Source organism: Flavobacterium panici (assembly GCF_024499525.1).
Classification (GTDB): Bacteria; Bacteroidota; Bacteroidia; order Flavobacteriales; family Flavobacteriaceae; genus Flavobacterium; species Flavobacterium panici.
Genome location: NZ_CP100437.1, coordinates 230,686 through 692,058, shown reverse-complemented (window position 1 = coordinate 692,058; position 461,373 = coordinate 230,686). Strand labels below are relative to the sequence as shown.

At 32.7% G+C, this 461,373-nt stretch carries 436 protein-coding genes, 7 tRNA genes, 3 rRNA genes and 1 pseudogene (1 of these 447 only partly in view); 272 read left to right on the top strand and 175 right to left on the bottom strand.

The window, feature by feature from the left end; genetic code table 11:
- Positions 1-93: 93 nt before the first annotated feature.
- Both NLJ00_RS03245 and NLJ00_RS03240 read right to left on the bottom strand, forming a co-directional pair.
- Positions 94-252, bottom strand: a complete 159-nt coding sequence (locus NLJ00_RS03245) for a hypothetical protein (RefSeq protein WP_180856882.1) — start codon at positions 250-252, stop codon at positions 94-96.
- 321 nt (positions 253-573) lie between these two features.
- Complete coding sequence (locus tag NLJ00_RS03240) at positions 574-921, bottom strand: winged helix-turn-helix domain-containing protein (protein ID WP_256636213.1); 348 nt, start codon at positions 919-921, stop codon at positions 574-576.
- A 277-nt stretch (positions 922-1,198) separates the two neighbouring features.
- On the opposite strand from NLJ00_RS03240, the gene leuS reads away from it, so the two are divergent.
- Positions 1,199-4,063, top strand: coding sequence for a leucine--tRNA ligase (leuS, locus tag NLJ00_RS03235; RefSeq protein ID WP_256636212.1), 2,865 nt, complete (start codon positions 1,199-1,201; stop codon positions 4,061-4,063).
- 235 nt (positions 4,064-4,298) lie between these two features.
- Here leuS and NLJ00_RS03230 read toward each other — a convergent pair whose 3' ends face one another.
- Entirely contained in the window at positions 4,299-5,273 is a 975-nt protein-coding gene (locus NLJ00_RS03230; RefSeq protein WP_256636211.1) for an IS110 family RNA-guided transposase, read from the bottom strand.
- A gap of 537 nt (positions 5,274-5,810) precedes the next feature.
- On the opposite strand from NLJ00_RS03230, the gene NLJ00_RS03225 reads away from it, so the two are divergent.
- From NLJ00_RS03225 to NLJ00_RS03210, 4 genes are all read left to right on the top strand, one after another.
- Complete coding sequence (locus NLJ00_RS03225; RefSeq protein WP_256636210.1) at positions 5,811-6,659, top strand: alpha/beta fold hydrolase; 849 nt, start codon at positions 5,811-5,813, stop codon at positions 6,657-6,659.
- Between the two features lies 1 nt (position 6,660).
- Positions 6,661-7,134, top strand: coding sequence for an RNA polymerase sigma factor (locus NLJ00_RS03220; protein ID WP_256636209.1), 474 nt, complete (start codon positions 6,661-6,663; stop codon positions 7,132-7,134).
- Complete coding sequence (locus NLJ00_RS03215) at positions 7,121-7,714, top strand: hypothetical protein (protein WP_256636208.1); 594 nt, start codon at positions 7,121-7,123, stop codon at positions 7,712-7,714. The genes NLJ00_RS03220 and NLJ00_RS03215 overlap by 14 nt, the downstream gene beginning before the upstream one ends.
- A gap of 150 nt (positions 7,715-7,864) precedes the next feature.
- Positions 7,865-8,551 (top strand): zinc metallopeptidase, encoded by a 687-nt coding sequence (locus tag NLJ00_RS03210; RefSeq protein ID WP_256636207.1) that lies wholly within the window; start codon positions 7,865-7,867, stop codon positions 8,549-8,551.
- Positions 8,552-9,098: 547 nt separating this feature from the next.
- Here the strand turns inward: NLJ00_RS03210 and NLJ00_RS03205 are convergent.
- From NLJ00_RS03205 to NLJ00_RS03195, 3 genes are all read right to left on the bottom strand, one after another.
- Positions 9,099-9,569, bottom strand: coding sequence for an Lrp/AsnC family transcriptional regulator (locus NLJ00_RS03205; RefSeq protein WP_035681816.1), 471 nt, complete (start codon positions 9,567-9,569; stop codon positions 9,099-9,101).
- 266 nt (positions 9,570-9,835) lie between these two features.
- Positions 9,836-10,585: a uroporphyrinogen-III synthase gene (locus NLJ00_RS03200; RefSeq protein WP_053472472.1), complete on the bottom strand. Its 750-nt coding sequence runs from the start codon at positions 10,583-10,585 to the stop codon at positions 9,836-9,838.
- A 14-nt stretch (positions 10,586-10,599) separates the two neighbouring features.
- The gene (locus NLJ00_RS03195; RefSeq protein ID WP_256636206.1) at positions 10,600-11,268 is read right to left on the bottom strand and encodes a DUF4271 domain-containing protein; all 669 of its coding nucleotides are present in this window, start codon (positions 11,266-11,268) and stop codon (positions 10,600-10,602) included.
- A 107-nt stretch (positions 11,269-11,375) separates the two neighbouring features.
- Here NLJ00_RS03195 and NLJ00_RS03190 point away from each other — a divergent pair, with 107 nt between their 5' ends.
- The 3 genes from NLJ00_RS03190 to NLJ00_RS03180 are packed head-to-tail and all read left to right on the top strand — an operon-like array spanning position 11,376 to position 13,949.
- Positions 11,376-12,101 (top strand): polyprenol monophosphomannose synthase, encoded by a 726-nt coding sequence (locus NLJ00_RS03190; RefSeq protein WP_053472474.1) that lies wholly within the window; start codon positions 11,376-11,378, stop codon positions 12,099-12,101.
- A gap of 9 nt (positions 12,102-12,110) precedes the next feature.
- Positions 12,111-13,451, top strand: coding sequence for a dihydroorotase (locus tag NLJ00_RS03185; protein WP_256636205.1), 1,341 nt, complete (start codon positions 12,111-12,113; stop codon positions 13,449-13,451).
- A gap of 9 nt (positions 13,452-13,460) precedes the next feature.
- Positions 13,461-13,949, top strand: coding sequence for a DUF4296 domain-containing protein (locus tag NLJ00_RS03180; RefSeq protein WP_256636204.1), 489 nt, complete (start codon positions 13,461-13,463; stop codon positions 13,947-13,949).
- Between the two features lie 3 nt (positions 13,950-13,952).
- On the opposite strand, the gene NLJ00_RS03175 is transcribed toward NLJ00_RS03180, so the two are convergent.
- Positions 13,953-14,954, bottom strand: a complete 1,002-nt coding sequence (locus NLJ00_RS03175) for an NAD-dependent epimerase/dehydratase family protein (protein ID WP_256636203.1) — start codon at positions 14,952-14,954, stop codon at positions 13,953-13,955.
- A 174-nt stretch (positions 14,955-15,128) separates the two neighbouring features.
- Between NLJ00_RS03175 and tyrS the strand changes: the two genes are divergently transcribed.
- Together tyrS and NLJ00_RS03165 are read left to right on the top strand one after the other, a co-directional pair.
- Positions 15,129-16,424 carry a tyrosine--tRNA ligase gene (gene tyrS / locus NLJ00_RS03170; protein ID WP_180856872.1) on the top strand — a complete coding sequence of 432 codons (1,296 nt, stop codon included), beginning with the start codon at positions 15,129-15,131 and terminating at the stop codon, positions 16,422-16,424.
- A 188-nt stretch (positions 16,425-16,612) separates the two neighbouring features.
- Positions 16,613-16,957 carry a hypothetical protein gene (locus NLJ00_RS03165; RefSeq protein ID WP_256636202.1) on the top strand — a complete coding sequence of 115 codons (345 nt, stop codon included), beginning with the start codon at positions 16,613-16,615 and terminating at the stop codon, positions 16,955-16,957.
- Between the two features lie 62 nt (positions 16,958-17,019).
- Here the strand turns inward: NLJ00_RS03165 and NLJ00_RS03160 are convergent, their stop codons facing one another.
- The 4 genes from NLJ00_RS03160 to NLJ00_RS03145 all read right to left on the bottom strand — a co-directional run bounded on the left by NLJ00_RS03160 (position 17,020) and on the right by NLJ00_RS03145 (position 22,778).
- A complete protein-coding gene (locus NLJ00_RS03160; RefSeq protein WP_256636201.1) occupies positions 17,020-18,000 on the bottom strand; it encodes a LuxE/PaaK family acyltransferase in 981 nt (326 codons plus the stop codon).
- A gap of 137 nt (positions 18,001-18,137) precedes the next feature.
- A complete protein-coding gene (locus NLJ00_RS03155) occupies positions 18,138-18,476 on the bottom strand; it encodes a T9SS type A sorting domain-containing protein (protein ID WP_053472555.1) in 339 nt (112 codons plus the stop codon).
- A gap of 106 nt (positions 18,477-18,582) precedes the next feature.
- The gene (locus NLJ00_RS03150) at positions 18,583-19,770 is read right to left on the bottom strand and encodes a hypothetical protein (protein ID WP_053472486.1); all 1,188 of its coding nucleotides are present in this window, start codon (positions 19,768-19,770) and stop codon (positions 18,583-18,585) included.
- 200 nt (positions 19,771-19,970) lie between these two features.
- Positions 19,971-22,778 (bottom strand): TonB-dependent receptor, encoded by a 2,808-nt coding sequence (locus NLJ00_RS03145; protein ID WP_256636200.1) that lies wholly within the window; start codon positions 22,776-22,778, stop codon positions 19,971-19,973.
- A gap of 233 nt (positions 22,779-23,011) precedes the next feature.
- Here NLJ00_RS03145 and NLJ00_RS03140 point away from each other — a divergent pair, with 233 nt between their 5' ends.
- From NLJ00_RS03140 to NLJ00_RS03130, 3 genes are all read left to right on the top strand, one after another.
- Positions 23,012-23,695, top strand: a complete 684-nt coding sequence (locus NLJ00_RS03140; RefSeq protein ID WP_012022635.1) for a response regulator transcription factor — start codon at positions 23,012-23,014, stop codon at positions 23,693-23,695.
- A 225-nt stretch (positions 23,696-23,920) separates the two neighbouring features.
- Positions 23,921-25,006, top strand: coding sequence for a sensor histidine kinase (locus NLJ00_RS03135; protein ID WP_180856869.1), 1,086 nt, complete (start codon positions 23,921-23,923; stop codon positions 25,004-25,006).
- A 162-nt stretch (positions 25,007-25,168) separates the two neighbouring features.
- The gene (locus NLJ00_RS03130; RefSeq protein ID WP_256636199.1) at positions 25,169-26,479 is read left to right on the top strand and encodes a porin; all 1,311 of its coding nucleotides are present in this window, start codon (positions 25,169-25,171) and stop codon (positions 26,477-26,479) included.
- 125 nt (positions 26,480-26,604) lie between these two features.
- On the opposite strand, the gene NLJ00_RS03125 is transcribed toward NLJ00_RS03130, so the two are convergent.
- The 3 genes from NLJ00_RS03125 to NLJ00_RS03115 all read right to left on the bottom strand — a co-directional run bounded on the left by NLJ00_RS03125 (position 26,605) and on the right by NLJ00_RS03115 (position 32,044).
- Positions 26,605-27,681: a glycosyltransferase gene (locus NLJ00_RS03125; RefSeq protein ID WP_256636198.1), complete on the bottom strand. Its 1,077-nt coding sequence runs from the start codon at positions 27,679-27,681 to the stop codon at positions 26,605-26,607.
- Positions 27,682-27,979: 298 nt separating this feature from the next.
- Positions 27,980-28,549 carry a hypothetical protein gene (locus NLJ00_RS03120; protein WP_256636197.1) on the bottom strand — a complete coding sequence of 190 codons (570 nt, stop codon included), beginning with the start codon at positions 28,547-28,549 and terminating at the stop codon, positions 27,980-27,982.
- 63 nt (positions 28,550-28,612) lie between these two features.
- On the bottom strand, positions 28,613-32,044 hold the full coding sequence (locus NLJ00_RS03115; protein ID WP_256636196.1) for a hypothetical protein: 3,432 nt from the start codon (positions 32,042-32,044) through the stop codon (positions 28,613-28,615).
- 196 nt (positions 32,045-32,240) lie between these two features.
- Between NLJ00_RS03115 and NLJ00_RS03110 the strand changes: the two genes are divergently transcribed.
- The 3 genes from NLJ00_RS03110 to NLJ00_RS03100 all read left to right on the top strand — a co-directional run bounded on the left by NLJ00_RS03110 (position 32,241) and on the right by NLJ00_RS03100 (position 36,716).
- On the top strand, positions 32,241-33,302 hold the full coding sequence (locus NLJ00_RS03110; RefSeq protein ID WP_256636195.1) for a helix-turn-helix domain-containing protein: 1,062 nt from the start codon (positions 32,241-32,243) through the stop codon (positions 33,300-33,302).
- 2 nt (positions 33,303-33,304) lie between these two features.
- Positions 33,305-34,354, top strand: a complete 1,050-nt coding sequence (locus tag NLJ00_RS03105; protein WP_256636194.1) for a helix-turn-helix domain-containing protein — start codon at positions 33,305-33,307, stop codon at positions 34,352-34,354.
- 115 nt (positions 34,355-34,469) lie between these two features.
- On the top strand, positions 34,470-36,716 hold the full coding sequence (locus NLJ00_RS03100; protein ID WP_256636193.1) for a TonB-dependent receptor domain-containing protein: 2,247 nt from the start codon (positions 34,470-34,472) through the stop codon (positions 36,714-36,716).
- A 161-nt stretch (positions 36,717-36,877) separates the two neighbouring features.
- On the opposite strand, the gene NLJ00_RS03095 is transcribed toward NLJ00_RS03100, so the two are convergent.
- The 4 genes from NLJ00_RS03095 to NLJ00_RS03080 all read right to left on the bottom strand — a co-directional run bounded on the left by NLJ00_RS03095 (position 36,878) and on the right by NLJ00_RS03080 (position 40,904).
- Entirely contained in the window at positions 36,878-39,034 is a 2,157-nt protein-coding gene (locus NLJ00_RS03095) for a peptidase domain-containing ABC transporter (RefSeq protein ID WP_256636192.1), read from the bottom strand.
- Entirely contained in the window at positions 39,034-39,555 is a 522-nt protein-coding gene (locus NLJ00_RS03090; protein ID WP_256636191.1) for a peroxiredoxin family protein, read from the bottom strand. The genes NLJ00_RS03095 and NLJ00_RS03090 overlap by 1 nt, the downstream gene beginning before the upstream one ends.
- 80 nt (positions 39,556-39,635) lie before the next feature.
- The gene (locus NLJ00_RS03085) at positions 39,636-40,265 is read right to left on the bottom strand and encodes a hypothetical protein (protein ID WP_256636190.1); all 630 of its coding nucleotides are present in this window, start codon (positions 40,263-40,265) and stop codon (positions 39,636-39,638) included.
- A gap of 372 nt (positions 40,266-40,637) precedes the next feature.
- Positions 40,638-40,904, bottom strand: coding sequence for a hypothetical protein (locus NLJ00_RS03080; protein WP_256636189.1), 267 nt, complete (start codon positions 40,902-40,904; stop codon positions 40,638-40,640).
- A 151-nt stretch (positions 40,905-41,055) separates the two neighbouring features.
- On the opposite strand from NLJ00_RS03080, the gene NLJ00_RS03075 reads away from it, so the two are divergent.
- Positions 41,056-41,409 (top strand): helix-turn-helix transcriptional regulator, encoded by a 354-nt coding sequence (locus NLJ00_RS03075; protein WP_256636188.1) that lies wholly within the window; start codon positions 41,056-41,058, stop codon positions 41,407-41,409.
- A 72-nt stretch (positions 41,410-41,481) separates the two neighbouring features.
- Here NLJ00_RS03075 and NLJ00_RS03070 read toward each other — a convergent pair whose 3' ends face one another.
- The gene (locus NLJ00_RS03070) at positions 41,482-42,741 is read right to left on the bottom strand and encodes an aspartate kinase (protein ID WP_256636187.1); all 1,260 of its coding nucleotides are present in this window, start codon (positions 42,739-42,741) and stop codon (positions 41,482-41,484) included.
- 184 nt (positions 42,742-42,925) lie between these two features.
- Positions 42,926-43,420, bottom strand: a complete 495-nt coding sequence (locus NLJ00_RS03065; RefSeq protein WP_053472499.1) for a GNAT family N-acetyltransferase — start codon at positions 43,418-43,420, stop codon at positions 42,926-42,928.
- 250 nt (positions 43,421-43,670) lie between these two features.
- On the opposite strand from NLJ00_RS03065, the gene fbp reads away from it, so the two are divergent.
- Complete coding sequence (gene fbp, locus NLJ00_RS03060; protein WP_256636186.1) at positions 43,671-44,678, top strand: class 1 fructose-bisphosphatase; 1,008 nt, start codon at positions 43,671-43,673, stop codon at positions 44,676-44,678.
- Positions 44,679-45,055: 377 nt separating this feature from the next.
- Here the strand turns inward: fbp and NLJ00_RS03055 are convergent, their stop codons facing one another.
- Positions 45,056-45,487 carry a tellurite resistance TerB family protein gene (locus tag NLJ00_RS03055; RefSeq protein ID WP_053472501.1) on the bottom strand — a complete coding sequence of 144 codons (432 nt, stop codon included), beginning with the start codon at positions 45,485-45,487 and terminating at the stop codon, positions 45,056-45,058.
- A gap of 170 nt (positions 45,488-45,657) precedes the next feature.
- Here NLJ00_RS03055 and NLJ00_RS03050 point away from each other — a divergent pair, with 170 nt between their 5' ends.
- From NLJ00_RS03050 to NLJ00_RS03030, 5 genes are all read left to right on the top strand, one after another.
- Complete coding sequence (locus NLJ00_RS03050) at positions 45,658-46,251, top strand: HupE/UreJ family protein (protein WP_053472502.1); 594 nt, start codon at positions 45,658-45,660, stop codon at positions 46,249-46,251.
- 5 nt (positions 46,252-46,256) lie between these two features.
- Complete coding sequence (locus NLJ00_RS03045; protein WP_053472503.1) at positions 46,257-46,688, top strand: deoxycytidylate deaminase; 432 nt, start codon at positions 46,257-46,259, stop codon at positions 46,686-46,688.
- Positions 46,688-48,265 carry a S41 family peptidase gene (locus NLJ00_RS03040; protein WP_256636185.1) on the top strand — a complete coding sequence of 526 codons (1,578 nt, stop codon included), beginning with the start codon at positions 46,688-46,690 and terminating at the stop codon, positions 48,263-48,265. Before NLJ00_RS03045 ends, NLJ00_RS03040 begins: the two co-directional genes overlap by 1 nt.
- A 19-nt stretch (positions 48,266-48,284) precedes the next feature.
- Positions 48,285-48,650, top strand: a complete 366-nt coding sequence (locus NLJ00_RS03035; protein WP_256636184.1) for a nuclear transport factor 2 family protein — start codon at positions 48,285-48,287, stop codon at positions 48,648-48,650.
- 91 nt (positions 48,651-48,741) lie between these two features.
- Complete coding sequence (locus NLJ00_RS03030; RefSeq protein ID WP_053472506.1) at positions 48,742-49,059, top strand: hypothetical protein; 318 nt, start codon at positions 48,742-48,744, stop codon at positions 49,057-49,059.
- Between the two features lie 105 nt (positions 49,060-49,164).
- Here NLJ00_RS03030 and NLJ00_RS03025 read toward each other — a convergent pair whose 3' ends face one another.
- From NLJ00_RS03025 to NLJ00_RS03015, 3 genes are all read right to left on the bottom strand, one after another.
- Entirely contained in the window at positions 49,165-49,770 is a 606-nt protein-coding gene (locus NLJ00_RS03025; protein WP_256636183.1) for an FAD-dependent oxidoreductase, read from the bottom strand.
- 3 nt (positions 49,771-49,773) lie between these two features.
- Positions 49,774-49,974, bottom strand: coding sequence for a hypothetical protein (locus tag NLJ00_RS03020; protein ID WP_053472508.1), 201 nt, complete (start codon positions 49,972-49,974; stop codon positions 49,774-49,776).
- Positions 49,975-50,080: 106 nt separating this feature from the next.
- On the bottom strand, positions 50,081-50,659 hold the full coding sequence (locus NLJ00_RS03015; protein ID WP_053472509.1) for a MarC family protein: 579 nt from the start codon (positions 50,657-50,659) through the stop codon (positions 50,081-50,083).
- Between the two features lie 320 nt (positions 50,660-50,979).
- On the opposite strand from NLJ00_RS03015, the gene NLJ00_RS03010 reads away from it, so the two are divergent.
- From NLJ00_RS03010 to NLJ00_RS02910, 21 genes are all read left to right on the top strand, one after another.
- A complete protein-coding gene (locus NLJ00_RS03010) occupies positions 50,980-51,549 on the top strand; it encodes a DUF3109 family protein (protein ID WP_256636182.1) in 570 nt (189 codons plus the stop codon).
- Between the two features lie 337 nt (positions 51,550-51,886).
- Positions 51,887-52,864 (top strand): ribonucleotide-diphosphate reductase subunit beta, encoded by a 978-nt coding sequence (locus NLJ00_RS03005; protein ID WP_053472511.1) that lies wholly within the window; start codon positions 51,887-51,889, stop codon positions 52,862-52,864.
- A 265-nt stretch (positions 52,865-53,129) separates the two neighbouring features.
- Positions 53,130-55,523 carry a ribonucleoside-diphosphate reductase subunit alpha gene (locus NLJ00_RS03000; RefSeq protein WP_256636181.1) on the top strand — a complete coding sequence of 798 codons (2,394 nt, stop codon included), beginning with the start codon at positions 53,130-53,132 and terminating at the stop codon, positions 55,521-55,523.
- A gap of 94 nt (positions 55,524-55,617) precedes the next feature.
- Positions 55,618-56,541 (top strand): AbiTii domain-containing protein, encoded by a 924-nt coding sequence (locus NLJ00_RS02995; protein ID WP_256636180.1) that lies wholly within the window; start codon positions 55,618-55,620, stop codon positions 56,539-56,541.
- A complete protein-coding gene (locus NLJ00_RS02990; protein ID WP_256636179.1) occupies positions 56,531-56,695 on the top strand; it encodes a hypothetical protein in 165 nt (54 codons plus the stop codon). Before NLJ00_RS02995 ends, NLJ00_RS02990 begins: the two co-directional genes overlap by 11 nt.
- A 328-nt stretch (positions 56,696-57,023) precedes the next feature.
- Positions 57,024-57,851 (top strand): prephenate dehydratase, encoded by an 828-nt coding sequence (locus NLJ00_RS02985; protein WP_256636178.1) that lies wholly within the window; start codon positions 57,024-57,026, stop codon positions 57,849-57,851.
- Between the two features lie 145 nt (positions 57,852-57,996).
- Positions 57,997-59,142 (top strand): pyridoxal phosphate-dependent aminotransferase, encoded by a 1,146-nt coding sequence (locus tag NLJ00_RS02980; RefSeq protein WP_256636177.1) that lies wholly within the window; start codon positions 57,997-57,999, stop codon positions 59,140-59,142.
- A gap of 227 nt (positions 59,143-59,369) precedes the next feature.
- Positions 59,370-60,227 (top strand): prephenate dehydrogenase, encoded by an 858-nt coding sequence (locus NLJ00_RS02975; RefSeq protein ID WP_256636176.1) that lies wholly within the window; start codon positions 59,370-59,372, stop codon positions 60,225-60,227.
- A gap of 13 nt (positions 60,228-60,240) precedes the next feature.
- On the top strand, positions 60,241-61,323 hold the full coding sequence (locus NLJ00_RS02970; protein ID WP_053472520.1) for a bifunctional 3-deoxy-7-phosphoheptulonate synthase/chorismate mutase type II: 1,083 nt from the start codon (positions 60,241-60,243) through the stop codon (positions 61,321-61,323).
- A gap of 217 nt (positions 61,324-61,540) precedes the next feature.
- Positions 61,541-64,903: a VIT domain-containing protein gene (locus NLJ00_RS02965; RefSeq protein ID WP_256636175.1), complete on the top strand. Its 3,363-nt coding sequence runs from the start codon at positions 61,541-61,543 to the stop codon at positions 64,901-64,903.
- 138 nt (positions 64,904-65,041) lie between these two features.
- On the top strand, positions 65,042-66,019 hold the full coding sequence (gene rsgA / locus NLJ00_RS02960; protein ID WP_053472522.1) for a ribosome small subunit-dependent GTPase A: 978 nt from the start codon (positions 65,042-65,044) through the stop codon (positions 66,017-66,019).
- A 145-nt stretch (positions 66,020-66,164) separates the two neighbouring features.
- The gene (gene dtd / locus NLJ00_RS02955) at positions 66,165-66,617 is read left to right on the top strand and encodes a D-aminoacyl-tRNA deacylase (RefSeq protein ID WP_256636174.1); all 453 of its coding nucleotides are present in this window, start codon (positions 66,165-66,167) and stop codon (positions 66,615-66,617) included.
- Positions 66,618-66,681: 64 nt separating this feature from the next.
- The gene (locus NLJ00_RS02950) at positions 66,682-68,589 is read left to right on the top strand and encodes a DUF3857 domain-containing protein (protein ID WP_256636173.1); all 1,908 of its coding nucleotides are present in this window, start codon (positions 66,682-66,684) and stop codon (positions 68,587-68,589) included.
- 20 nt (positions 68,590-68,609) lie between these two features.
- Complete coding sequence (locus NLJ00_RS02945) at positions 68,610-70,637, top strand: DUF3857 domain-containing protein (protein WP_256636172.1); 2,028 nt, start codon at positions 68,610-68,612, stop codon at positions 70,635-70,637.
- 2 nt (positions 70,638-70,639) lie between these two features.
- Positions 70,640-72,553 (top strand): DUF3857 domain-containing protein, encoded by a 1,914-nt coding sequence (locus tag NLJ00_RS02940; protein ID WP_256636171.1) that lies wholly within the window; start codon positions 70,640-70,642, stop codon positions 72,551-72,553.
- 1 nt (position 72,554) lies between these two features.
- Entirely contained in the window at positions 72,555-74,546 is a 1,992-nt protein-coding gene (locus NLJ00_RS02935) for a DUF3857 domain-containing protein (protein WP_256636170.1), read from the top strand.
- A 2-nt stretch (positions 74,547-74,548) separates the two neighbouring features.
- On the top strand, positions 74,549-74,875 hold the full coding sequence (locus NLJ00_RS02930) for a nucleotide pyrophosphohydrolase (RefSeq protein ID WP_012022600.1): 327 nt from the start codon (positions 74,549-74,551) through the stop codon (positions 74,873-74,875).
- Between the two features lie 134 nt (positions 74,876-75,009).
- On the top strand, positions 75,010-76,239 hold the full coding sequence (aroA, locus tag NLJ00_RS02925) for a 3-phosphoshikimate 1-carboxyvinyltransferase (RefSeq protein ID WP_256636169.1): 1,230 nt from the start codon (positions 75,010-75,012) through the stop codon (positions 76,237-76,239).
- A gap of 305 nt (positions 76,240-76,544) precedes the next feature.
- Positions 76,545-77,594: a tRNA preQ1(34) S-adenosylmethionine ribosyltransferase-isomerase QueA gene (gene queA, locus NLJ00_RS02920; protein WP_053472529.1), complete on the top strand. Its 1,050-nt coding sequence runs from the start codon at positions 76,545-76,547 to the stop codon at positions 77,592-77,594.
- A gap of 279 nt (positions 77,595-77,873) precedes the next feature.
- A complete protein-coding gene (gene kynU / locus NLJ00_RS02915) occupies positions 77,874-79,151 on the top strand; it encodes a kynureninase (RefSeq protein WP_256636168.1) in 1,278 nt (425 codons plus the stop codon).
- A 473-nt stretch (positions 79,152-79,624) separates the two neighbouring features.
- Positions 79,625-80,059 carry a YMGG-like glycine zipper-containing protein gene (locus NLJ00_RS02910; RefSeq protein ID WP_053472532.1) on the top strand — a complete coding sequence of 145 codons (435 nt, stop codon included), beginning with the start codon at positions 79,625-79,627 and terminating at the stop codon, positions 80,057-80,059.
- Between the two features lie 58 nt (positions 80,060-80,117).
- Here NLJ00_RS02910 and NLJ00_RS02905 read toward each other — a convergent pair whose 3' ends face one another.
- Positions 80,118-81,926: a hypothetical protein gene (locus NLJ00_RS02905; protein ID WP_256636167.1), complete on the bottom strand. Its 1,809-nt coding sequence runs from the start codon at positions 81,924-81,926 to the stop codon at positions 80,118-80,120.
- Between the two features lie 395 nt (positions 81,927-82,321).
- Positions 82,322-83,878 carry a hypothetical protein gene (locus tag NLJ00_RS02900; protein WP_256636166.1) on the bottom strand — a complete coding sequence of 519 codons (1,557 nt, stop codon included), beginning with the start codon at positions 83,876-83,878 and terminating at the stop codon, positions 82,322-82,324.
- Between the two features lie 116 nt (positions 83,879-83,994).
- On the opposite strand from NLJ00_RS02900, the gene NLJ00_RS02895 reads away from it, so the two are divergent.
- Positions 83,995-86,382 carry a penicillin acylase family protein gene (locus NLJ00_RS02895; RefSeq protein WP_256636165.1) on the top strand — a complete coding sequence of 796 codons (2,388 nt, stop codon included), beginning with the start codon at positions 83,995-83,997 and terminating at the stop codon, positions 86,380-86,382.
- 140 nt (positions 86,383-86,522) lie between these two features.
- On the opposite strand, the gene NLJ00_RS02890 is transcribed toward NLJ00_RS02895, so the two are convergent.
- The 7 genes from NLJ00_RS02890 to NLJ00_RS02860 all read right to left on the bottom strand — a co-directional run bounded on the left by NLJ00_RS02890 (position 86,523) and on the right by NLJ00_RS02860 (position 92,930).
- A complete protein-coding gene (locus NLJ00_RS02890; RefSeq protein WP_053472536.1) occupies positions 86,523-86,972 on the bottom strand; it encodes a hypothetical protein in 450 nt (149 codons plus the stop codon).
- A 151-nt stretch (positions 86,973-87,123) separates the two neighbouring features.
- A complete protein-coding gene (locus tag NLJ00_RS02885; protein WP_256636164.1) occupies positions 87,124-88,581 on the bottom strand; it encodes a serine hydrolase in 1,458 nt (485 codons plus the stop codon).
- Between the two features lie 222 nt (positions 88,582-88,803).
- Entirely contained in the window at positions 88,804-89,328 is a 525-nt protein-coding gene (locus NLJ00_RS02880) for a nuclear transport factor 2 family protein (RefSeq protein ID WP_256636163.1), read from the bottom strand.
- Positions 89,315-90,823, bottom strand: coding sequence for a class A beta-lactamase-related serine hydrolase (locus NLJ00_RS02875; RefSeq protein WP_256636162.1), 1,509 nt, complete (start codon positions 90,821-90,823; stop codon positions 89,315-89,317). The genes NLJ00_RS02880 and NLJ00_RS02875 overlap by 14 nt, the downstream gene beginning before the upstream one ends.
- A gap of 74 nt (positions 90,824-90,897) precedes the next feature.
- Positions 90,898-91,689 (bottom strand): helix-turn-helix domain-containing protein, encoded by a 792-nt coding sequence (locus NLJ00_RS02870; protein ID WP_256636161.1) that lies wholly within the window; start codon positions 91,687-91,689, stop codon positions 90,898-90,900.
- Positions 91,690-91,724: 35 nt separating this feature from the next.
- On the bottom strand, positions 91,725-92,264 hold the full coding sequence (locus tag NLJ00_RS02865) for a hypothetical protein (RefSeq protein WP_256636160.1): 540 nt from the start codon (positions 92,262-92,264) through the stop codon (positions 91,725-91,727).
- Between the two features lie 72 nt (positions 92,265-92,336).
- Positions 92,337-92,930 carry a GNAT family N-acetyltransferase gene (locus NLJ00_RS02860; RefSeq protein WP_256636159.1) on the bottom strand — a complete coding sequence of 198 codons (594 nt, stop codon included), beginning with the start codon at positions 92,928-92,930 and terminating at the stop codon, positions 92,337-92,339.
- Positions 92,931-93,386: 456 nt separating this feature from the next.
- Between NLJ00_RS02860 and NLJ00_RS02855 the strand changes: the two genes are divergently transcribed.
- Positions 93,387-94,730 (top strand): FAD-dependent oxidoreductase, encoded by a 1,344-nt coding sequence (locus tag NLJ00_RS02855; RefSeq protein ID WP_256636158.1) that lies wholly within the window; start codon positions 93,387-93,389, stop codon positions 94,728-94,730.
- Positions 94,731-94,895: 165 nt separating this feature from the next.
- On the opposite strand, the gene NLJ00_RS02850 is transcribed toward NLJ00_RS02855, so the two are convergent.
- Positions 94,896-96,413, bottom strand: coding sequence for a helicase HerA-like domain-containing protein (locus NLJ00_RS02850; RefSeq protein WP_256636157.1), 1,518 nt, complete (start codon positions 96,411-96,413; stop codon positions 94,896-94,898).
- A 380-nt stretch (positions 96,414-96,793) separates the two neighbouring features.
- Here NLJ00_RS02850 and NLJ00_RS02845 point away from each other — a divergent pair, with 380 nt between their 5' ends.
- The 8 genes from NLJ00_RS02845 to NLJ00_RS02810 all read left to right on the top strand — a co-directional run bounded on the left by NLJ00_RS02845 (position 96,794) and on the right by NLJ00_RS02810 (position 103,291).
- Positions 96,794-97,618, top strand: coding sequence for a MotA/TolQ/ExbB proton channel family protein (locus tag NLJ00_RS02845; RefSeq protein WP_256636156.1), 825 nt, complete (start codon positions 96,794-96,796; stop codon positions 97,616-97,618).
- A gap of 55 nt (positions 97,619-97,673) precedes the next feature.
- Positions 97,674-98,300, top strand: coding sequence for an ExbD/TolR family protein (locus NLJ00_RS02840; protein WP_053472544.1), 627 nt, complete (start codon positions 97,674-97,676; stop codon positions 98,298-98,300).
- Positions 98,301-98,319: 19 nt separating this feature from the next.
- The gene (locus NLJ00_RS02835) at positions 98,320-98,877 is read left to right on the top strand and encodes an ExbD/TolR family protein (protein WP_053472545.1); all 558 of its coding nucleotides are present in this window, start codon (positions 98,320-98,322) and stop codon (positions 98,875-98,877) included.
- Positions 98,878-98,913: 36 nt separating this feature from the next.
- Positions 98,914-99,714 carry an energy transducer TonB gene (locus tag NLJ00_RS02830; RefSeq protein ID WP_180856832.1) on the top strand — a complete coding sequence of 267 codons (801 nt, stop codon included), beginning with the start codon at positions 98,914-98,916 and terminating at the stop codon, positions 99,712-99,714.
- On the top strand, positions 99,714-99,944 hold the full coding sequence (locus NLJ00_RS02825; protein WP_053472547.1) for a hypothetical protein: 231 nt from the start codon (positions 99,714-99,716) through the stop codon (positions 99,942-99,944). The genes NLJ00_RS02830 and NLJ00_RS02825 overlap by 1 nt, the downstream gene beginning before the upstream one ends.
- Before the next feature lie 2 nt (positions 99,945-99,946).
- Positions 99,947-100,870, top strand: a complete 924-nt coding sequence (locus NLJ00_RS02820) for a PstS family phosphate ABC transporter substrate-binding protein (protein ID WP_256636155.1) — start codon at positions 99,947-99,949, stop codon at positions 100,868-100,870.
- A gap of 16 nt (positions 100,871-100,886) precedes the next feature.
- A complete protein-coding gene (locus NLJ00_RS02815; protein WP_053472549.1) occupies positions 100,887-102,557 on the top strand; it encodes a tetratricopeptide repeat protein in 1,671 nt (556 codons plus the stop codon).
- A gap of 101 nt (positions 102,558-102,658) precedes the next feature.
- The gene (locus NLJ00_RS02810; RefSeq protein ID WP_256636154.1) at positions 102,659-103,291 is read left to right on the top strand and encodes a 7-carboxy-7-deazaguanine synthase QueE; all 633 of its coding nucleotides are present in this window, start codon (positions 102,659-102,661) and stop codon (positions 103,289-103,291) included.
- A 79-nt stretch (positions 103,292-103,370) separates the two neighbouring features.
- On the opposite strand, the pseudogene NLJ00_RS02805 reads toward NLJ00_RS02810, so the two are convergent.
- From NLJ00_RS02805 to NLJ00_RS02795, 3 genes and pseudogenes are all read right to left on the bottom strand, one after another.
- A pseudogene (locus NLJ00_RS02805) lies at positions 103,371-103,742 on the bottom strand (YfiT family bacillithiol transferase); the annotation flags it as partial.
- Positions 103,743-103,756: 14 nt separating this feature from the next.
- Positions 103,757-103,915: a DinB family protein gene (locus tag NLJ00_RS02800; protein ID WP_256636153.1), complete on the bottom strand. Its 159-nt coding sequence runs from the start codon at positions 103,913-103,915 to the stop codon at positions 103,757-103,759.
- 13 nt (positions 103,916-103,928) lie between these two features.
- Positions 103,929-104,636 (bottom strand): class I SAM-dependent methyltransferase, encoded by a 708-nt coding sequence (locus NLJ00_RS02795; protein ID WP_256636152.1) that lies wholly within the window; start codon positions 104,634-104,636, stop codon positions 103,929-103,931.
- A 74-nt stretch (positions 104,637-104,710) separates the two neighbouring features.
- Between NLJ00_RS02795 and NLJ00_RS02790 the strand changes: the two genes are divergently transcribed.
- The 19 genes from NLJ00_RS02790 to NLJ00_RS02700 all read left to right on the top strand — a co-directional run bounded on the left by NLJ00_RS02790 (position 104,711) and on the right by NLJ00_RS02700 (position 120,622).
- Entirely contained in the window at positions 104,711-105,205 is a 495-nt protein-coding gene (locus NLJ00_RS02790; protein ID WP_053472553.1) for a YkgJ family cysteine cluster protein, read from the top strand.
- A 108-nt stretch (positions 105,206-105,313) separates the two neighbouring features.
- On the top strand, positions 105,314-106,549 hold the full coding sequence (locus tag NLJ00_RS02785) for an ABC transporter permease (RefSeq protein ID WP_256636151.1): 1,236 nt from the start codon (positions 105,314-105,316) through the stop codon (positions 106,547-106,549).
- A gap of 357 nt (positions 106,550-106,906) precedes the next feature.
- On the top strand, positions 106,907-107,140 hold the full coding sequence (locus NLJ00_RS02780; RefSeq protein WP_256636150.1) for a hypothetical protein: 234 nt from the start codon (positions 106,907-106,909) through the stop codon (positions 107,138-107,140).
- A gap of 381 nt (positions 107,141-107,521) precedes the next feature.
- Positions 107,522-109,035: ribosomal RNA gene (locus NLJ00_RS02775) — 16S ribosomal RNA — on the top strand.
- Positions 109,036-109,157: 122 nt separating this feature from the next.
- Positions 109,158-109,231: transfer RNA gene (locus tag NLJ00_RS02770), tRNA-Ile, on the top strand.
- Between the two features lie 156 nt (positions 109,232-109,387).
- A tRNA-Ala gene (locus NLJ00_RS02765) sits at positions 109,388-109,461 on the top strand.
- A gap of 137 nt (positions 109,462-109,598) precedes the next feature.
- Positions 109,599-112,480: ribosomal RNA gene (locus NLJ00_RS02760) — 23S ribosomal RNA — on the top strand.
- Positions 112,481-112,660: 180 nt separating this feature from the next.
- Positions 112,661-112,770, top strand: a 5S ribosomal RNA gene (rrf, locus tag NLJ00_RS02755).
- The 16S, 23S and 5S rRNA genes sit together here with 2 tRNA genes alongside, the layout of an rRNA operon.
- 387 nt (positions 112,771-113,157) lie before the next feature.
- The gene (locus NLJ00_RS02750) at positions 113,158-113,751 is read left to right on the top strand and encodes a YdeI/OmpD-associated family protein (RefSeq protein WP_256636149.1); all 594 of its coding nucleotides are present in this window, start codon (positions 113,158-113,160) and stop codon (positions 113,749-113,751) included.
- A gap of 15 nt (positions 113,752-113,766) precedes the next feature.
- Positions 113,767-114,225: an SRPBCC domain-containing protein gene (locus NLJ00_RS02745; RefSeq protein WP_180861203.1), complete on the top strand. Its 459-nt coding sequence runs from the start codon at positions 113,767-113,769 to the stop codon at positions 114,223-114,225.
- A 14-nt stretch (positions 114,226-114,239) separates the two neighbouring features.
- Complete coding sequence (locus NLJ00_RS02740) at positions 114,240-114,806, top strand: DUF4256 domain-containing protein (RefSeq protein WP_180861201.1); 567 nt, start codon at positions 114,240-114,242, stop codon at positions 114,804-114,806.
- 17 nt (positions 114,807-114,823) lie between these two features.
- The gene (locus NLJ00_RS02735; RefSeq protein WP_256636148.1) at positions 114,824-115,327 is read left to right on the top strand and encodes an endonuclease V; all 504 of its coding nucleotides are present in this window, start codon (positions 114,824-114,826) and stop codon (positions 115,325-115,327) included.
- Positions 115,328-115,334: 7 nt separating this feature from the next.
- Positions 115,335-116,693, top strand: coding sequence for a hypothetical protein (locus NLJ00_RS02730; RefSeq protein WP_256636147.1), 1,359 nt, complete (start codon positions 115,335-115,337; stop codon positions 116,691-116,693).
- 103 nt (positions 116,694-116,796) lie between these two features.
- Positions 116,797-117,603, top strand: coding sequence for an SDR family oxidoreductase (locus tag NLJ00_RS02725; protein WP_256636146.1), 807 nt, complete (start codon positions 116,797-116,799; stop codon positions 117,601-117,603).
- An 11-nt stretch (positions 117,604-117,614) separates the two neighbouring features.
- The gene (locus tag NLJ00_RS02720; protein WP_256636145.1) at positions 117,615-117,920 is read left to right on the top strand and encodes a hypothetical protein; all 306 of its coding nucleotides are present in this window, start codon (positions 117,615-117,617) and stop codon (positions 117,918-117,920) included.
- A gap of 1 nt (position 117,921) precedes the next feature.
- Positions 117,922-118,836 carry a helix-turn-helix domain-containing protein gene (locus tag NLJ00_RS02715; RefSeq protein ID WP_256636144.1) on the top strand — a complete coding sequence of 305 codons (915 nt, stop codon included), beginning with the start codon at positions 117,922-117,924 and terminating at the stop codon, positions 118,834-118,836.
- A gap of 3 nt (positions 118,837-118,839) precedes the next feature.
- The gene (locus tag NLJ00_RS02710) at positions 118,840-119,163 is read left to right on the top strand and encodes a nucleoside triphosphate pyrophosphohydrolase family protein (protein ID WP_256636143.1); all 324 of its coding nucleotides are present in this window, start codon (positions 118,840-118,842) and stop codon (positions 119,161-119,163) included.
- Positions 119,164-119,232: 69 nt separating this feature from the next.
- Positions 119,233-119,802, top strand: a complete 570-nt coding sequence (locus tag NLJ00_RS02705) for a Crp/Fnr family transcriptional regulator (protein WP_053470745.1) — start codon at positions 119,233-119,235, stop codon at positions 119,800-119,802.
- Positions 119,803-119,881: 79 nt separating this feature from the next.
- The gene (locus NLJ00_RS02700; protein WP_256636142.1) at positions 119,882-120,622 is read left to right on the top strand and encodes an SDR family oxidoreductase; all 741 of its coding nucleotides are present in this window, start codon (positions 119,882-119,884) and stop codon (positions 120,620-120,622) included.
- Between the two features lie 75 nt (positions 120,623-120,697).
- Here the strand turns inward: NLJ00_RS02700 and NLJ00_RS02695 are convergent, their stop codons facing one another.
- Together NLJ00_RS02695 and NLJ00_RS02690 are read right to left on the bottom strand one after the other, a co-directional pair.
- On the bottom strand, positions 120,698-123,121 hold the full coding sequence (locus NLJ00_RS02695; protein WP_256636141.1) for an ABC transporter permease: 2,424 nt from the start codon (positions 123,119-123,121) through the stop codon (positions 120,698-120,700).
- A gap of 4 nt (positions 123,122-123,125) precedes the next feature.
- Positions 123,126-123,836 (bottom strand): ABC transporter ATP-binding protein, encoded by a 711-nt coding sequence (locus NLJ00_RS02690; protein ID WP_256636140.1) that lies wholly within the window; start codon positions 123,834-123,836, stop codon positions 123,126-123,128.
- 284 nt (positions 123,837-124,120) lie between these two features.
- Between NLJ00_RS02690 and NLJ00_RS02685 the strand changes: the two genes are divergently transcribed.
- The 4 genes from NLJ00_RS02685 to NLJ00_RS02670 all read left to right on the top strand — a co-directional run bounded on the left by NLJ00_RS02685 (position 124,121) and on the right by NLJ00_RS02670 (position 128,070).
- Positions 124,121-125,470: a sigma-54-dependent transcriptional regulator gene (locus NLJ00_RS02685; protein ID WP_256636139.1), complete on the top strand. Its 1,350-nt coding sequence runs from the start codon at positions 124,121-124,123 to the stop codon at positions 125,468-125,470.
- Position 125,471: 1 nt separating this feature from the next.
- On the top strand, positions 125,472-126,806 hold the full coding sequence (locus tag NLJ00_RS02680) for a sensor histidine kinase (RefSeq protein WP_256636138.1): 1,335 nt from the start codon (positions 125,472-125,474) through the stop codon (positions 126,804-126,806).
- 70 nt (positions 126,807-126,876) lie between these two features.
- On the top strand, positions 126,877-127,299 hold the full coding sequence (locus NLJ00_RS02675) for a hypothetical protein (RefSeq protein WP_256636137.1): 423 nt from the start codon (positions 126,877-126,879) through the stop codon (positions 127,297-127,299).
- A 228-nt stretch (positions 127,300-127,527) separates the two neighbouring features.
- Positions 127,528-128,070, top strand: a complete 543-nt coding sequence (locus NLJ00_RS02670; RefSeq protein WP_256636136.1) for a lysozyme inhibitor LprI family protein — start codon at positions 127,528-127,530, stop codon at positions 128,068-128,070.
- Positions 128,071-128,315: 245 nt separating this feature from the next.
- On the opposite strand, the gene NLJ00_RS02665 is transcribed toward NLJ00_RS02670, so the two are convergent.
- Positions 128,316-128,669 (bottom strand): winged helix-turn-helix transcriptional regulator, encoded by a 354-nt coding sequence (locus NLJ00_RS02665; protein ID WP_053470752.1) that lies wholly within the window; start codon positions 128,667-128,669, stop codon positions 128,316-128,318.
- A gap of 108 nt (positions 128,670-128,777) precedes the next feature.
- On the opposite strand from NLJ00_RS02665, the gene NLJ00_RS02660 reads away from it, so the two are divergent.
- Both NLJ00_RS02660 and NLJ00_RS02655 read left to right on the top strand, forming a co-directional pair.
- On the top strand, positions 128,778-129,533 hold the full coding sequence (locus NLJ00_RS02660) for an SDR family NAD(P)-dependent oxidoreductase (protein ID WP_053470753.1): 756 nt from the start codon (positions 128,778-128,780) through the stop codon (positions 129,531-129,533).
- Between the two features lie 27 nt (positions 129,534-129,560).
- Complete coding sequence (locus NLJ00_RS02655) at positions 129,561-130,331, top strand: SDR family NAD(P)-dependent oxidoreductase (protein WP_256636135.1); 771 nt, start codon at positions 129,561-129,563, stop codon at positions 130,329-130,331.
- A 60-nt stretch (positions 130,332-130,391) separates the two neighbouring features.
- Here NLJ00_RS02655 and NLJ00_RS02650 read toward each other — a convergent pair whose 3' ends face one another.
- Positions 130,392-131,594, bottom strand: coding sequence for a PQQ-binding-like beta-propeller repeat protein (locus NLJ00_RS02650; protein ID WP_256636134.1), 1,203 nt, complete (start codon positions 131,592-131,594; stop codon positions 130,392-130,394).
- Positions 131,595-131,874: 280 nt separating this feature from the next.
- Between NLJ00_RS02650 and NLJ00_RS02645 the strand changes: the two genes are divergently transcribed.
- Positions 131,875-132,870, top strand: coding sequence for a DUF6438 domain-containing protein (locus NLJ00_RS02645; RefSeq protein ID WP_256636133.1), 996 nt, complete (start codon positions 131,875-131,877; stop codon positions 132,868-132,870).
- Positions 132,871-132,960: 90 nt separating this feature from the next.
- Here NLJ00_RS02645 and NLJ00_RS02640 read toward each other — a convergent pair whose 3' ends face one another.
- Positions 132,961-133,566, bottom strand: coding sequence for a hypothetical protein (locus NLJ00_RS02640; RefSeq protein ID WP_256636132.1), 606 nt, complete (start codon positions 133,564-133,566; stop codon positions 132,961-132,963).
- Between the two features lie 102 nt (positions 133,567-133,668).
- On the opposite strand from NLJ00_RS02640, the gene NLJ00_RS02635 reads away from it, so the two are divergent.
- Entirely contained in the window at positions 133,669-134,559 is an 891-nt protein-coding gene (locus tag NLJ00_RS02635) for a winged helix-turn-helix domain-containing protein (RefSeq protein ID WP_256636131.1), read from the top strand.
- A gap of 136 nt (positions 134,560-134,695) precedes the next feature.
- Here NLJ00_RS02635 and NLJ00_RS02630 read toward each other — a convergent pair whose 3' ends face one another.
- The 5 genes from NLJ00_RS02630 to NLJ00_RS02610 all read right to left on the bottom strand — a co-directional run bounded on the left by NLJ00_RS02630 (position 134,696) and on the right by NLJ00_RS02610 (position 137,671).
- Positions 134,696-135,121, bottom strand: a complete 426-nt coding sequence (locus tag NLJ00_RS02630) for a DUF5713 family protein (protein WP_256636130.1) — start codon at positions 135,119-135,121, stop codon at positions 134,696-134,698.
- A gap of 149 nt (positions 135,122-135,270) precedes the next feature.
- Positions 135,271-135,693: a helix-turn-helix domain-containing protein gene (locus NLJ00_RS02625; RefSeq protein WP_256636129.1), complete on the bottom strand. Its 423-nt coding sequence runs from the start codon at positions 135,691-135,693 to the stop codon at positions 135,271-135,273.
- A gap of 141 nt (positions 135,694-135,834) precedes the next feature.
- Positions 135,835-136,296 carry a MarR family winged helix-turn-helix transcriptional regulator gene (locus NLJ00_RS02620; protein WP_256636128.1) on the bottom strand — a complete coding sequence of 154 codons (462 nt, stop codon included), beginning with the start codon at positions 136,294-136,296 and terminating at the stop codon, positions 135,835-135,837.
- Positions 136,297-136,433: 137 nt separating this feature from the next.
- A complete protein-coding gene (locus NLJ00_RS02615) occupies positions 136,434-136,793 on the bottom strand; it encodes a VOC family protein (RefSeq protein ID WP_256636127.1) in 360 nt (119 codons plus the stop codon).
- Positions 136,794-137,128: 335 nt separating this feature from the next.
- A complete protein-coding gene (locus NLJ00_RS02610; RefSeq protein ID WP_256636126.1) occupies positions 137,129-137,671 on the bottom strand; it encodes a DUF3575 domain-containing protein in 543 nt (180 codons plus the stop codon).
- Positions 137,672-138,039: 368 nt separating this feature from the next.
- Here NLJ00_RS02610 and NLJ00_RS02605 point away from each other — a divergent pair, with 368 nt between their 5' ends.
- Positions 138,040-138,654 carry a hypothetical protein gene (locus NLJ00_RS02605; protein ID WP_256636125.1) on the top strand — a complete coding sequence of 205 codons (615 nt, stop codon included), beginning with the start codon at positions 138,040-138,042 and terminating at the stop codon, positions 138,652-138,654.
- Between the two features lie 196 nt (positions 138,655-138,850).
- Here NLJ00_RS02605 and NLJ00_RS02600 read toward each other — a convergent pair whose 3' ends face one another.
- The 4 genes from NLJ00_RS02600 to NLJ00_RS02585 form a co-directional block, all read right to left on the bottom strand.
- Positions 138,851-139,426, bottom strand: coding sequence for a hypothetical protein (locus tag NLJ00_RS02600; RefSeq protein ID WP_256636124.1), 576 nt, complete (start codon positions 139,424-139,426; stop codon positions 138,851-138,853).
- A gap of 258 nt (positions 139,427-139,684) precedes the next feature.
- A tRNA-Tyr gene (locus NLJ00_RS02595) sits at positions 139,685-139,765 on the bottom strand.
- A gap of 78 nt (positions 139,766-139,843) precedes the next feature.
- Positions 139,844-139,921: transfer RNA gene (locus NLJ00_RS02590), tRNA-Val, on the bottom strand.
- A 181-nt stretch (positions 139,922-140,102) separates the two neighbouring features.
- Positions 140,103-141,326, bottom strand: coding sequence for a bifunctional folylpolyglutamate synthase/dihydrofolate synthase (locus tag NLJ00_RS02585; RefSeq protein WP_256636123.1), 1,224 nt, complete (start codon positions 141,324-141,326; stop codon positions 140,103-140,105).
- A 131-nt stretch (positions 141,327-141,457) separates the two neighbouring features.
- Here NLJ00_RS02585 and NLJ00_RS02580 point away from each other — a divergent pair, with 131 nt between their 5' ends.
- Positions 141,458-142,153, top strand: a complete 696-nt coding sequence (locus NLJ00_RS02580) for a MotA/TolQ/ExbB proton channel family protein (protein WP_057124348.1) — start codon at positions 141,458-141,460, stop codon at positions 142,151-142,153.
- 3 nt (positions 142,154-142,156) lie between these two features.
- On the top strand, positions 142,157-142,552 hold the full coding sequence (locus NLJ00_RS02575; protein WP_053470764.1) for an ExbD/TolR family protein: 396 nt from the start codon (positions 142,157-142,159) through the stop codon (positions 142,550-142,552).
- Positions 142,553-142,938: 386 nt separating this feature from the next.
- On the opposite strand, the gene NLJ00_RS02570 is transcribed toward NLJ00_RS02575, so the two are convergent.
- The 3 genes from NLJ00_RS02570 to NLJ00_RS02560 form a co-directional block, all read right to left on the bottom strand.
- Positions 142,939-143,844 (bottom strand): energy transducer TonB, encoded by a 906-nt coding sequence (locus NLJ00_RS02570; protein WP_256636122.1) that lies wholly within the window; start codon positions 143,842-143,844, stop codon positions 142,939-142,941.
- A gap of 455 nt (positions 143,845-144,299) precedes the next feature.
- Positions 144,300-145,526, bottom strand: a complete 1,227-nt coding sequence (locus tag NLJ00_RS02565) for a Glu/Leu/Phe/Val dehydrogenase dimerization domain-containing protein (RefSeq protein ID WP_256636121.1) — start codon at positions 145,524-145,526, stop codon at positions 144,300-144,302.
- Positions 145,527-145,668: 142 nt separating this feature from the next.
- Positions 145,669-146,244: a chalcone isomerase family protein gene (locus NLJ00_RS02560; protein ID WP_053470767.1), complete on the bottom strand. Its 576-nt coding sequence runs from the start codon at positions 146,242-146,244 to the stop codon at positions 145,669-145,671.
- 480 nt (positions 146,245-146,724) lie between these two features.
- Here NLJ00_RS02560 and NLJ00_RS02555 point away from each other — a divergent pair, with 480 nt between their 5' ends.
- From NLJ00_RS02555 to NLJ00_RS02495, 13 genes are all read left to right on the top strand, one after another.
- Positions 146,725-147,867, top strand: a complete 1,143-nt coding sequence (locus tag NLJ00_RS02555) for an acyl-CoA dehydrogenase (RefSeq protein WP_053470769.1) — start codon at positions 146,725-146,727, stop codon at positions 147,865-147,867.
- 267 nt (positions 147,868-148,134) lie between these two features.
- Positions 148,135-148,812 (top strand): Crp/Fnr family transcriptional regulator, encoded by a 678-nt coding sequence (locus NLJ00_RS02550; RefSeq protein ID WP_256636120.1) that lies wholly within the window; start codon positions 148,135-148,137, stop codon positions 148,810-148,812.
- Between the two features lie 91 nt (positions 148,813-148,903).
- A complete protein-coding gene (locus tag NLJ00_RS02545; protein WP_256636119.1) occupies positions 148,904-149,500 on the top strand; it encodes a peroxiredoxin-like family protein in 597 nt (198 codons plus the stop codon).
- Positions 149,501-149,507: 7 nt separating this feature from the next.
- Positions 149,508-149,966, top strand: coding sequence for a YHS domain-containing (seleno)protein (locus tag NLJ00_RS02540; protein ID WP_256636118.1), 459 nt, complete (start codon positions 149,508-149,510; stop codon positions 149,964-149,966).
- 9 nt (positions 149,967-149,975) lie between these two features.
- A complete protein-coding gene (locus tag NLJ00_RS02535; protein ID WP_256636117.1) occupies positions 149,976-150,356 on the top strand; it encodes a DoxX family membrane protein in 381 nt (126 codons plus the stop codon).
- Between the two features lie 5 nt (positions 150,357-150,361).
- The gene (locus NLJ00_RS02530; protein ID WP_256636116.1) at positions 150,362-150,850 is read left to right on the top strand and encodes a DinB family protein; all 489 of its coding nucleotides are present in this window, start codon (positions 150,362-150,364) and stop codon (positions 150,848-150,850) included.
- The gene (locus tag NLJ00_RS02525) at positions 150,838-151,548 is read left to right on the top strand and encodes an NRDE family protein (protein WP_256636115.1); all 711 of its coding nucleotides are present in this window, start codon (positions 150,838-150,840) and stop codon (positions 151,546-151,548) included. Before NLJ00_RS02530 ends, NLJ00_RS02525 begins: the two co-directional genes overlap by 13 nt.
- Positions 151,549-151,559: 11 nt before the next feature.
- Positions 151,560-152,594: an ATP-grasp domain-containing protein gene (locus NLJ00_RS02520; protein WP_256636114.1), complete on the top strand. Its 1,035-nt coding sequence runs from the start codon at positions 151,560-151,562 to the stop codon at positions 152,592-152,594.
- Positions 152,595-152,596: 2 nt separating this feature from the next.
- The gene (locus NLJ00_RS02515; RefSeq protein ID WP_256636113.1) at positions 152,597-153,253 is read left to right on the top strand and encodes a hypothetical protein; all 657 of its coding nucleotides are present in this window, start codon (positions 152,597-152,599) and stop codon (positions 153,251-153,253) included.
- Positions 153,254-153,280: 27 nt separating this feature from the next.
- Positions 153,281-154,252, top strand: coding sequence for a M28 family peptidase (locus NLJ00_RS02510; protein ID WP_256636112.1), 972 nt, complete (start codon positions 153,281-153,283; stop codon positions 154,250-154,252).
- Between the two features lie 34 nt (positions 154,253-154,286).
- Positions 154,287-154,964: an SDR family NAD(P)-dependent oxidoreductase gene (locus NLJ00_RS02505; protein ID WP_256636111.1), complete on the top strand. Its 678-nt coding sequence runs from the start codon at positions 154,287-154,289 to the stop codon at positions 154,962-154,964.
- Positions 154,965-155,040: 76 nt separating this feature from the next.
- Positions 155,041-155,646 carry a SprT-like domain-containing protein gene (locus tag NLJ00_RS02500; protein WP_256636110.1) on the top strand — a complete coding sequence of 202 codons (606 nt, stop codon included), beginning with the start codon at positions 155,041-155,043 and terminating at the stop codon, positions 155,644-155,646.
- A 178-nt stretch (positions 155,647-155,824) separates the two neighbouring features.
- A complete protein-coding gene (locus NLJ00_RS02495) occupies positions 155,825-156,430 on the top strand; it encodes a hypothetical protein (protein WP_256636109.1) in 606 nt (201 codons plus the stop codon).
- Between the two features lie 90 nt (positions 156,431-156,520).
- On the opposite strand, the gene NLJ00_RS02490 is transcribed toward NLJ00_RS02495, so the two are convergent.
- The 6 genes from NLJ00_RS02490 to gcvP form a co-directional block, all read right to left on the bottom strand.
- Positions 156,521-157,282, bottom strand: a complete 762-nt coding sequence (locus NLJ00_RS02490; RefSeq protein WP_053470781.1) for an ABC transporter ATP-binding protein — start codon at positions 157,280-157,282, stop codon at positions 156,521-156,523.
- Positions 157,282-158,028, bottom strand: coding sequence for an MlaE family ABC transporter permease (locus NLJ00_RS02485; RefSeq protein ID WP_053470782.1), 747 nt, complete (start codon positions 158,026-158,028; stop codon positions 157,282-157,284). Before NLJ00_RS02485 ends, NLJ00_RS02490 begins: the two co-directional genes overlap by 1 nt.
- An 80-nt stretch (positions 158,029-158,108) precedes the next feature.
- A complete protein-coding gene (locus NLJ00_RS02480; protein WP_256636108.1) occupies positions 158,109-158,957 on the bottom strand; it encodes a glycosyltransferase in 849 nt (282 codons plus the stop codon).
- An 88-nt stretch (positions 158,958-159,045) separates the two neighbouring features.
- Positions 159,046-159,573, bottom strand: a complete 528-nt coding sequence (locus tag NLJ00_RS02475; protein ID WP_053470784.1) for a methyltransferase — start codon at positions 159,571-159,573, stop codon at positions 159,046-159,048.
- 133 nt (positions 159,574-159,706) lie between these two features.
- Complete coding sequence (locus tag NLJ00_RS02470) at positions 159,707-160,765, bottom strand: 3-oxoacyl-ACP synthase III family protein (protein WP_053470785.1); 1,059 nt, start codon at positions 160,763-160,765, stop codon at positions 159,707-159,709.
- Positions 160,766-161,103: 338 nt separating this feature from the next.
- Complete coding sequence (gcvP, locus tag NLJ00_RS02465; protein ID WP_256636107.1) at positions 161,104-163,953, bottom strand: aminomethyl-transferring glycine dehydrogenase; 2,850 nt, start codon at positions 163,951-163,953, stop codon at positions 161,104-161,106.
- A gap of 212 nt (positions 163,954-164,165) precedes the next feature.
- On the opposite strand from gcvP, the gene NLJ00_RS02460 reads away from it, so the two are divergent.
- The gene (locus NLJ00_RS02460) at positions 164,166-164,972 is read left to right on the top strand and encodes a UbiA prenyltransferase family protein (protein ID WP_256636106.1); all 807 of its coding nucleotides are present in this window, start codon (positions 164,166-164,168) and stop codon (positions 164,970-164,972) included.
- Between the two features lie 353 nt (positions 164,973-165,325).
- On the opposite strand, the gene NLJ00_RS02455 is transcribed toward NLJ00_RS02460, so the two are convergent.
- The 9 genes from NLJ00_RS02455 to NLJ00_RS02415 form a co-directional block, all read right to left on the bottom strand.
- Positions 165,326-165,721 (bottom strand): DUF1090 family protein, encoded by a 396-nt coding sequence (locus NLJ00_RS02455; RefSeq protein WP_256636105.1) that lies wholly within the window; start codon positions 165,719-165,721, stop codon positions 165,326-165,328.
- 69 nt (positions 165,722-165,790) lie between these two features.
- Positions 165,791-166,246, bottom strand: a complete 456-nt coding sequence (locus tag NLJ00_RS02450) for an SRPBCC family protein (RefSeq protein WP_256636104.1) — start codon at positions 166,244-166,246, stop codon at positions 165,791-165,793.
- A 182-nt stretch (positions 166,247-166,428) separates the two neighbouring features.
- Positions 166,429-167,334 carry a TIGR01777 family oxidoreductase gene (locus NLJ00_RS02445; protein ID WP_256636103.1) on the bottom strand — a complete coding sequence of 302 codons (906 nt, stop codon included), beginning with the start codon at positions 167,332-167,334 and terminating at the stop codon, positions 166,429-166,431.
- Positions 167,335-167,440: 106 nt separating this feature from the next.
- Complete coding sequence (locus NLJ00_RS02440) at positions 167,441-168,223, bottom strand: fatty acid desaturase family protein (protein ID WP_256636102.1); 783 nt, start codon at positions 168,221-168,223, stop codon at positions 167,441-167,443.
- Between the two features lie 68 nt (positions 168,224-168,291).
- Positions 168,292-168,678, bottom strand: coding sequence for a hypothetical protein (locus NLJ00_RS02435; protein ID WP_053470792.1), 387 nt, complete (start codon positions 168,676-168,678; stop codon positions 168,292-168,294).
- An 18-nt stretch (positions 168,679-168,696) separates the two neighbouring features.
- The gene (locus tag NLJ00_RS02430) at positions 168,697-169,044 is read right to left on the bottom strand and encodes a hypothetical protein (RefSeq protein ID WP_256636101.1); all 348 of its coding nucleotides are present in this window, start codon (positions 169,042-169,044) and stop codon (positions 168,697-168,699) included.
- On the bottom strand, positions 169,041-169,322 hold the full coding sequence (locus NLJ00_RS02425) for a hypothetical protein (protein ID WP_256636100.1): 282 nt from the start codon (positions 169,320-169,322) through the stop codon (positions 169,041-169,043). Before NLJ00_RS02425 ends, NLJ00_RS02430 begins: the two co-directional genes overlap by 4 nt.
- 43 nt (positions 169,323-169,365) lie before the next feature.
- Positions 169,366-169,740 carry a hypothetical protein gene (locus NLJ00_RS02420; protein ID WP_256636099.1) on the bottom strand — a complete coding sequence of 125 codons (375 nt, stop codon included), beginning with the start codon at positions 169,738-169,740 and terminating at the stop codon, positions 169,366-169,368.
- A 56-nt stretch (positions 169,741-169,796) separates the two neighbouring features.
- Entirely contained in the window at positions 169,797-170,300 is a 504-nt protein-coding gene (locus tag NLJ00_RS02415; protein WP_053470795.1) for a GbsR/MarR family transcriptional regulator, read from the bottom strand.
- 381 nt (positions 170,301-170,681) lie between these two features.
- Between NLJ00_RS02415 and NLJ00_RS02410 the strand changes: the two genes are divergently transcribed.
- The 3 genes from NLJ00_RS02410 to NLJ00_RS02400 all read left to right on the top strand — a co-directional run bounded on the left by NLJ00_RS02410 (position 170,682) and on the right by NLJ00_RS02400 (position 173,385).
- Entirely contained in the window at positions 170,682-171,014 is a 333-nt protein-coding gene (locus tag NLJ00_RS02410; RefSeq protein WP_053470797.1) for a hypothetical protein, read from the top strand.
- Positions 171,015-171,347: 333 nt separating this feature from the next.
- Entirely contained in the window at positions 171,348-171,761 is a 414-nt protein-coding gene (locus NLJ00_RS02405; protein ID WP_053470798.1) for a DUF1842 domain-containing protein, read from the top strand.
- A gap of 139 nt (positions 171,762-171,900) precedes the next feature.
- Positions 171,901-173,385, top strand: a complete 1,485-nt coding sequence (locus tag NLJ00_RS02400; RefSeq protein WP_256636098.1) for a hypothetical protein — start codon at positions 171,901-171,903, stop codon at positions 173,383-173,385.
- Between the two features lie 83 nt (positions 173,386-173,468).
- Here NLJ00_RS02400 and NLJ00_RS02395 read toward each other — a convergent pair whose 3' ends face one another.
- Together NLJ00_RS02395 and NLJ00_RS02390 are read right to left on the bottom strand one after the other, a co-directional pair.
- Positions 173,469-174,128 (bottom strand): SanA/YdcF family protein, encoded by a 660-nt coding sequence (locus NLJ00_RS02395; RefSeq protein WP_180861098.1) that lies wholly within the window; start codon positions 174,126-174,128, stop codon positions 173,469-173,471.
- A gap of 161 nt (positions 174,129-174,289) precedes the next feature.
- A complete protein-coding gene (locus NLJ00_RS02390; RefSeq protein ID WP_256636097.1) occupies positions 174,290-176,317 on the bottom strand; it encodes a M3 family metallopeptidase in 2,028 nt (675 codons plus the stop codon).
- Positions 176,318-176,536: 219 nt separating this feature from the next.
- On the opposite strand from NLJ00_RS02390, the gene NLJ00_RS02385 reads away from it, so the two are divergent.
- Positions 176,537-177,208 carry a hypothetical protein gene (locus NLJ00_RS02385; RefSeq protein ID WP_256636096.1) on the top strand — a complete coding sequence of 224 codons (672 nt, stop codon included), beginning with the start codon at positions 176,537-176,539 and terminating at the stop codon, positions 177,206-177,208.
- A gap of 159 nt (positions 177,209-177,367) precedes the next feature.
- On the opposite strand, the gene purE is transcribed toward NLJ00_RS02385, so the two are convergent.
- The 5 genes from purE to NLJ00_RS02360 all read right to left on the bottom strand — a co-directional run bounded on the left by purE (position 177,368) and on the right by NLJ00_RS02360 (position 183,744).
- The gene (gene purE, locus NLJ00_RS02380; protein ID WP_194140836.1) at positions 177,368-177,853 is read right to left on the bottom strand and encodes a 5-(carboxyamino)imidazole ribonucleotide mutase; all 486 of its coding nucleotides are present in this window, start codon (positions 177,851-177,853) and stop codon (positions 177,368-177,370) included.
- 362 nt (positions 177,854-178,215) lie between these two features.
- Positions 178,216-179,370, bottom strand: coding sequence for a 5-(carboxyamino)imidazole ribonucleotide synthase (locus NLJ00_RS02375; RefSeq protein ID WP_256636095.1), 1,155 nt, complete (start codon positions 179,368-179,370; stop codon positions 178,216-178,218).
- A 291-nt stretch (positions 179,371-179,661) separates the two neighbouring features.
- Complete coding sequence (locus tag NLJ00_RS02370) at positions 179,662-180,243, bottom strand: hypothetical protein (protein ID WP_235992122.1); 582 nt, start codon at positions 180,241-180,243, stop codon at positions 179,662-179,664.
- Positions 180,244-182,334: a TonB-dependent receptor family protein gene (locus NLJ00_RS02365; protein ID WP_256636094.1), complete on the bottom strand. Its 2,091-nt coding sequence runs from the start codon at positions 182,332-182,334 to the stop codon at positions 180,244-180,246.
- 138 nt (positions 182,335-182,472) lie between these two features.
- Complete coding sequence (locus tag NLJ00_RS02360) at positions 182,473-183,744, bottom strand: PQQ-dependent sugar dehydrogenase (RefSeq protein ID WP_256636093.1); 1,272 nt, start codon at positions 183,742-183,744, stop codon at positions 182,473-182,475.
- 185 nt (positions 183,745-183,929) lie between these two features.
- On the opposite strand from NLJ00_RS02360, the gene hpt reads away from it, so the two are divergent.
- From hpt to obgE, 4 genes are all read left to right on the top strand, one after another.
- Positions 183,930-184,460 carry a hypoxanthine phosphoribosyltransferase gene (gene hpt, locus NLJ00_RS02355; RefSeq protein WP_180861085.1) on the top strand — a complete coding sequence of 177 codons (531 nt, stop codon included), beginning with the start codon at positions 183,930-183,932 and terminating at the stop codon, positions 184,458-184,460.
- 75 nt (positions 184,461-184,535) lie between these two features.
- Complete coding sequence (locus NLJ00_RS02350) at positions 184,536-185,108, top strand: adenylate kinase (RefSeq protein ID WP_053470808.1); 573 nt, start codon at positions 184,536-184,538, stop codon at positions 185,106-185,108.
- Positions 185,109-185,311: 203 nt separating this feature from the next.
- Positions 185,312-186,586, top strand: coding sequence for a hemolysin family protein (locus NLJ00_RS02345; RefSeq protein ID WP_408611614.1), 1,275 nt, complete (start codon positions 185,312-185,314; stop codon positions 186,584-186,586).
- A 146-nt stretch (positions 186,587-186,732) separates the two neighbouring features.
- Positions 186,733-187,734, top strand: a complete 1,002-nt coding sequence (gene obgE, locus NLJ00_RS02340; RefSeq protein WP_073486737.1) for a GTPase ObgE — start codon at positions 186,733-186,735, stop codon at positions 187,732-187,734.
- A 117-nt stretch (positions 187,735-187,851) separates the two neighbouring features.
- Here obgE and NLJ00_RS02335 read toward each other — a convergent pair whose 3' ends face one another.
- Positions 187,852-188,382, bottom strand: coding sequence for an outer membrane beta-barrel protein (locus tag NLJ00_RS02335; protein WP_053470811.1), 531 nt, complete (start codon positions 188,380-188,382; stop codon positions 187,852-187,854).
- 312 nt (positions 188,383-188,694) lie between these two features.
- On the opposite strand from NLJ00_RS02335, the gene NLJ00_RS02330 reads away from it, so the two are divergent.
- Positions 188,695-190,839 (top strand): S46 family peptidase, encoded by a 2,145-nt coding sequence (locus NLJ00_RS02330; RefSeq protein ID WP_256636091.1) that lies wholly within the window; start codon positions 188,695-188,697, stop codon positions 190,837-190,839.
- 249 nt (positions 190,840-191,088) lie between these two features.
- Here NLJ00_RS02330 and NLJ00_RS02325 read toward each other — a convergent pair whose 3' ends face one another.
- A complete protein-coding gene (locus tag NLJ00_RS02325) occupies positions 191,089-197,562 on the bottom strand; it encodes an alpha-2-macroglobulin family protein (RefSeq protein WP_256636090.1) in 6,474 nt (2,157 codons plus the stop codon).
- A 206-nt stretch (positions 197,563-197,768) separates the two neighbouring features.
- Here NLJ00_RS02325 and NLJ00_RS02320 point away from each other — a divergent pair, with 206 nt between their 5' ends.
- From NLJ00_RS02320 to NLJ00_RS02305, 4 genes are all read left to right on the top strand, one after another.
- Positions 197,769-199,124: a UDP-N-acetylmuramate--L-alanine ligase gene (locus NLJ00_RS02320; RefSeq protein ID WP_053470814.1), complete on the top strand. Its 1,356-nt coding sequence runs from the start codon at positions 197,769-197,771 to the stop codon at positions 199,122-199,124.
- A gap of 175 nt (positions 199,125-199,299) precedes the next feature.
- Positions 199,300-199,989, top strand: a complete 690-nt coding sequence (gene radC, locus NLJ00_RS02315; protein WP_053470815.1) for a RadC family protein — start codon at positions 199,300-199,302, stop codon at positions 199,987-199,989.
- Between the two features lie 3 nt (positions 199,990-199,992).
- Complete coding sequence (locus tag NLJ00_RS02310; protein WP_053470816.1) at positions 199,993-200,679, top strand: YjjG family noncanonical pyrimidine nucleotidase; 687 nt, start codon at positions 199,993-199,995, stop codon at positions 200,677-200,679.
- A 2-nt stretch (positions 200,680-200,681) separates the two neighbouring features.
- A complete protein-coding gene (locus tag NLJ00_RS02305; protein ID WP_053470817.1) occupies positions 200,682-201,428 on the top strand; it encodes a hypothetical protein in 747 nt (248 codons plus the stop codon).
- A 13-nt stretch (positions 201,429-201,441) separates the two neighbouring features.
- On the opposite strand, the gene NLJ00_RS02300 is transcribed toward NLJ00_RS02305, so the two are convergent.
- Positions 201,442-202,719 (bottom strand): replication-associated recombination protein A, encoded by a 1,278-nt coding sequence (locus tag NLJ00_RS02300; protein WP_053470818.1) that lies wholly within the window; start codon positions 202,717-202,719, stop codon positions 201,442-201,444.
- Between the two features lie 162 nt (positions 202,720-202,881).
- Between NLJ00_RS02300 and NLJ00_RS02295 the strand changes: the two genes are divergently transcribed.
- Together NLJ00_RS02295 and NLJ00_RS02290 are read left to right on the top strand one after the other, a co-directional pair.
- Positions 202,882-203,655: a rhomboid family intramembrane serine protease gene (locus tag NLJ00_RS02295; protein ID WP_256636089.1), complete on the top strand. Its 774-nt coding sequence runs from the start codon at positions 202,882-202,884 to the stop codon at positions 203,653-203,655.
- Between the two features lie 61 nt (positions 203,656-203,716).
- Positions 203,717-204,223: a hypothetical protein gene (locus NLJ00_RS02290; RefSeq protein WP_256636088.1), complete on the top strand. Its 507-nt coding sequence runs from the start codon at positions 203,717-203,719 to the stop codon at positions 204,221-204,223.
- Positions 204,224-204,225: 2 nt separating this feature from the next.
- Here the strand turns inward: NLJ00_RS02290 and NLJ00_RS02285 are convergent, their stop codons facing one another.
- The 6 genes from NLJ00_RS02285 to NLJ00_RS02260 all read right to left on the bottom strand — a co-directional run bounded on the left by NLJ00_RS02285 (position 204,226) and on the right by NLJ00_RS02260 (position 213,233).
- Positions 204,226-205,026: a DUF2490 domain-containing protein gene (locus NLJ00_RS02285; protein ID WP_256636087.1), complete on the bottom strand. Its 801-nt coding sequence runs from the start codon at positions 205,024-205,026 to the stop codon at positions 204,226-204,228.
- A gap of 41 nt (positions 205,027-205,067) precedes the next feature.
- Positions 205,068-205,802, bottom strand: coding sequence for a 23S rRNA (guanosine(2251)-2'-O)-methyltransferase RlmB (gene rlmB / locus NLJ00_RS02280; protein ID WP_073486710.1), 735 nt, complete (start codon positions 205,800-205,802; stop codon positions 205,068-205,070).
- 103 nt (positions 205,803-205,905) lie between these two features.
- On the bottom strand, positions 205,906-206,706 hold the full coding sequence (locus NLJ00_RS02275) for a hypothetical protein (protein ID WP_180861065.1): 801 nt from the start codon (positions 206,704-206,706) through the stop codon (positions 205,906-205,908).
- Between the two features lie 17 nt (positions 206,707-206,723).
- Positions 206,724-208,190 carry a SusD/RagB family nutrient-binding outer membrane lipoprotein gene (locus tag NLJ00_RS02270; RefSeq protein WP_180861062.1) on the bottom strand — a complete coding sequence of 489 codons (1,467 nt, stop codon included), beginning with the start codon at positions 208,188-208,190 and terminating at the stop codon, positions 206,724-206,726.
- Between the two features lie 3 nt (positions 208,191-208,193).
- The gene (locus NLJ00_RS02265; RefSeq protein WP_180861059.1) at positions 208,194-211,445 is read right to left on the bottom strand and encodes a SusC/RagA family TonB-linked outer membrane protein; all 3,252 of its coding nucleotides are present in this window, start codon (positions 211,443-211,445) and stop codon (positions 208,194-208,196) included.
- A gap of 84 nt (positions 211,446-211,529) precedes the next feature.
- Complete coding sequence (locus NLJ00_RS02260) at positions 211,530-213,233, bottom strand: BamA/TamA family outer membrane protein (RefSeq protein ID WP_256636086.1); 1,704 nt, start codon at positions 213,231-213,233, stop codon at positions 211,530-211,532.
- 183 nt (positions 213,234-213,416) lie between these two features.
- Between NLJ00_RS02260 and rpsL the strand changes: the two genes are divergently transcribed.
- From rpsL to ctlX, 37 genes are all read left to right on the top strand, one after another.
- Positions 213,417-213,800 carry a 30S ribosomal protein S12 gene (rpsL, locus tag NLJ00_RS02255; RefSeq protein ID WP_007136570.1) on the top strand — a complete coding sequence of 128 codons (384 nt, stop codon included), beginning with the start codon at positions 213,417-213,419 and terminating at the stop codon, positions 213,798-213,800.
- A gap of 23 nt (positions 213,801-213,823) precedes the next feature.
- Entirely contained in the window at positions 213,824-214,300 is a 477-nt protein-coding gene (gene rpsG, locus NLJ00_RS02250; protein WP_026727879.1) for a 30S ribosomal protein S7, read from the top strand.
- Positions 214,301-214,310: 10 nt separating this feature from the next.
- On the top strand, positions 214,311-216,467 hold the full coding sequence (gene fusA / locus NLJ00_RS02245; RefSeq protein WP_053470826.1) for an elongation factor G: 2,157 nt from the start codon (positions 214,311-214,313) through the stop codon (positions 216,465-216,467).
- Positions 216,468-216,477: 10 nt separating this feature from the next.
- Positions 216,478-216,783, top strand: coding sequence for a 30S ribosomal protein S10 (rpsJ, locus tag NLJ00_RS02240; protein ID WP_007803605.1), 306 nt, complete (start codon positions 216,478-216,480; stop codon positions 216,781-216,783).
- 402 nt (positions 216,784-217,185) lie between these two features.
- Positions 217,186-217,803, top strand: coding sequence for a 50S ribosomal protein L3 (gene rplC / locus NLJ00_RS02235; protein ID WP_007803612.1), 618 nt, complete (start codon positions 217,186-217,188; stop codon positions 217,801-217,803).
- Positions 217,803-218,432 carry a 50S ribosomal protein L4 gene (gene rplD / locus NLJ00_RS02230; RefSeq protein WP_053470827.1) on the top strand — a complete coding sequence of 210 codons (630 nt, stop codon included), beginning with the start codon at positions 217,803-217,805 and terminating at the stop codon, positions 218,430-218,432. Before rplC ends, rplD begins: the two co-directional genes overlap by 1 nt.
- 7 nt (positions 218,433-218,439) lie before the next feature.
- Positions 218,440-218,730, top strand: coding sequence for a 50S ribosomal protein L23 (gene rplW, locus NLJ00_RS02225; protein ID WP_012022489.1), 291 nt, complete (start codon positions 218,440-218,442; stop codon positions 218,728-218,730).
- A 9-nt stretch (positions 218,731-218,739) separates the two neighbouring features.
- A complete protein-coding gene (rplB, locus tag NLJ00_RS02220; RefSeq protein WP_035650459.1) occupies positions 218,740-219,564 on the top strand; it encodes a 50S ribosomal protein L2 in 825 nt (274 codons plus the stop codon).
- 6 nt (positions 219,565-219,570) lie between these two features.
- The gene (rpsS, locus tag NLJ00_RS02215) at positions 219,571-219,849 is read left to right on the top strand and encodes a 30S ribosomal protein S19 (RefSeq protein ID WP_012022488.1); all 279 of its coding nucleotides are present in this window, start codon (positions 219,571-219,573) and stop codon (positions 219,847-219,849) included.
- A gap of 6 nt (positions 219,850-219,855) precedes the next feature.
- On the top strand, positions 219,856-220,269 hold the full coding sequence (gene rplV, locus NLJ00_RS02210; RefSeq protein ID WP_007803631.1) for a 50S ribosomal protein L22: 414 nt from the start codon (positions 219,856-219,858) through the stop codon (positions 220,267-220,269).
- 5 nt (positions 220,270-220,274) lie between these two features.
- Positions 220,275-221,033: a 30S ribosomal protein S3 gene (gene rpsC / locus NLJ00_RS02205; protein ID WP_012022487.1), complete on the top strand. Its 759-nt coding sequence runs from the start codon at positions 220,275-220,277 to the stop codon at positions 221,031-221,033.
- Positions 221,034-221,052: 19 nt separating this feature from the next.
- Positions 221,053-221,478, top strand: coding sequence for a 50S ribosomal protein L16 (gene rplP / locus NLJ00_RS02200; RefSeq protein ID WP_017495016.1), 426 nt, complete (start codon positions 221,053-221,055; stop codon positions 221,476-221,478).
- Positions 221,479-221,490: 12 nt separating this feature from the next.
- Positions 221,491-221,682, top strand: coding sequence for a 50S ribosomal protein L29 (rpmC, locus tag NLJ00_RS02195; protein ID WP_008464297.1), 192 nt, complete (start codon positions 221,491-221,493; stop codon positions 221,680-221,682).
- Positions 221,683-221,699: 17 nt separating this feature from the next.
- The gene (gene rpsQ, locus NLJ00_RS02190; RefSeq protein WP_007803646.1) at positions 221,700-221,960 is read left to right on the top strand and encodes a 30S ribosomal protein S17; all 261 of its coding nucleotides are present in this window, start codon (positions 221,700-221,702) and stop codon (positions 221,958-221,960) included.
- A gap of 2 nt (positions 221,961-221,962) precedes the next feature.
- Complete coding sequence (gene rplN / locus NLJ00_RS02185; RefSeq protein ID WP_007803649.1) at positions 221,963-222,331, top strand: 50S ribosomal protein L14; 369 nt, start codon at positions 221,963-221,965, stop codon at positions 222,329-222,331.
- Between the two features lie 11 nt (positions 222,332-222,342).
- Complete coding sequence (gene rplX / locus NLJ00_RS02180; RefSeq protein ID WP_053470828.1) at positions 222,343-222,657, top strand: 50S ribosomal protein L24; 315 nt, start codon at positions 222,343-222,345, stop codon at positions 222,655-222,657.
- 2 nt (positions 222,658-222,659) lie between these two features.
- Entirely contained in the window at positions 222,660-223,211 is a 552-nt protein-coding gene (rplE, locus tag NLJ00_RS02175) for a 50S ribosomal protein L5 (protein WP_017495015.1), read from the top strand.
- A 3-nt stretch (positions 223,212-223,214) separates the two neighbouring features.
- Positions 223,215-223,484, top strand: coding sequence for a 30S ribosomal protein S14 (gene rpsN / locus NLJ00_RS02170; RefSeq protein WP_008464305.1), 270 nt, complete (start codon positions 223,215-223,217; stop codon positions 223,482-223,484).
- Positions 223,485-223,562: 78 nt separating this feature from the next.
- Complete coding sequence (rpsH, locus tag NLJ00_RS02165) at positions 223,563-223,961, top strand: 30S ribosomal protein S8 (RefSeq protein ID WP_029272051.1); 399 nt, start codon at positions 223,563-223,565, stop codon at positions 223,959-223,961.
- Between the two features lie 18 nt (positions 223,962-223,979).
- Entirely contained in the window at positions 223,980-224,522 is a 543-nt protein-coding gene (gene rplF / locus NLJ00_RS02160) for a 50S ribosomal protein L6 (RefSeq protein ID WP_053470829.1), read from the top strand.
- Positions 224,523-224,533: 11 nt separating this feature from the next.
- Complete coding sequence (gene rplR / locus NLJ00_RS02155) at positions 224,534-224,884, top strand: 50S ribosomal protein L18 (protein WP_053470830.1); 351 nt, start codon at positions 224,534-224,536, stop codon at positions 224,882-224,884.
- A gap of 3 nt (positions 224,885-224,887) precedes the next feature.
- Entirely contained in the window at positions 224,888-225,412 is a 525-nt protein-coding gene (gene rpsE / locus NLJ00_RS02150; protein ID WP_085950926.1) for a 30S ribosomal protein S5, read from the top strand.
- 12 nt (positions 225,413-225,424) lie between these two features.
- Positions 225,425-225,607, top strand: coding sequence for a 50S ribosomal protein L30 (gene rpmD / locus NLJ00_RS02145; RefSeq protein WP_017495010.1), 183 nt, complete (start codon positions 225,425-225,427; stop codon positions 225,605-225,607).
- A gap of 11 nt (positions 225,608-225,618) precedes the next feature.
- Positions 225,619-226,071 carry a 50S ribosomal protein L15 gene (gene rplO / locus NLJ00_RS02140; RefSeq protein ID WP_017495009.1) on the top strand — a complete coding sequence of 151 codons (453 nt, stop codon included), beginning with the start codon at positions 225,619-225,621 and terminating at the stop codon, positions 226,069-226,071.
- 13 nt (positions 226,072-226,084) lie between these two features.
- Positions 226,085-227,431 carry a preprotein translocase subunit SecY gene (secY, locus tag NLJ00_RS02135; RefSeq protein ID WP_053470831.1) on the top strand — a complete coding sequence of 449 codons (1,347 nt, stop codon included), beginning with the start codon at positions 226,085-226,087 and terminating at the stop codon, positions 227,429-227,431.
- 7 nt (positions 227,432-227,438) lie between these two features.
- Positions 227,439-227,654, top strand: a complete 216-nt coding sequence (infA, locus tag NLJ00_RS02130; protein WP_007136545.1) for a translation initiation factor IF-1 — start codon at positions 227,439-227,441, stop codon at positions 227,652-227,654.
- Positions 227,655-227,666: 12 nt separating this feature from the next.
- Positions 227,667-227,783, top strand: coding sequence for a type B 50S ribosomal protein L36 (gene ykgO / locus NLJ00_RS02125; protein ID WP_002987490.1), 117 nt, complete (start codon positions 227,667-227,669; stop codon positions 227,781-227,783).
- A 2-nt stretch (positions 227,784-227,785) separates the two neighbouring features.
- A complete protein-coding gene (rpsM, locus tag NLJ00_RS02120; protein ID WP_012022478.1) occupies positions 227,786-228,160 on the top strand; it encodes a 30S ribosomal protein S13 in 375 nt (124 codons plus the stop codon).
- 8 nt (positions 228,161-228,168) lie between these two features.
- A complete protein-coding gene (rpsK, locus tag NLJ00_RS02115; protein ID WP_053470832.1) occupies positions 228,169-228,552 on the top strand; it encodes a 30S ribosomal protein S11 in 384 nt (127 codons plus the stop codon).
- An 89-nt stretch (positions 228,553-228,641) separates the two neighbouring features.
- A complete protein-coding gene (gene rpsD, locus NLJ00_RS02110; RefSeq protein WP_029272055.1) occupies positions 228,642-229,247 on the top strand; it encodes a 30S ribosomal protein S4 in 606 nt (201 codons plus the stop codon).
- A 21-nt stretch (positions 229,248-229,268) separates the two neighbouring features.
- The gene (locus NLJ00_RS02105) at positions 229,269-230,261 is read left to right on the top strand and encodes a DNA-directed RNA polymerase subunit alpha (RefSeq protein WP_008464329.1); all 993 of its coding nucleotides are present in this window, start codon (positions 229,269-229,271) and stop codon (positions 230,259-230,261) included.
- Between the two features lie 62 nt (positions 230,262-230,323).
- The gene (rplQ, locus tag NLJ00_RS02100; protein ID WP_053470833.1) at positions 230,324-230,815 is read left to right on the top strand and encodes a 50S ribosomal protein L17; all 492 of its coding nucleotides are present in this window, start codon (positions 230,324-230,326) and stop codon (positions 230,813-230,815) included.
- Positions 230,816-231,057: 242 nt separating this feature from the next.
- Positions 231,058-232,176 (top strand): glutamine-hydrolyzing carbamoyl-phosphate synthase small subunit, encoded by a 1,119-nt coding sequence (gene carA, locus NLJ00_RS02095; RefSeq protein ID WP_256636085.1) that lies wholly within the window; start codon positions 231,058-231,060, stop codon positions 232,174-232,176.
- Between the two features lie 102 nt (positions 232,177-232,278).
- Positions 232,279-233,571 (top strand): phosphopyruvate hydratase, encoded by a 1,293-nt coding sequence (gene eno, locus NLJ00_RS02090; protein WP_053470835.1) that lies wholly within the window; start codon positions 232,279-232,281, stop codon positions 233,569-233,571.
- Positions 233,572-233,727: 156 nt separating this feature from the next.
- Positions 233,728-235,005, top strand: a complete 1,278-nt coding sequence (locus NLJ00_RS02085) for a citrate synthase (RefSeq protein WP_256636084.1) — start codon at positions 233,728-233,730, stop codon at positions 235,003-235,005.
- A 63-nt stretch (positions 235,006-235,068) separates the two neighbouring features.
- A complete protein-coding gene (locus tag NLJ00_RS02080) occupies positions 235,069-235,983 on the top strand; it encodes a dimethylarginine dimethylaminohydrolase family protein (protein ID WP_256636083.1) in 915 nt (304 codons plus the stop codon).
- Positions 235,984-236,068: 85 nt separating this feature from the next.
- Entirely contained in the window at positions 236,069-237,004 is a 936-nt protein-coding gene (gene ctlX / locus NLJ00_RS02075; RefSeq protein ID WP_256636082.1) for a citrulline utilization hydrolase CtlX, read from the top strand.
- A gap of 81 nt (positions 237,005-237,085) precedes the next feature.
- Here the strand turns inward: ctlX and NLJ00_RS02070 are convergent, their stop codons facing one another.
- Positions 237,086-237,712 (bottom strand): MarC family NAAT transporter, encoded by a 627-nt coding sequence (locus NLJ00_RS02070; protein ID WP_256636081.1) that lies wholly within the window; start codon positions 237,710-237,712, stop codon positions 237,086-237,088.
- 151 nt (positions 237,713-237,863) lie between these two features.
- Here NLJ00_RS02070 and NLJ00_RS02065 point away from each other — a divergent pair, with 151 nt between their 5' ends.
- The 60 genes from NLJ00_RS02065 to NLJ00_RS01770 all read left to right on the top strand — a co-directional run bounded on the left by NLJ00_RS02065 (position 237,864) and on the right by NLJ00_RS01770 (position 302,619).
- Positions 237,864-238,229: a CoA-binding protein gene (locus NLJ00_RS02065; protein WP_053470840.1), complete on the top strand. Its 366-nt coding sequence runs from the start codon at positions 237,864-237,866 to the stop codon at positions 238,227-238,229.
- A 187-nt stretch (positions 238,230-238,416) separates the two neighbouring features.
- Entirely contained in the window at positions 238,417-239,037 is a 621-nt protein-coding gene (gene recR / locus NLJ00_RS02060) for a recombination mediator RecR (protein WP_256636080.1), read from the top strand.
- 70 nt (positions 239,038-239,107) lie between these two features.
- Positions 239,108-239,896 carry a polysaccharide biosynthesis/export family protein gene (locus NLJ00_RS02055; protein ID WP_256636079.1) on the top strand — a complete coding sequence of 263 codons (789 nt, stop codon included), beginning with the start codon at positions 239,108-239,110 and terminating at the stop codon, positions 239,894-239,896.
- Positions 239,897-239,912: 16 nt separating this feature from the next.
- Entirely contained in the window at positions 239,913-242,363 is a 2,451-nt protein-coding gene (locus NLJ00_RS02050; RefSeq protein WP_256636078.1) for a polysaccharide biosynthesis tyrosine autokinase, read from the top strand.
- 10 nt (positions 242,364-242,373) lie between these two features.
- Positions 242,374-243,357, top strand: a complete 984-nt coding sequence (locus NLJ00_RS02045; protein WP_256636077.1) for an SDR family oxidoreductase — start codon at positions 242,374-242,376, stop codon at positions 243,355-243,357.
- Positions 243,358-243,379: 22 nt separating this feature from the next.
- Positions 243,380-244,771: a UDP-glucose 6-dehydrogenase gene (locus NLJ00_RS02040; protein ID WP_256636076.1), complete on the top strand. Its 1,392-nt coding sequence runs from the start codon at positions 243,380-243,382 to the stop codon at positions 244,769-244,771.
- An 85-nt stretch (positions 244,772-244,856) separates the two neighbouring features.
- Positions 244,857-245,321, top strand: coding sequence for a UpxY family transcription antiterminator (locus tag NLJ00_RS02035; protein WP_256636075.1), 465 nt, complete (start codon positions 244,857-244,859; stop codon positions 245,319-245,321).
- Positions 245,322-246,244: 923 nt separating this feature from the next.
- Complete coding sequence (locus tag NLJ00_RS02030) at positions 246,245-247,252, top strand: mannose-1-phosphate guanylyltransferase (RefSeq protein ID WP_256636074.1); 1,008 nt, start codon at positions 246,245-246,247, stop codon at positions 247,250-247,252.
- 11 nt (positions 247,253-247,263) lie between these two features.
- Entirely contained in the window at positions 247,264-248,310 is a 1,047-nt protein-coding gene (rfbB, locus tag NLJ00_RS02025) for a dTDP-glucose 4,6-dehydratase (RefSeq protein ID WP_180861008.1), read from the top strand.
- Positions 248,311-248,353: 43 nt separating this feature from the next.
- Positions 248,354-250,777 (top strand): SLBB domain-containing protein, encoded by a 2,424-nt coding sequence (locus NLJ00_RS02020; RefSeq protein ID WP_180861005.1) that lies wholly within the window; start codon positions 248,354-248,356, stop codon positions 250,775-250,777.
- A 6-nt stretch (positions 250,778-250,783) separates the two neighbouring features.
- Positions 250,784-251,848, top strand: coding sequence for a lipopolysaccharide biosynthesis protein (locus NLJ00_RS02015; RefSeq protein ID WP_180861002.1), 1,065 nt, complete (start codon positions 250,784-250,786; stop codon positions 251,846-251,848).
- Positions 251,848-252,816, top strand: a complete 969-nt coding sequence (locus NLJ00_RS02010; protein ID WP_180860999.1) for an SDR family oxidoreductase — start codon at positions 251,848-251,850, stop codon at positions 252,814-252,816. The genes NLJ00_RS02015 and NLJ00_RS02010 overlap by 1 nt, the downstream gene beginning before the upstream one ends.
- A 50-nt stretch (positions 252,817-252,866) precedes the next feature.
- On the top strand, positions 252,867-254,141 hold the full coding sequence (locus tag NLJ00_RS02005; protein ID WP_256636073.1) for a nucleotide sugar dehydrogenase: 1,275 nt from the start codon (positions 252,867-252,869) through the stop codon (positions 254,139-254,141).
- 18 nt (positions 254,142-254,159) lie between these two features.
- Complete coding sequence (locus NLJ00_RS02000) at positions 254,160-254,558, top strand: sugar 3,4-ketoisomerase (protein ID WP_180860983.1); 399 nt, start codon at positions 254,160-254,162, stop codon at positions 254,556-254,558.
- Positions 254,555-254,977 (top strand): sugar 3,4-ketoisomerase, encoded by a 423-nt coding sequence (locus NLJ00_RS01995; protein WP_319800415.1) that lies wholly within the window; start codon positions 254,555-254,557, stop codon positions 254,975-254,977. The genes NLJ00_RS02000 and NLJ00_RS01995 overlap by 4 nt, the downstream gene beginning before the upstream one ends.
- Positions 254,970-255,527, top strand: a complete 558-nt coding sequence (locus NLJ00_RS01990; RefSeq protein ID WP_180860981.1) for an acyltransferase — start codon at positions 254,970-254,972, stop codon at positions 255,525-255,527. The genes NLJ00_RS01995 and NLJ00_RS01990 overlap by 8 nt, the downstream gene beginning before the upstream one ends.
- 20 nt (positions 255,528-255,547) lie before the next feature.
- Complete coding sequence (locus NLJ00_RS01985) at positions 255,548-256,651, top strand: DegT/DnrJ/EryC1/StrS family aminotransferase (RefSeq protein ID WP_180860979.1); 1,104 nt, start codon at positions 255,548-255,550, stop codon at positions 256,649-256,651.
- Positions 256,652-256,653: 2 nt separating this feature from the next.
- Positions 256,654-258,138, top strand: coding sequence for an O-antigen translocase (locus tag NLJ00_RS01980; protein ID WP_180860976.1), 1,485 nt, complete (start codon positions 256,654-256,656; stop codon positions 258,136-258,138).
- Between the two features lie 43 nt (positions 258,139-258,181).
- Entirely contained in the window at positions 258,182-259,402 is a 1,221-nt protein-coding gene (locus tag NLJ00_RS01975; RefSeq protein ID WP_180860973.1) for a glycosyltransferase family 4 protein, read from the top strand.
- A gap of 67 nt (positions 259,403-259,469) precedes the next feature.
- Complete coding sequence (wecB, locus tag NLJ00_RS01970) at positions 259,470-260,591, top strand: non-hydrolyzing UDP-N-acetylglucosamine 2-epimerase (RefSeq protein WP_256636072.1); 1,122 nt, start codon at positions 259,470-259,472, stop codon at positions 260,589-260,591.
- On the top strand, positions 260,592-261,716 hold the full coding sequence (locus NLJ00_RS01965; RefSeq protein ID WP_180860967.1) for a glycosyltransferase family protein: 1,125 nt from the start codon (positions 260,592-260,594) through the stop codon (positions 261,714-261,716).
- A gap of 7 nt (positions 261,717-261,723) precedes the next feature.
- A complete protein-coding gene (locus NLJ00_RS01960) occupies positions 261,724-262,854 on the top strand; it encodes an EpsG family protein (RefSeq protein WP_180860964.1) in 1,131 nt (376 codons plus the stop codon).
- A gap of 52 nt (positions 262,855-262,906) precedes the next feature.
- Complete coding sequence (locus NLJ00_RS01955) at positions 262,907-263,983, top strand: glycosyltransferase (protein WP_180860961.1); 1,077 nt, start codon at positions 262,907-262,909, stop codon at positions 263,981-263,983.
- On the top strand, positions 263,980-265,107 hold the full coding sequence (locus NLJ00_RS01950) for a right-handed parallel beta-helix repeat-containing protein (protein ID WP_180860958.1): 1,128 nt from the start codon (positions 263,980-263,982) through the stop codon (positions 265,105-265,107). Before NLJ00_RS01955 ends, NLJ00_RS01950 begins: the two co-directional genes overlap by 4 nt.
- 96 nt (positions 265,108-265,203) lie before the next feature.
- Positions 265,204-266,391 (top strand): glycosyltransferase family 4 protein, encoded by a 1,188-nt coding sequence (locus NLJ00_RS01945; protein ID WP_256636071.1) that lies wholly within the window; start codon positions 265,204-265,206, stop codon positions 266,389-266,391.
- On the top strand, positions 266,379-266,984 hold the full coding sequence (locus NLJ00_RS01940) for a sugar transferase (protein WP_180860955.1): 606 nt from the start codon (positions 266,379-266,381) through the stop codon (positions 266,982-266,984). Before NLJ00_RS01945 ends, NLJ00_RS01940 begins: the two co-directional genes overlap by 13 nt.
- Positions 266,971-267,591 carry an acetyltransferase gene (locus NLJ00_RS01935; RefSeq protein ID WP_180860952.1) on the top strand — a complete coding sequence of 207 codons (621 nt, stop codon included), beginning with the start codon at positions 266,971-266,973 and terminating at the stop codon, positions 267,589-267,591. The genes NLJ00_RS01940 and NLJ00_RS01935 overlap by 14 nt, the downstream gene beginning before the upstream one ends.
- Positions 267,584-268,732 (top strand): DegT/DnrJ/EryC1/StrS family aminotransferase, encoded by a 1,149-nt coding sequence (locus tag NLJ00_RS01930; RefSeq protein WP_256636070.1) that lies wholly within the window; start codon positions 267,584-267,586, stop codon positions 268,730-268,732. Before NLJ00_RS01935 ends, NLJ00_RS01930 begins: the two co-directional genes overlap by 8 nt.
- Positions 268,733-268,736: 4 nt before the next feature.
- Positions 268,737-269,285, top strand: coding sequence for a dTDP-4-dehydrorhamnose 3,5-epimerase (gene rfbC / locus NLJ00_RS01925; protein WP_256636069.1), 549 nt, complete (start codon positions 268,737-268,739; stop codon positions 269,283-269,285).
- The gene (rfbD, locus tag NLJ00_RS01920; protein ID WP_256636068.1) at positions 269,285-270,130 is read left to right on the top strand and encodes a dTDP-4-dehydrorhamnose reductase; all 846 of its coding nucleotides are present in this window, start codon (positions 269,285-269,287) and stop codon (positions 270,128-270,130) included. The genes rfbC and rfbD overlap by 1 nt, the downstream gene beginning before the upstream one ends.
- Before the next feature lie 66 nt (positions 270,131-270,196).
- Positions 270,197-271,081: a glucose-1-phosphate thymidylyltransferase RfbA gene (gene rfbA, locus NLJ00_RS01915; protein WP_256636067.1), complete on the top strand. Its 885-nt coding sequence runs from the start codon at positions 270,197-270,199 to the stop codon at positions 271,079-271,081.
- An 89-nt stretch (positions 271,082-271,170) separates the two neighbouring features.
- Positions 271,171-273,138: a polysaccharide biosynthesis protein gene (locus NLJ00_RS01910; RefSeq protein ID WP_180860942.1), complete on the top strand. Its 1,968-nt coding sequence runs from the start codon at positions 271,171-271,173 to the stop codon at positions 273,136-273,138.
- A gap of 151 nt (positions 273,139-273,289) precedes the next feature.
- Positions 273,290-274,150, top strand: coding sequence for an ABC transporter permease (locus tag NLJ00_RS01905; RefSeq protein ID WP_256636066.1), 861 nt, complete (start codon positions 273,290-273,292; stop codon positions 274,148-274,150).
- A 39-nt stretch (positions 274,151-274,189) separates the two neighbouring features.
- Positions 274,190-275,455 (top strand): ABC transporter ATP-binding protein, encoded by a 1,266-nt coding sequence (locus NLJ00_RS01900; protein WP_180860938.1) that lies wholly within the window; start codon positions 274,190-274,192, stop codon positions 275,453-275,455.
- 21 nt (positions 275,456-275,476) lie between these two features.
- A complete protein-coding gene (locus NLJ00_RS01895; protein WP_180860922.1) occupies positions 275,477-276,376 on the top strand; it encodes a glycosyltransferase family 2 protein in 900 nt (299 codons plus the stop codon).
- Entirely contained in the window at positions 276,373-277,347 is a 975-nt protein-coding gene (locus tag NLJ00_RS01890; protein WP_180860919.1) for a glycosyltransferase family 2 protein, read from the top strand. The genes NLJ00_RS01895 and NLJ00_RS01890 overlap by 4 nt, the downstream gene beginning before the upstream one ends.
- 1 nt (position 277,348) lies before the next feature.
- Positions 277,349-278,182: a glycosyltransferase gene (locus NLJ00_RS01885; RefSeq protein ID WP_180860916.1), complete on the top strand. Its 834-nt coding sequence runs from the start codon at positions 277,349-277,351 to the stop codon at positions 278,180-278,182.
- Positions 278,183-278,190: 8 nt separating this feature from the next.
- Entirely contained in the window at positions 278,191-279,114 is a 924-nt protein-coding gene (locus NLJ00_RS01880; protein ID WP_180860913.1) for a glycosyltransferase family 2 protein, read from the top strand.
- 4 nt (positions 279,115-279,118) lie between these two features.
- Positions 279,119-279,967, top strand: coding sequence for a glycosyltransferase family 2 protein (locus NLJ00_RS01875; RefSeq protein WP_256636065.1), 849 nt, complete (start codon positions 279,119-279,121; stop codon positions 279,965-279,967).
- A gap of 21 nt (positions 279,968-279,988) precedes the next feature.
- Positions 279,989-280,837 (top strand): glycosyltransferase family 2 protein, encoded by an 849-nt coding sequence (locus tag NLJ00_RS01870; protein ID WP_180860907.1) that lies wholly within the window; start codon positions 279,989-279,991, stop codon positions 280,835-280,837.
- Positions 280,834-281,721 carry an FkbM family methyltransferase gene (locus NLJ00_RS01865; RefSeq protein WP_180860904.1) on the top strand — a complete coding sequence of 296 codons (888 nt, stop codon included), beginning with the start codon at positions 280,834-280,836 and terminating at the stop codon, positions 281,719-281,721. Before NLJ00_RS01870 ends, NLJ00_RS01865 begins: the two co-directional genes overlap by 4 nt.
- A complete protein-coding gene (locus tag NLJ00_RS01860) occupies positions 281,718-282,665 on the top strand; it encodes a glycosyltransferase family 2 protein (RefSeq protein ID WP_180860901.1) in 948 nt (315 codons plus the stop codon). The genes NLJ00_RS01865 and NLJ00_RS01860 overlap by 4 nt, the downstream gene beginning before the upstream one ends.
- A gap of 8 nt (positions 282,666-282,673) precedes the next feature.
- Positions 282,674-283,573 carry an alpha-1,2-fucosyltransferase gene (locus NLJ00_RS01855; RefSeq protein WP_256636064.1) on the top strand — a complete coding sequence of 300 codons (900 nt, stop codon included), beginning with the start codon at positions 282,674-282,676 and terminating at the stop codon, positions 283,571-283,573.
- On the top strand, positions 283,570-284,712 hold the full coding sequence (locus tag NLJ00_RS01850) for a glycosyltransferase (RefSeq protein ID WP_256636063.1): 1,143 nt from the start codon (positions 283,570-283,572) through the stop codon (positions 284,710-284,712). The genes NLJ00_RS01855 and NLJ00_RS01850 overlap by 4 nt, the downstream gene beginning before the upstream one ends.
- A complete protein-coding gene (locus NLJ00_RS01845) occupies positions 284,713-285,729 on the top strand; it encodes a glycosyltransferase family A protein (protein WP_256636062.1) in 1,017 nt (338 codons plus the stop codon). It begins immediately after the preceding gene.
- A gap of 23 nt (positions 285,730-285,752) precedes the next feature.
- Positions 285,753-286,853 (top strand): glycosyltransferase family 4 protein, encoded by a 1,101-nt coding sequence (locus NLJ00_RS01840; RefSeq protein ID WP_256636061.1) that lies wholly within the window; start codon positions 285,753-285,755, stop codon positions 286,851-286,853.
- Between the two features lie 4 nt (positions 286,854-286,857).
- Entirely contained in the window at positions 286,858-287,928 is a 1,071-nt protein-coding gene (locus NLJ00_RS01835; RefSeq protein WP_256636060.1) for an acyltransferase family protein, read from the top strand.
- A gap of 13 nt (positions 287,929-287,941) precedes the next feature.
- Entirely contained in the window at positions 287,942-288,601 is a 660-nt protein-coding gene (locus tag NLJ00_RS01830) for an acylneuraminate cytidylyltransferase family protein (protein WP_256636059.1), read from the top strand.
- Positions 288,602-288,620: 19 nt separating this feature from the next.
- Positions 288,621-289,661: an N-acetylneuraminate synthase gene (neuB, locus tag NLJ00_RS01825; RefSeq protein WP_256636058.1), complete on the top strand. Its 1,041-nt coding sequence runs from the start codon at positions 288,621-288,623 to the stop codon at positions 289,659-289,661.
- On the top strand, positions 289,654-290,787 hold the full coding sequence (gene neuC, locus NLJ00_RS01820; RefSeq protein ID WP_256636057.1) for a UDP-N-acetylglucosamine 2-epimerase: 1,134 nt from the start codon (positions 289,654-289,656) through the stop codon (positions 290,785-290,787). Before neuB ends, neuC begins: the two co-directional genes overlap by 8 nt.
- A gap of 31 nt (positions 290,788-290,818) precedes the next feature.
- Positions 290,819-292,252 (top strand): MBOAT family O-acyltransferase, encoded by a 1,434-nt coding sequence (locus NLJ00_RS01815; RefSeq protein ID WP_180860873.1) that lies wholly within the window; start codon positions 290,819-290,821, stop codon positions 292,250-292,252.
- Complete coding sequence (locus NLJ00_RS01810; RefSeq protein ID WP_256636056.1) at positions 292,252-293,133, top strand: hypothetical protein; 882 nt, start codon at positions 292,252-292,254, stop codon at positions 293,131-293,133. The genes NLJ00_RS01815 and NLJ00_RS01810 overlap by 1 nt, the downstream gene beginning before the upstream one ends.
- Positions 293,134-293,141: 8 nt before the next feature.
- Positions 293,142-294,533: a hypothetical protein gene (locus NLJ00_RS01805; protein ID WP_180860867.1), complete on the top strand. Its 1,392-nt coding sequence runs from the start codon at positions 293,142-293,144 to the stop codon at positions 294,531-294,533.
- On the top strand, positions 294,530-295,180 hold the full coding sequence (locus NLJ00_RS01800; protein ID WP_256636055.1) for a CatB-related O-acetyltransferase: 651 nt from the start codon (positions 294,530-294,532) through the stop codon (positions 295,178-295,180). Before NLJ00_RS01805 ends, NLJ00_RS01800 begins: the two co-directional genes overlap by 4 nt.
- Positions 295,181-296,317, top strand: a complete 1,137-nt coding sequence (locus tag NLJ00_RS01795; protein ID WP_180860861.1) for a glycosyltransferase family 4 protein — start codon at positions 295,181-295,183, stop codon at positions 296,315-296,317.
- Positions 296,318-296,392: 75 nt separating this feature from the next.
- Positions 296,393-297,493: a glycosyltransferase family 4 protein gene (locus NLJ00_RS01790; protein WP_180860857.1), complete on the top strand. Its 1,101-nt coding sequence runs from the start codon at positions 296,393-296,395 to the stop codon at positions 297,491-297,493.
- A gap of 106 nt (positions 297,494-297,599) precedes the next feature.
- Complete coding sequence (locus NLJ00_RS01785; protein ID WP_256636054.1) at positions 297,600-298,718, top strand: glycosyltransferase; 1,119 nt, start codon at positions 297,600-297,602, stop codon at positions 298,716-298,718.
- Entirely contained in the window at positions 298,715-299,785 is a 1,071-nt protein-coding gene (locus NLJ00_RS01780; protein ID WP_256636053.1) for a glycosyltransferase, read from the top strand. The genes NLJ00_RS01785 and NLJ00_RS01780 overlap by 4 nt, the downstream gene beginning before the upstream one ends.
- Before the next feature lie 33 nt (positions 299,786-299,818).
- Complete coding sequence (locus NLJ00_RS01775) at positions 299,819-301,168, top strand: O-antigen ligase family protein (RefSeq protein ID WP_256636052.1); 1,350 nt, start codon at positions 299,819-299,821, stop codon at positions 301,166-301,168.
- Between the two features lie 56 nt (positions 301,169-301,224).
- Positions 301,225-302,619, top strand: coding sequence for an exopolysaccharide biosynthesis polyprenyl glycosylphosphotransferase (locus NLJ00_RS01770; protein ID WP_180860845.1), 1,395 nt, complete (start codon positions 301,225-301,227; stop codon positions 302,617-302,619).
- Positions 302,620-302,623: 4 nt separating this feature from the next.
- Here the strand turns inward: NLJ00_RS01770 and NLJ00_RS01765 are convergent, their stop codons facing one another.
- Together NLJ00_RS01765 and NLJ00_RS01760 are read right to left on the bottom strand one after the other, a co-directional pair.
- A complete protein-coding gene (locus NLJ00_RS01765; protein ID WP_180860833.1) occupies positions 302,624-303,763 on the bottom strand; it encodes a lipoprotein N-acyltransferase Lnb domain-containing protein in 1,140 nt (379 codons plus the stop codon).
- A gap of 23 nt (positions 303,764-303,786) precedes the next feature.
- Complete coding sequence (locus NLJ00_RS01760; RefSeq protein WP_452124547.1) at positions 303,787-304,854, bottom strand: putative type IX sorting system protein PorV2; 1,068 nt, start codon at positions 304,852-304,854, stop codon at positions 303,787-303,789.
- A gap of 192 nt (positions 304,855-305,046) precedes the next feature.
- Here NLJ00_RS01760 and NLJ00_RS01755 point away from each other — a divergent pair, with 192 nt between their 5' ends.
- Together NLJ00_RS01755 and NLJ00_RS01750 are read left to right on the top strand one after the other, a co-directional pair.
- Complete coding sequence (locus NLJ00_RS01755; RefSeq protein ID WP_053470910.1) at positions 305,047-305,760, top strand: CDP-alcohol phosphatidyltransferase family protein; 714 nt, start codon at positions 305,047-305,049, stop codon at positions 305,758-305,760.
- A 10-nt stretch (positions 305,761-305,770) separates the two neighbouring features.
- Complete coding sequence (locus NLJ00_RS01750; protein WP_256636051.1) at positions 305,771-306,625, top strand: glycoside hydrolase family 25 protein; 855 nt, start codon at positions 305,771-305,773, stop codon at positions 306,623-306,625.
- 40 nt (positions 306,626-306,665) lie between these two features.
- On the opposite strand, the gene NLJ00_RS01745 is transcribed toward NLJ00_RS01750, so the two are convergent.
- From NLJ00_RS01745 to NLJ00_RS01725, 5 genes are all read right to left on the bottom strand, one after another.
- On the bottom strand, positions 306,666-306,887 hold the full coding sequence (locus NLJ00_RS01745; protein WP_256636050.1) for a DUF5808 domain-containing protein: 222 nt from the start codon (positions 306,885-306,887) through the stop codon (positions 306,666-306,668).
- A 75-nt stretch (positions 306,888-306,962) separates the two neighbouring features.
- The gene (gene lptB, locus NLJ00_RS01740; RefSeq protein ID WP_053470913.1) at positions 306,963-307,703 is read right to left on the bottom strand and encodes an LPS export ABC transporter ATP-binding protein; all 741 of its coding nucleotides are present in this window, start codon (positions 307,701-307,703) and stop codon (positions 306,963-306,965) included.
- Positions 307,704-307,863: 160 nt separating this feature from the next.
- On the bottom strand, positions 307,864-308,214 hold the full coding sequence (locus tag NLJ00_RS01735) for a carboxymuconolactone decarboxylase family protein (RefSeq protein WP_053470914.1): 351 nt from the start codon (positions 308,212-308,214) through the stop codon (positions 307,864-307,866).
- Positions 308,207-309,022, bottom strand: a complete 816-nt coding sequence (gene tatC, locus NLJ00_RS01730) for a twin-arginine translocase subunit TatC (protein WP_180860825.1) — start codon at positions 309,020-309,022, stop codon at positions 308,207-308,209. The genes NLJ00_RS01735 and tatC overlap by 8 nt, the downstream gene beginning before the upstream one ends.
- Positions 309,022-309,987 (bottom strand): KpsF/GutQ family sugar-phosphate isomerase, encoded by a 966-nt coding sequence (locus NLJ00_RS01725; protein ID WP_053470941.1) that lies wholly within the window; start codon positions 309,985-309,987, stop codon positions 309,022-309,024. The genes tatC and NLJ00_RS01725 overlap by 1 nt, the downstream gene beginning before the upstream one ends.
- An 88-nt stretch (positions 309,988-310,075) precedes the next feature.
- Between NLJ00_RS01725 and recQ the strand changes: the two genes are divergently transcribed.
- Positions 310,076-312,271 carry a DNA helicase RecQ gene (gene recQ, locus NLJ00_RS01720; RefSeq protein WP_256636049.1) on the top strand — a complete coding sequence of 732 codons (2,196 nt, stop codon included), beginning with the start codon at positions 310,076-310,078 and terminating at the stop codon, positions 312,269-312,271.
- 113 nt (positions 312,272-312,384) lie between these two features.
- On the opposite strand, the gene NLJ00_RS01715 is transcribed toward recQ, so the two are convergent.
- On the bottom strand, positions 312,385-312,624 hold the full coding sequence (locus NLJ00_RS01715; protein WP_256636048.1) for a hypothetical protein: 240 nt from the start codon (positions 312,622-312,624) through the stop codon (positions 312,385-312,387).
- A 311-nt stretch (positions 312,625-312,935) separates the two neighbouring features.
- Between NLJ00_RS01715 and NLJ00_RS01710 the strand changes: the two genes are divergently transcribed.
- Together NLJ00_RS01710 and NLJ00_RS01705 are read left to right on the top strand one after the other, a co-directional pair.
- A complete protein-coding gene (locus NLJ00_RS01710) occupies positions 312,936-314,495 on the top strand; it encodes an NAD(P)/FAD-dependent oxidoreductase (protein WP_256636047.1) in 1,560 nt (519 codons plus the stop codon).
- A 65-nt stretch (positions 314,496-314,560) separates the two neighbouring features.
- Complete coding sequence (locus NLJ00_RS01705; protein ID WP_256636046.1) at positions 314,561-315,649, top strand: DUF6630 family protein; 1,089 nt, start codon at positions 314,561-314,563, stop codon at positions 315,647-315,649.
- A gap of 354 nt (positions 315,650-316,003) precedes the next feature.
- Here NLJ00_RS01705 and NLJ00_RS01700 read toward each other — a convergent pair whose 3' ends face one another.
- Together NLJ00_RS01700 and NLJ00_RS01695 are read right to left on the bottom strand one after the other, a co-directional pair.
- The gene (locus NLJ00_RS01700) at positions 316,004-316,963 is read right to left on the bottom strand and encodes a quinone oxidoreductase family protein (protein ID WP_053470920.1); all 960 of its coding nucleotides are present in this window, start codon (positions 316,961-316,963) and stop codon (positions 316,004-316,006) included.
- 187 nt (positions 316,964-317,150) lie between these two features.
- Positions 317,151-318,554 carry an aminopeptidase P N-terminal domain-containing protein gene (locus NLJ00_RS01695; protein WP_053470921.1) on the bottom strand — a complete coding sequence of 468 codons (1,404 nt, stop codon included), beginning with the start codon at positions 318,552-318,554 and terminating at the stop codon, positions 317,151-317,153.
- A 272-nt stretch (positions 318,555-318,826) separates the two neighbouring features.
- Between NLJ00_RS01695 and NLJ00_RS01690 the strand changes: the two genes are divergently transcribed.
- A complete protein-coding gene (locus NLJ00_RS01690) occupies positions 318,827-319,264 on the top strand; it encodes an META domain-containing protein (protein ID WP_053470922.1) in 438 nt (145 codons plus the stop codon).
- 53 nt (positions 319,265-319,317) lie between these two features.
- Here NLJ00_RS01690 and msrA read toward each other — a convergent pair whose 3' ends face one another.
- Together msrA and msrB are read right to left on the bottom strand one after the other, a co-directional pair.
- Positions 319,318-319,935 carry a peptide-methionine (S)-S-oxide reductase MsrA gene (msrA, locus tag NLJ00_RS01685; protein ID WP_053470923.1) on the bottom strand — a complete coding sequence of 206 codons (618 nt, stop codon included), beginning with the start codon at positions 319,933-319,935 and terminating at the stop codon, positions 319,318-319,320.
- A gap of 7 nt (positions 319,936-319,942) precedes the next feature.
- Positions 319,943-320,497, bottom strand: a complete 555-nt coding sequence (gene msrB / locus NLJ00_RS01680; RefSeq protein WP_053470924.1) for a peptide-methionine (R)-S-oxide reductase MsrB — start codon at positions 320,495-320,497, stop codon at positions 319,943-319,945.
- 295 nt (positions 320,498-320,792) lie between these two features.
- Here msrB and idi point away from each other — a divergent pair, with 295 nt between their 5' ends.
- The 7 genes from idi (at position 320,793) to NLJ00_RS01645 (ending at position 323,915) form a co-directional block, all read left to right on the top strand.
- Positions 320,793-321,320, top strand: coding sequence for an isopentenyl-diphosphate Delta-isomerase (gene idi / locus NLJ00_RS01675; RefSeq protein WP_053470925.1), 528 nt, complete (start codon positions 320,793-320,795; stop codon positions 321,318-321,320).
- A gap of 21 nt (positions 321,321-321,341) precedes the next feature.
- Complete coding sequence (locus tag NLJ00_RS01670) at positions 321,342-321,752, top strand: 6-carboxytetrahydropterin synthase (RefSeq protein ID WP_053470926.1); 411 nt, start codon at positions 321,342-321,344, stop codon at positions 321,750-321,752.
- 3 nt (positions 321,753-321,755) lie between these two features.
- Positions 321,756-322,214 (top strand): peroxiredoxin, encoded by a 459-nt coding sequence (locus NLJ00_RS01665; protein ID WP_053470927.1) that lies wholly within the window; start codon positions 321,756-321,758, stop codon positions 322,212-322,214.
- A gap of 66 nt (positions 322,215-322,280) precedes the next feature.
- The gene (locus NLJ00_RS01660) at positions 322,281-323,252 is read left to right on the top strand and encodes a type I phosphomannose isomerase catalytic subunit (protein ID WP_053470928.1); all 972 of its coding nucleotides are present in this window, start codon (positions 322,281-322,283) and stop codon (positions 323,250-323,252) included.
- A 57-nt stretch (positions 323,253-323,309) separates the two neighbouring features.
- Positions 323,310-323,576: a hypothetical protein gene (locus NLJ00_RS01655; protein WP_012022371.1), complete on the top strand. Its 267-nt coding sequence runs from the start codon at positions 323,310-323,312 to the stop codon at positions 323,574-323,576.
- A gap of 76 nt (positions 323,577-323,652) precedes the next feature.
- Positions 323,653-323,726 (top strand) — tRNA-Thr (locus NLJ00_RS01650).
- Positions 323,727-323,841: 115 nt separating this feature from the next.
- A tRNA-Thr gene (locus tag NLJ00_RS01645) sits at positions 323,842-323,915 on the top strand.
- 244 nt (positions 323,916-324,159) lie between these two features.
- Here the strand turns inward: NLJ00_RS01645 and NLJ00_RS01640 are convergent.
- From NLJ00_RS01640 to htpG, 7 genes are all read right to left on the bottom strand, one after another.
- Complete coding sequence (locus NLJ00_RS01640) at positions 324,160-325,416, bottom strand: hydroxymethylglutaryl-CoA reductase (protein WP_256636045.1); 1,257 nt, start codon at positions 325,414-325,416, stop codon at positions 324,160-324,162.
- Positions 325,417-325,631: 215 nt separating this feature from the next.
- Positions 325,632-326,366 (bottom strand): DUF4369 domain-containing protein, encoded by a 735-nt coding sequence (locus tag NLJ00_RS01635; protein ID WP_256636044.1) that lies wholly within the window; start codon positions 326,364-326,366, stop codon positions 325,632-325,634.
- A gap of 134 nt (positions 326,367-326,500) precedes the next feature.
- Positions 326,501-327,322 (bottom strand): hypothetical protein, encoded by an 822-nt coding sequence (locus tag NLJ00_RS01630; protein WP_256636043.1) that lies wholly within the window; start codon positions 327,320-327,322, stop codon positions 326,501-326,503.
- 125 nt (positions 327,323-327,447) lie between these two features.
- Positions 327,448-328,719: a patatin-like phospholipase family protein gene (locus NLJ00_RS01625; protein WP_256636042.1), complete on the bottom strand. Its 1,272-nt coding sequence runs from the start codon at positions 328,717-328,719 to the stop codon at positions 327,448-327,450.
- Between the two features lie 229 nt (positions 328,720-328,948).
- Positions 328,949-330,250 carry a hypothetical protein gene (locus NLJ00_RS01620; protein WP_256636041.1) on the bottom strand — a complete coding sequence of 434 codons (1,302 nt, stop codon included), beginning with the start codon at positions 330,248-330,250 and terminating at the stop codon, positions 328,949-328,951.
- Positions 330,247-330,600, bottom strand: a complete 354-nt coding sequence (locus tag NLJ00_RS01615) for a hypothetical protein (protein WP_256636040.1) — start codon at positions 330,598-330,600, stop codon at positions 330,247-330,249. Before NLJ00_RS01615 ends, NLJ00_RS01620 begins: the two co-directional genes overlap by 4 nt.
- A 197-nt stretch (positions 330,601-330,797) precedes the next feature.
- Positions 330,798-332,681 (bottom strand): molecular chaperone HtpG, encoded by a 1,884-nt coding sequence (gene htpG / locus NLJ00_RS01610; RefSeq protein ID WP_053472442.1) that lies wholly within the window; start codon positions 332,679-332,681, stop codon positions 330,798-330,800.
- 202 nt (positions 332,682-332,883) lie between these two features.
- Here htpG and NLJ00_RS01605 point away from each other — a divergent pair, with 202 nt between their 5' ends.
- The 3 genes from NLJ00_RS01605 to NLJ00_RS01595 all read left to right on the top strand — a co-directional run bounded on the left by NLJ00_RS01605 (position 332,884) and on the right by NLJ00_RS01595 (position 335,153).
- Complete coding sequence (locus tag NLJ00_RS01605; RefSeq protein WP_053472453.1) at positions 332,884-333,384, top strand: lipocalin family protein; 501 nt, start codon at positions 332,884-332,886, stop codon at positions 333,382-333,384.
- A 17-nt stretch (positions 333,385-333,401) separates the two neighbouring features.
- Positions 333,402-334,097, top strand: a complete 696-nt coding sequence (locus NLJ00_RS01600) for an OmpA family protein (RefSeq protein WP_053472441.1) — start codon at positions 333,402-333,404, stop codon at positions 334,095-334,097.
- Positions 334,098-334,202: 105 nt separating this feature from the next.
- Entirely contained in the window at positions 334,203-335,153 is a 951-nt protein-coding gene (locus tag NLJ00_RS01595; RefSeq protein WP_256636039.1) for an ABC transporter ATP-binding protein, read from the top strand.
- A 111-nt stretch (positions 335,154-335,264) separates the two neighbouring features.
- On the opposite strand, the gene NLJ00_RS01590 is transcribed toward NLJ00_RS01595, so the two are convergent.
- A complete protein-coding gene (locus NLJ00_RS01590) occupies positions 335,265-337,676 on the bottom strand; it encodes an alpha/beta hydrolase family protein (protein WP_256636038.1) in 2,412 nt (803 codons plus the stop codon).
- A 265-nt stretch (positions 337,677-337,941) separates the two neighbouring features.
- Here NLJ00_RS01590 and NLJ00_RS01585 point away from each other — a divergent pair, with 265 nt between their 5' ends.
- Together NLJ00_RS01585 and NLJ00_RS01580 are read left to right on the top strand one after the other, a co-directional pair.
- Positions 337,942-338,949, top strand: coding sequence for a 3-oxoacyl-ACP synthase III family protein (locus NLJ00_RS01585; RefSeq protein ID WP_232680849.1), 1,008 nt, complete (start codon positions 337,942-337,944; stop codon positions 338,947-338,949).
- A gap of 180 nt (positions 338,950-339,129) precedes the next feature.
- A complete protein-coding gene (locus NLJ00_RS01580; RefSeq protein ID WP_180860784.1) occupies positions 339,130-339,801 on the top strand; it encodes a copper homeostasis protein CutC in 672 nt (223 codons plus the stop codon).
- A gap of 101 nt (positions 339,802-339,902) precedes the next feature.
- On the opposite strand, the gene NLJ00_RS01575 is transcribed toward NLJ00_RS01580, so the two are convergent.
- Positions 339,903-342,308 carry a TonB-dependent receptor domain-containing protein gene (locus tag NLJ00_RS01575; protein WP_053472437.1) on the bottom strand — a complete coding sequence of 802 codons (2,406 nt, stop codon included), beginning with the start codon at positions 342,306-342,308 and terminating at the stop codon, positions 339,903-339,905.
- 325 nt (positions 342,309-342,633) lie between these two features.
- Here NLJ00_RS01575 and argS point away from each other — a divergent pair, with 325 nt between their 5' ends.
- The 3 genes from argS (at position 342,634) to NLJ00_RS01560 (ending at position 349,533) form a co-directional block, all read left to right on the top strand.
- Positions 342,634-344,412, top strand: a complete 1,779-nt coding sequence (gene argS / locus NLJ00_RS01570; protein WP_180860781.1) for an arginine--tRNA ligase — start codon at positions 342,634-342,636, stop codon at positions 344,410-344,412.
- A gap of 476 nt (positions 344,413-344,888) precedes the next feature.
- Positions 344,889-348,056: a SusC/RagA family TonB-linked outer membrane protein gene (locus NLJ00_RS01565; RefSeq protein ID WP_256636037.1), complete on the top strand. Its 3,168-nt coding sequence runs from the start codon at positions 344,889-344,891 to the stop codon at positions 348,054-348,056.
- Between the two features lie 4 nt (positions 348,057-348,060).
- Positions 348,061-349,533, top strand: coding sequence for a RagB/SusD family nutrient uptake outer membrane protein (locus NLJ00_RS01560; protein WP_256636036.1), 1,473 nt, complete (start codon positions 348,061-348,063; stop codon positions 349,531-349,533).
- Between the two features lie 97 nt (positions 349,534-349,630).
- Here the strand turns inward: NLJ00_RS01560 and NLJ00_RS01555 are convergent, their stop codons facing one another.
- Positions 349,631-350,533 (bottom strand): DUF6607 family protein, encoded by a 903-nt coding sequence (locus NLJ00_RS01555; RefSeq protein ID WP_256636035.1) that lies wholly within the window; start codon positions 350,531-350,533, stop codon positions 349,631-349,633.
- Positions 350,534-350,635: 102 nt separating this feature from the next.
- Between NLJ00_RS01555 and NLJ00_RS01550 the strand changes: the two genes are divergently transcribed.
- The 11 genes from NLJ00_RS01550 (at position 350,636) to NLJ00_RS01500 (ending at position 365,414) form a co-directional block, all read left to right on the top strand.
- Positions 350,636-352,750, top strand: a complete 2,115-nt coding sequence (locus NLJ00_RS01550; protein WP_256636034.1) for a TonB-dependent receptor plug domain-containing protein — start codon at positions 350,636-350,638, stop codon at positions 352,748-352,750.
- Between the two features lie 17 nt (positions 352,751-352,767).
- Positions 352,768-353,853 (top strand): HmuY family protein, encoded by a 1,086-nt coding sequence (locus NLJ00_RS01545; RefSeq protein WP_256636033.1) that lies wholly within the window; start codon positions 352,768-352,770, stop codon positions 353,851-353,853.
- A gap of 267 nt (positions 353,854-354,120) precedes the next feature.
- Positions 354,121-355,602 (top strand): SGNH/GDSL hydrolase family protein, encoded by a 1,482-nt coding sequence (locus NLJ00_RS01540; RefSeq protein WP_180860767.1) that lies wholly within the window; start codon positions 354,121-354,123, stop codon positions 355,600-355,602.
- Positions 355,595-357,013 carry a GDSL-type esterase/lipase family protein gene (locus NLJ00_RS01535; RefSeq protein ID WP_256636032.1) on the top strand — a complete coding sequence of 473 codons (1,419 nt, stop codon included), beginning with the start codon at positions 355,595-355,597 and terminating at the stop codon, positions 357,011-357,013. Before NLJ00_RS01540 ends, NLJ00_RS01535 begins: the two co-directional genes overlap by 8 nt.
- Position 357,014: 1 nt before the next feature.
- A complete protein-coding gene (locus NLJ00_RS01530) occupies positions 357,015-358,697 on the top strand; it encodes an MBOAT family O-acyltransferase (protein ID WP_256636031.1) in 1,683 nt (560 codons plus the stop codon).
- Positions 358,698-358,930: 233 nt separating this feature from the next.
- The gene (ffh, locus tag NLJ00_RS01525; RefSeq protein WP_180860761.1) at positions 358,931-360,283 is read left to right on the top strand and encodes a signal recognition particle protein; all 1,353 of its coding nucleotides are present in this window, start codon (positions 358,931-358,933) and stop codon (positions 360,281-360,283) included.
- 129 nt (positions 360,284-360,412) lie between these two features.
- Complete coding sequence (locus NLJ00_RS01520) at positions 360,413-361,297, top strand: bifunctional 5,10-methylenetetrahydrofolate dehydrogenase/5,10-methenyltetrahydrofolate cyclohydrolase (RefSeq protein ID WP_256636030.1); 885 nt, start codon at positions 360,413-360,415, stop codon at positions 361,295-361,297.
- Positions 361,298-361,388: 91 nt separating this feature from the next.
- Positions 361,389-362,315: a magnesium transporter CorA family protein gene (locus tag NLJ00_RS01515; protein WP_256636029.1), complete on the top strand. Its 927-nt coding sequence runs from the start codon at positions 361,389-361,391 to the stop codon at positions 362,313-362,315.
- A gap of 660 nt (positions 362,316-362,975) precedes the next feature.
- A complete protein-coding gene (locus NLJ00_RS01510; protein ID WP_180860757.1) occupies positions 362,976-363,590 on the top strand; it encodes a hypothetical protein in 615 nt (204 codons plus the stop codon).
- A 4-nt stretch (positions 363,591-363,594) separates the two neighbouring features.
- Positions 363,595-363,885, top strand: a complete 291-nt coding sequence (locus tag NLJ00_RS01505; protein WP_053472423.1) for a winged helix-turn-helix domain-containing protein — start codon at positions 363,595-363,597, stop codon at positions 363,883-363,885.
- A gap of 140 nt (positions 363,886-364,025) precedes the next feature.
- On the top strand, positions 364,026-365,414 hold the full coding sequence (locus NLJ00_RS01500) for a DUF4153 domain-containing protein (protein WP_256636028.1): 1,389 nt from the start codon (positions 364,026-364,028) through the stop codon (positions 365,412-365,414).
- Positions 365,415-365,454: 40 nt separating this feature from the next.
- Here the strand turns inward: NLJ00_RS01500 and rluF are convergent, their stop codons facing one another.
- The 5 genes from rluF to NLJ00_RS01475 form a co-directional block, all read right to left on the bottom strand.
- A complete protein-coding gene (gene rluF, locus NLJ00_RS01495; RefSeq protein ID WP_256636027.1) occupies positions 365,455-366,282 on the bottom strand; it encodes a 23S rRNA pseudouridine(2604) synthase RluF in 828 nt (275 codons plus the stop codon).
- A gap of 105 nt (positions 366,283-366,387) precedes the next feature.
- Complete coding sequence (locus tag NLJ00_RS01490) at positions 366,388-366,735, bottom strand: antibiotic biosynthesis monooxygenase family protein (RefSeq protein ID WP_180860750.1); 348 nt, start codon at positions 366,733-366,735, stop codon at positions 366,388-366,390.
- A gap of 44 nt (positions 366,736-366,779) precedes the next feature.
- A complete protein-coding gene (locus NLJ00_RS01485; RefSeq protein WP_256636026.1) occupies positions 366,780-367,649 on the bottom strand; it encodes an alpha/beta fold hydrolase in 870 nt (289 codons plus the stop codon).
- 185 nt (positions 367,650-367,834) lie between these two features.
- Entirely contained in the window at positions 367,835-368,614 is a 780-nt protein-coding gene (locus NLJ00_RS01480; RefSeq protein WP_053472418.1) for a zinc ribbon domain-containing protein, read from the bottom strand.
- Positions 368,615-368,617: 3 nt separating this feature from the next.
- The gene (locus tag NLJ00_RS01475; protein ID WP_256636025.1) at positions 368,618-369,712 is read right to left on the bottom strand and encodes a Nif3-like dinuclear metal center hexameric protein; all 1,095 of its coding nucleotides are present in this window, start codon (positions 369,710-369,712) and stop codon (positions 368,618-368,620) included.
- A 193-nt stretch (positions 369,713-369,905) separates the two neighbouring features.
- Here NLJ00_RS01475 and NLJ00_RS01470 point away from each other — a divergent pair, with 193 nt between their 5' ends.
- Genes NLJ00_RS01470 through lpxK form a run of 3 tightly spaced genes read left to right on the top strand, consistent with a single transcriptional unit; the run spans position 369,906 to position 371,441 of the window.
- Positions 369,906-370,157 carry a DUF2683 family protein gene (locus tag NLJ00_RS01470; RefSeq protein ID WP_180860728.1) on the top strand — a complete coding sequence of 84 codons (252 nt, stop codon included), beginning with the start codon at positions 369,906-369,908 and terminating at the stop codon, positions 370,155-370,157.
- On the top strand, positions 370,133-370,414 hold the full coding sequence (locus NLJ00_RS01465; protein ID WP_180860725.1) for a Txe/YoeB family addiction module toxin: 282 nt from the start codon (positions 370,133-370,135) through the stop codon (positions 370,412-370,414). Before NLJ00_RS01470 ends, NLJ00_RS01465 begins: the two co-directional genes overlap by 25 nt.
- A gap of 4 nt (positions 370,415-370,418) precedes the next feature.
- Positions 370,419-371,441: a tetraacyldisaccharide 4'-kinase gene (lpxK, locus tag NLJ00_RS01460; RefSeq protein ID WP_180860722.1), complete on the top strand. Its 1,023-nt coding sequence runs from the start codon at positions 370,419-370,421 to the stop codon at positions 371,439-371,441.
- Positions 371,442-371,468: 27 nt separating this feature from the next.
- On the opposite strand, the gene NLJ00_RS01455 is transcribed toward lpxK, so the two are convergent.
- The 3 genes from NLJ00_RS01455 to lipA all read right to left on the bottom strand — a co-directional run bounded on the left by NLJ00_RS01455 (position 371,469) and on the right by lipA (position 375,606).
- Positions 371,469-373,640, bottom strand: a complete 2,172-nt coding sequence (locus NLJ00_RS01455) for a tetratricopeptide repeat-containing hybrid sensor histidine kinase/response regulator (protein WP_256636024.1) — start codon at positions 373,638-373,640, stop codon at positions 371,469-371,471.
- A 27-nt stretch (positions 373,641-373,667) separates the two neighbouring features.
- On the bottom strand, positions 373,668-374,666 hold the full coding sequence (gene gap / locus NLJ00_RS01450; protein WP_256636023.1) for a type I glyceraldehyde-3-phosphate dehydrogenase: 999 nt from the start codon (positions 374,664-374,666) through the stop codon (positions 373,668-373,670).
- A gap of 73 nt (positions 374,667-374,739) precedes the next feature.
- Positions 374,740-375,606 carry a lipoyl synthase gene (lipA, locus tag NLJ00_RS01445; RefSeq protein WP_053472411.1) on the bottom strand — a complete coding sequence of 289 codons (867 nt, stop codon included), beginning with the start codon at positions 375,604-375,606 and terminating at the stop codon, positions 374,740-374,742.
- Between the two features lie 303 nt (positions 375,607-375,909).
- On the opposite strand from lipA, the gene NLJ00_RS01440 reads away from it, so the two are divergent.
- Positions 375,910-376,785: a M48 family metalloprotease gene (locus tag NLJ00_RS01440; RefSeq protein WP_256636022.1), complete on the top strand. Its 876-nt coding sequence runs from the start codon at positions 375,910-375,912 to the stop codon at positions 376,783-376,785.
- A 198-nt stretch (positions 376,786-376,983) separates the two neighbouring features.
- Positions 376,984-377,841 (top strand): M48 family metalloprotease, encoded by an 858-nt coding sequence (locus NLJ00_RS01435; RefSeq protein WP_053472409.1) that lies wholly within the window; start codon positions 376,984-376,986, stop codon positions 377,839-377,841.
- A 57-nt stretch (positions 377,842-377,898) separates the two neighbouring features.
- Here the strand turns inward: NLJ00_RS01435 and NLJ00_RS01430 are convergent, their stop codons facing one another.
- The 13 genes from NLJ00_RS01430 to recF all read right to left on the bottom strand — a co-directional run bounded on the left by NLJ00_RS01430 (position 377,899) and on the right by recF (position 389,439).
- Positions 377,899-378,279, bottom strand: coding sequence for a PH domain-containing protein (locus NLJ00_RS01430; RefSeq protein WP_012022332.1), 381 nt, complete (start codon positions 378,277-378,279; stop codon positions 377,899-377,901).
- Positions 378,280-378,345: 66 nt separating this feature from the next.
- The gene (locus tag NLJ00_RS01425; protein WP_256636021.1) at positions 378,346-379,083 is read right to left on the bottom strand and encodes a DUF4184 family protein; all 738 of its coding nucleotides are present in this window, start codon (positions 379,081-379,083) and stop codon (positions 378,346-378,348) included.
- Between the two features lie 97 nt (positions 379,084-379,180).
- The gene (locus tag NLJ00_RS01420) at positions 379,181-380,017 is read right to left on the bottom strand and encodes an energy transducer TonB (RefSeq protein WP_256636020.1); all 837 of its coding nucleotides are present in this window, start codon (positions 380,015-380,017) and stop codon (positions 379,181-379,183) included.
- Positions 380,018-380,173: 156 nt separating this feature from the next.
- On the bottom strand, positions 380,174-380,725 hold the full coding sequence (locus tag NLJ00_RS01415) for an RNA polymerase sigma factor (protein ID WP_053472407.1): 552 nt from the start codon (positions 380,723-380,725) through the stop codon (positions 380,174-380,176).
- Entirely contained in the window at positions 380,716-381,822 is a 1,107-nt protein-coding gene (locus tag NLJ00_RS01410) for a glycosyltransferase (RefSeq protein ID WP_256636019.1), read from the bottom strand. The genes NLJ00_RS01415 and NLJ00_RS01410 overlap by 10 nt, the downstream gene beginning before the upstream one ends.
- A gap of 84 nt (positions 381,823-381,906) precedes the next feature.
- Positions 381,907-382,521, bottom strand: coding sequence for an FMN-binding negative transcriptional regulator (locus NLJ00_RS01405; protein WP_256636018.1), 615 nt, complete (start codon positions 382,519-382,521; stop codon positions 381,907-381,909).
- Between the two features lie 179 nt (positions 382,522-382,700).
- Positions 382,701-383,201, bottom strand: a complete 501-nt coding sequence (locus NLJ00_RS01400) for a hypothetical protein (RefSeq protein ID WP_256636017.1) — start codon at positions 383,199-383,201, stop codon at positions 382,701-382,703.
- A gap of 38 nt (positions 383,202-383,239) precedes the next feature.
- Positions 383,240-384,253: a UDP-N-acetylmuramate dehydrogenase gene (gene murB, locus NLJ00_RS01395; protein WP_256636016.1), complete on the bottom strand. Its 1,014-nt coding sequence runs from the start codon at positions 384,251-384,253 to the stop codon at positions 383,240-383,242.
- A gap of 90 nt (positions 384,254-384,343) precedes the next feature.
- Positions 384,344-385,447 (bottom strand): pyridoxal phosphate-dependent aminotransferase, encoded by a 1,104-nt coding sequence (locus NLJ00_RS01390; RefSeq protein WP_256636015.1) that lies wholly within the window; start codon positions 385,445-385,447, stop codon positions 384,344-384,346.
- A 155-nt stretch (positions 385,448-385,602) separates the two neighbouring features.
- Complete coding sequence (locus NLJ00_RS01385; RefSeq protein WP_256636014.1) at positions 385,603-386,373, bottom strand: hypothetical protein; 771 nt, start codon at positions 386,371-386,373, stop codon at positions 385,603-385,605.
- Between the two features lie 32 nt (positions 386,374-386,405).
- Positions 386,406-387,455, bottom strand: a complete 1,050-nt coding sequence (locus NLJ00_RS01380; RefSeq protein ID WP_256636013.1) for a glycosyltransferase family 4 protein — start codon at positions 387,453-387,455, stop codon at positions 386,406-386,408.
- Positions 387,456-387,542: 87 nt separating this feature from the next.
- A complete protein-coding gene (locus NLJ00_RS01375) occupies positions 387,543-388,223 on the bottom strand; it encodes a DUF2461 domain-containing protein (protein WP_256636012.1) in 681 nt (226 codons plus the stop codon).
- 136 nt (positions 388,224-388,359) lie between these two features.
- On the bottom strand, positions 388,360-389,439 hold the full coding sequence (gene recF / locus NLJ00_RS01370) for a DNA replication/repair protein RecF (RefSeq protein WP_256636011.1): 1,080 nt from the start codon (positions 389,437-389,439) through the stop codon (positions 388,360-388,362).
- 380 nt (positions 389,440-389,819) lie between these two features.
- Between recF and NLJ00_RS01365 the strand changes: the two genes are divergently transcribed.
- The 7 genes from NLJ00_RS01365 to NLJ00_RS01335 all read left to right on the top strand — a co-directional run bounded on the left by NLJ00_RS01365 (position 389,820) and on the right by NLJ00_RS01335 (position 396,469).
- Positions 389,820-390,599, top strand: a complete 780-nt coding sequence (locus NLJ00_RS01365; protein ID WP_053472397.1) for a tetratricopeptide repeat protein — start codon at positions 389,820-389,822, stop codon at positions 390,597-390,599.
- Positions 390,600-390,684: 85 nt separating this feature from the next.
- Complete coding sequence (gene ribH, locus NLJ00_RS01360) at positions 390,685-391,257, top strand: 6,7-dimethyl-8-ribityllumazine synthase (protein WP_053472396.1); 573 nt, start codon at positions 390,685-390,687, stop codon at positions 391,255-391,257.
- Between the two features lie 6 nt (positions 391,258-391,263).
- Positions 391,264-391,641 carry a hypothetical protein gene (locus NLJ00_RS01355; RefSeq protein WP_053472395.1) on the top strand — a complete coding sequence of 126 codons (378 nt, stop codon included), beginning with the start codon at positions 391,264-391,266 and terminating at the stop codon, positions 391,639-391,641.
- A gap of 175 nt (positions 391,642-391,816) precedes the next feature.
- Positions 391,817-393,745, top strand: coding sequence for a DNA mismatch repair endonuclease MutL (gene mutL / locus NLJ00_RS01350; protein ID WP_256636010.1), 1,929 nt, complete (start codon positions 391,817-391,819; stop codon positions 393,743-393,745).
- Positions 393,742-394,491: a rhomboid family intramembrane serine protease gene (locus tag NLJ00_RS01345; RefSeq protein ID WP_053472393.1), complete on the top strand. Its 750-nt coding sequence runs from the start codon at positions 393,742-393,744 to the stop codon at positions 394,489-394,491. The genes mutL and NLJ00_RS01345 overlap by 4 nt, the downstream gene beginning before the upstream one ends.
- Positions 394,492-394,536: 45 nt before the next feature.
- Positions 394,537-395,400: a rhomboid family intramembrane serine protease gene (locus NLJ00_RS01340; RefSeq protein ID WP_256636009.1), complete on the top strand. Its 864-nt coding sequence runs from the start codon at positions 394,537-394,539 to the stop codon at positions 395,398-395,400.
- Positions 395,401-395,446: 46 nt separating this feature from the next.
- Positions 395,447-396,469: an endonuclease/exonuclease/phosphatase family protein gene (locus NLJ00_RS01335; RefSeq protein WP_256637455.1), complete on the top strand. Its 1,023-nt coding sequence runs from the start codon at positions 395,447-395,449 to the stop codon at positions 396,467-396,469.
- Here NLJ00_RS01335 and NLJ00_RS01330 read toward each other — a convergent pair.
- From NLJ00_RS01330 to NLJ00_RS01300, 7 genes are all read right to left on the bottom strand, one after another.
- Positions 396,466-397,080 carry a WbqC family protein gene (locus NLJ00_RS01330; RefSeq protein WP_256636008.1) on the bottom strand — a complete coding sequence of 205 codons (615 nt, stop codon included), beginning with the start codon at positions 397,078-397,080 and terminating at the stop codon, positions 396,466-396,468. The genes NLJ00_RS01335 and NLJ00_RS01330 overlap by 4 nt on opposite strands.
- A gap of 94 nt (positions 397,081-397,174) precedes the next feature.
- Positions 397,175-398,728 carry a signal peptidase I gene (gene lepB, locus NLJ00_RS01325; protein WP_256636007.1) on the bottom strand — a complete coding sequence of 518 codons (1,554 nt, stop codon included), beginning with the start codon at positions 398,726-398,728 and terminating at the stop codon, positions 397,175-397,177.
- 63 nt (positions 398,729-398,791) lie between these two features.
- Complete coding sequence (gene dapB / locus NLJ00_RS01320) at positions 398,792-399,493, bottom strand: 4-hydroxy-tetrahydrodipicolinate reductase (RefSeq protein ID WP_053472388.1); 702 nt, start codon at positions 399,491-399,493, stop codon at positions 398,792-398,794.
- A gap of 37 nt (positions 399,494-399,530) precedes the next feature.
- Positions 399,531-400,091: a DUF5683 domain-containing protein gene (locus tag NLJ00_RS01315; RefSeq protein ID WP_053472387.1), complete on the bottom strand. Its 561-nt coding sequence runs from the start codon at positions 400,089-400,091 to the stop codon at positions 399,531-399,533.
- Entirely contained in the window at positions 400,091-400,993 is a 903-nt protein-coding gene (locus tag NLJ00_RS01310; protein ID WP_053472386.1) for a ParB/RepB/Spo0J family partition protein, read from the bottom strand. Before NLJ00_RS01310 ends, NLJ00_RS01315 begins: the two co-directional genes overlap by 1 nt.
- Before the next feature lie 5 nt (positions 400,994-400,998).
- Positions 400,999-401,766 (bottom strand): ParA family protein, encoded by a 768-nt coding sequence (locus NLJ00_RS01305; protein ID WP_053472385.1) that lies wholly within the window; start codon positions 401,764-401,766, stop codon positions 400,999-401,001.
- 275 nt (positions 401,767-402,041) lie between these two features.
- The gene (locus NLJ00_RS01300; RefSeq protein ID WP_256636006.1) at positions 402,042-402,443 is read right to left on the bottom strand and encodes a septal ring lytic transglycosylase RlpA family protein; all 402 of its coding nucleotides are present in this window, start codon (positions 402,441-402,443) and stop codon (positions 402,042-402,044) included.
- A 192-nt stretch (positions 402,444-402,635) separates the two neighbouring features.
- On the opposite strand from NLJ00_RS01300, the gene NLJ00_RS01295 reads away from it, so the two are divergent.
- On the top strand, positions 402,636-404,804 hold the full coding sequence (locus NLJ00_RS01295; RefSeq protein ID WP_256636005.1) for a hypothetical protein: 2,169 nt from the start codon (positions 402,636-402,638) through the stop codon (positions 404,802-404,804).
- Between the two features lie 655 nt (positions 404,805-405,459).
- Here NLJ00_RS01295 and NLJ00_RS01290 read toward each other — a convergent pair.
- Positions 405,460-405,537: transfer RNA gene (locus NLJ00_RS01290), tRNA-Pro, on the bottom strand.
- A 177-nt stretch (positions 405,538-405,714) separates the two neighbouring features.
- Here NLJ00_RS01290 and trxB point away from each other — a divergent pair.
- Positions 405,715-406,662: a thioredoxin-disulfide reductase gene (trxB, locus tag NLJ00_RS01285; RefSeq protein WP_053472378.1), complete on the top strand. Its 948-nt coding sequence runs from the start codon at positions 405,715-405,717 to the stop codon at positions 406,660-406,662.
- Positions 406,663-406,814: 152 nt separating this feature from the next.
- Here the strand turns inward: trxB and NLJ00_RS01280 are convergent, their stop codons facing one another.
- The 5 genes from NLJ00_RS01280 to NLJ00_RS01260 all read right to left on the bottom strand — a co-directional run bounded on the left by NLJ00_RS01280 (position 406,815) and on the right by NLJ00_RS01260 (position 411,137).
- Entirely contained in the window at positions 406,815-407,648 is an 834-nt protein-coding gene (locus NLJ00_RS01280) for a GIN domain-containing protein (RefSeq protein WP_256636004.1), read from the bottom strand.
- A gap of 85 nt (positions 407,649-407,733) precedes the next feature.
- Entirely contained in the window at positions 407,734-408,471 is a 738-nt protein-coding gene (locus NLJ00_RS01275) for a head GIN domain-containing protein (protein ID WP_256636003.1), read from the bottom strand.
- Positions 408,472-408,474: 3 nt separating this feature from the next.
- Positions 408,475-410,220 (bottom strand): PspC domain-containing protein, encoded by a 1,746-nt coding sequence (locus tag NLJ00_RS01270; protein ID WP_256636002.1) that lies wholly within the window; start codon positions 410,218-410,220, stop codon positions 408,475-408,477.
- Between the two features lie 3 nt (positions 410,221-410,223).
- Positions 410,224-410,556 (bottom strand): PadR family transcriptional regulator, encoded by a 333-nt coding sequence (locus tag NLJ00_RS01265; protein WP_017498072.1) that lies wholly within the window; start codon positions 410,554-410,556, stop codon positions 410,224-410,226.
- 122 nt (positions 410,557-410,678) lie between these two features.
- Positions 410,679-411,137 (bottom strand): DUF4870 domain-containing protein, encoded by a 459-nt coding sequence (locus NLJ00_RS01260; RefSeq protein WP_256636001.1) that lies wholly within the window; start codon positions 411,135-411,137, stop codon positions 410,679-410,681.
- Between the two features lie 251 nt (positions 411,138-411,388).
- On the opposite strand from NLJ00_RS01260, the gene NLJ00_RS01255 reads away from it, so the two are divergent.
- Complete coding sequence (locus tag NLJ00_RS01255; protein WP_180860058.1) at positions 411,389-411,841, top strand: DUF4442 domain-containing protein; 453 nt, start codon at positions 411,389-411,391, stop codon at positions 411,839-411,841.
- Positions 411,842-412,288: 447 nt separating this feature from the next.
- Positions 412,289-415,684 (top strand): polysaccharide deacetylase family protein, encoded by a 3,396-nt coding sequence (locus NLJ00_RS01250; protein ID WP_256636000.1) that lies wholly within the window; start codon positions 412,289-412,291, stop codon positions 415,682-415,684.
- A gap of 239 nt (positions 415,685-415,923) precedes the next feature.
- On the opposite strand, the gene NLJ00_RS01245 is transcribed toward NLJ00_RS01250, so the two are convergent.
- Both NLJ00_RS01245 and NLJ00_RS01240 read right to left on the bottom strand, forming a co-directional pair.
- Positions 415,924-416,079, bottom strand: coding sequence for a hypothetical protein (locus tag NLJ00_RS01245; protein WP_165590691.1), 156 nt, complete (start codon positions 416,077-416,079; stop codon positions 415,924-415,926).
- A 119-nt stretch (positions 416,080-416,198) separates the two neighbouring features.
- Positions 416,199-416,912: a heavy-metal-associated domain-containing protein gene (locus NLJ00_RS01240; RefSeq protein WP_256635999.1), complete on the bottom strand. Its 714-nt coding sequence runs from the start codon at positions 416,910-416,912 to the stop codon at positions 416,199-416,201.
- 251 nt (positions 416,913-417,163) lie between these two features.
- Here NLJ00_RS01240 and NLJ00_RS01235 point away from each other — a divergent pair, with 251 nt between their 5' ends.
- Positions 417,164-417,373 (top strand): DUF2683 family protein, encoded by a 210-nt coding sequence (locus tag NLJ00_RS01235; RefSeq protein WP_256635998.1) that lies wholly within the window; start codon positions 417,164-417,166, stop codon positions 417,371-417,373.
- Complete coding sequence (locus NLJ00_RS01230) at positions 417,370-417,651, top strand: Txe/YoeB family addiction module toxin (RefSeq protein WP_332022863.1); 282 nt, start codon at positions 417,370-417,372, stop codon at positions 417,649-417,651. The genes NLJ00_RS01235 and NLJ00_RS01230 overlap by 4 nt, the downstream gene beginning before the upstream one ends.
- A 74-nt stretch (positions 417,652-417,725) precedes the next feature.
- Here NLJ00_RS01230 and NLJ00_RS01225 read toward each other — a convergent pair whose 3' ends face one another.
- From NLJ00_RS01225 to NLJ00_RS01200, 6 genes are all read right to left on the bottom strand, one after another.
- Positions 417,726-418,235, bottom strand: a complete 510-nt coding sequence (locus NLJ00_RS01225) for an IS110 family transposase (RefSeq protein WP_256635282.1) — start codon at positions 418,233-418,235, stop codon at positions 417,726-417,728.
- Positions 418,195-418,695, bottom strand: coding sequence for an IS110 family transposase (locus tag NLJ00_RS01220; RefSeq protein ID WP_256635283.1), 501 nt, complete (start codon positions 418,693-418,695; stop codon positions 418,195-418,197). The genes NLJ00_RS01225 and NLJ00_RS01220 overlap by 41 nt, the downstream gene beginning before the upstream one ends.
- Positions 418,696-419,076: 381 nt before the next feature.
- Complete coding sequence (locus NLJ00_RS01215; protein WP_256635997.1) at positions 419,077-419,637, bottom strand: helix-turn-helix domain-containing protein; 561 nt, start codon at positions 419,635-419,637, stop codon at positions 419,077-419,079.
- 2 nt (positions 419,638-419,639) lie between these two features.
- Positions 419,640-420,170 (bottom strand): DUF3347 domain-containing protein, encoded by a 531-nt coding sequence (locus tag NLJ00_RS01210; RefSeq protein WP_256635996.1) that lies wholly within the window; start codon positions 420,168-420,170, stop codon positions 419,640-419,642.
- Between the two features lie 163 nt (positions 420,171-420,333).
- Positions 420,334-420,717, bottom strand: coding sequence for a hypothetical protein (locus NLJ00_RS01205; protein WP_256635995.1), 384 nt, complete (start codon positions 420,715-420,717; stop codon positions 420,334-420,336).
- 70 nt (positions 420,718-420,787) lie between these two features.
- Positions 420,788-421,621, bottom strand: a complete 834-nt coding sequence (locus tag NLJ00_RS01200; protein WP_256635994.1) for an AraC family transcriptional regulator — start codon at positions 421,619-421,621, stop codon at positions 420,788-420,790.
- 103 nt (positions 421,622-421,724) lie between these two features.
- Between NLJ00_RS01200 and NLJ00_RS01195 the strand changes: the two genes are divergently transcribed.
- The 4 genes from NLJ00_RS01195 to NLJ00_RS01180 all read left to right on the top strand — a co-directional run bounded on the left by NLJ00_RS01195 (position 421,725) and on the right by NLJ00_RS01180 (position 430,142).
- Positions 421,725-422,891 (top strand): MFS transporter, encoded by a 1,167-nt coding sequence (locus NLJ00_RS01195; RefSeq protein WP_256635993.1) that lies wholly within the window; start codon positions 421,725-421,727, stop codon positions 422,889-422,891.
- Positions 422,892-423,516: 625 nt separating this feature from the next.
- On the top strand, positions 423,517-426,729 hold the full coding sequence (locus NLJ00_RS01190; RefSeq protein ID WP_256635992.1) for a SusC/RagA family TonB-linked outer membrane protein: 3,213 nt from the start codon (positions 423,517-423,519) through the stop codon (positions 426,727-426,729).
- 20 nt (positions 426,730-426,749) lie between these two features.
- The gene (locus NLJ00_RS01185; protein ID WP_256635991.1) at positions 426,750-428,531 is read left to right on the top strand and encodes a RagB/SusD family nutrient uptake outer membrane protein; all 1,782 of its coding nucleotides are present in this window, start codon (positions 426,750-426,752) and stop codon (positions 428,529-428,531) included.
- Between the two features lie 48 nt (positions 428,532-428,579).
- Complete coding sequence (locus tag NLJ00_RS01180; RefSeq protein WP_256635990.1) at positions 428,580-430,142, top strand: DUF5123 domain-containing protein; 1,563 nt, start codon at positions 428,580-428,582, stop codon at positions 430,140-430,142.
- Between the two features lie 172 nt (positions 430,143-430,314).
- Here NLJ00_RS01180 and NLJ00_RS01175 read toward each other — a convergent pair whose 3' ends face one another.
- The 3 genes from NLJ00_RS01175 to NLJ00_RS01165 form a co-directional block, all read right to left on the bottom strand.
- Complete coding sequence (locus tag NLJ00_RS01175; RefSeq protein ID WP_053472362.1) at positions 430,315-430,515, bottom strand: hypothetical protein; 201 nt, start codon at positions 430,513-430,515, stop codon at positions 430,315-430,317.
- A gap of 71 nt (positions 430,516-430,586) precedes the next feature.
- Complete coding sequence (locus NLJ00_RS01170) at positions 430,587-431,507, bottom strand: AraC family transcriptional regulator (RefSeq protein ID WP_256635989.1); 921 nt, start codon at positions 431,505-431,507, stop codon at positions 430,587-430,589.
- 2 nt (positions 431,508-431,509) lie between these two features.
- A complete protein-coding gene (locus tag NLJ00_RS01165) occupies positions 431,510-432,073 on the bottom strand; it encodes a DUF6642 family protein (RefSeq protein ID WP_053472360.1) in 564 nt (187 codons plus the stop codon).
- A gap of 170 nt (positions 432,074-432,243) precedes the next feature.
- Here NLJ00_RS01165 and NLJ00_RS01160 point away from each other — a divergent pair, with 170 nt between their 5' ends.
- The gene (locus tag NLJ00_RS01160) at positions 432,244-432,846 is read left to right on the top strand and encodes a 5'-methylthioadenosine/S-adenosylhomocysteine nucleosidase family protein (RefSeq protein WP_256635988.1); all 603 of its coding nucleotides are present in this window, start codon (positions 432,244-432,246) and stop codon (positions 432,844-432,846) included.
- A gap of 150 nt (positions 432,847-432,996) precedes the next feature.
- On the opposite strand, the gene NLJ00_RS01155 is transcribed toward NLJ00_RS01160, so the two are convergent.
- Both NLJ00_RS01155 and NLJ00_RS01150 read right to left on the bottom strand, forming a co-directional pair.
- Entirely contained in the window at positions 432,997-434,769 is a 1,773-nt protein-coding gene (locus NLJ00_RS01155) for an RNA-directed DNA polymerase (protein WP_256635987.1), read from the bottom strand.
- A 201-nt stretch (positions 434,770-434,970) separates the two neighbouring features.
- On the bottom strand, positions 434,971-435,213 hold the full coding sequence (locus NLJ00_RS01150) for a hypothetical protein (protein ID WP_256635986.1): 243 nt from the start codon (positions 435,211-435,213) through the stop codon (positions 434,971-434,973).
- Positions 435,214-435,559: 346 nt separating this feature from the next.
- Here NLJ00_RS01150 and NLJ00_RS01145 point away from each other — a divergent pair, with 346 nt between their 5' ends.
- Both NLJ00_RS01145 and NLJ00_RS01140 read left to right on the top strand, forming a co-directional pair.
- Positions 435,560-436,819, top strand: a complete 1,260-nt coding sequence (locus NLJ00_RS01145; RefSeq protein ID WP_256635985.1) for a putative DNA modification/repair radical SAM protein — start codon at positions 435,560-435,562, stop codon at positions 436,817-436,819.
- Positions 436,820-436,824: 5 nt separating this feature from the next.
- Positions 436,825-437,601: a TIGR03915 family putative DNA repair protein gene (locus NLJ00_RS01140; RefSeq protein ID WP_256635984.1), complete on the top strand. Its 777-nt coding sequence runs from the start codon at positions 436,825-436,827 to the stop codon at positions 437,599-437,601.
- A gap of 14 nt (positions 437,602-437,615) precedes the next feature.
- Here NLJ00_RS01140 and NLJ00_RS01135 read toward each other — a convergent pair whose 3' ends face one another.
- Complete coding sequence (locus tag NLJ00_RS01135; protein ID WP_256635983.1) at positions 437,616-437,984, bottom strand: winged helix-turn-helix transcriptional regulator; 369 nt, start codon at positions 437,982-437,984, stop codon at positions 437,616-437,618.
- A gap of 163 nt (positions 437,985-438,147) precedes the next feature.
- Here NLJ00_RS01135 and NLJ00_RS01130 point away from each other — a divergent pair, with 163 nt between their 5' ends.
- Positions 438,148-438,597 carry an ester cyclase gene (locus NLJ00_RS01130; protein ID WP_256635982.1) on the top strand — a complete coding sequence of 150 codons (450 nt, stop codon included), beginning with the start codon at positions 438,148-438,150 and terminating at the stop codon, positions 438,595-438,597.
- 17 nt (positions 438,598-438,614) lie between these two features.
- Complete coding sequence (locus tag NLJ00_RS01125; protein WP_256635981.1) at positions 438,615-439,283, top strand: SDR family NAD(P)-dependent oxidoreductase; 669 nt, start codon at positions 438,615-438,617, stop codon at positions 439,281-439,283.
- Positions 439,284-439,358: 75 nt separating this feature from the next.
- Here the strand turns inward: NLJ00_RS01125 and NLJ00_RS01120 are convergent, their stop codons facing one another.
- The 5 genes from NLJ00_RS01120 to NLJ00_RS01100 form a co-directional block, all read right to left on the bottom strand.
- Positions 439,359-439,907, bottom strand: coding sequence for a Cif family virulence factor (locus tag NLJ00_RS01120; protein ID WP_256635980.1), 549 nt, complete (start codon positions 439,905-439,907; stop codon positions 439,359-439,361).
- On the bottom strand, positions 439,904-440,314 hold the full coding sequence (locus NLJ00_RS01115) for a tautomerase family protein (RefSeq protein ID WP_256635979.1): 411 nt from the start codon (positions 440,312-440,314) through the stop codon (positions 439,904-439,906). The genes NLJ00_RS01120 and NLJ00_RS01115 overlap by 4 nt, the downstream gene beginning before the upstream one ends.
- Before the next feature lie 52 nt (positions 440,315-440,366).
- Entirely contained in the window at positions 440,367-440,942 is a 576-nt protein-coding gene (locus tag NLJ00_RS01110; RefSeq protein WP_256635978.1) for a Crp/Fnr family transcriptional regulator, read from the bottom strand.
- Between the two features lie 77 nt (positions 440,943-441,019).
- Complete coding sequence (locus NLJ00_RS01105; protein ID WP_256635977.1) at positions 441,020-442,486, bottom strand: glycoside hydrolase family 130 protein; 1,467 nt, start codon at positions 442,484-442,486, stop codon at positions 441,020-441,022.
- 230 nt (positions 442,487-442,716) lie between these two features.
- Complete coding sequence (locus tag NLJ00_RS01100) at positions 442,717-443,619, bottom strand: LysR family transcriptional regulator (protein ID WP_256635976.1); 903 nt, start codon at positions 443,617-443,619, stop codon at positions 442,717-442,719.
- A gap of 59 nt (positions 443,620-443,678) precedes the next feature.
- On the opposite strand from NLJ00_RS01100, the gene NLJ00_RS01095 reads away from it, so the two are divergent.
- A complete protein-coding gene (locus tag NLJ00_RS01095; protein WP_256635975.1) occupies positions 443,679-444,650 on the top strand; it encodes an alpha/beta fold hydrolase in 972 nt (323 codons plus the stop codon).
- Between the two features lie 69 nt (positions 444,651-444,719).
- Here NLJ00_RS01095 and NLJ00_RS01090 read toward each other — a convergent pair whose 3' ends face one another.
- Together NLJ00_RS01090 and NLJ00_RS01085 are read right to left on the bottom strand one after the other, a co-directional pair.
- Positions 444,720-446,291 carry a Na+/H+ antiporter gene (locus tag NLJ00_RS01090; RefSeq protein WP_256635974.1) on the bottom strand — a complete coding sequence of 524 codons (1,572 nt, stop codon included), beginning with the start codon at positions 446,289-446,291 and terminating at the stop codon, positions 444,720-444,722.
- A 4-nt stretch (positions 446,292-446,295) separates the two neighbouring features.
- Positions 446,296-447,189, bottom strand: a complete 894-nt coding sequence (locus tag NLJ00_RS01085; protein ID WP_256635973.1) for a helix-turn-helix domain-containing protein — start codon at positions 447,187-447,189, stop codon at positions 446,296-446,298.
- 179 nt (positions 447,190-447,368) lie between these two features.
- Here NLJ00_RS01085 and NLJ00_RS01080 point away from each other — a divergent pair, with 179 nt between their 5' ends.
- Positions 447,369-448,349, top strand: coding sequence for an aldo/keto reductase (locus NLJ00_RS01080; RefSeq protein WP_256635972.1), 981 nt, complete (start codon positions 447,369-447,371; stop codon positions 448,347-448,349).
- 475 nt (positions 448,350-448,824) lie between these two features.
- Here NLJ00_RS01080 and NLJ00_RS01075 read toward each other — a convergent pair whose 3' ends face one another.
- From NLJ00_RS01075 to NLJ00_RS01040, 8 genes are all read right to left on the bottom strand, one after another.
- Complete coding sequence (locus NLJ00_RS01075; protein ID WP_256635971.1) at positions 448,825-449,370, bottom strand: YceI family protein; 546 nt, start codon at positions 449,368-449,370, stop codon at positions 448,825-448,827.
- A gap of 11 nt (positions 449,371-449,381) precedes the next feature.
- Positions 449,382-449,732 carry a cytochrome c gene (locus tag NLJ00_RS01070; RefSeq protein ID WP_256635970.1) on the bottom strand — a complete coding sequence of 117 codons (351 nt, stop codon included), beginning with the start codon at positions 449,730-449,732 and terminating at the stop codon, positions 449,382-449,384.
- An 11-nt stretch (positions 449,733-449,743) separates the two neighbouring features.
- Complete coding sequence (locus tag NLJ00_RS01065; RefSeq protein ID WP_053472447.1) at positions 449,744-450,586, bottom strand: DUF5777 family beta-barrel protein; 843 nt, start codon at positions 450,584-450,586, stop codon at positions 449,744-449,746.
- A 2-nt stretch (positions 450,587-450,588) separates the two neighbouring features.
- Positions 450,589-450,984, bottom strand: coding sequence for an OB-fold putative lipoprotein (locus NLJ00_RS01060; protein ID WP_256635969.1), 396 nt, complete (start codon positions 450,982-450,984; stop codon positions 450,589-450,591).
- Between the two features lie 229 nt (positions 450,985-451,213).
- Positions 451,214-452,131, bottom strand: a complete 918-nt coding sequence (locus NLJ00_RS01055; RefSeq protein ID WP_256635968.1) for a COG4315 family predicted lipoprotein — start codon at positions 452,129-452,131, stop codon at positions 451,214-451,216.
- Between the two features lie 328 nt (positions 452,132-452,459).
- Positions 452,460-454,964 (bottom strand): TonB-dependent receptor, encoded by a 2,505-nt coding sequence (locus NLJ00_RS01050; protein ID WP_256635967.1) that lies wholly within the window; start codon positions 454,962-454,964, stop codon positions 452,460-452,462.
- A 27-nt stretch (positions 454,965-454,991) separates the two neighbouring features.
- On the bottom strand, positions 454,992-455,891 hold the full coding sequence (locus NLJ00_RS01045; protein WP_256635966.1) for a FecR family protein: 900 nt from the start codon (positions 455,889-455,891) through the stop codon (positions 454,992-454,994).
- Positions 455,892-455,940: 49 nt separating this feature from the next.
- Positions 455,941-456,456, bottom strand: a complete 516-nt coding sequence (locus NLJ00_RS01040) for an RNA polymerase sigma factor (protein ID WP_256635965.1) — start codon at positions 456,454-456,456, stop codon at positions 455,941-455,943.
- A 197-nt stretch (positions 456,457-456,653) separates the two neighbouring features.
- Between NLJ00_RS01040 and NLJ00_RS01035 the strand changes: the two genes are divergently transcribed.
- Positions 456,654-457,679 (top strand): hypothetical protein, encoded by a 1,026-nt coding sequence (locus NLJ00_RS01035; protein WP_256635964.1) that lies wholly within the window; start codon positions 456,654-456,656, stop codon positions 457,677-457,679.
- A gap of 68 nt (positions 457,680-457,747) precedes the next feature.
- Here NLJ00_RS01035 and NLJ00_RS01030 read toward each other — a convergent pair whose 3' ends face one another.
- From NLJ00_RS01030 to NLJ00_RS01015, 4 genes are all read right to left on the bottom strand, one after another.
- A complete protein-coding gene (locus NLJ00_RS01030; RefSeq protein WP_256635963.1) occupies positions 457,748-458,401 on the bottom strand; it encodes a delta endotoxin C-terminal domain-containing protein in 654 nt (217 codons plus the stop codon).
- A gap of 10 nt (positions 458,402-458,411) precedes the next feature.
- A complete protein-coding gene (locus NLJ00_RS01025) occupies positions 458,412-459,875 on the bottom strand; it encodes a glycoside hydrolase family 30 protein (RefSeq protein ID WP_256635962.1) in 1,464 nt (487 codons plus the stop codon).
- Positions 459,876-459,902: 27 nt separating this feature from the next.
- Positions 459,903-460,898: an L-glyceraldehyde 3-phosphate reductase gene (mgrA, locus tag NLJ00_RS01020; RefSeq protein WP_256635961.1), complete on the bottom strand. Its 996-nt coding sequence runs from the start codon at positions 460,896-460,898 to the stop codon at positions 459,903-459,905.
- A 203-nt stretch (positions 460,899-461,101) separates the two neighbouring features.
- On the bottom strand, positions 461,102-461,373 hold the 3' portion of the coding sequence (locus tag NLJ00_RS01015) for a GlcG/HbpS family heme-binding protein (protein ID WP_256635960.1). It continues 169 nt past the right edge of the window; the window shows 272 of its 441 coding nt (coding positions 170-441); its start codon lies beyond the right edge, outside the window; its stop codon occupies positions 461,102-461,104.

The following is a 461,373-nucleotide window of genomic DNA, read 5'->3' as shown; positions in this document are numbered from 1 at the left end:
AGATTAAAAAAAATCCTTTTAATCTGTGGCAAAAAAAAGCAAAGTTCGCTAAGCTTTATGAACACAAAGCTTAGCGAACTTTGCGGTTAAATATTAAATTTTGCTGGTTTCCCAAACTAAAGATAAATAATACAATCCGCCAATTGACGGCCCGCCAAGAATGGAAGTATAAGGTTTATTTAAAATATTTGTTCCTCCTAATTTTGTAGTAAGGCCAGTTTTTTTGAAATTATAATTGATTTGTGCATCCATTGACCAATAAGCAGGAACAGTCCCGCTGACTAAAAAAGAAACATAATCAAAATTGTTTTGATAACGCGCTGTAGCACTTGTACTAAGATTTTTCCAGATCTTTTGGGCTAGTAAAGTTCCGTTTACATTAAATTCCGGCGTGTTGACACCATCTTCTAAACTATCTTTATCGTCAGTTCGGTCGAGTTTTGGGTTTTATTAATCTCGCAAAGACGCAAAGGCGCAAAGTTTTTTTTCTTTTTTAAGATTAAAAATTATTCTCTTTGCGACTTAGCGTCTTTGCGAGATTAAAAATAAACTCTGCGAATTGATTTCTTTAAATTAAAATTTCAGATTTTGAGTTTCCTTTTCAGCAAAATCTTTGATGCGTTTTTCGAGTTCGTAAAAAATGGTTATCGCTCTTTCTCCGGCTTCTGTCAATCGTGCGCCGCCACCGCCTTTTCCGCCCAATAGTTTTTCAACAAGCGGACTTTCGGCACGCTGATTCATTTCTTCAACTAATTGCCAGGCTTGTCGATACGCCATTTTCATTTCTTTCGCAGCATTTGTAATCGAACCGGTTTTTCGGATATTTTCTAAAAGCCAGACTTTGCCAATACCAAGAAAGGCGCCTTCAGTTTCTTCAATCCAAACCCGAACTTCAATAGAATATTTTTTGCCGTTACTCATTCTGAACTTTAATTATTGACTTTGTAAAAATAATTGTTTTCATGTAAAAATATTCTTCTAAAATACTAATTTTTGAATGAGTAAAATATTTTGTCTACGTAATTTAAATACAAACATAAGTATTTTTACTTAATTTAAAATAAGTATTTTGTTATTTTATTTGTTTGTCAATGAAATAGCTTTGGTACAATGCGCAATAAATGTAAATTTGCGCCTAATAATTAATTTAGTGAAAAGCCTTAGAACCTTAGTAACTTAGAATCTTAGTCACTTAGAAATGAAGTACAATCCAAACGAAATTGACGCCAAATGGCAAAAATATTGGGCAGAAAATCAAACTTTTGCAGCAAAAAATAACTCTGAAAAACCTAAACATTATGTTCTCGATATGTTTCCTTATCCATCTGGAGCAGGATTACACGTTGGGCACCCACTGGGTTACATAGCTTCAGATGTGTATTCTCGTTTCAAAAGACACCAGGGCTTCAATGTTTTGCACCCAATGGGTTACGACAGTTTCGGATTGCCGGCAGAACAATATGCAATCCAGACAGGACAGCGTCCTGAAGATACAACACGCGTAAATATTGACGGTGGTGTAGATAAAGAAGGAAAGCAGATTGCCGGATACAGAAAACAATTAGATAAAATAGGATTCTCTTTTGACTGGAGCCGTGAAGTACGAACTTCAAATCCTGATTATTACAAACATACACAATGGATTTTTATCCAATTGTTCAATTCTTGGTACTGCAGAAAACAAGGACAGGCGTTTGAAATTTCAGAGCTTGTAAAAGTTTTTGAAGAAAGCGGAAATGCATTGGTTGAAGCAGTTTGCGACGATAATGTTGCGATTTTTACTTCAGAAGAATGGAATTCTTATTCTGACGATCAAAAAGAAAAAATTTTGTTGCAATACAGAATGACGTATTTGGCAGAAACAGAAGTAAACTGGTGTCCTGGTTTAGGAACTGTTTTGGCAAATGATGAAATTGTAAACGGAGTTTCGGAACGTGGAGGATTTCCTGTTATAAGAAAAAAAATGACACAATGGAGTATGAGAATTTCTGCTTATGCCGAACGTTTACTTCAAGGTTTAAATGATATTGACTGGAGTGAATCTATAAAAGAATCTCAAAGAAACTGGATCGGAAAATCGGTTGGAGCTTTGGTGACTTTTAATTTGAAAAATCACGATGAGGTAATCGAAGTTTTCACGACTCGTCCTGATACTATTTTTGGGGTAACTTTTATGACTTTGGCACCAGAACATGATTTGGTTGCTAAAATTACAACTCTGGAACAAAAAGCTGCAGTTGAAGCGTATATAGAAAAAACAGCAAAACGTTCTGAGCGTGAGCGTATGGCCGATGTAAAAACTATTTCAGGAGTATTTACAGGAGCTTATGCAGAACATCCATTTACAAAAGAAGCAATTCCGGTTTGGATTGGTGATTATGTTTTGGCAGGTTACGGAACTGGTGCTGTAATGGCGGTTCCTTGCGGAGACGAAAGAGATTATGCTTTTGCTAATTTCTTTAAAGGTCAAAACGGAATGCAGGAAATAAAAAATATCTTCGCTAATGTTGATATTTCTGAAGCGGCTTACGGGTCAAAAGACAATGTTGAAATCGCAGCTTCGGATTTCTTAAACGGATTAAATTATAAAGACGCAACAGCAAAAGCGATTTATAAACTTGAAGAAATTGGGCAGGGAACAGGAAAAACAAATTACCGTTTGCGTGATGCAGTTTTCTCTCGTCAACGTTATTGGGGTGAACCGTTCCCAGTTTATTATGTAAACGGATTGCCTAAAATGATTGATGCACAGCATTTGCCAATTATTTTACCGGAAGTTGAGAAATATTTACCAACAGAAGACGGTTTGCCTCCATTAGGAAATGCAGCAGTTTGGGCTTGGGATACAAAACAAAATAAAGTTGTCGATACTGATTTAGTTGACAATGTTTCAGTTTTTCCTCTTGAATTAAACACTATGCCGGGTTGGGCGGGAAGTTCATGGTACTGGATGCGTTATATGGATGCACACAACGAAAATGAATTTGCAAGTAAAGAAGCTCTAGCTTACTGGGAAAGTGTTGATTTATACATTGGAGGAAGTGAACACGCAACTGGACATTTATTGTATTCTCGTTTCTGGAATAAATTCTTAAAAGACAAAGGTTTCGCTCCAACCGAAGAACCATTCAAAAAACTGATTAATCAGGGAATGATTTTGGGGACTAGTGCTTTTGTTTACAGATTAGAAGGAACAAATACTTTTGTTTCTAAAAATAAAATCGGAGATCAAAAAGTACAGCCAATTCATGCTGATGTTTCAATGGTAAATTCTTCTGATGAATTAGATGTTGAAAAATTTAAAGCTTGGAGAGAAGATTATGCTGATGCAGAATTTATTTTAGACGAAAACGGAAAATACATTGTTGGTCGTGAAGTCGAAAAAATGTCGAAATCAAAATACAATGTGGTAACGCCAGATGATATTTGTGCGGAATATGGTGCTGATACATTACGTTTATACGAAATGTTCTTAGGTCCGTTAGAGCAGGCAAAACCTTGGAATACTGCTGGAATTTCGGGAGTTTTTGGTTTCTTGAAAAAATTATGGAGATTGTATTTTGATGATAACGGTTTAATTGTAAACAACGACGAACCAACAAAAGACAACTTAAAATCATTACATAAAACAATCAAAAAAGTAGCAGAAGATATCGAGAATTTCTCTTTCAATACTTCGGTTTCTCAGTTTATGATTTGTGTAAACGAATTGTCTTCTCAAAATTGTCATTCAAGAGCAATTTTAGAACCGTTAGCCATTTTGGTTTCACCTTATGCGCCGCATATCGCTGAAGAATTGTGGTCACAGTTAGGACATACAACTTCAATTTCAGAAGTTGCTTTCCCTGCTTTAGATGCAAAACATTTAATTGAAACCAATAAAGAATATCCGGTTTCTTTCAATGGAAAAATGCGTTTCACAATCGAATTACCTTTGGATTTAACTCCACAGCAAATCGAAGAAATTGTAATGAAAGACGAAAGAACGTTAAAACAATTAGACGGAAAAACTCCAAATAAAGTGATTATCGTTCCTGGAAGAGTTATTAATCTTGTAGGTTAATTTTAAAATTGCTTCGCCTATTCGCTATCGCTCGAGTCCAATATAGAAAATTCCAAATTCCAATTTTACGATTGGAGTTTGGGATTTTTTTTGTTGAGTCTTTTTTGTCAGTCTGAGCGAAGTCGAAGACCACGCACGTAACTCTATAAAGATTGGCGATTTTCTTTGCGGAGCTTCTTGCGTGGTCTTCGACTTCGCTCAGACTGACAATTCGTAAAGTTTGTCATCCTGATTTCTATGATAAAACCAAATCTTTTTGATAATGGATTTGGTTTTTTATTACCGCAAAAACCCGATGTATTATTTTGTTTCTCACAGCGTTTAAAACGCTCATTTTATTCTTTCCTTCATCAACTTTTCTGATGTAGTATTTTCTTAAATCATTGTCTAATCGAACAGCGCTCATTGCGGCCAGATGCAGAATAGTTTTTAAATTTTTATCAGCAAGCATTGATACTCCAGGCCTTCTTTTTAATGATGTTCCGGATTGAAAATCAAAAGGTACAACTCCACTATAGCATGCCATTTTTCTTGGATCGGTTATAATTGTAAATCCTTCTGTTTTTGATAATAATGTCCAGGATAAAACCTGACCCACTCCAGGAACAGATTTTATCAATTTCTGCTGGTGATTAAGAGTTTCATCGCTTCGGATAATATTTTCAATATCATTTTCTATAATCTTAATTTGTCCTTCAATGTTCTTAATAAGTTTGATATTTAGGCTTTTTAGTTCTTTATCCAACCCAATATCCTTCATTAATTTGTAATCATGCTGTTGAACCACTAGCTGTTTTTTGATTTTTATTCTTAAAGCTCTTTCTGTCAATAGTATTTTAATCTTTTTAATAGAACAGGAACTTGGCTTCCATTCTCTGCTTTCCTTATAATTTTTTTCAATGAAATTACAAATACGAAGCGCATCAATTTTATCATTTTTACCTCTGACAAGACCTATACTTTTTTTTATATGCAGAGCCGATATCACATAAACTTTAAAGTTGAATTTTTCCAATGCTTCAAACAAATTCCAATTATATCTGCCCGTATTTTCCATGGCTACAATTACATTTTCATTTGAATATCTTTTAAAAAAACGCTTTATAGCCTGAACGTTATTCTCAATAGAATAGTAATTTAATGATTGTTCTTTAATACAGATATCTAAAGTCTTACTGCTGATATCAATGCCAATAATAATGTTTTTCATAACTTTGCTTTTACGATTCAACAAATGATTTGAGAAATTCATCATAAGCTCAACTCCTTGATAACGGGTCTCTAGCCCAAATTTCTATCTGAGTCTTTGATGAAAAGGAAGCTAAAGTCTTAATCAAGATATGAGCCACAAACTCGGAGGAACGAATAGTTCACTTTTGCTTCCTTTCTCAATCATAAATTTACTTAAAAATTCAAAAAACAAATCTAAAGGAGGAACGAAGGATTACACACGAAACTCGACAAAGATTGGCGATTCAGTTTGCGGAATATCTTGTGTGATCCTTCGTCCCTCAGGATGACAAGATTGTGGAAAAGCTTTGTGACCTTCTCCGATAACTATCGGAATTACAAACAAAAAAACTTCCAAACTTTGCGAAAAACCTTAGCGCACTTTGCGTTAAAAATACACACCAACATTGGAATTTGAAATTTTTTTATTGAAAATTTAATTTGAGTTGTAACATTTTAATAGTTCACGTATCCAAACGACGGATCCGATTAAATTAACAACTTAAAACTATTAAAAATGAAAAAGTATATCATCTTAATTATCGCATTCTTATTCTCTGCATTATGTCTAAATGTTTTTGCACAAACAAAATCATATCCTTTTGAAGTTCTTAAAACCGGAAAAGGAAAACAATCGATTATATTCATTCCCGGATTTGCTTCTTCTGGCGAAGTATGGAACGAAACCAAAGCCGCATTCGAAAAAAAATTCACATGTTATACACTAACAATGGCCGGATTTGCCGGAGCAAAACCACAGCCAAATCCTTCATTCGAAAACTGGAAAACAGGAATTGCTAATTACATCAAAGACAATAAAATCGAAAAACCAATTATAATCGGTCACAGTATGGGCGGCGGACTAGCGCTTGCCATCGCTGCAGATTATCCGGAATTAATTGGTAAGATTGTCGTTGTTGATGCCTTGCCTTGTTTGGCCGCTTTAACAGATCCTTCTTTTAAATCAAAAGAAAACAACGATTGTTCAGCAACAGTAAATCAAATGACGGCAATGACCGAAATGCAGTTTTATGACATGCAGAAACAAGCGATGCCGAGACTTTTGCTGGATACTTCAAAACTTGAAATGGTTATCGGTTGGAGTGTAAAATCAGATAGAAAAACCTTTGCTCAAATGTATTGCGATTTCTTTAATACCGATTTGAGAGATAGAATCTCAGCGATAAAATGTCCAGCGCTAATTTTATTAGAATCTTATTTTATAAATTTAAAACCGGCAATCGAAGGGCAGTATAAAAACTTGAAAACGGCCAATTTTCAATATGCTGATAAAGGTTTGCATTTCATAATGTATGATGATGCAGAATGGTATTTGGCACAATTAAACACTTTTTTAAAATCTTAAAATGGAATTCGAAGAAATCTATAAAACATATTGGGACAGGATTTTCAGGCTTTGCATGGGATTTGTGAATGATTATGACGCCGCAGAGGATTTAGCTCAGGAAACGTTTATAATTGTCTGGCAAAAGCTGGAAACCTTTAGAAACGAATCTTCTATTGGAACCTGGATTTTTAGAATTGCGTCTAATAATTGTCTTCGGCAGATAGAAAAGCAAAAACGTTTTCCAAAATCAGAACTTCCAGCTCATCTTTCAGAAGAAAAACAAACTTCATTAGAACCTCAAATTCAGTTTTTATACAAATGCATTGCTGAACTGCCCGAGACGGAACGTATCATTATCTCATTAGAATTAGAAGATGTAAGGCAGGCGGAAATCGCTAAAATTATTGGGCTTTCTGAAGCCAATGTGCGAGTGAAAATTCACAGAATAAAAGAGAAACTGACTCAAAAATTTAAAGAAAATGGACAACGATAACAATATAGATTTTAAAGATTTATGGAAAAAACAATCCGTAAGTCAGCCCGATATGCAGGATTTGCTAGTAAGAGTAAATAAATTTAAAAGGGCAGGTTTAAGAAGTTTGTGGATTACCAATATCCTGCTTTTTGCAACAACTGCGTTTATTGTTTTTGTCTGGATCTATTATCAGCCGCAATTTATTTTGACTAAAATAGGAATCATTGTGACGATTTTGGCGATGATGATTTATTTATTTGTTTACAATAAGTTATTAAGCACTTATAAAAATATTGAGACAACACAAACCAATCAGGAATACCTGCAGAATTTAATTTTGATTAAAAAGAAACAACAGTTTTTACAAACCACAATGATGCGTTTTTATTTTGCGACGCTTACGTTTGGAATCTGTTTATATATGTATGAATACGCCAGCAGAATGAGTTTTTTAGGAGCAAGTCTGGCTTATGGACTAACATTATTATGGATGGCGGTTAATTGGTTTTTTATTCTTCCAAAACAAATCAAAAAACAGCAGTTCAAAATAAATAGCCTGATTGATAAATTTGAAGAAATAAATAAGCAATTGCTATAAAGATCGATTGTAGAGACGCACTGTAGTGCGTCTTTTTTTATTTAGATATGGTTTTTTGTCTGAAAAAATGCCAAAATGACATTTTGTTAAAATGGTTCATAATTTGCAGTTTGTTTTGTAAATTTAAATTCAATCAAAAAAGATAAAGATATGGGAGGTGGATATTTAATACTTGCCGGAGCGATAATGTTGTTTAGCTGGATGGTAAGTTCAAAACTTAAAAGTAAATTCGAATTGTATTCTAAACTGCAATTACGAAACGGAATGAGCGGCGCAGAAATAGCTGAAAAAATGCTTGCTGATAACGGAATTACTGATGTTCGTGTTATTTCGACTCCGGGTCAGCTAACAGATCATTATAATCCGTCAGATAAAACAGTAAACTTAAGTGAAGCTGTTTATAATCATAGAAATGCAGCGGCAGCGGCAGTTGCAGCTCACGAATGTGGACATGCTGTTCAGCATGCTATTGGTTACGAATGGTTAACAATGCGTTCTAAATTAGTGCCAATTGTAAACGTAGCCTCAAGCTATATGCAGTGGGTTTTATTAGCCGGAATTTTAATGATCAGGACTTTTCCGCAGTTGTTATTAGTTGGAATTGTAATTTTTGCAGTAACAACATTATTTTCTATCATTACATTACCGGTAGAATATGATGCGAGCAACAGGGCTTTAGCATGGCTTGAAAACAAACACATGCTGACACAAGAAGAACAGGCTGGTGCAAAAGACGCCTTAAAATGGGCTGCAAGAACATATGTGGTTGCCGCTCTTGGATCGATTGCAACGTTGTTGTACTATATTTCAATTTATTCTGGAAGCAGAAGGAATTAAATTGATAATAAGAAAATTATTCAATTAGATAATTTATAGCAAACCCGACAGGTTTTAAAAAACTTCTCGGGTTTTGTTTTTTTATCTATTTATTTTTTTTTTTAAATGATCTAGTCCATTCCGTGTAAGAGTATAAAAAATAAGGCCCACATAATTGTTAATACATAAATACAGTTTAGATATTTGGTTTCTTTAGATTCGTATAGTTTGAAGAATAAAACTATAACGCAAATTATACTTATTGGGACCGAGAGAAAAAATAAAATAGTACCAGAGCTAAGTCTTGAACGATTTCCAGAATCTAATAAAGTAAAAATGAAAGCCACTATGAAATAAACAACAAAATATAAAGCAGTTTTAATTTCAAGTCTAATTTTTGGTATCATTTTTTTGATATGAGTATGTTGGATTTTATTTTTTGGGCTAATCGTCTGTCAGGCTGAGCGAAGTCGAAGCCCTCACATGCAATTAAGCCTTCGACTTCGCTCAGGGTGACAATTGTTCTTTAAGAAACTATCTAATTATCAAATTGACACATTCTCTAATTTTACAATTGAATCTGCCTGTCTATCTGTTGATCCAGTGAAATAAAAGTTTCCGTTCTTGAAACACCTTCAATAGCCTGAATTTTAGTGTTTAAAAGCTGCATTAAATGTTCGTTGTCACGACAGATAATTTTAATTAAAACCGACCAGTTTCCAGTTGTATAATGACATTCCAAAACTTCAGGAATTTTTTTTAAATCTTTTACGGCTTCAGAATTTCGGGAAGCTTTATCAAGATAAACTCCCACAAACGCCATAGTGTTATATCCCAAAACTTTTGGGTTTACAGTAAACTTCGATCCTGAAATAACACCGGACTGTTCCAGCTTTTTTAACCGCTGATGAATTGCGGCTCCCGAAATGCCAATTTTATTGGCGATTTGTAAAATAGGTTTTCGGGCATCGTCCATAAGATATCGAAGGATTTCTTTATCAATACCATCAATTTCGATTAAAAGGGAGTTGATTTTCATAACTTATAATTTGAAACTATTTATTGTGATTTGGGTTTAGAATAGAAATCAAATGTAGTTAAAAGGCTTTAAATAATGAAATTTCAATTTTTAAATTCCAAATTCCAAACTTGAAACCTCAAGTTTCAAATATAGCCCGTGGTTTCAACCACGGGAAACGCATGAAAATCGAAGGAGATAAAGAATTGATTAAAAACAAAAATTCCAAATCCCAATATAAAAATTGGAATTTGGAATTTTAAAAATTTGAATATTTTAAAAAAGGATTATTTTCCTTTGTTTGCTTCTGCAATATATTTCTCTAAAGCCATTGTCATAGAAGGTGTTTCAGGAGTTGGAGCAAGAATATCAATTCTTAAACCATGATCTAAAGCTTCTTTTTGAGTTGTGCTTCCAAATACAGCGATTCTGGTGTTGTTTTGTTGAAAATCCGGGAAGTTTTTAAATAAAGATTTAATTCCTGTTGGACTAAAAAACGCTAAAACATCATAATAAACATCAGCAAGATCAGACAAGTCGCTCATTACAGTTCTGTAAAAAATAGCTTGAGCCCAGTCTACTTTCAGGCCGTTTAATGTTATAGGAGCATCAGCATTTAACTGGTCAGATGCAGGAAGCAAAAACTTCTCGTCTTTGTACTTTTTGATAAGAGGAGATAAATCTGCAAAATCTTTTGCTCCAACGTAAATTTTACGTTTTCTGTAAACAACATACTTTTGAAGATAAAACGCTACTGCTTCAGATTGACAAAAATATTTCAATCCTTCAGGAACTTTGTAACGCATTTCATCAGCCACTCTAAAAAAATGATCTACAGCATTTCGACTTGTTAAAATGATCGCAGTGTAATGATTAAGATCGATTTTTTGTAATCGGATCTCTTTTGCGCTAACCCCTTCCACATGAATAAATGGTCTGAAATCAATTTTTATTTTGTGTTTTTGTTGGAGCTCAAAGTAAGGAGAATTCTCCACTTTAGGTTCAGGCTGTGACACCAAAATTGTTTTCACTTTCATATTATAAACATTTTCTAAGCACTCCCTTTTGTTATCCAATAATAAAGAAAATAATAAGGCGCTATTTCAAGAGCGCAAAGATATAAAATAAAATAAAATAACTTACCGATTATTACGTTTTGATATGTTTTAATTGAAATAAAATAAGAGTATAGACTGATACACAGTGAAATGCCTATCGTTACTAGCGGTACAATCGTTGAAATATTATCATAATAAAACAAAATTGCATTGATTGGAAGGATTAAAACGCCAATATAAGTTCTGTAAGTAACTTTTTGCAAATTAAAAAGCTCCACAAAGTCGTCAATGTTGAATGCTGCAGCTACAATTTTTTCAATTAAATATTTAGCCAGAATAAAATAAAGCAGGAAAGTTGCAATCTGAATAAACAAAATATAATCCGTTTTTGAGGCTTTATTATAAATGTTCATCGTTAGCAAAATAAAAAATGCAAACGAAATAACCTGCACAAAAAATAAACCAACCGTAAAGCTGCTTTTCATGTGGCTGTTATCCCGATAAATTTTTGCATACTTATCTGAAAAAATAAGCTTACTAAATTCTGAAAAACGAGTTTCATAAGCAGATTTTGTCATGGCGACAACAGCAAACGTCAGGACAAACAAAGCTGTTGCCCAGTCTTTGTTTTCAATAATTCGTGGATGAAGGTGTTCAATCATAGCGTGACAAAATTAGTAATTTTTTGTATCAATAGTTTTATTATGTATTTATTATGAACCAAATGCTATAAAAAGTTTACTTTTGCGGTGAAATTACCGAGAAAAAAATGAGTGATAGTATTGTCATAATCCCTACTTATAACGAAATTGAAAACATAGAAAGTATAGTGAGAGCTGTACTTTCGCAGCATAAATCTTTTCACCTGCTAATAATCGACGATAATTCGCCGGACCATACCGCCGATAAAGTTATTGCATTGCAGGAAGAATATCCGGGAAGATTATTTCTTGAAAAAAGAGCTAAAAAAGCCGGTTTAGGAACCGCTTATGTTCATGGTTTTAAATGGTCATTAGAACATAAATATGATTTTATTTTTGAAATGGATGCCGATTTTTCGCATAACCCAAATGATCTTGAAAAATTATACGATGCCTGCCACTTCGGAGGTGCAGATTTAGCTATTGGATCCCGTTATGTTACAGGTGTAAATGTGGTAAACTGGCCTTTAAGCCGAGTTTTAATGTCTTATTTTGCATCAGTTTATGTGAAATTTATTACCGGAATGAAAATTCACGATGCAACTGCCGGTTTTGTTTGTTATAAAAGAGAAGTTTTAGAGAAAATTAATCTAAACAAAATAAAGTTTGTTGGATATGCGTTTCAAATCGAAATGAAGTACAGAACTTATTGTGCTAAATTTGAAATAAAAGAAGTACCTATTATTTTTACAGACAGAACAAAAGGAGTTTCAAAAATGAGTAACGCTATTATTAAGGAAGCAATTCTGGGTGTGATTTCTCTTCGCTTAAAAAAATTAGTCAATACATTATAAGATAGAAACATGAATAGGATTTTAATAAAAAATGCCAAAATTGTAAACGAAGGATCTATTTTTGACGGAGATGTTTTGATCGAAAATGATTTAATTGTTGAGGTTGCAGACAGCATCAGTTTAAAAACATCAGACTGTATTGTAATTGATGCCGAAGGAAGTTATTTAATGCCGGGTGCAATTGATGATCAGGTGCATTTTAGAGAGCCGGGATTAACGCATAAAGGTGATATCGAATCAGAATCGAGAGCTGCGATTGCGGGAGGAATTACTTCTTTCATCGAACAGCCAAATACGGTTCCAAATGCCGTTACTCAGGAAATTTTAGAAGATAAATACCAAATTGCTGCCGAGAAATCATTTGCGAATTATTCGTTTATGATGGGAGCAACGAATGATAATCTGGAAGAAGTTTTAAAAACAAATCCAAAAAATGTTGCCGGAATCAAGATTTTCTTAGGTTCTTCAACAGGAAATATGCTGGTTGACAAGGAAGAAACTTTAGAAAAAATCTTTTCAAGCACACCAATGTTAATTGCTGTGCATTGCGAAGATGAAACTACTATCCAGAACAATTTAGCAGAATTCAAAGAAAAATATGGTGAAGATATTCCGGTAACGGCGCACAATTTAATCAGAAGTGCCGAGGCTTGTTATCTTTCGTCTTCAAAAGCGGTGGCTTTGGCGAAAAAAACGGGAGCAAGGCTTCATATTTTTCACCTTTCTACAGCAAAAGAAATGGAATTGTTTACCAATAAAATTCCATTAGAAGATAAAAAAATTACGGCTGAGGTTTGTGTACATCATCTTTGGTTTACTGATGAAGATTACAAAACAAAAGGAAATTTCATCAAATGGAATCCTGCTGTAAAAACAGAACATGACAGAGCTGAACTTTGGAAAGCTTTAAATGACGGCCGAATTGATGTTATTGCAACAGATCACGCGCCGCATACTAAAGAAGAAAAATTACAATCATATTTAAAAGCACCTTCCGGAGGTCCACTTGTGCAGCATGCAGTTGTGGCAATGTTCGAAGCACATCATCAGGGAAAAATCACCGTGGAGAAAATCGTGGAGAAAATGTGCCACAATCCGGCTAAGATTTTCAAAATCGAAAAAAGAGGTTTTGTTAAAGAAGGTTATTTTGCCGATTTAGTAATTGTAAACCCAAGTTTACCGTGGAGTGTAAAGCCAGAAAATATCCTTGCAAAATGCGGATGGTCGCCTTTTGAAAATTATACTTTTAAATCTAGAATTACACATACTTTTGTAAACGGGGAATTAGTTTACAATAACTTTAAAGTAAAAGATATCCGTGCCGGAAAACGATTATTGTTTGATAGATAAAAAGCTGAAATGAAGAATTGTTTAGTAATGCTATTGGTTTTGTTTCTTTCTGTAAGTTGTAAAAAGGACGTTGTAAAACAGCCTGCAAAACTTATTGAGAAAGATAAAATGATTGATATTATGTATGATTTGTCTCTTCTGGAAGCAATGAAATACCAGCATCAGGAATTGTTAGATTCTACAGAAACCAGCCCAACGAAATTCATTTTAAAAAAATACAAAGTGGACAGTCTTCAGTTTGCTCAAAATAATATGTATTATGCCGCAGATTATGAGAACTACAAAGATATGTTTGATGAAGTGGGCAAACGATTAAAAGTAGCCGAGAGAGCTGCAGATTCTCTTGTTACTATTGAAAATAAAAAAGCAGCGAAAGAAGCTAAAAAGAAACTTAAGGAAACTTCAAAAACTCCAAAGGATTCAATCAAAAAAAGTTCAAAACAACAAATAAACCTCGATTCGATAAGACGACAAATGAAAAAACCACCTAGAAGATAAGGTTTATAGTTTTGAAATGTCTTTTATGTATTGATGTACATCTAAAAAAACCGTTCCAAGAGCGGTTTTTATTTTTTCATTAGAATACAGATTTTTAGAATAAGATGCTTTTGCAGTCGCTTTTGTAATAGTTCTTTTTTGAAAAAATAAAGTCGAAAATATTCCATCGGCAATCCAAAGCAAATTCATTAAAAAAGGTTTTGCATGAAGATGCGGTTTTTTGACTTTTAAAACATCGGCAATGGTCTCTAGGATATCTTTAAAAACAACATTATCTGTAATTAAAGTAAAGCGCTCATTTTTGATATCGCTTTTCATTAACTGATACATTGTTTTTACAACATCATCAATCGAAATAAAACCAGTGCTTCCGAGGGTATAAAAAGGAAGTCCGTTTGCGACTTTTACATACAATTCTGCACTTCCCTGCTGTTTGCTTTTTGTTTTAGGAATTGGACCTAAAATAACGCCCGGATTTACTATAATTACATCTAAACCTTCCTGATGCGCACGCCAGACTTCCATTTCGGCGCCATATTTAGAAATAGCGTAATCGCTGTGCGGTTTTTCCGGATTCCAGTCGGTTTCTTCGGTAATATAAGTTTCATGCGGGGCTAAATCGCCAAGAGCGGCAATAGAACTCACAAAACAGAATTTTTTTATTCCTCTGGCAAGAGAAAAATTAACCATATTGGCTGTTCCTTCAATATTGGTTTTTCGGAGTATTTCTTCATCTGTGGGATCAAAAGAAATAAAGGCAGCGCAATGGTAAACGTAATTAATATCATTAAAAGCAATTTCCAGAGAAGGAACGTCTAAAATATCGGCTTCAAGCCATTCTATTTTTTCAAATAAATCAGCTTTTTTATAGAATTCAAAAACCGATTTTGTTTTTTGAATATTGCTTTCGGTTCGGTAAATAGCCCGAACATTTTCTCCATTTTCAATTAAATGAAGCAATAAATGTGAACCCACTAAACCTGTTCCGCCAGTTACTAATACCATTTTGTAAATATACCGATTTTGCCACAAAGGCACAAAGACGCTAAGTTTTTTTAATGGTTACTTTTTGATTTATTGAGAAAAATAGTGTTCTCTTTGTGTCTTAGTGTCTTTGCGGCAGAAGGTTTTTTGATATTGCAGATGACAATCCTTATATTTGCGCAAAATATTTTAAAAATGAAGAATCTAGTTGAAGAATTAAAGTGGCGCGGTTTATACCATGATAGCATGCCAGGAACGGAAGAACAATTGCTAAAAGAGGTAACGGCGGCATATATTGGTTTTGATCCAACGGCAGATTCGCTGCATATTGGCAGTATGGTTCAGATTATTTTATTGGTTCATTTAAAGAATTTTGGTCATCAGCCAATCGCTCTTGTGGGTGGCGCGACAGGAATGATTGGTGATCCTTCTGGAAAATCTGACGAAAGAAATTTGTTGAACGAAGAAACTTTGGCTAAAAACGTTGCCGGAATCAAAAGTGTTCTGTCTCGTTTCTTAGACTTTAATTCAAAAGAAGCAAACGCTCCAATTATGGTTAATAACTATGACTGGATGAAAGAATTCTCGTTTATTGATTTTGCCCGTGAAGTTGGAAAACGTATTACGGTAAATTATATGATGGCGAAGGATTCTGTTAAAAAGAGAATTAACGGAGAAGGTGAAGGAATGTCTTTCACAGAGTTTACTTATCAATTAATTCAGGGATACGATTTTTATCATTTATATAAAAACAATAACTGCCTTTTGCAAATGGGAGGTTCTGACCAATGGGGAAATATTACCACGGGTACAGAATTAGTACGCAGAATGGGCGGAGAAAGTGCAAAAGCTTTTGCATTGACAACGCCATTAATCACAAAAGCAGACGGATCTAAATTTGGTAAATCTGAAGGTGGAAATGTTTGGTTAGATGCTGATAAAACTTCTGTTTACAAATTTTACCAATTTTGGGTAAATGCAACAGATGTTGATGCAGAGAAATACATTAAAATCTTTACTTTCTTAGATAAAGAAACTATTGATGGTTTAATTGCAGAACATCAGGCTGCACCGCATTTAAGAATTTTACAAAAGAAATTGGCGGAAGAAATCACGATTTTTGTTCACAGTAAAGAAGAATTAGAAAAAGCAATTCAGGCTTCGAATATTTTATTTGGAAATTCGACTGCCGAAGATTTAAAACAATTAGATGAAGCAACTTTTTTAGAAGTTTTTGACGGAGTTCCTCAAGCTGAAATTGCAAAAGCAGATTTAGAAAACGGATTAGATATTATTTCAGTTTTAAACGAAAAAACAGGTTTCTTTAAATCAAACGGAGAAGCAAGAAGAGCTTTAACAGCGAATTCTATTTCTGTAAACAGAGAAAAAATTAAAGAAGATTTTGTTTTAAGTACAAATGATTTGATTAACAATCAGTTTGTGTTATTACAAAGTGGAAAGAAAAATTATTTCGTAATTAGAGTGATTTAAGTGTTTAATCGGTTAATTGTTTAATCGATTTCTGAAAGTTAGAACATATTATATAAATCCCAATAGTTTGAAAGAGCTGTTGGGATTTTTTTATTTTAAAAATCATTCCTTAATGTTTCGTTGGTAGATAGTATTTTTTTTAAATCGAATAATATTTTTAGTATGTTTATCCTCTAAAAACAAAATTTATGATCGGTTTTATATTTATTTATTGGATTTGGAAAGCGTTTAGCAATTTGGCAATTGAATATGATAAGAACAAATGGAAGTATTTCTTTATCGGATTAGGATCATATTACGGAATTACTTTTTTGTCTGCTATTGTGTATGTAATTGCGATTGGAGTTCTAAATGGACTTGATGCGATGGATGATGAAAGTAGCTATAATTCTGGTTTAGATTTCTTTTTTGCGCTTTTAGGAGGTTTAGGCTGTTATGGTGTTTATAAATATTTAGAAAGTAAAGGCGAAAAAGAAAGAGAATTATCTAAAAAAGAAGGAATAGAAAGTATAGGTTTAATAGAAGAAAATTAATTTATTGTTAATTGATTAATCGTTGATTGGTTAACCGTTTAAACAAATCAACAATTAAACTTTTACAAAACCATTAAGTTACAACCGCGAATATCAGAATTATCAAAACGTCCCAATACTTCAAAAGAGTTGTTGGGATTTTTTTTGCCTAAATCCTGCGTTGCAATAAAAGAACAGGAATTGATATTAGCTAAGTCAATTACGTTTATTCCTCCGGTTTTTCCGTCGTTTACGTAAGTGAGAGCATCTTCGGGATCACGAACTAAAATGTGCATCCATGACGGACATTCAAAAACACCTTCGCCAAGAGAATAAGCCTGTGCTAAAAGTTCTGTCATTCCATATTCTGAATGAATAGAAGAAACACCAAAACCTTTACAAAGTATTTCGTGAAGTTCTTCACGAATCATTTCCTTGCGTTTTCCTTTCATTCCTCCGGTTTCCATAATAATGGTATTTTGAAGGTTGAATTGATGTTTTTCGATTAAATCTAATAAGGCGTATGTAACGCCAATTAAAATTACATTTTGACCTGCTTGGTCTAATTCAGTCAGCTTTTTAATTAAGTCGTCGTGATTGTGTAAATAAAAGCCGCTTTCGGGCTGATTGGATAAGTTTATCAAGTCGTCGACCATATAAATAAGCGAAGATCCCTCACGCTCTAAATAAGACGGCAAAAGGGCTAAAACAACATAATCTTCAATATTGCCGTAAAATTGTGAAAATCCCTTGCGGTAACTTTCCTCATATAGGGAAACATCGGTCACTAAATGTCGGCTGGTAATCATTCCGGTTGTACCGCTGCTGGTAAAAGTTACCTGAGCAGGATTTTCGTTAGAAACCACATCGTGGCTTTTGAAAAATTGAATGGGTAAAAAAGGAATTTGCTGTAATGATTTTACCTGCTGAGCATCTGTCTTTAAAAAATCACAAAAATCACGATATACGGCGTTATTAGCGTATTGAAAGCGAAACACTTTTAATGCTGTTTTTTCAAATTGTTTATGGCTTGAAATCGTAAATATATCGCTGGCTGTAATCAAAACTTTTTTTGTGCAAAGATATTGTTTTTCGGTTTTCAGTCGCAGTTTTCAGTCGCAGTTTTCAGCGTTTCGTAAAACTGAAAACTGCGACTGGGACTGAAAACGAAAAAAGCTCCCAAAAAGGAGCTTTTTTTATTTTATCGGATAATTAATTTTCGGGTTGAGGAGGAATTTTGCTCGCTTATTTTTATGATATAAACGCCTGGAACTAAATCTGCAACACTAAGTTCTCTGGAAGCTAAATGCGTCTGCAGTACTTTTTTTCCTAATATATCAAAAACGATTATTTCTTTCTCCAGATCATTTTTAGAAGAAATATATACTCTTCCGCTGGTAACTGGGTTAGGGTACAAGCTTAGTCCCTCAATACCCGTAGCGTCTTGAGTTTTTGGTAATTGCTTACTGTCTTGTGCCGAGACACTTACAGTAAAGAAAAAAGCCAATAAGAATGTAATATAAAAGTAGTTTTTTGCCATCGCATTTGTTTGTGTAAGTAAATATACAAAAAAAATTACAAAAACTACGCCAAAAAAAAACATCCTAATAATTTAGGATGTTTTTAACAATTTTATGCGGTATGTCTTATTTGATCAAGTTTGTTCCGTCAACTGTAGCCCAGTTTCCTGTAGTCAATGAAGCTCCAGTAGCTGTAGTACTTGTTGTAAAAGTTCCAGCTGGGAAAGAAACTGTAAATGTATCAACACCAGCAACAGGGATTACGTTTGTAGTATTGCTAATTTTAACATTTAAAACTTTGATTTTTCCAGTGTTTACCTGGTGTGTATTTGTTGCAGCATCTAAGATACTTACTACGCTACCTTTGTAAGTTGTAGTTCCAGTTGTAAAGTTTCCGTAACCATCAACAATAATGTTGCTGTATTCTCCGTTACCTTCTCTTTTGAATTGGAAAGCATCAACTTGGTTATCTCCAACTTCAGGAACGTTTCCAGCTTCTCTTTTTAAAGTAATGTTAGTAACTTTTGGTCCGAAAGCATTGTCATTTGCAGAAGCTTCGATTTCCATTCCGTAGTTTCCTTTTCCTGTTTGGTAAGCATACCAGTTTGTATTAGCAGTACCTTGCCATCCATCTTGCCAGTCGAATGCATCATCATAGTTTCCGAAAGAGATAGCGTTTGTCATACTTACAGTTCCTCCGAAGAATTCGAATCCGTCATCAGCACCTTTGTAAGCTACTAAGTGATCTAAAGTTGTTCCTGATCCTACTGAGTAAAAAGTAAAAGCATTGTTTTCTTTTTGACCATCAGCTAATTTAGATCCAGCATATTCAACTCTTACATAGTTTAATGAACCACCATTGTGAGTTGCATTAGTTCCTCCGTAAGAAATATTGTTTCCATCTTCTGAAGTTGAAGAAGTTCCTCCACCAGCAACTTTTGCAGGAGCATCACCGTACATGATGATTCCTCCCCAAGAACCTGGAAGTTTAGATTTTTCTGTAAATACAACTGGTTTGTCAGCAGTTCCGTTGATGATTAATTTTCCACCGTTTAAAACAACTAAAGCATTATCTCCAGTAGCTTTGTCTATAGTGATTGTAGATCCTGCATCAAAAGTTACAGTTACACCAGAATTAATTTTTACAATTCCTTTTAAAGTGTAGTTACCGTAAGCAAAAGTTTTGTTAGCAGATATTGGACCTGTAATTTCTCCAGTTGCAGGCGGAGTAACAGGAGTAGGATCGTCACTACTAGAGCAAGAATTTAAAAATAAACTTGTAGCAAGGGCTAAAGCAAAAAATTTAGTTTTCATAATTTGTGTGTTGTATTATTTCGTTTTTATAATGCCAAAATTAATTGGTTAATCTCTTTAAGGCGTTACCTGAACATTACATTACGGTTACCAAAAATTAATTAAAATGTGAAGGGAATGTTAAGCAGGGTTTTTGATTTGTCTTTTAAAATAAAAAGGCTCCAGATATCTGAAGCCTTTTATTTGCGATATGTTGCGTATTAAAACGTGTATCCTAATTTTACAGAAAAACCAACACCTCTTTTATAACTGTTAGCTAATAAAGATGGTTCGTCAACTTTTACAGTTCCGTTGTTTCCAAACTCTAATTTTCTTACTGGGTTTAATAAGTTATCAGCTGTGAATTTTACATCAAAGTGTTCTGAAATTTTACTTCCCCAAACAAAGTCCAATTGCGACACAGGTAATTCATAAGTATTGTCCTGACCGTTTGTACCTACTGCGTAAATTCTTTTTCCGAATACACCATAAACAAGTGACATTGTGTTTGTCCAGTCTTTAGCTAAATTGAATTCATACTTCAAATCAGAATTAATTAACCAGTCTGATGCACCTTGTAAAGATCTTGTCTGGTGTGTTTCGATTGAATTTTTAACCGTAACCAAACCGTCTTCGTCCTGAGATTCGTAAGTTTTTGCAACATTTACTTTTGTAGACATAACAGAAGCATTTAATCCAAAAGAGAAATGCTGTAAGCTTTCACTTATTCTGTTTAACCCTAATAAAAATTCAACTTCAGCTCCAAATAATGTTGCGTTATCTGAATTTAAAAATGTAGTTACAGTTCCAGATGTTGCATTAGCAATAAAAGTTCTTTCGATAGGATTGTCAATATATTTTCCGAATACTCCAAAAGTCAACATTTCTTTAGCAGTTGGGAAAACTTCGTACTTTAAATCAACATTATAGTTATCACTATTTTTCAATAAAGAGTTTCCTTGAGTCGAAGTATTATCTGCATTGATGTATGATATTGGGAAAGATTCCATTACAACCGGTTTTGTATAAGTTTTACTTGCTGCAAAACGAATGTTTGATGTATCGTTTAAAAGATACTTCAGGTTTAACGATGGTAAAACATAAAGGTTGTTGTATTTTTTTAATTTGAAAGGATCATCAAAAGAACCTAAAGTTCTGTAGTATGTTTCTTTAATAGTACTTTCAACTCTTACACCTCCATTAAGTTCAAATTTCTCTGCAAATTTCAAGAATAAGTTTGCGTATCCGGCATTTGCACTTTCATTCAATTTTACTTTGTAAGTAGTGTTCGAACTTTCGTTAAAGAAAACGGCATTGCTGTTAATGTCATTTGTAATTTTGGTATCAATATTGTTTATATCTGTTGATGTAAAAGTTCCGCCATTACTAGCAACAAATCGATAAGAAGATTCCATTTTAGAAACATTTCCGTTATAACCAACTGTCAATTTGTTTTGTTTTCCATCTTTTCCAAATTTCAAGTTGTATTCTAATAATCCAGAAACAAATACATTTCCATCTACATCTAAATACTGACGTAAGAAGTTGTTACCACCGTAAGAAGTGTTAATTTGATTTTCACTTTCCTGAGTTCCTGAGAAAAATTTTCTATCAGGTTGTCCGTATTTTGTATTTGCATAAGATACACCACCTTTTAAAGTTTGGTTTTTATCTTCTGTCAAACTATATTCTCCTAATAATTGAGCATTTAAATAATCTGTTTTATCCAATTGGTTAGTACGGATAAAGTTGTTTTTAACTCCATTGTTGCTTAAAACACCGTATTGGTCTAAAATTGAGTTTAATGTTGTTTTTAAATACAAAGTATTAAAAGCTAACTTAAATCTTTCAGTAGTATAATTTACTCCAACTAATGCAGATGTACTAGTTTTTAAACGGTATTCAGTATTAACAAAATCATTATTGTATTTATCACCAAGAGTTTGAAGCGTTCTGCTTACACCTTCTCTAACAGCATAACTATTGTCGAAATTAAGAGACAATAAGTATGAAATGTTACGATCATTGTTTAAGTCAAATTTTTCTGCATGAAGAAAATTGAAACTAGAGTTTAATGGACTTTTTGTTTTACTTACATTAAAACCTTTATCATTGCTTACAGAGTTTAATGCCTGATCTTGTGTAAAAGTTGTTCTGCCGGCAGTTTCACCTAAAAAGCTTGGCAGCTCTCTGTCTTTTCCGTTAAACCCAAAAAATCCTGCAGCAGAATCTGCATCAGCAGAAAGCAAGAAATCTTTAAAACTGTTTCCAGTAGTATATCCTGCACCAATATTTATTTTGGTAATGTTTTTAGAAACCTTTGAAGTTTGAATGTTAAAAGTTCCACCAGCAAAATCTCCATAAATATTTGGGTTAAATGTTTTGTATACATCAATAACACCTACAATGTTTGTTGGAAACAAATCAAGAGGAACAATTTTTGAAAAAGGGCTGTTTGACGGAACAGCAAGATCATTGATCAATAAGTTGTTGTAACGATCTTCCAGACCACGAACAAATATACCTCTTGATCCTACTTTTGTAATTCCTGTTACTTTTGTTAAACCTTCTTCAACGTCGCTTACACCTTTTCTGGACATTTCCTGTGCACCAATACTTTGTTTGATAACAACAGCATTTTTTTGGTCTAATAAAAGAGCAGTTTCTTTTTCTTTGTTTGCTGTAGATTTTACAACAACATCTTTAAGAGTAAAACTTCCAGAAGAAAGTATTTGATTTATAACTACAGTTTCACCTGCTTTTACAGTAACCGGAGCTTCTTTAGTTTCATATCCTACAAAACTAAAAATAATAGTGTAGTTTCCAGGATTTACATTCAACGAATATTTTCCGTCAATGTCAGTATTAACGCTAATATTTGTACCTTTAATTAAAACATTAGCAAAAGGTAACGCTGCATTGTTCGATTCTTTGTCAGTCAGAACTCCAGAAATCGTACCTTTGTTTTGCGCGATCGAAATCGTACAGATAAATAATGCAATAAATAGAAATCTTAAATTGAATTTCATTTGTGTGTTGTGTTTAATTTATTTTTGTGCAAAGAAAGAACCGCCCTGTAAAGTTCATGTTACGGACTTGTTATGTTTTTGTGTTGTTAAGATTATGAAATTGTTATGAGATTAAATTACGGTTAACACCAATTTTTAACCGTTCATTTGTTAGTATATTTACGCTGTGAAATAAAAAACATCGAATAAATAATTAAGAATATTTGATGTAAAAATCTCAATTTTTGCTATTTATGAAAAAAACACAAACTAAGATTTTATTAGTTGACGACGAACCGGACATTTTAGAAATCGTTGGCTATAACCTCGCTCAGGAAGGCTACCAGATTGTTACAGCTTCTAATGGAAAAGACGCTATAGCAAAGGCTCAGAAAGAATTGCCGGAATTAATTATCATGGACGTGATGATGGCAGAAATGGACGGGATGGAAGCTTGTGAGCACATCAGAAAAATTCCTGAGTTAAATAATGTTATCATAACATTCCTTACGGCAAGAAGCGAAGATTATTCGCAAGTAGCTGGTTTTGACGCAGGTGCTGACGACTATATTACAAAGCCAATCAAGCCAAAATTATTAGTATCTAAAGTAAAGGCTTTGTTAAGAAGGTTAAAAGAACAAGAAGTCGTTACAGATACTATAAATGTTGGCGGAATCGAGATTAACCGCGAAGAATATAAAATCATAAAAGGCAATGTCGAAATTGCTTTACCAAGAAAAGAATTCGAATTATTTTATTTATTAGCTTCAAAACCAGGAAAAGTTTTTAAAAGAGATGAAATCCTTGATAAAGTTTGGGGAAATGAAGTTGTAGTAGGAGGAAGAACAATCGATGTTCACATCAGAAAACTGCGTGAAAAAATAGGAGAAGACCTTTTTAAAACCATAAAAGGTGTTGGGTATAAATTTGAAGTTTAAAAATTCTATATAAATTTGAACCATATAAGTTATATAAGTTCATTTAAATTATAGTGTACATACTTTTGTATTAAAATTATCTTTGTCAAAGTTCTGAACTTTGGCAAAGATTTACTTTTTTACATTGTTTTGTAATCCAAACAAATAAGCTTATTTTTAAATGAACTTATATAACTTATGGTGAAAAGAATAAGCTCCTAATGGTTTTATATTTTAAATATATCAATGAAAATCAATTTTAAAAAAACATACAAATTTGCTATAAAATCGGCATTGTATATCAGTCTTTTCTCGACAGGATTTGTACTGATTTTGATGTCGTTATTGTATAAAAATCAATTAAAACACCAAATTGCATTTGGAATTATTTTCATAATATCCATTTATATATTCTCCTTTTTGGTTTTACAATATCGTGTAGAACGTTTTATTTATCGAAGAGTAAAGAAAATATACGATGAGGTTTCATTATTAGAATCCACAACTCTAATTAACCAGCCCATAACAACCGATATGGAAACGCTTTCGCGCGAAGTGAAAAAGTTTGCAACCGATAAAAAACTCGAAATCGAAATGCTCGAAATTCGTGAACAATACCGCAGGGAATTTCTGGGTAATGTTTCGCATGAATTAAAAACACCATTATTTACCGTTCAGGGATATGTTTCAACTTTGCTCGATGGTGCAATGGACGATAAACACATCAGAAAAAAATATTTAAAACGTGCTGAAAAAGGAGTAGAACGTCTTATATATATAGTTGAAGATTTAGATATGATTACCAAACTAGAGTCTGGTGATTTAGATTTGAATATGACTGATTTTGATATCGTTGAACTGATTCAGAATGTTTTTGATTTATTGGAAATGAAAGCCGATAAAAAGAAAATCAAACTGGCTTTTGAAAGTAAAAATGTACAGTCGGTAATTATTCGCGGAGATCAGGACAGAATTCAGCAGGTTTTAGAAAACCTGATTGTCAACTCCATTAAATATGGAAAAGAAGGCGGTTTGACCGAAGTGGGAGTTGTAAACCTAACCAAGAAAAAAGTCTTAATTCGTATAAGTGATAATGGAGAAGGAGTTGAAAAACAAAACATTCCAAGACTTTTTGAACGTTTTTACCGGGTTGACAAAAGCGGAACACGTTCTGAAGGGGGTTCTGGTTTAGGTTTAGCCATTGTAAAGCACATTATTGAAGCACATAAAGAGAAAGTTTATGTAGAAAGTGAGTTCGGAATTGGTTCAGAATTCTCTTTTACGCTTGAAAAAGCATTTAAAATACAAAAAGCCGACGTTAAAAAATTGTAAGTTCATTTTTGCTGAAAGCCCTAAAACAAGGGTTTTAACAATAAATAAACATACGATTTTAGTCGATAACATTAAATTTTTATTATAGTAACATCTGGTTAATGATTTCTTAACATAGGTGATCCATCTTTGCATCCTGAAATTAAGGGAATTAAAGAACTAATGATAAAAAGAAAAATATTAGCCGTTTTAATGCTGATTACTTGTGCTGCAAATGCGCAGGAAATAAACAAACAGGAAATAAACAAACAAGAAGTAAAAAATGAAGTACTTCGTATTTTAGATTCCATCAACAAAGCAAAGCTTCCGGAAACTAAATCCGGAGGAGGAGTTGAAGAACACTGGTACGACAGAATTTCTTTAAGAGGTTATGCCCAAATTAGATACAACGGACTTTTTTCTACAAATGATAAAGTTTCCTGCGAGCAATGTGATAAATCCTGGGGAACAACTTCAACCGCTCCAGACGCAAAAGCAAACAACGGACTTTTTATTCGCCGTGCCCGTTTAGTGTTTTCAGGACAAGTTCATCCAAATGTATTTTTCTATTTTCAACCCGATTTTGCCAGTTCGCCTGTAACTGGAATTCAGAATTTCGTTCAAATTAGAGATTTATATTTTGACCTTTCTTTTGATAAGAAAAAAGAATACCGCGTTCGTGTTGGACAGAGTAAAATTCCATACGGATTTGAAAACATGCAGTCAAGTTCGCAGCGTTTAACACTGGATCGTGCTGATGCTATCAACAGTTCAATAGCAAATGAGCGTGATTTAGGAATCTTCTTTTACTGGGCACCGGCCGAAATTAGAGAGCGTTTTGCCATGCTGGTTAAAGACGGATATAAAGGTTCTGGTGATTTTGGTGTATTTGCTTTAGGAGTTTATAATGGACAAATTGCTAATAAAATAGACGGAAACAGAGATTTAAATGTGGTGGCCAGAGTAACCTATCCATTCGTAATTGGAAATCAGATTATCGAAGCTGGAATTCAGGCTTACACAGGAAAATGGGCTTTTACCGGAGAAATTTCTAATGGAGTAAGTGTTGATGATCCGCAATATGTGAAAGACCAAAGACTTGGGGCAACTTTTGTTTTATATCCAAAACCATTCGGAATCCAGACAGAATATAATATAGGAAGAGGCCCGCGTTATAATACGTTAACCAATCACGTTGATGAAACCGATTTAAACGGAGGTTATGTTTTATTAAACTATAAATGGGACATCAAAAAACAGCATATTTATCCTTTTGCCAAATTTCAATATTATGACGGAGGAAAAAAATACGAAAAAGATGCCAGAAGTTATGTCGTAAGAGATTACGAATTTGGTGTCGAATGGCAGCCAATTAAAGCTTTTGAACTAACGGCAGAATACGTAATCGCCGACAGAACTTTTGAAGACAGTGCGCTTCCAATAAACAGACAACAAGGGAATGTATTGCGATTACAAGCGCAGTTCAACTTCTAAAAAATAAAATCCGTGTCAATCCGCGTTTTCACGATAGTGAATCCGTTTAATCTGCGTCGAAAATTAGACACAGATTAAACGGATTTGCTTTTGCAAAATCGCAGATTGACACAGATTTTTATTTTTTATAAATGATCTTCAAAAACACTAAATAATAAGTCCCAGTCTATTTCATTTTTAAATTGAGACAAACCTTTAAACGACTTTACCTTTGATAAATCTTCAATCGTAAAGTCGTCTTGCATTGCATACGGTACAAGATTTTCTTCCTGAAGTTTTACCGCCAGATATTCCTGTTCATACTGTCCCGGCGTAGGAATAAAAAAAGCTTTCATACCTAATTTAGCCAAATCCATAACTGTGGTATAACCAGAACGGCAAAGCACAAATTCACTTTCGTTAAAAGTCTGCTCTAACTGTTTTGAGTTCATAAAATTATAATAAGTAACATTTCCTGCTTCCCATTTTTCCTGGGTTTTCTCCACAATTCCCTGTACAAAAACAACTTTGCCATTAAATTTTGCAGCTTCTTTTTGCAGTTTTTCATCCAGAAAAGTACGTTGAGGTTCAGGCCCTGATAAAATAATCATCAAGTCATAAATCTTTGGCGTTTCCTTTTTCTTCATTCTGCTCAAAGGGCCAATATATCGCAGGTTCAGTTCATCTGTTTTAAGATGTCCCAAGTCTCCCGTAAGATTCACTTTATCATTAGAATCTGGAACCCAGCATTCGGTATATTTTTTTATAAAATGCTGATGACATTTACTCGTAAACCAGGTCGTGTTTCCCGTCATCACATTCAATTGATGCGTCATAAAAACAGAAGGCACTTTTTTGCTGAAAACACCCAATCGATTATCAGAAATAATTCCGTCAATACCATGTTTTTTAATCCAGCCGTTCACCATTTTCTTTTCATCTAAAATGGCCGTAATCATTTTCGGAAGATTTTTAATCAGCTTCCATTTAAAGTTTTTACCATTCTTAGCATATTCAATATGATAAGAAGGCAGCTCCAGAGTTTGAATGTATGGAAATTCCTTTCGTAATAAAGCCAGCGCAACACCGTCAGAAGCAATAATCGGAATATAATTATTTTCTTGAAGCGCCTTAATTATAGGAATACATCTCGTTGCATGTCCAAGTCCCCAATTTAATGGAGCAACTAATATAGTTTTGTTAGCAGAATAATCAATGCTCATAGTTTTTAACGCTTTTAAAAAACGAAGATAGATAAATATGTTTTTTATGTTATTTCGCACACATTACTAAATTATTAACTCTACAGGCATCCTCAGGCTTTGTTTTTCGTTAAAAAGAAGAAGAAAATACACCAATACAAAAAACAAAGTTACTTATATGTTAAGATGCTAAGGTACTGAGATACTAAGGTTCTAAGTTTTTTCTCAGCAAATAAAAAAGCCGAACGTAAGTTCGGCTTCAAAATATTGTACTTTAATATCTCAGTACCTTAGCAACTCAGCATCTTAGTATCTTTCCTTAATCCTGAATATAAGTTTTATTTCCGTTTTTGTTAATATAGTATTTTCCGCCTTTTGGCCCAGTGTATACTTTTTTACCATTGTACTCTCCAGTAACCTTGTCCGGTGTTTTTGGAGCTTTTTCGTTGGTTTCTTTTACAGTTTTTGTAGCTGATTTTTTAGCTGCAGCGGCATCTTTCTTAGCAGATTTACTTGCTGCGTCAGCATCGGCTTTTGCTTTTTTAGCGTCAGCTTTTGCACCTTCAGCTTTATCAGAAGCTTTTTTTGCTTTAGCTGCATCAGATTTTGCACTTGCTGCTTCCTTTTTAGCTTTTGCAGCTTCTTTGTCTGCCGCTGATTTAGTTTTGGCTACAGCATCTTTTTCCGCTTTCGCAGATGCGTCACTAGCTTTTGATGCTTCTTTTTTAGCTTTAGCAGATTCTTTTTTAGCATCGGCTTTTGCTTTGTCAGCATCAGATTTTGCTTTTTTAGCTTTGGCTTCAGTTTTCGCCTTAGTGTCTTTAGTGTCTTGGGCGTAGAAATTAGTAGATAAAACTACTAAAAAACAAAGTAATAATAATTTTTTCATCTTGGTTATATTTTATAAATTCACATAAAATTAAGCAATTAATTCTTATGTTTTTGTTAAACACTAAAAATATGCGCGAAGCTGAACATTTCCTGTATGTATCGTATTTCCAGTCTCGCTTTTACGCCCCTGATAGTTTAAATTAACATCTAAAAAAGAAGTAATGTTTTTCTGCAAAAGCAATTTCCAGACTAAATTCTGCCCCGCCTGCAATCCTTCCAGCATTTGAAAACCAACAGATGAAAACTCATTTCCCGTAAACTTATTTTCATAAAAAGAAAACTCACCATTTACTGTTACCTTCTTTTCGCCCGCAAAAGAAAAAGAAGTTCCAAGTCGGTTTTGGACTAAACTCTCCTGATTTCCAATTTTGTTTTCTTTGTTCTGAAACTCATAAAAGAAATCCAGACTCGTATTTTTAGAAAACAAATAACTGATTTTTGGCGCGACCTGATAGCCTTTTAAATCATAATTCTTTTCGACAAAATCCTCCGAAATCAAATCTGTTTTTATCGTTTTGGTAAACAAATTAAACAACCAGCTTTTTTGGTACAAATGCGTATACTGCAATTGATGTGAACTGTTTTTGACATTTTGTGAACCAATAGAAAGTAAATTTTTACCATTATTAGTAAGGTAAGAATACGTAACAGAATGTTTTTGCTTACCGCGATTGTAAAATAAGCTATTTCTAAAACTGGAGTTTAAACCCAGAATATTTTCCTCAGAAGAATAAAATGGATTCAGCTCTAAACGATCGCCGTTGCTTCGCACTTTTCGATCCATAATAAACGAAGTCTGATTATAGAAATAAGAAAGCAATTTCTTCCAACCCTTTTCATTCTGCCATTGCAGCGGATTCAAAATAACCGATTGTGAAAATTTATTCTGATTTGTTTTAATATAAATCTGATTTGGCAAAAAGATTCGAATGTATTTCGCCTGATCCGGAAAAGCAGCAATTTCGAATTCTTCCAGTTCCTGAATTCCGTTTCCGTTATAATCGTTCCAGGTATAAACACCTTGTCCCGTTGGAACTTCAACATAGGTAAATTCCTGTTGCGCAATGGTTCCCGAACTCGTTTCATAAGCCGTTCCTATCTGCATAAACTGATTAAAAAATCGGTCGTTATACAAAATTCTCGAATTTAACGAAGGCTCATTTTTTCTGCTAGAATCCGTAAAATCAAGATTTCGATAACTCGCATAAACCGCTAAATCAGTTGTTTTATTCTGTATTAATTTTGACTTTAAAAAGTAGGTTTGTGAATTATTTACATGCTGTAAAAGCCCATTTTGCAAACTATCATTTCTGCGCTGTAAATAGCCCAATTCAACAAAAACCTTCGTACTGTCGCCGCGTCCAACAAAAACACCATATTCTGAAAACCTTTGGCTTAAAGCCGAAAACTGATTGGTGATTTTATCTTTTTCCTGATTGTCTTCAAGCTGTAAACTTCCGCCAATCCAGTTTTTTCCAAAATGATATTTTGCTCTGGTTTGGTTTCTGATAAATTTTGAAGTTGAAGCCGTTGCATCAGAATTTAAAAAACTGCCCTGATTTTGAATCGTCCATTTCTTCAATTTAAACAAAGCCGTTGTCGTATGTCGTGCTCCCGAATAACTTTCGGTAAAATCTAATTTCTCAAATTGATACGTAAACAAACCAATATTTGAAGTTTCTTTCTTTGCAAATAAATCAAAATTTACGCCCGTAACCAATAAACTTTGGTTTCCTAAAAGTGTCGAATTCAAATTCCAGTCGCGGTTAAACTCAATATTGTACAAACGCTCGACTGATCTAAAATCTTTCTGCACAAATTGATAATTCGCAAAACCGTCCAGAGTCCAGTCTCTGGTAAAAAGACGTTTTTTAATATTCGTTTTAAAAGCAATTCCTTCGTTGTCAGAATCGTCAATTCCAGAGAATAAATTTTTATCGTTGTTGCTCATTGCGATTTCAAAGTCAACAAGTGTTTTTTCGTCAGGATTGTATTTTCCTAAAAAAGTCGCAACCTGAATTTTCATAGGCGCAACCAGCTGCACAATTGGTTCATAATTTCCTTGCGGAATCCCGCCAACAGGCGAAACATATTCGTAAATTCTTTCGACAGAATTAGTGTTCTGAATACTATAATTCCCAAGATTATTACCCACAAGACTGAACTTTACATTGTACAAAACATCGGCAGAATTATTCGAATATTCATAAACTTCAACCCCGTTTACAATCGTTTTTTTATACAATATTTTATTGTCGGCATATTTATCTTCATAAGCAGAAGGAGCCGTCATTTTATTGGGATCGTCGCCCGCCTGACCTAAAATCTGAACTTGTTCTGTAGAAAGATTTTGCTGTAAAGGCTGATTTTTCAAATCATTTTCAGAATACAAATAACCGCCAAAACTCCAGCTTTTATTTTCGGTTGTTGCCCCGGCGTAGGTAACTAATCGGTTATAATTTCGTTCAGAATATTGATATTCAACATTAATCCTCATTTCAGAAGTAATAGGAAAAAGCGAAGTAAAAACAATTTCGCCCGCATTATAATCAATAACGTAATCATTGTTTTCGCCTCGTTTGAGCAAAACACCGTTTACATAAACACGCTCAGAACCAGAAATGACCAAAACATACAATTCGCCATTTTGACCTTTTAATTTATAAGGACCCTGATTTCCTTCCTGACCCGTAAACGTACTTTTGGCATATTGCCCTTTTACAAACGAAACCGAAGCAAAAACATTCGTTTTACTTTTTTCTGTATCAAAATCAAAACTGGCAGAAAGTCCCTGAACTTTTTTATTGAAACTCAGGAATTGCGTTTTCCGATTCTCCAGAAAAACATCTCCTGCGCGAATGTTCCAGTCATCTGTAAAAAGTTCCATAAAAATATTATCAAACTGATCGAGTTTTTGCGAATAACCGCCATCCTGAAGCGGAATATTATTATCCTGAAGCGAAGCCCGTAAACTTACTTTATCTGAGATTTTTCCCGTAATCTGCAAATCCAGATTTGAGTTTAAAACCGTACTTTGATTATTTCCAATCGTAACGCCGCGGGTAATACTTCCGGAAGTGTTTAAACCATCAAAAGGCGTCACTTTTTTAGCATTGGCATTATCAATTTTGTATAATTTTTCAGTTCCAACATCATTGCTTACCACTTGGCTGTCTTTGTAAAGTCCATATTCCTTAGTTAGAAAATCAGGATAATTGAGATAATTGACAATTAAAGTATCAGAAACAGAAGTGAATTTTTCGTTTAAAAGAAGCGTTCCTTTTTGAAAATCAATTTTGTAAAAACTCGAATCAATTGGCTCATTTTTACTGTTTAAAATTTCAAAAAAGCTAGAGTTTATGCTGAAATTTTCCAGACGAATTGTGTCTTTTACCGCAATTACTTTTTTTGTTTTGTACAGCGATTCCGTATCCTGCGCCATAAGCCCGGAATACCAAAACAGTACCGCAAAAAACAGTAATTTTTTCAACATAAACATTTTAACTCTAAAAATTCAAAAGTAGTATATATAATCAAGAAATTGAGAGGCTTTTATTTATTGGGAAACCAACTGATTTTGAACACAATTGCTTATTTTATATATGATATTTAATTATAATTTGAAGCAGAATTCTCATCACACATCAATCTTTTTTTTAGCTTTGTTCAGTATAAAACGAATTTAAAACATGGATACCGGCAAAGAACTTTTATTTTTTTTTAGTGCTTTGGGAGCTTTCAACGGAGTAATTCTCGGGATTTATTTTTTCTTTTTCACGAAGAAAAAATACCTGACCAATTATTTCCTTGGCGCACTTTTGTTTGCTTTAAGCATCCGGATTGGCAAGTCTGTATTTGTTTATTTTCATCCCGAATTGCCCAAAATGTATTTGCAGTTTGGGTTAACGGCCTGTTTTTTTATTGGCCCTTGTTTATATTATTTTCTAAAATCGGCAGTTGAAGAAATCAATGTAATGCCAAAATCATGGAAATTTATTCTGTTGTTTTGGGGAACAATAATTGTTGTAGCCGGAATTTTATATCCGTATGAATATTATCCGGAACTTTGGAGAGAGTATTTTATAAAAATCATTTACTTTCAATGGTTTGTTTATATCATTTTTTCAGCCTTTACAATTAGAAGTATTATAAAGAAAATCACGAATACAAAAGAAAAAAAGACACCATCAGAAATGTGGTTCGGAATGCTTTTTCTGGGAAATTTTTTATTATTTCTTTTTTACTTTTTAGCCATTATGGGCGCTTCAGGAGCAACTTATATAAGTGGCGCAGTTGTTTTTTCGTTTATTTTATATCTGATAATTTCTATTCTTTTATACCGAAAAAGAACCGACGATTTGTTTTTACTGAATGCCCAGAAAATTTCGGGTAAAAAAATAGAATCTGCAGAAGCGGTTATCATTGCCGAAAAACTGGAAAATATAATGAACGATAAAAGTTTGTATAAAAACCCGAATTTAAACCTGCAGGATTTATCCAAAGAAATTAATATTTCGAGTCATCAATTATCGCAGTTTTTAAACAACAATCTCGGAAAGAATTTTACCAGTTTCGTAAACGAATTCCGAATAAACGAAGCTTGCAGAATCATCACTTCAAGCGATAAACTAACTTTAGAATCTGTGGGTTACGATGTAGGTTTTAATTCAAAATCTACATTCTTCGCTGCCTTTAAAAAACATACCGGAACAACACCGCTTAATTATCAGCTTCAGGCATTACAAACTTAAATATGAGTTTAGGTAAAGAAATATTATTCTTTTTTGGCGCTTTGGGAGCTTTCAACGGATTTATTCTAAGTCTGTATTTTTTGTTTTTTACTAAGAAAAAATACTTTTCTAATCTGTTTCTCGGTGCACTTTTATTTGCATTAAGTACCAGAATCGCCGTTACCGTTTTTGTATATTTCAATAATAATCTGCACAAAACCTATTTACAAATTGGTCTTTCGGTTGGTTTGTTAATCGGACCGTTTTTATATTTTACTTTAAAATCAGGAATTCAGAATACAATTTCGGTAAGATGGAAATCGCATTTAGCCATTTGGATCTTTGCTGTTTTGATAATTGGTTTTGTATTTCCGTACCAAAATTATCCCGTTTTATGGAATGATTATTTTGTGACTTTTATTTTCCTTCAATGGTTTACTTATATTTTTATTTCAGGTTTTGAAATCAGATTATTATTGGAGAAAATAATTCAGAATTACCAAAATACATTTCCGTCAGAAAGATGGTTTGGAACAATTTTTTTGGGAATTACTTTAGTATTTATATCTTACTTTTTGGGATTTATCAGAATTCCGTTTGTTTCCTGTATTACCGGAGCGCTCGCCTTTACTTTTATTTTATATCTTATAATTTTGGTTCTTTTACACCGAACAAGAACTGATGATTTATTCCTGCTCAACATTCAAAAAGACAAAAAATTGAATGAAGAAGAAGCTCTGATTTTGTCTCAAAAACTGGAAAAAATAATGAACGAAAAAGCATTATACAAAAATCCGAATTTGAGTTTAAAAGATGTATCTCAGGAAATAAATATCCAAAGTTATCAATTATCGCAGTTTTTAAACAATAATTTAGGAAAGAATTTTACCAGTTTCGTAAATGAATTCAGAATCAATAATGCCTGCGAAATTATTACTTCAAATGATAAACTAACATTAGAATCTGTTGGTTATGATGTGGGTTTTAATTCTAAATCTACATTCTTCGCCGCCTTTAAAAAACATACCGGAACCACACCTTTAAATTACCAAATTCAGGCTTTACAGCCGTAAAACAAAGTATTGATTTATAAATCCGTACTCCTGATTTCGCTTTCTAAAACCTTATTCACAGATTTTCAGATGACTTTTGTTTCAAATAAAGTCAAACCGCTAATCTTTAAAGTTTATGAAATTTCTTATTGTTGTTGTTATTTCTATTTATTGCCTGATTTTTTCATCAATCGAAGTAAAAGCACAAGCTGTAAAAAATAATCGGGATAAATCCTATGTTGAAGAGGAAAAACTAATAGAAAAAACAACATTATCAGTGCCTGCTCCGGATTCTATACCCAAGGATCAAGATCATAATCAGTTAAATGAAGTTGTGGTAAAAAGCAATCCGTCATTATTAAAATATGGTGCAAACGGAACAATCGATGTCAATGTTAAGGGAACAGTTCTGGCAACAAGCAGTTCTGTAAACGAATTATTGAGCCGCGTTCCCAATGTTGTGGTTGCCGAAGGACAAATCAGCATTCTGGGAAAAGGCGAAGCGATTATTTACCTAAATGGAATCCTGATTAATTACGAACGTTTTGCAGCAATTCCGGTTTCACAGATTGCTAAAATTGAAGTGATTTCAAATCCGTCTTCAAAATATGATGCCGAAGGAAAAGCGGTTATCAATATTATTACCAAACAAAATATCGAAAGTGGTATAATGGGTTCGGCAAGTCAACATGTTACTGTTTCAAAATTTGCAGGAACAAGCACAAACACACTTCTTGATTTTAATTATTCAAAAGGGAAATTCTCTTTTATAACCAATTATGGTTTGCAATTAGGCAAAGGCCGAGAATTGTTATACACCACAAGAACGCGCCCAAATCCTGAAGAATACATGAAATCAGTTTTAACAACAGACTGGCGAAGGCAATTTAATAATTATTCCAATTTTGGATTTGGATTGCAGTATACTTTCTCTGAAAAAAGTTATGTTTCATTAGCTTACAGCGGAAATATTGAAGATTTGGGCGGCGAGGTCGAAAGCAGAAACTCCATTACGAATAATACCGGAAATAGTTTTTATGCTACAGATATTGCAAAAAATGATGTTTTGCTGAATCAGTTTGTAAACCTGAATTATAATGTAATAACGGACCCAAAAGGTTCATCGTTGTTTATAGGAACACAATACTCCAATTACAACGGAACGGTAAGAGATTTTATTGAAGAGAACAGTTTGGTTAATGAAAATAACATCCAGAAATATCTTAAAAACAATGTGGGAAGTACCATAAATATTGTCGCTGCTCAAGCCGATTATTCGAAGAAAATAAAAGAAAATACCAAACTCGAAATGGGGGCAAAATACAGTTACGCCACCATAAAATCAGGAACAGATTTTTTAATTGCCAATGCTGACGATATGAATTTTGAACTGGATGATGAACTTTCAAGTGATTTTAAATACAATGAAAAAATCGCAGCAGCCTATTTTACTTTTGGAAGTACATGGGGCGAAAAAGTCAATTTTTCGGTAGGAGCCAGGGCAGAAAGAACAAACTATGATTTGTATACAAATGCAAACGGAATTCAGAAATTTGGAAAGAGTTACGGTAATTTTTTTCCAAACGTACTTTTGAATTTTGATTTTTCAGAAGATTGGAAAGGACATTTTTCTTATGTTTGCAGAATAACAAGACCAAGATATCAGGCTTTGAATCCGTATGTTATTTATCAGGATCCGTTTACGACAATTGAAGGAAACCCAAATTTACTTCCTGAAAAAGTGCACGCTTTTGAAATTGGTACTATGTACAAGAAATTTGATTTTAAAATGGGTTATAATTATAAAATTGATCCTATTTCTGGCGCTGCTTTGCGAGGCGATACGCCAAACAGTTATATTTTGCGATCATTAAATTTAGAAAAAGAACACACCTTTTTTACTTCACTTTCCAGATCTTTCAATGTTAAATGGTGGAATTCTACTAATACCGTAAGTATGAATTTAACGAAAGCAATAGACGATTTTTATGAATATGCTACGGGTCCGGTTAAACCGCAAATTTATTTGTATTCAAATAATACCTTTACAATTCCGGATCTTTTTAAAGTGCAATTATTAGCCTGGTATTTAGGCAATAAAAGTTACGGATTACGAAGTGATAATTCCCGTTCAACAGTAACGTTAGGAATAGAAAGAAACTTTTTTAAAGATGCCTTAAAACTAAATTTTACGGCAAATGATATCTTTCACAAGTTTATGGTTTCGGGCGATTATGAAGTGGGGCAAACCCAAATTTATTATCACCGAACGTATACCACAAATTATTTTAAGCTGATTGTAACCTATAGTTTCGGGAATTCAAAAAAGACAAATTATAAGAAAACTGAAATTGAGCAGTCTGAGAATAATAGGGCGAGGTAAATGGCACGCAGATGGCGCAGATTAAACTGATTTACACAGATTTTTTTTATGGATATCTATTGTCATCCTGAGTGAAGTTGAAGGAACGCAAGAGGCTTGACAATCTAGAGTTAATGCTTTGTGTGACTTTGATTGTTAGAGAATAATAGGGTGAGGTAAGATTAAATGGTTTCTTTCCAATAACTACTATAGAAATTGTTTGTTTCCATTAATGTCTCATGATTCCCGGATTCTGTGATCGTTTTATTTTCTAAAATATAAATATTATCGGCTATATTTTTGAGTTTATTTAAGCGATGCGAAATAAATAAAACAGCACAATCCGGTTTTATTTTTTGAAGTAACTGCATTGTAAAGTTTTCAGTATTTCGATCCATTGCAGAAGTTGCTTCATCCAAAATTAAAAATTGTGGTTTTTTATATAAAGCTCGGGCCAAAGCAATAATTTGTTTTTGCCCGCCGCTTAAATTAATTCCTTCTTCTCCAAGAATAGTCATTAATCCTTGAGGTAATTGATTAAAGTATGTTTCAAAACCATATTCTCGAATAAAATCTAACACATTTTCAGCAGTATCACTTGTTCCTAGAAGAATATTATCAATTACGTTTCCGCTAAATATGGTGATTTCTTGGGGAATTATGCCCAACAAATTCCGATAGCTTTTAAGTTCTATTTTATGAAGTTCATGTTTCCCGTTTATAATTATACTCCCATTTTCATACTTATAAAAGCTTTGTAATATTTGCCCCAAGGTACTTTTTCCACTTCCGCTTTCTCCAATGATTGCAGTAAATTTCCCTTTTTCAATTTCTATATTTACATCATAAAAAAGCTCACTTCTTCCTGCAAATCTAAAAGAGAGATTCTGAATGGAGATATTATTAATTTCAAAAATTTCAAATCCTTCCTCATTTTCCTTTTCAATAGAGGCAAATTCATACATTCTATTAAAAGCAATTTTAGCTTCGTTTATAGGAATTGAAATTAAAGCCAGATTTGCGATGGAAGGAAGCAATGAACTAATAATTCCTAAAATCGCCATTAGTTCTCCAATTTTAATTTCGCCATTAAATACCTGTATTGAAGTATATGCCAAAATTCCAATTAAAAAAGTAACACTTGCTAAACCAGACTGCCAGGATAAAGTCATATTGATCTTGCCAAGATCAAATATTTTTTGCTGATAACTGGCAAAAATATATTGATTCAATTGATTAAATTCAACCTGTTTATTATAATTTTTAATAGTAGCAACTCCTTGAATTGAAGTAATAAAATTACTTTCGTTTGCAGCTGAACTTTGCATTATTTCTTTTTGAAAAAACATAATCTTTTTATTATGACGATATATTATGAAAAAATATGCCGGCAGGGAAAAAATGCAAAATAGACCTAGCTTCCAAGAATAAATAAGTAAAAAAACAAATGAAATTATAATCGCTAAAATATCCACAATTAAACTATTTGCTAATATTTTAATCACATTTTGTATTCTTTGAGTGTCATTAAGTCTGGATACAAGTTCTCCTGTTTTTCGAGTATCAAAAAAAGATTTTGGAAGTTTTAATAAAGAGGAAAAAAAGGTATTATTAATTCTGTTATTAAATCCTTTAGATTGTTTAATTACAAAATACTGTCTCAAAATTGATATTCCAACCCGGGCAGAAAGAAGAATGGCAAGTAGTATAATCCCTGAGATTAATTTTTTGATATTGTTTGAAGGTAGAATGTCGTCAATTAGTTTTTGAGAAAAAAGCGCCATTGCCAAGCCTAATCCTGCCACAAAAACACCCAACAAAACAGAAATCCTGATTAGTTTGTAGTCTTCTCTTAGTAAATCTATGAACCATTTTTTCTGATTGTTTCGCTGTGTTTTCTCAGTTATAAAATTATTATTTGGTTCAAGTATTAAGCAAGTTTTAGAAACCCATTTTTTTTCTAATTCGGGTATAGATAAATTATAAATTCCTTTTGCTGGATCTCCAATATAAAAACCTTCTTCTTCATTGTATTTATAGCAAACAATATAATGCTGTAATTGCTGTTCGATTACAACATGCAAAATCACAGGCTTTTTATGGTTAATCAAATCCTGAATGTCAGCTTCGCATCCATCGGCTGTAAAACCCAATTGATTTGCTGCTTGGAATAAGCCTAAAAGAGTCGTTCCTTGTTTTGTTGTGCCGCTTAATTCTCTAATCTTTTCTAAAGAATTATCACCATTATAGAATCTTATAATCGATAATAAACTAGCAGCACCACAATCTGATTGATCGAGTTGTAAGGTATGAGTTTTTTGGACGTGTTTTAAGTTCATTATTCAGTATTCAATTTTTTAATCAAGATTTCTGGTTTTGTCTGCCCTTTTATTTTTTCAATAAGTTGATAATTTTTATCATATAGAACTATGCATGGAATTGAACTCGCATCAAAAGTAGAAGCGAAAGTAACTTTACTATCATGGAGAAAATAAACGTTATCATAATTATTTAGTTGATGTTGTTGAGCAAATTTTTTAATTAATTGAGGACTTTCAAACGATACAAAAATTAATTTAGACTTTTTGAATTTTGCTATGTTTTCTTGTATCGTTTGTGCTTCAGTATTACAATACTCACAATCCGTATTAAAATAGATAAAAATAGTTGTAGCTCCTCTCTCTAAGCTTTGATTGGTAAAAACTCCTCCTTTTATATTTTGATATAAAAAATCAGGAATGGTTTTTATATTCTTTTTCACTTCATTTTTATAGGTTATTTTATTAGTAATCCTGTAACCTAAAAAAACAAAAACACTAATAAATAATAAACCAATTAATATTTTTATGGAACTTCTCATTGTTTTTGTTTGCTGTTTAGGAGTAAGAAAATTATAAAACAGGTCATTGACAGAATTGAATTTTTCTGAATATTGATATTTCAAGAATAATTAAGTGTAAAAAACATAACTGTTGTTACCCATAAAAGCAAAACAGGAACATAACTTATACCAACTATTTTTAAACCATAATCTGCATTTGTATTGGTTAGTTTGCCAATTTGAAAGGATATATAGATGATATAGAAAAATTCAAATAAATTAAGAACCTGAAAAGGATAAATAAACCAAACGTCTAAATTTCTATAGCCCGTAATGTTTAATGCGGATAAAGGGTAGAAATTTTGAACATCATTTAAGTCATAGTTTGTTTGAAAAAATAAAAACCAAAGAGTTTTAAAAATAGGTACCAGCAAAAAGATAAACTCAGCTTCTAAAACAATATTCCATATTGAATTGTATTTCGCTTCTCTATTTACCAGAAATAAACCAATGTATAAAACTGTTGCAATTATTGAAGTTTTGAATAAAATTATAAGAGGGATATATAAATAAGTTAACCAGTGCCATTGATCTTGAAATTCAAAATAACTATTCACTTGATCAGTGCTTAGAAAATTTGAGAGGAAATGATTTAGTAGATCTTTTAGGTTGATAATTTCATTTGTTATTTCTGTAATTATTGTAAAAGAAATAGAGAGCAAAAAATATTTTAGAAAAGTATTTTTCATTTTGATATACTTTTTTTGTAAAAAAGCACTACTCAGATAATGAATAATGCTTTTCTAATTTGAAGGAATCGGTTAAGAAATTTTTAAAATAAGAAGGTTACTTTTCAAAATATAATTCCTTGAAATATTTTATATTCCATAAGGGAATTATAAAAAGTAAATAATCATTTTTTTTGAGTACTTCTTTTTTTGATAATCTGTAATAGTCTGTGAAAATTCTATAGACATAATAAAAAGCCATTAGTGTACAAAAGAGTATATAATCTTTTTCTTTGGCAGCATAATACAATAGTGGAATTGGTATTAAAATTTGGAAATAATATATTACCAGGTTTTTCATTTTTAAAATATTAATAGTTTTTGAAAATAATATTAGCAACCATTTTTTGCAGCACAAGCTAATGTAAATGCTATAGCGGTTTGTGGTATAAATGCCGTTGTTAAACTTGCGGCGACAGATCCCCATCCATGATTTGAGTATACATCAGTAAAACAATCTATAACGTTTGCGCCGCTACAACCACCACTACCGCGGACATCATCTTGTGGGCCTGGAGCTTCACGATCCACTTTGCAGTTGGAATTCGGATTTTGTCCACCTTCTAGATTTTCCATTTGTTTTAATTCTAATTTTTTCATAATAAATTTGATTATTGGTTAATATTTTTTTTGCTATTGTCAAAATTAGAATGAATTAGAAAAAAGTCTTAGTCGAAAATCGGTTAATTAAAATCTGAATTCGATTAATTGTAAATTAAATCTTATGTTTATATTTGTAAAAATGTTAATTATGAATATAATTGTAGGAAATAATTTAAAAATATTACGCAAAGCAAAAAACATGTCACAAGAAGAGGTTGCAGATCATTTAAAGATTTCCCAATCTGCTTATGCAAGGATGGAGCGAGGAGAAAGTACTTCTTGGGCAACTCATTTTAATAAAATCTGTCAGGTTTTTGAGATAAGTGCAGAAGACTTAGTTAAAAAGGAATTAGGTATTGCTGCTTATGAAAGTTTGATGAATCCAGATCGTCAAACAGAAATTGCGATGATAAGCGTTTACAGAAAAATAATAAAGAAATATGAATTGGAAATAGAAGATTTAAAAACAATTATTAAATATTTGAATAAAGGCAAAAACTAAAAAGGCTTCACAATTAAGTGAAGCCTTTTTAAAAAATATCTGAATTTTAATAATTACCTTTTTTATTAAGTATTAATTTAGTTCTTTAGTTACGATCTGCATCGTTTCGCGGCTTACTTGTTTCAATAAAACCTCTTTGTTTTCTTCAACGGTTTGTGCAGCATTTTCTGTAAAGTGACGAATCGTATAAAGTGTTACATTTTCGCTGTAATCTACTTTGAATTTTTTCGAAAGAATCGCATTCAATTCATTAAAGTTTCCAAATTTATCTTCCACACAAACAGAAAAACTAATTGCAGAATTCTGAATCAGGTTTACTTTTATTTTGAATTCGTGGAATAATCCAAAAATCTCACTAATGTTTTCCTCCATAATAAAAGAGAAATCAATAGACGAAAGTGAAATTAAAAGCTGTTCTCTTTTTACAATAAAACAAGGATATTGCGGCTCCAAATCAACACCTTTAGAAACACAAGTCCCTTTTAATAATGGGTTGATAAATGATTTTACATATAACGGAATTTCTTTTTTCTGTAACGGCTGTAATGTTTTTGGGTGAATAACCGTTGCTCCGTAAAATGCTAATTCGATTGCTTCACGATATGAAATCTGGTTTAATAAACTAGCATTTTCAAAATAACGCGGGTCGGCATTCATAACTCCCGGAACGTCTTTCCAGATCGTTACACTTTCGGCATTTAAACAGTAAGCAAAAATTCCCGCAGTATAATCAGAACCTTCACGGCCTAAAGTTGTAGTGAAATTATTTTCATCGGCACCTAAAAATCCCTGTGTGATATTTAGTTGTTTTCTAGGTACATTTTTGCTGATGTTTTGCTGTGTAGCTTCCCAGTCCACTTCTGCATCTCTGTAATTTGCATTAGTTTTAATGAAATTACGAACATCAAGCCATTGCGTCTGGATTCCTCTGAAATTCATATAATGACTTAGAATATTAGTAGAAATCAATTCTCCAAAGCTTACAACCTGATCGTAAACGAAATTGTAATTTGGCGATTTATTATGTGCCAGGAAATACTCTAATTCTAAAAACTGCTCGTTAACTGCAGCAAATACAGCATGTTTTTCATCATCAAATAAATCTAATAATATTTGATTGTGGTATTTTTTTATTTCTTGTACAGATGAATTTAACTCTGCCGATTTCTCAAAATAATTCTTGATAACAACCTCAAGAGCATTTGTGGTTTTCCCCATTGCCGAAACGACCAAAATCACATCTTCATAACCCACTTGTTGTAAAACGTCGTATACGTTTTTAATTCCTTCGGCATCCTTTACCGATGCTCCACCAAATTTAAATACTCTCATTTTTAATTTTAGATTTTTAATTTTAGATTTCAGATTGAATGAAATCTGGTATTCTTTTATATTTTTTTGCCACAGATTATAAGGATTAAAATGATTTTACAATCTGTGTCGGTTTGCCACGAATTTCACGAATTAGCACGAATTAAATTAGTGGAAATTCGTGAAATTCGTGGCAAACTAATTTTTATAATTTTTCTAAGAACGAATCAATTCCTGTTTCATCCATTTGAACAACCTGCCAGCCATCAAGAATTCTCGCTCCGGAATTCTTGTAAAAATTAACAGCCGGAGTATTCCAGTCTAAAACATTCCATTCCACTCTTCTAACATTATCTCTTTTTCCCTGTTTCATTATTTCGGCATAAAGTGCAGATCCTAAACCGGTACCGCGCATTTTTTCCTTTACAATTAAATCCTCAAGATGTATTGTTTTTCCTTTCCAGGTCGAGTAACGGTAATAGAACAATGCAATTCCTACTATTTCTTTTCCTGTTTCGGTTTCGTTTGAATCAATCTCAGCTACAAAAACCTGAAAAAGTGGTTTTTCTCCAAATCCGTCACGTACTAAATCTTCCTCTGTAATGACTACAGCATCAGGTTCTTTTTCGAATATTGCCAGCTCCTGAATTAACCCCAAAACCGATTTCATGTCCTCAGGATTTCCTTTTCTAATATTCATAATTTATTTATTTGCGCTTCATAAAATTGCTTTGTATTTTAAAACTATTTAAAGCATACTTTCTTTAGAAGCAATTCATTTATTCTTATTATTAACTGCATATTAGCCAAAAAAAAATGTATTTACTGCATTCTTTTTGTCTTTAATTAACAAATATACAATTGTAGCAAACTAACGAAATAATTTTTAAATCATTCTCACAAAATAAACGATATTTGTGACTTAAAATTAAAACTACAACGATATAGTAATGGAAGAACGCAATAAAACACTGGGAGAGTTTATTATTGAGAACCAAAAAGCATTTCAGTATTCGTCGGGAGAGCTTTCCCGGATTATCAACTCAATTCGTTTGGCAGCCAAGGTTGTCAATCATAAAGTAAACCAAGCTGGATTGGTGGATATTATTGGCGCCGCAGGCGAGCAGAATATTCAGGGAGAAGACCAGCAAAAATTAGATGTCTATGCAAACGAAGTATTTATCCAGACGTTAATAAACCGTGAGATTGTCTGTGGTATTGCTTCTGAAGAAAACGACGATTTTATAACTGTTCAGGGGAGCGACAACAGTCATAATAATAAGTACGTGATCTTAATGGATCCGCTTGACGGATCTTCAAACATTGATGTAAATGTTTCAGTAGGAACTATTTTTTCTGTTTTTAGAAGAATAACTCCAATAGGAACTCCTGTAACAATCGAAGATTTTTTACAGCCGGGAGTTAATCAGGTTGCTGCAGGTTATGTAATTTACGGAACTTCGACAATGCTGGTTTATACAACGGGTTATGGCGTAAACGGATTTACATTAAATCCTGCAATTGGTACTTTTTACCTTTCGCATCCTAATATGAAATTTCCAAAAGACGGAAGTATTTATTCCGTAAACGAAGGAAATTATATCCATTTTCCGCAAGGAGTAAAAAATTATATTAAATATTGTCAGCGTGAAGAGGAAGACAGACCTTATACTTCAAGATACATTGGAAGTTTAGTGGCCGATTTTCATAGAAATATGATTAAAGGAGGAATTTATCTTTATCCAACAAGTTCAAAAGCACCAAAAGGAAAATTACGTTTGTTATATGAATGTAACCCAATGGCATTTCTGGCTGAACAAGCCGGAGGAAAAGCTACAGACGGTTTTGGAAGAATTATGGAAATCCAGCCAACAGAACTACATCAAAGAGTTCCGTTTTTCTGCGGAAGCTATAATATGGTAGAAAAAGCAGAGGAGTTTATGGCGATGGCTGAGTAAGTATTCAGTTTTCAGTTTTTTAGTGATCAGTCACAGTTTTCGGTCACAGTTAAACCCGACAGGTTTTTTAAACCTGTCGGGTTTATAATTTTTCACATTCTCACGTGTCAAACCAGATTAGAGTCCGCCCCTACAATATGGATCGAGCCAAAGGCTCATCTAAAGTTCCGAAGGAACGAATTATATTGTAGGGCTGGACTTCAGTCCAGTTGAATAAAGAAATATTTCGAAATTAAGCAAAACCAAATTTGCATTTACAGATTTGTCTAAAAAACAAAACCCGACAGATTTTGAAAAATCCGTCGGGTTTATAATTTGATATAAGCATGAAGTTTCAGCACAGCTGTAAACTGTGACTAAAAACTGCAAACTAAATATTATTTGTTCATATTCTCCATTTCGAAAAGGAAAGTATCTAAATCAACTTTTTTGTCAATTAAAGACAAAGCTTTTCTAATGATATAATTTACGTTTCCTGGAGTAAATCCTAAAGCTAATCCCATACGGGTTAACATTACTTCCTGCTGATCTCCTAAATGGTGATCAACATGAATCATCCTTCCCAAATCATACAAACGCTCTAATCGCTGCGAGTACAAGTACGGCGGATTTATTGGATATTTCAAAGGATTTTTAAGAATCTCAGTATATTCTTCTTCTGAAATCTCTAATCTTGAAGCTAATTTGTCCAAAAAGTCTTTTTCTTCTGGACTTACTTTTCCGTCAGCAAACGCTACACGCACAATTGCAGAGAAATGACCTCTGTTTCTTTGTTTGAATTCGTTATCAAATAATTCTGAAAATGGCATAATTAAAATAAGTTTTTATTGAGCAAAGATAAATCTTATTTTAATTTAACGATTTTAAATTTCTCATAAATTTAACTTATTTTTACTTATTGTTTTAAGAATCCGCATCGTAAATTCTTCAAAATAAATCGTAAGTTTACAACCCCTAATCATTTAATAGTATTACCCGTATGTCGCAATTTTGGATTTATTTTCAAATAGGATTAAAGCATGTATTAGATATCAACGCTTACGATCACGTTCTTTTTTTAATTGCATTAACTGTTCCGTATTCATTTAAAGACTGGAAACGTATATTGCTTTTGGTTTCCGTTTTTACAATTGGTCACACTTTAGCTTTAATACTTTCTGTTTTCGGAATAATTGCCATAAAAGTAAATATCGTTGAATTTTTAATCCCAATTACGATTTTAATTACGGCATTGTACCATCTTTTTACTGCAGGAAAAGCAACTAAAAATGACGGTGTAAATGTGGTATTTTTTGTGACTTTGTTCTTTGGAATTATACACGGACTTGGATTCTCAAACTATTTTAAAACAATTTTAGGAGGATCGGCAAGTTCAAAATTATTGCCTTTAGGAGAATTTGCTTTAGGAATTGAAGCCGCACAGCTGGTAGTTGTATTTGTAGTTTTGGTAATATCCTATATTGTACAAACAGTATTTCGTTTTTCAAAACGCGATTGGGCACTGGTAATGTCAGCTTTTATTATTGGAGTTGTAATTCCGATGATTATTGAAAGTCCAATTTGGAACAGATAAAATAAATGGAAGTAAAAAAATTAAATAAATACGATAAAGCTTATTTGCGAATCGCTAAAGAATGGAGTTTATTATCCTATTGCAAGCGTAAACAAGTTGGAGCGATTATCGTAAAAGACAGAATGATCATTTCTGACGGCTACAACGGAACGCCATCGGGATTTGAAAATTGCTGCGAAGATGAAGAAGGATTAACACGCTGGGATGTTTTGCACGCCGAGGCAAATGCAATCCTAAAAGTAGCCAGATCAACGCAGTCCTGTGAAGGCGCAACCTTATATATTACACTTTCGCCTTGCAAAGAATGTAGTAAATTAATACACCAATCCGGGATAAAAAGAGTGGTGTATCAAGATGGATACCGCGATGATTCGGGAATTCAGTTTTTAATAAAAGCAGGCATCGAAGTCGAACATATTCCTGTTTTAGAAGAATAATGAAATTTAATCCAAAATATCTGCCAATGATTATCGGGGCGACACTTGCCATCGGAATCGTAATCGGAAGTTTAACAAACTCTTCCGCAGATGATCAGCTTTTGGCTAAAAATTACTCCAAAACAAAGCTGAATAAACTCATTGATTTTATCAATACTGAATATGTTGACAGCGTCAACACAGATTCGATTGTAAACCTTACAGTCGATAATATACTCTCAAAATTAGATCCGCATTCTGTTTATATTCCGCCAAGCGAACAAGCCGAAGTTGCCGAAAGCATGAAAGGTGATTTCGTAGGAATCGGAATCAATTTCTATATGTACAAAGATTCTGTAGCGATTATAAAACCAGTCGAAAACGGACCTTCTGCGAAAGCAGGATTAAAATCGGGCGACAGGATTTTATATGCAGGAAAAACCAAATTGTATGGCAGAAGATTACCGTCTGACAGTTTATTTTCTAAATTAAAAGGAATCAAAGGCTCTGAAATTGAACTGACCATTTTTAGAAAATCGGAACAAAAGAAACTGAAATTTAAAATTAAAAGAGATGTTATTCCGATAAAAAGTGTCGATGCATCTTTATTAATTGGAAATAATACGGGTTACATCAAAATCAATCGTTTTGCCGAAACCACTTTTAATGAATTCAAAACAGGTTTAACACGCTTAAAACAAAAAGGAATTCAGTCGCTTGTAATAGATCTTCGCGATAACGGCGGCGGTTATATGGAAGAAGCGATTGCGATTGCCGATGAATTTTTAAAAGACAAACAGCTGATTGTTTTTACCAAAAATAAAAACGGAACAACCGAAAAAACATACGCCACTAAAGCCGGAAGTTTTGAAACCGGAAAAGTATATGTTTTAATTAATGAAAACAGTGCTTCTGCAAGTGAAATTCTGGCCGGAGCAATTCAGGACAGCGACCGCGGAACTATTGTTGGACGTCGTTCTTTCGGAAAAGGTTTAGTACAGCGAGAAATGGATTTTAACGACGGATCTGCCGTTCGTTTGACGGTTGCGAGATATTACACGCCAACCGGAAGATCCATTCAAAAACCTTATAAAAAAGGAAATGAAGAATACTTTAAAGAATCTGAATCAAGAATAAATTCTGGCGAATTGTACGCAAAAGACAGCATAAAAGTGGCTGATTCTTTAAAATTTAAAACACCAAAAGGTAAAATCGTTTACGGCGGCGGCGGAATCGTTCCGGATGTTTTTGTTCCGATGGAAGCAGAGCACGGAAACGAAAATGTGGCTTATTTGCTTCAAACCGGAATCGTGGGTCATTTTGTTTTTGAAGAATTAGATAAAAACCGAAATGCTTTTGCAGGACTTAAGTTCAATGAGTTTTTGGAAAAAATGAAAAGCTCTGATGCTTATTTCAAAAAGTTTAAAAACTATATTTTACTAACTGGTTTAGATCTTAAATTAGACAAAACCAAAGCATTGGTAAACCGATATATTACAGCTGAATTTGCCCGCCAGTTATATGGCGAAATGTATTATTATGATGTTATTTTAAAAGATGACGCCATGATTAAAACAATTTTGAACCCGAAGAAATAATCCTTAAAATTCTAATTTGATGGAAAAAGATCTAATTGTAAATGCCGAAATTGAACTTTTAACCGCAATTAAAAACGCTGATGTTTCTGTTTTAGAACAAATTCTTCACGACGATTTGCTTTTCAATTTGCCAACCGGAGAAACCATCACAAAAGAGTTTGATTTAAATTCCTATCGTTCGGGGAAAATGAAAGTTGATTCTCTCGAAGCTTCAGATCAAATTATAAATATTATAGGTGATACTGCTGTAGTTGCTGTTTCTATTTCATTAAAAGGAACTTACGATAATAATCCTATTAATGGCGTTTTGAAATATATAAGAGTCTGGAAACAATTTGATGGTAATTTAAAAGTTATTGCCGGAAGCTGCGTTCAGCTGGCATAAATTTTGAAAGGAAACTTAATAGTAACATAAAACAAAACTTAGCGAACATCACGTAAATATTAGCGTACTTCGCGGTTAAAAATCTCAAAACATGAAAAATCTAAAAAGAATAAGTTTCCTTGTCGTTTTAATGACTTTTGTAATCTCTTGTACAACTATGAAAAATGATAAAAATAGTGCAGTTTCAGGAAAAGTAGAATCAATAGAATCTGGAAAAGATGGTTACACGGCAAAAATTAATACTGACACAAAAGAAGTATATTTTGCAACAATCAGCATTGTAAATGTTGGCGGTCCGCAAAATTACAAACAATTAAAAATTGGAGATGTAGTGTCATTAAAAGGAGAAATCTGGAAAACAGACGACGAAAACCATATCAAAGTAACACAGATCGTTTCGGTAAAGTAGCCTAACATAAAATATTTTTTTAAACCATATAAGTTATATAAGTTCATTTAATTTTTATACGCAAAGTATAATATGAACTTATATAACTTATATGGTTTAATAATTTTATCGAATGCTGTCGTGCGAGTGAGTCTGTATTCCGTTATTCCATAAAGTTAGAATATCTGTGGCAACAGCAGCGCCGCTTCCAGCAGCAATCGCCAATTGACTTCTCCAGCCAGCTAAAGTTCCAATAACATAAATGCCGTCAGCAACTTTATGATCTTCGTTTTTAAGCTGAATACGCTGCTTTTCCGGAAGTGCCTTTTTATGCGGTTCAATATATTGTGTCAAACCTTCAATATCAAATGTATTGGCAGAACCAATTCCAACAACGATACTTTTTGTTTGATAAGAGTTTTTGTTCGTAATAACAGTAAACAAAGGAAAAGAACCTTCTACTTTAATTACTTTTTCATTTGCAATCTGTTCGATATGCGGATAAGATGCTGCTAAATCCTGCGTACTTTCTTCCAGTAATTCAGAACCTAATTTGCCTGGCGTAATGCCATAAGCATTGTAGAAAATCGCCTCTTGTAAAGAAGAGTTTTTCTGATGTGTAAAAATTCCGATTTTTTTGTCGGTAGCAAAAGCTTTGTTTTTAGCAGATCCCAAAACTAAGGCACAAGACATGCCTGATACACCCCCGCCGATAATTAAAACGTCAAACATATATTATCGACCGTTTGTTTTTTCTTCAATTCTTTTTGAAATTCTAAAAATCAAAAGAATCAACACGGCGCAAAATGAAGCTGCGATTCCAATAAAAGCTACCATACTGTCTCCTTGAAAAGGATTTGTAAAGTCTAATAGCGTAATATTAAACACAATTAAAGCTAATGCTAAAAGCACTAAGATTGAAGTGAAGATTTTCATATTGGTTGTTTTGTTTGTATAAAAATATCAAAGTAAAACTCTAATAAAAAATGCCTTAAAGTTGTATTTTATAAATTTAATGGGGGTAAAAGTATAAAAATAAATCTTAGACAAACAAACCTTTAACATTAGCAGCGAATAATTTAACAGCAATTGCTAAAAGTATCACTCCAAATGTCTTGCGGACCACGCCAAGTCCGTTTTCTCCTAGTAAATTTTCGATTTTTTTAGAAGATTTCAAAACAACATAAACCAATATAATATTAAGTAAAATGGCAATGATTATATTAATAGTATGAAACTGAGATCGAAGAGAAAGTAAAGTAGTCATAGTTCCCGCTCCGGCGATTAATGGAAATGCCAATGGCACAATAGAGGCAGAGCCCGGCTCTTCGTCACGATAAATACGGATTCCTAAAATCATTTCTAAAGCCAGGAAAAACAATACAAAAGAACCGGCAACAGCAAATGAGTGAACATCAATACCAATAAGGTTCAATAATCCTTCTCCAACAAAAAGAAAAACAATCATAATCATTCCCGCAACAATCGAAGCTTTCTCAGATTCAATGTGTCCAACCTTTGCTCTCAAGTTCACGATAATTGGAATTGAACCTACAATATCAATTACGGCAAAAAGTACCATGCTTACTGTAATGATTTCTTTGAAGTCTATATCTAACATATCGCTTTGATTTTAAGGGTTTAAAAAACTGCTGCAAAAGTAGTTAATAAAGTTAGGTGTTTTTTCGGTACAATTCACTTTTGTTATAAAAACATGGTTTTGTGGTTAAAAAAGTGATATTTGTAACAATTATTGTTTTTGCCGCAGAGTATCGCAAAGTTTCCTCGCAAAGATTCACAAAGCTAAAATTGCGAAAAGAGTAAAAACTGAATTATTCTTTGCGAATCTTTGTGAAAGCCTTTGTGAATCTTTGCGGTAAATTTTTTATCCGTTTTCTTTGACTATCTTTGCACTTTATAAATTTAGCGTATTTTATTATCATGTTTCAGTTAGGGAAAACTATTGTTTCAGAGGATATTCTGGAAAAAGAATTTGTATGCAACTTGTCAGCTTGTAAAGGGGCCTGTTGTGTTGATGGAGATGCGGGCGCGCCTTTGAATGAAGCAGAAACTAAAATCTTAGAAGAAATTTATCCAAAAGTGAAACCTTTTTTAAGAAAAGAAGGAATTGCTGCAATCGAAGCACAGGGAACCTGGGTTAAAGGAACCGACGGTGATCTTGAAACACCGCTTATCGATAATAAAGATTGTGCTTATGTTATTTTTGATGGAAAAACCGCGCTTTGCGGAATCGAGCAAGCTTATAATGAAGGAATAGTAAATTGGAAAAAACCGGTTTCCTGCCATTTATATCCAATTCGTGTAAAAGACTTCACAGAATTTGCAGCGGTAAATTATGACAAATGGGATATTTGTGATGATGCCTGCTCTTTAGGAAAAGAATTAGAAGTTCCCGTATATAAATTTGTGAAAGAAGCCCTGATTCGTCGTTTTGGTGAAGACTGGTATTTAGAACTTGAAAAGGTAGCTCAGGAACTTAAAAATTCTTAAAGATTAAAGTGTAAAAAATACCTTTTTGAGAAGGCTTATTTTGACTCAAAAAAATAAAGTTTTGACTCAAAAAAAACTTTTTAAAACAATTTAAAATTTCTTGCTTTTTATATTTAAAAGTCTATATTTTACGGGGCTTCAAGGTATAATTGATGTGGTTAATGTATTCATTTACAGTAATTTAATTATTGTATGAAAAATGTTTCAAATTTAGGCCGTTGTTAAAAACTACATCAAATTGTGAATAAGTTTGGCTTTCATTTTTGGCGTGAAATGACAATCTTTGTAGTCTACTGAATTAGTAAAGTTTCAGTATAAAAATTTAACAAAATTTGTCATGTCACAAGTAGAGCCAATCTTACAAGAAAATAAAAATCGTTTCGTTATTTTTCCTATCAAACATCATGATATTTGGGAATGGTATAAAAAAATGGAGGCTAGTTTCTGGACTGCTGAAGAAATCGATTTGCACCAGGACTTGACAGATTGGAACAATAAACTTAATGATGACGAAAGATATTTCATTAAACACATTTTGGCATTCTTTGCTGCTTCTGACGGAATCGTAAATGAAAACCTTGCTGAGAACTTTGTAAACGAAGTTCAATATGCTGAGGCAAAATTTTTCTACGGATTTCAAATCATGATGGAGAATATTCATAGTGAGACCTATTCTCTATTAATTGATACTTATGTAAAAGATGAAGCAGAAAAAGCAGAATTGTTTAATGCTTTAGAAGTTTTCCCTGCAATTGCTAAAAAAGCAGAATGGGCTTTAAAATGGATCGAGTCTGATTCATTTGCAGAAAGACTTATTGCTTTTGCTGCTGTTGAAGGAATCTTTTTCTCAGGCGCATTCTGTTCAATTTATTGGTTGAAAAAACGTGGTTTAATGCCAGGTTTAACTTTCTCTAATGAGTTGATTTCTCGTGACGAAGGCGTACATTGTGATTTTGCAGTTCACTTGCACAATCACCATTTGGTAAACAAAGTACCAAAAGACAGAATCAAAGAAATTATTGTTGATGCACTGGATATCGAAAGACAGTTTGTAACAGAATCTCTTCCGGTAAGTTTAATTGGAATGAATGCAGGTTTAATGACACAGTACCTGGAGTTCGTCGCAGATAGACTTTTGGTTGAATTAGGTTGCGAGCGCGTATACGGATCAGCAAATCCATTCGATTTCATGGACATGATTTCTCTTCAGGGAAAAACTAATTTCTTTGAAAAACGTGTTGCCGAGTATCAAAAATCTGGAGTTATGAACACAGACAGCGATGCTCAAAAAATTTCATTTGACGCAGATTTTTAGAACAACAGCATTTTTTTAATTCGGGATAATTTTATCTAAAGCCCGGATTAATTTTACAGAACATTTTAGGTTAAATCTCTATCACCCAAATCGGAGATTTAATAGCAATTTTAACGGCTTTTCGGTTTGATATTCAAATTGGGAAAGGACAACTATTGAGAATCCTGTAATTCTCGAAAAATAATTTAAAAACACGCAATGTTTAAGGACTGGAATTCGTTTTCTAGTTACTTTCATTTATTCAATAACTTTAAAAAGTAAGCTTATGTATGTAGTAAAAAGAGATGGACACAGAGAGCCTGTAATGTTTGACAAGATTACAGAAAGAATCAAAAAATTGTGTTACGGCCTGAATGAGCTTGTAGATCCGGTTAAGGTAGCAATGAGAGTTATCGAAGGATTGTATGATGGAGTTTCTACTTCTGAATTGGATAATCTTGCGGCAGAAACTGCGGCATCTATGACTATTGCACATCCAGATTATGCACAATTAGCAGCTCGTGTGGCGATTTCTAATTTACATTCAAATACAAAAAAATCTTTCTCAGAAACGATGAAAGATATGTATCACTACGTAAATCCAAGAAATGGTCAGGATGCACCATTAATTGCTGATGACGTATTTAAAGTGATTCAGGAAAATGCTGCTTTTTTAGATTCTCATATCATTTATACAAGAGATTTTAATTACGATTATTTTGGTTTCAAAACCTTAGAGCGTTCTTATCTTCTTAAAATAAACGGAAAAATTGTAGAGCGTCCGCAGCACATGTTAATGCGTGTTTCAGTTGGTATTCACTTAGACGATTTAAAATCGGTAATTGAAACTTACGATTTAATGTCTAAAAAGTTCTTTACACACGCAACGCCAACGTTGTTCAACGCAGGAACTCCAAAACCTCAAATGTCTTCTTGTTTCCTTTTGGCAATGCAGGATGATAGTATTGATGGTATTTATGATACATTAAAACAAACCGCAAAAATTTCGCAGTCAGCGGGAGGAATCGGGCTTTCTATTCATAACGTTCGTGCAACCGGATCTTATATTCGTGGTACAAACGGAACTTCAAACGGAATTGTTCCAATGTTGAGAGTATTTAACGATACAGCTCGTTACGTAGATCAAGGTGGTGGAAAACGTAAAGGAAGTTTTGCGATTTATATCGAAACATGGCATGCTGATATCTTTGATTTTTTAGATTTAAAGAAAAACACAGGAAAAGAAGAAATGCGTGCAAGAGATTTATTCTTCGCCATGTGGACTTCAGATTTATTCATGAAACGTGTTCAGGAAGATTCAACTTGGACTTTAATGTGTCCTAACGAATGTCCGGGATTATATGATGTTTACGGAGATGAATTCGAAGCATTATATACTGATTATGAATTTAGAGGAAAAGGAAGAAAAACAATCCGCGCTCGTGAATTATGGGAGAAAATCCTTGAATCACAAATCGAAACCGGAACACCATATATGCTGTACAAAGATGCAGCAAACCGTAAATCGAACCACAAGAATTTAGGAACAATTCGTTCTTCTAACTTGTGTACAGAGATTATGGAGTTTACTTCTAAAGATGAAATTGCAGTTTGTAACTTGGCTTCAATCTCTTTACCAATGTTTATTGAAAACGGAAAATTCGATCACGAAGCGCTTTACAATGTTACAAAACGTGTAACTCGTAACCTGAACAAAGTAATCGACAGAAACTATTACCCGGTAAAAGAAGCAGAAAACTCAAACATGCGCCACCGTCCGGTTGGTTTAGGTGTACAAGGTTTAGCAGATGCTTTTATTATGTTGCGTTTACCGTTTACAAGTGATGAAGCTAAAAAATTAAACCAGGAGATTTTCGAAACATTATACTTTGCTGCTGTAACCGCTTCTATGGAAATGGCAAAAGAAGAAGGACCATATTCTACATTTGAAGGTTCTCCAATGTCTAAAGGAGAATTTCAATACAATATGTGGGGAATGAAAGATGAAGAATTATCAGGACGTTGGGACTGGGCTTCATTAAGAAAAGAAGTGGTAGAACACGGAGTTCGTAACTCATTGTTAGTGGCGCCAATGCCAACAGCTTCGACTTCACAAATTCTAGGAAACAACGAAGCTTTTGAACCATATACATCAAACATTTACACACGTCGTGTATTGTCTGGAGAATTCATCGTGGTAAACAAGCATTTACTAGAAGATTTAGTAAAGTTAGGTTTATGGAACGAAACGTTGAAACAAGAAATTATGCGTCATAACGGATCTGTTCAAAATATAGATGTGATTCCGCAAGATTTAAAAGAACTATACAAAACAGTATGGGAAATGTCGATGAAAGATATTATCGATATGTCTCGTCAAAGAGGATATTTCATTGACCAGTCTCAATCGCTAAACTTGTTCATGCAGGATGCAAACTATTCTAAATTGACTTCAATGCACTTTTATGCTTGGCAGTCTGGTTTAAAAACAGGAATGTATTACCTAAGAACAAAAGCGGCTGTAGATGCGATTAAATTCACATTAAACAACGATAAAAAAGAAGAAACAGCTCCATCATTAGTTGCAGAAACTGAAGCAATCAGTGTTGAGGATTACAAAGCTATGCTTTTAAAAGCACAAGCTGCAGATCCTGAAGATTGTGAAATGTGTGGAAGTTAATTTTAGAGTTTAGATCTGAGATTTTAGATTTAATTTTGATATATGAAAAGCAACTATCTTTATGGATAGTTGCTTTTTTTAAATAATATAAGATATGCAATTGATAAATGACATTATAAATGAATTAATAGATACAGAGAAATCCATAAGTTCTCCACTTTTAAAAACAAAGGTTTTGGCTAGTCGACTCCAAAACGAAGTTTTATTAAATTGGGTTAGCAACGAACTGAAAGGTTATGATCGCTCAGAAGAATTACCGTATTATAGAACGTTTAAAGGGAGTATAGTTGGTACATATATTGTTGGTTACCAACAATACAATAATCAACCAGTTCCCGTTGAAGGTATTGATAAAGAGTTTCGGGATAGTTTAACTAATATGAATTTTTTCGAAAGTGTTTCAAGTTTAGAAAATCTAAAGAGAGAAGATGGAAGAGGGAAACTGGAGCATGTTTTTCCTGCTGAAGTCACTGGGATTATTGAAGAGAATTGGGTAAATATGGGGAATCCTTATTTGCGCTTGATTAATTGTAAAAGATGGATTGCGGGGAATACAGTTTCAGGAATTCTAGCATGTGTTCGTAATAATTTACTAGATTTTATGCTAAAAATTGATTCAGAGTTTGGTAATATTACAGAGATTGAAGAACTAAAAAATAAGAAAGGAGCAATAACAACAATTATGAATCAGACGATAATAAATAATAATGGTGATGGCAACGTTTTAAATACTGGAGATAAAGCTAAAATTTCAGCAAATATTAATATTGTAAAAGGAAGTAAAGATGAACTTTCCAGAAGTTTGCATGAAGGAGGAGTTAAAGAAGAAGATATTGCTGAGCTTATTGAAATAATTGATGATGAAGAACCTAATTTTGTAAATAATACATTTGGAGGAAAAGTAAATACATGGACACAAAAAATGTTAGGAAAATCTCTTGATGGTTCTTGGAATATTGGATTAGCTGTAGCGGGAAACTTAATAACAGAAGCAGTAAAAGCTTATTATGGAATGTGATTTAATCTCAGAAGAAGTTAAAAGAGAATTAGATATTCGGATTCAAAATTTGGAAGAAGAGAAGGCTGAATTGTATTCTTGGGATGAAGTTAAAGAATATTTGAGATTAATCAAATTAAAAAAATCTCAGAACCTTAGTAGCTTAGAATCTTAGCCCCTTAGAAAATCCTCATTGTAAATATCTCATTTTAAGTCCATATTTTTATATTATCATACAAATCACCCTAAATTTGTTAAGAAATCCCTTTTTGTTTCATAAAATGCAATATTTTTTTTGGTGCAGTAAAAATAATTTATACATTCGCAGAGAATTTACAAAATAACACAAACAAAATGGCAACTAACCGTTTTTATTTTAGCAACAGTTTTTATTTCTTCTTTAGTAGAAGTCAGGATTGTGCTATGGTTATTTGAGAAATATTTCTAAGACAAATAAAACTAATATACAATCCTGATGCAAATCAGGATTTTTTTTTGAATATATGACAACGAAAATTGCAATACAAGGTATTAAAGGATCTTTTCATCATCAGGTTGTGAAGGAGTATTTCTCTGAAAATGTGGATATTGATGAATGTTTGTCTTTTGAAGAATTGATCGACAGCCTTATTGCCGGAAAATCAGATCAGGCGGTTATGGCGATCGAAAATTCAATTGCAGGACCAATTATTCCGAATTATGCTTTGATTGACAAAAATAATTTACACATTATTGGAGAGCATTATTTAAACATTCAGCAAAATTTAATGGCTTTAAAAGGTCAGAAAATTGAAGATATAAGAGAGGTTCATTCACACCCAATGGCACTTTTGCAATGCATGGATTTCCTGAAACAATATCCAAATATCAAATTGATTGAGGATAAAGATACAGCCGAAACGGCAAGAAGAATTCAGGAAAAACAATTAACAGGAATTGCAGCAATTGCAAGTGTAACAGCTTCTGAAATGTACGATTTGGATATTATTGCATCATCAATTCAAACGATAAAAAACAATATGACACGTTTCGTAATCATTAAAAAGCAAAATTCATTTTTGCCTGAAAGCGAAATCAACAGAGCCTCAATCAAATTTGAATTAGATCATAAAAGAGGAAGTTTGGCAGCAGTTTTAAATGTTATGAGTGACTGCAAACTGAATTTGACAAAAATCCAGTCGCTTCCAAAAATTGAAACACCTTGGAAATATTCATTCTTCGTAGACGTGACATTTGAGAAATACGAAGATTTTGCAAAAGCAAAAACGTTATTGAACATCATGGCAGAATATTTCAAAGTATTAGGAGAATATAAAAATACAAGACCTTAAAAAGGAAATTCCAATTTTTTTAAATTCCAAATTCCAAAGGGTTGAAATAATAAATTGCCAGGCTGAGCGAAGTCGAAGCCCACAAAGTTAGAAAGTTAAAAAAAAGCCTAAAGCATACAGCTTAAAGCCTAAAGCAATAAAAAAAATGATTACAACAGCAAAAAGATTAGATACAGTTGAAGAATACTACTTCTCATCAAAATTGAGAGAAGTTCGTCAACTGATGTCTGAAGGAAAATCGATCATCAATATGGGAATCGGAAGCCCTGATTTGAGTCCGTCAAAAGCAGTAATTGAAGCAGTCGCTGGCGCAATTCAAGACGAAAACGGACATGGTTATCAAAGCTATCAGGGATTACCGGAAATGAGACAGGCGATGGCAGATTTTTATAAAGATCAGTTTGGTGTTGAAGTGAATCCGAATAATGAGATTTTACCATTAATGGGTTCAAAAGAAGGAATTATGCACATTTCGTTAGCATTTTTAAATGAAGGCGATCACGTTTTAATTCCAAATCCGGGTTATCCAACTTATACTTCGGTAACTAATTTAGTACAGGCAGTTCCGGTTTATTATGATTTGAAAGAAGAAAATGGATGGGAACCGGATTTTGAAGCTTTAGAAAAATTAGATCTTTCGAAAGTAAAAATTATGTGGCTGGGATATCCGCACATGCCAACAGGAGCGAGAGGAAGTTTAGTGTTATTTGAAAAATTGGTTGCTTTTGCTAAAAAACACAATATATTATTGATCAACGACAATCCGTATAGTTTTGTTTTGAATGATAACCCAATGAGTTTATTGCAGGTTGAAGGTGCAAAAGATGTGGCTTTAGAATTAAATTCATTAAGCAAAACCTTCAATATGGCCGGCTGGAGAGTAGGAATGGTTTTAGGAAATTCTGAAATTATCGACGCGGTCCTAAAAGTAAAAAGTAACATGGACAGCGGCATGTTCTACGGAATTCAGAAAGGTGCAATCGCCGCTTTAAATTGTGATAAATCATGGTTCGAAGATCAAAACAAAATTTACAGACGCCGTAGAGAATTAACAGAAAAACTGGCAGAGAAATTAGGCTGTGAAGTTTATAAAGAAGGAGTTGGGCTTTTTGTTTGGGCAAAACTACCGGAAGGAATTGAATCAGCAGAGAAGTTCATTGACGAAATATTATATGAGAAACATATATTCATTACACCGGGAACCATTTTTGGAAGCAATGGTGAAGGTTATATCAGATTCTCATTGTGTGTGAAAGAAGAAAAAGTACAAGAAGCGATAGATCGATTTTGAAAATTTTAGATATCAGATTTTAGATTTTAGATTGTCAGGCTGAGCGAAGTCGAAGCCCACGTTCCAATTGGAAAGCCCTTCGACTACGCTCAGGGTGACAGAAAAAATAAAAGGTCTTGAAAAAACGAGAAGCCCTAGCCCTGATAGAAGTGGAAATCCTTTTGCGCCGGGGTTCGGCGGAAAAGATTGAAACGGATAGCAGGAAACAGCTTCTAATAGAAAGAAATATGAAAGTATACGTAATAGGAATAGGATTAATAGGCGGTTCGATGGTGCTGGACATCAAAGACCAACATCCTGATTCGACGATTTTTGGAATCGACAGCAACGAAAAACATTTGCAGGAAGCCATTGATCTAGGAGTTATCGACGAAGCAGGAAGTTTTGAAAATTTGGCTGAAGCCGATTTTGTAATCGTTTCGGTTCCGGTTGATGTCGCACTCACGGTTTTGCCTAAAGTTCTGGATTCGGTTGGAGATAAAACAATTGTTTTTGAAGTAGGATCGACAAAAAAGCCAATTTGCGAAGCAGTAGCAAGTCATCCAAAAAGAAGAAATTTTATTGCAACGCATCCGATCGCAGGAACAGAGTTTTCAGGACCTTCGGCGGCGATAAAAGGTTTGTTTAAAGGAAAAACAAACATTATTTGCGAAGTGGAAAAAACCACTTTTAAATTGCAGGAAAAGGCGTTAAAGCTTTTCAGCGAAATAGGGATGAGGATTCGATATATGGACCCGACTTCGCACGACAAACACATTGCTTACGTTTCGCATTTGTCACACATTAGTTCGTTTATGCTGGGTAAAACAGTAATGAATAAGGAAAAAGACGAACAGGATATTTTTGATATGGCTGGAAGTGGATTTGAAAGCACCGTTCGTTTAGCAAAAAGTTCGCCAGCCATGTGGACACCAATTTTTAAGCAGAACAAAGAACACGTTCTGGAAACATTGGAAGAATATATTTCAAATCTCAGTCGGTTTAGGGATTTGTTGAAAGATGAAAATTACAACGCCATTTTTGAAGAAATGGAAAGCACAAATAAAATAAAAGAGATATTAAACGGATTAACAATTAAAAAGTAAACTATAAATTAAGATGGAAAATAAAAAAGAAATGAGAAAGTGGTTAGAAGATTTCAATTTAAATCACCCACTTGTGATAGCTGGACCATGTAGTGCAGAAACAGAAGATCAAGTATTGAAAATTGCTCACGAATTAAAAGATTCAAAAGTTAGTGTATTCAGAGCAGGAATCTGGAAACCAAGAACGCGTCCGGGAGGATTTGAAGGTGTTGGAGAAATTGGATTAAAATGGTTACAAAAAGCAAAAGCTGAAACTGGTTTATTAATGGGAACTGAAGTTGCAACTGCGGCTCACTGTAAACTGGCTTTAGAACATGATATTGATGTTTTATGGGTTGGTGCCCGTACAACTGCAAATCCATTCGCAGTTCAGGAAATTGCTGATACTTTGAAAGGAACTGATAAAATCGTTTTGGTTAAAAACCCTGTAAACCCGGATTTAGCTTTATGGTTAGGTGGTGTTGAGCGTTTACACATGGCTGGAATCGAGAAATTAGGAGTTATTCACAGAGGTTTTTCTACTTACGAAAAAACAAAATACAGAAACATTCCAGAATGGCAGATTGCTATCGAATTACAAAATAAATTCCCTGATTTACCATTAATCATCGATCCATCTCACATTACAGGAGATCGTAAAATGATTTTTGAAGTAACACAAGAGGCTTTAGATTTGAACTACGACGGTATGATTATCGAAACGCACTTCGATCCAGACAACGCTTGGTCTGATGCTGCGCAGCAAGTTACTCCAGATGCTTTGAAACAAATCATTAAAGATTTGACTATCAGAAAAACGGATGACACTACAGATGAGTACAGCCAAAAAATGACAAAACTAAGAGCTAACATCGACGTACTTGATGCTAACTTATTAGAGTTATTAGGAAAACGTATGAAAGTGGCTGATGAAATTGGTCAGGTGAAAAAAGATGCAAACGTAGCGATTCTTCAAAACAACCGTTGGAACGAAATCTTAGGAAAAATGATTTTAGAAGGTGAGAAAAAAGGTCTTACTGAAGAGTTTGTTTTGAGAATGTTCAAAGCAATTCACCAGGAAAGTATTGGTCACCAAGAGAAGATTTTCAACGCATAATTTTTTCTAAAACCATATAAGTTATATAAGTGGTATAAGTTTTATTTAATTTTTGTAAACTCAATTCTTAGATTTTCTTATATCACTTATATTGTAAAATTTTATAATCTCCATTGTCGCAAGGCTTTGGAGATTTTTTTTGGAAATAAGTATTACCCTCCCAACCTTTTGATGTTTTTTGTTCTCTATATCAATATACAACCTTAACTTTCACATTATGAAATCTAAAACCAATGTTTTTATGCCAGGAATGTTTCAAGTTAACTTCAAATTTTTATTTTGTTTTATACTGTTTTTAGGAACAAAAACTTTCGCACAAAGCCCTGAACTAAATGTTAAAGGTGATGATGCTGAAAAAGTGAGAATGAACAAACTTTTCGTCAATGTAAAAGTTGTTGGGAATATTGCTTACACCACTGCCGAAATGCATTTTTTTAATTCGGGAACTCGACAGATGGAAGCAGAACTTATTTTTCCACTGCCGGAAAATGTTTCGGTTTCAAGATATGCCATTGATATTAATGGAAAAATGCGTGAAGCCGTTCCGGTAAATAAAAATAAAGGAAAACAGGTTTTTGAAGCTATTGAACATCGTCGTGTTGATCCGGGATTGTTGGAGAAAGTAGAGGGAAATAATTTCAGAACCAGAATTTATCCTTTAATGCCAAACGGAGAACGAACTGTAATAATTGGTTACGAAGAAGAACTTTCGGCTTTTGATAAAGATAATCTGGCGTATCAATTGGTAAGTCGTTTTCCGAAAAAATTAGATCAGTTTGAAATTAATGTTTCCGTTTTAGGAACTTCAACAGCACCAACCGTTACTGAAAATTCAGGAAACGAAATTGTCTTTTCAAAATGGAATCAAGCTTTTCAGGCTTCTGTTAAAAAAGAAAATTACCAGCCCGCAGAAAAAATAGTGCTAAAAATTCCAATACAGCAAAGCATTCCGAGTGTTTTGATGCAGGACGTTGGCGGACAACATTACTTTTATGGAAATACTTTTATAGAAGGATATAAAACAACCAAAAAGGTACCAGCTTCAATTGGATTAATTTGGGATAATTCTTTGAGTTGCCAAAATAGAGATTTAAAGAAAGAATTGAATTTACTGGATGCTTATTTTCAGAAAATAAAAAACACAAAAGTTACGCTGTATTTTTTGAATTATACTTTTGATAAACAACAAGAATATATTGTTTCTAACGGAAATTGGGATGCTTTAAAAGTCGCTTTAGAAAAAACAAAATACGATGGTGGAACTCGTTTTTCTCAACTGAACTTTACCGGTCAGGATGAATATTTGTTTTTTACAGATGGATTATCTTCTTTGAGCGAAAATCTTCTGCCAAAGACTAAAAAAACAATTTATACCATTACTTCTTCAGTATCTGCTGATTTTGCTTTTCTGAATTATTCAGCAATGCAAACGGGTGGTAATTTTATCAATTTAAATCAGATCAATACTGAAATCGCTTTGGATAAATTGACAAATACAAATTTGAAATTTTTAGGAATAAAAGAAAATTTAACTGTGACTGATTTGTTTCCAATAGAAGGAACTTCAGTTTCAGGGAATTTTAGTTTTTCGGGAATTTCTTTAAATCCAAAAAACGAAATCACTTTATTATTCGGATATAATAATGAAGCTGTTTTAGAAAGAAAAATTACGCTTGATGGTGCGATTCAAAACACTAATGATGTAAATATTGAAAAACTTTGGGCACAGAAAAAAATAGCCAATCTTGATTTTGAATATGCTAAAAATGCTGACGAAATTGAACTTTTAGGAAAGAAATACGGCATCATTACTAAAAATACTTCATTGATTGTTTTAGAAGATATTCGCGATTATATTTCGTATGATATTATTCCGCCAGCAGAATTACGTGCTGAATTTGACAGAATTAAAAAACAGGAACATGATACTACTTTAGCGCAGGAAAAAAGTAATTGGGACAATATAGAAAGTTATTTTAACGGATTAGATAGTTGGTGGAAAAAGAATGTAAAATATAAAGGACAGAAAATCGCATCTAAGTATAAACACAAAGGACAAGTTCAAGTTCCGCCGCCACCCCCACCGCCAGGAGCAAGAGGCAGAGATGAGGATATAACAATTGGATCTGAAACTATAAAAGGAGATCCTGATGCTGTTTTGACAATAGACGAACCGGTTGGGGCAGGGTCAGCAGCAGAAATGGTTATTGAGGAAGACAATAATGTAATTCAGACATCTCCCGCATCGTCTGCGCCAAAAGCTAATCAGGTAAAATTTGTTGCGCCTACAGTTACTGAAATAAAAGATAAAAAAGTTGGAAGTGAAGTAATACAAAGAGAGACAAATGCTGCTAAATTAGAAGAAACAGTTGTAGTAGGATATGGAACACAAAAAAAATCTGATGTTGTTGGTGCTATTTCAGAAGACATCTCAAAAAATAAATATATTCCACAAGATTCAAATCTAGATCAGGGATATTTAGCCGGAGATTCAAAAAAGCCTTTAATTATAGTTGATGGTCAGTTTTATGAGGGTGAATTCACCGATTTAAAGTCAGATGATATCGATACGGTAGATGTTTTGAAAGATGCTTCGAGAATTGCTGCTTATGGCAGCAGAGGGGCAAATGGAGTTATTATAATAACAACGAAAAAGCAGTCTTCAAATAGTGGAGTTGTCCAAACAAAAAGTTGGAATCCAGATAGATTGTATTTAAAAGCTTTGGCAAAAGCTCCAAAAGAAAAACAATACGATTTGTATTTAGAATTAAGAAAAGCACAGGAAAGAAACCCAAGTTTTTATTTTGATGTGGCGCATTTTTTCTATAATCAGGGTGATATAAAAAAAGCATTGCAGATTATCAGTAATATTGCCGATTTAGGTTTAGAGAATCATCAGCTTTATAAAACACTAACTTATACTTTACGCCAATGGAAAGATTATAATGATGCAGTTTTTACCGCAAAACAAGTTGCAAAATGGAGAGAACATGAGCCACAAAGCCTTAGAGATTATGCTTTAACACTAGAAGATGCAGGAAAATATCAGGAAGCTTTTGATCAATTAATTAAAGCTTTGGAAGTAAATTATTACGGAGAAATGGACGGGCAGTATGAAGGTGTTGAAGATATTATTTTAATGGATATTAATCGATTGATGGCAGAGCATTCAGGTTTGAAAACAGGAAAACTTGATAAAAAATATACAACAAAAAAGCCAGTTGATATTCGAATTATTATGAACTGGAACCAAATGGATGTCGATTTAGACTTGCATGTTATTGAACCAACAAATGAAGAATGTTACTACAGCCATACTTCAACACAAATTGGAGGAAGATTTTCTAAAGATTTTACAGAAGGTTATGGCCCGGAACAATATATAATTCGAAATGCTGTAAAAGGTAAATATCAAATTAAAACCAATTATTTTGGAGAAACAGAATTAACTGAAAATGGCCCAGCTACAATTATGGTTGAAATTTATACAACTAAGGCAGGTAAAACATCCAGAACTTTAAAAACGATTCAGTTAGGAAAAGTGAAAGAAAATGAGGTTTTAGCCGAAATTGTTTGGTAAGAGTAAGAAATTCAAAAGATAGATTTTAATTTTAAAAGGTGAAGTTGCGTTGTTCAATTCTAAAAACGTAATTTTGCCTTTTAAAATTTTTAGTTTTAAGAGCAATCTAAAATCTAAAATCAGAAATCTAAAATTTGAATGACAGGAATCGTATATAAATCTACAGGAAGCTGGTACACCGTAAAATCTGAAAAAGGCGATTTTATTGAGTGCCGTATGAAAGGGAAATTCAGAATGAAAGGTATTAAAAGTACCAACCCAATTGCTGTAGGCGATATTGTCGATTATGAATTAGAAGAAACTTCGGATGCCTTAACGGGAACGATTCATAAAATTCACGAAAGAAAAAATTACATCGTTCGTAAATCGGTTAACTTATCCAAACAGATTCATATTATTGCATCGAATATTGATCAGGTTTTTTTACTGATTACCATTGATAATCCACCAACAACTACAAGTTTTATTGACCGTTTTCTAGTTACTGCAGAAGCATACGGAATTGAAGCAGTTTTGATTTTTAACAAAATCGATACGCTCAACGAACAGACTTTAGACGATCAGCTTTACTTACAGCATATTTATACCGAAATTGGATATAAATGCCTCCGAATTTCATCAACAGAAAATAAAGGAGTTGATAAACTTAAAGAAATGATGGTTGGAAAAGTAAGTATGTTTTCAGGACATTCGGGAGTTGGGAAATCAACTTTGGTAAATGCAATGGAACCAAGTCTGCATTTAAAAACAACTGTAATTTCAGAACAAAGTAAACAAGGACAGCATACAACTACTTTTGCCGAAATGTATGATTTATCTTTTGATGCCAGAATCATCGATACACCTGGAATTAAAGGTTTCGGAATCGTTGATATGGAACCATCAGAAATCAGCGGTTATTTTCCGGAATTTTTCAAACTGAAAGACCAATGCAAGTTTAACAATTGTCTCCATAAAGAAGAACCGCATTGTGCCATAAAAGCAGCTCTAGAAAAAGATGAAATTGCATGGTCACGTTACAATAGCTACCTTAAAATTCTTGAAGGCGATGAAGAACATTACCGTACTGATATTTATGGTGATGATCGAGCTGCGAGTGATGAAACAAGGAAATAAAAAAAGAAATTCCAATTTTTTAAATTCCAAATTCCAAAAAAAATAATGTATTGAAATGTAGAGATGCATAGCAGTGCATCTAACGCTAGAATTGAAAATCTGTTTAATCCTTTTAATCTGTGGCATAAAACCACCTTTTGTAATAATGAAAGTAGTCGTACAAAGAGTTTCCGAGGCATCAGTAACCGTTGATGGCCAAAAAACAGCAGATATAAAAAAAGGATTATTAGTTTTAGTTGGGATTGAAGATGCCGACACTCAGGAAGACATTGACTGGCTCGCCGGAAAAATAATAAAAATGAGAATTTTTGGCGACGAAAATGATGTCATGAACTGCTCGGTTCAGGATATTGACGGAGAAATTATTGTTGTTAGTCAATTTACACTTCACGCTTCTACAAAAAAAGGAAATCGTCCATCTTACATAAAAGCATCAAAACCGGAGTTTGCAATTCCTATGTATGAGAACTTTGTAAAAGCTTTAGAAAAAGAATTTGACAAAAAGATACAAACCGGAATTTTTGGTGCCGATATGAAAGTCAGTTTGTTAAATGATGGTCCTGTAACGATCTTAATCGACAGCAAAAACAGAGAGTAAAAATAAACTCAACAAATGTTAAGAATTTCTAAAAATAATATATATTTGACGAAATTACTCACTAATGAAATCTACCTGTTTTAGGCTTTTTTTTATCTTATTTTCCCTTATTTCTTCTGCTCAGAAGACTAATTATTCTACAGTTACTATTGCCGATAGTCTTAAACAAAATGCTAATGCTGTTGTTAGATTAGATCAAATGGATATTGTTATTGCTTCACAAAGAAGTATGAATATCAAAACCCAAAGAGTGGTTTCTGTTTTAAATGAAAAAGGTTTAAATGATATTGATGCCTATGCACATTATGATAAAACGACTTCAATAAAAAGTATTGAAGCTGTAGTTTATGATGCATTAGGAAATGAAATAAAAAAAATCAGGAAAAAAGAGTTTAGAGATCAAAGTGCAGTTAGCGGCAGTACGCTATTTTCAGATAATCGGGTACTTTATTTAGACTATACTCCAATCTCATATCCTTTTACAATTGTTTACACCTGTGAAACGGAAACTTCAAATACAGCTTTTATACCGCAATGGTATTTCCTGGGTGCTTATAATCTAAGCGTAGAGAAATGTGTTTTGAATGTTACTTTTCCTAAAGAATTGGGATTTAAAAAGAAAGAATTCCGATTTGATGGTTTCAATATTAAAAAAACGACAGATACAGATACTAATTTAAGTTATACAGCAACAAATATTGTGGCTCAGAAACAAGAAGATTTAAGTCCTTCTTACGGAGAGCTTTTTCCAAAAGTTATGATGGGATTAGAAAATTTTCACTTGGAAGGAGTTGACGGAAAAGCGACTACATGGGAAGCATTTGGAAAATGGTACGGAGAGAAAATCTTAGATGGAACCACTGTTTTACCCGAAGAAACAAAAGTAAAAATAAAAGCACTTGTAGGAGATGAAAAAGATCCTGTCAAGAAAGCAAAAATTATTTACGATTATGTTCAAAAAAAATCAAGATACGTAAATATTGCTGTTGGTATTGGCGGATGGAAACCTATGTTTGCCAGCGACGTAGATCGTTTAGGATATGGAGATTGTAAAGCATTATCAAATTATACAAAAGCACTTCTGGAGGTTGTCGATGTTCCATCTTATAATACCATTTTATATGGAGATCGTTATAAGTTAGATATTCAGTCAGATTTTGTTTCGATGCAGGGCAATCATATGATTCTTGCCGTTCCAAATGGCAATAATTATATCTGGTTAGAATGTACAAGTCAGGATGATCCTTTTGGATATCAAGGGATTTTTACAGATGATCGTGATGTTTTGGTAGTAAAACCTGAAGGTGGAGAAATTGTTCGTACTAAAATTTACGATGATAAAGGAAATACTCAGGAAGAAAAGGGAACTTATACAATTGATGAAAACGGAAATTTTTCTGGGGTTTTAAAAATTGCATCGCAAGGAAGTCAATATGCTTCAAAGTCAAGAGTTGAAACTATGCAGCCAAATGAAAAAGAAGAACATTATAAAGACTATTGGGATAACATCAATAATTTAAAATTGGGCAAAATAACTTTTACAAACGATAAAGAAAATGTTCGTTTTATTGAAGATGCCCAGATTAATGCTTCAAATTATGGAACAATTTCCGGTACTAAAATGATGTTTGTGGTTGATGCTTTTAATCAATATACAGGAAGTATAAAACGAATCAGAAACCGTAAAAATCCATTTCAAATTCAGCGTGGATATTTAGATACAGATGAAATCGAGATCAATCTTCCTGCTGGTTTTTCAATAGAATTTCTGCCTTCAAACTTTGAATTGAAAGGCAAATTTGGAGAATACAAAACCGAAATTATCAAAAAAGACAACAATAAACTGATTTACAAACGCTCTATGTTTGTAAACAAAGGAAAATATTCTAACAAAGAATATGATGAATACCGTCTTTTTATAGAACAGGTGTCAAGAAATGACAATGCCAAAATCATCTTAAACAAAAACTAACCAAAATCAAAAATAAAATAATGAACATCATTAAAATCTTTTGTCTGGCAATTGTCTCGCTGTTTATTTCAGAAGCAAGTGCACAAGAATTTAAATTAGGAAAAGTTTCTATTGCAGAGCTGGAACAAAAAATACACCCAAAAGATTCATCTGCCGCAGCTGCTATATTGTTTAAAAGAGGAAAAGCCAGAATTGAATATGATCAAACGGATGGTTTTGTAACAATTACTGATGTTGAGACACGTATAAAAATATATAAAAAAGAAGGCTATGATTGGGCAAACCATGAAGTCTTATATATTTATAATAGTGAGTTTAGAGAAAAAGTTATATTCAGTGATGCCGTAACCTATAATTTAGTTGGAGGCAAAGCCGAAGCTACCAAACTAAAAAGCGATGGTATATTTGATGAAGTTGTGAGTAAATACAGAAGTCGAAAAAAAATAACGATGCCAAATGTTAAAGAAGGCTCGGTTATAGAATTTAAATATACTATTAAAAGCCCTAGTGACGGTATGATTCGTGATTGGGATTTTCAAACAAGCATTACGGTAAATTACTCTGAATTTGCTACATACATACCTGAATATTATGTTTTCAGTCCAAGACAAAAAGGATATATCTTTCCTAAAATGACTGTCGAAAAAAATAATAAAGCAATTATTATAAATTCGAAAGAAAGATATAATTCAGGAGGATTTGGCGGCGGAGCTGTTAGAACAGAATTTACTCAGGATAAAATAGACTATTTAGAAACTAAAACAACATATGTAGCTGAGGATTTTCCGGCAATGAAAGAGGAAGCTTTTGTGAACAATATTGATAATTATACTTCTTCTATTTCGCATGAATTATCAATGACAAAATTTCCTAACAGACCAATGAAACCCTATTCTACAGATTGGAACTCTGTAGTGAAGACGATTTATGATTATGAGGATTTTGGGCCTGAATTAAACAAAACAGGATACTTTGAAGAGGATTTGAAAAAACTGCTGACAGGTTTAAACACTCCAGAGGAAAAAATATGGGCTGTTTTTAACCATGTCAAGTCTAGTGTAAAATGGAACAATTATACAGGGTACAGCTGTGATAATGGTGTTCGAAAAGCGTATAAAGAAAAAACAGGAAATATTGCCGATATTAATTTGATGCTTACTGCAATGTTGCGCTATTCTGGTTTAACTGCAAATCCGGTATTGGTTAGTACACGTTCAAACGGGATCGCTTTATTTCCGAACAGAACAGCATTTAATTATGTAATTGCGGCGGTAGAAACTCCAAACGGTTATATTTTATTAGATGCATCTGAGAAGCTTTCAACTCCAAATATTTTACCATTAAGAGTTCTAAATTGGTCAGGAAGATTAATACGAAAAGATGGAACATCTGAAGAAATAAATTTAATGCCTGAAAAAACATCTAATGATAATGTTTTTATGACATATACCATTGATGCTGATGGAAAAGTTACAGGAAAAGCAAGAAGACAATCTACAGACTATAATGCAATGATTACAAGAGATAACATTAGCAGTCTGAAAGAAGAAGAATATCTTGAAAAACTGGAAAACAGAAACAATAAAATCGAAATTAGCGAATACGTTAAAACAAATGAAAAAGATATTTTACTGCCTATAACAGAGACCTATTCTTTTACAGGAACAAATTTATGTGAACTTATTGGAGGTAAAATTTATGTAAGCCCAATGTTGTTTTTTACAAAAGATAAAAACCCATTTACGCAAGAAGTTAGAGAATATCCAGTAGATTTTAGCTATCCTTTTGTTGATAAATTCAACATTACAATTAAAATTCCGGAAGGTTTTGTAGTTGAAACATTACCAGCTCCGGCAGCTATATCTATGGAAGATAATTTAGGTGCTTTTAAGTTTAATATTGCTGCAAGTTCAAATGTACTTCAATTATCAATTTTGCATCAAATAAACGAGGCGATTGTATCACCTGAAAAGTATGAAATGCTAAAAGAATACTACAAAGCAATGGTAGCAAAAGAGACAGAAAAAATAGTTTTAAAAAGAATCTAAGTATGAAATTTTCAAGTTCAGTATTTATCTTATTTTTCCTTTTTATTGTAAAAGTGCAATCCCAAAACTACGAGTTAGGAAAAGTAAGTATTGCTGAACTTGAAGAAAAAGTACATCCTCTCGATTCAGGAGCGGTTGCAGCAATTTTATTTTGTAAAGGAGTTTCTAAAATTGACAACAGTGATTCACATACAACTATCCAGATACGAATAAAAATTTACAAAAAAGAAGGATATGATTGGGCTAATGCGCAGTTCGCATTTCCGACTGGAAAATCAAACACAATTAGTTTAACAGATGTTTTTACATACAATTTGGCTGACGGAAAGATTATAAAATCTAAATTAAAACCGGAAAGTGAATTCATAAACAAAAACAATAAAAATTATTGGTTGAAAAAAATCACTTTTCCAGATGTAAAAGAAGGATCTGTTATCGAATATAAAATTAAAAGCTATGGAGGAGGTATTCGAGATTGGGATTTTCAAAAAAGTATTCCGGTTAATTATTCAGAATTTAAAACAATAATTCCTGACGCATTTACTTTTAAAAGAAATATTACAGGCTTTTTTATTCCAAAAGTGACTACTCAAATAGCAAGTAATACTTATACTTATTTAGCAAAGGAAACAACCTATTGTCTTCAAAATCTGCCAGCCATGAAAGAGGAAGACTACGTTAACAATGTAAAAAATTACTGCGCTTCTATTTCCCACGAACTAGAAACCATTTCTATTCCGGGAAGTTTTTTTAAATCGTTTTCTACAGATTGGCCAACGGTTGCAAAAACAATTTATGAATACGAAGATTTTGGTCCGGAATTAAATAAAACAGGTTATTTTGAAGAAGATATTAAATTGCTTTTAGAAGGGAAAACAAAACCCGAAGATAAAATGGCAACGATTCTTAATTATGTAAAATCTAATATAAAATGGAATAATTATTTAGGATATGGGTGTGAGAAAGGGGTAAGAAAGGCTTATAAAGAGAAATCAGGAAATTGTGCGGACATTAATTTAATGCTCACCGCAATGCTTCGTTACTCAGGTTTAGAAGCAAATCCTGTTTTAATAAGTACCAGATCTAATGGAATTAATTTTTTTCCTAGTACCCAAGGCTTTAATTATGTAATAGCTGGAATAGAAACTCCAACAGGAATTGCTTTGTTAGATGCAACAGATGAATTTTCAACTGTAAATGTTCTGCCTTTAAGAGATTTAAACTGGGTAGGGAGATTAATTCGTAAAGATGGAACTTCAGAAACAGTAGATCTAATGCCTAAGAAAAACTCCAACGACCTTGTTTCTATGATTTTTGATGTTAAAGAAGATGGAAAAATAGAAGGAAAAGCAAGAAGACAATATTCAGATTATAATGCATTCAATTTTAGAACAAAAACAGCTAAAGAGAATGAAGAAAATTATATTGAGAAAATTGAAAATGAAAACGGCAAAATTGAAGTAAGTAATTACAAAAGAATAAATCAAAATGAAATTTCAGAACCAGTTTCAGAATCATTTTCTTTTACAGGATCAAATCTTTCTGAAATAATTGGAGATAAAATATATATAAACCCTATGCTTTTTTTCTTAAATGAAAAAAATCCTTTTAGACAAGAAAAAAGAGAATATCCAGTCGATTTTGGATTTCCTTTTGCAAAACGATACGCTATCATAATTAAAATTCCGGCTAATTTTACAGTCGAAAATTTGCCAAAATCATTAAACTTAGTTATGGAAGATGATTTGGGAGTTTTTAAATTTGATGTTGCAGTTGCAGGGAATACATTGCAGTTGTCAATTGTGCATCAAATCAACGAGGCTATTTTTCCGGTAGGAAAATATGAAATGCTCAAAGAATATTATAAAACTATGATTGCAAAGGAAAGTGAAAAAATAGTATTAAAAAGGATATAATATGAAGCTGCCAAAATTTTTAATTGCTATAATTTTCTTTGTTTTTATCGTAAAAGCCAATTCTCAAAACTATCAATTAGGAAAAGTAACAATTGCCGAACTTCAGGAAAAAGTACATCCCACAGACAGCAGCGCTTCAGCGGCCATATTATTTAAAAAAGGAAGAACCTATTTTAGTTACAATAAAGATGCGGGGTTTACAGCCAACCACGTTTGTGAAGTAAAAATTAAAATTTACAAAAAAGAAGGACTAAAATGGGCAGATCAAAAAGTTAGATTTTATATAGGTTATGAAAATCTAAACGAAGACCGATTAGAATTTTCAGATGCAATTACATACAATCTCGAAAATGGCGCCGTAGTAAAAACCAAGCTGGAAAATCAAGGTGCATTTAAGAAAAAAATCAATAATTACTGGAAAGAAAAAGCCATTACACTGCCCAATGTAAAAGTGGGTTCAATTATCGAATATAAATATATTTTGAAGTCTGAGAATATTGTAAAATTCCCTGACTTTGATATTCAATACGATATTCCGGTTAACTACTTTTATTATAAAACAGAAATACCGGAATTTTACATTTATAAGCCAATTTTGATAGGAGGGATTCCGCTTGAAAACGATTCTAAGTTTTCTACAGGAAGCCAGACATTCGAAAACGAACACAATCAAACCAATTCATTTTCATATCGACAAATCGAAGCCTATTATTCAGGAAAAAATGTCCCGGCTTTGTATGAAGAACCATATGTAAATAACATAGAAAATTATAAAGGAACAATTAAGCACGAGCTGGAAAGAGTAAGAATGCCGGAACAGCCCGTAAAAGATTATACGATGACTTGGGAAGGTGTGGCAAAAACAATTTTTAAAGATAACAGTTTTGGGAAAGAACTTAATGAAATGAGTTTTTTAGTCGAAGATGTAAAGCGATTAATTGGAAATGTAGAATCTCAAAATGAAAGACTGAATCTGGTTTTTACCTATGTTCAAAACAAAATGAACTGGAATGAAAACTACGGTTATTATACAGATAAAGGAATTAAAAAAGCATATACAGACCAAACAGGAAATGTAGCCGAAATTAATTTCATTTTGATCAATATGCTTCGACTGGCAGGAATAGAAGCAAGTCCGGTTTTAGTAAGTACAATCGAAAACGGACTTCCTGTTTATCCCACCAGAACCGGATTTAATTATGTCATTGCCGCTGCAGAAATTGACGGAAAACAATTTCTACTTGACGCAACACACAAATATACTTCTCCAAATATTTTGCCTTTAAATGTTTTGAATTGGAAAGGAAGACTTATAAAAAATGACGGAACTTCATTAGAGATCGATTTAGAACCTTCAAATCCTTCTAAAGAAAGTTTTAATTTGATGGCAAAAATTGCTCAGGATGGAAAGATGAGCGGACAGGTCAGAATTCTTCGAACAGATTATGATGCCTATCATTTTAGAATAGAAAACGCAGCTAAAACCCAAGATAATTATCTTGAAAAATTTGAAGCAGAATTAGGAAATTTAAGTATTTCAAATTATAAAATTGAGAACCAAAAATCAAATATTAAAGATCCTGTTTTAGAAACTTTTTCTTTCACATCAGGCAGTCAGTCGGATATAATAGGAGGTAAAATTTTCGTAAGTCCGTTATTGTTTTTTACAAGAACCAAAAACCCATTTAATCAGGAACAAAGGGTTATGCCGGTTTATTTTGGATATAAAAATCAGCAAAAATATAATGTGAATATCGAAATTCCAGAAGGCTTTCAAGTAGAGTCTCTGCCACAGCCTATTAGAATTGCTACAGAAGATAAAAATATAATCTATTTGCTAAATTTTTCTGCCGAAGGAAATAAAATTCAAATAACCTGCGCAAAAGAAATTAACAGCAGTATTTTTGCAGCGGAGCAATATACAGGCTTGAAAAATATTTTTCAAAAAGTTGTTGCCAGTCAAAATGAAAAAATTGTCCTAAAAAAAATGTAATCATGGATTTGAAAAATGCACAACTAGACGTTGATACCTGGATAAAAGAACACGGAGTTCGTTACTTTAACGAATTAACCAATATGGCCCAGCTTACAGAAGAAGTAGGTGAAGTTGCCAGAATTATTGCTCGTCGTTACGGAGAACAATCTGAAAAAGAAAGCGATAAAAATAAAGATTTAGGCGAAGAATTGGCAGATGTTGTCTTTGTAGTTTTATGCCTGGCCAATCAAACCGGAATCGATTTACAAGCCGCTTTTGATAAAAAAATGGACTTGAAATCAGTTAGAGATAAAGATCGTCACAAAAACAACGATAAATTGAAATAATTGTGAAATATTACTCATAAGTTTTGAATTATGAGTTTTGAATTTTGAATTATGAATGGGGAGTGGTAAATTGCGGGGCTGAATTATGTTTCTAATCATTCATAATTCATAATTCACAACTTACAATAAAAAAAATGAATTTAAAATTAAGAACGAATTCACAATTCACCATTGATAATTCACAATTAAATATCACAGGTTCTAAAAGCGAAACCAATCGTTTATTATTACTAAAAGCTTTATTCCCAAATATTACTTTAGCCAATACTTCAAATTCAGATGACAGCGAAGTCATGCAGAAAGCATTAATTGGTAATGACGAAATTGTAGACATTCACCACGCTGGAACAGCCATGCGTTTCTTAACCGCATATTTTGCTGTAAACGAAGGCAGAGAAGTAGTAATGACAGGTTCAAGCAGAATGCAGGAACGCCCAATAAAAATTTTGGTTGAAACATTAGGCCAGTTGGGAGTTGAGATTAGTTATGAAAAAGAAGTTGGTTATCCGCCAATTAGAATTAAAGGGAAAAAAGTTACCGCTTCAAAAGTTAGTTTAGCAGCAAATGTGAGCAGTCAGTATATTTCGGCACTTTTATTAGTCGCTTCAAAACTAGAAAATGGTTTAGAACTGACATTAGAAGGAGAAATTACTTCAGTTCCATATATCAAAATGACTTTGGCTTTGCTGAATGATTTAGATATCAAAACAAGTTTTGAAGGAAATATAATTAAAGTTTATCCTAAAGAATCTGTTGAATCAAAAGAAATGGTTGTGGAATCTGACTGGAGTTCGGCTTCGTATTTCTTTAGTTTGGTGGCTTTGGCCGATGCTGCAAAAATCACTTTAAGCAGTTATAAAGAAAACAGCCTTCAGGGAGATTCTGAATTAGTTTCTCTTTATGAAAAAATGGGCGTGAAAACCACTTTCCAAAACAACAAAATGACTTTGGAAAAAGTAGCAGGATTTAATTATCAGGATGTAAATTTTGAATTAAACAATACGCCGGATATTGCGCAGACAATCGTAGTAACATGTTTAGGTTTGGGAATTGGATGTCATTTAACAGGTCTTCATACTTTAAAAATTAAAGAAACAGACAGGTTAGAAGCTTTAAAAATTGAACTTACAAAATTGGGAGCTAATATTTCTGTAACCAATGAAAGTTTGACTTTAAAACCATCTTCAACGATTAATAACGATATTCATATTGCAACATACAACGATCACCGTATGGCAATGGCATTTGCACCGCTTGCGATAAAAGTGCCAATTATTATTGACGATGCAGAAGTAGTTTCAAAATCATACCCGGATTTCTGGAATGACTTAAAATCTTTAAACTTCCAAATCTCAGAATTGTAAAGTTTTTAACCATATAAGTTATATAAGTTCATGTAAATAAAGAGCTAAATAAAACGTAATCCTATAAGCCTCTGGTTTTAACCAGAGGCTTTTTTGTTAAAGGAATCCAAATGAAATGAACTTATATAACTTATATGGTGAAAAAAACATTTTTATGGTGTTCCAAACCACCACTAAATCAAAGACTTTTGAAAATAAACGTCAAAACACTTGACAACGCCTATCTCACAATCGTATATTTGCAGGCGATTTAAAATTTTAGATAAAAAAGTCTAAGATTGATATTTTAAAATCTAACTTCAAATATGAAATTATCACACTTCAATTTCAATTTACCGAAAGAACTTTTAGCTGAATTCCCGGCAGAAAATAGAGATGAATCTCGTTTAATGGTAATTGACCGTCAAAAACAAACAATAGAACATAAAATGTTTAAAGATGTTATCAACTATTTTGATGACGGAGACGTTTTAATTCTTAACAATACAAAAGTTTTCCCTGCACGTTTGTACGGAAACAAAGAAAAAACTGGAGCAAGAATTGAGGTTTTCTTATTAAGAGAATTAAATTCAGAGCAGCGTTTATGGGACGTTTTAGTAGATCCTGCTAGAAAAATCCGTATCGGAAACAAACTTTATTTTGGTGACGACGATTCGTTAGTTGCTGAGGTAATCGACAATACAACATCTCGTGGTAGAACATTACGTTTCTTATACGATGGTTCTTATGAAGAATTCAGAAACAAATTAACAGAACTTGGAGAAACTCCAATTCCTAAATACATCAACAGAGAAGTTACTGCTGAAGATGCTGAAAGATACCAAACAATCTACGCAAAAGAAGAAGGAGCTGTAGCGGCACCAACTGCTGGTTTACACTTCTCAAAACACCTTTTGAAAAAATTAGAAATCAAAGGAGTAAATTTTGCTGAGGTAACTTTACACGTAGGTTTAGGAACTTTCAATCCAGTTGAAGTGGAAGATTTATCTAAGCACAAAATGGATTCAGAAGAATTGATCATTAATCAACAAGCTTGTGATATCGTAAACGAAGCAAAAGCAAAGAAAAAACGTATTTGTGCAGTAGGAACAACTTCTATGCGTGCAATCGAAAGTTCTGTTTCTTCTGCTAATACTTTGAATCCTTACGAAGGATGGACAAATAAATTTATTTTCCCTCCTCACGATTTCAGTATTGCAAACTGTATGATCACAAACTTCCACACACCAAAATCAACATTATTAATGATGATTTCTGCTTTCTGTGGACATGATTTAATGAAAAAAGCATACGACGAAGCGATCAAAGAAGGATACAAATTCTATTCTTACGGAGACGCGATGTTAATTCTATAATTAGAATTGATCTTATAAAGAAACCCGACAAGTTTTTAAAACCTGTCGGGTTTTTGTTTTTTAATAGTTTCAGGTTTCAAGTTTCAAGTTTGGCGCTCGCCGCAAGATTTAACCGCAAAGTTCGCAAAGCTTTGTGTTCTTTTGCATTTGGCAAACAAACTGAGCAAAAAAATCCTTGCGAACTTTGCGTTAAATAACACCAAGCATATCAACTTGAAACCTTAAACTTAAAACAAAACAAACAAAATTTGTTATTTTAGCCGACAAAACAAAAACACAATGACTTTTCAAAATACACGCGAATTTGCACGAGAGCTAGATTCGAAAGACACACTAAATCACTATCAGGAACAATTCATTTTTCCTAAAGTCAATGACAAACGAGTTATATATTTCACCGGAAATTCATTAGGATTACAGCCAAAACGAACCAAAGCTTATATTGACGAAATAATGAATGACTGGGCAGAACTAGCTGTTGAAGGTCATTTTTATGCAGAGAAACCTTGGTGGGATTATCAGGAAAGATTTGCAGAACCGTTGAGTAAAATTGTGGGAGCACTTCCGTCAGAAGTTACGGTTATGAATACTTTGACAGTGAATCTTCATTTGTTGATGGTTTCTTTTTATCAGCCAAAAGGGAAGCGTTATAAAATTATCTGTGAAGAAAAAGCCTTTCCATCAGATCAATATATGTTTCAAAGCCAGGTTCATTTTCACGGATATAAAACAGAAGATGCAATTATAGAAATTAAACGAAGAGAAGGAGAACATAATATTCGTTTAGAAGATGTTTTAGCAAAAATTGAAGAAGTTGGTGACGAATTAGCTTTAGTTTTAATTGGCGGCGTAAATTATTATACCGGACAAGTTTTTGACATTAAAACCATTACAGCTGCAGGGCAAAAAACCGGAGCAAAAGTAGGCTGGGATTTAGCGCACGCAGCCGGAAATATCAAATTAGAACTTCACGATTGGAATGTAGATTTTGCCGCTTGGTGCAGTTATAAATATATGAATTCAGGGCCAGGAAATGCTTCTGGAGTTTTTGTTCACGAAAGACATCATAATGATCCAGATTTACCGCGATTTGCAGGTTGGTGGGGACACAACAAAGAACGTCGTTTTAAAATGGAACCAACTTTTGATCCCGTTCATGGAGCAGGAGGGTGGCAGATTAGTAACCTTCCAGTTTTATCTTTAGCGCCGTATTTGGCTTCTGTAGAAATGTTTGCTGAGGTTGGAATGGATGCCTTAATTGCAAAACGGGATCACATCACATCTTATTTAGAATTTATTCTGCACGAAATTGATAAAGAAGTTGCAGGTAATTTTGAAATTATCACACCTTCAAACCCAATCGAAAGAGCTTCACAATTATCTGTTTTCCTTCACGGAGAAGGAAGAAGTTTATTCGATTATTTAATGAAAAACGGAGTAATTACAGACTGGCGTGAACCAAACGTAATTCGTCTGGCACCAGTTCCTTTATATTGTTCTTATGAGGATATGTATGACTTTGGACAAATCCTTAAAAAAGGAATTTTAGGAAAGTAAGAATGATTGCAAATTAATCTCGCAAAGTCGCAAAGTTTTTTTTGCCACAGATTAAAAGGATTAAAAAGATTTTTTTGAATTGCCTCCAGCTTTAGCTGGAGGTATTAAAGATAAAATTTGAAAGGGCTTTAGCCAAACGCGTAGTTTGGCTAAAGCCCTTTTCATTTGATCAAATTTTCATCCAGCTAAAGCTGGACGCCATTGAACTAAGAAAGATTAATCCGATTAATCTGCAAAATCTGCGGGAAAAAATTTCAACGCATTTATTGAAATCTTTTCTAATCCTTTTAATCTGTGGCAAAAAAACTTTGCGACTCTGCGACTTTGCGAGATTAAACGATCCAGCTTCCAATAAAAATTCTGCAAGCAAATAGTAAAATCTTCTAATCATATAACGTTTCTCAAAAATCATGTAATAATTGACACGTGATATATTCCGTATTTTGTAATGTATAATTTTAAAAACCACAATCATGAAAGGCTTATATATATTATTAGCGGCAATACTTATCACTTCTTGTCAAAATCAAAGTAAAGAAGATTTAAACAAAGCCAAACAAGCCAGTATTGATTCAATGAAAGTTGAGATTAACAAACAGCGTGTTATCGATTCAATGAAGACAGAAATGGCTAAGATAAAAGAGGAGCAGAAAGCTGAATCTCAAAAAGTTGTTGTCGTACACCAACAAGCTGAAAACGGAAATACTACAACTACCACTACTACCAAAAAGAAAGGATGGAGTGCAACTGCTAAAGGTGCCGTTATTGGTGCCGGAGTTGGTGCTGCAACCGGAGCAATTGTGAGTAAGAAAAAAGGTGAAGGAGCCATTATTGGTGGTTTGGCCGGAGCTGCATTGGGTACTGGAACAGGAGCTGTTATTGACAGCAAAAACAAGAAGAAAGAATAGATTTTAATTTCTATATATTAAAAATGCCGATTTAGAATTTCTAAATCGGCGTTTTGTTTTATGCTAATTCAGGTTTCGGAATCTGGATTGCATTTAATTCTGATTTATAAAAATCGAATTGATTTTTGATTTTTTCCTCTTCCTTTTTAAAATAAAGAGTCGACGAAAACAGATTTTGATAATATTCAATTCCTTCTAAAATATTCGTTTTAAAAGAATTCCATTTTTTTAGCTGCATTGCGGTTGCTTCTCCGGAAATAGTTTCAATTTCATTTCGAAAATAATCCACATACATCTTTAATTCCTTCACAAATAAATTCGGGCGGTCTGTTCTTAAAATAGATTTTCCCTGATAAATGTGCTGTACCATTTCTTTTAAAGAAACTTCCTGATCAAAATAAGCCAAATTTGGTCCCGGACAAATTACAACGCCTTGTGCCTGACCTTTTACTTTAATATCATTTTCAAGATAAGAAGCGTTTGCCAAACCTACACATAAACATGATTTTTCGGTTATTTTGATTTTGCTTTTTTCAAATGCATCGACAGATAAAGTATCTTTTATACTTTCTAATTCTCTCAGTTTAATATCCTGATATTTTTTAGAAGCTGTACAAATTCCATGCGGATCATATTCTTTACTTAATGCTAAAAATTTCTTCGGGCAGGAACTTCCGGCTTTATTTTCGTGAATTCTTTTTTGTTTTAAAAATTCATTTGTAGTTCCTTTTAAAGTATTAAACGGAACTCCTAAAGGTGAAATGTTACTTAAATAAAAATCATCTTCTTTTGCATTCATCAATAACTTTCGAGTTTCCTGATCTACAGAAGTGGCTTCAGGAACTAATAAAAATGGAGATCCCCAGCCAACAGAATCTACTTGATATTCGTCTAATAAAAATTCATGTTCTTCTGCAGTTCCAACACCGCCCTGAACGGTAATTTTTAATTCTAAAGGTTTTTCGGGAAAAGCTTCATTTTTTGACTGTAAAGCTTTAATCATTAAATCGTGGGCTGATTGTATCAGTTGTTCTTTTTTCTGCTTGAATTCTTCTAAAATAGTACCTAATAAGAGTCCATCAGTTGCAAAAGCGTGGCCGCCGCAGTTTAATCCGGATTCAATTCGGTATTCAGAAACCCAAAGGCCTTTTTTAGCCAGGAAATTTCCCTGAATCATTGCCGATCTAAAATCACTTACTTTTAAGATGATTTTCTTTTTAAGTTCGTTATTTTCATTCGGGAAAAAATCTTTGAAGTTTTCGAAGTAACCAAACAATCTCGGATTCATTCCGGCAGAAAGTACAACAGATGATTCCAGATTACTATTTGCAAAACCTCTTAAAGCAGCATGAGCGTCATTAAACTCAATTGGAAGTTGTTCGTTTTTAACGAAATTATCTTTGTCCAGTTTCGTCATAATGTTAACGTCGATTTCTCCCGGAAAAAGATTCGTTTCGATATAATTCTGAATATTTTCTTTAAAAGCAATTCCGTCATCCAATAAATTCTGAAATCCTTTTTTAATATCAGAAGTATTAGGAAGCATTGACATGAAATTTTCAAGAGAAGTTTTGCTTTCGGCTAATTCAGTTTTAAAATTCTCGAATTTTTCTTTTACAATTTTATCAACTAAATTTAAGTAAGAAGTAATTCTTTCTGCACGATAATCATGAAATTTCTGCGTGATTTCTTCATACGGAATATTGAATTTAGTGCTGTAAAAGTTACGCATCTTCTCAATCAAATCATCATCAGCGAGAGCAACAACAGACGAAATTCCATATTGCGCCACGCGAATTGGGCTGTCAATTGTATATGCAAGACCCATCACCGGAATATGAAAAGTGTGTAAAGGTATTTTTGCCATTTGTTTTCAGATTAAAATAAAGGCAAATATTGAAAAAAGGTTTTTTTTAAAAGCTGATAATTGTCAGGTTTGTGGATTAGCTTCCACGAATTACACGAATTTCCACTAATTTTTATTCGCAGGATTTTAAAAATTAATTCGTGAAAATTCGTGTAATTCGTGGCGAAAAAATAACACTAATCCATTAACTTTTTAAAACGGATAATCATTACGGATATTGATTGTGTTCCTGGGGTTGAAACCGGAGGCTATGTTTTCTTTGCGTATATTTTTTCAATATAGCCCGTGGTTTCAACCACGGGCAACGTATTATAAGAATGCGTTATGGAATTTCTTTACGGAAATATATTGTGTTCCTGCGGCTGAAACCGCAGGCTATATTGACGTAGATGCATTTATATCAAAATCTTCTTCAAAGACTCAGCAATGCTTCTCCATAAAAAGTTATAAAATGATTTTTCCTGAATTCTTTCAATTTCAACATCGGCAGTTTTAGCTTTGTCTTTTGAATCGTTTTTGACAAGCAAATTAACAATTGCCGATTTAAGTTTGGCTTCTTTTTCAGGATGCTTCTTTTTGTATAGTTTTACTTTTAAATCGTCATAATCTAAAGAAGCATTTCCTTTTGAAATATTATCATTTCCGTAGAAATTAAAACGGTATTTATTAAAAATTCCAGTGAAAGACGCATTCATATAAGGTTTGCTGAATTGCCCCATCGCACGAACATCAAAATTCGAGATCACGCCCTGAATATGAAAACCGTCATTTTTATCCAGAACATTAAAACTCCAATCGACATTAAGAGGTGAAGTTTTCATAAAAATACATTTCACTTTAATTTTGACATCGTTTGTTTTTTTCAAACCAAAACCACTTCGAAGGTTTGTTGCCTGCAAATTGAATTTGTCGAAATTTAAAACTCCGGGACCTTTCGAGAAATCAATTTCTTCTTCGTAAACCAATTTTGATTTGAGAACCTGCAAAGTATCAATTTGAAGCGGGAATTTTATATTTCGCAATAAATGATTGTACAGATATTTTTTGCTTAAATCATCTTTTGGCATTTTTCCGCGATAAATATTCGCATCAAAATGATTGATTACAAGTGAATTTGCTTTAAAGAAAAAACGATCATTTTTAAAACCCCAATCCATTTTTGAAACTTGAGCCGAGTCGAATTTCAAAGTGTAAATGTCTTTTTCTTTATCTAAACGCTTAATAAAATCGGGGCGTTTAAATTGCGGAAGATTAGAGAAATTATTGATTTTTAAAAAGTTTTTCTCGGTACTTATTTTTCCAATATTAATATGATAAAAAGCACTTGGTCTGTAAAATAAACTATCAATAACCAAGGCATAACTATTATACTGCAGCGGAATTTTTTCTTTTAAAGTGGCATCTGTAAGCAGAATTCCTTCTAATTTCAGAATGATTTTTTTAATGCTGAAAATAGGTTTTTGAGTATCTAAAGAAACAACATCGATTGTTCCGTCATTTAAGTAAATATTTGAAACGGCAACAATTTTACGGAAAGGCTCAAATATTTCGCTTTTAATGCTTTTGCTGTTATTTAACAATTTTTCACCTTTTTTATATAAAATGACTCTGGGTTTATTGATGATAATACTTTCAGCCTGAATAATATCGCGAAAAGCCAAATCCCAAATATTAAAATGTTTTATTGTAATAGATTCAATTTTAGAGAAAAGCCCATTTTTGCTGTCTTTCGGCTGATTCTTCGGACTCACTAATAATGTTTCTGCATAGATATTTCGGGAAAAAAGAGAAACTTCAATTTTTTCGTAATTGATATTATAAACGGTTTTGTTTTTTTCGTGAATAATAATCGGAAGCTGTTTTTTAATCCAGTAATTCAGGCCAATATTTGCCAAAATCACAAGCAGGAAAAGGGAAATTACACCGATTACTATTTTTTTATATATAGACATTTATAAGATTGATTTTAAATACATAAATTTAGGCTTTAAAAAAGGATGATTATTACATTATTCTTCATTTTGGTTACATCATTTTACAAACATTACGGTTTATACTTTTGCAAAATATGAGAAGATTTAAAAAAATTCTGTTGGTTTTAGTGTTGCTTATTGTTGTACTTGGAATAGGTTTATGTGCTTATATTTTTCATTTGAAACCCAAGTATGAAGGAGAATTAGAATTAAAGAATCTCGAGAAAGAAACCACGGTATATTTTGATGAATATGGAGTTCCTCATATTTATGCCGATTCTGAAAAAGATGCCATGACGGCGCTTGGGTATGTTCACGCACAGGAAAGATTATGGCAGATGGAATTGCTTCGCAGAATTGCTCCGGGAAAATTATCGGAAATCTTCGGATCTGTTGCGCTTAAAAATGATAAGTTTTTTGCCGGAATTGGTATCGAAGAGGCTTCGGCGAAAGCCATTGCCAAATTAGATAAAAACAGCGAAAGTTATAAATTGACACAAGCGTATCTGGACGGAATTAATCAATATTTAGAAGAAGGAACAACACCAATTGAGTTTACATTGGTCGGCGTAAAAAAAGAAAAATTCACGATAAAAGACGTTTATAATATTTTCGGATATATGTCTTTTAGTTTTGCAATGGCTCAAAAAACAGATCCTTTATTGACTGATATTAAAAATAAATATGGAGTCGAATATTTGAAAGATTTAGGGATTGAAGGCGAATTCAATACGACGCAGATCAAAAGTTCAAAAAAAAATATTGAAGATTATACCGCTGTTTCAAAATCAATTACTGTGTTGCTGGACAAATCGCCAATTCCTCCATTTATAGGAAGTAACAGCTGGGTTGCGGGACCGCACAAAACAAAGAGCGGAAAAGTAATTTTTGCCAATGATCCGCATATTGGCTTTTCACAGCCGGCAACTTGGTACGAAGCACATATTGTAACTCCCAAACATGAATTATATGGCTGTTATCTGGCAGGAACTCCGTTTCCGTTATTGGCGCACAATCGCGATTATGCCTATGGTTTAACAATGTTTGAAAATGATGACATCGATTTTTATCAGGAAAAAAATAAAGACGGTGATTCTAATCAATATCAAACACCAACAGGTTTTGCGAATTACGAAATCAGAAAAAAAACAATTAAAGTAAAAGATACTTCGGATGTTGTGCTGACGATTAAGTCAAGCCGACACGGACCAATTATGAATGATTTGCTGGAACGATTGGATCGTAAAAATCCAATTGCAATGTTGTGGACTTACACGCATCAGCCCATTCAAATTCTGGATGCTGCTTATGGTTTGTCGCATGCTAAAAACAAAGACGATTTAAAAAAAGCCGCGAGCTTAATTGCTGCGCCGGGATTGAATGTGATGTACGGCGATGCCAAAGGAAATGTAGGTTGGTGGGCGACAGGGAAATTATATAAACATAACAAAGGGGTAAATACACATTTAATTTTAGACGGTTCAAGTGGGAAAGATGATATTGTAGAATATTTAGATTTTTCTAAAAACCCATCGGCTGAAAATCCGAAATGGGGTTATGTATATTCTGCCAATAATCAGCCGGAACCAATCGACGGTTTTTTATATCCGGGATATTACCTGCCGGAAGATCGTGCGAAAAGAATTTCTGGTTTAATGGATGCAAAATCAGACTGGGATAAAGAAGCAATCAGCAAAATGATTTACGATAATACATCGGAAGTTGCAGTTGGAACGGTTCAAAACCTAATTTCGAATATTGATCTTAATTCGATTTCGGCATCAGAAAAAGAAGCCATAAAAGTTTTAAAATCCTGGAAGGGAACTACAAACCTGGAAGATGTTGCGCCAACGATTTATAATAAATGGGTTTATCTTTATTTGAAAAATACTTTTGAAGACGAAATGGGCGAAGACAATTTTAATATGTTTTTGGGAATTTCTGTTGGGAAACAGGTTATCGCCAATCAGGTTAAAAATGAAAATTCGGTTTGGTGGGATAATATCAAAACCAAAAATGTAAAAGAAACCAGAAAAGACATCGTTTCAAAATCTTTTCATGAAGCCATTTCAGATCTTCAAAAACAATTAGGAAATACAATTTCTGACTGGAAATGGGGCGAAGTTCATACGGTTGAACATGAACATCCGTTAGGAAAAGTGGCAGCACTTCGTGGTTTATTTAATGTTGGGCCTTTTGCTTCTCCGGGATCAAATGAAGTAATCAATAATTTATTTTTCGGTTTAACCAATGAAGGAAAGTATTATGTAAAAGGCGGACCTTCAACGAGAAGAATTGTAGATTTCTCTGATATTGAAAACAGCTGGAGTATTCTGCCAACGGGACAATCAGGAAATCCGTTCAGCAAACATTACAGCGATCAGGCAGAAATGTACAACGCCGGAAAGTTTAGAAAAATGAAATTGAATAAAGAGGAAATTATAAAAACGTCGACTAAACTGGTTTTGAAACCGAAAGGATAGTTTGTTTTGTTTCAAGTTTCAGGTTTCAAGTTTTGCGCTGCGAAATCTTTGTCAAAGTTTTAAACTTTGACAAAGATGTTGAGACTTAAAAACCTTTGAGCCTTTGTTACTTTGTCCCTTTGAGCCTAAAATCAGAACCTTTACTTCGAAATATACTTCCCCTTCACAATATCATTAGCAAAAATATTCAGGTTATTAGTAAGTACTTTACTTGTCGTCATAATATTTTGGGTTTGATAGGCAGTATCTTTCTCGTATGCTTTTAGCAAAGTTTCCAGTTCAACTTCGTCATAGACAACAAAAAGATTGTAGATCGCATCCCTGAAGTTTTTGTAATTGATACTTTCCGTAATTTCCATTGCTTTTTGTTCGTTCCAGCCTTCTTTTGCCGAAGCTTCGTTTATTTTAGAAAGGCAATAATCAATTACATAATTTTTGTAATGAGCCGCTTCGACGATTTTATCAATTATGATTTTATTTTGCTGTGAGGGCATTTTTGCAGATGGAGAATTTGTCTGCGAAATACAAATAGTTGGGATTAAAAGGCATAGAAATAAAGCCAGAAAAGCGTGCTTTTTTAGATTTTTCATAGGTTATTTTAGTTGTTTTGGGTACGGCTAAAATAATATTTTTTATGATAAATGATCAAGTTTGAATGTTACAAGTTATAACAAAAAGAACTCCGATAAAAAAGATTTTGAATCGATTTTACCGGAGTTGATTTAAGAGATTTTCTAAAAATTATTTTGCTTTATTTTTTGAAAGTTCTTCTACGACTTTTTTTCCATTTTCATTTGAAGGATCAAGTTCAACAGATTTTGAATAATTGGCTAAAGCCAGTTTTTTATCTCCATCGGCTAAATAAGCTTCGCCCAAACTATCATAAACATTTCCTGATTTTGGAAAAGCTTCTACATTAATTTTAAAAATTTCTATAGCTTCTTTCTTTTTTCCAGTTTGCAATAATTGGTAGCCAACATTATTCATGTCTCCTTCCTTAATACCATAAGTTGGATCGTTTTTCAATTTCTTATAAGTATCTACACCAGCGGTTGTTCCTTTGGTTTTAAAAACTTCTAAAAGTTCAAGAGCCATTGATCTTTTTGCCTGATTGTATGGCTGGTTGTATAGAATATTACGAATAGCTTCATTCATTTCGCCTAAAACCGTTCCTCCGGTATTGTTCAGTAAAACAACTAAATTTTTATCAGCAGGCACGCGGGAAATAATTGTGTTAAATCCGTTAATTCCTCCGCCGTGTTCTATAATTTTATATTGTTTACCACCAATTTTCTCTTCAGATAAAAACCATCCGTATCCATAACCTTCATTTCCAGACGAGATGTAAGATTTAAATAAAGATTCCATTGATTTTTCTGAAAGTATTTTATTGCCATAAAGCGCCTGATCCCAAAGATATAAATCTTCTACAGTTGAGTATAAAGATCCTGCAGCATACGGAATACTCATGTCAATAAAAGAAGCGTTAACATAGTTTTTGCCTTGTTTTTCGTAACCGGCAGCTCTGTTTTTAAGTATAACTTCGCTATGGTCAAAACCTGTATTTACCAGATTTAAAGGTGTAAGGATAGTTTCCTGTAAATATTGCTCGTATGTTTTTCCTGTAATTTTTTCGATAATATAACCCAATAAAAAGTAACCTGAGTTACTGTAACTAAATTTTTCGCCTGGCTTAAAATCCAGAGGCAGTTTATTAAACGTTTTTACAAACTCTTCAGGAGTACTTGGGTTACGGCTTTTTTCTCTAAGAAAGTTTGGTACAGAAGTATAATTCGGAATTCCGGATGTATGCGTTAACAAATGATGAATCGTGATTTTATCACCCTTTTCTTTTGGATAATCCGGTAAATAAGTTGTGATTGGAACATCAAGTTTTACTTTTCCTTCTTCAGCCAGTTTTACAATTAAAAACGCCGTAAATTGTTTGCTGATAGAACCTAACCTAAATTTAGTATCAGGTTGATTTGGAATATTCCATTCCATATTAGCTTGGCCAAAACCTTTTTTAAAGATTACTTTTCCATTTTCTGCCACTAACGCAGATCCGTTAAATTGTCCGTATTCAGTGTATTTAGCTAAAAGATCTTCGATTTGTTTTGCTTTATCTTGCGCAAAAGTAGTTATTGTAAAAAACGATAGTATTGCGCAGAGTGCGATGAGTTTGATTGATTTTTTCATAATCCTGGTTATGGGTTTAGTTAATGAATGATGCGTTTTGATTGATGATTGAAACTTCTAACAATTAGATATTCAATAAAAATGAAATCGAAAGTACGATTTTTTTTACTTGAATAAATTCGGATGCTTAAAATGTTAGACGATTGAATTAAAATTTGGTTTCAACATTCATCGATTTTTTTCATTCATTTACTAAAAAAGAATTTGAGTATTAACTAGGGGTTAGTTTTTATAAGGTCTATGCTCGTAACTCACAATTCGTTTCAATTTCCAATCTTTACCATTCCTTTCCCAAATATGAACAAATTTCCCGGTTCCTTTTGGAACGCCATCAACATAAAAAGTGTGTTCTCCTAATTGTACAGCTCCAAAATCGCCTAATTTATCAATTGTACAGGAATTTAATTTTCTGGTTAATTTTTTTGGGTTCTCGCATTTTGAAATCAACGACTTGATTTCATTTGCCTGGGAGATGTTCAATCCAGAACGGTCATCGTAAAACTCAACATCTTCTGAAATTATTTTTTTAAATAGGGCAGCATCGCATTGATTGAATGCAACATCAAAAAGTAAACTGTCCATTTTAATAATTTCAGTTTTTAAAAGATCCATTTTTAAAATCTCTGAATTGGTTTGCGCAATAGCTTCTCTTCTTAAAAATAACATAAAGAGAACTAATATATTGATCATTTTTGGCATAGCTGTAGTTTTAGAATATTGATTTTCGGGAGAATTATTTCGTTTCAATATCGATTAGTTTTTGCCCGTTTTCTCCAAGATAATGCAAGAGTAAATCTTTATATACTTTATAACCGTCATCAACATTGGTAAAAACAACAAGGCCTTGCTTTGTTTTAGGAAGTATAAAAAACAGCGTTTGAACACCTTGATCTGCGCCTCCGTGTGATAAAGCATATTCTCCGTTTCCGAAATCATAAATCTCAAAACCAAGACCAAAATATTTATCTTTTTTAGTTGTCACCTGATGCGCGTTCATATCGTCAAACACTTTTTTACTCAAGCCATCGCCGTTTAAAACACTGCAAAGAAATTTTCCGTAATCTTCAATAGTCGTTAATAAATCGTCGGCGGCGTTTGCAGTTTTGTTTTTTGTTGGTTCATATGCATTTCCCTTGTTGTCGTAGTTAACAGCATATCTCGAAAGATCTATTTTGTCATTCCAGACAAGTTGCGAATCATTCATTTTTATCGGTTCAAAAACCAATTCAGAAGCTAATTGTTCTAATGTTTTATGGAATTTTTTTTCTAACGCTTTTCGCAGATATTCAAAACCTTCGCCAGAATATTGATATTTTGTTCCGGGTTTGAATTTGAAATCCAGTTTTTTAGATTCGTTTAAAAATCGCCAGTTTGGGAAACCGGTTTGATGACTTAAAACAATTCTAGTAGTCAATAATTTTAAATTTGGATCATTTGCAATATCAGGATCAGTCCAGTATTTGTAAAGCGGCTCGTCAAGATCCCATTTTCCTGAACTTACTAATTTTAAAGTAGTAACTGCAGTAATAGGTTTTGTTAAAGAAGCGACGTTCCAAATGGTATTATATGGCGCGGTAACACCTTTTTTTAGTTCACCAAAAACTTTTACCTGTTTCAGTTTTCCATCTGTAATAATGCCGATTCCTAAAGCTGGAACTTTGTTTTCTTTCAGCCATTTTTCGGTTAAATCGTCATTATCAAAAAGGTTTGATTTCGTTGGTGCAGAACTTGTCATTTGATGATTGTAGCTCAATGATCGAGCTAATTTCCAATCTTTATTTTTTAAAAGCCAAACGTGGGTAAATTTTGCTATGCTTCCAAATTGTTCCGGCTTTCCCGCCGAAGTTTCATAAAAACGGTGCGTTCCTATTTGTATCGCACCATACAAAACACCTTTTTTGTAAAGCGGATAAATTTCTGTGCTTCCGTCAACTAATTCTCTTCGGGATTGATACGTTGTCGGCGATCCGCATAATCCGTTTTTTAGAGTTTTTAAAAATCGACCTTTGTCTGAAATACTATCTTTGTCGTGAAAAAACTCAAAATCTTCAGTTAATAAATCTTCAAATTGTTTGATGTTGCAAGTGTTGAAACCAATATTAAAAAGAAGACTGTCTTTTGACATAATGGTTTTGTACAAAGCTGAGTTTTCGGTTTCCTGGGAAAATCCAAATTGGATCTGAAAAAGTAAAATTCCAATTAAAATAAACTTTAATTGAAAAAAAGTGTGATTGATTTTCATTGTGATTGATTGATGATTAATGATTTGCAATATTACATCAATCAAAATATGAAAAATAGTATAAAAGCGAAAACTTACCTTTTTTGCGAAAGAAAATACGAATTGGGATCAAACATCTTTGGCGTTGTTTTCGTTACATCTTTAAACTTTTTTATAAAATGCGATTGATCAAAATATTTGTTGTACAATGCAACATCGGTTAGTTTTAGTTTTTCTAAATCAGAATTTACCATTTGATCAACCGATTTCCTGAACTTCAAAATCTGAATGTATTTTTTAATCGTAAGTCCGGTTGCTGTTTTAAATTTAATTTGCAGCAATCGTTGTGATGATTTTAAATCAGAACTAATTTCTGAAACCGAAATTTCTTCCTGATTTTTAATGATTTCGCAGATTTTTTCGATTATATTTTTATCTGAATGTAAATCAGACAATTCCTCAAAATAAGTATTTATGGTGTTCAATAAAGTTTCAATTTCGGCATCAGTTTGAACTTTAAAAGGCAATTCTTTAGGATTAATTTTAAGAATAGAATCTGTAAAATTACTTAAATCATATTTCGGAAACATAGAAAGCGTCCATGTATGAAGCTGTATTATAGTAACTTTGGTTTTCGGCTGAATATTCACCAAAACTTTATTGGTCATTTGCGAACAAAAGTAAACACCTTCGTTCATTTCGTATTTATTTTTACTCGTATGAACTTCTATAGCATTCCCAGTTACAATGGCAAGATTAAAACAGCCGTTTGGTAAAACGAGTTTATTTTCAATCAGGCTTTCGCCGATGCTGTTGTCTAAACACCAAATTTTATTGACGAACCTTTCAGCTTTTTGGGTTACATAATGTTCTGAGTAGAGGTTCATTTTTGATTATTAGTTTGAATTGTTTTTCTGAAAATTTATTCAAATGTTACTTTCGCGGCATTTATCTTTATTGAATTTACAAGCTCTTTAAACGAATTAAGATATTTATTAAATTCAGCATGATCTTTTGCAGCTAAAACAGCTGTAATAATAGTGGTTTTAGATTCAATAACCAATAAAGCTTCTTCTTTAAAATTAGGATATATGTAGCTTACAACTTTATAACGTCCGGTTAAAAAGTTATCTTTCTTTAAATTTTCAAAGCTGTAATTTAATTCACCAATCTTTATTTCAGGAATGTCATTTTTTAATTCCAAACTATTTCCTTCAATCCATAAATTTAAATCAGGCGGCGATTGATAATCTAATCCATAAACATACATATAAGTATCGTCGCTGCTATTTTTCTCGTCAGGCCTTATTAAAAAAGGAATTTGATCGTTCTCAGCCTGAACCCAGTTTTTAGGAATTTCCAACCTTATTAAATGTTTAGAGCCGGTTAGCATTTTTGACTGCGCATAAAAATTAAAAGAAACCAGAATAAGAAGTGCAACTAAATAAGTTTTAATTTTCATGGGTTACGAAGAAAAGATAAGTTTATATCAAGCTAATGTATTACTTTTTTTAATAAACACAGGAAGTGATTTTTATACAAATTCACCAAAATAATCCCGTTTAGTATGCTGCCATTCCTCTAAAATTATGCTATAATAAACATCGTCTTTACTGTTTCCTTCAGAATCGATATAATTATTTCTAAATAAGCCTTCTTTTAAAGCTCCCAAGTTTTCAATGGCTCTTTGTGATCTTAAGTTTTCAAGATCAGCGCTGAATTGTATTCTTTTAAATTGAATGTTTTCGAAGCCAAAATTTAGTAATTCGTATTTGCAGGCTTTATTTAAACCAGTTCCCTGAAAATCTTTTCCGTACCAGGTCCAGCCAATTTCACATTTTTGACTCGTCTGATTTAAATAACCATAACGGGTACTTCCGGCCACTCTATTTGAAGCTTTGTCTATAATAAGGAATGGATAACAAATTCCGTCAGCTTTTTGTTTTAAGGTACTTTGAATGTAATTTTCGAAATCCTGATCGTTACGAACATACATTCCCATATATTTCCAGATTTCGTCATCAAAAATAATTTCTTTGAGTTCAATGTTTCTTTCGCTCTCAAACGGAATTAATAATACTTTTTCATTTTCTAAAATGATTTCGGATTGTAAAATTTCGCTGTTCATCTTGGCTGGTTTATTAATGTCTTTTTGAATTAAGTTTTTTTAATGCTGGAGAGAGTTTCTCGCAAAGTCGCGAAGACGCAAAGGTTTTTTTCATTTTATGTCATTTCGACGAAGGAGAAATCTCCGCATGAAGCTCGACAAAGATTAGATTCTCGTTGCGGAGTTACTCGTGGAGATTTCTCCTTCGTCGAAACGACAAACAGTAGCTTATTATTGTTTTAAAAAACTTTGCCCCTTTGCGACTTTGCGAGATTTTTTCCTCATTTAAGATTTTTCTTTAAACGAAATTACTTCTTTAGAAAATCTAAATAAATCTAATAAAACAGGAATTTGTTATGAAAATGGTTGTAGATGCCCAGCTAAATATTGGTGTTTAAGGTTAAATATTTGTTGTAATTTAAAGCTTATGTACAATTATTACTTATTTTTACGATCTTATATATTAGATTTTCCCCGATGCAAACTTCACTAAAAATTGCTGTTGTAGGTTCTGGACTTGTAGGATCGCTGTTGGCAATTTATCTTAAAAAAGCAGGTCACACAGTTCATGTTTATGATCGCAGCCCTGATATTCGAAAAATAAATTTTTCCGGCCGTTCTATTAACCTTGCAATGTCTAATCGTGGTTGGAAAGCGCTAGACGGCGTTGGAATAGGAGATGCGGTTCGGGAAATTGCAATTCCTATGGATAAACGTGCCATTCATTTAGTCGATAAACTCAATTTTCAGAATTATGGACAGGAAGGCGAATCGATTTATTCAATTTCCAGAGGAAAGCTAAACCGTAAAATGATTGATTTAGCCGAAAATGCCGGAGCCGAATTTCATTTTGAACAAAAAATCTGGGATGTAACGCTGAGTGATGCAACTTTGCATATTGGCGAAAGTGAAAGAGGAGAGTGGGAAGAACGAAAATACGATATGGTTTTTGGTGCCGATGGAGCTTTTTCGAGAATCCGCCACAGAATGCAGCGTCAGAGTATGTTTAATTATTCGCAGGAATTTTTAAATATGGGTTATAAAGAATTGAATATTCCGGCAAATGCTGACGGAACACATAAATTAGATAAAAATTCTTTTCATATTTGGCCAAGAGGCGAGTACATGTTAATTGCGCTTCCTAATCTTGACGGAAGTTTTACCTGTACTTTATTTATGCCTTTTGAAGGAGCTAATTCTTTTGAGTCGCTTACAGATCGTAAAATGGTGGAAGATTTCTTTGAGAAAAATTTCCCGGATTCGATTGAAGTGATTCCCGAACTGGCAAATGATTTCTTTAAAAACCCAACAAGTACTTTGGTAACCATGAAATGTTTTCCGTGGACTTATGAAGATAAAATCGCTTTAATTGGAGATGCCTGCCATGCTATTGTTCCCTTTTACGGGCAAGGAATGAATGCTGGTTTTGAAGATATTACGGTTCTGAACGAAATGATTGAGAAATTTGGAAACGACTGGAAAAAGATTTTCGCTGAATATCAAATTTCACGCAAACCAAATGCCGATGCAATTGCGGAACTTTCGTACCGAAATTTCATGGAAATGAGTACCAAAACAGCAGATGAAAAATTCTTATTACAAAAGAAAATAGAAAAAGTATTTTCAGATAAACATCCGGATAAATGGATTCCGCTTTACAGCCGCGTTACTTTTAGTGATCGCCCATATGCCGAAGCTTTGGCAATTGGAGATTTCCAAAACGGAATTATGGAAGAAGTTTTAAAACTGGATAACATAGAAAATATCTGGAACTCACCAGAAGTGGAAAATAAAATCCTGGATTTACTGCAAAAAGCATAATTTTTTTAAACCATATAAGTGATATAAGTTAATATAAAATGCTTTACGAATAAAAATTAAACCCGACAGATTTTTAAAACCTGTCGGGTTTGATATTTAGATACTTACTGTAATTCGACATATAAATTAAATGAACTTATATAACTTATATGGTTTAATACTTTTTTACTTTTTTAAGAATTTTGATAAAACGCCAAAAACACCTCTTATAAAAGTAGCGCTTGTTACCACTTTCAGTACAGATTTTGTAACAACCTCTGTAGTGCTTGGTTCTGATTTTGAAGATTTTGTTGGAGCTTGTTCTTCTTGTTGAGCAGCAACTTCATTAGCATCAGCTATTTTTTTAGTTAAGATTTCGAAAGCACTTTCGCGGTCAATTTCCTCAGCGTATTTTTTAACCAGTTTCGATTTTCCGTTTATTTCATCAATTTCTGAAGCCGATAAAATATCCATTCTACTTTGCGGCGCACGCATCATTGTAGCCACAAGCGGCGTTGGAACTCCTTTTTCGTTTAGAGCCGTTACCAAAGCCTCTCCAATTCCTAAACTTGTCAGCAATTCATCGGTTTTATAATATTCAGAAGTTGGGTAGTTATCTGCAGTTTTTTTAATCGCCTGACGATCATTTGCTGTAAAAGCTCTAAGTGCATGCTGAATTTTTAATCCTAATTGTGCCAAAACTCCACTCGGAACATCCATTGGATTTTGAGTAACAAAATAAACTCCGACACCTTTTGAACGTATCAATTTTACAATCGTTTCAATTTGCTCTAATAACGCTTTGCTGGCTTCATTAAAAATTAAATGCGCTTCGTCTATAAAGATTACCAATTCTGGTTGTTCTGCATCTCCTTTTTCCGGCATTTTTTGATAAATCTCTGCTAAAAGACTTAACATAAAAGTGGAGAATAATTTTGGTTTATCCTGAATATCCGTCAAGCGGATGATATTTACATAACCTTTTCCGTTTTCGTCAATTCGCATTAAATCATCCGTTTCAAAAGACAATTCGCCAAAAAACAAATCTCCGCCCTGCTGCTCCAGTTCAATAATTTTTCTAAGAATCGTTCCGGTTGTAGAAGTTGAAATTTTGCCATAGCTGGCTGCGATTTCTTCTTTTCCTTCTTCGGTAATATAATTGATAACCTTTTTAATATCTTTTAAATCCAACAAAGGCATTTGTTTATCATCACAATATTTAAAAATAACAGCAACAACTCCGGCTTGCGTATCATTTAAATCTAAAATTCTCGAAAATAAAACTGGACCAAATTCAGAAACCGTTGCACGCAGACGAACTCCGTTTTGTTTAGACAGCGACATTAATTCAACCGGAAATGCAGCTACATTATAACGTATATTTATTTTAGCGTGGCGCTCTATAATAAAACCTTCCTCTTTTCCTTCTTTTGCAATACCACTAAAATCACCTTTAATATCCATCATTAAAACAGGAATTCCGGCATTTGATAACTGCTCAGAAAAAACCTGAATTGTCTTTGTTTTTCCAGTTCCGGTTGCTCCGGCAATAAGACCATGGCGGTTTAATGTTTTTAAAGGAATTTTTACGTGAGCCTCAGCAATTGCTTCACCATCTAAAATTGCACCACCCAAAATAATAGAGTCGCCCTTAGCAGAATAACCGTTGTTTATGTCCTGAATGAAATTATCTTTTTTATTCATGTTTTTATTTGTAATTTAGATGATTATAAGGGTTTTGTTTGGTTTTTTAACAAAATAACTATCTTTTTTTTAGTAGGAAAATGCTTTTTTTGATTGAAATAAACATAAAAAATAAATTCGCAGCTTTTTAAGAAGATTTCAATGGATTGTTTGAATATTCACTAAAACGTTGTAATTTTTTTATTATTCGCCTTTTTTTTTGTTTTATCATAAAAATGATGGCGACAAATTAATGAGATATTTTTTAATTTGACGTTAAATTTCCTTCAATAAAATTAAAAAAAGTTTTTTTATTTAAACTAAACGTATAAATTTGCTACCCTACAAGTTAAATATAACTAAAAAATAAAAATTATTTAAAACTATTAAAATTTAAAAAAATGGCAAACGTTAAAGTTAAAAAAGAAAGCACTTCAAATGGAGGAGGGATGATTACAGGAATCATTATTGTTGCGTGTATTTTGGTTGGGGTGTTTATTTGGAAAGTAATCATGGGAGATTCTGCTAACTTCGAAGGAGGTAACCCTGAAACTGGACATCCAATCAATACATTAGGACAAGTTTATAAAGGAGGATTTATTGTACCAGTATTATTAGGTATGTTTTTAATGGTTGTTGTTTTTTCAATTGAAAGATTCATTGTTATCGGTAAAGCTGCTGGAAAATCTAACCTTGACAAATTCATGAAAAGCGTTCAAGGAAGTATTAAAGAAGGAAACATCGAGGCTGCTATCGCTTCATGTGACAAACAACAAGGTTCAGTTGCAAACGCAATTAAATCTGCTTTGATTAAATATCAAGACGTTAAAAAAGAAGGATTCAACAGTGAAGAAGCTTCAGAAGTAATCCACAAAGAAATCGAAGAGGCAACTTCATTAGAAATGCCAATGTTAGAAAAAAATATGACTATTATCTCTACTTTAGTATCATTAGGAACTTTAGGAGGATTATTAGGAACTGTATCAGGTATGATTAAAGCGTTTGGTGCGTTAGCTTCTGCTGGAACTCCAGATCAAGCTGCTCTTGCAACTGGTATTTCTGAGGCACTTATCAACACTGCAACAGGTATCTCTACTTCTATCTTAGCAATCGTTTCTTACAACTTCTTTACTGCTAAAATTGACGATTTAACTTACTCTATCGATGAGGCTGGTACTACAATCGTGAATACTTACAGAAGATTCAGAGGAAGTTTGAAACAATAATTAATTTTTGATATTAATAATTATAATTAATTATATCAAAATAAAATAAAAGAGAATGGCTAAAATAAAAATGAAAAAAAAGTCAACATCGACAGATATGACTGCCATGTGTGATGTTGCGTTCCTTTTGCTTACGTTCTTTATTTTGACCGCTACTGCTAAGGTGCCTGAAGCACTTCCTGTAGATATGCCTGCATCTGTTGCTGAATTTAAATTACCAGATACTGATTTGGCAATTATTACAGTAGGTAAAGATAAAGATGGGAAAAGCAAAGTGTTTTTTGACCTAAAAGGAAGAGAGATTCGTAAAAGAACTCTTGAAGGAATGGGGGCAAAATTCGGTGTGACTTTTTCAGAAGATGATAAAACTAAATTTGCTTTGATGGATGACTTCGGTGTTCCTGTAACAAGTTTAAAACAAATCATTGGTATGACTTCAGCTGAAAGAGTAAAAGCGGATCAACCTGGAATTCCAATCGATTCTTTAGATAATCAATTAAAAGAATGGTTGTTAGTTTCAAGAAGAGCTGCGATTGATCTAGATGATAAAGAATTGCAGATTGCAATTAAAGGAGATGCTAAAGAAGAATATCCAAAAATTAAAAAAATTATGGATATTTTACAAGATCAGAAAATCAATTCCTTTAACTTAGTTACAGGTACGAGAGGAAAAGACTTTTAATTAAAAAAGATACACTAAAATGGCTGAATTAAATACCGGCGACGGTGGTGGCGGAAAAGGTGGCAAGGTAAGAAGTAAAAAGCAAAACTCGAAAGTCGATTTAACGGCTATGGTGGATTTGGCATTCTTATTGATCACATTCTTCATGTTAACCACATCGTTGTCAAAACCTCAATCGATGGATTTGTCTTTGCCAAATAAAGATGATGATACGACTAAAACAGTGGACACGAAAGTAGATGAAAATCGTACAATGACTGTAATACTTGGTGCGGATAATAAATTGACTTATTATATGGGATTGTTAGAAAAACCTATTGGTGGACCTAAAGATATTGCATATGGTAAAGATGGGATTCGTAGAGAACTGCTTAAAAGAAAGAAAACAGTTTTAGAATATTCTGCTGCTAAAGGGAAGCCTAAACAGGGAATTATTGTTATTATCAAACCAACTAAAAAATCAAATTACCGTAATTTGGTAGATATATTGGATGAAATGGCAATTACTAAAGTTGATACGTATGCTATTGTTCCCGAGTTTACACCAGAGGAAACAAAACTGATAGAGAAAAAATAAGGGTTTGCTTGTTTTAACATCCTAATAATCAAGAAAATGAAATTAGATATAATTAAAAACACGTGGCTTGATATCGTATTCGAAGGACGTAATAAGATATATGGTGCATACGAGTTAAGAAAATCGAACAACAAAACTACGGTAAAAGCGCTTATCATAGGTTCGATCATTTTTAGCTTTGCTGTTGCAGCGCCTCTTATTGCTAGCTTTTTACCAGAATCTGGTGAAGAAGAAGTAGATAACAATGTTAAGATTGCTACAGTGAAATTACCTCCTAAAAAAGAGGAAGTAAAGCCTAATCAACCACCACCACCACCACCGCCACCAAAAGTGGATCAGGTGAAATTTACAAAACCGGTTGTTGCTAAAGCGGAAGAAGTTACTGAAGATCCTCCAAAAATTGAGGATTTGAAAGACAAGAAAGTAGGTAATGAAACTATTAAAGGAGATCCGGATGCAGTTTTAACTGTTGATGAGCCAGTAGGTACAGGACCAGTTTCTCAAGTCGTAGAAGAAGATAACAGTGTATACAACACAGCTGGTATCGAAGTAAAACCTGATTTCCCTGGAGGGATGGATAAATTCTACAAATTCGTAGGAAATAATTACAAGACTCCGGAAGAAGAAGGCCTAAAAGGTAAAGTTTACGTTACTTTTGTAGTTGAAAAAGACGGTTCATTAACCGACATTAAAGTTTTAAGGGATATCGGTTACGGTACAGGAGCAGAAGCAATTCGTGTTCTTAAAAAATGTCCAAAATGGACTCCCGGCGAGCAAAATGGTAAAAAAGTTAGGGTTCTTTACTCTTTACCTATTACTATTCAATCTGCAGAATAATGTTAAAAGATATGCTTAATAATATTCAGAAGAAATCGCTCAAAGAGCGATTTCTTCTTGTTTTAGGAATACTGTTTTTTTTAATATATCTTGTGCTGGGTTTAATGATTATGTTTTGGGAAAAACTTCCTTTAAATATGGAGCCTAAATACAGATATGCTTTTGGTGGATTACTTATTGTATATTCTGCAATACGTTTTCTGCGATTGATAAATTCTAATACAGAGTAATTATGTTAAAATATAGTAAAGTTGTTGGTTTGGTTCTTTTTGTTTTTTTGTTTGTTATGTGCAACCAAAAAAGCAAAAATGAATCTGAAAACGAAACAATTTTAAAAGGATCAGTTGATGTTACTGTTGATGAAACTATAAAGCAAATTGTCGATGATCAGGTTGCTGTTTTTGAAGGGACATATTACGATGCTAAGATTACCGTTAAGCCAAAGTCAGAAGTGGAGCTTATTAACGACCTGTTAAATAAGAAAGCTAAAGTTGTTGTAACAGCTAGAAAATTGACTAATGAAGAATTAGGAAGATTCGAAAAAAGTAAAATTAAACCTAGAGTTACACCTTTTGCAGTTGATGGAATTGCCTTAATTGCAAAAAAGAACAATAATGATACATTAATTGCGTTGAAAACTGTAATTGATTTTTTACAGGGTAAAGGTGATTCTAAGATAAAAGGAATTGTTTTTGACAATCCAAATTCCAGCACAGTACGCTATATGAAAGAACTGGCGAAAGTAAAAGATTTCCCTTCTGCAGGTGTTTTTTCTTTCAAAACAAATGATGAAGTTATTAAATTTGTTTCAGAAAATGATGAAATGATTGGTGTCGTTGGAGTGAATTGGCTGTCACAGCCATCACCGGACATGATTGAAACAATCAAGAAAATTGATGTTTTAAGCGTTAAGGGTTTAAATGATAATGAATATTACAGCCCTAGTCAAACCAACATAGCATTAAACAAATATCCTTTGGCACGTGATTTGTTTATTATAAATTGTCAGGGTTATTCTGGACTAGGAATGGGACTTGCCTCTTTCATGGCTGGTGAGATTGGTCAAAGAATAGTTTTGAAATCTGGGTTAATGCCTGTAAAGACTCCAGGCAGGAAATTCAATATTAGAAGTCAAATTATAAACGATAAAGAATAAATTAATTACTATAAAGATGAATAAATTTAAAATTTTTAGTCTTGCTATGATTGCTACAGCTTCTGTTGCAAATGCGCAAGATATTAAAGAAGCAAAAAAGGCAATCGATGCTGAACAGTTTCAAAAAGCAAAATCATTACTTAAATCAATCATCAAAGCGAAACCTTCTGATGGTGAAGCTAATTTTGTTTTAGGTAATATTTACTTAAATCAGAGTGTTGTTGATTCTGCTAAAATATATTACTTAAACGGAATTGAAGCATCAGATAAGAAAAACTTAAACTATATTGGTTTAGGTCAAATCGATCTTGATAATAAAAACGCTGCTAGTGCACAAGCTAACTTTGCTTTGGCAACAAAAGATATTAAGCGTAAAGACGTAGATGAATTCATTTACATTGGTAAAGCTTACATGAACTCTGTAAATCCAGATTATACAAATGCAGTTGCAAGTTTGAAAAAAGCTTTATTAATCGAACCGCAAAATGCAAGTGCACTTTTGGCTATCGGAGATGCATATTATGGAGCTAACAATCAAAATGATGCTTACAAAGCTTATCGTGATGCTTTTACAGCAGACCCAACTCTTTTAAGAGCAAAAATGCAATTAGGTGTTTTATTGAAAGGAGCAAAATCTTACGATGAAGCTATTAAATCTTTCAATGAAGTTATCGCTTTGAACCCAAATTATGGTCCAGTTTACAGAGAATTAGCTGAAACATATTACAAATGGGGAAGAAACAAACCTTCTACAGCTAAAGTTAATTTGCAAAACGCAATTACTAACTACGAAAAATATCTAAGCTTAACAGATTACTCTTTAGATTCTAAAATGCGTCACGCAGATTTCTTGATCTTGGTAAAAGATTACAAAAGTTTAGAAACTGTAGCAAACAAAATGATTGCTGAAGATAAAGTAAACCCTAGAATCTTTAGATATTTAGGTTATGCTGCTTATGAAAACGGAAATGTTGATGTAGCTATCAAATCTATTGAAGATTATATCAAAACTCCAACAAATAAAGTAATTGGCAGAGATTATTTATACTTAGGTTTGTCTAAAATTAAAAAAGGAACAAATGCAGAAGGTGCTGTAGATCAGGCTTCATTTGACGCTGGTCTTGCAGATATCAAAAAAGCAATCGAATTAGAACCATTAGTAGTTGAAGAACTTAATGATTTAGGAAAAGCTTTATTTGGTAAAAAACAATTTGCTCAGGCTGCTTCTATCTTTGAATTCGGTGCAAACAATAAAGACTCTAAGAATTACTTAGATGATAACGTTTACTACGGTATTTCTGTTTACTACGCAAATGCTAATAAAACTGGCGGAGCTGTTGCAGATGCTGCTCAGTTAGCTAAAGCAGATGCTGCTTTTGACAGAATTTTAGTTGCATCTCCAACTTATGATGAAGCTTACTTATACAAAGGAAGAATCAACAACTTGTTAGAGAAAGATGATTTAATTATCAAAAACTACGAAGAGTACGTTGCTAAAACAACAGCAAAAGGTGCTGAAGAATTAGCAAAACCAGCTACAGTTAAAAAAATCGTAGAAGCTTACAACAGTATCGGAGCAAGTTATGCAAACACTGATAAAGCAAAAGCAATTGAATATTTCAATAAAACTTTAGTTTTAGATCCGGCAAATGCATACGCTTCACAATCTGTGAAAGCTTTAAAATAATATAGTTTTAAACTAATTTATTAAAACCGATAGTTCGCTTTGAACTATCGGTTTTTTTGTTCCGTAATTAATTGACTATCTTTGCACATTAAATTAAAATAATGTTACCAAAAGAAATACAATTAGAAGTAAACAAAGGAGCCATGCTGCCTTTGATGGAAGAATTTTATACCATTCAGGGCGAAGGTTTTCATACCGGAACCGCTGCTTACTTCATTAGAATTGGAGGATGTGATGTTGGGTGTCACTGGTGTGATGTGAAAGAGAGCTGGAATGCAGAACTGCATCCGCCAACAAATATCGATGTAATTGTAAATAATGCTTCAAGTTATGCCAATACGGTTGTGGTTACCGGAGGTGAACCGCTTACATGGGACATGACGCTATTGACGCAGCAATTAAAAAATAAAAACTTAAAAGTTCATATTGAAACTTCCGGAGCTTATCCGTTATCTGGAACTTGGGACTGGATTTGTCTTTCGCCAAAGAAAAACAAACTTCCAACACCAGATGTTTATGCTAACGCGCATGAATTAAAAGTAATTATTTATAATAAGCACGATTTTATCTTTGCAGAAGAACAAGCAGAATTAGTTAATGATGATGCTATTTTGTTTCTTCAGCCAGAGTGGAGTAAAAAAGAAGAAATGACTCCGCTGATTGTTGATTATGTAATGAATAATCCAAAATGGAGAGTTTCACTTCAAACACACAAGTATTTAAATATACCTTAAGTCATAAAAAAAACTCTTCTAATTTAGAAGAGGTTTTTTTATGTAATAAATACACACTGTATAAAAAAGAAATATTTTATTATTTCCAGTTTTTCTGATTTTTTAAATTGACAATCTGTGCTAAATGATGATTTCCGTGCCAGGCATACATACCAATAATTTGTTGAATTAGATACTCAGAATTATTTTCGGGATGAATAAATGACTTTTCTAAATCAACTTGCGATAAGTTTTTCATTATATATACTAATCTAAAATGCAATCCTTCTAATAAATTTAGTGTCGGAGCGATTGGCATCGTTAAATTATCCGGCATTTCAGACCACAATTTTTCATCATAAGGTTTTATAATCGGATTGTTCTCAGTTAAAGCCCACTTTAATCTAATGTAACAATTCATGTGACTTTCGGCGCAATGATGAATTACTTGTCGAACAGTCCAGCCTTCAGGTCGATACTGAGTGTCTAATTGTTCGTCATTAAGAGGGTAACTTCCTTTTTTAACCTTTCTGGAAAAGTCGAAATCTCTTCAATCCTATCTAAAATGTATTTAGAGGTGAATTCTTTAGGAACTTCAAACTTTCCTATAGGGTATTTTAATTTTTGTAAATCTAAATTTTCCATGATTAAAAAATATTTATATTGAAAGTCGGGCCAGATAATCATAATGATCACCTTCCGTAACTAATTCACATTTTAATCCATTTGCAACAGCAGCATTCTGCAGTGTATTATAATCAAGATATAACCAGTCAAAAGTATCTTCTTTTTTTCCTTTATACGATATAGTAAAAGTAAGATCGCCATAATACTCTGTTTCAGATGGAATCCATTTTCCGCCATCTTCATCTTCGTCAAACATATAAATGATATCAGAACTGTCAATTAAAATTTGCCCGCCTAAATTCAAAAGCGATTTTAGTTTTGATAAATACGTATTGCAATTTTCTAATTTCCCAAAAATACCAGTTCCGTTCATCAGCAAAATAATCGTATCAAATTTTTCTCCTTCAAAATCTAATATATTTTCAACTTTGGCATTTTTTAAACCGCGAAGCTTGCAAGTTTCAATTGCTTTTTCAGAAATGTCGATAGAAATAACGTCTAAATTGCGGTCATTTTGTAAAGACAAACTGTGGCTTCCGGCTCCACATCCAACATCTAAAGTTTTTCCTGTTGCTAATTGTAAAGCTTTTTGTTCAATTTTTGGCATTTCATCATAAGAGCGGAATAAGTATTCAACACTCATTTCATCTTCTTCAGAAATTGAAGTTTCGGTAATAATATCTTCAGGCGAATTATTAGTCTGGAAATCATACATCGCTTTCCCAAAAAGATCTTTCATCGTAATTTAGTTCAAAGTTTAAGGTTTCAAGTTTAAAGTTGTTTAATTTTGCAGCTCAACTTTAAAGATTAAACTTGAAACAGATTTTAAATAACTTAAATAAGTTAGCCAAAGATAAGCATATCGAAAACAAAAAGTATTTTGATAAGCTGAAAAAGAAACAGCCAAAGAATTTAGATTACGTTATGCAAGACTTGCATGATGCCGAATTTAAAAAAACGGATTGTTTACAATGTGCCAATTGCTGTAAAACAACTGGGCCTCTATTTACTTTGGCAGATATTGAAAGAATATCAAAATCTTTTAGACAAAAACCACAGCAGTTTATTGACCAATATCTTCGTATTGATGAAGATAAGGATTATGTTTTGAAAAGCGTTCCTTGTACATTTCTGGATAGCGAGAATTATTGTATGATTTACGACGTAAGGCCGAAAGCCTGCCGGGAGTTTCCGCATACAGATCGTAAAAAGTTCCATCAAATTGCTGATCTGACTTTAAAAAATGTTGCAATCTGTCCCGCAGCTTATAATATAGTAGAAGAAATGAAAAAGAAATTACCACTTTAAGAATTAAAATAGCATTGTTACTTTAAGATTATACATTTCGCTTTTTTAAATGTATTTTTGAATAACCTGAAATAGGATAAGAAATATAAATCATAACAGAACCCTAAATTGAATCTAGAATACTTTATAGCAAAAAGACTCATCACTGCAAAAGATTACAAAAGCAGTATATCGGCGCCAATTATTAAAATTGCCATTTCAGCAATTGCAATAGGTATTATTATGATGATGGTTTCTGTAGCAACTGGAATTGGATTGCAGCAAAAAATACGCGAAAAAGTTTCAGCTTTCAACGGTCAGATCATTATTTCAAATTACGACAATAATAATTCAGAGATAACTTTAATCCCAATTTCAAAAAAACAAGATTTTTATCCAAATTTCAAATCAGTTCCAGAAGTAAGCCATATTCAGGCAGTAGCAAGTAAAGCCGGAATAATCAGAACAGAAAATGCCTTTGAAGGAATTGTTTTTAAAGGAGTAGGAGCAGATTATAATTGGAATAATATAAAAGAGTATTTAGTAGAAGGTAAATTACCCGATTTTTCTAAAACATTAAATGAAGAAGTTATTATCTCAAGATTTCTTGCAGACCGACTGAATTTAAAATTAGGCGACAGTTTCAACACCTTCTTTATAAAAGAAGAACAAGGAAAACTACCAAACAGCCGTAGATTTAAAATCACAGGAATTTTTAGTTCAGGATTTCAGGATTTCGATGCTACATATATAATAGGAGATATTCGTCATATTCAACGAATCAACAAATGGACTCCAGATCAAGTTGGAGCTTTTGAAGTTTTTGTAAAAGACTTTACAACGATTAAAGAAACAGGAAACCAGATTTACGAACAAATCTCTTCAAATCTCGATACAAAAACAATTACCGAAAAGTACAGCTATATTTTTGACTGGCTTCAGCTTTTTGATTTCAATATAATTGTAATCCTTGTCATAATGATTCTCGTTGCTACAATTAATATGGTAGTAGCATTATTGGTTCTTATTTTAGAGCGCACACAAATGATCGGAATTCTAAAAGCATTAGGAGCAAATAACTGGACAGTTCGCAAAGTTTTTCTATATAATGCATTCTATCTAATTGTTCGAGGGCTGTTTTGGGGTAACTTAATTGGAATTACACTACTGTTAATTCAACAGCAATTCGGAATCATTCATCTAAATCCCGAAAACTACTATGTTAACCAAGCTCCCGTATATTTAAATTGGGGTTATATAGTCCTGTTGAATTTACTAACCATAACAGTATGCTTTTTAGTATTATTAATCCCGTCCTATATAATAACAAAAATCTCTCCCGTAAAAGCAATTCGCTTTGATTGATTTATTAAAACAAGATATCTCACAACCCGACAGTTTTTCAAAACCTGTCGGGTTTGTTTTTATATACATATTATATGTATAATTATACTTAAGTCCCAATTTTCTGTAGAGACACACAGCAGTGCGTCTTATGCGCAACGTTATATCTATTGTATATGTCATGTCCGGCTGAGCGAAGTCGAAGCCTTTTGGTTTGGAATTTGGAATTTAAAAAAATTGGAATTTACTTTTTATAAGGAGCTATTTCCCGCTATCCGCTTCAATCTTTTGTGCCGAACCCCGGCACAAAAGGATTTTCGCTGCTATCGGGGCTAGGAAATTCGTTTTCAAAACATAATTATTGCTTAGAAAACAGTCTTGAAATATAATAACTCTTCAAAAACGGTATTGCAGAAAGGACATAAAATAAGGAAAAGTCAAAGGACTGTAGAAAAACCTGACAATGTTTCAAAAAAAATGAATTGTAAAACTGGTGTTATCAGGAAGTTAAGAAATAAATGTAAAAAAGATGGAAAAAATATAAAAAAAAGGTTTGTAAATGTAAATAAAGGTTCTACTTTTGCACCCGCAACAACGAAAGACGTTCACTGAAAGACTGACAAGAGAAGAAATCAAAACTGAAAAATTTTTCAGAAAAAAGATTAGAAAAAGCTTGTGAGATTTGAAAAATGCTTTTACATTTGCACCCCGCAAAACACGGAAGTTCATTGAGAGACTGGAAGAAAAATTAAGAAAAAGGAAACGAAAAAAAAGTTTCAAATTTTTTTTAAATTTTTCTTGCGAGAAACAAAAAGAAGTTTTAGTTTTGCACCCGCTTTGAAACACAAGCGAAGATAAAAAGAAGACACGTTCGTAGACATATTGAATTGACAGCCGTTCCGATGCAAATCGGAACAAAAGAATAAGAGTAATAGAATCGTAAGATTTGAAAAGAACCACTAGAGTAAGCATCGAATAATAATATTAAAATATACGATGAAGAGTTTGATCCTGGCTCAGGATGAACGCTAGCGGCAGGCTTAACACATGCAAGTCGAGGGGTAGAGCACTTCGGTGCTTGAGACCGGCGCACGGGTGCGTAACGCGTATGCAATCTGCCTTTCACAGAGGGATAGCCCAGAGAAATTTGGATTAATACCTCATAGTATTATGGAGTGGCATCACTTTATAATTAAAGTCACAACGGTGAAAGATGAGCATGCGTCCCATTAGCTAGTTGGTAAGGTAACGGCTTACCAAGGCAACGATGGGTAGGGGTCCTGAGAGGGAGATCCCCCACACTGGTACTGAGACACGGACCAGACTCCTACGGGAGGCAGCAGTGAGGAATATTGGACAATGGGCGCAAGCCTGATCCAGCCATGCCGCGTGCAGGATGACGGTCCTATGGATTGTAAACTGCTTTTGTACGAGAAGAAACATCCCGACGTGTCGGGACTTGACGGTATCGTAAGAATAAGGATCGGCTAACTCCGTGCCAGCAGCCGCGGTAATACGGAGGATCCAAGCGTTATCCGGAATCATTGGGTTTAAAGGGTCCGTAGGCGGTTTAGTAAGTCAGTGGTGAAAGCCCATCGCTCAACGGTGGAACGGCCATTGATACTGCTGAACTTGAATTACTGGGAAGTAACTAGAATATGTAGTGTAGCGGTGAAATGCTTAGATATTACATGGAATACCAATTGCGAAGGCAGGTTACTACCAGTTGATTGACGCTGATGGACGAAAGCGTGGGGAGCGAACAGGATTAGATACCCTGGTAGTCCACGCCGTAAACGATGGATACTAGCTGTTGGGAGCAATTTCAGTGGCTAAGCGAAAGTGATAAGTATCCCACCTGGGGAGTACGTTCGCAAGAATGAAACTCAAAGGAATTGACGGGGGCCCGCACAAGCGGTGGAGCATGTGGTTTAATTCGATGATACGCGAGGAACCTTACCAAGGCTTAAATGTAGATTGACCGTTTTGGAAACAGAACTTTCGCAAGACAATTTACAAGGTGCTGCATGGTTGTCGTCAGCTCGTGCCGTGAGGTGTCAGGTTAAGTCCTATAACGAGCGCAACCCCTGTTGTTAGTTGCCAGCGAGTCATGTCGGGAACTCTAACAAGACTGCCAGTGCAAACTGTGAGGAAGGTGGGGATGACGTCAAATCATCACGGCCCTTACGCCTTGGGCTACACACGTGCTACAATGGCCGGTACAGAGAGCAGCCACTGGGTGACCAGGAGCGAATCTATAAAACCGGTCACAGTTCGGATCGGAGTCTGCAACTCGACTCCGTGAAGCTGGAATCGCTAGTAATCGGATATCAGCCATGATCCGGTGAATACGTTCCCGGGCCTTGTACACACCGCCCGTCAAGCCATGGAAGCTGGGGGTGCCTGAAGTCGGTGACCGCAAGGAGCTGCCTAGGGTAAAACTGGTAACTAGGGCTAAGTCGTAACAAGGTAGCCGTACCGGAAGGTGCGGCTGGAACACCTCCTTTCTAGAGCCTTAGTGTTAGCTATATGCACGCTGGGGAAAAAAGATGCGAAACCTGTTGGTTTTGAATCGAGGATTATATTACTCTTGCTGTTAGTTCAAATAATAAATTTTTAAGTAAAACAGAGTCTCGTAGCTCAGCTGGTTAGAGTACTACACTGATAATGTAGGGGTCGGCAGTTCGAGTCTGCCCGGGACTACTTTTTAAGAATTGTTAATTATAAATTATGAATTGTAAATTATAAGAAACAAGAACAAATTAAAAAGACTGAAACTTAGAAAAAAGGAAATTTTAGAGGTTGAGTAACCGTTTTAAGTACTGTTAACTGAAAACTGTTAACTGACAACTAAAAAATGGGGGATTAGCTCAGCTGGCTAGAGCGCCTGCCTTGCACGCAGGAGGTCAACGGTTCGACTCCGTTATTCTCCACTGATTATCTGTAAAGATAGATAATAAAAGTTCATTGACATATTGAGATAAGAAAATAATAAGAAAGTAGAAAGCGTTTTTTACGATTTATTGTAAAAAACAAAAAAAAAGGTCTCGTTTTAAGAACGAGATTGGTACAATAAGCAAAATAAGGGCGTATGGGGGATGCCTAGGCTCTCAGAGGCGATGAAGGGCGTGATAAGCTGCGAAAAGCTGCGGGGACAAGCACACATTGATTGATCCGCAGATACCCGAATGGGGCAACCCACTATGTTGAAGACATAGTACACCGATAGGTGGGCAAACCCGCTGAACTGAAACATCTAAGTAGGCGGAGGAGAAGAAAACAAAAGTGATTCCGTAAGTAGTGGCGAGCGAACGCGGATTAGCCCAAACCAGTGTTGTTACGGCAATGCTGGGGTTGTAGGACCACGAGATTTTATGCATGCAGAACCGGAAGTTACTGGAAAGTGACACCATAGAGGGTGATAGTCCCGTATGGGTAATAAATGTAATAGATAGTGGTATCCTGAGTAGGGCGGGGCACGTGAAACCCTGTCTGAATTTGGCGGGACCATCCGCTAAGGCTAAATACTCCTGAGAGACCGATAGTGAACCAGTACCGTGAGGGAAAGGTGAAAAGAACCGTGAATAACGGAGTGAAATAGATCCTGAAACCATACGCTTACAAGCGGTCGGAGCCCTTTCGTGGGGTGACGGCGTGCCTTTTGCATAATGAGCCTACGAGTTAACGCTGCTGGCGAGGTTAAGTGGTTAAGCCACGGATCCGCAGCGAAAGCGAGTCTGAATAGGGCGCTTTAGTCAGTAGTGTTAGACGCGAAACCGTGTGATCTACCCATGGGCAGGATGAAGCTGTGGTAACACACAGTGGAGGTCCGAACCGGTTGACGTTGAAAAGTCTTCGGATGACCTGTGGGTAGGGGTGAAAGGCCAATCAAACTCGGAAATAGCTCGTACTCCCCGAAATGCATTTAGGTGCAGCGCTGAATTAAGTTATATAGAGGTAGAGCTACTGATTGGATGCGGGGGCTTCACCGCCTACCAATTCCTGACAAACTCCGAATGCTATATAATGTTTCTCAGCAGTGAGGGCTTGGGTGCTAAGGTCCAAGTCCGAGAGGGAAAGAACCCAGACCATCAGCTAAGGTCCCCAAATATACACTAAGTTGAAAGAACGAGGTTTGTCTGCCCAGACAGCTAGGATGTTGGCTTGGAAGCAGCCATTCATTTAAAGAGTGCGTAACAGCTCACTAGTCGAGCGGACGAGCATGGATAATAATCGGGCATAAGTGTATTACCGAAGCTATGGATTTACAGTTTACTGTAAGTGGTAGGGGAGCATTCTAACAGGGTTGAAGGTGTATCGTCAGGTATGCTGGACTGGTTAGAAAAGAAAATGTAGGCATAAGTAACGATAATGCGGGCGAGAAACCCGCACACCGAAAAACTAAGGTTTCCACAGCTATGCTAATCAGCTGTGGGTTAGTCTGGTCCTAAGGCGAACCCGAAAGGGACAGTCGATGGCTAACGGGTTAATATTCCCGTACTACTAATTACTGTGATGGGGTGACGGAGTGATGAAAGCGCCGCGAACTGACGGAATAGTTCGTTAAAGTACCTAGCTATAGGCTCTGCAGGCAAATCCGCAGAGACTGGTGAAATACGATAGTACTCGGAGTCTTCGGACAAAGAGATAGTGCGCCTAAGGGCTTCCAAGAAAAACCTCTAAACTTCAGGTAATTAGTACCAGTACCGTAAACCGACACAGGTAGTTGAGGAGAGAATCCTAAGGTGCTCGAGAGATTCATGGCTAAGGAATTAGGCAAAATAGACCTGTAACTTCGGGAGAAAGGTCGCCCCGAGCAATCGGGGCCGCAGTGAAGAGGTCCAGGCGACTGTTTATCAAAAACACAGGGCTCTGCAAAATCGTAAGATGAAGTATAGGGCCTGACACCTGCCCGGTGCTGGAAGGTTAAGAGGAGATGTTATCTTCGGAGAAGCATTGAATTGAAGCCCCAGTAAACGGCGGCCGTAACTATAACGGTCCTAAGGTAGCGAAATTCCTTGTCGGGTAAGTTCCGACCTGCACGAATGGTGTAACGATCTGGACACTGTCTCAGCCATGAGCTCGGTGAAATTGTAGTAACGGTGAAGATGCCGTTTACCCGCAGTGGGACGAAAAGACCCTGTGCACCTTTACTATAGCTTAGTATTGACCTTGGATAAATGATGTGTAGGATAGGTTGGAGACTGTGAAGCGGCGTCGCCAGGCGTTGTGGAGTCATTGTTGAAATACAACCCTTTGTTTATCTGAGGCCTAACCCCGCGCTGCGGGGGACATTGCTTGGTGGGTAGTTTGACTGGGGTGGTCGCCTCCAAAAGAGTAACGGAGGCTTCTAAAGGTTCCCTCAGTACGCTTGGTAACCGTGCGTAGAGTGCAATGGCATAAGGGAGCTTGACTGAGAGACATACAGGTCGATCAGGTACGAAAGTAGAGCATAGTGATCCGGTGGTTCCGCATGGAAGGGCCATCGCTCAAAGGATAAAAGGTACGCCGGGGATAACAGGCTGATCTCCCCCAAGAGCTCATATCGACGGGGGGGTTTGGCACCTCGATGTCGGCTCGTCACATCCTGGGGCTGGAGAAGGTCCCAAGGGTTGGGCTGTTCGCCCATTAAAGTGGCACGCGAGCTGGGTTCAGAACGTCGTGAGACAGTTCGGTCTCTATCTACTGTGGGCGTTAGAAATTTGAGTGGATCTGATTCTAGTACGAGAGGACCGAATTGGACAAACCTCTAGTGTATCTGTTGTCCCGCCAGGGGCACCGCAGAGTAGCTACGTTTGGAAGGGATAAGCGCTGAAAGCATATAAGCGCGAAACCCACCACAAGATGAGATTTCTTTTAAGGATCGTGGAAGATGACCACGTTGATAGGCTATAGATGTAAAGGCAGTAATGTCATAGTCGAGTAGTACTAATAATCCGTAAGCTTATGTACAACCTTTTCCCGTCCCGTTGAAAAACGGGACGGGAGGAAACTTTCTAAATACTAAAACCTTTCTTTATCTCAGTATGTTAAGATATTTGCCCGTCGCGGGCAGTCTTTAAGTCGAAAGATTAAAGTCAAAAGTCGAAAGACTTTACCACTTTATGACCTTGGACTTTAGACTAACAACCTTAAGGTGGTTATTGCGGCGGGGCTCACCTCTTCCCATCCCGAACAGAGTAGTTAAGCCCGCCTGCGCAGATGGTACTGCAGTATTGTGGGAGAGTATGTCGTCGCCTTTCTTTTGAAAAACCCTATCCAATCCGGATAGGGTTTTTTGTTTTGTAGATGTTTGGGAAACTAATTTCAAAGAAAGAAATCTAACGTTTTCAGGGTTTAAACTGCAGGATATGGCCTTATTTTTTGAACTTGCTAAATATCGAGCGATATTCCTTTCTTTTATATCGAAATTGTATTTGTGTGTGCTTTTCGATAGATAATGCCTTAAATTTTATTTTTTGCTTGTTATTTTTTAAGTTTTAAAACTATTTCATTTCTATTTTATCTTTAGATAATATCCTTCTACTTTGCTGGACTTTTAAATGTATCATTAAATCAAAAAAAAAGTTTTAATTTTAAATTGAAATCTTTCTCCTATTCTGAAAGATTATTTTTTAAAATAAATTGAGATGTCACAAATTAATGTAAACCCAAAAGTTGATTTCTTTTTTGATGAAGCCAAGAAATGGCAGGAAGAATTAATTTTAATGCGAAAAATTGCCCTTGAATGTCAATTGAGCGAAGAATTAAAATGGGGAGTTCCTTGTTATACTTATAAAGATAGTAATGTTGTTTTGATTCATGCTTTTAAAGAGTACTGTGCCTTTTTGTTTTTTAAAGGGGCTTTGTTAAAAGATACAGATAATATTTTGATTCAGCAATCTGAGAATGTACAAGCGGCAAGACAAATACGTTTTACTGCTCTTAAAGAAATAGTTGATTTAAAAGATATTTTAAAAACATATATTTATCAAGCAATAGAAATTGAAAAAGCCGGTTTGAAAGTAGAACTGAAAAAAACTTCTGAATTTGAAGTATCTGAAGAATTTCAGAAGAAATTAGATGCTATGCCTGATTTACAAAAAGCTTTTTCTGCACTTACACCTGGAAGACAAAGGGCTTATCTTTTACATTTTTCTCAACCCAAACAATCAAAAACAAGAGAGGCGAGAGTAGAAAAAAATATTCCAAATATTTTAGATGGGAAAGGGTTGAACGATTAAATCATTCTGGTAAATATGGAAAGCGCAAATAATATTCAAAATAGAATTCTTCAAAGTAAAATATTGCTTAAGGCTCACACGGATATAGTTTGGGAAATGTGGACAAATCCGGAACATATTTCAAATTGGTGGGGACCAAACGGTTTTACAAATACAATTCATAAAATGGATTTTGAAAAAGAAGGCGAGTGGAATTTAACAATGCATGGACCGGATGGAAAGAATTATCCAAACCGTAGTATCTTTAAAGAGATTATACCATTTAAAAAAATTGTCTTCGAACATTTCAATCCGCATTTTATTACAACTGTTTTATTTGAATCTGAAAATTCAGAAACACTATTAGACTGGACACTTTTATTCGATTCTGAGGAAATGTTTGATATTATTGTAAAAGCACACAAAGCAGATCAGGGACAAAAAGAGAATATAGAAAAGCTTGAAAAATATCTCTCAGAATTTATTTCCAAATAATTAATTCAAAAGCCATGAATAATCAAAAATATAAATTGTCATTAGAACAGCAAGAATCATTGTTGAGTATTTTAGAAGCTCGTTTTGAAAATAATAAGCATCGCCATAAAAATATCGAATGGGAAAAAGTAGAGTCAAAACTAAAAGCCAATCCTGAAAAACTATGGTCTCTTGACGAAATGGAAAGAACTGAAGGAGAGCCAGATGTTGTGGGCTATGATGAAAAAACAAACGAATATATTTTTTATGATTGTGCTGCGGAAAGTCCAAAAGGACGTAGAAGTATTTGTTATGATCACGAAGCACTAGAAAAAAGGAAAGAAAACAAGCCAAAAGACAGTGCAATAAACATGGCTTCAGAAATGGGAATTCAAATTTTGAATGAAGATGAATACCGCGAACTTCAAAAACTGGGGAAATTTGATACTAAAACTTCAAGCTGGATTTTAACGCCTGCTAATATCAGAAAACTGGGCGGTGCAATTTTTTCAGATTTTCGTTATGATACCGTTTTTGTGTATCACAATGGAGCTGATTCGTATTATGCTGCGAGAGGTTTTCGTGGTTCATTAAGAGTTTAAAAAGAGTAAAATAAAATATGATATTAGCCTTCGATACTTATTATTTTGATAATAAAGCAAAAACTGTCTGCCTTGAATTTGAGAATTGGAATGAAGACAAAAACTTTAAAGTTCACACAGAAATAATTGATAATGTTTCAGAATATATTCCGGGAGAATTCTATAAAAGAGAACTTCCGTGTATTATCAGTTTGTTAAATCAGATTGATTTGGAAAATATAGAAGCTATAATTGTGGACGGATTCGTATATTTAGATGATGATAAAAAGCATGGTTTAGGCGGACGTTTATATGAAAAACTTAATAAAAAAGTTCCGATTATTGGTGTAGCCAAGACTAATTTTGCCAGTATAGAAAAAGATAAAAAGCCTTTGTTAAGAGGCGACAGCGCAAAACCATTATTTGTAACATCTATTGGAATTGATTTAGAAGAAGCTTTCCAAAAAGTAGAAAGCATGTCTGGTGAATTTAGAATGCCGACTTTATTAAAAGAGTTAGATCGTTTAACGAAAGAACTTTAATTTTTTTATGGATATACAACTTTGGAATCAAATCGAAAATTTTGATCTCGACAAACCAAATGATCAATACGGATTTTCAACAAGATTAGCTTTCGAAAATAGTTGGACTATTTATTTTACTAAAACAGCGATTTTAGAATATAAAAAATTCATGTATCTGGCCGCAACTTCAAACGAAATGGTTTCGCCTTCAGAAATTGTAGATATTGTGTGGCATCAGCATTTAATTTTTACAAATTCCTATTCTGATCTCTGTACAATTTTGGCAAAAAGAATTGAGCATATTCCGTCAACACACAATAAGGCTGAACATGAGAAATTCTATAAAGCAAAAGAAGTTACTAAAAACTTGTACGAATTAAATTTTGGAAAACAGCCAGAAGAAATTTGGACTCTTGGAAATCCAATGGATTCTCTCCAATTAGACAACGCTAATTATAATCTCGGAATATTAAAAATATTTTTTTTAGGAGCATTTACACTTTTAAGTTTTCCTATTTCTCTTCTTATAAAACCAGTTTTAATTCAAATTGGTAATCCATATTTTGCATGGTATTACATATTCTTGTTCGCTTTGATAACCTTTTTATTGATGCAATTTGTTAAGAAAACTTGTGTTTCGTTGATTGAAAAAATTAAGTCGAAATTAATCATTAGCAATCTCACACCTTTAGAATTGGTCTTCTTTCAAAAAAATAATCTAGACTATGTAATTCATGGAGTCGTAAATAATTTAATTGAAAATAGAAGAATTCAGGTTACAGGCAATAAATTAAACTTAATCGATGATACGCTAACAAACAATCAATATGAAAATTGTGTTATTGAGATCATGAAAGAATATGATTTAATACCTTATCTACAGTTACATCAGTTAATTATAAACAAACCAATATTTCAACAATTAAAAAAAGGAGTCGAAAAAATTAGAGAAACGATTTTAGATTCTAAGCAATTTTTATTTATCATAAAAGTAACGCTGGTAGTTTTTGGACTTCTTTTAAGTATAGGTTTTAGCAGAATTATTACAGGAATTTCTAGAGATAAGGCTATAACTAATATTGTTATTATAACCATAATTTTAGCGGCGATCTCTTATCGTTACTTTAAGAAAGTAGTGAACTATTTATTTTTTCATACAATTCACTCCTCTTTCAAAAAAGGAAAAAGTAATACTAATGTTGAACAAGACTGGCAATGGAATTATTTTTTATACGGAGGCTTGGCAGCTTCTTTTATGCCTTTGGTTATGCCTGTAAATAACAACTTTTTGTCATCAAACAATAGTTCAGGATGTGGAAGTTCATGTGGAAGCTCATGCGGTAGTTCTTGTGGAAGTTCCTGCGGTGGCTGTGGCGGTGACTAATTTATTTCGTAATCGTCATTTTGGCTAACCAATTGTCCAAAACGACTAAAAACAACTTTAGGCTTCGGCTGATCTTTGCATTATAATTTTAAAACAATTAAAAATGCAAAAGACAATTTTTATTACAGGCGCTTCAACTGGTTTAGGAAAATCAGCAGCAAAATTATTTCAAAGTAAAGGATGGCAGGTAATTGCCACAATGAGAAATCCAGAAAAGGAAACCGAATTAACTTCATTAAAAAATGTAATCGTACTTCCGCTTGACGTTACAAATTCGGAACAAATTACGGAAACTATACAAAACATTACAGAGAAATATTCTGTAGATGTTGTGTTAAACAATGCCGGTTACGGATTAATTGGCGCATTAGAATCTTTAAGTGAAATTCAAATCGAGCGCCAGATTGTTACGAATTTATTTGGTGTTATTAGAATTTCAAAAGCTTTTACACCACATTTTCGTGAGAAAAAAAGCGGTACTTTTATAAATGTTACTTCTACTTTTGGATTAATTGGATTTCCGACTTGTTCTATTTACAGTGCAACAAAATTTGGAGTTGATGGTTTTTCAGAAAGTCTTGCCTCAGAATTAACTCAATTCGGAATTCAGGTTAAAGTTGTCGCTCCGGGCGGAATGAAAACTGATTTTGCAATCCGTTCTATGGAAGTTGGACAACACGAAGCGTATGAAAAATTAACCGCAGAAGTTAGTAAAGGCTACAGCGCAGAACAATTAGAGAATTATACAGATGCAGAAGATGTTGCTCAAATTATATACCAAGCGGCAACGGACAATAAAAATCAATTGCGATATATTGCCGGAAATGATGCTAATGCTTTATATGATGAAAGAGTGAAAAATGGCGCTGAAACTCAAGTACAGAATATAAAAGCAATGTTTACTTTTTAATTTAAAATAAGATGAAAAATCAAGCTATAGAATTAACAACTTTTAAATTAAATGGTTTTACAACACAGCAATTTATTGAAGCCAATGCAGCAATCGACGTATTTTTAAAACGTCAAAAAGGATTTCGTTCAAGAACCATTTTCGAATTGAAAAAGGGAATTGTTTACGATATGTTGGTTTGGGACAGCGCAGCAGAAGGTACAGATGCCATGCATAAATTAATGACAGAACTTAGCGATTCTGTTGTACACGATATGATTGATCAAAGCACAGTGAGCTGGAATATTGCACCAGTCGAACATTTTATAAATTTGTAAAATGAAAAATCAGCCTAAAATATTCAACAGCATTTCAGAACTGCATAAAGCTATGGGACAACCCAAGCCCATGCATCCGCTTATTAGTATTTTAAATTATGGTGAAGCGATATTTGACCCCAAAGATTTTGAAAACGGAATTATTTTAGATTTTTATAAAATCTCTTTTAAAACTGATTTTTCGGGAAAGCTTCGGTACGGACATGGTTTTTATGATTTTGAAGAAGGCGGAATGTCATTTGTTTCGCCGGGACAAATTTTAAAAATGCAGGAGGAAGAAGCTGATTACAGCGGAATGTCCTTAAATATTCATCCTGATTTTATTCGGCCTTATACATTAAACGCCAATATTAAAAAGTACGGATTCTTTTCGTATACGGCATCTGAAGCTTTGTATTTATCGGAAAATGAAAAAGAAACTATTTTAGGAGTTTTTGCCAATATTCAAAATGAACTGAAAGAACGAATTGATAATTTTAGCCAAGACGTGCTTATTTCGCAAATTGAACTTTTACTGAATTATAGTAATCGGTTTTATAACCGACAGTTTATTACCCGAAAAGCGGTTAATAATGATGTGCTTTCAAAATTAGAAATTTTACTGGAAGACTATTTTAATAATGAGAAACCTCTTGAAAATGGTTTGCCAACCGTACAGTTTGTTGCAGATGAACTGGGTTTGTCTGCCAGATATTTGAGCGATTTGCTTCGGAATCTTTCAGGACAAAATACACAGCAGTTCATTCATGATAAATTGATAGAAAAGGCAAAAGAATATATTACGAAAGGAACTTTTTCAATTTCTGAAATTGCTTATAAATTAGGTTTTGAGCATCCGCAGTCTTTTAATAAATTATTTAAAAAGAAAACGAATATTAGTCCAATCGCGTTTCAGGAACAATTCAATAAAAATTAAATTATGGCATCAATAAATTTTGAACAGCTAAAAGAACGTTCTTTAGAAATAAGAAAGCGTTATCACGAATTAGAATTATCGCATCACGGAAGTGAATGGACAATAGAAGAAGATGCACTAGCATTTTTGACAGATGCCGGCTTAGTTGGGCGTAATGTAATGTCGCAGCAAGGAAGATGGCCAAAAGGAAATACAGAACAGGAACTTAAACATAAATTAGGAGAATCAATTTGGTGGCTGACCGTTTTGGCCGAAAGAATGAATATTGATATTGAAAAAGCGACTGAAGAATTCTTATCCAGCACCGAAAATTTGCTCAGAAAATAACTTTTATGTTTTGAATCGTTTTTGCCAAATGACAAATTCCGAACAAATAACTTTGATTAACTTGCCTCTATGAAAGAATTTATAGATTATATATTGCAATTTGGAACTTTAAATCAGCATCAGCTGGATTTAATTGCGAGTAAAACAACTATATTGGAACTTAAGAAAGATGAATATTTTTCGGAAGCTGGTAAAATTGCTCAGCAAGTCGGTTTTGTTTTAGACGGAATTACTCGCGTTTGTTATTACAACAATAGAGGTGAAGAAATTACCAAATATTTTATCGACGAAAATAATCTGGTTGTTGACATGGAAAGTTTCGATAATGATATTTGTTCCAATGCTTATGTGCAGGCGATAACAGATTGTAAACTGCTGGTTTTTTCTAAAAAAGACTGGAGGGAACTTTTAGAAACTATTATTGGCTGGGATGCTATTGTGCACAGAATTATTTCAAAAGCATTGAGACAAAAAGTAGAAAGAAGAAGTCCGCTGGTTTCAGAAGATGCTACAACACGTTATTTAATGTTTTTGAAAATTTATCCAAACGTTATCAATCGCATTCCGTTATCTTATGTGGCTTCTTATTTAGGAATTACACAATCGTCATTAAGCAGAATTAGAAAAAACATCACTTAAAATTGCTTTTTGCCAAATGACAAAAGATTCCATTTTCAAAGTAACCAACTTTGTATTATAATTTTAAAACAATTTAAAAATGAAATCAGTATTAATAACAGGAGCAAACAGAAGCATAGGATTAGAAATAACAAAACAACTTTCAAAACAAGGATTGTTTGTTTATTTAGGAAGCCGCGATCTTGAAAAAGGAAATGAAGTTGTAAAACAATTAAACAAAGATGGATTTCAAAACATAAAAGCCATTGAGATTGATGTTACCAATCCGGATTCTATTTTAGCAGCAAAGAATATTGTAGAAAACGAGCAGGGAAAATTAGATATCCTGATTAACAATGCGGGAATAAGCGGCGGCCAGTTTCCTCAAACGGCTTCAGATACCAGCGTAAAAGACATTAAAGATGTATTTGAAACAAACTTTTTTGGTGTTATAAGTGTTACTCAGGCTTTTTTAGAATTACTTAAAAAATCAGACAGTCCCAGAATCAGTAATATTACTTCGGGACTTGGTTCTTTGACTTTGCATAGTGATTCGTCATGGAAATATTACGATTTTAAATCGGCAGCTTATGGAACTTCAAAATCAGCATTAAATGCATATACTATTGTACTGGCTTATGAACTAAAAGATTTGTCTTTTAAAGTAAATGCAATTGATCCGGGTTACACCGCAACAGATTTTAATCATCATAGCGGACCTGGAACTGTAGAAAGTGCAGCATCGTTTATTATTAAACATACCGTAACAGATGAAAACGGACCAAATGGGCAGTTTTTTAGTAATGATATTGAAGATGAAACAGGAGTAAGTCCTTGGTAAGACTAAAAAAAATAACTTAATGAAAAGACTCCAAATATAGATTTGGAGTCTTTTTTATTTTAATGCAAACTGAATTTATTCATATTTCAAATATTTCAAAACATCAACTTTTGTTGCCTGATAAGCCCTTGAAAGAACAACTAATAATGTTAATGAAAGTAAAGCGGTAAATCCAATTAAAAAAGGAAACATAGAAATGGTAATTCTATAGGCGAAATTCTCCAGCCATTTATTTAGTAAATAATAAACAGGAAATAAAGCAATTAAAAAACCAATTATACAGAAAAAGATATACTGTTTACAAAGTTCTATTAATAAAACATTAGTTTCTGCGCCCAGTGTTTTTCTAATAGCGATTTCTTTCATTCGTCTTTCGATCGAATAAGAAGCCAGAGCAAATAATCCGAAAAGCGCAATTGTAATTACGATAATGTTCAATAAAGAAAAAAGATTTTTTTGTTTTACATAACTGCTGTATGACTTTTTATATTCTTTATCTACAAAATCATATAGAAACGGATAATCAGAATCAACTTTTTTTGTCCACAAATTTTCTATATCGGCTATAGTCTGCGACATGGTTTTAGGATCGGCTGTTACATAAATATTGTTCAAAAGGCTCGTAAACCACGGTACGCTTTTAAAATGAAATATAGTAACAGGAGGTATGGCTTCGCCGGGATTTCCAATATTAAAATCTTTTACAACTCCTACGATAATGGCTTCTTTTCCGTCCCAGTTAATTTTTTTTCCTATTGGATCTTTCTCGTTTAATAATTTTAAAGCAGTTTCATTAATCAGCATCGAGTTAATAGTATCCTGAGAATAATCAGGACTTAAATAGCGTCCTTTAACTATTTTTATTTTCATCATTTCAAGAAGGCCAAAGTCTACCGGAATATTATTTCCGTCTATATTTATGTCTTTATGATGATATGAAATTACCGATTTTGCACCGTTTCCCAGAACAAATCCGCCGCCAGAAGCTTGTTTTACTCCCTTAATACGCAGCAATTCATTTTTAATGCCGTTGTATTTGCGCATTCTGTCTTCATTACTAATTTTTTCGCCATAAATATTTCTATAAGAGATATTCAGAATCTGGTTTCCGTTAAAACCGACATCTTTTGAGTTCATATAATTAATCTGCTGATATACTATATAAGAACCAATAATAAAGAAAGCTGCCACAGCAAATTGAAAAATCAACATTCCGTTTCGAAGCCAGATACCATTTTTACTTCGGGCAAAATTTCCTCGCAATACTTTTAAAACATCAAAGTTGGAAACATAAACCGCCGGAAAAATTCCTGCTGCAATTATCATTATAATGAATATAACGAAAAGCTGCAGATAAAACTGATTGCTTTGTAATACAAGTGTTTTTTCTAAAAAAACATTGTAATACGGCAGGGAAAGTTCTACAATAACAAGCGATATCAAAATAGAAAACAATGAAATGACTGCGGTTTCAAAAATAAATTGTTGTATAATTTCTATTTTAGAAGCTCCAACGATCTGACGAACGCCAACTTCCTTAGCTCTTTTTACGGCATTTGCAGTAGCCGAATTGACATAGTTTACAATTGACAGTATTAAGACTAAAATTGATAATCCGGCAAAAATTAATAATAGCTGATAATTTCCGTTAGATTCTATCAAACCACCGGTTTTAGTATGTAAACGAACAATCGATAAAGGCTCTAAATGAGGTTTTACTTCGCCAAATTTTTTAATAAACTCTTGCGGACTCATACCTTGAGCTTTGGCCCGCGGCATCATCATGTTCTCATAATAAACTTTAGCCAGATTTTTTGTAACGATTTCTGAATCAGTTGGTTTTTTTAATTTTAATAAAAGAATAAACTGAAAATTCCCCCATTGCTGAATGCTGTTTTTTACTCGTGTGTCCATGAAATTGACTACACACGAAGGATTAAAAACCGATTTTTTATCCAGTTTGTAAACACCTCTAACAATTAAAACCTGATTTTGTAAAATAACCTTTTTCCCTAAAGCACTCTGGTTTCCAAAAAGCTGCTGCGACAAATCTTGGGATATACTAATACTATTTACATCAGGTAATGCATTTTTTATATTTCCTTCAATAAAGGAATAAGGAAAATATTCGAAAAAGTTTTTCTGTGCTATAACAATTTTGTCAGACTGTACTTTTTTATTATTGTAATGAATAATTTCATTATCGTAATTGCCATTTAAATAACAAAAAGATTCGACTTCCGGACTTGTATTTTTTATAGCAGAGCCGATAGGTGCAGAACTTGAAGCCCAATATGTGGTTGGGTCCATTTGATTGGCAACCAAAAAAACATTGTCTTTGTTCGGGTTCCATTGATCATAACTCTGTTCGTCGTTCCAATACAAAATTGCAAAAATTAAACCCGCAATTCCAATACTTAATCCCAAAACATTCAAAACCGTAAACAGCTTATTGTTTTTTATATGATACGTAAAAACATTAATCCAATTTTTCAGCATGACCTTAGTTTTTAGAAGTTACTAAAACATCCACATTTCTCTGATTTAATTTCTCCGAAAGAATAACTCCATCTTTCATTAAAATTATTTTCTGCGAAAAAGAAGCGTCATAATCAGAATGCGTCACCATCAAAATTGTAGAACCGGCAGCATGAAGATCTGTCAATAATTCCATTACTTCATTTCCGTTTTTACTATCCAGATTTCCTGTAGGCTCATCGGCAAGAATAATTTTAGGGTCATTAATTAAAGCTCTTGCAACCGCTACACGCTGCTGTTGCCCACCCGAAAGCTGCTGCGGAAAATGTTTCAAACGATGTGAAATACCTAAAACTGTTGCAATATGTTCTATTTTTTTCTTTCTTTCAGATGAAGGAACATTGTTATAAATCAAGGGCAGTTCGATATTATCATAAACCGATAATTCATCAATTAAATTAAAATTCTGAAAAATGAACCCAATATTTTCCTTTCTCGCTTTCGATTTTAATTTCTCTTTCTGGCCAATCATTTCCTGTCCCAGCAATTCATAACTTCCTCCAGAAGCGCTGTCTAATAATCCAATAATATTTAATAAAGTCGATTTTCCGCTTCCGGATGGGCCCATAATTGAGACAAAATCACCTTCGTTTATAGTTAATGAAATTTCGCTTAAAGCATTTGTTTCTACTTCTTCAGTTCTAAAAATTTTTGAAAGTTTTTTGATCGTAATCATAATGATTTTTTAATGTTTGATTGCTATTCGTTTTCTGATTTTTTTGTCTTCTGAAGTAAAAGAAACACGCCCGAAAATTAAGATAATTAACAATGCGATTTATAGATATTTATTTTCCTATTTTTACTTCCAGAAGGCTTTAATAATTAATGATTTACAAGTAGAAAAGTGATTTTCATGCCAAAAATTTAAACCTTGTAACTGCCTTATTTTTAAAATTTTATTTTCCGAAAAAAATCTATAGTGTCCACAATTGGACACCTTTTGTCCAAAACCGAACAAAAATGAAAAAGACAAACGCATCAATATTAATCATCGACGATCAGGAAGACATTCTTTTTGCATCAAAAGTCTACCTGAAAAAGTATTTTGAGAACATTCACACACTTAATAATCCGAAAAAAATAGTCGAATTATTGTCAAAAAATGCCATTGATGTCGTTTTGCTCGATATGAATTACAGAATAGGTTTTGAAGATGGAAGAGAAGGTTTATACTTGCTGAAAGAAATAAAAACGCTTTCGCCGAAAACTGTTGTGATTTTAATGACTGCTTTTGGAAAAGTAGAAACTGCCGTTGAAGGTTTAAAATCGGGCGCTTTTGATTATATCTTAAAACCTTGGGAAAACAAAAAGCTTTTAGAATCTGTAAAACAAGCCGTTGACAAATCCCGAAAAGAACAAAAAAAGAACAAAGAGATTGAAACCCATAATGACTTTTTTATCGGCACTTCTGAAATAATAAAAAAAGCATATTTGCTGGCCGATAAAGTGGCAAAAACTGATGCCAATGTTTTGATTCTTGGAGAAAACGGAACCGGAAAATTTGTTTTGGCACATCATATTTACAGCCAGTCCGAAAGAAAAAACAATCCATTTGTAGCCGTTGATTTAGGTTCGTTGAATTCGAATATTTTCGAAAGTGAATTATTCGGCTACGCAAAAGGTGCTTTTACCGATGCAAAAACAGATACGCCCGGACGTTTTGAAATGGCGCAGAACGGAACTATTTTTTTAGATGAAATAGGAAACGTTCCACTGCATTTGCAATCTAAATTATTGCAGGTTATTCAAACCAAAACCGTAACAAGATTGGGAGAAACTAAAGCAAGACCTTTGAATGTTAGAATCATTACGGCAACCAATTTAAATCTAAAACTGGAAGTTGCAGATAAAAATTTCAGGGAAGATTTGTATTATCGCATTAATACGATGGAGATTGTACTGCCGCCGCTTCGGGAACGAAACGAAGATAAAATTCCGCTGGCAGAATATCTTCTCGATAAAATGATTGAAAAATACGGAAGAAGTGAAATTACTTTTGATAAAAAAGTTTTGGAACAAATTGAAAAACATGCATGGAACGGAAACATCCGCGAAATGGAAAATAAAATTGAACGGGCTGTTATTCTTTGTGAAAACAATACAATCACAGTTTCTGATTTAGATTTAGAAACCATAACTCCTTATGATGAAAACCCGGATGATATTCAGCTTTCTTCTGTAGAAAAGGCGACGATTGAAAAAGCGCTTCTTAAGCACAGTAATAATATCAGTAAAACTGCCGATGAATTAGGTTTGTCAAGAGGTTCTTTGTACAGACGTTTAGAGAAATATAACATCAATATTAACTAGTATGTTTAAAACACTGCAAACTTATAAACTGCTCTTTTTTCGATTGATAGCCATTGTTTTGGGAATCGAAATTTCGATTTATTTCTTTAAAATCGATTTGCTGTTTACAGGAATATTTGGCTTTTTTATTGTTTTTCTGCTCATTCGCGAAATGTATTTTTATGTTCGCAATTTTGTTTTGCTTTACGATAAAACAATTTCTTCTATTCTGCACAATGATTTTTCATCTGATTTTACCAAACATAAAGTCAATAAAAATTATGGTGATTTGTTTCAATTGTACGATACTTTAAAATGCAGACAAAACGAACAGATTTCAAAAGATATTATTTACAGCTCTATTTTAAATAATATCGAAACCGGAATTATCATTTTAGAAAAACAAGAAAATGACTGGGATATATTTTTGATGAATGATTATTTCTCGTCTCATTTTAATGTTCCCAAAGTTTCAAAATGGAAATATCTTAAAAATCAATTACCATCACTTTGTGAAATTATTGAAGAAGATGATTTTCATGAAATAAAAACGTCTGTTGAAATTAGTATAAACGAACAAGCCGCACAAACATTTGTTTTACAAGCATCCAAAACAGAAATTTATGAACGCGAATATTGTATCGTTTTGCTCGATTCTATTCAAAATGTAGTTGAGAAAAAAGAAAAAGACGCGTGGGTAAATTTGATGAAAGTGATCTCGCATGAACTTTTAAATTCGATAACGCCCATTCGTTCCATTTGTCAAAACCTGCAGGATTTAGTAGAGCAGGATTCACTTTCGGCAGAAGATTTAGAAGATATCAAAAACAGCGTCGAAACCATGTTAAGACGAAGTGATCATTTGCAGAAATTTGTTGAAGGTTACCGAAAATTAGCCATGCTTCCGTCTCCAAAAAAACAAAAAATAGAGCTGCATCCTTTGATTGAAAATTGTCTGCAAATCATGAATCCATTATTTAAAAAAGACGGAATTGAAGTTGTAAACTCAATTTCACTAAAACGCCCAATTAATGTTGACCCGCAGCAAACGGAACAGGTTATTATTAATCTTTTAACGAATTCTGTTTACGCATTAAAAAATACAACTCAAAAACAAATTCTAATTTCGGCGGAAGCCAAAGAAAACAGAACTTACATTAAAATCACCGACAACGGAAGTGGAATTGAAAAAGAAATTGAAAATAAAGTTTTCCTGCCTTTCTTCACCACGAGAAACGAAGGCGCCGGAATTGGTTTAACGCTTTCTAAAAATATTATAGAAGCGCATGGCGGTTATGTTTCGTTTAAAACTGAGAACGGGAAAACGGTTTTTGAGATTTGTTTGGTGGAGGGATGAAGTTATTGATGATAAGGTTCGGTGAAGATATTTCTTATATTAGCTCATGAAATAAGTTAAAAGTATTTAAATGAAACACATTACTAAAGATATAATACTGAATATTGCATGGATTCTGTGCTTCAGTTTATTGGCCTATTTACAAATTGGACGGCTGAAAGAACCATGGGAAAAATCACTATTCGCAACACTTAGTATAATTACAGTATTATTATTCATAAAAAATGTAAGCAGGATTAAATATTATACGCTCATTGATGATGTTTTAACTATTCGTCAAATATTCTCGAAGCCGAAACAATACAGTTTAAAAACAGTTTCAAGTTGGAGTGAAAATCAGTATGAATTATTTGGTTTTAAAACGGGACGAAATATAATTTTAAAAACAAAAGAAGGATTAAAAATCAATTTAGTCAAAAGGAATTCTAAAGATTTTGAAAAGCTTTCAGATTATTTAAATGAAAATTTTCCTGAATCGTTTGAAAAAGAGTAGATAAAAATTGATTATTATTAGTTTAGTCCCTACGGGACAAATATTTCGGTTTGATTGTTTTTTCTACCGATATTTAACTCCTAACGGAGTATTTCGTAGAAATTAAATATCGGTAGAAAAAGAAGATCCAATAAATGAATAATACTCCGTTAGGAGTTAAATATCGGTAGAATAAAAAAGGAACCCGCAAAGAATATCCCGTAAGGGATTATATATAAAACGAACCAAATGATAAAAAATATACTCGTTCTTATTTTTAGTTTTTGCTTAACTGCGGGCTTTTCACAAAATGATATAAAAGAAAATAGCGATGAGTTTATTAATTCACAAATTGAATCTAAAATACCTGATTTAAAATCCTTAGTTGAATCAAATGTAATGAATCCATTTACAAAGAAATTGTATTCAGATTTTGCAATTGACACTTTTAGAATTGGATATTATTTTAGAAATAAGAACAGGAAAGTTCCTGTAAATTATAAACAACAAGTTGATTTAGTTAAGCATGTGACAAGCAGGTATGAAAAAGTAATTAATAAATACTATCAATTATTAAAGGCGAAGTCAACTGAAACGCAGAAAAAAGCTCTGATAAAATCTCAAAATGCCTGGGAAATTTTTAAGAAAGAAGAATCTCTATGGATTTTAACCCGCTTAAGAGATGATTGGTTTGATTATAATTATTATTTAGATTATTGTAATATCATAAAACAAAGAATGATAATATTGTTTAATTGTTACATTGATTTTGAAGAACATGGGAATTATTGAAATGCATGTGTACTATATTTGTCTAGTCCCTACGGGAGGACAAATATTTCGGTTTGATTGTTTTTTTCTACCGATATTTAACTCCTAACGGAGTATTTCGTAGAAATTAAATATCGGTAGAAAAAAGAAGAACCAATAAATGAATAATACTCCGTTAGGAGTTAAATATCGGTAGGAAAGAATAAGAACCCAATAAAGAATATCCCGTAGGGATTATACTCATATCTAATAAAAAACCTCCGAAGTTATTCTTCAATAATTTTTTTTCGATGTTCTATACCCCAATCGGTCAAATTATTGATAATTGTCTGCAGTGTTTTTCCATGATCTGTAAGTACATAGTGAACACTTACAGGCTGTGTGTCTAGAACCAATCTCTTAATTAGTTTATTTATTTCCAGCTCTTTTAATTCCTTACTCAGCATTTTGTTTGAAATGCCCACAACATCATTCAGGATATCTGAGAACCTTCTTTCGTTATAATAACAAATAGAAGAAATAATAGATATTTTCCATTTTCCGCTCAACACATCCATTGAATCCTGGACAGCCATCATCTCTTTTTTGTGCTTCTCTTTTTCACGTACTACACATTCCATAAGGTTACTTTGTTACTTCAAGGTTACTGTTACTTTTAGTTACAAAGTTACTAAAATAAATTAAACTGACATAAATTTGCATCAGTAACATAATTTAAAATTATAAAAATGAGCAAATTAAAAAATAAAGTAGCAATAATTACAGGCGCTTCAAAAGGAATTGGCGCTTCTATTGCTAAATATTTTGCAGCAGAAGGTGCAAAAGTTGTAGTGAATTACGCATCAAGCAAAGAAGATGCTGACAAAGTAGTAAAAGCGATAAAAGATAACGGCGGAACAGCAATTGCAGTTCAGGGCGATGTTTCAAACGAATCTGATGTGACAAGACTTTTTGAAGAAACCAAAAATGCTTTTGGAACATTAGATATTTTGGTAAACAATGCAGGAATTTACCAATATGCACCAATTGAAGAATTGTCTGCACAATCTTTCCATTCGCAATTTAATATCAATGTTTTAGGATCATTACTTTCTATTCAGGCGGCTTTAAAATTGTTTGGAGAAAAAGGCGGTAACATTATTAATATAAGTTCAGAAGCAGGTAAATCACCACTTCCAACAGGATCTGTATATTCTGCCACTAAAGCAGCTTTAGACGCTATTACAATTTCTTTGTCTAAAGAATTTATCGGAAGAAATATCAGAATCAATTCTATTTTACCGGGAATAGTAGAAACAGAAGGTTCACATTCTGCAGGTTTTATTGGCAGTGAAGCCGAAACAAAATTTGTTGCCAGTACACCTCTTGGCCGTACCGGACAACCGGAAGATATTGCAAAAGTAGCCGTATTTCTAGCGTCTGACGATTCAGGGTGGATTACCGGAGAGAAAATTTCTGTTTCGGGAGGGATTTTCGGATTATAATTTATTTCCAATTTTTAAAAGAACAAAATGAGCAAATTAAAAAATAAAGTAGCCGTAATTACTGGAGGTAATAGCGGAATAGGTTTTGGTATTGCAGAAGCATTCAAAAATGAAGGCGCTTCTGGAACTATAACCGGAAGAAATGAAGTAACATTAAATAACGCTGTAGCAGCTTTAAAATCAGATTTTATAGGTATTGCCGGAGATGTAACCAAAAGTGATGACTTAGAAAATATATTTAAAAAGACTTCTGATAAATTCGGAAAAATAGATGTATTGGTAGTAAATGCCGGCGGTGTTGTCGACGGCCTTCCTATGGCTGATATCGAAAATATTACCGAAGAAGGTTATGACCGATATATGGATTTGAATTTGAAAAGTTCTTATTTCACCGTAAAAAAAGCACTTCCGTATTTAAATGATGGTGCATCAATAATACTAATTGGATCAAGTGCGGCACATCGGGCAGCACCGGGAATGGCAATTTATTCAGCAGCAAAAGCAGCAATTATATCATTGGCAAAAGGTTTATCATTAGATTTATTACCAAGAAAAATACGTGTAAATACACTTTCCCCCGGATCTATAGACACGCCAGTATTTGGAAAATTAGTGCCGGAGGAACACTTAGATGCTGTAAAACAAATGTGGATAGACATTACTCCTGTAGGCAGACAAGGCCTTCCATCTGACATTGGAAACGCTGCTGTATTTTTGGCATCAGATGATTCTGCTTTTATAGTGGGAACAGAAATCTTATCAGATGGCGGTTTAACCAATATCAGTTTAATGAAATAAAATAGTAACATCTTTTAAAATGAAAAACTCCAAAATCAAATGACTTTGGAGTTTTTTATTTTATCTGATTATTTTTAAATATGCGGTATAAACATCATCTTTAATAGAAGTTCGCATATAATACAAATCTTCATCTTTGGTGCTTAAATCAAATTTAATTAAACCGGCATCACAATAATAAAATATAGTATCATCAACCGGAAATTCAATATTTGAAATGGGCTGGGTTGTTAGTTTTAATTCGAATGCAATTTCGCCATTGTTTATGTCCAGCTGAAAAAGTCTTCCTTTTTTAGTATAACCCCAAATATTATCACTGTCTTCGGTTATATATTCTACATTGTCATTTTGAAAATCCCTTTTCCAAATTTGAGTTCCTGTTTTTGAATCTACCGCATATACAGAAGAAACTGTTGTGCCTTGGGCAGCAAAATATAATTTTTTGTCTTTGGTAAAAATACGTTCCTTAATATTATATTGATCTTCAGGTAATTTAAATTGCCATAAAATGTCCAGTTTATCTGGAGTTAACGCAAAAAGTATATCTTTTTCATTGGCTATAAATACATTTTCACCATCGGTTACAGGTTTGCTGTGCATACTTTGGTCAAAGCTTTTTTGAGTAAGAACTTTTCCTGTATTGGCATCAAAAACATATAAATTAGTCGCACTTGGAACAAAAACTTTGTTATTAAAAAACAATACCGGAATATCGTTAGTTGGAGTATCCAGCTTGTAAGTCCATGCTAAACTTCCATCTTTTGTATCAAGAGCATAAATATTACTGCCTCCGTTTTGGTTTTGAGCCGTTATATATAATTTTCCATTATTTACAACCGGAACCTGATCTTTAAGAACAATTTGATCTGTGATATTTCCTAATCTTGATTTCCAAAATACATCACCACTTTGATTATCTACGGCAACAATTTCACCATTTATAAATGGAATGTACACAACGCCATTAGCGATAGTTACTTTATTGGCGCACATTTCGGTAAAAGGACTTGTCGCTTTTACAGTCCAGCCAATTTGTTCAGATTCTAAATCATATGAAAAAAGAGCACCGTCGTAATCATAAATTAAAATTGACGCTTCGTCTAAAGGAACTTTTTTAAGTGCGCTTACAACTTTATTGGTGACCTGTTCAGTAGGCGGTAAAGTTTTATTATTAGTATTCGTAGTTTTTGATGCGGCTGGCGTTTGCCCAAACGTATTTATAACAGCAAATACAAATAAAAGAGTTATTAGGTTTGTTTTCATTTTTAAGATTTGGGTTGATGATTTGATTTTCTTTTCAGCAAAAAAGCTGCCAAACAAAATAATATCCAGATCAAATATAGTTAAAAATTGTTACAGGGTTTTAGAAGTTATTAAAGATGGAAACGGCTAACAACCCTAATTGAAAATCTCCAAAAAATATTACAAAAGAATCTCCAATGAATGACGAAGTTTGTTTAGTTTTATCGGATGAACAAAAAAACATTGGAATTGCTCTCCTGTTTTTTGGGAATATTATATAAAAGCCATTAAAAAACTTAAAATGAAAATCGTAAAATTATTTTTAATTGTACTTGTTTTTGCATCATGTAAAAAACAAACTGAATTTATAAAAACGCAAACTATTCAATCAGAAGTAGACAATTTAAAAACTAAATTAGAAATAGAGAAATTCATTCAAAAAAGTGATACGAATTACAAAAAATACAAATTAAAAATTCTTCAGGATTTTAATAGACATTATGAGAATGATAGTGCCAATAAAATTTTAGCAAATAAGCTTAATGTCAAAACATTTTATACAAAAGCTGATTTTGATAATAATGGTTACACAGATTTACTCGCTATTGGAGATAATCATACATGTTATGGAGAAGGAGAAAAATCATGTAGTTTCTCGCCAATTGTAGTAATGAATTTTGGAAAAAATAAAACCAAAATATTTAATATTGATTTAGAGTGGGGAAAATCAATAGTGCCAAAAGTTGAATATATAGATTCTCAGCCTTTTTTAGTTGTTTACAAGAAAAAATTAGTGGATTGGCAAAAGAAAAGTTATTCAGAATTAAGAACTGTTTTAACTTTCAAATTTGGAAATTTTATTGAATATAATGAAAATCCAAAAAAGAATAAAATTACCAAAATTGAATTTAGTACTTCGGGTTGTTTTGGTACTTGTCCGGTTTATAAATTAACATTAAACAGAGATTCCTTATCAGTATTTAATGCCCGATATTATAACTTCAATGAAAATGAAAATATTACTTATGGTAAAGAAGAAGGAACATTTTCGACAAAGATTAGTAAAACTGAATTTGATAAATTAGAAGAATATTTAAATTACTGTGATTTTGAAAATTTAAATAAGGAATATTATGTGATGCATACTGATGATGAAACAGGAGATTTAAAAATAACTTTTAATAATGGTAAAGTAAAAACTATAAGTGATTATGGAATGGTTGGGACTTACAGTTTAAAAAACCTTTATGAAAAGCTGGCGAAACTAAGATTTAGCGAAAAATGGAAGAAAAATTAATTAACCGAGCTGAGGCGAGTGTTTCACTTATTTATAAACTGTATTCACGAATGAGGCATTCGCTTCAGCAGGGTTAATTAATTTTATTACTTAACAACCGCCTTTGCGAGGAATACGTTTAAAAATTACTTTATTATCTCGTTCTACATAGCTGCCCGATATTATGGGATAGGAATACTTAGGCGCGTATGATACACCGTTGCTTTTTAAAATTATTGTGTCGTTAACTTTCAGGCTGTACAATTGCTGAAGCTGAGACTTTTCCAGCTCAAATCTAAGAATATAATCTTCACCATCAATCCTGGCCATCACTCCAAAGCCTAATAGCGATCCTGGCGGAAGAGAAAGAGACGTTATAACAGCCTCCATATTGGTATTCTTGCTTATTTTAGCAGCGCCGGCAAGCACTTTTTTACCTCGGGGAGACATTTCCCAGTTTTTGAATTTTACACCATCTGGGGTTGCTTCCCATTTTTTTAATTTGGCTTTGCTTTCAGCAATGGAGAGTATTTTTTGGATTGGTTTTTTAGGATTTTCATTTTTAGTTTCACAATTTGTAAAAACTAATCCACTTACCACAACCAGCGGTAAGATCAGCGCATAAATGATTTTTTTCATATTTTTTATAGGTTTAATTAAAATAGATCTATCTCCAGATAAATCTTGTTCATGTAAAGCATTCTTTTTATTTTTCACAATCTTTAAAGCTGTTGCAACAAAATTACTTTGATATATTTCAGCCTGAGGAATTTAGATTGTAAATAAAAATGTAAACTTTGTAAATAAAAACTTGACACGATGCATCATAGTCGAAATCTCCTGTACGGAAAAGGCAAGTACATCTTTGGATTGATACTGCTTTTGTTTATATCTGCAATTTGCACAGTTTTCAGTAAGACTGATAGTGACGAGTTTGCTATTGCAAGAAGAGAAATTTTACTTCGCAGAATTGGACATGAATTACTCTTACAATCGGGAGATAAAACATCAAGAGTTCTTCCTGTAAAAAAAATTGCTGAAAATGAGTACCAGATCAGGTTTGAAAATGAGTTTACTTTTCAAACGGACTCTTTGGTCAATATTACACAACGTTTGTTAGCCCAAGATCCACTCGCACGTGATTATGTTGTTAATGTAGTAAACTGTGAAAATACCAGTGTAGCTTATGGATATGCTATATCAAAAAATAAGAAAGATGATATTGTACCATGCAAAGGAAGAAAGCAACCCAAAGCATGTTACATGATTAACATCAAATTTAAACCACTTGGTATATATACAGCAAAGAATAAATATTTTTTGGTAGGCGGTTTGTCATTTTTAGCATTTGTTGGATTTATTTTTTTTAGATCTGCTAAACCGAAAGTAACTTTACCTAACGATTCTACTAGTTTGTTCACTTTAGGCTCGGTAGTATTTGATGCGAAAAATCGTAAGCTAATCATAAATGAAAAGACATTAGACCTCACCGGAACAGAAACCCGTTTATTACTCATTTTTGCATCATCTCCTAACGAAACCATTGAAAGAAGCCGACTGCAAAAAGAGATATGGGAAGATGAAGGTGTTATTGTCGGTCGCAGTCTGGATATGTTCATATCAAAACTTAGAAAAAAACTGGAACATGATCCGAATGTCCAAATTGTGGTTATACGCGGAAAAGGGTATAAGCTTAATATTACTTCTTAGAAAGAGATTCTTATAATAGTACCTGCTGTGCTAGCAGTGAATATTTTTTGGTTTTTCCATTATGCATATTTACAAGGGCATACAAAACGATCAATGCTCAAATCTTTATTAACGGATGCTAGGTTTAGCATTCGTTTTACCATTCTCTGGGCGAAATTAGTTCTTCTCCATCAGCATTAAATCCATAAGATTTTGCAATAATGCCAAAATCTTGTCCAATCGATTCTCTTGCACCAGTTTCAATTTCACTGTCATGTTCAAAAAATTCATCCTGCAATTCATTTATCTTTATTGTCGCAGAATGTGTTAACGTATAGAGTTCATCCAGATTTTTTGGAGACGTTTTTTCGATATCAAAACATAGGTTAATAAGTATTGTCTTTATTTTATCGACAAGAAATTTTGGGAAATATGAGTCTGCATACATATCTTTTAAAAAGACATAATCTTTCATTTTCTCATTTTTTAAATCCTTCTGGGTTATTATTTCTTGATTTTTCGAATGCTGACCATTACATGAAATTAAAATCAGGGAAACTATTGCTATTATATAACTTTTCATTTTTATAAATTTTCTATCATATTTTAAAAGGATTTTTCACTCTGCGAGACGCTCGTGCCAGCAGGGGAGAAATTCATTTTGGGAATTTTAATAAATATATAAAAAAGCTCCATTAGAAATAATGGAGCTTTTACATGTTTTGTAAAAAGTTATTTTCCTTTTACTATTTTTTCAAGATATTCGACTTTGTCTTTTTCGGCCTGAATTAAACGTTCATAAAGTTTTTCCTTTTCTTCGTAAAGTTCTACAACTTTATCAAGTGGATTAAAGCTTGGTTGAACATTAATTGAATTAATTGTTGAACTATCGTGACTAGTATTGGTAAAAGTATTGTTCATGATATTCAATACCATATCATCACAATAATTTTTAATTGCTTCTACGGTTACACCAAGTGCTTTTGCAACTTCTGCAAGTTTTGTATCATCTATAGTTTCGCTGTTTTCAATTGCTGAAACTGTTTGCTGGCTAGTGCCTAAAGCTTGTGCCAATGCTTCCTGCTTCATATCACGAAGTTCACGGATACGGCTTATGTTTCTTCCGATATGTTTTGGTCTTGATAGTGTGCTCATAATTCAAAGATAATAATTAAGTATAATAAACCGGAATTGTAAAAAACATAATTTAAAATGTAGTTTACAAGTGTTCTTTGGGAGCGGTAAACAAAAATACAATTTTTCTGATAAGTATTTTGAATTTAAACCGAAGCACTTTTACTCTGTTTTATTTCTATCAATAAGATTTGCCATATTAGAATTAAACAACGGAAGATTTTCATCTAAAGAAGAAAAGAAATCAAGATCGGCATTTTCTACTTCAATAAGAGCTTTTTGCAAAATTGTTTCGCCTGTATTTGTTAATCGAATAGTTTTTGCCCTTGTATCAGTTTCATGTTCATGTCTGGTAATAAAACCTTTTTCTTCCAGCGTTCGCAATACTTTTGAAACCATCATTCTGTCAGAATTACTCTGATTCGCAATATCAATTTGTGTTACAGAATCACTTTTTTTTGAAAGCCAGCCCAAAGCAGCCAGCAGCACAAATTGAGTCTGAGTTAAATCTAACGGATCTAAAACTTTTTTTAGTTTGCGCTGCCAAAGCATTGTTAGTTGTCCAAGTAAATACCCCGGGCTGTCTTTTGGACTTTTAAAATGAAAATTAATTTCCTTAGCCATAATAATTTTGAAGCATTTGTGTCAGTATTAAAAATCAAGTTTGTTGATTTCAAAGATAGCCATCAGAACCTTTAGTAAATTGGATAACACAATTTTTTTCTTCCTTAATCTGTTTCTAAAATTATTGATATTTACTTTTATTTTGTCTCCAAAAAAGTAAGTTTATAACCGTCAAGATCTTTTACGTGGAAAGCTTTTCCAAACGGAGTTTCTATAATTGGTCCCGCTGTTGTTATTCCGTTTTCGATAAATTTCTCTTTTAATTCGTCTACATTTTCAGTAACAGCAAACCAAAGTGCTACGCCAACTCCTAATTCTCGATCTTCTAAAGGTTCAAGCGGAGTACGAATAGCAAAACTTGCTTTTCCTTCGTTGTATTTAAAAATACAAGCCTGCGGATTAGTATTTCCAATTTCAAAACCTAATTTCTTTTCGTAGAAGTCTTTTGATGCTTCTAAATTTTTTACCTGTAGTGATGCAAATGTAAGTTCTCTCATTTTTTTTAAAATTAAATTGTTGTCGCAAATATAATATACACGACAACAATATGCAAATAAATTTGCTTTTTTGTTTTTAATTTTTAGAAGTTACACAATCTTGTCATTTCGACTGAAAGGAGAAATCGCACCAGAAATTCTACAAAGTATGTCACCAATCTTTGTCGATTCCCGAGTGCGATTTCTCCTTTCAGTCGAAATGACAATGCTTTGCGTTTATTAGATTAATGTAAAAGATGCGGAGAAAAAAAATAGACATAAAAAAACTCCTTAAGAAAATTAAGGAGCTTATTTAAGAACTTTTTTATGATGGGAAGAACTGTTCGTTAAATCGATCAAAACCTATAACCTACATTAAGTTCAATTTTATTCACAATATTATGATCTGTTTTGTTTGCATTAAATAATAAGGCTCCATAACCGATGTTTAGTTCAAAAATAAATCCACTTTTTGTGGCCCATTTTCCACCTAAACCTGCGCCAAGAGCAAAATCATAAACATCAGGATTTTCAATAAAAGTAGAATGATCTTCTGAATCATATATTTTTTTTCCATCGATGGAAGTAAACATTCCAAATCCTTCAACAAAAAAACCGGAACCGTATTTCTTTCCAAAATACCTTCTGTAGTATGGCGAGATAGAATAATTTAAATCTTCATTGTTTGTATTATCATATACCTTAAAAAAAGAAAGTCCCAATGAGGACTTATGGTTTAAATGCCTTTCGTAACCTATCTCAAAAGATCCAGTTAAAGGAGCAAGTGCATTTAATTTAACTTCATTATTTTTCTGATAAGGATTTGAATCAATTTCATTTTGAGCCTGAACAGAAAAAAATGAAAGAACCATAAAAGTTGCCAAGTAATTTTTCTTCATAAAATTAGATTTGTTTAAGTAGGGTAAACATATAATAATTTATTTCTGAAGATGTTAAAATGTGTTAAGCGGCTTGTTAAATAATATCCAAATTAAAACAACGGATTTTAGTGATTATAATTTCAGGTCGGGTTTGTAATAGTAAAACAAGGAATAATATTTCTGATGTGCTAGCGCGAGCGTCTCGCTCGTGAACACACAGATATGCACGAGCGAGACGCTCGCGCCAGCAGCAGAAATTTCAATTAAATTAATTCCTTTTTTAAGATCTGTTATTTATTATATTCGTCAAAAATAATTATGGACTAAATCATATTGATTAGGTTTTAAGATTACAATAAAATTAAACTGCAAAAAAATAAAGAAGAATGAATGAACATCATGAAGGATTTTTGAAAATTTTAGCCGAATTAACTGAAATCGAAAATAGATTAAAAGCTACAGAAACTTATAAAATTCTTGATAATATTTCTGATCTATATTTAGAGAATGGAAAGGTTAATGCCTATATCAAAATGGATGAAGTAAATAAAGAGAAAAACCTGACTACTAATAATTATAAAGATTTAATTGATATTTATTTTTATGAGAATAAATTATTAATTAAAAATGAAAAGGATAAAGCGATAATTGATCTAATCGAATTATTTAGCGGTGGATTTGAGGATGATGCCTTAGATTATCTTGAAAAATTTGCTTACAGCACTTGTGATGAGCAGCCTTATGCATTAAGCATTTTATTGTTATTAGCGAAAATTGAAAAAAGAACTGAAAAAACAATTCAAAATATAAGAATAGGATTTAATTCTTTTGATGATCAAATTAAGGATTTTGTTATCAATTATTCTTCTGCTTTATTTCCAGATAAAAAAATAAATTTTGTTTCGATTAATCAAAACGCTCAACACAATAATATTAAACATTTAGAGAACACTTTTAGAGAAGAAAGAGATCAAAAAAAGTGGTGGGAATTCTGGAAATAAAAGCAAGTCAATAAAAAACTCCTTAAGAAATTAAGGAGTTTTTTATTGAATTTGTTTATTGTGATTAGATAAAACGTTTGTAAAGTTTTTCTAGAAGAAAAATTGAGCTTTATAAAAAGTAGATCGTAAAGCTACAAATCGAACATGTTTCTTACCGATTTGTAGCTATTATGGTAAATCACTGTTAATAGTATTTTTAATTATAATACTCTGATATTGTAATAATTGTGTTTTTTTCTTTTTCTGAAATTTCTATCCCTTCAGAAATTAAATTGTCTTCTGGATCATCATCTTCAAACTCCAAAAAAAATGATGAATTACTATTATCAATTTTTTTAAATTGACCTTCAATAAGCTTGTTACAATAATTATTAAATTTAAATTTACAGGCTACATCGTTAATTTTTCTTATCAAAGTACTGTCTAATTCCTTATTTGGGTAAATATTGGTTTTAATTTCTACTGAACTGGCAAAATGGTCACAGCCGCCTTTATACACAGTTAGGGTATCACCATTGTATATTAATGTCGCTTTGTTACTTTTTGAATCCCAAACATATTTTTTGATTTCAAGTTCACTCAGCCATTCTTCTGTTATTTTTTTGTAATTGTCATCAAATACACAATCTGAATCGTTTTCTAATTCATCATCTATTTTAACAACCGAATCGGATTTAATATTTTTAATTATAGTGTTTTTTATTTGTGTCTTTTTTTCTGTACAAGAAAGACTTATAATTAATATTAATACAGAATAGAATGTTTTTTTCATAAAATTACTCTTAAATAGGATATATGTTTAATGAGGTTCGGCTTATTTACCTCAAAATTGGGTTGGTATGTCTAAAGAATGCTGGTGTTTTTTTGGTTTAAAAATAGAACTTTTATTTGATAAAACTTCAAGCGTGTCTCTTATCTGTTTAATACTTTTTCCTGCTCGCGCATAAAAAAGGAATCGCATGATTTTAAGGTTTTAGATATTTTTTGAATAAGCATAAAAAAAGTCCTAATTTTCATTAGGACTTTTTTGTGGGGAGAGCAGGATTCGAACCTGCGAAGTTCACACAGCAGATTTACAGTCTGCCCTCGTTGGCCGCTTGAGTATCTCCCCAAATATTAAGGTGGATTTATAATCCTTGAACATTCGTAAAAGCGTAAAAAAAACTCCTTAATTTCTTAAGGAGTTTCTTGGTGGGCGATGAGGGGTTCGAACCCCCGACCCCCTCGGTGTAAACGAGGTGCTCTGAACCAGCTGAGCTAATCGCCCTATTTTACTAGGTTGCTATCGTTTGTGATTGCGAGTGCAAATATACGCTAGTTTTTGAGTTCTGCAAAGAAAATCGAATAAAAAATAAAACTTTTTTAAAAATAAACTATATCTCTCTGTTTATGAATTTGTTATTAAATCGGTTTTTTTAGACTTTTTTCTAAGATTTAAGTTTTAATTGTTACAAAGGCAATTCGGCAACGACAAAAGTGCTTCCGCCAACATAAATAAAATCATTTTTTGAAGCAATTTGTTTGGCTTTCGCGAAAGCGCTTTCAACAGAATCGTATTTTTCTCCAATTAAATTAAATTTTTCTGCTGCATTTTGCAAAGTTTCAGTCGGTAAACCTCTTGCCGAATTCGGACTGCAAAAATAATATTGCGCCTCTTTTGGGAAAAGCGGTAAAATAGAATCTAAATCTTTATCATTTACAACACCCAAAACAATATGCAGTTTTTCATATTTTTCATTTTGAAGCTGATTCATTACAACAGCTAATCCGTGTTTGTTGTGTGCCGTGTCACAGATAATTTTTGGGTTTTCGCCAAGCTGCTGCCATCTTCCTTGTAAACCTGTATTTTTTACAACATTCAATAAACCTTCTTTTAATTGTTCTGTCGAAACTTTAAAATCGGTCTGATTGTTCAGAATCGAAATCGTCTGCTGAACCGTCTTTTTATTATGAAACTGATAATCTCCAATTAAGTCAGACAAATAAATTTGATCAATTAAATCTGAAGCAAAAGAAATCGGCGCGTTGTTTTCTTCGGCTTTAGCCAAAAATACAGGCTGAGTTTCATCTGTATATTCGCCAATAACAACCGGAACATTTGGTTTAATAATTCCGGCTTTTTCGCCCGCAATAGCTTCAAGTGTATTTCCTAAAAATTGAGTGTGATCTAAACCAATATTCGTAATTACCGAAACCAAAGGCGTAATAATATTAGTCGCGTCCAGTCTTCCGCCCAAACCAACTTCAATAATGGCAATATCTGTTTTTTCAAAAACGAAATAATCAAACGCCAAACCAACCGACATTTCGAAGAAACTCATATCATTAGCTTCAAAAAAATCTTTGTGTTTGGAGATGAACTCGCAAACAAAATCTTCTGAAATTTCCTGACCGTTTACTTTAATCCTTTCCCTGAAATCTTTTAAGTGCGGTGACGTATACAAACCCACTTTATAACCCGCTTCCTGCAAAACCGAAGCCAGCATGTGCGAAGTTGATCCTTTTCCGTTTGTTCCCGCAACGTGAATCGTTTGTAATTTCTTTTCGGGATTACCAAGATGTTCTGCCAGTAACTTGATGTTTGTCAGGTCTTCTTTGTATGCCGAAGCACCCTGAAGCTGATACATTGGTAATTGATTAAACATCCAGTTTGTTGTTTCCTGATAGTTCATTTTATTTGGATAAAATAGTTGCTGATTGAAATAATTTCCAGTTTTTTTAGTTTAATATAACAATGAAAATTATCTTTATTGCAAAATTGAAATATTTTTTAGAATTAATTATTAAAAACCAGAATTAAAATATGTTTAGCTACATTCAATTACAAGCTGATACTCTCGCAAACGCCTCAAACGTAGTGATCGAAAAAATTGCTCACCCAGAAACCGAAATTTCTGTTTTAGGATTTATCTTAAAAGGAGGTTTCTTCTTAATACCAATCGCACTTTTATTGTTTTACACGATTTACGTAATTTTTGAACGCTACTTATATATCCAAAAAGCGTCAAGAATTGATGCCAGATTAATGCAGGATGTTGGCGATAAATTACATGCCGGAAACATTGAATTAGCCAGAACAATTGTAGAAAGAAACGATACAGCTGTTGGAAATATTTTAAAAGAAGGCGTTTTAGTAATTGGAAGACCAATTGCAGAAATCGAATCCAATATGGACCGCGCTGCCGATATTGAAATTGGTGAAATGGAAAGACGTTTAGGTCATTTAGGACTTATTGCGGGTATTGCGCCAACTCTTGGTTTCATCGGAACTATTTCTGGGGTAATTAAAATTTTCTACAGTATTTCGGTTACAGAAAATATCAGTATCGGAAATATTTCCGGAGGTTTATACGAAAAAATGATCAGTTCCGGTTCTGGACTTATCGTGGGAATTATTGCCTATAGTGCTTACCACTTACTGAACGGAAAAATTGATGATTTTGCTTTAAAAATTCAGAAACAGATATTAGAATTTGTAAACATAATTCAAAGATCATAAGGTATGTCGATTAAGAGAAAAAGAAGATTTCACGCTGAGGTTGCGACTTCATCTTTAAGTGACATTATGTTTTTCCTGTTGTTGTTTTTCCTAATTATCTCAACACTGGCAAATCCGAATGTTATTAAGATGACGCTTCCAAAAGCGAAATCAAATGAAAAAACAAATAAACAATTAATCAGTTTATCGGTTACAGAAGACAAACAGTTTTATATCGACAAACAGCCCGTTGCTTTTGAAGAATTAGAAACTACTTTAATGAATAAAATTGGAGCAGATAAAGATCAAACTGTCGTAGTTAGAATTCCATTTAATTTGCAAGTTCAGGATTTAGTTGATGTATTGCAGATAGGAGTGAAGAATAACTTGAAGTTTGTAATTGCTACGAGTCCAAAGTAAAATTATAATTAGGGCGTGACCACAATAAAAAAATGGGCGAATCAACGTTATGCTGATTGGCCCATTTTTTTATTGTGGTCGTCCCGATAGCTATCGGGAGCGCTACTTCGGTAGCAAGCTTCTATCCCTCACGCGAAACAACACAATCAAAGTCCTTGCGAGGAACGAAGCAAGCTCACTTCTATAAGTAAGCGCAATTTTGTCATTTCGACCGAAGGGAGAAATCTCCGCAAGTAACTCCGCAACGTGAATCTAATCTTTGTCGAGCTTCTTGCGGAGATTTCTCCCTTCGGTCGAAATGACAAACTGGACGAAAAAAGGCTTTCAGATTCAGAAAACCTTTTTGTATAATAACAGATTTCGTGAAAATCCGTGAAATTCGTGTTTTAATTCAAGTTAAAATTATAAATAATCTTTCCAACTTGTTTTGCGGCTGCATTTTCATCGGCAGACCATTTTGTGTTTAATGCGGCTATTTTTGCTTGTTCTAATAAACAACTTGCCTTGTTTGTAGTTCCTTTTATTCCGGCAGTTGCACTCACGGTTTTCCCATTTTGATCGACCGTAACTTCGACTACAACTGTTCCTTCTTCATTACAAGTATATTTCGGTGCAGGTTTAGATAATGCTTTTCGACCATTTAAAGAATATCCTGATCCTCCGCCCGAACCACCGCCGCTTCCTGGTCCGTAACCGCTTCCTGTACCAATTCCATTTCCGGTTCCGTTACCGCCTCCGGTTCCTCCGCCTGAGCCGCCAGATCCGTAATAACCGCTGGAACCTAAGCTTCCGTTTACTTTTCCTTTATTTCCAGACGCTTTATCATCGCCGTCGCCGCCTTTTTTCGAACCTTTTAAAATGCTTGACAAAGCATCGTTTGTAGAATTTGAAACTTTAGGTTTTTCAGGAACAGGTTTTTGTATTGGTTTTTCAACCGGAACAGGTTTCTTAGGTTTTTCTTTTACAGGAATAACAACATCCGTTTCATCAGCTTTTGTATTTTCCTGAGAAATAATAGCTTCTTCTTCAACTGCTTTTGCCGGAGTTTGTTTTACTTCATTTTTCACCTCCAGAACTTCGCTTTTATAATTGGCTCCCGAACCTAAATCGCTGTCGCCAAAATTTACCGTTACGCCGCCACCGCCGCCACCGCCATCTGCAAGTGCGACGTTGTTTTCAGGATTGTATGGAGGCCAAAAACGTATAAAAAACAGCAATAGAATGATTGCCGCATATATAGCAGTTGTGAGTAGTAATGATTTCTTTTTATCTGAAGAAATAGTGAAACTCATTGTAATTCTGAATTTTGAAATTGTATTAAATAAAAACGTTTAAAAGTACTAAAAATTGTTTAGACTGAAAGAGCTGTGCGTAATTTAACCGCAAAGTTCGCTAAGGTTTTACGCAAAGTACGCAAAGTTTTATCTGTTTAGATTTGTGTAAATCTGTGGGCTGAATAGGAGGCAAAGTTCTCAAAGCTGGGATTTGTTTTAACGCAAAGTTCGCTAAGGTTTTACGCAAAGAGCGCAAAGTTTTTTCTGTTTAGATTGTGTAAGTCTTTGTGGTGAATAGAAGGCAAAGTTCTCAAAGCTGGATCTTATTTTTAACCGTAAAATTTTACCTGTTTAAATTTGTGTAAATCTGTGGGCTAAAAATTCACAAAGCAGGAATCCAAATAATCCTTTTAATCTGTGGCAAAAAAAAACGAGCCAGATTCGGCTCGTTTATATATAAAGTATAAAATAAATTATACTAACTGTTTCAATGCAATTTCGAATGCTGTTGCACTGATATTTGTTTTTGATGAATTTAAAGCGTGTGCTTTTACAATTGCATTTTTTATAATTTCAGACGTATCGTTGAAAATAGCCTCATCTGTCATTTGAACTTTTTTCTCCATGAAATAAGCAAAAACTCTCGCCATTCCGCAGTTTGAAATAAAATCAGGGATTAAACTAACTTTATGATCCACTTCTTCCATAATAGAACCAAAGAAAATTTCTTTGTCAGCAAAAGGAACATTCGCTCCGCAAGAAATAACTTCTAATCCGTTTGCGATTAAGCTGTCAATTTGGTTTTGAGTAACCAATCTTGAAGCAGCGCAAGGTGTGAAAATTTCAGCACCAATGGTCCAGATTTTAGAATTGATTTCTTCAAACGGAATCATATTATCGGCAACTAATTTATTTCCGTCTTTATTTAAAAACAACGTTCTGATTTCTTCAAAAGAAAAACCATCTTCTTTAATTAATCCGCCGTCGCGATCAATAATTCCGATCACTTTTGCGCCCATTTCAGCTAAATAAAAAGCAGCTGCAGAACCAACGTTTCCAAAACCTTGTACGATTGCTTTTTTACCTTTAATGTCTCCGCCATAAGTTGCGTAGAAATGACGAACCGCTTCAGCAACGCCATAACCCGTAATCATATCAGCAACAGTATATTTTCTTGTAACGTCTGGTGAGAATTTTGGATTTTCGATAACCTTAATTACACCCTGACGTAATTGACCAATTCTATTAATTTTATCAGCTTCTGTAGGTTTAAAATGTCCGTTGAAAACACCTTCCTGCGGATGCCAGACACCACATTCCTCTGTCATTGGGATTACTTCGTGAATTTCATCAACATTTAAATCTCCTCCAGTTCCGTAGTAACTTTTTAATAATGGAGAAACCGCTTTGTACCAACGCTGTAAAACTCCTTTTTTGCGAGGATCATTCGGGTCAAAATTTATTCCAGATTTAGCGCCGCCAATTGCCGGGCCCGAAACAGAAAATTTAACTTCCATTGTTTTGGCAAGCGACAAAACTTCGTTCATGTCTAAGCCTTTTCTCATTCTTGTTCCTCCGCCGGCAGCTCCTCCGCGCAGCGAATTAATTACAGTCCATCCTTCAGCTTCTGTTTCAGAATCTTTCCAGTTAAAAACAATTTCAGGTGCTTTATTTTCAAATTGTTGTAATAAATCTTTCATTTTGTTGTGATATGTTTATTTTGTGTAAATGTATAAAATAGAATAATGCGAATAATGTATTTTGCATCAAATTTATTAAACAAAAAAGAAAAGCCGAAAACTATTCGGTTTTCGGCTTTTTGAATATGTAAAATTTTAAGGATTATATTCCTAATAAGTGTTTTTTCAAAGTTTCGTCAACTGGTTTATCAGAAAGCCAGATTCCGAATAATGCTTTTTTGAAATCAAATCCCTGAACTTTTCCTTTCAAAACTTCATTTTTAAAAACATTGATAGTTTGATCCAGCGGATTGTAAGCTAAAACGAACACATCTTTTTCAGTAATTGCGTCGCTTAAGTATGTTTTGAATTGTTCGATTCTTGGTCGTAATTGTTCCAGATTGCTTCCTGCCGATTTTTCGAAACCAACATTCATTGCTTTGGTTAATTTATTTGAAGAAACCATAGACGATGTAATTTCAATTCGAATCGCCATTTCAGTATCGCTGTCAATAATAAACTTTGGATCCTGGCTCAATTGCGATAAATACAAAGCCTGCACATAAACTTCTAACCACATTTTAGATCTGCCGCCAGCGCCGTTAAGCTGCAAAGTTTTGTTTTGATAATCTATCTTTCTAGGAACAGTAACGCCATTTACCTCTAAATGAGTCTGGGCAGAAACTGCTGAAAATTGTAAAGTTAAAAGGAGTGTAAGTACTAGTAAAATCTTTTTCATGCTCTGTCAATTATTTAATTTTAAGGCAAAAATAATGTTAATTTATCAATATTATTGCCTTTTTTTGGAAGTTTTTTTTTGGAAGTTTTTTATTTTTTTTACTCTATCGGTTTAGTAATCAAATTAGTAGGACTAACTTTACGTAGATTTACGCGCTTTAGGAAATGTTTAATCTTTTCTGCGGAGAAAATGGCTTAAAATTTACTTTTTTGAGGTTTTTAAATTGCATTTTTTCATCTTGTATTTTACAAAAAACGCTGCAAAATTATAGTCTGTTTGAAGCAAATCATAAATTATTACGAAAACGTTATCGTTATTCTTGTCGATCTATTAAATTTATATGCATGCATTGTAAAATCCGCATTTAAAAATTATCTTTGGAAGCCTTTTAACCATAAATTGGCTTTTCAAAAAAAACAAATAAAAAACCACGAAAACTGAATTCCAAATTCAGTTTAGAAAAAACAATAAAATAAAACTATGGATTTTAATCTTACCGAAGAACATTTGATGATTCAGCAAGCTGCAAGAGATTTTGCTCAAAATGAATTATTACCCGGAGTTATTGAACGCGACGAAAAACAAATTTTTCCAACCGAGCAGGTTAAAAAAATGGGTGAACTTGGGTTCATGGGAATGATGGTTGATCCAAAATACGGCGGAAGCGGACTTGATGCAATCTCGTATGTTATTGCAATGGAAGAAATTTCTAAAGTTGATGCTTCGGCTTCTGTAGTAATGTCTGTAAATAATTCTTTGGTTTGCTGGGGATTACAAGAGTTTGGTACAGAAGAACAAAAACAAAAATATTTACCGGGATTAGCTTCAGGTCAAATTCACGGAGCTTTCTGTTTAAGTGAGCCGGAAGCAGGAAGTGATGCAACTTCGCAAAAAACAACTGCGATTGATATGGGCGACCATTATTTGGTAAACGGAACAAAAAACTGGATTACAAACGGAAACACTGCTTCTGTATATTTAGTAATTGCACAAACGCATCCTGAATTAAAACATAAAGGAATCAATGCTTTGATCATGACGAAAGATATGCCAGGTTTTTCTGTTGGTCCAAAAGAACAAAAAATGGGAATTCGTGGTTCTGATACACACTCTTTAATGTTTAGTGATGTAAAAGTTCCGAAAGAAAACAGAATAGGTGAAGACGGTTTCGGATTTAAATTTGCTATGAAAACGCTTGCCGGAGGTAGAATTGGTATTGCTTCTCAGGCATTAGGAATTGCTTCTGGAGCTTATGAACTGGCTTTGAAATATTCTAAAGAGCGTAAAGCTTTTGGAACAGAAATCTGCAATCACCAGGCAATTGCTTTTAAATTGGCAGACATGGCGGTGAATATCGAAGCGGCGCGTCATTTATGTATGAAAGCGGCTTGGGATAAAGACCAGCATAAAAATTATGATGTGAGTGGTGCCATGGCAAAACTATTTGCTTCGCAAGTTGCAATGGACACAGCGGTTGAAGCAGTACAGATTCACGGAGGAAATGGTTACGTAAAAGAATACCATGTAGAGCGTTTTATGCGTGATGCAAAAATCACTCAGATTTACGAAGGAACTTCAGAGATTCAAAAAATAGTTATTTCAAGATCTGTTATTGCAGGATAATTTTTCTCTTAAATATATTCAAAACCCTTTCAGGCTTTCTGCTTCGAAAGGGTTTTTTGTTGTCCAGCTGAACTATAATTTGAACGCTGGTGACGCGGATTCGCTTCGCGAAAACACTGATAAAAACGGATTTTTTTATGTTAGGAAAATAAAAATCTGTGTCAATCCGCGTTTTCGCGAAGCGAATCTGTGTCATCCGCGTTCCTAAAACTTATAATTAGATTTATTGTTAAATTAATTACATTTACACCAACAGATTTAATTTTTATGTACGAAGAGTTAAAATATTGGTACTTGCGGGATCATAAATTGTTTAGAACGCTGAGCTATTCACAAATCAAGCAATTGTGTATTATTACCGGTTTTAAAAAAGCAGCAAAAGGAGAAATTATTTATTTTTCTTCTTCAGATGTACCCCGTATCTTTTTACTTAAAAAAGGGAATATAAAAATTGTTGCCATTGATGATGATGGCAATGAAACGATAAAAGACATTATTCAAAAAGGAGATTTATTTGGCGAATTGACTTTAGAAACAGATAATAAAGTCGAAGAATATGCAAAAGTACTTTCTGATGATGTTGTAATCTGCAGTTTTTTAATGTCTGATTTTGAAGATTTATTACTGCGAAATCCAACATTGGCTATTTCATATACCAAATTTGTTGGTTTAAAAATGAAGCGTGTTAAAAATAGTTATGCCAATTTAATTTCTAAAGATGCCAAAACGAGATTGTACCAATTCCTAAAAGACTGGGCAGAACAAGAAGGTGTTAGAAACGGAAACACGGTAGCAATTGAAAATTATTTAACCCAAAATGATATTGCTCAAATTATCTGTACTTCAAGACAGACCGCTACACAATTACTAAATGAAATGGAAACGAACCAGCTCATAAGTTATAACAGAAAAGAAATTATCATTCAGGATATTACCAAATTATAATTATTTTAAGCGAAGTGTAAATTAGCCGACATTTTGCTTTTTCATAGTACAATAATTTTACATCATCAAAAAGATGTAAAACCACTACACTATGAAAAAAATGCTTTTAATTTTTGTGGCAGCGCTAACCTCGGCTGCTCACGCACAAAGCGAGATTCCTAAATCTGCGCTCGATATTGCTCCATTATTGATAGGAGAAAAAATCCCGGAGTTTACTTTAAAAACTGCTGAAAATGCAGATGTAAACCTTTCAGAATTACTTAAAAAGAAAAAAACAGTTCTTGTTTTTTATCGCGGTGGCTGGTGCCCGTATTGCAATTTACATTTGCAGGCATTGGCTGGAGCCGAAAAACAAATCATCGACTTAGGTTATCAAATTATAGCCGTAAGTCCGGATTCTCCAGAAAATTTAAAAATCACAGAAGAAAAGGATAAAGTAAAATATGCTTTACTCTCTGACTCAAAAGGAGAATTGATAAAAGCCGTAGGAATTGCTTATCAGGTTCCGGAAAACTACAAATCAGTAATTAACGTACATTCTAAAGGAATCAATACCAGTTTACTGCCAGTTCCTTCTGTTTTTGTTGTTAATACTGAGGCCGATATCCTTTTTGAATATATCTCGCCAGATATTAAACAGCGCATTTCCACAGAATTATTAGTGTCAGTATTAAAAAACCTTAAATAAAACAAAGATGAAAAAGATAGTATTATTGTTATTGATTTTAGTTTCAGGCAGTTCATTTGCTCAAAATGATGCCAAAAGAGTTAGCCAGTATAATTTAGAAAATAAAACAGGGATTCAGGGTTATGATCCGGTTGGCTATTTTAATCAGGGAAAAGCAGTTAAAGGGAAAAAAGAAATTTCAACTTCATATCAGGGAGTGACTTATAATTTTTCATCAGTCGAAAATAAAAATGCGTTCTTGAAAAATCCATCAAAATATGAACCTCAATATGGCGGATGGTGTGCCTATGCAATGGGAAGTGCAGGTAAAAAAGTAGAAATTAATCCGGAGACTTTTAAAATTAGCGATGGAAAACTTTATCTGTTTTACAATGCTTATTTTAATAATACCCTGAAAAGCTGGAACCCGGATGAAGCGGAGTTAAAAGTGAAGGCCGATAACAATTGGAAAAAAATATACAAATAACCTGAAGCCATGAAAAAGGAAATTTTAATATGGATTTTGAGAATAACGGCTTCGGTAATTTTATTGCAAACCTTGTTTTTTAAATTCAGCGGAGCAGAAGAAAGTATTTATATTTTCTCGACTTTAGGCGTAGAACCTTACGGAAGAATTGGTTCTGCAATTGCCGAATTGATTGCTGCAATTTTGATTTTAATGCCTAAAACAACTTGGCTTGGCGCACTTGGCGCAGCCGGAATTATGATTGGCGCTATTTTGTCACATTTATTTGTTTTAGGAATTGAGATTCAAAACGACGGCGGGTTACTTTTTGCTTTAGCTGTTATTACATTATTATGCAGTTTAGGTTTGCTTTATTTCAATAAAAACAAATTGTTTAATCTTCTAAATTAAAAGTTATGTTACTAAAATCAATACGCCGCAGTTTAGATGAGTTAACGGATTTATTAAATCAATTATCTGATAAAGATTATTCAAAATCCTGCGAGGCTTTAAGCAATGCCACAATTGGCGAACACACAAGGCATATTCTGGAAATGTTTCAATGTCTTCAAAATGGCTATGAATCGGGAATTATAAATTATGATAACCGCGAGAGAAATATCAGAATTCAAACCGAAACCGAATTTGCAAAACAATGCATTATCGAAATTAAAGCAGGTTTGAAAAGCGAGAATAAAATAATGTTTCTGGAACATTTTATTGACGGACTTAATATGAGAATTCAAAGTAATTATTATAGAGAATTGCTTTATAATCTGGAACATTGCGTGCATCATCAGGCTTTAATAAAAGTAGCTGTACTGCAATTTGAAAATATTTTAGTAGATGAGAATTTTGGCGTAGCACGCTCGACTATCGAATATAGAAAACAATGTGTACAGTAAGTTTTATAAATAATAAAGGAGTTGCCATTATTACTTCAAACCGGGACGAAAAAGTAATTCGTCCCGGTGCTGTTGTGCCAAGAAATTACTGTCACAACGGTAAAAATATAATGTATCCAAAAGATTCAAAAGCTGGAGGAACCTGGTTTGCAATGGATGAAAACGGAACTGTTTTGGTTTTATTAAATGGCGGGATTACAAAACACATTCCTGTACTTCCGTATCGAAAAAGCCGTGGATTAATTGTTCTGGATATTATCGAAAAGGATTCACCAAAGGATTTTTGGAAAGAAATTGATCTCGATAATATCGAACCTTTTACGCTGGTTTTGTATCAGGAAAAAGTTTTGTACGAATTGATTTGGGACGGAAGCAGTAAGCGAACAACAAAGCTGGATGAAACTCAAAACCACATTTGGTCATCGGTTACTTTATATCCTGAGGAAATTAGAAAAGAACGTTCCAATTGGTTCTTTGAATTTGTAAAAGATAAAAAGGAAATCTCGGCCTTAGATATGCTGGATTTTCATAAAAATACGCACAGCGACGACACACAAAACGGTTTGATTATTAACAGAGAAGATACGATGAAAACCTTAAGCGTAACGCAAGTGGTGACAGAGCAAAATAAAGGTGCAATGAAATATTACGATTTAATAAAAACAGAAGATTTTTCAACCTCTTTTATTCGAATTTAAAATGTAAACCTATGAAACTATTTTTTCACAAAGTAACCAATTGGGAATATTGGCCCTTTCAGATTTTATACATTCCTATTTATTTTCTTTGGGCTTATTATGCTCTTAAAGCAAGGTCAATTTTCTTTTTTAATGCCTCCAATCCCAAAATTAAAAATGGCGGTTTTATTATGGAAAGCAAAAAACAGATTTACGATTTACTGCCTAAAAAACATTATCCCAAAACGATTTTAATTCGGGAGAAATCGGAGTTAAAAGACATCGTTAATTTATTGGTCGAAAAACAAATCTATTTTCCCTTAATCGCAAAACCAGATATTGGCTTGCGCGGTTCTGGCGTGAAAAAAATTAAAACCGTTTCTGAATTAACAGATTATGCTGATAAAGCAAATTTTGATTTTTTACTGCAGGATCTTATTCCGTTTGAAAAAGAAGTCGGCATTTTTTATGTACGCAGTCCGCTTCAAAAAAACGGAAAAATCACAGGAATTGTTTCTAAAGAATTTTTGATTGTAACCGGAGACGGAAAATCTACAATTGAAGATTTAATCAAACAAACGCCAAGGTTTGAACTTCAGTTTGAGGTTTTAAAAGAAGAATATGGGGAAGAACTGCAGCGAATTTTACCTAAAGATGAAACATTAAATTTAGTTCCGTTTGGCAATCATGCCCGCGGCGCAAAATTTCTTGACGGCAGCGATTGGATAACACCACAATTAACAAAGACAATTAATGAAATTGCAACTCAAATTCCGGGATTTTATTTCGGACGTTTTGATATTATGTACAACACTTTTGAGGAATTAGAACGAGGAGAAAATTTTCAAATTGTAGAACTTAACGGAGCCGCGAGCGAGCCTACACACATTTACGATCCCAAACATTCGGTATGGTTTGCCTGGAAAGAACTGGCGAGACATATTACGTATATGTATGAAATAAGTGTTGAAAACCATAAAATGGGAGTTCCTTATTTAGATTACAAAGTAGGAATGCGCGAATACAAACTGCATTTGGCGCAAAACAATAAAATCATGAATTTTTAAAAATGAAAAGTTTAAAAAATAGCTTAGTTGGATTTCTCGTGAGTTTTCTGGGATCAATTCCGTTAGGATATTTAAATCTTGTTGGATTAGAAATTTATACCAAATCAGGACTTCATGATTTAGTTTTCTTTTTATTTGGAGTTATTGTAGTAGAAACTTTTGTTATTTATTTCACATTACTTTTTGCTAAACAACTCACTAACAATAAAAAATTAATGAAGATTATTGATTTTTTTGCGATAGGATTTATGTTTGTTCTGGCCTTTGCTTTTTATTTCAATTTTAATCAGGAAACAAAATCAAATGGAATTTTACAGAACTATTTAATCTATTCTCCTTTTGTAATTGGGATTATTTTAAACTGTTTCAATTTTTTACAGCTTCCTTTTTGGGCGAGCTGGAATCTATATTTGCTTAACGGAAAGTACATTACCATCGAAAGAAAGTTAAAATATTATTATATTGCAGGAACTTTGATTGGTGTTTTTTTTGGGATGTTTAGTTTGATTGTAATTTTGCAGACTTTTTTTCAAAAAACAAATCATTTTTCAAAGTACATAATGCCGATTTTTATTCCAGTATTTTTTATAATTCTGGGAAGTATTCAGGTATTTAAAGTGTATAAAAAATATTTTAAATCAGCAGCTTTAGAAGTTTAAAAGCTAAAGTGCATCAAACTTTCGTTTATGAAAAAACTATACTTTCTTCTACCATTTGTTTTTATTGCCTGTAAAACGAGCACGCCGGTTGTAAGTGAAAAAGAATCTAAACAAGAATCAACTGAGATCACTTATAAAGTGGAAGAATCTGATGTTTCAGATTTTTTAAAATACCTTTCTTCAGATGAATTAGAAGGACGTGAAACGGGAACAAAAGGAATAGAAAAAGCAGCTGTTTTTTTAGAAGATTTCTTTAAAAAGAATAACGTAAAACCGTATTTCGCTTCTTATCGAGATACTTTGACTAATTTTAAATCTCCGGCTTTTAATATTGTTGGCGTTTTAGAAGGAACAGATCCGGTTCTTAAAAACGAATATGTTGTTTTAAGTGCGCACTACGATCATATCGGAATTGAAAAAAAGAAACAAGCAGACCAAATTTTTAATGGTGCCAATGATGATGCTTCGGGCGTAACTGCTGTGGCGCAATTGGCAAAATATTTCAGTAAAACCCATTCCAATAAAAGAAGTATTCTTTTTGTGTTTTTTGCCGGAGAAGAAAAAGGTCTTTTGGGATCAAAAAGTATGGCTCCGAAACTGAAAGCAAAGAACTTTAATTTATACACACAATTAAATATCGAAATGATTGGCGTTCCTATGAAACGTGATTATTTGGCTTACATTACAGGTTTTGATAAATCGAATATGGCCGAAAAAATAAATGAATATACCGGAAAAAAGACAATTGGTTTTTTACCAAAAGAAGCCGAATATAAACTGTTTTACAGATCTGATAATTATTCGTTTTTTGAAGCTTTCGGGAAACCGTGCCAATCGATAAGTACTTTTGATTTTGAAAATTTCGATTTTTATCACCACGTTTCAGATGAATTTAAAGTAATGGATATTCCGCACATGACGGCTTTTATTCAGGAGTTTTTACCTGCTGTAACTAAAATTGCTACAACACCAACCGAAGAAATTGTAATGAATAAATAACAGTTCGTTATTTTGGTTTGCTTATTTTTGCTGCATGAAAAATATTATTGTTACCGGAACGAGTAGAGGAATTGGATATGAATTAGCATTGCAGTTTGCCAATGCCGGAAATCAGGTTTTAGCGATTTCAAGAAAAATTCCACAAACATTATTAGAACATCAAAATATTACTTGCCTTTCGATTGATTTGGCAGATGAAATAGCATTGAATGAAGTTGATCATTTTCTTTCTTCAACATGGAAAAAAGTAGATGCTGTAGTTCATAATGCCGGAGCTTTGTTATTAAAGCCTTTTGCAGAAACCACACAAGCTGATTTTGAAAGTATTTATAAAGTAAATGTTTTTGCTGTAGCAAATCTTACCAGAGTTTGTCTGCCGTATTTACAAAAAGGAAGTCACGTTGTAACCATAAGTTCAATGGGCGGCGTAAGAGGAAGTTTAAAATTTGCAGGATTAGCGGCTTACAGTTCAAGCAAAGGAGCTCTAATTACTTTAACCGAATTATTAGCAGAAGAATATAAAGAGAAAGGTATTTCGTTTAATGTTCTAGCTTTGGGTTCGGTTCAAACTGAAATGCTAAATGAAGCTTTCCCGGGTTATCAGGCGCCAATTTCTGCTGAAGGAATGGCGACTTATATTTATGATTTTACATTAAATGGAAATAAATATTTTAATGGAAAAGTTTTAGAGGTTTCGTCAACTAATCCGTAATTGAAATTCCAATTTTTAAATTCCAAATTCCAATCGGAGGAAACTTATAATTCATAACTAATAATTAATAATTGACTTGAGCGATACATTAGCAAAATATATTCCGGAACATGCAGTAAAGCCTGTTTTTGATTTGATTGTAGCCAATCAGGTCCATCTTAAGATCGTAAATGAGCGTCAGACGCGTCATGGCGATTATAGGAGAGGGCCGAGCGGTAAACATGAAATTACGGTTAATGCGAGTTTAAATAAATACCGATTTTTGATTACATTGATTCATGAGATTTCACATTTAGTTGCTTTTGAAAAATTTGGCAGAAATATAAAACCGCACGGAAATGAATGGAAATATTCTTTTCAGCGTTTAATGGTTCCTTTTATAAGACCAGAAATATTTCCGAGTCATTTGCTGCCTTTATTGGCACGTCATTTTAAAAATCCTTCGGCAAGCAGTGATACAGACACGACTTTATCTTTGGCACTAAAACAATATGATTTAACCAATGATAAGAACTATGTTTTTGAAATTCCCTATGGAAGTGTCTTCCGAATCAAAAATGGTAAAATATTCAAGAAAATAGCCGTTAGAACCAAACGTTTTGAATGTCTCGAAATAAGTTCAGGAAAGACCTATCTATTTAACCCAAATGCTGAGGTTGAACTTTTGCCGGGTAATCATTAGAATATAAAAATTCCAATATATTAAATTCCAAATTCCAATTTTATTAAGATTGGGATTTGGAATTTTTTTATTGAGATTTCCCCAATTTTATTGAATTTCAAAAACGGTTAGTTTTACGTATATATAAGATATTCGATTTGTCTATATTTAGAAAATATTTCATTCTTATAAATAGATTATGATAAAAAAACTACTTAAGATTATTTTTGTTCTAATGTTTTCCAATTCAATTTATGCACAAGAAACCAATGAAAATCAAGTAAAAGAAAAATCGAATCCCATTATTTACGGTGAGTTTTTTGGAGGTTTTGTTGGAATGAAACATTTTGGTTTTGCCGGCGGCGGCGAATTAAATTATCAGTATAAAAAAAGTCTTTTTACTTTACGGTATTCGCATGAAACGGGATACGTTAAAAAAGATAGTGTTTTTGCTTTTAAAAATGTAGAAGATAATGACGAATATGCTGTTTTATATGGCAGAAGATGGTTAACAAATAGCCATTCTTTTAGTATTTCTGCCGGAATAAGTTCTAATAATTTAAAACTGGCTCACAAAGATTCTGACGATACTTACTATTATCAATATAAAAGATTTTATGGCGTTCCTTTTGAAGCTAACTTTAAGTGGTTTAAACCTAAAAGAAAATCCAATTTAATATTGAATGCAATAACGCCTAGTGTTGGACTTAAGGTATTTGGTTCTATTTCTAAAAATACTTTTGTTGGAGTGGGATTAATACTAGGTCTTGGACTTAATAAAGAATACAAAGAATACAAAGAATAAATTTTCAATAAACTCCAATAAAAAAAATCCAAATTCCAATTTTACTAAGATTGGAATTTGGAATTTAATATATTGAAATTTAAAAAGCTTTTAACCTTTCAAATAAGCTTCACGTACTTTTTTAAACAAGTTTGAAGAGTAAACAAATTTGACAATGTCTTTGTTGTCTGTTATGAATATTTCTTCTTTAGTTCCCTGCCACGCTTTTACACCTTTTTTAAGGAAAACGATATTCTCTCCAATTTCCATTACAGAGTTCATATCGTGCGTATTAATTACAGTTGTAATATTGTATTCTTCTGTAATTTCCTTAATCAAATTATCAATCAAAGTTGAGGTATTTGGATCAAGACCAGAGTTAGGTTCATCGCAAAATAAATACTTTGGATTATTTACAATCGCACGGGCAATCGCCACACGTTTCTGCATACCTCCAGAGATTTCAGAAGGAAGTTTTTTGTGTGCATCAACTAAGTTTACTCTTTCTAAAACAAAATCAACACGTTCTTTGATTTTTGCTTTATTATCATTGGTAAACATCTTTAAAGGGAAAGCGACATTTTCTTCAACAGTCATCGAATCAAATAAAGCACTTCCCTGAAATACCATTCCAATTTCAGTTCTTAATTCTCTTTTTTCATCTGGATCTAATTCAGAATAAACTCTTCCGTCAAATTCAATTGTTCCAGAATCCGGGGTATGAATTCCTAGTAAAGTTTTTAATAAAACAGTTTTTCCAGATCCACTTTGTCCAATAATCAAGTTGGTTTTTCCAGTTTCAAAAACCGTCGAAACGCCTTTTAAAACTTTACTGTCACCAAATGATTTTTCTATGTTTTTTACTTCGATCATTATCCTAATAATAATTGAGTTAATATATAATTAAAAAGAATAATACAAACCGATGTCCAAACAAATGACACCGTACTTGCTTTACCTACTTCTAATGCTCCACCTTTCATGTAATATCCGTGAAAAGATGGAATTGTAGCTAATAACATTGCAAAAATTAAAGTTTTAATGAAGGCATATGTAATGTGAAACGGAATAAATTCCATTTGAGCACCCTGAATAAAATCCTGACTGGTCGAAAATCCGCCGTATGCGCAAGCAAGCCATCCGCCAAAAATTCCCAAAAACATACTAATCCCAATTACAAAAGGGTACATTAATAAAGCTACTATTTTAGGAAAAACAAGATAGTTTAAGGAATTAACACCCATAACTTCTAAAGCATCAATTTGCTCTGTAACACGCATTGTTCCGATACTTGAAGTAATGTAAGATCCCATTTTTCCGGCCATAATTACCGAAATAAAAGTAGGGGCAAACTCCAGGATTACAGATTGACGTGTAGCAAAACCAATTAAATATTTTGGAATTAATGGATTAGTTAAGTTTAAAGCCGTTTGAATGGCAACAACTCCTCCAATAAAAAAAGATATAAAGCAAACAATTCCAAGAGAGTCGATTATTAAGTCATCGATTTCTTTGAAAATCAAATTTTTCATAACAGGCCATTTGGTCTGTTTATTGAAAATTTCTTTAAGCATTAAAAAATATCTTCCTATTTGGGATAAATAACGAATTAGCATCATAAGTTTTACAAATATTGGCTAAATTAAGGATTAGTTTACAGTTTACCGTTTCACTTTACAGTTTTTTAAGTTTTAAAAAACTAGAAAAGCTTTTGTTTCATTTTTTGTAAACGGTAATTTCTAATAAATTTAGCTTGTTCAGAGGTAACTAATAAAGGAGTTTTAGCTTTTTTAGCTTTCAAAAATCCTTTGATATAATCTAAAAAGAGGAAAGGTTTTTTCTTCATCATTGCCAGTTTTGCCGAAGCAATTGCCGTGATCCAAAAACCATAACCTAAAGTATAAAAAGCTTCGCCTTGTTTATAACGAGCCGTTTTGTTGTAATTAGCGCCTGTTGGTTTTAAATGTTTTACGTGTAAAGATTCGTCGGTAACTATTTTCCAATCGTAGTATTTACAAAGTAATTCATCAACCGTGTCCCAGCCCATTGCAGGTTTTAAACCGCCAATTTGTTGATATGTTTCTTTTCTATATGCTTTTAAAGCACCACGTATATGATCTTTGTCGGTTAGATTTTCAAGAACCCATTCGCCGTTTTTGTCGATATAACAAAATCCGCCAACCATTCCAATTTTAGGATCAGATTCGAAATGTTTAATTATAGTTTCAAAATAATTAGGAGGAAAAATTAAATCGCCGTCTATCTTTACAATAATATCGTAATCCTGATCCAAAGTTTCAAAACCTTTTTGGAAAGCCTGAATTACTTTACTCCCCGGAAGGTGAATCGCATCTGAAGTTTTGTTAACAACAGAAATGAAAGGATTTTCCTTTGCAAAACTCAAAACAACTTCTTCTGTTTTATCAGTAGAATTGTCATTTACAACCACAACTTTTGATGGCAAAACAGTCTGTGAAACCAATGATTGTAAAGTCAGGCCAATTAAATCTTGCTCGTTGTGCGCGGGAATGACGATATAGTACTTCATGTGAAAAATTTTAGATTTTAGATTTTAGATTTTAGATTGTGTGAAAGTCATCTATAAATCAAAAATCAAAAATCGTTAATCTGCAATCTTAGTTCTTGACTTTTTCAGCAACAACAAGATAGTATCTTGGAGTGAAATATCTCAATAGAGGTCTCAACCCAAACTTTTTTACTGGGTGTGTAAACTGTAAACGGTCTGTTATTTTCCATCCCGTTTTTTCTAAAAGCCAGTCTAACTGCCAGTCTTCAAATTCATGATAATGTCTGTCCCACATATCAGTTTTTGAGCGATATGCCGGTGAAAACCATAAACGTAACGGAATTGAAATTAGCAATTTATCACATTTTACATTTTCTAAAATCGTGTATGGATTTAGCAAATGTTCGAAAATTTCAAATGCCGTGAAAACAGTATAATCTTCTGTTTGCAAAGCCGTTTGATCGTTGTCTAAATCTTCGCCTTTTGTATTTTTTACAGTATACCCATTTTCTTCCATTATTTTAGAAAACGGATTTGGAACACCAAAATCAAAAATGGTTTCTGATGTGCTAACGTGCTTTTGTAAAAACTCTAAGGTAAGTTTGAATCTTTTATTCGGAAACGTTTTTTCGTACATTTTTTATTTTTTATCAGCAAAGGCGCAAATATACTAAAAAAGTCCGCACTATTAAGATGCGGACTTTTTTAGTTTTCAGTCTCAGTCACAGTTTACAGTCTGTTAAACTGAATACTGTGACTGTAAACTGAGACTAGTGTCTATAAACAAAAGCATTGATATTCATCCCTGCTCCTACAGAAGCAAAAATGATAACATCACCTTTGTTGATTTCTTGATTTTCAATTTTTCCTTGCAGAATTAAATCGTATAAAGTTGGAACCGTTGCAACACTGCTGTTTCCTAAATCATGAATGCTCATAGGCATAATAGCTGCAGGAGCCGTTTTATCGTATAATTTGTAGAAACGTTCGATAATCGCTTCGTCCATTTTTTCGTTTGCCTGATGAATCAGGATTTTTTTCACATCGTCGATGGCAATTCCGCTTTGATCCAAACAGCTTTTCATTGCTAATGGAACATTGCTCAAAGCAAACTCGTAAATTTTACGACCGTACATTTTGATGTATTTAATATCCGGATCTAAATCTGGATTGTATGATTTTCCGAAGAAAAGATAATTTGCTTCATCATTAGCATAAGTAGCACTTTCATAAGATAAAAGACCAGATTCGTCAGTTGAAGCTTCTAAGATAGAAACTCCGGCTCCATCAGAATAAATCATCGAATCGCGATCGTGATCATCAACAACTCTTGAAAGCGTTTCTGCACCAATTACCATAACTCTTTTTGCCATTCCAGATTTGATAAAAGCATTAGCTTGTAAAACACCTTCAATCCAGCCCGGACATCCAAACAGAATATCATAAGCTACACATTTAGGATTTTTAATACCTAATTTGTTTTTAACTCGAGTCGCTAAACTTGGTAAAATATCAGTTTGATGCGTTCCGGTTTTTACATCGCCAAAGTTGTGGGCAAAAATAATGTAGTCTAAAGTTTCGGCATCGATTTTTGCATTTGCAATTGCTTTTTCAGCTGCAAAAAAAGCTAAATCTGATGCTGTATATTGAGGTTCGGCATAACGGCGATTTTCAATTCCGGTAATCCCTTTAAATTTTTTTATTACGACTTCATTCGGGTAACCAAAAGGGGTTCCATCTTCATTCAAAAAAATATGCTTGTCAAAATCTGTGTTTTTTACTTCTAAATTAGGAATATAACTCCCAATGCCAATAATTTTTATTTTCATTTTTCCCTTAATTATCCGATAAATTTCCTGCTAAAGTATAAATAAAAAGATGATAACTATCATAAAAAATACTATGCATGCATATAATTATGAAATAACTATTTTTTGAATGATATAATGGTTATTTTCTAATGATTTTTTAATTTTTCCGAGATTTCAAACGATTGAAGTGAAAGTCGTAGTAAAAGTTTTTTTTGTTTCAGGTTTCAAGTTTCAGGTTTCACGTTACGTTGGAACCTGAAACTTGAAACCTGAAACTTGAAATTTCAAATAAAAAACAAAACCCGACAGGTTTTAAAAACTTGTCGGGTTTGAATATGTATAAGAAAACTTATTTCTTAGTTTTCCATGTAAGCTTCGATAGGAGCACAGCTGCAAACTAAGTTTCTGTCACCGTAAGCATCATCTACACGACGAACTGATGGCCAGAATTTATTGTCAGCGATATATTCTAATGGATAAGCCGCTTTTTCTCTGGTATAAGGAAAATCCCAAGCATCTGTAGTTAACATTGCCAATGTGTGAGGTGCATTTTTCAATACATTGTTTTTATCATCAGCAGTTGCAGCTTCAATTTCTTTTCTAATTGAAATAAGAGCATCACAAAAACGATCTAATTCTGCTAAATCTTCAGATTCAGTTGGTTCGATCATTAAAGTTCCTGCTACAGGGAAAGAAACCGTAGGAGCGTGGAAACCATAATCCATTAAACGTTTTGCGATATCACCAACTTCAATTCCGTTTTCTTTAAACGAACGACAATCTAAAATCATTTCGTGAGCTGCTCTTCCGCATTCTCCAGTATAAAGAATTGGGTAGTGACCTTCGAAACGAGATTTCATGTAGTTAGCATTCAAGATTGCATGCTCTGTAGCACTTTTTAATCCTTCAGCTCCCATCATTGTGATGTACCCATAAGAAATTAAACATACTAAAGCAGATCCGTAAGGTGCAGATGAAATAGCTGTAATGGCTTGTTCGCCGCCTACTTTTAAGATTGGGTTTGTTGGCAAGAACGGAACTAATTTTTCGTTCACACAAATTGGTCCAACTCCAGGTCCACCGCCGCCGTGAGGAATAGCGAATGTTTTGTGTAAGTTTAAGTGACAAACGTCAGCACCAATTGTAGCAGGATTTGTTAATCCAACTTGTGCGTTCATGTTTGCACCATCCATATATACTAATCCGCCGTTGTCGTGGATTAATTTTGTGATTTCGATAATTGAAGATTCGAAAACTCCGTGAGTCGAAGGATAAGTTACCATTAAACAAGACAAATCATCTTTGTGTTCAATCGCTTTTTCTCTTAAATCTTCTACGTCAATATTTCCTTCCGGAGTAGTTTTAGTAACGATAATTTTCATTCCCGCCATCGCTGCAGAAGCAGGATTTGTTCCGTGAGCCGATGAAGGAATCAAACATACATTACGGTGACCTTCGTTTCTTGATAAATGGTAAGCACGAATCGCCATTAAACCTGCATATTCCCCCTGAGCTCCAGAGTTTGGCTGTAATGTTGTTCCGGCAAATCCGGTAATTACATTTAATTGCTGCTCAAGTTTTTTAAGCATTGTGATGTAACCTTCAGCTTGCTCAACTGGTGCAAATGGGTGAATGCTGTTCCAGTTTGGCATTGAAAGAGGCAGCATTTCTGAAGCTGCGTTTAATTTCATCGTACAAGAACCTAATGAAATCATCGAATGATTCAACGATAAATCTTTACGCTCTAATTTTTTGATATAACGCATTAACTGACTTTCTGAATGATGATTATTGAAAACATCATGTGTCAAGAAAGATGAAGTTCTTTCTAATGAAGCCGGTAATTGACTTGCTTCTGTTAATTCAGAAACAGTGAAAGTTTCTTTTCCTAAAGCCTCAGCAAAAATCGCAATAATTTGGTTGATGTCTGTAATTGAAGTTGTTTCGTTTAACGAAATCGAAACTGAGTCAGCATCAGGATAGAAGAAGTTTACTTCGTTTTTCTCAGCAACTACTTTTACTTTTTGAGCATCTGCTTTTACCAAAATAGTGTCGAAGAAAGCTGTATTGGTTTGGAAAACTCCTAATTTATTTAAAGCTTCGGCAGTTGTAACTGCAGATGCGTGAACTTTGTTTGCAATGTATTTTAACCCTTCTGGTCCGTGGTAAACTGCATACATTCCGGCCATAACTGCTAATAAAACCTGAGCTGTACAAATATTTGAAGTAGCTTTTTCACGTTTAATATGCTGCTCACGAGTTCCTAAAGCCATACGTAAAGCTCGGTTTCCGTTAACGTCGATCGAAACTCCAATGATACGACCTGGCATAGATCGTTTGTATTCGTCTTTAGTTGCAAAAAATGCAGCGTGAGGACCACCGTAACCCATTGGTACACCAAAACGTTGTGTAGTTCCAACCACTACCGCAGCTCCCATTTCTCCCGGAGAAGTTAAAGCAGCCAATGATAAAATATCAGCAGCAAATGCAACTTTGATTTCATTTTCTTTTGCTTTAGTAACAAAAGCGCTGTAATCATTTACCTGACCATATTTTCCTGGGTATTGTAAAATAGCTCCAAAAAATTCATTTGAAAAATCAAATGTTTCGTGGTTTCCAACAACTAATTCAATTCCAATAGGAGTTGAACGTGTTTGTAAAACTGATAAAGTCTGAGGTAAAATTTCTTCAGAAACGAAGAATTTATGTGTATTGTTTTTCTTTTGATCTCTCGTACGAACATCAAATAATAACGCCATAGCTTCTGCAGCAGCAGTACCTTCATCAAGTAAAGAAGCGTTTGCAATTTCCATTCCTGTTAATTCGATAACAGTAGTCTGGAAATTTAAAATAGCTTCAAGACGACCTTGAGCAATTTCTGCCTGATAAGGCGTGTAAGCTGTATACCATCCCGGGTTTTCGAAGATATTTCTTTGAATTGGCGCAGGAACGATAGTTGGATGATAACCCAAACCAATATATGATTTGAATACTTTATTTTTCTTTCCTAATTCCTGAATATGATTTGCAAATTCATACTCTGTCATTGCAGGATCCAAATTCAAAGGCGCTTTTAAACGAATATCGTCCGGAAGGGTTTCATAAACAAGTTGTTCGATCGAGTCAACACCAATGGTTTGTAACATGTGTTGAAGATCTGTTTCTCTTGGACCAATGTGTCTTAAAGCAAAAGCATCTGTTTTCATCTGTAGCAGTCTATTTTTTTAAAGATCAAAAGTAATTTGCCGAGTGTTTCTATACGATTTTACAAGGTTTATTACAATTTATAGTAAATGTGTTGTTTTTTTGTGGCGCAAAATTAAGTATTATTAATAATTTAATGGGTATTTTTAACTTCAATTTTTATCAAATTTATAACTAAAGAGTTGATTTGTTACCAATTGATTAGATTTGAGGCATGAAACTTCTAAAACAAATATTAGATTTTTATTTAAACAGCAGTATTCACGTGGCTTTATCGTGTTATGCCTTGGTTAGAATAACTTTTCATTTCTTTCATATTCAGTATGATGAGTCAATGGCATTGTTTGTTTTTTTCGGAACAATTGTAGGATATAATTTTGTAAAATATGATGCTTTGGTTCGGGTGAAGAAAAAACCAATTGGCAATCAGCTCAAAATTATCGCTGTTTTAAGTTTCATTTCGCTGATTTTAGTCGGCTATTATTTTTTCCATCTAAAACGAATTACTCAAATTGTTTCGGTTGTAATTTTTGCCATAACGGCACTTTATACTTTACCTTTTTTCCCAAACAGAAAAAATGCCCGAAACTGGGCAGGAGTAAAAATTTACATTGTAGCACTTTGCTGGGTAGGAGCGACTTTGGTTTTGCCATACATTAATGCCGAAATTCCCTTTACAGCTAACTTTTTTATAAAATGCGTCCAGCGTTTTGTATTGGTTTTTGTCCTGATTTTGGTTTTTGAAATAATAGATTTAGCTAATGATGATCCGCATTTGCAAACTGTGCCGCAAACAATTGGTGTAAAACGAACAAAGATTTTAGGATTTTCACTTTTAGTTCCGTTTTGGGTTTTAGGAATTTTGTCTTTTACACTTCATGATCTTATCATCAACCTGATAATGGTTTTGACTTTGATGTTGTTTATTTTGTTTGCCAATACAAATCGATCTAAATATTATACTTCTTTTTGGGTCGAAAGTGTGCCCATCTTTTGGTGGCTGATGATTGCGTTTCTATAAATAAAAGGCATTTAAGGTTCTAAATATTTTGGGCGTGTCCCTTCGGGGCGGGCTTTCGGCTAAATTCCCGATTAACAAAAACTACGGCTGAAAAAGCCTTGTTTTTCTAAATCGGGAGATACCGCCTCAATCCCTCACGCAAACCGTACAATGAGAAAATTCATTTTTAAGAGAAGATTTGTTGCCACAATCTTGTCATTTCGACGAAGGAGAAATCTCCGCGAGAAGCTCGACAAAGATTGGATTCTCGTTGCGGAGTTACTTGCGGAGATTTCTCCTTCGTCGAAATGACAAGATTGCGTTTAAATATTGGGCTTTGCCAAATTAATTTAAAATCTTCGAGAGCGAAAAATCTATTTCGTTTTTTGTTCAGCAAGCGCTTTATTTAATTCAACTTTAGCTTCATTTAGTTTCTTTCTTTTTTTGTCAATTTTTTCTTTGCTTTCTTTGTCTTTAATCGCTTCGTTCAAATCGGCAGTTCTTTCGTTAACTTTTTGCTGTTTCTCTTTTACCTTTTTGTCCAGATCTTTGTTCACTGTTTTAGTCGTACAGTTTTTCTTGGTCTGCGCTATAGCATCTTCAACTCCTTTAATCTGATTTTGATTTCCGGCTTTTTTAGCAGCGGTCAATTTTATATTTAGCTCACATAATTTACGTTCGCAGCCTTTTAAGTTTTTGCAATTGCTCTGCGAAAAACCAATAAAAGAAATTGCAAAAAGAAATACAGTTAATATCGTTTTTAATTTCATAAGTATGTTTTTGATTAATTTATCTGATTCATTCAGAAATGAATTACTTATAAAAGTAAGAAAATTATATTAACTAAATTTTTCCGATACTTCTTTCAAAACCTTATTTCGTTCCAAAAGAAAATTAGTCATATGTTTTTCTAAAAATAAAATATCGAAAAGTTCTCCGAAAATCCCAAACGGAGTTTCGTACTGTAATACATCTTTCATGATTGTTACGCCATTTTGTTCCTCAAAAATATGTTGATGTCTGAAAGATTTGAATTTTCCTTCTTCCATTTCATCTACAAAATAATCATAAAAATCCATTACAGGAATTCGGGTTTTGTGTGTGAGATAAAATCCGAAATGTTTGCCACGCCAGGTTACTGTTTCATTTAAATTTATTAATCCAGATGTTACGCCGGCAATTGCTTTTTCTTTTGTTGGACTTGCAGATTGCTGATGAATATCGATATTTCGTGAGGCATCAAAAACGATTTGTTTTGAGGCTTTTATTTTTGTTGTGAGGTGTATTGTTGTCATTATTTGTTAGGTTAAAGTTTGTTTTTGCACAATCTTGTCATTTCGACGAAGGACAAATCTTCGCAAGTAACTCCGCTATGTGAATCCAATCTTTGTGGAGCTTCTCGTGGAGATTTACTTCGTCTGTTCGCTATCGCTCGAGTCTCCTTCGTCGAAATGACAAAACTGTGTGAATTTGGGATCTATATTAAATCTCGAAAAGCATTATCAATATCTCCAAACTTAAATTGGAATCCATTTTCCAAAAGTCTTTTCGGAATCACATTTCGACTTTTCAAAACCAGTTCTGTTTCTGTGCGAATAAAAAATGCTCCAATTTCTAGAAAGAATTTGTTAAGCGGAATTCCAAAAGGAAAACCAACAGCTTTTCTAAGTTTCTGCATAAAATCAATATTTCGAATAGGTTTTGGAGAAACAATATTGATAACGCCCGTAATTTCTTTTTCAATAATAAAATCAACCGCATTTTCAAAATCTTCTTCATGAATCCAGCTTATAAACTGATTTCCTTTTCCTTGTTTTCCTCCAAAACCAATTTTAGCCAAAGTTTTCAACGGAATTAAAGCACCGCCATTTTTGCCTAAAACAATTGAAGTTCGCAAAGCCGTTTTTAAGGTATTGGGAGTTTCGGTTTTAAAGAATGCTTTTTCCCAAGATAAAGCGACATTTATAGAAAAATCATTTCCAATTTCACCGTCAACTTCATCCATTTGTTTGTCTAAAGAAAAACGATAAATAGTTGCTGTTGATGAATTCAGCCAATGTTTCGGCGGGTTTTTGCAATTCAAAACGGCTTTGTTTAAAATCTTGGTACTTTCAATTCTAGACCAAAGAATTTCTTTTTTATTCTCTTTGCTATAACGACAATCAACAGATTTTCCTGCGAGATTAATTAAAACCGTCGCATTCTCCAATTCATTTTCCCAGCCGGAAAAAGTTCTGGCATTCCAGTTTACATATTTTATTCCGTCAATTATCTGCGATTTTCCTCGGGTCAGAATTACAATTTCTTCAAATTTATCTTTGAAATGATTAACTAAAACTTGTCCAAGAAAACCAGTTCCGGCTGCGATTATGAGTTTTTTCATTGGGTGTAGATTTTTTTGCCACTAATTGCACGAATTTCCACTAATTTTTTTGTTGAATATTAATTCGTGAAAATTCGTGCAATTATTAGCAAACTATATTTTACAATTAAAAAGTGTTCTTTTTTTCAATATCTGGAAATACATTATCAATTCTTTTTGCCAGTTCTGGTAATTTAATTGTTGGAACTGCCGGAAATAAATGATGTTCTAAATGATAAAACATGCTGAACGTAATTTTGTTTTTCCAGCCTTCTCGTTGTGTTCTGGCAAATTCAGGAGAATCTTCTGTATCATGATGCACAGTCCAGACAGCAAAGAAAGCCATTAAAAATTCGGCGAAGACCATTATAATAAAATGATAGATCAGGAAATGAATTTGAAAATAGAAAATTATAAAGGTTACAACTGCAATTGAGACAAGCTCTAAGATTACATTTTTGACATAATTTTTATTTCCTTTCTGCAATGTTACTTTATGAATCAAGAACATGTGAACTGGTCCATAAAGAATAGCGCCGTACCAAGTCATTTTTGCTGATTTTCCTTCGTAATCTTCATCAGACAAACAATATTTATGATGTCGTATGTGATTGAATTTAACGGCATGAATTGAAACCATCAATAAAATACTGTTTGAATAAAGCGTAAACCAGGTTAAAAATTTATTTGTTCCTAATGAATTGTGAAAACCATTATGTACTTGTCTTAGTCCGGCTAGAAAGAAAAAAGCTGAAAAAGGAATCGCTGCTAAATAATATCCAAAATAAGCAAGCGTCATAGAAACTAGAAACCACGGAATTGTCAAGTTGTTTTCAATTAGCATTTCTTTAAAGCTAAGCGTTTTTAAATCTTTCCATTGCACTTTTTTGAGTATTTCCTGATGTGTCATTTTATCTAAATTTAGGTTTTATCAAACTCGACAGGTTTTTAAAACCTGTCGAGTTTGTTACAGAATGTTTATGCTTTAAAGACCAATCTTTCTTCTCTTTGAGCTTCTTTTGCTTTTCGTTTTCCTCTAAAAAAGAAATACAAATTGAAGAATAACATGATGCCAAGATAAATAGAAAAACCGCCAATTTTATAACTTAAGTTTTCAATTAATTCCTGATAACTGTCTCTATATAATTGCATTTCTAAAATCATTAAGGCAAAACCAATGTTTAAAAGATAAAATCCGGTTTCAAAAAGTTTGTTGGTTGCTTCTGCAATTTCTTCCCGGCCTTTAAAGATGTCAAGCATAAAGATTTTTCCATTTTTAAAAAGCGTTTTAGAAACGTAATAAGTTAAAAATAAAGCGACTGGTAAATAAATACTGTAACCGATTAAGATTTTTGTAGTTTCCATAATATTTAGTTTTTGTTGTTATGAATTAGTTTTTGAATGTATTTTGTTATAATTAAAATGTTGAGGTGATGCAAGAATTGAAATAATAAAAATTATGACAGCTGTTTTTATACAGATAGTTTCAATCAATTGTATTGATGAAATAATTTTCTGCCAGGAAATTAATGTCATAGCGCAATAACCAATGTTTAAAAGGTAATAAGCTAAGAGCAAAACCTGATTGACTTTTTGACAGAGGTCAGCATGATTCGGGATTAGATCTGCCACATAAATATTTCCGTTTTTGTAGCAGATTTTTCCAACTTTTAAAATGATGAAAGTCGTAATGCTGAGATATATTAAATATCCAATGATGTTGAAATTCATAATTTCTTTTTTTGATTGTAAATAATAAATGTTAGGAAGAATATTAATGAAATAGGCAATAAGAAAAGCCAGGTAAATTCTCCGTTCCAGATCAGGAAGAAAAGAATTACTAAACCAAAATAAACATAGATCAGTCTGTTTCTTGGAAATAGTATTAGAAATAAAATAGCGGCTAAAACTTGTAATCCACCTGTAATCGCTATTCCATAACCACCAAGTAATAAAAACATTAGGGCAGCTATATTTATAATTTCTAAAACTTTAAATGTTGTTTTCATCACTACTGTTTTTTTAAAATATTCAAAAAGAATTTAGTGTTGGTTAATTTTCAATTTGAAGATTGTTTTGACTGTATTCATATTCTGCCACTATTTTTCTCAGTATTGTATAAAAGTAAATTGCAATTGACATAGGAAAAATTACCATTAGAGACCATTCGATTGCGTCATTTGATGTTGGGAAATAATAATGTTGTATGTAAAATAAAGCAAGTTCAGAAAGGGTTACGATCCAATAAATAGACAAATTTCTTTTAGCATAATCTGATTTATTATATACTTTGACTGTTAAATAGATGGCTGAAATTACTTGAATAATTCCCAAAAGTATTTGTGCCAGCATTCCAAGATATATAGTGAGGAATAAAACTAAAGTTGTAATCAATGCAATTTTGTTTATTTTTTTAAGTGTTTTCATAACTATTTATTGTTTTTAAACTTTCAGAAAAAAATGAAAGTTTTGATTAAATTTTTTTACTTCATCATTTTGATAACTAATTTTCCTAACCAGTTTTCATTGAATTCAGTCATTTTATCTAACATATTATCTGCTTTTAAAACGAAATCGTATAATTTGGAAGTTTGATCCACAAAGTGTTTTTCTTCTGCAGAATCTTTTGCTTCAATCGTCGAAACTTCTTTCAAGATTTTAAGCGCAGGTTTAATTTCTCTTTTGCTTCTTTCTCTGGAGATTTTTGCCGCTAATTCATCTAAATCTTTTTCGGCAGTAAAGAATTCTCTTCTCTCGCCGGCTTTAAATTCTTTATAAACAATTCCCCAATCCATTAATCCTCTTAGATTCATGCTTGCGTTTCCGCGTGAAATCTGCAATTCTTCCATAATGTCTTCCATAGAAACAGCTTCGTTTGAGATCATTAATAAAGCGTGGATTTGCGCCATCGTTTTATTAATTCCCCATTGAGAACCTAAAGCTCCCCAGGTTTGTACAAACTTATTTTTTGCTTCTTTGAATTCCATAGATCAAATGTAAGTAAAAGTTTTTAAACTTTCAAAAATAATTGAAAGTTTATTTTTAGATCTTTTTGTTCTTTTTTAGACTAAATAAAAACGTATTTCATGTATTGATTTTAATTGATTGATAACCAATATTTTCTATTCTGCGGCAATTTTTTTATTTGACAAATGCATCTGCAATAATTTTGAAATCAGAAAAAATAAGCTAGCAATCTTTTTTTCAAAGCTTGTTTCAAGTAGAAAAGAATAAATTTTATGACATTCTCCCTGAAACAGCAAATCAAACAAAATCACTAAGTGGAGCTGTCTCGCACAGAAAAAAAGCGGCTGCGTAAACCGAAAAGCAGAAATAGAGTAGGTCATAAAATTTAAAAATTAATTATCATGGCAATTCAAACAGTAGGAAAGTTTAAATTAAATCAACAAGGCGGATATGTTTGCAGAACTGAGTTTGTATACTTAGACTCAAATGGACAATTACAAAGTTCTTCGCAAACGGGTAATGAACTTTTAGGTCAGTCGTATACAACAGATCCGGGAAGTCTGGGCGTACCGGACGGATCAACGCTTTGGATGAAAATCTGGGTTATGGCCGGACACGATAATCAGGCGCAGCAAGCGTTTATATATCAGTCGGGAAATTCGGCTGTTGCTGATTACACTTGTTCAGGAACTACTCTTTCTAATCATTTGGCTTTAGATGGCGTAAGTTCATAGTAACTTAAATAAGTTTTAAAACCACTGATATTGCAATGTAATATTGGTGGTTTTTTGTTTAATACAGGTGTTTTTACGGGTAAAGTTTTCTTGTGTCACTCTTAACCTGTTTCATGTCAAAGAAACTCCATTTCACATCATTTTTTCTGTTATGTCTACTTATCTGCTATAGTTTTGAAGTAGAAATAAACCAAAAATTGTTATTTAAGATGTTGGTTAAAAAAACAATTAAATAATAAAAACGAATCAAAATAGGTGGAGCAGACCCCACTTAAAAAAACGAGGCGGTTCCGAAAAGCCTTATGAGTAGGAAAACCAAAAAATACAAAAGTTATGGCAGATTTATTAGCAGGTGCTTATTTAGTAAGTGGTACAATAGGAAATGTAGGAACACCAGGTGCTCCAATCGTATCATTTAGTTTAGTTGTTGTACCATCACAAAATTCAGTTTCTGGTACGGCAGTTATTAAACAAGCAGTAAATGGTCCTGATTCTCATATTGTTGTTCCTGTAACAGGAAAAATATATGCAGCAGGACTTGGACAGTATACACAATTAGTTAGTTTTAAAGGACAATATGTTCAAACTTTTCCAGCTCCGGCAATTGGTGCTTTTTTAGCCGATTTTGACGCTCATTTATCTGTTGATGCAGAATGGAACGGAGTAGGAGGTTTTTCATACTACCAACATCATATTGAAAACGTACCTGTAAAAGCAGTAAAAAATTTACAACCAGAGTTGGCATAATAAGAGACCCCAAATATTAACAACTCGAATTACGAAACATATTAGGATTTAATTACGCCTGATTTGGTTACAGTTTTGATTGAAAGGGTCGTCTTTTTAGACGGCCTTTTTTATTGCCAAAAAAATAAATCACAAAAACATGAATAGAAAACCGATTATTATAATCGTATTAGTTGTCTTTATTGCTGCAGCTGTTACAATATTCTTTTTGAATAAAGAAAAAATATTTGGAAAAGCCGGAGTTTCAGGATATGCTAAAACGGAAGCAGCAGCTACACCTTGCGAATGCGAAGCAAGCTGGTTTCCGCACGAACAAACACCGCCGCCTGCAGAAGGAGACGGAAGCCCTTTTGATACTTCAAGTACCACAAATTGTATTTTCCATCAATGGTCATGGCAGAAATTCCTTTGGGTAACAAAACCACTTCCATCCGGAAATCCGTTGTTTTTAGATTCTTTGGATGTTGTTAGTCCTGAGATGGCGCCAGTTGCTCCGCAATTAGGATTAAAATTAGTTTTAAGCTCCATTAATCAGGCTGGTCCGGAAGGCGTGCTAGTTTCTAACCCAAAATTTGTTTCAGGGAAAACAGCTGGCGATACGGTATATTATTCTATACACGTAAATAAAACATTACATGATAAAGCCATTATTGCAGCTTCTGAAATTAACAGCGGAAAAGTTCCTTATTCTAATTTAGAAACATTTCCTGTTGGTTCATTGGAGTTAAAAGTTTCATGGATTAGTACCGATGCAATTCCGAAAGAAAAAATTGGAGAGTATTTCGTTACTAAAGCGGCATTCAAAAATAAGCAAGGACAATATGTAGCAAAACCTGTTGCTTTGTTAGGAATGCACGTTGTGGGAGTTGTGAAAAATCATCCTGAATTTATCTGGGCAACTTTTGAGCATAAAGAAATGGCTCCGGTTTATGACTGGAAAAATAACTCTGTTACGTCAGCTAATGAAATGTTGCTTTATCAAAGCGGAACAACTTCTGGCTTGACAGGAATAAAATGGGATAAAGTAAACAAGAAACCATTAGAGCCGTATAAAGCTTTTGTTCTTTATGAATATGGAGTTCCTAAAGTGATAAGTACAAATGCTTATATGACAACAAGCCAGGCAGAACCTGCTAATTTTGACAACATCGATACGATCAATAAATGTGTAGCCTCAAAATTAACAGACGTTTTTAAGAATTATTTCTATAACGGATCGATTTGGTTAAATACAGACGGATTAACTCCGGCACAGCAGGCACAAACTATCGTAAAAAGTGATATATCAAGTGTTCTTCCAGATTCATTGGCAAGAGGTTCTGCTAATTTAGCAAACATTACAATGGAGACTTACACGCAGACTTTTCAGGATAGTATACATAAAATTAATGCTGGTAATTTAGCAAATTGTTTTAGCTGTCATCAATCTCAAAATTTTGACACTACAAGAGGAATTGGAAAATCTCCTTTGTATTTAAGCCACGTGTTTGAGTCTTATTTGTATACTACAAAACCTCAGCCGGCAACTGCTAAAAATGTTAACTTAAAAGCTAAACGCATCGAAGAAACAAAAGCACTTAAACTTAAACAGTTTGAAGAAGTGTTTGTTCGCCGACATAAATAGTTCATTTTTTGCAAAACAAAAAATGTCTTATTTTAATTTTGCTCCAAATGAAAAGCCGAAGTATTACTTCGGCTTTTCTATTTTTATCGTTTATCTTCTTTAGAATAATTAGAAGGACCATTAATGTTAATTGGAGTTCCCAGAAAACGAGGCTCGCGATTTCTTAAAACATCAAAAAAGGATTTAAAAATGGAACCATATTCTCTAAAACAAACATATTTATATCCGTGATACTCTCCATTGTTTGCAGAATATCCAGCCGATTTTATTCCAAGTTTTTGTCCAATATAAATCGCTCGGTTCAAATGATATTCCTGAGAAATTAAAGTAGCTTTTTTAATCTTGAAAATATGTTTTGCACGATACATTGTTGAATAAGTATCGAAACCTGCATAGTCAATAAATATTTTTGTCGTGTCAACTCCATGATTAAAACAATAGTTTTTCATAACCGTTAATTCATCATATTCATCACGGCCGTTATCTCCCGAAAGTAAAATTTTATTGATTCGCTTCATCTTGTATAATAAAATTCCAGCATCAAGACGATCCTTCAAATATTTGCTTGGCTGATTTCCATTAATTCCCGCACCAAAAATAATTCCAACATCATTTTTAGGAAACTTTTTAACCGAATAATAAATCTTGTTTTTGGTAGAAGATTTTACATAGTAGTTTACAGAAACAATAGCAATCAATCCAGTAATTGCAAGATAAAGAACTATTCTAAAATATTTTTTCACGGCTTGTATTTGTAAGATTAAGATTTAAAAATACGAAGATAACTAAAATTATTTCTAAGAGAAATCAAATAAAAAAACCGAAGTTGAAATACTTCGGTTTAATCTAAAATTTACTAGAGTTTGAGATCAAAAATCTACAATCTAAAATCAAAAATCTGCAATTATAGAAGTCCCGCTCTTTTCAATAAAGCTTCTGGTTTTGGTTCCTGACCTCTAAAACGTTTGTATAAAGTCATAGGATGTTCAGTTCCTCCTTTAGAAAGAACATTATCTTTAAATTTCTTAGCTATTTCTTCATTGAAGATTCCGTTTTCCTGAAAATATTCAAAAGCATCAGCATCTAAAACTTCTGCCCATTTGTAGCTGTAATATCCAGAAGAATATCCGCCTTGAAAAATATGAGAGAAAGCTGTACTCATCGCATTTTCTTTTACATCAGGATACAATTGCGTGTTGGCAAATTGTTCTGTTTCGAAAGTTTTTAAATTGGTAATGCTTGTTGGATCTTGTCCGTGCCAAGCCATATCTAATAATCCAAAACTTAATTGACGTAACGTTGCTAAACCTTCCTGAAAACTTGCACTTTCTTTAATTTTCTGAACATACTCAATCGGAATAATTTCTCCCGTTTCATAATGATTCGCAAACAAAGCCAAAGCTTCCGGTTCGTAACACCAGTTTTCCATAATCTGACTTGGTAATTCTACAAAATCCCAGTAAACAGAAGTTCCAGATAAACTTGGATAAGTTGTATTTGCCAGCATTCCGTGTAAACCGTGCCCAAATTCGTGAAATAAAGTCGTTACTTCATTAAAAGTCAATAAAGAAGGCTTTGTTTCTGTTGGTTTTGTAAAATTACAAACGTTAGAAATATGTGGTCTTTCGTTTACGCCGTCTTTTACATATTGAGATTTGAATGAAGTCATCCAAGCACCGTTTCTTTTTCCTTTTCTTGGGAAGAAATCAGCGTAGAAAATTGAAACTAAATTGTCATTAGCATCTCTTACTTCATAAGTCGTAACTTCTTCGTGGTATTTATCAATATCAAAAACTTCCGTAAAAGTTAAACCGTATAATTTTTTGGCAACGGTGAAAGCACCATCTAATACTTTCTCTAATTGAAAATAAGGTTTGAGTTTTTCATCGTCTAAATTAAAAAGCTGTTGTTTTAATTTTTCAGAATAATAAGCACCGTCCCATTTTTCTAGCTGTTCGATTCCGTCCAGTTCTTTTGCGAAAGCAGTTAACTCCGCAAACTCTTTTTGAGCCGCCGGTTTTGCTTTTGCCAATAAATCATTTAAAAATGAAAAAACTTTCTCTGGACTTTCGGCCATTCTTTCTTCCAGAACAAAATGTGCGTGCGTTTTATATCCTAATAAATTAGCTCTTTCAAAACGCAGTTTAGCAATCTTTAAAACATTTTCCTGATTGTCAAATTCATTATTCTGAAATGCTTTTGCACCAAAAGCAATCGCCATTTTTTTACGTAATTCGCGATTATCAGCATAAGTTAAAAACGGAACATAACTTGGATGGTCTAAAGTAAAAATCCAGCCTTCTTTTTCCTGATTTTTAGCTAATAATCTTGCGGCTTCGATAGTGCCTTCCGGTAAACCAGATAAATCTTTTTCATCGGTTAAATGCAATTCGAAGTTGTTGGTTTCTGCCAAAACATTTTCACCAAACTGTAAACTCAATTTCGATAATTCTTTGTCGATTTCTCTTAATTGGTTTTTCTTGTCTTCTGGCAAATTCGCCCCGTTTCTTGAAAAGCTTTTGTATTTTTTATCTAATAAAGTCGTTTGTTCAGGATTTAAACCTAAACTTTCTTTTTGATCATAAACGGCTTTTACTTTTGCAAATAAATCAGCATTTAAGCGAATGTCATTTCCAAATTCTGAAAGTAAAGGCGAAACTTCCTGAGCAATTTTCTGCATTTCATCATTCGTTTCAGCCGAATTCAAATTGAAGAAAATACTAGAAAGACGATCTAAAATATCGCCCGAAAAATCCATCGCTACAATGGTATTTTCAAAAGTCGGCGCATCTGGATTATTTACGATTGCATCAATTTCGGCTTTAGCCAAAGCAATTCCTTCGTTGAAAGCAGGAACATAATCTTCGATTTTAATTTGCGAAAAAGGTGCGGTGTTATGTTTAGTTATAAATTTTGAAAGTAAAACACTCATTATGATATTATATTTTTTATTAATAGAAGTCGATTTTTTTGAATTTCAAAGATAGCAATTTATAAAAACCTAATCATCTAAACAAGATCGATTCTCGGCATAAAATCCTCTTAAATTGTGTTATAGATATGTTATTTATTTCTGTAGGCGTTTTTAAAAGCGTAAATTGAAAAAATAGATTTGGCATTATAAAATGCGAATCATAATTAAAATAAAAAAATGATGAATTATCAAGTTGTAATAAAGAATATTGATACGGTTAATGAAATTGAAGGATATTGGTCAGACGAAGATTTTATTACGTTATTAGAAAAATTCAATTATCCCGATGGCGCAACAGCAGAGAAAAGCAGTTTGCCGGAATTATTAGAAATGGCAATTTCAGATTATGAACCTAACGAAGCGGCTCAAATAGTTTTGAAATATAAATTGGGAGATCAATTAAGCGAAGGACAAATTGAGCAAATATCGAACAATATGTTAATTGATAAGGTTTGCGAAGAATATCCCGAAATACACATGCAAGGAACTTTATTTCAAGTCAATCAATTGCTTTTTAAAGCCTATAATGGAAAATTCCCAAATGCAAAAGCTTCTATTGTTCATTTTTCACTGAGGCCAACCGATGGAGAAGCACAAAAGCTGACAGCCGAAAACGTGTTGAAATTATTGAATAATGGCTTATCTGATAGAAATCTGATCAAAAGATTATTCGAAAATCAAATATCTCAAAATATTACGTTTCCGGAAGCTGAAAGTATTATTTGGGAATTGAAGACTGAAGACAATATAAATTACGATTTGGTGACTTCAGAAAATTGGATAAATAAGGAAGATATAAAAGAATCTGAATTTGAATCTATTTTAGAAGAAGTTGAAGATGTAATTTAATTTCAAAAAATAAATAAAAAAAGGCTTCCGTACAGGGAAGCCTTTGCATTTTTATCCTGCAAGGTTTTCAAAACCTTGTAGGTATTTTTGAAGTATTTAATTTTGATTGTGATAATCAGACCTACAAGGTTTTGAAAACCTTGCAGGAATCGGGAAAACTTATTTCTTTAAACCTTCAGCAGCTTTATTAACCGCCGCTTTTAATTCTTCTTTATAAGAAATAATAGTATCCAAAACTTTTTTATCGTGGCTTCCGATGATTTGTGCTGCTAAAATTCCCGCATTTTTTGCGCCGTTTAAAGCAACAGTTGCAACTGGAACACCGCCCGGCATTTGCAGAATCGATAAAACAGAATCCCAGCCATCAATAGAATTGCTTGATTTTACCGGAACTCCAATTACAGGAAGCGGAGACATTGAAGCCACCATTCCAGGTAAATGTGCCGCACCGCCCGCACCGGCAATAATTACAGAAATTCCGCGAATATGTGCATTTTTACTGAAATCAAATAATTTCTCCGGCGTTCTGTGTGCCGAAACGATATCTACTTCAACTTCTACATTAAATTGTTTTAATATGTCGATTGCATCCTGCATAACTGGCATGTCTGAGATGCTTCCCATTATTATGGCTACTTTGCTCATTTGTTTTTTGTTTGTTTTGTTTCAGGTTTTAGGTTTCAAGTTTGGTTGAGACTAAAAACTGCATTTTATTGGTTTATGATCGTAATTTAAGTAAAATTGTATAAATCAGAAATAAAACGAAAATTATTAATGCTAAGGAACATACGACAAGAATTATAAATAGAATGAAACTTTTTATTCTTTCGCGTTTGTATTCGTATTTATCTGTAAATTTTTCAAAATGAATTTTAAACAAATTTGATTTGTCGTCTAAATTCAAAAGGTCAATTAATATTTCTACAAAATCCATTAAACTGATAAATTCGTTTATTTTGCTTCAAATTTGTCAGCTGTGACGGTCGACTATGACTAATCACTAATTACTAAGCGCTAATCACTTTAATCGTGTTCTTAACTTCCTGTGCAATTCGTCTTGCTTCCTGCATATTTTCATTTACGATTGTCACGTGACCCATTTTTCTAAACGGACGTGTTTGTTTTTTTCCGTAAATGTGCGGCGTAACGCCATCCCATCCTAAAATGGTTTCAATGTTTTCATAAACTACGTCTCCAGAAAATCCTTCGGCACCCACTAAATTTACCATAATTCCGGCAACTTTACTGTCTGTGTTTCCTAACGGAAGATCTAAAATAGCACGTAAATGATTTTCGAATTGTGAAGTATAACTTGCTTCAATTGAATAATGTCCAGAATTATGCGGACGCGGTGCTACTTCGTTTACCAAAATCTCATCTTCATTGGTTTGAAACATTTCAACAGCCAAAAGTCCAACGTGATTGAATTTTTCTGAAACATTTAAAGCAATTGCTCTGGCCTTTTCTGCAACTTTTTCGTCGATTCTTGCCGGGCAGATTACGTATTCAACCTGATTTGCTTCTGGGTGAAATTCCATTTCTACAACCGGATACGTTTTAATTTCTCCTGATGGATTTCTTACCACGATTACCGCCAATTCATTTTTGAAAGGAACCATTGTTTCTGCAATACATTCTACATTTGGTAAATCATCCATATCAGAAATCTGACGAATTACTTTTACGCCATTTCCGTCGTAACCAAACTCGGTGCATTTCCATACAAACGGAATTGTGATTTCGTTATTTCCAACTGATTTTTGCAAATGCAATGGACTTTCAAAACGTAAATAAGATGCGGTTGGGATATTACTTTGGGTATAAAAATCTTTTTGAGTTCCTTTATTCTGAATTCCTTTTAAAGTTTTTGGAGACGGATATACTTTTACACCTTCGTTTTCTAATTGTGTTAAAGCTTCAAGGTTTACCAATTCGATTTCAAAAGTTAGAACATCGACTTGTTTTCCAAAATTGTAAACCGTTTCATAATCCATTAAATCGCCTTGAAAGAATTTATTGCAGGCAATTTTACTCGGCGCTTCATCACTCGGATCTAAAACATAAGTTTGTATGTCAAATTTTCTGGTGTCGAACAAAAGCATTTTACCCAATTGTCCGCCGCCTAATATTCCTAATTTAAAATCAGAAGAAAAATAATTCATTTTGTGTTGTGTTTTTGCAAAGATACCTTTTAATCTTTTTTTAGCCAAAATTTAGTGGTTTTCTAGTTTTTAGCTACGAATTGCACGAATTTCCACGAATTGTATTTTAAAGTTTTGCCACAGATTAAAAGGATTAAAATGATTTATCTCTGTGCGGATTTGTGGTTACCACGAATTACAAGAATTACCACTAATTTTTAGATTGAATCTAAAAAAAATAATTCGTGAAAATTAGTGTAATTCGTGGCAAACCAAAAAATCCTTCTAATCTTTTTAATCTGTGGCAAAAAACTATTCAATTTTCTTCAAAACTTCGCGGGCAACGGCTTTGTAAGCTGCGGAATGATCTCCGTAATCTTTATTTAAAATAACCTGAAGTTCAGGATGAATCCAGTTGTAATAATTTCCCAGAACGTATAAAGTTCTTATAGAATAGGCTTTTGTAGCTACTTTTACATCATTTATAAGCCAATCGAAACTCGCTTCAATACAATCCTGAAGATTTTCTTCGGATAATGAAATACTGTTTTCGTCTTTTTTAAAATGAGATTTTACTAAAAGCTGTACCACTTTTGCAATTGGTCTGAGCGAACTTTCATCTTTCAGAACTTTCAAATTAGAACAGAAAAAATCAACGTGAGGCTGAAGCCAGATTAATTCTTCATACGATACAAATTCAAGGATCCAGCAGGCTTTATGATTGTTTTTATTTTCGGGCGAAAAGCAAATAGAAACTAATTCTTCAAATAAAGAGGGGTTTTCGAGAATGTCTTGCGCACACTTTAACCGGTTTTCCCGATAGGCACTTACATAATCCAGTTTTTCTTGTAATACAGAAAGCATTTTTTTAGGTTTGGGGGTGATTTCAAGCATCTAAAATAAATAATTTAATGAGATAGTTCCGTAATAATTTATAGGAAGACCAGGATAATAATAGCGCGGCGCCGAGTTTCCAACGGCAACGGCATTTGGCAGTATCAGAGAAGCATATTTTGTATTTGTAACATTATTTACTCCAACAGCAAAATGTGAGGTTAAGCCTTGCAGGATCTCAAATCGATAACCTGTTTTTAAATTGATAAGATTATAAGAATCAGAAAAAGCAGTATTGGCATCATTCATCGGGATTTCATCTACGAATTGGTAATCGGCATTGAAATAAATTCCAAGATTGGTGTTTAAAATAATTCCGGCGTTGACTTTGTTTGCTGCAACTCCGGTTAATTTATTTCCGGAATAATCATTTCCGTTATCAACAAATTCCTTGAACTCATAATTTCCTAAAGATCCGGCTAAATAAGAATTCAGGGAAAAGAATCGATTGATTGGCCAATTGTGATTTAAAGTAATTTCGATTCCTTCATGAAATGTTTTTCCGGCATTTAAACCCACATATTGATCATCACCAACTCTTTTGGCGACCAATAAATCTTTAATTTCCATTCGGTAAACCGCAATTTCGGTGTAAAGTTTTTTATTGAAGAAATAAAACTTTCCGCCTACTTCAAAATTATAACCGTTTTCAGGTTTTATATTTGTATTAATTGTGCCTTCGCTTGTAAGAGTTTCTTCTGTCGCTGGCAATGAAAACCCTCGGCTGACCGAAAAATAAACCGTCTTTTGAGAATCTGGTTTAAATAATAAAGACAATTGCGGAGAAAAAATGCCGTCATAACTATATTCCTGATTTGAGTTTTCAGTATAATTGTCAAGGCTGAATTTGGTTTTGTTATAATTTAAACCTGCCTGAATTTCAAATTGATCTGAAAGTAAAGTTCGCAATTGCGAAAATATATTGTAGAAATGTCTTCTTTGTCCGGTTTCGGTAAGCTGGTCGCCTTGTAAACTTCCCAAACCATTATTTTGTTGATACAGGTTTTCGAACGTATTACCTTTATAAGTATCCGTAAAATATTCAATTCCGGTAATGAAGTTATTTTCTATTCTTCCAATTTTAAAATTTCCTGAGAATTGTGTTCTCACGCCCGTTGCAAAAGTATATTGACGTAAAATATCAAAAGGTCTTGGTTCGTTGCTGTCTTTATAATTGATAAAAACCGAAGTTGAGTTTTTTAGATTTTCATTAATTGAAAAATCATAAGCTAATCCGCCCAAAGTCGATTTGTATTCTTTATAACCTTTTGAAGCGACCCAGGTTGGCGCACCAGATTCGGGATTATTTTCAAAAGCATTCTTATTAATCGAACTCGGTATAAAAGCTTTTAAATAAGTATAATTTGAAAAGTAAGTCAGTTTGCTGTTTTTCTTTCGAAATAATTCTCCTGCAAGCGTAATTCCTTCCCGTTTGTATGCACTGTTTTCACGCCAGCCATCGGTTTTTAAATTGTGATAACTAATGTTTAGACTTCCGTTTTTTTCATCTAAACCAAAATTCACACTGTTTTTCAATAATCCAAAAGAACCAAAAACAGAACCTATTCGAGCACTTTGATTTCCGTTTTTAGAAAGCTGAGGTGAAATTAAAATCGCACCGCCTAAACCAGCACCGTAAACACTCGAAAGCGGACCTTTAATAATTTCAATTTGGTTGAGGTTTTCGAGGTCAATATCGTCAATTACGGTTTCGCTGTTTCCGGAAGTCAGCGGAATACTGCCGTAAAAAGCCCTGATTTTATTCGTGCCGTAAGTGGTTCGCGCACCAATGCCGCGAATCGAAATTCGGGTTGTGGTAAAATTAGAAGACTGCATAAAAACACCCGGAATTGTATTCAATACCGTTGTAATATCGGTGGTATTATTTTGCACTAAATCTTTTTTAGAAAGAACACCAATCGAAGCCGGAGTGTTTAATAAATTGTTATCAATATGAAGTGGACTGATTACAACTTCTTTCAGCTTTTCGGTTTTTAAGGAATCAATTTTTTTGCCTTCTTTTTTCTGCGCTTCAATGTTTTGGAAAACAAAAATCACAAAAAGAAAAAGACAATGTTTTTTTAAGATCATAAATGATTTGAATTAAGACGTAGTTTTTAAAACACATAGAAACATAGGATTCATGGAGGCAAAAAAGGTGTTTCGCTTTTAATAAAATATAAAATCTATGTTTCTATATGTTTAAATTATCTGTACAGAATTGGAATTTTATTTAGCTGTAACCTTCCAAATCGTATTTCCACTGTCATCATTTACTAAAAGCGATCCGTCGTTCATAACCGTAACTGCAACCGGACGTCCGTAAACTTCAGCTTTATTTTCATCTGAAACAAAACCAGTTAAAAAATCTTCCGGTTTTCCCGATGGTTTTCCATCTTTAAAAGGAACAAACAGCACTTTATAACCTGAAATTTTAGAGCGGTTCCATGAACCATGCTGCCCAACAAAAGCGCCATTTTTATATTTTGCCGGGAATGCATCTTTAGTATAAAAAGCCAATCCTAACGATGCTGTATGCGCACCAACGGCAACATCTGGAACAATTGCTTTTCCGACCAAATCTTTTCTTTCGCCTTTCATTCTCGGATCAGGAATACTTCCAAAATAAGAATAAGGCCATCCATAAAAACCATCTTTTTTTACACTCGTAATATAATCAGGAACTAAATCATCGCCCAAATCATCACGTTCATTTACAGCTGTCCAAAGCTCTTTATTAACAGGATTCCAATCCATTCCAACAGGATTTCTAAGACCCGAAGCGTAAATTTTTTCGCCGGTTCCATCAGGATTAATTTCTAGAATTCCGGCACGGCGCACTTCTTTGTCAACGCCATGTTCGGCATTATTACTTCCTGAACCTACAGAAACATAAATTTTGCTTCCGTCAGGACTGCCTAATAAATTTCGGGTCCAGTGATTGTTGTAACCTCCCGCAGGAAGTTCAAGAATTTTTTCGCCTTTTGTTTCTAATTTTAAAGGATTATTTTTATATTGATAACGATATAATCCGTCGGTATTTGCAATGTAGAAAAAGTCCTTTAAAACCAACATTCCAAAAGGTTTATTTAAATCTTTAATGAAAACTTCACGAGTTTCAAATTTTCCATCTTTGTCTTTATCACGCAAAACCGTGATTTGATTTTTACTGGCGCGTGTTCCGCTTTCAACAACAAAAATATCACTGTTTGGCGCAATGTAAGTCCAGCGAGGGTTTTCAAAACCGTCTGCAAATTTCGTAACCGTAAATCCTTCAGGAGCTTTTGGCGTAACACCGTTTGGCCATCCAATAACTTTGCTGTTATTCGTTTTAGATTCAGTGGCATATGGCGGCGGAAGTGTAATGTCGCCAACAGCAGTTTTTACAACATTTCCCGGTTGTTTTGCAAGTGCTTCTTTTTCTTCTTTTTTAACTTGTCCGTTACAGGAAGTCATTAAAATTAACAATGATATAGAAAATAGTGGTAAGAAATTTTTCATTGATATTTGGAGTTAAATGATTATTCAACAACAATTTAGTAAATTAAAAAGTAGCTGCAAGAACGATTTTGTAATTATTAACTGATATTTAACATTCGTAAAAAAGTCATCTTTCGATTCTATTTTCATGTGGGCAGATTGGTTGTAATTCTGTATCTTTGTCCATTATTTTAAATTTAAAAATAATGATACAACTTCACGATAAACAATTTGTTCCGTTTATTTCGGCTAAGGAAATTGATTTTGCTTTAACCAAATTAGTTGCACAGGTAGAAGATGATTTTGGAGATGATACTCCAATTTTTATTGGAGTTTTGAATGGTGCCTTTATGGTGGCTGCCGATTTCCTGAAAAAATATAAAAGTCCTTGCGAGGTTTCATTTATCAAAATGGCTTCTTATGAAGGAACTGAAACAACAAATTCAGTTAAAGAATTGATTGGGATCAATCAGGATTTGTCTGGAAGAAGCGTTGTTATTATCGAAGATATTATCGATACAGGAAATACGCTTGAAGAATTAAAACATTTATTTAAAGCACAAAATGTAAAACACTTTAAAGTGGCTACTTTGTTCTTTAAACCAGAAGCTTATAAAAAAGACATTAAGATAGATTATATCGGAATCAGAATCCCGAATAAATTTATCGTTGGCTACGGATTAGATTATGATGGTTTAGGCAGAAACCTGACCGAAGTATATAAATTAGCAGAATAATATTAAACAAAACACAACTATATATTCATTTTAAACTTCTTCAAAAAATAAGAAGTCACACAACTCAAACGTACTATGATTAACATTGTTTTATTTGGAAAGCCTGGAGCAGGAAAAGGAACTCAGGCAGAATTTTTAAAAGAAAAATACAATTTAACACACCTTTCTACAGGAGATATTTTCCGTTTTAATTTAAAAAATGATACTGAACTAGGTAAAAAAGCAAGAGTTTTTATGGATAACGGAGAATTAGTTCCGTGTGAAGTAACAACAGCAATGTTAATTGACGAAGTAAATAAACACCCGGAAAGCGCAGGATTTTTGTTCGACGGATATCCAAGAACTTTAGATCAGGCCGAGGCATTAGATAAATTTTTACCAACAATTGGTTCAAGCGTAACTGCAACAATTGCATTAGAGGCTGATGACGAAATTTTAGTAGCGCGTTTACTTGAAAGAGGGAAAACAAGCGGAAGACCGGATGATCAGGACGAAGAAAAAATTCGTGTAAGATATCAGGAATACAACGAAAAAACGGCTCCATTAATTGGGTATTATAAAGAGCAGAATAAGTTTCACGCCGTAAACGGAATTGGAACTATCGAAGAAATTACAGAGCGCTTAACGTCAGTTATAGATAATTTGTAGAAGCTAATCCAGCTGTACGTTGCGAGTCCTCGCTAAAAAAACTATTTTTCCAAACCATAAAACGAGCTTCCGCTGGTCGCTGTTTTCTGGCAGGAAAAATTAGTTTTTTTAGCTCCGGGCTCTTCACTTCCATCTGGGCTAAAAAAGAACAATAAGAATTTATACCAAACAACGAACCAAACAAATAACGAATCTACTAAACATTGGAAATACTAATAATATTTTTTCTAATACTATTAAACGGAGTTTTCTCAATGTCTGAAATTGCATTGATTTCGGCACGAAAAAATAGACTGGAAACAGCAGCAAAAAAAGGGAACAAAAGTGCCAAAACAGCGCTTGATCTGGCGAATTCTCCAAACAAATTTTTATCAACGGTACAAATCGGAATTACCTTAATTGGAATTTTGACAGGTATTTATTCTGGTGATAAAATCACATTAGATGTAGAAACATTTGTGAGTGGTTTTGAAGTTTTAAAACCATATGCACATTCGGTTGCGGTGGGGATTGTGGTTGTAGTTTTGACGTTCTTCTCTTTGGTTTTAGGAGAATTACTTCCAAAACGTATCGGATTAAACTATCCGGAATCGATCGCCAAAATGGTTGCTATGCCAATGAAGGTTATTTCCATTATCACGGCACCGTTTATTTGGTTACTAACTTCTTCAACAGATTTTTTATTGAATGTTTTGCAGATAAAACCAACTGCTGACGGAAAAGTTACCGAGGAAGAAATTAAAGCCATCATTAAAGAAGGAACAGAAGTTGGTGAAGTTCAGGAAATTGAACAAGATATTGTGGAGCGTGTTTTTCACATTGGAGACCGAAAAGTAAGTTCGTTAATGACGCACCGAAAATCGGTAGATATGTTGCCGTTAAATGCTGATAAAACAAAAATAAAAGAGTTGGTTGTTCAGGATTTGCATACCGTTTATCCGGTTTACAATGAAAACTACGATGACATTGTTGGGGTTGTAACGCTGAAAAATATATTTGCCAATATCGAGAACGATAATTTTGATTTTGCTTCTATAATTTCTGATGCGCCATATTTAATGGAGCAGACAACAGCTTATAAAGCATTAGAAAATTTTAAAAAAACAGGTGTTCATTACGCTTTGGTTTCTGATGAATATGGCGTTTTTCAAGGTTTAATTACTTTGAATGATATTCTGGAAGCTTTAGTTGGCGATGCATCTGAGTTTTATAAAGATGAATTCCAGCTTATAGAAAGAGAAGATGGATCGTGGCTGGTTGACGGACATTATTCATTACACGATTTCTTAACTTATTTCGAATTAGATGAACTAACAAACGATTATGAAGTAAATACCGTAAGCGGAATGATTATGACCGAACTTTCACATATTCCAAAAGAAGGTGAAAAACTAATTTGGCAAAAATTCATCTTAGAAGTTGTCGATATGGACGGCGTAAAGATTGATAAAGTACTTGTAAAAGCGCTTAAAGAATAAAAAGGAAAATAGTATTCAGTAGCAGTTTTCAGTCGCAGTTTGTGCTGAAAAAATGGGATTGAGACTGAAAAGTAAATAAAATAGAGTTTAGATATAGAATTTAGAGCAATCTAAAATCTAAAATCTAAAATCTGAAATTCAGAAAAATGACAGAAGGAAATTTTGTAGATTACGTTAAGATATATGTTTCGTCCGGAAAAGGAGGAAAAGGATCTACGCATTTACATAGAGAGAAATTTATTGAAAAAGGCGGCCCAGATGGTGGTGATGGCGGTCGAGGCGGACATGTGTATTTAGTGGGAAATAAAGGACTCTGGACATTATTTCATTTAAAGTTTGCGCGTCATATTAAAGCCGGACACGGTGGAGACGGTGGAGGAGACCGAAGCACGGGAGCAGATGGAGATGATAAATTTATTGAAGTGCCGCTGGGAACTGTTGTAAAAGACAAGGAAACGGGAGAAGTACTTTTTGAAATTACAGAAGACGGTGAAAAAAGAATTCTTGCAAAAGGAGGAAAGGGAGGTTTAGGAAACTGGCATTTTAGAAGTTCGACAAACCAAACACCGCGTTACGCGCAGCCAGGTTTACCAGGTTTAGAAATGGACGTTATTTTGGAACTTAAAGTTCTGGCAGATGTTGGATTGGTTGGTTTTCCTAATGCAGGAAAATCTACTTTATTGTCTGTGTTAACTTCAGCAAAACCAAAAATTGCTGATTATCCTTTTACTACTTTAAAACCAAACTTAGGAATTGTAGCTTACAGAGATTATCAATCTTTTGTAATTGCAGATATTCCGGGTATTATTGAAGGTGCTGCCGAAGGAAAAGGTTTAGGACATTATTTCCTTCGCCATATTGAGCGTAATTCGACTTTGCTATTTTTAGTTCCGGTTGATACGCCGGATATTAAAGCAGAATATGATATTTTGGTAAACGAATTAACGAAGTATAATCCGGAAATGCTGGACAAAGAACGTCTTTTAGTTATTTCAAAATGTGATATGCTGGATGATGAACTGAAAGCAGAATTGAAAGCAGAATTAGACGTTTCGTTTAAAGATATTCCGTACATGTTTATTTCATCTGTTGCACAGCAGGGTTTAACAGATTTGAAGGATAAACTTTGGAAAATGCTTAATGAGTAATATCGTTTTAGTATAAAATATAAAACCCGACAATGTAAATTGTCGGGTTTTTTACTTTTTGCGCGAAAAAACAAAAAGTATAAAGGATTTTACTTTCTAACTTAAATCCTAATGTAATTATAGTCCAAAGTTTTTAGAGATTCCAAAGTTGACACTTTGCCCAAAATTAAAACCAAAACGCTGTTCTCTGGCAATTCCTTTTCCGCTAAGATTGTCGTAACCAATACCTCCAATATTGAAATTTAAACCAAATCCGTTTTTCATATTAATAAATAAGGCTGGTGTTAAACTAGCATATACACCTTTAGTTTTATCAATACTTCTTTCCTGATATCCCACTCCTAAATCAGTGTAGAAAGAAAATAAATCAGAAAGAGGCACTGAGTAACGAGTAAAAGCACCAACTCTGTATGCTTCTTCTCTTTTAGATCCAGATTCTTTGTAGTTCAGGATTGAACCTTCAACTCCTAAAGTCCATTTGTCTGTAAATTGGTATCCTACTTTTGGAGAAAATTCAAAGTTTTCATATTTGTCATCTCCAATTTTTTCGGAACCAAATCCAACATTTCCACCAAGCAAAATTGATCCTTTTTGCGCACTCATCATTGTTGTCACTAATAGTACAACTGCTACTAATAATTTTTTCATTTTTATTTTTTTAATTAGAAAGGCAAATTAAAGGAATAATTATTTGTAAGAAATAGATTAAATTAAATATTTTTAATTGAAAGTTAATTTTTACAATTTTTATTAAGATTTAAAATCATGATTTCATTAAATCTAGAATTTTATAAGTTTAATTAACTATTATCTTTTTATATTCTAATAATTTTTCTTTTTCATCAAATTATGAATTTCGCAAAATCATCTTCATATTTATTTATAATATTTTGTTTTTAGATCGAATGTTTATTTTTTTTGCGAAAATGAGTTATATTCGCAGTACTTAAACAAAATAACATGAAAAAAATAGTTTTATTCTTGACCATGTGCCTTATGGCTTTTCCTGTAAGAGCTGATGAGGGAATGTGGTTCTTGATGTTTATCGAAAGATTGAACCATAGAGATATGGAGAAAATGGGCTTGCAATTAACAGCCGAAGAAATTTACAGTATTAACCATCATAGTTTAAAAGATGCAATTGTGCAGTTTAATGGAGGTTGTACTGCTGAAATCGTTTCTAAAAGCGGATTGGTTTTAACAAACCACCATTGCGGATATAACGCGATTGCAGAACTTTCTACTGCAGAACAAAACTATTTAAAAGATGGTTTTTGGGCAAAAGAAAAAAGTGCCGAAATGAAACCTAAATCTTTATATGTTCGTTTCTTTGTTCGTATGGACGATGTTTCTAAAAGAATTTTATCAAAAGTAAATGATACTATGACCGAAACTGAAAGAAACAAAATCATTCAGCAAGAGATTAGTTTAATTGAAAAAGAAAATAGTGAAAACGGAAAGTATACAGTTTCTGTTCGTCCTTTCTTTCAAGGAAATGAATATTACTATTTCGTTTACCAGGATTACACAGATGTTCGTTTAGTGGGAACACCACCGGAAAGTGTTGGTAAATTTGGAGGAGATACTGATAACTGGGAGTGGCCTCGTCAAACTGGGGATTTCTCTATGTTTAGAGTATATGCTGATAAAGACGGAAATCCTGCAGCTTACTCAAAAGATAATGTGCCTTTACAGCCAAAACATTATTTACCTGTGAGTATTAAAGGGGTGAAAGAAAATGATTTTGCCATGATTCTAGGTTACCCAGGAAGAACAAATCGCTGGATGCCGGCGGGAGGAATTGAGCAGAATATAAAATATGCTTATCCTGCGTGGGTTGAAGGTGCTAAAACCGGAATGGACGTAATGAAAAAGTATATGGATACAGATGCAACGGTTCGTTTGAAATATGCATCTAAATATGCTTCGACAGCAAACTACTGGAAAAACCGTCAGGGTATGATCGATGCTTTAACAAAAGCTGCAACGGTAGATACTAAATCAGAGCAGGAAGATAAATTTTATGAGTGGGCAAGCAAACCGGCTAATAAAGATAAGTACGAAAATGTAATTCCTACTATTAACGATTATTACAGAGAAACAAACTTAAAAGCACGTCACGATAATTACTTAACGCAGCTTCTACGTACTTCTGCTTATGCCACAGGTCCTGCAAATTTAGGAAATGAGTTAATAGCTTACTATAAAGAAAATGAAGCAAAAAGAGCAGAGATGTTACCGAAAATCAACACAATGATTGACAATATCTACGGTAATTTTTATGCTCCGCTTGAAAAAGATATACTGACAGCACAATTGAATTTATACGCTTCTAAAGCTGCTGAATATGGACTTGCTCCGGAAATTGCTAAAATGAAAACGACTAATAATGGTGACTTTACTGCTGATGTGGCAAAAGCAACTGAAATTAGTTATTTTACAACTAAGGAAAAAGTATTAGCATTTATGGCTGATCCAAAACCTTTGGCAATTGTACACGATCCTTTGTATATTATCTCAAATGATTTATTGACTAAATATCGTGCTAAAACAGATGATCAGGCAAAAGCTGATGATGGTTTTGCAACGGCTTACCGTGAACTTGTTGAAGGTTTAAGAGAATCAAAATTAAACGCGATTCAATATCCTGATGCTAACTCTACTTTGAGATTAACTTACGGAAAAGTTCGCGCTTTACCTGCAGATCCTCGTAACGATGCTGCAATCAATAATTATACTACTATGGAAAGCATGGTGAAAAAGTATAAAGCCGGAGATCAGGAATTTGATTTACCATCTCGTTTGTTAGAATTAAACAAAGCAAAAGATTTTGGTCAATATGCTGATAAAGCAGGTTATATGCCAGTAAACTTTTTAACTGATAATGATATTACTGGAGGAAACTCAGGTTCACCAGTTTTAAACGGAAAAGGAGAATTAATTGGAATTGCTTTTGACGGAAATATCGAAGCTATGGCCGGAGACGTTATTTTTGATCCTAAATTGCAAAGAACTATTAACGTTGATATTCGTTATGTACTATGGATTATTGACAAATACGCTGGAGCTAAAAATATTATTGACGAGTTGACGATTACAAAATAATCTCAATTTCAGGATAAAAGTAAACCCGACAGATTTAAAATCTGTCGGGTTTTTTGTTTTTAAATGTGCTCACTTAACAGAAAGTAATTATGAAATTTATTGTCGCCCTGAGCGAAGTCGAAGGCTCGTATGCTAAGAAGGGCTTCGACTTCGCTCAGCCTGACATACAGGTTCAGTAAACCCGACAGGTTTTTTAGGATAGTTTTTTCCGGCATTCTTTGGAATTTGGAATTTATTCTTTGGAATTTTTTATTGAACTTTTACTCGAATTCCTTTTGTATGACTTGCAAACTCCGGAGCATACATACTTTGGATTGTTGTAATTCCGTTTGAGAATTCACCGCTGTTATTTACTCTAATATCATATTCTAAAACATAAGTTCCTTTATTGATTTCATCAAAAAAGAAATGCGTTGCTGCATCTTTTGTGCTTATATAATATTCTAAATTATCTGAGTCTTTATATTCTGAAAGAACATTTACAGGTTCGAAGCAAGAAGCGCGCATATCTTTTAAATGAACATATTCGGTATCTTCTTTTGAAGTAATAATTAAACGTACAGTAACTAAGTCTCCGGTTTTTAAAGAATTTTTTGCTGTAATTCTTTCCAATTCATCTCCTTTTAAAGTCTTTTTCTTTAGGTAAAGTTCTTTTGAAACAGATAAAACGGCTCCTGAATTATTTTTAATTTTATCTAAATCTTCAAAATACTGCCAGTAAATACCGCCAAATCCCGGAACTTTTGATTTATTCTGAATGCTGATAGAAGCCATTTCTTTCTTTACTTCATCGGCTTTCCAGTTTAATTTGACGTAACCGGTTTCAGCTTCTTTTTGATTTTCAGACAGTTTTTTAGTCATGATTTTTTCGTCACCCAATTTTATAATTGTATTGTCTTTTACAGAAAGCCAATCTGTACCTTGCAATAATAAAGCATAAATAGCTTCGGTTGTAGATTTTGTTGTTGGCCAGTTTTTGGTTTGTTTGTTTTTTAACAACCAGACTTTCATCGCATCTACAGATTTGGTGTCATTAGTTACTTCGGCGAAAGCCTCAATCAATAAAGCCTGAGTTTCAATTGGCGCCTGATACCAATACCAGCCAGATTTGTTGGCAATCCAGTACATTCCCCAATCTTCATTATTTGAAGAAGTTTCTTTTAAACTTTCGATGATTTTTTTAGCAGTTTCTTTTTCTCCAAAACGGTTTAAAGTTAAAGCCGCCAGTCCTTTTTCGTAAAGTGAATAATCAAGCCATTCTTTTTTTGCAGTCTCTAAATACAATTTAGTAACCTTTTTTAAAGTGTCAGAAATAGGATATTTTTCTAAATAAAAACTTCTGGTATAAAAATAATGAAGATCAGAATACGGATTGATCCAGATTAGTTTATCGGTTGTTTTTAAATTTTTGGTCCTGAATCTGTGGTAGTTTAAAAACTTATTGTCTAAAAACGGAATTCCTATTTTGGCGATTTCATCGATTTTTGCAATATCATTTTTACTCAATTTTGCTAAATGACCTAAACCTGCCAGAATATGTCTTGTGATATATTCGCTTTCATAACCGCCGTCAAACCAAGAGAAACCTCCAGATGATTTTTGCTTTTGTTTTAATTTATCGAATGCAGTTTCCTGAGAAGTTTTCATTTTCTCTAAATCAAATAAAAGAGCAATATTCTTTTTCTTTTCATCTTCATTTTGAGCATCATTCAGCCAAGGTGTTTCGGCCAAAATAATTGATTTCAATTCTTCGTTTTCTTCTAATTTAGAAATTGGTTTTCCATTTTTTCTCCAATCTTCAAATACAGTCGCAATTTTTGGATTACTGGAGATTATTTCTGATGCTAAAGCGTTGGCATAAAAACGTGCAAAGGTTTGTTCTGCACATTCATGTTCATATTCCATTAAATATGGCAAAGATTGAATGGCAATCCAGGTTGGGTTTGAAGTATATTCAAACGTAAACTGATGATTTTTTAATGTTGTAGAATTATTGTTTTTTAGGTTTTCGAAAGTGTATTCTTTAGTCGAGTTCTCACGAACCCAAACCGGAATACTTTCTGTAACGAGCATATTATTCGTCAAAACAGGAATGATGTTTTCTTCTCCATCTGAAAAATTACCGGATTTAGCCAAAATTTTATACTGAACACCCTGTAAACCTTCCGGAATTGTAACTGTCCAGTTTGCCGTTGTGTTTCCATAAGCAGGAATAGTGAAATTTCGAATATTATTTGTGTTTAGCAATTTTGCGTCGATTGGCTGCATTGTCACGGCGTCAAAAAATTGTAAAGAAGCAATTCCGGTTTTCGCTTCAGAGGTAACATTAGCGATTTTGGTACTAATAACAATTGTATCTTTTTCTCTAAAGAATCTTGGGAAGTTTGGTAAAACCATTAACTCTTTTTGTGTAATAACGCTTTTCTCTAAATAACCGGAAACAGCATTTTTGTTATGAGCTAAAAGACGAAGTTTCCAAGCTGTTAATGCTTCTGGAGAAGTAAAGTTAAAACTCACTTTTCCATTAGAATCTGTTTTTAAATTCGGGAAAAAGAAAGCAGTTTCAGAAAGATTTTTTCTGGCTTTTACTTGCGTTAAGGCTTCTAATGCACTTTTTGTTGTAATAATTATTACTCCGCTAGCGGCTCTGCTTCCGTAAAGAGCGGTTGCTTTTTCATCTTTTAAAACATCAATTGATAAAATGTCATTTGGGTTTAAATTTTTGATATCGCTTACTATTTGCCCATCAACTACATATAAAGGATTGGCTCCTTTAATTGTCGATGCTCCTCTAATTTGTACACCTTGTACCGTTCCGGCCAATTGTTGTGAAAATCCAGTGGAATCATAAACAGCATTATCTTCTGAAAGAACTATTTGGGAGATTGAACCTGTTATTGACTTCTTTTTTTGCGTGCCATAACCAACTACAACAACTTCTTCTAAGTGATTTGATTCTGCTGTTAATTCTAAATTGATGGTTTTGTCTTTGTAAACAATTGCAGATTGATTTTTATAACCAATATGGGCGAAAACAAGTTCTTCATTTTCTTTTGCTTCAATTTCATAATATCCGTCAAAATCAGTACTTGTGCTTCTTTGTGTACCTTTAATAGTTATGCTCACACCAGGAAGAGGTAATTGATCCCGATCAGTTACAATACCGGAAATCAATTTAGCATCTAATGGTTTTTTTATTTTTTTTGTTAACTGTCTTTGATATTCTCTTTGTAAATAAATTACATCATTGCTGGTGCGGGCAAAATCAAATCCAAACCAGATTAGCTTTATACTTTCATTTTTTAGCTCAATACGCTTAGACGGAGTATTTAAATTAAGGATTGTAGTATATGTTTTTTCGTTACCTAAAAGTGCTTTGTAACTGTGTCCAATATTGTATTGATCAAGATTTAAGCTTGGCCAATTTTTTGTGGTAAATTGATCTAATGAGCTGTCATACATTGACGCCAAAACTTCAGATTCTTTTTTTGCAGCTGTTCCGGTTAATTTAAAAGACCAGTTTTCGTTACTTCCGGGTTGTATTTTAGATCTAAAGGTTTCTACATCAAATTTAAATTCTGGTTTTTCTCTTTTTAAAATAACAAAAACATTATTGTCAAATTTTTGATTCTCGTATATACTTGTGAAATCAATAATTATCCCATTTTGAAATTCTTTTTTTATCGGGATCTTAACTAACGCTTCATGATCTTGAAGGTGATATATTTCTTCTGAATACAATTTGTTTTCATAACTGGCTGTCCCAGTAATATATAATTCTGGAAGAACAGAAGTTAGTTTTATTAAAACAAAACCGTCTTTTAAGGCATCTTGATTTATTTGTGTTACACTAAATAAACGACTTGTGTCAAATTTATCGCTGCTTTGAAAAAGCCTGAAATTTGAATTGTTTTCTATTAAATTTCCAAAACTATCTTTTGCAGAAAAGACAATTTTATAGTCACCGGATTTATAATTTGAAATGAAATCTAAAGCAAGAGTTTTGTCTTTTTGTGTATCTATATTTTTGGAATACAATAAGATTTCGGTTGTTTTTTCTTTTGAATTTTGATTGTTTTCGTATGGGAATAATTTTTCAAAATCAGAATTTGAAATAGATTCTATTTCAGGATTAGGAAATACTCTGCCCTTAAATTTTGTAGAGAATGGGTTGAGATAGTAAATTTTTATTTCTCCCTTAATTGTCATAAATTCTCCATTGAGATTAGTGCTTAAAAGTTTAATCTCATTTTTATTTTTAGTGTAGATTTCATTAGGAATTACAGCATTTAATTCTAAGTCATGGTAACCAACTTTTATAGAAGTGCCGGCATCATGAGTTTCTCCGTTGATATCAGTAACAGAAGCTTTTATTTCATAATTAAAAACAGGCAATAGTTCTTTCTTAGAATTTTTAGCAGGAAGGGCTGTAAAATCAATTGAAAATTTTCCTGAGGCATCAGTTTTAGTTTCTTCAACAGCCAAAACTTCATTTTCAACTTCCTGATTATAGAAATGTCTTAAATAAGTCGTATGTCGGGTAACGGTATAAGTTACTTTTGCATCAGAAATGTTACTTCCTGCAAAAGCTTTTGCAGTTCCTTTTACTTTAACTAGTTGATTAAGCTGAAAACTTTCTTTTTTAGGTTCAAAAGTTACCTCAAATTTTGGACGTTTGTATTCTTCAACCTGAAAATCGATTTGGGAAGTTTCAAAATCTACATTATCCCAAAATGGATGCTCATCTTTTGTTTTATCATAAACTTTATCATTTTCATAGTCATTAGGTTCATCGGCAGTAATTAAAAAACTACCTGTCAGGCCAGATTTTGGAAGAACAAATTCGCCCGAAAAAGAACCAAACTCATTTGTTGTAACATCAATTTCTTTGATTTCAGTATTATTAGGATCTTCCACAATAATTTGAAATGTTGTAAAAGGAACTACAGATGATTTGTTTTTAGTTTTTTGTGTCGCAATTCCTTTATAGTAAACAGTTTGTCCCGGACGATAAATTGCACGGTCTAAATAAAATTCTACTTTTCCTTTAAAATTATTCTGATCCTCATTTTTGTTGTTATATAGGTTATTGTAAGCAAGATATTTGTTTTCAATGTAAAGAGTATCTTTTGGTGTGTAAACAGTAATTGGCTGATAAGTATACTGGTTAATTTTCTTTTCAAAAACCGCAATTCCGTTTTTATTTGTTAGAACACTAATTGACTGAGATTTGATGTTTACATTTTCTAATGGTTTTCCGGTTTTTCGATCCAGAATCTGATAAATTTCCGCTGTATCATTTTGAGTTCCTAAAATTATAAAGTCAGAAACTGTAATAGTTTCAAAGGCATAAGCTTTCCTGTCACTTGAATCGGATTCACTTTCAAAATATACCAAATAAGAGCCTGTCTCTAGCTGTGGCAGCAAAACTTCTGTTGAATATTCAAAATAATCTTTTTTGTTGGTTAAGGTGTAAGATTGTGAAATTGCAGGTTTTGTTTTTTGAATGATTGTATCTCTAATGCCATCTGTTGTGATATAAGATTTTGTGAGATTAATAAGCTGTGTTTGTGAAATTTTGAAAAAGGAAATTTTAAGTCTTTCGACATTTTTATATTGAACAAAAGCGCGCGTGTTTTCGTTGTTGTAAACATATTTTTGAAGCTGCACATTTAAATTTTTATATAAAATGTTTTCCTTTTGCTGTATGGCAAGTTTATACGCATTTGATTTATTGTTAATTTGTAAAATGCTGTCTAAAATTGCAATTGCTTTTATATTATAATCTGGGTATGCTTTTTTTGAGGCTTTTTGAGATAAAAAAGAGGCTCTTTCTAACTGAATGTTTTGTATTAAAAGCACATTGTCAGTTTTGTTTTGAAGAGCAGCTAAAGCCTGAATGTAATCTTCATCTGCGTCCAAAATATTTTTTTTGAGAAACTGAATTCTTCCCCAAATATTTTCGGCAGTCGAATTGTTAATTTCTTGTCTTTGATAGAGTTTTAAAGTGATTTTAAGATTTTCGTTTGAAACAGAATCAAAGTTTAATTTTATAAAATCATTTGAATCTCCTAAAAGATCTTTTTTAGAAGATAAAAAATCACTTTTTTGAATTTCCCACGTGCGAATTTTTTGCGATTGAAGGTATATGTTTTCTGATATTACATGATTTAATAAATTAAGAGTTTTAAATTTCCCAATGGCTGGATAGTCAAAAATAGCTTCGTACTTAGTCAGGGAAGTGCTTTTTAAAACAGTCTCGTTTTCCATAGAATTTTTTAAAGCGAGATCAATTTGAGCATTGAAATTTTTTGCAGTCCATGTCAGGAAATCATTATCCAGCTCTTCGGTATTTGTTCTTTTTTCAATTTGATATTTATTTCGGGCGAAATAATCGGTTAAACATTTTGCGTAGACCAAATTCAAAATTGCTTTTGATGGAATAGAAACTCGGTTGATATCGGTTTTAAGATTATTTAAAATTTTGGTTTGTGAATTTTCATCCACAACCTGTAGATATTTAGATTGATAGAAAAAGCATTTTATCATTTGGACCTCGTCTTTTTGACTTATTGCTTTTTTGTAAATTTTAGAAACAATTTCGTTTGCCGATTTTACTTTGCCTTCATTTTCAAGGGCAATAACTTTGTCCCATCTTTTATCATTTTGCTGTGCAAATATTGTGGTAGAAATCAATAATAAAACAAATAGTATATTTTTCATAAAGTGCTTTTTATCTATAGAGGGCAGTTTCTCGATAAAGGTTGGGAAAGGTTTAAAAATATTTTTCGTACAAAGTACTAATTTATCTATAAAAGGAAATAACACATTTTATATTTCCTTATTTTTGAAAAATAATTATTGGAGTTTTATTAGTTATTGGCTTTTTCGATTAACCAATTAAACAGTTTAACGATTAAACATTTTAAATGAAAACACATTTCATCGCTATAGGCGGAAGCGCTATGCACAACTTAGCATTAGCATTGCACAATAAAGGATATCAGGTTACAGGAAGCGATGATGCTATTTTTGAGCCTTCAAAATCAAGATTAGAAAAAAAAGGAATTCTTCCTGCTGAACTGGGCTGGTTTCCTGAAAAAATCACTGCCGATATTGATGCCATAATTCTTGGGATGCACGCAAAAGCCGATAACCCGGAATTGTTGAAAGCGCAGGAATTGGGACTTAAAATTTATTCTTATCCAGAATTTTTATACGAACAATCTAAAAATAAAACTCGTGTTGTAATTGGCGGTTCGCACGGAAAAACTACTATTACTTCGATGATTTTGCACGTTATGCATTATCATAACATTGAAGTTGATTATATGGTTGGTGCACAATTAGAAGGTTTTGATACGATGGTGCATCTTACTGAAGAAAATGATTTTATGGTTTTAGAAGGAGATGAATATTTATCGTCGCCAATAGATCGTCGTCCGAAGTTTCATTTATACCAGCCCAATATTGCTTTGATTTCAGGAATTGCATGGGATCATATCAATGTGTTTCCGACATATGAAAATTATGTAGAGCAATTTGAAATTTTTATTTCGAAAATTACAAACGGAGGAATTTTAGTTTATAACGAAAATGACCCGGAAGTAAAACGTGTTTCTGAGGCTGCTACAAATCCTATTCGTAAATTAGCTTACCACACGCCAGAATATTCGGTTAGCGATGGGGTAACTTTATTGAAAACGCCAGAAGGCGATATGCCAATTGAAGTTTTTGGAGCGCATAATTTAAATAATCTTGCCGGAGCTAAATGGATCTGCCAAAATATGGGCGTTGATGAGGCCGATTTTTATGAAGCAATTGCCAGTTTTAAAGGTGCTTCTAAACGTTTAGAAAAAATAGCCGAAGGAAAAGGAAAAGTTGCTTACAAAGATTTTGCGCATTCGCCAAGTAAAGTTGCTGCAACGACAAAAGCTGTAAAAGAGCAATATCCAAACAGAACTTTGGTGGCATGTTTAGAATTGCATACGTATAGCAGTTTAAATGCCGAATTTTTAAAAGAGTATGAAGGAGCTTTAGAATATGCTGATGTTGCAGTTGTTTTTTATTCTCCAGATGCTGTAAAAATCAAACAGTTAGAAGAAGTAACATACGAACAAATAGCAACTTCATTTAACAGAGAAGATTTAATCATCTATACAAATCCAGCTGAATTTAAAGAATACTTATTCAACTTAAATCTTGACAATTCTGCACTTTTATTAATGAGTTCAGGAAATTATGGAGGTTTGAATTTTGATGAAGTAAAACAATTGATTAATTAGAAAATTAGTCAATTTAAAGAATTAGAAAATGTGCCAATTGCAAAAAGCGATTGGCACATTTTTATTATTATTCGAAATCTGAATTTTATTTACGAGAGATTTTTCTTATTTTTTAATATATTCGCTGTGGAGATTAAGAAAAGAGTTTCCTTTAAATAATTAAATTTTACTTTAGATGGAAACTACAAATTTTCCCATTAAAAATTGGTCAGAAGATGACAAACCAAGGGAAAAATTAATGCTTAAAGGCAAAGATGCTTTAAGCGATGCTGAGTTAATGGCTATTTTAATCGGTTCTGGAAGTCGCAATGAATCGGCAGTCGCCTTAAGTCAACGAATTTTGGCCAGTGCTGGAAATTTAAATTCTTTAGGAAAAGTATCTATTTCTCAATTAATGCAATTTAAAGGCATTGGCGAAGCAAAGGCAATTACCATTATTGCTGCTTTAGAATTAGGACGTAGAAGAAGGGCAGAGGATATAGTACAATTGGACAAAATTATTTCAAGTAAAAATGCTTTCGAAATTATGCAACCAATAATAGGTGAACTATCACATGAAGAATTTTGGGTACTTTTTCTGAATAATTCTAATAAGGTTATTTCTAAATCACAATTAAGTAAAGGAGGAATTGCAGGAACGATTGTAGATATACGTTTGGTTTTTAAATTAGCATTAGAAAATGGTGCTACAGGTTTGATTTTGTGTCATAATCATCCTTCTGGGAATTTGAATCCAAGTGATGCAGACAAACAAATTACAAAGAAAATAAAAACAGCAGGAGAGATCCTAGATGTTAAAATTTTAGATCATTTGATTATTACTGAAACAAAATATTATAGTTTTGTAGATGAAGGAATTTTTTAATCTATGAATACCAACATTACAGACATTTTTTTTGATTTAGATCACACGCTTTGGGATTTTGATAAAAATTCAGAAATGGCATTTGATCGCATTTTTAAAAATAATTTCGGACAAATTAAAATTGAAGATTTTATTCAAAAATATGTTCCCATAAATCAGGAATGCTGGAGATTGTATCAAAATGATGAAATTACACATCAGGAATTACGTTATAACCGATTAAAATTTTCTTTTGATGCGTTAAATTATTCTATTTCTGATGAAAATATAGATCAGATTGCTAATGATTATATTGAGTTTTTGACCGATAATAATCATCTTTTTGATGGAGCAATTGAAGTTTTAGAATATCTCAAACCAAAATATAAGCTGCATATTATAACAAATGGTTTTGCACACGTTCAAACTAAGAAAATTAATAATGCTTCGCTTGGAGGTTATTTCAGCACGATTACAAATTCTGAATTAGCAGGCGTTAAAAAACCAAATAGTATTATCTTTGATTATGCTGTCAATTTGGCTCAGGCATCAAAAGAAAACAGTGTCATGATTGGAGACGATTATGATGCAGATGTTAATGGCGCCCTAAACGCTGGGATGGATGCTATTTTCTTTAACATCAGAAATATTGATGTTCCTAAAAATTTAAAACAAATTAATCATTTACTAGAACTAAAAAAATACCTATAATTATGAAAATAAAAGTTTTACTGGCTTTACTATTTTGTTCGGCTATTGGATTTTCGCAATCTGTTAACGATTATAAAGCAGTTATAATTCCTCTGAAATATGATTTTATCAAAACAGACAATCAATATCGATTAGCTACTTTAACAAAATCAAATTTACTTAAAGCTGGTTTTGAGGCTTATTATACTAATGAGCAAATACCTGCAGGAATTGATAGATGTGAGCTTTTGTATATTGATGTTAAAAGAGACAATGCTTTTTTAGTAACAAAACTTTTTATTCAGTTTAAAGACTGCTATGGAAAAGTAATTTATACTTCTGAAACTGGAAAGAGCAGGGAAAAGGACTACGAAGTAGCGTATAAAGAAAGTCTTGAAGGCGCATTTGTATCTGTTATTGGACTGCACTATAAATATAATGGAAAAACGGCTTCTTCAACTTCTTCTACTGTAACGCAAGCTGCGGCTCCTGTTGCTGCTGTTGTTACTAGTACACCAGTTGAAGAGAAACCTGTAGTTAATCTTTCAGATCCAAATTTATTGTACGCACAACCAACAGAAAATGGATTTCAGTTAATTGATAAAACACCAAAAGTGGTAATGAAATTATTAAAAACTTCGCGTGCAGATTCTTTTATTGCTATTAAAGATGGAATTCAGGGATCTTTAAACGCAAAAGACAATCAATGGTATTTTGAGTATTATCAAAATGATAAATTGATTTCAGAAAAAGTTTCTGTAAAATTCTAAAATATATTATGGTTTAATAACCATATTTATCTTTCCAACGGTTCTTTAAAAATTCACGGTTGCTGTTCTCTCTAGAGTTGCTTCCAGGATTATAAAGAACCGTTTCTTTTATGGCATCGGGTAGAAATTCTTGTTCGGCAAAATTATTTGCATAGTCATGCGAGTATTTATAGTCTTCGCCATATCCTAATTCCTTCATCAATTTTGTTGGAGCATTTCGTAAATGAATTGGAACTGGTAAATCTCCAGTTTGTTTTACTAATTGCTGTGCATTTCCAATTGCCATATAAGATGCATTGCTTTTTGGAGATGTTGCAAGATATATAGCGCATTGGCTTAATATAATTCTGCTTTCCGGATAACCAATCGTTGAAACCGCCTGAAAAGTATTATTAGCCATAATAAATGCTGTTGGGTTTGCATTTCCAATATCTTCACTAGATAAAATCAGCATTCTGCGCGCAATAAATTTTACATCTTCACCGCCTTCAATCATTCTTGCCAGCCAATAAACTGCACCATTTGGATCGCTTCCTCTTATAGATTTTATAAAAGCAGAAACAATATCATAATGTTGTTCACCAGTTTTGTCATATAAAACAGTATTTTGCTGAACCAGTTCAAAAACACGATCATTAGTAATAATTACGTTGTCGCTTGGAGAAGCATTAACTACAAGCTCAAAAATATTAAGCAGTTTTCTGCCATCTCCGCCAGAAAGTCGGAGTAGTGCTTCCGTTTCTTTTAAAGTGATTTTTTTAGATGCTAATTCCACGTCAATTTTCATTGCACGATGTAATAAAGCTTCTAAATCATCTTTTGTAAAAGCATTTAATATATAGACCTGACAACGAGATAATAATGCGGGAATAACCTCAAAACTTGGGTTTTCTGTAGTTGCGCCAATAAGTGTGATCCATCCTTTTTCAACAGCAGCTAAAAGTGAATCTTGCTGCGATTTACTAAATCGGTGAATCTCATCAATAAACAAAATTGGGTTTTTGGCAGTAAATAAACCGCCACTTTGTTTTGCTTTTTCAATTACATCACGAATGTCTTTAACCCCGGAATTAATGGCGCTCAAAATATAAAACGGACGTTTAGATTCTTGTGCAATAATTTGTGCTAAAGTTGTTTTGCCTGTTCCCGGCGGACCCCAAAAAATAAGTGAAGGAATTATTCCTTTTGAAATTTGCTGCGTCAACGAACCATTTGGTCCAACCAAATGACTCTGACTAACATAATCTTCTAATTTCTGTGGGCGAATACGCTCGGCTAACGGTGCTTCCATTTTGTAAAATTACTATTTTCAAAATTAATTTTGTTACATGAGATACTATATAGCATTTCAATTTTTAAACATTTAACATATAATAGAATAGCTGACAAATTATCAGTAATTTTTATTTGGATAGTTTTTTGATGCCAGAACATCAATTAGAATCGAAACTATATGAATGATAATCAATTTAAATTTTCAACAGCAGTTGTTGGAGTTCCGGTATTTTTTGTGCTTTTTCTATGGGTTATATACTGGATTCAGATTCGATTTGATTTTGATTTTTATCAAAACGGAATTTATCCCAGAGATTTTTCCGGATTACAAGGCGTGTTGTTTAGTCCATTTATCCACGAAAATTTAGAACATCTATATAATAACTCAATTCCACTTTTGGTTTTACTGACAGCTTTGCAGTTTTTTTATCCCAAGCAGTCATTAGGCGTTATTTGTTATGGGATTCTATTTTCCGGATTGATAACCTGGATTATTGGCCGACCAAACTTTCATATTGGTGCCAGCGGATTAATTTATGTTTTGGTAAGTTTTATCTTTTTTAAAGGAATACAAACTAAATATTATCGCTTGGTAGCACTTTCCTTATCTGTTATTTTGCTTTATGGAGGAATGATTTGGTATGTTTTTCCGGATGTAGATGCTGCAATTTCCTGGGAAGGACATTTAGGCGGATTTATTACAGGATTTGGACTTTCTTTATATTATAAAACTTCTGAATATACAAAACCCATAATTTATGATTGGCAGAAACCAGATTTTGATCCTTCGCAGGATGCTTTTATGAAACATTTTGATGAAGATGGAAATTTCGTAAATACTGAAATTCCTGAAGAAGAAAATGAAAATCCTGATGCGTATTTCAATTCAAATGTTATTGTGAACTATATTGTAACCAAATCAGAATCAGTTGATAAAGGTTCTGAAGATTGATTTTTATGAATTAAAATGATTAATTTTGTTAAGGAACACTTTAATCTAATTAATCCAACTCATGAAAATTACTTTTTTCTCTGTTTTAATTTTATTGATTTTTGGAAGTACTGAATCTTTTGCTCAATGCGATGTAAAAAATAGAGTACTTGCAGACGGTTCCATGGTTTATTATTTCGACCCGGCGGCTTTTTATACTACAAAATCTAAATCTCTAAAAATAAATATTCTTACCGATAAAGAAAATTATTTTGTTGCTCTACAGCCCACACCTTTTCCGGAAAAAAAGATAGGAAAAGGAATCAAAGATGATTTAATAATACACTTAGCTGATAATAATGCATATAAATTAGCGCATTATGATACACAGTATATAAAAAATGATTCTGTTATGCAGGTTTTGTATTTAATTGACAAAAAGGATTTAACAGCGTTTTCTAAATTTGAAGCTGTTGTAGCTTCTATAAATATGAAAGGAACTGAGTTCATTCGCGATTACAATTTCAAATTGCATAAAGATGAAATTGTAAAGCAGCTGGCTTGTTTTTTAAAAGAAGAAGAAAAGTAAACTTAATCCTCACTTGTAGTTTCTGATTTATGTAAGAACTTTTTGTTTAGATTTTCAAAAAAATTATTAAATGTAAGTGTGAATGAGGCGGCGTTTACGATTTGATTTCCGTTATCTCTTGGAAGATATTCGTTAGCATAAGTTAGTTCAATTTGTATATCATCTGAAAACAGATAACCTGCACCAATATTTAATCTGTTTCTGTCAAAAAAACTAAGACCAGTAACTTTTGTTCCCGATTTGAAAAATAATTCATCAGAAGCAATAGCATAAACAACACCCTCACGTAAAACTTTACTGTTAATAGGTTGTAAGTATTTAATTTGCTGGCGATATCGAATTACGTTTTCGTAGCTATCATCTTCATTTTTCATATGACGAAGTTCCGTTCGCATCCTTGTACTTAAAGTATATCCGGTTTTATGGAAGTAATAAATACCCTGCAAAGCAAATCGCCATTCTGGAGACTCAAATTGACCTATTTCAGGAATATCTTTGTTGTTAAAATATGCTATAAATGATGATAGCTTCCATCGTGGAGACAAATAATAATGTCCCCAGAGTCTAAAAGATCTTTGTGTGTTTTGCTCAAAAATATTTGGGGATGATTCTGTACTGCTGTAACTTGTTCCTAAATTAAGTTCAGTTGACCACTTTTTATTTATAGTTCGGCTAAATTGAATCTCACCCCAAAATTGATTGTACTTTGTTGTTTGCCCATAACTTATCATTGTAATTAGAAAAATTACAATTGGAGAACAGATTTTTCTAAGTACTATATTTTGAGCAAGTTTTGAAGACATTTAATAGTTATTAAGTTGTCATTCTACTTCGGTATGCTTTGTTAACTTCTCTGGCGAACTGTTTCGTATAAAAATGCACCGCATGCAACAGATACGTTAAGTGATCCTATGGAACCAAACATTGGTAATTTTGCTTTTTCATCTACAATTTTCAAAACAGAAGGATTTATACCTCTGTCTTCAGATCCCATTATAATAGCTAAAGGTTCATTTAGAGATAAGTCATAAATGTTTTGATCGGTTTTTTCAGTAGCGGCTACGGTTTTTATTCCAGATCCCTGAAGGTAGAATATAGCATCTTTGATATGTTCAACTTTGCAAATAGGTACATTGAATACTGCACCTGCAGATGTTTTAACTGTGTCGCCATTTACCGGTGCAGAACCTGCTTTTTGAACAATAATTCCATTTACTCCTGTACATTCAGCAGTTCTGATAATAGCACCAAAATTTCTCGCATCCGAGATTTGGTCTAATATTAAAAATAAAGGTTTTGAACCCGAAGCAATAGTTGACTCTACTAAATGTTCTATATCAATAAATCCAATAGGGGAGATTGTTGCAACAGCACCTTGATGATTATTAGGTGTTAATCTATTTAGTTTTTCAACTGGAACATAAGAAAAATTAATGTTGGCACGTTTCATTACCTTCATTAAATCTTTCATTAATTCTCCAGAAATTTCTTTTTGTATAAATACTTTGTCAACTTCCTGACCAGCTTGTATCGCTTCTATAATGGCTCTAATACCAAATATTTGATGTTCTTTTTCCATGAGGCAAATATAGGTATAATGTTTATATAAAAAAAAACCACCCCGAATGAACGGGATGGCTTTTAGTATTATTAAAAAATATTATTTTGATTAATATTTTTTCTTAGTTGAAAGTAACTGTTGTAGAAATTGCATCAGTTTGAGTTCCAGCAGTTATAGTAAATCTGTAAGTGATTTTGTCACCTGCTGCAAGACCTCCATAAGTTGAGTATGGGATTGCAGCTATGTCTAAATCTTGACGTGTAGTAGGTAATGTTCCTGGTAATGCAGAAAAAGCACCGCCATTTTTAGACCACTCTCCAACAATACTGTTAACAACTGTAGTAGATTTTTTAACTGGAGCAAAAGTAATGATCACTGGTTCAGTGCCATTATAAGGTGCTGTTGTTACACCACTTGTAGCGTTAGTTACAGGGTCACCATCAGCATTGTAAATTTGCCAAACAATTCCTTTTCCAACGGTTAAAGTCCATGTAGCTCTTGTAGTTGAACCATCAGAGTATGATGAAATAATTGCTAATGCATAGCTTCCAGTTTTTCCTGTTAGAGTAGTAGTACCACCTGAAGTTACAGGAAATACATCAAAGCTTCCTAATGAAGAAGTGTTGAAAGTAGCTTTTCCATCAGTAAGAGTAGCATCTGCAACTTTGTCTCCCAATACTATAGGATCTGAAGTAGTTTTAGCAGCATTCTTATAGATTTCAACTTTAGATACCGTTACGCCTTCTTTTGTAAAAGTATTAAGAGGTAAATTATAATTGTTGTCTAAACGACTAATACTTGATGTTGTTGGAACTACGTTCCCTCCCGCGGTTGAATATTCAATATTGTCATCTGCGGCATCACAAGAAGCTAGAATTGCAATTAATGCGAACGTAGCAATTTGTTTTATATATTTTTTCATATTTGTAATATTAAATATTAATGTTTATCCCAGAAAATTTTAGTAGTTACATTATTGTTACCCAATTTTGCAACTGCAGCTTCTAGATTTGCAGCATTTAATGTTTGCTCAATTCCTGGATAAGAGTAACGTTTTGGAACTTCAGTGATATCACCAAAAGTTACTGGAGGAGCTACTAAAGCAGGGAAGTCTAATCTTCTGTAAGAAGTCCATGCTTCAAAACCTCTGTTGAAATAAGAGATCCATGCTTGTTCTCCAATTTTTTGTTGCCAAGTTCCAGCAGCAGTTGCATAAGCTACATCAGATCTTACTAAGTAAGCTGAAATGTCAGCAGAAGAAACTCCCCAATCTTGCATAGATGCAGTAATACCCGCATTATAGTGAGATGCAGCAGTTCCACCAACAGCAATTCCTCTTTCTACAGCTTCAGCTAATAAAAACTCTACTTCTGAATAAGTGAAAAGAACACCAGGATATACAGGATCTTTAATAGTTTCTGTTAAGTGAGAGAAATCTCCATAAACGTTAACAGTTCCGTATACACCACCTTTGTATTGTCCTGAACCTGCAGGGAATTCTGTAAAGTATTTTGCTCTTCTTGGATCAGAAAGAGCATTCATTTTATTTACGAATGTATTAGCTGGCAAGAAATCATCACGTCCACTAGCTACTAAATCAAGATATAACGGGTTGTTATTAGTTGTATTTGTAGTATATGGCATATATGCTCCATCAGTACTAGCTAAAATTAAACCATCAGCTTGAGCCGCTAATGCTTGTGCGCTAGCATAAGTATGATCTACATCATCCATATTGATAGCTAATCTGAAACGTAGAGAGTTAGCAAATTTAGCCCATTTAGCAGTGTTTCCACCAAAAATAAGATCAGCTTCGTCATAACTATCTGCGCTTTGATCTAATTTATGAGACGCTGCAGTTAATACAGCAATAAGATCTTTGTAGATAGTTTGTGCATCATCATATTTTGGTTGAGGGTGTCCATCGATATCTAAAGCTTCACTGTAAGGAACATCTCCAAAAGTATCAACTAAAATAGCATATGAGTAAGAAGATAAAATGTCGATAATAGCAATTTTATTGTCAAAAACTACTAAACCTTCTGGTGCTCCAGTATAATTAGCTTTTTGAGATATCAAAAGTGATTTAGCTTCTTTAAAATCTCTCAATACATCACGGTAATAAGTTGCCCAATGACGATCTGGAATTGTGCGTCCAGTAAGGTCATATTGAGTTTCTTGTGGGTACTGTACCTCTGTCCATTGTTGAGCATACAATCTGAATACGTTAAAGTTTACAGATGTACTTGTAACCTGATCCACCATAGTTTTTTCTGCATTGGTGAATAAGAACTCAGGTGAAGTAATGGTTGGGTTTTTTGTGTCTTCGTTCATTCCTCCAAAGTCATCAGAGCATGATGCAAATAAGGTTATAAACGATATTAATATTATTAGTCTATTTTTCATAGCTTAGAATTTTATTGTTAAGTTACAACCAATATTTCTAGTTGTTGGTAAAGAACCGATAGAAAGACCTTGAGATCCTACGTTAGATCCTAATCCACTTTCTGGGTCTGCATCTGGAAGATTTTTTTGGATTATCCATAAGTTAGATCCAATAAGTGAAATTTTTGCATCTACCAATTTCATTTTTTGTACTAATGAAGATGGTAAAGTATAAGTAATGTTTACCTCTCTTAGTTTAATAAAACCAGCATCGTAAACATACTGACTTCTTGGTCCGTTAGTATAAGCATTTGTTATAGCTCCACCTGTTGAGTAAACAGTTCTTGTTGTGTTTGGAGTTCCGTCAGCATAAACACCAGGAAGGATTACACCTCCACCATTAACAAGTGAGTTTCTTTTTGGAAGACCAAGATCATTATTACCAGCAGTTCCATCACCAAGTCCAGTTCCTACGCCATACCATTGGTCAGTTGAGAAAACATCTCCTCCGTGTTTAGTGTCAATTAAGAAGCTGAATGCTAAGCTTTTGTAAGAAAATTTGTTACGAATACCTCCAATCCAGTCAGGATTGATGTTTCCAATAATATTGTTTGTAGAAGTGTTAATTACATATCTACCAGTTGATGGGTTAATGATTTTTTGCCCGTCAGCAGTATAAGTGTAATCTGTTCCTTTTAACACTCCAAAAGGTTGTCCAACTACAGCATTTAAAGTTACAGTTCCAGGGAATGAAGCAATTTGTAAGTTAGAAACTCCATCAGCTAAAGCTGTTACTTTGTTTTCGTTTTTAGACCAGTTTACGTTGATATCCCAAGAAAAATTATTTGTTTTTATTGGAGTAACATTAAACTGAACCTCAATACCTTTGTTTTCAATTGTTGCAGCATTTACATACTTAGAAGTATATCCTGTAGCAGTTGAGTAAGGAACTCTTACAGCTTCACCATCATTTACGTTTTTGTATAAACTCACGTCAAATCCAACTCTTCTGTTTAAGAACTGCATCTCAAGACCAACCTCAGTAGTGTTTGTCTTAATAGGCTTTAAGTCTGGGTTATTTTTAATTGAGTTTACAGAATACATTTGATTATTGTTGAATGGATCAAATTTAGTATAAGTATCAACTAATGCTAAAGCAGGAGTTCCAAGTGGGCTTTCAGAGTAACCTCCTCTTAATTTACCAAAAGATAACCAGCTTGCGTTTAAGTTTTTAGAGAATACCCAGCTACCAGAAACTGAATAACTAGTTAAAGTATTGTCATCTGCAGGAAGATTTGAGAAAGCATCTCTACGTGCAGTTGCATCAATAAAGTAAGTGTCTACATATCCTAAAGAAGCAGAAGCATAGTAACTGTTTACAGATGTTCTTGTTTCTCTTTCATACGGATATGGACTTGCAGCACGTGAATTTGATAAGCTGTAAATTCCAGGAATAATTAAACCTCCTTGAGTAGAAGCTGTAATTTGGTTGAAATAAGTGTTTCTTATTGTACCCCCAGCTACTCCAGTTAAACTAATGTCTTCTCCAAAGTTATGTTTGAAGTTAAGAAGTAAATCATAGTTTTGTTCAGAGAAGTTACCATTATAACGTTGGTAACCTGAAGTTTCGTCAAGAGCATTGATACCAAAAGTTTTTGCTACAGAACCTACAGCAACTCTTTCTTCACGTAACTCATCATAAGTATCTGTTGAGATTTTTCCTGTTGCAGAAAGCCAGTCAGCAATTTTGTATGTCAAGTTAGCATAACCAATAAAACGATTTCTTCTATCATTTTGGTAGTTTTTGTAACGCTCAAAATATGGGTTATTCCAGTAAGCTGGAGCTCCATTTTCTGGAGATTTTCTATTCCAAGTAATATTTTGCTCACCTGAATTGTTGTAAGCCTGTTCAAGTTGTTTGATGTCAACGTTAGTTTGCCACCATTGACGGAAACCAGAAACGATATTGTCGCTGTATCCAGTCATGTTTCTACCTGTAGTTTGTTGAGCAGAGAAGTTAGCGAAAGTGCTAAGAGATAATCTGTCAGTAAACTGGTGATTTAATTTTAAACTGAAGTTGTTTTTTCTTAATTCACTGTTGATTAACGTACCAGTTTGGTTTGTATTTGTGTAATTAAAAACAACGTTTGTTTTTTCGTTACCATCTTCAAATGCGATACTGTTTACTAATGAAAGTGAATTTTGGAAGAATGAATTTGGATCATTTGCTGCAGCTTTCCAAGGTGTAGCTTTTCCATAGTTAGCATTTCCTGGGTAAGCAGAGAAAGCATCCCATTGGTAAACATTTAATGATGGGTCAAATCTATCTCCAACAGAAGCATCATCTCCCATTGCAACAACTAGATCTGGAGTACCATCACCGTCAATATCCTGCTCACCGAAAGAAGCTCCATAACCTGCCCCGTATTCTTTTTGATATTTTACGAATGTGCTTTTGTCTGGAGAACCTGTTACTACTTCAGATGAAACTGTAATTCCTAATCCTTTTTTAGCTTTACCTTTTTTAGTAGTAATCATTAAAACCCCATTACCAGCTAAATAACCGTATAATGCAGATGCAGCAGCACCTTTTAAAACGTTAACACTTTCGATGTCTTCTGGGTTGATGTCCATACCATTATTACCATAATCGTATCCTCTTGCTCCTGAAGACTGAGTAGTTAATCCATCATTTGTATTGTTTCCATTGTTGATAGGCATACCATCAATAACGATTAACATTTCATTACTTTGACCTATTGCTTTAACCCCACGAGATATTGCACTAGTAGATCCACCAAAGTTTGTGTTTCTTGTAATGTTAACACCCGCAACTTTTCCAGAAAGTTCGTTTAAGAAGTTACCACTAGATGTACCATTTCTTAAATCTCCTCCTTTAACCTCTTGTGTAGCGTAACCAAGAGATTTTTTCTCTCTTTTTACACCTAAAGCTGTTGTTACAACAACGCTTTCAAGTTCTTGCGCATCTCCAGCTAAACTTACGTTAACTGTTGATGAAGTTGCAGCTATTTCTTGGGTTTTCATCCCAATGTAGCTAAATACCAAAATTTGGCTTGATGATGCTTTGATAGAGTATTTACCATCAAAATCGGTTTGTGTTCCGGCTTTTGTTCCTTTAACTAATACACTAACACCTGGTAAAGGCATTCCTGCATTATCAGAAACTGTTCCCGAAACAGCTCTTTCTTGCGCAAAAGAAAGTTGCGCAACTAGTACTAATAAAAGTACTAAGAATCCATTGAACTTTAGTTTCATTTTTAAATATTTTGAATTAGTATCGCAAAACTCTTAATAATTTGTTAACTTTCCTAGTAAAATATTTTTTTTTTTCGTTAAAGGTCAAAATTTAACATTATAACATATGTTTATGATAGTGTTATATAATTGTAATTCCTGTGTTTTGTTTGCTCCGTTTGTGAGATTAATATTTATTAATCCGTTTGGTGTTTGTATTGAGGTTCCAATTCCAATTCCTATTAATTTTTTTATTTTGTTAGGGTCTGTAACGCTTGTCAGGTCTTGGTATATTCCATAATCCAAGATCGAATTAATGTAGAGATTTGAAGAAACAATATATCGGTACTCTGTAAGAATGGAGGCTGTGAAATTTGCCTGGAGACTATTTTCTAAAAAACCTCTTATTGACCTGATTCCGCCAAATCTGAATAATTCGTTTGAAATATAGTTTTTGCTATGCAGGTAAAAATTTTGTGAATTTATGTTAATATAGTTTTTGTTGTTAAGTTCAAAATTATATCCGGCATTTAAATTTGTGTAAAATTGTTTACTGGATCCTGCTGTTTCTAAATCATTATTTGTGTTCCTTTTTCCATAACCAGCTGCTAAATTTAAAAATGCTTTTTTGGGCATAAGGTAATTGTTGTAGTCTGTTTTTTTATATTCGTAAGTTGATGTGAAATACGAATTGTCAAAATCGCTAATGGTTGAGTTATTTGTGTTTTGGATATCGCTTGATTCTGTAGCTTGATATCCGAGATACACTTTGGAATTGTAATTAATGTAATACCCTAAATCGATAGCTGTTTTTGTGTTTTGAAAAGTACTGTCTTGTTTGAATATGTTTAATTGGGCCTTTATTCCGAGTGATGATTTGAATATATATGGAATTTCGAGTTTGGTGCTGAAAGTCTTTTGTTGGTTTCCATCGCTTTTCCAGTATAATGAAAATTGCTCTCCGGCATGCAGTGTGTTGATTAATTGAACATCAAGATATCCATTAAGCGTTACTTTTTTGTTTTCGTCATTTGAAAATCCAATAAAACCGTCAAAAGTGTTTGCTTTTCTTTTTTCTATGTAAGTATAGATTTTGGTAGATTCATTTGTAAAAAGTATTTCGGGATATTTTGTTTGAGAAACAAACTCGAAATTATTAATGTCTTCGTAAAGCTGTTTTGTGATTTCCTGATTAAATGTTTTGTTCAGGTATTTTTTATTAAGCTGCTTTAAATGGCCTTTAGGGAAAAAGTCGCCAGAATTGCTATTTGCATAATTTAAGATAATTGAATTTACATTGCGTTTTTTTTCGGATTTAAAATTTAAGTCGGCATAAATTGTCAAATTCTTTCTTCGAATATTTTCGAGTTTAATTTTGCTCAGTGCAAAACCTTCTTTTTCGGTTTGGATTATTTTGGTATTTAAATAATTTTCAATTTCAGTATAAGGGAGAATTATGGAATCATTTTGGTTTTTATGAGGGTCAAAAAAATGATTATTTATACCTATATATATATGTATACTTTTTATTTGGTTTTTTAGACTGAAAAGTACAGTATATGTGCTATCGTTTATTTTGTTGTTTTCTAGTGTTTTATTATCTAGAAAGCCTTTTTTTGAAAGTTTACCGGAAGTGTTTTTTATTTCGTTAAATAAAGATTTGATATTGGGATGGGTTTTGTTATAGTTTAAGGAGTCAATAATTTTATTTTCAACATCATTTAATCCATTTATTTTTAGATAAAAGGTTTGAGTATAGGCAGAAAAGCTTATAAGTAAAAAAAACAATGTATTAAAAAACTGTTTCAAGAGAAAATGTTTTATTTAATTAAGGTATATGCAAATATCTATTGTTTGTTTGTAAAAACATACTAATAAATAATGTTGTTGAAAATTAATAGATTAACGTTTGTATAGTGAAAATTATTTTATACATTTGCAACCCCGTAAAAAGCGGGAATTTAATAAACATAATAATTTTTAGTATTAATTATGCCAACAATTCAACAATTAGTAAGAACAGGAAGAACTCAGATAACTAAGAAGAGTAAATCGGTTGCTTTAGATTCTTGTCCTCAAAGAAGAGGGGTTTGTACGCGTGTTTACACTACTACACCAAAAAAACCAAACTCTGCAATGCGTAAAGTTGCGCGTGTACGTTTGACAAATGGTAATGAGGTGAATGCTTACATTCCTGGAGAAGGACACAATCTACAAGAGCACTCGATAGTATTAGTTAGAGGCGGAAGGGTAAAAGATTTACCAGGTGTTAGATATCATATCGTTCGTGGAGCGCTTGACACGTCAGGAGTTGCAGGAAGAACGCAAAGAAGATCTAAGTACGGTGCTAAACGCCCAAAAGAAGCAAAAAAGTAATTTAAAACTTTTAAGAAAAAGACATGAGAAAAAGAGCGGCAAAGAAAAGACCACTTTTACCGGATCCAAGGTTTAACGACCAATTGGTAACGCGTTTTGTAAACAACTTAATGTGGGATGGTAAGAAATCTACAGCTTTCAAAGTATTTTATGATGCAATTGATATCATTGAAACTAAAAAGCAAAATGATGAGAAAACTTCATTAGAGATCTGGAAAGATGCTTTAACAAACGTTATGCCTCACGTAGAAGTACGTAGCCGTAGAGTTGGTGGAGCTACATTCCAAATTCCAATGCAGATTCGTCCAGACAGAAAAATTTCTATGGCAATGAAGTGGTTAATACTTTATTCTAGAAGAAGAAACGAAAAATCTATGGCACAACGTTTAGCGTCAGAATGTTTAGCTGCTGCTAAAGAAGAAGGTGCTGCGGTTAAGAAAAGAATGGATACTCACAAAATGGCAGAGGCTAACAAAGCATTCTCTCACTTTAGATTTTAATTCGTAAGAAATGGCTAGAGATTTAAAATATACAAGAAATATCGGAATTGCTGCTCACATTGATGCTGGTAAAACAACAACTACTGAGCGTATTCTTTTTTATACTGGAAAGTCACACAAAATTGGTGAGGTACACGATGGTGCTGCAACAATGGACTGGATGGCACAAGAGCAGGAAAGAGGTATTACAATTACTTCTGCTGCTACAACTTGTACTTGGAATTTTCCAACAGAGCAAGGTAAAGCGCTTCCAGAATCATTGCCTTACCACTTTAATATTATTGATACTCCTGGACACGTTGACTTTACTGTAGAGGTAAACCGTTCTTTACGTGTACTTGATGGTTTGGTTTTCTTATTTAGTGCTGTTGATGGTGTTGAGCCTCAATCAGAAACTAACTGGAGACTTGCTGATCAATATAGGGTTCCTCGTATGGGATTCGTGAATAAAATGGACCGTCAAGGTGCTAACTTTTTAGCTGTATGCGGACAGGTTAAAGATATGTTGAAATCGAATGCGGTTGCAATTACTTTGCCTATTGGTGATGAAGCTGATTTTAAAGGTATTGTTGACTTAGTGAAAAATCAAGCTATTGTATGGCATGATGAAACTCAAGGTGCTACTTTTGATATCGTTGATATCCCAGCGGATATGATTGATGATGTTAAGCATTACCGTTCTATTCTTATCGAAGAGATTGCAACTTATGATGAAAATCTTTTAGATAAATATATGGAAGATGAAAACTCTATTACAGAGGAAGAAATCAACAATGCATTAAGAGCTGCTACTATTGATATGGCTATTATTCCAATGCTTGCTGGTTCATCTTTCAAAAACAAAGGTGTTCAGTTTATGTTGGATGCGGTTTGTAAATATTTACCATCTCCTTTAGATAAAGAAGGTATTGAAGGAATTCATCCTGATGATGCTGATTTATTAGAAGAAGATCAAACGAAAATTTTACGTAAGCCAGATGTTAAAGAGCCGTTTGCTGCTTTGGCATTTAAAATTGCTACTGACCCATTCGTTGGGCGTTTAGCTTTCTTCCGTGCATATTCTGGACGTTTAGATGCTGGTTCTTATGTTTTAAATACTCGTTCTGGTAATAAAGAAAGAATTTCTCGTATTTACCAAATGCACGCTAATAAACAAAATCCAATCGAATTTATTGAAGCTGGAGATATTGGTGCTGCTGTTGGATTTAAAGATATTAAAACAGGAGATACTCTTTGTGATGAAAAGAATCCAATTATCTTGGAATCTATGAAATTCCCTGATCCTGTAATTGGTATTGCTATTGAACCAAAAACAAAAGCTGATGTTGATAAAATGGGTATGGCTTTAGCTAAATTAGCTGAAGAAGATCCAACATTTACAGTTAGAACTGATGAGGCTTCTGGGCAGACTATTATTTCAGGTATGGGTGAGCTTCACTTAGATATCTTAGTAGATCGTATGAAACGTGAATTTAAAGTTGAAGTAAACCAAGGTGAGCCTCAAGTTGAGTATAAAGAAGCGTTTACAAGATCTGCAACACATAGAGAGACTTACAAGAAACAATCTGGAGGTCGTGGTAAATTCGGTGATATCGTATTTACAATCGAGCCTGCTGATGAAGTTGATGGTAAAGTTCCGGTTGGATTACAATTTATCAATGCTGTAAAAGGTGGTAACGTTCCTAAAGAATATATCCCTGCTGTTGAAAAAGGATTTAGAGAGGCTATGAAAACTGGTCCATTAGCAGGATATGCTGTGGATAGTTTAAAAGTAACTTTAACTGATGGATCTTTCCACCCTGTGGATTCTGATGCATTATCTTTTGAGTTAGCTGCAAGAATGGGTTATAAAGAATCAGGACGTGCTGCTGGAGCTGTTATTCTTGAGCCAATCATGAAAATCGAGGTTATTACTCCAGAAGAAAACATGGGTGATATCGTAGGTGACTTGAACCGTCGTAGAGGTCAGGTTAATGATATGGGTGATAGAAATGGTGCTAAAACTATTAAGGCTGATGTGCCTTTATCAGAAATGTTTGGATATGTAACTACATTAAGGACATTATCTTCTGGTAGAGCTACTTCAACAATGGAGTTTTCTCACTATGCAGAAACGCCTTCTAATATTTCAGAAGAGGTAATCAAAAAAGCAAAAGGTAACGCTTAATTTTAAGAAAATGAGTCAAAAAATCAGAATAAAACTAAAATCTTACGATCACATGTTGGTAGATAAATCTGCTGAAAAGATCGTAAAAACAGTAAAAACTACTGGAGCAGTTGTAACAGGTCCAATTCCGTTACCAACTCACAAAAAACTTTTCACTGTGTTGCGTTCTCCGCACGTTAACAAAAAAGCGAGAGAGCAATTTGAAGTAATGTCATACAAGAGATTGATTGATATTTATTCATCTTCATCTAAAACTATTGATGCTTTAATGAAGCTTGAATTGCCAAGTGGAGTTGAAGTAGAAATAAAAGTATAATTTTTTTTATTATATTTTATATATAAAAGCGGGACAGAAATGTCTCGCTTTTTTGTTTGTATAGAGTTTGTGTATGAGTATCATGAATTTACTAAAAGAAATGAATTGTTATGATTTTGTTTAAAATGTATGCTGTTTTATATTGGTGAAGAGGTTTTTTCTTTAGTAGACGAAGTAATTGTTAAGAATAATATATCTGTCAGTTAAGTGGAGAAAAAATATTTTTTACACATATGGCTTATTGCTAATAGTGGGTTTGATCGTTGGATTTTGATTATGAGCGATTTAATTTTTGTAACTGTTTGGTATATTCAATTTTAATGTATACTTTTGCACTCCCTGTTTGGAAATTTCTGTTATTTTCAAATTGAAGGGAATTTTAGTAATTAATAATTAATATTTATGTCTGGGTTAATTGGTAAAAAAATCGGCATGACTAGCATTTTTGATGAAAACGGGAAAAACATTCCTTGTACAGTAATCGAAGCTGGGCCGTGTGTTGTTACCCAAGTCAGAACCAAAGGTGTTGACGGGTACGAAGCGTTGCAACTTGGTTTCGATGACAAAAACGAGAAACATTCCACTAAAGCGGCTTTAGGTCACTTTAAAAAAGCTGGAACTGTTGCTAAGAAAAAAGTCGTTGAATTTCAAGATTTTGCAACTGAACAAAAATTAGGAGATCTTATCGATGTTTCTATTTTTGCTGAAGGAGAATTTGTAGATGTACAAGGTGTATCTAAAGGTAAAGGTTTTCAAGGGGTTGTTAAACGTCACGGATTTGGTGGTGTTGGACAAGCAACTCACGGTCAACACAACCGTTTAAGAGCGCCAGGTTCTGTGGGAGCTTCTTCATATCCATCTAGAGTATTCAAAGGAATGCGTATGGCTGGAAGAATGGGAGGAGATAATGTAAAAGTTCAAAACCTTAGAGTTTTAAAAGTAGTTGCTGAAAAGAACCTGCTTGTTATTAAAGGATGTGTTCCTGGACATAAAAACTCTTATGTAATCATTCAGAAGTAATGGAAGTAAAAGTATTAGATTTCAACGGAAAAGATACTGGAAGAAAAGTTCAACTTTCTGATTCAGTATTCGCAATTGAACCAAACAATCACGCTGTATACCTTGATGTTAAGCAATATCTTGCTAATCAAAGACAAGGAACTCACAAAGCTAAAGAAAGAGCTGAAGTGACAGGAAGTACACGTAAGATTAAAAAACAAAAAGGAACTGGTACAGCTCGTGCGGGAAGTATCAAAAATCCATTGTTTAAAGGTGGTGGAACAATTTTCGGACCAAGACCAAGAAGTTATTCATTCAAATTGAATAAAGGTTTAAAAAGATTGGCGAGAAAATCTGCTTTCTCAATCAAAGCAAAAGAATCAAATATTATCGTTGTTGAAGACTTTAATTTTGATGCGCCAAACACTAAAAATTTCATTAACGTTTTGAAAGCTTTAGGGTTAGAAAATAAAAAATCTCTATTTGTGTTGGGAGAGTCAAATAAAAATGTATATTTGTCGTCACGCAATTTAAAGGCTTCTAATGTCGTAACTAGCTCAGAATTAAGCACTTACGCTATTTTAAACACTAATAATTTAGTGCTTTTAGAAGGTTCTTTGGAGTTAATCGAAGAAAATTTAAGCAAATAATAGGAGTATGAGTATCATAATTAGACCTATAGTAACAGAAAAAGTAACCAAAGAAAGTGAAGTTCTAAACCGCTTCGGATTCGTTGTTGACAAAAAAGCTAACAAAGTTCAAATTAAGAAAGCTGTTGAGGCTGCTTATGGAGTAACTATCGTTTCAGTTAACACAATGAATGTGAGACCAGATAGATCTACTAAATACACTAAAAGTGGTTTAATCAGTGGAAAGACAAATGCAATTAAAAAGGCAATTGTTCAAGTACAAGAAGGAGAAACAATTGATTTTTACAACAATATCTAAGATAGAAAAATGTCAGTAAGAAAATTAAAACCTATTACCCCAGGTCAGCGATTTAGAGTTGTGAATGGTTATGACGCCATTACAACTGATAAGCCGGAACGCTCTTTGATAGCGCCGATAAAAAACTCTGGAGGTAGAAATAGTCAAGGAAAGATGACCATGCGTTACACGGGTGGTGGTCACAAGCAGAGATATCGTATTATTGATTTCAAAAGAACTAAAGATGGAATTCCAGCTACAGTGAAATCAATCGAATACGATCCAAATCGTACTGCATTTATCGCTTTATTAGCTTATGCTGATGGAGAGAAAACTTATGTAATTGCTCAAAACGGATTGAAAGTTGGACAGAAATTAGTTTCTGGTCCAGAATCTCAACCTGAAATTGGTAATACATTACCTTTAAGCAGAATTCCTCTTGGAACTGTTATATCTTGTATTGAGTTACGTCCAGGACAAGGAGCGGTTATTGCTCGTTCAGCTGGAACTTTTGCTCAGTTAATGGCAAGAGACGGGAAATACGCAACAATTAAAATGCCATCTGGTGAAACAAGATTAATCTTGTTAACTTGTTCGGCTACAATTGGAGCTGTTTCTAATTCTGACCACCAATTAGTTGTATCTGGAAAAGCAGGTAGAACAAGATGGTTAGGAAGAAGACCTAGAACTAGACCAGTAGCGATGAACCCAGTTGATCACCCTATGGGAGGTGGTGAAGGACGTTCTTCTGGAGGGCACCCACGTTCAAGAAACGGATTGCCAGCTAAAGGTTACAGAACTCGTTCTAAGAAAAACCCGAGTAACAAGTATATCGTAGAACGTAGAAAGAAATAATAAGATATGGCACGTTCATTAAAAAAAGGACCTTTCGTTCATTATAAATTAGACAAGAAAGTTCAGGAAAACGTAGAAAGTGGTAAAAATAGTGTAGTAAAGACTTGGTCTAGAGCTTCTATGATTACTCCGGATTTCGTTGGACAAACTATCGCAGTTCATAACGGTCGTCAATTTGTACCAGTTTACGTAACAGAAAACATGGTAGGTCACAAATTAGGAGAGTTTTCACCAACTAGATCTTTTAGAGGTCATGCTGGAGCAAAAAATAAAGGTAAAAAATAAGAAGCAATGGGAGTTCGTAAAAGAGAAACAGCAGATGCGAGAAAAGAGGCTAATAAGTCTATTGCTTTCGCAAAATTGAATAACTGCCCTACTTCACCTAGAAAAATGCGCTTAGTAGCGGACTTGGTAAGAGGTCAGAAGGTAGAAAGAGCACTTAACATTTTAAGATTCAGTTCTAAAGAAGCTTCAAGAAAATTAGAAAAACTATTATTATCTGCAATCAACAACTGGGAGCAAAAAAATAGTGAAGGTAATTTAGAAGAAGCTGGATTATTTGTTAAAGAGATCAGAGTAGATGGTGGAATGATGTTGAAAAGACTTCGTCCAGCTCCACAAGGTCGTGCACACAGAATAAGAAAACGTTCTAACCACGTTACAATCGTGCTTGGAGCTATCAATAACACACAAAGCAATTCTTAAGCAGCATGGGACAAAAGACAAATCCAATTGGAAATAGACTTGGTATCATCAGAGGGTGGGACTCAAACTGGTATGGTGGAAATGATTACGGAGATAAACTTGCCGAAGATCACAAAATCAGAAAGTATATCCACGCTCGTTTATCAAAAGCTAGTGTATCAAAAGTAATCATCGAGAGAACTTTGAAACTTGTAACCGTTACTATCACTACTGCTAGACCTGGTATCATTATCGGAAAAGGCGGACAAGAGGTAGACAAGTTAAAAGAAGAACTTAAGAAAGTTACTGACAAAGAGGTTCAAATTAACATCTTTGAAATTAAAAGACCTGAGTTAGATGCTTATCTTGTGGCGACAAGCATCGCTCGTCAAATCGAAAGCCGTATCTCTTACAGACGTGCAATTAAGATGGCTATTGCAGCTTCTATGCGTATGAATGCAGAAGGTATTAAAGTTTTGATTTCTGGTCGTTTGAATGGTGCTGAAATGGCACGTTCAGAAGGTTTCAAAGAAGGTAGAATTCCTCTATCAACTTTCAGAGCTGATATTGATTATGCTTTGGCTGAAGCTCACACTACTTACGGTAGAATGGGTATCAAAGTATGGATCATGAAAGGTGAAGTTTATGGAAAGAGAGATCTTTCTCCACTTGCTGGAATGGATAAAAAACAATCTGGTACTGGCGGTGGTAAAGGTGGAGATGCCCCTAGAGGTAAATCTAACTTTAATAAAGGTGGAAAACCAGACGCTCGTAAAAGAAAGTAAATTTTTAAACTAAAGAAAAATGTTACAGCCTAAAAGAACAAAATACCGTAAGGTACAAAAAGGTAAAATGAAAGGTAACTCTCAAAGAGGGCATGAACTTTCAAATGGAATGTTTGGTATTAAATCTGTACATGAAGATGGAATGTTCTTAACTTCTCGTCAAATCGAAGCTGCACGTATCGCTGCAACTCGTTACATGAAGAGAGAGGGACAATTATGGATTAAAATATTTCCAGACAAACCTATCACTAAGAAACCTCTTGAAGTACGTATGGGTAAAGGTAAAGGAGCAGTTGAGTATTGGGCTGCTGTTGTTAAACCAGGAAGAATTATGTTTGAAGTTGGAGGAGTTCCATTATCAGTTGCAAAAGAGGCTTTACGTCTTGCAGCTCAGAAACTTCCAGTAAAAACTAAATTCGTCGTTGCTAGAGATTTCGAAGCATAATTTATATTTATTATGAAACAATCAGAAATAAAAGATCTTTCTGCAGCGGAGTTGCAAGAAAAGCTTAGTCAAACTAAGAAAGTATATGCTGACCTAAAAATGGCTCACGCTATATCTCCAATTGCTAACCCACTTCAAATTAGAAGCGTTAGAAGAACAGTTGCAAGATTGGCTACAGAGTTAACTAAAAGAGAGTTACAATAATTGTATTCTGCTGAAAGATGGAAGAAAAAAGAAATTTAAGAAAAGAAAGAATAGGTGTTGTTACTTCAAATAAAATGGATAAATCTATTGTTATTGCTGAAGTAAGAAAAGTAAAACACCCATTATACGGTAAGTTCGTGTTGAAAACTAAGAAATATGTTGCACACGACGAAACAAACGACTGTAACATTGGAGATACTGTAAGAATTAGCGAAACGCGTCCTTTAAGTAAAACAAAATGTTGGAGATTAGTTGAAATCTTAGAAAGAGCTAAATAATTATGGTACAACAGGAATCAAGACTAAAAGTAGCAGATAACACGGGAGCAAAAGAAGTTTTAACTATCCGTGTTTTAGGAGGTACCAAAAGAAGGTATGCCTCTGTTGGTGACAAGATTGTAGTATCTATTAAAGATGCAACTCCAAACGGTAACGTGAAAAAAGGAGCTGTTTCAACTGCAGTTGTTGTACGTACCAAAAAAGAAGTGAGAAGAGCTGATGGTTCTTATATCCGTTTCGATGACAATGCATGTGTTCTTTTGAATGCTGCAGGGGAAATGAGAGGAACTCGTGTTTTTGGTCCGGTAGCAAGAGAACTTCGTGAAAAACAATTCATGAAAATTGTATCATTAGCACCAGAAGTGCTTTAATTCGTTTTAAGATGATAAAGCTAAAAATAAAATCAGGAGATATCGTAAGAGTTATTGCTGGAGACCATAAAGGAGCTGAAGGTAAAGTTTTACGTGTTTACCGTGAGAAAAATAAAGCGATAGTTGAAGGTGTAAACCTGGTTTCAAAACATACAAAACCAAGTGCTAAAAACCCTCAAGGTGGTATCGTTAAGAAAGAGGCTTCTATTCAAATTTCTAACATTTCTCTAATTGATCCTAAAACTAAGGAAACAACTAGAGTAGGTATTAGAGTAGAAGGAGATAAGAAAGTAAGATTTTCAAAAAAATCTAATCAAGTACTATAGTAATGGCATATACACCTAGACTAAAAGAAGAATATAAGAGTAGAGTAATCTCTGCTCTTAAAGAAGAGTTCGGATATACAAACGTTATGCAAGTTCCAAAACTTGAAAAAATCGTTTTGAGCCGTGGAGTTGGTGCAGCTGTATCTGATAAAAAACTTATTGACTATGCGGTTGATGAGTTAACAAAGATCACTGGACAAAAAGCAGTATCTACAATTTCAAAGAAAGACGTTGCGTCATTCAAATTGAGAAAAGGGATGCCTATTGGAGCAAAAGTTACTTTACGTGGTGAAAGAATGTATGAGTTTTTAGATAGACTTATTACTTCTGCTTTACCGCGCGTTAGAGATTTTAGTGGTATCAAAGCTACTGGTTTCGATGGAAGAGGTAACTACAATCTTGGAGTTTTGGAGCAAATCATTTTCCCAGAAATTGATATTGACAAAGTAAACAAAATCTCAGGAATGGATATTACATTTGTTACTACTGCAAAAACAGACAAGGAAGCAAAGTCATTATTGGCTGAATTAGGATTACCTTTTAAAAAGAATTAAGATATGGCTAAAGAATCAATGAAAGCCCGTGAGGTGAAAAGAGAAAAAACGGTAGCTAAGTATGCTGAAAAGAGAAAAGCTTTATTAGAAGCTGGAGACTATGAAGGTTTACAAAGATTACCAAAAAACGCTTCACCTGTTCGTTTGCACAACCGTTGTAAATTGACTGGAAGACCAAGAGGTTATATCCGTCAATTCGGTATTTCACGTGTAACTTTCCGTGAAATGGCTAACAATGGATTAATTCCAGGTGTTAAAAAAGCCAGCTGGTAATTTAAAAAAGTTTATAAATTGATTAAAGGTTCAGGAGGCAGAGTGCTTCCTGAAAACCATAATCGCAATCAAATACATATGTATACAGATCCTATTGCAGATTATTTGACTAGAGTTCGTAACGCTGTGGCTGCAAACCACAAAGTTGTTGAAATTCCAGCTTCTAATCTTAAAAAAGAAATAACTAAGATCTTATTTGATCAAGGTTATATCTTAAGTTACAAATTTGAAACGAACACTGTTCAAGGTTCTATCAAAATTGCTTTAAAGTACGATAAAGATACTAAAGAGCCTGTAATTAAAGATATCCAAAGAATTAGTAAACCAGGTTTACGTAAGTATGCTGGTGCTGCCAAATTACCGAGAATCCTTAACGGATTAGGAATTGCTATTGTTTCTACTTCAAAAGGTCTTATGACTGGAAAACAAGCAAAACAATTAAATGTAGGTGGTGAAGTAATTTGTTACGTATACTAATTTTAAACACTAGATAAGATGTCAAGAATAGGTAAAAGCCCAATTGTAATCCCTGCTGGTGTAACTGTAGAAGTTAAAGACGGTATTATTACAGTAAAAGGAAAAAAAGGTCAATTAGTTCAGGAGTTTTCGGACGTTAATGTAACTGTTGAAGGCGATCAAGTTTTAGTTGAAAGATCGTCTGATCATAAAGACCACAGAGCAAAACACGGATTATTTAGATCTTTGATCAATAATATGATTGTAGGTGTTTCTGAAGGTTTCACAAAAGAACTAGAATTAGTTGGAGTTGGTTATAGAGCTTCAAACCAAGGTCAAAAATTAGATTTAGCTCTTGGATATTCTCACAATATTGTTTTAGAAATTGCTCCAGAAGTATCTTTAGAAACAATATCTGAAAAAGGTAAGAACCCAATCGTAAAATTAACATCATTTGATAAACAACTTTTAGGACAGGTTGCTGCGAAAATCAGAGGTTTCCGTAAGCCTGAGCCATACAAAGGAAAAGGTGTTAAATTTGTGGGTGAAGTATTAAGAAGAAAAGCAGGTAAATCAGCTTAAAAAATAAGATTATGTCATTAACAAAATCTGATAGAAGACAGAGAATTAGATTCAGAATTAGAAAATCGATTAGTGGTACTGCTGCTAACCCAAGACTATCTGTATTTAGAAGTAACAAAGAAATTTACGCTCAACTTATTGATGATGTAAATGGAGTTACTATTTTAGCTGCATCTTCAAGAGAAAAAGAAATAGGAAAAGGTACTAACGTTGAAGTAGCTGCTGCTGTTGGAAAACTAGTTGCAGAGAAAGCGTTAAAAGCTGGGATCGAAACAATCACTTTTGATAGAGGTGGTTATTTGTATCACGGTCGTATTAAATCATTAGCAGAAGGCGCAAGAGCGGCTGGACTTAAATTCTAATATATTATGTCTAAATACAAAAATGTAGAATTGGTAAAACCAAGTGGTCTTGAACTTAAAGATCGTCTGGTAAGTGTTAATCGTGTTACTAAAGTTACAAAAGGTGGTAGAGCTTTCGGTTTTTCTGCTATTGTAGTTGTAGGTGATGAAAACGGAGTAGTTGGTCACGGATTAGGAAAATCTAAAGACGTTTCTGAAGCAATTGCGAAAGCAGTAGAAGATGCTAAGAAAAATTTAGTAAAAATTCCTTTGAATGGACAATCTGTTCCTCACGAACAAAAAGGTAAATTTGGTGGTGCGCGTGTATTCTTAATTCCTGCTTCTCATGGTACAGGAGTTATTGCTGGTGGAGCTGTTCGTTCAGTTCTTGAATCAGTAGGTATTCACGACGTATTATCTAAATCTCAAGGATCATCAAATCCTCATAACGTAGTTAAGGCAACTTTTGATGCTTTATTACAAATGAGAAGCGCTCACACTGTTGCAAAACAAAGAGGTGTTTCTTTAGAAAAAGTTTTTAAAGGTTAATTCAAGGAAATTATGGCTAAATTATTAGTAAAACAAGTAAGAAGCAAAATCAACTGCCCTCTTTCTCAAAAAAGAGGATTAGAAGCTTTAGGTCTACGTAAAATGGGACAAGTTGTAGAGCATGATTCAAACCCTGCTATCCTTGGTATGATAAACAAAGTTAAACACTTAGTTTCTGTTGAAGAAGCTAAATAACAAATACTGTTATGAATTTAAGTAACTTACAACCAGCTGAAGGGTCAACGCACAATCAAAATAAAAGATTAGGTAGAGGAGAAGGTTCTGGAAAAGGTGGTACTTCTGCAAGAGGTCACAAAGGAGCAAAATCTCGTTCTGGTTATTCTAAAAAGATTGGTTTTGAGGGAGGACAAATGCCACTTCAAAGACGTGTACCTAAGTTTGGTTTCACAAACATCAATCGTAAAGAATACGAAGGTGTTAATTTAGATACGCTTCAATTATTAGTAGACAATGGTGTGATTACTGATTCTGTTTCTATGACAGATTTCGTAGCAAATCGTCTAGCTACCAAAAATGAAATCGTTAAGATTTTAGGTAGAGGAGAATTGAAAGCAAAATTAAAAGTAACTGCCCACAAATTTACTGCTACTGCAAAAGCTGCTATTGAAGCTGCTGGTGGAGAAGCTGTAACTATATAACTTATCTATTAAGATGAAGAAATTTATTGAATCAATAAGTAATGTTTGGAAAATCGAAGAACTGAAAAACAGAATCTTAATTACATTAGGATTACTTTTGGTATATCGTTTTGGTGCACATGTAACGCTGCCTGGAATTGACGCAACTCAATTAACAGGTTTAGCGGGACAAACTAAAAATGGTTTAGGATCTATCCTAGACATGTTTACAGGAGGTGCTTTCTCTAAAGCTTCAGTTTTTGCTTTAGGTATTATGCCTTATATTTCTGCATCTATTGTTGTTCAGTTAATGGGAATTGCGATTCCTTATTTGCAAAAACTTCAAAACGATGGAGAGAGTGGTAGAAAAAAGATTAACCAAATCACTCGTTGGTTGACTATAGCTATTACACTGGTTCAAGGTCCAACTTATATCTATAATTTATACAGAACGTTACCTGGAAGTGCATTCTTACTAGGATTTAATTCACCTGAATTTTTGTTCTCTTCTGTTATCATCTTAGTTACTGGTACAATTTTTGCTATGTGGCTTGGGGAAAAAATTACAGATAAAGGTATTGGAAACGGAATTTCATTATTAATTATGGTTGGTATCCTAGCTCGTTTACCTCAAGCTTTTATTCAAGAGTTTACTACGAGAGTTACCAATAACAATGGAGGTCCAATGTTGTTAGTTATTGAAATTATTGTGTGGTTATTGGTAATCATTTCTTGTGTATTGCTTACAATGGCAGTACGTAGAATCCCGGTTCAATACGCTCGTCGTACTACAACTGGAGATTATGAGCAAGATTTAGCAGGTGGTAACAGACAATGGATTCCTCTTAAGCTTAATGCTTCTGGAGTTATGCCTATCATTTTTGCTCAGGCAATTATGTTTATCCCTGCAGCAGTAGCTGGATTGTCTAAATCAGACACATCACAATCTATTGTTGGTGCATTTAGTAATATGTTTGGTTTCTGGTATAATTTTGTTTTTGCAACTTTAATTATTGTATTTACATTCTTTTATACTGCGATCACTGTACCTACTAACAAAATGGCTGATGATTTAAAAAGAAGTGGTGGTTTTATTCCTGGAGTTCGTCCTGGAGCTGAAACTTCTGAATTTCTTGATAAAGTGATGTCTTTAATAACTTTCCCAGGATCTTTATTCCTTGCTTTAATTGCTGTGTTCCCAGCTATTGTTGTAAGTATTATGGATGTACAACAATCTTGGGCAATGTTTTTTGGAGGTACCTCATTAATAATTATGGTTGGAGTTGCGATAGATACTATTCAACAAATCAATTCATACTTGTTAAACAAACATTATGATGGTTTAATGAAGACTGGTAAAAATAGAAAAGCAGTAGCTTAATATATTTATGGCAAAACAATCAGCAATAGAACAAGACGGATCAATCATTGAAGCATTATCTAATGCGATGTTCCGTGTGGAGTTAGAAAATGGACATATTGTAATTGCTCATATTTCTGGAAAAATGCGTATGCATTATATCAAGTTATTACCTGGTGATAAAGTGAAACTAGAAATGAGTCCTTACGATTTGTCAAAAGCAAGAATTACTTATCGATATTAAAGGATATTCACTATGAAAGTTAGAGCATCAGTAAAAAAGAGAAGTGCCGAGTGCATTATCGTGCGTAGAAAAGGAAGATTGTACGTGATAAACAAAAAGAATCCTAGATTTAAACAAAGACAAGGATAATTATGGCAAGAATAGCAGGGGTAGATATCCCAAAAAACAAGAGAGGTGTTATAGCACTTACCTACATCTTCGGATTAGGAAAAAGTAGAGCTATTGAGATTTTAGAGAAAGCTCAAGTTAGCCAAGATAAAAAAGTTCAAGATTGGAATGATGACGAGATCGGAGCGATTCGTGATGCTGTTTCATTTTACAAAATTGAAGGAGAGTTACGTTCTGAAGTTTCTTTAAACATCAAACGTTTAATGGATATTGGTTGTTATAGAGGAATTCGTCATAGATCTGGTCTTCCATTAAGAGGTCAAAGAACTAAAAACAACTCTAGAACTAGAAAAGGAAAAAGAAAAACTGTTGCTAACAAGAAAAAAGCAACTAAATAATAAGTAATATGGCTAAAGCAACTGCAAAAAAACGTAAAGTTATCGTTGAATCAACGGGTGAAGCTCATGTTTCTTCTACTTTTAACAATATTATTATTTCTTTGACAAATAAGAAAGGTGAAGTTATTGCTTGGTCTTCAGCTGGAAAAATGGGTTTCAGAGGTTCTAAAAAGAATACTCCGTACGCAGCTCAAATGGCAGCAGAAGATTGTAGTAAAGTAGCTCTTGAGGCTGGACTTAAAAAAGTAAAAGTTTATGTAAAAGGACCAGGAAACGGACGTGAGTCTGCTATCCGTTCTATTCATAACGGTGGAATTGAAGTTACTGAGATTATCGACGTTACTCCAATGCCTCACAACGGATGTCGTCCTCCTAAAAGACGTAGAGTTTAATACTCAAAATTTATAGTATAACCTAGATTGAAAATAGATTATCGAAGGATAAGACCTGAATTCATAATCTCAATCTTAAACAATTCAAAATGGCAAGATATACTGGTCCTAGCACAAGAATCGCCCGTAAATTTGGCGAAGCAATCTTCGGAGATGATAAATCTTTCGAAAAAAGAAATTACCCACCTGGACAACACGGGATGGCTAAAAAAAGAGGAAAAAAATCTGAGTATGCTGTTCAGTTAATGGAAAAGCAAAAAGCTAAATATTCTTATGGAATTTTAGAAAAACAATTCAGAAATTTATTCGAAAAAGCATCAGCTACTAAAGGAGTTACTGGTGAAGTTTTATTACAACTATGTGAAGCAAGATTAGATAATGTTGTTTTTAGAATGGGAATTGCTCCATCTAGAAGAGGTGCTCGTCAAATAGTATCTCACAGACACATTACAGTAAACGGTGAAGTTGTTAATATTCCTTCTTACCACCTTAAGCCTGGTGATAAAGTTGCAGTTCGTGAAAAATCTAAATCTTTAGAGGCTATCGAGCGTTCTTTATCAAATTCAAGTCATGTTTATGAATGGATTACTTGGAACAATGATCTTAAAGAAGGAACTTTTGTTTCTGTACCTGCGAGACTTCAAATTCCAGAAAACATTAAAGAACAATTAATCGTAGAGTTGTACAACAAATAATAATTGACTTAGTCGAAATTTATGGCAATATTTAATTTTCAAAAGCCCGATAAAGTTATCATGATCGATTCAACCGATTTTGAAGGTAAATTCGAATTTAGACCTTTAGAACCTGGTTATGGATTGACAGTTGGTAATGCACTTAGAAGAGTTTTGCTTTCAGCGTTAGAAGGTTATGCAATTACATCTGTTCGTATCGAAGGTGTAGATCATGAGTTTTCTACTATTTCAGGTGTTGTTGAAGATGTTACCGAAATTATCCTTAATCTAAAGCAAGTACGTTTCAAACGTCAGATAGAAGATATCGATAATGAATCAGTTACTATTTCTGTTTCTGGTAAAGATCAATTAACAGCAGGTGATTTTCAAAAATTTATCTCAGGTTTTCAAGTTTTGAATCCAGACCTTGTTATCTGTAATTTAGATTCTAAAATCAAATTGAACTTCGATTTAACAATCGAAAAAGGTAGAGGATACGTTCCTGCTGAGGAGAACAAAAAACAAAATGCTGCAATTGGAACGATTTTTACAGATTCTATTTTTACTCCGGTAAAAAATGTAAAATATGCAATCGAAAATTTCCGTGTAGAGCAAAAAACAGATTACGAAAAATTAGTTTTTGAAATTAAAACTGATGGATCTATTAATCCAAAAGATGCTCTTACTGAAGCTGCTAAAGTTTTAATTCACCATTTCATGTTGTTTTCTGATGAAAGAATTACACTTGAGGCTGACGAAATTGCACAAACAGAATCGTATGATGAAGAGTCATTGCATATGAGACAATTGCTTAAAACTAAGCTTGTTGATATGGATTTATCTGTAAGAGCATTAAATTGCTTGAAAGCGGCTGAAGTTGATACACTTGGTGATTTAGTATCGTTCAATAAAAATGACCTAATGAAATTCCGTAATTTTGGTAAAAAATCTTTAACTGAACTTGATGAACTTGTTGCAGTGAAGAATTTAACTTTCGGAATGGATTTAGCTAAATACAAATTAGATAAAGAATAATTTACTTCATATTTTGCTCTCCATAGTGGATTGTAGCAAGATGAAGATAAAAAAAACACGTCATGAGACACGGAAAAAAATTCAACCACTTAAGCAGACAGACTGGACATAGAAAAGCTATGTTGGCTAATATGGCTTGTTCTCTTATCGAGCACAAACGTATTAACACTACTGTTGCTAAAGCTAAAGCGCTTAAACAATTTGTTGAGCCTTTAATCACAAAATCAAAAGAAGATACGACTCACAACCGTCGTATTGTTTTTGCTTACTTACGCAGCAAATATGCAGTAACTGACTTGTTCAGAGATGTAGCAGCTAAAGTTGGTGACCGTCCAGGTGGATACACTCGTATCATTAAAGTTGGAAATCGTTTGGGAGATAACGCTGATATGGCGATGATCGAACTTGTAGATTTCAATGAACTTTACAATGGAGGTAAAAAAGAAGTTAAAAAAGCTAAAAGCCGTCGTGGTGGTAAAGCTAAGAAAGCTGAAGGTACTGCTCCTGAAGCTCCTGCTGCTGAATCAGAATCGACTACTGAAGCTTCTGAATAATTATGAAAGTAATGATTCTATAGAAATCAAGGATAAGCTAATTTTTAGTTTATCCTTTTTTTTTGATTTTTTTTAGAAGAGTAAAATTTAACTTATTTCAGTGTCAAGGTTTTATTTTTATGAATGAAAAATTTAAAAAATCTTGGCAGCACTCTTTTAAAGAAGTAAATTTGCAAAATATCTAATTACAAATGAAACATCAAAAGTTTCATAAGACGATTAAAAACAATACAAATTAAAGAATGAAATACACAACACGACAAAGCGCCATTTTATTACTAAGTGATGGAACTATTTTTCATGGTAAATCTATCGGAATCAGCGGTAAAACTTTTGGTGAAGTTTGTTTTAATACTGGAATGACCGGATATCAGGAGATTTTTACAGACCCTTCTTATTTTGGTCAAATTATGGTTGCGACTAATCCGCATATTGGTAATTATGGTGTTAATGATTTAGAAGTTGAATCAGACAGCATCAAGATTGCTGGTTTGGTTTGTAAAAACTTTAGCTTTAATTATTCTAGAGAAGGTGCTTCTGGAAGTCTGGAAGATTACTTTACGAAACAAAATCTGATTTGTATTTCTGATGTTGATACAAGAGCTCTTGTAAGTTATATTCGTGACAATGGAGCAATGAATGCTGTTATTTGTACAGATGGAACTTCAATTGAAGATTTGAAAAAGGAATTAGAAAATGTTCCTGACATGGAAGGTTTAGAGCTGGCTTCAAAAGTATCTACAACTGAGCCTTATTTTGTTGGAGATGAAAATGCAACATATAAAATTTCGGCACTTGATCTTGGAATCAAAAAGAACATTTTAAGAAACCTAGCTAAGAGAGATTGTTATATTAAAGTTTTTCCATACAATTCAACTTATGAAGATTTGAATTCATTTAATCCAGATGGGTTTTTCTTATCAAATGGGCCTGGAGATCCAGATCCTTTATTTGGAGCGATTGAAGTTGCAAAGAAAATCCTTGCCGAGGATAAGCCTTTATTTGGAATCTGTTTAGGACATCAGGTAATTGCTTTGGCAAATGGTGTTCAGACTTATAAAATGTTTAACGGACATCGTGGGATTAATCATCCGGTAAAAAATATCATTACAGGAAAAGGTGAAATTACTTCTCAAAACCATGGGTTTGCTGTAAAGAAAGAACAATTAGATAATCACCCTGATTTAGAAATTACACATTTACATTTAAATGATGGAACTGTGGCAGGTATGAGAATGAAAAATAAGAATTGTTTTTCAGTACAATATCATCCAGAAGCAAGTCCGGGACCACATGATTCGTCATATTTATTTGATCAATTTGTTGAGAATATAAAACTGACTGTGTCTAAAACGATGTAGTTAATAAATAAAGGTGTTTAATAAAGAAAATACGTTTTTAATATTAAATATTTTTCTAATTTCGAAAAAAAATCTATAATCTATTAATAAAAAACAAAAATAATGAGTATTATAATTAAAGTTCACGCAAGACAAATTTTGGATTCCAGAGGAAATCCTACTATTGAGGTTGATGTAGTAACTGAAAACGGAGTTTTAGGAAGAGCTGCAGTTCCATCTGGAGCATCAACTGGAGAACACGAAGCTGTTGAATTACGTGATGGAGGTAAGGCTTATCTTGGAAAAGGAGTTTTGAATGCAGTGAACAATGTAAATACTGTTATTGCTGAGGAACTAGTTGGAACTTCTGTTTTTGAACAAAATACAATTGATCAATTAATGATCGATTTAGATGGAACTCCAAATAAATCTAAATTAGGAGCTAATGCAATTTTAGGTGTTTCTTTGGCTGCTGCAAAAGCTGCTGCTAACGAACTTGGGTTACCTTTATACAGATATGTAGGTGGAGTTTCTGCTAATACCTTACCTGTTCCAATGATGAATATCATCAATGGAGGTTCTCACTCTGATGCGCCTATCGCATTCCAGGAATTTATGATTTTCCCTGTAAAAGCAACTTCTTTTACACATGCTATGCAAATGGGAACTGAAATTTTCCACAGCTTGAAAAAAGTTTTACACGACAGAGGTTTAAGTACAGCTGTTGGTGATGAAGGTGGTTTTGCTCCAAATTTAGCAGGTGGTACTGAAGATGCTTTAGATACTATCAAATTAGCGGTTGAAAAAGCTGGATATACTTTTGGTGACGAAATTATGATTGCTCTTGACTGTGCTGCTTCTGAATTTTATGTAAACGGTAAATACGATTATACTAAATTTGAAGGTGAAACTGGAAAAATCAGAACATCTGAAGAGCAAGCTGATTATTTAGCTGAACTTGCGGCTAAATATCCAATTATTTCTATCGAAGATGGTATGTATGAAGATGACTGGGATGGATGGAAATATTTAACTGAAAAAATTGGAAATAAAGTACAATTAGTAGGTGATGATTTATTTGTTACTAATGTTGCTCGTTTGTCAACTGGTATTGAAAAAGGAATTGCTAATTCAATCCTTGTAAAAGTAAACCAAATTGGAACTTTGACAGAAACTATCGCTGCAGTAAATATGGCTAAAAATGCTGGTTATACTTCAGTAATGTCTCACCGTTCTGGAGAAACAGAAGATAATACAATTGCTGATTTAGCAGTAGCTTTAAACTGTGGGCAAATTAAAACAGGTTCTGCTTCTCGTTCTGATCGTATGGCAAAATACAATCAATTATTAAGAATCGAAGAAGAGCTAGGAAGTACTGCTTATTTCCCAGGATTAAACGCTTTCAAGATCAAATAATCATAAGAGTTATATGTTGAAAAGAAACCATTCGTGTTAACGAATGGTTTTTTTTTGGAGTTTTAACAAATTCATAGCAGGATTCTTTTTTTAGTTAGTCTTAAATTCCTTAGATTTGATAAATTATTATTTTATAGAATTATTTCCGATTATATTATGTCAAAAATAGCTACATTAGAAGTAGATGGTCAAAAAATTGAACTTCCGGTAATCACAGGAAGCGAAAATGAATCAGCTATCGATATTAACAAATTACGTGATTTAACAGGTATTATTACAATTGATCCGGGATATAAAAACTCTGGATCTTGTAAAAGTGAAATCACTTTCTTAGACGGAGAATTAGGAATTTTACGTTACAGAGGATATTCAATCGAAGACTTAGCTGAAAAGGCTAGTTTTTTAGAAGTTTCTTATCTTTTGATTTTCGGAGAATTACCAACAGCTCAGGAATTAGAGCAGTTTGAAAATGGTATTAAAAAACATACTTTGGTAAACGAAGAAATGAAAAATATCATTGATGGTTTTCCAAAAACAGCTCACCCAATGGGAGTTTTATCTGCTTTAACAAGTGCTTTAACAGCATTTAACCCAAAAGCAGTTAATGTAGACAATGAAAAAGAAATATACGAAGCCATTTGTAAAACAATGGGTAAATTTCTTGTAATTGCTACTTGGACTTATAGAAAATCTATGGGTTATCCATTAAATTATTACGATAACACAACAGGTTATGTAGATAATTTTATGCAGTTAATGTTTAAATTACCTACGGGGCCTTATTCAGCAAATCCTGTTGTAGTTGATGCTTTAGATAAATTATTTATTCTTCATGCAGATCACGAACAAAACTGTTCAACATCTACAGTAAGAATGGTAGGTTCGTCTCATGCTGGATTATTTGCTTCTATTTCTGCAGGAGTTTCTGCTCTTTGGGGGCCACTTCACGGAGGTGCAAACCAAGCAGTACTTGAAATGCTTGAGGAGATTAATAAAGATGGTGGAGATACGGATAAATTCTTAGCAAAAGCTAAAGATAAAAATGATCCATTCCGTTTAATGGGATTTGGTCACAGAGTTTATAAAAACTTTGATCCAAGAGCAAAAATCATCAAAAAAGCAGCTAAAGAAGTTTTGGAAACTTTAGGTGTTGAAGATCCGATTTTAGAAATTGCTAAAAAATTAGAAGCAGCAGCTCTTGAAGATGATTACTTCAAATCAAGAAATTTATATCCAAACGTTGATTTCTACTCTGGAATTATTTACAGAGCATTAGGAATTCCAACAGATATGTTTACTGTTATGTTTGCTATCGGAAGACTTCCAGGGTGGATTGCACAATGGAAAGAAATGCGTGAAAATAAAGAGCCAATAGGAAGGCCAAGACAAATTTATACTGGACATCCTTTAAGAGACTTTAAGTCTAACAAATAAAAAAACTAAAGCTTTACTTAACTGTAAAGCTTTTTTTATCTTTGTCAAAAATATAATAAAGTTATGTTGCAATTAAATGTAAAGAACGAAACTTCAAGATTGCGTGCTGTAGTTTTGGGTTCAGCCGTTCATAATGGGCCAACTCCTTCATTAGAAGAGGCCTATGATCCTAAATCATTGGAACATATTAAAGCCGGAACATATCCAATCGAAAAAGATATGGTTGCTGAAATGGACGCTTTTAATGCTGTTTTTCAGAAATACGATGTAACTGTTTATCGTCCTGAAATGATTGAAAACTACAATCAAATTTTTGCCAGAGATATAGGATTTGTAATTGATGATGTTTTCATAAAATCAAATATTTTACCAGATCGTGAACGCGAATTAGATGCAATTCAATATGTGATTGATCAAATTGATACAATAAAAGTTGTACGCCCGCCAGAAGAAGTTCATATCGAGGGCGGCGATGTCATGCTTTGGAACGATCATATTTTTATTGGTACATACAAAGGAAGCGACTACAAAGATTATATTACTGCCAGAACAAATATGTATGGCGTAAATTATATTAAAGAATTGTTTCCAAATAAAATTGTGAAAGAATTTGATTTGGTTAAATCGAAGTTAGAAGCTCGTGACAATGCCTTGCATTTAGACTGCTGTTTTCAACCTGTTGGAAAAGATAAAGGAATCATTTATAAAAGAGGTTTCCGTGAAGAAGCAGATTATTTGTATTTGGTAAATCTTTTCGGAAAAGAAAACTTATTCCATATTGAAAGAGAAGAAATGTATAATATGTTTTCGAATGTATTTTCGATTGATAAAGATGTTGTTGTTTCTGAGAAAAACTTTACCAGATTAAATAACTGGCTTCGAGCAAATGGTTTTACTGTAGAAGAAATTCCGTATGCTGAAATTGCAAAACAAGAAGGTTTATTGAGATGTTCAACTTTACCATTAATTAGAGACTAAAATAGTTGTTTCAAGTTCTAGGTTTCAGGTTTCAAGTTGTTGTAACCTGAAACTTGAAACCTGAAACAAAATAAAAATATAAAAAATGAAACAAACAACAAATGCAATCGTAATGATACGGCCTGTTGCTTTCAGAATGAATGAACAAACAGCTGTAAATAATTATTACCAAAAAGTATTAGATGGATTATTACCAAGTACAGTGAATGCAAAAGCACAGCAAGAGTTTGATACTTTTGTTGAAAAACTAAGAGCTGTTGGTGTTGACGTGACCGTAATTGAAGATAATTTGGAAACTGATACTCCAGATAGTATTTTTCCAAACAATTGGGTTTCATTTCATGAAAACGGAGATGTTGCTCTTTATCCAATGTTTGCAGAAAATCGTCGCTTAGAACGTCGTGAAGATATTTTAGATGCTTTGGAGGAAAAAGGTTTTGAGATTTCTAATATAATGGATTACACATCTGCAGAAGACGATGGTTATTTTTTAGAAGGAACCGGAAGCTTACTTTTAGATCGTGCCAATGCAAAAGCATATTGTGCATTATCGCCTCGTGCTGACGAAGAATTGTTTATTGAGTTCTGTGAAGATTTTGATTATGCTCCCGTAATTTTTGAAGCTTTTCAAACAGTTGATGGTGAACGTAAATTAATATATCATACAAATGTTATGATGTGTTTGGGTGAAACTTTTGCAGTTATTTGTGCAGATTGTATCGATGACAAAAAAGAACGTAAGATGGTTCTTGATAACCTTAAAGATGATAAAAAAGAAATTATTTTAATTACAGAAGATCAGGTTAATAATTTTGCTGGAAACATGCTGGAAGTTAGAGGGAAAAACGAAAAAAAATATATAGTTATGAGTGCATCAGCTCATCAAAGTTTGACTCCGAAACAAATTCAACAATTAGAAAAACATGCAGAGATTTTAAGTTCAAGTTTAGATACAATTGAAGCTTGCGGTGGCGGAAGCGCAAGATGTATGATGGCTGAAGTGTTTTTACCAAGAAATTAAAATTAGTCTATAAATTAAAAAAAGGGATATAAACACTAAGTTTTTATCCCTTTTTTGTTTTTGTATAAATATGGAAACATTTTAAAAATTTCCTTTTATAATATTTACGATCGAACTTACGATATATTGAATTCCGATAGAAATTACAATAAAACCAACAATTCTGGAGATTGCTACAATTCCTGATGCTCCTAAAATTCTTGCCAGATAATGTGCGCTTTTAAGAATAACAAAAATAACAACGGCTATTGCTAAAATTGCAAGACAAGAAAAAATGATTTCCTCCATTTGATGGTGTTCCTGATAAAATGCAATTAATAAAGAAATAGATCCTGGTCCAGCAAGCATTGGGATTGCTAATGGAGTTAAAGCAATATCATTTCTTTGCTGTACTTCGTTTTCAATTTTTTTATTGATCCCTCGTTTTTTATTGAATTTACCGGAAAGCAATGAAAAACCAGAATTAACAATCACGATTCCGCCTGCAATTCGAAGTGCATCAATACTTATTCCGAAAAAAGTTAAAACGTATTGGCCAATAAAAAAAGAAACCAATAAGATAATACCAACATTTATGGCAGTCCATAAAGAAATTCTAGAGCGTTCTTTTTGAGAATCATGCTGCGTTAATCCAACAAAAATGGGAACTGTCCCAATTGGGTTTAGTACTGAGAAAAGTGCAGCAAATAGGTAAATAAATAAATCCATATAATATTGGTTAGTCAAGTAAAAATAGTCAAATTTTAATACTTGCGTGTAAATTTATATTATGATATTATTTTTTACAGTCAATATTCTAAATCAATAGAATAAATTAAGCTCGTCCTTTTTGACTACTTTTGTGAAATATTCTAATATAATGAAAAATAAAAAAACATTGTTGCTTGGAGCAACCACAAAACCTGATCGTTATGCTTTTAGAGCAATAAATGCATTAACCCAAAAAGGGCATACTGTTCTTGCAATTGGACAAAACACTGGAGAAGTGGCAGGGGTAAAAATTCATACCAAAGCCGTTCCAGTTAAAAATATAGATACAGTAACTTTATATCTAAATCCTACTCGTCAGCGTGATTATTATAATTACATCGTTGAAGCACAGCCTAAAAGAGTAATCTTCAATCCCGGAACTGAAAATCCTGAATTATACCAATTATTAGAATTGAATAATATTGAGGTTGAAGTTGCATGTACTTTGGTTTTATTGGCTACGAATCAATATTAATTTTTTCGCGAGCTAATATCGACTATTCATTATATCTTTTATGGCTTCCGAAATATCGGGATCGCCATAAAAGAATATCGCTTTTATTGATGCTAAAATAAATTAAGTAATAATATATAATCTTTTGAATGCTGATTTTAGATGTGTCAAAGCCGGCTATACCATTAAAAGTATTACTTTTGTCGTCATGGAATTTTCATCAAAACTTATTGAAAAAGCGGTCAACGAGATGTCGCAATTGCCTGGAATTGGTAAGCGTACAGCATTGCGTTTAGTTCTTCATTTGTTAAAGCAGCCAAAAGAACAAACAGGATTTCTGTCACAAGCGTTATTAAATATGCGTGAAGACATTAAATTTTGTCAAAATTGCCATAATATATCCGATACTAAGATTTGTGAAATTTGTGCAAATACCAGCAGAAATCATCAAACGATTTGTGTTGTAGAAGACATACGCGATGTAATGGCGATTGAAAATACGGGGCAATACAGAGGGATTTATCATGTTTTAGGAGGCAAAATTTCTCCAATTGAGGGAGTTGGTCCAAGTCAGTTAAATATTTCTACTTTAGTTGAAAAAGTAAAATCAGGAAAAGTGGTAGAAATAATCTTCGCCTTGAGTTCTACAATGGAAGGAGATACCACAAATTTTTACATTTATAAACAAATAGCCGATTCAGAAATTGTGATTTCTACTATAGCAAGAGGAATTTCTGTTGGAGATGAATTAGAATATGCTGATGAAATTACACTTGGAAGAAGTATTTTGCATCGTGTTCCGTTCGAAAAAACTTTCAAAAGCAATTAAATGCCAGTAAATAATATATAGATTTCCTGAAAACTAAAGGAAAAACTATATTTGCGTTAAAATTTTCAAAATGACAAAAAACAGCCTCTATATATTATTGCTGATTAGTATATTATTTACCTCTTGTATTCCACTAAATGATCTTGTGTATCTGCAGGATAAAAATACTTCATCAGAGCAAAATAAGATTGCATCAGTAGAATCTAAGCCCTATAGATTACAAGCAAATGATGTTTTAAGTATTAATATAAAAGCGATTGATCCTAAATTAGTTTCTATTTTTAATGCTACAGAGACTAAAACAGAAGCAAAGTCAGAATCAAGTTTATATTTTGATGGATTTACAGTAGATGATCACGGGAATGTTAGAATTCCAATTTTAGGAGAAGTAAATGTCATTGGCTATACTCTTGAAGAAGTTCGCGTTAAAATTGAAAAAAAATTGCTTGAAGAATACTTTAAAAGCGAGGCCAATATTTTTGTTACAGTTAAATTGGCAGGTTTTAGGTATACTATAAATGGAGAAGTAGGGAGTACTGGTACAAAAACATTATTTAAGGATAATGTAAATATAATGGAGGCAATTGCGAATGCTGGTGATATTACTACTGTTGGTAATAGAAAATCAGTAACTGTTATTCGTCAAACTCCAACCGGAGTTCAAATGAATGAGATAGATCTAACGGATGTTAATGTGATGAAATCACCCTATTATTATTTACAGCCAAACGATTATATTTATGTAAAACCGTTGAAGCAAAAAACATGGGGAACTGGACAAACGGGGATTCAGTCTATAGGTACAATTATAACTTTATTGTCATTAGCTACAACAGTTTATTTGATAATCAGAAATTAAAAAATAATTTATTAAGATGTTAGATATAAAAGATTTTTCCATTTTTGAGAATCATTCAAACTTTGATTTTAAGGGATTTTTATTAAAAATCTTAAGTTATTGGAAATGGTTTTTGGCAAGTTTAATTATTGCTTTTACAATTGCATATCAGGTAAATATCCGAAAAGAAAAAATTTACGGAATGCAAACCATGATTTCTATAAAAGAAGAAAGCAATCCGTTTTTTACATCTAACACAAGTTTAGTTTTTAATTGGGGCGGAATTTCAGATCAGGTTAATGGAATTTCTACCATATTGCAATCAAGGTCACATAATGAGTTGGTTGTTGATAAGTTACAGTACTATATTGATTATCTTGAACAAGGAAAATACAATTTAATTGATTCATATGGAGCAGTTCCTTTTTATATTGATATTGATAAAACAAAAGGACAGCTTGCAAATACTTTAATTAGTATTAAATTTCTAAGTGAGAATGAATATCAAATTCAAATACCATTTGAAAGTAATTCAGTTTCGTTAATTACTTATTCTACCAATACTTATAGTAATACTTCTGTACAGCCTTTAACCTTTATTAAAAAATATAAAGTTGGAGAGCACGTTTCTCTGCCTTTTTTAAATTGGAAATTACAAATTAATGATAATCCCGGATTTTATAAAGGGAAAGAATATTTTGTAAAATTTAATGATTTTGACGGAACAGTTTCTCGTTACAAAGGAATAAGTGTAGATAGTGATAAAAATGGAGGGTCTCTTCTTACTTTAGGAATGCAGGGGACTAATAAAGCCCGTATGGTTGAATATTTAAACGCTACAGTTAAAATGCTGATAAAGATTCAATTAGATGGTAAGAATCAGTTTGCAACTAATACAATAAGATTTATAGACAGTACCCTTGTTGCTATGGAGGGGCAGTTGAAGGAGACTGGTAACGAATTGAAAACTTTTAGAAAAGATAAAAATATTTATGAAATTGAAGGAGGCGCTGCTAAGTTTTCAGATAAAATAATGGATTTTGATGTTGAAAAAGATCTAGTCACAAGAAAAATTGCATATTATAATTCTTTAAAATCTTATTTAAATAATAGCGTTGATTATTCTAGACTCCCGGCACCTTCTGTAGCAGGTATAGAAGATCCTAATATTGTCACAAATATCTCTAAGCTTATTGCCCTTTCTACACAAAGATCAGAGATGGCTTATGCCGTAAAAAGTGATAAAATTTTCAAAGATTTTGATAATCAAATGCAAGCTGTTAAAAGTGTTTTGTTAGAAAATATTATTTCTGCTAAAGCTTCCTTGCTTTATGACCTATCGCTGGTAAATGCAAAAATTGGACAGGCAGAAAGTACGGTTAAAAGACTTCCAGAAGAACAACAAGAGTTGTTGAAAATTAAAAGGAAATACGATTTAAATGATAATATTTATACCGAATTTCTTCAGAAACGAAATGAGGCAGAAATCGTAAAAGCTTCAAATTTATCAGACATTCACTTTATTGACCCTGCAAAAGATATTGGTGAAGGCTTAATTGGACCAAAAACTTCTGCTAATTATATCCTGGCTTTATTTTTGGGGATATTAATCCCGTTAATAATTGTATCTGTAATTTTCTTTATTAATAATTCAATTCAAAATACTGATGATATTAGTAAGTTGACAGAAATACCAATAATAGGAGTAGTAGGATTAAATAAAGACGCAGTAAGTTTAGCTGTGTTTGACAAGCCAAAATCTGCTCTTTCGGAAGCTTTTAGAGGTATACGATCATCATTACAATTTTTATATAAAAGACAACAGCTTTATGGTTCAAAAACTTTGATGATCACTTCATCTATAAGTGGTGAAGGAAAAACATTTTGTTCAATTAATATTGCCACAGTTTTTGCTTTAAGTGAAAAGAAAACAGTTATCGTTGGCCTGGATTTAAGAAAACCAAGATTAGCAGATGAATTCTCTTTAGTAAATCAACAATTAGGAGTTGTTAATTATTTAATTAAACAAAATACTTTGGATGAAATTACAAATTCAACACAAGTTCCAAATCTTGATGTAATACTTTCCGGACCAATTCCTCCAAATCCGTCAGAATTAATTCTAAGTGATGCAATGAAAGAGTTAATAGATGAATTAAAACAAAAATATGATTATATAATTCTTGATACTCCTCCAGTTGGTTTAGTTTCAGATGCATCAGAACTTGTTCAATATGCAGATGTTACTTTATATATTGTTAGACAGAATTATACAAAAAAAGATATGATAACGTTGCTTAATAATAAAGTAAAAAGAGGGGAATTAAGTAATACAAGTATCGTTTTTAATGGTTTCGAAAACAAAGCAAAATACGGTTCTACATATGGCTATGGATACGGTTACGGAGCTTACTCGAATGGATATCATGAAGAAGAGAAACAAAGCGGACTTTGGAACTTGATTTCTGGTAAATTTAGAAAAAAATAATTTTGAACAAATGAACATTTCAAATCAAAATACAATACTAATTACTGGCGGAGCTGGTTTTATAGGTTCGAATCTATCAGAACATTTTCTGGGATTAGGCCATAAGGTAATTTGTTTAGATAATTTTTCTACTGGCCATCGTCATAATTTGAAAGATATTATAGAGAATCCAAATTATAAATTAATTGAAGGCGATATAAGAAATATTGAAGATTGTATTTTGGCAGTTGAAGGTGTTGATTACGTTTTACATCAGGCGGCATTAGGATCTGTTCCAAGATCAATAAATGATCCTATAACAACCAATGGAGTAAATGTTTCAGGTTTTCTAAACATGTTAGTTGCTTCCAGAGATGCAAAAGTAAAACGTTTTGTATATGCGGCCAGTTCGTCGACTTATGGAGATTCTGAAGGATTGCCAAAAGTTGAAGATGTAATTGGGAAACCATTATCTCCTTACGCAATAACTAAATATGTAAACGAGTTATATGCTGAAATTTTCAGTAAAACTTATGATTTAGAAACAATTGGATTGCGTTATTTTAATGTTTTTGGAAGAAAACAAGATCCAGATGGAGCTTACGCTGCAGTAATTCCAAAGTTTGTTAAACAATTAATGAATCATGAAAGTCCAATTATTAATGGTGATGGTAATTATTCACGCGACTTTACATATATAGACAACGTGATTCACATGAATGAACTGGCAATAACGACTCAAAATCAATCTGCTTATAATACGGTTTATAATACTGCTTTTGGAGATCGGAACACATTAAATGACTTGGTAAAATATTTAAAAAAATATTTGTCTGAATTTGATCCAAAAATTGCTGATGTAGAGATTATATATGGCATAAATCGGGCAGGGGATATTCCGCATTCATTGGCAAGTATCGATAAGGCAAAAAGTCTTTTAGGATATAATCCGAAATATTCTCTTCAGGAAGGATTAAAAGAAGCAGTAAGCTGGTACTGGAATAATTTGAAATAAATAAAGATAATAATTATAGTAAATGGAAATTACAAAAATTTGCTGCATAGGGGCTGGTTATGTTGGAGGTCCTACAATGGCCGTAATTGCACAAAAATGTCCACATATTCAAGTTACAGTTGTAGATTTGAATGAACAAAGAATTAAGGATTGGAATGATCCAAGTACTGATAATATTCCTATTTATGAGCCGGGACTTGCAGAAATTGTTGCAGAAGCTAGAGGAAGAAATTTGTTTTTTTCAACAGAAGTAGAAAAAGCAATTGACGAAGCACAAATAATCTTTATTTCAGTTAATACCCCAACGAAAACTTATGGAAAGGGAAAAGGTATGGCAGCTGATTTAAAATATATTGAGTTATGTGCCAGACAAATTGCAAAAGTTGCGAAACAAAATAAAATTGTAGTCGAAAAATCTACTTTACCAGTTCGAACTGCAGAAGCTATAAAAAGCATATTAGATAATACTGGTAACGGTGTACAGTTTCAAATTTTATCAAATCCTGAATTTTTAGCAGAAGGAACGGCAGTTACAGATCTATTAAACCCAGATCGAATTTTAATTGGAGGAGATACAACTCCAGAAGGAGAGATTGCGATTAATGCTCTTGTAAATGTTTATGCAAATTGGGTTAATAGAGACAAGATTTTAACAACAAATGTTTGGTCATCAGAATTGTCTAAATTAACAGCTAATGCATTTTTAGCACAGCGTATTTCGTCTATCAATGCAATGTCTGAATTATGTGAAAAAACTGGAGCAGATGTAAATGAAGTTGCAAAAGCAATTGGAATGGATAGCAGAATTGGACCGAAGTTTTTAAAAGCTTCTGTTGGTTTTGGAGGGTCTTGTTTTCAGAAAGATATCTTAAATCTAGTTTATATTGCTAAAACTTATGGTTTAAATGAAGTAGCAGATTATTGGGAGCAGGTTATAATTATGAACGATCATCAAAAAAGAAGATTTTCAAATAAAATTGTTCAGACTTTATATAATACTGTTGCCGATAAAAAAATTACTTTTTTAGGTTGGGCTTTCAAAAAAGATACAAACGATACACGCGAATCTGCGGCAATTTATGTAGCAGATGATTTAATAAACGAGCAAGCGAAGATTTCTGTATATGATCCAAAAGTATCCAGAAATAAAATGTTAAGTGATTTAGATTATTTAGAAACCAGAAGCGTTCAAGAAAATATTAATTCGTTAACCATATTTAATGATGCTTATGATGCTTGTAAAGATTCACATGCTATTGCCGTATTAACTGAATGGGATGAATTTACAACTTATGATTGGCAAAAAATTTATCAATCAATGCATAAGCCTGCATTTGTTTTTGATGGAAGAAATATACTAGATGCTAAAAAGTTAGAATCAATTGGTTTTGTTTATAAAGGAATAGGTTCTTAATGGAATATTCTGTTGGGATAAGATTTAACATGAAGAGAGAAGAGAAGCGGTTGGTTTAAGATTATTTTCAATAAAAATAAAAATTATGAATTGGTATGTTATTTATACAAAACCAAAATGGGAAAAGAAAGTTGCTGAACGACTTACTGAAATAGGAATAGAATGTTATTGTCCATTAATAATTAAAATAAAGCAATGGTCAGATAGGAAAAAAAAGATTGAAATACCACTTTTTAATTCTTATGTTTTTGTGCAATTGCCAGATAGTGAAAGAAACTCTGTTTTTGAAATAGCAGGTGTTGTGAGATATTTATTTTGGCTTGGAAAACCTGCAGTGGTTCGTGATGAAGAAATTAATATAATAAAAAACAGTTTAAAAGCTCCGAATATTGCCGATGCTTCTGTTATTCCATTTCATGTTGGTGACAAAATTAAATTAGAATCAGGGGTTTTTAATAATCAAAATGCGATTGTTCAGGAAGTTTTAAATACACATTATATTTTAGTTCTTGAATCATTGGGATGTGTATTAAAAATTAAATATAAGTAAAATTAAGTCGCTTTATTTAGTTTTAGATAGCATCTTTTTATTATCTTTCTAAGTTATACAGAGAATAAAATTTCAGTTTATGAGTTTTATTCTCTGTTTTTATTTTGTAAATATTTTATTACATATTGATTGTTAAGGTGTTAGTGTTTTAAATGTCTCTAATTCTATGTTTTACTAAGTATTACGAAAAACTGTAGTGAATAAATTGACTTTTATCTTATATTTGCCGAAAATAATTTTACGTAGTCTGATCTCATTTTTTGTGACTCGGAAAGGCGAAGCCGTGAATTTAAATGACTTGAAGCTTATGTTAAAGTAAGAATATATTTAGTATTAACTGTGTTTTTATTTTCTTAACCATGACGTTTGCAACATATTAATGAGGTTGAAGTTGAGTATTATATAGGTATGTTGTCACAGGATATTTATAAGTCAATCTAAATTCAATAATGGTTATGTCAGTAATACAGTTTATTTGATTGTATTGAAGGCAAAAATTGGAAGATCTTTCTGAAATAATTTTAATATGACGACGTTTAAATGACAGTAAATGGAATTTTGCTTCGCATATTTATCAAGCTAGAATAAAAAAATCAAGTAACCTAACTAGAGTTTTTAATTTTCTGTATATCTATATGTTAGAGATAATTAAATGATGCTAAAACATAAAGATAATATTTACAATATCTGACTCTTTAAACTAGTATCAAAGAAGCCAAAAGAATATAGAAATTAGATACTAAATTCTTTGCCAGAAAAAAAATTGATGCTATAGTTTTGGAGTAACGTATGAGGAATTTTAAATTAATTTTTTTGAATTGCAAAAGAAAGCAGTATATTATATGATTTAAAAGGGAGTCTAAAGATTGCTGACCATAATGGCTGTAGTGTTTTTTGAGTCTTTAGTTAATTAAAAAAAAAAAATGAAAAAAAGTAATTCGATTATACATGTAATTTTAACAGGTGGAGTAGGAAGTAGATTATGGCCTCTTTCTCGTAAAAGCCAGCCAAAGCAATATTTAGAAATTTTTGAAAACAAATCATTGTTTGAGATGACAGTTGAGCGTAATAGCCATCTTGCAGATAAGGTAATGGTAGTTGGAAATGTAGATAATCATCATTTGAGTGGGAAAGTGATGGATAAAACTAAGACTGTATATGTAAATATTGTTGAGGCTACTCCAAGAAATACTGCAGCAGCAATTGCTTTTGCGGCATTTGCTTCAAATCCAGAAGATATCTTAATTATAACGCCATCTGATCACATTATAGATAAGATAGATGCATACAATGATGCTATTCAAGCAGCAGTTTTTAAAGCACAGGATGGTTTTATAGTTACTTTTGGAATTATTCCAACTAAGCCAGAAACGGGTTACGGCTATATAGAATCAAAAGGAGATAAAGTATTATCGTTTAGAGAAAAACCAAATGAAACTACTGCAAAAGAATTTATAGCAAGAGGTAATTTTTTATGGAATAGTGGAATGTTTTGTTTTAAAGCTGGAGTCCTATTAGAAGAATTGAAACAATTTCAGCCTGACGTTTACGACAAATCTAAAGCTGTTTGGGAATCAAGTAAAGATGGTTTTCTAGATTTAGATTTATCGTTAGAAATTCCATCCATTAGCATTGATTATGCTGTTATGGAAAGGAGTAAAAAAATTAAAGTTGTTCCGGCTTCTTTTTCGTGGTCAGATTTAGGTTCTTTTGAATCTGTTTATGAATATTTGGTGTCAAAGGGACATCCAATAGATAAAAATGGCAATATGGTTATAGGTTGTGAAAATCATACAACTTTTTTAGGTTTAAGTAATACTATATTTGTTCATACTAATACAGCTAATTTAATTTTACAAAAAGAAAATTCACAAGATGTAAAAGATGTATATAATGAACTAGAAAAGCAAAATTCAGATTTATTAAATTAATTGAAGTTTAAATGAAAAAAATTCTTATAACTGGCGGTGCTGGCTTTATTGGTTCCCATGTAGTAAGGCGTTTTGTGAATAAATATCCAAATTATCAAATTTTTAATCTGGATGTTTTAACTTATGCAGGAAATCTTGAGAATATAAAAGATATTGAAAATAAATCAAATTATACTTTCGTGAAAGGTGATATCGTTGACGAAAGATTTATTAATGATCTTTTTTCAAAACATAATTTTGATGGGGTTTTACATTTAGCAGCAGAATCACATGTTGACCGTTCTATTGAAGATCCTTTAGCTTTTGTAAAAACAAATGTAATTGGAACCATGAATCTTTTAAATGCTGCAAAAAAACAATGGAAAAATAATTTTGATGGGAAAAGATTTTACCATATAAGTACTGATGAAGTATTCGGATCTCTAGGAGCTGAAGGTTTTTTTACAGAAACTACTGCATATGATCCAAATTCGCCTTATTCTGCTTCAAAAGCTAGTTCTGATCATTTTGTTAGAGCATATGGAGAAACATATGGGTTGCCATACGTTTTAACGAATTGCTCAAATAATTATGGATCGTATCATTTTCCAGAAAAACTAATTCCTCTTTTTATTAATAATATTATTAATAATAAACCTTTGCCAGTTTATGGTGATGGAAATTATACTCGTGACTGGTTATTTGTGGAAGATCATGCTATTGCAATAGATTTAGTTTTTCATAATGGTAAAAATCATGAGACTTACAATATTGGAGGTTTTAATGAATGGAAAAATATTGATTTGGTTAGATTATTATGCCAAATTATGGATAAAAAATTAGAAAGAATTGAAGGGACTTCTCAAAAATTAATTACTTACGTTAAAGACAGACCAGGGCATGACTTAAGATATGCAATCGATGCTACAAAAATTAATAAAGAGTTAGGCTGGAAGCCAACAGTTACTTTTGAAGAGGGATTAGAAAGAACAATCAATTGGTATCTAAATAACGAAAAATGGCTAGAAAGTGTTACTTCTGGGGCATATAAAGATTATTATAAAAAACAATATTCTTAAAATATTTGAATAGTTTAGGTTTAATTAAATTAATAATTAATTTATGAAAAAAATAAGATACGTTCTTACTTTAATTTTTATTATAGTCTCATTTAGTATAAATGCACAGAATATTTTTAAATCAAAAGATTTAAGTACTATAAATGTAGATAACTTATCCCAAGATGATATTGTTAAAATTGACGCACAATTAAAGAGTAACAATATGACTGTTGATCAAGCAGAACCAATGGCTATATCAAAAGGTATGAGCCAGAATGACTTTAATAAATTACGAACTAGGTTGAACAATTTGTCAAATGGATCCATAAATAATGCTAACAACACTAATCAAGAAGTTGAAAATAAAAATAAATTTGGAAGGAATCAAGAAAAAATCTCAAATAACAAAGTAAAAGATTCCCTAAATTCATTAATTTTTGGGTCTGAACTTTTTGATAACCCTACATTAAATTTTGAACCTGATTTAAAATTGGCAACCCCAATGAACTATATATTAGGACCTGGTGATGAATTGCAAGTAAGTATTTATGGAGTGCAAGAATATAATGCAAGTATTGCAGTAAATGTTGAAGGTAAAATTACGATTCAAAATGTAGGACAAATTGCTGTTTCAGGAATGTCAATTGAGGCTGCAACTCAAAAAATTAAATCAGCTATAGCAAGAGTTTATAGTACCGTTCAATCTGGACAATCTCAAGTTAGTATTAGTTTAGGCCAAATACGTACTATTAAGATAACAGTAGTTGGTGGTAAACAACCTGGGAATTATTCAATATCATCTTTAGCTACTGTATATAATGCTTTGCATTTGGCTGGAGGTCCTGGAAAAAATGGTAGTTATAGAAATATTGAATTAATTCGAAACAATAAAATTTACAAAAATATTGATATCTATAGATTTTTAGTTAAAGGTGATCAGTCTGATAATATTAGTTTAAAAGAAAATGATGTTATTCGAATTCCGGCATATAGTCATCGAGTTATTGTTGAAGGCGAAGTGAAGCGTCCAGGAATTTTTGAAATGAAAAACAACGAAACGTTTTCTGATTTATTAAATTTTGCTTCAGGTTTTAACGAGTTTGCTTATACAGCTGCTGTCAATGTTATACAAAAAACAGGGAAAGAGTTTAAAGTTCATGATATAAATGAAAATGATTTTAATACTTATATGCCACAATCAGGAGATGTATTTAGAGTTACTAAAATTCTGAATCGATTTGAAAATCGTATTAAAATTGAAGGTGCAGTTTTTAGACCTGATTATTATTCTTTCACAGAAGGAATGAGGATTTCAGATCTTATTGCGCGTGCTGAAGGGCTTAAAGAAGATGCATATACAAAAAGAGCCAGAATAATTCGTTTGAAACCAGATTTAACAACAGAAATTGTAAATATTGATTTGAGTACAGCATTAACGGGTAATCTAGATTCAGATATTGAATTAAAGAGAGAAGATATTATAACAGTTTACTCAGTTTTAGATTTTAAAGAGGACTATAAAGTAACTATCGATGGGGAGGTGAAGAACCCTGGTGTATATGATTATTTTGAAAATCTAACATTAAATGATTTAATAGTTCAGGTCGGTGGATTAACAGGTTCTGCATCTAAACGAGTTGAAATTGCAAGAATGGTTAAGTCTGATGCAATAAAAGATTCTGATTTAAATAGAATAGAATTACTTCAATTCGAAATGACCTCTGATAGTAATGAACAAGTCAATAATTTTATTATAAAACCTTTCGATGTTATTAATATTAGAAGATTGGCTGTATATGAAAAACCTCAAATGGTAACTGTTAGTGGAGCTGTTATATATCCCGGAAAATATGTTTTGGCGAATAAAAAAGAAACAGTTTATAATATTGTAACAAGAGCTGGTGGATTAACTTCGGTAGCAAACATCGAAGGGATGAAGATTAAAAGGCCTATTAAACAAGAACAAATAGATAAGATAAAAAGTATTGATTTAAATTTATCTCAAAATGATACTTTAAGCGAGAAATTGACAAAAAAATTGGAGGAGGATTTAAAGTTTTCTACAATTCCTGTTAATTGGGAAAAAATTGTTAAAGACAAGAATCACTTTTCCAATGTTACCTTATTTCCTGGAGATGAAATTATAATATCTACTTACAGTGAAGGAGTTAAAGTTACAGGAAATGTATTGCTTACATCTGAAATTCCTTACCAAAGAGGAAAGGGGTTTAAATATTATATTAATGCTGTTGGTGGTGTTGACAGTAAAGGCTGGAAGAAAAAAGCCTATATTATATATCCTAATGGTAATGCATCTGTTACAAAATCTTTTTTATTTTTTAGAACGTATCCAAAAGTTACACCAGATTCACAAATTGTTGTTCCAGAAAAACCAGAAACCAAAAAGATGTCAACAGGTGAATGGGTTGGAATTGGCAGTGTACTAACTAGTTTAGCCTTATTAATTGTTACAGCTTTTAAATAATTTTTTATGAATAATGTAATTGATGAAAGTGACGAGATTTCGTTAAAAGAATTAATAGAAAAAATAAAGGAAGGGTTCTTTTTTTTGTTATCAAAATGGAAAATTATACTGTTGGCTGGATTTATTGGGGGTTGTTTAGGGATTACTTACTCTATTTTAAAAAAACCTATTTACACAGCTACCCTTTCTTTTGCCTTAGAAGATGAAAAAACGGGAGGAGGATTAGGTAATGCATTAGGTTTGGCTACTTCACTAGGTTTGGATGTTGGTGGTGAAGGAGGAGGTATTTTTACAGGTCCAAACTTGACAGAGTTATTTAAGTCTCGCAATATGGTCGAACAAACGTTATTGAGTCCTGTTAAAGTTGATGGAAAATTAATTTCTTTGGCTGAGATGTATATTCAAAACAATAACTGGAGAAAAAAATGGGAAGATGATAATAAATTTAAGTCATTAGAATTTTTACCTAATGGAAAAAGAGTAGGTTTTACCAGAATACAAGATAGTATTTTAGGTAAAATTTATGAAAACCTATCTAAAGGAAGTTTAAATGTAGGTCAGAAAGATAAAAAAGTTGCGATTATTACTATAGACGTTTCTTCAAAAAACGAATTATTTGCTAAATACTTTTGCGAAGCATTAGCCAAACAAGTGGGAAATTTTTATGTTGTAACCAAAAGTAAAAAAGCAAGGTTAAATATGGATATACTTGAAAGGCAAACAGATTCTGTTAGAAGAGAGCTTAATAGCGCTATTACTGGAGTAGCTATTGCAAATGATAATACTTTTAATTTAAATCCAGCTTTAAATGTAAGAAGAACCCCGTCTGCCAGAAGACAGGTTGATGTTCAGGCAAATACCGCAATACTGACAGAATTAGTAAAACAAGCCGAATTAGCCAAAGTTGCCCTACGCAAAGAAACTCCTCTTATTCAGATAATTGATTCACCTATATTACCATTAGCAAAAGAACATTTAGGAATATTAAAAGGATTGATTTTAGGAGCTTTTATTGCATCTTTTTTGACTGCTGGTTTTTTATTATTAAAAAAAACTATAAATACAATTTAATGAAAATTTTAATAACAGGAGGAGCTGGGTTTATAGGCTCAAATTTATGTGAATATTTTTTAGCAAAAGGAAACCAAGTTATTTGCCTTGATAACTTTTCAACAGGACATAGACATAATATCGAGCCTTTTTTTGCTAATAATCAATTTACTTTAATTGAAGGAGATATTAGAAATCTTGAGGACTGTACAGCGGCAGTAGAAGGTGTTGATTATGTTCTGCATGAAGCAGCTTTAGGCTCTGTCCCACGATCTATAAATGATCCGATAACAACTAATGATGTAAATGTTAGTGGGTTTTTAAATATGTTAGTTGCTTCAAGAGATGCTAAGGTGAAACGTTTTATCTATGCTGCAAGTTCATCAACTTATGGAGATTCAGAATCATTACCAAAAGTTGAAGATAAGATTGGTAATCCGCTATCTCCATATGCAATTACTAAATATGTAAATGAATTATATGCTAACATTTTTAGTAATATATATGGATTGGAAACAATAGGGTTGAGATATTTTAATGTTTTTGGTCGACGTCAAGACCCAAATGGAGCATACGCAGCTGTAATTCCGAAATTTGTTATGCAATTTATGAATTATGAAAGTCCTTTGATTAATGGAGATGGTAACTATTCTAGAGATTTTACATATATAGATAATGTAATACAAATGAATGAAAGAGCCATTTTAACTCAAAATAGTGATGCTGTTAATACAGTTTATAATACTGCATTTGGAGATAGAACAACTTTAAATGAGTTAGTATATATGTTGCGTGATAAACTTTCAGAGTTTGATTCAAATATAAAAGATGTTGAAATTCTTTATGGGCCAAACCGTGCAGGTGATATTCCCCATTCTTTAGCAAGTATTGAGAAAGCAAAAAGATTATTGGAATATAACCCGGAATATTCAATGGAAAAAGGGGTTAAAGAAGCCGTTAATTGGTATTATAAAAATCTAAGAAAATAAACTAATAGTAAAATAGTTTCATTTACTAATTTAAAAGAATAATTACAAATATGAAAAAAATTGCCATTATTGGTTTAGGTTATGTGGGCTTACCACTAGCAAGATTATTTGCCACGAAATACCAAGTAATTGGATTTGATGTTAATAAGAAAAGAGTTGACAAACTAAATGCAGGTCATGATTCTACACTTGAAGTTTCTGATGATGTTTTGAAAGCCGTTTTAGTAGACAATCCTAATAGTGAATCGGGTCTTTATTGTACTTATGATTTAGAAAATTTAAAAGAATGCAATATATTCATCGTAACTGTACCTACTCCAGTTGATAGAAATAACAGACCAGACCTGACCCCGCTTTATAAAGCAAGTGAAACGGTAGGTAAAGTTTTAAAAAAAGGGGATATTGTTATCTATGAATCTACTGTTTATCCTGGTGTTACAGAAGAAGAATGTGTTCCAGTATTGGAGAGAATTTCAGGGCTAATTTTCAATGAAGATTTTTTTGCGGGTTATTCACCAGAAAGAATCAATCCAGGAGATAAAGAACACACTGTTGAAAAAATCTTAAAAGTTACAGCAGGTTCTACTCCCGAAATAGGAATTGTAGTGGATAACTTATATAAAAGTGTAATTACAGCGGGTACACATCTAGCACCGACTATTAAAGTTGCCGAAGCGGCTAAAGTTATTGAGAATTCACAAAGAGATATCAATATTGCTTTTGTAAACGAATTAGCAAAAATATTTAACTTAATGAACATCAATACAAATGATGTATTGGAGGCAGCTGCAACAAAATGGAATTTTTTACATTTTAAACCTGGTCTAGTTGGGGGACATTGTATTGGTGTAGATCCTTATTATTTGGCACAGCGTGCACAGGAATTTGGGTATCATCCAGAAATTATTTTAGCAGGACGAAGATTAAATGATAGTATGGGAGAATATATTGCTTCTCAAATAATCAAATTGATGATTAAAAAAGGGATAGCTATCAAAGGGACAAATCTATTAATGCTGGGACTAACATTTAAGGAAAATTGTCCTGATATACGTAATACTAAAATTGTTGATGTGATAAGGGTTTTAGGTGAATACGGTATTGAAGTAGTTATATATGATCCTTTAGCAAATCCTTTAGAAGTTAAACATGAATATGATTTAGATGTCTATTCTGATATGCCAAATCAAAAATTTGATGCAATAGTTTTGGGGGTAGCACACAATGAATTTCTAAATTTAGATTTATCTAATTTTCAAAAAGAATTAAGTGTTATTTATGATGTGAAGAATTTTTTAAAATCTCATGTAGATGCTAAATTGTAAATATTTAAAAAGCAATTAATGAAGCCAGAAATTATTGATTTTCCTAAAATTCAAGATCCTAGAGGTAATCTTACATTTATGCAGTATTCTAGCCAAATTCCTTTTGAAATTCAAAGGACTTTCTGGACCTATGATGTTCCGGGAGGCGAAATAAGAGGGGGGCATGCATATCATCAGCAAGAAGAAATTTTAATTGCACTAAGCGGAAGTTTTGATGTTATAATTACAAAGGAAGACGGCACTACAGAAAAATTTTCCTTAAACAGAAGTTATTATGGGCTTTACTTGCCAGCAAAAACATGGAGACATATTGAAAATTTTTCTACAAATGCCCTTGCTTTGCATATTTCTAGTAAAAAGTATTTTAAGGAGGATTATATAAGAGATTTTGAAGATTTTAAAAATCTATTTAAATGATAAAACAAATAAGTGTTTTTGAATGTGATCTTTTGCATTTAAAACAAATAGGAGATCGTAGTGGGCATATTACTTCGATCAATAATAGCCTGGAGATACCTTTTGATATAAAACGAATTTTTTATCTATATGATATACCTGGAGGAGAATCTAGGGGGGCACATGCACATAAAGAATGCCACCAATTTTTAGTTGCTGCCAGTGGGAGTTTTGAGGTTTTATTAGATGATGGTGCAACAAAAAGGCAAGTTTTATTAAACAGACCTGATTTAGGTTTACATATACCACCAGGTATTTGGGCTTCTGAAATCAATTTCTCTAGCGGGTCTATATGCTTGGTGTTTGCTTCTCATGAATATAGTGAAGATGATTATCTAAGAGAGTATGACGATTATTTAAAATATATAGGAAATGTATAAAGTTCATCCATTAGCAGATGTTCAAACAAAGGATATTGGAGACAATACTACGGTCTGGCAGTTTTGCGTAATCTTAGGTAGTGCTTCAATTGGAAAAAACTGCAATATTAATTGTAATGTCTTTATCGAAAATGACGTTAAAATTGGAGATAATGTTACAATCAAGTCAGGTGTGCAAATTTGGGATGGAGTTTATATTGAGGATAATGTTTTTGTAGGTCCAAATGTAACGTTCACTAATGATCTGATACCCAGGTCTAAATCATATCCAATAGAGTTTTCTAAAACAATAATTGAAAAAGGAGCTTCAATTGGAGCAAATGCTACAATAGTGGCAGGGAATAACATAGGTTCGTATGCAATGATTGGTGCGGGTAGTGTAGTAACAAAATCAGTATTACCCTATCATCTTTTTTATGGTAACCCAGCAAAACATAAGGGATATATAACAGAAGAAGGTATCATTTTAGATTTAAACTTAAGAGATGCGGATGGAAATGTTTATGTTTTTTTTAAAGATAAATTATCTCTAAAAGAAAACCTTATTTAAGAGACTTAAAATAAAATATTATGATTAAATTTTTAGATTTACAAAAAATAAATCTTATACATCAACAAGAAATTGAAGAAAAATTAATTAATACTTTTCGCAGTGGATGGTATCTATTAGGAAGAGAAGTTAAAAATTTTGAAGAAAATCTTAAAAATTATATTGGCTCAAATCATGCTATAGGGGTAGCAAATGGGTTGGATGCTTTAAGATTAATTTTTAGAGCATATTTGGAGCTTGGGTTGATGAAAAAAGGAGATGAGGTTTTAGTTCCTGCTAATACGTACATAGCTTCCTTGTTGGCCTTATCAGATAATGGTTTAGTTCCAGTATTAGTTGAACCAAACTTAGATAATTATAATATTGATATTTCAAAAATAGAATCTAAGATTACTTCTAAAACTAAAGCGATTTTGATTGTACATCTATACGGGCAAATTGTTTTCTCTGAAGAGTTAAAAGAAATCGCAAAAAATAATAATTTAAAAATTGTAGAAGATAATGCACAAGCTATAGGGGCTTCATGGAATAAAATTAAAGCTGGGAATTTAGGTGATGCTGCGGGGTTTAGTTTTTATCCTGGGAAAAACCTTGGAGCTTTAGGAGATGCCGGTGCAGTTACCTGCAAAGATGATGACTTAGCCAAAGCAATTAGAGCAATTGCAAATTATGGGTCAAATTTAAAATACGTGAATATATATCAAGGATTAAATAGCAGATTAGATGAAATTCATGCTGCAGTATTGGATGTAAAATTGAAATACATAGATAACGAAAATCAAATTCGTAGAGAGATTGCGAACCGATATTTGAAAGAAATTAAAAATAATAAAGTAATTCTTCCAATAGAGCCTGTTGATAAAAAAGAACATGTATGGCATATTTTTGTAATTAGAACAAAAGAAAGAGATGCTCTGCAATCCTATTTACAAGAAAATGAAATACAAACTTTAATTCATTACCCTATCCCTCCTCATAAACAAGAGGCTTATAAAGACTTGAATCACTTAAGTTTACCTATTACTGAAGCTATTCATGAAGAAGTCCTTAGTTTGCCAATTAGTCCTGTGATGAGTGTAAATGAAGTTTCTAAAGTTATTGAGATCATTAATAAATTTATTTAGATTTGAAAGAAAAGCATTCTTCTTATCAACAGATATTTAAAGCAACCTCAATTTTAGGAAGTGTACAAGTATTTAATATCATTATATCTATTTTAAGAAGTAAAATTGTAGCAGTACTATTAGGTCCTGCCGGTATGGGAATCGTTTCCATTTTTACATCTACAATAGGATTGTTAGGACAAATAACCAATTTAGGATTAGGAACTTCTGCTGTTAAGAATATTTCCAAAGCTTCAGAGACCCATGATCAAGAGAAACTTGCAAAAACAGCAACGGTTTTTCGTAAACTCGTATGGATAACAGGTTTATTTGGCTTTATTGTTGCTTTAATATTATCTCCATTTTTAAGTGAAATTTCGTTCGGGAATAAAAAATATACATTTGCTTTCGTATTATTATCTATAACATTACTTTTTACACAGGTTAGTGCCGGACAAAATGTTATTCTGCAAGGAATGCGCAAAATACAGTATATGGCAAAGGCTAGTGCATTAGGGGCATTATTTGGATTGATAATATCAATACCTATGTATTATTATTGGAAAGAAGATGGAATTGTTCCGGCAATGATATTAAGTTCAATTAGCATTGTGGTAATTTCGTCATATTATGTTAAGAAAATTGCTATACCAAGTATTTCTGTAAATAGTTCTGATTTTAAAAATGAAGGAATGGATATGCTAAGAATGGGGTTTTTGATAAGTTTCAGTTCAATTATCTTATTAATAGTAGGGTATATAGTTCGTATATATATAAATAAAATTGGAGGAATAAAAGATGTTGGTTTATATACAGCTGGATTTGCTATTATTAATACTTATGTTGGAATGGTCTTTACTGCTATGGCATCTGATTATTATCCTAGATTAGCAAGTGTTTCTGACGATAAAATTAAAACAAAGAAAACAATAAATGAGCAAGCAGAAATTGCAATACTTATTTTGTCACCAATATTAGTCGTTTTTTTGGTGTTCATTCATTGGGCAATAATATTGTTATATTCAAATGATTTTATTGAAGTTATTCCAATGGTGCATTGGGCAACTCTTGGTGTTTTTTTTAAGGCACTAAGTTGGACAATTGCATTTTTATTCTTAGCAAAAGGCGAGTCAAAAGTTTACTTTTGGAATGAAGTAATAGTGAATGCATACATGTTGATTTTGAATATGTTGGGTTACTATTATTATGGGCTAACAGGTCTTGGGATTTCTTTTTTGATTAGCTATTTTTTATATTTCATACAAGTTTTTTTTATTTGTAAGATATTTTACGAATTTGATTTTAATAAAGAAATTATTAAAATTTTTTCAATTCAATTTACATTAGCGATATTCTCTTTTATAGCAGTTTACTTTTGTAATGTTTATGTAGCTTATTCCGTGGGTTTAGTAATTATCCTGATATCTAGTTGTTTTTCGCTAAATGAATTAGATAAGAAATTAGATATTAAAGGTATAGTTAGTAATAAATTTAAGAAGAAGGTTTAATTTTATAAATCGATTGATTAGTAGTTAAATGAATAATGAGAAGATGACAATTGCTTTCATAACTCCGTTAATGATTATTGGAGGTGCAGAAACCTATATAATTAATAAATGTGAATGGTTAATAGCTAATAATTTTAATGTAATAGTTATTTCAGAAGGTGGCGAAAATGTCTCAAATTTACCTCAAGGTACAATTCATATAACGTTGGAAGGAATAAGTTTACCTCCTTTAGTATTTACAAATGCTCAATACAACAGCTTTAAACAAAAGCTAAAGACAATTTTATTAGATAATAAAGTAAATGTTATTGAGGCTCATAATTCATACCCAATTGTTCACGTGGCTTCTTTGTATAATGAAACTGGAATTCCTTTTTGTGTAAATATATTGTCAGAGCTTTCTTATAGGCGTAATCCTTTGTTGAAAATTATCACTAAGAAAATGGATAGGTTTGGGCTATTTTATTCACTAACGCCACAAATGCATGAATATATTGAAGGAGTTACAAAATTAAAATTAAATCCCAATATAATACCCATTCCAGTTAAAGCAATTGAGACCGATAGTTCTGTTTCTACTCAAAAATATATTTTATCTGTCAGCAGGTTATCTGAAGATAAAGACTACGTAAAATATTTAATTCAGGATTTCTATGAAATATATAGAAAAAATGAAAGTTTTAAGGAATACAAATTAGTTATTGTAGGCGATGGTAATTTGTTCAATGAATTAAATCAATTAGCGCTTCATATAAATGGAGAATTGGGTCAGGAAATTATTCAATTAAAAGGAACTGTAGTTGGTAAAGATTTAGAAAAATTGTATCAGGGATGTACAATGTTTGTTGGTATGGGAACTACTCTTTTGCTAGCTGCTTCGTGTGCTAAGCCTTCAATAATTGCTGGATTTACTCCTGAAACAAATAAATCTGCTTGGGGTTTTTGGGGCGAGAATAACTTAGATAAAGATATAATAGTCATTAATTCTCCAAAGGATCGATCTCCGGTAAGCTTTCAATTAGCAATACAAAGTATAATAGAATCAGATTCACGTCGAACTAGTGCTGGTAATGCAGCTATTAAAATGTTTAATGAAAATTACGATTATAATTCTATAATGACCTTATGGAAAAGTGAATATGATAAGATTATAGATGTTTGCAAAAAAAATGAGATAATGATAGAAAAAGAACTTAAAAATTATGAATGGCCAATTCATTTTTATCGCCAAATTCGTAGAATAGTTAAGTTTTTTAAGATATAATCGTGCTTAGAATTTTCTTCAAATAAAAAGATAATATAAAGTAATTTAAATAGTTGTAAATATTATAATGAAAAAAAATTTAATTGTTTTTGGAACAAGGCCTGAGGCTATAAAAATGGCTCCTCTGGTTCAAGAGTTTAAAAAACATTCAGATATTTTTGAAACCAGAGTTTGTGTTACCGCTCAGCATCGGGAAATGTTAGATCAAGTTTTGGACTTTTTTAATATTCAGCCAGAGTACGACCTGAACTTAATGAAGGCAAATCAAAACTTATATTCACTAACAGCAGATATTATAATCGGCTTAAAAGAAGTTTTAGAGGATTTTAAACCAGATTATGTTTATGTGCATGGTGATACAACGACAACAATGGCAGCTAGTTTAGCATCATTTTACTCTGGAGCTAAAATTTGTCATGTTGAAGCAGGACTTCGTACAAATTTTAAGCGAACACCTTTCCCTGAAGAAATGAATAGACAATTGACAGGAAGAATTGCTGATTATCATTTTGCCCCAACAGAAGCATCTAAGGAAAATCTCTTAAAAGAAAATATAGCATCTGAAACAATATTGGTAACAGGTAATACGGTTATTGACGCGTTGATTGATAGTTCTAAAAGAGTAGAAGATATCTATAATTTGGAAATTGAAAACTTAAAGAAGATTGTAAAAAAGGATGTAAAAACAATTCTTGTTACCGGCCACCGTAGAGAAAATCATGGAGATGGTTTTATTCGAATTTGTGAAGCTTTAAGAGAAATAGCTTTAATTAATCAAGATGTAGAGATAATTTATCCAGTACACTTAAACCCTAATGTAAAACGACCAGTTTATGAAATACTATCTGGAATTGATAATATTAAGTTAATAGAACCTTTGGCTTACCCTGCTTTTGTATGGTTGATGGATAAATCGTATTTAATCATTACTGATAGCGGTGGAGTTCAGGAAGAAGCACCAAGTCTTGGAAAACCTGTGCTGGTTATGCGTGAATCGACAGAAAGACCTGAGGCAGTAGTTGCTGGAACAGTATTATTGGTTGGGACTAACAAAGAACTTATAGTGAATGAAGCAAATAAATTGCTGAATGATGAGGATAAATATACAAGGATGAGTGTACTACACAACCCTTATGGTGATGGAAAAGCGTGTGAAAGAATTGTAAACTATATATCAAATTTAGAATAAATGAGCAATATCTTAGTATATAATCATGACATACAAAAATACCCGCCTATTCTAACTACAGTGAAAATATTACTCTCTTTAGGTAAGAAAGTTGTTATTGTAGGTTATTGCAGTGATAAAAATACGATTTCTGATTTAGAATCCCAAGGGGTAGTTTATTTTGAAACAATTATAAACGATATCAAAGAAAATAAAATTGTAAAATTTTTTAAACTATATTCATATAAGAAAAAAGTTGAGAAAATTGTAAATGAAGAATTTAAAAAAGACTCAATTTTATGGTTATACGGAAATCAAAATATATGGCTTCTTTATAATTTAGTTTTTAAATTTAAATCAATATTGTATTTATTTGAAACTCCACAACTAAAAGTAGGATTGAGATATAAGCTTTTAAGTCCATTTCTTAATTATGCAGACACTATGCAAAAAGCATGGAAAGTGGTTTGCTGTGAATACAATAGAGCTCATATCACAAAAGCTTATTTTAATTTGGTAAAATTACCAATTGTAATTCCAAACAAACCTGATTTTGATCTTTCTAAATTAAAAAATATACTTGATGATGAGACTGAAGCTCTTTTCAAGAATAAAAAGCTGATCTTATATCAGGGAATTTTTAACTATCCTGAAAGAAGATTAGATGAGTTATGTGAGTCCATACAATATTTACCAAGCGAATATCTGATTTGCATTATGGGAGGAGACGATAATAATAAGGCTAGGCTTATCAACAAATACGAATCAGAGCGTGTTGTATTTTTGCCTTTTAAATCGGCGCCATATCATCTGGAGATTACTCAAAAAGCATATATAGGCTTTCTGTCCTATTTTTCGCAACAAGGATCAATCGAAACAGCAATAAATACGCTTTACTGTGCACCCAATAAAATTTTTGAATATTCATGCTTTAGTGTACCCATGATTTCAAATGATGTTCCTGGCTTGTCCAATTTATTTAATAAATACAACGCGGGAAAAGTAGTTGCTGAATTTGAACCTAAGGAAATGGCTAATATCATTTTAGAAATCGATAAAAATTACGATGAGTTTAGTAAAGGTTCTTTGTCTTTGTATAATTCAGTAAATATTAAATCTTTGGTGAGTAAATTAATAGAAAAATAAAAGGGCAATGAATTTTTTTAGTTTACCATATCTTGCCCTTATACTATGTTATGTTTTTTTATACTTTTATGAAAAAAGTAGTCAACAGTCAAATAATAAAAGTGTAGCTGGATTTTGGGGTGCTTTTATTTTTGTTTTATTTTTTGGATTTAGAGGTTTTATAGGAAGCGATTGGTTTAATTATGAAAATTATTATTCAGAAGCAACTTTAGATGTGTGGACAGCTTTTGACTATGAGATTGGATTTTCATTTTTGGTGAAATTATTCCATGATTTAGGCTTTGAGTATTCGTTTTTTGTGTTTTTTATAACGTTAATACAAGTCGTTTTATGGCATAGGTTCTTAAAAAAAGAATCATATAATATTTCGCTAGCCTATATTGTTCTTATAAGTTGTTTTCCGCTTTTAATTATTGATTTATTACGAAATTTTACAGCTATCCTGATAGCAGTTCAATCGATAGAATACATTAATAAAAATAAAAAAATAAAGGCCTTCCTGATTATCTTATTTTCTATGAGTTTTCATTTGACAGGTATTACCTTTCTCCTTCTTTTTTTCCTAAAGCGAAATTATTTCAATAAAAAAGTATTGGTTATTTTATTAATTTTTGGCATTATAGTTTATTTTCTTCAGATTCGCTTTATAGATAGTATTATGGCTTCCTTAGGAGCAGTACTAGGCGGTAGATTTGAATATTTGGCCGGCACTTTAACCGAATCAGATGTGTCTTATGGAATACGATTTGGAATCCTTGAAAAGATTTTCCTGTTTATATTAGTACTAAGTAATTATAAATATATAGTAAATAATAAAGTAATTTCCCCAATATACTTTAACAGTTTTTTTTGTTACTGTTTTATTCAACTATATTTTAGTACTTCAGATGCCATGATAAATAGATTTGCACTGTTGTTTTTTTGGGCATATTTAATGATATTATGTAATTTAAAAGATTTAATTAAGCATCGAGAGTTGAGAAAAACCGTTGTATTTCCAGTTATATTATTTTGTTTTTTGAAAACTTACATTACTTTTAATAACCCACTATATAGATACACGAGCGTAATTTTTGGTAAGGAATCGTATTATGATCGAGCACTAATTAGAGATGAGTTTTATGAATCAAAAGAATAGATTGAAAGATAATTTAATATCACAGCTTAAGAAAAGAAAATAAATTTACCAGGTGAAAGTATTGCAAATCATTACATCTCTATCTATTGGGGGAGCAGAAAAGTTAATTGTTGATAGTGTCCCTCTTTATCAAGCCAAAGGAATAGAGATGGATGTTCTCTCTATAAACAATAGGAAAACTCCATTTTGGGAAAAGCTAGAGAAGAATAGCAATGGAAAAGTATCAGGACTTACCTCTAAATCTATTTATAACCCTTTTTTAATATTTAAAATTATTCCCTATTTAAAGAAATATGACGTAGTACACTTACACTTATTTCCAACATTATATTGGGTAGTAATTGCAAAATGTATTTCTTTTTCGAAAGTCAAATTAGTCTATACAGAACATAGTACTAACAATAGAAGAAGGGATATGGTGCTATTTAAATTTGTTGACAAGATTATTTATAAGAAACTCCAAAAAATTGTTTGTATAACTCTAGGTGTAAAAAATAACTTGAAGGAACATCTAAAATTTAATAAAAACATGCAGGTTATTAATAATGGTATAGATACCAAAAAATTTAATAATGTGGATAATATTACAGATTTTAAGTTTTTCGAAAAAGAAGATTTTAAGTTAATACAGGTATCTAGTTTTCGTAAACAAAAAGATCAAGCGACTTTAATTCGAAGTTTGAAACTGCTTCCGGAAGTAGTTAAATTGATTTTGGTAGGAGATGGGCCTTTGATTGAGAACAATAAAGTTTTAGCAGAAGAATTAGGGATTAAAGAAAGAGTAGTGTTTTTAGGTAACAGATACGATATTCCAGAATTATTGAAGTATAGCGATGTTGTAATTTTATCTTCAGAATGGGAAGGATTTGGGCTAGCAATTGTAGAGGGAATGGCGTCTGGTAAGCCAGTTATAGCAAGTAATATTGACGGAATCAAAGAAATTGTTAAAGACCATGGTTTGCTATTTGAAAAAGGAAATGAGAAAGAACTCGAAATTTTGGTAAGGAAATTGCTAGAGGACAATGATTTTTATCAAAAAAATGCCAGACAGTGCTTACTAAGATCTAATGATTTTAGTATAAATAAAATGATAGATCAATATATTGAAATATATAAATTAGTACAATGAATAAATTAATATTATTATTAGTTTTATTGTTTTTTGTATCATGCAACTCCCAGCAAAAAAAGGAGTTAGATTTTAAATATAGAAACGTTAAAACAACTCATATTGCTACTATTCCATTAGTTGCAAAAAGCAAAATTAAATATTCAAAGCTAGAGAATTATCTGCCTAAGAATTATGTTCAGGATGGATCTGTAGATTATGGTACTTACTTACAAAAAGGAATTGATGAAAATAGTTTTGTTGAATTTCCTAATTTTCCAATCCTAATAGGAGAAAATGGTTTAACATTAAAAAGCAATTCAATACTACTATTTAAAAGTAAATCAAAATTAATTTTAAAATCAAATTCACTTTCAAATTATCACATTTTAGATCTTAAAAATATAGAAAACGTTCAGATATATAATCCTAAATTAATAGGAGAAAGATATGAACATACAGGTGTGAAGGGAGAATGGGGAATGGGTATTAATATACTTTCATCTAAAAATATTTCAATTTATAACCCAGAAATAAAAAATTGTTGGGGAGATGGTATTTATATTAGTAAAGTTTCTGATATAGAGTCAGAAAACATTATTGTTAAAGGAGGAATTATTGATAACAATCGACGCAATGGAATATCGATTATAAGTGGGAAGAAAATAGATATTTCGAATATAGTGCTTTCAAATACTAATGGAACTCTTCCGATGGCAGGAATTGATATCGAACCAAATACTAATGATGATGTTTTAGAAAGTATAAATTTAAAAAAAATAAAAACGTTCAATAACGCAGATGCTGGCGTCGCAATTATTTTATTGAATATGATTGGAAAAAATCATAAGAACGTTTCGATTAATATTGATTCTCATATTGATTACTTTTCTAAAACGAGTTTTTTAATGGGAGGTAACAGACTTTCATATCCAGAATCCATTAAAGTGCTTGGCGGGTTTATTAATGTTACAAATTCTAATTGGAATGACAGTCAGAATAAATTATTAATGGCCAGTGATTTTAAATATATACCCAAGTATAAATTTTCTAATTTGAAGATAAGTACCAACGGAAAGTTGGATACTAAAGAAACTGAACTGAGAAAAAAGCAATTGCGTGAAAGAGTAATTTCTGTGAATTAAAACATTTGATTTAAAGAAATTAAAAATAATACAAACACAAACACTTTTTAGTGCGTTAAATGTTTGATCGTGTTAAAAATATCCCTAAACTTAGAAATGAACCAAATAATTTCAGGTAAAAGTAAACAGAAGTTAATACGTATTACGACTGTTCCATTATCATTAAAAACTTTATTAAAAGGGCAAAGTAGATTTATGTCTTCTTATTATGAAGTAATCGGAATTTCATCTGCTGGAAAAGAACTGTCAGATGTTAATTTAGATGAAGGAATTCGTGTTTTGTCGGTAGAAATGACTAGAAAAATTTCGCCTGCAAAAGATTTAAAATCCCTTTATAAATTATATAGTATTTTAAAAAAAGAAAAACCTTTTATAGTCCACTCTCATACACCAAAAGCAGGTATTATTTCAATGCTTGCTGCAAAGTTTGCGGGAGTACCCTTTAGACTACATACTGTTGCAGGTTTACCATTAATGGAAGCGACGGGAAATAAAAGAAAGTTATTAAATCTTGTAGAAAAATTAACTTATCGATTTGCTACAAATGTATATCCAAACTCAAAAGGGTTGTATGATTTTATAGTAGAAAATAAATTTGTAGATAAAACAAAATTAAAAGTTTTAGGGAATGGAAGTTCAAATGGAATTAACACCAATTATTTTGATGCAAACTTAATTTCATCAGAACAAAAAACTTTATTAGCAAAACATTTAAATATTATTCCAACGGATTTTGTTTTTATTTTTGTTGGAAGACTTGTTTCTGATAAAGGTATAAATGAACTGGTTAAATCCTTTAATGAACTTAGTAAGGATTATAGTAATGCTAAATTAATTCTGGTTGGTTCTTTTGAAGAAGAATTGGATCCATTGGATGTGAATACTCTTCAGATTATTAACGAAAATTCAAGAATTCTTTCAGTTGGTTTCCAGCCAGATGTTCGTTCTTATTTTGCTATTAGCGATTGTTTAGTTTTTCCTAGCTATCGAGAGGGATTTCCAAATGTTGTAATGCAAGCAGGCGCTATGGGCTTACCATCCATTGTCTCTGATATAAATGGATGTAATGAAATTATTGAAGACGGAATTAATGGAATAATTGTGCCTGTAAAAAATGCCCAATCGATATATGATAGTATGAAAAGAATGATTAGTGATTCAGAATTGAAAAATTCTTTAAAAGAGAAATCTAGAGAAATGATCGTATCTCGCTATGATCAAAAAGTCATTTGGGATGCTATTTTAGATGAATATAAAAAATTAGAAAATTTATGTACAAAGTAGTTTTTAAACCCGCACTTGATTTTTTAGTTGCATTTATTGGTTTTCTAATTCTGAGTCCAGTTTTTTTTATAGTAACAATAGGCTTATGTTTTGCAAATCAAGGAAAACCATTTTTTTTTCAAAACCGTCCAGGGAAAAGTGGTAAGGTTTTTAAAATAATAAAGTTTAGAACCATGAACGAGAAGAAAGATTCTCAAGGAGAATTATTATCAGATGCAGAACGATTAACGAAGATTGGTCAATTTGTTAGAAAAACATCTTTAGACGAGATACCTCAATTGTTAAATGTTCTAAAAGGTGATATGAGTATTATAGGGCCTCGTCCATTACTACCGGAATATTTACCATTGTATAACGAATTTCAAAAACAACGACATGACGTCAAACCAGGTATTACAGGTTGGGCACAAGTAAATGGGAGAAATGCAATTTCATGGCAGGATAAATTTACATTTGATGTTTGGTATGTTGAAAATGTATCATTTTTGTTAGATTTAAAAATTATTCTGAAAACTTTTAAAAAAGTAATTGTAAGTGAAGGAATTAATGCAGCAAATGTTGCGACTATAGATCGTTTTAATGGAGAGTGTTAAATATTTATATGGAGCAAGCGGTCATTGCAAAGTAATTATTGAGATATTAAAAAGCATAAACAATAAAGTTGGAGCAATTTTGGATGACTATCCAAAAGATAATTTTCTTATGGATATTCCTGTAATTGAATTTTCTAAAACAGAAATCTTACCAGGAGATAATATTATTATTTCTATAGGAAATAATGGGACTAGAAAAAAAATTGCTTCAAACATTAATGCTGACTTTGCTGTTGCATTTCACAATAAAGCAATCATATCTGAAAGTGCAAAAATTGACAAAGGTTCTGTTGTTATGGCAGGAGTCGTTATAAATGCTTCTGTAAATATAGGTAAGCATTGTATCATTAATACGGGGTCAATAATTGACCATGATTGCAACATAGCAGACTATTGCCATATTTCTCCCAATGTTTCTCTGGCAGGAAACGTTATAATAGGAGAAGGAACACATGTTGGTATTGGTACTTGCGTTATACAAGGTGTTAAAATTGGAAAATGGGCAACGATAGGAGCTGGATCGGTAATAATCGATGATATTCCGGATTTTGCTGTTGTTGTTGGTAATCCAGGCAAAATAATAAAATATAATCATAAAAATGAATAATTCAAAAATATGGCTGTCATCTCCACATATGGGAGGGACAGAAGAAAAATATGTTCAAGAAGCTTTTGATACAAATTGGATAGCTCCATTAGGGCCAAATGTGAACGGTTTCGAAAAAGATTTAGAAACATATTTGGGATCAAATGTTCAAGTAGGCGCACTAAGTTCAGGAACAGCTGCTATTCATTTAGGGCTAATTCTATTAGGCATTAAAGCTGGTGATGAAGTTATTTGCCAAAGTATGACTTTTTCAGCATCTGCAAATCCAATTATGTATTTAGGGGCAACTCCTGTTTTTGTTGATAGCGAAAGTGATACATGGAATTTATGTCCAATCTCATTAGAAAATGCTATTATTGACAGAATCTCGAAAGGAAAAAAACCAAAAGCAATCATTGCAGTTCATCTTTATGGAATGCCTTATAAAGTTGATGATATTAATAATATCGCTGCAAAGTATAATATTCCTGTTCTTGAAGATAGTGCAGAAGCATTAGGGAGTTATTTTAAAAATAAGAAGTGTGGAACTTTTGGCGAAATAGGAGTTCTTTCTTTTAATGGAAATAAAATTATTACAACGTCTGGAGGTGGAGCAATTGTAACAAAAAAATCAGAGGTAAAAGAAAAAGCAGTTTTTCTTTCTACTCAGGCTAGAGATAATGCACCTCATTATCAACACAGCGAAATTGGATATAATTACAGAATGAGTAATATCTGCGCAGGGATTGGTCGTGGACAAATGGAAATTTTAGACAATCATATACAACTTCGTAGAAAGATGAATAATTTTTATGCTAATTACTTTAATAATATTGAAGGAGTTGAGGTTCTTACAGAACCAAATGATGATTATTTTTCAAATCATTGGTTGTCTGCCATTACAATAGATTCAGCAAAAACTAATGGAAAGACAAGAGAAGATTTAAGAATTGCATTTGAAGCTGCTAATATTGAAAGCAGGCCTCTTTGGAAGCCAATGCATTTGCAGCCTGTTTTTGAACAGTATCCATATTATGGTAAAAAAGTGTCTGAAAAATTATTTGAAAATGGGTTATGTCTGCCTTCTGGATCAAATTTAAGTGATGAAGATAGAAAAAGAATACAGGCAGTTTTAGACGATTTTTTTAATGTGAAATTCTAATTAAATGAAAATTGAAAAAACATTTATTGAAGGTTTACTGATCGTAGAACCTATTATATTAGGAGATGAAAGAGGTTATTTTTTTGAATCATACAGCAAAACTAAATTTCAAGACTTAGGTGTTGAAATTGATTTTATTCAGGATAATCAATCTTTTTCACGATATGGAACCTTGAGAGGTTTACATTATCAAAATCCACCGTTTGCTCAAACAAAACTAGTTCGTGTTTTACAAGGCGAAATAGTAGATATTGTAGTTGATTTGAGAAAAGGTTCGCTAACTTACGGCAAAACATTCAGTGTTTTATTATCAGCCGAAAATAAAAAGCAGCTATTAATACCAAAAGGTTTTGCACATGGTTTTTCAGTGATAAGTGAAACCGCTTCTGTAATGTATAAATGTGATCAGATTTACAATAAAGCTTCTGAAGGAGGTATTAAATTTGATGATCCGTCATTAAATATTGACTGGGTGATAGATTTAAATAAAGCCATTATTTCAGAGAAAGATCAAACTCTACCTTTCATTCAGGAATGCAATAGTTTATTTTAATGAAGAAGATACTTGTAACTGGTTCGAATGGTCAATTGGGTTCTGAATTGTATGTTTTGTCGTTACAATATTTACAGTATAATTGGGTTTTTGCAGATCGAAGCAAAGTTACACTTGATGATGTTAACGTGCTGAAAGTGCAACTAAATGAAATTAAACCTGATATTATCCTGAATTGCGCAGCATACACATTAGTAGACAAAGCAGAGACAGAAAAAGAAATAGCTTTTACAATTAATCATTTAGCAGTTGAATCAATCGCTAAATATGCTGAGGGTAATAATGTGAAATTACTACATATTTCGACAGATTATGTGTTTGACGGATCTTCATCAAGTCCTTTAAATGAAGAAGCTGTAACAAATCCTATTAATATCTATGGTGAAAGTAAAAGAGCCGGAGAAGTAGCTTGTCTTAAAGAAAATCCAAACTCAATTGTAATTAGAACTTCTTGGGTTTATAGCAAATTTGGCAATAATTTTGTTAAAACAATGCAGAGATTAATGCAAGAAAAAAATCAAATTAATGTTGTTAATGATCAAGTAGGATCTCCTACTTATGCCGCTGATTTAGCGCAGGTAATTATTGATATTGTTGAATCTGAAAAATGGATACCAGGAATTTACAATTATTCAAATGAAGGTGAAATAACATGGTATGAATTTGCGTTGGCGATAAAAGAGTTTGGAAAGTACAATTGTAAAGTTTATGGGATACCGTCATCATCTTATCCAACTCCTGCAAAACGACCAATATTTTCGTTGTTAAGTAAATTAAAGATAAAAAAAACTTATAACGTTGATATTCCTAATTATAAAGATAGTTTAGAAAAAATGTTCATATAGATTAATTTAAGATTTGTTGTTGCATTTAAGCAATAAATTTTTAAAATCTAAAAACTCAAAGATATTATGAAAGGAATAATTTTAGCTGGAGGTTCCGGGACACGTTTACATCCCTTAACACTCGCAGTCAGTAAGCAAATGATGCCTGTTTATGACAAACCAATGATTTATTACCCATTGTCTACATTGATGATGGTAGGAATTAATGAAATATTAATTATTTCTACACCACATGATCTGCCAAATTTTAAAAAATTATTAGGTGATGGTTCTAATTTAGGATGTAAATTTAGTTATGCAGAACAAGTAATTCCAAATGGTTTAGCACAAGCCTTTGTTATTGGAGAAGATTTTATTGGAACCGATGAGGTAGCATTAATTTTAGGGGATAATATATTCTTTGGAGCTACAATGCAGGAATTATTGAGATCTAACACTAAACCTAATGGGGGAGTTGTTTTTGCATATCATGTTTCAGATCCTGAACGTTACGGTGTTGTTGAATTTGATGGAAATTTAAATGCAATTAGTATTGAAGAAAAGCCAGAAAAGCCAAAATCAAATTTTGCCGTTCCTGGATTGTATTTTTATGATAATACAGTAGTTGAAATTGCTAAAAATATAAAGCCAAGTCCAAGAGGAGAATATGAAATAACAGATGTGAATAAAATCTATTTAGAAAAAGGGAATTTAAAAGTTGGCGTCTTAGGAAGAGGAACAGCTTGGCTTGATACCGGAACTTTTAACAGTTTAATGCAAGCGGGGCATTTTGTTCAGGTTCTTGAGGAAAGACAAGGTTTAAAAGTTGGATGCATTGAAGAAGTGGCATGGAGACAAGGCTTTATTAATGATGAACAATTGAAGAGTTTAGCTTTGTCATTAGTTAAATCCGGTTATGGAGAATATTTGAATGAACTTTTAAAACAAAAGAAAAATGGGGTTAAAATTTAATTTCAAAAAAATTAATAAATTTATAATCCTTTAATTCGTATTTTTGTAAAACAGACAAAGTCTGTTAAAAAATTTAATTAAATCAAAAATTGGATACAGATAAACCAACTAAAATAGCATCCTTTTTGTACAATTCTTTTTCTCCAAGGAATTTGAGAGCAAACATTAATAATCTTAGTTATTTACCAAGGTGGATTATTGTTGCTATAGATGTAATGGTGCTTATTTTCTCATTTACATTTACCTATATGCTGTTTGAAGGTACAGCCCTAGGATATATTATTATTTCTCATGATTTTTATTTTGTTACAAGTTTAATAATTGTTAATGTTTTCTTCTTTTGGCTTTTTAGGACTTATTCAGGTATTATAAGACATTCATCTTATATTGATGCGATAAAACTTTTGTTTTCTCAAATGTCAGTTTTAGTGTTTTTTTTGTTTGTCAATCTAGTTTATGAACTATATGAGGGTGAAAAAGCATTTTTAAATACGGCATTATTTATAAATTTAGTGTTGTCTTTCTGCGGTTTGTTCTTATATCGTGTAATTGTAAAGCAAACTTTCGAATTATATTTTTCAGAAAAAACAAATTCAAAACTAATAAGAACTGTAATTTATGGAACTGATGCAAACGCCATTTCTGTTGCAAATGCATTAAAGTTTGAAACTCCGTCTCGATTTAAAATTGTTGGTTTTGTAGATAAAAATAATCAAAATGCATCGAAGAGGATGCTGGATCTTCCTATTTTGATTTTAAGAAAAAAACTTCCGGCTTTAATGCGTTCTGTTGCTGCAGAAGGAGTTATTATTGCTGATAAAAGTTTGTCAAAAGATGAACAGTTAATCATTGTTGATCAATGTCTTGAATTCAACTATAGAGTTTATACAGTTCCTTTAATTTCAGATTGGGAAAATCAAAAAGAAATTTCTCAAAAAGTAAAAAATATTCAGATTGAAGATTTATTAGAAAGAAAACCTATAGTTTTAGACAGTAAGTCGATTTCTAAACAATTGAAAGATAAAACTATCCTTATTACTGGAGCTGCCGGGTCAATTGGTAGTGAGATAGTAAGACAGGTTCTGGGATTTAATCCAAAGACAGTTATTATTTTAGATCACGCAGAAACTCCTTTACATAATCTTTGCTTAGAAACATTAAGCATGGATACGACTGCAAAAATTGTGGCAGTTATCACAGATGTAAAAAGTAAAAAAGCATTAGAGAAAGTATTTAAAAATTATAATCCGCATGTTGTTTTTCACGCTGCTGCTTATAAGCATGTTCCGTTGATGGAAGAAAATCCATCACAAGCTATTTTGACTAATATCAAAGGAACCAAAAATTTAGCTGATTTAGCATGTAAATATCATGTCAAAAAATTCGTGATGGTTTCGACCGATAAAGCTGTGAATCCGAGCAATGTTATGGGAGCCAGCAAGCGAATAGCAGAGAAATATGTTCAGTCTTTATATTTGAAAAATCAAAAAGAGAATATACCTGGAGTTACAAAGTTTATTACTACACGTTTTGGTAATGTTTTAGGATCTAACGGTTCTGTTGTTCCTTTGTTTACTAAACAAATTGCAGAAGGAGGTCCAGTAACAATTACGCATCAGGATATTATTCGATATTTTATGACTATTCCAGAGGCTTGTCAATTAGTTTTAGAAGCTGGTGCAATGGGTAATGGTGGGGAGATCTATATTTTTGATATGGGTAAACCGGTAAGAATTATCGATTTAGCTAAAAAAATGATTAAACTTGCTGGATTTATACCAGACAAGGAAATCAAAATAAAAATAGTTGGATTGCGACCTGGTGAAAAATTATATGAAGAATTATTAAATGATACTTCTAAAACGTTACCAACCTATCATAATAAAATTATGATTGCTCAGGAAATACAGGATGAATATGAAAACCTGCATACAGATATAGATGAATTAATTGGAATTGCAGATTTTTATGATAACGAAGATATAGTTGCAAAAATGAAAAAAATTGTTCCTGAATTTAAAAGTATGAATTCTGCTTTTGAAGTTCTTGATAAATAATTCAGACAAATTCGATAGATATATTAAAAAGGTGTTTTTTTAAAACGCCTTTTTCCTTTTTAATTAAATAATAAAAGGCTAAAAATCTTGTTAAATTAAGAGTTGAAGAACTCTTATATGTATTATTAAAAATTGATTATATAGAATATAAATGAATAATAATCCTAATGATTGGTTGTTCGAAATAACGCCAAAAAACAAGTTCTTTTCTCTAAACTTTAAAGAGGTATGGCAATACAGAGATTTACTTTTTCTTTTTGTTAAAAGAGATGTAATTACTGTATATAAGCAAACGGTATTAGGTCCACTTTGGTACTTGATTCAGCCACTATTCACTTCAATAACCTTTACAATAATATTTAATAATGTAGCAGGCATTAACACAGGTTCGATTCCTCCATTCTTATTTAATTTAGCAGGGATAACTGTTTGGAATTATTTTACTGCTTGTTTAAATGGAACCTCTGATACATTTAAGGCTAATGCAAGTATATTTGGAAAAGTTTATTTTCCGAGAATAATAACACCTCTTTCAGTTGTAATTTCGAATTTGATTAAGTTGGGGATTCAACTCGTAATTTTTATTGTATTCTATATTTTTTATTATTTCACAGGCTCTACTTTAACTTTAAATAGTTCATTGTTTCTTTTTCCATTATTGATTGTAATTATGGGGGTTTTAGGACTAGGACTAGGTATGCTTATTTCTTCAATGGTAACAAAATACCGTGATTTTAGTTATTTAGTAGCATTTGGAATCCAATTACTGATGTACTTATCAGCAGTAATGTACCCAATGGAACTTGTTAAAGCAAAATTGCCTAATTATGGATGGATTGTAGAATATAATCCACTAGCTTATATTATCGAGTCGACACGCTATATGCTTCTAGATGTTGGAGAAATTTCAGTATTAGGATTAAGTTATACATTAACTATTACTGTTGTTATTTTTTTTCTTGGTCTTTTAATTTTTAACAAGACAGAAAAAAGCTTTATCGATACAGTTTAGATTTATATTTTCAAGCATATATATAATTTACATTATAATTTGGAAAAAGATATTATTTTAAGAGCCGAAAATATTTCTAAACAATATCGTTTAGGAGAAGTAGGAACAGGTACATTAACGCACGATTTAAATAGATGGTGGCATCAAATTCGTGGTAAAGAAAATCCATATCTGAAAATTGGTGATACAAATGACCGCACTACAAAAGGAAACTCAGAATATGTTTGGGCTTTACAAGATATTAATTTCGAAGTAAAACGTGGTGAGGTTTTAGGAATCATTGGTAAAAATGGAGCAGGAAAATCAACTTTATTAAAAATACTTTCCAAAGTAACTGCCCCAACAACCGGAAGTATAAAATCTCGAGGTAGAATTGCCTCATTACTAGAAGTAGGAACCGGTTTTAATGGTGAAATGACTGGTCGTGAAAATATCTTTTTAAACGGCGCAATCCTTGGAATGACAAAAAAAGAAATCGCTTCTAAACTTGATGCTATAATAGAGTTTTCAGGATGTGAAAGATATATAGATACTCCAGTAAAAAGATATAGTAGCGGAATGACTGTACGCCTTGCATTTGCAGTTGCTGCATTTCTTGAGCCAGAAATTTTAGTTATTGATGAGGTTTTAGCTGTTGGTGATGCCGAGTTTCAAAAAAAGGCAATTGGTAAAATGCAGGACATTTCTAAAGGAGAAGGACGAACGGTTTTATTTGTTAGTCATAATATGGCTGCAGTAAAGAGTTTGTGTACAAGAGGAATTATTTTGGAACATGGAAAAGTAGCTTTTGAAGGGGAGATAGAAAATGCTGTAAGTTATTATCTTGGAGGAAATGCTGAAACAATGAATTCGAGAACATTTGGTAATGAATATGATTTTCCGGTTTTTAAATTAATCGAAATTTCTTTAAAAAACTATGGAAGAAATTCTGATGATGTATTGCGTGAAAATGAATTAATTATTCTTAATACTAAGCTAAATATAAAAATAAACGACCCTGAAAGATATCATATAACTTATCATTTAAATAATGAAATGGGAGAAGCTATGTTTTCATTTTCTAATGCAGGATCATTTTCTTTAAAGAATGGTATAAATGATATAACTTGTAATTTTCCAATATCTTTTTTTCAATCGGGACAGTACTTTTTATCTCTTTTTATTGTTGAAGATTCAAAACAACCAATTTTTATTGAGAGTGATGTTGTCGCTTTCACAGTAGTAGATGCTGGTAGAGAATTAGGAACTTATATGGGTAGAGAACCGGGATATATAAGACCACAGTTTGAATGGAAAATACAATAATATTTAAATAGAAATACGACAATGTCAAAAAGTATAAAAGTCAGCGTATGCATGATAACTTACGGTCACGAAAAATTTATTGAAGAAGCAATAAATGGTGTCTTAATGCAAGAAGTTGACTTTCAGGTTGAATTAATTATTTCTAATGATGCCTCACCTGATAGAACACATGAGATTGTAAATTCAATTATAGAAAACCATCCTCGAGGCAATTGGATAAACTATATAAAACATGAGTCAAATATTGGCATGATGTTAAACTCTCAGTTTGTATTACAAGCCAGTAAGGGGGAGTTTATTGCAATTTGTGAAGGAGATGATTATTGGACTGATCCTTTGAAATTAAAAAAACAAATCGATTTTTTAGAAGCAAATACAGATTATGTAATGTGTTTTCATCGTTGTCAATTTCTTACACTTGAAAACGGCAGCAATAAATTTGTTGATCAAGAACTTAAAATGATTGATTATGAATATAATCTATATGGATTATTGTATCATTGGAATATTCCAACGGCATCAATTGTTTTCAGGAATGTTTTTTTTGAAGAGAATAATGTTTTTCCTCAAGAATTTTTAAATGTTAAAAGTGGAGATATTGCGCTCGCATCTTATCTATTTCAATTTGGCAAATTTTTTCTTTTTAAAGAAGTAATGAGTGTTTATAGAGTTTTTGGGTTGGGAGTTTCCATAACACACAAAGATTTTAGAATGATACACTATAGAGCAGATTTATATCATAGAATAAATGAATATTACAATTTTAAATATGAAAGAGAAATATATCAGGCATTGCATGATATAATGAATAGGTATGCTCCAGTGTTATGTGTTGAGAAAAATGCAGTAAGGAATTATTCTACAAGAAAATTGATATATATAATAGTGAGAAGATTGAAAAAGAAAATAACTAAAAAATGAATCCTCTTATTTCTGTTATCTTACCCAATTATAATCATGCAAATTTTCTTGAAAAAAGATTAGAAAGCATATTTAATCAAACATATAGTAACTTTGAAGTAATTCTTTTAGATGATTGCAGTACAGATAACAGCAAAGAAATTCTTCTAAAGTATTCAAAAAATGAATATGTAAGTCATTGTGTTTTTAATGAAATAAATTCAGGAAATACTTTTATACAATGGAAAAAGGGGATAGCACTTGCAAAAGGTGAATTTATATGGATTGCAGAATCTGATGATTTCTGTGATCCAAATTTTTTAGAATCGGTCAGTAAACCGTTATTGTTGAATAATCAGATTACTTTGTCATATTGTCAATCTAACAGAGTAGATGTACATGATGAAATTATTGGAAATTGGAAAACATATACTGATGATTTAGATACGGAACAGTTTACCCAAAATTTTGTTATGGATGGTAATTTATTTATCGAAAAATATTTGATAAATAAAAATGTAATTCCAAATGCTAGTGCTGTTCTATTTCGAAAAGAAAACTTAGAAATTTCAGATCAGTTAATTAATACACCCGCACTTAAATATTGTGGAGATTGGGTAATATATTTTCAAGCAATTATCAAACAAAAAATTTCATTTATAGCAGAATCGATTAATAATTTTAGGTATCATCATAATAGTGTCATAGCACTTGTTTCAAAATCTGAAAAAAAAGCATCACTTATCGATATAGATCTTCAAATGCGAGAAGTAATAGCTAACTATTTACAACTAAATACTTTGGCTAACAAAGAACAAATTATTAAGCAAAATCAAAAGATAAGTAAGTTACTTAAGTATGATAAAGCTTTGCTTTTGTTCAATAATAAAAAAAAGTGGAAAGCAATTTTAATTTTACTTGGAATCTTTGACTTATTTATAAAAAAATATCCCTTTCGTAAACGGTTTAAGAATATTATTAATTTTTTCTAAAATGATTTCTTTAATTATCTGCAGCCGTACAAAAGTTCTTTCTGAAGAATTTACCCAAAACATAAGTGATACAATTGGAAATCAATATGAATTAATATTGATAGACAATTCAGAATCTAGTTATTCTATTTTTGAAGCTTATAACTTAGGAATTCAAAAGAGTAAAGGAGATTTATTATGCTTTATTCATGATGACATTTTATTTCATACTAAAGAATGGGGGAAAATATTAGAATCTGAGTTTAAAGAAAACCCTAATTTTGCTCTTATCGGAATTGCCGGCGCCAAAGTTAAAACGCAATACCCAACAGGATGGTGGGATTGTGAAAACAAGTATAAAGTAGTCAATATCATTCAACATGAAAAAGGTAAAGTTGAAAAACAATTCTTTGGATTTACAAATGATAATTTGCAAGAAGTTTTAGTAATTGATGGAGTTTTCATGGCTTTAAAACGTGATAATAATTTTCTATTTGATACTGACTTGACAGGTTTTCATAATTATGATCTTAGCTTATCTTGTAATGTTAAAACAAAAGGAAAAAAAATTGGAGTAACAAAGAAAATTTTAATAGAACATTTTTCTATAGGTACATTAAATAAAGATTGGTTTTTCTCGATAATGTCATTTCATAACAAATATCAAAAGAGTTTAAGAAATAATAATTCCACTTCAGAGCAGGAAATATTTGCTGGAAAGAAATATATAGATCATTGTATATATATATTAGGCAAAAAGAAAGGTTTAATCTATCTCCTATCGGTTTTTAAATTTAGCATCTCAATAAAAGTAAATTTTATGTTAGGAAAGGATATTCTTAGTAGATTAATTTAAATTAAAAAATGAAAATAAGCTTAGTTATTGTTACTTTCAACGGTATGAAATGGATCGAAGGTTGTATAGATTCTATTCTGGAAAGTACCATATTGCCAGAAATTATAGTTGTTGATAATTGTAGTACAGATAATACAAAAGATTTTTTGAAAAGTAATTATTCTCAAAAAATCAAACTCATTGAATCTAAAGAAAATTTAGGATTTGGGCGGGCTAATAATTTAGGTATTTCGCTAGCACTTGAGTTAAATAGTGATTTCATTTTTTTATTAAATCAAGATACAGTTATAGAAAAAGATACTGTTGAAAAACTATTAGAAGTTTCAAGTAGAAATTTAAACTTTGGGATAATAAGTCCAATACATTCAGATGGGAATGGTGATTTATTAGATATGAGTTTTTTATATTATATAAATCGTCAAGGAAAAGATTTGATTTCTGATTCTATTTTAAATAAAGAAATGAAAGAGATTTATGAGGTCGAAATGATAAACGCCGCTGCGTGGTTTATGCCTAAAAAAACTTTTGAAATTGTAGGAGGATTTGATCCAATGTTCTTTCTGTATGGCGAAGATGATAATTTTTGCCAGCGGGTATTATATCATAATTTAAAAATAGGCATTACGCCTAAAACAATTATTAAGCACGATAGTGATAATAATTATACAGTTAATTTTTCTAAAGGATCTAAAAAATATTATAATAAATTCTTGAACAGAATTAGAATACAATATGGGAATGTAAATTCTGAAGATCATACAAGAATTAGTAAAATTAGAAGGTATTTTTTTAAAGAAGCAATAGTTAGTTTATTAAAATTAAATTTTAGTGAATATCAAATTAACAAAACTAAATATAAACTAATAGACAGAAAAAGTATTAAGTTAAGCGTTTTAAAAAACAGAGAAACGGGGAAGAAATATTTAGCTTAAAAGTATGGAATCAAATTTTAATTTTCTAGTATCTGTAGTTATACCTTGTTATAATGATTATAAATATATTCATGAAGCAATAAATTCAATTAATAACCAAACACATAAAAATGTTGAGATTATTATTGTAGATGATGGTTCAGATACCATTACACAAAACGTTCTGAAAGAGATAAAACAGGAAAACATAACAATTGTATATCAAGAGAATTCAGGACCTAGTGCAGCCAGAAACACAGGAATAAAGAATGCTAAAGGAGATTATATTTTAACTTTAGATGCCGACGATTATTTTGATGCTGATTTCATTTCAAAAGCGTTAAATGTTCTTAGCATTTATAATAAAGTAGGTTTAGTAAGTTGTTGGATAAAGGTTTTTACTGAAAAAGGTATTATAGAAAAATTTAAACCAGAAGGCGGAGATTTGAAAATATTAATTTTAGGAAATGGAGCTTCAGCAGGAAGTGTTCTTTTTAGAAAACAATGCTGGGCAGATGCAAAAGGTTACGATGAAAACATGAGGAAGGGTTATGAAGATTGGGAATTTAATATCTCGGTAGTAAAAGCTGGATGGGAAATTGTAATATTGGAGGAATATTTATTTAACTATAGAAAAAAGATACAATCAAGAAATTCTCAGGCTGATAAATTGCATAAATATGAATTATGGAAATATATATATACAAAACATAAAGATTTATGGAATACATATCATGAATTAATGATCGATAATCTTTTTTCGCAAATGGAAGTTTTAGAATTAAGTTCGCATAATCTTCGAAAAACAATCGACTATAAATTAGGGAAAATAATCTTAATGCCCTTGAGGTTTATTAAAAATCTTTTATTCTAATTTCAACATTAAATAGAAAAAGTGAAAAATACCAAATTAGTTTCAATTGTTATACCTTGTTATAATGACAAAGATTATATTCAAGAAAGTGTCAATTCAGCTTTAAATCAATCTTACGAAAATATTGAAGTTATTATTGTGGATGATGGTTCAAATGAAGCTACAAAAAAAGTTTTGGCTACTATCAATAACCATAAAAAAGTAAAATTAATTACTCAAGAAAATAAAGGGTTAAGCGCAGCTCGAAATACAGGAATTGTAAACGCAAATGGAGAGTATATTGCAGCTTTAGATGCAGATGATATTTTTGAAAATACTTTTATCGAAAAAGCATCATCGATTTTAAATCAGCAATCAATGGTTGGTGTTGTAGGCTGTTTTTCAAACTATTTTGTAGAGAAGGGTAAAGTAATCCATAAAACCTGTCCGGAAGGAGGCAATATCGAAAATTTTTTATTTTGTAACAATACGATGGCTAGTTCCCTATTTAGAAAACAATGCTGGCTTGATGCTAACGGCTTTGATGAAAATATGAAAAAAGGATACGAGGATTGGGAATTTTGGATCTCTGTTACGAAACAAAGCTGGCAAGTACACATAATAAAGGAATTTCTTTTTAATTATAGAAAAAAAGAAACCTCAATGCTTCAAACCACAAATCTTTTATACGAAGAAGAAAATTATCAGTATGTATTAAATAAACATAAAGATTTGTATATAAAAGATTTTGATAAAACAATAGCATTTTTGCAAAAAAGAACATTAAGATATAAAACTAATGAAATTAAAAGATTAGAATCTATCGATTATAGAATTGGAAATATAATTTTAAGGCCTTTACGACTTCTAAAAAAAGTAATTTTAAGATGAAAAAAACTATTTATAAATTGTTTACGAAATTAGGTTACAGAATTGAAAACAAAAAAAAAGACCAAAAAAGAAGACTTTTATTTTTGTCCAAATTTAATATTGAAAAAGGTTTACAATTAGCGGTAAAAGGATTTCCTTTTATTCAAAGTTTAAACGGACTTTACGATGATTTAAAACTCATAGATTATAAAGATGGAATATTATTAGAGTTCGAAAACTTAAAGATTTATGTGGAAACTTTTGAAGAAATATTGATTGTTAATGAAATATTTGTGAAAATGGATTATAACTTTTTTTTCAATGAAAAAATAGTCTTAATTGATATTGGAACTAATATCGGGATAGCATCTTTGTTCTTCTCAAGAATTAATAATATTGAGAAAATTTATGCATTTGAGCCGGTTGAGGATACTTATAAACAAGCTTTGTTAAACTTTACTTTAAATAAAGATATATTAAAAGTAAGCGATTTTAAAAATTATGGTTTAGGTAAAAATGAAAGAAAAGAAGTTTTTCTTTTTAATAAAAATGTAAAAGGTAATACGGGAGTAAGAGGAAAAATGAGTTCAAGTTTTGACTCTTCACAAGTTGTAGAGAAAGAGGTTTTAATTAAAAATGCTTCATCTGAAATCGAGAGAATAAAGAAAGAAAACCCATTTAGTAAAATTGTAGTGAAAATGGATTGTGAAGGGGCTGAATATGAAATTTTTGAGGATTTAGAGCAATCGAATTGTATTCAAAATATTGATTGTTTTCTTTTAGAATGGCATGATAAAGGAAGTAAGCCTATAAATAAAGTTTTAGAAGAAAATGGATTTGGTTATTTCTCTCAAAACTTATCTCATAATACAGGAATGATATACGCCTATAAAAACAAAATATGAATCCACCATTAATTTCGATAATTATACCGGTTTATAATCGTGAATCATTAATAAAGGAAACTTTAGATAGCATTTTAGTTCAAACATATAAAAATTGGGAATGTATTATTGTCGACGATGGGTCGGATGATAATACAGAAAATATTATTAGCGAATATATAAAAAGAGATAATCGTTTTCAATTTTATAAAAGGCCTGAGACTATGATTAAGGGAGCTAACTCCTGTAGAAATTATGGTTTTAGTCTTAGTAATGGAGAATGGGTAAAATGGCTCGATAGTGATGATTTGATGTATATCGACAGCATGGACATTGAATCAAAATTGATGAAAGGCTATTCAAATGTTATACTATCACCGCTTGTTCTTTATGATTTTGATCAAAAAAAAGAAATTAAAAAAAGTAATATTTTTTCGGCAGATTTAATTCATGACTATTTTATTGCTAAAGTTGCACTTTATGTATCAGGGCCTTTATGGGAGAGAAAATTTTTAAATAAACAAGAGTATCTCTTTGATGAAAATATATCAAATGTAGACGACTGGGATTTTAATATGAGAATGTTGTATAAAAAACCAATCATTCGTTATAATGAAAAGCCAACAATTCTTTATCGTTTACATAACGATTCATTATCGCAAGAAATAAAAAAAGGAAATAAAAAAGAAATAATTTCGGTTTTAAATGCTTTAGAAAAACATTTAAAGCTGATCAGGATAAATAAAATTACACCTTATAAACCACTACTTGGTTATGCTGTAAAGTATTATAAAACAGAAATTTATAACTCATTAAGATCTAACAAAGATTATTCTTTTTACATATACTCTCGGTTAGCTAAAATTCATTTTTTGAATTTTTACAATTTTAGAGAGTTGATTAAAGTTAGTTTAGGTTTTCTGGTTTATAAAGTTTGTAACAAAGGTTATGTGTTTTTTAAGTAAAAATAAATATGTTAACATTTAATAGTTTAGGCAGAAAAGGAAATTTAGGAAATCAATTGTTTCAAATTGCGTCTACTGTAGGTTTGGCAATAAAACATAATAAACCATTTTCATTTCCCGAGTGGGGATATTCGGATTATTTTGATTACGAATTACCAAAACAAGATAAAAGTAAAAAGCTAATTCAGATTGTTGAAAAGAATTATGAGTTTCATAACTGGGAAATAGGTAATGAAGATTATGATATAAACGGCGCTTTACAGTCAGAAAAATATTTTGATATTGAGACAACTAAAAAAATATTCAAATTCAAAGATGTTTTTGTACAAGAATTGCTTACTAAATATGACTATTTGTTTAAAAATAGACCCATTTTTATATCAGTAAGACGAGGTGATTTTGTTTGCCACCCACATTATTACCAATTGCCATATTGGTATTATATTTTAGCATTAAAAAATAATTTTGCTGATTGGGAGAAACGAGATTTGATTTTTATGAGTGATAATATTGAATACTGTAAGCGTCATTTTAAGTTTTTGAAAAACGCCTGTTTTTTAGAAAATCTTACTGCTGTAGAACAATTAATTTTAGGTTCACAAGGTCAAGATTTTATAATTAGTAACTCAACATTTTCATGGTGGGTAGCATGGTTGGGAGAGAAAAAAAATAGTAAAATTATTAGACCAGTAAAAAATTTCAGAGGCTCATTTGCTAAACTAAATAATGATAAAGATTTTTTTCCGGATAGATGGCTTTCATTTGACTACAAAAAGCATTGTTTGAAACCTAAAAACTATATATTGTTTTTTAAAGAGATCAATTTTCAGTCAAATGATGTTTTTTGCCGAGGAGTTGCAGTGATAACGAATATAATTAATAGAGTAAAAAAACGAATTTTTAGATGAAAATTATTTTTATTTCCATGCATTCTATTCACGCTGTGCGATGGATCGATAATTTAAAAGAGTCTGAGCATGATTTTTACTGGTATGATATTTTGGGAAGTGGAAAGTTAGAAACATTAGAAACGGTAAAACAATTTTTAGAAACAAGAAAAAGAAAATTCCCATATTTAAAAGGTGAATATAGCTTCTCAAAAAAAATGCCCGGATTATATAGCTTAATCCGTCCTTTTCTAGAAACTACTGAACATGAAGCTCTCGAAAGAATTATAAAAGAAATTGATCCAGATGTTATTCATAGTTTTGAAATGCAGTCTTGTTCATATCCTATAATAAAAGCAATGAATAAATTTCCAAAAATAAAATGGATTTATTCTTGTTGGGGTAATGATTTGTTCTATTTTCAGAATTTTGCAAATCATAAAAGCAAAATCAAAAATGTTTTAAAACGAGTAGATTATTTGCATACTGATTGTTTTAGAGATTATGAAATTGCCAAAGAATTAGGGTTTAGTGGCAAGCATATTGGAGTAATTCCTGGCGGGACTGGTTATAAAATAAAAGAATTTGAAATTTATAAGCTGCCAATTGAAGATAGAAAAGTAATTTTAGTTAAAGGCTATCAAAATTTATTTGGCAGAGGAATAAATGTAATTAAAGCTCTTGAAAAATTAAAAACAAAAATTGACCAATATGAGATAATTGTTTTTGGAGCACATAATGTTGTTGAAAAGTATGTTGTTGAAAATAATCTGGAATATAAGACATATGGCCGACATGATTTATCGCATCAGCAAATAATGGAATTAATGGGTAAATCGATATTATATATTGGAAATAACATTTCAGATGGTATGGCAAATACATTGTTGGAAGCAATTGTTATGGGAGCATTTCCCATTCAATCGAATCCGGGAAATGTTTCGGCTGAGATTATAAATCATGGAATAAATGGATTTCTAATCGAAGATCCTGAGAATATTGATTCAATTGCTGAATTAATCACTCAGGCAATTGAAGATAAAGAAATGTTGATTGAGGCAAACAAATTGAATACCAAAATTGCGCTTGAAAAATTAGATTACTATACTAATCAACAAAAGGTAATAGCATTATATAAAAACCTTGAAATAAATTATTAAATGCGAATAGGTTTTAATCCTGAAAAAGATAAAGTAAAAAAAACTGAGGATTTTTTCCATCAGGTTATTATTCCGGTTTATATTCCAAATCTCGAAGGATATTTTACGGATAGTTTCCAAATCTTAAAATACAGCCTTGAGTCGCTTATAAAAACAAGTCATAATAAAACATATATATCTATTGTAAATAATGGCAGTTGTAAAATAGTTGTTGATTATTTACAAAATATGTTTGATGAAAATAAAATTCAAGAGATTATCCATTTAACAAATATTGGATATATCAATGCAATTTTAAAAGGAATCGTAGGACATAAGTTTGATTTAGTCACAGCGGCTGATGCAGATGTATTATTTTTGAATAATTGGCAAGAGGAAACGTATAAGATTTTTAAAGCATTTCCCAAAGCTGGAGCTGTCTGCCCAACCCCTTCGTCAAAATCATTTAATGATAAGACGTTTAATATACTTTTTGAGAATTTTTTTTCAAAAAAAATGCAGTTTTCAAAAGTTAAAAACCCCGAAGCATTAGAAGCATTTGCGGTTAGTATTAATAATCCAAATTTTTATAAAGGCATACATCTAAAAAAATACCTAACAATTTCCAGTAATTCTTTAAAGGCAGTTGTTGGAGCAGGGCATTTTGTTGTAACTTATAGAGGAGATATTTTACGAGAAATTAAAGAAAAACATACCAAATATGTAATGGGGGGAGATAGTGATGATATTCTTGACAAACCCGTTATAGATCAGGGATTTTGGCGTTTGGCTACCGAAGATAACTATACATATCATATGGGAAATGTTAAAGAACCGTGGATGGAAGAAGTTTTTCAATCTTTAACAATTTCAGATAAAAATTCAGAATTTCTATTTGACTTTCAATCTTACAAAAGTTATAAAACTCTTTTATGGATTAAAAATGTTTTATTCAGGAAAATAATATCGAGAAAACCTGTAAGAAAATGGTTTTTAAAATATAAAGGGCTTAGTAAAGAAGAGGCAAGTATTTATTAATTAAGAGTTATTTAGTGAAAAACATGATCAAAACAATTCTAATTTCTCAAGTACCATTACCTTATTCTAAAATTGGAAGCTGGACTACATTATATAAAAATTATCTAGAGAGCGATCATAAAATAGATTATATTGTATGTCCAAAAACTCAAATTACGTTTGCAGGAATTAATTATAGTTTTGCTAATGTGACTTTCTTTCAGAAAGTTCGACATAAGTTTTTCAGGAAAAAGAATCTTCAATATTTTCAGGCTTTAAATAAAATAATCCTTCCAAATCAAAAATATATAATTCAAGTTGTTGATAATTACGGAATGATTAAACCGCTTCACGATTATCTTACTTCAATAGGAGTTATAAAGAATTGTTATATTCAGTTTTTTTACCATGGATTCTCTCCCTACATGCAGTTGAATTCGGGGTCAAATTTTTATGAATTGATTGATGAGCTAATCGTATTAACACATGATAGTTACAAGCAGTTTAAAAAATCAATCAATGTTTTGCCTTGCCATTTTTCGATTCTCCATAACGGTATCAATACTCGAAAATTTAAAACAATATCGGTCTCTGATAAAGAAAATTTAAAAAGAAAACTTGGATTTGAAGATAAAAAAGTTTTTATCTGGTGCTCCCAGGACAGACCTAAAAAAGGATTGCACATTGTTTTAGAAGCATGGAAAAAAGTATATGAAACGCAAAAAAATATTGTATTTCTGGTTATCGGATCAGAAAGAGAACAAAACATCTCTGGCGTTAAATTTCTAGGCAGGATTTCAAATGAGGATCTTCCACAATATTATCAAGCATCTGATTGTTATCTTTTTCCAACTCTTTGTCAGGAAGGTTTCGGTTTAAGTTTAATCGAAGCATTACATTGTGGTAATTATTGCATTGCATCTGCAATGGGTGGAGTGCCAGAAGTTTTGCAACATGGAAAATTAGGTAAACTAATCGAAAATCCACATTTTGTTATGGAGTGGGTAGAAGCAATAAATAGTTTTTTAAACGACAAGCCCGAAATCTCAAAGATACAAGAGGAACTATATTCAATAGAATCATGGAGAAATGGAATGAATATAATAATTGAGGAAGCAAAATCAAGATTAGAAAAAAATATATAAAAGAATGAGAATAGAGCAGCTAACTTTTACCAGATTTCTGGCAGCAATTTCAATTGTGATTTTTCATTTTGGAAAAAAGAGCTTTCTGTTTAATAATGATATTGTCAAGCCTATATTTTTTAACGCAGATGTTTGTGTTAGTTACTTCTTTTTATTGTCAGGATTTGTTATGATGATTGCTTATGTAAACAAATCAGACTTTTCATCAAAAGACTACTTTAGAAATAGGTTTGCGAGAATCTATCCGATATATTTTTTAGCGATATTGATTGTTCTGTTTCTACAAATAAAAACAAAAAGCTTTGATTCATTAGGTTTTTTCTTGAACGTGTTTATGATTCAGAGTTGGATTCCGGGACAAGCATTGTCTTATAATCCACCTGGCTGGTCGTTATCAGTTGAGCTCTTGTTCTATGCAGTTTTTCCTATTGTTTTAAATACATTTCTTAAAAATGATAATATTAAAAAAATTGCAAAATCTATTATTATCTTTTGGGTTTTTAGTCAAATTTTATTTCAAATACTTTTTTCATTATATGGAACAAATGAATTAAGTAACCTGAAAGATATATTAATGTATAATCCATTAATGCATCTTAATGAATTTTTGATCGGAAATTTAGCCGGATATCTTTTGATAAAAAACTGGCAGCATAAAACTGGTAACTATGATTTTATAATTCTATTAATTATTAGCATAATATTTTTAGCTTTAAAATTCCCATTAAATTTAAATTTTCATAATGGTTTGCTGGCAACGTTTTTTATACCATTAATAATTTTAATTTCTTTAAATAATGGGTTGATAACAAAAATGTTTAAGAAAAAGGTATTCGTTTTTTTAGGAGAAATTAGTTTTGGAATTTATATATTACAATTTCCTGTTTATTCCTTAATAAGTGCTTATAGTGTTAATAAACATTTACATATAAGTGATTCTACAGTAGTTTTTTTTCTAAGACTATTTATTTTAATAATCCTTTCTTCATTAGCTTATATCTATGTTGAAAAACCACTTCAGGATAAAATAAGAGCAAAAAAGAAAATGACTGCTATGATTGAAAATCCAGCTTAATAAAATAAAAGAAATGAAAAACATTGCTATAATCCCTGCCCGTGGAGGTTCCAAACGAATACCTGAAAAAAATATTCAGTTTTTAGGAGAATTACCTCTGCTTGCTCATTCCATATTATATGCACAGGAAAATAGTGATATAATAGAGGATATTTACGTTTCAACTGATGATGCTGAAATAAAAAAAATAGCAATGCAATTTGGAGCAAAAGTTATTGATCGCCCCGTTTCTATTTCAGGAGATTTAGAACCAACAGTTTCGGCAGTAAAAAATGTTTTAGAGTCAATTGAATCAAATGTTGAAAATGTCGTTTTATTACAAGTTACAAATCCATTACGTCCTCAAAATTTATTAAAAGAAGCTTTTGAAAAATATCAAAACGATAATTTAGACAGCATATTTACAGTTTCAAGAAATCATCAAAAATTTGGAAAAATTGTAAATAATAAATTCCAGCCTTTTAATTACACTATCGGGCAGAGAAGTCAGGATTTAGAACCGCTTTTTTTTGAAAATGGCCTGCTTTATATTACAAAAGCTTCTTTAATTATCAACGATATTATTATTTCAGAAAATGCTTTTCCATTCGAAGTAAATCATATTTTTGCACAAGTTGATATCGATACTCCGGATGATTTAGATTATGCGAGATACCTTTATCAAAAACAATAAAACCCCAAATTTTATACAAATGAATCCATACATAGAAATTGCAGGTCGTAAAATTGGACCAGATTTTCCACCATTAGTTATTGCCGAAATAGGAATCAATCACGAAGGCTCTTTAGAAGTAGCAAAAGAAATGGTTGATGCAGCATACAGAGCAGGAGTTGAGGTAGTAAAACACCAGACTCATATTGTAGAAGATGAGATGTCTGGCGCAGCAAAAAAAGTAATTCCGGGAAATGCAGATGTTTCTATTTATGAAATCATGGAAAGATGCTCGCTAAATGAATCTCAAGAGTTAGAACTGAAAAATTATGTAGAAAGCAAAGGCATGATTTTTATTTCGACACCTTTTTCAAGAGCAGCTGCCGAAAGATTAAAGAAATTTGATATTCCGGCCTATAAAATTGGTTCGGGAGAATGTAATAATTATCCGTTGTTAGAACACATTGCTTCATTTGGAAAACCTGTAATTTTAAGCACAGGAATGAATACAATAGAAAGTATTCAAAAAGCCGTTGCGATTTTTGATAAACATAATATTTCGGTTGCTTTATTGCATACAACAAATTTATACCCAACACCAATTCATTTGGTTCGTTTTGGGGCAATGGTAGAACTTCATCAAGCTTTTCCAGACAAAGTATTTGGATTGAGTGATCATACTCTTAATAATAATGCTTGTTTAGGCGCAGTCGCTCTTGGAGCAAGTGTTTTAGAAAGACATTTTACAGATCACATGCAGCGAACAGGTCCGGATATTGTTTGCAGTATGGATGAAAAAGCATGCGCAGAATTAATAGTTTCAAGTGCAGAAATTGCCTTAATGCGAGGTGGAACTAAAAAACCAGCTCTAGAAGAACAAGTTACAATTGATTTTGCTTTTGCTACTGTTTGCGCTATTAAATCAATTAAAAAAGGAGAGATTTTATCTAAAGAAAATATTTGGGTCAAACGTCCAGGAACTGGTAAAATTTTAGCAGAGCACTTTAATGATTTAATTGGTAAAACTGCTGTGAGAGATATTGAAAATGACGAACAATTAGATTTTACTGATTTTGAGTAATTCTCCAAAAAAAATATTATTTCTTACCGGAACTCGTGCTGATTTTGGGAAAATAAAATCCCTTATTCAAACCCTCGAAGAACAGCAGGATTTTGAAGCTTTTGTTTTCGTTACCGGAATGCATCTGCAGGAACTTTATGGATATACACTTCTCGAGATAGAACGCTGTAAATTTAAAAATGTTTTTACATTCGAAAATCATACGCATGAAACCACGATGGATTTGACATTGGCAAAAACCATTGAAGGTTTGTCGAATTACTGTAAAACCATAAATACGGATATGATTGTAGTTCACGGCGATAGAGTGGAAACACTTGCCGGTGCTATTGTAGGCTCTTTAAACAACATATTAGTTGCTCATATTGAAGGCGGAGAAATTTCAGGAACAGTTGATGAGCTGATTCGTCATAGCGTTAGTAAACTAAGTCATATACATTTTGTATCGAATAAAGAAGCGGCAAAGAGACTGATTCAAATGGGAGAAATAAAAGAATCGATTTTTACAATTGGCTCTCCTGACATTGATATTATGTTTTCTAATAGTTTGCCATCTCTTGAAACTGCTAAGAAATATTATGAGATTCTGTTTGATCATTATGCTATTGTCATGTTTCATCCCGTTACTACAGAGTTTAAATCAATGAAAGAGTATGCAATTACTTTTGTTGACTGCTTATTGCAGGATAATCGTAACTATATTGTTATTTTTCCAAACAATGACTTAGGAAGTCAATTTATAATAGAAGAATTTGAAAGATTAGATGCTAATGAAAGATTCCGCATTTGCCCATCTCTTAGGTTTGAGTATTTTCTAACATTATTAAAAAACAGCCAATTTATAATTGGTAACAGCAGTGCCGGAATTCGTGAAGCTCCTTATTATGGGATTCCAATAATTAATATAGGAACGCGCCAGCAAAATAGGACAATTAATGCAGATATAATCAATGTTGATTATTCAGGCAAAAACATAAAAGAAGCACTTTCTAAAATAGGTTCACATAAAGTTCAAATTTCAGATAATGACTTTGGAGAAGGAAATAGTAACGAATTGTTTTTACAATCACTAAAGAAAAACGATATTTGGCAGCTGAATCACCAAAAACAATTTAGAGATATATAATATCTCTTTCATAATACCATTGTAAATACTTATGTTTTTTAACTCCATAGCATTTGCTATCTTTTTGCCAATTGTCTTTTTCCTGTATTGGTTTGTCTTTAATAAAAACAAAAGCACCCAAAATGCTTTATTAATTATTGCCAGTTATTATTTCTATTCTTGTTGGGATTGGAGATTTCTATTTTTATTAGTTTTCTCAACTTTTCTGGATTATTACACCGGAATTCAAATCGAAAAAGGAAAATCAGAAAAAAGCCGAAAATTCTGGTTTTGGTTGAGTATTTTGGTTAATCTGGGATTTTTAGGAGTTTTCAAATATTATAATTTCTTTGCATCTTCATTTTCAGAACTATTAAATTCAGCAGGAGTAAAAGCAAGTCCATTTTTACTGAATGTTATTTTGCCTGTCGGAATTTCATTTTATACTTTCCACGGACTTTCTTATGTCATTGATATTTATTTTAAAAGAATAAAAGCCGAATATAATTTTGTAGATTATTCCTTATTTGTGAGTTATTTTCCGCTGCTGGTTGCCGGCCCCATAGAAAGAGCAACGCATTTATTACCAGAGATAAAAGTTAAGCGAGAGTTTGACTTAGAAAATGCAAAACAAGGGATTTATCAAATTATTTGGGGTTTAGTAAAAAAGGTAATTATTGCGGATACTTGTGCACCTTATGCCAATGCTGTTTTTGATAATTATACTTCAATGAATTCCTTCTCGCTTATTTTAGGAGCTATATATTTTGCTTTTCAAATTTATGGAGATTTTTCAGGATATTCAGATATTGCACTTGGAGTATCCAAATTGTTTGGTTTAGATTTATTACGAAACTTCAATTATCCTTATTTCTCAAGAGATATAGCAGAGTTTTGGCGTCGCTGGCATATTTCACTTTCTTCCTGGTTTAGAGATTATTTATATATCCCATTAGGAGGAAGTAAAGGCGGACTTTGGATGAAAATCAGAAACACATTCATCATTTTTGTTGTGAGTGGTTTTTGGCACGGTGCAAATTGGACATACTTAGCTTGGGGCTTCATAAATGCAGTTTATTTCCTGCCATTGCTTCTTTCAAACAGTAATCGAAATAACATGGACACAATTCAGCTCAAATTTAATTTTGATTCTGTAAAAGTGTTTTTAAGCATACTTTACACCTTTGCATTAACTTGTATTGCGTGGGTATTTTTTAGAGCTAAAACAATTACAGATGCGGTTTTATATTTAAAGCGAATTATTACCAGTAAAGATTTTAGTTTTCAGTATCTAGACAACGAACGCTACAGTTATGAACTGCTGCTTATGATTGGAATATTTGTTTTAATCGAATGGAATAATCGCAGTAAAGTAGAACCACTTTCTGGAAAATGGAGTACATTAAAAGTAGCTTTGGCAATCTTAGCTATTATGGCTTTCGGAACTTTTTCAGATTATAAAGAATTTATATATTTTCAGTTTTAATGAAGAAGTTTTTAATTTATATAGCTAAAATTAGTGTAGTAACAGTTTTAATAGCATTTCTATTAGATGGCTTGTATACCTATATTTTTATGCATTCTAATAATAGAGGAAAAATTGAAAAGGTTTTTAATTCAAAAGCTCAGAAATACGATGTTGTTTTTTTAGGATCTTCAAGAGCAAATAATCATTTTGTAGCACAAATGTTTGAAGACAAAGGATTGAAAGCATTCAATTACGGAATGAGCGGCGGACATTTATTTGAAGCTTCTTTGATGTTGAAATTGATGATTGAAAGAAAATACGAAATCAAAAATGTCATTCTCGAAGCCGATTTAAATCTTTCAAATGAACATCAGGCAGAAGGGATTTCTGCAAGATTCCTGCCTTATATTCATAATTCAGAAGTTATTAAAGATCACTTTTCAAATGAAGCAGATTTTAATGAACTGTATTATATTCCATTTTACAGATATATTAAATATGATGGCAAAATAGGATTTAGAGAAGCTTTTTTTATTTCAATGAATAGAAGAACAAATGCTCAGGATAATTTAGGATACTATCCGTTAGAGAAACATAAAAATGGAAATATGAAGAATAATATTGTCAATTTAAATCCATTAAAGCATAATAAATATTACGAAGAAATTAAAAACATTTGTAAAGCCAAGAAAATTAATTTCATTTCAGTCATGACACCAATATGTGAGAATACTAAAGGAATGAATTATTTTGATAAGGTAAAAAAAGCATACCCTGAAATTCATAATTATGAAAATGTTGTAATTGAAGATAAATATTTTTCATCCTGCGGGCACATGAATGATGCAGGAGCAAAAATGTTTACTGCCAGAATTATAAAAGATTTTTTTAAAAAATAATTTTTTCAATGGAGAAAAATAAAATTGTATTGCTTTTCCCAGATGGGGTTGGTATTAGAAATTATCTCTATTCTAATGTTTTTGATAATCTACAAGAAGATATAATTCTATTTCATAATTTCGATCCAGAAACGATAACGGCTATTAAGCAGAATATTTCAATTAATGAAGAAATCTTAATTCCGAATTATAAAGAGTCTGCAAAAGAAAAATTTTTAAGAGAATTGATATCTCTTTTAAGACTCTATTATAATAATTCTATAGTTAATAATCCTACTTTGCTAAGCAATTGGAATTGGAAACAAAAAGGATTCTCAAAAAAAATATTCTATAAAATAATTGAGTTATCATCTCCTTTTTTTAAAAAATATTCGAGTATTTTAAAATTAGAAAAAAGGTATCAGAAAGCGATTCGCCAGAATGCTTTTTACAATGAAGTAAAAAACATCTTGATGAATGCTCAAATTAATCATGTTTTCTGTTCACATCAAAGAGCTTTAAGCGTAGCTACAGTTTTTGCAGCAGCAACTGATTTAGGAATTAAAACAAGTACAGTAATTTATTCTTGGGATAATTTACCAAAAGCCCGATTAGCACTTCGTGCAAATAATTACTTAGTTTGGTCTAATCACATGAAAAGTGAATTGAAGCTATATTACCCTGAAATTTTATTAGAAGATATTCATGTCACAGGAACTCCACAGTTTGAGTTTTACGATGAACAAAAAAATATAATCGACAAGGAAACCTACTATAGAAAATATGACCTGGATTTTAATAAAAAAATCATCTGTTTCTCTGGTGATGACACTAAAACTTCGCCGGATGATCCAAGTTATTTGAAAGATATAGCCGAAGAAATTATAAAAGCAAATTTACAGAACGAATATCAAATTTTATTAAGAAGATGTCCCGTTGATTTTTCAGGAAGATTTGATACGATTGTAGCGCAATATAAAGATTTAATTAAAGAAGCACCACCATTATGGTATTTCAGCAAATCGAAAGAATGGAACACCGTTTATCCAACTTTTGAAGATGTAAAATTATTAGTAAGCACTGCATTTTATTCTGATATAGTAGTGAACGTTGGTTCAACAATGGCTTTTGATTTTGGAAAATTTAACAAACCATGTGTTTTTATCAATTATGATCAACAAAATCAGAATGATAAAAACTGGTCAGTAAAAAAAATTTATCAATTTCAACATTTTAAAAGCATGCCAAATACTGATGTTGTAATTTGGCTTAATAGCAAAGAAGAGATTATTGATAAAGTTATTTATAAAAAAGGCTGGAATTCGACGGATGCTTTAAAGCAATGGTATAATACAATAGTCGAAGAAAAAAGCACCGCTTCCGTTAATATTTCTAATATCGTAAAAAATAAAAACGTATGATTCTATATATTAGAAAACTATTATGGCGTATTTTAGGAATTAATTACTATAATTATTTAAAAGGTAAAAATAGTGTTTACTTAAAGGATGCAAAGTGGCCACTTGTTGGAGATAAAACTTATGATAATGGCGCCTTTGTATGGAAATGGTATAATGATTCGGGTTTAAAAATCGGTAAATATTGTTCCATTGCAAATGATGTTAATTTTATTTGCGATCCTGGTTTTCATACTGAAAGTGAAATCACTTCTTTTCCATTATTTCATGAAATTTTAGAAAAAAATGATGAGATAGTAATTGATAATATAGCCTATAAAGTTAGTGATTTAAGTAAAAAACTGCAGTCGAAGAAGGCTGGCATAGTAGTAGGAAATGATGTTTGGATTGGAATGAATGCAACAATTTTGCCCAATGTAAAAATAGGTAATGGTGTTACTATTTTGGCTGGTGCTGTTGTGTCAGATGATATCCCAGATTATGCCGTTGTGGGTGGAGTTCCGGCAAAAGTGATTAAATTTAAACATAATCAGGAAATTATAGATGCTTTGAATAAAATTAACTGGTGGGATTGGTCTGATGAAAAAATGAAATTAAACATAAACGATTTCTATTTATCAATAGAAAATTTTATTAAAAAACATTCTTAAATGCATATCTGTTTTCTAACCAATGAATTTCCTAAACAAGGATTTCCGCATGGAGGAATTGGAAGTTTTGTACAAACTCTCGCAACTGCATTGGTGAAAAAAAATATTAAAGTATCTGTTGTTGGAATTAACTATACAAATAAAGATGAAACTGAAATCATAGAGAATGTAAATGTATATCGATTAAAAAAAAGTACAATAAAAGGGCTTTCGTGGTATTTTAATTCAAAAAAAATCAACGATAAAATTATTGAAATTCATAAACAAGATCCTATACACATTATTGAATCTCCTGAACTTGGTTTAGCTTTTATAAAAAAGATATTAAACATTAAATACATTATACGTCTACACGGTGGACATCATTTTTTTGCTGAAAGCGAAAACAGGAAAATTAATAAATGGAAGGGATTTCAGGAAAAAAGATCTTTTAGCAAAGCCGATGCTTTTATTGCAGTTTCACAATATGTAAAAACACACACAGAGAAATACTTAAGCTACAATAATAAAACAGTAGCTTATATAAGCAATCCTATTGATACAGATTTTTTTAAACCAATAATTGAAAATCAATCTGAAGATAAAATTGTTTTTGCTGGAACAGTTTGTGAAAAAAAGGGAATTCGTCAGTTGATTCAGGCTTTCCCAATGGTTAAGAAAGAATTTAGAAACGTAACATTAGAAATTTACGGCAAGGATTGGTTTTTTCCAGATGATACTTCATATATAAAAATGTTGAAGGACAAAGAATTAATAAAATTAGGAGATGTCACTAAAAGTATTAATTTTCATGGATCTACTCCTTATTCTGAAATTCCGATAGCATATTCAGGTGCTTCGGTATGTGTATTTCCTTCTCATATGGAGACTCAGGGTTTAGTCGCTCCAGAAGCTATGGCTATGGAAAAACCAGTAGTTTTTACAAAATTAGGACCTGGGCCTGAGGCTATAGAAAATTATAGAACAGGTTTATTATGTGACCCATATAATCCAAAAGATATTGCTGAAAAAATTATTTGGGTTTTATCCAATAAAGAAGAAGCAAAAGAAATGGGAAAAAAAGCCAGAGAACATGTTCTTACAAAATACGGGCTTGAAAACATCGTTTGTCAAAATATTGATTTTTATAAAATGTAATCTTTTGATAAATGGTTCTTTAAAGTGTTGAGCTTAAGTAAAAAAGATTTTGGCAGTTTTAGCGAAAATATAAAAATGAAAACAATTTTAATTGCACATAATTATACCGAAAGTTCATTTGCTTTTATGAGTTATTATTTGGCTCAGAGTTTAAGTAATGATGGAAACAGGGTTATCTTTATTTCACATAAGCCTTTTTTTAGTAAGCCTTTCAAGGAAATTATTGGTAAAGGAGAGTTATTAATTTGTTCTTGGCCAACAGAAAATCGACCTGTAAAAATTTCAGATGCATTATGGTACGCAAAAATTTATCTGAAATATAAACCAAGTGTAGTGATAAGTCATTTTGTAAGTGTTAATATTACAACAATAATTTCAAAAATATTTTCTTTACGCAAGGTTAATACATTTCCTTATTATCATACATTATCAAGTCAAATTAATGAAGATGTTTTAACATCATCTTTGAAAAGAAATTTTAAAAAATATAGAAAGAAGCTACTTTACAGATGGTTTGCGGACTTGGTAATTTGCCCTTCAGATTTGGCTAAAGAAGATTTAGAGAAATACTTTGAATGTCAAAACAGTATAAAAGTTCTTAACCCAATGAAAGATAGATTCAATGGGAAAGTTGATCCAGATCCAAATTCTATAATAATCTCTTATTTAGGTCGCTTAGAACCATCCAAAGGAGTTATTGAATTAATTGATGCTTTTTTAACTTATAAAAGTAAGTTTCAAATGTCAAAAATTCGTTTAAAAATTGCTGGCAGTGGTAGTCAATATGACCAAATATTAAAATTAAGCAATACTCATAATGATATCAATTTTAAAGGAGCACTTTCTTATAATGAAATTGATCAATATTTAAATAAAAGTCATTATGCTATTGTACCATCAAAGTTTGATAATCTTCCAACAGTTGGTTTAGAATCAATGATGAATCAGACACCATTATTAATTTCAAATAATACAGGACTGGCAAAAGAACTAGAAGATGGAGTCGAGTGTTTTAAATTTGATCCAACTTTGGAGGAAATGATTTTATTATTTGAAAAGGTCGAAAATAATCTTGAAAACTACATTGAGATGGGAATCGAGGCAAGAAAAACATATTTGAAAAAATTTGGAATAGATAGTTATTGCACAACAATGAAAAAAATAATTGAAAACTGAATTAAACCTAATTGAGTAAGATCTAAAAGATTTATTCTTAAGCTATCAAGATCAACAATGTTTATAAAAACTCTTTAATCAAAAAAGAAATCTATTCTAAAATTTAATGAACTTTACAATCATCACTCACGTTACTCACTACAAAGAGAATTCACATTTATTAGGTTATGGACCTTATGTGAAAGAGATGAATATTTGGTTTAAGTATGTCGATAATGTAACTATTGTTGCGCCTTTGAGTGAAGAAAAAGCAAGTAAAATTGATCTGGCTTACCAACATTCTAAAATAAGGTTTGAGAAAATACCGACTTTAGCATTTAATACGCCATTATGCATTTTAAAAAGCACACTTAATTTGTCTTTTGTCTTTTGGAAAACTTTTAAAGCAATGCAAAACGCAGATCATATTCATTTACGTTGTCCCGGAAATGTAGGATTAATAGGGTGTTTTGTTCAGGTTCTTTTTCCAAATAAAATAAAAACTGCAAAATATGCAGGAAACTGGGATCCAAAAAGCAAACAGCCTTGGACTTATAATTTGCAAAAATATATATTAAATAATACTTTTTTAACCCGAAATATGCAGGTTTTGGTATATGGAGAATGGGAAAACCAATCAGCGAATATAAAATCTTTTTTTACAGCAACTTATTCAGATTATGAGAAAGAAGCGATAAAAAAAAGCGACTTAAATCTGGGTATAGAATTTGTTTTTGTGGGAAGTTTAGTTACAGGTAAAAATCCAATGTATGCTTTACAACTAATAAATAGTTTAGTTATAAAAGGAACTAAAGTTATACTAAATGTATTTGGAGAAGGACCGGAAAGAGATAATCTCGAAAATTATATTCAAGAAAACAAACTTAAGGATTTTGTTTTTTTGCACGGAAATCAAAATCAGGATGTTATAAAAAAAGCTTATAGAAAAAGTCATTTTGTTATTTTACCGTCTAAAAGTGAAGGTTGGCCAAAAGCTATTGCAGAGGGAATGTTTTATGGCTGTGTTCCTTTAGCTACCAATGTCTCATGTGTTCCATTTATGCTTGATAATGGAAAAAGAGGAATTTTGTTAGAAATGAATTTAGAAAATGACCTGATTCAAATTGAAAATTTACTCTTAGATCAAACAAATTATCTTAATGTTGGTAAATTAGCGACTGAATGGTCTCAAAATTATACTACTGAAGTTTTTGAAACTGAAATTGAAAAACTGGTTATAAAATGAGAATTGTTCAAATAATAGATTCTTTAGAAGCTGGAGGAGCTGAACGAATGGCCATAAATTATGCTAATACTTTGTCAAAAAAGATTGAGTTTTCAGGATTAATAGCTACTCGAAAAGAAGGCTCGCTTTTAGAGCAGATCAATAAAAATGTTGATTATTTATTTTTAGGAAAAAAAAGAAAAATTGATTTTAAATCTATACTTCTATTAAGGAAGTATATAAAAACAAACAACATAGATTGCATTCATGCTCATAGTTCCTCTTTTTTCATTGCTGCATTGATAAAAATAAATTTTCCAAAAGTTAAAATTATTTGGCACGATCATTATGGAATCTCACAAGATTTGTTGTCTAGAAAAAATTTAACTTTGAAAGTGGCATCTATTTTTTTCACAGGGATAATTTCAGTTAATTCAGCTCTAAAAGACTGGGCAAAAAGGTATCTATGGTGCAAGAACATTATTTATTTGCCCAATTTTATCGAAAACTCTTTTGATACAAATGATAAGGTTTTTTTAAAAGGAGCTGATGGGAAACGAATTGTTTGTGTGGCTAATCTTAGACCTCAAAAAAACCATGCACTTTTAATTAATGTGGCGAATATAATTCGAAATGAATTTCCTGACTGGTCCTTTCATTTAATTGGTAAAGATTTTAAAGATTCATACTCTGATTCTCTGAAAAAAAAAGTCTTAGATTTGAAATTAACAGAAACTGTTTTTTTTTATGGAACAATTAATAATGTTGCTGCAGCTTTAAAGCAATCTCAAATTGCAGTTTTACCCTCTCTTTCAGAGGGTCTTCCTTTAGCTTTGCTAGAATATGGACAACACAAATTACCTGTTGTTGCAACAAATGTAGGCGAAATCTCTAAAATAATTAGCTCTGAAAAAATAGGCTTAATTGTTCCGTCAAATGATCTGAATCAATTTAAAGAAGCAATTCAAAAATTAATAGAGAATGATATTTATAGAACATTAATGGGTGCAGAATTAAGTAAAGTAATTAAATTAAATTACAGCGATGAATCAGTTATTGAAAAATATACTGAATGGTTAATTCTTTGATTAATTTTATTATCTTAAATGTTCTTAAAATAAATGAAAAATAGCAAATTCACATATATTTCTCTTCTTCTAATTCATGCAGCGATTGCTCTAGCTATTTTCGTGTTACCCTTTTTGTCAAAAGTGTATGCATTATTAATTCCGGTAATTGGTTTTTTTATAGTTACCCGAACAAGAAATAAAAACAATGAGGTACTTCTGGTTGCCGGTTATTTAGTTGGAGTAGAAGTTTTTTTACGAATGACAGGCGGTAATTTTAACAACGAATATGTAAAAGTCATGGTCATTTTTTTCATGTTGTTAGGGATGCTGTACAGTAATTTTTCATCTAATTCATTTATCTATGTTTTGTTTGCATTATTGTTGATTCCAGGGGCTATTGTAGCGATAAATGTTGCTGATCTTGATACGGATATTAAAAAAGCATTAGTTTTCAATTTATTGGGACCAATTTGTTTGTGTTTTTGCTCGATATACATGTTTCAAAGGAAAATTACGTTTTTAAACCTGCAAAACATTGTTTTAGCAATGGGATTTCCTATTGTAACAACTACAGTTTATTTGTTTTTGTATAATCCTAGTGTTAGAGATGTAGTAACGGGTACTCAATCTAATTTTGAAACTTCAGGAGGATTTGGTCCAAATCAGGTTTCTACAATATTAGGGTTAGGAATGTTTGTTTTCTTTTCACAATTAATATTGTTTTCAAAATCAAAAATCAAAATAATCATAAACGGTGTTTTATTAATCTTTGTTAGTTATAGAGCTATAGTGACCTTTTCACGAGGAGGAGTTATAGCAGGAGTAATAATGATTATTTGTTTGTTAGTAATCTTGTATTATTTTTCAAGTAAAAAAAATAAAAGCAAAATAGGTCTAATTTTTATTTTGATGGGACTTCTGGCTCTGGGAATATGGACTTATACATCTTTCCAAACTAGGGGGATGATAGAAAAAAGGTATGCAAATAAAGATGCCAGAGGTCGAGAAAAAAAAGATCATTTAGGCGGTCGTGAAGCTATTATAGACGCAGATCTAAAACTATTTTTTGACAACCCTATTATGGGTATTGGAGCAGGAATGGGGAAAGAAATGCGTAAAGATTCCCTTGGAGAAGAAGTAGCTGCCCATAATGAAATTTCACGTATGCTTAGTGAGCATGGTTTGTTTGGAATTATTGGGTTATTATTACTGTTCTTAGTACCTATTGTCTTATATACAAACAATCAAAATCATCTTTATTTTTTATCCTTTTATATTTTTTGGCTTTTAACCATAAATCATGCAGCTTTACGAATAGCAGCCCCAGCTTTTGTTTATGCTCTTGCGCTTCTATCAATAAAGGTACAAATTCCCGAAAAAACAAGTAATAACTTAAAATAAATTACGTTTTTTATAATAAATTTGCCCCAAGTTTAAGCCCCTAAACCTGCCATAATATGCGTTCAACCTATAAAATGCATTTTGAAATTTCAGAACGAAAAGTTTTGCTTTTTGCTTTTGATGCTATTTTCCTTTTGTCTGCATTGTATTTTTTAAGTTTCTTTTTTGACTATCATTATTTTGCTTTAGAAATTGAAATTATTTACAGACCCATTATACTTATTGGTTATTTGTTCATTTTTGGAACAATTTTCGAAATGTATAATTTACAGGTCGCAAGTAATCAGTTTCAAATACTTAAAAGTGTTGTTCTCTCAGTTTCTACAACCGTTCTGGTATATTTACTTACACCAGTTTTATCTCCAGAACTTCCAAAGCAGCGATTAATAATATTGATTTTTTATTTAACAATATTACTGGTTGTGTTATTATGGCGTTCCTTTTATGCATTATTTCTGGCATCACATCGTTTTTCGCAAAATGTTGTTTTAATATGCGATCAAGGTGAAGTAGAAGAATTAGTGTTAGGATTAGAAAATGTTGACCCACATTATAAAATTATAGGGTTTGTTAATTCTGATTCACTTTCGACAACAAATTCTGATTTTCATTATGTAAAAGAAATTGATAAAAGTGAATTAGAAGATTTTGTAGTCAAAAACAGCGTTTCAGAAATTGTAATTGCTTCCCAAAAAACAGATGGAATTACTGCCGACTTATACCAGCAATTACTTCATTTACTGGAATCCGGAAATGTTATTAGAGAATATACTCAGGTTTATGAAAGTAAAACACAACGTATTCCGGTACATTATATAGCCCGTGATTTTTATCGTTTCTTTCCTTTCAGCCGCAGCAATAACAATAAATTGTACTTGTTTTTAATACGTTTTATAGAACTCTTGTTCTCTTTTGTCGGTTTAATAATCTGCACGGTTTTCATTCCCTTTATTTTTATCGCCAATCTTATTGGAAACAAAGGCCGTCTTTTTTATACGCAAGATCGTGTTGGAAAAAATGGCAATGTTTTTAAGATTTATAAATTCAGAACCATGATTGAAGCTTCTGAAACAAATGGTGCTGTTTTTGCCGTTTTTAATGATAAAAGAATTACACCCTTTGGCAAATTCATGCGTAAATCCAGAATAGATGAATTACCGCAGTTTTATAATGTTTTAAAAGGAGATATGGCTGTAATTGGTCCAAGACCTGAAAGACCATTTTTTGTGGAGGAAATAGCCAGAGTAATGCCTTTTTACGAAACTCGCCATGTAATAAAACCCGGACTTACCGGTTGGGCACAAGTAAATTACTCCTATGGAGAATCGATTGATGAGAGTTTGATAAAACTACAATACGATTTATACTACATCAAACATAGAAGTGTTTTCCTTGATTTAAGTATTACTTTTAAAACAATTACGACTGTTTTATTTTACAGAGGCCAATAAATTATTAGATTATTATTGGTATACGTTTTACGTTTCGTATCACAACTCTTACCAAGACAAAACCACTTGTAATGATCATTGGCAGTACAATTAAAAAATGTGCCTTATTGATCATAAATAAGCTGTAAACTACTAGAAAAATTAAATGTAAAACAGCAAACCTATAAGTCCATCTTTTGTTTTTTGCGATCGAAAAGAAAATCAAAAGCAGTAAAAGCGGACTAAATAGTAACACGTTATAATTCATCGCCAGTTCTTGGTGAAAAGAATAAAATCCAACCGAAACAAAAAAGATTCCCATTAAAGATAAAATCAAAAGATAGATTTTGTCTACAACTTTGTTGTGTACAACAACCACAACCCCTAAAATAAACAAATAAGTATAAATGTTATTCCACCAAGAAGTTGGAGTTTCTTTTTCAAAACTTAAAAGGGTTTTACTCTTTCCTGCTAAAAGGCGACCTTGAAAAGTCGTTTCGTCTAAACTGTTTTTTAAATCAAAAGGAAGAAAAATTCTGGTGGCTAATTGATCAACTTTAGTTCCAAAAATAATACTGGTTCCTAATTGATCATAAAAATGCCCTTTAAAATAAGGAAACAAAACAGAGCGATAAGTTTTATCAGTATCATTCTTTTTTACAATTACATTCCCGCCTAAAGTTGAATTGATAACATCAACAACCATTGATGTACAATTTTTATCAATAAACTTATAAGTGTAGTAACGTTCTTCCGATAATAAAACAGTATTTAGTTTGTCAAAAAGCTTCTGTTTTAATTCAGGGGAAAGAAGTAATTCCTGTTCAAAAACACTTCTTTTTTCATAAGTATAATCATTTAGAAAATCCGCAAATGAATGAGCAACTACAAAATACTGCAAGTCGCCTTTTGTAAATTTGGCAACAAAATTTGGCGTTCTAAAATCAAAAGCACCGTAATTGTAAACTACGTCAAGATTGTTTATTGGGTCTGCAACACGAATGGCTGTATGTCCAAAATAAGAATACGTTTCATTTCCTAATCCGCAGGTAATGACACTTATTTTAGCATATTTTGATAATGGGATATTTTGAGCAAAGCCAATGGTAAAACTTAGTAATAATAGTAAACTAAAAAGTGTTTTTTGTAAAAGGACTTTTTTCATAATTTAAAATTTTAAGAAGTTTATTATCTAAAAATACCAAGATCAACTTTTATAGAGAAAATATTCGAATACAAAGCTGCACTTTGATTTCCTAAATCAGTCAAAGCGTAATCAATCTGAATGCCTTTGTATTTAAATCCAAGACCAATGTTGGGCTGAAAACTTAATTTTTCAGTATTATCCAGCTGCATTACATTCTGAAAATTTCCCGCTCCGGCTCTTAAAAACACAATATCTGTATAGCCAAATTCAAAACCAAGTGCAGGATCAATACTCACAACTTTAGACGAAATAATATCGTTTGTCTGTTCAAAACGCATGTTTAAATTTCCTGCTGCCAAAAGACTGTAATCATCATGAAATTCGAATTTTTTAGAAACCCCCAATTGTGCTTTTGGTAAAGTAATTTCAGTACTTTCTGGTAATTCATTGTTTTCTCCCGGAATAGCATTGGCAATTTTTGCATATTCTTCTTCATCAATATTCCAAACATTATAAGTTGTTGTAATATCACGAAGCATTAATCCGAATTTCCAGTCGTTATGTTCAAACTGAAGTCCGACATCAAAACCAAAACCCCAAGAATTGGCAAATTTTCCAATCACTCTTCGAATGATTTTGGCATTTACACCATATTGAAATCCTTCAACAGGAAGTTTTCTTGCGTATGAAAAAGTAAAACCATAATCGGCAGTAGAAAATAGACGAATTCTGTTATAATCAATACTTCCCTGACTGTCGATTAATTGCGTCGTATCCATAATGTCATCGACACCAAAACGAATCATCGAAATTCCCCAGGCACTTCGATCATCAATAGGACTTGCGTACCCAATAAAGTCGTATTGCGCAATATTGGCAAAATAACTGGCATGCATTAACGAAACTTGATGATCTTCCAGATGCGTTAAACCAGCCGGATTCCAGTAAACAGCATTCACATCATTTGTAGAAGCCGTCACAGCACTAGACATTCCTAACGCTGCCGCATCGACACCAATATTCATAAACTCATTCGAATATTTTCGAACGGTTTGTGCATATTGCGAAGTAAAACTCCAAAATAATAAAAACGCAGAAAGTTTTTTCAAAAGCTGTTTTTTTGCAGACTAATGCCTGTTTTTAATTTTCATCAAAAATATAATATTTTACCCATCTAATTTCTTCCTTTTTAGAAATATTGCGAAAGTTAAAATTTCAAATAAAAAACAATTGCGAAAACACGTTTTTCATGTGCATATTATGCTAAATTTGTTCTCCAAGATTATCAAAATTTATAAAACATGAATATCAAAAAACACATTCCGAATTTAATTACATTAATTAATCTTTTTTGTGGCTGCATTGCAATAGTTTTTATTTCTGAAGCCAACTACGAAATGGCTTTTTACATGGTTTGTTTAGGAATCTTTTTTGATTTTTTTGATGGTTTTTTCGCCAGATTATTCAAAGTTTCAAGCCCGCTTGGATTGCAGTTAGATTCTTTGGCAGATATGGTAACTAGCGGAGTTGCTCCAGGTTATGTTATGTACAGTTTGTTTACAAACAGCGCACACGAATTAGGAACAAATGCTTTTATTCCGTTTTTAGGATTTATCGTGACTTTAGGTTCTTGTTATCGTTTAGCTAATTTTAATATTGATACACGTCAGACAGATTCATTTATAGGATTGCCAACTCCGGCAAATTCTCTTTTTATTTTGAGTCTTCCGTTAGTTTTAAAGTTTTCAGATTCTTTATTATTGCTTGAAATCCTGACAAACCAATACGTTTTATTAGCAATCACTTTATGCAGTGCCTATATTTTGAATGCCGAAATCCCATTGTTCTCTTTAAAAGTTAAGAAGTTTAATTTAAAAGATAATGCTTTGCAGATCGTATTTCTTTTGATTTCTTTCGTTTTACTTTTATTATTCCATTTCGGAGCCGTTCCATTAATCATCATTTTTTACGTTTTACTATCGATCGTAAATAATTTGTTTTTGAAAAAAAAGTAGTTTTATTCGAATGGCAAGAAAAACGACTTATCGTAAAACATATTCAAGAAAACCCGCAGGAAGATCATTGCTAAGCAGGCTTTTTCGATCTCTTTTATTAATTTTCTTTGCGCTTCTTTTCATTAGAATTGTTTATCATTATCGAAAAGGACTAGCTTATTATTTAGGATTTAAATCAGAAAAAGTTTTAGATGAAGATGAGGTAGACAAACATCTTTCTGATGTGAGAAATATTCGTGTTCTCGAAAATCACAAAGGAAAAGTGGTTGGAATTGATGTGTCTGAGTTTCAAGGAAAAGTCGATTGGGATGAAGTTGAAATCCTTGACGAAAAATATCCAGTACAATTTGTTTTCATTCGCGCAACTGCCGGCAACGATCGCGTTGATGGTCAGTTTAAACGTAATTGGGAAGGCGCTAAAGAAAATAAAATCATGCGCGGCGCTTATCATTATTATCGCCCAAATGAAAACTCAATAGAGCAGGCCAATCTTTTTATTAAAACCGTAAAATTGCAAAAGGGAGATTTACCTCCAGTTTTAGACATAGAGAAATTACCAAAAAATCAGCCTCTGGACAGTTTAAAAAAAGGTTTAAAGCGTTGGTTAACTAAAGTGGAAAAACATTATCAGGTACGCCCAATAATTTATTCAGGAGAAAGATATTATTCTGATTTCTTAAAAGAAGAATTTGGAGAATATTTGTTTTGGATTGCCAATTACAATTTCTACCGGGAAAAAATTGAAGATGACTGGCTGTTTTGGCAGTTTACAGAAAAAGCTTCTCTGCCGGGAATCAAACACCGAGTTGATGTTAATATTTACAATGGCGATTTAGAACAGCTGCAGTTTATTACTGTGGAGTAGTTTTCAGTCACAGTCGCAGTTTTCAGTTTGACTGATATTATCATCTGGATAATAATCCCAGTACAGCTATTGAAAGTAAGGCTAAAATAATTAAAGCAGAAAAAGGATTGGCAAAATTAATGGTGTAACCCATAGATGGTATTCTTTTAGGAGGAAATAATCTGCTGTCTTTAGGGTTATAGTAAAAACAGAACAAATACCAATTGTTTGGATCTTTTTGCCAATTGTCGTAATCTTCCTGAGTTGGTTTTTCTGAATTCATATCTTTAAAAGTTTTCAGTCACAGTTTTCAGTCGCAGTCAAAAACTGAAAACTGCGACTGAAAACTGAATACTTCTTAAAACTCCAATTTCTTTTTACGAAGTTCGAAGTTTTGCCCAAGATAAACACGGCGAACCATTTCATCTTCAACCAATTCTTCCGGAACTCCCGCTTTCAGGATTCCTCCCTCAAACATTAAGTATGTTTTATCTGTAATCGCTAAAGTTTCCTGAACGTTGTGATCCGTAATAAGGATTCCGATATTTTTATTTTTTAGCTGTGCTACAATTCTCTGGATATCCTCAACCGCAACCGGGTCAACTCCTGCGAAAGGCTCATCCAATAAAATAAATTTTGGATCTGTTGCTAAGGCACGGGCAATCTCAGTACGACGACGTTCTCCTCCAGAAAGTAAATCTCCGCGGTTAGTACGAATATGTTCTAAACTGAATTCTTCAATCAAACTTTCCATTTTAGCAATCTGCTCTTCTTTAGAAAGTTTAGTTAATTGTAAAACACTTAAAATATTATCTTCAATACTTAATTTTCTAAAAACAGAAGCTTCCTGTGCCAAATAACCAATTCCTTGCTGTGCACGTTTGTACATAGGATAATCGGTAATATTTAAATCATCAAGATAAATGTTTCCTGAATTTGGTTTTACCAATCCTACGATCATATAAAAAGAAGTTGTTTTTCCGGCACCATTTGGCCCCAAAAGTCCAACGATTTCTCCCTGATTTACTTCAACAGAAATTCCTTTTACAACACTTCGGCCTTTGTAGGTTTTGATTAAATTATCGGCTCTTAGCTTCATTTGTTTTAATTAGATAATATCTTAATTAGATAATGTGTCAATTTGATAATGAGATAATTATTATCTCTGTTGGCAAAATAAGATAAAATAAATTAATCAATTAAACGAATTAACATATTGTATGAAAATTATCTAATTGACTAATTATCTCATTCTCTAATTATTTGCCTTGTTCTTCTAAAGCTTCCCAGAATTCGTAAGCTCTTCTTAAATGCGGAATTACAATTGTTCCTCCAACAAGAGTTGCGATTCCCATTGCTTCCATCATTTCTTCTTTAGAAACACCTTCTTTATAACTCGTTTCTAAATGGTATTTTACACAGTCGTCACAACGCAAAACTGTCGATGCAACTAAACCTAAAAGTTCTTTTGTTTTTACATCAAGAGCTCCTTCTGCATAAGCATTAGTGTCAAGGTTAAAAATTCGCTTTACAATTTTGTTATTGTCAGCTAATAGTTTTTCGTTCATTTTAGAACGATAGTCGTTAAATTCTTGAATTAATTCAGACATTTTCTTTTAATTTATTTCTATAAACAATCCTTGAAATCAGGATACTTACTTCGTAGATAAGTAACATTGGTATTGCAACAATAGTCTGGCTCACCACATCTGGCGGAGTCACAATTGCAGCAATAATTAAGATAATTACAACAGCATATTTCCAATATTTTCTTAAAAAATCAGGAGTTACTAATCCTAATTTAGTTAAGAAATAAATGATAATTGGCAATTCAAAAAACAATCCACTTGCCAAAATACTCGTTTTTACCATTCCCATATAAGAGTCTAAAGTAAACTGGTTGATTACCATTTCACTAATAGAGAAAGTGGCTACGAAATTTACAGACATCGGTATTACAACATAATAACCAAATATTACTCCTAAAAAGAAAAGCAGTGAAGAAGTGAATATAAATACTTTAGCATTTTTTCTTTCTTTCTCATAAAGAGCCGGACTGATAAATTTCCAAAGTTCCCATAAAATGTAAGGAAAACTTAAAATAAAACCAGCCAAAAGACACATCCAGACAAATATATTTACTTGCCCTTCCATTTCAGTATTCTGAATGATAAAGTTTAGTTTGGTAATGCAAATGCTGTCTGCAAAGCCTAATTGATGTGATAAATCACAAAACCAGACATAAGTAAAAAAACTAGGTCTTGTAGGTCCTAAAATAATTTGATCAAATAAATAATCACTAATAAAATAAGTAACAAATGCCATAATGCATATTGCAATTGTACTTCTAACTAATAACCATCTTAGTTCTTCAAGATGATCTAAAAATGACATCTCGCCAAGGTTTTTCTTTGCCATTATACGATTCCTTCTTTTAAAATGTCATGTAAATGTAATACTCCTTTGTACTCGCCGTTGTCAGCCACGATAAGCTGTGTAATAGAAAAATCTTCTAAAATATTTAAAGCATCAACCGCCATAGTTTCAGAAGACACTAATTTAGGATTTTTAGACATAATATCTCTTGCAGTTAAGTCAGCAATAGTATCTACGTCATTTAGCATTCTTCGGATGTCTCCATCCGTAATAATTCCAACAATTTTATTGTCTTCAATAACCGCAGTCACACCAAGTCTTTTTTCAGAAATTTCGAAAATTGCTTTTTTGATTGAAGTATCTGGAGAAACAGCTGGTTTTAACGAATGCTCGATCATATCTTTTACACGAAGCAAAAGTTTTTTTCCTAGAGCACCTCCCGGATGATAAACTGCAAAATCCTCTGGTTTAAAATCGCGCATTTCCATTAAACAAACTGCCAGAGCGTCGCCCATTACAAGTTGTGCTGTTGTGCTGTTTGTTGGTGCTAAATTTATAGGACAGGCTTCTGTGTCAACTGTTGTGTTTAAAACATAATCAGAACCTTTAGCCAGAAATGAAGTTACATTTCCGGTAATAGCAATTAAGGTATTCCCAAAACGTTTTAATAACGGAACCAAAACTTTGATCTCCGGACTGTTACCGCTTTTTGAAATACAGATAATGATATCGTCATTTTGTATCATCCCTAAATCGCCATGAATTGCTTCTGCAGCATGCAAAAACATTGAAGGTGTTCCGGTGGAGTTAAAAGTAGCCACCATTTTTTGAGCAATTATGGCGCTTTTTCCTATACCGGTAACGATCAATCGGCCTTTAGTTTCGTAAATACGTTGTGTTGCTTCGAAGAAATTTTCGTCCAGAAAATCAATTAATTTTATAATTGCTTCACTTTCAGAGAGTATGGTTTTTTTGGCGATTGCCAGTATATTTTCCTTTGAGATCAAAACAGAATATTTAAAATTTGTATGTATAAAAGAAAGTTGTATCTTTATGTGTTGCAAATTTATACAAAAATATCCATTTAAATAAAGAATGAATTCAAACGAAATTGAAATACACAAGGAATTAAAGAAGTATTTCGGCTTTAGCCAATTTAAAGGCTTGCAGGAGCAAGTCATTACGAGTATTTTAGGTAAAACGAATACTTTCGTAATTATGCCTACGGGCGGCGGTAAGTCTCTTTGTTATCAATTACCCGCTTTAATTCAGGACGGAACAGCTATTGTTGTTTCTCCTTTAATTGCTTTGATGAAAAATCAGGTAGATGCGATTCGAAGCCTTTCTTCAGAAACCGGAATTGCGCATGTGCTGAATTCCTCTCTTACCAAAACAGAAATTGCACAAGTAAAAAAAGACATTAGTTCTGGTTTAACCAAACTCTTGTATGTTGCTCCCGAATCTTTAACGAAAGAAGAATATGTAGCCTTTTTGCAAAGTGTGCCTATTTCTTTTGTTGCGATTGACGAAGCACACTGTATTTCAGAATGGGGGCATGATTTTAGGCCGGAATACAGAAACCTGAGAAGTATTATTAAACAATTAGGTAAAGTGCCAATTATTGGACTTACCGCTACTGCAACCCCAAAAGTTCAGGAAGATATTCTTAAAAATCTGGACATGTCTGATGCAAATACTTTTAAAGCATCATTTAACAGACCAAATTTATATTACGAAGTACGTACGAAAACGAAAAATATCGAATCAGATATTATTCGGTTTATCAAACAACATAAAGGCAAATCTGGAATTATTTACTGCTTAAGCCGTAAAAAAGTAGAATCGATTGCCGAAGTTTTACAAGTAAACGGAATCAGCGCTGTTCCTTACCACGCAGGTTTAGATGCCAAAACGAGAGCAAAACATCAGGATATGTTCCTTATGGAAGATGTTGATGTCGTTGTAGCAACAATCGCTTTCGGAATGGGAATCGATAAACCAGACGTTCGTTTTGTAATTCACCACGATATTCCAAAATCATTAGAAAGTTACTATCAGGAAACGGGTCGTGCCGGTCGTGATGGAGGAGAAGGACATTGTTTGGCTTATTACTCTTATAAAGATGTAGAAAAGTTAGAGAAATTTATGTCCGGAAAACCAGTTGCAGAACAGGAAATTGGTTTTGCCCTTTTACAGGAAGTTGTGGCTTACGCCGAAACCTCAATGTCGCGTAGAAAATTTCTTCTGCATTATTTTGGAGAAGAATTCGACAGCGAAACCGGAGAAGGTGCAGATATGGACGATAACGTTCGTAATCCAAAAAATAAAATTGAGGCCAAAGAACAAGTGGTCAAATTACTTGAAATTGTTCGCGATACCAAACATATTTATAAATCAAAAGAAATCGTGTTTACTTTAATTGGACGAATCAATGCGGTCATTAAAGCGCACAAAACCGATATTCAGCCTTATTTTGGTTCAGGTTCAGACCACGACGAGAAATACTGGATGGCTTTATTGAGACAAGTTCTTGTAACCGGATATTTATCAAAAGATATCGAAACATACGGTGTGATCAAAATTACACAAGAAGGTTTAGATTTTATCAAAAAACCGGTTTCATTTATGATGTCTGAAGACCATGAATACAGTGAAGCCGATGACGAAGCAATAGTAGCGTCAGCAAAATCAACTGGAACTGCCGATGAACTTTTAATGGGAATGCTGCGCGAACTTCGTAAAAAAGTAGCCAAAAAATTAGGCGTTCCTCCATTTGTTGTTTTTCAGGATCCTTCTCTTGAAGACATGGCTTTAAAATATCCTATAACATTACAAGAATTATATAATATTCATGGTGTTGGTGAAGGAAAAGCTAAAAAATATGGCGGCGAATTCGTTACGCTTATCAGCAGATATGTTGAAGACAACGATATCATTCGTCCAGACGATTTAGTTGTAAAATCTACCGGAGTAAACTCTGCCAATAAATTATACATCATTCAAAATATTGATAGAAAACTGCCATTAAGTGATATCGCTTCCGCTAAAGGATTAACAATGGATGCTTTAATCAAAGAAATGGAGCAAATCGTATATTCTGGAACAAAATTAAATATCAAATACTGGATTGACGATATGCTAGACGATGATCAGCAGGAAGAAATTCACGATTACTTCATGGAATCAGAATCAGATAAAATCGAAGACGCCTTAAAAGAATTCGACGGCGATTATGATATCGATGAATTACGTTTAATGCGTATTAAATTTATTAGTGAGGTCGCTAATTAAATTCCAAATTCCAAAAATAATAGAATATTAAAAAATATAAATTCCAAATTCCAAGCAATCTAAAGCATTGGAATTTGGAATTTTTTTATTGGAATTTCTTCAAGTTTGGAATTTTACTCAGTATAAACTTCCCCACGATGCGGTTTCAAAGCATCTCTTACCTGAATCATATTTTCATCAGTTACAACCATAAAAGCGATTGCCTGCATTTCGTTTATGATTGTAAAACCCGTAATATTTAAAGGTAATTTTTCGATTGCGATATATTCTTTTAGGTGAATTTCATGATGTTCTGCAGTTTTTGCAGAAGCCGGACCACGGAAATCCCAAATCAGTTTTATTTTTCTAGACATTTTTTTTATAGGTGCAAAGGTTCAAAGGAGCAAAGGTACAAAGGTTAGTTTGAAAAAAAGGTTCTGAGGTTCTGAGTTTTTTCTGTAGAGACGCACTGCAGTGCGTCTAATCGCTGTTGATAAAAATCTTTTTAATCCAAATAATCTGTGGCTAAAAAAGAACAAAGATCACAAAAATGTTAAGTATAAAATCTGTTTATATCTGCGTAAATCTGTGGGCAAATTTTACAATTGATAAAATCTCATTTCAAAATAGTACTTTTGCATCTTCTTTTCATAGAAAGAAAAGCTAATAGAATAAAAAAGATACAATGCCAAGAGAACTTTTACTTCAGGTAACGCCGGAAATTGCAGCAAACGAATCGCTGCTTAAAGATTATTTGTCTAAACAAATAAAAGTTTCTCCGCAGGAAATTCAGCATATTACCATTTTAAAACGATCAATTGATGCGCGCCAAAAAGCGATTAAAATCAATTTGAAAGTTATTATATATTTAAAAGGAGAACCGTTTCAGGAAACTAAAATAGAACTTCCTGTTTATAAAGATGTTTCTTCTGCGCAAGAAGTCATTGTGGTTGGCGCAGGTCCGGCCGGACTTTTTGCCGCTTTACAATTAATTGAATTAGGCTTGAAACCAATTGTAATCGAACGCGGAAAAGATGTTCGCGGACGCCGACGTGATTTAAAAGCAATTAATCGTGAACATATCGTAAACGAAGATTCTAATTATTGTTTTGGAGAAGGCGGAGCCGGAACCTATTCTGACGGAAAATTATATACCCGTTCTAAAAAACGTGGCGATGTAACTAGAATTTTAGAACTTTTAGTAGCTTTTGGCGCTTCCGAAGATATTTTGGTTGAAGCGCATCCACATATTGGAACTAATAAACTTCCGAAAATTATTGAAGACATTCGAAATAAAATCATTGAGTTTGGCGGTCAGGTTTTGTTTGATACCAGAATTACTGATATTTTGGTGAAAAATAATGAAGTTGAAGGAGTCGTAACTCAAAACGGAGATAAGATTCTGGCGAACAAATTAATTTTGGCAACCGGACATTCGGCTCGTGATATTTTTGAATTATTGGATAAAAAGAAAATTTTAATCGAAGCTAAACCTTTTGCTTTGGGAGTTCGTGCAGAACATTCGCAGGAATTAATCGACAGTATTCAATACAGCTGTGATTATCGTGGCGAACATTTGCCTCCGGCACCATATTCAATTGTAAAACAAGTAAACGGACGCGGAATGTACTCGTTCTGTATGTGTCCGGGAGGTGTGATTGCGCCTTGTGCGACAAGTCCGGGTGAAGTGGTTACAAACGGCTGGTCGCCATCTAAACGTGATCAGGCAACGGCAAATTCCGGAATTGTGATTGAGTTGAAATTAGAAGATTTTAAACCTTTTGCAAAATTTGGTGCTTTGGCCGGAGTTGAATTCCAAAAAAGTATCGAACAAAAAGCGTGGCATTTGGCAGGAAGAACCCAAAAAGTTCCAGCACAACGAATGATCGATTTTACCCAAAATAAAGTTTCGGCTGATATTCCAAAAACATCTTATGTTCCGGGAACAACCTCGGTTGAAATGGGGCAGGTTTTTCCGGGATTTTTATCACAGATTTTACGTGAAGGTTTCAAGGAATTTGGTAAATCAATGCGCGGTTATTTAACTAATGAAGCCATTTTACATGCCCCGGAAAGCAGAACTTCGTCGCCAGTTAGAATTCCGAGAGACGCTTATACTTTAGAGCATTTGCAGATAAAAGGTTTATATCCGTGTGGAGAAGGAGCAGGTTACGCAGGAGGAATTATTTCTGCAGCAATTGATGGTGAAAAATGTGCTTTAATGATTGCTGAATCTTTGAAGTAACTTGTCATTTGGCTTTCTGATTATTAAAATTTGTAATATATTTAGTTTTAATAATTATATGCCCAATGAAAAACTTTTTCTCCAATCTATTTAATAGAAATAACGATCCAAAATCGATTATTTCTTTTGATGTTATAGATCCAATTTATTCTTATTTATATAATGAAAATTCCAATCTTGAATTTAAAGTAAAAGGAATTCAGGATAATGTCTCTGTTAATTTATTTTATTTTCCCGGTTCATTAGATCATGAAGAGGCCCAATTGGAAATTAAAAAAGCAGGTTTCAATAATTCTTATGAGGTTTTAAATGAACTTTATAAAAAAATGAATATTGGTGTTCTTTCTGAAGAAATGATTCAGGAAGGATTAGAGTATGATTTTATACACATTCAGTTTTATTCTGAGCCTACTTCTGATGAAAAAAAGTTCTTTAAACGTTCCATAAAAAATTTCATTATCTTTTTTTGCGGTACGAATAGTTTAGAAATCAATGATTTTAAAATTCTGTATTCAGGAACCCATTTCTTCGATTATACAAAAGGTTTGCTGGAAAGTGAGCTTTTAGATTTTAATAATCCAAAGAATGAAAGTCAGGAAATTGGAGTTAAAAATTTAAAAATAGTATTGCAGGGAATCTGCCAGTATTTAAATATAGAAATTCCGCAAAGTATTGAACTTCCTTCATCAGAAAATTTAATAGAGAATGAAGAAGTTACAATAAAAACGTTTGAAGAGTTTGTCAAATTAGTTTCAAGAGAAAATATCGAAGATAAAGAACTTAAAAAGTTATCAAAAAAACTTTTCAAAAATTACCAAAAAGATTCTAGTGAATATCACACCATTGTTGAAGGACATTTTGATTTCTTCGAAAACATAAATGCCTGGAACAGCGACTGGAAATTTGATCCCGAAGATGCTGAGTATTTCATTTCTGAAATGATTGGTGAAGATTTGAATTTTGAATATCCAGAAGAGACTTATAGCCATGATTTGTTTCCATACATTCAATCGGCATTAGAAAAGCGTGGTTTTGAATTGATGAGTTATAATACAAATGGTGATAATTATTTGTTCTTTGTTGCTAATAAAGAAGATGTTGGCAGGATTTTAGAATTATCTGAATTGACGAAAATTGAGATTGATAAGTTGTAGAACTTGATTAATTATTCGGTGATGTGATTTGTGTAGTCCCTACGGGACAAATGTGCAGTGTGTTTTCTTTTTTGTTACCGATATGAAATCTCTACGAGATATTATCCTGATAATTTATTCTTTTTAATCACAACTCCGCTAGGAGTTAAATATCGGTAGAAAAAGATATTTCAAAGGATTTCAAATGTCCCGTAGGGACTATACATTTTGTTATATACAAAACAGGTTTTCGCGTGAGGGATAGGAGCAGGCTACCGAAGTAGCGCGGATAGCCCGACAGCAATATAAAAAGGGGCGACTAAGCGATTGCATAGTCAGCCCCTTTTTATATTGATGGCACGCCCAGATTATTATTTACGGAATCAAAATAATTTTCCCGGTACTTTTTCTACTTTCCAGGAAATCATGTGCCAGTTTTCCTTCTGATAATTTAAAAGAAGTTGGTTCAGAAAGTTTAATTTTTCCTTCAGTAATCCAATTGAATAATTGAGATGCACGTTTAATTCTTTCTTCTTTAGAATTTAAATAACTCCATAAATCACCGCCGGTTAAAGTTTTAGAACCATCCATTAACATTCTTGGATCTACAGGTTCAGGATCGCCGCCCGCCATTCCGAAGAAAACAACTTGGCCGCATTCTTTTGTGACTTCAAAACTTTCCTTTAAAGTGCTTCCAATACTGTCGTAAACAGCATCAACACCATTTGAAGCAACTTTAAAAACCTGTGATTTCCAATCGTCATTATAAAGAAAAACATGATCTGCGCCCTGATTAAAACCAACTTTTGCTTTTTCGGCAGATGAGGTTAAACCAATAACCGTTGCTCCAAGAAGTTTACTGATTTGGGTTAGAATTTGCCCAACGCCGCCGGCAACTGCGTGAATTAAAACCGTTTCGCCTTTTGTAGTTTTATGACTGTCTGTAGCTAAATAATGTGCTGTTAAACCTTGTAATAAAACAGAAGCCGCGGTTTCAAACGAAATATTTTCAGGTAAAGGCAGCACGTGATTTATATTTACGGCAACCAATTCTGCATTGGCAAAAGGAGCATCGGCAAAAGCCACACGATCACCCACTTTATATTCAGGATGATTATTAGCATCTACAACAATTCCTGCGCCTTCGTAACCGGCGATAAAAGGCGGATTTCCTTTTAAATGATAATTTCCTTTTCGTCTGTAAACGTCAGCAAAATTTAATCCGATGGCTTTCATCTCGACTAAAATTTCATCGTTTTTTAATTGCGGATTAGGGATTTCGATATATTCTAAAACATTTGAATCTCCAAAAGTGGAGAAGGTAAGTGCTTTCATTTTTTAAATTTTTAGGACTACAAAAGTACGCCAAAATTCAAATTAAAAGCCTCATTTAATTTTTTAAATGAGGCTTTGGAAATGTTTTTTTAGCCACAGATTAAAAAGATTTTCACAGATTATATTTTTAAGTTTTAAACTTTCAAAAAATCCTTATAATCCTTTTAATCTGTGGCAAAAACCAAATTTATATCTTAGGAAATTTCATTTCATTAAAAGTGCTTTTTTGTTTGGCTAAAGCTTCAACATCTTGCCATTTTCTTGGAGATTCTGCAGAAAGATTTTCGTAGGAATCTTTTTTGATTAAAATATCATCTTCGATGCGAACACCAATATTCCACCATTTTTTATCACATTTGCTGTTTGCCGGAATATAAATTCCAGGTTCAACAGTTAAAATCATATTTTCTTTCAGCGTTCCGCTGTAATTTCCTTTGTCATGAACGTCTAAACCAAGAAAGTGAGAACAACCGTGCGGATAATAAATTCTGGCATCTTTAGGATCTGTAATAATGCCTAACTTAATTAATCCAGCTGCTACGACTTCTCTGGATCTTTTAGTTAAATCCTGAATTGGAGTTCCTTCTTTACAAAGTTTAAAAACTTCTTCCTGAGCATCGTAAACGATTTGATAAATTGCTTTTTGCTCTTCGGTAAATTTTCCGTTTGCGGGAATTGTTCTGGTAACATCGGCAGAATAACCGTGATATTCAGAGCCAACATCCATTAATAATAATTGATTGTCGATTTTTACTGCATTATTTTCTCCGTAATGTAAAATACATCCGTTTGCTCCGGCACCAACAATTGGCGGATAACCTTCGTCTTCAGCACCATATTTTCTGTGAATGTAAGCGTGAATTCCGTCGGCTTCGTTTTCGCTCATATCCGGACCAACTGCTTTCATAACTTCGTTATGCGCAACACATGAAAGTTTTACTGTTTTGCGCATTAATACTATTTCTTCGGGAGTTTTTATTTCGCGAAGTGAATTGGTAATGTTAGTAAACAATGTTACAGAAGCTTCATTTTCTTTTTCAATTCCGGCTTTAGTTTTGAAAGATTGTAATAGGGAATATAAGTTGTCGATATTTTTACTGCTTTCAACATCTGTTGGAATATTGTCGTAAATGATTTTGTCGAATTTTTTAAAATCAATAGCAAAATCGTTGAAATCTTTTCCGTTGTAAACGGTTGTAAAACCTAATTTAGATTTTGCACCTTCAACTCCTAAACGTCTTCCTGTCCACATTTCTCTGTTGGCATTTCGTTCTCTCACAAACAGTACTTCATTGTATTTTTCAGTTCCCTGTTCTTCTTTAAAAATCAATAAAACGGCATCTGGTTCTTTATAGCCTGCCAGATAATACATATCTGGATTTGCGTGGTAATTGTAATTAACGTCTTTTGAAAAAACTCTTTCCGGATAAGAAAAAACTACAGCTACTGAATTAGCCGGCATTAGGTTTCTAAAAGCTTCGCGGCGGCCTTTGTGAAATTCTTTCGAAAGATAATCTGTTGGAAGGTTTTCTTGTGCCTGAATTTGGAATGCACTAATTAAAAAGGCAAAGAATAAAAGAAATCGCTTCATTTTTTTGATTTTTTATTGATGATTTTTGGTTTTTTGAATGATGCAAATTACGAAAAAAATAGAATCACCTATTATAATTTAAGAGTTTGGTTAATAATGTTTTAAATAAAATGGCGTAAATTAGAGATCAGAATATTACAATTTGGCGGATAGTAAAATAAATTTTTTTTAGCCAAAGTTTCTAACAAGGCATGAATATTGAGAAAGTGATATTGCAGGATAATTTTAATCTTCAAAAAACAAAATATATTAATTTTTAAAAAGTAAATTTTATGAAAAAGTATACTATTGCAATCGTATCGGTTTTAACCTTATTAATAACTTCGTGTATGGCATCAAAAGATACAAAAGGCACTGCCAATATTTATGATACAACTTGGGAATTAGAATATATTTCGGGGCCAAGAATTGCTTTTGAGGGATTGTATCCAAATAAAAAACCGCAGCTTACTTTTGATGAAAAAGAAAAAAGGGTTTATGGAAATAACGGATGTAACGGTTACAGCGCACCATATACTTTAAACGGAAAATCTTTAACTTTTGGAGAAGCGGGACCGACTACAATGATGTTTTGTGAAGGCGGCGGAGAACAGCAATTTTTAAAACAAATTAAAAATGTTACAAGCTATTCTATTGATAAAGATGGAAAACTAAATTTAATTCAGGACAAAATTCCGGTAATGCGATTTAAAAAAGTGGCTAAACAATAGTTTTAAAATCTATAATATAAGAAAAGGGGAAATGATTCATTTCCCCTTTTTTATTAGCTGTTGTTTTGTTTCTTTTTCAGTTTGTCTTTAAAAATTTTTTCAAATTTTTCTATTTTCGGCTGAATCACCATTCTGCAATACGGCTGATTTTTATTGTTTGCATAATAATTTTGATGATAATCTTCGGCTTTATAAAAAGCTTTAAAAGGTTCGATTTTTGTCACAACCGGATTACTGTACACTTTTGCTTTGTTTAATTCGGCAATAATGCTTTCGGCAGCTTTTTTCTGTTCGGCATTTTTGTAGAAAATTACAGAACGGTACTGCGTTCCAACATCAGCGCCCTGACGGTTTAATGTTGTTGGGTCGTGAACAGTAAAAAAGACTTTAAAGATTTCATTAAGATCTGTTACGTTTTTGTCATACGTAATTTGTACAACTTCGGCGTGACCGGTTTCTCCCGTACAGACTTCCTCGTAAGATGGATTTACAGTTTTTCCTCCAGAAAATCCCGAAACAACAGATTTTACTCCGTCCAGATTTTCGTAAACAGCTTCAACGCACCAATAGCATCCTCCGCCAAGTGTAATAGTTTCGTAATCTGGTTTTTTATTTTGTGAAAAACCGCTTATTGATAAAGCAAAAAGGCAGATTAAAAGTATATTTTTCATTTGTATATTATTTATTATCAGGAATAAAATCAAGAGCAATCGAATTCATGCAGTAACGTTTTCCGGTTGGTTCCGGGCCGTCATCAAACAAGTGGCCTAAATGTCCGCCGCAGCGTCCGCAAAGCGCTTCGATTCTTTCCATTCCAAGTGAATTATCATTTTTATAAACGACGCTTTTTTTGTTGTCTTGTTCAAAAAAACTAGGCCATCCGCAGCTGCTCGAAAATTTAGCAGTCGATCTAAAAAGTAAGTTTCCGCAAGAAGCGCAGTAGTAAGTTCCTTTTTCATCCGTGTTCCAGTATTTTCCGGTAAAAGGCCTTTCGGTATCAGCCTCACGCATTACGGCATACACATCTTCGGGCAAAACCTTTTTCCATTCGGCGTTGCTTACATTTAGTTTTGTCGTATCGGTGTTTGAATAATAAGGATTTCCGGGTTTACTTATTTTGTTTTCCATAGTAACCATTTTTGCAGGTTCTTTTTTTGTGTTTTGTCCGCATGCCTGTAAAATAAAGAGCGGAATTAAAAAGCAAAGGCTAAAAATTAAGTTTTTCGATTTCATAAATTTTTGGATCATTTATCTGAATTTCAAAGATACGATGAGATTTTGCTTAGAAATGTCGCCTAAATTACAATTCAGATATATTTAAGTATGTTTTAACTTTTTATTATTTACGTAAAACAAACAGCTGTAGTTTTTATATCTTATTTTTAGTGGATTTTTGTTCTGAAATAAAGCATAGATTGTTGTAAATCAAAATATTATAAAAAGTAATCAGTAGTTAAACTTTTCACAATGTTTTCCAGGATTTTATAGCCATTTCTTTTTTCGTATTTTTGTTTTATCAATACGCCTTATGACAGAAGAAAACGTAATATTAGTTAATCAAAACGATGAACAAATTGGCTTAATGCCAAAATTAGAAGCACATGAAAAAGCAGTTTTGCACCGTGCCTTTTCGGTTTTTATTTTAAACAACAAAAATGAAATTATGCTGCAGCAGCGTGCTCATCATAAATACCATTCTCCTTTACTGTGGACAAATACTTGCTGCAGTCATCAACGCGAAGGTGAAACGAACATTGAGGCAGGAAGCCGAAGATTGTTTGAAGAAATGGGTTTTAAAGCAGAGTTAAAAGAGCTGTTTCATTTTATTTATAAAGCTCCTTTTGATAATGGTTTAACAGAGCATGAATTAGATCACGTTATGATTGGCTATTATAATGAAGAACCTAATATAAATCCGGATGAAGTAGAAGACTGGAAATGGATGAGCATTGAAGATGTTAAAGCAGATATTGAAAAACAGCCCGAAATTTATACCGTATGGTTTAAGATAATTTTTGATGAATTTGATCATTATCTCGAAGACCATAAATTATAACCAAACCAACCAAAGACCTAAATGAGAGTAACCATATCAAGAAAAGCGCATTTTAATGCTGCACATCGATTGCATAGGAAAGATTGGTCATTAGAAAAAAACAATGCCGTTTTTGGAAAATGCAATAATCCCAATTTTCATGGTCATAATTATGGTTTAACAGTAAGTGTTACAGGAAAAATTGACCCGGAAACTGGTTTTGTTTTAGATGTGAAAGTATTAGCGGATATTATACTGGAAGAAGTAGAAATTCCGTTTGATCACAAAAACCTGAATCTGGACGTTCCGGAATTTCAGGATTTGAATCCAACTGCAGAAAATATTGCGGTTGTGATATGGAATAAAATTAGAAAAAGAATTCAGCCCGATTTTGATTTAGAAATCGTGCTTTATGAAACAGACCGCAATTTTGTAACTTATAAAGGAGAATAATAAATGTCATTAAAAATAGGAGATATAGTTCCGAATTTTACTGCAAAAGATAGTCACGGAGAAGTTTTTGAGAGCAAAAGTGTTTTAGGACGAAAACCTTTAGTGATTTATTTTTACCCAAAAGATAATACACCAGGCTGTACAACAGAAGCTTGCAGCTTTAGAGATCAATACGAAGATTTTTCAGCATTAGGTGCAGAAGTAATTGGTATAAGTGCCGATAGTGTAAAATCGCATCATAAATTTGCTAATAAACATAATCTGCCATTCATTTTGCTTTCTGATCAGGATAAAAGATTGAGACAGCTTTTTGGTGTGAAAAATAATCTGTTCGGACTTTTGCCGGGAAGAGTAACTTTTATTATTGACAGAAACGGAGTGGTTATTTATATTTTTGACAGTATGAATGCCGCAAAACATATTCCGAAAGCGCTGGAAATAATAAAAGAATTAGTATTGTAGATTTAGAAAATAGTATTACATCATTGTTTAATTAATAATAATATTAGCCGAAAAACTTAAAAAATTATGAAACCAGAAAAATTATATCCGCTTCAATTTGAACCAATCCTTAAAGAAAGAATCTGGGGTGGAGAGAAATTAAAAACATTATTAAACAAACCAATCACTTCTAAAATTACCGGTGAAAGCTGGGAATTATCTACAGTCGAAGGCGATGTAAGTACTGTTGCTAACGGAGACTTAAAAGGAAAATCGTTAATGGAGCTTATTGATGAAACTCCAAATGAAATTTTAGGAACAAGAGTTTACGAGCGTTTCGGAAAACAATTTCCATTACTTTTTAAATATTTAGATGCACGCGAAGACCTTTCGATTCAGGTTCATCCTAACGATAAATTAGCAAAAGAACGTCACAATTCATTTGGTAAAACCGAAATGTGGTACGTAATGCAGGCTGATACTGATTCCAGAATTATTGTTGGTTTTAAAGAAAACTCCAGTAAAGAGGAATATTTAAAACATTTACATGATAATACTTTAGTTTCTATTTTAGATGGTGTAAAGGCAAAAGCCGGAGACGTTTTCTTTTTAGAAACAGGAACTGTTCACGCAATTGGTGCCGGTTTAGTGGTTGCAGAAATTCAGCAGACATCTGATATTACGTATCGTTTATACGATTTTGATCGTGTAGATGCTCAGGGAAATAAAAGAGAACTTCATGTAGATTTAGCACTTGATGCAATTAACTACAATAAAGTTGATACACAAAAGAAATACGATACAAAAGCAAACACATCAAACGTAGTTGTTGATTGTCCTTATTTCACTACAAACCTTATTCCGTTAGAAGATAAAGTAGAAGTTTCTAAATCTGGAGAAACATTTACGGTTTATATGTGTATTGAGGGAAGTTTTGAAATCGAATACGACGGATTCAAACATACTTATATAAAAGGAGATACTGTTTTAGTTCCAGCTGCGATAAATGCATTTAATTTAAACGGAAAAGCTTCAATTTTAGAAATTTACATTTCATAGCACTTAATCTAAAGATTATGTGTATTTTTGCAGACGCAAATTAAAATTATAATAAAAATGGCAAACGTTAAGAATTTAAAGAAAGACATCAATTTTGTATTAGGAGATATTATTGAGGCAGTTTATTTGTTTGAGATGTCTACAACAGGAAATCCTACTCCGGAAACGAATGCTTTAATCGATGAAGCTATCGCTGCATTTGATACTTTGATTACAAAAGTTAACGCTAAAAACGTTGAAAATAAAAAAGCACACTTCAAACAAATCAATGTTGAATTAGAACAAACTGCTAATCAATTGATTGAAAAAATCAACGCATTGTAAGCAAAAAAAAGTGTAAAAAAGTGCAAATTTATTTTGGGAAAACGAAAAACCGCTTTATATTTGCACCCGTAATGAGGCCGATGTAGCTCAGCTGGCTAGAGCAGCTGATTTGTAATCAGCAGGTCGTGGGTTCGAGTCCCTCTATCGGCTCAACGGAAAACCATCACAGAAATGTGATGGTTTTTTTAATTATAGAGAGAGGTGTGAAATTATTTTTGGAAATATAAAAAACAATTTTATCTTTGCACCCGTAATAAAAAAATAGGCCGATGTAGCTCAGCTGGCTAGAGCAGCTGATTTGTAATCAGCAGGTCGTGGGTTCGAGTCCCTCTATCGGCTCAAAAAAACCATCACAGATTGTGATGGTTTTTTTATGCTCAAAAAAAATTCCAATTTTTTAAATTCCAAATTCCAAACGGAGGTTTACACACGTTATATTTTTATTCATTCAGAAATAAACGCAAAGTATTGTCATTTCGACCGAAGGGAGAAATCGCACTCGGGAATCTACAAAGAGAATCGCCAATCTTTGTCGAATTTCTAGTGCGATTTCTCCCTTCGGTCGAAATGACAAAAAATGATCTTATCTGCCTAATTTTTGATGAGCGGCTGTAAATTGTCCTGAAGACATTGCTGCAAAAATTGACAGCTCACCTGTTAAACATAAAGCAATTGCAATTTCGGCAAGTTTACCGCTTTTTCCTGCGCCATAGCAGCCTAATAGTTCAAGACATTCTTTTTGGGTAGGAAATGAAGTGCCGCCGCCCACTGTGCCAACAATCATATTAGACATGGTGATGGCAAAGTAAATGTCGTTGTTTTCGATTATTTCCATTCTTGTGACAGCAACAGAAGCTTCACCTGTACAGGCAACATCTTGTCCACAGGCAATAAACAAAGCCGCAAGTCCGTTAGAAGGATGCATGCCGCTTCCTACTACGCCGGCTTTTTTTGCACCCGAAACACATATTCGCCATTGTTCATACAATAATGCCGGAGTAGTCTTTAATACTGATTTAATGATCTCTTCTTTTAACACGATTTCAGCAGTAACTTTTTTTCCGCGAACTCTTGTGTTTAAAGGACTTATTTTTTTATCACCCGAAAAATTACCTTCAATAGTCCAGAATACGGGCTTTATTGGGCAGTTTTCGAGTATAAACTGGCATATCCTGTCTGAACAGATGGTAACCATATTTTGACCCGATGCATCGCCAGAGGTATATTCTAATCTTAAAATTGAAATATTGCCTTCTATATTTACATTTACATCGTTTAAAATGGCGTAATTACTGCTTTCTCTGGTTAAGGCTGAAAATGTTTCGGTGTGATCCATAACCCATGATGAAAACTTTCCTGCCTCAAGTAAGTTTTTAAATTTAAAAGTTGGTGTTCTTTGTACACCTTCCTGAAGTGTAATAACGGTTATTGGCCCGCATTCTCTACATGCTTTTGCGCCTCTGTTGTAAGAGGCAAGAAGTGCACCCTCAGTAGTAGCAAGCGGTATGTAAAAAGCTCCCTGGGCAACGCTTCCGTTAAGTATCAATGGACCAACAATTCCGGTAGGAATCTGGCTCATTCCAATATAATTTTCAATATTGCCTTTTAGGCTTTCGTTATTATTAAATACTTTTTCACCTGATATGAAGTCCATGTCTAAATTAAGTGTACTTCGTATGAAATTCAAACGTAGTTTTTGACCATTTATAGAATATGGATCCTGATCAGGTATTCTTTCTGCTTTTGAAAGTTGATGATCGTAAGATTCCAATTTATCTAAAACAGATGAATCTATATAATCATATTTTGGACGACTGATATTACTGGTTAAGTTTTTCATAGCTTATTTTTTTAAGATTGCAGCTAAGGTATTACAAATCAACTTATTAACGATGTAAATTCTGACTTTTTAATTCATAATTGTTTAATTGTCAGATATTTATGTTAATTTTGATTAAAGCTTGAAAAAAGGCATAAAAAAATCCTGTTCTATTAAATAAAACAGGATTAAACTTTGACTTAAACCGAGTATTTTTAACTGTAAGTTATTGTTTGTTATTCACTTACGTTTGTTTTTTGTTCTTCTTTTTTGATTTCAGCTACATATTTGGTAAGCTTTTTTCCGTAAAGTGACTGTGCTACTTTTGGAGTCATTGATTTTTGAATTGTATCAAGAAACTTGATATTAATATCATATATCTCTGCTAAAGCAATATAAGGTGATACTTCGTGATCTTTGTTGTTAATGGCGAAGTTTGTAGCATACAAATATTTTCTTTTGATATTTGACTGTTGTTTAGCGTCAATGCTGTCAATCGCTTTTTGATCTTGTCTTTTAATTGCTTTAAATCTTGCTTCAACCATTGATAGATTCTCATCAATAAAACGAGAATTTACTTTTTTGTATTCTTCAAATAACTCCTGATTTTTAGATCCGGTAATTTTTGCACTCGAAATGAAATTATCTAAATTAGTATCAATGTTGATATTTCCGGGTTCAGCAAAAAATAAAATATTATTGTCTAAAGAATTCGTTACACCGCGATCAAGAAACAGATAAAGCATTTCTGGAGATTCTAATTTAATATCTCTTTCAAAAGAAGCATTTCCGTCAATTTTAACACTGTCGATAGCAACAAGCGATGTATCAACAATTCTTTGAATATATAAAGTTCCGGTTTTTAAACCTTTTATATTTCCTGTAAGGTGTAAGTTGTCTGCAGCAGATTCTTTTTTGCTACACGATGCAAGCAGTGCAAGAGTAACAAAGGCAATAATTGATTTTTTCATTAGTTTATTGGATTTTGGTGCAAAATAAAGAAAATAGTTTGAATGTAAATAAGTCACCGTTAATTTTTCTAAAAAATAAAAATCCCAATCTATTTCTAAATTGGGATCTGTATATTTTTTTAAAAATGAATTGGTTACATTACTAAAGTGTAAATCGCTCCATCTTCATGCGTATACGTATATTTGGCATCACAGTCATTGTTTCCATAATCTATAACACCATTTAAATATCCGCCCTGAATTTTTAATTTTCCTTTAGAAACATACTCGCAGGAATATTTTTTAACTAAGGTTTCCTGTACAGTTAAAGTCAAAGTTCCTCCTTTTTCTGTAGTTACAGTATGAGTTCCTTCAGGCATTTCATAAATATTATCTTCTAATACGTATGGAGTATCAACACCAGCAGTTTGTTTTATGGTGTGTATTCCTGAATTTGTAAAAACTCTTCCCAGTAAATCTGTAAATTTTCCGTTTGTTACCTTTCTGCTCCATTGCGGTACAGTTGCAACAGTAGTTGTGTTAGTATATTCTATAGTTCCTTCCAGTTTAAATCCGTTTATAGAATAATCGATTCTTTCTATCGTCATTTTACTTCCGGTTGTAATTACCGGACCAGAAAGCGTAATTTTTAGTTTTCCTTTTCTTGTAATTTGATTTATCGTACAGCCTGTACCATAATCAACAGTAAAAACTTTTGGATAAGGAGTTCCGTTTGGAGTTGTAACTGCAATATTGTAGCAAGCTTCGGGAGAAGCTTCAGATGGTTTTGCCGCAGGATTTGTATTTGACACGGTTAATCCTGTTTTAATATCCATTTCATTTATAGCGTCAATTACAACAGATGCGCTGACAGCAGTTGTGTCTGCCTGATTGACAACTTCATCGCTGCTCGAACATGAAACATAAATAAATGCCGAAGCAAACATTACAAAAAGTAAAATAGCCGTTTTTTTCATATTGGTTTTTGTTTAAGATTAGATTAAAGGCATTCAAATGTAATAAAAAAAATAATTCACAAAAAAAATCCTGAAAATTCTACTTTCAGGATTTTGGCTTTTAATTATTTGTAAATCAATTGTTTTTAGACGGTTTTGTAATATTCGCTTTTGGCTTTTCTGATTTTTTTATATTCTTCCCAATCAAATTTGTTTAAGAACTCTGCCGCTTTTTGCGCTCCGCGAATGAACAAATCAATTTTGGCATCATCAGTAAGATTAAAATTCAGCCAGTTGTGATTTCCGGTATCAATATATCCTATAAGGTTTTTAAAATCGGGATTTTTTCTTAAAAATTCTGAATCATAACCAAATCTCGCGGTGTCAAACATAGAGCTTATTACATTGGTGATTTTTTCGTTTTTGTTGATTTCATTTTTATCATATCCCAGTTTTATACCAAAAGTAGGTGATGCCGGAACATTCATATTCTCATGAAAAATATCAATAGGAAAGTTTGAAATTATCCCGCCATCCATAAACATAACTTCTGACGGAACTGAGGCGCGTAAACATGTTGCTTCGTTCCATTTATTCCAGGCTTCAATACCGCCGGGAATATTTTTAATTCTAAACGGAGTAAAGAATAGCGGAATCGACATGGAAGCTCTCACAAAATCGGCAGGATTTTGAACATCCGGATTAGAATAAAACAAGTCGATCATTTTAGGGAAAATAATTTTGCTTTCTGTAGTAATATCTGCGGTTATTATCGCTATTTCACTCCAATGATCTTTTCTGGTATAATCTTCTTTGTCATCAAGTTTTACTTTGTTAATTCTAAATAATTTATTGTCGTTTGAAACCCCTTTTTCACGCAGCGCTTTTAAATCGCCATAATTTTTAATTCCTTTCTGCGAAAGCAAATTTGTCATCCATTGATGAAAATTAGTACCGGGATTTAATCCTAAATCATCTTTAAAATTATCTACAACCTGACAGCCTTTCATAACTAATTTAAGATTTCCGGCATCACTTAATAAGGCGTCAATAAATTCGCGTGCATCATGATCGCCATCTACAAAATCGTATAAATTTTTGTTACATAAACATTCTAAAATCCATTCTGACTTTGTAATATCAATTGGTCCGGCAGCCGCCATAAGCATGGTATTAATACTTCCGGCAGAAGTTCCGGCTAAACTTAAAAACCGAATTCCTACTTGTTCCAAAACATAAACATATCCAACCAATGCAACACCAAGAACTCCGCCGCCTTCCTGAACTAAATCTACATATTCGTTACCATTTGCATCTACAATATCAGAGAATTTCTTTTTCTTCTCTTTAATTTGTTCCTTTAAATCTTTTATAATCGATAAGACTTCACCATTGTGTATAAACTTTTCTTTCTCCATGATTTCCAGAATTTAGGTTTTAGGTTTGTTTTTTGCAAAATAATTTTATTTAATTGTTTGATTTTCAGATATGTAAAATTATAAATTCGATTATCGGCATAAAAGGGGAGAATTACCCTTTTTTAAGATATTTGAAATTAGTATAGAGCAAAAAAAATCCCGCAGAAATTAATCTGCAGGATTTTGAGTTTTGTCCTTAGTGGTTTAAAAAATAGAATCTTGCTATTTTCTAATCTTTTGTAACATCAGTTGTATTAGGTCCTCCAAAGCCAAAGTTTAGAGAAAGTAGTGAAATCAATGTACCGTTTGTTGTGAATATAGGTTTAAACGAACTTCCAATTTGATACGATAGAGCAATTTGTTCTGTGAGTCTGTAGCTAAATGTACCTATGTATTGAAAATCAGATGCTGTTTCTTTTGTATACAAAGTATTACCAGAACCATCTGTACCAGCGGCCGAGAGAGAACTGCTTTTTCTGCCGGTTGCTTCAAATTCTATAGAGAATTTTTTAAACTCACCTAATATTGCTAATCCGTAATCAAAGTTGTTTTTATAAACCTGTGTGTCAGGGAAATATTTTTCGAAGTATTTTTTATTGTACCACTCATAACGTAAAACGCCAATTGCTTTTAGAAAACTAATTTTATCTGAGAATTTATAAGATGGATTTATCCAAAATGATTGTCGCGGTACTTGTGAATATTCAAAATCATTGGTAGGGAAATTTAGTGATAATGCGTAAGCAAAATCAAGATTAAATCCTTGTCGTTCTTTAATGTAAGTTTTAAATTCCTCATAACTTCCCATCATTTTAGATTCTACTAATTCTAAAAAAGAAGTAAAAAACGCATCTGTATTATTTTCGTCAAAAGAGAGGTTTTCAGCAGCATCGTAGATGTTTTTGGTTATTTCTTCGGCTTGCTTTATTGATTTTTTACCTAAAACCTCATTAATACGAATAGTTACAGAATCATGAACAGCGGTTAAATATTCTTCTTTTGTTTTATAATGAAATTTAGATTCAAGTTCAATAAGTCGAGACATGATTTTTGAACCCACGCGCTGGTTGATAGTAAGTTTATCAATATGTTGTTTGATAATTTCTTTGTCTTGCGCATTTCCAAAAAATATCGATGTGCGATACCCGAGAGCAATACTTTTTGTTTTTGTACTGTCTTGCAGTAAAAAATTTTGAGTTGAAGCTACCGAAAAAGAAGAATTTCGGAGGATTTGGTTCAGATTGATTTTTGGATAAAGATATTCCTCTATTGTAATGCCGTGATCTGTGGCCCAGTAAGGCATAAATTCTAAGCCAAAATCGTTAGGAATTATACTGTTGCCATTGTTATCGCTAAAGTTTGTAAAAAGTGCAGCTTCTAAAGCACGATATGATTTAGGCTGTATTATAGAACTTGGCTGCATGCCTAAAATTGATGCCGCAGGAGATGAAGGAGTGGTAAGTGCGTCCAGTTTTTTTTGAGCCTGTATTGTACCAAAAGAAATCAGGAAAATTAATATCCAGTTTTTCATTTTACAGAAAATTTAATTGTTAAAATGACATAAGGACGATCTGTTTCACTTTTATCATTACTATGACTTTTTAGTAATTTTTCGTTGATGTAATATTCAATAATTATTTTGTCTTCTTGTGGTATTGGATTTGCGATATCTGAAACGACAAATGTTTTTTCTGAGAGAAGGGATTCTATATTTCCTAATACTGCTTTTCCGGAATTGGCAATTTCCGGATCATTATTTCCAGGAATGTTAATTACGGTATGACCAATGTTTCCATCCGATATAAATTTGACTTTAAAAGTAATTTCTTCTTCTGCTTCGGCTGTGTACGATAATTTTTCGTAACGGTATATTTTTCTCATAGTTTTGGTTAGTTAAATGTTTTTTCTGAGGTTGTTATATTTCGAAATAAAATTACATAAAATATCATTTTTAAGGTACGTACAAATACTTGTTTTTTAAAGAATTAACTCACACTTAATAATTAACCGTTTCAGCGTAAAATAAAAAAGCCCGCAAGTAAAAACTTGCAGGCTTTTGGAGAGATTATTATTTAATCTTATTTGATCATTTCAAAACTTCTTTTTACAAAAGCAGTCAACGCTTCACCTTTTAAAAGGTTTTGAGATAACTTAGCTAAGTCTAAAGCTTGTTTTACCAAATGTTCCTGATGCGTTTTATCTTCTGTATTTAAAATACTTGAAGCTAAATCAGAATTAGTGTTTACAACCAAATTGTACATTTCCGGCATATTTCCCATTCCGAACATTCCGCCGCCGCCTGTTTGGCTCATTTCTTTCATTCTACGCATAAATTCTGGCTGCGTAATAATAAATGGAGCTGCCTGGCTGTCCATAGCTTCCAGCTGAACGCTGTATGCTTTAGGAATATAAGCTTCTAATGAAGTTTTTAATGCTGCTTTTTCTTCATCAGATAATTTAGAAATCGTGTTTTCGTCTTTTTTGATTAAGTTATCAATATGATCAGAATCTACACGAACGAAAGTCAAATCACTGTTATCGCCTTCAATTTTTTGAATTAAATGCGAGATAATTGGTGAGTCTAAAAGCAATACTTCGTATCCTTTTTCTTTTGCTGCTTCAATATAAGAGTGCTGAGCATCTTTGTTACCGGCATAAAGAATAACTAATTTACCATCTTTATCTGTTTGGTTTTCTTTTAGTTTTTCTTTTAATTCTTCTAAAGTAAAGTAAGTATCGTCAACCGTTGGGTATAAAACAAACGCACCAGCTTTTTCGTAGAATTTATCTTCAGAAAGCATTCCGTACTCTAAAACGATTTTAATATCATTCCATTTTGCTTCAAAATCAGCACGGTTTTCGTTAAATAAAGCTTTTAATTTATCAGCTACTTTACGCGTAATGTAGTTAGAGATTTTCTTAACCGCACCATCAGCTTGTAAACCAGAACGAGAAACGTTTAACGGAATATCCGGTGAATCGATAACTCCTTTTAACATTGTCAAAAATTCAGGTACAATCCCTTCTACGTTATCTGTAACGTAAACCTGGTTTTGGTACAATTGAATTTTATCTTTCTGGATTTGCATGTCTGAACCTAACTTTGGGAAATACAAAATACCAGTTAAGTTAAACGGATAATCTACGTTTAAGTGAATGTTGAACAAAGGATCTTCAAACTGCATTGGATACAATTCTCTGTAGAAGTTTTTGTAATCTTCATCAGACAATTCAGAAGGCTGTTTTGTCCAAGCCGGATTTGGGTTATTAATGATATTATCAAGTTCAATAGTTTCATTAACGTAATCTTCCGGAGCGTCTTCTGGTTTTGGAAGTGTTTCTGTTCTTGTTCCAAATTTAATTGGAATAGGCATAAACTTATTATACTTATTCAATAAACCGCTGATTTTAGAATCTTCTAAAAATTCTAAAGAATCTTCAGCAATGTGCAAAATGATTTCTGTACCACGTGAAGTTTTGTCAGCCGGCTCTAAAGTAAATTCAGGGCTTCCGTCACAAGTCCAGTGTGCAGCAGGTTCATCTTTGTATGATTTTGTAATGATTTCTACTTTTTCTGCAACCATAAAGGCAGAATAGAAACCAAGACCAAAGTGACCAATAATTCCAGAATCTTTTGCAGAATCTTTGTATTTATCTAAAAATTCTTCAGCTCCGGAAAAAGCAACCTGGTTGATGTATTTTTCAACTTCATCAGCTGTCATACCTAATCCCTGGTCGATAATATGGATTTTTTTTCCTTCCTTATCTACTTTAATTTCGATAACCGGATTTCCATATTCTACTTTTGCTTCGCCAATACTAATTAAATGTTTTAACTTTAATGTAGCATCAGTTCCGTTTGAAACCAGCTCACGTAAAAAGATTTCGTGATCGCTGTATAAGAACTTTTTGATTAAGGGAAAGATGTTTTCTACTGAAACATTAATTTTACCTGTTGTCATATTTTTTTATTTTTTGAATTTAACTTGATGATTTTCATTTAGTCAAATAAAATACCAATTTTTTTTAGGTGACAAATTGTCGTAAATGTTAATTTTGAAAGAAAATAATTAGATTTTGGAACTGTTAATATTTTAATGAATCGTATATTTGTGGTACACTAATTGTTAAAGGTGTAAGTATTAACTTAAATAAATGTACAAAATGAAGAAAATAATTTTCATTTGCATGATTGCTACAGTGTTATTCGCGTGCAAATCATCTTCGTCTACAGCTTCAACAGAAGCAACAACGCTTTCGACTAAACTTGACAGACCTACTCAAGTCGCTATTAAAGGGAACTGGGTACTTACTAATGTATCTTATGCAGGTTCTGATTATATTAAAGTAACTTCATTTGATCTTGCAGATTCTAAATGTTTTATTGGCAGTACCTGGAATTTTATTTCAAATAATAACAAAGGTACAATGAATCTAAATTCTCCAAATTGTACAGCTTTTACTTCTCCAATTGTTTGGAGTATTAACAATCAGGGACTTTTTGTTCTTAAAATTGTAGATCCGGGATTGAAATCTAAAAATGTAAAATCTGGGTATTTACTAAAAGTTGCAGGTTTAACGGATAACTCTTTTCAGTTAATCGACAATATCAATGTTGGCGGACAAACAAAAGATGTTACGTACCAATTTCAAAGAGCTAATTAATATTAAAAAGGATAAAAATGAAAAAGATAACAGTTTTAGGTTTAAGTAGTTTACTTGTATTAGTTAGTTTATTTACAAGCTGCGATTCAGTTAAAAACGCAAACAATACTCAAAAAGGTGCCGGAATTGGTGTAGTTGCCGGTGGTATTATTGGAGGTATTTTAGGAAATAATTTAGGAAAAGGCGGAAACGCTGCGTTAGGAGCTGCAATTGGAGCTGCTGTAGGTGGTGGAACCGGAGCCTTAATTGGTAACAAAATGGATAAACAAGCCCGTGAAATTGATCAGGCTTTACCAGGTGCGTCTGTAGAAAGAGTAGGTGAAGGAATTCACTTAACTTTAAATGAAAACGCTGTTCGTTTTGATACAAACAAATCAACTTTAACTCCTCAGGCAAAAGCAAACTTAGATAAATTAGTTCCTGTTTTTAATGAGTACGGAGATACTGATATTCAAATCTTTGGTTATACTGATAATACAGGTAAACCAGAATATAATTTGACACTTTCTGGACAAAGAGCTGCTTCTGTACAGTCTTATTTAGTTTCAAAAGGATTAAAATCAAGCCGTTTTAAAACTTCAGGTTTAGGTATTGTTGATCCTATTGCAACAAATGATACTCCGGAAGGAAGAGCTCAAAACCGTCGTGTAGAATTCTCTATTACAGCAAATGACAAAATGGTTAACGATGCAAAAGCTGAAGCTGGAAAGTAATTTCAGATAAAATAAAATATAAAAAAAGCTGTTTCATAATTGAAGCAGCTTTTTTTTGACTTTAGAAATTAAACATCGTAAATTTGACCTCTCTAATTACAACACATGCTTGATATTCAAAATATATCTTTTTCGTATACTGATAAACCAGTTATAAATAATGTTTCTTTTTCGATCAATAAAGGCGAAAATATTGCCATTATTGGCGAAAGCGGTTGTGGAAAAAGTACGCTGTTAAAGCTTATGTACGGTTTGTTCGATTTAGACGAAGGTAAAATATTTTATAACGAAAAACCTATTCTGGGGCCAAAATACAATTTGATTCCCGGAATGCCTTATATGAAATATCTGGCGCAGGATTTCGATTTGTCTCCATATGAAACTGTGGCAGAAAATGTTGGAAAGTTTCTTTCAAACGGTTTTGCAAACATGAAAAGACTTCGTGTTCAGGAATTGTTAGAGATGGTAGAAATGGAACAATTTTCTAATGTTAAAGCCAAGTTTTTAAGCGGAGGGCAACAGCAGAGAGTAGCTTTGGTGAGAGTTTTAGCTTTAGAGCCAGAAGTAATTTTGCTTGACGAACCTTTCAGCCAGATTGATGCTTTTCGTAAAAATGCTTTACGCAGAAACTTATTTAAATATTTAAAACAAAAAGGAATCACCTGTATTATTGCTACGCATGACAGTACAGATGCTTTATCTTTTGCAGATGAAGCGATTGTAATGCGACACGGAGAAATTATCGTAAAAGGCGATCCGGCAAAAATATACGAAGATCCACAGACTAAATATGTAGCTTCATTATTTGGAGAAGTAAATGAAGTTGCTACACATTTATTGCTTCCTTACGAAGATGAAACTCATAAAACATTAGTGTATCCGCATCAGTTTAAAATGGTTTCAGAATCTAAACTTCCGGTAAAAATTAGAAGAACTTATTTTAGGGGAGGACATTATTTAGTTGAAACCGTATACAAAAGACAGTTAATATTTTTTGAAAGTGAAATTGATTTACCGCTTGAACAGGAAATATTTCTTGGCCTGAATTATCTTTAATGAGGTAATTTGCCAATTAGATAATTAGATAATTTTTGATCTTAAAAAAAATAAACCCGACAAGTTTTTGAAACTGTCGGGTTTACTTTTTATAATCGTTTAAGAAATAAATTAGTTTTTCAAATACTTCTCTAAAAACTGATCTTGTTCCCAAAGTACGTGCAGGATATTTTCTTTGGCTACATAACCATGTGCTTCTTTTGGTAAAATCACCATTCTTGCAGGCGCTCCCAAACCTTTTAAAGCCTGAAAATAACGTTCTGTCTGCAAAGTAAAAGTCCCCGGGTTATTATCAGCTTCGCCATGAACCAATAAAATTGGCGTTTTCATTTTTTCTGCATTCATAAATGGTGACATAGTATTGTAAACTTCTGGTACTTCCCAGTAATTACGCTGTTCTGATTGAAATCCGAAAGGCGTCAGTGTTCTGTTATAAGCACCGCTTCGCGCAATTCCGCAGGCAAAAAGATTAGAATGGGTCAATAAATTTGCAGTCATAAATGCACCGTATGAATGTCCGCCAATGGCAACTTTTTTACGATTAATATATCCCAGAGCATCTACTGCATTAATTGCGGCTTCGGCATTGTCTACTAATTGAGAAATAAAATTGTCGTTTGGTTCTGTAGTTCCTTCGCCAATAATTGGGAAAGCAGCATCATCTAAAACAACATATCCTTTTGTAACCCAATACACAAACGATCCATAATACGGAAACGTAAATTCATTTGAATTTTGGGTAGACTGGCCAGCGCTGTTTCTGTCTTTATATTCTGCCGGATAAGCCCAGATTAATAAAGGCAGTTTTTCTTTTTTAGCCTTGTCATAACCTGCAGGAAGGTATAAAGTTCCCGAAAGTTCCAGCCCATCTTTGCGTTTGTATTTAATTACCTCTTTGCTGACATTTTTAATGCTTTCAAATGGGTTTTTGAAATCAGTTATTGCAGTTAAACTATTTGGTTTTTTAATGTTTCTGAAAAAGTAATTTGGATATTCTGTTTTTGATTGAATCTGAACCAGAACTTTACCTGATTTATAATCTTCAATTTCTAAAATTTCTTCTTTTTTATCCTTGTAAGGCGAAGTATAAACACGTTTTGATTTTAGTGTTTTTAAATTAAATTCATCAACAAAAGGAAACTGGCCATCTTTAGTGTAGCCATCTCCAATTCGGTATAAATTATCTTTTTCAAGAGCTAAAACATATTTGTTGTATTCATTCTTTCTGGTTTCGAAAACGCCGGGATCAGAGTAAACATCTTGTGAATTTCTATCAGTTATTAATTTTGGCTGTTGATTTGCATCTGAAGGATTTATCAAATACGTTTTCTCATTTCGGGTATCGTACCATTCATCAGAAACAACGGCAACATTGTCATTTCCCCAAGTAATGGTATTAAAACGCTGAAGTGTTTTGACTAATGATGCAGCTTCTTTATCAAAAGGTGCATCCCAAAGAAAAACTTCGTCTCTAAAATCTACTTTGTTTGCAGGATCTCCTTCATCTAAAGCTGTTACGTATGATAATGTTGCAGGTTTGTCATTTCTCCAGGCCATTTCCCTTTTTCCTTTTCGAACAGCCATAAAACCTTTTGGCATAATTTCATTCAGCGGGACTTCGTTAACCGTTTTTATTTCTTTTCCTCTAATGTCGTAAACAATCGTTTTAGAAGGAAATCTGTTTAAAGGCACAACATACGAAAATGGTTTTTGAATGGTAGTCAGCATAATATAATTGCCGTCTGGCGAAATTTTCTCGCCCGCAAACATCGCAGCTTCTTTAAATAAAACAGCATCACCATCTAATTTGACTTTGTATAATTCAGATGTAACGCTGGTTTCAAAATTAGCTTCGTCATTTTTGTTTTTCAACATATCAGGATACGTTCTGTTTTGAGATTTTTCTCCAGATGTATTAGAAATAATAGGTCCGGTTGGTAAATCTTTTTTAGAATCTAAAAGCGGCTGTCTGTTTTTTGGAAGCATTTTTACCAAAATTGTTTCATTGTCTGAAAACCAATTAAACGGATTTCCAAGATTGGCATTTACATTTGCTTCCGTAAGTTTTGTGGCCTGTGCCGATGCTACATCTAAAACCCAAAGTTCAACACCCGTATTTGTAGTGTGAGAAAACAGGATTTTTTTATCGTTTGGCGACCAAAGAATATTCGCGATTTTTGGATTTTGCGGCAAACCAGAAACCTGAATTTCGTCTTTACCATTTATTTTTCTAAGTTTTAAATTCGTAACATACGTTACTGTACTTGATATATTAGTAACGGGATTAATTCGTATTCCGGCTAAACGAATTTCGTCCTGATTCAAATCGTCGAGCGTTTTGTATGTGTTTCGGTACAATAAAAGCATATTTTCTTTTTTTGTATCCATTGAAACGGTTGGAGCTCTTTGGTAATCGGCCAGATCTAAAATAGATTTAGAAGGCTTTTGGTAAGTTAAATTCTCCTGAGCAAAAGAGAAAAAACCTATATTTAAAAATAAGAACAACGTAACCTTTAATTTCATGAGTTGAATTTTTTGGGTTTAAAAAAAATGGTATTCAAAATGTTTGTCTAAGATACTTTAGTCTTGTTACATTTTAAATCTTATTTTTCATTCTTTTCAATGAATTCCTCAATAAACTGGTTTTTCAAAAAGTAATTGTTTTTAAACAGTCTGATAATTAAAGTATATTAAATTGCTAATACCGAAAAAAATAGTATTTTGTACTCTTATGTTTTAAAGTATACGTAAATTTGCATTCTAAATTTTTAACAAATAACAATATTATATGTATCATTCAAAAATAGCAGGCTTAGGATATTATGTTCCTTCAAATGTTGTGACAAACGATGATTTGTCTAAGATAATGGATACCAATGACGAATGGATTCAGGAACGAACAGGGATTCAGGAGAGAAGACATATCATTCGAGGAGAAGATACTACGACTTCAATGGGTGTAAAAGCTGCTAAAATTGCTATAGAACGTTCTGGCGTTGCCAAAGAAGATATTGATTTTGTAGTTTTTGCTACATTAAGCCCGGATTACTATTTTCCAGGACCTGGAGTTTTGGTGCAGCGTGATTTAGGATTAAGAACCGTTGGCGCTTTAGATGTTAGAAACCAATGTTCTGGTTTTGTTTACGCAATTTCTGTTGCAGATCAATATATTAAAACCGGAATGTATAAAAATATTTTGGTTATAGGTTCTGAGGTTCATTCAACCGGATTAGATATGACAACTCGCGGACGCGGGGTTTCGGTTATTTTTGGAGATGGAGCAGGAGCCGCAGTTTTAAGCCGTGAAGAAGATTTGACAAAAGGTATTTTATCTACACATTTACATTCAGAAGGACAGCACGCCGAAGAATTGGCTTTGCAAGCACCAGGAATGGGAGCGCGCTGGGTAACTGATATTTTAGCAGATAATGACCCTAATGACGAAAGTTATTATCCTTACATGAACGGTCAGTTTGTATTTAAAAATGCAGTGGTTCGTTTTGCCGAAGTTATCAACGAAGGTTTAGAAGCAAATGGACTTCAGGTTTCAGATATCGATATGTTGATTCCGCATCAGGCTAATTTGAGAATTTCTCAGTTCATTCAGAATAAATTCAAATTAACTGATGATCAGGTTCATAACAATATCCAGAAATACGGAAACACAACTGCAGCATCTATTCCAATAGCTTTGACAGAAGCTTGGGAACAAGGTAAAATCAAATCTGGTGATACCGTTGTCTTAGCCGCTTTTGGTAGTGGATTTACCTGGGCAAGTGCAATCATCAAATGGTAAATTAATTCATCTTACATTATATTTAAAACCTGCTTCGTTTTGGAGCAGGTTTTTTTATACTTTAGTATTGTCATTGCGAGGAACGAAGCAATCTCAGGGCTAATATTACGTTACTAACTAGAAATGAGATTGCTTCGTTCCTCGCAATGACAAACGATGAGAAAATAGATTATAATTACAATGAAAAAAAATCAATTAGAAATAGCATGTTTTAATTACGAATCAGCCATAATAGCTCAGGAAAATGGTGCAGATCGAATTGAGTTATGCGAAAACATGAAACTTGGCGGAACAACTCCAAATTCAATCTTAGTCGTAAAAGTCCGCGAAAGCTTAAATATTAAAATGCATGTTATCATTAGACCTCGAGGCGGCGATTTTGTTTATTCTGATGAAGAGCTTGTAGAAATGAAACAAGACATTAAACAATATAAAAAACTGGGCGTTGACGGTTTTGTTTTTGGAATTTTAAAAGACAGCGGTAATATTAATAAAAGACAGAATAGGGAATTAGTGCATTTGGCACACCCGCTTCCGTGTACTTTTCACCGTGCTTTTGATGTTGTCAAAGATGTAGAAAAATCTCTTGAAGATATTATCGATTGCGGGTTTAAAACTATTTTAACTTCGGGACAAGCGATAAATGTAGAAGAAGGAATTTTGGCTTTGGAACGAATTCAGGATCTTGCTAAAAACAGAATCGAAATAATGCCGGGCGGCGGTTTGCGATCTTCAAATATTAAATTATTACAGGAACGATTAGATTTGACTTTTTACCATTCCTCTGCAATTACAAACAATTCAGAAACTGCAAATCCCGAAGAAATAAAAGAATTGAAAAATTTTCTATAGTATTTGCAAAAATAAAAAAGCCTGAAGCTGGCAAACTTCAGGCTTTTTTCTACAAGAAAATTATTTAAAAATATTAAAATTGATTCTAATAAAAGCAGTGATTAAAACATTCCGCCACCACCTTGATTAGTGTTTTCTTCTCTTTGTTTACGCTCTAATTTTTTGATTTTTGCTCCACCAAAGTTGTAAGTTAAACCTAAATAAACCGTTTGGCTTTCCCAGGTAAACTGACCAGTTTGAGGATAAGGATAAACACCGTCAAATGAATATTTCATTGTATTGAAAACATCATTAAAACGTACGCTGATATTCATCTTATTGTCTAACAATGTATAGCGTGAACCAATATCCATTTTGTACATTTCATTTCTATGTTGTTGAATTTCTTCAACTCCGCCTCTGTAAAATCCGAATAATAAAAAGCTTAAACGTTTTGTAGGTTTAAAGTTTGAGTTCATACGAGCATTAAATGCAGAAGTTGTTACGCTGCGTTCTAAAGGTGAACTTAATTTTGTTGCAGGATCATACTGGAAGACAACACCTTGTTGATTTATACTAGAAAAGTCAACAGAAGGCTGGATATCCCACCATTTAGTAATTTTATAGTTAGCAGAAATGTCAAAACCATAAGCGCTATTGTGATCGTAATTAGCAAAACTTAAGATTTGTTTGTAACCAGAAGCATCATTAGGATCTGGGCTTAAAGTTCTGCTTATTTGATCGTTAATACTTCTTACAAAAACTCCCGCAGTAATGCTTCCTTTTTCAAGAGTTTTAGTATAATTTACTTCAACAGAATTTGTAAACTGAGGTCTTAATTCTTGATTTCCGTATGAAGTTACTAATGGAGTAGAAAACTCACGAATAGGTTTTGTCTGCTCTAAACTTGGTCTGTCAACACGACGGCTGTAGCTTAATTGCAACACGTTTTTCTCATTTAAGTTATAAGTTAAATAAGCTGATGGATATAATGTAATATAGTCATCATCAAATTTTGTCTCACCATGATTTAAATTAGCAGCAACTTTATAACTCTCAAAACGAGTTCCTAACTGATAACTGAATTTTTTGAATTTCTGACCAAAAGTTACGTATGCAGAATAAATATCTGTATCATAAGTATAAATAGAATTACTAAATGCAGCATTGGTTGTGTTGTAAATATTGTCAGTTCTTGTAATTCTTGCCTCAGCACCTGCTTCAAGAGTAGTTTTGTCATTTAACGGATTTACGTAATCAACGTTTACTGTACCTAATTTTCTTTTATCATTAATATAATCAGAATATAAAAGAGAGTTGGCAGTATTATCCGGCTTAGTTGTTTTAGTGTCAAAACTTGCGTCCTGAGTTTCTCTGGTATTACTAAAGTTCCCTTCAAAATCTAAAGTATGACCTTCTTTTTTAAAGATATGTTTGTACGCTAAATTATAAGTTCCGGTTTCGTTTGGACCTTCGTATCTCGCTTTTTGGTAAATATTTTTAATATCCGGATCTCCGTTATTGTAATCAATATCTGTATTTACTAATCCAGTTCCTTTTGATTTATTTTGATTGGTATAAAATGATAAAGTATTGTGGTCATTGATTAAATAATCCATTCCAACTTTATACAAATAGTTATCATTGTCATTAGAAATATCTAATTTTTGAACCACATCCTGATCTAATCTTTTGATATGTCCATCGTTAAAATAAGTTCCAAAATTATTACCTGCATTTCCAAAGAAATTTACTTTTCCGGTTTTATAGTTTAAATCTAAAGACTGATTGTATTTTGCCGTTTCTCCAAAAGTAATACCACCGCTGTAACTTCCGTTAAAACCAGTATTAGCATTTTTATGTAAAATAATATTGATAATTCCAGACATTCCTTCCGGATTGTATTTTGCACTAGGATTTGTAATCAACTCAATTTTTTTGATCGAAGTTGAAGGAATTTGTTTCAATAACTGAGCAGGATCAATGTTAGAAGGTCTTCCGTCAATTAATACACGAACATTGTCATTTCCGCGAAGCGAAAGTTTTCCGTCCTGATCCACATTTACAGAAGGAATATTGCTCATAATATCTGATGCAGAAGCTCCGGCAGTTGTCAAATCTTTCCCGACAGTAATAACTTTTCGGTCAATTTTTTGTTCCATTGTCGAACGTTCAGCAACAATATTAACTCCTTTAAGCTGAGTTGCTTCTTCTTCAAGAGAAACATTTACAGTTGCAGATTTTTTATTATCGGCTAAAATTACAGAACCAATATATTTTCTAAATCCAATATATTGAATTTCGATAGTATAACTTTTTAGCGCTACGTTTTTAAAAGTAAAATCTCCGTTATCATCTGTATTAACGCCTGATACTACTTTTCCGTTTTCTTTAAGAGAAACCGTTGCGTAAGAAATTGGTGCATTGTTTGATTTTTCGGTAATTTTCCCCGTGACCGTTCCGGTATTCTGGGCTTGTGCTGTTGCAATTACCCCCAGTAATGCAAGCAGAAAGAATTTTAATTTCATAATGAGATAATGATTATTTGATTTGATTGATGATGAGGTTGTTTTTTTGTTTTTGTTTTGATTTTCTTTGCTTCAAATAAAATTTAAAGTCTCTATTAAGACTATTTTGTTGTCGATATGTTACATAAAAAGTAAAAAAAACTTTTTATTTTTTTGGGAAGTTCTGTTTTGTAGCAGGTTAGCGTTTTGATTTTTTGATAATTTTAACATTCAAAACAAAACGTTTTTTAAGAAATTCTAACAGGATTATATTATTTAATATGTTTTTCATTTTCTGTAATTGATGAATAAGCAGTATCTTTGCTCACTTTAAAAATAAGTTTACATGTCATTATCACAAATTCTTACACCTTCTATACAAAAAGCAATACAGGCATTATTTGACGTTTCTGTTGATAAAATCGAGTTTCAAACTACCAGAAAAGAGTTTGAAGGCGATATTACAATGGTAATTTTTCCTTTGTTAAAAGTGATCAAAAGCAATCCTGCCGAATTAGGAAATAAAATTGGAAACTACTTAGTTGAAAATGTTTCTGAAGTTGCTCGTTTCAATGTAGTTTCGGGGTTTTTGAATATTGTAATTTCGGATAGTTATTATCTGAATTTTTTCAATGAAATAAAAAATAATCAAAAGTTTGGATATGTAACACCAGATCCTGCCGATAAAGCAATTATGGTTGAATATTCTTCGCCAAACACCAATAAACCTTTACACTTAGGACACGTTCGTAACAATTTGTTAGGATATTCTGTTGCAGAAATTATTAAAGCATCTGGTAAAAAAGTATACAAAACACAGATTATCAACGATCGTGGAATCCATATTTGTAAATCGATGCTGGCGTGGGAGAAATTCGGAAACGGAGAAACTCCGGAAAGTTCAGATTTAAAAGGTGATAAATTAGTAGGTAAATATTATGTTGAGTTTGATAAAGCTTACAAAGCAGAAATCAACCAATTAATAGAAACCGGTAAAACCGAAGAAGAAGCAAAAAAACAAGCGCCAATTATTATTGAAGCGCAGGAAATGCTTAAGAAATGGGAAGCTGGAGATGAAGCTGTTATTGCACTTTGGAAAAAAATGAACCAATGGGTTTATGACGGTTTTGCAACTACTTACACTAATCTTGGAGTTAATTTTGATAAATATTATTACGAAAGCAATACTTATTTATTAGGTAAAGATGTTGTTCAGGTTGGTCTTGATAAAGGTGTTTTTGAAAAAGATCCGGATGGTTCTGTTTGGATTGATTTGACAGATGAAGGTCTTGATCGTAAAATTGTATTGCGTTCTGACGGAACTGCGGTTTATATGACACAGGATATTGGAACAGCAATTCAGCGTGTAAAAGATATGCCAGATGTTGGCGGAATGGTTTACACTGTTGGTAACGAGCAGGATTATCACTTTAAAGTTTTGTTTTTGATTCTGAAAAAATTGGGCTTTGACTGGGCTTCAAGTCTATATCATTTATCGTACGGAATGGTTGATTTACCTTCCGGAAAAATGAAAAGCCGTGAAGGAACAGTTGTAGATGCTGATGATTTAATGCAGGACATGACAGATACAGCCAAACAAATTTCTGAAGATCTAGGAAAATTAGACAGCTATTCTGCCGATGAAAAAGCAAAATTGTATAAAACAATTGGTCTTGGTGCTTTGAAATATTACATTTTAAAAGTGGATCCTAAAAAACGTATTCTGTTTAATCCCGAAGAATCTGTAGATTTTGCAGGAAATACAGGTCCGTTTATTCAATATACTTACGCCAGAATTCAATCCATTATCCGTAAAGCCGATTTTGATTTTTCTGAAAAAACAAATATTGAAGAGCTTCACGAAAAAGAAAAAGAACTGGTAAAACAAATCGAACTTTTCCCGGAAGTAATTCAAAATGCAGCACAAAATCATAGTCCGGCATTAATTGCAAACTATACTTATGATTTAGTAAAAGAATATAATTCGTTTTATCAATCTGTGCATATTTTAGGTGAAGTTGATTTGACAAAAAAGATTTTCAGAGTACAGCTTTCGCAGAAAGTTGCCGAAGTTATAAAATCTGCTTTTACGTTATTAGGAATTGAAGTTCCGGAAAGAATGTAAAAAATTTTTACAAGAATTTAAAAAAGCCGATAGTTTTAAACTATCGGCTTTTTGTTTTAGAATTGTTCACTAAAAGGATGAAAAATAATAAGATAAGACATATTTTAAGTTAAATATCGCTTTCGTATATGAATTAAAGATAATTCATGTTAATTTTGCGCTCGCAAATGGAGAATAATTAAATTTAATTGAATTAATTCACTGTTTATTAATTAGTTATCATCTATAAAAATAACGATTAGTTTCTCGGAATTTTATCTGCATATATGAAGATATTTTCCTTATAGCATTTTTATCTATTTTGAATTAGTACCTTTTTAGTAAGAATTATAAGGATTATCAACCGTCTAATTGAGTTTAGGCGGTTTTTTTATTTGTAAAAATTACACTACATTTTTTAATGTTAAAACGAAATAAAATCTTGTTAAAATTAATTTAATTTTATAAGTTGCGCCCCTTAATTCAAATAAACTATAATGAAAAGAAAAATTAAAGGGCTGTTAGTTCTGGTATTTGTTCTTACAACGCATTTATTTTTTGCGCAGGAAAGAACGATATCTGGGATTGTGGCGGACGCTGTTGGACCAATTCCGGGAGCAAATGTTGTTGTAAAAGGTACAAGTAATGGTGTACAATCTGATTTAGATGGAAAATATTTTATTAAAGCAAAGACTGGAGATGTTTTGGTTTTTTCTTACATGGGGATGAAGGATAATGTTGTAACAGTTGGAACAACGTCCGTAATTAATGCAAAGTTACAAGAAGATGGAAAGGAATTAGATGAAGTAGTTGTTGTGGCATATGGTACAGCTAAAAAAACTTCATATACAGGTTCAGCGACCCAAATTAAATCAGAACAATTAGAAAGCAGACCTTTAACAAACGCTCTTTCGGTTTTGGAAGGGTCTACATCAGGAGTTCAAATTCAAAGTTCAGGAGGTCAGCCGGGTTCAGCCCCGGAAATTAGAGTGCGCGGATTTAGTTCAATAAATGGTTCAAATACACCGCTATATATTGTAGATGGAGTTCCTTATGCTGGAGATATAAGCAATTTAAATTCAAGTGATATTGAAAGTTTAAGTGTTTTAAAAGATGCTTCTTCTACTTCACTTTATGGTTCCAAAGCTGCTAATGGAGTAATTATAATTACTACAAAAGCAGGAAAGTCAGCAAAAGATAAATTTACTTTAAACATGAGTACTGGTATAACTTCGCGTTCTATCAAAGACTATGATCGAGTTAATGCTTATGATTATTATCCTTTAGAATGGGAGGCAATCCGAAACAGTCGTCCTATGGCTACTCAGGCACAAATCGATGCAGCAAATACTTATGCTTCTTCTAGAGTTCCTGTTGTTTTGGTTACAAATCCTTTTAACGTGCCAAATAATAGTATAGTGGGTACAGATGGGAAATTGAACCCAGATGCGAAATTATTATATCCGCAGGATCTTGATTGGGCAAAACAATTAGAAAGAGCCGGAGTTCGTAAAAATGTTGATTTTTCCTATCAGGGAAAATCAGAAAAGTCCAATTATTTTGCTTCTCTAGGTTATCTAAATGAGGAAGGTTATATACAAAAGTCAGGTTTTGAAAGAACAACAGGACGATTAAATTTGAATACAAGTTTAAAAGAATGGTTTAAAACCGGAGTGAATATGTCTGGTGCTTTAACTAATTCTAAATTAGGAACCGATGGAGTAGAAAATAATGCTTCATTTAAAAACCCGTTTAGAACGATAAGAACAATGGGACCTATTTATCCTGTTTTTGATCATACTGAAAATGGAGATTATTTATTGGATGACAATGGTGATAAAGTTTATTCGACAGTCCGCGGTTCCGGTGCTTCTAATGGTCGAAACGTTGTATACGAAACACTAAACGATACCGATGTTGTAAAAGGACTGGCACTTTCTGCGAGAGCTTTCTTTGAAATTGATTTCACTAAAGATTTGAAATTCACAACAAATGCTTCTATTGATAAGTCGTATTCTAATAGAACTTACTCTTATAATACATTAATTGGAGATGGAGCACCTACAGGATTAATGGGAAAAGAAGATAAGATTTTAACGGGAATCACTTATAATCAATTACTGAATTATTCTAAAAAACTTGGAGCTCATTCTATTACAGCTTTATTAGGTCATGAAAGTTTTGACTACGAAAAAAACTGGACAAGCAGCAGCAAAACAGGGCAAGTCGCACCAAATATAATTGAGTTTGTTAATTATGCGACTACAACGGGTTTAACATCTTATACAAGAAATTATGCTACAGAATCTTATTTTTCAAGAATTGGCTATGATTATATGGACAAATACATATTTTCAGCATCATTGCGTAGAGATGGATCTTCAAAATTTGCCGAAAATAATCGCTGGGGTAATTTCTGGTCTTTAGGTGGAGCGTGGGTAATTTCTAAAGAAAATTTCATTAAAGATTATTCTTGGATTAATGACTTAAAATTGAGAGCTTCAATAGGAAAAGTTGGAAATGATTCTCATATAATAAGTGATACAAATGATTCTGGAACAAAAATAAAGGGATTAAACTATTACGTTAGTCAGCCTACTTATAGTTTAGGTTATGATAACGGAAGTGAAGGAGGTACTTTAATTTATGCATCTGCAGCACCTGACTTAAAATGGGAAGTTAATACTCAAAGAGATCTTGCATTAGAATTTGGATTATTTAAAAATAGACTAAAAGGAAGTGTTGAATATTACAATAGAAGCACCGACGGTCTTATTTTCGCTGTTCCAAATCCGTTATCTTCTGGTTTAGACTATAGAATGGAAAATATTGGTTCTATGGTTAACAAAGGAATTGAAGTAGCATTAGATGGAGTAATTCTTAAAACTAATGATTTCTCATGGAGTCTAAATATTAATGCATCTACAATTAATAATAAAATCACAAAACTTCCTCAGGGAGAAATTGTAGATGGAACCAAAAAACTTTCGGTAGGTCATTCAATTTATGATTATTGGCTAAGAGATTGGTATGGAGTAGACCCTGCTGACGGGTATGCATTATATGTAGTAGATCCAAAATTTGTAGCTTCTAATGATGCTACAGTAAGAGTTGTAAATGGAGTAAATGTAACTACAGATCAAAATAAAGCACTTTATCATTATGCTGGTTCAGCTATACCAGATTTGTTTGGAAGTTTTGGAAACACATTCAAATATAAAGGACTTCAGTTAGATGTTTTGTGTTCTTACCAAATTGGAGGGCAAATGTATGATAGTAATTATGCAGTATTAATGCATACTGGAAATAATTACGGTTCAGCTTTTAGTACTGATATTTTTAGAAGATGGCAGAAACCTGGAGATATTACGGATGTACCACGTTTGGATATCAACAGAAATACACAAGCAGCAGCTGTTTCTGACAGATGGCTAAAAGGTTCAGATTACTTAGCATTAAGACAAATCAATTTATCTTATAAAATGCCTTCTGAGTTTATATCAAAATTAGAAATCGACAATGCTTCTGTTTACATAAATGGAGAAAACTTAATGTTATTTACAAAACGCAAAGGAATGGATCCAACTCAAACTTTTGACGGAACTACACAAAATAGATATATACCTGCAAGAGTAATAACACTAGGTCTGAATTTAAATTTTTAACATCATGAAAACAAATTATATTAAAATGATAGCTGCCTTAATTGCAGTAACTGTTTTAGGATCTTGCTCTGACGATTTTTTAGATAAAAAGCCGACAGAATATGTAGATAATGCTGGGGCTACAACAACAACCGAAAACTTAATGACCCTGTTGAATGGAATTCACAGATCTTTATATAAAAATTACGAAGATCAAAGTCAGACTGGTTTAGGCGGTTTAATGCAGCAAACTGATATTGTTGGTGATGATGTAGTTTTTCCAATCACAAACGGTTGGTTTTTGCAAATATATAATTGGAGCTCGGTAAGTAATGAAAATTCTGTAGATCTTCGTTTTCCTTACAGGACTTATTACAGGATAATTCGAAATGCAAACACAATAATAAATGCAGCCGATTCGGCAGTTGGTACAACTGCTGATAAAAATATAGTAAAAGGTCAAGCACTATTATATCGCGCATTTTGTAACTTTCAATTAGTTCAGTTATTTGGTAAAAGATATGTAAACGGAGAAAATAATTCTCAACTAGGAGTTCCGATAGTTTTGACCGTTGGAAATGAAAAAAATCCTCGTTCGACAGTTGAAGAAGTATATGCGCAGATAAATAATGATTTAGATGAAGCCAATATTTTATTAGTTGGATATTCAAGACCAAATAATTCTCATTTAAATTTAAAAGTTGCTCAAGGATTAAAAGCTCGTGTAGCCTTGGCTCAGGGTAATTGGCAAATTGCTGCAGAATATGCTAATAAAGCTAAATCGGGGGCGACTTTAATGTCTATGGCCGATTATGTTGCCGGCTTTAATGATTATAACAATAAAGAATGGATGTGGGGAAGTCATATTAATGAAGTTCAAACGGAATATTTTGGAAATTTTGGAGCTTATATGTCTAGAAATTTCAGTTCAACAGTAATCCGTTCTTGTCCAAAAACAATTAACAGTAAGCTTTATGATATGATCCCGTCAACAGATGTTCGTTCTGCAATATTTGATAAAACTGGAAAACATACTGCATTAGCATTACCGTCAAATTTTGCCAAATTTCCATATACAAGTCAAAAATTCCTGGCTATAGATGCCGGAGATAGTAGATGTGATGTTCCTTATATGCGTGCTGCTGAAATGTATTTAATAGAAGCTGAAGCAAAAGCAAGATTGGGAGAAGCAGATGCAGCCAAGATACTTTTTGATTTTGAAGTAACAAGAAATCCTTCTTATGCTTTATCAACTAATAGCGGACAAGCTTTAATTGATGAAATATTATTACAAAGAAGAATTGAATTATGGGGTGAAGGATTTAGATTTTTTGATTTGAAACGTAATAACTTACCATTAGACAGAACAGGAGCAAATCATGATTCAGGTTTAGTAAATGGAGTTTTATATGTAGCTCCTACAGATAAAAGATGGCAGTGGCTTATTCCTAAAGATGAAATCAATGCCAATCCTTTAATTGAGCAAAATGAATTGTAATTGGTTATAGATGTAACGTCTATGTTTTTAGTGATATTATAAAAAAAGCCGGTAATCTCAAAATTACCGGCTTTTTTACAACTAACACAAACATTTTTTATTTTACAAATTTGTCGATAATTGCATCAGATTCTGCTTTTGTTGCAGTTGGTTTTAAATCAAACAAAAGAGAATAAAGCGCTTTTCTATCAACTTTAGCTTCTAAGTTTAAGTCTTTATGTCTGTCGAAAAGAGTCTGCCATTTGTCACGAACATTTTTCCAAAGAACATTATTTTCTTTCCACCATTTTTGAGCAGCAATACATTTAATATCTGGAACTTTAGTATAAACATCAAATCCTTTTTCCTGTGCTAACAAAACATCTTTTCCAGCATCGTCACGGATAAGTTTATCATTATCTTGCTCATGATTCCACCCTGTAGCAGTGATTTCGTGAATATTTCTTCTTTTTAAAACATTATAGTCATTACGTTTTGTCTGCTCTCTTCTTGGAAGCGGCGCATCAGCAACGTTTGTCCAGTAATCTTGTCCGTCAACATGTACCCAAGTTGAAGATCCTTCATATCTTGGACTGTCATCTACTTGATATACTTTTTGAGTCCACTGCCCTTTAACAGCTTTTTTGTCAAGCTTTTTATATTTCCAGGATGTTCCTTTATCAAAAGAATATAAGTCTGTGTTTTCAAATAACCAATCTTGTCTCCAGTGTTTGATAATCATATCATCACTTACGATTAATAAGTGCTGCATAACAATTTTGTTTGGAGTATCTTCTAACAATTCTACCCATTCTAAAGCAGATTCATGTTTAGTCTGTGAAGGTTTGTATGTAGCCGAATCTTTAGCATATTGAAAAGTTTCTGCAAAGTTGAACTTCACTTCATAACAACCACACATAGATTTAATTGATTTTATGTCTTGTTGTTTCTTGTCCTGACTAAAACCAAGACCACATGTCAAAGCCATAATGGCTGATAAATAAAGGCTTTTTGAAATCATAACTTATTATTTGTTTTTAATTTTTGCAAATATATAAATTTTATTTAGAACAATTAAAAATAGTTATATATTTGCATCGATTATTAAGACTGAATAAAAATAATGAAAATAAAATTATCCCTTTTTGCTGTATTAACTTTCTGTCAAATCTCATTTGCACAGCAAAAAGATACTATTGCGTCTCAAGAAAAACTATCTGAAGTGGTTGTAACTGGTCAGTTTGAACCACAATCAATAAAGAAATCAGTATTTAATGTTCGGGTGATATCAAATCAGGATATTCAAAATTTAGCTGCGAATAATTTAGGAGACGTTTTAAATCAATATTTAAATATTACAGTAAGACCGAGCAGTACAAGCGGGCGTTCTACGGTTTCTTTATTTGGATTAGACGCACAATATTTTAAAATTTTGGTAGATAACATTCCATTGGTTAATGAGGGAGGTCTGGGAAATAACACAGATTTATCGCAAATTAACCTTAATGATGTTGATCATATTGAAATTGTTGAAGGTTCAATGGGAGTAAGTTATGGAGCAAATGCTGTAAGTGGTGTTTTAAATATAATTACAAAAAAATCTTCAAAATATAAATGGAATATAAACGCAGCTGTTCAGGAAGAAACGGTTAATAATGAATATTCTCTTTTTGAAAAAGGGCGTCATATTCAATCTTTACGCGTTGCACATACATTCAGCAAAAAATGGTTTGTAAGTGCTGGGGTAAATAGAAACGATTTTCAAGGATATTTAGCAGATAAAAATGGAAAAGATTATCTTGAAAATGATACTACAAGAGGCTACAGCTGGCTGCCAAAAGATCAATTAAACGGAAGTGCGTTAATATCTTATCACAAAGATAATTTTAGATTTTTCTATAAATTCGAATATTTAGATGAAAATGTAGACTATTATAATAGTACGGTACAATCAAATTTTACTCCTGAATTAGGTTCTTATCGTTACGCTTTTGATAAAAGATATTTTACTAATAGATATTTTCACAATTTAAATGCTACTGGAACATTGTTTTCACAATTAAATTACAACATATCTGTTTCTCACCAAAAACAACAGCGTGAAGTAGAAGATTTTGAATATTATTTATATACAAAAAAAGAAGACAAAAATGTTACTATAAAAGACCAGTCTATGGAAGTTCTTTCTTCCACAGGAACCATAAATAATTTTTTCTCGGATAAAACTGTTGACCTGCAATTAGGCTATGAGTTTGTAAATAATAATGGTTTTGCACTAGTTCAAGAGCCAAATAATAATACTTCTGCAGTACATAAAAAACTTGAAAATTATGACTTTTTTGCTTCGTCGGAAATTATGGCTACTGACCGATTTTCAATTAAACCAGGATTAAGATTTTCTGCACAATCAAAATTTAAAAATCAGTATGCATCTTCTATTGGTCTTAGATATTTATTTGATAAAGGACTTGAAGTTAGAGGCTCTTATGGTACAGGTTTTAGAACACCAAATTTTGACGAATTATATTCAAAACAAATTTTTGACGGGCATTTTTTTGTTGGGAACGAAAATTTAATACCGGAAACCAGTACTTCTTATGAAGCGAGTGTTAAAAAATTTACTTCATTTTCTTCAGGAGTACAGCTTTCAAATACCATTGCCGGAAGTTACCTGGATGTAAACGACAGAATTGATATGGCGTATGTAAGAGATAATCCAGATACAGGAAGCCCGGAATATCAATATATAAACATTAGCAAATACAGAATGTGGAATTTTTCTGCGACGAACCAGTTAAAAATAGATAACTTGACAGTTAATATTGGTGCCGCATTTATAGGTGTTTCACAAAAAATAGACAATGCAAAATTTGTTTCAGATGATCAATTTCTGTATTCATTTAATCTAAATGCTAGTGCTTCTTATACAGTTCCAAAATGGAAAACAATAATTTCTGGATATTATAAATACAACGGAAAAAGCCAACAGTTTGTAGAAGGAAATTCTGCATATATCATTTCTGAAATCGATCCAAGCAGCTGGTTGGATGCATCAATCAGACAAAACTTTTTTAAAGATCACTTTGAAGTAACCCTAGGGGCAAGAAATATCTTAGATGTAACCAATGTAAATCAATCTAGAACAAATGAAGGAGCCGGACATGCCACATCATCAAATTTATTGCTTGCATACGGGCGTTCTTACTTTTTAAAATTAGCATATAACCTTAATCTTTAATATAAAACAGAAATAAAATGAAAAAATTATTATTACTATCATTCGCGTTCTTATCTCTTGCATCTTGTTCAAGTGATGATGATAATACTCCAGACGTTGAAATTCCAACAGTTGGAGCAACGTTACAGCCAGCAGTAGGTGGGGCAAATCAACCAAACCAAGTTTATCTTGATTTAAGTTCTGAAGAATCTAAATCAGTAAATAGAGCTGCTTGGGATTTTGGATTTTCTACAGGTTCAGAATTTAGAGTGGTAATCAATGGATCTCTAAAAATGGCAGTAAAAAAATTAGCAACTTCTGATATTACTTTACCACAGGAAAGCGATTCTGATGTAGCAGTTGGAGCAGGAACTACAGCAGCTTCAAATGGATATGTTGATAACCCAACTGGTGTTTTAGCAGGTGCAGGTGCAGGAATTGGAACTGCAATTGCAGAAATTTCAGCTACAGATGCTGACAATAAAGTTTATTTAGTAAATCTAGGATTTGCAGTTTCTACAACTAAACCTGCAACAGGTTCAGTTAGTGTTGATGGAGATGCAAGAGGATGGAAAAAAGTTAGAATTTTGAGAAGCGGAAATGGATATAAAATTCAATATGCTGATTTAGCTTCTGCTACTTTTACAGAAAAAGTTATTGCTAAAGATGCTGATTTTAACTTTACATTTTTCAGTTTAACAACAGGAAATACAGTTTCTGTTGAGCCTCAAAAAGCAAAATGGGATTTAAACTTTACGGTATTTACTAATTATTTAAATGCAGGAACTGAAGTTACTTACGGATATTCTGACTTTATCACAACAAATGCAAAAGCTGGAACTAAAGCTTACCAAGTTTTAGTTGCTGATGGTGTTGCTTATGCAGATTTTACAAAAGCTAAAGTTGTAGAAGCTAATTTTACAGTTTCTGCTACAGATCAAAGAATAATTGGTGCTAACTGGAGAAGTGGTGGTGGACCAAACACTTTACCAAGTATCAGAACAGATCGTTTTTATGTTGTGAAAGATGCTGCAGGAAATTATTATAAAGTTAAATTCTTAGGAATGACAAATGCTGCAGGAGAAAGAGGATATCCAACTTTGGAATACGCTATCTTGAAATAACATTATGAAAAATCTAAAGATTATAAAGATTATTTCATTCTAGGTTATGATGTTTTAACATCAAAAATTTAGTTAATCATTAGCTTTGTTTTTTTTATTTTTTTTTGATTTAGAGGTTAGATTTATCTAACCTCTTTTTTTTATTTCTTTATTATTAAAAATGAATGTTTAATTCTATCTTTGTCTACATTTATCCATTACGAATTAATAGGAATTTTACAACAATTTTAAATATTCGTAGTTATTTCTTTAAATTTAATTTATTAAGTGAATACTAAGTCATATTTCTTTCAATCTTTCGCAATCGTAGCATTAGCATTTGTTGCTTTTATTGGTTTTAAACAAATCTTACCAGATAAAATATTTTCTGATAGTAAAGTAGATTCCAAAAATGTACTTATAGACAGTCTGCTTCTGGAATCAGTAGCAAAAGATTCATTGTCACTAAAAAGTGACAGCATCGAAGAAAGCGAGCGCAGATTAGGCGAGCAGAAAATTGTTTACGATGCTTCAGAAGGAATCGAATTCCCATCTGAAACTTTCGATAATTACAAAGGATATCAATACCTGATTTCTTTTTACGAAAAATTATATCAATTAGAACAGAATCCGCAAAGGCATGTTAGAATCGCTTATTACGGAGATTCTATGACCGATGGAGATTTAATTGTTCAGGATGTGCGTAACAATTATCAGGACCGTTTTGGCGGAAACGGAGTTGGTTTCGTATCCATAACTTCAGAATCTGCAGCGTCAAGAGGTTCTGTTAAAGCCACCTATTCTAAAAACTGGAAAACACAATCATATTTAAATGTAAAAAGACCCGCAAGTCCTTTTGGTGTAAACGGACATGTGTTTTTTGCAAATGACCAGACAAACCCAACCTGGGTTCAGTATGAAGCAGGACTTCCAAAACATACAACGACTTTAGATAATCCAACCTTATTTTATGGAAGATCATCTAAAAGAGGAAACGTAAATTTCATTATAGGAAAAGATACCTTGAAAAAAAGCCTTACTCCAAACAACTTAGTAAACACTTTAAAAGTTACTTCGGGAAGTATAAAAGCATTCAAAGCAAACTTTATTCATGCCGATTCAATTCCAATTTACGGATTTAATTTTGATAACGGAATTGGTGTTCACGTTGATAATTTCTCTCAAAGAGGAAATTCAGGACTGCCAATTTCTATGTTTGATGCTAGTGTAATGCAGGCTTTTGATAACAACCTGAAATACGATTTAATTGTACTTCACTACGGAACTAACGTTTTGAATTACGGAACAAAAAACTATTTCTGGTACGAAAAAGGAATGACAAAAACGGTAAATAAAATAAAAGAATCATTTCCGGGAGTTTCTATTTTAATTGTTTCAACAGCAGATAAATCGACTAAATATGATTTAGAAATGAAAACAGATTCTGCAGTTGTTCCTTTAATGAAAGCACAGAAAAAGTATGCTTTAGAAACCGAATCAGGATTTGTGAATTTATATACCTTAATGGGCGGTGACGGATCGATGGTAAAATGGGTAGATGAATCTCCTGCAAAAGCCAATAAAGATTACACACATTTTAACCAAAGAGGCGCAAAAGCAATTGGTAATTTGTTATACAGTCAGTTAAATAACGGATACGAACAATATAAAATTTTACGTCAAAAACGTGAAACAGGCGTTAGACCTAAAGCGATTAGAAAACCCAAAGCAGATTCCGTCTCTGTAGAAAAAGATAGCGTAAATGAATAAACTTATTATTTTCTTTTGTTGTCTGTTTTTCTCAACAAATGATAAACCGCAAAATCCAGTTTCACCTCCAATAACTAAAAATATGGTTAGTAAAGTCGATTCAACAACAGTTGAATCTTTCAACGGAAATAATATTTACAATGCGAAAGCTTTAGAAAGTTTTTTTAAGAAATTAAAAGACAATGAAAGCGATAACAATCAAAAAATAAATATTGTTCATATTGGAGATTCTCACATTCAGGGAGATTTAATGACCAATGAAATCAGGAAAAATCTGCAAAGAAAATTTGGAAATGCCGGCCGGGGATTAGTTTTTCCTTACCAATTGGCTAAAACAAACGGATCTTACAACGAGCGTTTTCGCTGCAACAGAGTTTGGGAAACGTATCGAAATATTTATCCGGTTAGAAATTATCCTGTTGGTTTAAGCGGAATTGGACTTTGGAGAGATTCCGGCGGATTTGTTTTAGAACTGAATATTAAAGATCCGGTATATAAGTTCAATTCAATAAAAATAATAACACCTCAAAATGAAGACATGTTTGATTTGTCAACAGCATCTCAAACCAAATTTATTGAAACAGCAGAACCTAAAATAATCAAGCATAAAATTAAAAAAGGAGAAGCAATCTCTGTAATTGCAGATAAATACAATGTTTCGATTGCTGAAATAAAAAGAGCAAATTCGCTAAAATCAAACAACATTCGAGCAGGAAGAATATTGAGAATTCCAACAAACGAAACACAGTCAAGAAATATAAAAACATCCGAATATGTTTCTTTAAACATGGAATCTGATTCGTATTCACATTATTATAATTCAGAAAAAGCGTTAGATAAAATTTATTTGATTCCGAATAAAAAAGCTTCAAAATTTGAACTAAACGGAATTGTTTTAGAAAAAGATGCGCCGGGATTAATTTACAGCGGAATTGGAGTAAACGGAGCAAAATATTCAGATTATAATAAATATCCGTTGTTTTTTGAGCAGTTAAAAGCTTTGCATCCGGATATGTTGGTATTTTCACTCGGAACAAATGAAAGTTACGAAAAACTGGAATCGGGAAATTACATCAAACAGTTAAGAGAATTTATAAGCAACATAAAAGCGCAGAATATAAATGTTCCAATAATTGTAATGACACCGCCGCCGTCTCTGCTTAGAAAAAGACCGAATACATTCATTCAAGATTACACCAAGCAAATTATTGAAATCGCACAAACTGATGGTTTTGCCGTTTGGGATTTATATGATGAATTTGGCGGAATGGAAGGAATTCGAAATCTAAAATCGGCAAAATTAATTGGACCGGATTGGGTTCATTATTCTAAAAAAGGATACGAAAAACAAGGAAATTTGTTTTCAGAGGCATTTTTAAAAGCATACGATAATTTTAAATTAAAGAAGTAAGTTGATAACAATAGATAACATCAATAATTGGTTCATCCAAAATTTTGGTGCAATTACAATAGAACAAGTTAAAAGCTGGTTTGTTTATAATCCAGACGAAAAACTATTATTTAATACAGGTTTATTCTTAGGATTATTTCTGGTTTTTTATTTTGTGTATGGCTTTTTACGCAAAACATTTTATTTAAGATTAACGTACGTTATTCTCTTCTCGCTTTTCTTTTATTATAAGTCAAGCGGAATTTACTTTTTGCTGTTATTACTTTCTTCAGTTGTAGATTATGGCTTGAGCCAAATTATCTATAAAGAAACAAAAGTCGCTACCAAGAAAATATATTTGGTAATAAGTGTAATCCTGAATTTGGGATTATTAGGTTATTTCAAATACATGAATTTCATGATTGGAACATATAACGATATGTTCAACGGACATTTTAAATTTCATGATATTTTCCTTCCTGTCGGAATTTCATTCTACACTTTCCAATCGATGAGTTACATTATCGAGATTTACCGTGAAGAAATTAAACCAACGAAAAACTACATTGAATATTTATTTTTCGTTTCGTTTTTCCCGCAGTTAGTTGCCGGGCCAATCGTGCGCGCAAAAGATTTTCTGCCGCAGATTTATCAAAAACTAAACTTAACAAGACAAGATGTAAACAATGCCTTGTTTTTGATTATTGGTGGATTAATTAAGAAAACAGTAATATCAAATTATATCTCAATAAACTTTGTAGATCGCGTTTTTGATACGCCTTTAAATTACACTTCATTCGAAAATTTAATGGCATCTTACGGATATGCTATCCAGATTTATTGCGACTTTTCAGGATATTCAGATATGGCAATCGGTATTGCTTTATTATTAGGATTCAAATTACCAGCCAACTTTAGAACGCCATATAAATCAACTTCGATTACAGATTTCTGGAGAAGATGGCACATTTCACTTTCAACCTGGTTAAAAGATTTCTTATACATTTCTATAGGAGGAAACAGAGAAGGTTCATTCGCAGGATTTTTATTCCCAAGTTTATTCTTCTTCGGATTATTACTTTGGGGAATTACGAGTTACAATACAAGTATAATTCCGTTGATTATTGCATCCATTTCAATTGCATTATTTTGTTTGTCATTTCTGCTTTCCAGCAAAAAGAAACAAACTTTAGTAACCAATCTAAACCTTTTTACCACAATGCTTTTAGGCGGATTGTGGCACGGAGCGGGAGCACAATTTATTGTTTGGGGAGCTTTACACGGATTAGCTTTAGCGGTTCACAAAATTTTCCTTGAATTCTTCCCTTCTAAAAAAGACGGAAAAAGTAATTTCTTATGGAGATTTTTCTCGATTCTAATTACATTCCATTTTGTAGTTTTCTGCTGGATCTTTTTCCGTGCCAGAGATTTCGAAACAGCGCTACAAGTAATCAATAATATTGGTCAGTTAACTTTCGAACCGCAAAACTGGAAAGCCATAGTTTTAGGATATAAAAATGTGTTCTTATTAATGTTATTCGGATATGTTTGGCATTTTTTACCAGAAGTTATCACTGACAAAATGAAATTGGTTTTCGATAAAACACCATTACTAATAAAAGCAACAATTCTCGGCTTCGTTTACTGGATCGTTTACGCAACAGCAGTTGCCGGTTCACAGCCGTTCATATATTTCCAATTTTAAAATATAGCCACAAAGACACTAAGGCGCAAAGATTTTTATTCTTTGCGCTTTTTTATTTATAGCCACAGATTAAAAGGATTAAAAAGATTTTTAAAATCTGCATGAAATAAAAACTTTGTGCCTTAGTGTCTTTGTGGCAAAACAACACACCTTCGTGGCAAAATTGCACATAAATAAAAATTGCCTGAAATATCTAATTAGATTATCTTTGCACTTCAAATAAAGAAAATAGTATGTTTGATAATTTAAGTGATAAGTTAGATAAAGCGTTCCATATATTAAAAGGACACGGTAAAATTACAGAAGTAAACGTTGCCGATACCTTAAAAGAAGTTCGTCGTGCCTTACTTGATGCCGATGTTAACTTTAAAATTGCTAAAGATTTTACAACCAAAGTAAAAGAAAAAGCAATTGGTCAGGACGTTTTAACAACGCTTCAGCCAGGACAATTATTGGTGAAGCTGGTAAAAGATGAGCTGACAGAATTAATGGGAGGTGATGTTGCCGGAATTAATTTATCTGGAAATCCAAGCGTTATATTAATGTCTGGACTTCAAGGTTCTGGTAAAACTACTTTCTCAGGAAAATTAGCCAACTTCTTAAAAACAAAGAAAAATAAAAAACCACTTCTTGTAGCGTGTGATATCTACCGTCCGGCGGCGATCAATCAGTTACACGTTGTTGGAGATCAAATAGGTGTTGAGGTTTACTCAGAACCAGAAAATAAAAATCCTGTTGAGATTGCACAAAACGCGATCAAACACGCAAAAGCAAACGGTTTCAATGTAGTTATTGTCGATACTGCAGGACGTTTAGCAGTAGATCAGGAAATGATGGACGAAATAGCACGCGTTCACAAAGCAATTCAGCCGCAAGAAACATTGTTCGTTGTCGACTCTATGACAGGACAAGATGCTGTAAATACAGCAAAAGCTTTCAACGATATTTTAAATTTTGATGGAGTTATCTTAACGAAATTAGATGGTGATACTCGTGGTGGAGCAGCAATCTCAATTAAATCGGTTGTAAATAAACCAATCAAATTTGTAGGTACAGGCGAGAAGATGGAAGCAATTGATGTTTTCTATCCAGATCGTATGGCTGAGCGTATTTTAGGTATGGGAGACGTTGTGTCGCTTGTAGAAAGAGCTCAGGAACAATTTGATGAAGAAGAAGCAAGAAAACTTCAAAAGAAAATCGCTAAAAACGAATTCGGTTTTGACGACTTCCTAACACAGATTCAGCAAGTAAAGAAAATGGGTAATATGAAAGACTTGGTAGGAATGATACCAGGAGCTTCAAAAGCCATGAAAGATGTAGAAATAGAAGATGATGCTTTTAAACATATTGAAGCAATCATTCACTCCATGACACCGGGAGAAAGAAGCAAACCGGCCATAATCGACGTAAAAAGAAAAGCCAGAATCGCAAAAGGTTCCGGAACGAAAGTCGAGCAGGTAAATCAGTTAATGAAGCAGTTTGACCAAATGAGCAAGATGATGAAAATGATGCAAGGTCCGGGCGGAAAAAACCTGATGAAAATGATGGGAGGCATGAAAGGAATGCCAGGAGGAATGCCGAGATAATAAAACAAAAAAAGTTTCAAGTTTAAGGTTTCAAGTTAAGAAGCCAAGACTTGAAACTTTTTTGATTACATAATATTTAAGTTTCACAAGTAACGTGAAACATGAAACTTTAAACCTGAAACAATACAAATGCAACTACTAGACGGTAAAAAAACATCTAACGACATTAAAAACGAAATTGCAGTCGAAGTTCAATCCATAAAAGCAGCCGGAGGAAAAGTACCTAATTTAGCCGCAGTTTTAGTTGGAACAAACGGAGCAAGTTTAACTTACGTAGGAAGTAAAGTGAAATCATGTCAGGAAATCGGATTTGATTCAACTTTAGTAAGTCTGCCGGAAACAATTACCGAAGATGAACTGCTTGCTAAAATTAAAGAACTAAACGAAGATGATAATCTGGACGGATATATCGTACAGCTTCCTTTACCAAAACACATCGACGAGCAAAAAATATTATTGGCAATCGATCCAGATAAAGACGTAGACGGATTTCACCCGACTAACTTTGGAAGAATGGCATTGGAAATGGAAAGTTTTATTCCGGCAACACCATTCGGAATTATGGAATTGTTAGAACGCTACAAAGTAGAAACTTCAGGAAAACATACCGTAGTGATTGGAAGAAGCCATATCGTAGGCCGACCAATGAGTATCTTAATGAGCCGCAAAGGTAACCCGGGAGATTCGACAGTTACCTTAACACACAGCCGTACTAAAAACTTAGAAGAATACACTAAAAATGCTGACATTATTATTACAGCTTTAGGAGTTCCTGAATTTTTAAAAGCTGATATGGTAAAAGAAGGAGTAACGATCATCGACGTTGGAATTACTCGTGTAGATGACGCATCAAACCCAAAAGGTTACGTTATAAAAGGTGACGTTGATTTTGACGGAGTAAGCAAAAAAGCAGCATTTATTACACCAGTTCCGGGTGGAGTAGGGCCAATGACAATTGCTATGTTGTTGAAAAATACTCTTTTAGCACGCAAAATGAGAAGTGCAAAAAAATAAGCCAAAAAAGAATGAAAAATACAGAAAGTCCATCTACTAAAGATGGGCTTTTTGGTTTTACAACATGATATAAAAATATTCGGAATTTGAAATGAAAACATTTTATAAAAGTAATGACGGATTATTTGAAATTCCTGAATGGAGTTCGAATTGTTGGATTAATGTAGAATCACCAACTTTAGAAGAAAAAAAATATTTATTAGAAGAACTTCAAATTCCGGAAGCCTTTTATAATGATATTGAAGATATAGACGAAAGACCCCGTATCGAAACAGAAGATGGATGGACATTAGTAGTTTTGCGCGTTCCTATAAAAAGAAATGATATCAAATTACCATTTCAGACCATACCTTTAGGATTCGTTTTCAAAGATGATATCAAAGTAACAATTAGCTTTTTTAGAACAGAAATCATCTGTGACCTTGTTCTTTATTCACAAAAAAAACATATCCAGATCAATGATAATTTTTGTTTGGTTTTAAGGCTTTTACTCTCATCAAGCGTTTGGTATTTGAAATATCTTAAACAAATCAATCAAAAGATTAAAGTAGCAGAAGATAATTTAGAAAAATCAATTAAAAATGAAGAACTGCAAACATTGCTTCAAATTGAAAAATGTCTTGTCTTTTTTATAACGTCCTTAAAAGGAAATGATGTTTTATTTCATCGCATTAAAAACTTAAAAATACAAACACAAAACTACGACACAGATTTGGTAGAAGATGTTGAAATTGAGTTAAGCCAGGCGCAAGATACAGCAAACATTTACAGTGATATTTTGACAAGAATGGTGGATTCCTATGCTTCTGTAATTTCCAACAACATGAATAATATCATGAAACAAATGACCTCTATTTCGATTATTTTGATGATACCAACATTAATTGCCAGTTTATATGGTATGAATGTTCCAAACGGTCTCGAAGAAATCAAATACGGAATTTGGATTCTTCTTTCAATTTCAATAGTACTTTCAGCCGTTGGTGTATTCCTCTTTAAGCGAAGAAGATGGTTTTAATCAAAAATGAAAATACAAGCCTGTTCCTTACGAATAGGCTTTTTCGTTTTTATACTTTGGGCGTGACCATGTTTGCAAAAAGGCGCTCCAATCTTTTCGCTTATTGCGCGCCTTTTCGCAAACATGGTCGGGCTATCCGCGCTACTTCGGTAGCCAGCTTCTATCCCTCACGCAGCACTCAGGTATCAACAAATCCCGCTCCTGCAAGACTTCAAAAACAGTATGATTATTAAATATTAATTAAATGTGTAATCCCTACAGGACAAAAATTTGTCGTAAATGATTTTTAGCTACCGATATTTAATCTCTCCGGGATAATTGGTTAGGAGTTGTAAATAGTTGTGAATGAAAAATGAATAGCAATAATTTGTATTTAATACAATCTCTGAAGAATACTCTCTTAGGAGTTATTATCGGTAGCTAAAAAATAGATGCCTAGAAATCCCATTTAATATTTTATCTCCAGAATACTCCGTTAGGAGTTATATATCGGTAGTATAAATAGTATCCACGTGATAAAATATCCCGTAGGGATTACACATTTAATCCCTATGAATCGCAATTCATTTTTACGTCTGCAAATAATTTAAAATAAAAACACAATTTTTTATTTGTCAATTCAAAATAAATAATAACTTTGTAGTGCAAAGTACTTTAATTATGAATCAAAAGCACCAAGAAGATTTAGCACATATTCGTTCCATGATGGAACGTTCTTCAAGATTTATATCGTTAAGCGGACTTTCAGGAGTTTTCGCGGGACTTTCGGCATTAATAGGCGGATTGTATGTTTACCAGCTTTTTAAAGTAAATGGAATCGAATATTTTACTGACGAACACATAATATTATCCGGCAGCTTAGTTTCAGAATTAATATGGATAGGCGTAATAATTTTAGTTTGTGCATTTGTATTCGGAACCTTTTTTACCGTTAGAAAAAGTAAAAAATACAATTTGCCAATTTGGACTTCTGCCACAAAAAATATGTTGTTTAATCTGGCAGTTCCACTTGCAGCAGGAGGAATATTTTGCCTGGCATTAATATATCACGGATATTACGGTTTAGTAGCGCCGTCTACTTTATTATTTTACGGACTAGCTGTTATCAATGCCGAAAAATATACATTCTCAGATATAAAATATCTAGGTTTTTCTGAGCTTTTGTTAGGATGTATTTCACTTTTTTATATTGGATATGGTTTAATATTTTGGATCTTAGGATTTGGTATCCTGCATATCGCATATGGATTGGTGATGTTCAAAAAATACAAATAACCCAATGGGAATTATTGATAAACTAAATAAAGATTTTGAAAGCCGTGTCAGACTGGGTATTATGTCCGTTCTGATGGTTAACGACTGGGTAGATTTTACCGAGATGAAAACGCTTTTAAATATCACCGATGGTAATTTAGCAAGTCATTCCTCTGCATTGGAGAAATCTGAATACATCGAAGTTAAGAAAGAATTTGTTGGTAAAAAACCAAAAACATCTTATCAGGTAACGCCGCTAGGCCGCGCAGCGTTCAAAGAACACCTTTCTTATCTCGAAAAATTAATGAAATCGTAATAACTATATTTTTTTACCTAAAAACTTTGAATTACAAAGTACTTTTAAAAATTGAAATCATGAAATTGCCAATAGTGTTTTTACAATTAGCAGATAAGGCAATTACATTTTTGACCAATAACAAATAAAAATCTACAAAAATGAAAAAACATCAAATTATTTTAGCTTGTACAGCGGTTTTTATACTGCTTTTTTACAATGAATCTGTGGGAATCAACATTTCTATTTTTGGAGTGATACTTACTCTGTTAATTAGTTATTTCTTTCAGGAAAAGTTTGTAAACAGATCACATCTTGTTTTGGTAATGACTTCTATTTTATCTTGTTTTGCCTTTGCGTGGTATGGAGACGCCGCTTCGTTTTTTGCTTTAGCATTATCAATTCTGTTTTTACAATTTAAAACGCAGGATGGAGAACTTAAAATCGTTCAGATTTTTCCCTTAATATTCCTAAACGGAATCACTACAATAGGACGTATTTTTATATTTAGCCAATGGCTTCCTGAACGAAAAATTCACAACGACTTTGCTAAAAAACTAGTAGCGTTTGTAATTATTCCGGTAATATTTCTTGGATTATTTTTTATCGTTTACTCATTCGGAAGCAATCATTTCTCTTCATTGTTTACCGATTATACATTAGATATTAATCTGCCTCAATTAATAGCTATGTGCATTTTAGGATTTTATATCTCATTCAGTTTCTGGAATTATTGGGTTCCGGATATTTCTTATCAGTTCAATCCAAAACTAAACAATGAATTCACGAATATTTCTGAAGTAAAAAATCAAAGTACATTCTCATTCTTAGATTTGGATTTTGAAAGAAAGAGCGGAGTAATCACATTATTTATGTTGAATATTATGCTTCTAATTTTTATTGGAACATACAATTACGAACAGTTTTTTGAAGTAGTCGAAAAAACAAACTTAAGCGCCGATACGCACGAACGTGTAAATGCAGTTATATTTTCAATTTTGATGGCAGTTGGCGTAATCTTATTTTACTTTAAAGGCGGATTTAATTTTGATGAAAAAGCCACCACATTAAAAAAACTGGCAAAAGTATGGATTGTATTAAATGTAGTTTTGATTGTAAGTGCCATTGTTAAAAACTCAGAATATGTTTCTTTTTACGGTTTAACTTATAAACGCTTGGGGGTTTATGCTTTTTTAATTTTAGCTATTATTGGTTTAGTTTATTCTTTCTTAAAAATAACGAAACAAAAAACAAACGCCTATCTTTTCAATCAGATGATTTGGTATTTCTATGCCACAATATTGATATGCAGTTATGTAAATTGGGGAAATTTAGTAACTAATTATAATATTTCGGTAAATAAAGGAGTAGAGCCAATATTTTTAAGCGGATTAAATTTTAATGATGATGCCAGAAGAGAATATCTTTCAAAAAATAATTTAGACGGAAAATATCCAGAAGCGGTAAGAGAAGAATTAATTTCAAATTACCAAAATGCAGGTTTTTTATCTAAGGCTTTGTATTATGAGTTTTTAGATAATAAGAAATAAATTAAAAAGTCCCATTTGAAATTTCAAATGGGACTTTTGTTTAATTGTTATCACCTCTTTTTCTAAATCGGGGATCGTGCTTTGAAATAAATGTTGTTCTTCGATTTGAACTTTGAGTTGGAGTTTCAACTTTAGGAAAACTCGCTTCTTCTGTTTTGCTCGAAGGTTCAATTAACTGATTTAATTCTTTAATTTCAGCATCAGTTAAATCGCGGTAACGCCCAACCGAAACATCCAAAGAAATATTAATAATTCTGATACGTTTAAGTGCCGTAACTTCATAACCCAAATATTCAGACATTCTTCTAATCTGACGATTTAGACCCTGAGTCAGAATTATTTTAAAAGTGTATTTACTGATTTGTTCTACTTTACATTTTTTGGTAACCGTATCCAGAATCGGGACACCATTTCCCATTCGTTGAATAAAACGATCTGTAATAGGTTTGTTTACCGTAACCGTATATTCTTTTTCGTGATTGTTTCTGGCGCGTAAAATCTTGTTTACGATATCACCATCATTCGTCATAAAAATTAATCCTTCACTCGCTTTATCCAATCTTCCAATCGGGAAAATACGTTTCGGATAATTGATATAATCCACAATATTATTTCGAACTTCTAAGTTAGTGGTGCATTCGATTCCAACCGGTTTGTTGAAAGCCAGATAAATCATTTTTTCGTGCTTTTCCACGATTAACTTTCCGTCTATGCGTACTTCATCATCTGGCGAAACTTTAGTTCCCATTTCCGGCACAGCGCCATTTATTGTTACGCGTCCTTCTTCAATTAATTTATCGGCTTCACGACGAGAACAATATCCCGTTTCACCAATAAATTTATTAAGACGTTTAAGATTTTCTTCCATACTGCAAAAGTAGGCAAAAAAATGATTTTAGTTTTTAGAATTCAGATTTTAGATTTTTTGAGAAAAAACTTAGAAGCTTAGCAACTCAGAACCTCAGTACCTTTTCTAAGAATCATGAAAAATCGAACTATCTTCCGGAGTCTCTTTTCTTTCAAACATTCCGTAATCACGAACAACTGTCGCAATTCGTAAATGATAATCTTTAAAAACCTCATTTCGTCCTTTAGCCTGTGCAGCGCGATGCATTTCAAGATTTCTCCATTGCTGAATACTTTCTTCATCTCTCCAAAAAGATAAAGACAAAACCTTTGAAGGATCACTAAAACTCTGAAATCGTTCTATCGAAATAAAACCTTCAATATGGTCTAATTCAGGACGCAGACTTGCGGCGATATCAAGATATTCTTCTTTTTTTCCTTCATTCGGAATAACTTCAAAAATTACAGCTATCATTTTAATTGTAGATTTTAGAATTCAGATTAAAAAAACTTAGTGCCTTAGCGACTTAGTGGCTCAGAACCTTCAAAAAGAAACTCAATCACTTTTTGATACAATTCATCATCATGCATTCCGTGACCTAAGCCTTTGGTTTCAATAAACTGACTGTTTTTCCAGTTGCTGGCTATTTTTTTTCCTTCTTCAAAAGCAACGATTTTATCTGAAGTATCATGTGCAATGAAACCAGGAATCGTAAATTGCGATGCAAATTTTTGCCCTGAAAAATCTTCCAGTTTAAAGTTGAAGCGATTTATGAATTTATTTTCTAAAAGAGACAGCATTTTGGAATTCAGACTCAGCATCGAAATATAATTGTTAATCAAAGTTTTTAAATCTGAAGGAGCGCCAAGAATAACCATTTTATTAATGCTTGTATTCGGAAATAAATATTGATGATAAACGCAGGCCGCACCACCAATAGAATGTCCAATAATAATTTCAGGTTGATATTTTTCTACCGCTTTATTGATGAATTCGGCATAAAGCGGAACATTAAATTCTTTTCCGCTGCTTTGTCCGTGAGCGGGCGCGTCAATTGCAATAATAGTACTTCCGGATTTTTGAAGATGCGGCAGTGTTTTTTTCCAGCGAGAGGCATTGCTTTCCCAGCCGTGAACCAATAAAATTTTGGTTTCATTTCCTTTCCAGATGTAGGTTTGAAAATGATGTTCGTTATGGTGAAAAATTTCTGTTTCGGTGTTTCTTAAAACTTTTGGAAGTGTTTCTTTTTTTAATCTCCCAATTCGGGGCTGACTAAAAAGAGCATAAGAAAGTTCCATGGCTTTTTGCGGACGCACATAACTCAAAAAGTTAATATAAGATCCAACGGATTTTAATGTAATAAAACGAATTCCTTTTTTAATTCCCAAAACAAATAATTTAGTGGTAAAAATGATATTCGAGGACCGATCTAAAAAAGTTTCGCCACGAATTACACAAATTTAGCACGAATTTTTATTCCATTTAGAAACAAATTAAAAATTAGTGATAATTAGTGTAATTCGTGGCAAAAAATGTTTTATAAAAAAAAGTCCCGATTAAATCGGGACTCTTATTAGAATTTTGAGAACAATTGTTCCATTTTTTCTTTTTCTTCTTCAGCTAATTGAGTATCAACTAAAATTCTTCCAGAGTGCTCATCAGTAATGATTTTTTTTCTAGAAGCGATTTCAACCTGAGTTTGTGGTGGAATCGTAAAGAAAGATCCTGCAGAAGCTCCTCTTTCGATAGAAACTACAGCTAATCCGTTACGAACACTGCTTCTGATTCTGTTATAAGCAGCTAATAATCTTTCTTCAATTTGAGCTGAAAATTCAGCTGATTTCTCAGATAAGAAGATTTCTTCTTTTTGAGTTTCAGCCATAATAGCATCTAATTCAGATTTTTTATGTTTTAAATGAGAGCTTTTAGCATCAAGTTTTTCTTTTAAATTAGAAATAACTTCTTTTTTGTGCTCGATAGAAGCTTTCATTTCTTTGATTTGCTTTTCAGCTAATTGAATTTCTAATTCCTGAAATTCAACTTCTTTTGTCAAAGAATTAAATTCTCTGTTGTTACGAACTGATTCTTGTTGTTTTGTGTATTTCTTGATAACCTCTTTATGCTCCTCAATAGCAATTTTCTTTGCTTTGATTTGCTCCTCAATCACTTCAAGTTCACCTTTCAGTTTTTCTGAACGAGTGCTCAAACCTGCAACTTCATCTTCTAAATCTTCAACCTCTAAAGGAAGTTCTCCTCTAACGTTTCTGATTTCGTCAATTCTAGAGTCAATAAGCTGTAAATCATATATTGCTCTTAACTTGTCCTCAACACTTAATTCTTTCGTATTCGTCATATTCTATAAGTACTTAACTGGATTTGTATTTTCTTCCGATAAAATGATCGCAAAATTAAGAATTTTTTTTCGAAGATAATCAACAATATAGTTTTTTGTATAGCGTTCACTCTCAAAATGACCAATATCGGCTAAAAGTAACTTGTTTTCTGCTTCATAAAACTGATGATATTTTAAATCAGCAGTTAAAAAAGCATCGGCTCCAGCCTGAATTGCATTTTTTATGGCAAAACTTCCTGAACCTCCCAGAACAGCTACTTTTTTTACTTTTTTTCCGGTAAAGGCAGAATGACGAATTCCGCGGGCAATCATAATTTCTTTTACATGCAGAAGAAAGTCTTTTTCATCCATTTCATTCTCCAGTTCCCCAATCATTCCTAAGCCAATATTTTGATGTGAATTTTGAAGATCGTAGATTTCATAAGCCACTTCCTCATAAATATGATTCATTAAAAGTGTTTTTAAAACTTTGGATTGTAAATGTTTCTCAAAAATAACTTCGATTTTTATTTCGGTTCCGGTATGTAATTTTCCTTTTTCTCCAATTGTTGGATTGCTTTTTTCATTTCCTTTAAAAGTAAAAAAACCTTCAGAATTAAAACTGCAGTTATCATAGTTTCCAATAGTTCCGGCGCCGGCTTCGAACATTGCATTCCGAACTTTTTCAGAATTTTCGGGAACAGTATAAGTAACTAATTTTTGAAGAAATTGCTGTTTCGGAATTAAAATTTTGGTGTTTATTAAACCTAATGTATTACAGAAAATGTTATTAACTCCCTGCGGATGATTATCTAAAGCGGTATGTACGGCATAAATGGCAATATCATTTTTAATTGCTTTTAAAATGGCTCGCTCGACATAGTTTTTACCTGTGATTTTTTTAATTCCAGAAAATAAAATAGGATGGAAGCAAACTACGAGATTGCAATTTTTAGTTATGGCTTCTTCAATTACATTTTCTAAAGCATCATGACAAACTAAAACTCCGTTACTTTCGTTTTCCGGATTTCCCACTAAAAGTCCCACATTGTCAAAATCTTCTGCATAGGCGAGAGGTGCCATTTCTTCTAGTACGGTTATGATGTCTTTGATCTTCATGTAATTTTTGTTTCAGGTTTTAAGTTTCAGGTTTTCTTGTATTGTGCAGATTGAAACTTTAAAACAAATTAACGAATAAACGTATTAACCTTAAAATATTTTAGTGATATTGTGTTATGTAAAATTAGTAATGCCAATAAGACCATATTACCAGTATTACTAATTTTGTATCTTTGTCTTTAAATCAAGAACTATGAAAACGCTAACTGTAAAAATAAACGAACGCACTAAGATAGGGAAAGCTTTTATCGCCATGTTTGATAGTTTTAAAGGTTTTGAGGAAATTGAGATTATTGAAACTGATTATGGACAAGTGAATGAGGAGCGAAGCATTTATTCTTCTGAATTTGTTGAAAAAGTTAAAAAAGCAGAAGCAAATATTAAAAATGGCGAAACAACAAGGCTAAATCCAGATGATATATGGGGAAGTTTAGGGTTGAAGTAACTAAGGTCGCAAACCTGGATATTGAAAAACATAAAAAATCAGGAAATAAAATTTCTATAAAAAATATTGCTAAAATTTTAATTGATCTTACAGAGAATCCATATGAAGGTTTTGGAAATCCTGAACCATTAAAATATGAATATTCAGGATTATGGTCAAGACGAATTAATCAAAAAGATCGATTAATTTATCGTGTAGATGACGAAGTTGTAACCGTATTTGTAATTTCTGCAATGGGTCATTATTCAGATAAATAATTCTATGAACTTACTTCGAAAAATACTTTTTCCCTTCGCTATCCTATACGGATTCATTACCAGCATTCGCAATTTTCTTTTTGATAAAGGAATTCTAAAATCAACTTCTTTTGATATTCCGGTTATTGCAGTTGGAAATTTAAGTGTGGGCGGAACTGGAAAAACTCCGCAAATTGAATATTTGATTCGGTTATTAGCTGATAAATATAAAGTGGCGACTTTAAGCCGGGGTTACAAAAGGAAATCGGAAGGTTTTGTTTTGGCAGATGATAATTCTAATGCTGAAATTCTGGGTGATGAACCTTTTCAGTTTTATCAAAAATTTCCAAATGTTCAGGTTGCAGTTGATGCCAATCGCACAAACGGAATTACACAATTGCTTTCTCAAAAAAATAAACCACAAGTAATTTTATTAGATGATGCTTATCAGCACCGAAAAGTAAAAGCTGGATTTTATATCCTGCTGACTTCTTACGGAGATTTATATGCAGATGATTTTATGCTGCCAACAGGAAATTTAAGAGAAAGCCGAAGTGGTGCCAACAGAGCTAATATTGTTGTGGTTACTAAATGTCCAAATAATTTATCGGAAGAAGAACAAGAAGAAATTCGTTTGAAATTAAAACTGAATTGTTCGCAGCAAATCTTCTTTACTTTTATAGATTATGACACTGTAATTTATGGCAAAAATGAAAAGATTTCTGTTGATGAAATTAAATCAGAATCAAAAGTACTTTTAGCCGGAATTGCAAAACCAAAACCATTTTTTGATTATTTAAAAAATGAAAATGACGAATGTTTGACTTTCCCGGATCATCATCATTTTTCTGATACCGATTTAGATTCCATTCAGAATAAAGCCAACGGAAAAAAGATTATTACAACCGAGAAAGATTATGTTCGTTTAAAAAATTCGAAACTGGTTTCTCAATTGTACTATCTGCCCATAAAAAGCACCTTTATCAATCATCAGCAAAATTTTGATGTTTCGATTTTACAGTATATAAAAGAAAACTCAGAATCTTAGAATCTCAGCATCTTAGAAGCTTTTTTGCTAATCAAAAAACTTAGCAATTGTACTGTAAAATTCATCAGGAACAAAAGGTTTTGTAATTACATCGTTCATTCCAAAAGATAAAAGCATATCCCTGTTTTCGTCAAGAGAAATGGCCGTTAATGCAATAATAGGAGTTGTTTTGTCGAAATCTCTAATATGCTGCGTTGCTGTAGTTCCGTTAATTCCAGGCAAATGCACATCCATTAAAATCATATCAAAACGTTTTACTTTTAAAAGTTCAACCGCATCTTCGCCATTATCGATAATTTCACAGGTAATCATTTTGTTTTCAAGCATTTTACGCGTAATCATTTGATTGATTTTGTTGTCTTCAATCAGTAAAATAGACTTGTGTTTTAATTGTTTGTCGTTATATGGTTTTTCTTCTGTAACAGCTTCCAAAGGTTCGTTATTAATTTTAAAATTTAATTTGAAAGTAAAAGTTGATCCTTTACCAACTTCACTTTTTAGTTTGATTTCGCCTCCTAAAAGTTCGATTAATTTTTTAACAATAGTAAGACCTAATCCTGTACCGCCGTATTTTCGGTTCACTTCGATAGAACCTTGTGAAAAACTTTCAAAAACGGTTTGCAGTTTATCTTCGGGAATACCAATTCCGGTATCGACTATTTCAAAATAAACGGTTGCATTTTCATCTTCCTGTCCAAATAGTTTAGCAATTACATTTACATTTCCGTTTTGAGTGAATTTTAATGCGTTATTAATCAGGTTTAATATAATTTGAGATAATTTGGTTGGATCGCCAATTAAGTTGTCTGGAATTGCATCGTCTATTTCTAAGTTGAAATAGTTTTTATTAGCCGTTGCCAGTTCTTTTAAAGAGCTTTGAATATTAAAAAGCAATTCTTTTAAATTAAAACTAATATTTTCAACTTCAACTTTAGTCGAGTCGATTTTATTAATTTCAAGAATTTCGTTTATAAAAGTAGTAAGATAATTTCCGGAGAATTTTAGAGATTCTAAATATTTTAACTGTGTTTTTTTCGGGTTATCTTCAAGAAGTAAATGTGTGATTCCGTTAATTGCATTTAGGGGTGTCCGCAGTTCGTGACTTACAGTCGATAAAAATTCTGATCTCGCTTTTGAAGCTTTTTCGGCTTTGTTTTTTGCCAGAATAAGTTCTTTGTTTTTTTCTCTTAAAAGCAAATTATTCTGATTACGAATAATATTGTTTTTGTACAAAGCCAAACTCAAAAGAGATAAAATCGAAATTAAGGCAATCGCCAAAATACTGACTAGTTTAGAATAGCGATACGTTTTAAGCTGGATTTTTTCTTCGCTTTCCCGTTTAAGTGTATTGTTTAAGGTTTGATTTTTTTTGAATTTTTGAAATTCGTTGAAATCTATTTTGGCATTTTTTAATTTTAGAATATAATTTTCTAATTGATAATGTTCGTCTAAATAAGAATAGGCTAAATCAAAATTTTTGTTTTGTTTATAGTATTGACTTATTGCTAAAGTTATTTTTGATTTTTGAGAAAGATTATTTGTTTTCTCTGTATAATCAAGCGCTTTTTCAAAATAAATCATAGCAGAATCATTCCGTTTAAGCTGTGTTTCAATTAATCCGAGTTGATAATAAGAATCACTTTTGGTTTCTAAGATCAATGGATTATCCGGTTTTTTGATAATTTTGCGGAAGGTCTTGGTCGCTTGATAAAAGTTTTTATTTGTTTTAAATGCGATTGCTTTTTGATAGTCTAAAATTTCAGAACTATCAACAATACCAAGCTGTTTTAGAAGTTTTTGAGCTTTTGCATAATAAACATCTGCCGTTTTATAGTCGCCTTTTGCGGTATTTACAGCGCCAATATATTGTAAGGCTAAGATTTTGGTACAAGTTGGTTTTAGGCTGTCAAAAGACGAAACGCTTTTATGAAAGTTTTTTAATGCTTCGTCGTACTTCCGCTGATTGTAGTAAATTTTTCCAAGCTTAAAAGTCTGGTTGGCTAAATTTTCGGGAATGTTATTAGTCTCGCAAAAATCAATTGATTTTTTAGTGTAAAAAACAGCCTCATTGTACTCTTTACTGTTCAGTTTTTTATTGGCCAGTTTATTATAATAGGAAACACTATCTGTATTCTGTTTGATTTGAGAATACAAAAATGAATTAAAAAAACAAACAACAGATAAAAGATAGTACTTCATGTATGGCAGAGCATTTACAATGAATTCTTATGTTTTCCTTATCAGTAAAATCAAATCAATTAATCTTGATGAATAGCCAATTTCATTATCATACCAACCCACAACTTTTACCATTTTGTCAATGACAGAAGTTAATTGTGCATCGAATAAGCACGAATGCGTATTGCCAATTATATCAACAGAAACGATAGGATCTTCTGTGTAATCTAATATTCCTTTTAAATTTGTTTTTGAGGCTTTTTGAAATGCAATGTTAATTTCTTCAATCGTAACAGCACGTTTAACATTGAACGTGATGTCTGTTAATGAACCATCTGGAACCGGAACACGAATGCCGCAGCCTCCAATTTTCTCATGCAATTTAGGAAAAATTTTTGTTAATGCCTTAGCTGCACCTGTAGTTGTTGGAACAATTGACTGACTTGCGCCTCTGGCCCTGCGTAAATCCTTATGCGGCTGGTCATGAAGACTTTGGTCTGTTGTGTAAGAATGTATCGTTGTAATGTAAGCCTGCTCAATTCCGCACAATTCTTCAATGATTTTTATCATTGGAGCAGCGTTATTTGTTGTACAGCTCGCATTTGAAACAATATTTTCTGTTCCATCTAATATATTTTCATTAACTCCAAGAACTACTGTTTTAATAGTATCAACTTCTGATGGTGCAGAAAGTATCACTTTTTTTGCTCCGACTTCAATATGCGCATTTAATTCTTCATGTGTTTTATATTTTCCGGTCGATTCAATTACAAAATCTATTGAATGACTTTTCCAGTCTAAATTAGAAATGCTTTTTTCGTGAAAAAATAAAAAATGCTTTTCGTTTACAATAATTCCTGTTTCATCATAACTTACAGCAAAAGGCAGAACTCCATGTATACTGTCGTATTTTATTAAATGTGACATTGTTTTGTTATCTGCAATATCATTAATTGCAACAACTTCAATTTCAGGATGATTTATAAGAAGGCGGAATAAATTTCTTCCAATTCTTCCAAAACCATTAATAGCAATTCTTGTTTTCAATGTTTTGTTTATTTGTTGAATCGTTTAACCGTTTAATCGGTTTGACAATTAAACGATTAAACAATTAAACTTTTTATAAAATATGTTTTTGTGCTTTGTATGAAGAACGAACAAGAGGCCCGCTTTCCACATGACGAAATCCTAATTCAAGACCAAATTTTTCGTATTTGGCAAATAACTCAGGCGTGATAAATTCTTTTACAGGTAAATGTTTTTTACTTGGCTGTAAATATTGGCCAATAGTAACCACATCAACATTTGCATTGCGTAAATCTCTCATTGTTTGGTAAACTTCTTCTTCAGTTTCTCCAAGACCAAGCATGATTCCAGATTTAGTTCTGTTTATTCCTTTTTCTTTTAAATAACGTAAAACTTCTAAACTGCGATCATATTTTGCCTGAATACGAACTTCGCGTGTTAAACGACGAACGGTTTCAACGTTATGAGAAACTACTTCAGGATTTGCTTCCACAATTCTGTCAATGTTTCTTTCAATTCCCTGAAAATCCGGAATCAAAGTTTCAAGAGTAGTATTTGGGTTCATTCTACGGATTGCTTTTACAGTTTCTATCCAAATGATAGAACCTCCGTCTTTTAAATCATCTCTGTCAACACTTGTAATTACAGCGTGTTTAATATTCATGATTTTTATAGAACGAGCCACTTTTTCAGGTTCGTCCCAATCTACCGTTTCCGGGCGTCCGGTTTTAACACCGCAAAAACCGCAGGAACGGGTGCAGACATTTCCTAAAATCATGAAAGTTGCTGTTCCTTCTCCCCAGCATTCTCCCATATTAGGGCAGCTTCCAGAAGTGCAGATCGTATTTAAGCTGTATTTATCAACTAAACCGCGTAGTTCAGTATATTTTTGTCCAATTGGTAATTTTACCTTTAACCATTTCGGTTTTGCAGGCGGTATGTTTTCAATGACTGTTTCCATATATCATAAATCTGAATACAAAGATACGGAATGTTGTTTATTTGGAGATGCTAATTTACTTTTCGTTTACTTTTCATATCTCCTAATGTCATTTAGGATTATGAAGTTCAAGTATTAATAGTTTGACTATAAATACGTTTTAAGCTTATCTTTTTAATTTTTACTTAAGATTTTGATAGTAAGACTAATATTTTTAAAATTTCACATTTAACCTTAATCTGTTGCAAATTTGACTTTTTTAGACAATGAAAGATTTACGCTGTAATATTTTTGCTGTTAATTTAATAATAGTTTAGAAAAGACATGAAAAAGAAATTTATTGTATTAGGAATTTTATTTGCAGCTTTTGGTTTTACTAAAATGGATGCACAAATACTTTCAGATAAAACTATGGGAGCTTTAGGTAAAGGAGTTTCAGGATTTACTTTTAGCGATGCAGATGCTGCAGCTTTAGCAAAAGAATCGATTGCTGAAATGGATGCCAATAATCCTGTTGCCGCAGCAACAGATGGTTATTCGATTCGTTTAAATCGTTTATTTGGAAAACACACTTCGAGCGAAGGAGTTACTTTAAATTATAAAGTTTACTTAGTAAAAGATATTAATGCTTTTGCTTGTGCAGATGGAAGTGTTCGTGTATTTGCAGGTTTAATGGATATTATGGATGATAATGAATTACTTGCCGTTATTGGACATGAAATAGGTCACGTAGTGAATCATGATACAAGGGATGCTATTAAGGCTGCGTATAAAAAAGAGGCTTTGTTAGATGCCGCTTCATCACAATCAGGGAAAATTGAGACGCTTACAGGATCTCAATTAGGAAAAATAGGAAGCGCAATGATTGATAGCAAACACAGTAGAAAGCAAGAGTCTCAGGCAGATACGTTTTCATATGATTTCATGAAAAAAAATGGTTATGATGTTAACGCGGTAGAATCTGCTTTTAGAATTTTGCAAAATTTAAGTGAAAGCGCAGAGTCATCTTTTATTACCAAAATGATGAGTTCACATCCTGATTCTGGAAAAAGAGCCGATGATGCTAAAAAAAGAGCCGAAAAAGATGGTTTGTATAAAGCTTATATACAGCAGAAAATTGTAAATACTGCACCTGCAAAAACAACAACAAAAGCGCCAGCAAAAGCAACTGCTAAAAAAACAACAACAAAAAAGAAGTAATTTTTGTGTGAAAAGTAAAACCGGTAATTCTGCAGAATTTACCGGTTTTTTTTTGATCGTTATATCAGAAACACTTACAATATAGCTAAATAGCTCATTTAAAATTCATATCTTTAATTTGTTAAAAAAATAAACTTTGTGTGAAATGAAATAGCATTATGTTATTTACATTTGTTGTTAAATTGTAATTATAAAAACATGAAAAAAAGATTTATAATAGTAGGACTAATATTTACAGCATTTGGTTTTACAAAAATGAATGCACAGATTAATTTTGGTGAAAAAGCGATAGGAGCGGTTCAAAAAGGTGTGGCAGCTTTCACTTTAACAAATGCAGATGCAGCAGCATTATCTAAAGAAGCGGTTAGAAAATTAGACTCTACTAATCAGGTAGCGCCAGCAACTGATGGTTATACTTTGCGATTAAACAGGGTTTTTGGAAAACATACAGCAGGCGATGGTTTTACTTTAAATTATAAAGTTTATAAACTAAAAGAAGTAAATGCTTTTGCAACCGCTGACGGAAGTGTTCGTGTATATTCAGGATTAATGGATATTATGGATGATAACGAATTGTTAGCTGTAATTGGTCACGAAATTGGACACGTTGCTAATAATGATTCAAGAGATGCAATGCGTGCGGCTTACCAAAAAGAAGCTTTAATTGATGGTGCGTCATCACAATCTGCTAAAATATCTGCAGTAACAGATAGTCAGTTAGGAAAAATTGGAAGTGCTTTAATCGATAGCAAACACAGCCGTAAACAAGAAACTGAGGCTGATTTATATTCTTATAACTTTTTAAAGAAAAACGGTTATAATGTAAATGCAGAAGAATCTGCTTTTAGGATTTTAGCTAAAATGAGTGAAGGTGCAGAAGCTTCATTTATCGATCAAATGATGAGTTCACATCCTGACTCTAAGAAAAGAGCAGATGATGCAAAAGCAAGAGCTGAAAAAGATGGAGTTTATAAACCATACGTTCAGCAAAAAATCGATAATACAGTTCCTAAAAAGACAACAACGAAAAAAACGACTACTAAGAAGAAAAAATAGTTTTTGATATAAAGTAAAAACGGCAGATTTAAATCTGCCGTTTTTTTTATTTCTAAATTAACCTAAAACATGATGTGCTAAAACTTTTTGCACATCGTATACGTTTACCGATTTATTGAATTGTTTTACAATACTTGGATTTAATTCGCTTGAAACCCAGATTTTCAATTCTGCATCAAGATCAAATGTTCCCGCAGTTTCTACACTAAAACGCGTAATACTTTTGTAAGCAATAGATTTATATTCAGTTTTGCTTCCTGTTAAACCTTGTACATCAACCAGAATTAATCTTTTATTGGTGAAGATAAAAGTATCACGAATAAGTTTAAAACCCATTTCAATTTCTTCGTTATCTGTCAAAAGCTGACCGTATTTTTTAAGTAAATCTTCCTGACTTACTGTACCGGCATTGCCCATAAGAGCTGAAAATATTCCCATTTTATTGTTTTTAAAAGTTGATTAATTGTTCTTTTTTTGAATTTAATGTAAAAGTAATTGATTTTGTTAGTTTTTAACAAGTGCTTTTAGATTTAAAAAAAGAGGAGTTAATATTAAAGAAAATAAAACAGAGGAAATTATAGAAACTATTAAGTGTCCATATTGTTTTGGTTCTAATCCTATCGCAAATCGAAAGACTAAAATAATAAGCGAAAATAAAATAAGGCAAATCCAATAGTTTTTATTTACGGGTTTTGTTGAAATATTATCCTTTGGCAATTTAGAAAATGCAAATAAAATAATCAATCCTCCAATAAATGTACTTAAGTGCTGAACAACTTTAAAAATTGGGTTTTTTAGATTTAAAATAGAAATGGAATCATGTAAGAAGGGAATATGATTTACAAAATAGCCATGTTCATGTGTAAAGCTATCCCAAAAAAGATGCGAAGCAGTTCCGATTAAAATTGATAGTATTACGACAATCCAATGTTGTTTGAAATAACTGTTCCAATTAAATTGGTCGAAGATAAGAACTCGTGATCGAATTATTTCCGGCAAATTATGGAATAGTTGATTTTTAACAATATTATGGAATGTAAATGCTAGTAGAATTGCAAGCGGCAGATCAAACCAAAAAACACCATCAATATTATGACTGTAATGGCTTTCTACTCTCATTCTAATAAAGTACTCAAAATCTGGAATCAAGCTTCCGATGATAAGTCCGGTTAATGAAAACCATTTTTTAGGTAAATAATTTAGAGGCAGAACTATTGCGGGATGGGCAAATGTAAAAGGCATTTTTAACTTATAAATTGAAGATAAAGATATGTCATTAATTAAGACCATAAAAAAAGCAGAACCTAAATTCTGCTTTTCTTTTTCTATATTTTATTTTTTATTCAGTTTGTCCTGTTTGTATTGTTATTGGAAGATTGTACGCTGTACGAACTGGTTTTCCAGCTAATATTCCCGGAGCCCATTTTGTTTTTAAAGATTTTAAAACTCTAACAGCTTCTTTTCCCATTCCAAATCCTGGATCGTTTTTAACTACAATGTCTGTCATTGTGCCATCTTTTTCGATTACAAATGAAACATACACACGTAATGTTTTTTCTGCATCCAATTCTGGTTTTGTAAAGTTATTTCCAACATAGTTGTAAAACTTTTTAATTCCTCCAGGGAATTCTGGTAATTTGTCTAAAACTGATACGTTAACAATTGTAGTTCCAGTATCACCAGTATTAGCAATTGCAGGTTCTCCGCCAGTATTTCCAGGTAATACATTTGTACCAGGTCCATCTGTTCCTACTGCATTGTCTACATGAGGAGTGTTGTCCACGTTAGCAGCGATAGTTTGCGTTGCCTGATCTGTAGGTACTATAACCGGATTTGTTAATTGACTTGACGTTACTGGCGCTGTTGCTGCCGGTGGTGTTGATTTCATTGGTGGGGCAACAGGATCCTTTGTTTTTGGAACCACTATTGGATCAACATCAGTTAAAGTAAGAGGTGTAATAGGAACAGGCTCAGTTTCAACAGGCTCAATTGTTCTAAATTTATTAAGCAACATCGATACACTTCCTATGGCGGTTAGTAACAACAACGCCATAAATAATGCCGTAACTGTTGTTTTAGAATTTTCCTGGCGTAATTGGTACGCTCCGTATTCTTTGTTTTTGTTTTCGAAAACAAGGTCGATCCACTTGTTTTCATAGATGCTTAATTTAGTCATGATTTTTGGATTTTAAGGTTAAGTAACTTTAAATCATACGCGATAGTGAATTGGGTTTAAGCAAACAACGTAGAAGTTGTTGTTTTAGTGTGTGAATAAATTATCTTTTTAAGAAAAAATATGATTATATCTTATTTTTTTTCTAAAGATAATAAATTATCTATTACGTTCGATAATTTCCGCCAATAATTTTTTAGCACGAAGTAATTTTACCTTTACGTTGCTTAGAGGCTCATTAATTTTGTCAGCAATTTCCTGATAGGACATTTCCTGAAAGTAGCGAAGCTGAATTACTTCCTGATAATGGGGTTTTAATTCTTTGATGCATAAAAGCAAACGAGAGAGGTTTTGCTCCTTAATTAATGCATCTTCGGCAGATGGAGTAGTGTCGGCAATATTGTATGCCTGTTGGTCTTCAGTATCAGTGATTTCTATAAAAAGATTCGTTTTCTTTTTACGTAATAAATCAATATAAACATTTTTTGCAATCGCAATTAACCAAGTGTTAAACTGAAATTCCGGGTTATAAGAACCTATTTTATCAAAAGCTTTTGAGAAAGTTTCAATAGTAATATCTTCTGCGGTAGTTTCATTTTCTGTACGCTTAAGCATAAAGCCATAGACTTCATTCCAGAAATAATCTAATAAAAAAGTAAAGGCGACCTGGTCACCTTTTTTTGCTTTTTCTATTTTAGAATTTATTTCCAATATACAGGTTTTGAAAAAATATTAGTTATAAAGATATTAATTTGCGTTACAATAAGCACAATTTCTAATACTGGAAACCAAATTTTAATATCATTTTCTTTAAGTTTTCCTGCAGAAAAACCAATTACAGTCCAAACTACAGTATAACGAGTTGCTAAAATTGCGACAACAGCAATCCATTGAAATTGAAACGCCAGCAGAATTATAACTGATAAAAAGAAAAATAATTGTGAAAAATAGAAAAGTCCCAATTGAAATTTATCAAAAAACTTATAATGCTCAGCCGTAGAAACGTGTCTTCTTTTTTGTGTAAACCAGTCTTTAAAAGACTCTTTTGGTTTTGAATAAGTAAAACTTTCTGGCGTATACGATATTGCAGTATTTAATTTGTTTGCCGCCTGATTGATAAACAAATCATCATCGCCTGAACGAACCTGAATATGATCAATAAAACCATTTACATTAAAAAACTCCTCTTTTTTGTATGCTAAATTTCGTCCAACTCCCATATACGGAAGTCCGGCTTTTGCCCACGAAAAATATTGAACAGCAGTTAATATGGTTTCAAAACGAATAATTTTATTTAATAAAGAATTTTCTATTTTTTCATAACCTCCGTAACCTAAAACAATAGTTTTTTCTGTATCAAATTGTGAAGTCATTGATGTAATCCAGTCTTTTGAAGTTGGATAACAATCTGCATCTGTAAAAAGTAAGTAATCTTTTTTTGCTGCTTTGATTCCTAAAGTTAAAGCGTATTTTTTATTTCCCCAAAAAGCTTCATTGTTTTCAACTTTAACAAGGCGAATGTTGGGATATTTTTGCTCAAATTCTTCAAATACTTCAAGCGTTTCATCACTTGATGCATCGTCTATTAAAACAATTTCAAAATCAGGATAATTTTGCTCTGCTAATAAAGGAATAAATTTCTTTACGTTTTCTTCTTCATTTTTTGCACATACAATAACAGAAACCGGAATATTCTTTGGCGTAATATCTTGAGGTTTAGCAAAAGCAAATTTTCCAAAAATTCCTAAATAATAGAAAAGCTGAATAAAAACAATAGCAATAAAAAAGTAAAGTAAAATTATAAGCATATGGTTTTAATGTCTGTTAATGTTCCAAATTTTGCGAGAACAAAGGTAGTTATGAATTCCTAATTTTCAATGTTTAATATCAATTTACTTTCGGCACTTTGACATTTCTTTTGCAATTGCAATAGACTGAGGGTTTTCTGTTTTTTCCAGTTCCGAAATTATGTTTTTATAATTATGATCATCGCGGTTTTGAGACAATTTTTTGGTAGCCTGAATTTCATCAATTTCTATTTCAAAACCAAAAATTCCTCTGGCTTCGCGCATCGTTTTTTCAGATAAATTTTCAACTCGAACAGGATTTTCAGAATTTGCTTCGTATTTGTCAACAAGCTTTTTTAACTGTTCTACAGATGTAGTGTAATCTACAATCTTAATTCTTCCGTAAACATGTACGGCTATATAATTCCATGTTGGTACATTTTCATGATCGTACCAAGAAGAAGATATATAACTATGCGGCCCTGTAAATACGGCCAAAACCTGATCATTTTCTGCAAAACCTTCAGCTTGGGGATTCAGTTTAGAAATATGTCCCTGCAGGATCTCTTTTCCATCAGCATTAATTTCTAATTCTATCGGAATATGAGTGGCGCATAATTTTCCATTAGTCTGATTGATCAGAATCCCAAAACTATTCTCTTTTAAAAAAGTTCTGATTGATTGCGGATCTTCATCTTTATATAGCTCAGGTGTGTACATTTTGAGAATTTATTTTCAAGATTTCTTTGTGATGCATTCACTTCAGCATCAATATGGGTTCTTGAAGTTTTCAAAACGAAGATAAAGATTTGCGGATAATTCAAAGATACTTTCTGTAACTTTTTCGGTTTTTGATGTGTTAATTTATAAGGAAGATTTTTTAATCATCAATATAAAATTCAGTTCATTTTTTTTGAGTTCAAATAAATCTGAATTACACTTAGATATAAAATAGTAACTCCAATAAAAGTAAAAATTACGCCTTCGATCAGGCATTGTGTTCCAAAATCATCAGAACAAAAAGTTCTTACGGGACGGAATAATTGAGATATTATTTCTTTTCTGAAAAACTTAAGCCTTAAAAGAATGTACAATATAATTGCCACTATAATTGTATTAAGTGATGAAAGTTTACTTTTCCAGTTTATAAAAGCAAGTGTGCAAATACCTATTAAGGAACCTAAAAATATCCAAACGTATACGCTAGGCCAAAAGTTGAAAATGCCTTCATTTGTGGGTAATAATTTGTTCCAATATTGCGAATGTTGGTATTGGGAATGTGTTTCTGCCCAGATGATTTTTTCCGATACGGTGTAAAATCTAAGCTGCAGAATACCATTTATCAGGAAAATCAATCCGAATATTTGGAGCAAGATAACTTTGATATTTAATTCTTTCATTAAGGTTTGGTTGGTAAGCTGGTAAAGTCTGAGTTTTTTTAGATAACATTTACTTCAGCTTCAATTTGAATGCCAAAGATTTCGAAAACGGTTTGCTGCACTTGTTTCGAAACATCTAAAATTTCCCGACCTGTTGCGTTTCCGTAATTTACTAAAACCAAAGCCTGATTTTTATGAACTCCCGCATCGCCAAAACGTTTTCCTTTAAAGCCTGCCTGTTCAATAAGCCATCCTGCAGGAACTTTTACTTCGGTTGGTGAAACTTCATAAAACTTCATTTCAGGGAATTTTTGATGAATTTTTTCGAAATCAGATTTCAATAAAATGGGGTTTTTAAAGAAACTGCCGCTATTTCCTAATTCTTTTGGATCAGGTAATTTGCTTTGTCTGATAGCAATTACAGCGTTGCTTACATCTTTTAAAGTAGGTTCAGAAATATTGTTTTTAGCCAGTTCAGCTAAAATATCTCCGTAAGATGTATTGATTTTATGATTGCGTTTTGTCAATTTATAAATTACCGAAGTAATAATAAATTGATCTTTTACTTCGTGTTTAAAAATACTTTCGCGATAACCGAAATTACATTCAGTATTGGTAAAAGTTTTTATTTCCTGAGTTTCGATGTTTATTGCTTCACAGGAAACAAAAGTATCTTTGATTTCAGTTCCGTAAGCACCAATATTTTGAACTGGAGTTGTACCGACATTTCCCGGAATTAGGGACATATTTTCTAATCCGCCAAAATTATTGTCGATTGTCCAAAGCACGAAATCATGCCAGGTTTCGCCAGCCTGACTTTCAACCCAAACAAAATCATCATCTTCCTTAATGATTTTTTTTCCTTTTAAATCGATATGAATGACCAAAGCATCAATATCTTTTGTTAAAAGCATATTGCTCCCGCCGCCAAGAATAAATTTCTTCTCGTTTTTGTTTTCTTCTAAAATAGTTTTCAGTTCTTCAACAGAATGTACTGCGACAAATTTTTTGGCTTTGGCTTCAATACCGAAAGTATTGTAGTTTTTTAAAGAAAAATTGGATTGGATATGCATGTGTAAAAGGCTTTTTAATCTGAGGTCAAAAGTAAGGATTATAATTTATTTCAATTGAGTTTTGACATCAGAAAGTCTTTTTAAGCGAATTTACTTTATTGCCTCAATAAATTGCTGCATTTCTTTCATTGTTCCAATAGTAATTCTCGTCCATTTTCCGTTTTCTTCATAGATTTTGGTTCCCTCAATATTGTTGGCTTCTAATTGTTTAAAGAAATCCTTTTTATAATTTTCAAGAGAAAAATAAATAAAATTGGAATAAGACGGAATGCAGGTTAAGTTAAGCTGTGTAAGTTGGTCAATCGTATATTTCTTAACATCTTCATTTAAAGAATAAACTTCCTTAATAAACTTTTCGTCATTTAAGGATGCCATAGCAGCAGCTGTTGATACCACACTAACTGATAAATTTGGAGATGATTTTAAAACGCTGAGTTCGTCAATAGTTGATGAAGCCGCAATAGCATAACCGATACGTGCGCCGGCTAAACCATGCATTTTTGAAAAAGTTTTAGTGATAATTAAATTTTTGTTTTCCATTACAAGACTGCTTAATGATTGCTCTTTTGTGAAATCGATATAAGCTTCATCTACAAAAACAATGGCATTTTTAGACGCTTCTTTTACAAATGAAACCAATTGTTCGTGATCGCATATTGTACCTGTAGGATTATTTGGATTGCAGATATAAATCATTTTTGTATCTGAATCAATTGCTTTTAACATTGCCGCTAAATCATGCTTTTTGTCTGCAGTTAACGGAACCGTAATTTTTTTTATCCCTAATTTTTCAGAAGGAAATGTCCAATAGTTGAAGGTTGTTTCGGCAAGTATGTAATTTCCCTTTTTTAAAGCAGTATGTTGAAGAACTAAATCTAAAATTTCTGTTGAACCGGCACCTAATAGAATATTATTATCAGAAACATTATTCTTTTTTGCAATAAGAGAAATTAATTCTCCCGAAAGATTCCAGCCGTATCGATTACTGCTATTGATGCTTTTTTGCATGGCAGCGCGAGCGAGTGGAGAAGGTCCATAAGGATTTTCATTGGATCGTAATAATATAGGAGATTTGTCTGCATCTAAAGAAATATAGTTTTCTGGCGAAGGATTTGCAAATGTTTCAAATGAAGTTAAACCTAATCCTATTGTACCTAAACCTACTTGTTTTAACCAGTTTCTTCTATTACTCATATTATTTTAAGAATTAAATTACACAATCCGTTATAATAGTATGTCGTTGAAATTGAAGAAAAGTTACGAAGGTTTTTTAACCGCAAAGACACAAAGTTTACGCAAAGTTCGCTAAGCTTGGTTTTTATTGCGGGAATGCCTGAAAGCTTTTTTTGTTAAAAACAGGCTTCTATAAAAATTACACCATTATAATTTGCTATACCGGCTTGGAAATCTTCTATTTTTGATAAAAGAGATTCTGCATTTTGGCTGAAATAATGAATTGAATCACTGTACATTTTTGAATAATCACTATTCATGTCTTTTAAAGTCTCAAAAAATAAACATGCAGCTTCTTTTAGTTCTGTTTTTCCTTCTACATTTTCTAGCTTGTTTATTAATTCAAACTGTTCTTTTGTATTAGTTTCTGTGTTAGAAATTATAAACTTAATCATTAAGAAGGTTAAAAAATCTAATACTAAATTCATTTCTTCTGCATTTGAAAGAGTATCTAATTCTTTCCAAAAATTGTCTTTTTTAATTGTACTATAGTAGTTGTTTATACCATTGATGCCAAAAAAGAATAAATCATTTTCGAATTTAGTGTTAAATGACTCAATTTCTTCTAAGCCTAATTCAATAAGAAATTTATCAATGTCTTCATTATCATTATAATATTTATGTACCCAATCCATTATTGCCTCAAATTCAGAAGGATTAATTTTGTAAAAATCTGTTTTTACTTTAAAAATTAATTGTTCAAATGAAATTTTTGTAAAAATTGAATTTTGGGTTATTTCAATTACATAATCTCTGAAGTTGGTAATTTGTTTGTCTTTAAAATGATATAATTGTTTAGGTTGCAATTTTATATCATTCAGTTTTGATAATAATGTAACGGATGTTTTATTCTTGTCGACTTTATAATAGTTGTAATATCCACTCATTTATCTTGTGATTTTTATATAGAAATAAGATTTTATTTGTTCAGCAATTCATGATACTTATCAGCAATAACCTTCATATTAATATCATAATTAGCATTTTCTTCTACAAATTTTCTATTTCTAATAATGGCCTCATTTCGAGATTCAGGATTTTCAAAAGACCAGATTAATTCATTGGCAAGCATTTCAACATCGTCGATTGTAATTAATTGCCCGTTTTCACGATGCGTTATCCAACTTTGGTTTCCTGCAATATCAGAAACTACAGGATAACAATTACAAGCCATAGCTTCAAATAATGATGCCGAAACGCCTTCGGTAATTGGCATGCTGATATAAATATTCGATTGCTGTAATAATTTAGGAAGTTCAGTATTTGGAATTCTTCCTGTAAAAATTACTTTGTTTTCAATTTGAAGTTCTTTAGCTAAATCTTTCAAAAATTGCAATCTTGTTCCGTCGCCAACAATAGTCAGCGAAAAATCAATTCCCTTTTGGTGTAAAATGCCAAATGCTTTTAAAATAGAATCATGTCGGTATTCCGGCTGCAGCGAACGAGTGACAATTGCTTCAATTTTATTTGAATAGTTTGTTGAAGGTGTAAAAAGCGATAAATCAATCCCTTTCGGAAGAACCAAAACTTTGCTCATGTCAACGCCAATTTCTTTCATAGAAATGGTCATAACTGGTCCCCAAGCATGAATTAAATGCGCTTTTTTGAAAGCGTATTTCTGAATAAACTTTTTAAATGGATATAAAATAGAATTTTCCGGCCATAAATCAGTTCGGCCCTGCTGTGCGATTGCTATAGTTTTTGAACCGGATAAAGCGGCAAGAAATCCGTAACTGGTAGTTCTTTCGGCAATAACCATATCGGGTTTTTCATTTCTGATTATTTTTCGAATAGAAACAGGAGTGAAGAAATATTCTAAAATACGTTTGAATCGGTTGAGTTTAGAATTACTCGGAGATTGAAGTTCCCAGGTGATAATTTCAAATTCGCCAAATTCTTTCAGGCCTTTCATCCACGTTATAGCATCGGCGCGGTACGATTCCCCAAGAAAAAGTATTTTTCTTTTCATTAAAATGAGTTTTTTTTTCGCTACGAATTTCACGAATTTCCACTAATTAATTCGTGCTAATTCGTGAAATTCGTGGCAAATAAAATTTTAGAACTCTTCATCGGTTTCTAAAGCACGATTTATGAATTCGTTTAAAGGTTTTAAAGCAATCAGTTTTTTGCTCATTTTTGAAACGAAATCTTTTTGAGTCACTTCAGAAATATCATATTTTTGAGTCGCAGTAAAACTTTTCAGTTTTAGAAATTCAATTGCCGGATGATCTTTTTCATAACCTCTCGGCATACCTTTAAGAGAATTATTTTCGTTTACATCTAAACTTCCAAATTCTTTTTTGAAATTTTTATCCGCCAAAATAGCTTCTAAATCGTCATAAAAAAAGGCAATTTCCTTGCGGACTTTTTTCAAATCTTCCGCTTCAGGCGAATAAAATCCGCCCGCTATAAAACTAGCCCCTTTTTCAATATGAACATAATATCCCGAACGATTTGCGCCTTTTGCGCCAGCCGACATCCAAACACCTAAATGTGCTTTATAAGGAGATTTATCTTTAGAAAAACGAATGTCCCGGTTAATTCTAAAAGTACAATTTTTAACCTCCAATAATTCCAGCGAAGGATCAAGCGGTTTCATTACATCCAGAAAATCACTTACTAATTGATGATAGTCTTTTTTGAAGATTTCATAACGTTTTTTATTGTCCTGAAACCAATCTCTATTGTTGTTCTTTTTTAAATCGTCTAAAAATTGCAATGATTCTTTCGTAAGCATATTATGTGTTTTTATTGCAGTTGTTTTAAGTTCGCCACTAATTACACGAATTTACACTAATTTTTTAATTGCTTATCGCTCAACTTTGACAAAGTTTTGATTCGTGAGAATTCGTGAAATTAGTGGCAAAAAAACTTTACAAATTAAATATCTTATAAGTTTGATGCGTCGATTTTACAATCGCTTCGGTTCTTTCCGGATGTGTATCTGAAATAAAAAGCTGTCCAAAAGTTTCACTGTTTACCATTTCGACAATTTTGGCAACACGGATTTCGTCCAGTTTGTCAAAAATATCATCAAATAATAAAATAGGTTTTACACCGCTTTGCTTTTTTAAAAATTCAAACTGAGCCAGTTTCAACGCAATCAAAAAGGATTTTTGCTGTCCCTGCGAGCCGAATTTTTTTATGGGATGAGAATCAATTTCAAAAGATAAATCATCTTTATGAACTCCAGAAGTTGTATAATGTAAAGCTCGGTCTTTATTGATATTTTCCTGTAAAAGGGTCAATAAATCTTTTTCAAACAAATGACTTTCATAAACCAGCTGAACCGTTTCTTCAGAACCCGTTATAGTTTGATGATGTATATTAAATATAGGTATAAATTGTTCCAGGAAATCTTTTCTCTTTTCAAAAATCGATTTTCCGTATTCATTTAACTGCTCATTATATATAGATAAGGTATCATTGTCGAAAGTATGATTGAGTGCAAAATATTTCAAAAGCGCATTTCGCTGTACAATGACTTTTTGATATTGAATAAGCTGATGCAGATAAGTCGAATCTAACTGCGAAATAACACTGTCCATAAATTTACGGCGTGTTTCACTTCCTTCTACAATTAAATCTCGGTCGGCCGGAGAAATAATTACCAGCGGAATAAAACCAATATGATCGGAGAATTTATCATAAGCCTTTCCGTTTCTTTTTAAAACCTTCTTTTGTCCTTTTTTTAAACTGCAGACAATTTGTTCCGTTCTGTCGTTTTTTTCTAATTCGGCATCAATAACAAAAAACTCCTCTCCGTGTTTGATATTTTGAACCGCCAGCGGATTAAAATAACTTTTTCCGTAAGCTAAATGATAAATGGCATCCAGCACATTGGTTTTTCCAATTCCGTTTTTTCCAACAAAACAATTAATCTTGATGTCGAAATCAAAACTGGCTTCAGCGAAATTTTTATAATTGAATAAAGAAATTTTGTTTAAATGCATTTTTAAGAAACTATAAAAAGTAAAATTTGATGTTTTTTTATTAATTCGCTGTCTTTTTTCTTTCGCCACAGATTAAAATGATTAAAAAGATTTTTTGCTGAGGCTTTTTAATCTGTGAAAATCTGTGAAATCTGTGGCTAAAACTAAGTTTTAGCTCAGAAAAGTGGTATTTAAAATCATCAAAAATTTGAGGGTGCAAATTATCGAAAATTATCGATATAAAGGACTTTTGGTACGTTTCAAGTTGATTTATTTTGGTGCTGATGCGAAAGGAGTTAGCGTTATTAAAAATATTTGTTTTAAAATAGTGATAAATTTGATTTTTTATGCCACAGTTTCAAGAAAAATTTTATTTTTGCCGTTCACTAAATTAATTTTAAATGGCTACTTACAATAAAAGAGGATATAAAGCACCAAAAGAGAAGGAAGTTAAAGAAGTAAATGAAGAACAACAGGTAATCATTGACGAAAAAGACAGCACAACAGCTGGTGTTTTTTCTAAATTAGACGAAACTGCTTCAAGAACTGAGGATTGGGTTGCTAAAAATCAAAAAATCATTATTGGTTTAGTTGCTGGTATTGCAGTTGCTACTATTGGTTATTTGGCTTACCAAAAATTTATTGAAAATCCTAAACAAGACGAAGCTGCAAACGAAATGTTTGTTGCACAACAGAACTTTCAAAAAGCTGTTGATGGTGTTGCAAGTGATTCATTATATAAATTAGCATTAAACGGATCTGAAGGTAAATTTGGATTTGTGAAAATCGCTGACGAATATTCTGGAACTGACGCTGGAAATTTAGCAAATTACTATGCTGGTATGGCATATTTGAATACAGGTAAATTTGATGATGCTATTAAGTATTTAGGAGAATTTAAATCTGATGATTTAATCTTAAGTGCTTTAGCAAAAGGAGCAATTGGAGACGCTTATTCTCAAAAAAACAACCAAAAAGAAGCTTTAGACTATTATGTAAAAGCTGCTGAAGCAAACAAAAACGATTTTACAACACCTCGTTTCTTGCTAAAAGCTGCTAAAACGGCTATCGCTTTAGGTCAAAAAGAAGACGCTTTAAAATATCTAAACGATATTAAAGACAACTTCGATGCAACTCCAGAAGCCGGTGCTGTTGATGCCTTGATTGGATTAGCGCAATAATAAAATTTCTAGAGTTCAGATTTTAGATTTTAGATTTGTATTTTTACAATCTGAAATCAAAATTCTAAAATCTTAAATATAAAAGATGGCTACCGAAAATAAAAATTTATCAGAATACGATAAAAACACAATCCCAAATGCGAAAGACTTTCGATTTGGGATTGTTGTTTCTGAGTGGAACGATGTTATAACAGAAGGACTTTACAATGGCGCTTTTGACGCACTAGTTGATTGTGATGTTCCTGCGCAGCAAATTATTCGCTGGAATGTACCAGGGAGTTTTGAGCTTATTTATGGCGCAAAAAAAATGCTGCAGACACAAAATGTCGATGCAGTAATCGTAATTGGATGTGTAATTCAAGGAGAAACAAAACACTTTGATTTTGTTTGTGAAGGCGTAACGCAGGGAATTAAAGATTTGAATGTTCAAACTGATATTCCGGTTATTTTTTGTGTTTTAACAGATAATAACATGCAGCAGTCTATTGACAGAAGCGGCGGCGCTCACGGGAACAAAGGAACCGAAGCTGCAATTGCTGCTATAAAAATGGCATATATTCGCCAGCAGGCCTCTATTTCACATGCTTTCAATCAGCCTTTATTAACTTCTGGAGCGCTTCAGATAGAAGATTCTCCAAGAAAGATAGAGAACGAATAAATATCTATGGATGAATTTTTCTGTAAAACAAGAGTCTTTTGGGCAATTTCTAGAATTCTGTTAAGTGTTTTTATTTTCTGGAGTTCTTTTAATATATTAGAACGTTATCCAGATTCTTCAGATTCTCCAATAAGTATGTTTATTTGGGTTTATGCAGTTTGTATCGTAATAGTTGCTATTAATGAATTTAGAGAAGAAGATTCTAACAGATTTTTTCTCTTTATAGTTGGTATAAGCTCATTCATATTTGCTCTTTTTCTTGTTTATATGACTCTTGGTCGTCTAAAACCCGGATATGGAATATTGCTTTTTGTAACTTTTGTCTGGCTGGTTTTAGTGGGATTAAAAGATATACTAGGAAATCACTTTTATATTACAGAATAAACACATTTGTTTTAAAAATATTAAAACCTATACTGTGTCACAATAGTATAGGTTTTTTGTTTTTTTTATGATTTCACATATTCAAAAAGCCAGTAGAAATTCACTAAATTTGTGCTGCTTGGTTTAGATTTAAATCAAAAATCTTAAATCGTTAATCTACAATCTAAAATTTTCAATGTCGAGTATTATTCAATTACTTCCTGATCACGTTGCTAACCAAATTGCTGCTGGAGAAGTGGTTCAAAGACCCGCTTCAGTCGTAAAAGAGCTGTTAGAAAATGCTGTTGATGCAAAAGCAACTGATATTAAATTGATTATAAAAGACGCCGGAAAATCATTAGTTCAGGTTATTGATAATGGTGTAGGAATGACCGTTACAGATGCACGTTTGTGTTTTGAACGTCACGCTACATCAAAAATTCGTCAGGCCGAAGATTTATTTTCACTTGCTACCAAAGGTTTTCGCGGAGAAGCATTAGCTTCTATTGCGGCAATCGCGCACATGGAAATGAAAACAAAACAAGAACAAGACGAACTCGGAACGCATATTATTATCGAGGGAAGTAAATTTGTTTCGCAGGAAGTGGCAGTTCTGCCAAAAGGAACATCATTTGCGGTTAAAAACCTGTTTTTTAATATTCCGGCGCGTCGTAATTTCTTAAAATCAGATACAGTTGAATTTCGACATGTTATGGATGAATTTCAGCGTGTAGCTTTAGCGCATCCAAACATTCATTTTAGTTTTTATCATAACGGAAGCGAATTGTATAATCTTCCGGCAGCAGGATATCGCCAGCGAATTGTTGGGATTATGTCAGGTAAAACCAATGAAAAATTAGTTCCTGTAAATGAAGATACAGAAATTATAAATGTTCAGGGATTTGTGTGCAAACCCGAATTTGCCAAGAAAAATAGAGGAGAACAATTCTTTTTTGTAAACGATCGTTTCATTAAAAGCGGTTATCTGCATCATGCGGTTATGGCTGCTTACGACGGACTTTTGAAAGATGGTTCTCAGCCAAGTTATTTCTTGTATCTGCAAGTGCCGCCAAATACAATCGATATCAATATTCATCCCACAAAAACCGAAATTAAGTTTGATGATGAACAAGCATTATATGCTATTTTAAGAGCTTCGATCAAACATAGTTTGGGACAGTTTAATGTCGCTCCGGTTTTAGATTTTGACAGAGATTCAAATTTAGATACGCCTTACCATTATAAAGATGTAGAAGCAGAAGTGCCAACAATTCAGGTTGATGGAACTTTTAATCCTTTTACAGATGATAAAACTAACCAGCATTATGCAAAAGCGGGTTCAGGATCAAGTTCTGGTTATAGCTCTGGATTTTCTTCCTCTTCTAGCTCATCTTCGTCTTATTCAGGCTATTCAAAAAGAGTAGAACCAACAGTAAGCTGGGAAAGTTTGTATGTTGGATTAGATGTTGAAAATGCTGAAAGTATCGAAAGTTCACCATTTACATTCGAAAACGAAGAAGTAACGTCATCTTTATTTAATGATGATGAGGTGGAACAAGCAACTCAGAAAACGTATCAAATTCATAAAAAATATATTGTTTCGCCAATAAAATCAGGAATGATAATCGTTGACCAGCAGCGTGCGCATCAACGTATTTTATACGAACAATTTTTGTTGAATATGACTGTGAATCAAGCTTCAAGTCAGAAATTGCTTTTTCCTTTAGATTTATTTTATTCTTCTACAGAAATGAAGTTAATCGAAGAATTAAAACCTTCGTTAGAAACAACCGGATTTATTTTTGAAGAAGCCAAAACAGATCATATTGTAATTTCGGGAATTCCGGTAAATATTACCGAAAGCGAGGTTTCTCTTGTAATTGAACAATTATTAAGCGATTTGCAGGACGGAATTCCGGCAAGTAGTTACAGTCAAAATGATACTATTGCCAAATCGATGGCAAAAAGTTTAGCGGTTAAGACAGGATCTTATTTAACCGAGAAAGAACAAGATAATCTAGTAAACGGTTTGTTTGCTTGTAAAGATCCTAATATTTCACCTTTTCAAAAACCAACCTTCATCACTATGCGTGTTGAAGATATAGATAAAAAGTTTGCCTTATGATGAACATGACTCCAGTAGTTAAACAACTGCTAATTATTAACATTATATTTTTTATTGGTGCTCAGTTAGTGCCAGTTTCTTACGAATATTTCGCGCTTTTTTTTCCGGAAAACCCGGGATTTAAAGTTTGGCAGCCTATAACACATATGTTTATGCATGGCGGATTTGCTCATATTGCATTCAATATGTTTGCATTGTATTCATTTGGGTCAACATTAGAGCATTTTTGGGGAGCAAAGAAGTTTTTGTTTTTCTATATCTCTTGCGGACTGGGAGCTGCTTTAGTAAATTTTGCTGTTAATTATTATTTTTATCAGGATAGTTTAAATATTTTATTGGCAAATGGTTATCAAAAAGCTGATATTCTTAATCTATTAAATAGTGGAAGAATAGATACAAGATGGGAGCAGATTTTGACAGCTTCAGAATTTAAGCATTTCACGAATGCCTATTTGGGAACTGTTGTAGGTGCATCTGGTGCTATTTACGGTTTACTGGTAGCATTTACTTTTATGTTTCCTAATGCAGAACTTGGAATTTTGTTTATACCTATTCCGATAAAGGCGAAATATTTTGTACCAATTTATATGCTTTTATTTGATGGTTTTTTTGGGATTTTTGGAAGTTCTTTTATGGGAATAGATTCTGGAATAGCTCATTATGCTCATATTGGTGGAGCTTTGTTTGGATTTTTGATTATGTGGTACTGGAAAAAAAATCAGTTTAATAACAATCGATGGAATTAATTTTTAACTTTAATTGATTAAATTTAAAAACCAAAAGAAGACTTTATGAATATTCTTGACGATTTAAAACTTCAATATAAATTGGGCGGCATTGCGATGCAGGTTATTTATTGGAACATCGCCTGTTTTCTTATTTCCCTAATTTTTTTCTATCAGTTTTCTACCGGTCAGTTTGTTTTTCCAAATTGGCTTGCATTATCATCAGATCCTCAGGTTTTCATGTTTAAGCCCTGGACATTTTTAACGTATGCATTTTTTCATTTCGGATTTTTGCATTTGTTGTTTAATATGATGGTTTTAAACTTTGCAAGCAATTTATTCCTGACCTTCTTTACTCAAAAACAATACTTAGGATTATATATTTTAGGCGCAATTTTTTCAGGAATTGTTTTTGCTTTAAGTTTTTACGTTTTAGGAACTTCTGCTTCAATAGTTGGCGCATCGGCCGCTATTATGGCAATTTTAGTTGCTGCAACAACTTATCAACCTTTAATGAATGTTAGGTTATTTCTTTTTGGAAATGTCAAGCTTTGGCATATTACAGGTGTAATTTTACTTTTAGATTTAATGCAGCTGCGCCTTGAAAATATGGGCGGACATATTTCGCATTTAGCCGGAGCATTTTTCGGTTTCATCTTTATTAAACTGCTTCAAAGCGGTACTGACTTAAGTATTATTGTTTCCAGAATATTAGATTTCTTTGCTAATCTTTTTAGAAAATCCCCAACGACCCCATTTACAAAAGTTCATAAAAATTACAAAAAACCTACAGAAAAAGCGACATCAAGAATTGTTACAAAAGACAAAACGCAGCAGCAAATTGATGAGATTTTAGATAAAATCAGCCAGTCGGGATACGACTGCCTGACAAAAGAAGAAAAAGAGTTTTTATTTAAAGCAGGAAAATAATCCTTAGCAAGAAAATATGAAAAACCTTTCGTGGTTTAATAAAATAATGTTCTTTTTGAATATAGTACTGACTGTGCTCACATTTAGTGTCTATATTTTGCCGTTTTTAGCACCTAAGAGCTTTCCGCTTTTATCGGTGCTTACTTTGTTCATGCCGGCCTTTTTTGTAGCAAATGGACTCTTCTTTTTATATTGGGCAATTCAGTTCAAAAAACGCCTTATTTTATCTGGTTTGGTTTTGCTTACTGGAATTACCTTTATCAGCAAATTCTATAAATTCTCTGCTAAAGAATATGTAAAGGACGAAAGGGATTTCTCTGTAATGAGTTATAATGTGCGCCTTTTTAATGTTTTTAAATGGCTGGATCGCGATGATATTCCAGAAAACATTAAAACATTTATAGATGAAAAAGATCCGGATATTTTATGTGTTCAGGAATATTCAAACTCGGCGCATTTAGATTTAAAAGTGTATCCGCACCGCTATATTTTTATTGAAGGAAACCAGGTTAAGACAGGTCAGGCCATTTTTTCTAAATTTCCTATTATTGACGAAGGAAACATCATTTTTCCTAAATCAGATAATAATGTAGTTTATGCTGATATTAAACGCGGGAAAGATATTATTCGTGTTTATAATATGCATCTGCAGTCTATTAAAATTTCTCCTGACGTAAGTGAGATTTCTGATGATATTGATAAGGTAAACCAACAGAAATCACAGCGTATTTATGCCCGAATCAGTAAAGGGTTTACGCAGCAGCAGGAGCAGGCTGAAATTTTTAAGGAGCATATAAAGAAATGCAAATACCCAATTATTATTTGTGGAGACATGAATAACAGCCCGTTTTCATACGTTTACCGAAATATTAAGGGAAAACTTAAAGATGCTTTTGAAGAAGCAGGAGAAGGCTTTGGAGCGACTTATAAGTTTAAGTATTACCCAGCCCGAATTGATTATATTTTTACCGATACTAAAATGAAAGTAAAGCAGTTTGAAAGCTTTTCTGATTTCGAAAATTCCGATCATTACCCAATAATGACCAGACTTTCGATAGATCAATTTTAGATTATTTTCTGGGTTTTTAAATAATCCATTGCAAACTTACCTTCGTTAAAAAGTAAATCCAAAACACTTAAATTGTTGATAAAACCATGTTTGTCATCAAAAACCTGAGTATATTTTTCGAAAGAATTTTGATCTTTTTTTCCGTTTGCTAAATATCTGAAATCTGAAACATTTTCAACTTCATGAAAATATTCAGCTGTTTTACCAAATTCCAGTTTCATTCGTAAACACTTTGTAACGGTATCAAAAACTTCCATATTTAAATCCATCAGGAAAGTGTGTTTCTTTTCGAAAATGGGCACGATATCATCTTCAAAATACTCAAAGAACGGCGAACTTCTATAAGCTGCTTCTAAGGATTTAAAATGCTGTTTCTGCCAGTCAAATTCGTTTTCGATCAATACATCTTTTGTTTTTTGATGTGCAGATTTAGAATGCTTAACAGGAATGTTTAATAATTGAATTCCGTTGGGGCTATAGATATAAGTTCTGTTCCTATTGGTCTGCTTTTGAAAATTATCTTCCATTTCAAAAGTTATATTCTCAGATTGAGCCATAACTGCAAAATGGCTAATGGATGGAAAATATGTAGGAAGTAATAAGGAATTCATTTGATTTTTGTTTTAAAAGTTTCAGGTTTCAAGTTTCACGTTCGCAAAGAACCTGAAACCTGAAACCTGAAGCAAAAATAACATTTTTTATTTTTTATGCTTTATTCTGTTTTCTTTTTCTCCAGAAGAATTCTCCAACAAAGTATAGTGCAAGAATAATTAGGAAATATTTGAAATAAGATTGCGGTTGTCCTTCGCCGTCAACAGTAGTGAAAACTCTGCTCCAGCGAATTTTGTTGATACCTTTTCCGTTAGTATCCCAGCTCATCCAGATGAAAACCGGTTTTCCTACGATATGATTTTCAGGAACGTAACCCCAATAACGACTATCTTCAGAATTGTGACGATTGTCTCCCATCATCCAATAGTAATTTTGTTTGAAGGTATAAGTGTTAGTTTCTTTACCGTTTATGATAAATTTAGAACCACTTAATTCTAAAGTATTTCCTTCATAATTAGTGATGATTTCTTTATAAAATGGAAGAGATGTATTAGTTAAAGCAACTGTTTTACCAGCTTCAGGAATATAAATTGGACCAAAATTATCCTGATTCCATTTGTTGATATGTGGGAAAATCGCATTGTCATTTCCTTTGTCAATTTCTCTTTTTACAGCAGTAACGCCCGGAGTATTTTTCAAACGTTCAGCACTTGCTTCGGTTAAAGCTCTAAAATAAAGCGTATCCCTTTTTTCAGTTCTAAAACCTGCAGGATCTGTAATGTCTAATTCTTTAAATAAAGATTCAAAATCAATAGATGTTTTTCCATCTAAAGCTACAGAATAAGAATATTGAGGTTTTGCTCTTTCCGGTAAAATAAGTTTTTTTCCGTTAATGAAAACAAATCCGTCTTTAATTGATAAACTGTCGCCAGGAATACCAACACATCTTTTTACATAGTTTGATTTCTTATCGATTGGCTTAATAACGCCCGGTCTTCCTTTTGGCTCATAAAAATAATGTACCGTATCAACCGGCCAGTTGAATACTACAATATCATTTCTTTTTATTTGCTCAAAAGCAGGAAGTCTGAAATAAGGTAACTGAGGCCAGCTTAAATATGATTTTCTTTTTGTTAATGGAATAGAGTCATGAACCATTGGTAATGCAACCGTTGTCATAGGAACTCTGGGGCCATAATTTACTTTACTTACAAATAAGAAATCTCCAATTAATAATGATTTCTCTAAAGAAGAAGTTGGGATTGTATAAGGCTGAATAACATAAGTATGTACTAAAGTTGCAACTATAATTGCAAAAAGCAAAGAACTTACCGTATCAGCTGTTTTGTTTTCAGGAGTTAATTTTCTGTCAGCGTTATATTCTAATTTCTGTGTGTAATTTACATAGTAGATATAAAAGCCAAGAGTAAAGATCCCTAAAATAGTATCTAAAGTTGATTTTTTACCAAAGGTTCTAAGTGTTTCAACCCAAACAACCGGAAACATAATCAAGTTGATAATTGGAATGAAAAGTAATAATGTCCACCAGGTTGGTCGGCCGATAATTTTCATTAAAACAATTGAATTATATACCGGAATTGCCGCTTCCCAGCTTTTTCTTCCTGCTGCCTGATACAATTTCCAAGTACCAATGAAATGAATAATCTGAACAGCTAAGAAAAATACGAACCAAGAGTAAAGTGTCATAATATAGTATTTTAAGTTTCAAATTCGGGATTGAATATTTGTTTAATCCAGAATTTTATCAATTTATTGTAAGTTTAATACATCTTTCATAGTGAAAATTCCCTGTTTTCCGGCAAGCCATTCTGCAGCGATAACAGCGCCAAGGGCAAAACCTTCACGATTATGAGCAGTATGTTTGATTTCAATGCTGTCAATAGCAGAATCGTAGTTTACGGTATGTGTACCCGGAACTTCTCCAATTCTTTTAGCTTCAATATGAATTTCACCTTTTTTTGCTTCGTCTAAAGTCCAGTTAGAATAGTCACTGTTTTGAATAACGCCTTGTGCTAAAGAAATCGCAGTTCCGCTTGGAGCATCCAATTTGTGAATGTGGTGAATTTCTTCCATCGTAACTTTATAAGAATCAAATTGATTCATGATTTTGGCTAAATATTCATTTAATCCAAAGAAAATATTTACTCCCAAACTGAAATTTGAACTGGAGATAAAACCTCCTTTTTTCTCGTTGCAAAGAGCAATCATTTCATCGTAATGTTCCAGCCATCCTGTTGTTCCGGAAACTACAGGAACATTAGCATTAAAAGATGCAGAAATATTGTCGACTGCCGCTGACGGAACGCTAAAGTCAATCGCAACATCTGCAGTCGAAAGTCCGTCGTATGTATTGAATTCGTCTTTCTTTAAAACAATTTCATGACCTCTTTCTAAAGCAATTCGTTCGATTACTTTACCCATTTTTCCGTATCCTAAAAGCGCAATTTTCATTTTGTATGTATTTGTAAGTTTTAAATAGAGAAACTATTTAAAAACGATAATTAAAAGTTAGTCCAACGTTTGGTTTAAATGTTACATCGGCGGGATAAATTTCTGGACGAAGTGATAGTCTTTCGTTTACATTAAATTGAATCAAAGCCGCATCAACATTGGCATCGATGATATTTAAAACATAAAAACCAACAACAAATAAGGCAGATAAATCTCTGTTTCGCTGATAAAATTTCTGACCGGCAATAAGTCTGCTTTCGTCAAGAAATTGATATTTATCATCATTATAGCCTTCTAATCTTCGCTTGTAGGCATCACGATAATCATGATATTTTTTATTGTTATCAATATAAAAGTATAAACTTGTACCAATTGCTCCGTAAACAAGCGGAACTTTCCAGTATTTTTTATTGTATACCTGACCCAAACCAGGTAAAATAGCCGAATAAAAAGCTGCTTTTGCAGGTGTAAGCGGATCTATTTCTATTAATGCAGTTGTGTCTTTAACGACTAAAACCGTGTCTTTTTTTACCTGGGCAAAAAGAGAAACGGTTCCTATGAGAAAGAACAATAGACTTATGGGGACAATTTTATTCACTATCCGTTTATTAATTTTATAATTCGATTAAAGTCGGCTTCAGAATTAAAAGGAATTGTGATTTTTCCTTTTCCGTTACCAGCGACTTTTATATCAACTTTCGAACCAAAATAATCATTGAAAGTATTTTTTTGTGTTTCTCTAACCACAAACGAAGATTCAGCTTTAGGTTTTCCTTCTGCTTTTGGCTGCTGACCTTCGTGATAATTTTTAACTAAGGCTTCAGTTTCACGAACAGATAAATTTTGACTTACGATTTTTTGGTAAATATCAGTCTGAACGTCTAAATCTTCAATATTAATGATAGCACGACCGTGTCCCATACTAATGAAACCATCGCGAATACCAGTTTGAATAATTGGATCCAGTTTTAAAAGACGTAAATAATTGGCAATTGTAGAACGTTTTTTTCCAACGCGCTCGCTCATTTGCTCTTGTGTTAATTGAATTTCGTCAATTAAACGCTGGTAAGAAAGTGCGATCTCGATTGGGTCTAAGTCATGACGCTGAATGTTTTCAACCAATGCCATAACAAGGGACTCATTGTCATTGGCAATACGAATGTAAGCCGGAACATGAGTTAAGCCAACTAAAGTTGAAGCACGTAAACGACGTTCTCCGGAAATTAACTGGTATTTATTAAAGTCTAATTTTCGAACAGTAATAGGTTGAATTACACCAAGTTCTTTAATAGAAGTGGCTAATTCGCGTAATGATTCTTCATTAAAATTGCTTCTAGGCTGAAACGGATTTATTTCGATAGCACTTATTTCAAGCTCAATAATATTTCCAACAACCTTATCAGCATTTTTGTCTTCTACTGATGTAATGTCGTTTTCCGGATCTTTTAATAACGCTGATAATCCTCTTCCTAAGGCTTGTTTTTTAATTGCTTTTGTCATAAAAACTATTTACTGTTTTTCTTTATAATTTCTTGAGCTAAATTAATGTAATTAACCGCACCTTTACTTGTAGCATCATAATTAATGATACTTTCTCCAAAACTTGGTGCCTCACTTAATTTAACATTTCGCTGAATAACGGTGTCAAAAACCATATCGTTAAAGTGTTTTTGAACTTCTTCAACTACCTGATTGGATAAACGTAATCTTGAATCATACATTGTAAGTAATAATCCTTCGATGTCTAGATCAGGGTTGTGAATTTTTTGAATACTTTTAATTGTGTTCAATAATTTTCCTAATCCTTCAAGTGCAAAATATTCACATTGAATTGGAATTACTACTGAGTCGGCAGCTGTTAAAGCATTCAAGGTTAATAAACCTAATGAAGGCGCACAGTCGATAATGATAAAATCATATTCTTCTTTTGCTTCTTCTAATGCTTTTTTAAGCATATACTCACGATTTTCTTTGTCAACCAATTCGATTTCGATAGCAACAAGGTCAATGTGAGCAGGGATCACGTCAACATTTGGAGCTGAACATTTTAAAATGGCTTCTTTTGGTGTTATTGTATGTTCAAGAATTTGGTAAGTTCCAAGTTCAACAGATTCTACGTCAATTCCAAGGCCAGATGTAGCATTAGCCTGAGGATCAGCATCGATCAATAATACTTTTTTCTCTAAAACACCTAATGAGGCTGCAAGATTTACAGATGTTGTAGTTTTTCCAACGCCTCCTTTTTGATTAGCAATCGCAATGATTTTGCCCATTTATTTTCTGAATTTTGAACCGTAAAAATACAATTATTTATGGTTTTTGAAAATCTATTTTGTTAACATTTGTGAAACTTCGCTTAATCGTTGTTTCGTGCGTGTTCGGCAGAAATTAATTTAAGTTTTGAGCAGAATTACAGACCAGATTTTGGTCATGATGAAAGTTGTTTTGCAGTAAAAGTGAACGAATTTAAAATTTACTTTGTAGAAATGATCTCATTCTGTTTTTTCTTTTCTAAAATATTAATAATAAAAAATAATGAACAGGATTTTTATTTTATAATCTCAATTTTTACATAAACTAAGCCGCTTTTTATATTTGAAGCAATGTTCATAAAAGCTGTTTTGCTTAAGTCAATTTCTCTTCCTTTAATAAAAGGTCCTCTGTCTGTAACTACTACTATAACGCATTTGTTATTTTTTTCGTTTGTTACCCTAAGTTTTGTGCCAAAAGGAACTTTTTTATGCGCAGCAGTCAAATCATCATTGTTGAATCTTGCACCGCTTGCTGTTTTTCTTCCGTTAAATTTATCATGATAATAAGAAGCGTGAGCATTTTCTTTATATAAGATATACTGATCGTTTTCAGTGCCGGGATCTGTATCAGTTGAATTTTCTTGTGCTGTAACCGTTGCAGAAAAAGCTAGAGCAATATAGAGTATTATTATTTTCATTTTCTAATTTCTATTGGGCGCAAAAAAAATCTATTATGGAAAAATGAGAATATCGTATACGGTTTATTTATGTTATTAAAAGGCATATTTGGCGCCGTTGTATAGTTTTTGATAAGAAAATTGAAAGATAAAGGTTAAAGATTATGACTATTTTAGAATCCCTAAAAAACTATTAAACCAAAAACAATTTTTATGATTAAAAAGTTAACCTCAGTATTTACTGCATTTGCGTTTATGCTGATTCTATGCAGTTTTGCAACGTCTAATTCATCTGATGAAAAGCAGGGAAATAAGATAGAAGGCAAAATTGTTTACAATAAGAAAAAACATAGCATAACATTATCTTGGCCGGCATTTGGCTCTTCGGGAAATTATCTGATCTCAAGAGGAGGCAGTCGTTTAGCGTCTAATTTTGTTTCTGTGAGCTCAACTTCTAAATTAACCTTTACAGATAATAAACCAAATAAAAATAAATACGAGAACTATTATAAAATAACTCGTAACGATATAACAATCATAGTTTCGCTGGAGAACCAAATTTTTGGAAGTAATATGTATTTCTACGATAGAAAATATGAAAAAGCAGAAACGGCACGAATTGATATTAATTCGCAATTTAGTGCTATTGGTCTGGGCGGAGCAAATGGCGAGTGGACAACAAAACGTCAGGCGTATTATTTAAAAGCAAATGTTGATGGACAAACTTATGATTCAGGCGGGTCGGGATCTGCATCATCGGCAGAAGCCAATTCAATAGAATTAGGATTCTACTCTCATATTGGAGGTTTGGGCAAAGTGCCATCAGATGTTAAATTGGGTTCTATTTTTACAAGACCTCACCTTTCTGGCGGAGCAAATGCTACCTGTACATTTTGGCGTTCTGTAGAAAATGTAGAAGTAATGCGGGATTTTGCATGGACGGTTTCTCAATCCACCAGTGCACGAAGAATGCTGATTGAAAGTACTTCGAAATATATTTCAGATATTGGGAATACCAATTTTTGGGGAAGTGGTGGTTTTATTGCCGATACTCATTATACATCAAACAGACCAAACTGGGGCGGACAGCAGCAATGGTACACCAGAAATGCTATTTTTCCTTCCGGTTCGGGAGCTATGGGAGGCTCTTATAATATGGTTTGGCAAGGCTGTGTTAATCCTCCGCAAGCAGATGATACCAATTCTCCAATTCCTACTACACGTATTATAAGAGAAAAACCTTTTCTTTTTATTGATAATGATGGTGAATACAAAGTATTTGTTCCGGCATGGCAAAAAGACAGAGTAGGTGTTTCATGGTCGTCAACAGACATGGGTAAAGGAAAAGTTCAGGATTTACTTATTGATTGGTATGTTGCTAAAGAAGGTGACACCGATGTAGAAATTAATAATGCGTTAAAAGCAGGTAAAAATATATTTTTCACTCCGGGACATTATGCATTGAATGCGCCTATTCAGGTAAATAGAAAAGATGCAATTCTTCTTGGTGCTGGTATAGCTTCAGTAACATTAGAACCTACTGAGAAAAATACTTGGGGATGTATTTATGCCGATGACAAGGACGGAATTATCATTGCCGGACTTCTTACGGATTCATTTAATAGTACAACGTATCAGGTTAGAATTGGTGAAGAAGGTGCAAAAGCAGACCATTCTGCAAATCCTATATTACTATCAGATATTACTTGTAGAGTGGGCGGGGTTCAGTCAAAAAATATTCAGATACATACTGCTATGCAAATAAGCAGCAGTAATGTGGTGGGTGACCATTTCTGGTTGTGGCGTGCTGATCACGGGTCGCAGAAAGGCGGAGATTTGCGATGGACAAGAGACAGATGTAAAAACGGACTTATTGTTACAGGTAATGATGTTACACTTTATGCGCTGTTTACAGAGCATTTTCAAGAATATGAAGTCTTATGGTTAGGAGAACGCGGCAGAACTTATTTCTTCCAAAACGAACCGCCATATGATGCTCCAAATCAAGCAAGCTGGAGCAGTCAAGGAGGTAAAGTTGATGGTTATGCAGCATTTAAAATAGCCAATACTGTAAAAGATTATCATAGTATAGGAATGGGATCTTATGCAGTTTTTACAGGAACTGATGGCAAAGTGAATAAGAAAAATGGTTTTGAAGCGCCTAATAGTCCAAATGTGAAATTGGAGAAAATGTGTATTACTCGTTTTGCCGGCCCGGGAAATATTCAAAATGTTATTAATGGTATTGGCGGAAGCACAGCAACTGGTGTAAAACGTGTGGCATTATACAATAATGGTGAAGGTACGCAGCCTTTCGATGAAGAATTTAATTTGCCTAATCGTGAATCGTATCCTGCTTATATTGATATGGGAAGTAAATAAGATTACATATTAAAAAAAAACAAAACCTCTGAAGACAATCGTCATTCAGAGGTTTTTGTTTTTAACATAGCCCGCGAGGTTTCAACCACGGGGACGCATGAATAATCACGATACGTTTCCCGTGGTTGAAACCACGGGCTATGTCGCAAATGAGATAAATTTTGGAAATTTATAGTGTTGATTGATTTTATATTTCAGTTTATTGCAAAAAAAAAGTCTTTCCAAGTAAATGAAAAGACTTTTGGTCGGGGTGGCAGTCCCGAAAGCTTTCGGGAGAACCTGCGGCCTTCCCGATTTTCAATCGGGACGCGATAACTTTTCAATTTTATGATTTCAATTTTCAGTTTATTGCAAAAAAAAAAGTCTTTCCAAGTAAAATGAAAAGACTTTTGTCGGGGTGGCAGGATTCGAACCTGCGGCCTTCCCGATTTTCAATCGGGACGCGATAACTTTTCAATTTTATGATTTCAATTTTCAGTTTATTGCAAAAAAAAGTCTTTCCAAGTAAAATGAAAAGACTTTTGTCGGGGTGGCAGGATTCGAACCTGCGGCCTTCCCGATTTTCAATCGGGACGCGATAACTTTTCAATTTTATGATTTCAATTTTCAGTTTATTGCAAAAAAAAAGTCTTTCCAAGTAAAATGAAAAGACTTTTGGTCGGGGTGGCAGGATTCGAACCTGCGGCCTCCTGCTCCCAAAGCAGGCGCGATAACCGGGCTACGCTACACCCCGAAGATGTATTTATTGTAGTGCCCGAAAGCGGATGCAAAGATATAAATAAAATTCGTTTACAAAAGGAAAAAATGAAAATAAATAAAACTTATTTTAACATAGCTATTTCAGATTTATTTTCGGTGTTATTTTTTATAATAAAGTTTACATTTGCATCACAAAAAAACAATACACATTATGTCAGATACAATCGAAAAAATTAAATGCCTTATTATAGGTTCTGGCCCTGCAGGTTATACTGCAGCAATTTACGCAGCCAGAGCAAACATGAATCCGGTTTTATATCAAGGTATGCAGCCTGGAGGTCAATTGACAACGACTAATGAAGTAGAAAATTTCCCTGGTTATGTTGATGGTGTTACAGGACCAGAAATGATGGTTCAGTTACAAGAACAAGCAAAACGTTTCGGAGCTGATATCCGTGATGGCTGGGCTACAAAGGTTGATTTTTCTGGAGATATTCATAAAGTTTGGATTAACGATTCAATCGAATTGCACTGTGAAACTGTTATTATTTCTACAGGTGCTACAGCTAAATATCTAGGATTACCATCAGAGCAGCACTATTTAAATATGGGTGGCGGAGTTTCTGCCTGCGCTGTCTGCGACGGATTTTTCTACCGTAACCAAGAAGTTGTAATTGTTGGAGCAGGAGATTCTGCTTGTGAAGAAGCACATTACTTATCTAAACTTTGTAAAAAAGTAACGATGTTGGTAAGAAGCGAGAAATTCAGAGCTTCAAAAATTATGGAAGAACGCGTTCGTAAAACAGAAAATATCGAGATTTTAATGAACCACGATACTGTTGAAGTTTTAGGAGATTCAAATGTAGTTCACGCTATTAAAGCTTTAAATAAAACAACTGGAGAAGTGATTGAAATTCCTGCAACCGGATTTTTCGTAGCAATTGGTCACAAACCAAACACAGATATCTTTAAAGATTACATCACTCTTGACGAAACAGGTTATATCATAAATACACCAGGAACTTCTAATACAAATGTAGCAGGTGTTTTCGTTGCCGGAGATGCTGCAGACCACGTTTACCGTCAGGCAATTACTGCTGCAGGTACAGGTTGTATGGCTGCACTTGACGCAGAACGTTATTTAGCTTCTAAGGAGTAAGTTAAAAGTTTCAGGTTTCATGTTTCAAGTTATTGGAACGTGTAAAACAACAATAAAAAATCCCGGTCTAAAATTTTAGACCGGGATTTTCTTTTATAATTAACGTTCCTAATTTCAACTTGAAACCTGAAACAAGAAAAACCTGAAACAAATTATTTAATCTTCTTAATCAGCTTTGCTTCTTCAGAGAAACGAGTTAATTCAATTTTTGGATTTCCGAATAAAGATAATTCTGCTTTATCTCCAACGGCAATAGAAACAGTGGTTTCGGCTAAAATGCTTCCAACAGAATTATTCTCAGCAGTTACATTAGCCTCTTTCAAAGTAAATTTTGTTCCGGTGAAAACCGAATTATTATCTAAACGAATAGTAGCTTTTTCAGCAATTCCTTCAATAGCTGCATTTGCTTTTTGGTACAAATCACATTTAAATTTAATAGCAGAAACCAAAGTTTTAATAGAAGCACTTTTACTCAATTGTAAACTTCCATCGTCGGCTTTTAAGTTCAATTCTGTTTTTGATTTGTCATCAGCAATTAAGTTGAATTTTTTTGAATTGACATTCAAAAATAATCTGGAATAATCAAAACAGCTAAAAGTGATATCATCTAACTGAACTTCCTGAATAGCATAAATTTTTGCTTCATTTTTTGCAATTACTTTCGTTAATGAGCTCGTATAAGTAATTTTTACAGAAAGCTTTTTGAAAATCGTACTTTCTTTTGATGTGTATAAACGAAGCGTTTTATCTCTTAAATCCATCCCAATGATTTCATGAAGATTATCATCGGCTTCAATTTTGATTTCGTTTTTCTCTCCTTTTTCAAGATAAACTTCAATATTATCATCGGCTTCAAGAGCATCAAAACTTCCTACGTCTTTAATAGAGGTAGTTACAATTTTAGATCCTTTCACTTTTTCTCTCTTTTGAGCAAAAGTTAATGTTGTAACCAAAAGCAGTAGGAACAGGGCTGTATTTTTTTTCATTTATTCTAGATTTGATTTTGGCAAATATAAAAAAATCATCCACTTTAGATGAATGATTTCTTTTATATTTAACAGTTTAAAAATGTTAGCTTTGACTAACGCTTCCTCCAGAACTTGCTGTTTTCTCGATAGTCTTAGGAACATTGTTATAGTTAATGTTTCCGCCGCTGCTCGCTTGTGCTTTTAATTTTAAAATAGGATGAACGTTTATTACTGCTCCGCTCGAAACATCGGCATCAACATCATTTGCTAATAATTTTCCAGCTTCGATTGAAGATCCGCTTGACGCTGAAGTCTGTACTTTTAATGCTTTTCCTTTAATGCCAATTGAGCTTCCGCTGCTTGAATTACAAGAAATATTATCAGACTCTACATCTACATGCATTGACGCTGCACTTGAAGTTTCTAACTCTATGTTTTCTCCCTGAAGTGTATTTTTACTTAACACACTCGCAGCGCTCGATGCCTCAACTCTGTTAACATGAGGCATTTTTACTGTTACTTTTTTCTGAGTTACATTACGGAAAGAAGAGAATTTGCATTCAATGATCAAAGTTCCGTTTTCAACTTTTGTAATGATTTCTTTCTGTAGATTATCATCAGCTTCAACAGTAATGTCTACCGAATCAGATTGCTGAATAACTAAATCTATTGCATTGCTTACTTCGATGTTTTTAAAATCTCCCTGAACAATTCTTTTTTCAGTGGTTACATTCCCGCTGCCTTCAATTGTGTTCAGGTTTAAGTTATTGCATGAAGCAAACAATAAAGCGGTAATTGTGGCAATAACAAATTTCGTAATATGAATGATTATTTTTATCATGGCTTAGTTAATTTTAATTATAACTCCGTTTTTATCAGTGGTTAGCTTTCCGTTAGTTTTTTTACCGTTTAAAATTTCTTTACCATTTACTTTAATAGAAACTTCGTTTACAGTATCTTTTTCAATATGATTTTCTTCGTTGTAATCTTCATTATAATCTCCGTCATGATCTTCATCGTCCATTTCATCTGCAGGACAGTTCAAACATTTAATTTTTGAACCTTCTACTTTATAGTTGTAATTCCCGCTAAAGTGTAAGTTAAAGAAATTATCATCAGTATCATCATATTCCTGTATTGATGCATCTGGTTTAAATAATTGACCTTCTGGTAAATATAAGAACACGTCTACTTCCTGGCCTCTGAATTTGTTTTTAACATCTGTCAGAAAATAATTATCCAAAATTAAACGATTTCCATTAACCTGGTATTTAAAATTGATTTTTTCTGCTCTTTTTTTAGCGTTAGTTAATGAATTTCCTCTGGCGCTTTTTTCTATCTGAATATAAGGAGAAGCTTCATCAGTACGTAAAACATGTAAACGTACATCTGTTGAATAAATTAAATCATTTCCGGCTGAATCCTGTACAAATTGAAAATCTCCGTGACGATATAAATCTTTTGCATAATAGTCATTGTATCTAAATTTTACATACAAAGTATCTTTTGGAGTAATGGCAATTATTTTCTTTTCTACCACTTTATTGTCGCGAGAGATTTCTGTAGCCTGTTTAATTCCAAAACTAATTGCGATTGCAAGAGCGATAATCCATACAGCTAATAAAGTATATTTTGTAATGTTACCAATTGATTTTAAGTTTGGAGACAACAATTTAAATCCTAATAATGTTAAGAAGAAAAACGGAATCCCAAATACAAAAAGCATTAATAAACCAAAAGACCAAATAGGATATTCTGTAAAGTTTCCGGCTTCTATAAAGTTTTGCCAAGGAAATTCAACAAAAGCATTAGTTCCTAAAGTAAATACACCAATCAACAACATGATTAAAACTGTAATACCAGACATGATTAAAACTACTCCTAAAAACTTAGCGAAGATTTTAAAAACCGTGATGATAAAGTCTCCAAATGAACTACTTATTCTCTCAGCTCCCGACTTTACCTGGTTTCCCATTTTATCATAATCTGCATTTTTAAATTTATCAGATAATGAATCTATCTCTTCACGAACTTTTTTTTCAATGTTCGAAATCGTAACCGGTTCACCTGTCATTTCTAGCTTTTCAGAAGTTGTAACAGCCTCAGGCGTTACAATCCAAAGAACGAAATAAGCTAAAATTCCAGTTCCAAAACCTGCAAAAACAAAGATTAAGAATACGATTTTGATCCATACAGCGTCAATTCCAAAATAGTGAGCCAAACCAGTTGCAACACCGCCAATCATACCATTTTCTTTGTCACGGTATAATTTTTTGTGACTTCTTCCACTATAATTATTAAAAGACTGATTTGATTTTTCTTCCTCGTCAATGATATAGTCTTCTGGTTGTCCCATCACCGCAATCACTTCGTCAACGTCTTTCAGTCCAACAACATGTTTCTCGCTTTTTTGTTTTTCTGTTAATAATTCAGAAACACGCATTTCGATATCTTTAATAATTTCATCCTGTCCAGACGAGTTGTTAAGTGATCTTTTTATAGCGTCAAAATAGCGTGTCAATTTTAAATATGCATCTTCATCGATGTGAAAAAACATACCGCCTAAGTTAATATTTACTGTTTTGTTCATGACTTATTGATTTTGATTGGTGATTAGTTTTACGGCGTCAGACAATTCAGTCCAGGTACCGCTAAGTTCGTTTAAAAATGTTTGCCCTATTTCGGTTAATCCGTAATATTTTCTAGGTGGTCCAGATGTCGATTCTTCCCATCGATAATTTAGTAAACCGTCGTTTTTCAATCTAGTTAAAAGCGGATAAACTGTTCCCTCAACAACTAGTAATTTTGCGTTTTTTAAAGTGTCTAATATTTCAGATGTATATGCGTCTTTTTCTTTTAGAACAGATAAGATGCAAAACTCAAGAACACCTTTGCGCATCTGTGCTTTTGTGTTTTCAATGTTCATAATTTCATTTTGTTTTTTTTAGATTGAACAATTCGTTTTTTGATTGATGATAATTGATTGATGATTGATTGTTTTTGTGCTATAACCTTTAATCTTTTGTCACACTGAGCGAAGTCGAAGTGTTACTTTATAAAAGAAATCGTAAGCGGATATTTGTATAATTCTCCGTTTGAAGCTTTTATAGAAGCATAAATCACTAAAAAGAATTCAACAAATTTTAAAAGTCCAAAAAGTACTACTGCCGTAGCTCCAATACTTAAAAGGCCAATGTTTCCTTCAAAATTGAAATTTCTGATGTAGAAATCTTCATTGTCATTAAAAACAGCTTCGATTGGAAGGTTCTGTAAAAAAACCGTAACAAAAACCGGAATTGCGATTAAAGCTAAGATTAACGTGTAAAGCAATAAACTTAACTGAAAGTTCAAAGCTTGTTTTCCGTGATGATCTACAAACTCCGATTTGTCTTTATAACTTGACCAAATGATGATTGGAAAAATATAATTTCCAAACGGAATAATGTATTGACTTAATGTACTTAAATGTGCGAATGCCGAAGTATTCTTTTCTGATGATTTTTCCATGATGAGTGGTTTTGATTGAATGATTAAAAGCATATAGTAATTTCTTATGCAAATATATATCTAAAAGACAGTATCTTGTTTTGCATAGTACCAAATATTAACAAAATATTAACAAATACAAAATAAGTTTTTGAATCATAAATAATTGAAAATCATTGTTAAGTATTGATTTTACTGATGGTTTTAGAAAGTAATATCAATTTATTGTGCGTGCATAGTTTTTTTGTATTTTTACATAAAAAATATATCAAATGGCAATATCTGTATCTAAACTTAACAAATTTGTATTATTCAAATTACCGTCGGCATACTTTTGCGGCGTACGTGTAAAAGCAATCGATAAAGACAGATGTGTAGTAAGTGTAAAACACCGCTGGATAAATCAAAACCCTTTTAATTCAATGTATTTCGCTGTTCAGGCAATGGCTGCTGAGTTAACAACAGGCGCTTTGGTTATTTCACAAATTCAGCAAAGCGGTAAAAAAATCTCAATGCTTGTCGCTAATAATAAAGGGAACTTCACCAAAAAAGCAACCGGAAGAATAACTTTTGTATGCAACGACGGACATTTAATTGCCGAAGCCATTCAGCAGACAATCGCAACAGGCGAGGGACAAACCTTTTGGATGAAATCTATAGGAACTAATGAAGAAGGCGTTCAGGTTTCTGAAATGGATTTTGAATGGAGCGTTAGATTGAAATAAATCTTTTGCCACAGATTAAAAGGATTAACACTGATTTTTTCTATACATAAACTTTGACAAAGTTTAAAACTTTGTCAAAGTTCATGAAACTGAAATCTTTTTAATCCTTTTAATCTGTGGCAAAAACAAACATATAGAAAGACCTCAAGCAATTGAGGTCTTTTTTTGTATTTATTTGCTAATCAGTAAGTTTTGTTGTGTTTCGTTGTTTTTTTGAACCTTTTCTTTCGTAATTTTATTCTATAGTTTCTGCTTCCGGAAATATTTAGTCTGCTAATTTTATCTTCATTTATCAACACTAGTTTTGTATCTAAATTAAACTACATTTGTAAGATAAATATTTCATAAAAGTAAAACAGAATTTTATCAAGTTGTCTAAATCTTCAGGATTTACAAATTATGTTTTGATTTATCTTTTAATAGCATTTATCTAAAAAAGTAAAGTATATGGATGATAAAAAACAAATATTTCAGACGGTTACCCAAAAACGCTGGAAAACATTTCAATGGTCAAGCAGGCTTATTTTGTTTCTTCTTATTTTAATGGTTCCCATTTTCTTTATCACTTTAAAAAGAGGATTAAAACCGCCATTGCCGCTTTTGGCCAACAATAGCCGAGCTGGACATAGTTTAGAAAATCCTATTACACCAAAAGACTTAAGTGATAAAGAACTCAAAAAGTTTAAAGGGTTTGATTATTTCTTAAGAGAAAAAAAGAAAATAGAAAAATTACGAAAACAACCTGTTGTACCTAAAACAACTGAAGAAATTCGGTCAGCTTTTTATGTAGACTGGGATCCACAGAGTTTATTTTCACTCCAAAAAAATATTGACAAACTCAATATGGTAGTTCCCGAATGGTTTTTTATTGACCCAAAAACCGATTTACTGCGAACAGAAATTGATACAGCAGCATTGAAAGTAATGAAAAAAGGAAAGGTAAAAATCCTTCCGTTAATCAACAATATCAATGAATCTTTAGGTGAAGGTGAATTTGACGGCGATCTTATTCATCGCATTCTTCATGATAAAAATAAAAGAGAAAGACTAATTAATGATATTGTAAAGGCATTAAAAAAATATGATTTACAAGGAATAAATATCGATTTTGAAGAGTTTACAGAAAATAGCGATGAACCTATAATTGCTTTTCAAAAAGCTTTATATGAAAAATTGCATCCGCTTGGATATCTTGTTTCGCAGGACATCATGGCATCAGACGATGATTTTAATGTAAAAGCATTGGCAAAATACAATGATTATATGTTTTTGATGGCTTATGATGAACATTATGCCGGCAGTGTTCCGGGAGATGTAAGCAGTCAGAAATGGATAGAACGCATCGTAGACAAAACGGCGCAGGAAATTCCGTCAGAGAAAATTATTCTTTGTTTTGCCGGTTATGGTTACGACTGGCAGGAAAAACAAGAAGGAGAAACCATAACATACGATCAGGCAATTGCCATTGCAAAGCAGCATAATGCCACGATAAAATTTGATAATAACAGCTATAGTAACTCTTTTAATTATACAGATAGTAATGGTAAAAAACACGTCGTTAATTTTGAAGATGCCGCCACTAATTTTAATACCATAAGGTTTAGTGACGAATATGGTTTGGGAGGAACAGCTTTGTGGCGTTTAGGAAGTGAAGATCAACGTTTGTGGAGTTTTTATCAGCGCAGCTTAACAGACGAAAGCATCAATAAAAAGCCTTTCGATTTTAATGTAATGAAACGTGTCGATACCCGAATTGAAAGTCCTGCTTATATTGGAGACGGCGAAATATTAAATGTGATTGCAGCTCCTGCAGCGGGAAAAATAGAATTAGAAATCAATAATGACGAAGACATTATTACAGAACAGAAATATGTAGAATTACCAACAAAATACGTCATCAGCAAATTTGGAAATGTAAACAAACAAGTTATTTTAACTTTTGATGACGGACCGGATCCGGCCTATACACCGCAGATTTTAGATATTTTAAAAAAAGAAAAAGTACCCGCAGTATTTTTTGTGATTGGTATTCAGGGAGAAAATAATATTCCGTTGCTGCAAAGAATTTATAAAGAAGGCCATGAAATAGGCAATCATACTTTTACGCATCCAAATATTGCTTTGGTAAGTCCGGAACGCGCAGCCAAAGAAATGGAAACGACCCGATTATTAATCGAAGCCGTTACCGGAAAAAGTACAGTTCTTTTTAGAGCGCCTTATAATGCAGATGCCGAGCCCACAACAGAAGCCGAACTGAAACCAATTGCATTAAGCAAAGCGCAAAATTATTATACCGTTGGTGAAAGTATCGATCCAAATGATTGGGAAAAAGGCGTAAGTGCCGATTCTGTTTACATTAGAACCATACAACAATATGAAGCAAATCCCGATAAAGGAATTATTCTGCTTCACGATGCCGGAGGAAACAGAGAAGCTACAGTTATAGCCCTGCCTCGAATTATTAAATATTTTAAAGACAGACATATTCAGTTTACAACCGTTGCTCACTTGCTTGGTAAAACCAAAGATGAGATTATGCCAGAAGCAAAAGGGCCGTTTATTTCAGTCGATAATTTTATTTTTGATTTCGGATATTGGTTCGGAAATTTTATTACGGCTACATTTTGGGTGGCCATTTTTCTGGGGTTTTTCCGAATCGCATTAATGGCAATTATGGCTTTCATAAAAAAATGGAAAGATCACAAATACCCGCCGGTTTATAAACCTTTAAACGGAGTTGTCCCAAAAGTGAGTATTATTGTTCCGGCTTATAATGAAGAAATAAATGCGGTAAAAACAATCGAAAATTTATTAGGCCAGGATTATCCTGATTTTGATATCGTTTTTGTAGATGATGGATCTAAAGACAAAACTTTTGCCATGATAAATGAAGCTTTTGGCAATAATCCAAAAGTGAAAATCAATACCAAACCAAACGGAGGAAAAGCATCTGCCTTAAATTACGGAATTAAATTAACCCAAAATGAGTATGTGGTTTGCATTGATGCCGATACGCAGTTAAAAACAGATGCCATTTCGCAATTAATGAAAGGCTTTAGGATTCAATTAAAAAACAATGAAGAAATTGGTGCGATTGCCGGAAATGTAAAAGTCGGAAACGAAAATACAATGCTTACCAAATGGCAGAGTATTGAATACACGACCGCACAAAATTTTGACCGCAGGGCTTTTGATTTAATTAACGGAATTACGGTTGTTCCAGGAGCAATTGGTGCCTTTAAGAAAGAAGCAATTGAAAAAGCAGGAGGATTTACAACCGATACACTTGCTGAAGATTGCGATTTGACGATTCGTATTTTAAGAAACAATTACCGCATTATAAATTGTATTGAAGCAGTTGCCATAACAGAAGCTCCGGAAAGTTTGAAAGAATTTATGAAACAGCGTTTCCGCTGGAGTTATGGTATTATGCAGGCGTTTTTTAAAAACAGAGATGCGTGCTTTAATCCAAGGTATAAAGGATTAGGAATGGTTGCTTTGCCCAATATTCTTCTTTTTCAAATCGTTTTACCAATCTTTGCGCCTTTGGCAGATTTAATTCTTATTTTAAGTTTAATCTGGAATTTCAATGATCCTGACAGTCTTCATAAAATATTGATTTATTATATTGCTTTTATGGTGGTAGATATGCTGGTTAGTGTTATTGCGTTTATTTTCGAAAAAGAAAAACTGACCAAATTAATATGGTTGATTCCGCAGCGATTTGTGTACCGACAATTGATGTATGTGATTTTATTTAGAGCATTAAGAAGAGCCATAAAAGGAGAAAGCCAAAGCTGGGGAGTTCTCACCAGAACAGGAAATGTTGCAACAGTGAAATAGTTTTGTTTTTTGCCACAGATTAAAAGGATTAAAAAGATTTCTTTGGGAAGAACTTTGACAAAGTTGGACGAGTTTTCGCCACGAATTACACGAATTTCCACAAATTTTTAAAGTTAAAATTAAAATGCTAAAGCATTTTATAAAAAAATAATTCGTGAAAATTCGTGTAATTCGTGGCAAAAAAAACATACAAAAAGGCCTCAAATATTTGAGGCCTTTTCAATTAATACATGTTGCGATTATTTCTTAGCGCAGCATTTTTTGTCTTTTTTTGCATCTGTTTTTTTGCAGCAAGATTCTTTTTTAGCTTTTTCTTTCTTAGCAGGCGTTGTATCCTGAGCTTGTAATCCAATTGTAAATAACGCGATGGTTAAAACGGTAAATAATTTTTGCATTTTTTGTAAATTTAATTGTTAATAATTTTCGTTTTTTGATTGAAGATGATGGTTCAAATATAATACGATTTAGTTTTGGAATTTGTCAACGATAAGTTAATATGAAAAAATGATTTTAATTACAGCATGGTAATCAGCATAATTAAACTCATTAGAATCATCAAACCATCTTCTATAATCGTTACGGTACTCATTGGTAAATTGAAAACAGCACCTAAACAAGCACACTGAATTTTCTTTTTATTTAATACCGATTGCAAAACACCAACGATACTAATGGTCATGACGATAAAGGTAATGGCATTAGTCAATAAGGGATTGAAATTTAACAAATATGAAATTCCCAAACCAAGTTCAATAAAAGCATAGACATATCCCCAGGCCGGAATTTTTTTTGCCAGAACATCATACATCATATAACTTTCGGCAAAACCTTTTAGATTTAATAATTTAAAAAACGAAAAAACCAGAAAAAATCCTGCCATAAAGTGTGGCATGGCTTGCATATAGTCAAAATGATGATTGGTATATTGTATTAATAAAGTAACTAAACTGATGTAGAAAAAAATCAATAAAATAGGTTTATAAGTAGCAAACCATGATTTTACTTCTTCGGTGTTTTCATTATGATTGACAGCTTTGATCTCGTATTTACTTTCTAATGCGTTTTGCAATTCGGCCAGCGCAATGTGCTTGTTCATCGATATTGTTGCGGTGTTGTTATCTTTAGAAACGGTAACATCGGTTACGTTATCTACAAGCTGAAGCGCTTTTTTTACTTTGTCTTCGCAGCTTGTACAAGTCATTCCGTTTAGTTGATATGTGTGGGTCATTGTTTTATTTATTATATATTACAATGCAAATTTCCGAAGTAAGATTTACAAGGGTTTGTATAATTTTGAGAATGATTTGTAAGATTTACTAAAAGTTTTTTTTTAACGCAAAGAGCGCTAAGGTTTTTTTGATATGCTGGGGTTTGTAAAAACGCAAAGTTCGCAAAGCCTTTCCTAAAAAACTTTGTTAAACTTGCGTAAACCTTTGCGGTTAAATTTTTTTGTACCTTTGTAATAATAAAATTAAGATTATGACAACTATAACTATAAATGAAAAAACAAAAGCTGGCAAAACATTGCTTGAGCTTGCGAAGTTGTTAGCTGTTACAAATAAAGGAGTGAAAATAGAAGAGAATGAAAGTCCTTATAATCCTGAATTTGTTGCTATGATAGAAAAGCGTTATGCAGATTATAAAAGTGGAAAATCTAAAACAATAACGGTTGATCCGAATGATGTATAGGGAAGTTTAGGGTTGAAGTAATTCAAGAAGCAAAAAACGATATAGCAAAGCATTTAAAATCAGGTAATCAATCTAGCATAAAAAAAATTGCAAAAATTCTTGAAGAGCTTAGCGAAACTCCATTTGAAGGGGTTGGGAAACCAGAAGCGCTAAAACATCAGTTTTCAGGATTTTGGTCGAGAGAAATAAATAAAAAAGACAGACTTATATATAGTGTTGAGGAAGAAATTGTAACGGTTGTTGTGATTTCGGCAATGGGACATTATTCAGATAAATAAAAAAACGTGCTAATAAATTTTAGCACGTTTTTTTTTTAAGACAAAGTAATTCGTCATTTTTGTCATTTCGATTTCTATGATAAAACCAAATCTTTTTCATAAAAGGTTTGGTTTTTTATTACTGCAAAAACTCGATGTATTATTTTGTTTCTCACAGCATTTAAAACACTCATTTTATTTTTTCCTTCATCAATTTTTCTAATGTAATATCTTCTCAGATCATTATCTAATCTAATTGCACTCATTGCTGCCAGATGTAGAATAGTTTTCAGGTTTTTATCGGCAAGCATTGACACTCCAGGTCTTCTTTTTAATGAGGTTCCGGATTGAAAATCGAAAGGTACAACTCCGCTGTAACATGCCATTTTTCTAGGATCAGTTATCACTGTAAAACCTTCTGTTTTTGATATTAATGTCCATGATAAAATCTGACCTACTCCAGGAACAGATTTTATCAGTTTCTGCTGACAGCTTAGGTTTTCATCATTATGGATTACTTCTTCAATATCATTTTCAATAACCTTAATTTGTCCCTCAATATTTTTAATGAGTTTTACATTTAGACTTTTTAGCTCTTTGTCCAATGCCTTTCATTAATTTGTAATCATGCTGCTGAACCATAAGCTGCTTTTTGATTTTTATTCTTAAAGCTCTTTCGGTCAATAGTATTTTTATTTTTTTAATGGAGCACGAACTTGGTTTCCATTCTCTATTTTCTTGATAATTCTTCTCAATAAAACTACAAATTCGCAGGGCATCAATTTTATCATTTTTACCTCTGACAAGACCTATACTTTTCTTGATATGCAGAGCCGATATTACATAAACTTTAAAGTTGAATTTTTCCAATACTTCAAAAAGATTCCAATTGTATCTGCCTGTATTTTCCATTGCTAAAATTACATTCTCATCTGAATATTTTTTAAAAAAGCGCTTTATAGCCGGAACGTTATTCTCAATAGAATAGTAATTTAATGATTCTTCTTTTACACAAATATCTAAAGTCTTGCTGCTGATATCAATGCCAATAATAATGTTTTTCATAACTTTGCTTTTACGATTCAACAAATGATTTGAGAAATTCATCATAAGCTCAACTCCTTAATAACGGGTCACTAGCCCAAATTTCTATCTGAGTCTTTGATGAAAAGGAAGCTAAAGTCTTAATCAAGATATGAGTCACAAACTCAGAGGAACGAATAGTTTACTTTTGCTTCCTTTCTCAATCATAAATTTACTTAAAAATTCAAAAAACAAATCTAAAGGAGGAACGAGAAATCGCACTAGAAACTCCATTCCTAAAAGCGTCAATCTTTGTCAATTTACGAGTGCGATTTCTCGTTCCTCGAAATGACAAACTAGATGCTTAATTGTTAACTTAAAAAAAACTTTGCGCTTTTGCGACTTTGCGAGAAATAGACTCTTTTACAAATTCTCGATCTGAATGCGTTTCTTATCTTTCAGCTGTTTGAAATAAGTAGGTGTGAAACCCGTAATTTTCTTAAACTGATTGCTTAAATGCGCTACGTTACTGTAATTTAAAAGATCAGCGATTTCACTTAAAGAAAGTTCATTGTAAATCAATAACTCTTTTACCTTTTCTATTTTCTGGCTGATAAAATACTTTTCAATTGTAGTATTTTCAATTTCAGAGAAAAGGTTACTTAACGAATTATAATCCTGATTGATGTTTTCGACTAAATAATCAGATAAATTGATTTTGAGTTCGTTGTTTTTATGATGAACCAAATCGACAATAAGATTTTTAATTTTCTCGATGGTTTTGGTTTTTTTATCATCCAATAAATCAAAACCTAAAGTCTGCAGGTTTTTAAGCAAAACTTCTTTTTGAGAATCGTTGATTTCATCTTGAAGTTCTACTTCGCCTAATTCGACAGAAATAGTCTGAAGTCCGAGTTTTTCAAACTCAGACTTCACAACCATTTTACAGCGGGCACACACCATGTTTTTGATGTAGAGCGTCATATTTATTTGATGGTTTCTACCACGTTTCCGCAAGTTAACATCGAAGAACCGTAATACGGATTCTTAACTGCTTTTTCTTTGCTTAACCAATCTGCGTCTGCCATAGGGCAATATTGTTTGTAAACAACATCAGTCGATTTTGAAACTTTAATTAAAGTATACGTATTTTTTGAAAGTGATTTAAAAGTCTCGCGCTGCTTTTTTAAATCTGTTGTAGTCGAAATACTTTTGGCATCGGCAGTTAATTTTTTTACCACTTTCATCCAGGCTGTATGTTCGTCAGTTTTTAATTTTTCCATTTTTATGGCGGTAATCGCATTTAATAAATCTTTGGCTTTCGCCGAAGTTGCTTTTGCATCACTTTTAATCAGCGCATCTTTTACAGTAAAATAAGCATCATAAACAGATTGCAGCTGACTTGAATCAGTAATTTCAATTCCTGTTTCTGTTGTTTTTATTGTGTTTGCCTGAATCGTATTTGCAGAAAATAATAAGGTAATTATTGCTGCTATAGTTGATATCGTGTTTTTCATTGTGTGTGAATTTTGATAGAGAATGTAATTTTCTCTAAGTTAAATAATTTAGGATGTTTTTAATCTCGCAATCCCGATAGCTATCGGGAGCAAAGTTTAATGTTTTTTCTTCGAGCCTTTGTGCCTTAGCGGCAAAACACTATTATGGCTGTCAGAAATAGAATTACTTTATTTTAGGAATTAACCAAATAGAGGTGAAACCATCAGAAATACTGGCGGTTTTATAGTAAGAAACAGATTTCTCCGAAGAAAAATTAAAGAGATTATTTTCGAATTCAAATTCGTTTGTAGTAATTAAACTAAATTGTAAAGCAGTAGTTGTACAGCTAGAATGATCACATTTTCCGCTGCAGCCGTGCTGATCTTTAGAATCATGACCTTTTTTGCAGCAATCTTCCTGACAAGAATGGGAATTCTCTTTTTTAGAAACAGCTTTCTTTTCGCATGAAGTTTTCTCAGAAGATTTTCCACACGCATAACCTGAATTGGACATCAAAAAGAAGCCAAAAGTTAAAAGGAAAAATAATATGTGAACTTTTTTCTTCAATGAAAATGCTTTGGAATTACAAATTTAGATAATTTTTTTAAGAGCCGTTACTTATTTAAGATTTCAAATTTTATGTTTTCTTAAAATCAGTCGGCTTCATGTTTTTCTTCTTTTTAAAATAATTCGAAAGATGGCTTTCATCAGTAAAACCAAATTCATAAGCAATTTGTTTTATAGAAAGTTTGTCGTTATGAATCCGTTTTTCGATTAAAGTCGTTCGCAGGTTATTGATATAATCACGATAACTGATAGAAAAAGTCCTTTTAAAATAAGCACTAAAATAAGTTTCGGCAATATTAAAATGACTGGCGATGACTTTTATCTGAACCAATTTCGGGTTATAAATATTCTGATGAATATAAGTCGCAATTTGTTCGTTATCGATATGCGTCGATTCCATTCGCAGATTCATACATTTTATAGTTTCTTTGATTACGCCAAAAATCGAAAGAATCTGATAAAAGATAATTGGTGAAGTCGAAACATCGGTTTTACAATTATAAGCCGTAATATTTTCGATTGTATTTTTAAGAATCGTTTTGCACGGATCGTCTAATTTTAAAACGGTTTCCTTTAATAATTTATCCCGCATAAAATTTTCAGGAGTGTGAATTAAGAATTCATCGCAGGTTAAATTTTGTTTAGAGTTAAAGTAATTGTCGGTGAATTTGATATAAACAAAGCGTGTTGATTTTTTAATATCAAAATAATGTTCGTCTTCTGGCGAAATCACAAATAAATCTCCGGATTTGTACGGAAGAAGATTATTGTTGAGGTGATGAACGCCGCTTCCTTTCTTTATATAGATGATTTCGTAATAGGTATGTGTATGCGGCGGAAGATGAAATTTTTCATCTTCAAACTCATGAATGACAAGAGTTTCAAATTGATTTAATTTCGGCATGTTTTATTATTACAAGTTTATGTTGTAAATGTACAACTTTTTTCTTGCTTAATGGTGTTAAATTTGCAACGTAGAAAGTCTTTCCCTTTCTCATCCAATCAAAATGAAAAAAAGTCTTATTGCACTCTCTTTTGGAGGCTTAACAATCGGTATAACCGAATTTGTAATGATGGGTCTTCTTCCTGATATCGCTTCAGATATGAAAGTTAGTATTCCCGTTGCCGGATATTTAATTTCTGCTTATGCACTTGGAGTCGTTATTGGCGCTCCTTTATTAGTAATACTTGGAAGAAATTTTCCACCTAAAAAAATGCTTTTAATTTTAGCTTTGATGTTAACGGTTTTTAACGCGCTTTCGATTATTGCACCTTCTTATAATTTTTTATTTGCTTCGCGATTTTTATCGGGATTACCGCATGGAGCGTTTTTTGGAGTGGGTGCGGTAGTTGCAAGCCGTTTAGCCGACAAAGGAAAAGAAGCACAGGCGATTGCAATTATGTTTTCGGGTTTAACCCTGGCTAATTTAATTGGTGTCCCAATCGGAACTTACATTGGCCATAATTTTATCTGGCGTTATACTTTTGTATTAATTGCCGTTGTGGGTCTGTTAACCTTTTTGCTTATTTCTTTATGGATGCCAAAGCTGGATAAGGGTGAAACAGTAAATATGAAAAAACAATTAGAATTTTTCAAAAGAACCGAAGCTTGGCTAATTATAGGAATTACTGCCATTGGTTTTGGGGGATTATTTGCCTGGATTAGTTATATCGCTCCTTTATTGATTAACGTTTCGAAATTTGGCGAAGGTGATGTTTCATATATTTTAATTCTTGCCGGACTTGGAATGGTTGTTGGAAATTTTGCCGGAGGAAAACTGGCAGATAAATATTCACCTGCGCCAACCACTTTAGCCTTGTTGTTTATCATGTCAATCGATTTGATTTTGGTTTATTTTTTCTCATCAAATCAATATATTTCATTGTTTTTGACATTCTTAACGGGAGCTATTTCTTTCTCCGTTATTGCGCCAATTCAAATGTTGATGATACGAACTGCAAAAGGTGCAGAGATGATTGCTTCGGCTTCTTTGCAGGGAAGTTTTAATATCGGAAACGCTCTTGGAGCTTTCCTTGGCGGATTACCTTTAACAGCCGGATACAGCTACGAATCTCCAAATCTTATAGGAGTTGGAATGTCGATTGTTGGAATGCTTATCACAGTGACATTAATTAAAATGCGCAAGAACGACTTGAAGCTTCAAAGCGCATAAATTTTATATTTATATAAATATCAAACCCTTAGATTATTTCTAAGGGTTTTTTTATGGCCAAAAAATATTTTAGGATTTGTTTAGGGTTTTGAGTGCTTGTTTAAAAACTGTAGTAGAAGTTTAAAAACGAGTTGTAGGTTTCTTTTTTGAAAGAAAACTTGTTAAAAATGACATCAGTTAAAAATTTTATTTGATTTTTTCAGCAATTTTAAATGTTAAAAATACACTTAAAAATTTATTAAATTGTAAGCTTGTAATCGATTGTTTTTTTAGATAAAATCGTAACAAATTATCAAATTACGATAATATATTTAATATTTATATATCGGTAAAATTACAGAAGTCGTATAAAAAAGCTGTTTTATTTTTGATATATAATTCTATTTATGAAATTTTTATGAATTTTAATTTTTTATATTAAAAAAATATCTATGTTTGTGTAATCGATTACAACTTTTTCAGGCATTGTTAATGGAAGTTTCGATTCTTACAAAAACTGAATGATTAAAATTCCAAAATAGTATAGACATATGCTTTGTTATTAATAGCAGAGACTGGACTTGCAAACAAAAAAAGAAACCACAAAAACCACTTTTAAACAATTTACTAACTTAAACAAACAACCATGAATTTTAAAGATTTATTAAACAAGGGAGCAAATCATTGCTTTGCATTTGTTTTTTTATTGTGCTTGCTGTTGAGCAATCGAGCGAATGCTCAGACAGTGACAATAGAAGGAACCGTTAAGGATGCAGCCGGACTTTCTTTGCCAGGGGTTAATGTACTGGAGAAAGGAACGAAGAACGGGACTTCTACAGATTTTGACGGCCACTATAAATTAAAATTAACCAATCCAAAAGCGGTTTTAAGCTTTTCATTTATAGGATTTAAAACTATTGAAATACCTACAGAAGGAAAAGCCAAAGTAAATGCAACTATGTCTGAAGATTCAAATAACCTAAACGAAGTTGTTGTAATTGGGTATGGAACTTCAAAAAAATCTGATTTAACGGGTGCAGTGGCGACATTTTCCGGAAATGAAATGCGTAAAATTCCTGTTCCTAACGTAGCAGAAGCCTTAACGGGACGTATAGCGGGAGTTCAGGTAACTTCTTCGGAAGGTTCACCGGATTCAAACGTTCAGATTAGAATTCGTGGAAACGGTTCTTTAACGCAGGATGCTTCACCGTTATACATTGTGGACGGATTTCCGGTAAATAATATTAATGACATTTCTTCTTCGGATATTGATACGATGACCATATTAAAAGATGCATCGTCCACCGCAATTTATGGTTCAAGAGGAGCGTATGGAGTTGTTATTGTAACGACTAAGAAAGGTAAAGATGGTAAAATCTCCGTAAACTATAATATGTTTTACGGTATGAAAAAACTAGCCAATACTATTGATGTTACAGCTCCGGAAGATTATGTGAAATGGCAGTATGAGTATGCTTTGCTTAAGGATAGTGCTAATTTAAATTCTTATGAGAAATATTTTGGTTCATGGAATGATTATGACATGTATAAAGGCATGAAAGGTAATGACTGGCAAAGACAGGTTTTTGGGCGTACAGGTGAAGTTCAAAGCCGTGACTTATCTATTCGCGGCGGTTCAGATAAAATGAACTATAATTTCAATTATGCTCATTATGATGAAAAAGCAATCATGGACGGATCAGATTTTAATAGAAATAACTTGTCGCTGGCTTTAAACAGTAAAGCTTCTGATAAAGTTGATTTGAGTTTTACAGTTCGTTATTCAGATACAGAAATTAATGGTGGTGGAATGAACGAGCAAAATGAAGTTTCATCGGCAGATTCTCGTTTAAAAAATATTGTGGGATATGCTCCAATTCCGGTTCCGGGTTTAACAACTGATGATACTGATGAAGCGGTTTCGGATAATTTAACGCATCCTTTTGTGGCTATTGCTGACACTGACCGCCAGCAGTTTAGAAAAAACTTTAATATGCTGGGAAGTTTTTCATGGAAACTTACTTCAGATTTAGTGTTTAAAACAGAATTAGGCTGGGATAATTACAATTATTTAGACTATCGTTATTTTGGACGTTCTACTTATTATGTAAAAAATAATCCGGCGGCAGAAAGACAAGGTATGCCTGCTATGATAATGGGAGACAGAAAAGATACTCGTTTTAGAAATGCTAATACGCTGAACTATGATTTGAAAAAATTCGTTGGAGAAAATCATAGTTTAAAAGTACTTTTTGGTGAGGAGTCTATTGAATACAAAAGAAACGATGTAAATACTGCCATTCATGGTTATCCATTGACTTTTGGTTTAGATCAGGCAAAAAAATTAACGACTCAGGGAACACCGGTTTCAGTGGATAATTTCTATTTTCCAGATGATAAATTACTTTCATTCTTTGGTCGTGTAAATTACGAGTATAAAGATCGTTACCTTTTTACAGCAACGTATCGTGCGGACGGTTCAAGTAAATTTTTAGGCGATAATAAATGGGGATTTTTCCCGGCGGCTGCGGCTGCGTGGAAAATTTCGGGAGAAGAATTTATGAAAAATGCTTCATGGATCAATTTGCTTAAACTTAGAGTAAGTTATGGTGAAGCAGGAAATAACAATATCCCAACAGGACAAATGGTTCAGAGTTTTACCTCTACAACATCTACTTGGATTAATGGTGTTGATAATTACTGGGCGCCTTCTAAAACAATGGCAAACCCGGATTTAAAATGGGAAACTACGGTGACGCAAAACTTAGGTTTAGATTTCGATTTGTTTAAAAACCGTGTTACAGGTTCTGTTGAGGTGTATAAAAACGTTACAAAAGATTTATTGATCAATTTCCCAATTTCAGGAGGATATGATTTCCAATACAGAAACATGGGTGAAGTTCAAAACAGCGGAGTTGAAGCTACTTTAAATCTTAACCTAATCGAAAGAGAGAAATTCGGCGTAAGCTTATCGTTTAATGCCGGATTTAACACCAATAAAATCAACTCACTTGGTGTAATGAGCAACTTTGGTGCAAGTTCCGGATGGGCTTCTACTGCGATTGGAAATGATTATTTAGTAAATGTAGGCCAGTCAATAGGTGTGATGTACGGATATAAAAGTGACGGACGTTACGAAGTATCTGATTTCAATTATAACGCAGGAGCTTACACTTTAAAAACCGGAGTACCAGATGGTACTACAATTGTTGGGCCTATGAAACCGGGTGCAATGAAATTGAAAGATATTAATGGTGATAATAAAATAGATGCAAATGATCTTACGGTGATTGGAAATGCAAATCCAAAAACGACAGGAGGTTTTGTATTGAATGCGAATGCATATGGATTTGATCTTTCTGCAGCATTTAACTACAGCATTGGGAATGATGTTTATAATGCCAACAAAATTGAATTTTCTACTTCAATTCCAAATGGACAATATAGAAATTTAAATACTGAAATGGCTGACGGAACAAGATGGACAAACTTTGATCCTGCAACGGGACAGCTAGTAACAGATCCTGCGGCGCTGGGGGCTTTAAATGCAAATACTACAATGTGGTCACCTTATATGCCGCGTTATGTTTTTAGTGACTGGGCTGTTGAAGACGGGTCTTTTTTAAGACTTAATACTTTGAGTTTAGGTTATACTACACCAAATAATTTAACTTCTGCTTTAGGCGTTTCTAAGTTAAGATTTTACTTAACTGCCAGTAACGTATTTGTCTGGACTAAATATACCGGACAAGATCCTGAAGCTTCAACAAGAAGAAATACACCGTTGACTCCTGGGGTTGATTATTCAGCTTATCCAAGAAGCAGACAGTTGATATTTGGTTTAAACCTTAATTTTTAATTCAGTAAAACTTTCACAAGATGAAACATAAAATAGTAATAGCAGGAATGTTTGTTGCAAGTCTTTTTTGTTCTTGCTCAGATGACTACTTAGATGCTCCGGCACAATCAACATTAGACGAATCAGTTATTTTTTCAAGTCCTGATTTAGCTGCGGGAGCAGTAGACGGAATTAAAATTCCGTTTGCAGAAACTAACTCTTACAGAGGTCGTTTTCTTCCTTTTTATGGATTAAACACAGATGTAGAATGGTATAATTCTTCGCAGACCGTAAGTGATGCTTCAGATTTATGCACCTATGATGCAAAGTCAAATAACTCACAAATGAACACAACCAACAATGCCTGGGCGATGATGTATTCAGGAATTGAACGTGCCAATCTTTGTGTTAGCGGTTTACGTACTTATGGAAACCCAACCCCGGGATCTGACTTAGGATATTTATTAGGTGAAGCCTTAACTTTAAGAGCTATTTATTATGCTGATTTAATAAAAGCCTGGGGAGATGTTCCGTATCGATTTGAACCACTAACAAATGAAACACTTTACATAGGAAAAACAAGCCGTGACGAAATTTACAAACAACTGCTTAAAGATTTAGGTGAAGCTGCGACATTAGTACCGTGGCCGGGTGAAACTACCGCAACAAGCAGTGTCGAAAGAATCAATAAAGCTTTCGTAAAAGGTTTCCGCGCGCGTTTAGCAATGGCTGCGAGCGGTTATCAGCAATATCCTGACGGAGTAAGAAGAAGTACAGATCCGCAGCTTTCTGTTGCCAATATGTACGCATTGGCATTAGCAGAATCCCGTTCGGTAATTGAAAGCGGATCTGCACATTTAGAATCTTCTTTTGAAACATTCTGGAGAAAATACAATCAGGAATATTTAGTTGCAGGCGGAGAATCATTGTGGGAACTTCCATTTTCAGAAGGAAGAGGACGTATGCTGTTTACATTTGCAGTACGCCATACTACAGATGATCAATTTCATGCAAACGGACCAAACCGCGGGGGAACTGCAGGGCCGCTTCCTTTCGTTTTTTACGACTACGATCAGGCAGATACACGTAGAGATGTAACCTGCGTTCCGTACAAATATGGAACAGCGGTAAACAATATTGCAAAACAAGAATTAGGAGCTTTAAACACATGGTATTTTGGAAAATACCGTTACGAATGGATGACCCGCAGAGTTACTTCAACAAACGATGATGGTGTAAACAAAATTTATATGCGTTATGCAGAAGTTCTTTTAATCGCAGCAGAAGCAGCTAACGAATTAGAAGGCCCAAGTGCCGCAGCACCTTATTTAAAAGAAATCCGCAGGAGAGCATTTCCGGCCGCAGCTCAGCCAGTAAAAGTAGATGCTTATGTAAGTGCCTTAACAAGTAAAGATGCCATGTTTAAAGCATTGGTAGAAGAAAATAAATTTGAGTTTACAGGAGAAATGGAGCGTAAACAAGCCCTAATTCGCTGGAACCTTCTTAAAACAAAACTAGACGAAGCCAAAGTCAAAATGACAAACTTATCGCAGCGTTTGGGCGAATATGCTACAGTGCCAACAACCTTATATTATAAATTTAAAGCTGATAATGTGAGCTTGGATATTTACGGATTAAACCGTGGAGAAACGGTTAATCCGGGAGCTGCTTATACTTCTTTTGAATGGACATGGACAGGCGCTGCCACCGATGCAAAAATCAATAGTTTGTATAAAGCAGGCGTGAATCCTGATAACAGACAATTCTGGCCAATCTGGCAAGTGTTTATTGACGGAAGTAACGGTAAATTAACTAATGATTAGGGTTATTAATCTCATACAATTATTTATTAATTATAAGGCATCATGTTTATGAAAACAAAATATATAATAAAAGGATTAATAGCTTCAATCGTATTGACAGCTGTTATTTCGGGCTGTGAAAATTATAACGAAGAAGTTATAGACAGCATAAATACAAGCAGGGAATTTTCTCCAATTGGTTTAACAGCAAAAGTCAGAAACCAGACTACAGTTGAGTTAAACTGGACTGTAAAACAAGAGGAAATTCCAGATCATTATGTAGTAGAATTTAGTGCAGATGATCCGGACTTTAAAACGATTTTTAAAACCATTAACGTTACAACCGAGCAATTGCCAATTCAGGTTGCATTAGAGGGTGAAACCGTTTATTCAATTAGAGTAAAAGCAGTTGGTTCAACAGGATTAGAAGACTCAAAATGGTCTGTGGTAACAGCAACTACGCTTTCAGAACAAATTTTCTTTCCGGTTCAGGATGCTGATATCGATGCTAAATTTGTTACTTTGAGATGGACACCAAATAGTAACGTTACACAAATTTCTGTTGCTCCGGGCAATATCATTCATACGATAACGCCTGCAGAAAAAACGGCAGGAGCTGCAATCGTAAACGGACTAACTGGTGAAACAGCTTATACAGCAACATTATTAAACGGAACGAAAACAAGAGGAACTGCCACTTTTACAACCGGAATCGATATTACAAATGGAATTGTAGTGAATCCGGGAGATGATTTAGCAGCAAGTATTGCAGCCGCACCTGCTGGTTCAAGATTATTATTAATGCCGGGAACTTTTAGTACAACTGGAGAAATAATCTTAAATAAATCACTTATTATAAGAGGATTTAAAACAGGTGATAAACCAAAACTGAATGTCAAGTTTACAGTCAATCCGGGAGTTACAAATCTTTCTTTAGTAGATTTAGATTTGAATGGAACAAGGTTAAACAATGCAGCTGTAATAGCAATCAGCGGAGCTGCATCAACTTATGGAGATATTTTAATCAGTAAAAGTAATGTTCATGATTATACTCGTGCTTTAATTTCTGCTAACGTAACAAATGCAAAAGTGACATCATTTACAGTTGATAACAGTATTGTTAAAAATGTAAATACAAATATTGGTGCTGATTTTATCGATTTCAGAAATACCTACATTGCAAGCATAGTGCTTAAAAACAGTACATTCGACAGTTGCTCTGCATCTCGTGATTTTATTAGAGCAGATGCGGCAGCCAATTTATCCGGAACAGGTTTAGTAACTAATAGTTTGATTGATAAATGTACCTTGTATAATGTATCAAATTTAGCAGCTCCAAAAAGAATTTTATACGTTAGATTCTTAGATAATGCTTCAACAGTAAAAAATACTTTGATAGCAGGAACAAGCGCTATTTATACTAATCAGGCCAATACTGAGCAGCCAGTATTTAGTAAAACCTATTATTACAATGCTCCAGGTTTTATGGATGCAACGATTCCTTTAAATAAAATCGATGCCTCAGGAACTACTGTAGACCCACAGTTTGTAAATGCAGCAAGTGGGGACTTTACAATAAAAAATCAAACCCTGATCGACAATCAAATTGGAGATCCACGCTGGTTGGATTAATAATTCATTTTTTTTCTTTTTTTCATTGGTTTAAAAGGGATGCAAAACAGCATCCCTTTTTTTATAAAATAAATCTATTTAGATTCGTTCAAACCTGTGAAAATCCGCGTGCCAATTACACACAAATGTAGACTGAAAACTGCGACTGAAAACTTATTCAATGAACATGATTTTATTCTAATTCGATACAATCAAAAATGCCATTGTTTTGAATTAAATTAGGAATATCAAGTTCGCTGTCGATTCTTAAAATATTATCGCAGTCCTCAAGATCAAAATTCCATAACGTATTTGGCAGTAATTCCTGAAGCAGGGCAGAAGCCGACTCAAACTTGGATCGATTGTCAACAGAAGTTTTAAAAACATAAATCATAATATGCATTTTTTTGAGATGCAAATTTCAGAAAAATGTATTGTTATTTATTAGGATGCAATAATCAATAATTAGGATTTATCAATCATTTTTCGATATTGAATAGGACTAATTCCTTCATTTTTTTTGAAAAACCGACTAAAGTACGATTGGTCTTCAAGTCCCACTTGTATTGCGATTTCACTTACAGAAAGCGTAGTTTGAAACAACAGGTATTTAGCTTCAAGCAATATGGTCTCGTCAATCCATTTTGCTGTCGATTTTCCGGTAACCGTTCGAACAGATTTATTCAAATGGTTTGGCGTGACATTTAGGAGCGAAGCATAATAATGAACAAAATGATTGGTTTTAATATGCTCGTGAATCAGTTCTTTGAACTTATTTGTAATAATCTCTGCGGCCGAAATACTTTTAGTACTCTTAACCAAATTTTTATTCATTTCATAAAACAAAGCAATCAAATAGGATTGCACAATATTCAAATTCGCACTCTCCGTTTCTGAATATTCTTTTTGCAACCGATTCAAAATAGCGGTAATATCAGGAACATCTTTGCTGGCAAAAGCAACTTTTGGATTACCCGAAATTTTCATGAAATCAAATTCATTCAGCATTTCACGGCTGCCGTATTTTCCAATTAAAATATCTGGATGAAACTGGCAGATAAAGCCTTTGTGTATACTGTTCACATTGTCAAGAGAGAAAATTTGACCAGCTGGAACCATAATCATTTCGTTATCGGTAGTAATGTATTCCTGATAACCCAATTTCATAACATGCTGACCAGAGGTAATAAAAATTAAAGTATGACAAGAATGTTTAGAAGGCGGCACCGGATATTGCATCTGCATGATTTCCTCAATCTCTAAACAGAAAAAATGATCAGAATTTGATTTGAAAAGCAAATGAATAGGATTGTCCTCTCCCAGAAACTTCTCCCGAAATTTTGAAGGATTATACGTTTTTATTTTTTCGGTTGTTTTGGCGCTCATACTTAATAATACAATCTAAAATCAAGTAATTTGCAAAGCGCATAATGTTTTTGGTACAAATCTTCTACCACTTCCGTAAGGTCATCGTTTTCCTGATACAAACTAAAAAATGCTTTATCAATCGTACTGCAGCTGGCAATTTTATTATAAGTAGATCCGTAACCCGAAATGGCACGCGCGCCGGTAATGTCCAAAAAATATTGCGCTTCTTCGTCGTTGAGGTCCAGTCTTTTTTTATTGGCAAAATGAATAATCTTTCCTTTCATTTTTCCCTCAAAAAGTTCGGCTATTTCTTCAAGGCTGTAATAATAATCATGGAGGCAGATGTTGTTTTCCTGTCCCGGCATTACAAGATAAATGATTTCATAATCCTTAAAATTATGATCGTCATAAAGCAGCGTATTCAAACTTTCTTCTAAACCTTCAATCGTATCGCAGGCTTTATAAATACTTGCAATTCCCTGGTCAATAGCAATTTCTTCGAGATTTTTAACCACATCAGTAGTCGTAACGGTATCTACGTCCTGTACGCCTTCAAGGCAGAAAATAAATTTTTCATTATCCATACAAATGTCTTTTCGGTTCTAAGGAAAACTGCTTTTGACAAATATATTTTTTTATATGGAAAAACCGCTATTTGATTGGGATTTTAACGTGTTTTTTAGAATTAGAAGAAATACATTAAATAGAAAAAGTTTTTAAACGTATTTTTGCGGACAGAAAATCCAAATTAAAAATGATACAAATTAATCAAAACCAATCTTTTTCCATTGATGATATATTATTCTCTTTTGCCCTTGAATCTGAAGCGGCAGAAGTTTTTAAGAACTATAATACATTGATTACTGGGATTGGGAAAGTTAATGCAGCGTATGAATTGTCTAAAGCAATTCAGAATAAAAAACCTGCATTAATAGTTAATTTAGGATCTGCGGGAAGCAGCTTTTTTCAAAAAGGAGACGTTATCTGCTGTACTAAATTTGTACAAAGAGACATGGATGTTCAGGGATTAGGTTATGCACAATATGAAACGCCATTATCCGGACTGCCTCCAGTTCTAGAATATGGTTTGAAAATGGATAACCTGAAAGAAGGTATTTGCGGAACAGGCGATAATTTTGAAATGGGACATTGTTCTGATGCCTACAATGTTGTAGACATGGAAAGCTATGCTTTAGCCATGATTGCGATGAAAGAGCATATTCCGTTTTTATGTCTCAAATATATTTCTGATGGTGCCGATGATAATGCTGCCGAAGACTGGTTTGTTCAGGTGCATAAAGCGGCTGTGGCCTATGGTAAGATTTTGGGATTGAATAATGAAGAGGTTTTAGTGTAGTTTTGAATTAAAGGTTATTAGTCTTTTTAAAATGAAAAGTTGTTGATTGTTTAATCTATACAAATATCTTTCGTTCTAATAAAAACTGCTTTTGACAAATGTTTTTTATATGGAAAAACTGTTATATGATTGAGGTTTTAAATATTGATTTTAATAGTGTTCATTTTCTTCTTCATCCTCCTCGTCATTATTTGTTTGAAATAGATTAAACAAATCTTCAAAATCATCTGGGAAAGTGCTTGTTGAAGTTGATGGCTGAGGTATATTAAAGTTTTTTTTGACTTGAATGTCTTCTTTGTAAAAACTGATGTTCAGATCTTTTAAAATTTTAAAAAAATGATGATCTTTGATATTATCAGAACTAAATGTTAACCAATTTTTTAACTCACATTCATAATTTATCATCCAAAATTTATTGTATAAATTTTCTGTTTTAATTTTAGAATTTAATATGCTAAAATTAAACTTTCTTTTATTTATCGAATTTTTATGAAGAATATCTAAACCAATTAATATTGATATTTGGTCTTCCGAATCAAATATTGATTGTAACAAATCTTTTCCACATTCAATATCAAATGTTTTATAAAACCATAAACCCCAGGCAACTTCGAAAGAATGATTTAACAACAAATGTTCTTTTATTAATTTATCAAGGAGGCTTTTAATTTTTTTTAGTTCATCACGACCTAGGTAAATTTGGTAATTGAAAATAATTTTAAATATTTGATCAATATTACTTGTGTCTAGATATAATGTTTTTAATAGAAGTGAGACAAAGATATTTATATGTTCTTTTTTAATTTGAACCTTTCCATATTCAAACCGAGTTAGTGAATATGATATAATCCAAGCAGAATTGCTTTTGTTTTGTTCGACAAGTTTAAGGATTAATGAAAAATAATATTCTAGTTCTTGAATATCTTGTATAATGCTATTTTTAAATTGATAATTATGGATTTCAATGTTCCATAAATCAGACTGAAAGTATGGTAATTGTTTTATTTGGACTTTATTTTCATTCATTTCCAATTTGTATTCATAAAAAACTTTTTGTACTTTTTTTAGGATTGTTTCACCATCTCCAATAGAGTTTATATAAAAATAGTAATCATCATAGTATCGAATACACTCGTAATCTATATCTTTTAAAATGTTACTTATTTCATGATCCAATCTAGAGGCTAGCATTTCTGATAATATAAATGATGAGTCAGGTCCTATTGGTAGTCCTACACTTTGTTTATCATTGCAATTTCTGACTAAGGTATCTATTGTGTCACCTATTTGATACTTTTGAGCTTCTAAATCAGTGGTCAAGAGATTTGTAAAAATATTTGGTTCTTCAGTTTTAAGTTTAAAATATGTTTTTGAATTTTCTTTAGATAGTAAACTCCAAGGTATTGAATGTGTATAAACAGTTGGATAAAAATTAGTTATATCTATTTTTAATTGAACTTTGTAGTTGTATGAAATTTCGGTTAATTTGTTTTTGAATTTACTCCATGATTTGCTTTTTGTTCTGACTGATCTTTTTAGGTCTTTTTCACTGTAAAGTTTACTTTCTGAAAAATTGCTAAGAGAATATATTTTATTAATTGAAGTCCAATTTTTAATAATTTCTTTACACAAAAACATATAAGCTTGAGGATGCGGAATTTCAATTTTTCTTCTTGAATATTGGCCTTTAGCAATATTAAATTCTATTAATTTTGAAATACTAAATTTAGATAAAATTGGCTTGTATCTCGATTTAGCTTGTCTAGTGCTTGTTTCTGTTGGCAGCAGTACTTTTAAATCATTTTCAAACTTGTCCCAACGATTTAATATATATCTAGATTTTTCGCCATATGATTGTGTTGTAAATGGTGGAGGTAATTCTTTAGGAAAATACCCCTTCTCTAAAATTCGACTTAAATTCACTTTAACTATTTTATATATTTCTAATTTTCACTTACTAACATCTTTTATAAGAATATCTCTTCCTACAAAAATCAGTTATTTAAGTAATAAACAATCGAGTATAAATACCTGATTTTAACATAAAACAAATAAAAAAGATCAAATGGTACAAGAAACAATGATAGAGAAATTGAATTATGGATGGAGTAGAAAAAACAACCACTAAGCCGCTTTCTGTACGCATACCTTTTGCTCTAAAAGCTTAATCTGATCTTCTGAACAAAGAATTTGTTCCCTAAGATCATTTCTATAGACTTCTATCAAATAATGAAATGTCATTTCTTTCATTGCAGATTTTTTGATAAGTCCTTTTTTAAAATCAATTTTTCGTTCTAATACAATAGCCCTGTAAGATCTCCCGCTTAAAGTTGTGTAGGATACATCTTGTCCTTTTTCAAAATTCATTGCTTTAGCTTTTTTTATTTCTTAAATTTTATTCGCTAATACAGTAGTCTCTATTTTATCAAAAAAAGAGTTGAAAAATAATTTTAAAGGGGGCTAAAAAAACTTTCTAAACTGTTAGCGCAATGTATAAATATTCAAAAATTTTGAACCACGTATTTATACCTGTTTTTAAACTTTAACTATTTTATCCTGAGTAAGATAATTATTAAGAAAAGCTTTGTTATTGTTGGTTTTAGCTTCAATTTTTGATACAATTTAGAACACTAATTTTCAACCCTTCTCCATACCAAATCCCTAATTTTGAATTGATAAAATTTTATTCCAAAAACAAATAAAAAAAGTCAAAATGGTACACGAAAGAGTGATGGAGAAATTGGCAATTTTAGCCGATGCAGCAAAATACGATGTTTCGTGTTCGTCCAGCGGCAGTAAACGAGAAAATAAAGGCAAAGGACTTGGTGATGCATTGGGAAAGGGAATTTGCCATGCGTATACCGAAGACGGGCGCTGTGTTTCGCTGCTTAAAATTTTACTGACTAATCATTGTATCTTCGATTGTGCGTATTGTGTGAGCAGAAAAAGCAATGATGTAAAACGCGCCGCTTTCACCGTTCAGGAAGTGGTGGATTTGACCATTGGTTTTTATAGAAGGAATTATATCGAAGGTTTATTTTTGAGTTCGGGTATTTTTGATAATCCCGATTATACGATGGAACGTTTGGTGAGAATCGTAAAGAAACTTCGATTAGAAGAAAACTTTAATGGATATATTCATTTAAAAGCGATTCCGGGTGCGAGCGACGAATTACTAAAAGAGGCAGGACTTTATGCTGATCGTTTAAGCGTAAATGTAGAAATGCCAACAGAACAAAGTCTTAAATTACTAGCCCCAGATAAAAATCATATCGATGTGATCAAGCCAATGGAATATCTGAAAAATGAAATTGTTGGTCATAAAGAAGAAAAAAAGCTAAACTACAAAGCACCGCTTTTTGCTCCGGCGGGTCAAAGTACGCAAATGGTTATTGGCGCAACCAGAGAAAATGACATGGAAATTCTAGGAATGGCTAATTATTTCTACGAACAGATGAACATGAAACGCGTTTATTATTCGGGATATGTGCCCATAAGTTATGATAATAGGCTTCCGGCAATTGGAACACCAGTTCCTATGATTCGGGAAAACCGTTTGTATCAGGCCGATTGGTTAATTCGCTTTTACGGATTTAATGTAAATGAAATTGTAGGTTTCGATCAGCCAAATCTGGATTTGGATATTGATCCGAAACTCGGCTGGGCTTTGCGAAACTTAAACCAATTTCCGGTTGATATCAATACTGCCGATTTAGAATTAATTCTTCGAATTCCCGGAATCGGAGTTAGAAGTGCTTATAAGATTGTCGCCGCCAGAAAATTTAAAAGACTGCAGCCCGAAGATTTACAGAAATTAGGAATCGCCTACAGCAGGTCAAAATATTTTTTGGCTTTTGCTTCGCCTTTTCAATTGCAGCGGGATATGACTTCCATCCAAATAAAAGATCATATTTTGAATACACAAAAAAGCAAATACAAAAATGACTTTTCGAATCAGCTTTCTTTATTTTAAACCCAATGACACAAATAATTTACGATAGTACTTTTGAAGGCTGGCTTTCGGCTGTATTTGAAATCTACGAGCTTAAACTCGAAGATGTTGTTTTTGCTAAAAGTGAAGTTTCAAATGCTTTACTTTTTTCGGATAAACATTTTGTGTCAACAGATTTAGTAAAAGCAAAACGGGTTTTAAATGGATTGAAACAAAAGCTATCAAAGGAAGGTTTTGCGAATATTTACAGAGCATTTTTATCTGAAATTGATAAAATTGACGAAACCTTATTTCAATACGTAAAATATATTTTTTCGAGTTCCATAAATGTGGAAGGTGATTTATCTAATTCACCAGTTTTGGAAGTTAGAAAAGCCGCTCATTTAACCGGAAGAGAAAGCCACCGAATGGAAGCTTTTGTAAGGTTTAAATTGACCAAAGACAATTTGTATTACGCAATCGTAGAACCCGACTGCGATGTTTTGCCTTTAATAGAACGTCATTTTAAAAACCGTTATGCCGATCAGCGTTGGTTAATTTATGATGCCAAACGCAAATACGGCATTTATTATGATCTCGAAAATACAACATCGGTACAATTAGAGTTTAATGCTGATTCCAATTCCTCTAAATTTTTAGCCGAAATATGTGATGACGACGAAGAGTTTTTTCAGAATCTCTGGCGCCGTTATTTCAGCAGCGTCAATATCGAATCGAGAAAAAATACCAAACTGCATTTACAGCACATGCCGAAACGTTATTGGAAGAATTTGACAGAGAAAATCCCGAATTTAAAAAGATAATAATTTGGGAGAATTTAATCTTCTGAAGGTAAAACTATTTTACAATCCATAAACGAGATTTCCGGATTCCATTGAATCGTCCAGTCGCACATTTGTTTTAAAACCGGAAGAAAAGATTTCCCTTTTTCGGTTAAGGAATATTCTACTCTTGGCGGAACTTCTCCAAATTTCTGTCTCAAAATAAAACCATCCTCTTCAAGTTCACGAAGCTGATCAGTTAATACTTTTCTCGAAACACCTTCCATAAAGAAAAGTAGTTTTCCAAAACGTACGCTTTTATTAGCCAGTAAATACAGGATAAGCGGCTTCCATTTAGTGCCAATTATATTAATTGTGTGAAGCATTGAACAAGAATCTTTATTCTCAAGTAGTTTCCGTGCCATAAGTTACTTTTTAGTTACCGCAATTTTTCTTAAATCAAACTGCATTAGTTGCAAATATAAACTATTGATAGTTTATTTGTAGAACTATTGGAAACAAAAGTAGTTAAGAAGTAATAACAAGCCATTTTTCTGCAGAAAAAACGACTGAAAAACATGTAAAATTATGAAGACAAATAAAGAAGAAATGGTGAAAGGATTAACAACATCCGAAATAGAATCAATTAAAACCTTTTATGCAATTTGGGGAACAAAACAACCTGAATTATTAGATGAAATCTGTACGGCGGACTGGAAAGATATGCCGCTTTTACCCAATCAGGCAGCAGGTCCAAAAGGTTTACAAGATATTATTAAAGGTTTTACAACTGATTTTCCCGATATCGAAATCAATATTTTAGAAATCTTCGGAACGCATGAACGTGCAGCGGTAAGAGCTGAAATTGTATTTACGCACAATAAAGAATTGATTGGCATACCGGCAACGGACAAAAAAGTGTCGGTCGCGATACATGAATTTCATTATTTAAAAGATGGAAAAATAACACATACCTGGCATTTAGAAGACTGGTTTGGTTTACTAATGCAAAGCGGCGGATTTAAACCCAATAATTAATTTAAGATAAAAACGAAATGAACAAATTATATAAAACAGCTGTAATAACAGGAATTAGCAGCGGAATAGGTTTAGCCTTGACAAAAAAATTATTAAACGAAAATTATAATGTAATAGGAACAACAAGATCTGGAAAGTTAGATGATTTTTCGCATTCTAATTTGCAAGTAATTTCATTAGAAGCTACCAATCAGGAAAGCAGAAATAATGCGATTAATGAAATTTTAGCGATTACAACAGATATTGATTTACTGGTAAACAATGCCGGAATTGCTCCCGATGCTTTTTCAAATCAACCCGATTTTGATTCCTTTACCGAAACCATTGATACAAATGTGACGAGTGTAATTTTCTTTACAGAATCATTATTAAAAAATATTAAAACGGGCGGAAAGATTGCTTTTATTTCAAGCAGTATGGGATTATTAAAAAATGCAGCTCCAAATGGAACAGCTTACAGAATATCAAAAAATGCGATCAATATGTATGCAGCAATGCTGGCAACAAGAGTAATTGATAAAGAAATTATTGTAACACCAATTCATCCGGGCTGGGTTCAAACTAAATTAGGCGGAAACCAAGCGCCATTTACGACAGAAGATTCTGCAGACGGAATTTATAATGCCATTCTTTTAAACACAGCATCAGGTAAATTTTGGGATATTACCATTCCTGGTTTAGATTAATTATTCTGAATTTTAAACTATAAAACCCTTAAACAAATCAATGTTTAAGGGTTTTGTTTTTTCTAGGTTAGGACTTTACAATAATTGTGATTTCTTCTCTTTTTTTCTGTCTATAAGCGAAGGCTGTTCAAAATAAGAAGTAAGTTCTAAGGAATAAATGACGCTGGTAATTTTCCATTTGCCGTCTCTTTTTATTAACGTTAAATATTTACCGCCAAAATTGGTCATTTTATTATCCGCCCAAAAACTATAATCCATTGTTACGGCGGCGACAGTTCCATCTTCAATAATATGAATGTTGTCAAACTTATCTTCAGTAGATTTGTGGCGGAATAAACTTCTAATAAAGCCTTTATAAGTCCCGGAAAAATAATTCGATCGGGCTTTTTCTTTTCCGTTTGTTTCTATTTCTTTATTTTGCGATTTATCCATAAGCGCAGCGCACCAAGTAACAGTTCCGTCATTAAATAAATCGTAAAATGCAATCGAATCTCTTTTAATCACACTTTCGCTGTACTTTTCTATAATGACATTTATTTCTTTTTTGTTATCTGTTTTTTGCTGTGCGTTTGTATTTTGGATGAAAATCAAACAACCAAAAATCAATGGTTTTATATATTTCATTTCTCTAATTTTATACGATTATGAATCAGTTTGTATTCAATAGTTAATCCTTCATAACCGTACGCATCAGCTTTCATTTCTTCAATTGCAGTATAACTTACCGGATGGATTCCGCCTAATCGAAGTGCCAATGCTTCGTGAACAGCATCGATATAATTGGCTTTATCGTTTTTTAGATTGGTAGAATCAGAAATTTTAATTGTAAGATGAAAACTTTTTGTTTGTAAATCTTCCAGCGATTCAGAATTAATAAACCAAAAATTCTCTGGGACAAATGATACCGTTACAACCGTAACTTCGGGTTTTTTATTCAGCACCTTTTTGGTAAGATTGCTGATAATTACCGCTAATTCTTTTGCTAAAGCAGCGTCTTCTTCGCCGCTGAATTTTAAATTTATAATAGGCATACTTCAAATATTTAAAAATTAATGAAGTACAAAGCTCATTATAACAACAGACTTATTTATTGATGTATGTTAAGAGTTTTATTCGGCTTAAAGATTCCGGTTTAATTCCTAAATACGAGGCAATATGATATTGAGGCACTTTCTGCTCAATTTCAGGATAAAGCTTTCTGATCATTTCTAATCTTTCGGCAGCAGAATTTTTTAGGAAAGAAGTTTCTCTTTTACATTTTCTGATGAAATAATTATCAGAAATATATTTGGCAAGTTTTAAATAATTAGTGTCTTTTTCGATTAACGAATGAAACTGCTTGTGCGTGATGTAATACAACTCAACATCGGTTAAAGCTTCTATATTACAGTTCGTTGGCATTTGCGTTAAAAAACTGGTGTAAGCACTTGCAAAACTATTTTCGAGATAAAAATCATTATTAAATTCTCCGTCATTATTTTGCACATACGATCTCAAGGTTCCCGAAATTACGATAGTAATAAAATCGCAAACAGAACCTTCCTGAATTAAATGTTCTTTTTTCTTCAGTGTTTTAAGATGCAATTCTTTTAAGAATTCTTCAAAATGATTGGAACTTAATCCTAAGGTTTCGGTAAAAATAGCGCGTAGTGATTCCATTACTAATTGATGTACAATAATCTAGGTAAAGATAATGTAATCTCACTTTAGTACTGATTGAATAAAAGATAAATTTTCTACTTACTCTTCTTCAAAGCATCCAATAATTCCACCAGATCAACAACACCATAAGTAGACGAATAATCAGAAACCGCATAAGGTAATATCAAACTGTTATTGTGAATAATTGCCCCGCAGGAATACACCACATTTGGAACATAACCTTCACGCTCGTCTTCAAGTGGAGAAAGCAACGGTTCGCTAAGTCTTCCAATTTCTTTTGACGGATCATCAAGATCAAATAACGATGCGCCAATGCAGTAACGACGCATTGTACCAACACCGTGTGTGATGACAAGCCAGCCTTCCTCGGTCCAAAGCGGAGAACCGCAATTTCCTATTTGGGTAAGTTCCCAAGTGTAACGCGGCTGCTGTAATAAAACAGGATTGTTCCATTGCGTTGCGCGGTTTGAATACATAATGTAATTGTTTACACCGTCGATTCGGGCAAGCATGGCATATTTTCCTTTTATTTTTCTTGGAAACAAAGCAAGGTTTTTATTTTGGGCGCCTTCTCCGTGTAAAGGCATTACTCTAAAAGAATAAAAATCTTCTGTAGAAATTAGTTTTGGTAAAATAGCATGACCGTTATAGGCGGTGTAAGTTGCCATTACGCGAACAGAATCATCGTCATCGGTAAAACGAACAAAACGTGCATCTTCAATTCCGCGGCTTTCAGAATCGGATATAGGGAAAATAACACGTTCCGTAATATCAGAATCATGTTTGAATTGCAAATCGTAAAACGAATTGGCCAGCCAAAGAATTTCTTCAAGAGCAACTCTTCTTTCCTGACGAATCAACGGATCACCCAATGCTGTGGTTAATAAACTTTTAAGAACAGCAAACTCAAATTCATCCGGTAAACCCTGCATAATTTGATCGATGTATTTGTCCTGCGTATGCATTTCGATCAGCTTGGTCAAAAATCGCTCTTTATTGAATAAAGTTTTATGTTCAATTTCGGCCTTATCAATATGATGACCAATTTTCATGATCTGTAAATTGTTGTCTCTGTCCAGGATTCCTCTTCTAAAAACAATAGATGAAATATGCCCTTCACCCGTGGCACGAAAAGAAATAATAACACGTTTTTCGCCAACTTCGAGACCCGACTGATCAAAATCTTCTACAATTGAGGGATTAAAAATAGCAGCAGATTCAATCGCATATTCCATAGTGCAATAAGAACCAATAAGCATTTTTCGATTCAAAGACATCGCTTCATAATCGACTTGCATGGATTCGATAATAGGTCTTATTTTTTCGCAGTGTCTAAAAAATATAGCCGAAATATTGCGATGGCGTCTGGCAAATTCACGAAGAGTCTGCTCTAAAGTTTCCAACACTTGTTTTTCATCCAATGTCATAATCCGAAGCACCATTTGCTGGGTTCGCTCATAACCATTCATAAAATATCGGGCAACAACTCTTCTGGAATCTGGGGTGAATTTTATACTTTTTCGGACTACTGATACTCGCATAGTTTTTGGTTTTTTAGCACAATGAGTAATTGTGTTTTCTAATGTTAGAATGATTACTTCGTGTATAATTTGTTTTGAAAAATTTTAGAAATAAACCTCATAAATAAGGGGGTATTAGTTCTAATTCTATAACAAGTTAATGATTTTGGTCACTAAAAAAAACTTTTTTATGAACTATTTGGCTGTATTTCCTTCTCTGTTTATTTTAAAAGGAAGTCAAGGATCAAAGTTTAAACTGCTGCAGGTTCTCTGTATTGTTCAATAAAAGCATTTAGGGCTTTAGAATGGAGCTCTTCATTTCGATAAATTAATAAAGTTGTCATTGTATTTAACTCCTTGCTTATCGGAAAAGTTTTTATATTCCTGCCGCTGTAATAGGTGTTAATTACTTCTTCCGGAAGAATGCTGATTCCTAAACCTGCTTCAACAAAATTGATAATTCCTTCAATAGAATTAAGTACGGTGCTTTTATACCGTGTGATTCCTTTTGAGCTTAACCATGTTTCTAGTCGGGATCTAAAAACACAGCCTTTTTCAAAAACTACAATTTTTAAAGGATCTTCATTAAGAATATCTTCTAATTTATTTGTTCCGGGTGGAGAAAGTATAAGAAGCTTTTCGTTGCGCACAACTACTTGTTCCAGTTCTGGAATGTTTATTGGCGCTATAACAAATGCGGCATCGAGTTTATAATTTAATACATCATGAACTAGTGTCGATAATGCTGCCGAATGAAACTCGAGTTCAACAGCCGGATAACTTTCGCTAAAACTATTAATTATATCAGGTGCTTTCAATGCCATTGTAGTTTCAATGCAACCAATGCGTACCGTTCCTCCAATTTGATCTGAGTTCTGAATATCATTTTTTGCATCATTCAGCAAATTGCCTATTTTCTTCGCATATTTTAATAATGTTTCGCCGGCTTCCGTAAGTACAACCTTTCGGGAAACTCTTTTGAAAAGTTCAGTTTCAAATTCTTCTTCCAGACTTTTTATTCGTGCCGTAACATTTGATTGTACGGTAAAAGTAGCTTCTGCAGCTTTTGTAAAGCTTCCGAGTGTGGCAGCGGCTTCAAATATTTTGAGATCATTACTATTCATAGTATCATTATTAGTGATTAATATGATCATAACATATCATATTTAGATATCAAAAATACAAAGTAAATTTGTATCAAACAATTGAAAATATGAAAAACACAATTAAATCTGCAGCGCTAATATTAACCTTAACAGCGCTATACGGAATAGATGCAAATGCACAAGAAAAATCTTCTGCAGCAAAAAGTAATACTGAAATTGAGGCAACACATTATAATACCACAAAGGTAGACGGCCTGAATATTTTTTATCGTGAAGCGGGTCCAAAAGATGCACCAGTTGTATTATTGCTTCATGGATATCCAACTTCATCACATATGTACCGAAACCTGATTCCTATTTTGAGTAAAAAATACCGTGTGATTGCTCCGGATTTACCTGGATTTGGTTATTCAGATGCGCCAGATCATACACAATTTGATTATACTTTTGATAATTTGGCAAAAACTATGCAGGGCTTTATTGATCAGCTTGGTTTAAAACGTTTTGCGATTTATGTATTTGATTACGGAGCGCCAACGGGTTTCAGGCTGGCTTTGGCTAATCCGGAAAAAATTACAGGGATTATATCCCAAAACGGAAATGCTTATGAAGAAGGTTTAAGCAGCGAATGGAATCCTATTCAAAAATATTGGAAAGAGCCGACACAAGCCAATCGTGACGCACTTAATATTTTTGTTTCTAAAGAAGTTACCCAGTTTCAATACTTTCACGGAGTAGCTGATAAAAGCCTGATTGCTCCGGAAACTTATACGCTGGATCAGCACTTTTTAGACCGTCCGGGAAATATTGAAATTCAGCTTGATCTTGTAAAAGATTACAGAACTAACGTAGCACTTTACCCAAAATTTCAGGAATATTTTAGAACTAAAAAACCAATGATACTGGCTGTTTGGGGAGATAAAGATCCTTACTTTTTACCTGCCGGAGCAAAAGCATATAAAAAGGACAGCCCAAATGCTGAGGTAAAATTTTATGATACCGGACATTTTGCGCTTGAAACACATGTAAACGAAATAGGAAATGATATTTTAAAATTTCTTGCTAAACTTCCTAAATAAGGCTAAATAACTTTTCAGTCTTAATAAAAAAACAGCCTCTAATTGGGCTGTTTTTTTATTATATAAATCTTAAAGATATCGCAGTTTTTCTTCTTCAATATCCAGATAATGCATTTGTCTGCGAATAATGGATTCGTCTAAAGTCTGATCTTCTTTATTTCTGTTGATGAGCCATTGTCTCTGCTGATTTAATAAATCGAGATAAATATGTTTAAGATCCTGACTTATCGATTCATCATCAATTCCTTTAATATGCTGTTCCCATTTTTGAATAAGATGCTGCAATGAAGTGTTATTTTCTACCTGACCTTCATAATTTGTCTTTAAATAATGTAAAGCAAATTCAGCTAATTCTTGTCGTATTTGATGATAAGCTTCTTCACGAGGTACATCGTAGATATTAGGCAGTTTAATTTTTCGAATAAAATAAGGAAGCGTTAATCCCTGAATTAATAAAGTCAAAAGAATCACAATAAAAGTGATAAACAAGATGAGATTACGCTGCGGAAATCCGTTGCCATTATTTAAATAAACGGGAATAGATAATGCTGCGGCTAATGATACAACGCCGCGCATTCCTGTCCAGCCCAGAATAAAAGGCGTTTTGTAACCGGGATGTCTTCTGTCGGCAACGGTAATAAAATTTCGGGCAATTAAGGTGACAATTACCGCACCGTAAGATGATATCATTCGGCTTACAATCAAAACAAGCGTAATTAATACGCCATATACAATTGCCGTTAAAAGGCTTACGCCTTCAAGTCCTTTTGTAATTTGGGGTAAATCTAACCCAATCAGCATAAAGACCAATCCGTTTAAAATAAAACATAAACTTTCCCAAACATTTACGCCTTGTATCCGCGATCTGCTGCTCAAAAAACGATGTCGGTTATTAGACAAAAGCAATCCGCAGCTCACAACGGCCAATACTCCTGAACTATGTACTTCTTCGGCAGCGAGATAAATAATATAAGGTGTTAATAATGACAGGACAATATCAGCATTAGCGTCTGTTGGTAAATATTTATGCGCTTTCATAAAAAGCCAGCCAATTAATAAACCAATGGCAACACCGCCAAAAATCATCCAGCTAAAACTTATTGCTGCTTTATAAAATATAAACTGCTCTGTTGCTACGGCAATCATAGCAAATCTGAAAATAATAAGGGAAGAAGCGTCATTCAATAAACTTTCGCCTTCTAATATGGACGACATGGTTTTGGGTACTTTAACAAATTTTAAAATCGCTCCGGCACTTACGGCATCCGGCGGCGAAACAATTCCCCCCAAAACAAAACCTAATGCCAATGAAAATCCGGGAATAATATAATTCGCCACTAATGCGACTGAAAGTGCGGAGATAAAAACGACAATAAAAGCAAAACTTGTAATGATGCGTCGCCAGCGCCATAACTCTTTCCATGAAATTGTCCACGCTGCTTCATATAATAAAGGCGGAAGGAAAATAAAAAAGATAAGTTCCGGCTCAATGTTTATAGTGGGAATGCCCGGAATAAAACTGATCACCAATCCTGCCAATACTAAAAGTACAGGATAAGCTACTTTTATTTTATTGCCCAGCATAATGAGCAATAAAATGATAATTAAAAGACCGAGGTAAAATGGAAAGTCGTCCAGCATTCGTTTAGTTTAGGTTTCTATATTCAATTGGTGTGTAACCGGTATTCTTTTTAAACATTCGATTAAAATGCTGCGGATATTTAAACCCTAATTCTGAGGCAATCTGACTAACTGATTTTTCTGCATCAAAAATTCGTTCTTTGGCCAGATTTATCAACTTAAGATGAATGTGTTCTTGCGCTGATTTTCCTGTTTCTTTTTTCATTAAATCTCCAAAATAATTAGGAGAAAGATGTAAATGATCTGCAAAATAGCCAACAGAAGGCAAACCGGAATCTTGTGCCATTTCTGATTGAAAATAATCGTTTAACAAATTTTCAAACTTTGATAAAATATCAGAATTGATGTTTTCACGTGTAATAAATTGTCTGTCATAAAAACGCACGCAATGATTTAAAAGCAAATCAATCGTATTACTTATAATATTTTTACTGTGTTTATCAATAGACTGGCTTAATTCATAGTCTAATTTACTGAATAAATCTTTTATGATCTGCTGTTCTTTTAAAGATAAATGAAGCGCTTCGTGCGAATCATAAGAAAAAAACGAATATTGATTTATATTTTTAGCCAGTGCAGTTCCTTTTATCAAATCAGGATGAAAAAGTAGTGTTAAGCCTGTCGATTTATAATTGTCTGTATTATTGACTTCGAGTACTTGTCCGGGTGCTACAAAAACCATTGTACCATCATCGTAGTCGTAATTATTACGTCCGTATTTTAATTCGCCGCAATGACCGGCTTTTAAAAATACAGCATAAAAACCAAAATGAAGGCGCGTATTGTTAGGTAATGCGTTACTATTAGAATTATCAAAAACACTGATTAAAGGATGCTGCGTTTCAACACCTTTTAACTGATTATACTGTGAAACTTGTTCTAGTTTTAATTGGTCCATGATCTATTTAAAAAAAATATCTACACAAATATACTATTCAGATTCTTAATAACTTAGCATGATTATTCAAATCAGTAAAAATGGTAATAATAGCAGTAATCTGTATTATATACGACTGGTTTTATTGAAGGAAATTTGTACTGTTAAAAATAACAATAAACTTTTATATAAATAAAATTATGGAAAAGAGAATATTAGGAACACAAGGATTAGAGGTTTCTGCATTAGGATTGGGTTGTATGGGATTAAGTTTTGCTTATGGTACAGCGTTAGATAAAGAACAAGGAATAAAATTAATTAGAGAAGCATACGAACAGGGAATTACTTTTTTTGATACTGCCGAAGCTTACGGTATTGCCAATGAAGAATTAGTAGGAGAGGCCCTGGCCCCGTTTCGAAAAGATGTTGTTATTGCAACTAAATTTGGTTTTAAAGGCGGACAGGCCTTTAACGGACAAGACAGCCGACCAGAAAATATCAGGGCTGTTGCAGAAGAATCTTTAAGACGTTTAAAAACGGATGTTATTGATTTGTTTTACCAGCATAGAGTAGATCAAAATGTGCCAATTGAAGATGTTGCCGGAACGGTTAAAGATTTGATTCAGGAAGGAAAAGTAAAATACTTTGGAATGTCTGAAGCGGGTGCAGCATCGATTAGAAAAGCACATGCGGTTCAGCCGGTATCAGCTTTACAAAGTGAATATTCTATTTGGTGGAGAGAACCGGAGTTAGAAGTTTTACCGGTATTAGAAGAATTAGGAATTGGTTTTGTTCCGTTTAGCCCGTTGGGAAGAGGATTTTTAACTGGAGCAATAACTGAAAGTACTAGTTTTGAAGCTACAGATTTTAGAAATAATTTACCTCGTTTTAGTGAAGAAAACAGAAAAGCCAATCAAAAATTAGTTGATTTATTGTCTGCAATTGCTTCTCAAAAACAAGCAACTCCTGCACAAATTGCATTAGGCTGGCTTTTGGCTCAAAAACCGTGGATTGCTCCAATTCCGGGAACAACAAAATCACACCGATTGACAGAAAACATTGGCGGCGCTTCCATTCATTTATTTGCAGAAGATGTGAAAAAAATTGACGATGCTTTTGCTCAAACTACAATTCAGGGAGATCGTTATCCTGCTCAGTTGCAGCAAACAGTAGGGAAATAATCTTTTAAAAAAGGGGCTGTTTCAACTTTTGAGACAGCTCCTTTTATTTTATATATTTCTTGTTCCGTAGGAACATTTCATAGGTAGAAGATTATGTTGTTATCATGGTTTACGTTCTGTAGAAACGTTTGAATTAGCATCATTTTTTAATAATCTAACATAAAAAGAGGCTGTCTCAACTTTTGAGACAGCCTCTTTTTATGTTACATGTTTATTTGTTCTGTAAGAACATTTCATCGGTAGAAAAATTATATTGTTTTAATGGATTACGTTTCGTAGGAACGTTTGATTTCGATATTGTTTTTTAATAATCTGATCTGTCAAACGTTCCTATGGAACGCAAATGTTGCTGATCTTTATTTTTTCTACCTACGAAACATTCCTATGGAATGATAACTGCATATAATAAATTATAGAAAAAGGGCTGACTTTTGAGACAGCCCCATAATTAACAACCATGAACTAAAAAAAAGTATTACATTTTTGTAAGCGGCAGGTTAAAATTGACTTTTATTTTATCCGCCACTTTTTTAGAAACCAGTTTTGGAATTTGAATATCAAAATCTTCTGCTTTTACTTCAAAATTTCCTGTTACGGTAATCTTGTCGTCAGACTTTGAAATTTTGGCATTTGTCGTTACTTTTTTTGTTTTTCCGTGCAGCGTTAAATCTCCCGAAATCTTAACTGTTTTAGCTGTCGCCGAAAGTTTGGATGCATCAAAATCTTCAATTTTTCCTTTAAATGAAGCTTTAGGAAATTTATCCGATTCTACATAATTTTCATTAAAATGTTCTTCCATTAAGGCCACTTTAAACCGAAATCCTTTCATAAGTGTTAACACTGCAATATCTCCCGTTCCTGAATCTAAAATGGCCGATGTGTTTTTGTTTTCTGCTGCCACTTCTTCAAAAGAATCAACAGAAGCTTCAAACTTTAAGTTTCCTGTTTTTGTTGCATATTTTTGTGCCGAAACATGAAATATTCCAGCCAATAAAAATAGCAGTACAATTCGTTTTTTCATTTTCTATCGATTTAATTTTCTAATAATCCGTCCGTACTCCATTGTATAATTGTATTGATTTTATCCTGAGACATTCTTCCTGCTTTTGGCATTTGTCCCGGAGTTCCATTTTGACGCTGAATTCGGTCTATCAAATTCGTATTTAAAGTGGCGTCTTTCACCTGAGTATACGTTTCTAAAGGGATAAGCTGGGACTCAGAATTATGGCAGGCAATACAGTTGGCATCAATGATAGATTTCACATTGGCGTTGTAGGTAACCGGGCCTGTTATAACTTCTGATTCTTCCAGACTTTCATAAGTAGTAGATTCGCAGCTGTATAAGGATAATATAATGCCAGATAAGAAGATAAATTTTTTCATATTGTATACTTTTAAAAAACTCTATATAAATTAAATCCAAAGAAAAAATCGCCTTTTCCCCAATCACCCGTTGCATTGGTCAAGTAGCCGCTCTCCGTCATAGATTGTGAATTGGTAAAAATCAACTGAAAAATATGACCGCCGGTTTCTATGTCCAATCCCACAGATAATGGATTGTTATAAAAGTCAGGTTTGTTGAAATTTTCACCATATTCAAGATTTAAAGAAAGTCTTTTGGTTAATTTTAATCTTCCGCCCGCACTTAAAGTAAATTGATTATCGTTTTCATTATCCGGATTATATAGATTTTTATGGATAAATGAAGGCGCTAATTCTAAAGATAATTTATCAGAGAATTTTCTGGAAATCAAAAGTTGATTAATATAAGTTAATCGGTCAGAGAATTCAATTTTAGGATAATCGTCTTTTTTTAATCCGCTGTTAATATCAATTGTATTGTAACCCACAATGTCAAACGGGAATTCGTCGTTTTGTCTCGCTAATCGATATTTAACCGATGTTTCGTAAATTTTCAAAAGTGTATGACGTGACGCACTTACAGAAAGCCAATCGGTTACACCATAAATTCCGCCAATTTTTGTCGTGGCATCATCAAAACCAAAAAACTCAGAGATTCCGCCTTTTACAGAACCAAATCGATGCGATATAACAATATAAAGCTCTTTTTTGGCCGCCATTTTTGTCGACTGCAATGTTATAATCTGCAGACCTTTAAAAGTGGCAGTTGCGTTTTTATCAACTACTTGTGTTGAGTCCAGACTGGAAAGTAAATCTTCTTGGGCATTTGCACATAAGCAGATTAAAAAGCTGGCTATTAAGAATATTTTTTTCATATTTAGTTTTGTTGTATACTGCATTGATCCAATTTTACAACTCCAAATAAATCATCAAAACCTATACATCTTCCTTTTATATTGATTGGTTTATTGGTGAAGTTCGTTTTTACTATTTCATTCATTTTACAAAATACTTTTCCGTCAATTACCATTGAAGAATCAGTAACTTCTGTGGCTGTTCCTTCAATTTCAATTGTTTTATTTAAGTATTTTGAATCTGCCTGCAAAGCATTTTTCGCATAGTGGTTTTCTAATTTTTTAGCAGAAATGGTAAGTATTGATTTTTCATTATTGATGTCTCTGGCATCTTTGTAAATAATGTTTTGGTAGATATAGTAAGGGCCAAAACTTACCAAAAGCAGTACGATTAAAATCGTGATTTTTCGTTTGTTCATGTCAATTTGGGATTTAAATTTTACAGCAGTTTACCAGAATTTATTATGTATTGATTTTTTATTTAACACATAGTAACATAGATTTTATACTTAAAAAGGATAAAAAAGAAACTCGTTTCTTTCACATAGTAAGCGCTGTGAATTTTAAATAAATGAAACGCCTTTTTAAGAATCTAAAATCTATGTCCCTATGTGTTGAAATTAATTTACACTCAGTAGGTAAATTATGTTATGGCGCAGCCGCAGCCACAATATCTTTTACAGGAACCGGCCAAACACCAGGAGCAGGGAAACTAATTCCTTTGTTAGCGCCTCTTACGTTTGCATCTTGTCCAAAATAGTATAAAGGCCATCCGTTGTAAACCAATTGTGATTTACCAAATACAGTAATAACTGAGAATTTAGTTTTATCAAGAGTAGAAGGAACTACAATTTTGTCTGTCTCATATATTGGCCAAACTGCATTGTTAGAAAAATCTTCTTTTGTGTAGTTGTTTTTGTTGAATTTATCGTTTTTAAAAGTGTACAGCGTAATACCTTTAGCATCTGTAAAGTACGTTGTAGCACCGTCTCCAACAGTATAATCTGATTTGTAGTTTTTACCGTCATGCCCCACAAGCTGGCTTCGAACAATCATGATAGAATAATCTGGTTTTGCGATAAACCAAATACCGCCAATTCCGTCCCCGCCTGTTTTTCCGGCAGCTTCAGGAGTATTAGTTACATTTCCATATCCATCATCTCCAGAACTTGGGGAGTAATAGTATAAAGGCCATCCTTTATAAGTAACTTGTTTTTTTGTACCAACAGTAACGGTTCCAAAATCTGAGAATGATAATCCTGCACCCAATTTATCTGCAGTTAAATTATCTAAATAAAATGGAGGCCAAACTTTTTCACAGTCACCAGTACAAGATACTTGTCCTTTTGAATCTGTTGAGAAAAAATATAAAGATCTTCCGTCTTTATCTACAAGGTAAGAACCTAATGTAGTGCTTGTAGCAAGGCTGACCTCTTTTTTAACTTCTGGAGTTGGCGGGTTATTATTTCCACCATTGTCTCCACTATCTCCACTGTCACTACTGCAGCTTAAAAAGAATGTTGTAATTACAAGGACCGCAGCGAATTTAAGTTGTTTTAATTTCATCGTTTTTTAATTTAAGTTATTTTGATATTGATAAGGGAATTGAAACTTTACAGAAAATCGTAAAGTGTTTTGTTTTAAAATTCTACATCAGGAAATCGTGCTTTAATGAGCATTTTGTTTCCTGTTTTAGTTTATGCTACGAAGAGTCATAAATAAAATAGCCTTCGTGGTATTTTTTGAAGTTTTGTAAGGCGGTCATTTTTATTTTTTTGATAGGGTTCAATAGTAAAACAGCCTTGATGTAGATTACCCTACCAAAGAATTGAAGTTTTTGTAAAAAAAAATGAAAAATTAATGTAGGATTTTTTAAATCCCGACTTGAAGAAAATTAGTAGGAAACCCTAAAGCTCACGTTTGGAGTTCTTTGCAGTGAAAAAGTCTCGACTTCTTCGATAGAATTTGTCAACGAACTTACTCTGTAATATTCGCTGATTTCGTTTCTTCTGTTTAAAATATTTAAAATAGAGATCCCTAATTTGTATTGAATGCCGTTAGCTGTTTCCCATTTATAGGTTGAAGAAAAGTTTACCTGCGAAAATATATGCAGATTATCACTGTTTGGCTTACGATAAATTAAAGTAGGATTTGAAGGATCGATTTGTGTATTATCAGGAGAAGTTTTAGGTCTGCCCGACGTCCATTTTGTGCCCAGAGCAATTTTAAAATTGTTTTTTTCATAAATACCTGCCCACGATGCTGTGTGCATTACCTCAAAATTGTTAGGGAAAATTGGGTATTCGTAATTAGAAAAATGATAATTATTATGATTATAAGTATAACTTAACCAAGTCAAAAAGTGGTTCATTTTTTTTTGAATCAGCATTTCGGTTCCCCAAACCTCATAATCGCCCGTAGTTTTAACAAACTCTAGCTGGTTTTGGAAACCTTGGCTTGAAGTTGTAATTCCTATTACTTTTTTATAAAAATTTTCGATATCAAAAAGCCAGTCATTTTTTATATAAGATAAATTTAGAGAAATCTGTCTGCTTTTTTGAATAGGAATTGTGGAGTTGTTAGAGATAATCCAGCGTCTTTTTTCAATTCCGAAATAATCCTTTTGTAAATCAATAATCTGTTGAGAATTTTGACTTTTTAGTTCGCCCAGCAATTCTGCATTTAAACTTTTGCTAATGCCGTAACTAAACTGCGCACGCGGTTCTATAATATATTTTTTAAACTTTTCGATATAATTAATTCGGCTTCCGGCCTTAAAATAGATTCTCGAAATGGTATCGTTGTATTTTACTTCTGCAATTAAAGCGTGGGTTCTTAAAACGTCTTTTACTTTACGATAGAAATCCGGATTTGTAACCTGCTCTAAATTAGTAACACCAATTTCATTAAACTGATACCCATCGTTTATGGTAAATTTAGAATTAAGGATATGATTATTTTCTAAATTAATTCCGTTATTGTTCACCGTATTTTCCTGAATTACAATTTGACCTTCGCTGGTAGATTGATTCGCGCGAAGCTCGTAAGCAGAATTGTAAATATTAATTTTAGTGGTATTAAAGCTGTTCCAGTTTCGTTTCCACGACAAATTTCCTCCATAATTTTGCTGACGTAAAATATTGTTTTCAGAACTGTTTATGTCGTAAACTTTTGCACTTTGAAAAACTTCCAGATTATCTTTTATGGTAATTAAGTCTAAAACAATTTGGTCTTTAAGTCCTATTTTTTGAGCATATTTTAGCGTCGCATCATAAAAACCAAATTTTTTGTCGCTGTGATAATCGACATTTTGTTTATCTGAAAAATCAGTTATAGTAGTGTTTTGAAATACTTTATTGAAATACTCTTTGTAAGTAGGCGTTTCAACAAAATCAGTAATTGATTTACGTGCCGAGATCTCAATATAACCCTTTGGCGAAATATTGTATTTCCCGTAAACATCAGCATTGATCATATTTAATCCTGCGCTAAACGAGTTTTTTTCAGCCATTTCTGGAGTAGAAGAAATCGCTACAACGCTCGATACACTTTCTCCGTAAAAAGCAGAACTTCCGTTTTTATAAATAGAAATAGTATGGGCCAGATTAGGATTGAAGGCCGATATTAAACCAAAAAAATGTCCCGTTTGAAACATTCGTATACCATTCCACAAAAACAAATTCTGGTCGTGTGTGCCGCCGCGAACGTTAATGCTTGAAACACTTTCGTCAATACTGTTTACACCCGGAATTTGCTGCATGGTCTGCAAAGCATCGGGCTCGATAAGTCCGGGAAGAATACCAAATTTTTTGGGTTTAATTTCAAAAGATCCGTCTTTGTTTTTTGAAATCCCCGAAGCCAGAATAGCATTTGCCTTAATTTCCTGAAGCTGCATAATTTCAGGTTCTAAAAATAGTTGGAGACAATCTTTAGAATCCGTATTTGTTGCAGTAATTTTTTTCGTTACAAATCCTACGTGACTGATTACGAATGTATTTTTGTTTTCTTTTGTAAACTCAAAATAACCGTTTGCATTTGTTGCAACCTGAGTTTTGTTAGACAGACTAATATTGGCGTTTTCAATTGGTTTTTTATCCGTATTAGAAAAAACATAACCGCAAATTAGCGGTTCCTGATTTTCTTTTTTATAAATATTAATGAATTTGTTGTCGATGTTTTCAAAAGATAAATGGGTTTTTTGAGCCAGATATTCCAGTTTTTCGACTAAAGAAAGTGATTTTTTTGGCGGAACTAATTCCAGCCCCGCAATATTATTTTCGGTATAATTAAAACTGACCTGATGCTGCTGCTCAATTTCAAGTATGATTTTTTTAAAAGGCATAAGTTTTCCTTTGTCCTGAGCAAAAGCATTCAGGACAAGGAAAAACAGAAGAAACAAAAAATGAAATTGTTTGGGGAGCAACATTTATTTTCCGTCAAAAATTATTTTATTTTTTGAGACTTGCTTGGCCTCTAAATGATAAGTTGTACTAATAATCTGCAAGGCTGTGTTTAAATCGTTAGCAGGTAATTTCCCTGTAAATAATGATGTTGTATCTTTTGTATTTAATTCAATTGTAATGTCATATTGTCTTTCAACTTCGTCAAGAATGCTTCTGATATTTTCTTTATAAAAAGCGATTTCATTGCCTATCCATTCTGGCTGCGTTAAACTTACAACCGTCTTAATTTGTTTTCCGTTTTCAAAACTAACGCTTTGTCCGTGCGTTAATAAAATTTGAGTATGTTCATAATTTACTTTTACACGTCCTTCAAAACACACTACATCAAACCTATTTTTTCTGGCTTTTACGTTAAACTGAGTTCCTAAAACGGTTACTTTTCCAAGACTGGTTTCTACTTCAAATTTTCGGCCTTTGGCAACCCTGAAATAAGCTTCTCCTTTTAGTTCCAAGTGTCTGTTGTTGTCCCAGTTCCATTTTTTATAATTTATTTCAGAACCAGAGTTTAATACCACTTCAGAATTATCAGGTAATGAAAAAGTGGTCTTTTTTCCAAAATCTGCTATTTCTGTCTGCGGTACTAAAACCTTCATCGCAAACGTAATTCCAAGTGCCAGAACAAATATAGCCGCCGCTCTAAACGCCCACTTTTTGTATAGCGGAACTACTTTTGGAGCCGCTTTTTTCTGACTCAAAATGTTCGACAGCATCGCATTTTCGTCCAAATCACCTACCTCTAAATGAGCTGTATAATCTTTTATTTTTCGGTATTTTTCAAAATCGGGACTTGCTTCAAATTCAGCCAATTCATCCGGAGATAAATCATCGTTGAGCCATTTTGCTAATAAGCGATCTTTTTTCATTGTACTGTACTATATTATTAAAACAATTAAAACTAAATTTACCCTACTTTTATAAATCAATTTCTTTACGTAAGCTTAATAAAGCGAGATGAATGCGCTTTTCTACTGCCTTTACGCTGATATTTAATTCTAAGGCAATTTCGCTGTATTTTTTTCCGTCAATTCTATGCATTAAAAAAGCTTCACGCTGCTTTTCGTTTAAATTTTCTATGGCTTTTAAAAGTTTGGCCTGAAATTGTTTTTCTTCCAGAATATATTCGGGATTTTCATTTGTTTTGTCTAAACCCGTGAAGTTTTTTTCGTATTTCAAAACCACTTTTTGGTGTGCAATTTCGTTGAGACTGCTGTTGTTGGCAATTGTATATACGTAAGATTTTGCTTTTTCCAGCGGTACAGATGCACAATTTTGCCAAAGTTTTACAAATGCTTCCTGCGCCACATCTTCAGCCTGATTGACATTGCCAAATTTGTAAAAAAGAAAATTTCGAAGTGCTTTTACATGACTTTTGAAAAAAGACGAAAAAATTATTTCATCGCAAGTATCTGATTGGTTCTTAGTTGGCATTTATATTTGTGATTGGTATGATGCAAAAGTATTTGTTTTTACTTTAAGTAGGGTAAAAGCAATGCAGATTGTTTTATAGTAGTATGAAATGAAATTTCGTATGATAATTAAAAATGAAAAAACAATTCAAACTCCTTGATCGAGAATTTATTAAAAAGCAGTTTCTTAAATTTTATTACCTTTGTAAAAATATAAATATGTTCCCTTTTAAAAAATATTTATCACTAGCAGCAGTTTTCCTGTTTTTGTTATCTTGTCAAAATGAATCGCCTGACGATCAAGGTGATAGTGGACAAGGAACAATTACAAATGCTTCTCCGCTTACTTCTTATCTGCAAAGGGTTGCTATGGTGCCAACCGTGCAGGATAATGTAATTGACGGTTCTACTTATTGTACTATAAAACTACCTTATACGGTTACTGTAAATAATACTCAAATTGCCGTTAATACTACTGCCGATTATCAAAAAGTAATAGACAATATCAATGCAAATAATTATGATGACGATATTGTGAAAATAGATTTTCCGGTAACGATGGTTTATTATAATTACATCCAAAAACTGATTCCAAATGAAGCTGATTTTGATTCTTTAATTGATTACTGGAATCAATATCCTGATCTTTTATCTAAAATTAACGGACTGAATATCAATTATCCTATAACAATAAATATTTATAACAGCGCTAATCAAATAGGAAGTTCCCAATCGATTATAAGCGATCAGACCTTTTTTAATTTTATTAAAAATTTGAATGCCAGTCAGTATATTTCTTTAAAATATCCAATTTCGATAGTTGATTATCATGGTCAAACGAAAACTATTAACAATAATCTGGATTTCGAAAATGCTATAAAATATGCGATTGATTATTGTCCTGAAAACAATATTGTAACCCTTGATTTGAATGAAGTAATTACAAAAGGTTCCTGGGATATTCCGTATTATTTTGATGATTCTGAAAAAACTTCCTCTTACAGCGGTTATTCATTTGTGTTTAAAAGTGATAACTCTGTAGTGGCTACAAAAGGCGGAACTTCAGAAACAGGTCAATGGGAGAGCAGCGTACAAAATAATGTTAGGGAATTAAAACTGACTTTTAGTTCAGCCTTATTAAGTAAATTGAATAATAACTGGAAATTGTTTGAGTTTAATAATTCACAGATTCGTTTACGCGATGTAAGCAGCAGTACCAATTATCTTTATTTTGAAAAGCTGTAAAAAAAAATGACCGCACAATTTGGTTTGAATCATGCGGTCAAATCGAGTTAACTAATCATAAATCATTATTAATTGGGCGTAAAGGTCAAATAATCTAAATTCATATTACCGTTTTCGACGATATGTAAAGTGAGCAATTGCTTTCCTTTTTCTAATTTAATTGTACCAATATTTTCAGAACTGTTCCAGTGATGCCATTGTCTCCAGGCAACAGGATCTTTATCATCGTGCGTTGAAATAATTTTCATATTTCCGGTAGCATCTTTTCCGTTTACAGCAATAGAAATTGTTCCATCGCCGTTTGCCGTATAAAGAACACCAATTTTATAAGTGCCGGATTTTTTAACTTCAACCGTATAATTTATCCATTCCGTTGGCTGCGTCCAGCCTACATAAAGCTGTTTCATCTTAATTGGAACTTTGGTATAAGGCGTATCGTCAATACTGTCTGTTTTGGTATACGAAATATCAACACCTTCTTTTAGCCGGAACTCGTTTAAAGGATTTCCGTTTACCGGATTCAGTTTTCCGCTTCCATTATTCACCTCATCCGTATCGTGATACGCAACGCCTTCGCCTCCTAGATCATAAAATTCGCATTCTATTTTTCCGGGAATTTGCTGCGTTTTAAAAGGTTTTGGCTTTTCAGCCGATGATTGAGCAAACGTTGAAAAACAATTTACCAAAACGAAAACATTCAGAAATAATAATACCTTTTTCATAATATGATTTTTAGCGTATTTCTAAAGTTGCGATTGAATGCGCAAGACTCGTAATTTTAGAAGCTTTTCCTTTTATCCATAGAAAATATTCTACGTCATTATCAGTTTGGTTCATTACCACAACTTCAAGATTATTATCCTGATTCACGAAAGCTGTAGACAACAATTTATTACTGCTCGAATTACAAGCTACACGTTTTGCGCCCGGTTTAATGAATTTAGAAAAATGTCCTAAATAATAATATCCGTTCGTATAAATCAGTTTTCCGGTTTTTAAGTCAGCGTGAATAGGAGACATGCAAAAGTTTTGAACGTGATTGGGTCCGCCTCTTTCATCCAGTAAAATATTCCAGTCTGTCCAGGCAACCGTTCCAATATTGAAATCGTTAATCATCGACATTCCGTATTTTTCACCGTAACTCCATTCCGTTAATAATTTTTGGTCAAAATCTGCCGCGCAGCCTTCCGTAAGAATAAGCGGTTTGTCCGGAAAAGCTTCTGCAACACGGCGTTCGCCTTCAAAGTTCATTCCGTTTTTCATCCAGTCTTCGTACCAGTGATATCCAACTCCCCAAACATATTTTGCAGCATCTTTATCCTCTAAAACGGTACTTACACGCTGATACATTAAATCACGATTGTGATCCCACATAATCAGTTTCTTTTTAGATAAACCTGCTTTTTGCATTGTTGGGCCAAGAAAGTTTTTTATAAAATCACGTTCTTCCTCCGCAGTAAAAATGCACGATTCCCATTTTTGAACCGCCATTGGCTCGTTTTGAACGGTATAACCCCAAATAGGAATTCCTTCTTTTTCGTATTCCTTAATGAATTTTACAAAAAAGTTTGCCCAGCTTTGGTGATATTCTGGTTTTAAAGTTCCGCCCTGCAAAACATTATTGTTGGTTTTCATCCACGCCGGCGGACTCCAAGGCGAAGCGTATAACGTTAATTTTCCTCCGGCTTTTGCAATAGCTTCTTTAATCAACGGAATTCTGTATTTTCTGTCGTGACTGATATCGAAAGTTTTTAAATCTTTGTCGCCTTCCGCAATATAACTGTAAATATCACTGGAGAAATCACAGCTTTGCATATTCGTACGTGCCAAAGTATAACCAATTCCTTTGTCCTTATCGTAATAAGCCGTCAGGATTTCTTCTTGCTTATCTTTTGGAAGCGCATAAAAAACTTCTGCGGAAGCGTCAGTAAGTGCACCGCCAATTCCTAACAAAGTTTGATAGGTTTTAGACGGATCAACAAAAACAGAAGTTTCTTTTTCTGTTGGCTGCGGTTTATCAAAAAACGATAAAGTTTCGGTTTTTGTTAATTTATTTTCGGTGTTTTTTGCCGTTACAAAAACCGTTACACTTTTATAATCGGCTGCTTTAGTCTGCTTTTTCTGCGCTGATAAACTTGCCGCCAGAAAACCGGATAACATGATGGTCAGGCATGCATTTATTTGGTATGTTTTCATAATTATGGTTAAATAGTTAGTATCGTTTTATGCCAGAATGTTATCAATTTTTTGAAGCTCATCAGCAGAAAAAGCAGTGTTTTTAAGACATCCAACAGAATCTAAAACCTGTTCTGGTTTGCTTGCGCCAATGATAACTGAACTAATTCTGTTATCTTTTAAAACCCACGACAATGCCATTTGTGCCAGACTTTGACCGCGTTCTATCGCCATTTCATTTAACAGACGAACTTTTGCAATATTTTCCGGCGTTATTGCATCTTCTTCAATAGCTCCGTTTCCGCGATGTGCGTTTGCTCTTGAATTTTCCGGAATTCCGTTTAAATATTTATTCGTAAGAAGTCCTTGTGCCAAAGGAGAAAAAGCGATTCCACCAACTCCGTTAGTTTCCAAAACATCCAGTAAACCTTTTTCAATAGTACGTTCCAGCATAGAATATTTAGGCTGATGAATTAAGCATGGTGTTCCTAATTCTTTCAAAATTTTAATAGCATTTTGAGTTTCTTCAGGGCTATAGCTCGAAATACCCACATAAAGTGCTTTTCCCTGACGTACAATTAAGTCAAGTGCTGCCATAGTTTCTTCTAATGGTGTATTTGGATCTGGCCTGTGATGATAAAAAATATCAACATAATCTAATCCGAGGCGGGAAAGACTCTGATCTAAACTCGCAACTAAATGTTTTTTTGATCCCCAATCGCCGTAAGGGCCATCCCACATAGGCCATCCAGCTTTGGTAGAAATCACAAGTTCATCACGGAAAGGTTTGAAATCTTCTTTAAATAATTGACCAAAAGTCTGCTCTGCAGATCCCGCCGGCGGACCATAATTATTGGCCAAATCAAAGTGACTTATACCATTATCAAATGCAGTGTGTAATATTTTACGGGCGTTTTCGATATTGTCAATCGCGCCAAAGTTGTGCCATAACCCAAGAGAAAGGGCAGGAAGCATTAATCCGCTTTTACCGCTGCGGCGGTATTCCATTTTTTGATATCGGTTTGAATCAGGTATGTAACTCATATTTTTATTTTAATTACTTGTTTAGTGTAGTTTTTAAACACATAGAAATATAGACTTTGTTATTGTCGAAAGGCGTTTCACTAGCATTAACAAACATAGGCTGTGTAAATGATTTGTCATTTATTTTAATCTTTTCATTTAAATAATATAAAGCTATGTTTCTATGTGTTTAAAAAAAATGTTACAGTTAAACGAATTGCTTGTTATATTTTTTTAAATGCTTTTATTACAATTTCTAAATCGCTAGTGCCTCTAAAACCGCTAAAACCAACAGAAAGTTTTGTTCCGTCAGATAAGGTTAAAGGTTGTCCGCCCTGCCAGCCAATAAGATCTGGTGCTTCAATTCCGTTAGCGTTTTCATCGACAATATTATTAAAAACCAATTTTTCATAATCTCCCGTTTTTACTCCGGTAAGCCAAACCTGACTCGCTTTTGTCCACGCAATTTTATACGATTGTCTTTTTCTGGCTTTAT

Excerpts from the sequence above, each read along its gene's own strand:
- NLJ00_RS03245 (WP_180856882.1), bottom strand. The coding sequence starts at position 252 with ATGGATGCACAAATCAATTATAATTTCAAAAAAACTGGCCTTACTACA.
- NLJ00_RS03240 (WP_256636213.1), bottom strand. The coding sequence starts at position 921 with ATGAGTAACGGCAAAAAATATTCTATTGAAGTTCGGGTTTGGATTGAA.
- leuS (WP_256636212.1), top strand. The coding sequence starts at position 1,199 with ATGAAGTACAATCCAAACGAAATTGACGCCAAATGGCAAAAATATTGG.
- NLJ00_RS03230 (WP_256636211.1), bottom strand. The coding sequence starts at position 5,273 with ATGAAAAACATTATTATTGGCATTGATATCAGCAGTAAGACTTTAGAT.
- NLJ00_RS03225 (WP_256636210.1), top strand. The coding sequence starts at position 5,811 with ATGAAAAAGTATATCATCTTAATTATCGCATTCTTATTCTCTGCATTA.
- NLJ00_RS03220 (WP_256636209.1), top strand. The coding sequence starts at position 6,661 with ATGGAATTCGAAGAAATCTATAAAACATATTGGGACAGGATTTTCAGG.
- NLJ00_RS03215 (WP_256636208.1), top strand. The coding sequence starts at position 7,121 with ATGGACAACGATAACAATATAGATTTTAAAGATTTATGGAAAAAACAA.
- NLJ00_RS03210 (WP_256636207.1), top strand. The coding sequence starts at position 7,865 with ATGGGAGGTGGATATTTAATACTTGCCGGAGCGATAATGTTGTTTAGC.
- NLJ00_RS03205 (WP_035681816.1), bottom strand. The coding sequence starts at position 9,569 with ATGAAAATCAACTCCCTTTTAATCGAAATTGATGGTATTGATAAAGAA.
- NLJ00_RS03200 (WP_053472472.1), bottom strand. The coding sequence starts at position 10,585 with ATGAAAGTGAAAACAATTTTGGTGTCACAGCCTGAACCTAAAGTGGAG.
- NLJ00_RS03195 (WP_256636206.1), bottom strand. The coding sequence starts at position 11,268 with ATGATTGAACACCTTCATCCACGAATTATTGAAAACAAAGACTGGGCA.
- NLJ00_RS03190 (WP_053472474.1), top strand. The coding sequence starts at position 11,376 with ATGAGTGATAGTATTGTCATAATCCCTACTTATAACGAAATTGAAAAC.
- NLJ00_RS03185 (WP_256636205.1), top strand. The coding sequence starts at position 12,111 with ATGAATAGGATTTTAATAAAAAATGCCAAAATTGTAAACGAAGGATCT.
- NLJ00_RS03180 (WP_256636204.1), top strand. The coding sequence starts at position 13,461 with ATGAAGAATTGTTTAGTAATGCTATTGGTTTTGTTTCTTTCTGTAAGT.
- NLJ00_RS03175 (WP_256636203.1), bottom strand. The coding sequence starts at position 14,954 with ATGGTATTAGTAACTGGCGGAACAGGTTTAGTGGGTTCACATTTATTG.
- tyrS (WP_180856872.1), top strand. The coding sequence starts at position 15,129 with ATGAAGAATCTAGTTGAAGAATTAAAGTGGCGCGGTTTATACCATGAT.
- NLJ00_RS03165 (WP_256636202.1), top strand. The coding sequence starts at position 16,613 with ATGATCGGTTTTATATTTATTTATTGGATTTGGAAAGCGTTTAGCAAT.
- NLJ00_RS03155 (WP_053472555.1), bottom strand. The coding sequence starts at position 18,476 with ATGGCAAAAAACTACTTTTATATTACATTCTTATTGGCTTTTTTCTTT.
- NLJ00_RS03150 (WP_053472486.1), bottom strand. The coding sequence starts at position 19,770 with ATGAAAACTAAATTTTTTGCTTTAGCCCTTGCTACAAGTTTATTTTTA.
- NLJ00_RS03145 (WP_256636200.1), bottom strand. The coding sequence starts at position 22,778 with ATGAAATTCAATTTAAGATTTCTATTTATTGCATTATTTATCTGTACG.
- NLJ00_RS03140 (WP_012022635.1), top strand. The coding sequence starts at position 23,012 with ATGAAAAAAACACAAACTAAGATTTTATTAGTTGACGACGAACCGGAC.
- NLJ00_RS03135 (WP_180856869.1), top strand. The coding sequence starts at position 23,921 with ATGAAAATCAATTTTAAAAAAACATACAAATTTGCTATAAAATCGGCA.
- NLJ00_RS03130 (WP_256636199.1), top strand. The coding sequence starts at position 25,169 with ATGATAAAAAGAAAAATATTAGCCGTTTTAATGCTGATTACTTGTGCT.
- NLJ00_RS03125 (WP_256636198.1), bottom strand. The coding sequence starts at position 27,681 with ATGAGCATTGATTATTCTGCTAACAAAACTATATTAGTTGCTCCATTA.
- NLJ00_RS03120 (WP_256636197.1), bottom strand. The coding sequence starts at position 28,549 with ATGAAAAAATTATTATTACTTTGTTTTTTAGTAGTTTTATCTACTAAT.
- NLJ00_RS03115 (WP_256636196.1), bottom strand. The coding sequence starts at position 32,044 with ATGTTGAAAAAATTACTGTTTTTTGCGGTACTGTTTTGGTATTCCGGG.
- NLJ00_RS03110 (WP_256636195.1), top strand. The coding sequence starts at position 32,241 with ATGGATACCGGCAAAGAACTTTTATTTTTTTTTAGTGCTTTGGGAGCT.
- NLJ00_RS03105 (WP_256636194.1), top strand. The coding sequence starts at position 33,305 with ATGAGTTTAGGTAAAGAAATATTATTCTTTTTTGGCGCTTTGGGAGCT.
- NLJ00_RS03100 (WP_256636193.1), top strand. The coding sequence starts at position 34,470 with ATGAAATTTCTTATTGTTGTTGTTATTTCTATTTATTGCCTGATTTTT.
- NLJ00_RS03095 (WP_256636192.1), bottom strand. The coding sequence starts at position 39,034 with ATGAACTTAAAACACGTCCAAAAAACTCATACCTTACAACTCGATCAA.
- NLJ00_RS03090 (WP_256636191.1), bottom strand. The coding sequence starts at position 39,555 with ATGAGAAGTTCCATAAAAATATTAATTGGTTTATTATTTATTAGTGTT.
- NLJ00_RS03085 (WP_256636190.1), bottom strand. The coding sequence starts at position 40,265 with ATGAAAAATACTTTTCTAAAATATTTTTTGCTCTCTATTTCTTTTACA.
- NLJ00_RS03080 (WP_256636189.1), bottom strand. The coding sequence starts at position 40,904 with ATGAAAAAATTAGAATTAAAACAAATGGAAAATCTAGAAGGTGGACAA.
- NLJ00_RS03075 (WP_256636188.1), top strand. The coding sequence starts at position 41,056 with ATGAATATAATTGTAGGAAATAATTTAAAAATATTACGCAAAGCAAAA.
- NLJ00_RS03070 (WP_256636187.1), bottom strand. The coding sequence starts at position 42,741 with ATGAGAGTATTTAAATTTGGTGGAGCATCGGTAAAGGATGCCGAAGGA.
- NLJ00_RS03065 (WP_053472499.1), bottom strand. The coding sequence starts at position 43,420 with ATGAATATTAGAAAAGGAAATCCTGAGGACATGAAATCGGTTTTGGGG.
- fbp (WP_256636186.1), top strand. The coding sequence starts at position 43,671 with ATGGAAGAACGCAATAAAACACTGGGAGAGTTTATTATTGAGAACCAA.
- NLJ00_RS03055 (WP_053472501.1), bottom strand. The coding sequence starts at position 45,487 with ATGCCATTTTCAGAATTATTTGATAACGAATTCAAACAAAGAAACAGA.
- NLJ00_RS03050 (WP_053472502.1), top strand. The coding sequence starts at position 45,658 with ATGTCGCAATTTTGGATTTATTTTCAAATAGGATTAAAGCATGTATTA.
- NLJ00_RS03045 (WP_053472503.1), top strand. The coding sequence starts at position 46,257 with ATGGAAGTAAAAAAATTAAATAAATACGATAAAGCTTATTTGCGAATC.
- NLJ00_RS03040 (WP_256636185.1), top strand. The coding sequence starts at position 46,688 with ATGAAATTTAATCCAAAATATCTGCCAATGATTATCGGGGCGACACTT.
- NLJ00_RS03035 (WP_256636184.1), top strand. The coding sequence starts at position 48,285 with ATGGAAAAAGATCTAATTGTAAATGCCGAAATTGAACTTTTAACCGCA.
- NLJ00_RS03030 (WP_053472506.1), top strand. The coding sequence starts at position 48,742 with ATGAAAAATCTAAAAAGAATAAGTTTCCTTGTCGTTTTAATGACTTTT.
- NLJ00_RS03025 (WP_256636183.1), bottom strand. The coding sequence starts at position 49,770 with ATGTTTGACGTTTTAATTATCGGCGGGGGTGTATCAGGCATGTCTTGT.
- NLJ00_RS03020 (WP_053472508.1), bottom strand. The coding sequence starts at position 49,974 with ATGAAAATCTTCACTTCAATCTTAGTGCTTTTAGCATTAGCTTTAATT.
- NLJ00_RS03015 (WP_053472509.1), bottom strand. The coding sequence starts at position 50,659 with ATGTTAGATATAGACTTCAAAGAAATCATTACAGTAAGCATGGTACTT.
- NLJ00_RS03010 (WP_256636182.1), top strand. The coding sequence starts at position 50,980 with ATGTTTCAGTTAGGGAAAACTATTGTTTCAGAGGATATTCTGGAAAAA.
- NLJ00_RS03005 (WP_053472511.1), top strand. The coding sequence starts at position 51,887 with ATGTCACAAGTAGAGCCAATCTTACAAGAAAATAAAAATCGTTTCGTT.
- NLJ00_RS03000 (WP_256636181.1), top strand. The coding sequence starts at position 53,130 with ATGTATGTAGTAAAAAGAGATGGACACAGAGAGCCTGTAATGTTTGAC.
- NLJ00_RS02995 (WP_256636180.1), top strand. The coding sequence starts at position 55,618 with ATGCAATTGATAAATGACATTATAAATGAATTAATAGATACAGAGAAA.
- NLJ00_RS02990 (WP_256636179.1), top strand. The coding sequence starts at position 56,531 with ATGGAATGTGATTTAATCTCAGAAGAAGTTAAAAGAGAATTAGATATT.
- NLJ00_RS02985 (WP_256636178.1), top strand. The coding sequence starts at position 57,024 with ATGACAACGAAAATTGCAATACAAGGTATTAAAGGATCTTTTCATCAT.
- NLJ00_RS02980 (WP_256636177.1), top strand. The coding sequence starts at position 57,997 with ATGATTACAACAGCAAAAAGATTAGATACAGTTGAAGAATACTACTTC.
- NLJ00_RS02975 (WP_256636176.1), top strand. The coding sequence starts at position 59,370 with ATGAAAGTATACGTAATAGGAATAGGATTAATAGGCGGTTCGATGGTG.
- NLJ00_RS02970 (WP_053472520.1), top strand. The coding sequence starts at position 60,241 with ATGGAAAATAAAAAAGAAATGAGAAAGTGGTTAGAAGATTTCAATTTA.
- NLJ00_RS02965 (WP_256636175.1), top strand. The coding sequence starts at position 61,541 with ATGAAATCTAAAACCAATGTTTTTATGCCAGGAATGTTTCAAGTTAAC.
- rsgA (WP_053472522.1), top strand. The coding sequence starts at position 65,042 with ATGACAGGAATCGTATATAAATCTACAGGAAGCTGGTACACCGTAAAA.
- dtd (WP_256636174.1), top strand. The coding sequence starts at position 66,165 with ATGAAAGTAGTCGTACAAAGAGTTTCCGAGGCATCAGTAACCGTTGAT.
- NLJ00_RS02950 (WP_256636173.1), top strand. The coding sequence starts at position 66,682 with ATGAAATCTACCTGTTTTAGGCTTTTTTTTATCTTATTTTCCCTTATT.
- NLJ00_RS02945 (WP_256636172.1), top strand. The coding sequence starts at position 68,610 with ATGAACATCATTAAAATCTTTTGTCTGGCAATTGTCTCGCTGTTTATT.
- NLJ00_RS02940 (WP_256636171.1), top strand. The coding sequence starts at position 70,640 with ATGAAATTTTCAAGTTCAGTATTTATCTTATTTTTCCTTTTTATTGTA.
- NLJ00_RS02935 (WP_256636170.1), top strand. The coding sequence starts at position 72,555 with ATGAAGCTGCCAAAATTTTTAATTGCTATAATTTTCTTTGTTTTTATC.
- NLJ00_RS02930 (WP_012022600.1), top strand. The coding sequence starts at position 74,549 with ATGGATTTGAAAAATGCACAACTAGACGTTGATACCTGGATAAAAGAA.
- aroA (WP_256636169.1), top strand. The coding sequence starts at position 75,010 with ATGAATTTAAAATTAAGAACGAATTCACAATTCACCATTGATAATTCA.
- queA (WP_053472529.1), top strand. The coding sequence starts at position 76,545 with ATGAAATTATCACACTTCAATTTCAATTTACCGAAAGAACTTTTAGCT.
- kynU (WP_256636168.1), top strand. The coding sequence starts at position 77,874 with ATGACTTTTCAAAATACACGCGAATTTGCACGAGAGCTAGATTCGAAA.
- NLJ00_RS02910 (WP_053472532.1), top strand. The coding sequence starts at position 79,625 with ATGAAAGGCTTATATATATTATTAGCGGCAATACTTATCACTTCTTGT.
- NLJ00_RS02905 (WP_256636167.1), bottom strand. The coding sequence starts at position 81,926 with ATGGCAAAAATACCTTTACACACTTTTCATATTCCGGTGATGGGTCTT.
- NLJ00_RS02900 (WP_256636166.1), bottom strand. The coding sequence starts at position 83,878 with ATGTCTATATATAAAAAAATAGTAATCGGTGTAATTTCCCTTTTCCTG.
- NLJ00_RS02895 (WP_256636165.1), top strand. The coding sequence starts at position 83,995 with ATGAGAAGATTTAAAAAAATTCTGTTGGTTTTAGTGTTGCTTATTGTT.
- NLJ00_RS02890 (WP_053472536.1), bottom strand. The coding sequence starts at position 86,972 with ATGAAAAATCTAAAAAAGCACGCTTTTCTGGCTTTATTTCTATGCCTT.
- NLJ00_RS02885 (WP_256636164.1), bottom strand. The coding sequence starts at position 88,581 with ATGAAAAAATCAATCAAACTCATCGCACTCTGCGCAATACTATCGTTT.
- NLJ00_RS02875 (WP_256636162.1), bottom strand. The coding sequence starts at position 90,823 with ATGAAAATCAATCACACTTTTTTTCAATTAAAGTTTATTTTAATTGGA.
- NLJ00_RS02870 (WP_256636161.1), bottom strand. The coding sequence starts at position 91,689 with ATGAACCTCTACTCAGAACATTATGTAACCCAAAAAGCTGAAAGGTTC.
- NLJ00_RS02865 (WP_256636160.1), bottom strand. The coding sequence starts at position 92,264 with ATGAAAATTAAAACTTATTTAGTTGCACTTCTTATTCTGGTTTCTTTT.
- NLJ00_RS02860 (WP_256636159.1), bottom strand. The coding sequence starts at position 92,930 with ATGAACAGCGAAATTTTACAATCCGAAATCATTTTAGAAAATGAAAAA.
- NLJ00_RS02855 (WP_256636158.1), top strand. The coding sequence starts at position 93,387 with ATGCAAACTTCACTAAAAATTGCTGTTGTAGGTTCTGGACTTGTAGGA.
- NLJ00_RS02850 (WP_256636157.1), bottom strand. The coding sequence starts at position 96,413 with ATGAATAAAAAAGATAATTTCATTCAGGACATAAACAACGGTTATTCT.
- NLJ00_RS02845 (WP_256636156.1), top strand. The coding sequence starts at position 96,794 with ATGGCAAACGTTAAAGTTAAAAAAGAAAGCACTTCAAATGGAGGAGGG.
- NLJ00_RS02840 (WP_053472544.1), top strand. The coding sequence starts at position 97,674 with ATGGCTAAAATAAAAATGAAAAAAAAGTCAACATCGACAGATATGACT.
- NLJ00_RS02835 (WP_053472545.1), top strand. The coding sequence starts at position 98,320 with ATGGCTGAATTAAATACCGGCGACGGTGGTGGCGGAAAAGGTGGCAAG.
- NLJ00_RS02830 (WP_180856832.1), top strand. The coding sequence starts at position 98,914 with ATGAAATTAGATATAATTAAAAACACGTGGCTTGATATCGTATTCGAA.
- NLJ00_RS02825 (WP_053472547.1), top strand. The coding sequence starts at position 99,714 with ATGTTAAAAGATATGCTTAATAATATTCAGAAGAAATCGCTCAAAGAG.
- NLJ00_RS02820 (WP_256636155.1), top strand. The coding sequence starts at position 99,947 with ATGTTAAAATATAGTAAAGTTGTTGGTTTGGTTCTTTTTGTTTTTTTG.
- NLJ00_RS02815 (WP_053472549.1), top strand. The coding sequence starts at position 100,887 with ATGAATAAATTTAAAATTTTTAGTCTTGCTATGATTGCTACAGCTTCT.
- NLJ00_RS02810 (WP_256636154.1), top strand. The coding sequence starts at position 102,659 with ATGTTACCAAAAGAAATACAATTAGAAGTAAACAAAGGAGCCATGCTG.
- NLJ00_RS02800 (WP_256636153.1), bottom strand. The coding sequence starts at position 103,915 with ATGGAAAATTTAGATTTACAAAAATTAAAATACCCTATAGGAAAGTTT.
- NLJ00_RS02795 (WP_256636152.1), bottom strand. The coding sequence starts at position 104,636 with ATGAAAGATCTTTTTGGGAAAGCGATGTATGATTTCCAGACTAATAAT.
- NLJ00_RS02750 (WP_256636149.1), top strand. The coding sequence starts at position 113,158 with ATGTCACAAATTAATGTAAACCCAAAAGTTGATTTCTTTTTTGATGAA.
- NLJ00_RS02745 (WP_180861203.1), top strand. The coding sequence starts at position 113,767 with ATGGAAAGCGCAAATAATATTCAAAATAGAATTCTTCAAAGTAAAATA.
- NLJ00_RS02740 (WP_180861201.1), top strand. The coding sequence starts at position 114,240 with ATGAATAATCAAAAATATAAATTGTCATTAGAACAGCAAGAATCATTG.
- NLJ00_RS02735 (WP_256636148.1), top strand. The coding sequence starts at position 114,824 with ATGATATTAGCCTTCGATACTTATTATTTTGATAATAAAGCAAAAACT.
- NLJ00_RS02730 (WP_256636147.1), top strand. The coding sequence starts at position 115,335 with ATGGATATACAACTTTGGAATCAAATCGAAAATTTTGATCTCGACAAA.
- NLJ00_RS02725 (WP_256636146.1), top strand. The coding sequence starts at position 116,797 with ATGCAAAAGACAATTTTTATTACAGGCGCTTCAACTGGTTTAGGAAAA.
- NLJ00_RS02720 (WP_256636145.1), top strand. The coding sequence starts at position 117,615 with ATGAAAAATCAAGCTATAGAATTAACAACTTTTAAATTAAATGGTTTT.
- NLJ00_RS02715 (WP_256636144.1), top strand. The coding sequence starts at position 117,922 with ATGAAAAATCAGCCTAAAATATTCAACAGCATTTCAGAACTGCATAAA.
- NLJ00_RS02710 (WP_256636143.1), top strand. The coding sequence starts at position 118,840 with ATGGCATCAATAAATTTTGAACAGCTAAAAGAACGTTCTTTAGAAATA.
- NLJ00_RS02705 (WP_053470745.1), top strand. The coding sequence starts at position 119,233 with ATGAAAGAATTTATAGATTATATATTGCAATTTGGAACTTTAAATCAG.
- NLJ00_RS02700 (WP_256636142.1), top strand. The coding sequence starts at position 119,882 with ATGAAATCAGTATTAATAACAGGAGCAAACAGAAGCATAGGATTAGAA.
- NLJ00_RS02695 (WP_256636141.1), bottom strand. The coding sequence starts at position 123,121 with ATGCTGAAAAATTGGATTAATGTTTTTACGTATCATATAAAAAACAAT.
- NLJ00_RS02690 (WP_256636140.1), bottom strand. The coding sequence starts at position 123,836 with ATGATTACGATCAAAAAACTTTCAAAAATTTTTAGAACTGAAGAAGTA.
- NLJ00_RS02685 (WP_256636139.1), top strand. The coding sequence starts at position 124,121 with ATGAAAAAGACAAACGCATCAATATTAATCATCGACGATCAGGAAGAC.
- NLJ00_RS02680 (WP_256636138.1), top strand. The coding sequence starts at position 125,472 with ATGTTTAAAACACTGCAAACTTATAAACTGCTCTTTTTTCGATTGATA.
- NLJ00_RS02675 (WP_256636137.1), top strand. The coding sequence starts at position 126,877 with ATGAAACACATTACTAAAGATATAATACTGAATATTGCATGGATTCTG.
- NLJ00_RS02670 (WP_256636136.1), top strand. The coding sequence starts at position 127,528 with ATGATAAAAAATATACTCGTTCTTATTTTTAGTTTTTGCTTAACTGCG.
- NLJ00_RS02665 (WP_053470752.1), bottom strand. The coding sequence starts at position 128,669 with ATGGAATGTGTAGTACGTGAAAAAGAGAAGCACAAAAAAGAGATGATG.
- NLJ00_RS02660 (WP_053470753.1), top strand. The coding sequence starts at position 128,778 with ATGAGCAAATTAAAAAATAAAGTAGCAATAATTACAGGCGCTTCAAAA.
- NLJ00_RS02655 (WP_256636135.1), top strand. The coding sequence starts at position 129,561 with ATGAGCAAATTAAAAAATAAAGTAGCCGTAATTACTGGAGGTAATAGC.
- NLJ00_RS02650 (WP_256636134.1), bottom strand. The coding sequence starts at position 131,594 with ATGAAAACAAACCTAATAACTCTTTTATTTGTATTTGCTGTTATAAAT.
- NLJ00_RS02645 (WP_256636133.1), top strand. The coding sequence starts at position 131,875 with ATGAAAATCGTAAAATTATTTTTAATTGTACTTGTTTTTGCATCATGT.
- NLJ00_RS02635 (WP_256636131.1), top strand. The coding sequence starts at position 133,669 with ATGCATCATAGTCGAAATCTCCTGTACGGAAAAGGCAAGTACATCTTT.
- NLJ00_RS02630 (WP_256636130.1), bottom strand. The coding sequence starts at position 135,121 with ATGAAAAGTTATATAATAGCAATAGTTTCCCTGATTTTAATTTCATGT.
- NLJ00_RS02625 (WP_256636129.1), bottom strand. The coding sequence starts at position 135,693 with ATGAGCACACTATCAAGACCAAAACATATCGGAAGAAACATAAGCCGT.
- NLJ00_RS02620 (WP_256636128.1), bottom strand. The coding sequence starts at position 136,296 with ATGGCTAAGGAAATTAATTTTCATTTTAAAAGTCCAAAAGACAGCCCG.
- NLJ00_RS02615 (WP_256636127.1), bottom strand. The coding sequence starts at position 136,793 with ATGAGAGAACTTACATTTGCATCACTACAGGTAAAAAATTTAGAAGCA.
- NLJ00_RS02610 (WP_256636126.1), bottom strand. The coding sequence starts at position 137,671 with ATGAAGAAAAATTACTTGGCAACTTTTATGGTTCTTTCATTTTTTTCT.
- NLJ00_RS02605 (WP_256636125.1), top strand. The coding sequence starts at position 138,040 with ATGAATGAACATCATGAAGGATTTTTGAAAATTTTAGCCGAATTAACT.
- NLJ00_RS02600 (WP_256636124.1), bottom strand. The coding sequence starts at position 139,426 with ATGAAAAAAACATTCTATTCTGTATTAATATTAATTATAAGTCTTTCT.
- NLJ00_RS02585 (WP_256636123.1), bottom strand. The coding sequence starts at position 141,326 with ATGAACTATCAGGAAACAACAAACTGGATGTTTAATCAATTACCAATG.
- NLJ00_RS02580 (WP_057124348.1), top strand. The coding sequence starts at position 141,458 with ATGTTTAGCTACATTCAATTACAAGCTGATACTCTCGCAAACGCCTCA.
- NLJ00_RS02575 (WP_053470764.1), top strand. The coding sequence starts at position 142,157 with ATGTCGATTAAGAGAAAAAGAAGATTTCACGCTGAGGTTGCGACTTCA.
- NLJ00_RS02570 (WP_256636122.1), bottom strand. The coding sequence starts at position 143,844 with ATGAGTTTCACTATTTCTTCAGATAAAAAGAAATCATTACTACTCACA.
- NLJ00_RS02565 (WP_256636121.1), bottom strand. The coding sequence starts at position 145,526 with ATGAAAGATTTATTACAACAATTTGAAAATAAAGCACCTGAAATTGTT.
- NLJ00_RS02560 (WP_053470767.1), bottom strand. The coding sequence starts at position 146,244 with ATGAAAAAGATTTTACTAGTACTTACACTCCTTTTAACTTTACAATTT.
- NLJ00_RS02555 (WP_053470769.1), top strand. The coding sequence starts at position 146,725 with ATGGATTTTAATCTTACCGAAGAACATTTGATGATTCAGCAAGCTGCA.
- NLJ00_RS02550 (WP_256636120.1), top strand. The coding sequence starts at position 148,135 with ATGTACGAAGAGTTAAAATATTGGTACTTGCGGGATCATAAATTGTTT.
- NLJ00_RS02545 (WP_256636119.1), top strand. The coding sequence starts at position 148,904 with ATGAAAAAAATGCTTTTAATTTTTGTGGCAGCGCTAACCTCGGCTGCT.
- NLJ00_RS02540 (WP_256636118.1), top strand. The coding sequence starts at position 149,508 with ATGAAAAAGATAGTATTATTGTTATTGATTTTAGTTTCAGGCAGTTCA.
- NLJ00_RS02535 (WP_256636117.1), top strand. The coding sequence starts at position 149,976 with ATGAAAAAGGAAATTTTAATATGGATTTTGAGAATAACGGCTTCGGTA.
- NLJ00_RS02530 (WP_256636116.1), top strand. The coding sequence starts at position 150,362 with ATGTTACTAAAATCAATACGCCGCAGTTTAGATGAGTTAACGGATTTA.
- NLJ00_RS02525 (WP_256636115.1), top strand. The coding sequence starts at position 150,838 with ATGTGTACAGTAAGTTTTATAAATAATAAAGGAGTTGCCATTATTACT.
- NLJ00_RS02520 (WP_256636114.1), top strand. The coding sequence starts at position 151,560 with ATGAAACTATTTTTTCACAAAGTAACCAATTGGGAATATTGGCCCTTT.
- NLJ00_RS02515 (WP_256636113.1), top strand. The coding sequence starts at position 152,597 with ATGAAAAGTTTAAAAAATAGCTTAGTTGGATTTCTCGTGAGTTTTCTG.
- NLJ00_RS02510 (WP_256636112.1), top strand. The coding sequence starts at position 153,281 with ATGAAAAAACTATACTTTCTTCTACCATTTGTTTTTATTGCCTGTAAA.
- NLJ00_RS02505 (WP_256636111.1), top strand. The coding sequence starts at position 154,287 with ATGAAAAATATTATTGTTACCGGAACGAGTAGAGGAATTGGATATGAA.
- NLJ00_RS02495 (WP_256636109.1), top strand. The coding sequence starts at position 155,825 with ATGATAAAAAAACTACTTAAGATTATTTTTGTTCTAATGTTTTCCAAT.
- NLJ00_RS02490 (WP_053470781.1), bottom strand. The coding sequence starts at position 157,282 with ATGATCGAAGTAAAAAACATAGAAAAATCATTTGGTGACAGTAAAGTT.
- NLJ00_RS02485 (WP_053470782.1), bottom strand. The coding sequence starts at position 158,028 with ATGATGCTAATTCGTTATTTATCCCAAATAGGAAGATATTTTTTAATG.
- NLJ00_RS02480 (WP_256636108.1), bottom strand. The coding sequence starts at position 158,957 with ATGAAGTACTATATCGTCATTCCCGCGCACAACGAGCAAGATTTAATT.
- NLJ00_RS02475 (WP_053470784.1), bottom strand. The coding sequence starts at position 159,573 with ATGTACGAAAAAACGTTTCCGAATAAAAGATTCAAACTTACCTTAGAG.
- NLJ00_RS02470 (WP_053470785.1), bottom strand. The coding sequence starts at position 160,765 with ATGAAAATAAAAATTATTGGCATTGGGAGTTATATTCCTAATTTAGAA.
- gcvP (WP_256636107.1), bottom strand. The coding sequence starts at position 163,953 with ATGAAAACAGATGCTTTTGCTTTAAGACACATTGGTCCAAGAGAAACA.
- NLJ00_RS02460 (WP_256636106.1), top strand. The coding sequence starts at position 164,166 with ATGAAACTTCTAAAACAAATATTAGATTTTTATTTAAACAGCAGTATT.
- NLJ00_RS02455 (WP_256636105.1), bottom strand. The coding sequence starts at position 165,721 with ATGAAATTAAAAACGATATTAACTGTATTTCTTTTTGCAATTTCTTTT.
- NLJ00_RS02450 (WP_256636104.1), bottom strand. The coding sequence starts at position 166,246 with ATGACAACAATACACCTCACAACAAAAATAAAAGCCTCAAAACAAATC.
- NLJ00_RS02445 (WP_256636103.1), bottom strand. The coding sequence starts at position 167,334 with ATGAAAAAACTCATAATCGCAGCCGGAACTGGTTTTCTTGGACAAGTT.
- NLJ00_RS02440 (WP_256636102.1), bottom strand. The coding sequence starts at position 168,223 with ATGACACATCAGGAAATACTCAAAAAAGTGCAATGGAAAGATTTAAAA.
- NLJ00_RS02435 (WP_053470792.1), bottom strand. The coding sequence starts at position 168,678 with ATGGAAACTACAAAAATCTTAATCGGTTACAGTATTTATTTACCAGTC.
- NLJ00_RS02430 (WP_256636101.1), bottom strand. The coding sequence starts at position 169,044 with ATGAATTTCAACATCATTGGATATTTAATATATCTCAGCATTACGACT.
- NLJ00_RS02425 (WP_256636100.1), bottom strand. The coding sequence starts at position 169,322 with ATGAAAACAACATTTAAAGTTTTAGAAATTATAAATATAGCTGCCCTA.
- NLJ00_RS02420 (WP_256636099.1), bottom strand. The coding sequence starts at position 169,740 with ATGAAAACACTTAAAAAAATAAACAAAATTGCATTGATTACAACTTTA.
- NLJ00_RS02415 (WP_053470795.1), bottom strand. The coding sequence starts at position 170,300 with ATGGAATTCAAAGAAGCAAAAAATAAGTTTGTACAAACCTGGGGAGCT.
- NLJ00_RS02410 (WP_053470797.1), top strand. The coding sequence starts at position 170,682 with ATGGCAATTCAAACAGTAGGAAAGTTTAAATTAAATCAACAAGGCGGA.
- NLJ00_RS02405 (WP_053470798.1), top strand. The coding sequence starts at position 171,348 with ATGGCAGATTTATTAGCAGGTGCTTATTTAGTAAGTGGTACAATAGGA.
- NLJ00_RS02400 (WP_256636098.1), top strand. The coding sequence starts at position 171,901 with ATGAATAGAAAACCGATTATTATAATCGTATTAGTTGTCTTTATTGCT.
- NLJ00_RS02390 (WP_256636097.1), bottom strand. The coding sequence starts at position 176,317 with ATGAGTGTTTTACTTTCAAAATTTATAACTAAACATAACACCGCACCT.
- NLJ00_RS02385 (WP_256636096.1), top strand. The coding sequence starts at position 176,537 with ATGATGAATTATCAAGTTGTAATAAAGAATATTGATACGGTTAATGAA.
- purE (WP_194140836.1), bottom strand. The coding sequence starts at position 177,853 with ATGAGCAAAGTAGCCATAATAATGGGAAGCATCTCAGACATGCCAGTT.
- NLJ00_RS02375 (WP_256636095.1), bottom strand. The coding sequence starts at position 179,370 with ATGAATTATTTTTCTTCTGATTTTAAATTAGGAATATTAGGCGGCGGA.
- NLJ00_RS02370 (WP_235992122.1), bottom strand. The coding sequence starts at position 180,243 with ATGCTTGAAATCACCCCCAAACCTAAAAAAATGCTTTCTGTATTACAA.
- NLJ00_RS02365 (WP_256636094.1), bottom strand. The coding sequence starts at position 182,334 with ATGATCTTAAAAAAACATTGTCTTTTTCTTTTTGTGATTTTTGTTTTC.
- NLJ00_RS02360 (WP_256636093.1), bottom strand. The coding sequence starts at position 183,744 with ATGAAAAATTTCTTACCACTATTTTCTATATCATTGTTAATTTTAATG.
- hpt (WP_180861085.1), top strand. The coding sequence starts at position 183,930 with ATGATACAACTTCACGATAAACAATTTGTTCCGTTTATTTCGGCTAAG.
- NLJ00_RS02350 (WP_053470808.1), top strand. The coding sequence starts at position 184,536 with ATGATTAACATTGTTTTATTTGGAAAGCCTGGAGCAGGAAAAGGAACT.
- obgE (WP_073486737.1), top strand. The coding sequence starts at position 186,733 with ATGACAGAAGGAAATTTTGTAGATTACGTTAAGATATATGTTTCGTCC.
- NLJ00_RS02335 (WP_053470811.1), bottom strand. The coding sequence starts at position 188,382 with ATGAAAAAATTATTAGTAGCAGTTGTACTATTAGTGACAACAATGATG.
- NLJ00_RS02330 (WP_256636091.1), top strand. The coding sequence starts at position 188,695 with ATGAAAAAAATAGTTTTATTCTTGACCATGTGCCTTATGGCTTTTCCT.
- NLJ00_RS02325 (WP_256636090.1), bottom strand. The coding sequence starts at position 197,562 with ATGAAAAATATACTATTTGTTTTATTATTGATTTCTACCACAATATTT.
- NLJ00_RS02320 (WP_053470814.1), top strand. The coding sequence starts at position 197,769 with ATGAAAACACATTTCATCGCTATAGGCGGAAGCGCTATGCACAACTTA.
- radC (WP_053470815.1), top strand. The coding sequence starts at position 199,300 with ATGGAAACTACAAATTTTCCCATTAAAAATTGGTCAGAAGATGACAAA.
- NLJ00_RS02310 (WP_053470816.1), top strand. The coding sequence starts at position 199,993 with ATGAATACCAACATTACAGACATTTTTTTTGATTTAGATCACACGCTT.
- NLJ00_RS02305 (WP_053470817.1), top strand. The coding sequence starts at position 200,682 with ATGAAAATAAAAGTTTTACTGGCTTTACTATTTTGTTCGGCTATTGGA.
- NLJ00_RS02300 (WP_053470818.1), bottom strand. The coding sequence starts at position 202,719 with ATGGAAGCACCGTTAGCCGAGCGTATTCGCCCACAGAAATTAGAAGAT.
- NLJ00_RS02295 (WP_256636089.1), top strand. The coding sequence starts at position 202,882 with ATGAATGATAATCAATTTAAATTTTCAACAGCAGTTGTTGGAGTTCCG.
- NLJ00_RS02290 (WP_256636088.1), top strand. The coding sequence starts at position 203,717 with ATGAAAATTACTTTTTTCTCTGTTTTAATTTTATTGATTTTTGGAAGT.
- NLJ00_RS02285 (WP_256636087.1), bottom strand. The coding sequence starts at position 205,026 with ATGTCTTCAAAACTTGCTCAAAATATAGTACTTAGAAAAATCTGTTCT.
- rlmB (WP_073486710.1), bottom strand. The coding sequence starts at position 205,802 with ATGGAAAAAGAACATCAAATATTTGGTATTAGAGCCATTATAGAAGCG.
- NLJ00_RS02275 (WP_180861065.1), bottom strand. The coding sequence starts at position 206,706 with ATGAAAAAATATATAAAACAAATTGCTACGTTCGCATTAATTGCAATT.
- NLJ00_RS02270 (WP_180861062.1), bottom strand. The coding sequence starts at position 208,190 with ATGAAAAATAGACTAATAATATTAATATCGTTTATAACCTTATTTGCA.
- NLJ00_RS02265 (WP_180861059.1), bottom strand. The coding sequence starts at position 211,445 with ATGAAACTAAAGTTCAATGGATTCTTAGTACTTTTATTAGTACTAGTT.
- rpsL (WP_007136570.1), top strand. The coding sequence starts at position 213,417 with ATGCCAACAATTCAACAATTAGTAAGAACAGGAAGAACTCAGATAACT.
- rpsG (WP_026727879.1), top strand. The coding sequence starts at position 213,824 with ATGAGAAAAAGAGCGGCAAAGAAAAGACCACTTTTACCGGATCCAAGG.
- fusA (WP_053470826.1), top strand. The coding sequence starts at position 214,311 with ATGGCTAGAGATTTAAAATATACAAGAAATATCGGAATTGCTGCTCAC.
- rpsJ (WP_007803605.1), top strand. The coding sequence starts at position 216,478 with ATGAGTCAAAAAATCAGAATAAAACTAAAATCTTACGATCACATGTTG.
- rplC (WP_007803612.1), top strand. The coding sequence starts at position 217,186 with ATGTCTGGGTTAATTGGTAAAAAAATCGGCATGACTAGCATTTTTGAT.
- rplD (WP_053470827.1), top strand. The coding sequence starts at position 217,803 with ATGGAAGTAAAAGTATTAGATTTCAACGGAAAAGATACTGGAAGAAAA.
- rplW (WP_012022489.1), top strand. The coding sequence starts at position 218,440 with ATGAGTATCATAATTAGACCTATAGTAACAGAAAAAGTAACCAAAGAA.
- rplB (WP_035650459.1), top strand. The coding sequence starts at position 218,740 with ATGTCAGTAAGAAAATTAAAACCTATTACCCCAGGTCAGCGATTTAGA.
- rpsS (WP_012022488.1), top strand. The coding sequence starts at position 219,571 with ATGGCACGTTCATTAAAAAAAGGACCTTTCGTTCATTATAAATTAGAC.
- rplV (WP_007803631.1), top strand. The coding sequence starts at position 219,856 with ATGGGAGTTCGTAAAAGAGAAACAGCAGATGCGAGAAAAGAGGCTAAT.
- rpsC (WP_012022487.1), top strand. The coding sequence starts at position 220,275 with ATGGGACAAAAGACAAATCCAATTGGAAATAGACTTGGTATCATCAGA.
- rplP (WP_017495016.1), top strand. The coding sequence starts at position 221,053 with ATGTTACAGCCTAAAAGAACAAAATACCGTAAGGTACAAAAAGGTAAA.
- rpmC (WP_008464297.1), top strand. The coding sequence starts at position 221,491 with ATGAAACAATCAGAAATAAAAGATCTTTCTGCAGCGGAGTTGCAAGAA.
- rpsQ (WP_007803646.1), top strand. The coding sequence starts at position 221,700 with ATGGAAGAAAAAAGAAATTTAAGAAAAGAAAGAATAGGTGTTGTTACT.
- rplN (WP_007803649.1), top strand. The coding sequence starts at position 221,963 with ATGGTACAACAGGAATCAAGACTAAAAGTAGCAGATAACACGGGAGCA.
- rplX (WP_053470828.1), top strand. The coding sequence starts at position 222,343 with ATGATAAAGCTAAAAATAAAATCAGGAGATATCGTAAGAGTTATTGCT.
- rplE (WP_017495015.1), top strand. The coding sequence starts at position 222,660 with ATGGCATATACACCTAGACTAAAAGAAGAATATAAGAGTAGAGTAATC.
- rpsN (WP_008464305.1), top strand. The coding sequence starts at position 223,215 with ATGGCTAAAGAATCAATGAAAGCCCGTGAGGTGAAAAGAGAAAAAACG.
- rpsH (WP_029272051.1), top strand. The coding sequence starts at position 223,563 with ATGTATACAGATCCTATTGCAGATTATTTGACTAGAGTTCGTAACGCT.
- rplF (WP_053470829.1), top strand. The coding sequence starts at position 223,980 with ATGTCAAGAATAGGTAAAAGCCCAATTGTAATCCCTGCTGGTGTAACT.
- rplR (WP_053470830.1), top strand. The coding sequence starts at position 224,534 with ATGTCATTAACAAAATCTGATAGAAGACAGAGAATTAGATTCAGAATT.
- rpmD (WP_017495010.1), top strand. The coding sequence starts at position 225,425 with ATGGCTAAATTATTAGTAAAACAAGTAAGAAGCAAAATCAACTGCCCT.
- rplO (WP_017495009.1), top strand. The coding sequence starts at position 225,619 with ATGAATTTAAGTAACTTACAACCAGCTGAAGGGTCAACGCACAATCAA.
- secY (WP_053470831.1), top strand. The coding sequence starts at position 226,085 with ATGAAGAAATTTATTGAATCAATAAGTAATGTTTGGAAAATCGAAGAA.
- infA (WP_007136545.1), top strand. The coding sequence starts at position 227,439 with ATGGCAAAACAATCAGCAATAGAACAAGACGGATCAATCATTGAAGCA.
- ykgO (WP_002987490.1), top strand. The coding sequence starts at position 227,667 with ATGAAAGTTAGAGCATCAGTAAAAAAGAGAAGTGCCGAGTGCATTATC.
- rpsM (WP_012022478.1), top strand. The coding sequence starts at position 227,786 with ATGGCAAGAATAGCAGGGGTAGATATCCCAAAAAACAAGAGAGGTGTT.
- rpsK (WP_053470832.1), top strand. The coding sequence starts at position 228,169 with ATGGCTAAAGCAACTGCAAAAAAACGTAAAGTTATCGTTGAATCAACG.
- rpsD (WP_029272055.1), top strand. The coding sequence starts at position 228,642 with ATGGCAAGATATACTGGTCCTAGCACAAGAATCGCCCGTAAATTTGGC.
- NLJ00_RS02105 (WP_008464329.1), top strand. The coding sequence starts at position 229,269 with ATGGCAATATTTAATTTTCAAAAGCCCGATAAAGTTATCATGATCGAT.
- rplQ (WP_053470833.1), top strand. The coding sequence starts at position 230,324 with ATGAGACACGGAAAAAAATTCAACCACTTAAGCAGACAGACTGGACAT.
- carA (WP_256636085.1), top strand. The coding sequence starts at position 231,058 with ATGAAATACACAACACGACAAAGCGCCATTTTATTACTAAGTGATGGA.
- eno (WP_053470835.1), top strand. The coding sequence starts at position 232,279 with ATGAGTATTATAATTAAAGTTCACGCAAGACAAATTTTGGATTCCAGA.
- NLJ00_RS02085 (WP_256636084.1), top strand. The coding sequence starts at position 233,728 with ATGTCAAAAATAGCTACATTAGAAGTAGATGGTCAAAAAATTGAACTT.
- NLJ00_RS02080 (WP_256636083.1), top strand. The coding sequence starts at position 235,069 with ATGTTGCAATTAAATGTAAAGAACGAAACTTCAAGATTGCGTGCTGTA.
- ctlX (WP_256636082.1), top strand. The coding sequence starts at position 236,069 with ATGAAACAAACAACAAATGCAATCGTAATGATACGGCCTGTTGCTTTC.
- NLJ00_RS02070 (WP_256636081.1), bottom strand. The coding sequence starts at position 237,712 with ATGGATTTATTTATTTACCTATTTGCTGCACTTTTCTCAGTACTAAAC.
- NLJ00_RS02065 (WP_053470840.1), top strand. The coding sequence starts at position 237,864 with ATGAAAAATAAAAAAACATTGTTGCTTGGAGCAACCACAAAACCTGAT.
- recR (WP_256636080.1), top strand. The coding sequence starts at position 238,417 with ATGGAATTTTCATCAAAACTTATTGAAAAAGCGGTCAACGAGATGTCG.
- NLJ00_RS02055 (WP_256636079.1), top strand. The coding sequence starts at position 239,108 with ATGACAAAAAACAGCCTCTATATATTATTGCTGATTAGTATATTATTT.
- NLJ00_RS02050 (WP_256636078.1), top strand. The coding sequence starts at position 239,913 with ATGTTAGATATAAAAGATTTTTCCATTTTTGAGAATCATTCAAACTTT.
- NLJ00_RS02045 (WP_256636077.1), top strand. The coding sequence starts at position 242,374 with ATGAACATTTCAAATCAAAATACAATACTAATTACTGGCGGAGCTGGT.
- NLJ00_RS02040 (WP_256636076.1), top strand. The coding sequence starts at position 243,380 with ATGGAAATTACAAAAATTTGCTGCATAGGGGCTGGTTATGTTGGAGGT.
- NLJ00_RS02035 (WP_256636075.1), top strand. The coding sequence starts at position 244,857 with ATGAATTGGTATGTTATTTATACAAAACCAAAATGGGAAAAGAAAGTT.
- NLJ00_RS02030 (WP_256636074.1), top strand. The coding sequence starts at position 246,245 with ATGAAAAAAAGTAATTCGATTATACATGTAATTTTAACAGGTGGAGTA.
- rfbB (WP_180861008.1), top strand. The coding sequence starts at position 247,264 with ATGAAAAAAATTCTTATAACTGGCGGTGCTGGCTTTATTGGTTCCCAT.
- NLJ00_RS02020 (WP_180861005.1), top strand. The coding sequence starts at position 248,354 with ATGAAAAAAATAAGATACGTTCTTACTTTAATTTTTATTATAGTCTCA.
- NLJ00_RS02015 (WP_180861002.1), top strand. The coding sequence starts at position 250,784 with ATGAATAATGTAATTGATGAAAGTGACGAGATTTCGTTAAAAGAATTA.
- NLJ00_RS02010 (WP_180860999.1), top strand. The coding sequence starts at position 251,848 with ATGAAAATTTTAATAACAGGAGGAGCTGGGTTTATAGGCTCAAATTTA.
- NLJ00_RS02005 (WP_256636073.1), top strand. The coding sequence starts at position 252,867 with ATGAAAAAAATTGCCATTATTGGTTTAGGTTATGTGGGCTTACCACTA.
- NLJ00_RS02000 (WP_180860983.1), top strand. The coding sequence starts at position 254,160 with ATGAAGCCAGAAATTATTGATTTTCCTAAAATTCAAGATCCTAGAGGT.
- NLJ00_RS01995 (WP_319800415.1), top strand. The coding sequence starts at position 254,555 with ATGATAAAACAAATAAGTGTTTTTGAATGTGATCTTTTGCATTTAAAA.
- NLJ00_RS01990 (WP_180860981.1), top strand. The coding sequence starts at position 254,970 with ATGTATAAAGTTCATCCATTAGCAGATGTTCAAACAAAGGATATTGGA.
- NLJ00_RS01985 (WP_180860979.1), top strand. The coding sequence starts at position 255,548 with ATGATTAAATTTTTAGATTTACAAAAAATAAATCTTATACATCAACAA.
- NLJ00_RS01975 (WP_180860973.1), top strand. The coding sequence starts at position 258,182 with ATGACAATTGCTTTCATAACTCCGTTAATGATTATTGGAGGTGCAGAA.
- wecB (WP_256636072.1), top strand. The coding sequence starts at position 259,470 with ATGAAAAAAAATTTAATTGTTTTTGGAACAAGGCCTGAGGCTATAAAA.
- NLJ00_RS01965 (WP_180860967.1), top strand. The coding sequence starts at position 260,592 with ATGAGCAATATCTTAGTATATAATCATGACATACAAAAATACCCGCCT.
- NLJ00_RS01960 (WP_180860964.1), top strand. The coding sequence starts at position 261,724 with ATGAATTTTTTTAGTTTACCATATCTTGCCCTTATACTATGTTATGTT.
- NLJ00_RS01950 (WP_180860958.1), top strand. The coding sequence starts at position 263,980 with ATGAATAAATTAATATTATTATTAGTTTTATTGTTTTTTGTATCATGC.
- NLJ00_RS01945 (WP_256636071.1), top strand. The coding sequence starts at position 265,204 with ATGAACCAAATAATTTCAGGTAAAAGTAAACAGAAGTTAATACGTATT.
- NLJ00_RS01940 (WP_180860955.1), top strand. The coding sequence starts at position 266,379 with ATGTACAAAGTAGTTTTTAAACCCGCACTTGATTTTTTAGTTGCATTT.
- NLJ00_RS01935 (WP_180860952.1), top strand. The coding sequence starts at position 266,971 with ATGGAGAGTGTTAAATATTTATATGGAGCAAGCGGTCATTGCAAAGTA.
- NLJ00_RS01930 (WP_256636070.1), top strand. The coding sequence starts at position 267,584 with ATGAATAATTCAAAAATATGGCTGTCATCTCCACATATGGGAGGGACA.
- rfbC (WP_256636069.1), top strand. The coding sequence starts at position 268,737 with ATGAAAATTGAAAAAACATTTATTGAAGGTTTACTGATCGTAGAACCT.
- rfbD (WP_256636068.1), top strand. The coding sequence starts at position 269,285 with ATGAAGAAGATACTTGTAACTGGTTCGAATGGTCAATTGGGTTCTGAA.
- rfbA (WP_256636067.1), top strand. The coding sequence starts at position 270,197 with ATGAAAGGAATAATTTTAGCTGGAGGTTCCGGGACACGTTTACATCCC.
- NLJ00_RS01905 (WP_256636066.1), top strand. The coding sequence starts at position 273,290 with ATGAATAATAATCCTAATGATTGGTTGTTCGAAATAACGCCAAAAAAC.
- NLJ00_RS01895 (WP_180860922.1), top strand. The coding sequence starts at position 275,477 with ATGTCAAAAAGTATAAAAGTCAGCGTATGCATGATAACTTACGGTCAC.
- NLJ00_RS01890 (WP_180860919.1), top strand. The coding sequence starts at position 276,373 with ATGAATCCTCTTATTTCTGTTATCTTACCCAATTATAATCATGCAAAT.
- NLJ00_RS01885 (WP_180860916.1), top strand. The coding sequence starts at position 277,349 with ATGATTTCTTTAATTATCTGCAGCCGTACAAAAGTTCTTTCTGAAGAA.
- NLJ00_RS01880 (WP_180860913.1), top strand. The coding sequence starts at position 278,191 with ATGAAAATAAGCTTAGTTATTGTTACTTTCAACGGTATGAAATGGATC.
- NLJ00_RS01875 (WP_256636065.1), top strand. The coding sequence starts at position 279,119 with ATGGAATCAAATTTTAATTTTCTAGTATCTGTAGTTATACCTTGTTAT.
- NLJ00_RS01865 (WP_180860904.1), top strand. The coding sequence starts at position 280,834 with ATGAAAAAAACTATTTATAAATTGTTTACGAAATTAGGTTACAGAATT.
- NLJ00_RS01860 (WP_180860901.1), top strand. The coding sequence starts at position 281,718 with ATGAATCCACCATTAATTTCGATAATTATACCGGTTTATAATCGTGAA.
- NLJ00_RS01855 (WP_256636064.1), top strand. The coding sequence starts at position 282,674 with ATGTTAACATTTAATAGTTTAGGCAGAAAAGGAAATTTAGGAAATCAA.
- NLJ00_RS01850 (WP_256636063.1), top strand. The coding sequence starts at position 283,570 with ATGAAAATTATTTTTATTTCCATGCATTCTATTCACGCTGTGCGATGG.
- NLJ00_RS01845 (WP_256636062.1), top strand. The coding sequence starts at position 284,713 with ATGCGAATAGGTTTTAATCCTGAAAAAGATAAAGTAAAAAAAACTGAG.
- NLJ00_RS01840 (WP_256636061.1), top strand. The coding sequence starts at position 285,753 with ATGATCAAAACAATTCTAATTTCTCAAGTACCATTACCTTATTCTAAA.
- NLJ00_RS01835 (WP_256636060.1), top strand. The coding sequence starts at position 286,858 with ATGAGAATAGAGCAGCTAACTTTTACCAGATTTCTGGCAGCAATTTCA.
- NLJ00_RS01830 (WP_256636059.1), top strand. The coding sequence starts at position 287,942 with ATGAAAAACATTGCTATAATCCCTGCCCGTGGAGGTTCCAAACGAATA.
- neuB (WP_256636058.1), top strand. The coding sequence starts at position 288,621 with ATGAATCCATACATAGAAATTGCAGGTCGTAAAATTGGACCAGATTTT.
- NLJ00_RS01815 (WP_180860873.1), top strand. The coding sequence starts at position 290,819 with ATGTTTTTTAACTCCATAGCATTTGCTATCTTTTTGCCAATTGTCTTT.
- NLJ00_RS01810 (WP_256636056.1), top strand. The coding sequence starts at position 292,252 with ATGAAGAAGTTTTTAATTTATATAGCTAAAATTAGTGTAGTAACAGTT.
- NLJ00_RS01805 (WP_180860867.1), top strand. The coding sequence starts at position 293,142 with ATGGAGAAAAATAAAATTGTATTGCTTTTCCCAGATGGGGTTGGTATT.
- NLJ00_RS01800 (WP_256636055.1), top strand. The coding sequence starts at position 294,530 with ATGATTCTATATATTAGAAAACTATTATGGCGTATTTTAGGAATTAAT.
- NLJ00_RS01795 (WP_180860861.1), top strand. The coding sequence starts at position 295,181 with ATGCATATCTGTTTTCTAACCAATGAATTTCCTAAACAAGGATTTCCG.
- NLJ00_RS01790 (WP_180860857.1), top strand. The coding sequence starts at position 296,393 with ATGAAAACAATTTTAATTGCACATAATTATACCGAAAGTTCATTTGCT.
- NLJ00_RS01785 (WP_256636054.1), top strand. The coding sequence starts at position 297,600 with ATGAACTTTACAATCATCACTCACGTTACTCACTACAAAGAGAATTCA.
- NLJ00_RS01780 (WP_256636053.1), top strand. The coding sequence starts at position 298,715 with ATGAGAATTGTTCAAATAATAGATTCTTTAGAAGCTGGAGGAGCTGAA.
- NLJ00_RS01775 (WP_256636052.1), top strand. The coding sequence starts at position 299,819 with ATGAAAAATAGCAAATTCACATATATTTCTCTTCTTCTAATTCATGCA.
- NLJ00_RS01770 (WP_180860845.1), top strand. The coding sequence starts at position 301,225 with ATGCGTTCAACCTATAAAATGCATTTTGAAATTTCAGAACGAAAAGTT.
- NLJ00_RS01765 (WP_180860833.1), bottom strand. The coding sequence starts at position 303,763 with ATGAAAAAAGTCCTTTTACAAAAAACACTTTTTAGTTTACTATTATTA.
- NLJ00_RS01755 (WP_053470910.1), top strand. The coding sequence starts at position 305,047 with ATGAATATCAAAAAACACATTCCGAATTTAATTACATTAATTAATCTT.
- NLJ00_RS01750 (WP_256636051.1), top strand. The coding sequence starts at position 305,771 with ATGGCAAGAAAAACGACTTATCGTAAAACATATTCAAGAAAACCCGCA.
- NLJ00_RS01745 (WP_256636050.1), bottom strand. The coding sequence starts at position 306,887 with ATGAATTCAGAAAAACCAACTCAGGAAGATTACGACAATTGGCAAAAA.
- lptB (WP_053470913.1), bottom strand. The coding sequence starts at position 307,703 with ATGAAGCTAAGAGCCGATAATTTAATCAAAACCTACAAAGGCCGAAGT.
- NLJ00_RS01735 (WP_053470914.1), bottom strand. The coding sequence starts at position 308,214 with ATGTCTGAATTAATTCAAGAATTTAACGACTATCGTTCTAAAATGAAC.
- tatC (WP_180860825.1), bottom strand. The coding sequence starts at position 309,022 with ATGGCAAAGAAAAACCTTGGCGAGATGTCATTTTTAGATCATCTTGAA.
- recQ (WP_256636049.1), top strand. The coding sequence starts at position 310,076 with ATGAATTCAAACGAAATTGAAATACACAAGGAATTAAAGAAGTATTTC.
- NLJ00_RS01715 (WP_256636048.1), bottom strand. The coding sequence starts at position 312,624 with ATGTCTAGAAAAATAAAACTGATTTGGGATTTCCGTGGTCCGGCTTCT.
- NLJ00_RS01710 (WP_256636047.1), top strand. The coding sequence starts at position 312,936 with ATGCCAAGAGAACTTTTACTTCAGGTAACGCCGGAAATTGCAGCAAAC.
- NLJ00_RS01705 (WP_256636046.1), top strand. The coding sequence starts at position 314,561 with ATGAAAAACTTTTTCTCCAATCTATTTAATAGAAATAACGATCCAAAA.
- NLJ00_RS01700 (WP_053470920.1), bottom strand. The coding sequence starts at position 316,963 with ATGAAAGCACTTACCTTCTCCACTTTTGGAGATTCAAATGTTTTAGAA.
- NLJ00_RS01695 (WP_053470921.1), bottom strand. The coding sequence starts at position 318,554 with ATGAAGCGATTTCTTTTATTCTTTGCCTTTTTAATTAGTGCATTCCAA.
- NLJ00_RS01690 (WP_053470922.1), top strand. The coding sequence starts at position 318,827 with ATGAAAAAGTATACTATTGCAATCGTATCGGTTTTAACCTTATTAATA.
- msrA (WP_053470923.1), bottom strand. The coding sequence starts at position 319,935 with ATGAAAAATATACTTTTAATCTGCCTTTTTGCTTTATCAATAAGCGGT.
- msrB (WP_053470924.1), bottom strand. The coding sequence starts at position 320,497 with ATGAAATCGAAAAACTTAATTTTTAGCCTTTGCTTTTTAATTCCGCTC.
- idi (WP_053470925.1), top strand. The coding sequence starts at position 320,793 with ATGACAGAAGAAAACGTAATATTAGTTAATCAAAACGATGAACAAATT.
- NLJ00_RS01670 (WP_053470926.1), top strand. The coding sequence starts at position 321,342 with ATGAGAGTAACCATATCAAGAAAAGCGCATTTTAATGCTGCACATCGA.
- NLJ00_RS01665 (WP_053470927.1), top strand. The coding sequence starts at position 321,756 with ATGTCATTAAAAATAGGAGATATAGTTCCGAATTTTACTGCAAAAGAT.
- NLJ00_RS01660 (WP_053470928.1), top strand. The coding sequence starts at position 322,281 with ATGAAACCAGAAAAATTATATCCGCTTCAATTTGAACCAATCCTTAAA.
- NLJ00_RS01655 (WP_012022371.1), top strand. The coding sequence starts at position 323,310 with ATGGCAAACGTTAAGAATTTAAAGAAAGACATCAATTTTGTATTAGGA.
- NLJ00_RS01640 (WP_256636045.1), bottom strand. The coding sequence starts at position 325,416 with ATGAAAAACTTAACCAGTAATATCAGTCGTCCAAAATATGATTATATA.
- NLJ00_RS01635 (WP_256636044.1), bottom strand. The coding sequence starts at position 326,366 with ATGAAAAAATCAATTATTGCCTTTGTTACTCTTGCACTGCTTGCATCG.
- NLJ00_RS01630 (WP_256636043.1), bottom strand. The coding sequence starts at position 327,322 with ATGAAAAAAACGGCTATTTTACTTTTTGTAATGTTTGCTTCGGCATTT.
- NLJ00_RS01625 (WP_256636042.1), bottom strand. The coding sequence starts at position 328,719 with ATGGAGAAAGAAAAGTTTATACACAATGGTGAAGTCTTATCGATTATA.
- NLJ00_RS01620 (WP_256636041.1), bottom strand. The coding sequence starts at position 330,250 with ATGAAAAACTGGATATTAATTTTCCTGATTTCTTTTGGTACAATACAG.
- NLJ00_RS01615 (WP_256636040.1), bottom strand. The coding sequence starts at position 330,600 with ATGAGAAAAATATACCGTTACGAAAAATTATCGTACACAGCCGAAGCA.
- htpG (WP_053472442.1), bottom strand. The coding sequence starts at position 332,681 with ATGACAACAGGTAAAATTAATGTTTCAGTAGAAAACATCTTTCCCTTA.
- NLJ00_RS01605 (WP_053472453.1), top strand. The coding sequence starts at position 332,884 with ATGAAGAAAATAATTTTCATTTGCATGATTGCTACAGTGTTATTCGCG.
- NLJ00_RS01600 (WP_053472441.1), top strand. The coding sequence starts at position 333,402 with ATGAAAAAGATAACAGTTTTAGGTTTAAGTAGTTTACTTGTATTAGTT.
- NLJ00_RS01595 (WP_256636039.1), top strand. The coding sequence starts at position 334,203 with ATGCTTGATATTCAAAATATATCTTTTTCGTATACTGATAAACCAGTT.
- NLJ00_RS01590 (WP_256636038.1), bottom strand. The coding sequence starts at position 337,676 with ATGAAATTAAAGGTTACGTTGTTCTTATTTTTAAATATAGGTTTTTTC.
- NLJ00_RS01585 (WP_232680849.1), top strand. The coding sequence starts at position 337,942 with ATGTATCATTCAAAAATAGCAGGCTTAGGATATTATGTTCCTTCAAAT.
- NLJ00_RS01580 (WP_180860784.1), top strand. The coding sequence starts at position 339,130 with ATGAAAAAAAATCAATTAGAAATAGCATGTTTTAATTACGAATCAGCC.
- NLJ00_RS01575 (WP_053472437.1), bottom strand. The coding sequence starts at position 342,308 with ATGAAATTAAAATTCTTTCTGCTTGCATTACTGGGGGTAATTGCAACA.
- argS (WP_180860781.1), top strand. The coding sequence starts at position 342,634 with ATGTCATTATCACAAATTCTTACACCTTCTATACAAAAAGCAATACAG.
- NLJ00_RS01565 (WP_256636037.1), top strand. The coding sequence starts at position 344,889 with ATGAAAAGAAAAATTAAAGGGCTGTTAGTTCTGGTATTTGTTCTTACA.
- NLJ00_RS01560 (WP_256636036.1), top strand. The coding sequence starts at position 348,061 with ATGAAAACAAATTATATTAAAATGATAGCTGCCTTAATTGCAGTAACT.
- NLJ00_RS01555 (WP_256636035.1), bottom strand. The coding sequence starts at position 350,533 with ATGATTTCAAAAAGCCTTTATTTATCAGCCATTATGGCTTTGACATGT.
- NLJ00_RS01550 (WP_256636034.1), top strand. The coding sequence starts at position 350,636 with ATGAAAATAAAATTATCCCTTTTTGCTGTATTAACTTTCTGTCAAATC.
- NLJ00_RS01545 (WP_256636033.1), top strand. The coding sequence starts at position 352,768 with ATGAAAAAATTATTATTACTATCATTCGCGTTCTTATCTCTTGCATCT.
- NLJ00_RS01535 (WP_256636032.1), top strand. The coding sequence starts at position 355,595 with ATGAATAAACTTATTATTTTCTTTTGTTGTCTGTTTTTCTCAACAAAT.
- ffh (WP_180860761.1), top strand. The coding sequence starts at position 358,931 with ATGTTTGATAATTTAAGTGATAAGTTAGATAAAGCGTTCCATATATTA.
- NLJ00_RS01520 (WP_256636030.1), top strand. The coding sequence starts at position 360,413 with ATGCAACTACTAGACGGTAAAAAAACATCTAACGACATTAAAAACGAA.
- NLJ00_RS01515 (WP_256636029.1), top strand. The coding sequence starts at position 361,389 with ATGAAAACATTTTATAAAAGTAATGACGGATTATTTGAAATTCCTGAA.
- NLJ00_RS01510 (WP_180860757.1), top strand. The coding sequence starts at position 362,976 with ATGAATCAAAAGCACCAAGAAGATTTAGCACATATTCGTTCCATGATG.
- NLJ00_RS01505 (WP_053472423.1), top strand. The coding sequence starts at position 363,595 with ATGGGAATTATTGATAAACTAAATAAAGATTTTGAAAGCCGTGTCAGA.
- NLJ00_RS01500 (WP_256636028.1), top strand. The coding sequence starts at position 364,026 with ATGAAAAAACATCAAATTATTTTAGCTTGTACAGCGGTTTTTATACTG.
- rluF (WP_256636027.1), bottom strand. The coding sequence starts at position 366,282 with ATGGAAGAAAATCTTAAACGTCTTAATAAATTTATTGGTGAAACGGGA.
- NLJ00_RS01490 (WP_180860750.1), bottom strand. The coding sequence starts at position 366,735 with ATGATAGCTGTAATTTTTGAAGTTATTCCGAATGAAGGAAAAAAAGAA.
- NLJ00_RS01480 (WP_053472418.1), bottom strand. The coding sequence starts at position 368,614 with ATGACGAATACGAAAGAATTAAGTGTTGAGGACAAGTTAAGAGCAATA.
- NLJ00_RS01475 (WP_256636025.1), bottom strand. The coding sequence starts at position 369,712 with ATGAAGATCAAAGACATCATAACCGTACTAGAAGAAATGGCACCTCTC.
- NLJ00_RS01470 (WP_180860728.1), top strand. The coding sequence starts at position 369,906 with ATGAAAACGCTAACTGTAAAAATAAACGAACGCACTAAGATAGGGAAA.
- NLJ00_RS01465 (WP_180860725.1), top strand. The coding sequence starts at position 370,133 with ATGGGGAAGTTTAGGGTTGAAGTAACTAAGGTCGCAAACCTGGATATT.
- lpxK (WP_180860722.1), top strand. The coding sequence starts at position 370,419 with ATGAACTTACTTCGAAAAATACTTTTTCCCTTCGCTATCCTATACGGA.
- NLJ00_RS01455 (WP_256636024.1), bottom strand. The coding sequence starts at position 373,640 with ATGAAGTACTATCTTTTATCTGTTGTTTGTTTTTTTAATTCATTTTTG.
- lipA (WP_053472411.1), bottom strand. The coding sequence starts at position 375,606 with ATGGAAACAGTCATTGAAAACATACCGCCTGCAAAACCGAAATGGTTA.
- NLJ00_RS01440 (WP_256636022.1), top strand. The coding sequence starts at position 375,910 with ATGAAAAAGAAATTTATTGTATTAGGAATTTTATTTGCAGCTTTTGGT.
- NLJ00_RS01435 (WP_053472409.1), top strand. The coding sequence starts at position 376,984 with ATGAAAAAAAGATTTATAATAGTAGGACTAATATTTACAGCATTTGGT.
- NLJ00_RS01430 (WP_012022332.1), bottom strand. The coding sequence starts at position 378,279 with ATGGGAATATTTTCAGCTCTTATGGGCAATGCCGGTACAGTAAGTCAG.
- NLJ00_RS01425 (WP_256636021.1), bottom strand. The coding sequence starts at position 379,083 with ATGCCTTTTACATTTGCCCATCCCGCAATAGTTCTGCCTCTAAATTAT.
- NLJ00_RS01420 (WP_256636020.1), bottom strand. The coding sequence starts at position 380,017 with ATGACTAAATTAAGCATCTATGAAAACAAGTGGATCGACCTTGTTTTC.
- NLJ00_RS01410 (WP_256636019.1), bottom strand. The coding sequence starts at position 381,822 with ATGCTTATAATTTTACTTTACTTTTTTATTGCTATTGTTTTTATTCAG.
- NLJ00_RS01405 (WP_256636018.1), bottom strand. The coding sequence starts at position 382,521 with ATGTACACACCTGAGCTATATAAAGATGAAGATCCGCAATCAATCAGA.
- NLJ00_RS01400 (WP_256636017.1), bottom strand. The coding sequence starts at position 383,201 with ATGAAAGAATTAAATATCAAAGTTATCTTGCTCCAAATATTCGGATTG.
- murB (WP_256636016.1), bottom strand. The coding sequence starts at position 384,253 with ATGCATATCCAATCCAATTTTTCTTTAAAAAACTACAATACTTTCGGT.
- NLJ00_RS01390 (WP_256636015.1), bottom strand. The coding sequence starts at position 385,447 with ATGAGTAATAGAAGAAACTGGTTAAAACAAGTAGGTTTAGGTACAATA.
- NLJ00_RS01385 (WP_256636014.1), bottom strand. The coding sequence starts at position 386,373 with ATGAGTGGATATTACAACTATTATAAAGTCGACAAGAATAAAACATCC.
- NLJ00_RS01380 (WP_256636013.1), bottom strand. The coding sequence starts at position 387,455 with ATGAAAAGAAAAATACTTTTTCTTGGGGAATCGTACCGCGCCGATGCT.
- NLJ00_RS01375 (WP_256636012.1), bottom strand. The coding sequence starts at position 388,223 with ATGCTTACGAAAGAATCATTGCAATTTTTAGACGATTTAAAAAAGAAC.
- recF (WP_256636011.1), bottom strand. The coding sequence starts at position 389,439 with ATGCATTTAAACAAAATTTCTTTATTCAATTATAAAAATTTCGCTGAA.
- NLJ00_RS01365 (WP_053472397.1), top strand. The coding sequence starts at position 389,820 with ATGGCTACTTACAATAAAAGAGGATATAAAGCACCAAAAGAGAAGGAA.
- ribH (WP_053472396.1), top strand. The coding sequence starts at position 390,685 with ATGGCTACCGAAAATAAAAATTTATCAGAATACGATAAAAACACAATC.
- NLJ00_RS01355 (WP_053472395.1), top strand. The coding sequence starts at position 391,264 with ATGGATGAATTTTTCTGTAAAACAAGAGTCTTTTGGGCAATTTCTAGA.
- mutL (WP_256636010.1), top strand. The coding sequence starts at position 391,817 with ATGTCGAGTATTATTCAATTACTTCCTGATCACGTTGCTAACCAAATT.
- NLJ00_RS01345 (WP_053472393.1), top strand. The coding sequence starts at position 393,742 with ATGATGAACATGACTCCAGTAGTTAAACAACTGCTAATTATTAACATT.
- NLJ00_RS01340 (WP_256636009.1), top strand. The coding sequence starts at position 394,537 with ATGAATATTCTTGACGATTTAAAACTTCAATATAAATTGGGCGGCATT.
- NLJ00_RS01335 (WP_256637455.1), top strand. The coding sequence starts at position 395,447 with ATGTTCTTTTTGAATATAGTACTGACTGTGCTCACATTTAGTGTCTAT.
- NLJ00_RS01330 (WP_256636008.1), bottom strand. The coding sequence starts at position 397,080 with ATGAATTCCTTATTACTTCCTACATATTTTCCATCCATTAGCCATTTT.
- lepB (WP_256636007.1), bottom strand. The coding sequence starts at position 398,728 with ATGACACTTTACTCTTGGTTCGTATTTTTCTTAGCTGTTCAGATTATT.
- dapB (WP_053472388.1), bottom strand. The coding sequence starts at position 399,493 with ATGAAAATTGCGCTTTTAGGATACGGAAAAATGGGTAAAGTAATCGAA.
- NLJ00_RS01310 (WP_053472386.1), bottom strand. The coding sequence starts at position 400,993 with ATGACAAAAGCAATTAAAAAACAAGCCTTAGGAAGAGGATTATCAGCG.
- NLJ00_RS01305 (WP_053472385.1), bottom strand. The coding sequence starts at position 401,766 with ATGGGCAAAATCATTGCGATTGCTAATCAAAAAGGAGGCGTTGGAAAA.
- NLJ00_RS01300 (WP_256636006.1), bottom strand. The coding sequence starts at position 402,443 with ATGAAAATAATAATACTCTATATTGCTCTAGCTTTTTCTGCAACGGTT.
- NLJ00_RS01295 (WP_256636005.1), top strand. The coding sequence starts at position 402,636 with ATGATTAAAAAGTTAACCTCAGTATTTACTGCATTTGCGTTTATGCTG.
- trxB (WP_053472378.1), top strand. The coding sequence starts at position 405,715 with ATGTCAGATACAATCGAAAAAATTAAATGCCTTATTATAGGTTCTGGC.
- NLJ00_RS01280 (WP_256636004.1), bottom strand. The coding sequence starts at position 407,648 with ATGAAAAAAAATACAGCCCTGTTCCTACTGCTTTTGGTTACAACATTA.
- NLJ00_RS01275 (WP_256636003.1), bottom strand. The coding sequence starts at position 408,471 with ATGATAAAAATAATCATTCATATTACGAAATTTGTTATTGCCACAATT.
- NLJ00_RS01270 (WP_256636002.1), bottom strand. The coding sequence starts at position 410,220 with ATGAACAAAACAGTAAATATTAACTTAGGCGGTATGTTTTTTCACATC.
- NLJ00_RS01265 (WP_017498072.1), bottom strand. The coding sequence starts at position 410,556 with ATGAACATTGAAAACACAAAAGCACAGATGCGCAAAGGTGTTCTTGAG.
- NLJ00_RS01260 (WP_256636001.1), bottom strand. The coding sequence starts at position 411,137 with ATGGAAAAATCATCAGAAAAGAATACTTCGGCATTCGCACATTTAAGT.
- NLJ00_RS01255 (WP_180860058.1), top strand. The coding sequence starts at position 411,389 with ATGGCAATATCTGTATCTAAACTTAACAAATTTGTATTATTCAAATTA.
- NLJ00_RS01250 (WP_256636000.1), top strand. The coding sequence starts at position 412,289 with ATGGATGATAAAAAACAAATATTTCAGACGGTTACCCAAAAACGCTGG.
- NLJ00_RS01245 (WP_165590691.1), bottom strand. The coding sequence starts at position 416,079 with ATGCAAAAATTATTTACCGTTTTAACCATCGCGTTATTTACAATTGGA.
- NLJ00_RS01240 (WP_256635999.1), bottom strand. The coding sequence starts at position 416,912 with ATGACCCACACATATCAACTAAACGGAATGACTTGTACAAGCTGCGAA.
- NLJ00_RS01235 (WP_256635998.1), top strand. The coding sequence starts at position 417,164 with ATGACAACTATAACTATAAATGAAAAAACAAAAGCTGGCAAAACATTG.
- NLJ00_RS01220 (WP_256635283.1), bottom strand. The coding sequence starts at position 418,695 with ATGAAAAACATTATTATTGGCATTGATATCAGCAGCAAGACTTTAGAT.
- NLJ00_RS01215 (WP_256635997.1), bottom strand. The coding sequence starts at position 419,637 with ATGACGCTCTACATCAAAAACATGGTGTGTGCCCGCTGTAAAATGGTT.
- NLJ00_RS01210 (WP_256635996.1), bottom strand. The coding sequence starts at position 420,170 with ATGAAAAACACGATATCAACTATAGCAGCAATAATTACCTTATTATTT.
- NLJ00_RS01200 (WP_256635994.1), bottom strand. The coding sequence starts at position 421,621 with ATGCCGAAATTAAATCAATTTGAAACTCTTGTCATTCATGAGTTTGAA.
- NLJ00_RS01195 (WP_256635993.1), top strand. The coding sequence starts at position 421,725 with ATGAAAAAAAGTCTTATTGCACTCTCTTTTGGAGGCTTAACAATCGGT.
- NLJ00_RS01190 (WP_256635992.1), top strand. The coding sequence starts at position 423,517 with ATGAATTTTAAAGATTTATTAAACAAGGGAGCAAATCATTGCTTTGCA.
- NLJ00_RS01185 (WP_256635991.1), top strand. The coding sequence starts at position 426,750 with ATGAAACATAAAATAGTAATAGCAGGAATGTTTGTTGCAAGTCTTTTT.
- NLJ00_RS01180 (WP_256635990.1), top strand. The coding sequence starts at position 428,580 with ATGAAAACAAAATATATAATAAAAGGATTAATAGCTTCAATCGTATTG.
- NLJ00_RS01175 (WP_053472362.1), bottom strand. The coding sequence starts at position 430,515 with ATGATTTATGTTTTTAAAACTTCTGTTGACAATCGATCCAAGTTTGAG.
- NLJ00_RS01170 (WP_256635989.1), bottom strand. The coding sequence starts at position 431,507 with ATGAGCGCCAAAACAACCGAAAAAATAAAAACGTATAATCCTTCAAAA.
- NLJ00_RS01165 (WP_053472360.1), bottom strand. The coding sequence starts at position 432,073 with ATGGATAATGAAAAATTTATTTTCTGCCTTGAAGGCGTACAGGACGTA.
- NLJ00_RS01160 (WP_256635988.1), top strand. The coding sequence starts at position 432,244 with ATGATACAAATTAATCAAAACCAATCTTTTTCCATTGATGATATATTA.
- NLJ00_RS01150 (WP_256635986.1), bottom strand. The coding sequence starts at position 435,213 with ATGAATTTTGAAAAAGGACAAGATGTATCCTACACAACTTTAAGCGGG.
- NLJ00_RS01145 (WP_256635985.1), top strand. The coding sequence starts at position 435,560 with ATGGTACACGAAAGAGTGATGGAGAAATTGGCAATTTTAGCCGATGCA.
- NLJ00_RS01140 (WP_256635984.1), top strand. The coding sequence starts at position 436,825 with ATGACACAAATAATTTACGATAGTACTTTTGAAGGCTGGCTTTCGGCT.
- NLJ00_RS01135 (WP_256635983.1), bottom strand. The coding sequence starts at position 437,984 with ATGGCACGGAAACTACTTGAGAATAAAGATTCTTGTTCAATGCTTCAC.
- NLJ00_RS01130 (WP_256635982.1), top strand. The coding sequence starts at position 438,148 with ATGAAGACAAATAAAGAAGAAATGGTGAAAGGATTAACAACATCCGAA.
- NLJ00_RS01125 (WP_256635981.1), top strand. The coding sequence starts at position 438,615 with ATGAACAAATTATATAAAACAGCTGTAATAACAGGAATTAGCAGCGGA.
- NLJ00_RS01120 (WP_256635980.1), bottom strand. The coding sequence starts at position 439,907 with ATGAAATATATAAAACCATTGATTTTTGGTTGTTTGATTTTCATCCAA.
- NLJ00_RS01115 (WP_256635979.1), bottom strand. The coding sequence starts at position 440,314 with ATGCCTATTATAAATTTAAAATTCAGCGGCGAAGAAGACGCTGCTTTA.
- NLJ00_RS01110 (WP_256635978.1), bottom strand. The coding sequence starts at position 440,942 with ATGGAATCACTACGCGCTATTTTTACCGAAACCTTAGGATTAAGTTCC.
- NLJ00_RS01105 (WP_256635977.1), bottom strand. The coding sequence starts at position 442,486 with ATGCGAGTATCAGTAGTCCGAAAAAGTATAAAATTCACCCCAGATTCC.
- NLJ00_RS01100 (WP_256635976.1), bottom strand. The coding sequence starts at position 443,619 with ATGATCATATTAATCACTAATAATGATACTATGAATAGTAATGATCTC.
- NLJ00_RS01095 (WP_256635975.1), top strand. The coding sequence starts at position 443,679 with ATGAAAAACACAATTAAATCTGCAGCGCTAATATTAACCTTAACAGCG.
- NLJ00_RS01090 (WP_256635974.1), bottom strand. The coding sequence starts at position 446,291 with ATGCTGGACGACTTTCCATTTTACCTCGGTCTTTTAATTATCATTTTA.
- NLJ00_RS01085 (WP_256635973.1), bottom strand. The coding sequence starts at position 447,189 with ATGGACCAATTAAAACTAGAACAAGTTTCACAGTATAATCAGTTAAAA.
- NLJ00_RS01080 (WP_256635972.1), top strand. The coding sequence starts at position 447,369 with ATGGAAAAGAGAATATTAGGAACACAAGGATTAGAGGTTTCTGCATTA.
- NLJ00_RS01075 (WP_256635971.1), bottom strand. The coding sequence starts at position 449,370 with ATGAAAAAACGAATTGTACTGCTATTTTTATTGGCTGGAATATTTCAT.
- NLJ00_RS01070 (WP_256635970.1), bottom strand. The coding sequence starts at position 449,732 with ATGAAAAAATTTATCTTCTTATCTGGCATTATATTATCCTTATACAGC.
- NLJ00_RS01065 (WP_053472447.1), bottom strand. The coding sequence starts at position 450,586 with ATGAAAAAAATATTCTTAATAGCCAGCTTTTTAATCTGCTTATGTGCA.
- NLJ00_RS01060 (WP_256635969.1), bottom strand. The coding sequence starts at position 450,984 with ATGAACAAACGAAAAATCACGATTTTAATCGTACTGCTTTTGGTAAGT.
- NLJ00_RS01055 (WP_256635968.1), bottom strand. The coding sequence starts at position 452,131 with ATGAAATTAAAACAACTTAAATTCGCTGCGGTCCTTGTAATTACAACA.
- NLJ00_RS01045 (WP_256635966.1), bottom strand. The coding sequence starts at position 455,891 with ATGAAAAAAGATCGCTTATTAGCAAAATGGCTCAACGATGATTTATCT.
- NLJ00_RS01040 (WP_256635965.1), bottom strand. The coding sequence starts at position 456,456 with ATGCCAACTAAGAACCAATCAGATACTTGCGATGAAATAATTTTTTCG.
- NLJ00_RS01035 (WP_256635964.1), top strand. The coding sequence starts at position 456,654 with ATGTTCCCTTTTAAAAAATATTTATCACTAGCAGCAGTTTTCCTGTTT.
- NLJ00_RS01030 (WP_256635963.1), bottom strand. The coding sequence starts at position 458,401 with ATGAAAAAGGTATTATTATTTCTGAATGTTTTCGTTTTGGTAAATTGT.
- NLJ00_RS01025 (WP_256635962.1), bottom strand. The coding sequence starts at position 459,875 with ATGAAAACATACCAAATAAATGCATGCCTGACCATCATGTTATCCGGT.
- mgrA (WP_256635961.1), bottom strand. The coding sequence starts at position 460,898 with ATGAGTTACATACCTGATTCAAACCGATATCAAAAAATGGAATACCGC.